Source organism: Thauera sp. K11 (genome assembly GCF_002354895.1).
Classification (GTDB): Bacteria; Pseudomonadota; Gammaproteobacteria; order Burkholderiales; family Rhodocyclaceae; genus Thauera; species Thauera sinica.
This window is the reverse complement of record NZ_CP023439.1, coordinates 1831915-2293287: the sequence shown is the minus strand read 5'-3', so window position 1 is coordinate 2293287 and position 461373 is coordinate 1831915. Positions and strand designations below refer to the sequence as shown.

Annotated in this window: 392 protein-coding genes, 6 tRNA genes, 3 rRNA genes and 7 pseudogenes (2 of these 408 cut by a window edge); 176 read left to right on the top strand and 232 right to left on the bottom strand. The window is 66.4% G+C overall.

The window, feature by feature from the left end; translation table 11 throughout:
• Positions 1-60 carry the beginning of a polyphosphate kinase 1 gene (gene ppk1 / locus CCZ27_RS09970; RefSeq protein WP_096447802.1) on the bottom strand. It extends 2022 nt beyond the left edge of the window, so the window shows 60 of its 2082 coding nt (coding positions 1-60); it begins with the start codon at positions 58-60; its stop codon lies off the left edge, out of view.
• A 186-nt stretch (positions 61-246) separates the two neighbouring features.
• Here ppk1 and ppx point away from each other — a divergent pair, with 186 nt between their 5' ends.
• From ppx to CCZ27_RS09930, 8 genes are all read left to right on the top strand, one after another.
• A complete protein-coding gene (gene ppx / locus CCZ27_RS09965; protein WP_096447800.1) occupies positions 247-1746 on the top strand; it encodes an exopolyphosphatase in 1500 nt (499 codons plus the stop codon).
• A gap of 6 nt (positions 1747-1752) precedes the next feature.
• Positions 1753-2877 (top strand): MlaE family ABC transporter permease, encoded by a 1125-nt coding sequence (locus CCZ27_RS09960; protein ID WP_096447798.1) that lies wholly within the window; start codon positions 1753-1755, stop codon positions 2875-2877.
• Entirely contained in the window at positions 2874-3653 is a 780-nt protein-coding gene (locus CCZ27_RS09955; protein ID WP_096447796.1) for an ABC transporter ATP-binding protein, read from the top strand. Before CCZ27_RS09960 ends, CCZ27_RS09955 begins: the two co-directional genes overlap by 4 nt.
• A 1-nt stretch (position 3654) precedes the next feature.
• On the top strand, positions 3655-4599 hold the full coding sequence (locus CCZ27_RS09950) for an MlaD family protein (RefSeq protein ID WP_096447794.1): 945 nt from the start codon (positions 3655-3657) through the stop codon (positions 4597-4599).
• Positions 4600-4640: 41 nt separating this feature from the next.
• Positions 4641-5279 (top strand): ABC-type transport auxiliary lipoprotein family protein, encoded by a 639-nt coding sequence (locus tag CCZ27_RS09945; protein ID WP_096452389.1) that lies wholly within the window; start codon positions 4641-4643, stop codon positions 5277-5279.
• 53 nt (positions 5280-5332) lie between these two features.
• The gene (locus tag CCZ27_RS09940) at positions 5333-6985 is read left to right on the top strand and encodes an acyl-CoA synthetase (protein WP_096447792.1); all 1653 of its coding nucleotides are present in this window, start codon (positions 5333-5335) and stop codon (positions 6983-6985) included.
• 105 nt (positions 6986-7090) lie between these two features.
• On the top strand, positions 7091-7891 hold the full coding sequence (locus tag CCZ27_RS09935; RefSeq protein WP_096447790.1) for an enoyl-CoA hydratase: 801 nt from the start codon (positions 7091-7093) through the stop codon (positions 7889-7891).
• A gap of 32 nt (positions 7892-7923) precedes the next feature.
• Positions 7924-8748, top strand: coding sequence for a TatD family hydrolase (locus CCZ27_RS09930; RefSeq protein WP_096447788.1), 825 nt, complete (start codon positions 7924-7926; stop codon positions 8746-8748).
• On the opposite strand, the gene CCZ27_RS09925 is transcribed toward CCZ27_RS09930, so the two are convergent.
• Positions 8708-9307 carry a TetR/AcrR family transcriptional regulator gene (locus CCZ27_RS09925; RefSeq protein ID WP_096447786.1) on the bottom strand — a complete coding sequence of 200 codons (600 nt, stop codon included), beginning with the start codon at positions 9305-9307 and terminating at the stop codon, positions 8708-8710. The two genes, CCZ27_RS09930 and CCZ27_RS09925, sit on opposite strands and share 41 nt — an antisense overlap.
• Positions 9308-9501: 194 nt before the next feature.
• Here CCZ27_RS09925 and CCZ27_RS09920 point away from each other — a divergent pair, with 194 nt between their 5' ends.
• From CCZ27_RS09920 to CCZ27_RS09905, 4 genes are read left to right on the top strand one after another with little or no spacing between them, the layout of a single operon-like run.
• On the top strand, positions 9502-10251 hold the full coding sequence (locus CCZ27_RS09920; RefSeq protein WP_096447784.1) for an electron transfer flavoprotein subunit beta/FixA family protein: 750 nt from the start codon (positions 9502-9504) through the stop codon (positions 10249-10251).
• A 1-nt stretch (position 10252) separates the two neighbouring features.
• Positions 10253-11188 carry an electron transfer flavoprotein subunit alpha/FixB family protein gene (locus tag CCZ27_RS09915; protein WP_096447782.1) on the top strand — a complete coding sequence of 312 codons (936 nt, stop codon included), beginning with the start codon at positions 10253-10255 and terminating at the stop codon, positions 11186-11188.
• A gap of 27 nt (positions 11189-11215) precedes the next feature.
• Positions 11216-11881, top strand: coding sequence for an energy-coupling factor ABC transporter permease (locus CCZ27_RS09910; protein WP_096447780.1), 666 nt, complete (start codon positions 11216-11218; stop codon positions 11879-11881).
• A gap of 43 nt (positions 11882-11924) precedes the next feature.
• Positions 11925-13721, top strand: a complete 1797-nt coding sequence (locus CCZ27_RS09905) for an acyl-CoA dehydrogenase (protein ID WP_096447778.1) — start codon at positions 11925-11927, stop codon at positions 13719-13721.
• A 116-nt stretch (positions 13722-13837) separates the two neighbouring features.
• Here the strand turns inward: CCZ27_RS09905 and CCZ27_RS09900 are convergent, their stop codons facing one another.
• The 8 genes from CCZ27_RS09900 to ompR are packed head-to-tail and all read right to left on the bottom strand — an operon-like array spanning position 13838 to position 19191.
• Positions 13838-14620, bottom strand: a complete 783-nt coding sequence (locus CCZ27_RS09900; protein WP_096447776.1) for a peptidylprolyl isomerase — start codon at positions 14618-14620, stop codon at positions 13838-13840.
• A complete protein-coding gene (locus CCZ27_RS09895) occupies positions 14617-14910 on the bottom strand; it encodes a BolA family protein (protein WP_096447774.1) in 294 nt (97 codons plus the stop codon). Before CCZ27_RS09895 ends, CCZ27_RS09900 begins: the two co-directional genes overlap by 4 nt.
• Entirely contained in the window at positions 14907-15206 is a 300-nt protein-coding gene (locus tag CCZ27_RS09890; protein WP_096447772.1) for a YciI family protein, read from the bottom strand. The genes CCZ27_RS09895 and CCZ27_RS09890 overlap by 4 nt, the downstream gene beginning before the upstream one ends.
• Positions 15206-15814: a septation protein A gene (locus CCZ27_RS09885; RefSeq protein ID WP_096447770.1), complete on the bottom strand. Its 609-nt coding sequence runs from the start codon at positions 15812-15814 to the stop codon at positions 15206-15208. The genes CCZ27_RS09890 and CCZ27_RS09885 overlap by 1 nt, the downstream gene beginning before the upstream one ends.
• A 36-nt stretch (positions 15815-15850) precedes the next feature.
• The gene (locus CCZ27_RS09880) at positions 15851-16300 is read right to left on the bottom strand and encodes a group II truncated hemoglobin (RefSeq protein WP_096447768.1); all 450 of its coding nucleotides are present in this window, start codon (positions 16298-16300) and stop codon (positions 15851-15853) included.
• Positions 16290-17003: an MBL fold metallo-hydrolase gene (locus CCZ27_RS09875; RefSeq protein WP_096447766.1), complete on the bottom strand. Its 714-nt coding sequence runs from the start codon at positions 17001-17003 to the stop codon at positions 16290-16292. Before CCZ27_RS09875 ends, CCZ27_RS09880 begins: the two co-directional genes overlap by 11 nt.
• A 4-nt stretch (positions 17004-17007) precedes the next feature.
• Positions 17008-18408 (bottom strand): ATP-binding protein, encoded by a 1401-nt coding sequence (locus CCZ27_RS09870; protein ID WP_096447764.1) that lies wholly within the window; start codon positions 18406-18408, stop codon positions 17008-17010.
• 18 nt (positions 18409-18426) lie between these two features.
• Complete coding sequence (gene ompR / locus CCZ27_RS09865; protein ID WP_096447761.1) at positions 18427-19191, bottom strand: osmolarity response regulator transcription factor OmpR; 765 nt, start codon at positions 19189-19191, stop codon at positions 18427-18429.
• A 130-nt stretch (positions 19192-19321) separates the two neighbouring features.
• Here ompR and CCZ27_RS09860 point away from each other — a divergent pair, with 130 nt between their 5' ends.
• The 4 genes from CCZ27_RS09860 to CCZ27_RS09845 are packed head-to-tail and all read left to right on the top strand — an operon-like array spanning position 19322 to position 21914.
• Positions 19322-19750 carry a hypothetical protein gene (locus CCZ27_RS09860; RefSeq protein ID WP_157748534.1) on the top strand — a complete coding sequence of 143 codons (429 nt, stop codon included), beginning with the start codon at positions 19322-19324 and terminating at the stop codon, positions 19748-19750.
• Between the two features lie 54 nt (positions 19751-19804).
• A complete protein-coding gene (gene tsaB / locus CCZ27_RS09855; protein ID WP_096447757.1) occupies positions 19805-20497 on the top strand; it encodes a tRNA (adenosine(37)-N6)-threonylcarbamoyltransferase complex dimerization subunit type 1 TsaB in 693 nt (230 codons plus the stop codon).
• A gap of 38 nt (positions 20498-20535) precedes the next feature.
• A complete protein-coding gene (gene rimI, locus CCZ27_RS09850) occupies positions 20536-20958 on the top strand; it encodes a ribosomal protein S18-alanine N-acetyltransferase (protein ID WP_096452387.1) in 423 nt (140 codons plus the stop codon).
• Between the two features lie 41 nt (positions 20959-20999).
• Positions 21000-21914 carry a uracil-DNA glycosylase gene (locus tag CCZ27_RS09845; RefSeq protein ID WP_232516621.1) on the top strand — a complete coding sequence of 305 codons (915 nt, stop codon included), beginning with the start codon at positions 21000-21002 and terminating at the stop codon, positions 21912-21914.
• 56 nt (positions 21915-21970) lie between these two features.
• Here the strand turns inward: CCZ27_RS09845 and lplT are convergent, their stop codons facing one another.
• Positions 21971-23221, bottom strand: coding sequence for a lysophospholipid transporter LplT (gene lplT / locus CCZ27_RS09840; protein WP_096447755.1), 1251 nt, complete (start codon positions 23219-23221; stop codon positions 21971-21973).
• 154 nt (positions 23222-23375) lie between these two features.
• Here lplT and CCZ27_RS09835 point away from each other — a divergent pair, with 154 nt between their 5' ends.
• The 3 genes from CCZ27_RS09835 (at position 23376) to CCZ27_RS09825 (ending at position 27237) form a co-directional block, all read left to right on the top strand.
• Positions 23376-24296, top strand: a complete 921-nt coding sequence (locus CCZ27_RS09835; protein WP_096447753.1) for a LysR family transcriptional regulator — start codon at positions 23376-23378, stop codon at positions 24294-24296.
• Complete coding sequence (radA, locus tag CCZ27_RS09830) at positions 24296-25666, top strand: DNA repair protein RadA (protein WP_096447751.1); 1371 nt, start codon at positions 24296-24298, stop codon at positions 25664-25666. Before CCZ27_RS09835 ends, radA begins: the two co-directional genes overlap by 1 nt.
• 125 nt (positions 25667-25791) lie before the next feature.
• Positions 25792-27237 carry an NYN domain-containing protein gene (locus CCZ27_RS09825; protein WP_096447749.1) on the top strand — a complete coding sequence of 482 codons (1446 nt, stop codon included), beginning with the start codon at positions 25792-25794 and terminating at the stop codon, positions 27235-27237.
• 207 nt (positions 27238-27444) lie between these two features.
• Here the strand turns inward: CCZ27_RS09825 and CCZ27_RS09820 are convergent, their stop codons facing one another.
• The 6 genes from CCZ27_RS09820 to CCZ27_RS09795 form a co-directional block, all read right to left on the bottom strand.
• Positions 27445-28332: a hypothetical protein gene (locus CCZ27_RS09820; RefSeq protein WP_096447747.1), complete on the bottom strand. Its 888-nt coding sequence runs from the start codon at positions 28330-28332 to the stop codon at positions 27445-27447.
• Between the two features lie 31 nt (positions 28333-28363).
• Entirely contained in the window at positions 28364-29863 is a 1500-nt protein-coding gene (locus tag CCZ27_RS09815; protein WP_096447744.1) for a nucleobase:cation symporter-2 family protein, read from the bottom strand.
• A 368-nt stretch (positions 29864-30231) separates the two neighbouring features.
• On the bottom strand, positions 30232-30747 hold the full coding sequence (locus CCZ27_RS09810) for an AmiS/UreI family transporter (RefSeq protein WP_096447742.1): 516 nt from the start codon (positions 30745-30747) through the stop codon (positions 30232-30234).
• A gap of 139 nt (positions 30748-30886) precedes the next feature.
• Complete coding sequence (locus CCZ27_RS09805) at positions 30887-31402, bottom strand: ureidoglycolate lyase (protein ID WP_096447740.1); 516 nt, start codon at positions 31400-31402, stop codon at positions 30887-30889.
• Positions 31403-31487: 85 nt separating this feature from the next.
• Entirely contained in the window at positions 31488-32537 is a 1050-nt protein-coding gene (gene alc / locus CCZ27_RS09800) for an allantoicase (RefSeq protein ID WP_096447738.1), read from the bottom strand.
• A gap of 82 nt (positions 32538-32619) precedes the next feature.
• Positions 32620-33993 (bottom strand): C4-dicarboxylate transporter DctA, encoded by a 1374-nt coding sequence (locus CCZ27_RS09795; RefSeq protein WP_096447736.1) that lies wholly within the window; start codon positions 33991-33993, stop codon positions 32620-32622.
• A gap of 289 nt (positions 33994-34282) precedes the next feature.
• Here CCZ27_RS09795 and CCZ27_RS09790 point away from each other — a divergent pair, with 289 nt between their 5' ends.
• The 3 genes from CCZ27_RS09790 (at position 34283) to leuE (ending at position 36728) form a co-directional block, all read left to right on the top strand.
• Positions 34283-34945, top strand: coding sequence for a GntR family transcriptional regulator (locus CCZ27_RS09790; protein WP_198363312.1), 663 nt, complete (start codon positions 34283-34285; stop codon positions 34943-34945).
• Positions 34946-35038: 93 nt separating this feature from the next.
• Entirely contained in the window at positions 35039-35941 is a 903-nt protein-coding gene (locus CCZ27_RS09785) for a DMT family transporter (protein WP_198363311.1), read from the top strand.
• A 115-nt stretch (positions 35942-36056) separates the two neighbouring features.
• Positions 36057-36728: a leucine efflux protein LeuE gene (gene leuE / locus CCZ27_RS09780; RefSeq protein ID WP_096447734.1), complete on the top strand. Its 672-nt coding sequence runs from the start codon at positions 36057-36059 to the stop codon at positions 36726-36728.
• A 36-nt stretch (positions 36729-36764) separates the two neighbouring features.
• Here leuE and CCZ27_RS09775 read toward each other — a convergent pair whose 3' ends face one another.
• Both CCZ27_RS09775 and CCZ27_RS09770 read right to left on the bottom strand, forming a co-directional pair.
• A complete protein-coding gene (locus CCZ27_RS09775; RefSeq protein ID WP_096447732.1) occupies positions 36765-38450 on the bottom strand; it encodes a GGDEF domain-containing protein in 1686 nt (561 codons plus the stop codon).
• Positions 38447-39496 carry an extracellular solute-binding protein gene (locus tag CCZ27_RS09770; RefSeq protein ID WP_096447730.1) on the bottom strand — a complete coding sequence of 350 codons (1050 nt, stop codon included), beginning with the start codon at positions 39494-39496 and terminating at the stop codon, positions 38447-38449. The genes CCZ27_RS09775 and CCZ27_RS09770 overlap by 4 nt, the downstream gene beginning before the upstream one ends.
• 182 nt (positions 39497-39678) lie before the next feature.
• Here CCZ27_RS09770 and CCZ27_RS09765 point away from each other — a divergent pair, with 182 nt between their 5' ends.
• The 4 genes from CCZ27_RS09765 (at position 39679) to CCZ27_RS09750 (ending at position 42894) form a co-directional block, all read left to right on the top strand.
• Positions 39679-40059, top strand: coding sequence for an antitoxin Xre/MbcA/ParS toxin-binding domain-containing protein (locus tag CCZ27_RS09765; protein ID WP_096447728.1), 381 nt, complete (start codon positions 39679-39681; stop codon positions 40057-40059).
• Positions 40019-40744: an RES family NAD+ phosphorylase gene (locus CCZ27_RS09760; protein ID WP_198363310.1), complete on the top strand. Its 726-nt coding sequence runs from the start codon at positions 40019-40021 to the stop codon at positions 40742-40744. The genes CCZ27_RS09765 and CCZ27_RS09760 overlap by 41 nt, the downstream gene beginning before the upstream one ends.
• Positions 40745-41185: 441 nt before the next feature.
• Entirely contained in the window at positions 41186-42136 is a 951-nt protein-coding gene (locus CCZ27_RS09755; RefSeq protein ID WP_096447724.1) for an ABC transporter ATP-binding protein, read from the top strand.
• On the top strand, positions 42133-42894 hold the full coding sequence (locus CCZ27_RS09750; RefSeq protein WP_096447722.1) for an ABC transporter permease: 762 nt from the start codon (positions 42133-42135) through the stop codon (positions 42892-42894). Before CCZ27_RS09755 ends, CCZ27_RS09750 begins: the two co-directional genes overlap by 4 nt.
• Before the next feature lie 22 nt (positions 42895-42916).
• On the opposite strand, the gene CCZ27_RS09745 is transcribed toward CCZ27_RS09750, so the two are convergent.
• The 6 genes from CCZ27_RS09745 to uraH all read right to left on the bottom strand — a co-directional run bounded on the left by CCZ27_RS09745 (position 42917) and on the right by uraH (position 47772).
• Positions 42917-43429 carry an ureidoglycolate lyase gene (locus tag CCZ27_RS09745; RefSeq protein WP_096447720.1) on the bottom strand — a complete coding sequence of 171 codons (513 nt, stop codon included), beginning with the start codon at positions 43427-43429 and terminating at the stop codon, positions 42917-42919.
• Between the two features lie 82 nt (positions 43430-43511).
• Entirely contained in the window at positions 43512-44561 is a 1050-nt protein-coding gene (gene alc, locus CCZ27_RS09740) for an allantoicase (protein WP_096447718.1), read from the bottom strand.
• Between the two features lie 68 nt (positions 44562-44629).
• The gene (gene puuE / locus CCZ27_RS09735) at positions 44630-45562 is read right to left on the bottom strand and encodes an allantoinase PuuE (protein ID WP_096447716.1); all 933 of its coding nucleotides are present in this window, start codon (positions 45560-45562) and stop codon (positions 44630-44632) included.
• A gap of 56 nt (positions 45563-45618) precedes the next feature.
• A complete protein-coding gene (gene uraD, locus CCZ27_RS09730; protein ID WP_096447714.1) occupies positions 45619-46167 on the bottom strand; it encodes a 2-oxo-4-hydroxy-4-carboxy-5-ureidoimidazoline decarboxylase in 549 nt (182 codons plus the stop codon).
• 33 nt (positions 46168-46200) lie between these two features.
• Entirely contained in the window at positions 46201-47394 is a 1194-nt protein-coding gene (locus CCZ27_RS09725) for a urate hydroxylase PuuD (protein ID WP_096447712.1), read from the bottom strand.
• Positions 47395-47421: 27 nt separating this feature from the next.
• Positions 47422-47772, bottom strand: coding sequence for a hydroxyisourate hydrolase (uraH, locus tag CCZ27_RS09720; protein WP_096447710.1), 351 nt, complete (start codon positions 47770-47772; stop codon positions 47422-47424).
• A 212-nt stretch (positions 47773-47984) separates the two neighbouring features.
• On the opposite strand from uraH, the gene CCZ27_RS09715 reads away from it, so the two are divergent.
• Positions 47985-48944, top strand: coding sequence for a LysR family transcriptional regulator (locus CCZ27_RS09715; protein WP_096447708.1), 960 nt, complete (start codon positions 47985-47987; stop codon positions 48942-48944).
• A 57-nt stretch (positions 48945-49001) separates the two neighbouring features.
• Here the strand turns inward: CCZ27_RS09715 and CCZ27_RS09710 are convergent, their stop codons facing one another.
• From CCZ27_RS09710 to CCZ27_RS09695, 4 genes are all read right to left on the bottom strand, one after another.
• A complete protein-coding gene (locus CCZ27_RS09710) occupies positions 49002-49475 on the bottom strand; it encodes a universal stress protein (protein ID WP_096447706.1) in 474 nt (157 codons plus the stop codon).
• Between the two features lie 198 nt (positions 49476-49673).
• Positions 49674-50189, bottom strand: coding sequence for a spermidine N1-acetyltransferase (gene speG, locus CCZ27_RS09705; protein WP_096447704.1), 516 nt, complete (start codon positions 50187-50189; stop codon positions 49674-49676).
• A gap of 119 nt (positions 50190-50308) precedes the next feature.
• On the bottom strand, positions 50309-50638 hold the full coding sequence (gene mdtI, locus CCZ27_RS09700; RefSeq protein WP_096447702.1) for a multidrug/spermidine efflux SMR transporter subunit MdtI: 330 nt from the start codon (positions 50636-50638) through the stop codon (positions 50309-50311).
• A gap of 3 nt (positions 50639-50641) precedes the next feature.
• A complete protein-coding gene (locus tag CCZ27_RS09695) occupies positions 50642-51058 on the bottom strand; it encodes a DMT family transporter (protein ID WP_198363309.1) in 417 nt (138 codons plus the stop codon).
• A 24-nt stretch (positions 51059-51082) separates the two neighbouring features.
• On the opposite strand from CCZ27_RS09695, the gene CCZ27_RS09690 reads away from it, so the two are divergent.
• Entirely contained in the window at positions 51083-51958 is an 876-nt protein-coding gene (locus tag CCZ27_RS09690; RefSeq protein WP_096447698.1) for a LysR family transcriptional regulator, read from the top strand.
• A gap of 382 nt (positions 51959-52340) precedes the next feature.
• Here CCZ27_RS09690 and CCZ27_RS09685 read toward each other — a convergent pair whose 3' ends face one another.
• Positions 52341-53369 carry an AraC family transcriptional regulator gene (locus CCZ27_RS09685; protein ID WP_198363308.1) on the bottom strand — a complete coding sequence of 343 codons (1029 nt, stop codon included), beginning with the start codon at positions 53367-53369 and terminating at the stop codon, positions 52341-52343.
• Between the two features lie 438 nt (positions 53370-53807).
• Between CCZ27_RS09685 and antA the strand changes: the two genes are divergently transcribed.
• From antA to CCZ27_RS09660, 4 genes are all read left to right on the top strand, one after another.
• Positions 53808-55208 (top strand): anthranilate 1,2-dioxygenase large subunit, encoded by a 1401-nt coding sequence (gene antA, locus CCZ27_RS09680; protein WP_096447696.1) that lies wholly within the window; start codon positions 53808-53810, stop codon positions 55206-55208.
• A 4-nt stretch (positions 55209-55212) separates the two neighbouring features.
• Positions 55213-55713: an anthranilate 1,2-dioxygenase small subunit gene (gene antB, locus CCZ27_RS09675; RefSeq protein ID WP_096447694.1), complete on the top strand. Its 501-nt coding sequence runs from the start codon at positions 55213-55215 to the stop codon at positions 55711-55713.
• A 198-nt stretch (positions 55714-55911) separates the two neighbouring features.
• On the top strand, positions 55912-58572 hold the full coding sequence (acnA, locus tag CCZ27_RS09670) for an aconitate hydratase AcnA (protein WP_096447692.1): 2661 nt from the start codon (positions 55912-55914) through the stop codon (positions 58570-58572).
• Positions 58573-58939: 367 nt separating this feature from the next.
• On the top strand, positions 58940-66010 hold the full coding sequence (locus tag CCZ27_RS09660; protein ID WP_157748533.1) for a beta strand repeat-containing protein: 7071 nt from the start codon (positions 58940-58942) through the stop codon (positions 66008-66010).
• A 41-nt stretch (positions 66011-66051) separates the two neighbouring features.
• Here CCZ27_RS09660 and CCZ27_RS09655 read toward each other — a convergent pair whose 3' ends face one another.
• The 35 genes from CCZ27_RS09655 to CCZ27_RS23495 form a co-directional block, all read right to left on the bottom strand.
• Positions 66052-66819 carry a DNA adenine methylase gene (locus CCZ27_RS09655; protein ID WP_096447687.1) on the bottom strand — a complete coding sequence of 256 codons (768 nt, stop codon included), beginning with the start codon at positions 66817-66819 and terminating at the stop codon, positions 66052-66054.
• A gap of 157 nt (positions 66820-66976) precedes the next feature.
• A complete protein-coding gene (locus tag CCZ27_RS09650; protein ID WP_096447684.1) occupies positions 66977-67480 on the bottom strand; it encodes a hypothetical protein in 504 nt (167 codons plus the stop codon).
• Entirely contained in the window at positions 67464-67949 is a 486-nt protein-coding gene (locus CCZ27_RS09645) for a hypothetical protein (RefSeq protein ID WP_096447682.1), read from the bottom strand. The genes CCZ27_RS09650 and CCZ27_RS09645 overlap by 17 nt, the downstream gene beginning before the upstream one ends.
• A complete protein-coding gene (locus CCZ27_RS09640) occupies positions 67946-68584 on the bottom strand; it encodes a hypothetical protein (protein ID WP_096447680.1) in 639 nt (212 codons plus the stop codon). The genes CCZ27_RS09645 and CCZ27_RS09640 overlap by 4 nt, the downstream gene beginning before the upstream one ends.
• A complete protein-coding gene (locus tag CCZ27_RS09635) occupies positions 68584-72246 on the bottom strand; it encodes a TipJ family phage tail tip protein (protein ID WP_096447678.1) in 3663 nt (1220 codons plus the stop codon). Before CCZ27_RS09635 ends, CCZ27_RS09640 begins: the two co-directional genes overlap by 1 nt.
• A complete protein-coding gene (locus CCZ27_RS09630) occupies positions 72246-72788 on the bottom strand; it encodes a tail assembly protein (protein ID WP_096447676.1) in 543 nt (180 codons plus the stop codon). Before CCZ27_RS09630 ends, CCZ27_RS09635 begins: the two co-directional genes overlap by 1 nt.
• Positions 72785-73525 (bottom strand): C40 family peptidase, encoded by a 741-nt coding sequence (locus tag CCZ27_RS09625; RefSeq protein WP_096447674.1) that lies wholly within the window; start codon positions 73523-73525, stop codon positions 72785-72787. The genes CCZ27_RS09630 and CCZ27_RS09625 overlap by 4 nt, the downstream gene beginning before the upstream one ends.
• A complete protein-coding gene (locus CCZ27_RS09620; protein WP_096447672.1) occupies positions 73522-74232 on the bottom strand; it encodes a phage minor tail protein L in 711 nt (236 codons plus the stop codon). Before CCZ27_RS09620 ends, CCZ27_RS09625 begins: the two co-directional genes overlap by 4 nt.
• On the bottom strand, positions 74229-74558 hold the full coding sequence (locus CCZ27_RS09615; RefSeq protein WP_096447670.1) for a phage tail protein: 330 nt from the start codon (positions 74556-74558) through the stop codon (positions 74229-74231). The genes CCZ27_RS09620 and CCZ27_RS09615 overlap by 4 nt, the downstream gene beginning before the upstream one ends.
• Before the next feature lie 14 nt (positions 74559-74572).
• Positions 74573-77551, bottom strand: a complete 2979-nt coding sequence (locus tag CCZ27_RS09610; RefSeq protein ID WP_096447668.1) for a tape measure protein — start codon at positions 77549-77551, stop codon at positions 74573-74575.
• Positions 77551-77781 (bottom strand): DUF1799 domain-containing protein, encoded by a 231-nt coding sequence (locus CCZ27_RS24730; RefSeq protein ID WP_385961146.1) that lies wholly within the window; start codon positions 77779-77781, stop codon positions 77551-77553. Before CCZ27_RS24730 ends, CCZ27_RS09610 begins: the two co-directional genes overlap by 1 nt.
• 59 nt (positions 77782-77840) lie before the next feature.
• Entirely contained in the window at positions 77841-78347 is a 507-nt protein-coding gene (locus CCZ27_RS09600) for a hypothetical protein (RefSeq protein WP_096447664.1), read from the bottom strand.
• Positions 78348-78358: 11 nt separating this feature from the next.
• Positions 78359-79306: a phage tail tube protein gene (locus CCZ27_RS09595; RefSeq protein ID WP_096447662.1), complete on the bottom strand. Its 948-nt coding sequence runs from the start codon at positions 79304-79306 to the stop codon at positions 78359-78361.
• Positions 79307-79329: 23 nt separating this feature from the next.
• The gene (locus CCZ27_RS09590; RefSeq protein WP_096447660.1) at positions 79330-79830 is read right to left on the bottom strand and encodes a hypothetical protein; all 501 of its coding nucleotides are present in this window, start codon (positions 79828-79830) and stop codon (positions 79330-79332) included.
• Complete coding sequence (locus CCZ27_RS09585; RefSeq protein ID WP_157748532.1) at positions 79827-80339, bottom strand: hypothetical protein; 513 nt, start codon at positions 80337-80339, stop codon at positions 79827-79829. Before CCZ27_RS09585 ends, CCZ27_RS09590 begins: the two co-directional genes overlap by 4 nt.
• The gene (locus tag CCZ27_RS09580; protein ID WP_096447656.1) at positions 80339-81028 is read right to left on the bottom strand and encodes a hypothetical protein; all 690 of its coding nucleotides are present in this window, start codon (positions 81026-81028) and stop codon (positions 80339-80341) included. The genes CCZ27_RS09585 and CCZ27_RS09580 overlap by 1 nt, the downstream gene beginning before the upstream one ends.
• Positions 81025-82035, bottom strand: coding sequence for a hypothetical protein (locus tag CCZ27_RS09575; RefSeq protein ID WP_157748531.1), 1011 nt, complete (start codon positions 82033-82035; stop codon positions 81025-81027). Before CCZ27_RS09575 ends, CCZ27_RS09580 begins: the two co-directional genes overlap by 4 nt.
• A gap of 32 nt (positions 82036-82067) precedes the next feature.
• A complete protein-coding gene (locus CCZ27_RS09570; RefSeq protein WP_096447652.1) occupies positions 82068-82424 on the bottom strand; it encodes a hypothetical protein in 357 nt (118 codons plus the stop codon).
• 122 nt (positions 82425-82546) lie between these two features.
• On the bottom strand, positions 82547-84793 hold the full coding sequence (locus tag CCZ27_RS09565) for a phage major capsid protein (RefSeq protein ID WP_096447651.1): 2247 nt from the start codon (positions 84791-84793) through the stop codon (positions 82547-82549).
• Positions 84790-85044 carry a hypothetical protein gene (locus CCZ27_RS09560; RefSeq protein ID WP_096447649.1) on the bottom strand — a complete coding sequence of 85 codons (255 nt, stop codon included), beginning with the start codon at positions 85042-85044 and terminating at the stop codon, positions 84790-84792. The genes CCZ27_RS09565 and CCZ27_RS09560 overlap by 4 nt, the downstream gene beginning before the upstream one ends.
• A 131-nt stretch (positions 85045-85175) precedes the next feature.
• A complete protein-coding gene (locus CCZ27_RS09555; protein WP_157748530.1) occupies positions 85176-85415 on the bottom strand; it encodes a hypothetical protein in 240 nt (79 codons plus the stop codon).
• The gene (locus CCZ27_RS09550) at positions 85399-86595 is read right to left on the bottom strand and encodes a putative phage head morphogenesis protein (RefSeq protein WP_096447645.1); all 1197 of its coding nucleotides are present in this window, start codon (positions 86593-86595) and stop codon (positions 85399-85401) included. The genes CCZ27_RS09555 and CCZ27_RS09550 overlap by 17 nt, the downstream gene beginning before the upstream one ends.
• A 179-nt stretch (positions 86596-86774) precedes the next feature.
• Positions 86775-88208: a hypothetical protein gene (locus CCZ27_RS09545; protein ID WP_096447643.1), complete on the bottom strand. Its 1434-nt coding sequence runs from the start codon at positions 88206-88208 to the stop codon at positions 86775-86777.
• 109 nt (positions 88209-88317) lie between these two features.
• Positions 88318-88449 (bottom strand): hypothetical protein, encoded by a 132-nt coding sequence (locus CCZ27_RS24545; RefSeq protein WP_269769096.1) that lies wholly within the window; start codon positions 88447-88449, stop codon positions 88318-88320.
• The gene (locus CCZ27_RS09540; RefSeq protein WP_157748529.1) at positions 88449-88760 is read right to left on the bottom strand and encodes a hypothetical protein; all 312 of its coding nucleotides are present in this window, start codon (positions 88758-88760) and stop codon (positions 88449-88451) included. Before CCZ27_RS09540 ends, CCZ27_RS24545 begins: the two co-directional genes overlap by 1 nt.
• A 7-nt stretch (positions 88761-88767) precedes the next feature.
• On the bottom strand, positions 88768-90225 hold the full coding sequence (terL, locus tag CCZ27_RS09535) for a phage terminase large subunit (RefSeq protein WP_096447639.1): 1458 nt from the start codon (positions 90223-90225) through the stop codon (positions 88768-88770).
• Positions 90222-90791 (bottom strand): phage protein Gp27 family protein, encoded by a 570-nt coding sequence (locus tag CCZ27_RS09530; protein WP_096447637.1) that lies wholly within the window; start codon positions 90789-90791, stop codon positions 90222-90224. The genes terL and CCZ27_RS09530 overlap by 4 nt, the downstream gene beginning before the upstream one ends.
• Entirely contained in the window at positions 90791-91102 is a 312-nt protein-coding gene (locus tag CCZ27_RS09525) for a hypothetical protein (RefSeq protein WP_096447635.1), read from the bottom strand. The genes CCZ27_RS09530 and CCZ27_RS09525 overlap by 1 nt, the downstream gene beginning before the upstream one ends.
• 12 nt (positions 91103-91114) lie before the next feature.
• On the bottom strand, positions 91115-91483 hold the full coding sequence (locus CCZ27_RS09520; protein WP_096447633.1) for a hypothetical protein: 369 nt from the start codon (positions 91481-91483) through the stop codon (positions 91115-91117).
• Positions 91484-91778: 295 nt separating this feature from the next.
• On the bottom strand, positions 91779-92864 hold the full coding sequence (locus CCZ27_RS09515) for an IS5 family transposase (protein ID WP_096445332.1): 1086 nt from the start codon (positions 92862-92864) through the stop codon (positions 91779-91781).
• Between the two features lie 72 nt (positions 92865-92936).
• Positions 92937-93176 (bottom strand): hypothetical protein, encoded by a 240-nt coding sequence (locus CCZ27_RS09510; RefSeq protein WP_096447631.1) that lies wholly within the window; start codon positions 93174-93176, stop codon positions 92937-92939.
• Positions 93173-93784 (bottom strand): lysis protein, encoded by a 612-nt coding sequence (locus CCZ27_RS09505; RefSeq protein WP_096447629.1) that lies wholly within the window; start codon positions 93782-93784, stop codon positions 93173-93175. The genes CCZ27_RS09510 and CCZ27_RS09505 overlap by 4 nt, the downstream gene beginning before the upstream one ends.
• Positions 93781-94416 (bottom strand): transglycosylase SLT domain-containing protein, encoded by a 636-nt coding sequence (locus CCZ27_RS09500; protein ID WP_198363306.1) that lies wholly within the window; start codon positions 94414-94416, stop codon positions 93781-93783. The genes CCZ27_RS09505 and CCZ27_RS09500 overlap by 4 nt, the downstream gene beginning before the upstream one ends.
• Before the next feature lie 3 nt (positions 94417-94419).
• Positions 94420-94806 carry a putative holin gene (locus CCZ27_RS09495; RefSeq protein ID WP_096447627.1) on the bottom strand — a complete coding sequence of 129 codons (387 nt, stop codon included), beginning with the start codon at positions 94804-94806 and terminating at the stop codon, positions 94420-94422.
• Positions 94807-95309: 503 nt separating this feature from the next.
• A complete protein-coding gene (locus tag CCZ27_RS23495) occupies positions 95310-95573 on the bottom strand; it encodes a hypothetical protein (RefSeq protein WP_157748528.1) in 264 nt (87 codons plus the stop codon).
• A gap of 115 nt (positions 95574-95688) precedes the next feature.
• On the opposite strand from CCZ27_RS23495, the gene CCZ27_RS09490 reads away from it, so the two are divergent.
• Positions 95689-96494, top strand: a protein-coding gene (locus tag CCZ27_RS09490; protein WP_096451997.1) for an IS5 family transposase whose coding sequence is annotated in 2 segments (ribosomal slippage) — positions 95689-96037 and positions 96037-96494 — 807 coding nt in all. Because the reading frame shifts where the segments join, the coding sequence is not laid out codon by codon here.
• A gap of 48 nt (positions 96495-96542) precedes the next feature.
• Here the strand turns inward: CCZ27_RS09490 and CCZ27_RS09485 are convergent.
• Positions 96543-97040: a helix-turn-helix domain-containing protein gene (locus CCZ27_RS09485; RefSeq protein WP_096447625.1), complete on the bottom strand. Its 498-nt coding sequence runs from the start codon at positions 97038-97040 to the stop codon at positions 96543-96545.
• Positions 97041-97116: 76 nt separating this feature from the next.
• Here CCZ27_RS09485 and CCZ27_RS09480 point away from each other — a divergent pair, with 76 nt between their 5' ends.
• The 18 genes from CCZ27_RS09480 (at position 97117) to CCZ27_RS09400 (ending at position 108841) form a co-directional block, all read left to right on the top strand.
• Positions 97117-97329 (top strand): DNA-binding protein, encoded by a 213-nt coding sequence (locus tag CCZ27_RS09480; protein WP_096452375.1) that lies wholly within the window; start codon positions 97117-97119, stop codon positions 97327-97329.
• A gap of 17 nt (positions 97330-97346) precedes the next feature.
• Positions 97347-97832, top strand: a complete 486-nt coding sequence (locus CCZ27_RS09475) for a hypothetical protein (RefSeq protein WP_096447623.1) — start codon at positions 97347-97349, stop codon at positions 97830-97832.
• Positions 97829-98134: a helix-turn-helix domain-containing protein gene (locus CCZ27_RS09470; RefSeq protein ID WP_096447621.1), complete on the top strand. Its 306-nt coding sequence runs from the start codon at positions 97829-97831 to the stop codon at positions 98132-98134. Before CCZ27_RS09475 ends, CCZ27_RS09470 begins: the two co-directional genes overlap by 4 nt.
• Before the next feature lie 27 nt (positions 98135-98161).
• Complete coding sequence (locus CCZ27_RS23970; protein WP_198363305.1) at positions 98162-99289, top strand: hypothetical protein; 1128 nt, start codon at positions 98162-98164, stop codon at positions 99287-99289.
• The gene (locus tag CCZ27_RS09460; protein ID WP_157748527.1) at positions 99265-101067 is read left to right on the top strand and encodes a DDE-type integrase/transposase/recombinase; all 1803 of its coding nucleotides are present in this window, start codon (positions 99265-99267) and stop codon (positions 101065-101067) included. The genes CCZ27_RS23970 and CCZ27_RS09460 overlap by 25 nt, the downstream gene beginning before the upstream one ends.
• Positions 101067-102245, top strand: a complete 1179-nt coding sequence (locus tag CCZ27_RS09455; RefSeq protein WP_096447616.1) for an ExeA family protein — start codon at positions 101067-101069, stop codon at positions 102243-102245. Before CCZ27_RS09460 ends, CCZ27_RS09455 begins: the two co-directional genes overlap by 1 nt.
• A complete protein-coding gene (locus CCZ27_RS09450) occupies positions 102242-102619 on the top strand; it encodes a hypothetical protein (RefSeq protein WP_157748526.1) in 378 nt (125 codons plus the stop codon). Before CCZ27_RS09455 ends, CCZ27_RS09450 begins: the two co-directional genes overlap by 4 nt.
• Before the next feature lie 2 nt (positions 102620-102621).
• Entirely contained in the window at positions 102622-102969 is a 348-nt protein-coding gene (locus CCZ27_RS09445; protein ID WP_096447612.1) for a hypothetical protein, read from the top strand.
• Complete coding sequence (locus tag CCZ27_RS23490) at positions 102966-103367, top strand: hypothetical protein (RefSeq protein WP_157748525.1); 402 nt, start codon at positions 102966-102968, stop codon at positions 103365-103367. The genes CCZ27_RS09445 and CCZ27_RS23490 overlap by 4 nt, the downstream gene beginning before the upstream one ends.
• 249 nt (positions 103368-103616) lie before the next feature.
• A complete protein-coding gene (locus CCZ27_RS09435) occupies positions 103617-104066 on the top strand; it encodes a host-nuclease inhibitor Gam family protein (RefSeq protein WP_157748524.1) in 450 nt (149 codons plus the stop codon).
• Positions 104063-104773 carry a hypothetical protein gene (locus tag CCZ27_RS09430; protein ID WP_096447605.1) on the top strand — a complete coding sequence of 237 codons (711 nt, stop codon included), beginning with the start codon at positions 104063-104065 and terminating at the stop codon, positions 104771-104773. The genes CCZ27_RS09435 and CCZ27_RS09430 overlap by 4 nt, the downstream gene beginning before the upstream one ends.
• 1 nt (position 104774) lies before the next feature.
• The gene (locus tag CCZ27_RS09425) at positions 104775-105086 is read left to right on the top strand and encodes a hypothetical protein (protein ID WP_096447603.1); all 312 of its coding nucleotides are present in this window, start codon (positions 104775-104777) and stop codon (positions 105084-105086) included.
• A complete protein-coding gene (locus CCZ27_RS23485; protein ID WP_157748523.1) occupies positions 105083-105292 on the top strand; it encodes a hypothetical protein in 210 nt (69 codons plus the stop codon). Before CCZ27_RS09425 ends, CCZ27_RS23485 begins: the two co-directional genes overlap by 4 nt.
• Positions 105289-105771, top strand: a complete 483-nt coding sequence (locus CCZ27_RS09420; RefSeq protein WP_157748522.1) for a hypothetical protein — start codon at positions 105289-105291, stop codon at positions 105769-105771. Before CCZ27_RS23485 ends, CCZ27_RS09420 begins: the two co-directional genes overlap by 4 nt.
• Before the next feature lie 2 nt (positions 105772-105773).
• Entirely contained in the window at positions 105774-106400 is a 627-nt protein-coding gene (locus CCZ27_RS09415; protein ID WP_096447599.1) for a regulatory protein GemA, read from the top strand.
• Entirely contained in the window at positions 106384-106911 is a 528-nt protein-coding gene (locus CCZ27_RS09410) for a hypothetical protein (protein ID WP_157748521.1), read from the top strand. The genes CCZ27_RS09415 and CCZ27_RS09410 overlap by 17 nt, the downstream gene beginning before the upstream one ends.
• On the top strand, positions 106908-107108 hold the full coding sequence (locus CCZ27_RS09405; RefSeq protein ID WP_096447595.1) for a hypothetical protein: 201 nt from the start codon (positions 106908-106910) through the stop codon (positions 107106-107108). The genes CCZ27_RS09410 and CCZ27_RS09405 overlap by 4 nt, the downstream gene beginning before the upstream one ends.
• Positions 107109-107263: 155 nt before the next feature.
• Entirely contained in the window at positions 107264-108841 is a 1578-nt protein-coding gene (locus CCZ27_RS09400; protein ID WP_096447593.1) for a prealbumin-like fold domain-containing protein, read from the top strand.
• 228 nt (positions 108842-109069) lie between these two features.
• Here CCZ27_RS09400 and trmA read toward each other — a convergent pair whose 3' ends face one another.
• The gene (gene trmA / locus CCZ27_RS09395; protein ID WP_096447591.1) at positions 109070-110158 is read right to left on the bottom strand and encodes a tRNA (uridine(54)-C5)-methyltransferase TrmA; all 1089 of its coding nucleotides are present in this window, start codon (positions 110156-110158) and stop codon (positions 109070-109072) included.
• Positions 110159-110430: 272 nt separating this feature from the next.
• Here trmA and CCZ27_RS09390 point away from each other — a divergent pair, with 272 nt between their 5' ends.
• From CCZ27_RS09390 to CCZ27_RS09340, 11 genes are all read left to right on the top strand, one after another.
• Positions 110431-111357, top strand: a complete 927-nt coding sequence (locus CCZ27_RS09390; protein WP_096447589.1) for a DMT family transporter — start codon at positions 110431-110433, stop codon at positions 111355-111357.
• A 62-nt stretch (positions 111358-111419) separates the two neighbouring features.
• Positions 111420-112178: an SDR family oxidoreductase gene (locus CCZ27_RS09385; RefSeq protein WP_096452373.1), complete on the top strand. Its 759-nt coding sequence runs from the start codon at positions 111420-111422 to the stop codon at positions 112176-112178.
• Positions 112179-112656: 478 nt separating this feature from the next.
• A 16S ribosomal RNA gene (locus CCZ27_RS09380) occupies positions 112657-114192 on the top strand.
• Between the two features lie 77 nt (positions 114193-114269).
• A tRNA-Ile gene (locus tag CCZ27_RS09375) sits at positions 114270-114346 on the top strand.
• A 21-nt stretch (positions 114347-114367) separates the two neighbouring features.
• Positions 114368-114443: transfer RNA gene (locus CCZ27_RS09370), tRNA-Ala, on the top strand.
• Positions 114444-114697: 254 nt separating this feature from the next.
• Positions 114698-117580 (top strand): 23S ribosomal RNA (locus CCZ27_RS09365).
• 119 nt (positions 117581-117699) lie between these two features.
• Positions 117700-117813 (top strand): 5S ribosomal RNA (rrf, locus tag CCZ27_RS09360).
• The 16S, 23S and 5S rRNA genes sit together here with 2 tRNA genes alongside, the layout of an rRNA operon.
• A gap of 629 nt (positions 117814-118442) precedes the next feature.
• Entirely contained in the window at positions 118443-135281 is a 16839-nt protein-coding gene (locus CCZ27_RS09355; protein WP_096447587.1) for a PKD domain-containing protein, read from the top strand.
• 133 nt (positions 135282-135414) lie between these two features.
• Positions 135415-136059, top strand: a complete 645-nt coding sequence (locus CCZ27_RS09350; RefSeq protein WP_096447585.1) for a PEP-CTERM sorting domain-containing protein — start codon at positions 135415-135417, stop codon at positions 136057-136059.
• Positions 136060-136129: 70 nt separating this feature from the next.
• Positions 136130-137842, top strand: coding sequence for a type I secretion system permease/ATPase (locus tag CCZ27_RS09345; protein WP_096447583.1), 1713 nt, complete (start codon positions 136130-136132; stop codon positions 137840-137842).
• The gene (locus CCZ27_RS09340) at positions 137835-139175 is read left to right on the top strand and encodes an HlyD family type I secretion periplasmic adaptor subunit (protein ID WP_096447581.1); all 1341 of its coding nucleotides are present in this window, start codon (positions 137835-137837) and stop codon (positions 139173-139175) included. Before CCZ27_RS09345 ends, CCZ27_RS09340 begins: the two co-directional genes overlap by 8 nt.
• Before the next feature lie 43 nt (positions 139176-139218).
• Here CCZ27_RS09340 and CCZ27_RS09335 read toward each other — a convergent pair whose 3' ends face one another.
• The 3 genes from CCZ27_RS09335 to CCZ27_RS09325 form a co-directional block, all read right to left on the bottom strand.
• The gene (locus tag CCZ27_RS09335; RefSeq protein WP_096447579.1) at positions 139219-139671 is read right to left on the bottom strand and encodes an H-NS family nucleoid-associated regulatory protein; all 453 of its coding nucleotides are present in this window, start codon (positions 139669-139671) and stop codon (positions 139219-139221) included.
• A gap of 352 nt (positions 139672-140023) precedes the next feature.
• Positions 140024-140224, bottom strand: a complete 201-nt coding sequence (locus CCZ27_RS09330; RefSeq protein ID WP_096447577.1) for a DUF2905 domain-containing protein — start codon at positions 140222-140224, stop codon at positions 140024-140026.
• A 55-nt stretch (positions 140225-140279) separates the two neighbouring features.
• Entirely contained in the window at positions 140280-140549 is a 270-nt protein-coding gene (locus CCZ27_RS09325) for a hypothetical protein (protein ID WP_096447575.1), read from the bottom strand.
• Between the two features lie 274 nt (positions 140550-140823).
• Here CCZ27_RS09325 and CCZ27_RS09320 point away from each other — a divergent pair, with 274 nt between their 5' ends.
• Positions 140824-141651, top strand: a complete 828-nt coding sequence (locus tag CCZ27_RS09320; RefSeq protein WP_096447573.1) for a creatininase family protein — start codon at positions 140824-140826, stop codon at positions 141649-141651.
• Positions 141652-141702: 51 nt separating this feature from the next.
• Here the strand turns inward: CCZ27_RS09320 and ribA are convergent, their stop codons facing one another.
• Positions 141703-142761, bottom strand: a complete 1059-nt coding sequence (gene ribA, locus CCZ27_RS09315; protein WP_232516620.1) for a GTP cyclohydrolase II — start codon at positions 142759-142761, stop codon at positions 141703-141705.
• Between ribA and CCZ27_RS23965 the strand changes: the two genes are divergently transcribed.
• The 3 genes from CCZ27_RS23965 to CCZ27_RS09300 all read left to right on the top strand — a co-directional run bounded on the left by CCZ27_RS23965 (position 142756) and on the right by CCZ27_RS09300 (position 146401).
• Positions 142756-143247 carry a hypothetical protein gene (locus CCZ27_RS23965; protein WP_198363385.1) on the top strand — a complete coding sequence of 164 codons (492 nt, stop codon included), beginning with the start codon at positions 142756-142758 and terminating at the stop codon, positions 143245-143247. The genes ribA and CCZ27_RS23965 overlap by 6 nt on opposite strands.
• Positions 143244-144890, top strand: a complete 1647-nt coding sequence (gene pgi / locus CCZ27_RS09305) for a glucose-6-phosphate isomerase (RefSeq protein ID WP_096447569.1) — start codon at positions 143244-143246, stop codon at positions 144888-144890. Before CCZ27_RS23965 ends, pgi begins: the two co-directional genes overlap by 4 nt.
• A gap of 485 nt (positions 144891-145375) precedes the next feature.
• Complete coding sequence (locus tag CCZ27_RS09300) at positions 145376-146401, top strand: AraC family transcriptional regulator (RefSeq protein WP_096452369.1); 1026 nt, start codon at positions 145376-145378, stop codon at positions 146399-146401.
• On the opposite strand, the gene CCZ27_RS09295 is transcribed toward CCZ27_RS09300, so the two are convergent.
• The gene (locus tag CCZ27_RS09295) at positions 146316-147398 is read right to left on the bottom strand and encodes an AraC family transcriptional regulator (RefSeq protein WP_096447567.1); all 1083 of its coding nucleotides are present in this window, start codon (positions 147396-147398) and stop codon (positions 146316-146318) included. The two genes, CCZ27_RS09300 and CCZ27_RS09295, sit on opposite strands and share 86 nt — an antisense overlap.
• Before the next feature lie 348 nt (positions 147399-147746).
• Between CCZ27_RS09295 and CCZ27_RS09290 the strand changes: the two genes are divergently transcribed.
• The 4 genes from CCZ27_RS09290 (at position 147747) to CCZ27_RS09275 (ending at position 151679) form a co-directional block, all read left to right on the top strand.
• Positions 147747-148994, top strand: coding sequence for a dienelactone hydrolase family protein (locus tag CCZ27_RS09290; protein WP_096447565.1), 1248 nt, complete (start codon positions 147747-147749; stop codon positions 148992-148994).
• Positions 148995-149004: 10 nt separating this feature from the next.
• A complete protein-coding gene (locus CCZ27_RS09285) occupies positions 149005-149787 on the top strand; it encodes an SDR family oxidoreductase (protein WP_096447563.1) in 783 nt (260 codons plus the stop codon).
• Positions 149788-149883: 96 nt separating this feature from the next.
• A complete protein-coding gene (locus tag CCZ27_RS09280; RefSeq protein ID WP_096447561.1) occupies positions 149884-151122 on the top strand; it encodes a styrene monooxygenase/indole monooxygenase family protein in 1239 nt (412 codons plus the stop codon).
• Between the two features lie 20 nt (positions 151123-151142).
• Positions 151143-151679: a flavin reductase family protein gene (locus tag CCZ27_RS09275; protein ID WP_096452367.1), complete on the top strand. Its 537-nt coding sequence runs from the start codon at positions 151143-151145 to the stop codon at positions 151677-151679.
• Between the two features lie 118 nt (positions 151680-151797).
• Here CCZ27_RS09275 and CCZ27_RS09270 read toward each other — a convergent pair whose 3' ends face one another.
• The gene (locus CCZ27_RS09270) at positions 151798-153003 is read right to left on the bottom strand and encodes an MFS transporter (protein WP_232516619.1); all 1206 of its coding nucleotides are present in this window, start codon (positions 153001-153003) and stop codon (positions 151798-151800) included.
• Positions 153004-153372: 369 nt separating this feature from the next.
• On the opposite strand from CCZ27_RS09270, the gene alkA reads away from it, so the two are divergent.
• From alkA to CCZ27_RS09255, 3 genes are all read left to right on the top strand, one after another.
• Complete coding sequence (gene alkA, locus CCZ27_RS09265) at positions 153373-154827, top strand: DNA-3-methyladenine glycosylase 2 (RefSeq protein WP_096447557.1); 1455 nt, start codon at positions 153373-153375, stop codon at positions 154825-154827.
• Positions 154828-154976: 149 nt separating this feature from the next.
• Positions 154977-155240, top strand: a complete 264-nt coding sequence (locus CCZ27_RS09260) for an antitoxin (protein ID WP_096447555.1) — start codon at positions 154977-154979, stop codon at positions 155238-155240.
• 8 nt (positions 155241-155248) lie between these two features.
• On the top strand, positions 155249-155653 hold the full coding sequence (locus CCZ27_RS09255) for a type II toxin-antitoxin system VapC family toxin (RefSeq protein ID WP_232516618.1): 405 nt from the start codon (positions 155249-155251) through the stop codon (positions 155651-155653).
• Positions 155654-155944: 291 nt separating this feature from the next.
• Here CCZ27_RS09255 and CCZ27_RS09250 read toward each other — a convergent pair whose 3' ends face one another.
• The 7 genes from CCZ27_RS09250 to CCZ27_RS09225 all read right to left on the bottom strand — a co-directional run bounded on the left by CCZ27_RS09250 (position 155945) and on the right by CCZ27_RS09225 (position 165279).
• Positions 155945-156661: a response regulator gene (locus CCZ27_RS09250; RefSeq protein WP_096447551.1), complete on the bottom strand. Its 717-nt coding sequence runs from the start codon at positions 156659-156661 to the stop codon at positions 155945-155947.
• The gene (locus CCZ27_RS09245; RefSeq protein ID WP_096447549.1) at positions 156654-159344 is read right to left on the bottom strand and encodes a DUF4118 domain-containing protein; all 2691 of its coding nucleotides are present in this window, start codon (positions 159342-159344) and stop codon (positions 156654-156656) included. The genes CCZ27_RS09250 and CCZ27_RS09245 overlap by 8 nt, the downstream gene beginning before the upstream one ends.
• 22 nt (positions 159345-159366) lie before the next feature.
• Positions 159367-159960 carry a potassium-transporting ATPase subunit KdpC gene (kdpC, locus tag CCZ27_RS09240; RefSeq protein WP_096447547.1) on the bottom strand — a complete coding sequence of 198 codons (594 nt, stop codon included), beginning with the start codon at positions 159958-159960 and terminating at the stop codon, positions 159367-159369.
• An 11-nt stretch (positions 159961-159971) separates the two neighbouring features.
• Positions 159972-162035: a potassium-transporting ATPase subunit KdpB gene (gene kdpB / locus CCZ27_RS09235; RefSeq protein WP_096447545.1), complete on the bottom strand. Its 2064-nt coding sequence runs from the start codon at positions 162033-162035 to the stop codon at positions 159972-159974.
• A gap of 13 nt (positions 162036-162048) precedes the next feature.
• Positions 162049-163830, bottom strand: a complete 1782-nt coding sequence (gene kdpA / locus CCZ27_RS09230) for a potassium-transporting ATPase subunit KdpA (RefSeq protein WP_096447543.1) — start codon at positions 163828-163830, stop codon at positions 162049-162051.
• Positions 163827-163919, bottom strand: coding sequence for a potassium-transporting ATPase subunit F (locus tag CCZ27_RS23480; RefSeq protein WP_157748520.1), 93 nt, complete (start codon positions 163917-163919; stop codon positions 163827-163829). The genes kdpA and CCZ27_RS23480 overlap by 4 nt, the downstream gene beginning before the upstream one ends.
• Before the next feature lie 370 nt (positions 163920-164289).
• The gene (locus tag CCZ27_RS09225) at positions 164290-165279 is read right to left on the bottom strand and encodes a glucokinase (protein ID WP_096452365.1); all 990 of its coding nucleotides are present in this window, start codon (positions 165277-165279) and stop codon (positions 164290-164292) included.
• Positions 165280-165713: 434 nt separating this feature from the next.
• On the opposite strand from CCZ27_RS09225, the gene CCZ27_RS09220 reads away from it, so the two are divergent.
• The 5 genes from CCZ27_RS09220 (at position 165714) to CCZ27_RS09200 (ending at position 187001) form a co-directional block, all read left to right on the top strand.
• Positions 165714-166328 (top strand): DUF11 domain-containing protein, encoded by a 615-nt coding sequence (locus CCZ27_RS09220; protein WP_157748519.1) that lies wholly within the window; start codon positions 165714-165716, stop codon positions 166326-166328.
• Positions 166329-166420: 92 nt separating this feature from the next.
• Entirely contained in the window at positions 166421-169297 is a 2877-nt protein-coding gene (locus tag CCZ27_RS09215; RefSeq protein WP_096447539.1) for a beta strand repeat-containing protein, read from the top strand.
• 193 nt (positions 169298-169490) lie between these two features.
• On the top strand, positions 169491-177020 hold the full coding sequence (locus CCZ27_RS09210; protein ID WP_096447537.1) for a DUF11 domain-containing protein: 7530 nt from the start codon (positions 169491-169493) through the stop codon (positions 177018-177020).
• A 10-nt stretch (positions 177021-177030) separates the two neighbouring features.
• The gene (locus CCZ27_RS09205) at positions 177031-186690 is read left to right on the top strand and encodes an autotransporter-associated beta strand repeat-containing protein (protein ID WP_096447535.1); all 9660 of its coding nucleotides are present in this window, start codon (positions 177031-177033) and stop codon (positions 186688-186690) included.
• 59 nt (positions 186691-186749) lie between these two features.
• Positions 186750-187001 (top strand): type II toxin-antitoxin system ParD family antitoxin, encoded by a 252-nt coding sequence (locus tag CCZ27_RS09200; RefSeq protein ID WP_096447533.1) that lies wholly within the window; start codon positions 186750-186752, stop codon positions 186999-187001.
• A 111-nt stretch (positions 187002-187112) separates the two neighbouring features.
• On the opposite strand, the gene CCZ27_RS09195 is transcribed toward CCZ27_RS09200, so the two are convergent.
• A complete protein-coding gene (locus tag CCZ27_RS09195) occupies positions 187113-187415 on the bottom strand; it encodes a helix-turn-helix domain-containing protein (RefSeq protein ID WP_096447531.1) in 303 nt (100 codons plus the stop codon).
• A complete protein-coding gene (locus CCZ27_RS09190) occupies positions 187399-187782 on the bottom strand; it encodes a type II toxin-antitoxin system RelE/ParE family toxin (protein ID WP_096447529.1) in 384 nt (127 codons plus the stop codon). The genes CCZ27_RS09195 and CCZ27_RS09190 overlap by 17 nt, the downstream gene beginning before the upstream one ends.
• Before the next feature lie 393 nt (positions 187783-188175).
• On the opposite strand from CCZ27_RS09190, the gene CCZ27_RS09185 reads away from it, so the two are divergent.
• Positions 188176-195078, top strand: a complete 6903-nt coding sequence (locus tag CCZ27_RS09185; protein ID WP_157748518.1) for an Ig-like domain-containing protein — start codon at positions 188176-188178, stop codon at positions 195076-195078.
• Between the two features lie 97 nt (positions 195079-195175).
• Here the strand turns inward: CCZ27_RS09185 and CCZ27_RS09180 are convergent, their stop codons facing one another.
• The 3 genes from CCZ27_RS09180 to CCZ27_RS09170 form a co-directional block, all read right to left on the bottom strand.
• Positions 195176-195640, bottom strand: a complete 465-nt coding sequence (locus tag CCZ27_RS09180) for an RES family NAD+ phosphorylase (RefSeq protein WP_096447525.1) — start codon at positions 195638-195640, stop codon at positions 195176-195178.
• Entirely contained in the window at positions 195640-196068 is a 429-nt protein-coding gene (locus CCZ27_RS09175; protein WP_096447523.1) for an Xre family toxin-antitoxin system antitoxin, read from the bottom strand. Before CCZ27_RS09175 ends, CCZ27_RS09180 begins: the two co-directional genes overlap by 1 nt.
• A 112-nt stretch (positions 196069-196180) precedes the next feature.
• Positions 196181-196513, bottom strand: a complete 333-nt coding sequence (locus CCZ27_RS09170; protein ID WP_096447521.1) for a helix-turn-helix domain-containing protein — start codon at positions 196511-196513, stop codon at positions 196181-196183.
• Between the two features lie 574 nt (positions 196514-197087).
• On the opposite strand from CCZ27_RS09170, the gene CCZ27_RS09160 reads away from it, so the two are divergent.
• On the top strand, positions 197088-205136 hold the full coding sequence (locus tag CCZ27_RS09160) for an Ig-like domain-containing protein (protein ID WP_157748517.1): 8049 nt from the start codon (positions 197088-197090) through the stop codon (positions 205134-205136).
• 144 nt (positions 205137-205280) lie between these two features.
• Entirely contained in the window at positions 205281-206033 is a 753-nt protein-coding gene (locus CCZ27_RS09155) for an ImmA/IrrE family metallo-endopeptidase (protein WP_096447515.1), read from the top strand.
• Between the two features lie 40 nt (positions 206034-206073).
• Here the strand turns inward: CCZ27_RS09155 and vapC are convergent, their stop codons facing one another.
• Positions 206074-206487, bottom strand: coding sequence for a type II toxin-antitoxin system VapC family toxin (gene vapC / locus CCZ27_RS09150; RefSeq protein WP_096447513.1), 414 nt, complete (start codon positions 206485-206487; stop codon positions 206074-206076).
• Entirely contained in the window at positions 206484-206678 is a 195-nt protein-coding gene (locus tag CCZ27_RS09145; protein ID WP_096447511.1) for a type II toxin-antitoxin system VapB family antitoxin, read from the bottom strand. The genes vapC and CCZ27_RS09145 overlap by 4 nt, the downstream gene beginning before the upstream one ends.
• A gap of 367 nt (positions 206679-207045) precedes the next feature.
• Between CCZ27_RS09145 and CCZ27_RS09135 the strand changes: the two genes are divergently transcribed.
• From CCZ27_RS09135 to CCZ27_RS09120, 4 genes are all read left to right on the top strand, one after another.
• On the top strand, positions 207046-207309 hold the full coding sequence (locus tag CCZ27_RS09135; RefSeq protein ID WP_096447509.1) for a type II toxin-antitoxin system RelB/DinJ family antitoxin: 264 nt from the start codon (positions 207046-207048) through the stop codon (positions 207307-207309).
• Positions 207296-207577, top strand: coding sequence for a type II toxin-antitoxin system YafQ family toxin (locus CCZ27_RS09130; protein WP_096447507.1), 282 nt, complete (start codon positions 207296-207298; stop codon positions 207575-207577). The genes CCZ27_RS09135 and CCZ27_RS09130 overlap by 14 nt, the downstream gene beginning before the upstream one ends.
• Before the next feature lie 256 nt (positions 207578-207833).
• On the top strand, positions 207834-208112 hold the full coding sequence (locus CCZ27_RS09125) for an antitoxin of toxin-antitoxin stability system (RefSeq protein WP_096452363.1): 279 nt from the start codon (positions 207834-207836) through the stop codon (positions 208110-208112).
• Positions 208109-208393 (top strand): type II toxin-antitoxin system RelE/ParE family toxin, encoded by a 285-nt coding sequence (locus CCZ27_RS09120; protein WP_096447505.1) that lies wholly within the window; start codon positions 208109-208111, stop codon positions 208391-208393. The genes CCZ27_RS09125 and CCZ27_RS09120 overlap by 4 nt, the downstream gene beginning before the upstream one ends.
• 30 nt (positions 208394-208423) lie before the next feature.
• On the opposite strand, the gene CCZ27_RS24285 is transcribed toward CCZ27_RS09120, so the two are convergent.
• The 3 genes from CCZ27_RS24285 to CCZ27_RS09110 form a co-directional block, all read right to left on the bottom strand.
• Positions 208424-208561: a hypothetical protein gene (locus tag CCZ27_RS24285; protein WP_232516616.1), complete on the bottom strand. Its 138-nt coding sequence runs from the start codon at positions 208559-208561 to the stop codon at positions 208424-208426.
• Positions 208558-208857 (bottom strand): ribbon-helix-helix domain-containing protein, encoded by a 300-nt coding sequence (locus tag CCZ27_RS09115; protein WP_232516615.1) that lies wholly within the window; start codon positions 208855-208857, stop codon positions 208558-208560. Before CCZ27_RS09115 ends, CCZ27_RS24285 begins: the two co-directional genes overlap by 4 nt.
• A 209-nt stretch (positions 208858-209066) precedes the next feature.
• Positions 209067-209801: a type I secretion C-terminal target domain-containing protein gene (locus CCZ27_RS09110; RefSeq protein WP_096447501.1), complete on the bottom strand. Its 735-nt coding sequence runs from the start codon at positions 209799-209801 to the stop codon at positions 209067-209069.
• 86 nt (positions 209802-209887) lie between these two features.
• On the opposite strand from CCZ27_RS09110, the gene CCZ27_RS09105 reads away from it, so the two are divergent.
• Positions 209888-210178: a CopG family ribbon-helix-helix protein gene (locus tag CCZ27_RS09105; RefSeq protein WP_096447499.1), complete on the top strand. Its 291-nt coding sequence runs from the start codon at positions 209888-209890 to the stop codon at positions 210176-210178.
• The gene (locus CCZ27_RS09100) at positions 210175-210465 is read left to right on the top strand and encodes a type II toxin-antitoxin system RelE/ParE family toxin (RefSeq protein ID WP_096447497.1); all 291 of its coding nucleotides are present in this window, start codon (positions 210175-210177) and stop codon (positions 210463-210465) included. Before CCZ27_RS09105 ends, CCZ27_RS09100 begins: the two co-directional genes overlap by 4 nt.
• Before the next feature lie 169 nt (positions 210466-210634).
• Here CCZ27_RS09100 and CCZ27_RS09095 read toward each other — a convergent pair whose 3' ends face one another.
• The 3 genes from CCZ27_RS09095 to CCZ27_RS09085 all read right to left on the bottom strand — a co-directional run bounded on the left by CCZ27_RS09095 (position 210635) and on the right by CCZ27_RS09085 (position 216199).
• Positions 210635-210967 (bottom strand): helix-turn-helix domain-containing protein, encoded by a 333-nt coding sequence (locus CCZ27_RS09095; protein ID WP_096447495.1) that lies wholly within the window; start codon positions 210965-210967, stop codon positions 210635-210637.
• Positions 210964-211311 (bottom strand): type II toxin-antitoxin system RelE/ParE family toxin, encoded by a 348-nt coding sequence (locus CCZ27_RS09090; RefSeq protein WP_096447493.1) that lies wholly within the window; start codon positions 211309-211311, stop codon positions 210964-210966. Before CCZ27_RS09090 ends, CCZ27_RS09095 begins: the two co-directional genes overlap by 4 nt.
• Before the next feature lie 217 nt (positions 211312-211528).
• Positions 211529-216199 carry a beta strand repeat-containing protein gene (locus tag CCZ27_RS09085; RefSeq protein WP_157748516.1) on the bottom strand — a complete coding sequence of 1557 codons (4671 nt, stop codon included), beginning with the start codon at positions 216197-216199 and terminating at the stop codon, positions 211529-211531.
• A 176-nt stretch (positions 216200-216375) separates the two neighbouring features.
• Between CCZ27_RS09085 and CCZ27_RS09080 the strand changes: the two genes are divergently transcribed.
• The gene (locus CCZ27_RS09080; protein WP_198363304.1) at positions 216376-216960 is read left to right on the top strand and encodes a type IV toxin-antitoxin system AbiEi family antitoxin domain-containing protein; all 585 of its coding nucleotides are present in this window, start codon (positions 216376-216378) and stop codon (positions 216958-216960) included.
• Positions 216957-217601, top strand: coding sequence for a nucleotidyl transferase AbiEii/AbiGii toxin family protein (locus tag CCZ27_RS09075; protein ID WP_198363303.1), 645 nt, complete (start codon positions 216957-216959; stop codon positions 217599-217601). Before CCZ27_RS09080 ends, CCZ27_RS09075 begins: the two co-directional genes overlap by 4 nt.
• Here CCZ27_RS09075 and CCZ27_RS09070 read toward each other — a convergent pair.
• Complete coding sequence (locus CCZ27_RS09070; RefSeq protein WP_157748515.1) at positions 217598-218674, bottom strand: Fic family protein; 1077 nt, start codon at positions 218672-218674, stop codon at positions 217598-217600. The genes CCZ27_RS09075 and CCZ27_RS09070 overlap by 4 nt on opposite strands.
• A 315-nt stretch (positions 218675-218989) precedes the next feature.
• Between CCZ27_RS09070 and CCZ27_RS09065 the strand changes: the two genes are divergently transcribed.
• The 3 genes from CCZ27_RS09065 to CCZ27_RS23960 are packed head-to-tail and all read left to right on the top strand — an operon-like array spanning position 218990 to position 219821.
• A complete protein-coding gene (locus CCZ27_RS09065; RefSeq protein ID WP_096452361.1) occupies positions 218990-219280 on the top strand; it encodes a nucleotidyltransferase family protein in 291 nt (96 codons plus the stop codon).
• Complete coding sequence (locus CCZ27_RS09060) at positions 219277-219657, top strand: HepT-like ribonuclease domain-containing protein (protein ID WP_096447485.1); 381 nt, start codon at positions 219277-219279, stop codon at positions 219655-219657. Before CCZ27_RS09065 ends, CCZ27_RS09060 begins: the two co-directional genes overlap by 4 nt.
• A 17-nt stretch (positions 219658-219674) precedes the next feature.
• Positions 219675-219821 carry a hypothetical protein gene (locus CCZ27_RS23960; protein WP_198363302.1) on the top strand — a complete coding sequence of 49 codons (147 nt, stop codon included), beginning with the start codon at positions 219675-219677 and terminating at the stop codon, positions 219819-219821.
• A 21-nt stretch (positions 219822-219842) separates the two neighbouring features.
• On the opposite strand, the gene CCZ27_RS09050 is transcribed toward CCZ27_RS23960, so the two are convergent.
• Complete coding sequence (locus CCZ27_RS09050; protein WP_096447483.1) at positions 219843-220295, bottom strand: YaiI/YqxD family protein; 453 nt, start codon at positions 220293-220295, stop codon at positions 219843-219845.
• Positions 220296-220590: 295 nt separating this feature from the next.
• Here CCZ27_RS09050 and CCZ27_RS09045 point away from each other — a divergent pair, with 295 nt between their 5' ends.
• The 4 genes from CCZ27_RS09045 to CCZ27_RS09030 all read left to right on the top strand — a co-directional run bounded on the left by CCZ27_RS09045 (position 220591) and on the right by CCZ27_RS09030 (position 223036).
• Positions 220591-221454, top strand: coding sequence for a cation diffusion facilitator family transporter (locus CCZ27_RS09045; protein WP_096447481.1), 864 nt, complete (start codon positions 220591-220593; stop codon positions 221452-221454).
• A 153-nt stretch (positions 221455-221607) separates the two neighbouring features.
• The gene (locus CCZ27_RS09040; RefSeq protein ID WP_096447479.1) at positions 221608-221961 is read left to right on the top strand and encodes a type II toxin-antitoxin system RelE/ParE family toxin; all 354 of its coding nucleotides are present in this window, start codon (positions 221608-221610) and stop codon (positions 221959-221961) included.
• Positions 221958-222281, top strand: coding sequence for a helix-turn-helix domain-containing transcriptional regulator (locus tag CCZ27_RS09035; protein WP_096447477.1), 324 nt, complete (start codon positions 221958-221960; stop codon positions 222279-222281). The genes CCZ27_RS09040 and CCZ27_RS09035 overlap by 4 nt, the downstream gene beginning before the upstream one ends.
• 194 nt (positions 222282-222475) lie before the next feature.
• Complete coding sequence (locus tag CCZ27_RS09030; RefSeq protein WP_157748514.1) at positions 222476-223036, top strand: hypothetical protein; 561 nt, start codon at positions 222476-222478, stop codon at positions 223034-223036.
• Positions 223037-223233: 197 nt separating this feature from the next.
• On the opposite strand, the gene CCZ27_RS09025 is transcribed toward CCZ27_RS09030, so the two are convergent.
• From CCZ27_RS09025 to CCZ27_RS09005, 5 genes are all read right to left on the bottom strand, one after another.
• Complete coding sequence (locus CCZ27_RS09025) at positions 223234-223533, bottom strand: helix-turn-helix domain-containing protein (RefSeq protein WP_096447473.1); 300 nt, start codon at positions 223531-223533, stop codon at positions 223234-223236.
• Between the two features lie 90 nt (positions 223534-223623).
• On the bottom strand, positions 223624-223914 hold the full coding sequence (locus tag CCZ27_RS09020; protein ID WP_096447471.1) for a nucleotidyltransferase family protein: 291 nt from the start codon (positions 223912-223914) through the stop codon (positions 223624-223626).
• A 223-nt stretch (positions 223915-224137) separates the two neighbouring features.
• On the bottom strand, positions 224138-225079 hold the full coding sequence (locus CCZ27_RS09015) for a type I secretion C-terminal target domain-containing protein (RefSeq protein ID WP_157748513.1): 942 nt from the start codon (positions 225077-225079) through the stop codon (positions 224138-224140).
• Between the two features lie 179 nt (positions 225080-225258).
• The gene (locus CCZ27_RS09010) at positions 225259-226029 is read right to left on the bottom strand and encodes a hypothetical protein (RefSeq protein ID WP_157748512.1); all 771 of its coding nucleotides are present in this window, start codon (positions 226027-226029) and stop codon (positions 225259-225261) included.
• Between the two features lie 8 nt (positions 226030-226037).
• The gene (locus tag CCZ27_RS09005) at positions 226038-226337 is read right to left on the bottom strand and encodes a hypothetical protein (protein WP_096447465.1); all 300 of its coding nucleotides are present in this window, start codon (positions 226335-226337) and stop codon (positions 226038-226040) included.
• 17 nt (positions 226338-226354) lie between these two features.
• On the opposite strand from CCZ27_RS09005, the pseudogene CCZ27_RS24725 reads away from it, so the two are divergent.
• From CCZ27_RS24725 to CCZ27_RS08980, 6 genes and pseudogenes are all read left to right on the top strand, one after another.
• Positions 226355-227218 (top strand): annotated as a pseudogene (locus CCZ27_RS24725) (TolC family protein); the annotation flags it as partial.
• Between the two features lie 114 nt (positions 227219-227332).
• Positions 227333-227914 (top strand): TolC family protein, encoded by a 582-nt coding sequence (locus CCZ27_RS24720; RefSeq protein ID WP_443081557.1) that lies wholly within the window; start codon positions 227333-227335, stop codon positions 227912-227914.
• A 95-nt stretch (positions 227915-228009) separates the two neighbouring features.
• Positions 228010-234282 (top strand): type III effector HrpK domain-containing protein, encoded by a 6273-nt coding sequence (locus CCZ27_RS08995; protein WP_157748511.1) that lies wholly within the window; start codon positions 228010-228012, stop codon positions 234280-234282.
• A 252-nt stretch (positions 234283-234534) separates the two neighbouring features.
• Positions 234535-234762 (top strand): type II toxin-antitoxin system RelB family antitoxin, encoded by a 228-nt coding sequence (gene relB, locus CCZ27_RS08990; protein ID WP_096447459.1) that lies wholly within the window; start codon positions 234535-234537, stop codon positions 234760-234762.
• Positions 234746-235018: a type II toxin-antitoxin system RelE family toxin gene (locus CCZ27_RS08985; protein WP_096447457.1), complete on the top strand. Its 273-nt coding sequence runs from the start codon at positions 234746-234748 to the stop codon at positions 235016-235018. Before relB (CCZ27_RS08990) ends, CCZ27_RS08985 begins: the two co-directional genes overlap by 17 nt.
• Positions 235019-235387: 369 nt before the next feature.
• Positions 235388-235990, top strand: coding sequence for a transposase (locus tag CCZ27_RS08980; protein ID WP_198363300.1), 603 nt, complete (start codon positions 235388-235390; stop codon positions 235988-235990).
• Between the two features lie 108 nt (positions 235991-236098).
• Here the strand turns inward: CCZ27_RS08980 and CCZ27_RS08975 are convergent, their stop codons facing one another.
• Both CCZ27_RS08975 and CCZ27_RS08970 read right to left on the bottom strand, forming a co-directional pair.
• Positions 236099-237799: an IS1634 family transposase gene (locus CCZ27_RS08975; RefSeq protein ID WP_096447453.1), complete on the bottom strand. Its 1701-nt coding sequence runs from the start codon at positions 237797-237799 to the stop codon at positions 236099-236101.
• 513 nt (positions 237800-238312) lie between these two features.
• Positions 238313-239298 (bottom strand): annotated as a pseudogene (locus CCZ27_RS08970) (IS5 family transposase).
• Positions 239299-240022: 724 nt separating this feature from the next.
• Here CCZ27_RS08970 and CCZ27_RS08965 point away from each other — a divergent pair.
• The gene (locus CCZ27_RS08965; RefSeq protein WP_096452359.1) at positions 240023-242050 is read left to right on the top strand and encodes a hypothetical protein; all 2028 of its coding nucleotides are present in this window, start codon (positions 240023-240025) and stop codon (positions 242048-242050) included.
• Between the two features lie 154 nt (positions 242051-242204).
• Here CCZ27_RS08965 and CCZ27_RS08960 read toward each other — a convergent pair.
• Positions 242205-242647: pseudogene (locus tag CCZ27_RS08960) on the bottom strand (transposase); the annotation flags it as partial.
• 179 nt (positions 242648-242826) lie between these two features.
• Here CCZ27_RS08960 and CCZ27_RS08955 point away from each other — a divergent pair.
• A complete protein-coding gene (locus CCZ27_RS08955; RefSeq protein WP_157748510.1) occupies positions 242827-243816 on the top strand; it encodes an ATP-binding protein in 990 nt (329 codons plus the stop codon).
• A 5-nt stretch (positions 243817-243821) separates the two neighbouring features.
• Positions 243822-245264, top strand: coding sequence for a hypothetical protein (locus CCZ27_RS23470; protein WP_157748509.1), 1443 nt, complete (start codon positions 243822-243824; stop codon positions 245262-245264).
• Between the two features lie 514 nt (positions 245265-245778).
• On the opposite strand, the gene CCZ27_RS08950 is transcribed toward CCZ27_RS23470, so the two are convergent.
• Entirely contained in the window at positions 245779-246054 is a 276-nt protein-coding gene (locus tag CCZ27_RS08950; RefSeq protein WP_012585333.1) for an H-NS histone family protein, read from the bottom strand.
• 72 nt (positions 246055-246126) lie between these two features.
• A complete protein-coding gene (locus tag CCZ27_RS08945) occupies positions 246127-246582 on the bottom strand; it encodes a LexA family protein (RefSeq protein WP_096447449.1) in 456 nt (151 codons plus the stop codon).
• A 255-nt stretch (positions 246583-246837) separates the two neighbouring features.
• Here CCZ27_RS08945 and CCZ27_RS08940 point away from each other — a divergent pair, with 255 nt between their 5' ends.
• Positions 246838-247533: an acetyl-CoA hydrolase/transferase C-terminal domain-containing protein gene (locus tag CCZ27_RS08940; RefSeq protein ID WP_096447447.1), complete on the top strand. Its 696-nt coding sequence runs from the start codon at positions 246838-246840 to the stop codon at positions 247531-247533.
• 578 nt (positions 247534-248111) lie between these two features.
• Here the strand turns inward: CCZ27_RS08940 and CCZ27_RS08935 are convergent.
• On the bottom strand, positions 248112-248504 hold the full coding sequence (locus tag CCZ27_RS08935; RefSeq protein ID WP_096447446.1) for a VOC family protein: 393 nt from the start codon (positions 248502-248504) through the stop codon (positions 248112-248114).
• Between the two features lie 35 nt (positions 248505-248539).
• Positions 248540-250171 carry an ATP-dependent acyl-CoA ligase gene (locus CCZ27_RS08930; protein WP_096447444.1) on the bottom strand — a complete coding sequence of 544 codons (1632 nt, stop codon included), beginning with the start codon at positions 250169-250171 and terminating at the stop codon, positions 248540-248542.
• Between the two features lie 189 nt (positions 250172-250360).
• On the opposite strand from CCZ27_RS08930, the gene CCZ27_RS08925 reads away from it, so the two are divergent.
• Both CCZ27_RS08925 and CCZ27_RS08920 read left to right on the top strand, forming a co-directional pair.
• Positions 250361-251050: a TetR/AcrR family transcriptional regulator gene (locus tag CCZ27_RS08925; RefSeq protein WP_096447442.1), complete on the top strand. Its 690-nt coding sequence runs from the start codon at positions 250361-250363 to the stop codon at positions 251048-251050.
• 189 nt (positions 251051-251239) lie between these two features.
• Positions 251240-252820, top strand: a complete 1581-nt coding sequence (locus CCZ27_RS08920) for a phytoene desaturase family protein (RefSeq protein WP_050416205.1) — start codon at positions 251240-251242, stop codon at positions 252818-252820.
• 33 nt (positions 252821-252853) lie between these two features.
• On the opposite strand, the gene CCZ27_RS08915 is transcribed toward CCZ27_RS08920, so the two are convergent.
• A complete protein-coding gene (locus CCZ27_RS08915; protein WP_096452357.1) occupies positions 252854-253507 on the bottom strand; it encodes a TetR/AcrR family transcriptional regulator in 654 nt (217 codons plus the stop codon).
• A gap of 260 nt (positions 253508-253767) precedes the next feature.
• On the opposite strand from CCZ27_RS08915, the gene CCZ27_RS08910 reads away from it, so the two are divergent.
• From CCZ27_RS08910 to CCZ27_RS08825, 18 genes are all read left to right on the top strand, one after another.
• On the top strand, positions 253768-255042 hold the full coding sequence (locus tag CCZ27_RS08910; protein ID WP_096447440.1) for a cytochrome P450: 1275 nt from the start codon (positions 253768-253770) through the stop codon (positions 255040-255042).
• Positions 255043-255107: 65 nt separating this feature from the next.
• The gene (locus CCZ27_RS08905; RefSeq protein ID WP_050416202.1) at positions 255108-256139 is read left to right on the top strand and encodes a hypothetical protein; all 1032 of its coding nucleotides are present in this window, start codon (positions 255108-255110) and stop codon (positions 256137-256139) included.
• Between the two features lie 38 nt (positions 256140-256177).
• Positions 256178-256534: a hypothetical protein gene (locus CCZ27_RS08900; protein WP_096447438.1), complete on the top strand. Its 357-nt coding sequence runs from the start codon at positions 256178-256180 to the stop codon at positions 256532-256534.
• Positions 256535-256850: 316 nt separating this feature from the next.
• Positions 256851-257360 carry a carboxymuconolactone decarboxylase family protein gene (locus tag CCZ27_RS08895; protein ID WP_050416200.1) on the top strand — a complete coding sequence of 170 codons (510 nt, stop codon included), beginning with the start codon at positions 256851-256853 and terminating at the stop codon, positions 257358-257360.
• 4 nt (positions 257361-257364) lie between these two features.
• Positions 257365-259596 (top strand): CoA transferase, encoded by a 2232-nt coding sequence (locus CCZ27_RS08890; RefSeq protein WP_096447436.1) that lies wholly within the window; start codon positions 257365-257367, stop codon positions 259594-259596.
• A 26-nt stretch (positions 259597-259622) separates the two neighbouring features.
• A complete protein-coding gene (locus tag CCZ27_RS08885; RefSeq protein WP_096447434.1) occupies positions 259623-260360 on the top strand; it encodes an SDR family NAD(P)-dependent oxidoreductase in 738 nt (245 codons plus the stop codon).
• Positions 260361-260372: 12 nt separating this feature from the next.
• Positions 260373-261647, top strand: a complete 1275-nt coding sequence (locus CCZ27_RS08880) for an acyl-CoA dehydrogenase family protein (protein WP_096447432.1) — start codon at positions 260373-260375, stop codon at positions 261645-261647.
• 50 nt (positions 261648-261697) lie between these two features.
• Entirely contained in the window at positions 261698-262699 is a 1002-nt protein-coding gene (locus CCZ27_RS08875) for a phosphotransferase family protein (protein WP_232516614.1), read from the top strand.
• A 26-nt stretch (positions 262700-262725) separates the two neighbouring features.
• Entirely contained in the window at positions 262726-263925 is a 1200-nt protein-coding gene (locus tag CCZ27_RS08870; protein ID WP_096447428.1) for an MFS transporter, read from the top strand.
• Entirely contained in the window at positions 263916-264686 is a 771-nt protein-coding gene (locus tag CCZ27_RS08865) for an SDR family NAD(P)-dependent oxidoreductase (protein ID WP_018990584.1), read from the top strand. Before CCZ27_RS08870 ends, CCZ27_RS08865 begins: the two co-directional genes overlap by 10 nt.
• Before the next feature lie 298 nt (positions 264687-264984).
• The gene (locus CCZ27_RS08860) at positions 264985-266214 is read left to right on the top strand and encodes a cytochrome P450 (RefSeq protein ID WP_232516613.1); all 1230 of its coding nucleotides are present in this window, start codon (positions 264985-264987) and stop codon (positions 266212-266214) included.
• Between the two features lie 162 nt (positions 266215-266376).
• The gene (locus tag CCZ27_RS08855) at positions 266377-267684 is read left to right on the top strand and encodes an amidohydrolase family protein (protein WP_096447424.1); all 1308 of its coding nucleotides are present in this window, start codon (positions 266377-266379) and stop codon (positions 267682-267684) included.
• A 133-nt stretch (positions 267685-267817) separates the two neighbouring features.
• Positions 267818-268963 (top strand): acyl-CoA dehydrogenase family protein, encoded by a 1146-nt coding sequence (locus tag CCZ27_RS08850; protein ID WP_096447422.1) that lies wholly within the window; start codon positions 267818-267820, stop codon positions 268961-268963.
• Positions 268964-268965: 2 nt separating this feature from the next.
• A complete protein-coding gene (locus tag CCZ27_RS08845) occupies positions 268966-270021 on the top strand; it encodes an acyl-CoA dehydrogenase family protein (protein WP_096447420.1) in 1056 nt (351 codons plus the stop codon).
• Positions 270018-270818: a crotonase/enoyl-CoA hydratase family protein gene (locus CCZ27_RS08840; protein ID WP_096447418.1), complete on the top strand. Its 801-nt coding sequence runs from the start codon at positions 270018-270020 to the stop codon at positions 270816-270818. The genes CCZ27_RS08845 and CCZ27_RS08840 overlap by 4 nt, the downstream gene beginning before the upstream one ends.
• A 37-nt stretch (positions 270819-270855) precedes the next feature.
• Positions 270856-271980, top strand: a complete 1125-nt coding sequence (locus CCZ27_RS08835) for an acyl-CoA dehydrogenase family protein (protein WP_096447416.1) — start codon at positions 270856-270858, stop codon at positions 271978-271980.
• 169 nt (positions 271981-272149) lie between these two features.
• The gene (gene folE / locus CCZ27_RS08830) at positions 272150-272788 is read left to right on the top strand and encodes a GTP cyclohydrolase I FolE (RefSeq protein WP_050416190.1); all 639 of its coding nucleotides are present in this window, start codon (positions 272150-272152) and stop codon (positions 272786-272788) included.
• 13 nt (positions 272789-272801) lie between these two features.
• Positions 272802-273236 carry a hemerythrin domain-containing protein gene (locus CCZ27_RS08825; RefSeq protein WP_096447414.1) on the top strand — a complete coding sequence of 145 codons (435 nt, stop codon included), beginning with the start codon at positions 272802-272804 and terminating at the stop codon, positions 273234-273236.
• A 394-nt stretch (positions 273237-273630) separates the two neighbouring features.
• On the opposite strand, the gene CCZ27_RS08820 is transcribed toward CCZ27_RS08825, so the two are convergent.
• Positions 273631-274542 (bottom strand): LysR substrate-binding domain-containing protein, encoded by a 912-nt coding sequence (locus CCZ27_RS08820; protein WP_096447412.1) that lies wholly within the window; start codon positions 274540-274542, stop codon positions 273631-273633.
• Between the two features lie 97 nt (positions 274543-274639).
• Here CCZ27_RS08820 and CCZ27_RS08815 point away from each other — a divergent pair, with 97 nt between their 5' ends.
• The 3 genes from CCZ27_RS08815 to CCZ27_RS08805 all read left to right on the top strand — a co-directional run bounded on the left by CCZ27_RS08815 (position 274640) and on the right by CCZ27_RS08805 (position 279974).
• Positions 274640-278197, top strand: coding sequence for an indolepyruvate ferredoxin oxidoreductase family protein (locus CCZ27_RS08815; protein WP_096452355.1), 3558 nt, complete (start codon positions 274640-274642; stop codon positions 278195-278197).
• An 86-nt stretch (positions 278198-278283) separates the two neighbouring features.
• The gene (locus tag CCZ27_RS08810) at positions 278284-279045 is read left to right on the top strand and encodes an electron transfer flavoprotein subunit beta/FixA family protein (protein ID WP_096447410.1); all 762 of its coding nucleotides are present in this window, start codon (positions 278284-278286) and stop codon (positions 279043-279045) included.
• Positions 279045-279974, top strand: coding sequence for an electron transfer flavoprotein subunit alpha/FixB family protein (locus tag CCZ27_RS08805; protein ID WP_050416129.1), 930 nt, complete (start codon positions 279045-279047; stop codon positions 279972-279974). Before CCZ27_RS08810 ends, CCZ27_RS08805 begins: the two co-directional genes overlap by 1 nt.
• A 200-nt stretch (positions 279975-280174) precedes the next feature.
• On the opposite strand, the pseudogene CCZ27_RS08795 reads toward CCZ27_RS08805, so the two are convergent.
• The 3 genes and pseudogenes from CCZ27_RS08795 to istA all read right to left on the bottom strand — a co-directional run.
• Positions 280175-281191: pseudogene (locus CCZ27_RS08795) on the bottom strand (ISL3-like element ISPpu12 family transposase); the annotation flags it as partial.
• 50 nt (positions 281192-281241) lie between these two features.
• On the bottom strand, positions 281242-282018 hold the full coding sequence (gene istB / locus CCZ27_RS08790) for an IS21-like element helper ATPase IstB (RefSeq protein WP_096447408.1): 777 nt from the start codon (positions 282016-282018) through the stop codon (positions 281242-281244).
• The gene (istA, locus tag CCZ27_RS08785) at positions 282015-283364 is read right to left on the bottom strand and encodes an IS21 family transposase (protein ID WP_096447406.1); all 1350 of its coding nucleotides are present in this window, start codon (positions 283362-283364) and stop codon (positions 282015-282017) included. Before istA ends, istB begins: the two co-directional genes overlap by 4 nt.
• 73 nt (positions 283365-283437) lie before the next feature.
• Here istA and CCZ27_RS08780 point away from each other — a divergent pair.
• A pseudogene (locus CCZ27_RS08780) lies at positions 283438-284004 on the top strand (IS1634 family transposase); the annotation flags it as partial.
• Positions 284005-284367: 363 nt separating this feature from the next.
• On the opposite strand, the gene CCZ27_RS23465 reads toward CCZ27_RS08780, so the two are convergent.
• On the bottom strand, positions 284368-285003 hold the full coding sequence (locus tag CCZ27_RS23465) for a hypothetical protein (RefSeq protein ID WP_157748508.1): 636 nt from the start codon (positions 285001-285003) through the stop codon (positions 284368-284370).
• 44 nt (positions 285004-285047) lie between these two features.
• Between CCZ27_RS23465 and CCZ27_RS08775 the strand changes: the two genes are divergently transcribed.
• The gene (locus CCZ27_RS08775; protein ID WP_443081550.1) at positions 285048-285392 is read left to right on the top strand and encodes a helix-turn-helix domain-containing protein; all 345 of its coding nucleotides are present in this window, start codon (positions 285048-285050) and stop codon (positions 285390-285392) included.
• A 28-nt stretch (positions 285393-285420) separates the two neighbouring features.
• Here the strand turns inward: CCZ27_RS08775 and CCZ27_RS24275 are convergent, their stop codons facing one another.
• The 3 genes from CCZ27_RS24275 to CCZ27_RS08760 form a co-directional block, all read right to left on the bottom strand.
• Positions 285421-285687: a tyrosine-type recombinase/integrase gene (locus CCZ27_RS24275; RefSeq protein ID WP_385961417.1), complete on the bottom strand. Its 267-nt coding sequence runs from the start codon at positions 285685-285687 to the stop codon at positions 285421-285423.
• A gap of 302 nt (positions 285688-285989) precedes the next feature.
• Positions 285990-287075, bottom strand: coding sequence for an IS5 family transposase (locus tag CCZ27_RS08765; protein WP_096445332.1), 1086 nt, complete (start codon positions 287073-287075; stop codon positions 285990-285992).
• 31 nt (positions 287076-287106) lie between these two features.
• Positions 287107-287997: a tyrosine-type recombinase/integrase gene (locus CCZ27_RS08760; RefSeq protein WP_198363299.1), complete on the bottom strand. Its 891-nt coding sequence runs from the start codon at positions 287995-287997 to the stop codon at positions 287107-287109.
• 178 nt (positions 287998-288175) lie between these two features.
• Here CCZ27_RS08760 and CCZ27_RS08755 point away from each other — a divergent pair, with 178 nt between their 5' ends.
• Both CCZ27_RS08755 and CCZ27_RS08750 read left to right on the top strand, forming a co-directional pair.
• Positions 288176-289267 (top strand): DNA-binding protein, encoded by a 1092-nt coding sequence (locus tag CCZ27_RS08755; RefSeq protein ID WP_157748507.1) that lies wholly within the window; start codon positions 288176-288178, stop codon positions 289265-289267.
• A gap of 333 nt (positions 289268-289600) precedes the next feature.
• Positions 289601-289867, top strand: a complete 267-nt coding sequence (locus CCZ27_RS08750) for a DUF1640 domain-containing protein (RefSeq protein WP_096447400.1) — start codon at positions 289601-289603, stop codon at positions 289865-289867.
• A 125-nt stretch (positions 289868-289992) separates the two neighbouring features.
• Here CCZ27_RS08750 and CCZ27_RS08745 read toward each other — a convergent pair whose 3' ends face one another.
• Positions 289993-290670 carry a PEP-CTERM sorting domain-containing protein gene (locus CCZ27_RS08745; protein WP_096447398.1) on the bottom strand — a complete coding sequence of 226 codons (678 nt, stop codon included), beginning with the start codon at positions 290668-290670 and terminating at the stop codon, positions 289993-289995.
• Between the two features lie 389 nt (positions 290671-291059).
• Here CCZ27_RS08745 and CCZ27_RS08740 point away from each other — a divergent pair, with 389 nt between their 5' ends.
• Positions 291060-291650: an archaeosortase/exosortase family protein gene (locus CCZ27_RS08740; RefSeq protein WP_096447396.1), complete on the top strand. Its 591-nt coding sequence runs from the start codon at positions 291060-291062 to the stop codon at positions 291648-291650.
• On the top strand, positions 291647-292258 hold the full coding sequence (locus tag CCZ27_RS08735; protein WP_096447393.1) for a hypothetical protein: 612 nt from the start codon (positions 291647-291649) through the stop codon (positions 292256-292258). Before CCZ27_RS08740 ends, CCZ27_RS08735 begins: the two co-directional genes overlap by 4 nt.
• A gap of 159 nt (positions 292259-292417) precedes the next feature.
• Here CCZ27_RS08735 and CCZ27_RS08730 read toward each other — a convergent pair whose 3' ends face one another.
• Both CCZ27_RS08730 and relB (CCZ27_RS08725) read right to left on the bottom strand, forming a co-directional pair.
• Positions 292418-292711 (bottom strand): type II toxin-antitoxin system RelE/ParE family toxin, encoded by a 294-nt coding sequence (locus CCZ27_RS08730; protein ID WP_096447391.1) that lies wholly within the window; start codon positions 292709-292711, stop codon positions 292418-292420.
• Positions 292708-293124 (bottom strand): type II toxin-antitoxin system RelB family antitoxin, encoded by a 417-nt coding sequence (relB, locus tag CCZ27_RS08725; RefSeq protein WP_232516611.1) that lies wholly within the window; start codon positions 293122-293124, stop codon positions 292708-292710. Before relB (CCZ27_RS08725) ends, CCZ27_RS08730 begins: the two co-directional genes overlap by 4 nt.
• Before the next feature lie 444 nt (positions 293125-293568).
• On the opposite strand from relB (CCZ27_RS08725), the gene CCZ27_RS08720 reads away from it, so the two are divergent.
• Together CCZ27_RS08720 and CCZ27_RS23955 are read left to right on the top strand one after the other, a co-directional pair.
• Entirely contained in the window at positions 293569-296517 is a 2949-nt protein-coding gene (locus CCZ27_RS08720) for a Tn3 family transposase (RefSeq protein ID WP_096447387.1), read from the top strand.
• A 49-nt stretch (positions 296518-296566) separates the two neighbouring features.
• Positions 296567-297559: a hypothetical protein gene (locus tag CCZ27_RS23955; RefSeq protein WP_198363298.1), complete on the top strand. Its 993-nt coding sequence runs from the start codon at positions 296567-296569 to the stop codon at positions 297557-297559.
• A gap of 54 nt (positions 297560-297613) precedes the next feature.
• Here CCZ27_RS23955 and CCZ27_RS08710 read toward each other — a convergent pair whose 3' ends face one another.
• The 11 genes from CCZ27_RS08710 to CCZ27_RS08670 form a co-directional block, all read right to left on the bottom strand.
• Entirely contained in the window at positions 297614-298420 is an 807-nt protein-coding gene (locus tag CCZ27_RS08710; protein ID WP_096447385.1) for a hypothetical protein, read from the bottom strand.
• A 9-nt stretch (positions 298421-298429) separates the two neighbouring features.
• Positions 298430-301012: an RHS repeat-associated core domain-containing protein gene (locus CCZ27_RS08705; RefSeq protein WP_096447383.1), complete on the bottom strand. Its 2583-nt coding sequence runs from the start codon at positions 301010-301012 to the stop codon at positions 298430-298432.
• Positions 301013-301430: 418 nt separating this feature from the next.
• The gene (locus tag CCZ27_RS24815) at positions 301431-302606 is read right to left on the bottom strand and encodes an RHS repeat domain-containing protein (protein ID WP_096447381.1); all 1176 of its coding nucleotides are present in this window, start codon (positions 302604-302606) and stop codon (positions 301431-301433) included.
• Between the two features lie 3 nt (positions 302607-302609).
• The gene (locus tag CCZ27_RS24715; RefSeq protein ID WP_443081556.1) at positions 302610-302960 is read right to left on the bottom strand and encodes a DUF6531 domain-containing protein; all 351 of its coding nucleotides are present in this window, start codon (positions 302958-302960) and stop codon (positions 302610-302612) included.
• Positions 302961-303182: 222 nt separating this feature from the next.
• Positions 303183-303356, bottom strand: a complete 174-nt coding sequence (locus tag CCZ27_RS23460) for a hypothetical protein (protein ID WP_157748506.1) — start codon at positions 303354-303356, stop codon at positions 303183-303185.
• Positions 303357-303373: 17 nt separating this feature from the next.
• Positions 303374-304024 (bottom strand): hypothetical protein, encoded by a 651-nt coding sequence (locus CCZ27_RS23455; RefSeq protein WP_157748505.1) that lies wholly within the window; start codon positions 304022-304024, stop codon positions 303374-303376.
• The gene (locus tag CCZ27_RS08690; RefSeq protein ID WP_096447377.1) at positions 304021-305865 is read right to left on the bottom strand and encodes a transglutaminase-like domain-containing protein; all 1845 of its coding nucleotides are present in this window, start codon (positions 305863-305865) and stop codon (positions 304021-304023) included. The genes CCZ27_RS23455 and CCZ27_RS08690 overlap by 4 nt, the downstream gene beginning before the upstream one ends.
• A 35-nt stretch (positions 305866-305900) precedes the next feature.
• Positions 305901-307400 (bottom strand): putative Ig domain-containing protein, encoded by a 1500-nt coding sequence (locus CCZ27_RS24540; protein WP_157748504.1) that lies wholly within the window; start codon positions 307398-307400, stop codon positions 305901-305903.
• A 114-nt stretch (positions 307401-307514) separates the two neighbouring features.
• Positions 307515-308171, bottom strand: a complete 657-nt coding sequence (locus CCZ27_RS08680) for a hypothetical protein (protein ID WP_198363297.1) — start codon at positions 308169-308171, stop codon at positions 307515-307517.
• The gene (locus CCZ27_RS08675; protein WP_198363296.1) at positions 308134-308604 is read right to left on the bottom strand and encodes an archaeosortase/exosortase family protein; all 471 of its coding nucleotides are present in this window, start codon (positions 308602-308604) and stop codon (positions 308134-308136) included. Before CCZ27_RS08675 ends, CCZ27_RS08680 begins: the two co-directional genes overlap by 38 nt.
• Positions 308605-308777: 173 nt before the next feature.
• The gene (locus CCZ27_RS08670; protein ID WP_096447371.1) at positions 308778-309974 is read right to left on the bottom strand and encodes a tyrosine-type recombinase/integrase; all 1197 of its coding nucleotides are present in this window, start codon (positions 309972-309974) and stop codon (positions 308778-308780) included.
• A gap of 137 nt (positions 309975-310111) precedes the next feature.
• On the opposite strand from CCZ27_RS08670, the gene CCZ27_RS08665 reads away from it, so the two are divergent.
• Positions 310112-311167 carry a DNA-binding protein gene (locus CCZ27_RS08665; protein WP_157748503.1) on the top strand — a complete coding sequence of 352 codons (1056 nt, stop codon included), beginning with the start codon at positions 310112-310114 and terminating at the stop codon, positions 311165-311167.
• Positions 311168-311484: 317 nt separating this feature from the next.
• On the opposite strand, the gene CCZ27_RS08660 is transcribed toward CCZ27_RS08665, so the two are convergent.
• The 6 genes from CCZ27_RS08660 to CCZ27_RS08635 all read right to left on the bottom strand — a co-directional run bounded on the left by CCZ27_RS08660 (position 311485) and on the right by CCZ27_RS08635 (position 318603).
• Positions 311485-311569, bottom strand: a tRNA-Leu gene (locus tag CCZ27_RS08660).
• A gap of 88 nt (positions 311570-311657) precedes the next feature.
• Positions 311658-313106 (bottom strand): mannose-1-phosphate guanylyltransferase/mannose-6-phosphate isomerase, encoded by a 1449-nt coding sequence (locus tag CCZ27_RS08655; RefSeq protein WP_096447367.1) that lies wholly within the window; start codon positions 313104-313106, stop codon positions 311658-311660.
• Between the two features lie 64 nt (positions 313107-313170).
• The gene (rfbD, locus tag CCZ27_RS08650; RefSeq protein ID WP_096447365.1) at positions 313171-314061 is read right to left on the bottom strand and encodes a dTDP-4-dehydrorhamnose reductase; all 891 of its coding nucleotides are present in this window, start codon (positions 314059-314061) and stop codon (positions 313171-313173) included.
• Between the two features lie 140 nt (positions 314062-314201).
• On the bottom strand, positions 314202-315329 hold the full coding sequence (locus CCZ27_RS08645; protein WP_096452353.1) for a lipocalin-like domain-containing protein: 1128 nt from the start codon (positions 315327-315329) through the stop codon (positions 314202-314204).
• Between the two features lie 65 nt (positions 315330-315394).
• Positions 315395-317929: an ABC transporter permease gene (locus tag CCZ27_RS08640; RefSeq protein ID WP_096447363.1), complete on the bottom strand. Its 2535-nt coding sequence runs from the start codon at positions 317927-317929 to the stop codon at positions 315395-315397.
• On the bottom strand, positions 317926-318603 hold the full coding sequence (locus tag CCZ27_RS08635; RefSeq protein WP_096447361.1) for an ABC transporter ATP-binding protein: 678 nt from the start codon (positions 318601-318603) through the stop codon (positions 317926-317928). Before CCZ27_RS08635 ends, CCZ27_RS08640 begins: the two co-directional genes overlap by 4 nt.
• 110 nt (positions 318604-318713) lie before the next feature.
• Here CCZ27_RS08635 and hpnC point away from each other — a divergent pair, with 110 nt between their 5' ends.
• The 3 genes and pseudogenes from hpnC (at position 318714) to hpnE (ending at position 321715) form a co-directional block, all read left to right on the top strand.
• Positions 318714-319559, top strand: a complete 846-nt coding sequence (hpnC, locus tag CCZ27_RS08630) for a squalene synthase HpnC (RefSeq protein WP_096447359.1) — start codon at positions 318714-318716, stop codon at positions 319557-319559.
• Positions 319556-320388: pseudogene (gene hpnD, locus CCZ27_RS08625) on the top strand (presqualene diphosphate synthase HpnD). The gene hpnC and the pseudogene hpnD overlap by 4 nt, the downstream one beginning before the upstream one ends.
• Positions 320389-320392: 4 nt before the next feature.
• Complete coding sequence (gene hpnE, locus CCZ27_RS08620; RefSeq protein ID WP_096447357.1) at positions 320393-321715, top strand: hydroxysqualene dehydroxylase HpnE; 1323 nt, start codon at positions 320393-320395, stop codon at positions 321713-321715.
• A 27-nt stretch (positions 321716-321742) separates the two neighbouring features.
• On the opposite strand, the gene CCZ27_RS08615 is transcribed toward hpnE, so the two are convergent.
• The 18 genes from CCZ27_RS08615 to rpsB form a co-directional block, all read right to left on the bottom strand.
• The gene (locus CCZ27_RS08615) at positions 321743-322870 is read right to left on the bottom strand and encodes a M14 family metallopeptidase (RefSeq protein ID WP_096447355.1); all 1128 of its coding nucleotides are present in this window, start codon (positions 322868-322870) and stop codon (positions 321743-321745) included.
• A gap of 7 nt (positions 322871-322877) precedes the next feature.
• Positions 322878-323663, bottom strand: coding sequence for a peroxide stress protein YaaA (gene yaaA, locus CCZ27_RS08610; RefSeq protein WP_096447353.1), 786 nt, complete (start codon positions 323661-323663; stop codon positions 322878-322880).
• Positions 323664-323729: 66 nt separating this feature from the next.
• Positions 323730-324542 carry a TrmH family RNA methyltransferase gene (locus tag CCZ27_RS08605; RefSeq protein ID WP_096447351.1) on the bottom strand — a complete coding sequence of 271 codons (813 nt, stop codon included), beginning with the start codon at positions 324540-324542 and terminating at the stop codon, positions 323730-323732.
• Positions 324539-325126: a ribonuclease HII gene (gene rnhB, locus CCZ27_RS08600; protein WP_096447349.1), complete on the bottom strand. Its 588-nt coding sequence runs from the start codon at positions 325124-325126 to the stop codon at positions 324539-324541. The genes CCZ27_RS08605 and rnhB overlap by 4 nt, the downstream gene beginning before the upstream one ends.
• Positions 325099-326253: a lipid-A-disaccharide synthase gene (gene lpxB / locus CCZ27_RS08595; RefSeq protein ID WP_232516606.1), complete on the bottom strand. Its 1155-nt coding sequence runs from the start codon at positions 326251-326253 to the stop codon at positions 325099-325101. Before lpxB ends, rnhB begins: the two co-directional genes overlap by 28 nt.
• A gap of 16 nt (positions 326254-326269) precedes the next feature.
• Complete coding sequence (gene lpxA / locus CCZ27_RS08590) at positions 326270-327040, bottom strand: acyl-ACP--UDP-N-acetylglucosamine O-acyltransferase (RefSeq protein WP_096447345.1); 771 nt, start codon at positions 327038-327040, stop codon at positions 326270-326272.
• The gene (gene fabZ, locus CCZ27_RS08585; RefSeq protein ID WP_096447343.1) at positions 327037-327471 is read right to left on the bottom strand and encodes a 3-hydroxyacyl-ACP dehydratase FabZ; all 435 of its coding nucleotides are present in this window, start codon (positions 327469-327471) and stop codon (positions 327037-327039) included. Before fabZ ends, lpxA begins: the two co-directional genes overlap by 4 nt.
• Before the next feature lie 5 nt (positions 327472-327476).
• Positions 327477-328523: a UDP-3-O-(3-hydroxymyristoyl)glucosamine N-acyltransferase gene (gene lpxD, locus CCZ27_RS08580; protein ID WP_096447341.1), complete on the bottom strand. Its 1047-nt coding sequence runs from the start codon at positions 328521-328523 to the stop codon at positions 327477-327479.
• A 15-nt stretch (positions 328524-328538) separates the two neighbouring features.
• Positions 328539-329039: an OmpH/Skp family outer membrane protein gene (locus CCZ27_RS08575; RefSeq protein ID WP_096447339.1), complete on the bottom strand. Its 501-nt coding sequence runs from the start codon at positions 329037-329039 to the stop codon at positions 328539-328541.
• Between the two features lie 35 nt (positions 329040-329074).
• Positions 329075-331438, bottom strand: coding sequence for an outer membrane protein assembly factor BamA (gene bamA, locus CCZ27_RS08570; protein ID WP_096447337.1), 2364 nt, complete (start codon positions 331436-331438; stop codon positions 329075-329077).
• Positions 331439-331446: 8 nt separating this feature from the next.
• On the bottom strand, positions 331447-332814 hold the full coding sequence (rseP, locus tag CCZ27_RS08565) for an RIP metalloprotease RseP (RefSeq protein ID WP_096447335.1): 1368 nt from the start codon (positions 332812-332814) through the stop codon (positions 331447-331449).
• The gene (ispC, locus tag CCZ27_RS08560) at positions 332811-334010 is read right to left on the bottom strand and encodes a 1-deoxy-D-xylulose-5-phosphate reductoisomerase (protein WP_096447333.1); all 1200 of its coding nucleotides are present in this window, start codon (positions 334008-334010) and stop codon (positions 332811-332813) included. The genes rseP and ispC overlap by 4 nt, the downstream gene beginning before the upstream one ends.
• 20 nt (positions 334011-334030) lie before the next feature.
• Entirely contained in the window at positions 334031-334852 is an 822-nt protein-coding gene (locus CCZ27_RS08555; protein WP_096447331.1) for a phosphatidate cytidylyltransferase, read from the bottom strand.
• Positions 334845-335645 carry a polyprenyl diphosphate synthase gene (gene uppS / locus CCZ27_RS08550; protein ID WP_096447329.1) on the bottom strand — a complete coding sequence of 267 codons (801 nt, stop codon included), beginning with the start codon at positions 335643-335645 and terminating at the stop codon, positions 334845-334847. Before uppS ends, CCZ27_RS08555 begins: the two co-directional genes overlap by 8 nt.
• A 47-nt stretch (positions 335646-335692) precedes the next feature.
• The gene (gene frr, locus CCZ27_RS08545; RefSeq protein ID WP_096447327.1) at positions 335693-336250 is read right to left on the bottom strand and encodes a ribosome recycling factor; all 558 of its coding nucleotides are present in this window, start codon (positions 336248-336250) and stop codon (positions 335693-335695) included.
• Positions 336251-336284: 34 nt separating this feature from the next.
• Entirely contained in the window at positions 336285-337001 is a 717-nt protein-coding gene (pyrH, locus tag CCZ27_RS08540) for a UMP kinase (protein ID WP_096447325.1), read from the bottom strand.
• A gap of 10 nt (positions 337002-337011) precedes the next feature.
• On the bottom strand, positions 337012-337908 hold the full coding sequence (tsf, locus tag CCZ27_RS08535; RefSeq protein ID WP_096447323.1) for a translation elongation factor Ts: 897 nt from the start codon (positions 337906-337908) through the stop codon (positions 337012-337014).
• Between the two features lie 129 nt (positions 337909-338037).
• Positions 338038-338793, bottom strand: a complete 756-nt coding sequence (rpsB, locus tag CCZ27_RS08530) for a 30S ribosomal protein S2 (protein ID WP_096452351.1) — start codon at positions 338791-338793, stop codon at positions 338038-338040.
• A gap of 240 nt (positions 338794-339033) precedes the next feature.
• Between rpsB and map the strand changes: the two genes are divergently transcribed.
• The gene (gene map / locus CCZ27_RS08525; protein ID WP_096447321.1) at positions 339034-339849 is read left to right on the top strand and encodes a type I methionyl aminopeptidase; all 816 of its coding nucleotides are present in this window, start codon (positions 339034-339036) and stop codon (positions 339847-339849) included.
• 19 nt (positions 339850-339868) lie between these two features.
• Positions 339869-342451 (top strand): [protein-PII] uridylyltransferase, encoded by a 2583-nt coding sequence (locus CCZ27_RS08520; protein WP_096447319.1) that lies wholly within the window; start codon positions 339869-339871, stop codon positions 342449-342451.
• Positions 342452-342463: 12 nt separating this feature from the next.
• On the opposite strand, the gene CCZ27_RS08515 is transcribed toward CCZ27_RS08520, so the two are convergent.
• Positions 342464-342970, bottom strand: a complete 507-nt coding sequence (locus tag CCZ27_RS08515) for a TIGR00645 family protein (RefSeq protein ID WP_096447317.1) — start codon at positions 342968-342970, stop codon at positions 342464-342466.
• Between the two features lie 259 nt (positions 342971-343229).
• Between CCZ27_RS08515 and CCZ27_RS08510 the strand changes: the two genes are divergently transcribed.
• Entirely contained in the window at positions 343230-343643 is a 414-nt protein-coding gene (locus CCZ27_RS08510; RefSeq protein ID WP_096447315.1) for a hypothetical protein, read from the top strand.
• Between the two features lie 21 nt (positions 343644-343664).
• Here CCZ27_RS08510 and CCZ27_RS08505 read toward each other — a convergent pair whose 3' ends face one another.
• Positions 343665-344405, bottom strand: a complete 741-nt coding sequence (locus CCZ27_RS08505; protein WP_096447313.1) for an S-methyl-5'-thioinosine phosphorylase — start codon at positions 344403-344405, stop codon at positions 343665-343667.
• A 221-nt stretch (positions 344406-344626) separates the two neighbouring features.
• On the opposite strand from CCZ27_RS08505, the gene typA reads away from it, so the two are divergent.
• Entirely contained in the window at positions 344627-346444 is a 1818-nt protein-coding gene (gene typA / locus CCZ27_RS08500) for a translational GTPase TypA (RefSeq protein ID WP_096447311.1), read from the top strand.
• A 189-nt stretch (positions 346445-346633) separates the two neighbouring features.
• Here typA and galU read toward each other — a convergent pair whose 3' ends face one another.
• The 4 genes from galU to CCZ27_RS08480 form a co-directional block, all read right to left on the bottom strand.
• Positions 346634-347539, bottom strand: coding sequence for a UTP--glucose-1-phosphate uridylyltransferase GalU (galU, locus tag CCZ27_RS08495; RefSeq protein ID WP_096447309.1), 906 nt, complete (start codon positions 347537-347539; stop codon positions 346634-346636).
• 70 nt (positions 347540-347609) lie between these two features.
• Positions 347610-349655 carry an NAD-dependent DNA ligase LigA gene (gene ligA, locus CCZ27_RS08490; protein WP_096447307.1) on the bottom strand — a complete coding sequence of 682 codons (2046 nt, stop codon included), beginning with the start codon at positions 349653-349655 and terminating at the stop codon, positions 347610-347612.
• A complete protein-coding gene (locus tag CCZ27_RS08485; RefSeq protein ID WP_096447305.1) occupies positions 349655-350752 on the bottom strand; it encodes a cell division protein ZipA in 1098 nt (365 codons plus the stop codon). The genes ligA and CCZ27_RS08485 overlap by 1 nt, the downstream gene beginning before the upstream one ends.
• Positions 350753-350782: 30 nt before the next feature.
• Complete coding sequence (locus CCZ27_RS08480) at positions 350783-354427, bottom strand: chromosome segregation protein SMC (RefSeq protein ID WP_232516605.1); 3645 nt, start codon at positions 354425-354427, stop codon at positions 350783-350785.
• A 139-nt stretch (positions 354428-354566) separates the two neighbouring features.
• Between CCZ27_RS08480 and dapC the strand changes: the two genes are divergently transcribed.
• From dapC to CCZ27_RS08450, 6 genes are all read left to right on the top strand, one after another.
• Entirely contained in the window at positions 354567-355766 is a 1200-nt protein-coding gene (gene dapC / locus CCZ27_RS08475; RefSeq protein WP_096452349.1) for a succinyldiaminopimelate transaminase, read from the top strand.
• 13 nt (positions 355767-355779) lie between these two features.
• Complete coding sequence (gene dapD / locus CCZ27_RS08470; RefSeq protein WP_096447301.1) at positions 355780-356601, top strand: 2,3,4,5-tetrahydropyridine-2,6-dicarboxylate N-succinyltransferase; 822 nt, start codon at positions 355780-355782, stop codon at positions 356599-356601.
• A gap of 109 nt (positions 356602-356710) precedes the next feature.
• Positions 356711-357895 (top strand): PilT/PilU family type 4a pilus ATPase, encoded by a 1185-nt coding sequence (locus CCZ27_RS08465; protein WP_096447299.1) that lies wholly within the window; start codon positions 356711-356713, stop codon positions 357893-357895.
• A 40-nt stretch (positions 357896-357935) separates the two neighbouring features.
• The gene (dapE, locus tag CCZ27_RS08460) at positions 357936-359072 is read left to right on the top strand and encodes a succinyl-diaminopimelate desuccinylase (protein ID WP_096447297.1); all 1137 of its coding nucleotides are present in this window, start codon (positions 357936-357938) and stop codon (positions 359070-359072) included.
• Between the two features lie 77 nt (positions 359073-359149).
• Complete coding sequence (prmB, locus tag CCZ27_RS08455; RefSeq protein WP_096447295.1) at positions 359150-360118, top strand: 50S ribosomal protein L3 N(5)-glutamine methyltransferase; 969 nt, start codon at positions 359150-359152, stop codon at positions 360116-360118.
• Positions 360119-360197: 79 nt separating this feature from the next.
• Entirely contained in the window at positions 360198-360644 is a 447-nt protein-coding gene (locus CCZ27_RS08450) for a response regulator (protein WP_096447293.1), read from the top strand.
• Between the two features lie 87 nt (positions 360645-360731).
• Here CCZ27_RS08450 and CCZ27_RS08445 read toward each other — a convergent pair whose 3' ends face one another.
• The 12 genes from CCZ27_RS08445 to CCZ27_RS08390 all read right to left on the bottom strand — a co-directional run bounded on the left by CCZ27_RS08445 (position 360732) and on the right by CCZ27_RS08390 (position 369719).
• Positions 360732-361232, bottom strand: a complete 501-nt coding sequence (locus CCZ27_RS08445) for a glutathione peroxidase (protein WP_096447291.1) — start codon at positions 361230-361232, stop codon at positions 360732-360734.
• A gap of 25 nt (positions 361233-361257) precedes the next feature.
• A complete protein-coding gene (gene iscX / locus CCZ27_RS08440; RefSeq protein ID WP_096447289.1) occupies positions 361258-361452 on the bottom strand; it encodes a Fe-S cluster assembly protein IscX in 195 nt (64 codons plus the stop codon).
• Entirely contained in the window at positions 361452-361793 is a 342-nt protein-coding gene (gene fdx, locus CCZ27_RS08435; RefSeq protein ID WP_096447287.1) for an ISC system 2Fe-2S type ferredoxin, read from the bottom strand. Before fdx ends, iscX begins: the two co-directional genes overlap by 1 nt.
• 25 nt (positions 361794-361818) lie before the next feature.
• A complete protein-coding gene (hscA, locus tag CCZ27_RS08430; protein ID WP_096447285.1) occupies positions 361819-363687 on the bottom strand; it encodes a Fe-S protein assembly chaperone HscA in 1869 nt (622 codons plus the stop codon).
• A 21-nt stretch (positions 363688-363708) separates the two neighbouring features.
• Complete coding sequence (hscB, locus tag CCZ27_RS08425) at positions 363709-364242, bottom strand: Fe-S protein assembly co-chaperone HscB (protein WP_096447283.1); 534 nt, start codon at positions 364240-364242, stop codon at positions 363709-363711.
• A 15-nt stretch (positions 364243-364257) separates the two neighbouring features.
• A complete protein-coding gene (gene iscA, locus CCZ27_RS08420) occupies positions 364258-364581 on the bottom strand; it encodes an iron-sulfur cluster assembly protein IscA (protein WP_096447281.1) in 324 nt (107 codons plus the stop codon).
• 20 nt (positions 364582-364601) lie between these two features.
• Complete coding sequence (gene iscU / locus CCZ27_RS08415; protein ID WP_096447279.1) at positions 364602-364985, bottom strand: Fe-S cluster assembly scaffold IscU; 384 nt, start codon at positions 364983-364985, stop codon at positions 364602-364604.
• Between the two features lie 67 nt (positions 364986-365052).
• Positions 365053-366264, bottom strand: a complete 1212-nt coding sequence (locus tag CCZ27_RS08410; protein ID WP_096447277.1) for an IscS subfamily cysteine desulfurase — start codon at positions 366262-366264, stop codon at positions 365053-365055.
• A 44-nt stretch (positions 366265-366308) separates the two neighbouring features.
• Positions 366309-367457, bottom strand: a complete 1149-nt coding sequence (locus tag CCZ27_RS08405; protein ID WP_096447275.1) for a cysteine desulfurase family protein — start codon at positions 367455-367457, stop codon at positions 366309-366311.
• A 13-nt stretch (positions 367458-367470) separates the two neighbouring features.
• A complete protein-coding gene (gene iscR, locus CCZ27_RS08400) occupies positions 367471-367953 on the bottom strand; it encodes a Fe-S cluster assembly transcriptional regulator IscR (RefSeq protein ID WP_096447273.1) in 483 nt (160 codons plus the stop codon).
• Between the two features lie 119 nt (positions 367954-368072).
• Complete coding sequence (cysE, locus tag CCZ27_RS08395) at positions 368073-368837, bottom strand: serine O-acetyltransferase (protein WP_096447271.1); 765 nt, start codon at positions 368835-368837, stop codon at positions 368073-368075.
• A gap of 150 nt (positions 368838-368987) precedes the next feature.
• A complete protein-coding gene (locus CCZ27_RS08390; protein ID WP_096447269.1) occupies positions 368988-369719 on the bottom strand; it encodes an RNA methyltransferase in 732 nt (243 codons plus the stop codon).
• 122 nt (positions 369720-369841) lie between these two features.
• Between CCZ27_RS08390 and CCZ27_RS08385 the strand changes: the two genes are divergently transcribed.
• From CCZ27_RS08385 to CCZ27_RS08375, 3 genes are read left to right on the top strand one after another with little or no spacing between them, the layout of a single operon-like run.
• Positions 369842-370642 carry an inositol monophosphatase family protein gene (locus CCZ27_RS08385; protein ID WP_096447267.1) on the top strand — a complete coding sequence of 267 codons (801 nt, stop codon included), beginning with the start codon at positions 369842-369844 and terminating at the stop codon, positions 370640-370642.
• Positions 370643-370663: 21 nt separating this feature from the next.
• Positions 370664-373264 (top strand): DNA mismatch repair protein MutS, encoded by a 2601-nt coding sequence (gene mutS / locus CCZ27_RS08380; protein WP_232516604.1) that lies wholly within the window; start codon positions 370664-370666, stop codon positions 373262-373264.
• 11 nt (positions 373265-373275) lie between these two features.
• The gene (locus CCZ27_RS08375) at positions 373276-374058 is read left to right on the top strand and encodes a fused MFS/spermidine synthase (RefSeq protein WP_096447265.1); all 783 of its coding nucleotides are present in this window, start codon (positions 373276-373278) and stop codon (positions 374056-374058) included.
• Positions 374059-374091: 33 nt separating this feature from the next.
• On the opposite strand, the gene dnaQ is transcribed toward CCZ27_RS08375, so the two are convergent.
• From dnaQ to CCZ27_RS08360, 3 genes are read right to left on the bottom strand one after another with little or no spacing between them, the layout of a single operon-like run.
• On the bottom strand, positions 374092-374814 hold the full coding sequence (dnaQ, locus tag CCZ27_RS08370) for a DNA polymerase III subunit epsilon (protein ID WP_096447263.1): 723 nt from the start codon (positions 374812-374814) through the stop codon (positions 374092-374094).
• A 49-nt stretch (positions 374815-374863) separates the two neighbouring features.
• Positions 374864-375322, bottom strand: a complete 459-nt coding sequence (gene rnhA, locus CCZ27_RS08365) for a ribonuclease HI (RefSeq protein WP_096447261.1) — start codon at positions 375320-375322, stop codon at positions 374864-374866.
• Positions 375322-376059: a class I SAM-dependent methyltransferase gene (locus CCZ27_RS08360; RefSeq protein ID WP_096447259.1), complete on the bottom strand. Its 738-nt coding sequence runs from the start codon at positions 376057-376059 to the stop codon at positions 375322-375324. Before CCZ27_RS08360 ends, rnhA begins: the two co-directional genes overlap by 1 nt.
• A 28-nt stretch (positions 376060-376087) precedes the next feature.
• Here CCZ27_RS08360 and gloB point away from each other — a divergent pair, with 28 nt between their 5' ends.
• The gene (gene gloB, locus CCZ27_RS08355; RefSeq protein ID WP_096447257.1) at positions 376088-376861 is read left to right on the top strand and encodes a hydroxyacylglutathione hydrolase; all 774 of its coding nucleotides are present in this window, start codon (positions 376088-376090) and stop codon (positions 376859-376861) included.
• An 80-nt stretch (positions 376862-376941) separates the two neighbouring features.
• Positions 376942-378555 (top strand): transglycosylase SLT domain-containing protein, encoded by a 1614-nt coding sequence (locus CCZ27_RS08350; protein ID WP_096447255.1) that lies wholly within the window; start codon positions 376942-376944, stop codon positions 378553-378555.
• A gap of 37 nt (positions 378556-378592) precedes the next feature.
• Here the strand turns inward: CCZ27_RS08350 and CCZ27_RS08345 are convergent, their stop codons facing one another.
• The 3 genes from CCZ27_RS08345 to CCZ27_RS08335 form a co-directional block, all read right to left on the bottom strand.
• Positions 378593-380650 (bottom strand): ABC transporter ATP-binding protein, encoded by a 2058-nt coding sequence (locus tag CCZ27_RS08345; RefSeq protein WP_096447253.1) that lies wholly within the window; start codon positions 380648-380650, stop codon positions 378593-378595.
• A gap of 121 nt (positions 380651-380771) precedes the next feature.
• The gene (locus CCZ27_RS08340) at positions 380772-381257 is read right to left on the bottom strand and encodes an FKBP-type peptidyl-prolyl cis-trans isomerase (protein ID WP_096447251.1); all 486 of its coding nucleotides are present in this window, start codon (positions 381255-381257) and stop codon (positions 380772-380774) included.
• Complete coding sequence (locus tag CCZ27_RS08335) at positions 381247-381729, bottom strand: peroxiredoxin (protein WP_096447249.1); 483 nt, start codon at positions 381727-381729, stop codon at positions 381247-381249. Before CCZ27_RS08335 ends, CCZ27_RS08340 begins: the two co-directional genes overlap by 11 nt.
• A gap of 213 nt (positions 381730-381942) precedes the next feature.
• On the opposite strand from CCZ27_RS08335, the gene CCZ27_RS08330 reads away from it, so the two are divergent.
• From CCZ27_RS08330 to CCZ27_RS08310, 6 genes are all read left to right on the top strand, one after another.
• Entirely contained in the window at positions 381943-382941 is a 999-nt protein-coding gene (locus CCZ27_RS08330) for a zinc-dependent alcohol dehydrogenase family protein (protein WP_232516603.1), read from the top strand.
• A 103-nt stretch (positions 382942-383044) separates the two neighbouring features.
• Positions 383045-383653 carry a transcriptional repressor LexA gene (gene lexA, locus CCZ27_RS08325; protein WP_096447247.1) on the top strand — a complete coding sequence of 203 codons (609 nt, stop codon included), beginning with the start codon at positions 383045-383047 and terminating at the stop codon, positions 383651-383653.
• A 167-nt stretch (positions 383654-383820) separates the two neighbouring features.
• Positions 383821-384609: a translesion DNA synthesis-associated protein ImuA gene (gene imuA / locus CCZ27_RS08320; protein ID WP_232516602.1), complete on the top strand. Its 789-nt coding sequence runs from the start codon at positions 383821-383823 to the stop codon at positions 384607-384609.
• 3 nt (positions 384610-384612) lie between these two features.
• Complete coding sequence (locus CCZ27_RS08315; RefSeq protein ID WP_096447245.1) at positions 384613-386055, top strand: Y-family DNA polymerase; 1443 nt, start codon at positions 384613-384615, stop codon at positions 386053-386055.
• Between the two features lie 116 nt (positions 386056-386171).
• The gene (locus tag CCZ27_RS24245; RefSeq protein ID WP_232516601.1) at positions 386172-386738 is read left to right on the top strand and encodes a hypothetical protein; all 567 of its coding nucleotides are present in this window, start codon (positions 386172-386174) and stop codon (positions 386736-386738) included.
• Positions 386735-388132, top strand: a complete 1398-nt coding sequence (locus CCZ27_RS08310; RefSeq protein ID WP_232516600.1) for an MATE family efflux transporter — start codon at positions 386735-386737, stop codon at positions 388130-388132. Before CCZ27_RS24245 ends, CCZ27_RS08310 begins: the two co-directional genes overlap by 4 nt.
• Here the strand turns inward: CCZ27_RS08310 and CCZ27_RS08305 are convergent, their stop codons facing one another.
• The 4 genes from CCZ27_RS08305 to CCZ27_RS08290 form a co-directional block, all read right to left on the bottom strand.
• Entirely contained in the window at positions 388133-389950 is a 1818-nt protein-coding gene (locus tag CCZ27_RS08305; RefSeq protein ID WP_096447241.1) for a M61 family metallopeptidase, read from the bottom strand.
• A 66-nt stretch (positions 389951-390016) separates the two neighbouring features.
• Positions 390017-390526, bottom strand: coding sequence for a MaoC family dehydratase (locus CCZ27_RS08300; RefSeq protein WP_232516599.1), 510 nt, complete (start codon positions 390524-390526; stop codon positions 390017-390019).
• Positions 390527-390614: 88 nt separating this feature from the next.
• A tRNA-Val gene (locus CCZ27_RS08295) sits at positions 390615-390689 on the bottom strand.
• A 67-nt stretch (positions 390690-390756) separates the two neighbouring features.
• Positions 390757-390831 (bottom strand) — tRNA-Val (locus CCZ27_RS08290).
• A gap of 264 nt (positions 390832-391095) precedes the next feature.
• Here CCZ27_RS08290 and CCZ27_RS23450 point away from each other — a divergent pair.
• From CCZ27_RS23450 to CCZ27_RS08280, 3 genes and pseudogenes are all read left to right on the top strand, one after another.
• Positions 391096-391332 (top strand): annotated as a pseudogene (locus tag CCZ27_RS23450) (transposase); the annotation flags it as partial.
• Between the two features lie 187 nt (positions 391333-391519).
• On the top strand, positions 391520-392467 hold the full coding sequence (locus CCZ27_RS08285; RefSeq protein WP_096447237.1) for an alpha/beta hydrolase family protein: 948 nt from the start codon (positions 391520-391522) through the stop codon (positions 392465-392467).
• Between the two features lie 81 nt (positions 392468-392548).
• Entirely contained in the window at positions 392549-392986 is a 438-nt protein-coding gene (locus tag CCZ27_RS08280) for a DUF2721 domain-containing protein (protein WP_096447235.1), read from the top strand.
• 9 nt (positions 392987-392995) lie between these two features.
• Here the strand turns inward: CCZ27_RS08280 and CCZ27_RS08275 are convergent, their stop codons facing one another.
• The gene (locus CCZ27_RS08275; RefSeq protein WP_096447233.1) at positions 392996-393973 is read right to left on the bottom strand and encodes a 2-dehydropantoate 2-reductase; all 978 of its coding nucleotides are present in this window, start codon (positions 393971-393973) and stop codon (positions 392996-392998) included.
• A gap of 164 nt (positions 393974-394137) precedes the next feature.
• Between CCZ27_RS08275 and CCZ27_RS08270 the strand changes: the two genes are divergently transcribed.
• A complete protein-coding gene (locus CCZ27_RS08270) occupies positions 394138-394761 on the top strand; it encodes a dioxygenase family protein (RefSeq protein WP_096447231.1) in 624 nt (207 codons plus the stop codon).
• A gap of 30 nt (positions 394762-394791) precedes the next feature.
• On the opposite strand, the gene CCZ27_RS23445 is transcribed toward CCZ27_RS08270, so the two are convergent.
• The 33 genes from CCZ27_RS23445 to tig form a co-directional block, all read right to left on the bottom strand.
• Positions 394792-395568, bottom strand: a complete 777-nt coding sequence (locus CCZ27_RS23445; protein ID WP_157748501.1) for a hypothetical protein — start codon at positions 395566-395568, stop codon at positions 394792-394794.
• Positions 395569-396094: 526 nt separating this feature from the next.
• A complete protein-coding gene (locus tag CCZ27_RS08265) occupies positions 396095-396685 on the bottom strand; it encodes a hypothetical protein (protein ID WP_096447229.1) in 591 nt (196 codons plus the stop codon).
• A gap of 66 nt (positions 396686-396751) precedes the next feature.
• Positions 396752-397867, bottom strand: coding sequence for a type VI secretion system protein TssA (locus tag CCZ27_RS08260; RefSeq protein ID WP_096447227.1), 1116 nt, complete (start codon positions 397865-397867; stop codon positions 396752-396754).
• Positions 397864-398883 carry a type VI secretion system baseplate subunit TssG gene (tssG, locus tag CCZ27_RS08255; RefSeq protein WP_096447225.1) on the bottom strand — a complete coding sequence of 340 codons (1020 nt, stop codon included), beginning with the start codon at positions 398881-398883 and terminating at the stop codon, positions 397864-397866. The genes CCZ27_RS08260 and tssG overlap by 4 nt, the downstream gene beginning before the upstream one ends.
• Positions 398880-400760, bottom strand: a complete 1881-nt coding sequence (gene tssF, locus CCZ27_RS08250) for a type VI secretion system baseplate subunit TssF (protein WP_096447223.1) — start codon at positions 400758-400760, stop codon at positions 398880-398882. Before tssF ends, tssG begins: the two co-directional genes overlap by 4 nt.
• A gap of 5 nt (positions 400761-400765) precedes the next feature.
• A complete protein-coding gene (gene tssE, locus CCZ27_RS08245; protein WP_096447221.1) occupies positions 400766-401281 on the bottom strand; it encodes a type VI secretion system baseplate subunit TssE in 516 nt (171 codons plus the stop codon).
• On the bottom strand, positions 401265-402182 hold the full coding sequence (locus CCZ27_RS08240) for a TagK domain-containing protein (protein WP_096447219.1): 918 nt from the start codon (positions 402180-402182) through the stop codon (positions 401265-401267). Before CCZ27_RS08240 ends, tssE begins: the two co-directional genes overlap by 17 nt.
• The gene (locus CCZ27_RS08235) at positions 402179-403027 is read right to left on the bottom strand and encodes a TagF domain-containing protein (protein WP_096447217.1); all 849 of its coding nucleotides are present in this window, start codon (positions 403025-403027) and stop codon (positions 402179-402181) included. Before CCZ27_RS08235 ends, CCZ27_RS08240 begins: the two co-directional genes overlap by 4 nt.
• Positions 403024-406851 carry a type VI secretion system membrane subunit TssM gene (gene tssM / locus CCZ27_RS08230; protein WP_198363295.1) on the bottom strand — a complete coding sequence of 1276 codons (3828 nt, stop codon included), beginning with the start codon at positions 406849-406851 and terminating at the stop codon, positions 403024-403026. The genes CCZ27_RS08235 and tssM overlap by 4 nt, the downstream gene beginning before the upstream one ends.
• Before the next feature lie 25 nt (positions 406852-406876).
• Positions 406877-408331 (bottom strand): type VI secretion system protein TssL, long form, encoded by a 1455-nt coding sequence (gene tssL, locus CCZ27_RS08225; protein WP_096447215.1) that lies wholly within the window; start codon positions 408329-408331, stop codon positions 406877-406879.
• Positions 408286-408564, bottom strand: a complete 279-nt coding sequence (locus tag CCZ27_RS08220) for a PAAR domain-containing protein (RefSeq protein ID WP_096447213.1) — start codon at positions 408562-408564, stop codon at positions 408286-408288. Before CCZ27_RS08220 ends, tssL begins: the two co-directional genes overlap by 46 nt.
• 94 nt (positions 408565-408658) lie before the next feature.
• Positions 408659-410704 carry a T6SS phospholipase effector Tle1-like catalytic domain-containing protein gene (locus tag CCZ27_RS08215; RefSeq protein WP_096447211.1) on the bottom strand — a complete coding sequence of 682 codons (2046 nt, stop codon included), beginning with the start codon at positions 410702-410704 and terminating at the stop codon, positions 408659-408661.
• Positions 410705-410716: 12 nt separating this feature from the next.
• On the bottom strand, positions 410717-411313 hold the full coding sequence (locus tag CCZ27_RS08210; protein ID WP_096447209.1) for a DUF3304 domain-containing protein: 597 nt from the start codon (positions 411311-411313) through the stop codon (positions 410717-410719).
• A 12-nt stretch (positions 411314-411325) separates the two neighbouring features.
• Entirely contained in the window at positions 411326-411931 is a 606-nt protein-coding gene (locus CCZ27_RS08205) for a DUF3304 domain-containing protein (protein ID WP_096447207.1), read from the bottom strand.
• A gap of 12 nt (positions 411932-411943) precedes the next feature.
• Positions 411944-412549: a DUF3304 domain-containing protein gene (locus CCZ27_RS08200; protein WP_157748500.1), complete on the bottom strand. Its 606-nt coding sequence runs from the start codon at positions 412547-412549 to the stop codon at positions 411944-411946.
• Positions 412550-412560: 11 nt separating this feature from the next.
• On the bottom strand, positions 412561-414411 hold the full coding sequence (locus tag CCZ27_RS08195) for a hypothetical protein (protein ID WP_157748499.1): 1851 nt from the start codon (positions 414409-414411) through the stop codon (positions 412561-412563).
• A gap of 181 nt (positions 414412-414592) precedes the next feature.
• Entirely contained in the window at positions 414593-415474 is an 882-nt protein-coding gene (locus CCZ27_RS08190) for a DUF4123 domain-containing protein (protein WP_157748498.1), read from the bottom strand.
• The gene (locus CCZ27_RS08185; protein ID WP_096447199.1) at positions 415471-417933 is read right to left on the bottom strand and encodes a type VI secretion system Vgr family protein; all 2463 of its coding nucleotides are present in this window, start codon (positions 417931-417933) and stop codon (positions 415471-415473) included. The genes CCZ27_RS08190 and CCZ27_RS08185 overlap by 4 nt, the downstream gene beginning before the upstream one ends.
• The gene (locus CCZ27_RS23440) at positions 417930-418694 is read right to left on the bottom strand and encodes a DUF1176 domain-containing protein (protein ID WP_157748497.1); all 765 of its coding nucleotides are present in this window, start codon (positions 418692-418694) and stop codon (positions 417930-417932) included. The genes CCZ27_RS08185 and CCZ27_RS23440 overlap by 4 nt, the downstream gene beginning before the upstream one ends.
• A gap of 3 nt (positions 418695-418697) precedes the next feature.
• Entirely contained in the window at positions 418698-419090 is a 393-nt protein-coding gene (locus CCZ27_RS23435) for a hypothetical protein (protein WP_157748496.1), read from the bottom strand.
• Positions 419087-419776: a hypothetical protein gene (locus tag CCZ27_RS23430; protein WP_157748495.1), complete on the bottom strand. Its 690-nt coding sequence runs from the start codon at positions 419774-419776 to the stop codon at positions 419087-419089. The genes CCZ27_RS23435 and CCZ27_RS23430 overlap by 4 nt, the downstream gene beginning before the upstream one ends.
• Complete coding sequence (locus tag CCZ27_RS23425; protein WP_157748494.1) at positions 419773-419943, bottom strand: hypothetical protein; 171 nt, start codon at positions 419941-419943, stop codon at positions 419773-419775. The genes CCZ27_RS23430 and CCZ27_RS23425 overlap by 4 nt, the downstream gene beginning before the upstream one ends.
• 64 nt (positions 419944-420007) lie before the next feature.
• A complete protein-coding gene (gene tssK, locus CCZ27_RS08180; RefSeq protein WP_096447197.1) occupies positions 420008-421357 on the bottom strand; it encodes a type VI secretion system baseplate subunit TssK in 1350 nt (449 codons plus the stop codon).
• Positions 421358-421393: 36 nt separating this feature from the next.
• Positions 421394-421660, bottom strand: coding sequence for a type VI secretion system lipoprotein TssJ (gene tssJ, locus CCZ27_RS08175; RefSeq protein WP_232516654.1), 267 nt, complete (start codon positions 421658-421660; stop codon positions 421394-421396).
• Positions 421642-422532, bottom strand: a complete 891-nt coding sequence (tssC, locus tag CCZ27_RS08170; RefSeq protein ID WP_198363294.1) for a type VI secretion system contractile sheath large subunit — start codon at positions 422530-422532, stop codon at positions 421642-421644. The genes tssJ and tssC overlap by 19 nt, the downstream gene beginning before the upstream one ends.
• A gap of 37 nt (positions 422533-422569) precedes the next feature.
• Positions 422570-423103: a type VI secretion system contractile sheath small subunit gene (gene tssB, locus CCZ27_RS08165; RefSeq protein ID WP_096447193.1), complete on the bottom strand. Its 534-nt coding sequence runs from the start codon at positions 423101-423103 to the stop codon at positions 422570-422572.
• A 21-nt stretch (positions 423104-423124) separates the two neighbouring features.
• Positions 423125-425833, bottom strand: coding sequence for a type VI secretion system ATPase TssH (tssH, locus tag CCZ27_RS08160; protein WP_198363293.1), 2709 nt, complete (start codon positions 425831-425833; stop codon positions 423125-423127).
• 611 nt (positions 425834-426444) lie between these two features.
• Positions 426445-426520, bottom strand: a tRNA-Val gene (locus tag CCZ27_RS08155).
• Between the two features lie 45 nt (positions 426521-426565).
• Complete coding sequence (locus tag CCZ27_RS08150; RefSeq protein WP_096447191.1) at positions 426566-426838, bottom strand: HU family DNA-binding protein; 273 nt, start codon at positions 426836-426838, stop codon at positions 426566-426568.
• Between the two features lie 230 nt (positions 426839-427068).
• Complete coding sequence (gene lon / locus CCZ27_RS08145) at positions 427069-429495, bottom strand: endopeptidase La (protein ID WP_096447189.1); 2427 nt, start codon at positions 429493-429495, stop codon at positions 427069-427071.
• A 99-nt stretch (positions 429496-429594) separates the two neighbouring features.
• Complete coding sequence (gene clpX / locus CCZ27_RS08140) at positions 429595-430863, bottom strand: ATP-dependent Clp protease ATP-binding subunit ClpX (protein WP_096447187.1); 1269 nt, start codon at positions 430861-430863, stop codon at positions 429595-429597.
• A 16-nt stretch (positions 430864-430879) separates the two neighbouring features.
• The gene (gene clpP, locus CCZ27_RS08135; RefSeq protein ID WP_096447185.1) at positions 430880-431518 is read right to left on the bottom strand and encodes an ATP-dependent Clp endopeptidase proteolytic subunit ClpP; all 639 of its coding nucleotides are present in this window, start codon (positions 431516-431518) and stop codon (positions 430880-430882) included.
• Positions 431519-431538: 20 nt separating this feature from the next.
• Positions 431539-432843, bottom strand: a complete 1305-nt coding sequence (gene tig / locus CCZ27_RS08130; RefSeq protein ID WP_096447183.1) for a trigger factor — start codon at positions 432841-432843, stop codon at positions 431539-431541.
• A 340-nt stretch (positions 432844-433183) separates the two neighbouring features.
• Between tig and CCZ27_RS08125 the strand changes: the two genes are divergently transcribed.
• From CCZ27_RS08125 to nadC, 5 genes are all read left to right on the top strand, one after another.
• Complete coding sequence (locus CCZ27_RS08125) at positions 433184-435106, top strand: PrkA family serine protein kinase (protein ID WP_096447181.1); 1923 nt, start codon at positions 433184-433186, stop codon at positions 435104-435106.
• Between the two features lie 70 nt (positions 435107-435176).
• Positions 435177-436448: a YeaH/YhbH family protein gene (locus tag CCZ27_RS08120; protein WP_096447179.1), complete on the top strand. Its 1272-nt coding sequence runs from the start codon at positions 435177-435179 to the stop codon at positions 436446-436448.
• Positions 436445-437989, top strand: a complete 1545-nt coding sequence (locus tag CCZ27_RS08115; protein WP_096447177.1) for a SpoVR family protein — start codon at positions 436445-436447, stop codon at positions 437987-437989. The genes CCZ27_RS08120 and CCZ27_RS08115 overlap by 4 nt, the downstream gene beginning before the upstream one ends.
• Before the next feature lie 64 nt (positions 437990-438053).
• Positions 438054-439559, top strand: a complete 1506-nt coding sequence (locus tag CCZ27_RS08110; RefSeq protein WP_096447175.1) for an NAD(P)H-hydrate dehydratase — start codon at positions 438054-438056, stop codon at positions 439557-439559.
• A gap of 81 nt (positions 439560-439640) precedes the next feature.
• Positions 439641-440486, top strand: a complete 846-nt coding sequence (gene nadC / locus CCZ27_RS08105) for a carboxylating nicotinate-nucleotide diphosphorylase (protein WP_096447173.1) — start codon at positions 439641-439643, stop codon at positions 440484-440486.
• Between the two features lie 24 nt (positions 440487-440510).
• Here the strand turns inward: nadC and CCZ27_RS08100 are convergent, their stop codons facing one another.
• From CCZ27_RS08100 to mltG, 7 genes are all read right to left on the bottom strand, one after another.
• Positions 440511-441788 carry an NAD(P)/FAD-dependent oxidoreductase gene (locus CCZ27_RS08100; RefSeq protein WP_096452337.1) on the bottom strand — a complete coding sequence of 426 codons (1278 nt, stop codon included), beginning with the start codon at positions 441786-441788 and terminating at the stop codon, positions 440511-440513.
• A gap of 171 nt (positions 441789-441959) precedes the next feature.
• Entirely contained in the window at positions 441960-442667 is a 708-nt protein-coding gene (locus CCZ27_RS08095) for an ankyrin repeat domain-containing protein (RefSeq protein WP_096447171.1), read from the bottom strand.
• Positions 442654-443424: a TatD family hydrolase gene (locus tag CCZ27_RS08090; RefSeq protein ID WP_096447169.1), complete on the bottom strand. Its 771-nt coding sequence runs from the start codon at positions 443422-443424 to the stop codon at positions 442654-442656. Before CCZ27_RS08090 ends, CCZ27_RS08095 begins: the two co-directional genes overlap by 14 nt.
• A gap of 9 nt (positions 443425-443433) precedes the next feature.
• On the bottom strand, positions 443434-443799 hold the full coding sequence (locus tag CCZ27_RS08085; protein ID WP_096447167.1) for a PilZ domain-containing protein: 366 nt from the start codon (positions 443797-443799) through the stop codon (positions 443434-443436).
• Positions 443800-443947: 148 nt separating this feature from the next.
• Positions 443948-445000, bottom strand: a complete 1053-nt coding sequence (holB, locus tag CCZ27_RS08080; RefSeq protein WP_096447165.1) for a DNA polymerase III subunit delta' — start codon at positions 444998-445000, stop codon at positions 443948-443950.
• Positions 444997-445635, bottom strand: a complete 639-nt coding sequence (tmk, locus tag CCZ27_RS08075) for a dTMP kinase (protein WP_096447163.1) — start codon at positions 445633-445635, stop codon at positions 444997-444999. Before tmk ends, holB begins: the two co-directional genes overlap by 4 nt.
• On the bottom strand, positions 445632-446645 hold the full coding sequence (gene mltG, locus CCZ27_RS08070) for an endolytic transglycosylase MltG (protein WP_096447161.1): 1014 nt from the start codon (positions 446643-446645) through the stop codon (positions 445632-445634). Before mltG ends, tmk begins: the two co-directional genes overlap by 4 nt.
• 210 nt (positions 446646-446855) lie before the next feature.
• Here mltG and ygfZ point away from each other — a divergent pair, with 210 nt between their 5' ends.
• The 3 genes from ygfZ (at position 446856) to CCZ27_RS08055 (ending at position 449016) form a co-directional block, all read left to right on the top strand.
• A complete protein-coding gene (ygfZ, locus tag CCZ27_RS08065) occupies positions 446856-447887 on the top strand; it encodes a CAF17-like 4Fe-4S cluster assembly/insertion protein YgfZ (protein WP_096447159.1) in 1032 nt (343 codons plus the stop codon).
• A gap of 86 nt (positions 447888-447973) precedes the next feature.
• On the top strand, positions 447974-448261 hold the full coding sequence (locus CCZ27_RS08060; RefSeq protein ID WP_232516598.1) for a DUF4936 family protein: 288 nt from the start codon (positions 447974-447976) through the stop codon (positions 448259-448261).
• Entirely contained in the window at positions 448252-449016 is a 765-nt protein-coding gene (locus CCZ27_RS08055) for an NRDE family protein (protein WP_096447157.1), read from the top strand. Before CCZ27_RS08060 ends, CCZ27_RS08055 begins: the two co-directional genes overlap by 10 nt.
• On the opposite strand, the gene CCZ27_RS08050 is transcribed toward CCZ27_RS08055, so the two are convergent.
• From CCZ27_RS08050 to tadA, 3 genes are read right to left on the bottom strand one after another with little or no spacing between them, the layout of a single operon-like run.
• Entirely contained in the window at positions 449006-449449 is a 444-nt protein-coding gene (locus CCZ27_RS08050; RefSeq protein ID WP_096447155.1) for a GNAT family N-acetyltransferase, read from the bottom strand. The two genes, CCZ27_RS08055 and CCZ27_RS08050, sit on opposite strands and share 11 nt — an antisense overlap.
• A complete protein-coding gene (locus tag CCZ27_RS08045; RefSeq protein WP_096447153.1) occupies positions 449446-449925 on the bottom strand; it encodes a L,D-transpeptidase in 480 nt (159 codons plus the stop codon). Before CCZ27_RS08045 ends, CCZ27_RS08050 begins: the two co-directional genes overlap by 4 nt.
• 14 nt (positions 449926-449939) lie before the next feature.
• On the bottom strand, positions 449940-450404 hold the full coding sequence (tadA, locus tag CCZ27_RS08040; protein WP_096447151.1) for a tRNA adenosine(34) deaminase TadA: 465 nt from the start codon (positions 450402-450404) through the stop codon (positions 449940-449942).
• Between the two features lie 263 nt (positions 450405-450667).
• On the opposite strand from tadA, the gene CCZ27_RS08035 reads away from it, so the two are divergent.
• Positions 450668-451528: an HDOD domain-containing protein gene (locus CCZ27_RS08035; RefSeq protein ID WP_096447149.1), complete on the top strand. Its 861-nt coding sequence runs from the start codon at positions 450668-450670 to the stop codon at positions 451526-451528.
• A gap of 34 nt (positions 451529-451562) precedes the next feature.
• On the opposite strand, the gene CCZ27_RS08030 is transcribed toward CCZ27_RS08035, so the two are convergent.
• The 5 genes from CCZ27_RS08030 to CCZ27_RS08015 all read right to left on the bottom strand — a co-directional run bounded on the left by CCZ27_RS08030 (position 451563) and on the right by CCZ27_RS08015 (position 458781).
• Positions 451563-452990, bottom strand: coding sequence for an HlyD family type I secretion periplasmic adaptor subunit (locus CCZ27_RS08030; protein WP_096447147.1), 1428 nt, complete (start codon positions 452988-452990; stop codon positions 451563-451565).
• A gap of 6 nt (positions 452991-452996) precedes the next feature.
• Positions 452997-455186 carry a type I secretion system permease/ATPase gene (locus tag CCZ27_RS08025; RefSeq protein ID WP_096447145.1) on the bottom strand — a complete coding sequence of 730 codons (2190 nt, stop codon included), beginning with the start codon at positions 455184-455186 and terminating at the stop codon, positions 452997-452999.
• Between the two features lie 253 nt (positions 455187-455439).
• Positions 455440-457191 carry an SPM autocatalytic domain-containing protein gene (locus tag CCZ27_RS23420; protein WP_157748493.1) on the bottom strand — a complete coding sequence of 584 codons (1752 nt, stop codon included), beginning with the start codon at positions 457189-457191 and terminating at the stop codon, positions 455440-455442.
• Position 457192: 1 nt separating this feature from the next.
• Positions 457193-457612 (bottom strand): hypothetical protein, encoded by a 420-nt coding sequence (locus CCZ27_RS23415; RefSeq protein ID WP_157748492.1) that lies wholly within the window; start codon positions 457610-457612, stop codon positions 457193-457195.
• Between the two features lie 791 nt (positions 457613-458403).
• Positions 458404-458781, bottom strand: coding sequence for a hypothetical protein (locus CCZ27_RS08015; protein WP_096447141.1), 378 nt, complete (start codon positions 458779-458781; stop codon positions 458404-458406).
• A gap of 281 nt (positions 458782-459062) precedes the next feature.
• Between CCZ27_RS08015 and CCZ27_RS08010 the strand changes: the two genes are divergently transcribed.
• Entirely contained in the window at positions 459063-459923 is an 861-nt protein-coding gene (locus CCZ27_RS08010; RefSeq protein WP_096447139.1) for an SIR2 family NAD-dependent protein deacylase, read from the top strand.
• A gap of 15 nt (positions 459924-459938) precedes the next feature.
• Here CCZ27_RS08010 and CCZ27_RS08005 read toward each other — a convergent pair whose 3' ends face one another.
• Positions 459939-461373: the 3' portion of a potassium transporter Kup gene (locus CCZ27_RS08005; RefSeq protein WP_096452334.1), read on the bottom strand. It continues 485 nt past the right edge of the window; the window shows 1435 of its 1920 coding nt (coding positions 486-1920); its start codon lies beyond the right edge, outside the window — the gene reads right to left on this strand; it ends in the stop codon at positions 459939-459941.

Here is a 461373-nt window from a genome sequence, read left to right as displayed (position 1 = left end):
CAGTTCGCGGTTGATGAAATGCTCGGGAGGGTACTTCGCGGGTTCGATCTGCGGGCGCATGCTGTGTCCGTGTAAAGGAAGGCGCGGGCGATTATGTGACATTTTCTTTGCGTTTTGATGATGTTCTGAATGACCGCCCGCGCGGCTGCCCAAAACGTGAAAAGCGGCGCCGCAGCGGGCGGAGGGGCGGGGCGGCGGTGCTAGAATCGGCGGCCCGAGCGCGCTGCGCGTTCTACTTTTCCGAACATGATGCATGATCTGATTGCCGCCATCGATCTGGGTTCCAACAGCTTCCGGCTCCAGGTCGGCCGTATCGTGAATGACCAGATCTACCCGCTGGATGGCCTGAAGGAACCGGTGCGCCTGGCGGCCGGGCTGTCCCCCGAGAAATGGCTGGACATGGCCGCCCAGCATCGCGGCGTGACCGCCCTGCAGCGCTTCCACGAGCGGCTGCACGACTTCAAGCCCGACGGCGTGCGCGCGGTGGCCACCAACACCCTGCGCGTGGCGAAGAATGCGCCCGAGTTCCTGATCCGAGCGGAAGCGGCGCTCGGCTTCCCGATCGAGGTGATCGCCGGCCGGGAGGAAGCCCGCCTGATCTACGTCGGCGTGGCCCATACCCTGGCCAACCCGCACCGCCAGCAACTGGTGGTGGACATCGGCGGCGGCTCGACCGAGTTCATCATCGGCAAGAGCTTCGAGCCTCTGCAACTCGAATCGCTCTACATGGGCTGCGTCGGCTACAGCCTGCGCCACTTTCCCGATGGGCGCATCGACAAGCGCGGCATGAAGGACGCCGAACTCGCCGCGCGGCGCGAGCTGCAGACGATCGGGCAGGTCTACCGCGAGACCGGCTGGGAAGAGGCGGTGGGTTCGAGCGGTTCGGCCAAGGCGATCGCAGAAGTGCTCGAGCAGAACGGCCTGTCGCGGCGCGGCATCACCCGCGACGGCCTGGAGCGGCTGAGAGCCATGCTGCTGCAGGCCGGCCACATCGATAACCTGAACCTCGCGGGGCTGAAGGGCGACCGCCTGCCGGTATTCCTGGGCGGCTTCGCGATCATGAGCGCGGTGTTCAAGGAGTTCGACCTGGAGCACATGGTGTTCTCGGAAGGGGCGCTGCGCCTCGGCGTGCTGTACGACCTGCTGGGGCGCTACCACCATCACGACCTGCGCGACGCGACGGTGCGGGCCTTCATGGGGCGCTACGGCGTCGACATGCGCCAGGCCGGACAGGTGGCCGACACCGCCTGCTATCTGCTCACGCAACTGGCCCCCGAAACGGCGGTGCCGGACGACGACGACCTGCGTTTCCTGCGCTGGGCGGCGCTGCTGCACGAGATCGGCATTTCGGTGGCGCACTCGAGCTATCACAAGCACAGCGCCTACATTCTGGCCAACGCCGACATGCCCGGGTTCTCTCGCATGGACCAGGGACGGCTGGCGCGCCTGGTGCTGGCACATCGCGGCAAGCTGGAGCGCGTGGCGGAGATCGACCCGGGCAGTTCGGACTGGCCGCTGATCGCGTGTCTGCGGCTGGCGGTGGTCGTGCATCGGGCGCGCGACGCCCGCGGCCTGCCGCCGATCACGATGGCGCGCGAGGGCCGGGGCTTCTCGGTGAACACGAGCGCGGGCTGGCTGCAGAAGCTGCCGCTCACCGCGGCGGCTCTCGAGGAGGAGCAGCGGCAGTGGATGTCGCTGGGCCGCAGCCTGTACGTGCGCGCGGCGACCGCGCGCAGCGCTGCCTGACGCTCGATGGGCGGACCCCGCCCGGACTCCGGGCCTGCCGTCCTCGTCGATACGGGCGGGGAGGCGCGGCTGTCGGGGGACTGGACCTTGCGTGCCCTGTCCGCCGTCCTGCCCCGGCTCCGCCGCGAACTGGCGGCGGCATCCGCCGCGGCGCGGTGGGATTTCGGTGCGGTCGAGCGCCTGGACAGCTTCGGCGCCATCCTGCTGTGGCATGCCTGGGGCCGCAAGTGGCCGGAGACGGCCGGGCTGGCGCAGGCGCAGCGGCGGGTGGTGGAGCGCGTGGCCGCCAGCGCCGGACGGCTGCTCCCGGGGAGCGTGCGTTTCGGCCCCGTCGATGCGATCGTCCTGCTGGGCGGCGCGCTGCTGGATTTTCGCGACCACGCCCTCGGTTTCGTCGCGCTGTTCGGCCGGATCCTTCTCGATCTGTTTCATCTCGCCCGCCACCCGCGCGAATGGCCGCTGCTCGAAGTGTCGGCCAACATGCACAAGGTGGGGGTGAAGGCGATGCCGGTGACGGCGCTGGTCGGCTTCCTGATCGGCGTCGTGCTGTCCTACCTGTCGGCCCTGCAGTTGAAGATCTTCGGTGCCGACATCTTCATCGTGAACATCCTCGGCCTGGGCGTCATCCGCGAACTGGGGCCGGTGCTGGTGTCGGTGCTGGTCGCGGGCCGCTCGGGTTCCGCGATGACCGCGCAACTGGGCGTGATGCGGGTGACCGAGGAGATCGACGCGCTGGCGGCGATGGGCATCTCGCGCACGCTGCGGCTGGTGCTGCCCAAGGTGCTGGCGCTGACGCTCGCGATGCCGCTGCTCGTGCTATGGACGTCGGCGGTGGCGCTGTTCGGCGGCTGGGTGTCGGCCTGGGTGGAACTGGACCTGTCGCTGGGCTTCTTCGTCGAGACGCTGCCCGCGGTGGTGCCCATCGCCAACCTCTACATCGGCCTGGCCAAGGGCGCCGTGTTCGGTTTCCTGATCGCGCTGATCGCCTGCCATTTCGGCCTGCGCGTACGCCCCAACACCGAAAGCCTGTCGATGAACACGACCGCATCGGTGGTGTCGGCGATCACGATGGTGATCCTGGCAGACGCGGTGTTCGCCATCGCCACGCGCTCCATCGGGGTGCCGGCGTGAGCGCAGTGCCGGTCGTGTCGCTGCGCGGCATCGTCACCCGTTTCGGCAGCAACGTCGTGCACGACGGGCTGAGCATGGACATCGAGGCGGGCGAGATCGTCGCCCTGGTGGGCGGTTCCGGCAGCGGCAAGACGGCCCTGCTGCGCCACATCATCGGCCTCACGCAGCCGGCGGGCGGCACGGTGCGGCTCTTCGGCGAAGGGCTGCGCGAGGGCTCCGTCCATGATCGCATCGCACGCCAGCGCCGTTTCGGCGTACTGTTCCAGCAAGGTGCGCTGTTCTCCGCGTTCGACGTGGGCGAGAACATCGCCTTTCCGCTCAAGGAACTCGGCGTGGCCACCGAGGGCGAACTGCGCGATCTGGTGGCGCTCAAGCTCGCGATGGTGGAGATGGAACCCGAGCATGCCGCGCTGATGCCGGCCGAACTGTCGGGCGGCATGGTCAAGCGCGTGGCACTGGCGCGGGCGCTGGCCCTGGAGCCCGAACTCCTGCTGCTCGACGAGCCGACGGCCGGGCTGGACCCCGACCGCAGCGCCGCCTTCGTGCGGCTGATCCGCTCGCTGCATCGGGAACTGGGGTTGACCGTGGTGCTGGTGACGCACGACGTGGATACGCTGGCCGCGCTGGCGACCAGGGTCGCGGTGCTGGCCGAGCGCCGCATCGTCAGTTTCGCGCCGCTGGAGGAGACGCTGAAGAACGATCATCCGTTCATCCAGCGCTTTTTCCTCGGCGAGCACGGGCGCAGCGCGCTGGCCCGCCGGGACGGAAATCATTGACATGGAAAACAGGGCCCACGCGCTGGCGGCCGGACTGTTCGCTCTCATCCTCGGCGGCGCGGTGATCGTCGCACTGTGGTGGTTCTCGCAGAACCGGGAGCCGACGCGCGAATACGTGCTGGTGTCGAAAGGCAGCGTCAACGGCCTCAACGTGCAGGCCCGCGTGCGCTACCGGGGCATGGCCGCCGGCACGGTGAGCGCCATCGACATCGACCCGGACGATCCGCGCAACATCCTCGTGCGCATCCGGCTGCGCGAGGACCTGCCGATCACCCGCGGCACGCGGGCGACGCTGGGCACGCAGGGCGTGACGGGGCTGGCCTTCATCCAGCTCGACGATCGCGGTGCGGACCCCGCGCCGCTCACCGCCGACGGCGGGGGGCCGCCGCGCATCGTCCTCGAACCCGGCCTGATCGAGCTGATCGGCGACCGCGCGCTGCAGGCGGCCGAACGCGTCCACGCGGTGGCGGACCGGCTCGCCACGATGTTCGACGATCAGGCCGTGGCGCGGCTGAGGCGCACGCTGGAGCGGCTGGAGTCCGCGGCGGCGGGCATGGATCGCAGCTTTGCGGAGTTGCCGGCGACGGTGGGCGCGCTGCGCAGCGCGCTCAGTCCGCAGAACCTCGACAAGCTCGCCGCGACGCTGGCCAATCTCGAGGCGGCGAGCCGGGAGGCTGCGCCGGCGGCGGGCGAAGTCCGTGCCCTGGTCGCCCGCATCGACCACCTCGCGCAGCGCGTCGACCAGGCCGCGGGGACGGCCGGGGAAGGGCTGGTGGACGGCACCCTGCCACAGGTGGACGACTTGCTGCGCGAACTGACGGCGACATCCCGGCGCTTGGGGCGCGTCCTCGAGGAAATCGAGGCGGCGCCGCAGGTGTTGCTGGCCGGGCGCGAGGCGGGCGAGCCCGGGCCGGGCGAAGAAGGCTATGTGCGTGGAGGGCAATGATGGAGAAGACTGGCGAAGGCCGCGCGGGCTCTTGCGTCCGCATGTCGAATCGCTTCCGGAGCATTGCCGCCGCGGCCTTCCTCGCAGCCGCGCTGGCCGGCTGCTCCGCGGTCGGCCTGCAATCGCCGCAGGTCGCCTTCTACGATCTCGGGCTGGCCGATGCCGTCGCGGTGCCGGCCGCGCTGGCGCCGGTGCGGGTCGACGTGGTGGCGCCGAGCTGGCTCGGCAGCAGTGCGATGCAGTATCGGCTGGCGTGGAAACAGCCCGATCGCCGCCGCAACTATGTCGAGAGCCGCTGGGTGGCGCCGCCGGCGGACATGCTGGCGCAGTCGCTCGGGCGGGCGCTGCGCGCCGGCGACGACGGCGGCAACGGTGCCGCCTCCCGCTGCCGCCTGAGGCTGGAACTCGACGAGTTCATCCAGGTGTTCGAGACCGAGCAGCGGAATCACGTCCGGCTCGTCGTGCGCGCCCAACTGTTGCCGCCGCGGGGCGTGTTGCCGCTGGCGGCGCATGAGTTCAGCCGCGACGATGCGGCCGGCACGCCGGATGCGGAAGGCGGAGTCGCGGCCGCACGGGCGGCGGTGCGCGGCCTGACCGCCGACCTCGCCGGCTGGCTCGGTGCGCTTGACCGGCGGACGGCGCAAGGATTGAATAGAGCCGGGAGCTGCCTCCCGGCATAAAACATGGGTGACGGCGGCGGCAGTCCGTTTCATACAAGAAAGAGGGAGCAAGCATGACCGAGAGCAAGCAGTCGCCCTACGAGCAAGGGCTGGACAAGAACCCCGCCAACTACGTGCCGCTGACGCCGCTGACCTTCATCCAGCGCAGTGCATACGTGTATCCGGACCGTCTCGCCGTCGTCCATGGCAAGCGCCGCCAGACCTGGCTGGAGAGCTACGGGCGCTGCCGGCGCCTCGCCTCCGCGCTGAAGCAACTGGGCGTCGGCAAGGGTGACACCGTCGCGGTGGTACTCAACAACACCCCGGAGATGTTCGAGTGCCATTTCGGCGTGCCGGCCTGCGGCGCGGTGCTCAACACCATCAACACCCGGCTGGATGCGGAGGCGGTCGCCTTCATCCTGAACCATGCCGAGGCCAGGGTGCTCATCACCGACCGCGAGTATGCGCGCGTGATGAAGAAGGCCGTCGAGCTTGCCCAGCGCCCGGACATGATCGTGATCGACGTGGACGATCCGGAATACACCGGCCCCGGCGAGCGCATCGGCACCCTGGAATACGAGACGCTGCTCGACTCCGGCAGCGAGGATTTCGTCTTCGAGCAACCCGCCGACGAGTGGGAGGCGATCTCGCTCAACTACACCTCCGGCACCACCGGCAATCCCAAGGGCGTGGTGTATCACCACCGCGGCGCCTATCTCAACGCGATGTCCAACATCGTCTCGTGGGGCATGCCGCCGCATGCGGTCTACCTGTGGACGCTGCCGATGTTCCACTGCAACGGCTGGTGCTTCGCCTGGACGATGGCGGCCAATGCCGGCGTCAATGTCTGCCTGCGCCGCGTCGATCCCCGGCTGATCTTCGACGCCATCCGCGAGCACGGCGTGACCCACTATTGCGGCGCGCCCATCGTGCATTCGATGCTCGCCAACGCGCCCGAGGAATGGCGCAAGGGCATCGACCACAAGGTCTACGGCCTCATCGCCGCGGCGCCGCCGCCGGCCGCGGTGATCGAGGGCATGGCGAAGATCGGTTTCGACATCACCCACGTCTATGGCCTGACCGAAACCTACGGTCCGGCCTCGGTGTGCGCCAAGCACGACGAATGGAAGGACCTGCCGCTGGCCGAGCAGGTGACGCTGAACGGCCGGCAGGGCGTGCGCTATCACGCGCAGGAAGGCATCACCGTGCTCGATCCGGTCACCATGGAACCGGTGCCCTGGGACGGCGAGACCATGGGCGAGATCATGTTCCGCGGCAACCTGGTGATGAAGGGCTACCTCAAGAACCCGGCGGCCACCGAGGAATCCTTCCGCGGCGGCTGGTACCACACCGGCGACCTCGCGGTGATGCAGGCCGACGGCTACGTCAAGATCAAGGACCGCTCCAAGGACATCATCATCTCGGGCGGCGAGAACATCTCGTCCATCGAGGTGGAGGATGCGCTCTACAAGCATCCGTCCGTCATGGCCGCGGCGGTGGTCGCGCTGCCGGACGAGAAGTGGGGCGAGGTGCCGTGCGCCTTCGTCGAGCTGCGCGACGGCGTCCGGGCCACCTCCGACGAGATCGTCGCCCATTGCCGCGAACACCTCGCCGGCTTCAAGGTGCCCAAGAAGATCATCTTCGGCGAGGTGCCGAAGACTTCCACCGGCAAGATCCAGAAGTTCGTGCTGCGCGAAAGGGCGAAATCGACCGCTTCCTTCGAGTGACCCGGGGCGGGCCTGGCCCGCGTCGATGGATGGCCGTCCGTGGTGCGAAACGCTACCATGGACGGCCATTGACGTTAACGTAAACCAAGAAGCGGAGGAGGAGAGATGAGCACCATTGCAAACCCGGCCGACGAGCCGATGCTGCTGCGCCGCGACGAGGCCGGGGTGGCCACGCTGACGTTGAATCGCCCCGGGCAGTTCAATTCGCTGTCGTCGGCCATGCTCGAGGCGCTGATCGCCGAAGTGGACCGCATCGCCCGCGACGAATCGGTGCGGGTGGTCGTGCTGGGCGGCGCCGGCAAGGCTTTCTGCGCCGGTCACGACCTCAAGGAGATGCGCGGCAACCACACGCTGGCGTTCCAGCAGGGTCTGTTCCGCCTCTGCGGCAAATTCATGATGAAGCTCACCGAACTGCCGCAGCCGGTGATCGCACGCGTGCACGGCATCGCCACCGCCGCCGGCTGCCAACTGGTGTCGATGTGCGATCTGGCGGTGGCCGCCGATGCGGCACGCTTCGCCGTGTCGGGGATCAACGTCGGGCTCTTCTGCTCGACGCCCAGCGTCGGCCTGTCGCGCAACATGGGACGCAAGCAGGCGTTCGAGATGCTGGTGACCGGTGACTTCATCGATGCGCACGAAGCCTGGCGGCGCGGCCTCGTCAATCGCGTGGTGCCGGTCGAGGCCCTGGACGAGGAGGTGGCGCGCCTTGCCGCATCCATCGTCGCGAAGTCGCCGGTCGCGATCCACATGGGCAAGCAGGTGTTCTACCGCCAGCTCGAGATGGGGCTGGACGCCGCGTATCAGATGGCGGCCGAGACGATGGCCTGCAACATGATGACCGAGGATGCGGCCGAGGGCATCGACGCCTTCGTCGCCAAGCGCAAGCCCGAATGGAAGGGACGCTGATCGTCCGCTAACCGTCGGCGGTGGAACTAGGCATGCTCGTCGATACCCACATCCATCTCGACGCTGCGGAATTCGACGCCGACCGCGAGCAGGCGATGGACGCCGCGCGCGCGGCCGGCGTCGGGGGCTTCGTGGTGCCGGCGGTGGATGTGCCGAGCTTCGACCGCGTGGCGGCGCTCGCCGCCAGGCACGCGGACGTGCACCACGCCTACGGCATCCATCCGATGTACGTCATGGCGGCGCAAGACGGGGATCTCGAGGTGCTCGAGGCATGCCTGGCGCAGGGCGACGCGATGGCCGTCGGCGAGATCGGGCTGGATTTCTTCGTGCCCGGCATCGATCCGCTGCGGCAGGAGCGTTTCTTCGTCGCGCAACTGCGCCTTGCCCGCGCCTGCGGCCTGCCGGTGATCCTGCACGTGCGCCGCGCGGTGGACCAGATCCTCAAGCACCTGCGGCGCAACGAGGTCTGCGGCGGCATCGCCCATGCGTTCAACGGCAGCCGCCAGCAGGCGGAGACCTTCATGGCGCTGGGGTTCAAGCTGGGGTTCGGCGGTGCGATGTCGTTCGACGGTTCCACCCGCATCCGCAAGCTGGCGGCCGAGCTTCCGCTGGAGGCGATCGTGCTCGAGACCGATGCGCCGGACATTCCGCCCGCGTGGAGCCAGGGGCGCCGCAACGAGCCGGCCAACCTGGCCCGTTTCGCCGAAATACTTGCCGGACTGCGGGGCATGCCGCTGGAGGAGGTGGGCCTGGCCACCACGCGCAATGCGGCGGCGGTGTTCCCCAGCATCGGGCAGGCGGGCGCCTGCCGAGCCTTCAGTCGGCCGACGCCGCCTCCCGCGTGTGGCGCGCGATGATGTCGGCGATGTCGCGCTTCAGGCGCGAAGTGTCGGCATGGAACTTGTCGTACAGCATCAGCGACAGGCCGAACACGTAGGCATAAAGCAGCATGGAGCGGCTCGAGGCTTCCTCCTGCGACAGGCCGCAAGCCAGGAACAGGTCGCGCGTGCAGCGCAGGCGGATGTCATCGACCTCGGCGACGATGGCGGCCGCCTCGGGGTCGCGCCTCGCCCAGTCCCGCACCGCCAGTTCGATGACCACGCCCCTGCGGTTGCGGCTTGCGCTGTACACGTCGATGGCGTGGTAGATCTGCTCGAGTTCGTGGCCCGGCTGGGCGCGGGTCTGTTTCAGGATGTCGCGGATTCGGCCTTCCTTCCAGTCGCCGAGGACCGCCAGCAGCAGGTCGCGCCTGTCCTCGAAGTGCCAGTAGAAACTGCCCTTCGTCACCTTCAGGCGCTTGGCCAGGACCTCCACGCGCAGGCCGGCCACGCCTTCTTCGGCCATGACCTCGAATGCGGCGGCGATCCACGCCTGCCGGTCGAGCTGGGTCCTTTTCTGCTTGCTTTCGTTTTCCATACGGACAAGTATTGACGATTTGGCGTCCGTACGCTACCGTACGTTTTCCATACTGAACCGTATGGATGAGTGTTAGCGATACCCGCCCGGACAAGCCCGCCCCAAGGCTGGCGAGCGGTGACATAATCCCCCGGTCGGCCGTCCGGGAGGGCGGCATGAGCAAACGGACAATACAACCAGAGGAGCGCGACAGAGTGAAGATTCTTGTTCCCGTCAAACGCGTGGTCGATTACAACGTCAAGGTCCGGGTGAAGGCTGACGGCACGGGCGTGGACATCGCGAACGTGAAGATGAGCATGAACCCGTTCGACGAGATCGCGGTGGAAGAGGCGGTGCGTCTGAAGGAAGCGGGCGTGGCGAGCGAGGTGGTGGCGGTGAGCTGCGGCGTGGCGGCGTGCCAGGAGACGCTGCGCGCGGCGATGGCGATCGGCGCGGACCGCGGCATCCTGGTCGAAAGCGATATGGAGCTGCAGCCGCTGGCGGTGGCCAAGCTGCTGAAGGCGGTGTGCGACAAGGAAGGCCCGGCGCTGGTGATCTGCGGCAAGCAGGCGATCGACGACGACGCCAACCAGACCGGTCAGATGCTGGCGGCGCTGCTGGGGTGGGCGCAGGCGACGTTCGCCTCGAAGGTGGCGCTGGGCGAGGGCCGGGCGACGGTGACGCGCGAGATCGACGGCGGTCTGGAGACGCTGTCGGTGAAGCTGCCGGCGGTGGTGACGACGGACCTGCGGCTGAACGAGCCGCGCTATGCGACGCTGCCCAACATCATGAAGGCGAAGAAGAAGCCGCTGGAGACGGTGAAGCCGGCCGACCTGGAGGTGGACGTCACGCCGCGGCTGACGACGCTGAAGGTGGCCGAGCCGCCCCGGCGCAGCGCCGGCGTGCGGGTGGCCGACGTGGCCCAACTGGTCGACAAACTCAAGAACGAAGCGAAGGTGATCTGACATGGCGCTTTTGGTGATTGCGGAACATGACAATCAGTCGCTCAAGGCGGCGACGCTGAACACGGTGGGCGCGGCGGCGAAGATCGGCGGCGAGATCCACGTGCTGGTGGCCGGTTCGGGCTGCGGCGCGGTGGCCGGGGCGGCGGCGAAGATCGCCGGCGTGGCCAAGGTGCGGGTGGCCGATGCGCCGCACTACGAGGCGCAGGCGGCGGAGAACGTGGCCGAACTGGTGAAGGGGCTGGCGGGCGGCTACAGCCACGTGCTGGCGCCGGCCACGTCGTCGGGCAAGAACGTGCTGCCGCGGGTGGCGGCGCTGCTGGACGTGGCGCAGATCTCGGACGTCGTCGGGGTGGAGTCGGCCGACACCTTCGTGCGGCCGATCTACGCGGGCAACGCGCTCGCCACGGTGCAGAGTGCCGATGCGGTGAAGGTCGTGACGGTGCGCACGACCGCGTTCGAGGCGGCGGGCGGGGACGGCGGTGCGGCGCCGGTCGAGGCGGTGGCGGCGGGCGCCGACCTGGGGCTGGCGCAGTTCGTGGGGCGCGAGATCACGAAGAGCGCGCGTCCCGAACTGGGCGCGGCGAAGATCATCGTGTCGGGCGGGCGCGGGGTGGGCAGCAGCGAGAACTACCATGCGCTGCTCGAACCGCTGGCCGACAGGCTGGGCGCGGCGCTGGGCGCCAGCCGCGCGGCGGTGGATGCGGGCTACGTGCCCAACGACTACCAGGTGGGGCAGACGGGCAAGATCGTGGCGCCGCAGCTCTACATCGCGGTGGGCATCTCGGGGGCGATCCAGCACCTGGCGGGGATGAAGGACAGCAAGGTGATCGTGGCGATCAACAAGGACCCGGAGGCGCCGATCTTCCAGGTGGCCGACTACGGCCTGGTGGGCGATCTGTTCCAGGTGGTGCCCGAACTCACCGCGGCCGTGGGCTGAGCATCGGCGCGGTTGCCGGATGGCAGCATGAATCTCCAGCCGTCGCTGTTTTCGACGACGTGGCACGTCTTCATGCTGCTGCTCACCCTCGCCGTGGGGTACGACCTCTTCCGCCGCGCGCCCTGGGCGCGGTTGCGGGAGGGACCGACGCTCAACGTGATGCTCGGCTGTGCGGTCGTGCTGACCTTGGTGTGGAGCATGAAGGCCGGGGTCAAGCCCGGACTGGACCTCCATCTGGTCGGCGCCATGGCGGCGACGCTGATTCTCGGTCCGCGGCTGGCCCTGGTGGCGATGGCGCTGGCACTGTGCGGCATCACGCTGAACGGGACGACGATGTGGCTGGCGTGGCCGGTCAATTTCATCGTCACGGCGGCGGTGCCGGTACTCGTCGCGGCAGGGGTGCAGCGGCTGGTCGAACGCTGGTTCCCGGCACATTTCTTCGTCTTCATCTTCGTCATCGGCTTTGCCGGTGCCGCGCTGGCCGTCATGGCCCAGGGCGTGGTCGCGTCCCTGGCGCTGATGCTCGCCGGAGCCTATCCGGCCGACTTCCTGCTGAGCGAATACCTGCCGTTCTTCTTGCTGCTGGCCTTTGCCGAAGCCTGGATCAGTGGCGCCGTCGTGACCCTGCTCGTGATCTACAAACCGGAGTGGGTGTCGGGCTTCGACGATGAGCGCTACCTGTTGAACAAGTGACGCCAAGTCACATCTCATACGAACAACCGGAGGGAATCAACCGATGAGCAACTACGCCGCACCCATTCGTGACATGCAGTTCGTGATGCGTGAGCTGGCCGGCCTGGACGAGGTCGCCGCGCTACCGGGCAACGAGGAGATATCGCCGGATCTCGCCGACGCGATCCTCGATGAGGCCGACAAGTTCGCCAGCGGTGTGCTCGCACCGCTGAACTGGACCGGCGACCAGGAAGGCGCCACCTGGCACGATGGCCAGGTCAAGACCGCCTCCGGGTGGAAATCGGCCTACGATCAGTTTGCCGAGGCAGGCTGGACGGCGCTTGCCGGCGATCCCGAGTTCGGCGGACAGGGCCTGCCAAAGCTCATCGCCACCGCGGTGATGGAGATGTGGAAGTCGGCCAACATGGCGTTCTCGCTGTGCCCGATGCTGACCACCGGCGCGATCGAGGCGCTCATGCTGTGCGGCAACGCCGGGCAGAAGGCGATGTACCTGCCGAAGATGGTGTCGGGCGAATGGACCGGCACGATGAACCTGACCGAACCGCAGGCCGGCTCCGATCTCGCGGCCGTGCGCACCCGGGCCGAGCCGCAGGGCGATGGCACCTACCGCATCTTCGGCCAGAAGATCTTCATCACCTACGGCGAGCACGATCTCACCGACAACATCATCCACCTCGTGCTCGCCCGTCTCCCGGACGCGCCCGAAGGCGTGAAGGGGATCTCGCTGTTCGTCGTGCCGAAGTTCCTGGTGAATGCCGACGGCAGCCCGGGGGCGCGCAACGACGTGCATTGCGTGTCGATCGAGCACAAGCTGGGCATCCATGCGAGCCCGACCTGCGTGCTGGCATTCGGCGACAAGGGCGGTGCGATCGGCACCCTGGTCGGCGAGCCCAACCGTGGCCTCGAGTACATGTTCATCATGATGAACGAGGCCCGTTTCGCGGTGGGCATGGAGGGTCTGGCGCTGTCCGAGCGCGCCTACCAGCATGCGCTGCGGTACGCCAAGGAGCGCATCCAGGGTACCGAGGCCGGAGTTCGCGGCGGCCCGAAGGTGAGCATCATCCACCATGCCGACGTGCGCCGCATGCTGATGTCGATGAAGAGCCGCACCGAGGCGATGCGCGCGCTCGCCTATGTGGTGGCAGGGGCCTCGGACAAGGCGCATGGCCATCCCGACGCGACGGTGCGGGCGCACAGCCAGGCTTTCGTCGATCTGATGATCCCCGTGGTCAAGGGCTGGTGCACCGAAAGCTCGGTCGACGTGGCCTCGGTCGGCGTGCAGGTGCATGGCGGGATGGGCTTCATCGAGGAGACCGGCGCCGCCCAGCACCTGCGCGATGCGCGCATCACGCCGATCTACGAGGGCACGACCGCCATCCAGGCGAACGACCTGATCGGCCGCAAGATCGCGCGCGAGAATGGCGCGACCATCGCTGCCGTCGTCGCCGAGATGCGCAGGGTCGAAGCCGGACTGGCAGCAGCCGAGGGCGAAGCCTTTGCGGCGATCCGCCGTTCGTTCGGCGCAGGCATCACCGCGGTGGAGGAGGCGGTGGCCTACATCCTCGCCACCTATGCGAAGGACATCAAGGCGGCGTCGGTGGGTTCCGTGCCTTTCCTGAAGCTGCTCGGCATCGTGGCCGGCGGCTGGCAGATGGCACGTGCGGCGCTGATCGCACAGAAGAAGCTCGCCGCCGGCGAGGGCGATGCGCGCTTCCTGCAGGCGAAGATCGTCACCACGCGTTTCTATGCCGACCACGTGCTGGCCGAGGCGCCGGGGCTATCCTACGCCGTGGCGAATGGCGCCGCGGGCGCGCTGGAGCTTGCCGAAGAGCAGTTCTGACCCGACGACGCCCGGCGCCGCCGGGCGCCGGATGACGACAAAGGCCGGCGGATCGCTCCGCCGGCCTTTGTCTTGCTGCGTGGGGCGGAGCGAGCCGCCGCCGTGTCGTATGGGCCTTACTGGACCTTGGCCTTGCCGCGCAGCTCGAGCATGTGCTTTTCGACCTTCTGCTGCTGCAGACGCTGCTGCAGTTGCGGCTTCACTTCGTCGAACGAGGGGGCCTGCAGCGCGCGCACGTCATCGAGCATGATCACGTGGTAGCCGAAGTCGCTCTTGACCGGGGTGGTGGTGTACTTGCCCTTTTCGAGCTTGACCATCGCATCGGAGAAGGGCTTCACGAACATGCCCGGATTGCTCCAGCCGAGGTCGCCGCCGCGTTCCTTCGAGCCCGGGTCGCGCGATTCCTTGGCCAGATCCTCGAACTTGGAGCCGCCCTGGAGCTTGGCGATGATCGCCTTGGCCTGGTCTTCGGTCTCGACCAGGACGTGGCGCGGCTTGTACTCCTTGTCGCCCATGCGGGACTTGATGCCGTCGTATTCCTTGCGGAGTTCGGCATCGGTGACCGGGTTGGCCTTCACGAAATCCTGCAGGTAGGCCCGGATCAGGATCGCCTGCTTGGCCATCTCCATTTGCGCCTGGATGTCGGATTTCTTGTCGAAGCCCTTCTTGGCCGCTTCCTGGCCGAGGATCTCGCGGCGGATCAGTTCTTCGCGAACCGCGTCCCGCAACTGGTCGCTCTCGGGCGCTCCCTGGGCGCGCTGCTCGGCGATCATCGCGTCGGCGCGGGCCGACGGGATGACCGTTCCATTCACCGTGGCGATCGGCTCTGCGGCCAGCGCAGGAAGACTGAGGAAGCCGGCAAGCAGGGAAATGGCGAGACGGCTCGGAAAACTTTTCATCGGGGTTCCTCGTGACTGAGTTGCTTGGTGGCCTCGGCGGCCGAAAGGGCGCGGATGGCGAGGGCATGAATGTCGGTCTTCATCATGTCGCCAAGTGCGTCGTAAATCATGCGGTGGCGGGCCACCGTGTTTCTTGCTTCGAAATGCGGGGAGACGATCAGCAGCCGGTAGTGGCCGCCGCCGCTGCGCGCGCCGGCGTGGCCGGCGTGCAGCGCGCTGTCGTCCCCGATCTCGATGCGTTCGGGCTGCAGCGGAGCGAGCCGGGCCCGGATCTTCTCGGCGATGGTCACGGAAGAACCTTCTTGAACGGCTTGACGCTCGTGCGTGCGAACACGCCCTGCGTCACATAAGGGTCTTCGGCGAACCACCGCTCGGCGGCAGCCAGGGATTCGAACTCGGCAACCATCAGCGTACCGCTGAAGCCGGCCGGACCGGGGTCCGGCGAATCGATCGAAGGCATCGGACCGGCAAGCACCAGCCGTCCTTCGTCGCGCAGGGCTTCCAGCCGCGACAGATGGGCGGGGCGGGCATTCTGGCGCAGTTCCAGGCTGCCGGGGACGTCCTCTCCGATCAGGGCATAAAGCATCAGTTGGTCTCCTCCTCGATATGTCTGGAAAGATAGAAGCCCTGGGCCAGGACGAAAGCGAGCATCAGTCCGGTGGCGCCGAAAAGCTTGAAGTTGACCCACACTTCCTCGCTGAAGCTGTAGGCGACGTAGAGGTTGATCACGCCCATCGCGACGAAGAAGCCGCTCCACGCGAGATTCAGCCGCCCCCACACTGCGTCGGGGAGCTGGATCTGGGCCTCGAGCATCTTGCGGATCAGGTTGCGCCGGAACGCCCCCGCCGAAACCAGCAGTACGCCGCCGAAGAGCCAGTACAGCGCGGTCGGCTTCCACTTGATGAAGGTCGGGTTGTGGAAGAACAGCGTCGCGCCGCCGAACACGACGATGATGGCCAGGCTGACCCATAGCATCGTGTCCACCTTCCTGTGCTTCAGCCAGACGATGGCGATCTGCAGGAAGGTCGCCACGATCGTGGCCGCGGTCGCGATCAGGATGGGGGCCTGGGTGGCGGCGATGCCGTCGCCGAGCCATTGCACGGCCAGTGCGTGCGCCGCGTCGGGGTTGGAGCCGGCGATCTTGTAGGTGGCGAAGAAAAGGATGACCGGCAGGAGGTCGAACAGAAATTTCATGAATGCGGATTATAGAGGAGCGTTACTGGAGAACCGTTACGGCTTTGATCCATCGTCATCGCTGCCGGCCGGCGCGGACGACTCCGCGCGGTTGCGCATGTGGTTGGCGAGCGCGGCGAGGGATTCGTGCAGCCGCGTGCGCATGGCGGCATCGCCGACGAATTCGTCCAGCGCCTGGCGCATGCACAGCATCCACTGGTCCCGTTCGGCGCGGCCGATGGAGAAGGGCAGGTGGCGGGCGCGCAGGAACGGCGAGCCGTAGCGTTCGACGTACAGGTTCGGCCCGCCCAGCCAGCCCGACAGAAAGAGGAAGAGCTTTTCTTCCGAACCCGACAGATCCTCGCCATGCATCCTGCGCACGCTCCATGCCTCGGGAAGCGTGTCCATCAATTCGTAGAATCGTTTGACGATGGCACGTACCGTGGGTTCTCCGCCGATCAGTTCGTACGGAGAAAGCGGGGGCGTGGAACGCTGGTCAGGCTGCATGGATGTCGATCAGGTCGCCGTCGCGGCTGCAGCGCGACGACGGGGAAGAGCCGGCGGGACTGCCGGGACGGGAATGCCGAAGATTATTCATCAGTTCGATGAATTCGGCGCGGGATTTTCCGTGCAGGCGCCCATTGCTCAGTTTTTCCTGGGCGACGGAGCTGACGCGAAGGTTGCGGTAGTCGTGTCCCGGGTAGATCAGGGTTTCGTCGGGCAGCGACAGCAGCCGCCCGCAGATGCTGTCGTACATCGCACCGGCGTCGCCGCCGCTGAAATCGCAGCGTCCGCAGCCGCCGATCAGCAGCGAGTCGCCGGTGAAGATACGGTCGCGCCACTTGTAGGTCACGCTGTCGGGAGTGTGGCCGGGAGTGGCGATGACGCGCACGATCTCGTCGCCGAACACCACGGTGTCCCCTTGCCCGACGATCAGGTCGGGCACGCCGGCGCCGGCGGCGTTCGCGCCCGCCGTCCGGGCGCCGGTGTGCTCCTTCATCGCCTGCGTGCCCGGCGGGTCTTCCGGGTGCGAGTGGGTCTCGAGCAGCCAGACCAGATCGAGTTCGAGTTCCTGGAGCTCGTTGAGGTAGCGGCCGGCGTGCTCGCAGACGGGGTCGATCATCAGTGCGTGGCCGGTCAGGGCGTCGGCGAGCAGATAGGACAGCGTCCCTGTTTCCTCATGATGGAACTGGCGAAAAACGATGTTCATTCCTTTATCCCGTCGCGTCGTTGGACGAGATTCTAGCCTGTGCCGGCGCGTTCCCCGAGTAGGGCAGGCACAGGATCGCGCGCAGGCCGCCGCCTTCGCGCGGCGACAGGTCCAGGCGGCCCTGGTGGGCGCGCATCACGCGGTCGACGATCGCCAGCCCGAGCCCCGCGCCCTTGGTGTTGGAACGCGCCTCTTCCAGCCGGGTGAAGGGGTGGCGCATGCGCTCGACCTGGTCGGATGGAATGCCGGGGCCGCGATCGGCAACTTCGATGCAGGCCTCGTTGCCGGCGGGATAGACGCTGACGTCCACCGGCTCGTCCTCGCCCGCGTAGCGCAGCGCGTTGTCCACGAGGTTGGCGAGTGCGCGGCGCATCGGGAGTGCGCGCGCCTCGGCGACCAGGGTGTCCGGCGCGTCGAGCCTGACGTCGAGTCCGCGCAGGCGATAGGGTTCCGTGATCTCGCGTGCGAGCGTGGCGAGATCGACCTGCTGCGTCGGTTCCTGCGCATCGCCGCGGCCGAAATCGAGGAACTGGCCGATGATGCGGTCCATTTCCTCGATGTCGGCTACCATCGCGAGCACCTCGCCGGCCGGTGCGCCCGACATCTCGACGCCGAGCCGCAGCCGCGCGAGCGGTGTGCGCAGGTCGTGGGAAACGCCGGCCAGGATCAGCGCCCGGTCGGCGTCGGTGCGCGCGAGTTCGCCCGCCATGCGGTTGAATGCGCGCGCCACGACGGCGATCTCCTGCGGTCCGCTCTCCTGCTGCACGGGGGGCGTGCGGCCGCTGCCGACCATGAGTGCGGCGCGGGTCAGGTTTCGCAGCGGCCTGCTGATGCGCGACACGATCAGGTAGGCGCCGGCCAGCGCGACGAGCAGGGCTGCACTGCCCCATGCCAGCCATTCGAAGGCATGGCGCTGCTCGATGCGGTCCGCCGGCAGCATGACCCAGTACTCGTCGCTGCCGTCGTCCGGATCGAGGCGGAAGCTGACCCAGAAGCCGTCGAGCGACTTCCAGCGCACGGCGAAGCGGGTATGCTCGCCGAGCTGCTGCCGCACGTGGGTCGTCAGCAGTCTGAGCGGACGGGTGTCGGGAAGCGGTTCGACGTCGTCCGAGGGCTCCGCCGGGTAGATCCGTATGCCTTCGAGCGCGGCGAGTTCGATCAGCAGGTCGATGCGGCGCTCGGCATCGGCGTTGATGAGGGCGGTGCGGGTCAGGTTGACGACGCTGGCGACCATCTGCGCCACGTCGCGCGCGCGCGCCGGTTCCTCGAAGTAGCGGAAGATCTGCGACCAGACGCCCAGCGCGACGATGAGCAGCAGGCCGACCAGCAGAAAGGTCTGCCACAGCAGCGAGCGCGGCAGCCACCTCGAGAGCGGCGCGGCCAGCGCGCGCGGAAAGCCGGACATCGACAGCCGGATCGCGGGTTACTCTGCGCCGTCGGCGGCCGGCTTGCCGTCGTCCGGCCCGGACTTGCTGTCGTCCGGCACGAAGACGTAGCCGAAGCCCCACACCGTCTGGATGTAGCGGGGCTTGGCCGGATCGTCCTCGACCAGCTTGCGCAGGCGGGACACCTGCACGTCGATGGCCCGATCGAACACGCCGTATTCGCGTCCGCGCGCAAGCTCCATCAGCTTGTCCCGCGACAGGGGCTGGCGGGGGTGCTGCAGCAGCACCTTCAGCAGCGAGAACTCGCCGGTCGTCAACTGGATGTCCTCGCTGTCGCGCGTCAGCGAGCGCGTGCCGAGGTTCACCTGCACGCGGCCGAACGACACGATCTCGTCTTCCGGCGTCGGCGCGCCAGGCAGGGTCTGCGGCTGGCGCCGCATGACTGCCTGGATGCGCGCGACGAGTTCGCGCGGATTGAACGGCTTGGCAAGGTAGTCGTCGGCACCCATCTCGAGGCCGAGGATGCGGTCGACGTCGTCGCCCTTCGCGGTGAGCATGATGACGGGTATGAGGTTCTCGGCGGCACGCAGGCGCCGGCAGATCGCCAGACCGTCTTCTCCCGGCAGCATGAGATCGAGCACGATGAGGTCGAAATGTTCGCGATGCAGCGCACGGTCCATCATCGGCGCATCGCCGACGGCCTTCACGGCGAATCCCTGTTCCAGGAGATAGCGGGACAACAGCTCGCGCAGGCGGGCGTCATCATCGACCAACAATACGCGGTAGCGGGTTTTTGCATTCATGGGCCGAATCCTATCCTCGCCGCAGCCGGCGTGCCAGTGGGCGGCGCGGGCTGCGATCGGGCGCCGCGGTAACGCTTCGTAAGTGCCTGGAGCAAGGGCAACATCGGCTTACAAAAGGCGTCCGGAGGTGATGTGGGGCGCTATCCATCATTGCCCGATTGCCGTATGTTCCGGGGTGTCGTCAACACACATACTATCGCGGGCGTCCGCGCAGGTCCGCGAGTCCGAGATGAAGTCTTCCGTCTCATCAGTCGCATTCGCCCGGCGCCGGAGCATCTGCATCCTGCACCTCGCGCTCGCCTTGCTGTTGCCGCTCGTCGGCGTCGAGGCCCACGCGCGTTCGCCGATGTTCGATGGTTTTGCCGCCGCCGAAAATGAGCGGCAGCGGCCCGAGCGCCCGGCCGGCCTGCGCGAATCCCTCGTGCCGCGCGGGGATCGCGACGAATCTGCGCAGCGGCGCAAGCTCAGCAGCGAGGAGCGCAGCGCGCTGCGCCGCGATCTGCGTGACGCGATGCGCGGCGCCTATCCCGAGGACCCGCGTCCGCGGAAGAGGAACTGACGTCCTCCGGTCGGGTGAGGACTGCGGACATCCCAGCCGGTAGAATGCCGGCGCATGAACATTCTTGCGATCGAAACCTCATGTGAGACGGGCAGCATCGCGCTGCTCAGCGAGGGACGCATTCTCGAAAGCGAACTCGACGGCGTCGCAGCCCACTCGGAAGGCGTCCTGCCGGCCATCGACTGGCTGCTCGGCGAAGCAGGGCTGGCAGTGAGCCGGCTCGATGCGGTCGCATTCGGCAGCGGACCGGGCGCATTCACCGGCCTGCGCCTGGCGTGCGGGGTCGCGCAGGGCCTGGCGCTGGGCGGCGGCGTGGGGATGGTGGCCATCTGCAGTCTGGAGGCGCTCGCGGCACAGCACGCGGAAGACCGCATCGTGGCCGCGACCGACGCGCGTCTGGGCGAAATCTATTGCTGTGCCTACGTACGCGATGCCGACGGCGTCCTGCAGGCGGTGGGCGAGCCGTCGTGCGGCCGGCCCGACACGCTGCCGCTGCCGCCCGGGGAGTGGTTCGGCGCGGGTTCCGCGTTCGCCGTCCATGCCGAGGCATTGCGTGCCCGGCTGGCCGGCAGGCTCTCCGGCTGCGCGCCGGATGCGATTCCGCGCGCGCGGCAGGTGGCCCTGCTCGCCGCGCGGCGGGTGGCGCGCGGCGAGTCGATCGCACCGCAGTACGCCGCGCCGCTCTATGTGCGCGACAAGATCGCACTCACTACCGCAGAGCGCCTGGCCGGCGGAGGCCGGGCTTGAAATCCCGCGATCCGGCGGACGGCGTCGAGTTCGCGCCGATGGCCGAGCACGATCTCGACTGGGTCGTCGCGTGCGAGCAGGATCTGCACGCCTTTCCGTGGACGCGCGGGAACTTCGCCGATTCCCTGGCGGCAGGCTACAGTTGCTGGGTCCTCAGGGTGGCCGGGCGGCCGGTGGGTTACGCGGTGATGATGCTGGTGCTCGACGAGGCGCATCTGCTTGACATCAGCATCGACCGGCAGGCCCAGCGCGGCGGCCACGGCGCGACCTTGCTGCATCACCTGCGGAACGAGGCGCGGCTTCATGGTGCGACGCAGTTCTTTCTCGAGGTCAGGCCGTCCAACGGGCCGGCCCTGAATCTTTACCGCAAGCACGGGTTCGAGCACGTCGGACGCCGGCGGGACTACTACCCCGCGGCCGACGGTCGCGAAGACGCCATCGTGATGAGGTGCGAGCTATGAATGCGGCCGCGCGTTCTTCGGGCAGGAACCGGCGCGGAGCGATGCTGCGCGAGATGGGCCTGGGGCCGATCTGGCGGCTGCGCAGCCGCGCGGATGCGGAAGCGCAGCCGCAGGAGGAAGCGGGCGCCGCGGCCGCACCCGCCGAAGGGCCGGGGTTGCAGGCTTGCGCGCAGGCATCGACCCCGGCGCAGCCGGCGGTGGCCAAGGGCATGCCGGCGGAGCTTCTGCCTGCGACGGGTTCCCGGCCTGCCGGCAGCGGGAACGCGGGCCGTGCCGCGCCGACCGAATACGGCCATGCCGCGCCATCCGCCGCGACATCCATGCCCCGGGCGCCAGCGCCTGTCGCGCGGAGCCACGGTGCGGATGCGGAGCGCACCCGGCGCATTGCCGCGCTGGGGTGGGACGAACTCGAGGCCGACATCCGCAATTGCGCGGCCTGCGTGTTGTGCGAGCGGCGGCGCCAGGCCGTTCCGGGCGTCGGCGACCGGCGCGCGCGCTGGATGCTGGTAGGGGAGGGGCCGGGGGCGGAGGAGGATCTGCGGGGCGAGCCCTTCGTCGGCCAGGCCGGCAAGCTGCTGGACAACATGCTCGCGGCGATCGGCCTGAAGCGCGGAGAGGATGTCTACATCGCCAATGCGGTGAAATGCCGTCCGCCCCATAACCGCACGCCGGAGGCGGGCGAGGTGGCGGCCTGCCTGCCCTACCTCGAGCGTCAGATCGAACTCGTGCAGCCGCGCCTGCTGGTGGCGCTCGGCCGTCCGGCCGCGCAGGCGCTGCTGGAAACGGAGGTGCGGATCGGCGCGGCGCGCGGCAAGCTGTTCGAGTACCGCGGCATCCCGGTGGTGGTGACCTACCATCCCGCCTATCTGCTGCGCAATCCGCAGGACAAGGCCCGGGCGTGGGAAGACCTGTGCTTCGCGCGGCGCTGCATGCGGGAGCGCGAACTGCAGCAGTAGGCGCGCCGGCTCCGGGCGCTTCGGGCGGCCGCGCGGCGCGGCGGCCCCGGCGAAACTCAGTGGACGTGGTCTTCCAGCAGCGACACTGCGTCGTGTTCGCGCTGGTTGAGTTCGTGGCGCAGCTTCACCAGGTACATGGTGACCGCCACGAACAGGCCGAACAGGACGATCACCGTGGTGATCGACATCCCGAGCATGATCAGCACGGCATAGCTGCCGGTCATGATGAGGATGGACAGGTTCTCGTTGAAGTTCTGCACCGCGATCGAGTGGCCGGCGCCCATCAGGATGTGGCCGCGGTGCTGAAGCAGGGCATTCATCGGCACCACGAAGAAGCCGGCCAGGCCGCCGACGATGATCATCAGCACCATCGCCACGCGGGTATCGTTCACGCCGATCATCACCAGCACCATCAAGCCCATCGCGATGCCGAGCGGGATCACCTGCACTGCCCGGCGCAGCGTGACGAAACGTGCGGCCATCACCGCGCCGACCGCGATGCCGATGGCGACGACGCCCTGCAGCATCGACGCCTCCGACAGCGACAGGCCGAGATTGTGCTCGGCCCACTTGATCACGATGAACTGCAGCGTGGCGCCCGCGCCCCAGAACAGCGTGGTGACGGCGAGCGAGATCTGGCCCAGCTTGTCGCGCCACAGCAGTCTCAGGCAGTGGTTGAAGTCGTGTATCAGGTACAGCGGATTGTTCTTGAGCGGCTTGTGGTCGACGCCGGTGTCGGGGATATAGATATTGAAGCCGGCGGCGATCAGGTACAGGGTGCCGATCATCAGCACGCCCGCCTCGAAGGCGGAATCCACCAGCGGCGGATTGAGCGCGAGCAGCCAGGACGAGACGTCGTCGCGGATGAGTATGCCGCCCATCACCGTGCCCATGATGATCGCGCCCACGGTGAGGCCCTCGATCCAGCCGTTGGCGACGACGAGCAGGCGATGGGGCAGGTACTCGGTCAGGATGCCGTACTTCGCCGGCGAGTAGGCGGCGGCGCCGAGGCCGATCACCGCGTACGCGAACAGCGGATGCACGCCGAAGAACAGCATCAGACAGCCGCCGATCTTGATCGTGTTGCTGATCAGCATGACGCGCCACTTGGGCATCGAATCGGCATAGGCGCCGACGAATGCCGCCAGGCCGACGTAGGACAGCGTGAAGAAGAGCTTGAGCAGCGGTTCGTATTCGGCGGGGGCCGCCATGTCCCGCAGAAGGGCGATCGCAACGATGAGCAGGGCGTTGTCGGCGAGCGCGGAAAAGAACTGCGCTGCCATGATGATGTAGAAGCCGAGCGGCATCGTGTTGGTCGAGCGTCGCGATATCGGGAGCGCGGTTTATAACATGAAGCCGTCTGTCGTGTGATGACCGGGCGCGCGCGCCGTGCGGAGATCGTGATGAGATCGATCCGGTTTTGTGATCTAATCCCGTTCATAAAACAGGCTTATCACGATCATGGCAGATCGCAGACTTCAGGTTTTCCACGCCGTGGCCAAACACGGCTCCTTCACCCGCGCGGCCGAGCATCTCTTCATGACGCAGCCGGCGGTCACCTTCCAGATCAAGCAGCTCGAAGAGCATTTCGACACCCGGCTGCTCGACCGCGGGCACGGCAAGATCAGCCTCACGCCCGCGGGCGAACTCGTCCTGGCCTATGCGGAACGCATCCTCGGCCTCTCCGAAGAGCTTGAGTCGCGCGTGTCGGAACTCACCGACGAGCTTGCCGGCACGCTCAACATCGGCACCAGCACGACGATCGCCGCCTACTGGCTGCCCCATCTGCTCGAAGGCTTCAAGCGGCGCTATCCGCGGGTGGTGCCGCGTGTCGTCGTCGGCAACTCGCAACTGACCGAGGATCGTGTCGCCGCACGGGATCTCGACATCGGCCTGATCGAGATCGTCAGCGACCAGAACTCGATCGAACGCCGCAGCGCGGCGCGCGACGAACTGATGGTGATCTGCAGCACGGATCACCCGCTCGCCCGCTTCGAGCGGCTCACGGCGGCCGATCTCGTCGGCCACCCGTTCATCAACCGCGACACCGGCAATGCCATCCGCCAGCTGGCGGAAGAGTTCTTTGCCGCGGCGGGCATCCAGATGAGCGAGATCCCGCTCTGCGCCGAACTGGGCAGCCTGGCGACGGTGAAGCACCTGGCGGCGGAAGGCATGGGCTTCGCGATCGCGTCGCGCGCTGCGATCCAGCGCGACGTGCGCGAGGGCAGGCTGATGGGGATCCCGCTCGAGCCGCGGATGTTCACCCCGCTCGAGGTCATCATCCCGCGCGACAAGTTCCGCTCACGCCTCATCACCACTTTTGCGGACTTCGCCTGCGAAGAGTTCGCAAGAATGGCGCAAGAGGTCGACAAGGCCGATTGATGGCGAAGCCCAGGACGGCCTACATCTGCACCGAATGCGGTGCGCAGCTCGGCCGCTGGCAGGGGCAGTGCCCGCAGTGCCAGGGCTGGAACACGCTGGTGGAAGGTGTCGTCGAGCAGGCGCCGGCGGGCGGCGGGCGCTTTGCCGCGATCGCCGGGCAGACCAGCCGCCTGCAGCCCTTGTCTTCCCTGCAGCCGCGGGAGGAACCGCGCCAGCCCACCGGGCTCGACGAATTCGACCGCGTGCTGGGCGGCGGCCTGGTCGGCGGCGGCGTGGTGCTGATCGGCGGCGATCCGGGCATCGGCAAGTCCACGCTGCTGCTGCAGGCCCTGTCGAACCTGGCGGGCAGCCAGAGCGCGGTGTATGTCAGCGGCGAAGAGTCGGGCGAGCAGGTGGCATTGCGGGCGCAGCGGCTGCAGCTCCCGGCGTCGCCGCTGCAGATGCTGGCCGAGATCAACCTGGAGCGCATCCTCGACGTGCTGCGCGACAGCCGCCCGCGCGTGGCGGTGATCGACTCGATCCAGACGGTGTATTCCGAGGCGCTGCAGTCGGCGCCCGGCTCGGTGGCGCAGGTGCGCGAATGCGCGGCGCAGCTCACCCGCTTCGCCAAGCAGAGCGGCACCAGCCTCATCATCGTCGGCCACGTCACCAAGGACGGTACGCTGGCCGGGCCCCGCGTGCTGGAGCACATCGTCGACACGGTGCTGTATTTCGAAGGCGACACCCACTCCAGCTTCCGGCTGATCCGCGCCTTCAAGAACCGCTTCGGCGCGGTCAATGAACTGGGCGTGTTCGCGATGACCGAGCGCGGCCTGCGCGGCGTTTCCAACCCCTCGGCCATCTTCCTGTCGCAGCATGGGCAGCAGGTGCCCGGCAGTTGCGTGCTGGTCACGCAGGAAGGGACGCGCCCGCTGCTGGTCGAGATCCAGGCCCTGGTCGATGCCGCCCACAGCCCCAATCCGCGGCGGCTGTCGGTCGGCCTGGAGCAGACGCGCCTGGCGATGCTGCTCGCGGTGCTGCACCGGCACGCCGGCATCGCCTGTTTCGACCAGGATGTGTTCGTGAACGCGGTCGGCGGAGTGAAAATCGCCGAGCCCGCCGCCGATCTGGCCATCCTGTTCGCCATCGTGTCGTCGCTGCGCAGCCGGGCGCTGCGGCGCGGCCTGGCGGTGTTCGGTGAAGTGGGCCTGGCCGGCGAGATCCGCCCGGCGCCGCGCGGCCAGGACAGGCTGAAGGAGGCGGGCAAGCTCGGCTTCGACGTCGCCATCGTTCCCAAGGCCAATGCGCCCCGGCAGGCGCCCGAAGGGATGCGGGTGATCGCGGTCGATCGCATCGAGCAGGCGCTGGAGCAACTGCGCGACCTGGAGTGAAACAGCCCGCGCTCGCTTCGTCCGCTGCCCCTGAGGGCGCTCGGCGGCTTCGGATGGCCGGGCGCCGCTGGAATGAGAAACCGTCCGCCACGCCGGGAGCGTTCGCGGACCCATTGGAGAACGACATGGCTTCACCGTCCGACAGCGTCAGCATGGCGCTGTTCTGCGACTTCGAGAACGTCGCCCTCGGCGTGCGCGATGCGAACTACGAAAAGTTCGACATCAAGCGCGTGCTTGAGCGCCTGCTGCTCAAGGGCAGCATCGTCGTCAAGAAGGCATATTGCGACTGGGATCGCTACAAGAGCTTCAAGGCTTCGATGCACGAGGCCAACTTCGAGCTGATCGAGATCCCGCACGTGCGCCAGTCCGGCAAGAATTCCGCCGACATCCGCCTCGTCGTCGACGCGCTCGACCTGTGCTACACCAAGTCGCACGTCGACACCTTCGTCATCATCAGCGGCGATTCCGATTTCTCGCCGCTGGTGTCCAAGCTGCGGGAAAACGCCAAGCAGGTGATCGGCGTCGGCGTCAAGCAATCCACCTCCGACCTGCTGATCGCCAACTGCGACGAGTTCATCTTCTACGACGATCTCGTGCGCGAGAGCCAGCGCGCGGCGAAGAAGGAAGCCCGCGAGGCGCAATCCTCCGGCAAGCGCTCGCCGGAAGAGGACAAGCACCGCCGGGAAGAAGTCGAGGCGCGCAAGTCGCAGGCGATCGAATTCGCGGTGCACACCTTCGATGCGCTCTACGCCGAACGCGGCGACACCGGCAAGATCTGGGCGTCGGTGCTGAAGGAGGCGATGAAGCGGCGCAAGCCGGATTTCAGCGAGTCGTACTACGGCTTCCGCGCCTTCGGCAACCTGCTCGAAGAGGCGCGCGCGCGCGGCCTGCTCGATTTCGCCCGCGACGAAAAGGCGCGCACCTACGTCTTCCGCGGCAATGCGGAAGGCGGGCGCGTCGAGAACTTCGCGGGGCACCCGGCGGCGGAGCCGGCGGAGATCCCGGCGAAGACGGAGGCGGGCAGGCGGCGGGCCAAGGCGAAATCCCGTGCGCCGGCCGATGCCGAGCCGCAGGAGCACGTCCCGGCCGAAGCCGCCGGGGAGGCGGCACCTTCGGCCGGGCATGCCGCTCCAGGGACGGATGTCGCGGCGGAAACCGGCGCCGGAGAACAAGCGGCGGCAGCCGAAGAGGGAAGCGGCAAGCGGCGCAAATCCGGTGCCGCGCGCGGCGGAACGGAGCGCAAGCGTACCCGCAAGAACGCCGACGAAGCAGGCCCCGCCGAGATCGTTCCCGACAGGACGGTGGAGACGGCGCCCGCCGCGGCGAAGCCCCGGGCACCGGCGAAGTCCCGGGCGCCTGCAAAGCCTCGGGCATCTGCGGCGCCCGCCGGACACGTGCCCGCCATCGAACACGCACCCGTTGCCGAGCACACGCCTGCCGCAGAGACACCCGAGCCGGCTTCCGCGGCGACTCCGGCGGAAGTCGAGGCTGCGCCCAAGAAGCCGCGCAAGCCGGCCAGCCGCGGCCGTCGGCCGCGCAAGCCGGAACTGCCGCCCGACGCCAGCCAGTAGGCTGGTATCACAGAGACCGGGCGCTGCGGACGCTGCGCCCGGGAATCGAACCCGAGGGCGGACGCGGCGGTCATCCGCGGCGTTTCGGGTGCAGCCGGAGGTGGATCGCCGCACGGCGCCGATCCACCTGCCCGGCCACGGCCGATGGCATGCCGGGCCCGTTGCCGCCGCAAAGGGATGGCAACGGACCTGGCGATCAGCCGGCGATCAGAAGTGCCATTCCATCTGGAAGGTCGGCGTATCGGTGTCGATGCCCGGTTTCTCGCGGCCGCTGGCGAAGGCGTGGTTGCCGAACTTGTTGCGCCACAGTTCGTAGCCGACACCCATCAGGAAGGTGTTCTTCCTGCCGCTGACCATCTGGCCGACGTCCACCATCAGCGAGGTGCGCATCAGGATCTCGGCCTCGGTCTTCACGCCGGCGTAGTCCTTGCCCTTCTCGCTCAGATGATTCAGGAAGCCCTGGAACTTCAGCGGCACCGGGCCGGCCTGGAAGGGGATGCCCCACGACACGCTGATGATCCACTGCGGCTCGAACGAGACGTCGCTCTTCGGACACGGGTCGAGTCCGCCCGGCGTGCCCGGATTCAGGCCGCAATGGTTCCACTCCTTGCCGGCGAGCAGGCTCACGTCGAGAAAGCCCGGCACGTCGAACTTCAGCGTCGGGCCGGCCACGATCAGGCGCTTGCGCGGCGCGAAGGCGGTGTTCTTGGTGTTGAGTTCGAAGCCGGCGGTGAGCGCCACCTCCTTCACCGGCCCGAAGGCGAGGTTCTTGTCGAAAGCCTTGCCGAGGTGGATCTGGTGGCGGTAGGTCAGGTAGAACTCGGTCGCGCCGTTGCCGCCGCCGATCGCGTTGCCGCTGGACGGGTCCTTGTCGTCGGACTGCAGGATGTCCAGGTTCACGAAGTTCTGGCCGATCGAGTAGCCGCTGGCGTGGGTGAATTGCAGCACGTGCTTCTCGACGTCATTGACGTTGTTGGGCTCGCGGAACCCGGTGCCGTAGCGGTAGCCGATGAAGGTGTCGCTCCAGGTCGCGGCCAGGGCGGCGGGCGCGGCCAGGGCAATGGCGAGGGCGGCGGCGGTGCGTTGCGCTTGCATGCGGATGTCTCCGTTTCGTTGTGGTTATGGCTCAGTGTGCTTCGGCCGCCTTGGCCGCCTCGATGGCACCGGCGCGGTCTTCCTTGCCGCCGTTGAAATAGAGGTTCAGCAGGACGGCGGAGATCGCGGTCAGCAGGATTCCGGATTCGAGCAGCGGGTGCAGGCTGTGCGCCATGTGCTGCGTCCAGCGCGGGGCGACCAGCGGCACCAGGCCGAAGCCGATCGACAGCGCGACGATGTACAGGTTGTTGCGGTTGCCCTTGAAGTCGACCGAGGTGAGGATGCGGATGCCGGTGGCGGCGACCATGCCGAACATCACCAGGCCGGCGCCGCCGAGCACGAAGACGGGCACGGATTCCACCAGCGCCGCCATCTTCGGCAGCATGCCGAGCACCATCATGATCACGCCCGCGGCCACGCACACCCAGCGGCTCTTGACGCCGGTGACGCCCACCAGGCCCACGTTCTGCGAGAAGCTGGTGTAGGGGAAGGTGTTGAAGACGCCGCCGATCAGCGTGCCCAGGCCGTCGGTGCGCAGGCCGGCTGCCAGCTCGTTGCGGCCGATGCGCTTGTCGGTGATCTCGCCCAGCGCCAGGAACATGCCCACCGATTCGATCATCACCACGATCATGACCAGCGTCATGGTGAGGACCATCACCGGATCGAAGACCGGCATGCCGAAGGCGAAGGGCGTGACGACGTCGAACCAGTGCGCCTTGTCCACCTTGTCGAAGTGCATCTTGCCCATCACCACCGCCACCACGCAGCCGACGACGATGCCCAGCAGCACCGCGATGTTGGCGACGAAGCCGCGGCCGTAGCGGACGAGCAGCAGGATCACCACCAGCACGAAGGCGGCGACCGCCATGGTGTCGAGCGCGCCGTAGTCGGGGTTGTCGACCATCGGGATCGGGCCGGGCAGCTTCGTCAGCCCGGTGCCCGCGGCGGCGGCCTTTTCCTTCGCGCCGTCGACCATCTGCACCAGCCCGGGCACGTCGACGCTCTGCGCCAGGTGGGCCGGACCGCCCATCGCCCAGCCCACGCCGACGCGCATCAGGCTGATGCCGATGATGGCGATGATGGTGCCGGTGACGACCGGCGGGAAAAAGCGCAGCAGCCGGCTCATCAGCGGCGCGATGAAAATGGAGATGATGCCGGCGCCGATGATCGCGCCGAAGATCGCCCGCGCGCCGTCCGGCCCGCTCTGCACGTTGGCCATCGCCACCATCGGCCCGACGGCGGCGAAGGTGACGCCCATCATCACCGGCAGCTTGATGCCGAAGTACCTGCCGAAGCCCAGCGACTGGATCAGCGTCACCAGGCCGCAGCAGAACAGGTCGGCGGAAATGAGCATCGCCACCTGCTCGGGCGTGAGGTTGAGCGCCCGGCCGACGATCAGCGGCACGGCGACCGCGCCGGCGTACATCACGAGCACGTGCTGCATGCCCAGTGCGGCGAGGCGGCCGCCGGGCAGTTTCTGGTCGACGGGATGGACCTGCCGGCTGCCGCCGTCCGGTGCGTGGTCTGACATGGTTGTCTCCTGGCTTTTTTTCGATCGTCTTTCGTTCGCCGCCGGGCCCCGCATGCCGGGAGCCGGATGGCGCGGCGGTTCGGGGCATCGCGCCGCGGGCTCGTTCCGGTTCTTCCGCGGAGGGGCCGGCGCGTAGCGGCGTGGTCTGGCCGGGCGGCGGTGCTGCATCGGCTCGTGGCGCAGTCTAGGGACTCGTCCTCGCCGGTGGTGCGTGCCTGGCTAATAGCTGAAATAAGAAAATTTATATTTTTGCGGCGCAATATCCGCGGCAGGGTTCTGCGGCCGACCCGGTTTCCCGCCGGAAAAGGCGAAGGCCGTGCGTCCGGTGGAGCGCACGGCCTTCGATGGCAAAGCGGATGACGGCCGGGCTAGCGCAGCGTGCCGGTCAGCAGCAGGTAGCCCGGCAGCCAGCCGGTGAAGATGCCCTGGCCGATGGCCATGCCGGCGGTGATGCGGGTGATGGGCTTGTGCAGCGCCAGCAGCAGGAAGAAGAGCAGCCACAACACGGCCCACGCCGCCCACGACAGCCCCAGCCACCAGTCCCGGGTCGTCGACGCGATGCGCAGCGTATCGATGGCGACCGGAACGGCGGTGATGGAAACGAAAAGGCTGAACCAGCCCAGTCCGCGGCCGTCCGCGCCGGTCAGGCGGTTGAAGGCCACCCACAGGTAGGTGAAGGAAAACAGCAAGGACAGCGCGGCCGCCTTGATCGAGGCACCGTCGGCGCCTTCGCCGAAGGCGAGCTTCAGCGACACGAGCAGCGTCAGGCCGCCGGTGAACAGGTTGATGATCGATATCTCGCGATCACCGATCCTGCCCAGCATCCACAAGCCATTGAGAATCAGGACCGCGCCGACGTAGAACAGCGACAGGCCGAGCAGCATTGGGCACTCCTTTGGTGCATTGGGTCCGGGCGGAGTGTAGGGGCTGGCGGTTCCGGCGCAGGCTGCGGGCGCTGATACGGCGGATCAGCGAATGCATATCACACCGGCAGCGTCCCGCCCCGCCGGGTGCCGGTGGCGTTCAGCATCCGGTATGGGCGATCACGCCGGGCGTTTCGAGCAGGATTTCGTCGCAGTTGTGCCCGGGTCCTGATCGATCGACGACGAGGAAGTCGCAGACGCCGTCGAGGGCGAGCAGGGGGTGGTGCCAGACGCCGGTGGCGTAGTTGACGCCCTGGTCGCCACGGGCGAGGAAGACGCGCAGCGCCTCGGCGCGGGGCGGCGCGCCGGCGGGGGCGACGACGACGAGATAGGGCCTGCCGGACAGGGGGATGAACGCCTGGGAAGCGAGCGGGTGGCGCTCCATCATCTGCACGGTGAAGGGCAGGGCGCGGGGCTGTCCGCGGAAGATGGAGACGATGACGCGGCCGTCGGGTCCGGGCTCGATGCGGGCGAGGTCGTGGTAGCGCTCGGTGTTGCCGGCGTTGATGGTGAAGTGGCTGGCGTCGTCGCTGGCCTCGATGACCTCGCCGTAGGGGGCGAAGGTCTCGCGGGCGAGCGGCCGGACCTCGAGCGGGAGGAAGGTGTCGGCGGGCATGGCGGGCTCTGTCGTGTCGGGTTGGGCGGCATGCGCCGGCGAGGGGCCGCGGCGGAAGGCTGCGCCGCGGCCCGCGCCGGGACTCTTACCTGGCCTGGACCTTGCCCCACAGGCGCAGGCGCGAGACGCCGCCGTCGGGGAAGATGTTGAAGCGGATGTGGGTGAGGGTCCCGAGCGCGGCGATTTCGCCGGTGAAGGTGTGGACGGCATCCATCTGGAGCTTCTGCTCGGGCAGCAGGGTCTGCCAGAACATGGACTGGGTGGTGATGGAGCGGTCGGTGCCGCCGGTGACATGGGCGGCCTGCACCGAGCAGCGGTCGGGGTAGTTGCCCTTGAAGAAGGCGGTATCGACTTCGATCCTGTCGACGGTGCCGGGGGCGCCCAGCTCGATCACGCACCAGTCGTTGCCGGGCTCGCGGCGTCGGCGTGTCTCCCAGCCGTCGCCCATGTTCAGGCCGCGGCCGGGCAGCAGCAGGGCGGAGGCGGCAGAGCCGAAGCTGGCGTCGTTCCAGGCCACGGCACGGCCGCCGTTCTCCATGGCGATGAGATCGACGAGTTCGCCGGCGGCGGCCTGGGCGGCCAGCGTGCCGACGGGGCGGCCATAGACGCGCAGGCGGGCGATGCCGCCGTCGGGGAAGATGTTCACCCGCAGGTGGGTCCAGGCGGCGTCGCTGGCGCACTCGAGCAGGTGATGGCTGTCGGGGCCGAGCGCGGTGGCGGGGAGGATCTCGGTCCAGGCGGCGGCCGTGAGGGTCTCGACGTCGTCGGCGTCGGAAACGGTGGCCTCGATGGAGACGGCGGGCGGATAGTTGCCGGTGAAGTGGCTGGTATCGACGTCGAAGCCGCGGATGACGCCCTTGACGCCGAGCCTGACAAGCGCCCAGTCATGTCCGGCGGTGCGCTTGCGGCGGGACTCCCAGCCGTCCATCCACTTGCCGTTGGTGTCGAACCTGCCGGGGACGAACTGTGCGGGTTCGGGGTCGAGCATGCGGGCGACGTCGGCGAAGAAGTCGTCGGAGGCGAAGAGGGCGCGTGCGCCCAGGCGGGGGTTGGCGAGGTCGACCGAGCGCAGGGCCCAGTCGGGCAGGTCGGCGGGCGGGGCGAAGACGGGGGCGCCGGGAGTGTGGCTGGCCATGGGGATTCTCCTTGTCGAGGCGTGCAGCAGCGGGTCGCGTCGAACCGGCCGCTGCTGCGGATGGATGGAACGGGGCGGCGTGTCAGCTTCGGGCGGCGGCCGGGACGGCGACAGCTTGCTCGGCCGTGTCGGCGCCTGCTTCGGCGCGCGCGGCTTCGGCGAGGGCTTCAGGGCGGATCGGCGCGTGCAGGTCGACCTCGATCTCGCCGTTCAGCACCTTGTGGGCGCGGCTGCGGTCGATGTCCTTCTCCCACACGCCGATGACGATGGTCGCGACGCAGTTGCCGATCATGTTGGTCAGCGCGCGGGCCATGCCCATGAACCAGTCGACCGACAGCACCAGCACCAGGCCGATCGCGGGGATGGCCGGGATCGCGCTCAGGGTGGCGGCCAGGATGACGATCGCCGAGCCCGGCACGCCGTGCGCACCCTTGGACGTCACCAGCGAGATCGCCAGGATCGTCAGCAGATCGATGGTGGAAAGCGGCGTGTTGGTGGCCTGCGCGATGAAGACGGCCGCCAGCGTCAGGTAGATGGAGAAGCCGTCGAGGTTGAACGAATAGCCGGTGGGAATCACCAGGCCGACGGTGGAATCCTTCACGCCCATCAGTTCGAGCTTGCGCATCACCTGCGGCAGCACGGAGTCGGAAGACGCGGTGCCGAGGACGACCAGCAGTTCCTCGCGCAGGTACTTCAGGAACTTGAAGATGTTGAAGCCGACCAGGCGCAGGATGAGGCCGAGCACGGCCACCACGAAGATCACGCAGGTCAGGTAGAACAGCGCCACCAGCATGCCCAGTTGCTTCAGCGAACCCACGCCGTACTTGCCCACGGTGAAGGCGATCGCGCCGAGGACGCCGAGCGGCGCGAGCTTGACGATGAAGCCGATGAGCTTGAAGAAGACGTGGGACAGGGTGTCGATCGCCGAGGTCACCGGACGGCCCTTCTCGCCCAGGGCGGCGACCGCCGTGCCGAACAGGATCGCGATCAACAGCACCTGCAGGATGTCGCCCTTGGCGAAGGCATCGATGAAGGTTGCCGGGATGATCTTCATGATGAAGTCGACCGTGCTGGTCGCCTGGGCGACGCGCTCGGTATAGCCCGCCATCGCGGACGCGTCGAGCGAATGCGGATCGACGTTCATCCCCACGCCGGGCTGCAGCGTGTAGGCCAGCAGGATGCCCAGCGCCAGCGCGAAGGTGGTGACGATCTCGAAGTAGACGAGCGCCTTGACGCCGACGCGGCCGACCTTCTTCAGGTCGCCCGTGCTGCAGATGCCGTGCACCACCACGCAGAACACCAGCGGCGCGATGATCATCTTGATCAGCTTGATGAAGCCGTCGCCCAGCGGTTTGAGTTTTGCGGCGAAGTCGGGCCAGACGACGCCGACGATCACGCCCAGGACGAGGGCGATGACGACCTGCCCGAACAGGGTCTTGTGGAAAGGCTTTTTCATGGTGCTCCTCGCGATCCGTATGGATGAGACCGCTTCTCGCGGTCGATTTCGTTGTAGGCCGGATCGGGCGGGGCGGGGTGGCGCCGCGGCCCTGACCGGCATCCTGTCGCGGGAGATCCGGGTAGGAGTCCGACGAGGATTGAGGTGATATATGTTTAGTAAAATGTTAGATATAACGTCAGTAATATACTAGTAAAAATTTTTTATGGTATCGACGCGAAATGTTGCCCGGAATTTGCCCTGATCCACGGGCGGTGTGAGAATCGCCCCACGATACGAGGGGGATGCGATGAACATGCCTGAGATGGAAGGGGTGCTGATGGCCGACAGGGCCTTCCTGGCCCTGCGGGAACAACTGACGAGCGGCGGCTTGCGTGCGGGCCAGTTCGTGTCGATGCCCGATCTCGTCAAGATGATCGGCATGCCGCTCGCCCCGGTCCGCGAGGCGGTCAAGCGCGCGGAGGCGGTCCGGCTCGTCCGCGTGCTTCCCAAGCGGGGGGTGGCGGTGATGGAGGCGACGCCGGCGCTGATCCGCGAGTGCTTCCATCTGCGCACGATCTTCGATCAGGAGGGCGCGCGCGAACTGGTGCGCGCGAGCGCCGCGACGGATCTGGAAGCGCTGCGGGCATCCCACCAGCGGGTGCTGGACGCCGCCCGTTCCGGCGTCACGCCGTCCCTGCAGCGCGAGGCGATGGCGGTCGACTGGTCCCTCCACGCGGCGCTCGCGGACGCGCTCGGCAACGACAGCGCGCGCGAGATCTACCTGCGCAACCGCGACCGCATCTCGGTGATCCAGCATTCGCGCCCGCTGCTGCCGGACCGCATCGTGCCGGCGATGGAGGAGCACCTCGCCATCATGGATGCGATCACCGGCGGCAGCGAGGACGATGCGGCGCGCAAGGTCAGGGACCACTTCCGCCAGACCCTGCGCTGGTGGGGCATCGTCGTCTGACAAAAAAAAGAGGCCGCGGCTGTGCGCGGCCCCAAAGTCCCGCACCCGCCTTGGCGGCGAGTGCGGGATTCGTCCCTTTTCGAGAGTCCTTGCATGCAATCCGCCCGACCCGCCACGCTGGCCATCTTCGCCCTCGTCCTCCTGTCCCTGATCTGGGGCTACAACTGGGTGGTGATGAAGGAGGTCATCCGCTACGTCGATCCCTTCGATTTTTCGGCCGTCCGCACGCTGCTGGGCGCGGCGACCCTGTTCATCGTCCTGGTGGTGCTGCGCCGGCCGATGAAGATCGGCGCGCTGCGCCAGGTGGCGCAGCTCGGCCTGCTGCAGACGGCGGCCTTCACCGCGCTGATCCAGTGGGCGCTGGTGGCCGGCGGCGCGGGCAAGACGGCGGTGCTGGTGTATACGATGCCGTTCTGGGTCGTGCCGCTGGCCTGGTGGCGGCTGGGCGAGCGGGTGGACGGCGTGCAGTGGATCTCGATCGCCATCGCCGCGGTCGGGCTGATCCTGGTGCTGGAGCCGTGGGCGATGCATGGCAGCCTCGCCAGCAACCTGCTGGCGCTCGCCGGCGGCCTCACCTGGGCGGTGGCGGCGGTCGTCGCCAAGCGCATGCGGCGCGACCACGAATTCGACCTGCTGTCCCTGACCGCCTGGCAGATGCTCTTCGGCGCGCTGGCGCTGTGCGTGCTCGCCTGGCTCCATCCCTCGCGGCCGATCGACCCCACGCCGTACTTCTTCGGCGCGCTGGCGTTCAATGCGGTGCTCGCCACCGGGCTGGCCTGGCTGCTGTGGCTGTACGTGCTGCAGCATCTGCCCACCGGCCTTGCCGGACTGTCCACGCTGGGCATACCGATGATCGGCGCGCTGGCCGGCTGGCTGGAACTCGGCGAGCGGCCGACCGCCGTCGAATTCACCGGCATGCTGCTGATCGGCGCCGCGCTGGCACTGACCAGCGTGCTCGGGCTGTGGCAGTCGCGGCGGGCCGGGCGGGCAGGGTGAGGGGCACCGCCCGGACCTATCGCCCTGCTGCCAAAAGCGGCTTCGCCGCGCCGGGTGGAAGAAACCCCCGCTGCATGGCAAAGTGGCACCCCGACCAGATTCTCCCCATGGACCGATGTTCTACGGCGTCACCGATCTCCCGACCTTCATCCTCGGCACCGTCTTCATCGTGCTGCTGCCGGGGCCGAATTCCCTCTACGTGATGTCGGCCGCCTCGCGCTGGGGCGTGGCGGTGGGCTACCGCGGCGCCTGCGGCATCTTCGTCGGCGACACGATCCTGATGCTGCTCGCCGCGACGGGCACCGCCTCGCTGCTGCGCGCCACGCCCGAACTCTTCATGGTCATCAAGTACGCCGGCGCCGCCTACCTGGGCTGGGTCGGTCTCAACCTGCTGCGGGCGGCGTGGGCCACCTGGCGCAGGAAGGCGGAGCCCGCGGCGGACGGCGCGGGCGACGCATCCCGCTATCCGGCGGTGCGCGGCGCGCCGCACCCCTTTCGCACCGCGCTGATCATCAGCCTGATGAATCCGAAGGCCATCCTGTTCTTCGTGTCCTTCTTCATCCAGTTCGTCGATCCGGGCTATGCCCATCCTGGCCTGTCGTTCCTGATCCTGGGCGCCATCGTGCAGATTTGCAGCGCGCTCTACCTGTCGGTGCTGATCTTCGCCGGCACGCGGCTGGCGGCCGGGTTCCGCCGCCATCGCCGCGTCGCCGCGGGGGCCACCGCCGGCGTGGGCGGCGTGTTCATCGGGTTTGGCGCCAAGCTGGCGACGGCGACGCTGGGATAGACGCGATACGGCCCGGCCGGGCGAACGGCGCGGGCCTCAGGCGCGCGCCTGCTCCTTGGCGCGGTACATGGCGCGGTCGGCGTGCTTGGACAGCGTCGTCACGTCGGTGCCGTCCTCCGGGTACAGGGCGATGCCGACGCTGGCCGATACCGAGACCGTGCGGCCGCCGGCTTCGAACGGCTGGCCGATGGCGTGGGCGAGCTTTTGCGCCACGCTGGCGGCGTCCTCGCGGCCGTGGACGTTGCGCAGCAGGATGACGAACTCGTCGCCGCCGATCCGCGCGGCGGTGTCCGATTCGCGGATGATGTCCAGGATGCGGCCGGCCACGCCCCTCAGCACGAGGTCGCCGGCGGCGTGGCCCAGGTTGTCGTTGATGGGCTTGAAGCGGTCGAGGTCGATGAAGAGCAGCGCGAACCGCGCGTCTTCCCGCCGCGCCGTGGCCACGGCGACGTTCACGCGGTCGTCGAACAGTGCGCGGTTGGGCAGGCCGGTGAGCGTGTCGTGCTGTGCAAGGTGTTCGAGTTCGAGGCGGCTCTCGTGGAGTTCGGCCAGTTGCTGGCGGATCTGGTTGCGCAGGCGGCCGAAGCTGCGCGCCAGGAGGCCGATCTCGTCCTGGCGCTCCAGCGGCAGCTTCGCCTTGTGGCCATCGTCGGAGAAGCGCTCCACGGCGACGCTCAGGTCGTTGATCGGGCGGGTGATCGCGCCGGCCAGCACCGCGGCGACCGGGATGCCGGCCAGGCACAGGCCCAGCACGATCTGCAGCGTGACCGAGCCCAGGGCGTCGGCCTGTTCCAGGACCGCCTGCAGCGGCTGCGCCAGGCCGAGGATCACGCGGCTTTCCTCGGTCGTCACTTCCGGCCGCAGGGCGATGAAGGCCGCCACGGTCGGCCTGCTCGCGTAGCGGCCGTCCCGCGCTTCGGTGACGACCTGCGCGCTGTAACCCTCGACCAGCGGGCGGGTATCGGGAAACTCGTCCTGCACGAGGGTGCGCCGGCCCTTGTCGAAACCGAAGGTGAGCGCGGGGTCGGGGTGGACCAGGTAGTCGCCCCGGCGGTTGGTGAGGAAGAGCTGGACGTCCTGCGGCAGATCCTTGGCGAGGAGGGCGAAGAAGCCGCCGACGTCGGCGTTGGTGACGACGACGCCGCGCGCCACGCCATGCGCGTCCATGACCGGGACCGCGTACTGGACCGCCGGCTGCCCCAGCGCCGCATGCGAGCCGCGCTCGTCGTTGATCGAGATGCGCGACATATAGACCTGGCCCGCGGCCAGCTTCAGCGTGTCGAACACATAGGGGTAGTGCCCTTTCTCCTGCAGTTCTTCGCCGGTGATGCGCAGCAGCCTGCCGCCGTCGCGGTCGAGGCGCACCCGTTCCATGCCGTCGTCGTCGGCCGCGATGAGGCGGATCTGGAAATACGCGGGATTGGTCTCCATGAACAGCCGGAACAGGGCCGCCAGTTCGTCTTCGCGCGCATGGCCGGCCCCTTGCAGCGCGGCGAGCGTGGCGGGGTGCCGCGCCAGGATCTGCAGATTGCGCACGCCTTCCTCGCGCGCCAGCACGATGCGGCGGGCGAGCACCTGGGTGGCGGTCAGCAGTTCGCCTTTCGCCGAGTCGATCAGCAGGTTGCGGCTGACGGTGTACGCATAGAAACCGGTGATGCCGGCGGCCAGCATGCCGACCACGGCCAGCAGCAGGCCGAGCTTCGCGGCGATGCCGAAATTCATGGCGCGAGTACCCGCGAGGCCCGGTCGCCGGACAGTATCCGTTCCCAAAGATGGTTGCGCCGCTCGGCATCCTCGACGGGTTCGAGCCAGGCGAGGCGGCTGTCGTCGGCGTGATGGGGCGACCGCATGCGCGTGTTGGCGAGGCCGTGGCGCGCGGTCAGCACCTCCGACGGGCCGGCCTCGAGCAGGTAGTCGATCCAGGCGGCGGCCAGCGTCCTGTCGCGGGCGCCGCGGGTGACGACCCAGCAGTCGAGCCAGGTCAGCGCGCCTTCGTCCGGGAGCACGTAGCCCACGTCGGCACCGGCCGCGCGCAGCAGCTGGAGCTGCTGGGGGCCGTAGTTGGCGAACAGCAGCGCGGCCCGCCGGCTCACGAACAGCTCGGCCGATTCCTCGGGCTGGCTGTAGAAGGTGAGCACGTTCCGGCGCAGGGCGATCAGCGCATCCACCGCGGCGGGCCATTCTCCTTCATCCAGCCTGAAGGGCGAGCGGGCACCGATCTTCTGCGCCGCCAGCGCAAAGTTGTGCGCGCCGCTGCGGTAGGCGAGCACCTTGCCCTTGTAGCGCGGGTCCCACAGCGCGGCGATGGTGGCGGGCGGCTTGTCTACCTGCCTGCGATCGTAGATCAGCCCCATGGCCGCGTAAGTGTAGGGGATGGCGTACGCCTTGCCGTCGTGCATCACGCCGGGAAGGGCGGCGAGGTCGCGAAAGCGCGGCAGTTGCGCCGCACGGTTGTGGATGGCGTCGGCATCGATCGGCACCACCAGGCCGCTGGCGATGTAGCGCTGCAGTTCCGCGGTGTTGACCGCGAACACGTCGAAGTCCGCGCCCTGCCGGAGGCTGACCCTCTGCCACAGGACTTCGTCCGAATCGATCAGGGTGACCTCGACCCTCGCCCCGGTGCGCTGCTCGAAGGCCCGGACCACGTCGACGTCGGCATATCCCGGCCAGGCAAGCACGCGCAGCGTCTCTTCCGCCGCAGCCGCTCCGCAAAGGAGGACGGCCAGCAGGAAGGCGAACAGGTAGCGATGGTGGAGGGGCCTGGGCATCGATCGGATCCGGCCGACAAACGAACGCGCCGAGTTTATCGCAGGCGTGGCGCGGCAGGCGGCCGCCGGCATGGGCACCGACAAGGAAATCACGGTCGGGCCGCCGGCGCCTGTTCCGGCCCGGATTTTTCTTTCCATGGAAAGAAATAGAACATAAAATACCGGTAGAAAAGGAGGTGCCCATGACTGCCATTGCCAGACCTGCCGCGAGCCCGGCCGACGCGGCGGCGGTGTTGACCAAGGCCGTCGCACGCGCGGCCGAGCGGCTGGAAGTGTCGCGTTCCCTGCTGGCGCGGGTGCTGGGCGTCAGTCCGGCCACGGTCACGCGCCTGTACGCCGGCCGCTACCGGCTCGAGCAGGAGCGCAAGGAGTGGGAGTTCGGCCTGCTGTTCGTGCGCCTGTTCCGCTCGCTCGACTCCATCGTCGGCGACGAGCGCACCGCGCGGCAGTGGCTCAACAGCGACAACCGCGCGCTCAACGGGCGCCCGGTGGAACTCATCCGCAGCGCCGAGGGCCTGGTCCGTGTCGTTCAATACCTGGACGCCGCCCGCGGTCTCGTCTGAGGCGCGGCCGTGGGCCGCGGCCGCGTGGCGCGTCGTCGAGGCGCAGCACACCGCATCGACGATGAAGATCGTCGACGATGCGGCCGAGCAGGACGTGCTCGAGGCGCTGCTCGAGACGAGCAAGCCACCGCGCCCGCCGCTTGCCGCGGACCTCGACTACCTCCTGGCCACCCCGTTCCGCTACGACCCGCGGCGCGGCGGCTCGCGCTTTCGCGCGGCCACCGACCCCGGCGTGTTCTACGGCGCGGAGCAGGTGCGCACCGCCTGCGCCGAACTGGGCTACTGGCGCTGGCGCTTCCTGCGCGACGCGGTGGACCTGCCGCGCCTGGAGCCGGTCGCCCACACCGCCTTCCGCACGCGCCTGTCGGCGCTGGCCGTGGACCTGCGGCAGCCGCCCTTCGCGCAGGACGCCGGGCGCTGGACGGACCCGGCCGACTACGGCGCCACCCAGGCATTCGCTCGCGTGGCGCGCGATGCGGAAGTGGAGGCCATCGTCTACCGCTCGGTGAGGGACCCGGAACCGGCGTGGTGCGTCGCCGTGCTGACGCCGGCGGCCTTCGCCCAGCCACGGCCGGACCCCGTCACGCAGACGTGGTGGCTGGCCGTGCAGCAGGACGGCGTGGTGTGGCGGCGCGAGGGCGCGTCGCTGATCTTCGACGCCGCGCCCTGGGCCGCCGCGGCGTAGCAGGCGCTGTGGGCGACCCCACGAAGAAAGGTGTTGCAGCCGCCGGGAGCACGAGGCACGGCAGGTCTGGTGGCGGGGGATGCGTGGAGCGGGCGAGGACTGTCCGAGCCCCGAGCGCAGCGAGGGCGAGTTCCGCAGCCCGCGGAACGCATCCCCCGCCACCAGACCGGATTCGAGAGACACGGAGCCGGCGGAGACTCCCCAAAGGCCCCGGCCAACGAGCCCGACTTCCGCAGCCCGAGAAACACATCCCCCGCCACCAGACCGGATTCGAGAGACACGGAGCCGGCGGAGACTCCCCAAAGGCCCCGGCCAGCGAGCCCGACTTCCGCAGCCCGAGAAACACATCCCCCGCCACCACACCGGATTCAGGGCACTCGCCCCGCAGTCCGCCTCGGCGCGGCCCCCGATGGCGCGGCGGCTATCTGCTATCTTCCGGCCATGCAGCCCATCATCTCCATCTCCGGTCTTTCCAAGACCTATGCCACCGGCTTCACCGCGCTGAAGCGGGTGGACCTGGACATCCGCAGCGGCGAGATCTTCGCCCTGCTCGGCCCCAACGGCGCCGGCAAGACGACGCTGATCAGCATCATCTGCGGCCTCGTCAACCCGAGCGGCGGGCGGGTGACGGTGGGCGGGCACGACATCGTGCGCGACTACCGCGCGGCCCGCGCCATGATCGGCCTGGTGCCGCAGGAACTGACCACCGATGCGTTCGAGACCGTGTGGAACACCGTGAGCTTCAGCCGCGGCCTGTTCGGCAAGCCGCCGCATCCGGCCCACATCGAACGCTTGCTGAAGGATCTGTCGCTGTGGGCCAGGAAGGACAGCAAGCTGCTGACGCTGTCGGGCGGCATGAAGCGCAGGGTGCTGATCGCCAAGGCGCTGTCCCACGAACCCCAGGTCCTGTTCCTCGACGAGCCCACCGCGGGCGTGGACGTCGAACTGCGGCGGGACATGTGGCAACTGGTGCGGCGGCTGCGCGAAACCGGCGTCACCGTCATCCTCACCACCCACTACATCGAGGAGGCGGAAGAAATGGCCGACCGCGTCGGCGTGATCCGCAAGGGCGAACTGATCCTGGTCGAGGACAAGGCGGCGCTGATGCGCAAGCTCGGCGGCAAGCAACTGACGCTGCAACTGCAGGCGCCGCTGGCGGCGATTCCGCCGCTCCTGGCGCGCTACGGCCTGGCGCTGGAGAAAGGCGGCGCCGAACTGGTGTACCACTACGAGGCCGACAGCGAAGACACCGCCATCGCCGACCTGCTGCGGGACCTCGGCGCGGCCGGCATCGGCTTTGCCGACCTGCACACCACGCAGCGCTCGCTGGAGGACATCTTCGTGAGCCTGGTGGCCGAACGCGACATGCCCGACGAGGAGGCGGCACGATGAATCTGCATGCAGTCCGCGCGATCTATTTCTTCGAGATGGCGCGCACCCGGCGCACCCTGCTGCAGAGCGTGCTGGCGCCGGTGATCACCACCTCGCTGTATTTCGTCGTCTTTGGCTCGGCGATCGGCGCGCGCATCCCGGAAGTGGACGGGGTGAGCTACGGCGCCTTCATCGTGCCGGGGCTGGTCATGCTCAACCTGCTCACGCAGAGCGTGTCGAACGCCTCGTTCGGCATCTTCTTCCCGAAGTTCTCGCGCACCATCTACGAACTGCTGTCGGCGCCGGTGTCGCACTTCGAGATCGTGCTGAGCTACGTGGGCGCGGCGGCGACCAAGTCCATCCTGCTCAGCGCCATCATCCTCGCCACCGCGAGCGCCTTCGTGCCGCTGCGCATCGAGCACCCGCTGTGGATGGCGGGCTTTCTGCTGCTGACCGCGATCAGCTTCAGCCTGCTCGGCTTCATCCTCGGCATCTGGGCGGACAACTTCGAAAAGCTGCAACTGGTGCCGCTGCTCATCATCACGCCGCTGACCTTCCTCGGCGGCAGCTTCTACTCCATCGACATGCTGCCGCCGCTGTGGCGGACGGTGACGCTCTTCAATCCGGTGGTGTACCTGGTGAGCGGCTTTCGCTGGAGCTTCTACGGCAGCGCCGACGTGGCGGTGGGCGTCAGCCTGGGCATGTCGCTGCTCTTCCTGGCGCTGTTCGTGGCGATCGTCACCTGGATGTTCAGGACGGGCTACCGGCTGAAGCCCTGACGCTCTTTTCGACGCCCGCCGTCTACTCGCTTGCGGCGATCACGCCGGGCGTTTCGAGCAGGATTTCGTCGCAGTTGTGCCCGGGCCCTGATCGATCGACGACGAGGAAGTCGCAGACGCCGTCGAGGGCGAGCAGGGGGTGGTGCCAGACGCCGGTGGCGTAGTTGACGCCCTGGTCGCCACGGGCGAGGAAGACGCGCAGCGCCTCGGCGCGGGGCGGCGCGCCGGCGGGGGCGACGACGACGAGATAGGGCCTGCCGGACAGGGGGATGAACGCCTGGGAAGCGAGCGGGTGGCGCTCCATCATCTGCACGGTGAAGGGCAGGGCGCGGGGCTGTCCGCGGAAGATGGAGACGATGACGCGGCCGTCGGGTCCGGGCTTGATGCGGGCGAGGTCGTGGTAGCGCTCGGTGTTGCCGGCGTTGATGGTGAAGTGGCTGGCGTCGTCGCTGGCCTCGATGACCTCGCCGTAGGGGGCGAAGGTCTCGCGGGCGAGCGGCCGGACCTCGAGCGGGAGGAAGGTGTCGGCGGGCATGGCGGGCTCTGTCGTGTCGGTTGGGCGGCGTGTGCCGGCGCGGGCCGCGGCGGAAGGCTGCGCCGCGGCCCGCGCCGGACTCTTACCTGGCCTGGACCTTGCCCCACAGGCGCAGGCGCGAGACGCCGCCGTCGGGGAAGATGTTGAAGCGGATGTGGGTGAGGGTCCCGAGCGCGGCGATCTCGCCGGTGAAGGTGTGGACGGCATCCATCTGGAGCTTCTGCTCGGGCAGCAGGGTCTGCCAGAACATGGACTGGGTGGTGATGGAGCGGTCGGTGCCGCCGGTGACATGGGCGGCCTGCACCGAGCAGCGGTCGGGGTAGTTGCCCTTGAAGAAGGCGGTATCGACTTCGATCCTGTCGACGGTGCCGGGGGCGCCCAGCTCGATCACGCACCAGTCGTTGCCGGGCTCGCGGCGTCGGCGGGTCTCCCAGCCGTCGCCCATGTCCAGGCCGCGGCCGGGCAGCAGCAGGGCGGAGGCGGCAGAGCCGAAGCTGGCGTCGTTCCAGGCCACGGCACGGCCGCCGTTCTCCATGGCGATGAGATCGACGAGTTCGCCGGCGGCGGCCTGGGCGGCCAGCGTGCCGACGGGGCGGCCATAGACGCGCAGGCGGGCGATGCCGCCGTCGGGGAAGATGTTGACGCGCAGGTGGGTCCAGGCGGCGTCGCTGGCGCACTCGAGCAGGTGATGGCTGTCGGGGCCGAGCGCGGTGGCGGGGAGGATCTCGGTCCAGGCGGCGGCCTGGAGGGCCTGGACGTCGTCGGCGTCGGAGACGGTGGCCTCGATGGAGACGGCGGGCGGATAGTTGCCGGTGAAGTGGCTGGTATCGACGTCGAAGCCGCGGATGACGCCCTTGACGCCGAGCCTGACAAGCGCCCAGTCATGTCCGGCGGTGCGCTTGCGGCGGGACTCCCAGCCGTCCATCCACTTGCCGTTGGTGTCGAACCTGCCGGGGACGAACTGTGCGGGTTCGGGGTCGAGCATGCGGGCGACGTCGGCGAAGAAGTCGTCGGAGGCGAAGAGGGCGCGTGCGCCCAGGCGGGGGTTGGCGAGGTCGACCGAGCGCAGGGCCCAGTCGGGCAGGTCGGCGGGCGGGGCGAACACGGGGGCGCCGGGAGTGTGGCTGGCCATGGGATTCTCCTTTGGTTCAGTGGATCGGGCCGGGCGCGGGGGCGGCGCGGCCGGCCCCGGCAGCAGGCTCATCGGGGGTCGTACGGGTGGTGCTCCATCCAGTGGCGCGCGATGTCGACGCGCCGGCACACCCAGACGCGGTCGTGCTTCCCGATGTGGTCGAGGAAGCGCTGCAGCGCGCGGAAGCGCCCCGGCCGGCCGAGCAGGCGGCAGTGCATGCCGACGCTCATCATCGCCGGGCGCTCCTCGCCCTCGGCATACATCACGTCGAAGGCATCGCGCAGGTACGCGAAGAACTCGTCGCCGTGCGAAAAGCCCTGCGGCAGCGCGAAGCGCATGTCGTTGGCGTCCAGCGTGTAGGGCACCACCAGGTGCGGCACGGTGCTGCCGTCGCTCTTTTGCACCTCGGTCCAGAACGGCAGGTCGTCGCCGTAGTAGTCCGAGTCGTACAGGAAGCCGCCATGGTCGGCCACCAGGCGCCGGGTGTTGGGCGAGTCGCGGCCGGTGTACCAGCCCAGGGGGCGCTCGCCGGTGAGCCGCTCGATGATCTGCATGCCGATCCTCATGTGCTCGCGCTCGATCTCTTCGGGCGTGTCCTGGTAGTGGAGCCAGCGCCAGCCGTGGCAGGCGATCTCGTGGCCGAGTTCCTTGAAGGCGGCGGTGGCCTCGGGGTGGCGTTCGAGCGCCATGGAGACGCCGAAGATGGTCATCGGCAGGCCGCGGCGCTCGAACTCGCGCAGGAAGCGCCACACGCCCACGCGCGAGCCGTACTCGTAGATGCCCTCCATCGACAGATGGCGGCCGGGGTAGCTGGCGGGGTTGAACAGTTCGGACAGGAACTGCTCGCTGCCGGCGTCGCCGTGCAGCACGCAGTTCTCGCCGCCCTCCTCGTAGTTGAGCACGAACTGCACCGCGACGCGGGCGCGGCCGGGCCAGTCGGCGTGCGGCGGATTGCGGCCGTAGCCCACCAGGTCGCGCGGATAGGACGGAGTCGGGTTCATCGGATGAGTCCTCGAAAGTAATCCCGCGCATCCGGCGCGGACGTATCGGGCCGCCGTCAGCCCTGCGCGCCGAACATCGCATCCAGCCGGAAGCGGGCGATCTTGCCGATCTCGCGCAGGCAGGCGCTGAACTCGGTATCGCGGTCGTTGGCCAGGCGCGCCTCGACCGCATCCATGATCTGATGGCGGGTCAGGCCCTTGACCGCGATCACGAAGGGAAAGCCGAAGCGCGCGCGGTAGTCCTCGTTGAGCCGGCGCAGGCGCTGCAGTTCTTCCTTGCTGCACTGGTCCAGGCCGGCGCCGCGCTGCTCGCCGGTGGAAGCCTCGGTGAGCTTGCCGCGTTCGGCCTCCTTGCCGGCGAGTTCCGGGTGGGCGCAGATCAGGCCGAGCTGCTCGTTCTTGCACGCCGTATCGACGATGAGGCACATCGCGGCATGCAGGGCCTCGATGCTGCGGAACGGCCCCGAACTCCAGGCGCGCTCGGCAACCCAGGGCGAATGCTCGAAGATGCCGTCGAGGCGGGCGGCGAAGCCGGCCTGCGGCAGGCGCGAAAGCTCGGCCAGGGCGGCCCCGGTGCGGTCGGGGGTGGCGGTGTTCTGTGTCATGGGTGTCTCTTCCAGCCGGGTCTCGTGTGCGTTTCAGTCGTTGACGCGGGCGCCCTGGGCGTACCAGATGGCGATGGTCTCGCGCTCCTCGTCGGTGATCCGGGTCAGGTTGCCCAGGGGCATGTAGCCGCTGGCGACCGTCTCGGCGATCTTCGCGGCGTGCTGGGCGATCTGCCCGGGCGTTTCCAGCATCACGCCCTTGGGCGCCTGGGCGAAGCCTTCCTGCTTCGGCTGGGCGGCATGGCAAGAGACGCAGCGCTGGTCGATGGTGTGCCTGAGCGTGGCGAAGCTGACCTTCTCGCCGCCGGCATCCACCTGCCTGGGGGCCATGAAGCCGGCCAGCACGGCGATCAGCGCGACGCCGCCCGCCGGCAGCCACCACTTGACCTGGCCGCGGTGGCGCAGCACGAAGAACTGGCGGATCAGCACGCCGGCCAGCATCAGCACGCCCAGGATCAGCCAGCCCTGCTTGTTGGCGTAGGTCATCGGGTAGTGGTTGCTGATCATGATGAACAGCACCGGCAGCGTGAAGTAGGTGTTGTGCACCGAGCGCTGCTTGCCGATGATGCCGGGCATCGGATCGACGTCCTCGCCCCTGCGGATCTGCTCGACCATCCTCCGCTGGCCGGGGATGATGTGGAAGAAGACGTTCGCCGCCATCATCGTGCCGAGCATCGCGCCGACGTGGATGTAGGCGCCGCGGGCGGAGAACACCTGGTGCAGCAGGTAGTTGGCCGCCATCACGAACACGAACACGATCGCCGCGAGCAGGCCGTCCCTGCCGATCATGTTGCGGCACAGGATGTCGTAGACCACCCAGCCGCTGGCCAGGAAGGCGATCGAGATGCCGACGGCGGCGGCCGGCGACAGCGCCATCACGCTGCCGTCGATCAGATAGCTCGAGGCGCCGATCCAGTAGATGAGGGCCAGCATGCCCATGCCGGACAGCCAGGTGGTGTAGGCCTCCCACTTCGACCAGTGCAGGTCCTGGGCGAGCGGTTCGCCCTTCGGGCCGGTGAGGTATTTCTGGCTGTGGTAGAAACCGCCGCCATGCACCGCCCACAGTTCGCCGAACGCGCCGCGCGCCGCGTCTTCCGGCTTCTTCGGCGGCTTCAGCGAGTTGTCCAGCATCACGAAGTAGAAGGACGCGCCGATCCAGGCGATGCCCGTGATCAGGTGCAGCCAGCGGACCAGCAGGTTGGCCCAGTCGAGCAGATAGGTTTCCATGTTCTCGTCTCGCTATCCGGACCGGGCTCAACTGCCGCGGTAGGTGGAATAGCTCCACGGCGACACCAGCAGCGGGACGTGGTAGTGCTGGCCGGCATCGGCGATGCCGAAGCGCAGCGCGACCTCATCGACGAACGGCGGCTCGGGCAGCGCCTGTCCCTGGGCGCGGAAATAGTCGCCGGCGGCGAAGAGGATCTCGTACCTGCCGGCTTCCAGCGCGGCGCCCTCGAGCAGCGGCCCGTCGCAGCGTCCGTCATGGTTGGTCACGGCGCGGGCGACTTCACGGCGCCCGCCGTCCAGGCGATACACCGTCACTGCGATGCCGGCGCCGGGCGTGCCCCTGGCGGTGTCGAGTACGTGGGTGGTGAGGCGTCCCATGCTGCTGTCTCCTTGTCGTATCCGGGTGTGCGGGATCATGCGAGGCGCAGTGTAAGCCTGCGGCGTGTTATGAAAATGGATATGGTTTTATAAGTAATATATGCAATTTCATATTTTGAAGAGCCGCCCGGGGCAGACACTGCGTGCTGCGCAGGCAGGCCGGAGCGGCCCGCACGCGCCATGACGGGAACGACGGGAAGAGGAGACGGAAAATGACCGCGAGACGCATCGACGATCCGCTGGATACCTACCTGCTGCGCGTCTTCGTGCTGCTGATCACCGAGCGCAGCGTGTCGCGCACCGCGCTGCGGCTGAACCAGTCGCAACCGGCCATCAGCGCCGCGCTCAAGCGGCTGCGCGAAATCCTGGGCGACCCGCTGCTGGTGCGCGAGAAGGGCGGCATGGTCCCCACCGAACGCGCGCTGGCGCTGCTGTCGCATGCCAAGGGGGCGCTGGCCGAGATCGACCGCATGACCGATGCGCCGGAATCGTTCGAACCGCAAAGCACGCGGCACGAATTCCGCATCGGCTCGCCGGACTACCTCGCGCCGGTGTTCGTCGCCGCGGTGGCGGAGCGCTTCCGCCGCGAAGCGCCGCACGCCAGGCTGACCCTGCATTCGCTGGGGCCGAACTTCGATTTCGAGCGCTCGCTGGCCGAAGGGGATCTCGACGTGGTGATCGGCAACTGGCCGGAGCCGCCGCATCGCATGCACCTGTCGATGCTGCTGGAAGACGAGATCGTCTGCCTCGTCGCGGCCACCCACCCGGCCGCGCGCAAGGGCATGAGCCTGACCGACTTCCAGCGCGCGGTGCATGTCGTCCCCATGCCGTACTCGATCAGCCAGCGCGGGGTGATCGACGGCGTGCTCGCCTCCATGCGCATCAACCGCGACGAGCGGGTGGTGGTGCAGTCCTTCACCGCCGCCCCCTACCTGCTGCAGAACACCGATCTGGTATTCACCACGACGCGCCATTTCGCGCAGTTCTACGCCGACCTGCTGCCGCTGGCGATCATTCCGTCGCCGATCGCGTTTCCGCCGATGCGCTTCTACCAGCTCTGGCACGAACGCAACCACCAGTCCCCCGGCCACCGCTGGCTGCGGCGGATGCTGTCGGAGTGTGGCCGCCGCATCGTCACCCAGCCGCTGCAGGCCGCAGCGAAGCCGGCGTGAGCGGCCCGGCGCAGGGAACGGGCGAGGGCCTCGCCGCCCGCCCGGCGGATGGAGCGCTCAGCGATCGATCGGCACCAGCATCACCGGGATGTCGGCCTTCATCGTGACCTTGTGGGCGATCGAGCCCAGCAGCAGTTCGCCCAGCGTGCTGTGGCCGCGCGAGCCCATGACGATGACGTCGGCGAGCACGTGCTTGGCGACGTCGAGGATGCGGCGCGACGGCTCGCCCTCGAGCGCGCGCACGCTGGCCAGCACGCCCATCACGTCGAGGTCCGGATGGGTCTCGGCGAACACCTCGATGCGCTGGCGCAGCAGCGCCTCCGCCTTCTTGTGCCCGGCCAGCTTGATCTCGTCCATCTTCTCTTCGCTGATGAACTCCTCGTAGGGCAGGCCGGTGGACGGCAGGGTGACGGTCACCGCATGCAGCTTGGCGCCGAACTTCCTGGCCAGCCCGACCGCATGCAGGAATACGGCGGGCGAGCGCGGGGTCAGATCGGAGGCGTACAGGATCGACTTGATTTCGTAGCTCATGCTTTCCACTCCTCGGGGCGACGTCTCGTTCAGGCGGCCGCCGCCGGTCCGATACGTCCGTCGATACCCGGGTGCAGCCTCGCGGCCAAGTGTAGAAGCGGGGCGCCGGGGAAAGAGGGGGCGACGCTTATAGCCTGCATACGAAATGGCTGATGGACCGCAACCTCATCCCCATTCTGGCCGGATGAAGGGCCGCAGTCAGGCCAGGTATTCGTGCTGGAAGATGCACATCCGGATCACGTCGCGGTACTGGCCGTTGATGAAGAACTCATGCCTGAGTTCGGCCTCGATCTGGAAACCCTGCTTCTCGTAGATATGCAGGGCCTTGTGGTTTTCCTTGTCGACGATCAGGCAGAGCTTGTACAGGTTGAGGACGCTGAACCCGTACTCCATCGCCAGTCGCGTTGCCCGCGACGCAATGCCCTTGCCCTGGTGCTCGGGCGCGACGATGATCTGGAACTCCCCGCGACGGTGAATGTGGTCGATCTCGACCAGTTCGACCAATCCGGCTTTGACGCCATCGGCTTCCACCACGAAGCGGCGCTCGCGCTGGTCGTGGATATTCTCGTCATAGAGGATGGTCAGCTCGGTCAAGGTCTCGTAAGGCTCCTCGAACCAGTAGCGCATGACGAGCGCGTTGTTGTCCAGTTGATGCACGAAGTGCAGGTCGTCCCGTTCCAGCGGGCGAAGTTTGATGCCGGTTTCCGTAGCCATGATGACTTCTCATCGGTGTTGCACGCCGTCAGGCCGCGCGCCACTTCGCGCGCCGGCACGATCGGATACTTGGTTTTCTCGCAGAAAATGGATAGCGGGATCCATGCCGTTTGCAGCCATCACGCCAGCTTGAGAATCGACATGCCCAGCACGATGGAAACGATTCCGGCCCAGCCGAGCGGAGTGAGCTTCTGCCTGAACAGCATGAGCCCGGCCACCGCGGTCAGCAGAATGCCCGTGCCGCCCCATAGCGCGTAGGCGATCGACAGGTCGATGCCCTTGACGGCCTGGGACAAGGCGGTGAACGACGCCAGGATGCAGAAAATTCCCAGCGAGCCGATCAGACGCTTGCGGAAGCCGTCCGAATATTTGATGAAGATATTGGCCGTCACTTCCAGCGCAATGGCAATCGCCATGAAGGCGTAATGAACGGATTCAGCGTTTTGCATGATTCAGTTCTCCGATGTCCTGGGTGCGCCGAGATTGACCATGACGACACCGGCCATCAGGACGGCCATGCCCAGCAGCTTGTACAGGCCCAGGCTCTCGCCAAAAAAACGAAAGCCGATGAAGGCGATGCAGGTCAGGCCGAGCGTTTCCCAGGTGGCGTAAGTCAGGGCCATCGGCAGATCCTTGACCGCTATCGCCAGGAAATAGAACGACAGGCCGATCATGGCGTACATGAAGATAAAGGCGGCGGCAGAGCCCGAGTCCGACACGAGTTTCATGACGGTCACGCCGGCGACCTCCGCGGCAATGGCCGCGAGCAGGAATAGCCAGGGGCGAAGTCTCATTGTTTTTCTCCGTTGAATTGCTTGAAACAGCGCCATTGTCTTTCTGAATTCCGGATTCAAAAAGATGAGGTCCATCTGCTTCGTCGATAGAATGGCCTGATGCAATGGAATCTCGACCAGTTGCGCCAGTTCGTCGCCACCGCCGAGCACGGCTCGATCAGCGCCGCGGCGCGCCATCTGGGCAAGGCGCAGTCCGCCGTCAGCACCGCCATCGGTTTGTTGGAAGCCGATCTTGGCGTGGAGCTGTTCGACCGCAGCAAGCACCGGGCCACCCTGTCCGACGCAGGCCAGTTGCTGCTGCTGGAGGCGCAGGAACTGCTGCGGCAGGCGCAGTCGCTGCAGCAGCGGGCGCTATCGCTGGCGACAGGCGGCGAGGCCAGGCTGGCGCTGGCGTTCGACGAGGCGCTGCCCTATGCGGCGATCGGCCACCTGGTGCGCGAGATTGCCGGGCGCTTCCCCCACATGGAACTGGTACTGTTCAACGGCACGGCCACCGAGGTCGCGGGATACGTGAAACAGGAGCGTGCCGATGTCGCTTTCCATTTCGATCGGGGGCCGCTGCGCGACTGTTTCGACCAGCGCCACATCGGCTCGCTACCGCAAGGCGTGTTCGTGGCCAGCGGCCATCCGCTGCTGGACAAGCAGCCCGTCGCGCGCAAGGACCTGGCCCGCTACCGGCAGTTGCTGATGCACGCCGAGGACGTGCAGGCCATCGCCTACAGCCCCAAGGTGTGGCGCTCGGACAGCTTCTACACCATCGCCGAGATGGTGGCCGACGACCTGGGCTGGGCGATCCTGCCCGTCAACATCGCAAAGTACGAAAGCTATCCTAAGCCGCTGCAGCAGGTGATCTGTCCATCGCTGGCGCTGCCGCCGCTGCCGGTGCGCATGCTCTGGTGCCAGGGGCGGCAGCTCGGCCCGACCGCGGAGTGGATCGCCAGCCGGTTTGCCGAGTTGCTGAAGCATTCGGCATGAGGGAGGCTCTTTCGCTGCCGCTGCCCGGCTTCATCCTCGGCACGCGTTGCGATCTGCATCGGGTATCCATCGACTTCATCTGCATCGTTGTGGGGACATAACGGACATTTCCCATCCCCCGGATACCGCGACACGGCAGGGCTGGCGGCGGGGGATGCGTGGAGCGGGCGAGGACTGTCCGAGCCCCGAGCGCAGCGAGGGCGAGTTCCGCAGCCCGCGGAACGCATCCCCCGCCGCCAGACCGGATTCGAGAGACACGCCGAACGGGCGAAGACCGCTCAATCCCCGGACAAAGCGAGCCCGGGTTCCGCACGCATCCCCGCCACCAGCACGCATGCGATCGCCCCGCAGCTCCGGCCGGGCACGCGCGGCGCGTTCCGGCTCATCCCGCCGCCTTGGCCTGATGGCGGCCCAGCGTCTGCGAGGGCGTTTCGCCGAAGAGCTTGCGGTACTCGATCGAGAAGCGGCCGAGGTGGGTGAAACCCCAGTCCATGGCGATGGACGAAACGTTGCCGCTGCCGCGGTCGGTGATGAGCGCGCGGCGCACCTGTTCGAGGCGGAACTTCTTCAGGTAGGCCATGGGCGACATGCCGCAATACTGCCTGAAGCCCTCGAACAGCTTGTAGCGCGACACCCCGGCCACCACCTCGATGTCTTCCAGCGCGAGGTCTTCGCGCGCCTGGGCGTGGATGAAGTCCCGCGCCCGGAGCAGGTAGTGGGGCAGCTTGATCCCGAGCGCCCGTTCAAGCTCCGCAGAATAGTTGCTGGGCTGCGACAGGATCAGGCCCTTGATCAGCGCCTTCTCGAGGTCGCTCGAAAAGACGGCGTTGCCGTAGAGATCGGCGGCCGAACTCTCGAGTTCGCCGATCATGTGGCGCACCATGCGCCACCACGACGCCTGCCGGCCATTGGCCGCATCCATGCCGGGCTCGAACACCAGCGGCTTGTCGACCGGATGCTGCAGCAGTTCCTCCAGCACCTGGCGCACCGCCGGCCGCGGAATGGCGACCAGCATCTTGCGGCAGTTGCCGGCGATGGTGAGTTCCTGCCTGGCGTCGGGCGACACGATCACCCCCGTGTCGTGGTCCGAGACCAGCAGTTCGCCGCGCACCGACAGTTCCTGCTGGCCCGACACCGGCAGGCTGACGCTGTAGCAGTTCAGCGGCGTCTCGGTATCGATGCCGACGGTGACGTCGGTGCCGTACTCGATGAAGCCCATCGTCGTCGACATCGACTTCAGCACGTTGCCCGAGTGCTGGAACTGCAACTGGCCGGGCGAACTCACCTTGAGCCAGTGCGGACCGCAGATGGCGGCCATCCACGAGCGCGCGCCGTCCGGGTCGCGGCGGACGACGCGGATGTCGGGCGTGTCGGTGGATTCGGGGGGGAGGGGAACGATGTGTCTCGGCATCGTGACGGCTGTCCAATCAGGTTCTTATCGGCCGGAATTGCCTCGTACGAGTGAGTCTGCTGCCCACTTCGTTGTAAATCATAGCTTTTTGGCCCGGCAGTGCAATCGGTTCCGGCCGCCGGCCCAAGGCGATCGCACACAAGGTCCCGCAACCGCCCCGATGGCGCGACGCGGCAGGTCTGGCGGCGGGGGATGCGTGGAGCGGGCGAGGACTGTCCGAGCACCGAGCGCAGCGAGGGCGAGTTCCGCAGCCCGCGGAACGCATCCCCCGCCGCCAGACCGGATTCAGGGCCGCCACGCGATCGCTCCCGGCCGGCGGCCCGGCCTTTTCCCGCGCCCGGAAAATGTGGACAGAAATGGCCGACTCTCCGGATAGAGCGCGCCCCGCATCCGGCGTGTAATTGTGCCCGCAGCACACCTGACATGAGGGGACACACCATGGAAACTCAACTCAATACCAAGCGCACCGACGCGGAGTGGCGGGAATACGTCAAGAACTCGTTCGACTTCCGGCCCGCCGACGGCGTCTACCGCATCGCCCGCCAGATCTTCACCGAGCCCGAACTGTTCGATCTCGAGATGGAGATGATCTTCGAGAAGAACTGGATCTACGCCTGCCACGAAAGCGAGATCCCCAACCCGAACGACTACGTGACGATGGTCGCCGGCCGCCAGCCGATGATCATCAACCGCGACGCCACCGGCCAGCTCAATGCGCTGATCAACGCCTGCCAGCACCGCGGCGTCACGCTGGTCCGCACCACCAAGGGCAAGGCTTCGACCTTCACCTGTTCCTTCCACGCCTGGACCTACAAGAGCGACGGCCGCCTGCTGAAGGTGAAGGCGCCGTCCGAATACGTCGAAGACTTCGACCTCGGCAAGCACAACCTCAAGAAGGCCCGCATCCAGAGCTACAAGGGCTTCGTGTTCATCAACCTCGACGCCGAGGGCACCGAGACGCTCGAAGACTACCTGGGCGACACCAAGGTCTTCCTCGACATGATGGTCGCGCAGTCGCCCACCGGCGAACTCGAAGTGCTGCCGGGCCGCTCGCAATACACCTTCGACGGCAACTGGAAGCTGCAGTGCGAGAACGGCCTGGACGGCTACCACGTCAGCACGGTGCACTACAACTACGTGGCCACCGTCAAGCACCGCCACGAAGTCAACGCGCAAAAGGGCAGCAAGGTGGAGGACACGCTCGACTACAGCAAGCTCGGCGCGGGCGATGCGGAGACCGACGACGGCTTCTTCTCCTTCCCCAACGGCCACAGCCTGCTGTTCAGCGACATGCCCAACCCCGCCGTGCGCCCCGGCTACGCCACGATCATGCCGCGGCTGGTGGAGGAATACGGCCAGGCCAAGGCCGAGTGGATGATGCACCGGCTGCGCAACCTCAACATCTACCCGAGCCTGTTCTTCATGGACCAGATCAGCTCGCAACTGCGCGTCATCCGTCCGGTGGCCTGGAACAAGACCGAGATCCACAGCTACTGCATCGGCGTGAAGGGCGAATCCGACAAGGACCGCGAAAGCCGCATCCGCCAGTTCGAGGACTTCTTCAACGTGTCGGGCATGGGCACGCCGGACGACCTCGTCGAATTCCGCGAAGCGCAGCGCGGCTTCCAGGCGCGGCTCGAGCCCTGGAGCGACATCTCGCGCGGCCACCACAAGTGGGTGGAAGGCGAGACGCCCAACAGCAAGGCCATCGGCATCGAGCCGGTGCTGACCGGCACCGAATTCACGCAGGAAGGGCTCTACGTGAACCAGCACGGCGCCTGGCAGCGCTTCATGCTCAAGGGTCTCGACAAGAAACTGCAGATGGCCGAAGAGGAGTAAGCAGATGAACCAGAACATCCAACATGCCGTCGAGCAGTTCCTGTACCGCAACGCCGAACTGTGCGACGCCCAGGAGTGGGATGCCTACCTCGAGATGTTCGACGAGGAAAGCGAGTTCCACGTCCCGCAGTGGTCGTCGGAGCACGAATACACGGCCGACCCCAAGCGCAGCATGTCGCTGATCTACTACGCCAACCGCTCGGGCCTGGAAGACCGCGTGTATCGCATCCGCACCGGCAAGTCCGCCGCCTGCACCCCGATGCCGCGCACCCAGCACATCATCGGCAACGTGCGCGTCGCACCGCTGGCCGGCGGCGCCGACGGCGAGCTGGAAGTCAAGGCCAACTGGTCGACGAACTACTACCGCTTTGCGGTGGCGGGCCACTTCTTCGGCTACGCGACCTACCACCTGAAGCCCGCGGGCGAAAGCTGGAAGATCACCCGCAAGCACGTGGTGCTGCTCAACGACACCATCAACGCCGTGCTGGACTTCTACCACCTGTGATCGCGCCCCGCCTTCCGTCGCGCTGACGGATGCCGGACCGGGCCCCTTCGCCGCCACGCGGCGGACCGGGCCCTTTTTGCCGCCACGCGGCGGACGGGGCCCGCCCACCTTCTTCCCGCCTGCCTACCTATACTGAGACCTTTACCGGCCCCGCGCCGCGGGGCGGTCACACCCGCATCGATCCCGGGAGGTTTCGCCATGAGTACCCGCAACGCAGCCCGAGCAAACCTGGAAGTGGGCGGCCGCAGCTACGCCTACTACAGCCTGAAGTCCCTCGAGCCGGACTATCCGCTCGCCCGCCTGCCTTACTCCATCAAGGTCCTGCTGGAAAACCTGCTGCGCCACGAAGACGGGCAGTCCACCACCCGGGCCGACGTCGAAGCCCTCGCCGGAGCGGATTTCCGCAAGCTCGCGCCGCGCGACATCAACTTCACCCCGGCCCGGGTGATCCTGCAGGACTTCACCGGCGTGCCCTGCGTCGTGGACCTGGCGGCGATGCGGGACGCCATCGCCAGGCTCGGCGGCGACCCGGCCGCGGTGAACCCGCTCTGCCCGGTGGAACTGGTGATCGACCATTCGGTGATGATCGACCACTACGGCAGCAAGGACGCGCTGGACCTCAACGCCAGGATCGAATTCCAGCGCAACCGCGAGCGCTACGCCTTCCTGCGCTGGGGCCAGGAAGCGCTGCGCAACTTCAAGGTCGTGCCGCCCGACACCGGCATCGTCCACCAGGTGAACCTCGAATACCTCGCCCGCGTGGTCTTCGAGAACGACGGCCTGCTTTACCCGGACACCTGCTTCGGCACCGACAGCCACACCACCATGGTCAACGGCATCGGCGTGCTGGGCTGGGGCGTGGGCGGCATCGAAGCGGAAGCGGCCATGCTCGGCCAGCCTTCGTCGATGCTCATTCCCGAGGTGATCGGCGTGCGGGTCACGGGCAGGCTGGCCGAGGGCGCCACCGCCACCGACCTCGTCCTCACCGTGACCGAGATGCTGCGCAAGCGCGGCGTGGTGGAAAAGTTCGTGGAATTCTTCGGCCCCGGCCTGGCCGGCCTCTCGGCCGCCGACCGCAACACCATCGGCAACATGGCGCCCGAATACGGCGCCACCTGCGGCATCTTCCCCATCGACGGCGAGACCCTGAACTACCTGCGCCTGACCGGCCGCAGCGAAGAACAGGTCGCGGTGGTGGAAGCCTATGCCAGGGCGCAGGGGATGTGGTGGACGCCCGACGCGCCCGAAGCCGAATACACCGACGTGCTCCACCTCGACCTGGGCACCATCGTCCCCAGCCTCGCCGGCCCCAAGCGCCCGCAGGACCGCGTGCCGCTGCCGCAGCTTGGCGCCGACTTCCGCAAGGCCCTCGAGGCCGAGCAGGCCCTGCGCCCGTCTTCCGGCCCCGCCACCGTCGACAGCGGCGGCGAACGCTTCGCGCTCGGCGACGGCGCGGTCGTGATCGCCGCCATCACCTCCTGCACCAACACCTCCAACCCCGGCGTGCTGATCGGCGCCGGCCTCCTGGCCCGCAAGGCCCGCGCCCTGGGGCTCGCGAGCCGGCCGTGGGTCAAGACCTCGCTCGCACCGGGCTCCCCGGCCGTCACCGGATACCTCGCCAAGGCCGGTCTGCTGGAAGACCTGGAACACTTCGGCTTCCACGTCGCGGCCTACGGCTGCACCACCTGCATCGGCAACTCCGGCCCGCTGGACGAACCCATCTCCGCCGCCATCCAGCAGCACGGCCTTTGCGTCAGCGCGGTGCTCTCGGGCAACCGCAACTTCGAAGGCCGCATCCACCAGGACGTGCGGATGAACTATCTCGCCTCGCCGCCGCTGGTGATCGCCTTCGCCATCGCCGGCACCACCGACGTCGATCTGACGACCGAACCCGTCGGCACCGCCGCCGACGGCCGCCAGGTCTTCCTGGCCGACATCTGGCCCTCCAACCAGGAGATCCAGGCCGAGGTGGCCCGCTCGGTCACCGCCGAACTGTTCAGGAAGAGCTACGCCGGCGTGCTCACCGGCGACGCGCGCTGGCAGTCCCTGCAGGTCGCCGGCTCGCAGACCTACGGCTGGGACCCGGACAGCACCTACATCCGCCATCCGCCCTACTTCGAGGGCATGACGCCGGCGGCGCCGGGCATCGCCCCCATCCGCGGCGCGCGCTGCCTGGCCGTGCTGGGCGATTCGATCACCACCGACCACATCAGCCCGGCCGGCAGCATCAAGAAGGACGGCCCGGCGGGGCGCTACCTCACCGCGCACGGCGTGCAGCCCGCCGACTTCAACAGCTTCGGCTCGCGCCGCGGCAACCACGAAGTGATGGTGCGCGGCACCTTCGCCAACACGCGGATCAGGAACGCCCTGACGCCGGGTGTCGAAGGCGGCGTGTCGCGCTGCCTCGGCAATGGCGGCGGCCCGGTCGAGCCGATCTACGACGTGGCGATCGAGTACGCCGCCGCCGGCACGCCGCTGATCGTCCTCGCCGGCAAGGAATACGGCACCGGCTCGTCGCGCGACTGGGCCGCCAAGGGCACCCTCCTGCTCGGCGTCAAGGCCGTCATCGCCGAGTCCTTCGAACGCATCCACCGCTCCAACCTGGTGGGCATGGGCGTGCTGCCGCTCACCTTCGCCCAAGGAGAGAACGCCGCCACCCTCGGCCTGGACGGCACCGAGACCTTCGACATCGACGGCCTCGCGCCCCATGCCGCGGAAGTCGGCGTCACCGCCACGCGGGCCGACGGCACCGCCGCCGCCTTCAGGGCAAGGGTCCGGATCAACACCGCCAAGGAATGGGACTACTTCAGCCACGGCGGCGTGCTGCAGTACATGCTGAGGCAGATGGCCGCGTCGTAGGCCGCCTGCGCGTCCCGGCCGGCACGAGGGCGTGACCGGCCGGGGCGGATACCACCCGGCGGATCTTCCCGCCCGCACGCGCGCCGCTACCCGGCCGGCATCGGCCGAACTTGCGGCCGGGCTCGACCCGCCCGCGCGCCAATCCCGCGCGCCGCCACGTTTCCAGGCTCCGGCGCCTCCGCAAGACCCCGGGATAGTCGGGCAGCATCCTGATTTTCCGTTGCCATATGATAGATTCACGCGCTTTGGGCGCGGGCCAGCGTTCGTCCCCGACCTCCCGGCACGCCTGCATGAGCCGGCAAGCCCTCCGCACCGGGCATGGCCTGTGCCGCAACGTGTGCGGAATTCGTGACCAAGGAGATATCCGATGCATTCGGCAACGACTCGTGTCGTATTCATGCTGGCGTGCTGGCGTGCTGGCGTGCTGGCGTGCTGGCGTGCTGGCGTGCTGGCGTGCTGGCGTGCTGGCGTGCTGGCGTGCTGGCGTGCTGGCGTGCTGGCGTGCTGGCGTGCTGGCGTGCTGGCGTGCTGGCGTGCTGGCGTGCTGGCGTGCTGGCGTGCTGGCGTGCTGGCGTGCTGGCGTGCTGGCGTGCTGGCGTGCTGGCGTGCTGGCGTGCTGGCGTGCTGGCGTGCTGGCGTGCTGGCGTGCTGGCGTGCTGGCGTGCTGGCGTGCTGGCGTGCTGGCGTGCTGGCGTGCTGGCGTGCTGGCGTGCTCGGGGCGTGCCTGCGGCACGCCCCGAGCACGCCGCGTCAGGTGCCGCAGTCGCCATGCAATCCATCGCGCATCGAGCACGCTGCCGTAATGCATAGCAAAGGCGCGCCAGACAAGCCCCCGATCTGTTCGCGCCGCCTGCGATCCTTCGCCGCCGGGTTGCCGGCGCTGGCGGCCACGCTGGCGATGTGCCTGTTGACGCCCGTACTTGCGCGGGCGGCGACCATCCCGACCATCGGCTGCAATTCCACCGGCTACCTCTTCAATACCGCCTACAGCGGCAACCCCGCGGGGCCGCCCAAGACCGTTGGCACGCGCGACACCTACTGGGAGGTGAGCCGCGAGATGGAGACGTCCGCCTCCTTCGATCCGCCAACCGGCGGCTGGGAGGACGGCTACGTGGTGTCCCGGATGAACGGGGGATGGGCCGTGTCCCCCTACGGCAACGCGGACTGGATCTCGCATAGCGCCACTGCCCTCGTCGGCGGTACGCCGGCGAGTCCCGACGGCCGGCGCAACTACTGGTACCGCTACCGCTTCAACCTGGATGGGGCGCTCGATCCGTCGCAGTTCTACATGAAGTTGAACTTCTTCGCGGACGACGGCGTCGCCATGGTGTCCGTGAATGGCGTGGATCAGCCGAATCCGAACTCGAACTACTTCGACCTTCAGAATCTCGGCGACGGCACCTACCAAAACTACGCGCCGGGCAGCGGGGCTTACCTGATCCTGGACAGGAACTGGCAGACCGGGCTCAACGAGATCCTGGTGCACGTCGTCGACAGGGGGGCGGTGTCTGCATTCCTGGTGCAGTACGACGGCCAGTCGTCGACGATCTGCACCACGACGGTCACGGTGAACACGGTCAGCCAGGGCGGCACGGGAGGCTTCGCGTACAGCGGCACGAACGGGGTCGCCAACCACGACGTCATCACCACCTCGGCCGGCACGGCCGCCGCGGGCGCGCTGCAGACGCTGGCCGGGTCGAACGGGCAGACGACGATCACGCAGGCGGTGTTTGGCTACGAGCTGAGCGCGGCGTCGTGCACGGGCATGGCGGCCGGCGCGACGCAGACCGCCAACCTCACCAACGCAGCCGTCGGCGACCTGCCGGCGCGCTCGGTGCGCTTCGCGGACGCGGGCAACGGCCGCGACGTGACCTGCACCTTCACCAACAACATCGTCGGCGACGGCGGGGCGCACTGGGACGGCACGGACACGGCGCTGCCCGGCAACGGCAGCGTGCAGGGCGGGGCCGGCAACTGGAATGCGGCGGACACCAACTGGACCGCCGGCAACGGCACCGGCAACGGCAAGTGGGTGGCCAACGGCAAGGCCGTCTTCGGCGTCACCGGCGGGGCGGTGGAAGTGTCCGGCACGCAGGCCATCGGCGGGCTGGACTTCAAGGTCGGCGGCTACAGCCTGACGGGCGGCACGCTCACGGGCGGTCTGCCGACCAACGTGCTGAGTGCCGGCAGCGGCATCGGCGCGACGATCGGCAGCACGCTGGCGGGCGCCAATGCCTTCGAGAAGGCCGGCGCGGGCAGCATCACGCTCACCGGCGCCAATACCTACAGCGGCGGCACCACGGTGAGCGCGGGCTCGCTGATCATCGGCGGCGCCGGCGGCACGCCCGGCACCGGCGGCGTGGCGCTGAGCGCGGCCGGCACGCTGCTCGACTTCACCCGCAGCACCGACCTCGGCTACGCCGGCGTCATCAGCGGCGCGGGCGCGGTGACCAAGTCCACCGCCGACGCCACCCTCACGCTCACCGGCAACAATACCTACACCGGCGCCACCACCGTGAGCGCGGGCACGCTGCAGGTGGGCAACAACACCACCACCGGCAGCCTCGCCAGCGGCAGCGCCATCAGCATCGCCAGCGGCGCCACGCTGGCCTACTACAGTTCGAGCGACAGCACGGGCAACGCCCTCATCGGCAACACCTTCGCCGGCGCGGGCACGCTGCGCTTCAAGGGCAACGCGGCCCAGAACCAGAGTTCCTACACGCTCAGCGCGCCCACCCACAGCCTCAGCGGCGCGGTGGTGGTGGAAAGCGGCGCCCGCTTGACCAGAAGCAACACGGGTGCCCTGGGCACGGCGCCCATCACCATCGAATCGGGCGGGCAACTGTACCTGGGCGGCAGCAGTGCCGACATGACCAGCGCCGTCTCCATCGCCGGCACGGGCTGGAACGAAGCCGCGGGCTACATCGGCGCCTTGCGTGTGGATGGCGGGGCCACGCAGAGCGGCAACGTCACCCTGACCGCCGCGTCGAGCATCGGTACGTTTGCCGGCACCGGCACCATCAGCGGCGTGATCTCCGGCGGCTTCGCGCTGACCAAGCTCCGCGCGGGCACCACCATCCTGACCGGCAACAACACCTACACCGGCGCCACCACGGTGAGCGCGGGCACGCTGCGGGTGGGCAATGGCGGGACGACGGGCAGCATCGCCGCCGCGTCCGGCATCAGCGTGGCCAGTGGCGCCACGCTTGAGTTCTACCGTTCCGATACGCTCAAGATGACGCAGTTCAGCAACGTGTTCTCGGGCAGTGGGCGGTTGAGTTTCCTGGGCACGGGGACCCAGGGGCAGAGCAACTACATCCCGGAGAGCCCGAGCCCGGACTTCGCCGGCACGGTCGTGGTCAAGAACGGCGCGCGGCTGGAACGCCCCGATCGCCTCGGCTCGGCCGCCGTCACCGTGGAATCCGGCGCCACCGCGCTGATCTGGGGCAGCGTGGACGTGGCCAACGGTTTCACCATCGCCGGCAACGGCTGGAACGATCCCCAGGGCTACCTGGGCGCGATCCGCTTCCAGGGCCCCGGCTCGACGCTCAGCGGCAACGTCGCCATGAGCGCCGACAGCCGCATCGCCCTCCACGCCGCCAACGAATCCGGCACCATCACCGGCGCCATCAGCGGCGGCTTCGCGCTGGAGAAGTTCGGCGCCGGCACGCTCACGCTGTCGGGCGCCAACACCTACGGCGGCGCCACCACCGTCAGCGCCGGCACGCTGAAGCTGGGCGCCGACGGCACGCTGCCGGCGGCCACGTCAGCCACCGTCGCCAGCGGCGCCACGCTGAACCTCGACGGCAAGACGCAGACGCTGGCGGGCCTCGCCAGCAGCGGCACGCTGGACCTCGGCACCAACGGCACGCTGACGATCAGCGGCGACAGCAGCATCGGCGCCGTCAGCGGCAGCGGCACCATCAAGGTCACCGGCGGCACGCTGACGCTCACCAGCGCGATCAGCAACACCAGCGTGAAGATCGAACTGGCCGGCGGCACGCTGGCGCTGGGCGCGCTCACCCACGGCATCGGCACGCTCGAAGTGTCGGCCGACAGCACGCTGGACATGAACGCGGGCACCGCCCAACTGACCGTGGCCACGCTCACGCCGGCCGCCGGCAAGCTGCTCACGGTGAGCAACTGGACGGCAGGTACCGACCATTTCTACGCGACGGCCGTGACCGGATCGCCGGCCAGGAGCTTGGTGGATACCGCGCCGCTGAACCAGGTGAAGCTGGGCGGCAACACGGCCGCCGACACCTATTGGAGTGCCGCCAACGAGTTGCTGGCGAGCATCGGCCCGCGCAGCTATTGGGACGGCGCGGCCGCCGACAGCACCAGCGTCGAAGGCGGCGCCGGTACCTGGAGCAGCGCCGGCACGAACTGGACCACCAGCACCGGCAGCCCCAACGGTGCCTGGACGGCCGGGGAGGTGGCCGTTTTCGGCACCACCACCGCGTCCGTCACCGTCAACGTGACCGCGGCGCAGAACATCGGCGGCCTGACCTTCCTGACCGACGGCTACACCCTCACGGGCAGCACGCTCACCGGCACGGCGGCCACCAACTACCTGATCCCCTACCCGGGCGTCTCGGCCACGGTGGGCAACGTGCTGGCCGGCGGCAACGCGTACGAAAAGGGCGGCAACGGCGTCCTCACGCTGACCGGCGCCAACACCTTCACCGGCCCGATGAGCGTGACCGGCGGCGCGCTGCTGGTCGGCCACGCCTCGGCGCTGGGCACCGCGGCCGGCGGCACCACCGTCGGCAGCGGCGCGACGCTGGGCCTGACGGGCGGCATCACCATCGGCGCCGAGGCGCTGACGATCAGCGGCGTGGGCTCGTCCGGCGGCGGCGCGCTGCAGAACGCGAGCGGCAGCAACACCTGGGGCGGCGCCATCACGCTGGGGGCCGACTCGGTCGTCAGCACCGGGACCGGCACGCTGACGCTGTCGGGCGCCATCGGCGGCGCCTACGCGCTCACCTTCGACAGCGCGGGCGACACCGTCGCCGGCGGCGTCATCGGCACCGGCGCGGGCACGCTGACCAAGAGCGGCGCCGGCACCCTGACGCTGAACGCGGCCAACACCTACACCGGCGCCACCACGGTGAGCGCGGGCACCCTCAAGCTGGGCATCAACGGCGCGCTGGCGTCGGCCAGCGCCACCACGGTCACGTCCGGGATGCTCAATATCAACGGCAAGACGCAGACGCTGGCCAGCCTCACCAGCACCGCCGGCACGCTGAACCTGGGCACGGGCGGCACGCTGATCCTCACCGGCGACAGCAGCATCGGCACGGTCACCGGCAGCGGCACCATCAAGGTCACCGGCGGCACGCTGACCCTGGACGCGGGCTTCACCAACACGGACGTGAACATCGAGCTGGCCGGCGGCAACCTGACGCTGGGCGCCAACACCTACAGCATCGGCACCTTCACCATCACCAACGATGCCACGCTGGACATGGCCAGCGGCACCGCCAGCCTGACGGTGGCCACGCTGACCCCGGCCACCGGCAAGCTGCTGACGGTGACCAACTGGACGGCCGGCACCGACCACTTCTACGCCACCGCCATCACCGGCAATCCGGCGAAGGGCACGGTGAACCTTGCACCGCTGAACCAGGTGAAGCTGGGCAGCAACGCGGCCAGCGCCACCTACTGGGCCAGCGCCGGCAACGAACTGCTGGCCAGCGCGGGGCCCTTCACCTACTGGGACGGCCCGGCCGCCAACACGACCAGCATCGAGACCGGCAACGGCACCTGGGACTACAGCACCAGGAACTGGACCACCGGCACCGGCACCCCCAACGGCGTGTGGACCGACGGCAGCGTCGCCACCTTCAACGGGAATTCGACCGAAACCGCCACGCTCGACGCCGACGTCACCATCGCCGGGCTGCACAACCACGCCAACTACCTGACGATCGCCGGCACGGGCAGCCTGACGCTGGGGGCATCGCCGACGGTGTTCTCGACCGGTTCAGGCAACTGCGGTTTCGACAACACGATCGCCGTGCCCGTCAAAGGCACGAACGGCCTGGAGGTTGGCAACGTCATCATGGCGCTCCGTTCGGTCAACACCTACACGGGCGGCACTTCCTTCGGCACCTGCGAATTCCGCATCCAGAACGCCGGTTCGCTGGGTAGCGGCAACTATGCAGGCAACATCAGCAGCGGCGGCGGCTTGTTCAGGTACAGCAGCTCGGCCGCCCAGACGCTGTCGGGCGTGATCTCGGGCAGCGGCGGGCTGACCAAGGACACCTCGGCCGCCTCGACGCTGACGCTGAGCGGCGCCAACACCTACACGGGCGCCACCACGGTGAGCGCGGGCACGCTGGTGATCAGCGGCACGCTGTACAACATCAGCGGCGCGGGCAGCATCACCGTCAACAGCGGCGCCACGCTGCGCTTCGACCGGAGCGACACCTTCGGCGTGCATACCGCGGCGCCCGCATCGACGGTCACCGTCGCCGGCGGCACGGTGGCGAGCAACGACACCTTCAATACCCTGAACAACCTGACCCTGAGCGGCGGCACGCTGACAGCCAACGGCGGTGCCAACGCCGGCTATGGCGCGTTCGCGCTCAAGGGCACGGTGACGTCCACCGGCACCTCGGCGTTCACCGTGGGCACGGGGTCGAACAATTTCATCTTCATCGGCACCAATGCGGCCGGCGGCACCACCACCTTCGACGTCACCAGCGGCACGCTCGGCATTGCCCCCCAACTGGGCGACAACCGCAGCGGCGGCGGCGCGACGGTCGCCAGCAACCTCGCCAAGACCGGCGCCGGCACGCTGACGCTCAGCGGTGCCAACACCTACACCGGCACCACCACGGTGAGCGCCGGTACGCTGAAGCTGGGCGCCGACGGCGCGCTGCCCTCGGCCAGCGCCACCACGGTCGCATCCGGCGCCACGCTGAACCTCGACGGCAAGACGCAGACGCTGGCCAGCCTCGCCAGCAGCGGCACGCTGAACCTGGGCACCGGCGGCGTGCTGACGATCACCGGCAACAGCAGCATCGGCGCCGTGACCGGCAGCGGCACCATCAGGGTCACCGGCGGCACGCTGACGCTGGGTGCGGGCTTCAGCAACACCAGCGTGAACATCGAACTGGCCGGCGGCAACCTGACGCTGGGCGCCAATACCTACAGCATCGGCACCTTCACCATCGCCGACAGCGCCACGCTGGACATGGCCTCCGGTACCGCCAGCCTCACGGCGGCCACGCTCACGCTCGACAGCGGCAAGGCGCTGACCGTGAGCAACTGGACGCGCGGCAGCGACGTGTTCAAGGCCAGCGCCTTCACCGGCGCCACGCGCGACGCGGTCGGCGCCGCGCCGATGAACCAGATCGCGCTGGCTGACGCGCGCCGCGATAATTCGACGCGAGTTGTTGAGATAAATGGCAGAGCGTCGAATTGCGCCTGATGCAATGAAATAACAATCTGCGCAGCCTGGCGTGCGACAGATCACCAGTTCCGGATCAACAGTTCGCCCGATTTCTTCCTTCCGCCGCTGCCGGAGACTGTGTAGCTGATCTCCAGCCGATCCATTGTCAGCCCAGCGAACGCCGCCCTCATCTTCGGTATGTCATTCACCGAGATGAGCATCTTCCCGGCGGTCGTCCTGGCCACCTCGGCCAACTGGTCGTACTGCCCGAGGCCGAACTCGACGCCGTAGCCCTCCGTCCCGTAGTACGGCGGGTCGCAATAGAACAGCGTATGCGGTCGATCGTAGCGCTCGACGCACTCCTGCCACTGCAGATGCTCGATCGTGGTCCGCGACAAGCGCAGATGCGCAGATGAAAGCTCCTCCTCGATACGAAGCAGGTTAAGCCGAACGCCGGCAGTCGTGGCCGTGCCGAACGTGCGACTACCGACCCTCCCACCGAAACCTAGCTTCTGCAGGTAGAAGAAGCGCGCGGCACGCTGGATGTCTGTCAGCGTATCGGGCACCGACAGCCTCGCCCACTCGAACATCTGGCGGCTCACCAAGCTCCAGCGGAACTGACGCACGAACTCGTCGAGGTGGTGCTTGAGTACACGGTACAGATTGACAAGGTCGCCGTTGACGTCGTTGAGCACTTCGGCTTTTGCCGGCTCCTTGAGGAAATAGATCGCCGCCGCGCCGGCAAACGGCTCGACGTAGCAGGTGTGCGCCGGCAACACCGGCAGGATGTGCTTCGCCAGGCGGCGCTTGCCGCCGATCCACGGGATGACCGGCTTTGAATTGCTCATTACACAAATCCTTTGCATATCACGAAATAGCCTGTAGCCTTCCTTCCGCCTCGCGAGGCAGGGGGGCCATCGGCCACGACTTGCAGGTGTGTCTGCTTGTACGGGTGGCGCGGCCGGTGTTCCAGCACCGGCCCAGCCGCCCCTCTCTCACTCTCGGTTAGCGGACGGACTCCAGCCTGACTCCGAACACACGACCCGAGCCGTCGGACCGTACCCAGGCGCCCGCCAGCACCCACCCGACGACGATCTGAAACGGATCATCGACGGCGGTCCGGAAATGGAATGCGCAGCTGTAGGCGCCGGCATTGAGCAGCCGCGACGAGATCTCCGGCGAATACCACATCGTCGCGTCGACGATGGTTAGCCCGGGCGCCGCGACCGAGACCAAAATGCGGCCACCATCACCGTCGCCGGTGCCACCGCCGGCGCTGACATGGCCGCCATGGCCGGTGAATGGCCGCGAATAGCACAGCAGCCGCCACGCGCCAGCGGCGCCCTGCGCAACGTCGAGCGTCATGTCCGGCGCGACGTGCTCACGCTCGTAGACGTACGGTGCGCGACACGACACGCCGCCGACGGTCACACTGCGGTAGACGCTCAGGCGGTTTGCAGACAGCCCGCCGCCCGGCGTGGCCTGGAGCAAGTCAATCGAGAGCCGCATGCGGTCGTATCCATAGCTCGGCGCGCGTCAGCAAGAGCGGATCGCCGAACTCGACCGCCAGGCGCTCGTGCAAGTAGATGCTGTACGTACCTGCAGTACCGTACTGCTCGGTCAGAATCGCAGCGTCTTGATTGATATTCGGCGCGCTACCCCACGCGGCGGGCGGCGTAGACGTCGTCGTGTAGGCCCATCGCTGCCGGCTGCCGTACTGCCAGCCGCCCGTGCCGCCCTGATACGCGAGGATGGGGTGATAGATCACCCACACGATCCAGTCGGTCGCGGCCAGCGTGAAGTTGCCGGCGTGCGCCGTGCCGGCGACGAAGTTTTCCGGCCAGACCACAGCGTCGGGGGCGTGACCGTCGAACAGTCGGCCGCCGGAGATGAGCCGCAGTCGATCCACGGTTGCGTGATCTGCGGTTACGGTGCCGCCGTCAGCAGAGAGCGATACCGCGTCGATCAAGAGCCTCATGACACAAACATCATTGCATGATGAATCGGGGCACCGGCTGCCGTCACTGGCCCGTAGAGCCTCAGCCTGAGCGGTCCATCCGCGTCGGGAACGATCACGACGCTACGCGTCCACGATTTGCGGATCTGGCTGTCGTAGCCCGGATTGGAAGGATTGGTCTGCCACATTGCGGTCGGCTGAACGAGAATCTCTTTGGTTGCATCCCGCGCTCCGCCGCGCCCCGGCTCGTAGGGACACCACGCGAGCACCATATCGACCGTAGTGCGCCCGACGCCGGCACTGTCGACTGCCGGCGGCGGGAAGAACTGGACTGCAATCCGCACGGACAGCAGGCAACCGGCATAGGCCGGGAGCCACAGACGCAGCAGCTCACCGTTGATGCTGACGTTTTGTCCCGCGTACTGTCCGGACCAGTTCGTCGGCAGCCGGCGCGCGCGACTGGAGATCGCCACCCTGGATAGATGCGCGGGCATTCGCACTGCGTACTGACTGTCGCCTTGCGGCCCGCCGTATGCGCGGCGTCCGGATGTCGATCCCGGCAGCATCAGCCGACGGGCGTTGAGGCTGTCTGCGTCGACATCGGTCGGCACGGTCCGCGGGGCGGCGGCGCTCAGCAGCCCGATACTGAGCTGCATCAATCAACTCCGACTGCAAGCGAGCAAAACCGCGCAGTCTCTGGCGGGTAGAAGGACAGCGAGATGTCCGTAAAGTCGTCAGCGTCCGCGCCCACCAGGTCGTCGATCATCTCTTGCCAGATCATCTCCGAGATGTCCGGCGCCGTCACGACCGCACTGGCGAAGCCCGCGTCGGTCGAGTAGTGCGCCCGCACAACGGCAAGCAGGGTCCCGGCATACCCGCCGGTCGAGAGATCTTGAACGTTGACCCGGAGGGTCAAATTGATGATCTGTCCCGGCGCCACGGGGAATGCTGCAGACCGGCACTGCGGATCGCCGCTGTCGGTCACCCCGTCCATCGTGAGTGTGGCAACCGTATTGAGGAGCGGCGTTGTCGTGTAGCCCCATAGCGCGTTGACGCCGTCGTAGGGCTGCTGCACCGGTGTGCCGTTGGACTGATACCAACCGGCATACGCGTTCGAAAAATCGGGGTTTGCGATCACCCCAGACTGCACCGTATCGGTTATCCGGAATACCCCTTGAACCGCAAGGCCTAACGCGTCGAATGTCAATCTGTCCTGGTTCGCGTTGCCCATGGAGAACCGATATTGGCCAGCGTGGAAGCCCATCCAGAATCCGGCGCCGGTGTTGTAATTGGTCTGCCCGCCGCGCACGAACCCCAGCGCATCGAGCGTCATGTTGCCCGCCATCATCGTTCCGAGGTTCGCGCTGATTGCGGACAAATTCGCAACAGCGATCCGGTCGGCTGTCACGCTATTTGCCACCAGGTAGGCGCCATCACGCGTGTACTTCCAGGCCGCGCCATCCCAACCGTACAGACCACGCACAGCCTGGTCAGCAACGTTGAGGAAGACGGCCAGCTCACCTCCGACATCATCCGGACTTGCCGGCAACGCCGTAACCCGCACCACACCGCCGCTGGCCAGCGGCGTCCCGGAGACGCTGGGCGAGATGTTGAGGCCCGACTCGCCGAACTCGTCGACGAACGCAAGCTTGAAGTACATCGGGATGCCCGGCTGCAGGCCAGTCTGAATGTACGCGTTATCGCCGCCTCGATAGATCACGTTGTCCTCGATCGTCGGCACCGTGTCGTCGGGGTGCATCCAGACGATCATGCCGCGCAGATCAGGATCGGCCGGACGAATGGCTGACACCGCAACCTGCCCAGGGCCGGCCTCCACGGCGATACCGGACGGCACGGCCGGAGGCGGATTGTTGACCGAGATCTGGGCAGGCGAGGCACTCTGCCCGACGAGCGTGAAGCCGATCACTTCGAAGCGCACCGCACGGCGCGGTCCGCCGTCGGCCAGATTGGCGGCGTAGGTATAGACGTACTGCGGAAGACCGGTCCAGTCCTCGCGCAGTTGAGTTGCGCCATCGAACACCCGGACACGATATTGGTAGGCGCCGGCGAGCGGGCCCCAGGCAATCGGGCAGTCCCGTCCGGACCATGATGGGTTGAGACGGATGCCGGTAATGTCGGGCGCCACGGCCGACTCGTCGACCGTGTGCAAGATCTCGACCGCCGGCCCCTGGCGGCCCAGGGCGCTAACCGCGATAATCCTGATCGCATACATCCCGACCGGCGTGTCCTCGATGTCGAATGACGTGGTGCTCACCGTGTCCTGCCGCCAATTCTCGCTGTCGCGGCGCCAGGCGACGACATAGCGCGCCACGGCGCCGGCCGCCGGCGGCATCCAGCTCACCGTGATCCTGGTGGACATCCCCGCAGCATTGACCATGCGCATCGCGGTCTCTGCCATCAATCCGACTACCGCCCCGGGCCTCGAATCGATCGACGAAACCGGCCGCGGCTCGAGCACGATGCTGTTCTCAACAGCGCCGAACTTCCCAGGGTCATGCTGTAGCGCCGTAATCTCGACGATGCCCGGATCGGACTCGACAGACGACAGCACCCGCCATTGCTCGGGCACGAGGTTCGAACCGGCTAGCACCCAGATCGACCACGGGAGCGGCTCAGCCGACAGCGCCGTGACCAGCGCGAGCGACGTCACCTGCGTATCGACCGAGCCCGCCCATACCACAGCGCGCGCCTGGAGGTCGCCTGATGGCAGCACAACGGTCACCGAATACGTTACGCCCGGCTGCAACGTGACGGGCGCATCGAGCGTCAGCACCGACGTCGTTGCCGCTGCCAGCCGTCCGCCGTACCGCTTGCCGGCGCGAAATGGGTCCAGTGTCTGGATGATCGCACCGGGATAGATGCGTGCCGCGTCAAGGCCTGCGCGGAACGTCACGGTCTCGGTCTCATGCGTCTCGCTGTAGATCAGCCATTTTCCGAAACGGTGCGCTTGCCCGCGACTCGTACAACCGACCGCAACCACCTCGGTCTCGATCACGCCATAACGCGCGACAGCCTCGTCATCGATGACAGACTCAACGGTCTGCCGATAGCGGTCCGCTGGATCGAGCCACGTCACGAGCGCTACCGTGTGCCGGCTCTTCCCACCAGTGCCTTCATAGCTGAACTGCCCGCCGACTACGCTTGCTGCCGTGAATTGTGCAATCGGCAAGGCTGGGCGGTCCTGCACGGCTGAGATCTGCCCGAGTGCCCAGTACGTGACGCCGCGGAACACCGACGCCAGAGCGGAGATGAACTTATATGCCTCTGCACGCTGCTGTTCATAAAGAAAGCAAGTGAAGCGCGGCTCCAGTCCGCCGAATCCATCGGGCACCAGCTCGTCGCAATATTGTGCGATCGCGTAAAGCGCCCACTTGTCGATTTGGGCGACGTCGATGTACTCGCCCAACCCGAATCGATCGTTGATGTGTATGTCGTAGAACACCCACGCAGGATTGTTGGTGTACGCCACCTGGAAGGTGCCGTCCCACACGCCGCTGTAGGCGCGCGTCGTCGGATTGTAGTTGCTCGGCACCCGGATCTGCCGCCCCCGCATGTGGTAGCCGCGGGTTGGAATCCTGTCGAACTGCTCCGCATCGACCTGCAGCGCGACGAGCGCCGAGTTGGGGTAGCGCAACTTCGTGTCGGCAATGATCGTGTAGCTGCTCCACCACGTTTCGTTGCGGAGCATGCTGCTCGTGCTGTCGGCCGTGACGCGGCGCACCCGCACGTTCCACGGCCCGCCACTCGGCAGCGGAATGCGGTATTCGCGGTAGTAACCGGTGGTGGTCTTGCCGCCGATGGTGTCGAGCACCACCTGCCCCCAGCCGCCGCCATTGTTCTGGACGTCGATCGCGATTTGGACTGACGCTCCCGTCATGTCGCCCGTCTTGGCGTCCTGATTGACGAGCGCCGGGATATTGAGCGTCACGCGAATGGCGTCCGCATTGGTGTTTGTGATTGAGCGGGTGATGGGCGACCCCTGCAACACCTGCGCGGACACCGCTTCCTCGCTCTCGACCGACGGAAAACCCTCGATGTGGGTCTGGTTTTGCGTGCCACTGCGAACCTGGACCGCCACGCCATCAAAATTGAACGATCCGTCGCCGTTCTGCAGCGGCACGTCATCGAGATAGATCGACTTGAGGCCATCGACCAGTCCGACGATCTCGCCTTCTGAAACAAGATCGATCACTCGTGCGTACTGCCGGCTGCGTAGGCTGTCCGGCGATTCGACCGGCGTGCGGGCACTCGACTTCTGCTTGCCGCCGCCAGCACCCCGGATGGTGATGCGATCCATCAGATTGACACCGTCGACAGGCCGACGCTGATCTGCTGGCTGCCGACGATGCCCTCCCCGTAGAAGAGCGGCACCGGATTGCCCTGCGCGACCGTGTTCGTCGCGCCATCAAAGCCGTAGCTCGGCAGGTTTTCCGGCCGCTCGGCAGGGCTGTAAGTCCGCGGCGCCGGGGCGAGCAGTTGCGCGATGCCGCCCAGGGCCATACTGACGCCAAAGCTCGTCAAGAAGGTGAATCCAGTAAATACGCCGACCACGGCAAGGACGCCGCCGAGGATCACTTGCCCCCAGCCGCCGCCGGCGCCAGATACCACCGGAACGATCCGGATCACATCGTCTGCAGGGTGGCGCAAGGTAGATTCGTCGCGCGACTCGCGACCGACTAGGATGCGATAGCCCGGCTCGGAGTGCTCGAGCAGATGCGGGCGAAATTCCGGGAAATTGGCCGCAAGCGCTTGGATCGCATCCGCTGGCGAGCGAATGTCGAAGCGGTGAAACTTACCGAACCGTTTCCGGAGATGCCCGTAAAGCAAAACAGTGATCACAGCAGGCTCCTGTGCCGCAGCACGTGCGTTGTAATCTCCCGCCAGTAGCCGCCATACACGTCGCGGCTCGAAAGGCGGTGCGCGGGATGGTGAAGGATCTGGCCGTCGCCGAGGACCACGGCGCCATGATTGGGCACGGGGCTCGCGACTTGCATCAACAAGCCGTCATGTTCGCGGATGTCCCGATGTGTGCCGTCGCCCACCTGCACGAAGCCCGCAGCCTCGAAATGCTGGCGATACAGGTCCTGTCCGCAGAGCCACCACTCGTCCGCATGCGGCACGTCCGGCAATCCGAGGCCCAGCGTCTCGCGGTAGTAGTCCTGCAGAATCGTGTAGCAGTCCAACACGCCGTGGCTGTATGAGCGACCCACCAGCGGCGCGCGGTAGCCCTCGGGCACGATCACGCGGAATGTTCCGCGCGGGTGATTGACGATCAGCCAGGGCAGACCGGTGCGTTCGCACATCACACGGTCCGCAAGCGATGGCGTCGGCGGAATCAGCACGTGGCTGTGGCACACCGCGACGATTTCGCCCTTATCTTCGGCCGCGGCCCAGTCATCAGGCGGGATCTCGAACTCGGCGCTGTCGCCAGCGACGTTGCGGCACGGCACGTAGCGCAGTCGCCCCTTGCGCACCACCGCCAGCCCACAGCACTCGCGCGGTGCCTCACGGTCGGCATGGGCGACCACCTCAGCAACCACGCGCGCGCTCAGCCGCGCCCCCTCAAAATAGGTCATCGCAGTAGTCCAACTCCAGGAAAACCACCGAAGGGCAGCGGGGAATACTCGCCGAATCGCAGCTTGCAGCTCGCCAGCCGGCCGCCGCAGCGGTCCTCGGTCAGCGTGCCCACCGGCGTGTCATTGCGGTCCGCCACCGGCCCGCCGGTGTAGCCGCAGTAGGGCCCGCGGTAGCCGCCAATCGCCAGCCACGAGCATGTGTTCTGGATCACCTGGCGGCGCGGCAGCTTAACGCCGGCCACGTCGAACGGCGTGGCCAACTCGAAGTCGACATAGATGTTGTTCGCGCGCGCTTTACGGTCAACCACCCAGATTTCTTGGTCGAGCACCTGGTTAGGGTCCGCGGTCGGATTGACCGCGCCGGGAAAGTTCACCGCATCGAGGTACTTCGCGAACGTCCTGATGCGGGTGAGCTTGCTGCCGATGAGATCGTCGAGCTGCAGCGCCAGCGCGCCGATAAGTCCGTCCACGTTTGCGACGCGGATCACCGGCCGCGGCAGCGTCCCCGAGCTGCGCCGCTCGAAGCCGCTCGCTTCGACCGGGAACTGCGTGAATGTCAGACCGCCCCACACGATGCCCACGCCCAGACCGTTAGCGCCGGCGTGGAAACGGTAGATGCTTGGCTCGCCCGCCGGCGTCGTGTCGAGCATGAATAGCTCGATCAGCGTGCCGGGGGTCAGCGACTGGATGTCTGCGGTCACGCTCATCGTCCGAACACCTCCTCGAATGTCGCTGTGACGGTCTTCGCCAGCGGCCGCGGCCGCGTCGAGCGCCAGCTCGCGCACCTCCATCGACCGCTGACGCCGTCCGGGTCCGTCCAGTCGAACGCAAGATGATTCGCCGCCAGAAAGGCCAGAATCGCGTCCGCCTCCGCGTGGTCGCGGTACTCAAAGCTCATGGCCCACGTGCGCGGCCGCGCGTTGAGGCCGTCCAGCACCTCTTGGGCGTAGCCGTCGCCGAATTTCGCCTCGCGGGTGCGCGGCTTGATCTCGAGCGCGGCGCCGTAGTCGTGGGTCCAATTGAACGTCGCCATGTCTTACCTAGCCCTCATTTGGACAGCAGCCCACCGGGCCGCAGCTCTGCAACAAGCACGCCGCGCACCGTACCCTCCAGCCGTCGGCCCAACTCGGCATAGCTGCTCGCATCAGCTCGGCCGCTGGTGGTCGCCTCGCTGCGCCCACTGCCATCCGCGTTGACCGCGATGGACACGTAGATCGGCCCGGGAGCGGCTGCCGGCATCCCGGCAAAATCGGCATACACGCCAAGCTTGCCGCCCTGCATCCGCTTGAGCGGCAACGCAGCCTCCGGCCCGGCCTCGCCGGCGACGCCGGAACGGTAGGCTGCGCCGTCGGCAAAGCGGAAGAGCGTCGGTCGCGTCAGCACCTCGCCCGCACCGAATGCACCGCCGGCGGCAAAGGCCCGGACCGGGCCGGCGCCCGCAAATGCGTTGCCGCGGGCCGAGAAGAGCGACAGGATGCCGCTCCACAGGCTGCTGCCGCCGCCAGACGACCCGAACAGATCCGCGATCTGTACGCTCGCGATGTCGAGCGCCTTCGAGATCCCCTTTTCCAGCCCCTCGGCTGACTTTTGCATCAGCGTGCGCTGCAGCGCATCGCCCAGCGAGTCGATGACGCTACCGCCCGTCGCGATGCCGCTGGCCAGCCCGCGGGCAACGCTCGCCGCGATCGAGGTCTCCATCTGCCCGCCACGGCGGGTGAGCGCATCGAGTACTTCCCGGCGCGCCTTCTCGGTGTCCTCGTTGCCGGCGGCGCCGAAGCGGCCGGTGGCGAACTGTTGGTTCACGTAGTCGATCTGCGAGCGCAGCCGCGCGCCGGCGGCGGTGGCGGACTGAGCGCGGGCCGCCTGCAGGGCGCGCTCGAGTTCGATCTCGGCCAGCGTCGCCGAGGCCGTCTCCGCACGGGCCGCGGCCGCCTCGCGCTCGGCTTGCGTCATCTGCAGCCAGGCGGGCGATGTCATTAGGTCGTAGAGGGCGGACGTCGCTGCGTCCAGGTCCATCGTCGATTTCGCGGCATCGCGCAGCCCGGCGTCGATCTCGGCGAGCGTGCGCTGGTACGCGCCGGTCGCCTCGGCCGCGGTCGCACTGTCGGCCTGCGCGCGCACGAGATCCCGCCAGGGCTGCGGCATGCGCGACCACTCGGGCGACAGCATCAGTTCGCGCAGCGCCGCCTGCGATCGCGTCAGGTCCTGCCCTTCGGCGCCGGCCGCGCGCTGGATGCCCAGCAGATCCTCCATCGCGCGCGCATACGCGTCGGCCGCCGCGGTGTCTTCGCCCAGATTCATGTCGACGGCGGCGGCGGTCTTGCGGGTCCCCGAGCGGCCGACGGCACCTTTTTTCGCGTACTGCTCGCGGATCTCCGCCGTCTTGCGGTTGTACGCCTCGAGCGCCGCGGCGTATTCCGTCGAGTCCTTTTGCAAGTTTCTTGTTGCACCTGCAAACGCCTGCGCTTCGGTCTCCAGATCGGCCTTGAGGCGCTCGGAGAGCGAGCGGCGCTCGTTGAGGTAGGTCGCGTAGCGGGCATTGGCCTGCTGCCTGGCGGCCATGCCGCCAGTTTCGATCTCGTTGAGCGCATCCTCGATCTCACGCCGCTGCGCAATGAGCTTCTCGGTCTCAGTTGTTGCGCCCGGGCTGCGCGACTGATTGAGCAACTGCAAGCGCTCGTCGATCCGTTCGAGCGACTCGTTCATCACCCCGACATCACCGGTGCCAAACTGCATTTCCGCCTTTAGCCGGCGCACGCGCTCGAGCGCGGCGTCAATGCTGTGCGCCGCTCGGTCGGCTGCACTCTCTGCGCGATCGCCGAAGGTGGTCCAGGCGATGGCCGCCACGCCCAATGCCGTTATCAAGGCACCGATCGGCCCACCCAGCGCCGCGAGCGCACCGCGCGCCAAAGTGGCGCCGGTGACCATCCGAGCCTGAGCCGCCGCTGCAGCGGTAGTAGCCCCGGCCTCACGCTCCCGCGCGGCGGCAACGGCTGCGCTACCCAACGCTGCCCGAGCCTGCGCCGCGGCCGTACTCGCCAGCCCCTGCTGGTAGTTCACTTCGGCTCGCAGCGCGTGCCGGCTGGCCAGCAGATCGCGCGCCTTGGCGATCCCAGCTTCCGCCAGCGCCCCCGTGTAGCGCGCCAGCGCCACCACCGCCACGCCGCCGGCTACCGTGGCCACGACATCGAGATTGTCGCCGAGCAACTGCACGCCGGACGTCATCGTGCGGATGGCACCGAGATTGCTCTCCGCCTCGCCCGCGAATTTGCTCAACTGGTTGTTGAAGCGCTGCCAGCCGTCGGCCATCGTGACCGGCATCCGGTCGGCTTCCTCGCCCAGCCGGCCGACCTGACTGGTCACCCCCACCAGCACATCCGTGGACAGCTTGCCGTCGCGCGCCATCTGCTGCAGCTCCGCGGTGGTCAAGCCCAACGAGTCCGCCAGCGCCTTTTGCAGCCGCGGCGCGCCGGCGACCACGGTCTGATATTCTTCGAGGCCCATCTTTCCGTTGAGGATGGACTTCGACCACGCGTCGATCACGCTTGTGGCGCGCTCCTGATTCGCGCTGGAGACGGTCAGGCCGTACTGGAGTGCCTCCACCATGCCCAACGCCTGGTCTGCCGAGTAACTCATCTCGGCGAGCGAGCCGCTGGTACGGATATAGAGCTCCGCCGAGTTCCCGAACGACTTATAGGTCCGGTTCGAGACCTCCATCAGCCGCTCGGAGGCCTCGGCCGCGGCATCCGTGCTGCCAGCGGCAATGCCGATCCGGCTGGCGATCTGCCCCCACTCGTCGGCGGCCGTGACGATCTGCCGGCCACCGAACGCTGCGGCCGCGGCGGCCGCATAGGAGCCGAGCGTCCCGGTCAGTGACCGCATCGCCCCCGCATTGGCCGAGGCGGATGCCGACATCGCATCCAGCTCCTGGCGCACGTCGCCGACGCGGCGGCCGACGCGCTGCATCTCGCCGGCGGCCTGGGCGCCGTCGGCCGTCAGTCGGATACCGTACTGGATCGGGGTCATTATCGTTTGCTCAAGACTTCAAGGGCTGCGGTTTCCATTTCGGCCAGCGCCTCGCAGATCGCCGTCCGCTGGCGCGGCAAGATCCGCTGCATGCGCATCACCGACTCCACCTGCGCCCAGTCCAGACCCGCCCGTGTGGCGCCGGCCATGCCCAGCGAGACATAGCGCCACTGGCGCCATGTCGCCCGCCAGATCCGGAATGCCGGCCAGTTGTGGGCATAGACCGGGATGGTTTCCTGCTCGACCGGCGGCCGCTCGGCCTCGAGGTGGAAGGCCGCCAGGTCGTCATCTACTTCGTCGGCGCCGTCGCGCTCGAGACTGAGTTCCGTCCAGCGTCGGGCGACGGCGCGGAGTTTCCCGCCGTGGCGCCCGGCTGGTACGGGTCCAGGCCGTAGCGCACCTCATTGATGGCCCGCCACAGCCCGCGCGACAGCGCGATGCCGTACGGTCCGTACAGGATCTGCTCGGGCAACGATTCGACCGACACCGGCTTGCCCTGCGCGTCGATCACGCCGTGCCAGCCCACGACGTGCATGGGCAGGTAGTGCGCGTTTTCTTGCAGCACCTCGGCCATCGTCTTTTTGCTCAGCGCGGGAACATCGTCCGGCAGGAAGGGCGCATCGGCCTCGGGCGGCAGCACCCGCGCGTAAGCCTCCTCGGAGTGCACCCGGATGTCGGCTTCGAAACGAAAGTCCGCCGGCCCGCCGTCGGCGGGAATGCGAACGGTGACGGGCCAGCGCACCGTGGGGCACGGGTCGATGACAAAAAAGGCGGCAGCCGCGGCCAGGGTAATCATGGATGGCGTCCTCACAGGTAGGTAATGGTCAGTTCGTCGTTGCCGTCGACCGGCCACGGCTCGAACGTCAGACGGTAGGCCAGCATGCCTTCGACGTTGTCGTATTCGACGCCGATCACGCGCACCTGGCCCTCGAGCTTGGCTTTGTGGCCCGCGCGGTTGTCGTGTGTCGTGGTGATATCGACCACGGTGCCGGCCGTCACCAGGCCGAACGGGTTGAACACGCCCAGGCCCGGCGCGAGCACGGTTGCACTCATCGTCGGCTTGCGGTCCGTGATCGCCACCTCCACCTGCGGTCCGGGCAAGTCGATGCGCGCGAGCTGGTTCGCGAGTGCGATTTCGAGCGCGGAATAGGCGAGCGGAATGGCGTTGAGCGTCAGCCCGAGCGTGGTCGCGGCAGTGACCGGCTGCTCGATCATCCAGCCGGTCTTATCGACGGCGGGCAGCCCGACGGCGGTCGGGTCGGTGTAGATCGACTGCAGCTCGAAGCGGATCAGCGGGATCGCCTTTGCGCCGATCGTGATCGTGGCCGTCCCGCGACAGCCCACCATCTTGTGCAGCGTGCCGTCGATGTTGATGTACGCAGTCACGGCGCCGATCGCCTCGGACACCAGGTCGTACGTCGCCGAGGTGTCCACTTCGAGCGTTTCCTTGAAGGCGCACGCGAGCAGCAGCGGTGCGATCTTCGGCGCGTCGCCGGCCTCCCCCGGCCCGACCAGCGCCGTCTCGAAGCTCAGTGTCGAGTAGCGGCCAGTGGCCAGCGTCCCGCCGTTGCCGAAGTACGGCTGCTCGATGTTGCGCTCCACGGTCTCGACGTCGAGCGGCGCGAAGGTGACGTTCCGGGCCTCGATCCAGTTGGCGGCCCCCACAGGCAGCGCATCGGTGCCTACGGTCGCCTCGGACTTGATGAGGATCGCTTTCTTCTTCCAGAAACGCGGTGATGCGATGACATTCGCCACGGCTTACTACTCCTTTTTTTGAATCACGGTGCATCCTGCAAAAACCAGCGCGTTATCAGCTCCAGCCGCGCGGCATGGCACAGCACGCCGGCGAACATCACCGGCCCGATCTCCGGCGCCTGGGGGCCGACCTGCTCCGGCCCGTCGTTGTCCCGCCCCGCAAAACTGGTCGTGGCCACCGTGCCGCCCAGCGTCTCGTCGGCCCGGAATGTGTCGCAGATCGACTCGACCAGGTTGTCGAACGTGATCTCGGACTCGTCGGCGTCTGCGAGCGCCATGTAGCCGCGGATGACCCAGCCGCACGTCACCGCGCGCCGACCGATGAAAGGCGCGGTCTCGACGCGCGAGACGCGCGAGACGTACCAGCCGCGCACCTGGCTCTTGCCGCCGATCTCGGACACGTAGAGCGCCTTCATCCGCGCGAGATCGGCGGCATAGCGCTGGTAGTCATGCACCGCGCCGATGTTGGCCACGCTCTGCAGGCGGGCGACGATGGCGGCGCGGACGGTGTCGAGGTGGCTCATTGCGCGGCCCTCTCGATGCGTTTCAGCAGATCCCGCACGGTGCGGGCGAAGTCCGCGCCGATCTGCGGGCGGTTGGCGTTGAAGGCATCGCCAAACATGCGCACGGGCTTCGTCCCATGGTGCCGGATCTTCCACGCCACGCGATGCGCGGCCGCCACGGCCTCTTCGCCGGTCACGCCAAGTTTCTGCTCAGCCCAGTCGGTCAGCGCCTCGATGCCCTTTTCGCCCACGTAGTGCGGCTTGCTGCCGAATTCGACAGGGAGCACGTAGGCACTTGGCGTGCCCGTGATGCCGGTGACGTGCAGTCCCTTGCCGAATGGATCGACCTCGCCGAAGATCGAGGCGCGCAGCGTGCCGTGCGTCGTCGGCGTGCGCTCCTGGACTTCGGCCTGCAGATGGGCCGTGGCGCGTGCCATGAAGGCATGCAGTTCCTCGGCCGTCAGATCGGGAGCGGCAATGAATGCACGCTGCAGCGCAGCCACGTCGCTGGCGTCGAAGCGGACGTCCATCACCGCCTCCCCAGCCACAGGCCGTTCGGCGGGCGCCGCCAGGACGGAGTGAGATCGAGCTGCGCGATCGCGCCCGCCGCCTCCATGCGCGGCTTTTCCACGCCCTGCGCCGTGATCTCCACACCTAAGGTGGCGAAGTAGCGGTTTCGCAGATCTTTGGCGCGCCGGGCCCATTCTCGCGCCGGGTGGCTGTAGTTCACGCTGTCGGCGGCGATCGTCGGCTCTGCTGCGTTGGCATGGAGTGCGGCGAGCTGCTCGGCCAGCAACGAGGCCGCATAGCACGCGACCGCCTCTCGATGCGCCAGCGGAATCGTGTCCTCGGTGTCCGACACCACGTGCGCCGCCGCGTAGGTCAGTCGAACGGCATCACCCGCGTTGAGCCGTTGACCCGTCAGCTGGATCTCGACGCCAGTCGGCGTGCGGTACATGCGCCACGCGGATGCCGGCAGCGGCTCGGCGCCAACCGGGAACTCGATGCCGCGCAGCACGCTCGCATCCGTCGTCCAGCCAAGAGGGAGCGGCAGCACCGCACCGCCAGCGCTGATGACGTCCTCGACCACCTCGCGAGGCCGGTCTGCGCTGTAGCGCACCAGGGCAAGCCTGATCGCGCGGTCGCGCGACTCGGACGCGACCCGCTCGAGCGAATCACGCACCAGGTCGTCAGTGAGGGTTTCGAGATCGTCGATCATGATGCCTCGAGCACCTGTCCGGTCCCATCATTGACGTACGGGTTTGCCGACTCTTCGGTCCATGCCACCGTTACCGCGCCCGCCGAGCTGAGGCTGATGCACTGATCCGCAAAGACGCTCGAGCCATCCAGCTCGATCAGCGACCGCGACTTTGCAGTCACCCCAGAGCCCGGGGCGATGATTGTCGACCATGCGCTTGCAAACGAATTGCCGAGCGCAGTCAGAACTCCAAGATCGCCGATGTAGAACGAATCGATATGCACGAGCGATGCGTAGTCCGCTGCAAAATTGCCGCCACAGAGGGTACTGCCGTCCGCGGTAAGCGATGACATTGCAACGAGGACAGTCGTGAGCGCCGGACTTACGGCGTCGTAAAATGCATTGCCCTGCTCCTGCGTAATCTCCACGCCGAAACCAACGGCAGACCGATTGAAGAGGGACAGTGCCGGCACGATGCAGGTCAGCAGTCCGCCAAGCCTGCTTCCTGTGAGCGTGAGCTTGGGCAGCGTCGTCGCGAGAACCTGAGCGACCGACGCGATCGTCCCGGCGCCGAAGGCATGGCCGGATGGCTCGAGCTGTCGGTATGAGAATGACACGCGCTTGTTTGCCGCATCAACCGCCGTCACTGCTGCGCAGTACCCGACAACAGCCGAATCGCTGGAAAAAACCCTCCCGACGTTACCGACACTCACGCCGCTCACGCCGCCCGCGAACGTGCGGGTGAACACACGAGCCGCGACCGATCCGGTCAGCGAATAATGCGTTGACACCCCAAGATCGAGCGTTGCACCGATGAGGATGACGTTCTCCAGATCGACGGCCTGCAGCTCAACCTCGTCCTCGAGCGCGCGGTAGTTGCCGGGCAGCAGATGAATCCTGACCCGCCCCTTCCCCCGCGCCTCGTTGAGGATTTCACTCAGCGGTCGCATGGCAATTTCGTGGATGTCGATCGCCTGCGCGCCCACACGCGGACCATCGGTCGCGCCACCGACGAAACCGAGCGGCATTCTTGCCCGCTCGATCGCACTCAGCCCGCGACTCACAGCGACTCCCAGTGCGCGACCAGCTCCGCCCCAACGCCCTGGAAATGGATTTCCACCCGGTCCCACAGAGTGACGTTGAGCGCGAGCTGCGTATTGGCGGCCGCAGCGAGGTTGGCGGCCGCACGGGGTGAAGGGGTCACAACCAGGTTGCCATCGGCGGCCGTGATCGACGCCGGCGTGATGTCGCGCAGCGGCGCGGACTTCGTCCGGCGTGCCAGCACCTTCCAGCCGGCGACGGCGGCGGCGCCCTTGTTCTGGACGTCGATGTTCAGGATGGTGCTCGAGTAGCCCGGATTGTCATACTCGATTACCGGCTGCAGCGCGGCGCTCAGCGTGCGGGTGGCAGTGGCCATTGCAGTCTCGCTCAAAATGTCTGGTGGGCGGATTTGGCATCTTGTGCTCCCCCGCGGGCCAGGCCGGACCACCCCAGCACGGCCCAGCCCGCAGGATCAACGCCTCTCGCTCGCGAGTGGTATTACGCGACCACGGCCTTGTAGAGGCCGCGGTAATCCATGACGGCGCCGCTGTAGATGTGTCGGATCTTGTATGTGACCTTGTCGTTGGAAAACAGGCTGCCGACGTTCGGGATGTCCTGGACGAAGATCTCCGGCTCCTCGCGGCCGTCCAGGAAGCCGACTTCAATTGTTGGGATCTGGTTGGGGTCAGCCACCAGCGACCAGTCATTGGCGTCGACCCAGTACGACACCACGATCGGCTCCGGATTGACCGTCTGGGTGAAGGTCTTGTCCAGGTTCTGGTTGCGGACGAAGAGGTTGTAGGCCGCTTCCTGCAGGTCGACCGGCAGCAGGATGTACCGCGGGCCGATGCCCAGGCGCTTGCTGGAGCCGGCCTCGGCCTGTTTGACCATGGCCAGGCGCGCCGCGGCGAACGTGGTAGCGTCGAGTGCGCTCGCGCCCAGGTTGGCGTGGGTGGCATGAAACAGCGCGACGGTGTCGTAGATCACCGGATTGACGCGAATGAAATCGAACACGAACTCGTACAGCGTGCGCGCCGCGGCCAGTGCCAATTTGACCGGGATACGGCGGATGGCGCCGACATCATCGTTGCGGATCATCTCGAGCGTCACGTCTTCGGTTCCACCGCGCTTGGTCACCGCATAGGTCGCTTTCTCATCGGTTGGGCTGGAAAGCGCGTTGTAGCCCCCAGCCTCATTGACTGCAGGCAGGTTGCCGTAGCCGCCGAAGCGGGTGCGCTCGTTGGTGCGGAAGTCATTGACCGGCACCGAGGTCGCGATCTTGCGCCAGGTCTGCAGGTCGGTCTGCGCGCTGTACTCGGCCAGCATCCGGCGGGTGATCGAGTTGCCAAGCACCGAGGTAAAGCTCGCCGAAGTCAGCGACTCGGCGAAACGCACGCCCAGCGACTCGCGCATGCGCGACTCGTCGCAGTCCTGCAGCGCGCCGGAGACGCGGCGGTCGCCGGTGATCTCGTAGTAGCACTCGCGAAAGCTGTGCTGCCCGTTCTTCCCGCTGAAAAAGTCATCGAGCATCTCACCGATCTTGACCGAGCGATCCTCGACGCGCGGCGCGTCCTCGAAGTTGATCACCGGCTTGCCGGACTCGGTGAACTGCGCGAGGTAGGCGCGCTCGGCCTCGATCTCGCGCTCGACGTCCGCGCGGCCAAACACCTCGCGGGCCTCGGCAAAGCGGGTGAGCAGTCGGCTCTTGGCCGGCTGCGGCAGCTTGGCCGCCGCGACCAGGTCGCGCGCGACGATGCGCGCTTCGACCAGGCGGACTTCGGTCAGCGCGAGATCGGCGGCGGGCGGCCTCGCCGGGTCCGGTGCACCAGCGCCGAGCGCCTCGGCGAACACCACCTCCAACTCCTCGTCGGTGATCGTCTCGGGGTTGATCTTCGCGTAGGCTTTCGGCGCCTTGGCCTCCAGCAGGCGCAGCAGTCGTTCACGCAGCATGGCGTCTTGCTCCTCGTTGGTCGGGGCGGCTTCGAGAAAACGGATCAGTTCGCCGCCGGCCCCGGGCTCCACGATCAGATCCACAGAATTGACGACACGAATGGACTTCGCCATCCGCACCTTGCGGCCCTCGCGCAGCTCGGTGCGCGCCGTGCCGGTGACATCAACGGAAAAGCCGAAGAGGCCGGAGAGCGAGCGGGCATGCGCTTCGCGTAGCTTCACCGCGACGTCGCCTTCAGGCTCGATCAGCGTCAAATCGGCGAGGATTTCGCCGGCATCGACCGCGGCGCCTTCGGCGAAGCGTGCATTCGACAGCCCGCCGATCAGGTTGCGCACGTCCTTCCCGCCGCCTTTGAGGTGCTCCGCGTCACTCTTGACGAACACGCGCGCACCTTCGAAGAGCGGCGCCGACTCGCGCAACACCGTATCGGGGTAGTAGTTGGCGTTGCCGGAGAGCCCGGCGCGGATCACGCGGATCAACCACCGGCCACCCTCGACCGCCTCCAGGAAGGCGCCGTTGGCCTCGGCGAAGCGCACCGGGTTGTGGGCTAGCGTCACCTCGGAGCGAGTGCCGAGCTGCACCTGGTTGTCGTCGGTGAGCGTGTAGGGGTACGCATACAGCCGGCCGTTTTCCGGGATCACGATCCGATCGGGATACATCGCCTCCACCGACACCCAGTCGCGCCCCAGCGAATTGCCGACAGCCTGGCGCACCAGCTCGATGACGGCCCGCACTTCGGTCGCCGCGGCCTCGATCAGCCGCGCGCCAACGACGCCCGCCGCCGGGATCGTCATTGCTTGTCCGCCTCGTTGGCCGGCTTGAGCTTGTCGACGACCGTCTGCGGCAGCACGGCGACCAGCCTCTGCCCATCGGTGGTGATGACGGTCAGCACGTCATCGCGCAGCCGGCTCGCGAAGACCTCGTTAACGCTGACGGCGATCTGCAGCTCCTTGCCGGTGAGCTTACCGTCCTCGCCGATCTCGGGCTGTACGCGCTTGACGTGCTTCGCGGCCGCGGCCGCGGGCAGATCCATCGGGTGATCCATGTGGCGCTCCGTTGTGTGTGACGGAGGCCATGATCCGGGCCGGCCGGCGCGGGATCACGCAAAACGTTTTGCTATCGCACAAAGCAAACGCCCCGCTCGGGGCGGGGCGTCGGGGAGCCGGGCAACGGCAGTCAGGCCGTGAAGGGTGTCCTCAGCAGACCTTCGATGTCGTAGCCGGCAAGCCCGATGTCGGCCAGCGGCACGCCGTAGGCATTCGCGTTGGCAGCCAGGCGCGAGAGCACCTGATAGGCCAGCAGCGCATCGGTCGTACCCGTATTGGCCTCACCCTCGGTTTTCAGCAGCTCGACCGTCTCGCGCAGGCAGTACACGGCCGCCGAGTATTTCGCCCTGGATTCATCCTTCGTTGGCATCGCGATGTCCCTCAACAACCATGATCTGTTCGCGCGCATCCTCGACCTCGCTGCGCCACTTTCGTATCAGGCCCTGCTGATACTGCGGCGAGCGCTGCGCCCAGTCGGGCACAACCGCTGCCGGATTGGCCAGCTTGGCCTGGTGCGCTTCCATGCGCCGCGTCTGCGCCGCGATCGCCTTGCGCCACTGGTTAGGCCCCTGCTCCTGCAGCACGCCGATCAGGCCGGCGTGCTTGCCGCCAGCCAGCGCGCGACCGTAGATCGCCCGACCCTCATCCAGTGTAGCAGCCACGCTGGACCGCCGGGCAGCGGGTGCGGCCGGCGCGCGCATCCGCTCCAGCGCTGCCTGGGCACGCTCAGCCTCGGCCACAGCCTCTTGCTCCTTGGTGTCGATGATGGTGCGTACGTAGCCGGGCACCACGGGCACCGAGACGCAACCGCAGTTGATGCGATGCCTGGCCGGCGCGGTCGGGTCGTGCGGGTGCATCATCTTCACGGCGCCGCCCTCGAGGTCGAAGGGCTGGTCGACATCGCGCACCTGATTGTGGATCGCCACGTGCTCGAGGCGCGGATGCAGCTTGCCCGACTTGACCCAGCGCTTTTGCAACCCCGGCACTGTTTGCCCCCATTGCGCAAGGCGCAACTGGTTTGCGGTCGAGTACGCGGTGGCAAGCTCGGTGCGCACGATGCCAGTCGCGCGCTTGCGGGTTGACTCACCCAGCGTCTTCGTGATCGCTTGCACCGCGTCGAATGGCGTCTGCGTGCCGATCATCGTCAGCGCAAGCTGGTCGTTGATCGCGCCCATCGCCTCGAGCGTCGCGCCCTTGATCTTTTCCGTCGTGAACTCGCGCATGGCCTGCATCTGGCGGATGTTGAGTGCCGGCAGCGTCGCGCCCAGGCTGGGCGCTGCCATCACGCCATCGACCAGCGCCGCACCGGCGCTCCAGGCGGCGACCTGGCTCGCATCGGCCGCAAGTGCGGCCGCACCGGCCGTGTCGCCGAGCACGCGACGGATCTCCGCCTGCAGCAGCGGCAGTCGCCACTGCTGGTAGTCACTTGGCTGCGCAGCCAGGATCTGCGCGATCTCGTCGGCCGCGACGCCGAGTAGTCGCGCGATCTCGGCGGCCGTATCGTTGATGAGCCGCGTGCGGCCGCTGATGCCTTCGCGCGGGCCGCTCACTGCGGATAATCCTCGTCGTCGAACATCATCCCCAATGGGTGCGGGGCGTCGTCATGGACGATGACGCCACAGGCGTCTGGCGGCAGGTATCGTCCGCACACCACGCACCAATACCCTTCTTTGGCTTGCGCTGGCGTTGGCGGCGCTGCCTGCATGCCCATTTCAGCCGCGCGTCCAGGTCACGACGTCGCATTGGCGAGATCCGCACCAGTTGGGCCGGTGAAGGTGTCCGCCTCGGCGCGTTGGGCGGCAGCCGCGCGCGCCGCCTCCATCTCGGCCGCCGGGTCGATATCCACGCCCATCTGCGCCGCCACGACGGCAATGAGGGCTACGCCGGTCTCTTCCGTGATCCGGCCAGCCTCGATGGCCATGTTGACGGCGGTGACCACCTGCGCCAGGGCGCTGGCGTACTTCGTGGTATCGCGGCTCGTCATCTCGGGGAAGACGATCTCGATCACCAGGCGCGGATCGCCCGGCACCGGCTCCGACGCGCGCGCCAGGATGTGCTGGCGGATGACGTAGCGCGCCATCGTGCCCAGCATGTGCTTGACGTAGCGCTGGCGCATGGTGAACGCCTTGAGCGTCGGCTCAGCCATGCTCTCGCCCGTTGCGCGGTTGACGTCACCGCCGCCGCCGAACCAGTGTTCAGGGATCGTCGCGCCGCCGAGCACGTGGTTGCGGAAGAGCCGGCCCGCCGTGCTTGCGTCGGCCGCATCCAGCGACGGGCTGAGCGGCTGCCAGGTCTCGCTGTCGTTGTGTACGCGTACTGACCCAGGCGAGGGCGCGGAGATCCTCTTTGCCCGGTCCTCCACCTGCTCTTTCGTCGCACCGGCGAGCGTCACATCCCAGACAAACGCGCGCAGGAAGTTGTAGCGCTCCGCCTCGCCAAACAGAAATTGATCGTAGGCATCCACCCAGTCCGCCGGCGCGCGCAGGTCCGAGCGGCCGCGCGCGGACGTCGATAACGCGTTAACACAAAAGTAGAAGCACTCGCCATCGTCGAACGTCTCGCGAATCTTGCGGGTGCGCTCGGTGAATACATCATCCTCCGGACCGTTGATGATGATGCGGTACCGTCGAGTCTTGCCGTGCTTGTCGCGCGTCGTGACGATGCCGATCGGCTGCTCGGTATTGTCGGGATCGACCACCACGGTGGCGATCAGCGCCGGATCGAGATAGCCCAGCCGCACGTGGCCGTCGAATTCATTGACTGCCACCGGCCAGCACTGCTCACCGAAGAGCGCCAGCTCGCGCAGCTTTTTCTCGAGCTTGACGTCCAGCGCGTTGATCGGATCGTCCCACCAGCGCTCGATGACCTTCTGAATCGCCGGATCGGCCGCCTGCAACGACACGCCTTCAGCGAGCAGGTAGGCGAGCGGCAGCTCGATTAGCCGGTTTGCGAGCAGATTGGCGTCCCACAAGTAATACGCGGTCTCGCGCATCCGCGAGTGGTGCAGTGGCGAAAGGTCGCGCGAGGTGTCGCCCGACAGGCGCCGCCAACCCTCCTCGTCGTCGGCATCCACCGTCACGCCGGCCGCCTCGACCATGCGGCGCGGCGCAGATTCATCTTCGCCACCGACCCACCAGGACACGATCCGCTCAAACACACCCATTGCTCGACCTCATTCTTGCGCGGGAAAGCTTTTATAAAAGCCGTGGCGCGGTTTTCCTGATGCTGGACGTATCAGCGCAGGGGGAAGGGGTTTTCGGGGCGCCTGCGGCTTACGCCACGAGCAGCCGCAGCAGCGGCACCAAGATCGCGCCCCACAGCCACGGCAGGCCGATGGCCAGCGCCGCGCCAAGCGCTATCCCCGCCCCGATCAGCAGCCAGAACGCACCATTCAGATCACCCATCACACACCTCCGCCTTTGTAGTCATCCCCGAACAATTTTTGCCACTCGTCTTCCTGCAGCCGGTGCTGAGTGAGCAGTAGATCCTCGGCCTCACCTTTGCGCTCGATGGCCGCGGCATACTTCGCGAGCCACTCGGCCGCCGCCACGAATTCGTGCTCCTGGAACCACCGCCAGTTGAGGTCCCGATCGGAGACGGCCCAGCACTGCTTCATCGCCGCGGCCTGGCGCCGGCAAATCAGCTCGTCGCAGCACGATCGCGCATGGATGAGCTGACCGATGTTGAGCGAGGCGAGGTAGTCGGAGATGCTCACGGCAGATCTATCCATAGAGTCGATTCCAGCGTCTGCGTATGCGCAGTTCGTCAGGCGTTCCGACAAACGTCGGCCGTTGCGGCCGGTACGTGTTCTCGTCCGCTTCCACCGTTTCGCCGGCGGGTGGTTGCACGTTGTTCGATTCCAGGAAATTGAATGCACCAGACAGTGCATCCACCTGGTCGTCGTGCGCGCCCTTCGGGAAGTTTTCCAGCTCATCGAGGAATGCTTTGTTCCAGGCTCCGCGTATAAGGAATACGCGTCCAGCCTCCGCCATGCTGCTGACCGGCCGCGCGGCGGTCTCCTTGTCCGTTCGCTTGGGGACCGTGTGCACCTCAAACCCCGCGAGTTGGGTGATGTACATGTCCGCCTCGACCTTGCCGGCCTGCGCCGGGTCCTGCTCCAGGACTGCGGCGCAGCGCACGCTGTCCGCCCTGGTAGTTCCTTTGATGAGCTTCATCACGCCGGCAGGGCGTTTGCGATCGCGCGCAACGTGCCCCACGTAGTAGTTGCCCTCGCTGTCTTTGCCCAGCTTGACTCCGGCCGTGTAGTCCGGATCGGGATTCTGCGGGTTTGGCTCGGTTGCCGCGCGATCCCAGTAACGCACCCAGCGGCAATACTCCGGTGCGCGCTCTAGCACGCCAAACCACTCCGCCTTGAAATAATCACCAGCCGCCGGCCTGATCTTCCAGTTGCCGTTTTTGAGCTGCTCGCGCTCGACCAGCGGCAGCGCGTCCAGGTTGGACATGTACTTCGGGTCTTTCGCCATCCCGATCTTGTTGTCCTTGTAGCTCGACGCGATGAACGTCAGGCTCTTTGGCTCCAGATCGGGGTACTGGTCGCGCAGCTCTTCCGGGCTGTCCGCCCAGATCAGCTCATTGCGGTAGCGCACGAACCAGCGGATGACGCCGGAGCGCTCCGGGATTGCGTAGCCGGTTTCCTGGTCGATCCACCAGGCGATCAGCTCGGCGACGAAGCTGTCCGGGTCCGGGTTGGTCGTCGCGCGGATGTACGGCGCCACGCCCGAGTTCGACCGATTGCGCGAGAGCATGTACCAAAACTGACCGGCGGTGAAATGCGTCAGCTCGTCAAAGCCGATCATCGCGATCTGGCCACCCTGCCACTCGAACTTGGTCTTCTCGTGTTGCAGGTGCGCGAACGTGACTTTCGCGCCAGAAGGGAAGGCCCACGACAGGCTGGATGGCTTTGCGCCGAGCAGCGGATACAGCTCTTCAGAGGTATCCCACAGGCCGCCCTCGGCCGCCACTTGCGTGGTGGTCCGCCGGAAGATCACTGCGCCGAACTGCGGATTTTCGGAATGCCGCGTCGTCTCGAGCAGCAGCGCGAATGTCTTTCCGCCGAACGCCGCGCCGCCATAGATGACGATGTCGGCCGAGGAAGCAAGGAACGCCTCCTGCGGCCCCGGCTGCGGCCGGATCGTGACGCGCTCGGCGGCGTCGGTCATCGCCCGTTGTCCGGCAGGTAGATCTGCACGCGACTCGCCACCGCCGAGCCGATGCGCTCGGCCTGCTCGGCACTCAAGCCCTCAGCCTGCGCGCCGGCGATCGCTGCCGCCTTGGCCTCGGCCGCAAGGCGGGCGTTCACCTCGCCAGCCCAGCGGCTTTGATTCACCCGCGCCCGGCTGATGCGCGAAATCGACAGCGACACGCCTTTGAGCAGCTCGAGCCGCTCGGCCGCATCATCGGTATCAGCAACAGCTTCCAGGCCCTCCATGATCTCGTAGAGATCGTTCTGGACCATCGACATGACCGCCATCGAGCGGTTGTCCGCATCATCGGGCGCCACCAGCGCAATCTGGCGCGCACCCTCAGTCGCTGCGCTGATGCGATCCAGGCGTTGCTGCAGCTTCGAGCCAGAGCGCTGCAAACTGCTCTTGCCGATCGTGTAGCCGCGCTCTTGCACGAGGACTTCCAGCTCCTCGTATCCCGAGAAGCCGCGGCGCACCAGCTCGCGCTCAAACCATGCACGATCCTCCGGCGACATCTGGTCGACTTTGCTGCGCGGCGGCATCACAGGCTCCAGTACTTCTGGGGCCTCGCAATGCCGGGATCGCAGTCCACCGTGTACTCCACGACGTCCACGCCGCAGCGAGTGAGCCCAACCTGCCAACGGCCGTCCGGGTGCTTCTGCACTTCGGCCAGTTCGCGGTCGACCAGATAGTCGATCTCACGGCGCAGCTCCATTTGCGTCGCATCCGGATACTCGGCCTGCACCACGGACAGGACGATCCGCTCGAACGCATGGACCGGACGCGACTGGTTGAGCACCAGCATGATGATCCAGCGCATCGACTCGCGACGCACCTTCGCCACATCAACCATTTAACGCACCTCTCAAGGCCATGTTTCGAACCTCACAGCCAGGCCGTCGATCTTGGCCTCGATGACGGACTGACGCCGGATGTCGTCTTCTCGCAGCACGTAGGTGACAGGCAGCTCCGCTTTGAGGCTGAGCAGCTCGCGCTCGATGCGTACGGCTTCGCCGGTTGCCGTCTTGACCGCAGCCTCCAGTGCGCCGAAGCGATCATCCCAGTGCGACTTGCCCTCTTCGCGTGCCTTTTCCTGCGCGCCAAAGCGCTCGTCCAGGCGCCGCTCGACTTGCGCAAGCAGAATGCGGCCGCCAGTGAATGCCGCGCCAAAGAAGGCCAGCAGCAGGCCAGCCAGGAACGTGAGCAGTGCCCACAGCTCAATTTGGATTGTCATACCGCTCCGCCACGATCTCGTAATACGAAAAGGGTCCGTCCGTGCGCAGCAGCCGTCCGCCAGGCACGCCGCGGCCCTTAGCAGGGTGTTGAAAATCTCACCGTCACCTTCGGTTTCCAGTTGCCTGGGAAAAAATCGACGCGGAAAAGATCCGACCCGAGCCGCCCTGATGACGATTCCAGCCGCTTTTTCAGCCGATTGTGCAACTGCAATTCGGCAGCGCTCCCGTCGCTGCAAAGCCAACGTATTCAACAATCAAATGCCGCAATGCAAATGGCGCGATGGCGCCATCGGATTACGGCGCCAGCAAATTACCCAGCCGGGTCAGGTTGTAGGCGGCGAAATTGAGCAGCGCATGCGCGCGAATCGTTTCCAGGCCGCGTGCCATCAGACGGCGCAGCGTGCCGATGTCCTTGGCCCAGCCAAACGCCTCTTCGATCATCTTTCGACGACGCAGGCTGACCGCATAGCCTTCAGTGGCCTTGACCGCCACCGGCACGGCGCTGCCCTTGGTCTTGGCGGCAACGTGTGGCAGCACGCCCAGCGGCGTGAGGGCAGCGATGAACTCGGCCGTGTCGTAACCCCGGTCGGCCGCCAACGTCGGCTTGCGCATCGAGTCGGCCGGCTTCACGGTGCGCTTGACCATCACCAGCGCGGCGTCGCGCTCGGCGGTGCCCGTGGCCTGCGTGGTCTGTACATCGACGATCAGCCCGTTCCGGTTCTCTGCCAGCGCATGGGTCGTGAAGCTCAGGTAGGCGCCTGCGCCGCCCTTGCTGGCGAGCAAGGCCTCCGGGTCGGTGCGCGAGACGTGCGTCGCGTTCGAGCGCTTCTTGCCCCGGAAATCGACCTCGGGGTTGCGTCCCTGATCCGGTCCGGGCGGCACGTCCGAGCCATCGCGTGCGGCCAGGCTCTTGTGCGAGGCCCACGCCCGCAGCAGCGAACCGTCGACGCTGAAGTGCTCGTCCGAGATCAAATCGGCCCACTCGGCAATCGCCACCACGCCACCGAAGAATTCGCGCATCACGCTCTCCTTGAGCAGCCGCTCGCGATTGGCCGAGAACGTCGAGTGATCCCACACCGCCTCGTCCAGCGTCAGGCCCACGAACCAGCGATACATCATGTTGAAGTCGATATGCTCGACCAGAGCGCGCTCCGAGCGAATCGAGAACAGGCATTGCAAGAGCGATGCGCGCAGCAACCGCTCCGGGGCAATCGAGGGACGACCGCCTTCGGCATAAAGCGAATCGAAAGTCGGCGACATCGTGCGCAAAACCAAATCCGCCAGCGTCTTGATCCGACGCAACGGATGATCCAGGGCAATTCGGTCTTCGATATTGACGTAGCTGAACAGGGCGTGCTGTTTGTGGTCGGTGCCGCGCATGGGAATAATTGGTGTCGTAATGCGAACGTAATTATATCAGCCGTAGAGTCCGCACGGATGCAGGAAGGTCAATTAAATCAACATCCTGTTAGGGCGCTTGATGATCACCACGCGAACGCCGGAGGCCGCGAGCGCGCGGGCGATCTCACGCATGTCGCCGCGGGTGAGCTGCCCTTTTGCCGCCATGATCTCGGCGGCGCCGGCGTCGACGCGCGACACCGTGGCGACCGCCTTCGGTTCGTTGGCTGTCGCAAAGGATTCACCCGGCCGGTAGACGCGGATGACGCTGACGATGTGCTCGATGTGGATCACTGCCGTACCTCCCAGCGGTCGATCAGTCGATTGGCCTGGGCGGCATAGCCCTGACACCGGGAGCCGTAATCAACGATGTGGGCCAGGATGTCGGCGGGCGTGACGCCGGAATCGAGAAGTAGCCCGGCGTCAGCGCCGGCGGCGGCGATGGACGCCGAGCCAGTTCCGCCTCCAGGGGCGGCCGGATCGGCGCCGGACAGGTCGGCACCGATGGCGGCGTTGTAGTCGCGCAGCCAGCCGCGAGTAATGATGCAAGGAGGGATAGGGCGCAGGTCAGCACCCGGCGCCGGCTGGTATTGCGTTGTGACATCGCGGATCGCCGCTTGGAGGGATTTGCGCTCGGCTTCGAAGCCGGCGCGGTCGGCCTGCAGTTGTGCGGCCAGATCGTTGCCGCGCACTACCTCGGCGGCCAGCGCCTGGCGGGCGGCCTCGGCGGCGGCGGCCAGCTCGGTGACGGCCGACTCACGCTCGCGGGCATGCTCGCCCTGGATGCGCGCGATCCGGGCGTCGCATCGCGCCGTCGCGTAGCCGCCGCCACCGAGGGCGCCGAGGCTGGCCACGCCGATGATCAGCGCAACGGCTAGGATGAGGCGGAAAACGGGGCTCATGGCGTCACTCCCGGCCCCCAGGCGACGTAACGGGGTTGCAGCACCTGCAGGATTCGTACGGGATAGCCGAGGTTTTCCGGGCAATGGGAGGCGTGGCGCCGGGCCGTGCCGCATGCGGCATCGATCGCCGTGCGCGACCGCGACGCGGCATTGCGGGCCTCCGCCTGCCAGTGCCCGAGCCCACCGTTGTAGGCGCGCAGCGTCGCCCACATCCGGTCGTAGCCGCCTTCGAGGGAGGCGCGCTGCCACAGCCAGCGGTCGTACCCCACCAGGGCGCGTAGCGCCCACTTTGGGTTGCGGGGCTGGCAATCGGCAGGCGACATGCGGTGCAACTCGCACCACCAAGCCGCGGTTGCCGGCATGAATTGCGCCAGCCCATGGGCGCCGACCCGGCTCACCGCGTCCGCGCGCCAGCCGGATTCCTGATGCACCTGCGCCGCGAATACCGCGACAGGCGCATCCAGCCCCCACGCCGTATGCGCGGCACGCACCAGGTCGGCGCGGTGCTGCAGCGCCGCGTGCGGGATCTGCGCGGCCGCGTCACCCGGCCACAGCAGCACAGCCAGGACGACGAGACCGCCGACGACCAGGTCGAACACGAGCGCCGCCATCAATCCGCGGAAGACGTCCATCGCCTACGCCCCCAGCCCGACGCCGATTACCACGGCCGCAATGATCAGTGCCCGGCGCAGCATCGCCGCCGCGAACGCGACCGCCTGCTGCTTGCTGATCATCAACGGCACGTCCGGCGTGTCCAGACTCTCGCCCCAGCGGATCAGGTCATGCGGCCGCGCATACGGGAAGAGCGCCCGGTCCAGCCAGTAACCGAGCCATCCCGCGGTGGCGATGAGTGAGAGCTTGTACAGCGTGACCGGCAGCTGGTGCGGCGCGATCGCCACGATGGCCACGGCCAGCAGCAGCGAAACGTACAGCCAGCCCGACATGCGTGCGTGCAACAGCCGCCACGCGGCGGCGATACTTCGGTTCGACACGACAACCCCTTGGAATGACAACGCCGCCATGTTCGGCGGCGCTGCAGGGGTCGATCACGCAAAACGTTTTGCTATCTGGTCCGGATGATTACGCGTACGCGCGACATCATCCGGGCGGCGGGTCGGCCATGTCCGCCAGACAATCGTCCAATGCTTCATTCCAGCACCCAGCTCAGGCATTCAGCACGCTGTTCACGTAGCCGCGCCTGATGCTCCCTCGTCGCGGCACGCATATCCTGCCGCGCCTGCAAACGAGCGGCACCCCAATGCGCCAGCGCGGCCCCACTCAGGGCGAGCCTGCGGCAATCAGCGCGGTGATGGCCCCTTCCAGAATCAATCAAGCCCCTCGCTCTTCCAGCCAGTGCGTGCCCGGCCCACAGACGCCACATCCGGCCGCCACGACGACTTCCAGGTCCCGACGGACTGCCGGGCTATCTGGGAACCAGATGCCGCCGCTTAGCGGCTCACCGTGGTCGCCTTCGTGCAGGCCGGGCAGCCAGGCCACGCGTATTTCGATCATCTGATTGCCTTGTCTATCTGCCGTTGCACATATGCGTTGCAACGTCAGTCTCGCCGGAATCCGTCAGCACCATCCAACTCTCAACAACCTTCATGGCATAAAACGGCGTGAACCCTACATAAGCTCCGTAGCGATTCTTGCCGTTCACCTCTCCACAAAACGTTGTTTCACCAATCTGGCGAACGTCCCGAAACATCGCCGCATCGGGATCAAACATCTTGGCGCTCACAGCCGCAAGCGCCTCTTCTTCAATCGACTTTCCGCATCCTGCAAGCATAGCCAGGCACGCCACAGTGAGTACCCCTCTTAGAAGCTCTAACAAAATGATGAAATGGGCTGTTCACCCTTGATTTCATTTGTTAACCTCTGCCTTGTTTGTCGAGGCAGAGGAGATGGCGAAACCGATACTGGATGACGAATTGTGGGCGTTGATCGAGCCGCTGTTGCCGCCACCGAAGCCGCGCCGGGAACGGTATCCCGGACGCAAGCCGCTGGACGACCGCAAGGTGCTCACCGGCATCCTCTTCGTGCTGCAGTCGGGCATTCCTTGGGAGATGCTCCCCAAGGAGATGGGCTGCGGCTCAGGGATGAGCTGCTGGCGACGACTACGGAAGTGGCAGGAGGCCGGCGTGTGGGACCGCCTGCACGACGTGCTGCTTGCACGGTTGCGCGCTGCCGGCCGCCTCGATTGGTCTCGCGCCATCGTCGATTCCTCGTCCATACGCGCTGTGGGGGCCGGTCAAAAACAGGACCGAACCCCACCGATCGCGCTCGTCCAGGCTCCAAGCACCATCTCATCACCGAAGCGCAAGGCATCCCGCTGGCGGTGATCCTCACCGGTGCCAACCGCAACGACGTCACCCAGCTTCTCCCTTTGGTCGAGGCGATCCCGCCGATCCGTGGCAAGCGCGGCCGACCGCTGTCGAAACCCCGACTCGTGCAGGCCGATCGCGGCTACGACCACGACAAGTACCGCCGACCGCTCCACGCTGCAGGCATCACCACCCAGATCGCCCGCCGGGGCCAGCCGCATGGCAGCGGTCTGGGCAAGACCCGTTGGGTTGTGGAACGCACCTTGGGTTGGCTGCACAACTTTCGGCGATTGCGCATCCGTTTCGAGCGGCTGGCCATCATCCACGAAGCCTTTCTCGAGATAGCCTGCTGCATCATCTGCTGGCGGCAATTGCGAAAGGCATAACAGGCATTTTGTTAGCGCTTCTTATCCACAGACTACGGCGCTCCATTGTCATTTCCCTTGCCTGGATAGCACATCAATGATGTGCGCCGCCGCGGCCTGCGCCTCGGCTGAGCACTGGCGGAATTGCTGGATCATCTGCTGCTCGTCGACCGAGAGTCCATGTCCAGCATCATCCGCAGGCGGTTGATCAGGATGTACGTCGGCGCGCGTTTTTCGACCGCGAGCCGATGCCAATCGCGCCGCCGTGGCGCCCCTGGTTGCTTCATGCGCGCGCTCCGCATCGTTCTCGGCCCGCCATCGCAGTTCACCGGCCAGCATCACCAAGCGCGCGTCTGCGCTTTCTCCGGTAAGCACCCACTCCACGTCGATCCCGAGGTCTGGCCGGCGCTGCGCCAGCGCGCGTAGCTTGTCTTCCGGGAACAACCCACGCTTCTTCCGCCCAGCCAGCGCCGGCGGCGACAACCCGAGCAGAAGCGCAACGTCCTTGTCCTGCACGGTCCGCAACTGGTGCTTCAGTCGGGCCATCATGGCGTCGAAATTTTTCATGCATAACCCTTGACTGATTAATGAACGTTATCTAAATTAACGTTCATTAATTTCTTTTTTATTCGTCGGGATGAGCATGCAAACCAAAACCCCTCAAGAAGTCAAGGACGAATTCGCGGCGGCGGGCATCCCCGTCTCCTCGTGGGCCGACGAGCACGGCTATCGCCGTAGCGATGTGTACCGCGTACTGAACGGATTCTCTCCCTGCAAACGCGGCATTCCGCATGAGATCGCCGTAAAGCTGGGCATCAAGCCCACCCCGCGCGACCCGGCAGTCGCCTCCCGTTGATTCTACCGGAGCCCACCATGAGCACCTTCACCGTAACAACCCAGGGCGGAGTACACCTGCTGCGCGCATCCGAATATGTCTATGCCAAAGAACACGGCATCAGCGTGGACACGGTGCGCATCGGCACCAGTGCCCGGCCTGGCATCCGGCTGACACAGACCTTTGGCCACGCCACCTTCGGGCAAGAGATGACGGCCGACCTAGCCCGGGCGCTTGCCGCCGAGCTGCTGGCCAGCGCCGACGCGATCGATGCCGTGGTGGTCAAGCGCGACGTGCGCGCCACAGCCGTGGCGCGGGATACCCGCCGCCGCGCCACTGCGGATGCCGCGGAAATGGACGCGATCAGCGAGCGCGTGCGGGTGGCCGCGCGCGTCGCCGCGAAAAAGTCCCTGGGCGACGACAACCCCTGCTTCCGCACTGGCTACCTCGCAATGGCCATCGCCGAGGCCATCTATCACAACAGCGTCGAGTCGCTGCGCAGGCTGGTGAAGGAGGGCCAGTGAGCGAGCCCCACGTCAACGCCAGTCAGGTGCGCATCCTGAAGCTGATGGAGGTGCTGGCTGGCCATGAGATCACCGGCATGCACCTCAGAGATGCGGCGCGCCTGGCCGGCGAATCGGCGTCGACGACCTGTCGCGACCTGCAAGCGGCCGCGGCCGCCGGCTGGGTGCGGCGGGTCGATGACGTCCGCTACGCCCTGAGCCCCAGGCCCATCCAGTTGCTGACGCACTTTCTGTGGGCGCTCGAGGCAGCCAAGGCGCAGATCCAGGAAACCGAGCAACGTTACACGGCGACACCGCAATGACCCACAGCCAAGATTACGAGGTGCGCAATGCCGCGTAAGCCCCTACCGCCCCCCGCCGAGAAGTCGCCCGTCGATCTGACGGCCGTCGAGGCCGACCTGCAGGCAGCCGATGCCGCACGAGTCGTCGCGCAGCAGCAGGATGCACGAGTGCGCGCCGTCGCGCTGCAGATCGGCTATCAGCTTCCGGCGGACGCCACCAGCCCGGAACTCATCGCCCGCGACATCGCGGCAAACATGCGGCGCACGGTCGAGGCATGCCTGGAGATCGGACGCGGCCTGATCGTGCTGAAGGAGGCGTGCGCGCATGGGCAGTTCGGGCCACAACTGGCCGCGCTCGGGATCGACGTCAACGTCGCCGGCCGCTTCATGGCCGCGGCCAGGAAAATTCCAAATTCGCCGACGTCGGCGAATTTGGCGAGGGCCATTGGTAGTCAGAGCAAGCTCCTCGAACTCCTCATCCTCGACGACGAGCAAGTCGAGGAGCTCGCACTCACCGGTCAAACCGGCGAGCTGGCGCTGGACGACGTGGCGCGCATGAGCACCACAGAGCTGCGCGCCGCGTTGCGCAAGATCCGCCGCGAAAAGACCGAGGAAAAGGAGGCCGGCGAGCGTAACCGGCAGCGCAGCAGTGCGCGCATCAACGAGCTGGAGAGCGAGATCGACCAGCTCCAGCGCAAGCTCGCCGGCAAGCCGAAACCCACGCCTGCCGAAGAGGCCGCGCTGCGCGAACAATGGGCGCTCGACGCCCTGTCCGCCGCCGCCACGAGAGTGGTGGCGAGTATCACCGCAGGGCTGCGCCGGCACATCCAGACCCTCGAAGAGCAGTTCGGCGACGAGGTGCCGCCCAACCACGCCCGCTTGGCCGAGCGCCAGGCGATCGAGCAGGTCATCCAGGCGGCACGAGTTCTTGCGTCGGACTACGGCATCGATCTTCCGCTCTCTACGCAGACGCCGCAGGAGCTGGCCTGGCTGACCAACATGGAGTTGCTCGATGCGATGCGCGCCGACGATGTGCCGCAGCCCCTGAACGGCGATATCGGCGCGGCGGCGCTCGAGGCCGGCCTGGCAGCCGAAGGCTGGACGGTGCTCGACGATGATTTCGCGGCGGGCGCGCAAAGGGGGGGACGGTCATGCCGAATGACGACGCCCTGCTAGTGGCCGCAATGCCATTCGTGGAGCGCTGGATGTCAGCCCCCCATGGCGGCAAGTCCGGCGTGGTGGCTGACGCGTGCCAGCGGCTGGGCGGCATCAGCCCGCAGAGCTTCCATCGTCTTGCAAATCGGGTGGTTGGCGTGCGCCGCCGCTCACGCAGGTCGGACGCCGGCCAGCTGACGCTCACCCACGCCGAGGCGCAAATGATTTCCGCGTACTTGATGTCCGCCTTCAGCCGGCACGGCAAGCAGCGCGCCAGTGTGACGCAGACGCTGGCCGAGCTGCGCGCCAACCGGATTTTGCGGGCGGAGCGGGTGATTCCAGCGACCGGGGAGGTCGTGACGCTCTCGGACGCCGCGGTGACCCGCGCCTTGCGCCATTACGGACTCCACCCGGAGCAGCTCAACCGGCAGACGCCCTACGTGCACCTCACCAGCCCGCACGCCAACTGGTGCTGGCAGATGGACGCCTCGGTGTGCGTGATCTATTACCTGCCCCGCGAAGGGGCAATGATCCGCGAAATGACGGAAGCCGAGTTCTATGCCGGCAAGCCGCAAAACTGGAACCGAATCGCCGGGCAGATGGTGATCCGTTACCTGATGACCGAGCACCGCTGGGGGATGATGCGGCTGGGCTACGTGCAGGGCGCGGAGAGCGGCGAACATGCCTGCGACCACCTCATCCGCAGCATGCTGCGCCCGGACGATGCGCGCGGAATGCTGTGGGGCACTCCCAATCACCTGATGGTGGACCCAGGCTCGGCGCAGACCGGCAGTCAGTTCCGCCGGCTGTGCCGGCGCATGGGCATCAACCTCATCATCAACAAGCCGGGCAATCCGCGCGCGAAGGGTCAGGTCGAAGTCGGACACAACATCGTGGAGCGCAACTTCGAGCACGGTCTCAAGTTGCTCGGGCGCGAGATCCGCGGGCTGGACGATCTCAACCGCCTGGGCGGCGTCTGGCAGCGCTGGTTCAACACCACGGCCATCCACAGCCGCCACGGGCGTACCCGCTTCGCGGGCTGGGCCCAGGAGGTGGCGGAGTACTTGATCGCGCCGCCGAGTGAGGCCGCGATGCGCGATCTCGCGATCCGCGACCCGAAGACACCCACGGTGGCGGGCGACCTGTCCGTCGCGTACGAGGGCGGACGCTACTACGTCGGCCACGTGCCTGACATCCGCGTCGGCGAGACGGTGCAGGTGTGCCTCAATCCGTGGCGCGACGGCGAGGTGGTGCTGATCCGCGATGACGACAGGGGCCGCGAACTGCAGTTTCCGTTGCCGGAGATGGTCCGCGATGAGGCCGGGCAGTACCCGACGCACGGCGCAACCATCGGCGTGGACTACAGCGCGCCGCCCGACACGGCGATCGACGCCAACCGCAAGGCAGTCACAAAGCTGATCGCGGGCGAGGCCGCGCTGAAGGCTGCAGAAAAGAAATTGCGCAGGAAGGACACGGTGCCGCTCGAAGCCTTCGGCATCGATCCCCTCAAGCGCGCCCGCGAAGCCGATCTGCCAGCCGAGGTGCCCGAGGCCGCCGCAACCCGCGCGCTTGAGACAGCGCCGGCGATGGTGATTTCGCTGGTGCGTGCGGCACGCCTGATCCGCGACGGCCTGGCGCGCGAGCTGACCGACGCGGAATTCGAGTGGATCAGCCGGCGCTGGACCAAGGGCGTGCCGGAGCAACAGATCGGTGCGCTGATCACGCAGTTCGGCAGTACCGCCGATGCATCCGTCGCGCCGCCGCCGCCGGCGGCCGAGCGAATCGAGCGGGTGGCGTGATGGCACTGCAACTCAAGATCGTGCTGCGCCTGGCGCACCTGCGCCAATCCGATCTCGCCCGCCACTTGGGCGTGAGCGATGCCGCGGTGGCGCAGATCCTCAACCACGACATCTGGCCGAGGACCCGCACGCGACTGGACCTGGAAACGGCAATTCTGGCCTGGCTGGACGCCCGTGGCCTGGGCGTGCCGGGCGTATTCGAGATGGAGCCGGATCGCGCCAACGACCCGGCTCCGGATTCCCCCACATCATCCAAGACCCATGAAGGAGCAACCATGTTACTGGACCCGCAACCCTTGTCGCAACGCGCAAGGGAACGCTTCGGCCTGCGCCGCAACCCGTTCCATGTCGATTTGGATGGGCCGGACGACGTGTATCTGACACCCCACATGCGTGAGCGCTTGATCGATATGGAGAGCGCCGTGCTCAACCGCCGCTTCATCGCGATCTACGGCGAGTCGGGCAGCGGCAAGACGGAATTGCGCAAGCTGCTGCTGGATCGCGTCGAAGGGCGCGCGATCGTCATCAACCCGCGGGCCACGATCGGCATGACCGAAACGGACCGCAAGGGCCACACGCTGCGGATCGATGATATCTACCACGCGATCGCGATGGCACTGGACCCGAGCGAGCCGCTCAAGCGCAACCGCGAAGACCGCGCTGCGCAGCTGCGCGACATGCTCATGGAGGCCGCCGCGCCAGTGTGCCTGGTCATCGAGGAGGCGCACCGGACGCCGACCGTGACGCTGCAAAGTCTCAAGAGCCTGCGTGAGTCCAACAACGGCTGGGGCGCAGCGCTGGGCGTTCTCCTGATCGGCCAGCAAGAACTGCACACGAGGCTCTCCAAGCCAAGTTTGCGTGAAGTGGGTCAGCGCGCGGAGCGCTGCGAGCTGCAGCCCCTGGGCAAATACATGGCGGAGTACATGGCGCACCGTTTCGCGCGCGCAGGCGGCGAGCTGAGCAAAGTGTGGGAGCCCGGGGCCGTCGCGGCCCTCGAACAGCGCCTGGTGAGCCGCCAGACGGTCCGCCAGGGCGGCGTTGAGCGCGAGGTGACGACCAGCCTGGCCTATCCCCTGATGACAGGAAATTGCGCAGTGAGCGTCATGAATTTTGCTGCGAGCCTCGGGGCGGCACAGGTGAGCGCTGACATCGTCCAGGAATGGAGGATGGGAGCGTGATGACACCCCCCCCTGTCGCCCTGCCGCCGCGCCCCTGGTACGCCCGTCGCGGCACGGCGGCCGATGGCGTCGATGCATTGAGTTCGATCCACGACGCCGACGGCCGCCTGATCGCCATCGTCCGGGCCGGCGCGATCGGCGACCTGTTTGTGATCGCCCCCGATTTGCTCGCCGACCTCGCTGCCGTGTTGCGCACCACCGTCCAGCGGGACGCCGACTACCGCAATCAGCACGGCATCGAGATGGACGCCAAAGGCTGCCGCGAAGCGCTCTGTGACGCCATCGCCGACGCCATGGCCACCCTCGCACACGCCCAAGACAACGGTCTTCCGGTCGATCTGCCCGGACTGGCCGCACTGGAGGAAACGCCTTAACCATGGACACCACCATCATCCCCATCCGCCTCAAGCACAGGCAGTGCATTCCGGCACCCGGCCCGGCACCCGTGCACGTACTCACGGACCGTACCGTCGACCGCCTGCAGGCACTCAACACGGTCGCGCGGCAGCTGCGCAGCTGGAATATCGACGTCATCCGCGAGGACATCGCAGGAGCCTGGCCCGCCATCGGCCACCCGACGATCACGATCCGGCGCAGCCTCGACCGGAGCATTGCACCGCTGCTCGATGCAGTCGGGCGCGTCACCTGGATTCGAACGTCCGACGGCGTTACCGGCCTGGCCGTGCTCTACGGCGTGCGCATCACCTGGAGCGAGCCGCGATGAGCTTGATCGACATCCAGGCGGGCATCCTGCGGGCAATCGCGAAGGCGACGAGCAAGCACCCGGCACGCGCCGACGAGGTGCTTGCGCGCATGATCGACAAGGGCGATGACAGCATCACACCCCCTTTGGCGCAGAGAGCGCTGGAGGCGCTCGTGTCCAGCAAGTGCGTCACCACCGCCCACGTCCAGCGGATGAAGACCGACAAGGAGCCGTGGCTCGCAATCTGGCCGACCGGCCTTCCGCTTGCGCCGCCGCAGCCAGACAGGCCCTCGCGATTGCCCACGCGCCGCGCAGTCGGCCCGCACCGGCCTCCACCGACCCCGAAAAACCAGAAGTGCCGCAACGCCGGACTCGCCACCGCGGCAACGCAAATCGCGCCGCGATCCTCGAGGTGGTGATCGGCCGTTGCGCCGCGGACGCGCTGCTCATCAGTGAGATCGCGCGCCACATCGGCATTACGGCTTCCGGCGCGCAATGGCTCCTGGACGGCATGTCAGCCGCCGGCTCGATAGCCACGACTGACACCCGCCCGGTGCGCATCTACGACCCGCAAGCCGAGCACTCGAGACGCGCCGAGGCGCAAGCGCGAGTAGCGCTCGTTCACGCCTCACGGAATGTTCTTCCCGTCGAAACAAAAGGAGCCTGCCATGGCCGCCCCGCGCAAAGCTAAGACCGCCGCAGCACAGATCCCCGTACCGCAAACCCGCGACCAGGTCGCAGCCCACATCCGTGAAATCGGTGAGCGTCAGCGTGAGCTGGCGCGCATTCAGTCGGATATGAACGACGAACTCGCACACGTTAAGGAGAAATGGGAAACCGTCGCTGCACCGCACGCTCAGCGCATCGACGCGCTCACGCAGGGTGTGCAGATCTGGAGCGAAGCAAACCGCGACACGCTCACGCAGGGCGGAAAGACCAAGACCGCTGCGTTCGCGACCGGTGAAGTGTCGTGGCGCATCCGCCCCCCCTCGGTGCGCATCACCGGCGCCGAGGCCGTGCTCGATGCCCTGCGCCGCCTGGGACTGGACCGCTTCATCCGGGAGAAATCCGAGGTGAACAAGGAAGCCATTCTCAACGAGCCCGAGGCCAAGGCATGAGACTCACGACGTCGTACGGCAGCTACGAGATCGAGCCGATGCCCGGGCAGCCTCAAATTGCACTGTGCCACAGCTTTTTCATCGTCGAGCACGCGCGAGGACAGGGGCGCGCAAGCGCCCTGAAGCGGCACCAGAACGATGTGCTGGTGCAGCAGCACTACGACCTGGCGATCTGCACCGTCGCCAGCACCAATACGCGGCAGCATTCGGTGCTGAGCAAGGCAGGCTGGGTGCCGCTGATGACGTTCACCAACAGTCGCCTCGGTGGCGAAACCCTGATCTACGGTTTCGACGTTGCTGCAGCGCGTTCCTGCGCCGCCAGCGCGCTCGCGGCCGAGCCCCCCCCCGGGAGGGGTGGTATGACGGACGCGCTGCACCTTCTTCGCGTGCTACAGGGGCATATCGAAGAGGGCAAGCTCGTGCATCGCGGGGTTTTCAGCGACAAGGATTTTGGCTACGCGATCCAGTGTGCGAGGCACGAACTGGAGCGGTTGCGCGGCGAGCGCTGCGTGCTGCATAGCCTGCTGTGCGACGCCAACCACTTCTTGCGGCTGACCGACCTTGACCCGATTGACGAATCGAATTTGTCGCCGAGTGGCAATTCCTTGCGCGAGGCGCGCCAGAAGATCTTCGATGTACTGCTCAAGATCGATCACGAGAAGATCTCCGATGCGTTGAGCCTGATACCCATCGCAAAGAGCCGCTGACATGGAAATCACGATCAAGGTCCGCCAAACGATGGACAGTTACGTGGCCCGCCACGGCAAGCTGACCGCGAGCTGCACCGCGGGTCCTCGCCAGGCCGCTGAACGCCTGGCCGGGAAGATCTTCGGCCAGTTCCAGCGCGTCACGATCGAAGAAGTTTCCTTCGAGCCCTGCAGCCACTCGTACTGGCGCATCGTCACCGAACCACAAGTCTGCCGCATCTGCGGCTGCACTTGGGATCACGCCTGCTCGGGCGGCTGCTTTTGGGTCGAGGCGGATCTGTGCAGCCGGTGCGACGGCGGGGATGAGCAATGAGCACCCCCAACCCCCGTCATCTGGCGGGAAACCAGCGCCGCACCCTTTATGCCATGTACTTCCGCCTGATCAACATGGCCGCGACTTGGGACGGCATCAATCAGTACGTGATGGCTCAGCTCGTCGAACTCGCTGACCAGGTCGCGGACGTAGCGACCGATCTGGTTGAGCCGGATCAGGATGAGCCGGACAAGGAAATGGAATGATGGACGCAAAAGCGAAAATCCTCGACAAGATCAAGAAGTGCATGGCGCTTTCGAAGAGCGCAAGCGTGCAGGACGGCACGGTGATCATCAATTCGACCATCGCCCGCGGCGACCGCATCCGTTTCCGCAATGCCCACACCGACGGCGTACGCACGCTCCTTCATCCGGTCGCCGGCGTGCGACCGCTGCAAACGACGGCAGACCCCTTCGTCCGCGAGCCCCGCTACATCGTCATCAAGCTCAGCGACCTCGACGCCTACGCGCCGGCCGAAACCCGGCAGCAGATCCTGCAGGCGCAGCAGACGATCGACACTCTGCGCGTTCGTGATGGCAGGCCGCCGCTCGAATGCGTCGTGGTCGAGCGCGACTGGCCGGAGTACGCGGATACCTGGGCGGCTATCGAGCAGCGCACACGCCGCATGCAAAGTCGTGATGCGTCCGTGATGGAGAGCTACGGCGCCGTCACGCAAGGAGGGTGACCATGGCTTCCGCCCCTTTCGCTGCAGCTCGCCAGGATCAGCGTAAGCGCCTCATCAGGACAATACAGACTGGCCGCAGCCGCCTCGGCCTGGACGACAACACCTATCGGGACCTGCTTGCAGCGAAATCTGGCGGCAAGCGCTCTGCGGCCGATCTCGCCGTCCACCAGCTGGAGGCCGTGCTCAAGCACATGCGCGCCGCCGGCTTCGAGCCGCAAAAACCGGTCGCCGCGAAACCGCGCGAGCACCGCAAGCTGGATGATCGTCCCGAGGCGCGGAAAGCGCGCGCACTGTGGCTGTGGCTGCACGGGATCGGCATCGTCCGCGACCCCTCCGAATCCGCGCTGACATCGTTTGCCAGGCGTACGTGCGGCGGCGTCGATGCGCTGCAATGGGCGCGGCGGCCGGACAAGCTGGTCGAGGGTATCAAGGCTTGGTCTGCGCGGCTGCTTCCGGCCAAGCTGGATGCGCGGATCGCGAGCATGCAGGCCACCGGCAAGCTGCCCCTCCACATCACGCGGCAGTCGTGGATCGGCGACCAGTTCCCCACTCGTGATCCCGCGGCATTCGCCACCCTGCAGCTTGCGTGGCAGTCGCTCGACGAGGTGGATCGTGCATGCACCTACTGACGTTCACGAGTTGCTCAGCCTACTCGCCTGCGAGCTGGATACCGCGCTGACACGCCTGCAGCCGGCGATGCCGGTCGCCGATCGCGAGCATCTCGCCATCGAGCTGATGCACGCCTGCCGCCTCACCGTTGGCGGCCACCGTCTGCCCGCTTTCCCTAGCCTCGCCGCCAGCGAGCTGCTCGCCGACGTCGCATACAGCAAGCTCTACGATGGGCTGCGCGCCGTCCTGGACACACACATCACAATGCCCTCAGCTTGGCTCGACGTCGCCACCCTGCAGCTCCTCGACACCGTCCGCGAGACCGCCAAGGGAGAATACATACCCAAGACACGCTACATCGCCGCCGAGCGCAACCTGGACGAGATGTGGCGCAACTTCCGCGGGGACTTCCGAGCCACCGGGCTGGAGTACCATCTATCCAGCGAGCGCATACGTCAGCTCATGAGACCTCTCATGGCTGCCGACCTTAAGAGTCGCCAAGGCAACCTTTTCCCCGACGAGCAGCCATGACCTTCTACGAGCTATTCAAGGCCCGCCATCCACTCGAAGTGAAATCACGGTACGATGATTGGAGGCCCGCCACTCCGGAGGTCGAGGAGTTTATATACCTCAACCTCGACCCATCTAGAGTCCGCGAACTCGCGGGCGGCATCCTCTGTATTTTTAACGGCGAGCGCGAAGTGCGCGTCCGGTTCAAGTCGCGTTGATATCCCTTCAACGGGATTGCACGTGACGCAATCCCGTTGCAAACGCCTTCCCAGTACCCCGCGGGTGCCCCCGGCTCATCCCGCATTTATCGCGTCGATCCCCTGGGATTTATCTCATCTGTGATCAGCTGGCGCCCTATGGCGGGGGCCTGACCGTGTGGCGCACCGACGATACGATCGACGTGCTGCTCGAGCCCAGGCTGCGCATCGCCAAGACCTCCACCGGCGGCACCGGCAGCTTCGGCTTCCAGATGACGGGCCTGTCGGCCAGCACCGACACCATCGTCACCAGCGTGGCCGGCACGCCGGCGCCCGGCGCGGCCGGCATCGAGGGCACCGCCGGCACGGCGGTGACGATCACCGAGGCCACCGTGCCCGCCGGCTGGCCGGCCAACCCGGCCGCGGCCAGTTGCGTGGATGCCAACGGCACCGCCAGCGGCAACGGCACGGGGCCCTTCGGCACCCTGTCGGGCAAGGTGCTGAGCATCGCCGCGTCCAATCTGGTGGCCGGGGCCGACATCACCTGCACCTTCGTCAATACCCTGAACGGCATCGGCGGCACGGTGTTCAACGACGGCGGCGCGCCCAGCGGCGGGGCCAACACCGGCACGCCCAACAACGGCGTGCAGGACGGCGCCGAGGCCGGGCTGGCCGGGCTGGCGGTGAGCCTGACCGACTGCGCCGCCACCCCCCACGCCAGCGCCACCACCGACAGCGCCGGCCGCTACAGCCTGCAGGTGCCGCCCGCCGCGGCGGGCCAGCCGGTGTGCGTGAGCGTGGCGGTGCCGTCGGCCCGCCGCGCCACCGGCGCCAGCGTGGCGGGCACGCCCACGCCCGACGGCACGGCCACCAGCGTGGGCGGGGTGAGCTACACCTACGACCGCGCCGGCCAGCGGCAGGCGTTCACCGCGCCCGCCACCGGCGTGCTGACGCTGGACTTCGGCGTGGTGCCGGACAGCACGCTGCAGTCCGACAGCAGCAAGACGGGGCCCGGCGGCGGCGCGGCCGTGCATGGCCACAGCTTCACCGCGGGCACGGGCGGCAGCGTGGTGTTCTCCACCGGCGCGGGCACCAGCACGCCGGCGGTCGGCGGCTGGAGCGAGGTGGTGTATGCCGACCCGGACTGCACCGGCACGCTGCAGTCCGGCGCCGCCAGGCTGTATCCGCCGGCGGTGCCGCAGACCGTGGTGCAGGGCCAGGTGGTGTGCGTGGTGATGCGGCAGTTCGTGCCCGAAGGGGTGGCGAGCGGGGCGGCCAACAGCGTGCCGGTGCAGGCGGCGCTGACCTTCACCAACGCCGCGCCGGGCCTGGTGGCGACCTACACGGTGACCGACACCACCACGATGTCGTCGGGCGCGCTGACGCTGCAGAAGCGCGTGCGCAACGTGAGCACCGGCGGCGCCTTCGGCACGAGCAACCAGGCCCGCTCGGGCGACACGCTGGAGTACGAGGTGATCTACACCAACACCGGCGCGGAGCCGCTGACCCACATGCAGATCAGCGACGGCACGCCGGCCTACACCACCTTCGTGTCGGCCGCGGCGGACCTGCCGCTGCCGGGCGGGGTGACCGGCTGCAGCCTGCGCTCGCCGGCCAACCCGCCGCCGGCCGCGGCGGCGCCATGCTCGCCGGCCCAGACCGGCACCGGCAAGGGGCTCATCGGCTGGCATCTGGACGGCAGCGTGAATCCGGGCGCCAGCGGCACGGTGCGCTACACGGTGACGGTGGATTGAGTGGATCGAGCGCGATGCGGTTGGCTTGGCTGAACTGCATCGCGCTCCTGCTCCCCGTGCGGGGCGGAGGCCGAAAAGCGAAGCACTGCTTCGCCCGCTGGAGCGCGCTGTGGCCGGCAGGCCACAGAGCCGGGGCGCGGAGCGCGGCCGGGGCGCGCGGGCGACCCGCAGGGGCGCAGGCGGCGGCTGCAGGTTCCGTCTCGCGGGCCGCCGGCTAGCGGGTGCCGGCTAGCGGCGCACCAGGTGCAGGCCGCATTCCAGATGGGGGGTGTAGGGGAACTGGTCGAAGGCCGCGGCGGCGCCGATGCGGTGCGTGTCCTGCAGCGCTTCGACGTTTTCCCGCAGGGTCGCGGGGTTGCAGGAGATGTACAGGATGTTGTCGAAGCGTCCGGCGAGCCGCAGCGTGGCTTCGTCCAGGCCGCCGCGCGGCGGATCGACGAACAGCGTGCCGAACCGGTAGGCGCCGAGATCGATTCCGCGCATGCGGCGATATTCGCGGCCGCCGGCGAACGCGTCGCTGATCTCGTCGCTGGACATGCGGACCATGGTCACGTTGTCCACCGCGTTCGCCTCAAGGTTGTAGCGCGCCGCGCCGACGGACGACTTGCTGAGTTCGGTGGCGAGGACGCGGTCGAACAGGGGCGCGAGCGCGATCGTGAAGTTGCCGTTGCCGCAGTAGAGTTCGAGCAGGTCTGCGCCCGTTCCCACCGCCTGCGCGCGGGCCCAGGCGAGCATCTTGCGGTTCACGCCGCCGTTCGGCTGGGTGAAGCTGCCTTCGATCTGCTGGTAGCGCAGGTGCCGGCCGTCGAGTTCGAATTCTTCCAGCAGCCAGTCGCGGTCGAGGACGATCTTCTGCCCGCGGCTGCGCCCGATCAGCCGGATGTCCAGATCCGCGGCCAGTTCGCGGGCGGCCGGTTCCCATTGCCCGTCCAGCGGGCGATGATAGACGAGGCTGGCCATCAGCTCGCCGCTCTGGGTGGCGAGAAACTCGACCTGGAACAGGCGGCGCTTCAGGGTTTCGGATGCCTGCACGCGATCGCGCAGGCGCGGCATCACGGCGCAGATGGGGGCGGCGGCGGCGGGGAATTCGTCGATCAGCACCGGCTTTCCAGGTTCGGCCGGATCGTACATGGCATAGTCGATGCGGCCGTCGTGGTGCCACATGCGGAATTCGGCGCGCAGGCGGTAGTGCAGCGGCTCGGAATCGAAGATCGCGGGCTCGGGCAGCCCGAGGGCGGCGAAATCCGCCCTGAAACGGTCGGCCTTGGCGGCGAGCTGGGCCGAATATTCGACGGGGTTGAAGCTGGGAAGCGGCATGTTCGGTCGTGCGATGGTCTGGATGGAGCGGGCCGGGGAGGGCCGGAGGGCGGATTCTACGTGAAGCGGGTGGCGCCGGCCTTTGCCCGGCGGCGCGAAAGGGGAATCGCCGCGCGGTACGCCGGACCCGGAGCGGCGCCGGTCGCACGGCGCATCCGATGGGATTGTTGGTCTGGGTGGAACGGTCTTGGCGGAAGAGGCATCTTTATCCAGACAGGAATGACAACGATGATCTGCACTCCGAAACTCCCCCGCTGCTGCGGGCAATCGAAATGACACGCGCACGCATCACCGCCTATCTGCTCCTCACCGTGACGTCGCTCTTCTGGGCCGGCAATATGGTCATGAGCCGCGGCCTGCGCGCCGACCTGCCTCCGATCGCCCTGGCCTTCTGGCGGTGGATGATAGCCTTTGCCTGCGTGCTCCCGCTTGCGTTGCCGCACCTGAGGGCGCAATGGCCCGCGTTGCGCGCCGCGTGGAAGCGGGTGATCTTTCTCGGCGTGTTCGGGGTCGGGTTCTACAACACCTTTTCCTACATCGCGGTGCAGTACACGACCGCGACCAGCGCCACGCTGCTGAACTCCTTCATCCCGGTCGCCACCATCGCGCTGGCCTTCGTCTTTCTCGGCAAGCGGCTGGGACGGATGGAAGCCGTCGGCGTGCTGGTGTCGCTGGCCGGCGTGATCGTGCTGATCGGCCGCGGCAGCATGGATACGCTGCTCGGGCTGCAGCTCAACACCGGCGACGTCTGGATGCTGGCAGCGGTGCTCGCATGGAGCATCTATACGGTGGGGCTGCAGTGGCGGCCCCAGGGCGTGCATCCGATGCTGCTGCTGGCATCCTTCATCGTGGTGGGGCTGGCCGTGATGGCGCCCATGTATGCGTGGGAGGTGGCGTCCGGCGCCACCATCAATCTGCATGCGGGCTCGGTGGCCGGTATCCTCTACGCCGGGATCGTCGCCGCCTTCCTCGGGTTCGTCTGCTTCAATGCGGGTGTCAGTGAAGTCGGGCCGTCGATCGGCTCGCTGTTCATCCATCTGCAACCCGTTTTCGCGTCCATCCTGTCGGCACTGCTGCTGGGCGAGAGTCCGCAGTGGTATCACTACCTCGGCATGGCGCTGGTGTTCAGCGGCATCGTTGCGACGATGTGGCGCAGCCCGGCGGTCCGCCCCGCCACGGCGGCGCGCGGTTCCGCCTGACGCGGAACGGGCCGCTCCGGCCGGCGGATGGATCGGTCGCTGGCCGTCATTACGGAGAAATCATGGATTCGACGCTCTTCATCACCGGTGCCACCTCGGGGTTTGGCGAGGCATGCGCCCGGCGTTTCGCCGCTGCCGGATGGAAACTGGTCGTCACGGGACGCCGCCAGGACCGCCTGCAGGCGCTTGCCGGGGAACTGTCCACCACGACCTCCGTGCTGCCGCTGGCCGTCGACGTGCGGGACAGGCAGGCGATGCAGGAATCCATCGATGGCCTTCCTGCGGAATTCGCGACTCTGCGCGGCCTGATCAACAACGCCGGCCTCGCCCTGGGGATCAACCCGGCGCAGCAGTGCAGCCTCGACGAATGGGACACGATGGTCGATACCAACGTGAAGGGGCTGATGTACACGACGCGCATGCTGCTCCCCAGGCTCATCGCCCACGGCGCGGGGGCGAGCATCGTGAACATCGGCTCCGTCGCGGGGAACTGGCCGTACCCGGGAGGCAACGTGTATGGCGGAACGAAGGCATTCGTGCGCCAGTTCTCGCTCGGCCTGCGCTGCGATCTCGTCGGCACCGGCGTTCGGGTCACCGATCTCGAACCGGGCCTGTGCGAGAGCGAATTCACGCTGGTGCGCTTCGGCGGCGATCAGGCCCGCTACGCCGCAACCTATGCGGGCGCCGATCCGGTCCAGCCGGAAGACATCGCCGAAACCTGCTTCTGGCTGATGAACCAGCCGCCGCACATCAACATCAACAATCTGGAAATCATGCCGGTGAGCCAGACCTGGAGCGGTTTCGCAATCCATCGGCAATGACGGCGGCGGCCCGGCCGCGCCGGGAGGGTTTCCCGCACCGGCGTCCGACGCTTCGACGCTGCGTCACCACCATGCCGGCATTTCCGTGTCGGCGGGACCGGACGTACCAGGTCGCCCTTGCCCCGGTGCGTGGGGCATTGACAGTCGTTTCCGGGCGCTTATACTGCGCGGCTCTCTTTCGTCGGCGCGATTCCCTGCGGGAGCGTTGGCGCGTTGAGGCGGGCGGGGGAAGCGGGAAGCGCGGCGTGGTGGGCGCCGTTGTTTTGGAAACGTCCGTCGCGCTGGGGGTTGACGGGTTGTCCGGAGTTGGCCATAATTTCGTTTCTCTGCTGCAGCGATGCAGCGGTTCTTTAAAAAGTTGAACAACCGATAAGTGTGGGTGCCAGGTCGTTGTGGCGGGCAGCGAGAGCTGCCTGGTTTCGCAATGATTGGGTACTCGCATTACAGTCAGTAATGATTTTGAGTACCTTGTAGGATTGAACTTAAGAGTTTGATCCTGGCTCAGATTGAACGCTGGCGGCATGCTTTACACATGCAAGTCGAACGGCAGCGGGGGCTTCGGCCCGCCGGCGAGTGGCGAACGGGTGAGTAATGCATCGGAACGTGCCCATTCGTGGGGGATAACGTATCGAAAGGTACGCTAATACCGCATACGCCCTGAGGGGGAAAGCGGGGGATCTTCGGACCTCGCGCGATTGGAGCGGCCGATGTCGGATTAGCTTGTTGGTGAGGTAAAGGCTCACCAAGGCGACGATCCGTAGCGGGTCTGAGAGGATGATCCGCCACACTGGGACTGAGACACGGCCCAGACTCCTACGGGAGGCAGCAGTGGGGAATTTTGGACAATGGGGGCAACCCTGATCCAGCCATGCCGCGTGAGTGAAGAAGGCCTTCGGGTTGTAAAGCTCTTTCGGCCGGGAAGAAATCGGACGCTCTAACATAGCGTTCGGATGACGGTACCGGACTAAGAAGCACCGGCTAACTACGTGCCAGCAGCCGCGGTAATACGTAGGGTGCGAGCGTTAATCGGAATTACTGGGCGTAAAGCGTGCGCAGGCGGTCGTGTAAGACAGGTGTGAAATCCCCGGGCTTAACCTGGGAACTGCGCTTGTGACTGCACGGCTGGAGTACGGCAGAGGGGGGTGGAATTCCACGTGTAGCAGTGAAATGCGTAGAGATGTGGAGGAACACCGATGGCGAAGGCAGCCCCCTGGGCCTGTACTGACGCTCATGCACGAAAGCGTGGGGAGCAAACAGGATTAGATACCCTGGTAGTCCACGCCCTAAACGATGTCGACTAGTTGTTCGGTGCAGCAATGCGCTGAGTAACGCAGCTAACGCGTGAAGTCGACCGCCTGGGGAGTACGGCCGCAAGGTTAAAACTCAAAGGAATTGACGGGGACCCGCACAAGCGGTGGATGATGTGGATTAATTCGATGCAACGCGAAAAACCTTACCTACCCTTGACATGCCAGGAACCTTGGTGAGAGCCGAGGGTGCCTTCGGGAGCCTGGACACAGGTGCTGCATGGCTGTCGTCAGCTCGTGTCGTGAGATGTTGGGTTAAGTCCCGCAACGAGCGCAACCCTTGTCACTAGTTGCCATCATTTGGTTGGGCACTCTAGTGAGACTGCCGGTGACAAACCGGAGGAAGGTGGGGATGACGTCAAGTCCTCATGGCCCTTATGGGTAGGGCTTCACACGTCATACAATGGTCGGTACAGAGGGTTGCCAAGCCGCGAGGTGGAGCCAATCCCTTAAAGCCGATCGTAGTCCGGATCGTAGTCTGCAACTCGACTGCGTGAAGTCGGAATCGCTAGTAATCGCAGATCAGCATGCTGCGGTGAATACGTTCCCGGGTCTTGTACACACCGCCCGTCACACCATGGGAGTGGGTTTCACCAGAAGTAGGTAGCTTAACCTTCGGGAGGGCGCTTACCACGGTGAGATTCATGACTGGGGTGAAGTCGTAACAAGGTAGCCGTATCGGAAGGTGCGGCTGGATCACCTCCTTTCAAGAGAAGACGCCACGACCGGCCGTGGCATCCACAGCTTATCGGTTGTTCAGACCAAGAGCCTCGAAGGCGTTTGAGGGTCTGTAGCTCAGTCGGTTAGAGCACCGTCTTGATAAGGCGGGGGTCGTTGGTTCGAATCCAACCAGACCCACCAAACTCAAGCGGTCTGTCGGGAGGGGCTGTAGCTCAGCTGGGAGAGCGGCGGCTTTGCAAGCCGTAGGTCGTCGGTTCGATCCCGACCAGCTCCACCAGCGCTTCGAGAAGCCAGACCTGGCGATGGGTGCCGTCGTCATGTCTGGCTTCTTGGACGATAGCGATATCGGCCGGAAGGTTCGTTCTTTAACAAAGTGGAAGAAGTGCAGTGCGCATCGAGCCGGTGCGCGCTGCAAGTTGTGTGATTGCATCGGTTCGGGCTGCGTGGTCAGCACAGCCCGGACCGCACAAGCGAGTTCGCCTATGGCCGGCTCTTCGAGCGCGTGAGCGCGAGGAGGAGCCAAGGTTATAGGATCAAGCGACGAAGTGCATGTGGTGGATGCCTTGGCGATCACAGGCGATGAAGGACGTGTAAGCCTGCGAAAAGCTTCGGGGAGCTGGCAATAGAGCTTTGATCCGGAGATGTCCGAATGGGGAAACCCACCCCGCAAGGGGTATCCCAGACCGAATCCATAGGTCTGAGGAGGCGAACGCGGCGAACTGAAACATCTAAGTAGCCGCAGGAACAGAAATCAACCGAGATTCCGTAAGTAGTGGCGAGCGAACACGGAAGAGCCTGCACGACAAAACCATCAGCTTAGCAAAACGGTCTGGAAAGTCCGACGATACAGGGTGAGAGTCCCGTATGCGAAAAGCCGGTGGCGGGTCTGAGCGTGCGACAAGTAGGGCGGGACACGTGTAATCCTGTCTGAAGATGGGGGGACCATCCTCCAAGGCTAAATACTCGTGATCGACCGATAGTGAACCAGTACCGTGAGGGAAAGGCGAAAAGAACCCCGGGAGGGGAGTGAAATAGATCCTGAAACCGCATGCATACAAACAGTGGGAGCCTCGAAAGGGGTGACTGCGTACCTTTTGTATAATGGGTCAGCGACTTACGTTCTGTAGCGAGCTTAACCGAGTAGGGGAGGCGTAGCGAAAGCGAGTCTGATAAGGGCGTCGTAGTTGCAGGGCGTAGACCCGAAACCGGATGATCTATCCATGGCCAGGATGAAGGTGCCGTAACAGGTACTGGAGGTCCGAACCCACTAACGTTGAAAAGTTAGGGGATGAGCTGTGGATAGGGGTGAAAGGCTAAACAAATCCGGAAATAGCTGGTTCTCCCCGAAAACTATTTAGGTAGTGCGTCGTACGGACACTTGCGGGGGTAGAGCACTGTAATCGTTGGGGGGTCATTGCGATCTACCCCGCGATAGCAAACTCCGAATACCGCAAAGTGATATACGGCAGACAGACATCGGGTGCTAACGTCCGGTGTCAAGAGGGAAACAACCCAGACCGCCAGCTAAGGTCCCAAATGCATGGCTAAGTGGCAAACGAGGTGGGAAGGCCCAGACAGCTAGGAGGTTGGCTTAGAAGCAGCCACCCTTTAAAGAAAGCGTAATAGCTCACTAGTCGAGTCGTCCTGCGCGGAAGATGTAACGGGGCTCAAGCCATGAACCGAAGCTGCGGATGTGTCTTTGACACGTGGTAGGGGAGCGTTCCGTAAGCCTGCGAAGGTGTCTCGTAAGGGATGCTGGAGGTATCGGAAGTGCGAATGCTGACATGAGTAGCGATAAAGGGTGTGAAAAGCACCCTCGCCGTAAGCCCAAGGTTTCCTGCGCAACGTTCATCGGCGCAGGGTGAGTCGGCCCCTAAGGCGAGGCAGAAATGCGTAGTCGATGGGAAACAGGTCAATATTCCTGTACCGCTCTATGATGCGATGGGGGACGGAGAAGGTTAGGTTGGCCGGGTGTTGGACGTCCCGGTTTAAGTGTGTAGGCGTGCCGCGTAGGCAAATCCGCGCGGCTGAGCCAAGGCATGATGACGAGGATCCTCGGATCCGAAGCAACGGATACCCCGCTTCCAGGAAAAGCCTCTAAGCTTCAGTCATAGAGTGACCGTACCGCAAACCGACACAGGTGGGCTGGTAGAGCATACCAAGGCGCTTGAGAGAACTCAGGAGAAGGAACTCGGCAAATTGATACCGTAACTTCGGGAGAAGGTATGCCCCGTTAGCTTGTAGGCGAACAGCCGAAGGGCGAAGGGGCCGCAGAGAATCGGTGGCTGCGACTGTTTATTAAAAACACAGCACTCTGCAAACACGAAAGTGGACGTATAGGGTGTGACGCCTGCCCGGTGCCGGAAGGTTAAGTGATGGGGTGCAAGCTCTTGATCGAAGCCCCGGTAAACGGCGGCCGTAACTATAACGGTCCTAAGGTAGCGAAATTCCTTGTCGGGTAAGTTCCGACCTGCACGAATGGCGTAACGATGGCCACACTGTCTCCTCCTGAGACTCAGCGAAGTTGAAATGTTTGTGAAGATGCAATCTCCCCGCGGCTAGACGGAAAGACCCCATGAACCTTTACTGTAGCTTTGCATTGGACTTTGACGGGACTTGTGTAGGATAGGTGGGAGGCTAGGAAGCCGGAACGCTAGTTCCGGTGGAGCCATCCTTGAAATACCACCCTGGTGTCGTCGAGGTTCTAACCCAGACCCGTGAATCCGGGTCGGGGACCGTGCATGGTGGGCAGTTTGACTGGGGCGGTCTCCTCCCAAAAGGTAACGGAGGAGTACGAAGGTCACCTAGGTACGGTCGGACATCGTACTGATAGTGCAATGGCAAAAGGTGGCTTGACTGCGAGACCCACACGTCGAGCAGGTGCGAAAGCAGGTCATAGTGATCCGGTGGTTCTGTATGGAAGGGCCATCGCTCAACGGATAAAAGGTACTCTGGGGATAACAGGCTGATTCCGCCCAAGAGTTCACATCGACGGCGGAGTTTGGCACCTCGATGTCGGCTCATCACATCCTGGGGCTGTAGCCGGTCCCAAGGGTATGGCTGTTCGCCATTTAAAGTGGTACGTGAGCTGGGTTTAAAACGTCGTGAGACAGTTTGGTCCCTATCTGCCGTGGGCGCTGGAAGTTTGAGAGGGCCTGCTCCTAGTACGAGAGGACCGGAGTGGACGCACCCCTGGTGTACCGGTTGTGACGCCAGTCGCATCGCCGGGTAGCTATGTGCGGAAGAGATAACCGCTGAAAGCATCTAAGCGGGAAACTCGCCTCAAGATGAGACTTCCCCGGGGCCCAGAGCCCCCTGAAGGGTCGTGGAAGACCACCACGTTGATAGGTCGGGTGTGGAAGCGTGGCAACACGTTAAGCTAACCGATACTAATTGCCCGTGCGGCTTGATCCTATAACCTTGGACAACCGCGATACTCGCACACGTGTCACACCCACACGTGTCACACCAATCACACAACGCTTCTTCGACACTTTGGCTTCGCGCCGCAACGCGCAAAGCAACAGTCACAGTCTGACGACCATAGCGTCTTGGAACCACCCCTGCCCATCCCGAACAGGACCGTGAAACAAGACCGCGCCGATGATAGTGAGGTCCGCCCTCGTGAAAGTAGGTCATCGTCAGACTACCCTACGCCCCGCACAACGCCCGATACCTCCACACAGAGGATCGGGCGTTGGCGTGTCTACGCCACGCAAGCGCCCCCCACTCGCGTAGCAGCGAAAGACTGACTGACCGGAACGCCCGGCGCAGCACGCCAGGCACCAGCGGCCAGGCGCGCCCGCGCACCGGCTTCTTCAGTCCCGCGACGGCACCAGAATCTCCGCCTCCCCCTCCAGCACCACCGACTCGCCCACTGTACGTTTAGTCGGCGCGCAGCCGTGACGGCGCTCGTCGAGCGGGGCAGGCGTCGGTGTCCTGCACCACCGTCGGACGAAAAAGCCCGCAGCCTCTACCAGGACGTTCCGCTCCATCTTCCGCTGCTGGACTGCCTGAGACAGGGGCGCCCGTTGCGGGATGAGAGATGCCCGCCATCGCGCCGTCCTTTTTCCGCTGCTGTGCTTGTTCCTTTTTCACAAAAATGAAATGTAATACCCGTATCGGATCAAACGCCGTCGGGTTTTTTTACATTCACACAGATTTAACATTTCAAGCCATTGATTTTTATAGTTTTAATTATCGGGCTTGAAAGTTGCTGCGGCGTCCCGAGCCGCAGCCGAAGAGAGGCTGACCAACTTGCTGATGAGGTGAAGAGATGCCGATTGCTATCGAAGAACCGATCAATACTTATACCGTTGGGAATCAGGTCGAGCCCGAGATCGTCGTGCTGGCCGACGGCGGCTACGTCGTCATGTGGCAGTCCAGCGGACAGGACGGTTCCGGCGGCGGTATCTACGGTCAGCGCTTCACCAGCAACGGCACGCCCCTGGGTGCCGAATTCCGCATCAATGACGTGGTCTCCGGCACGCAGGAGCAGCCGCGCGCGGCGGCCCTGTCCGACGGCGGCTTCGTCGTCGTGTGGCAGGACACCGGCGGTGCCGACGGTTCGGGCTACGGCGTCATCGGCCAGCGCTTCGCGGCCGACGGGAGCACCCTCGGCGGCAACTTCGTCGCCAACACCACGACCAGCAGCACCCAGTACGCCGGCGCGGTCGCCGCCTATGACGGCGGTTACGCCGTGGTCTGGAGTTCCAGCCAGAGCGGTGGCAACAGCTTCGACATCTATGTGCAGCGCTACACCAACGCCGGCACGCCGGTCGGCGCCGAAGACCGGGTCAGCACCGTGCCCGGCGCGGCCACGGCGCAGCCGGGCGCGCAATACCAGCCGGACGTCGCGACGCTGCAGGACGGCCGGCTGATCGTCGTCTGGAACGACAGCAACGGCAACGACGGCAACGGCGACGGCGTGTTCGGCCGCCTGTTCGATCCGGCCACCGGCGCGTTCGGCGACACTTTCCTCGTCAACACCACCACCGCTGGCAGCCAGAGCAGCAGTTCGGCCGGCTACGGGCCGCGCGTCGCCGCGCTGGCCGACGGCGGCTTCGTCGCGGTCTGGCCCGCCAACGGCCAGGACGGTTCGGGCTGGGGTGTCTTCGGGCAGCGCTTCAATGCCGACGGCAGCAAGGCCGGCGGCGAATTCCTGGTGAACCAGAGCACCAACGGCGGCCAGTACCAGGCCGATGTCACCGCCCTGTCCACCGGCGGCTTCGTCGTCACCTGGTACAACGACAACTACGACGTCTCGGGCAGCGGAACCTCCGCGGATGTCTATGTCCGCGAATTCGGCGGCGACGGCCTGCCGGCCGGCGATCAGCGCAAGCTGCTGTCGGCCACCAACAGCACCGAGTATCAGCCGGCCATCGCCGACCTCGGCAATGGCAACTACATCGTCGCCTATGCCGATTACGTCTCCACGGCCAACGGCGGAGACAACAGCTACGAAATCCGCCAGCAGATCTTCGGCGACGAGGCGGACTTCTTCCGCCAGGCCAACCCCGAACTGGGCGACTTCACCGGCTCGGTGACGTTCGCCGAAAACCTCGTCAATGCCACGCCGCAGGTCATCGATGCCGCGGTCAGCTTCCATGACGTCGATTCGGCCGATTTCGACGGCGGCGTGATCGATCTCTTCTACACCCAGTACGGCGAAACCACCGACCAGCTCGGCGTGCGCCACCAGGGCAGCGCGCCGGGCCACATCGGCGTTGCGGGCAGCACCGTCACCTATGGCGGCGTCGCCATCGGCACCATCAGCGGCGGCCAGAACGGCAGCAATCTTTCCATCGCGCTCAATGCCAATGCCACCGCCGCCGCGGTCGAGGCGCTGATCCAGAACCTGACCTATGCCAGCACGTCGCAAAGCCCGGCGGCTTCGCGCACGGTTGGCATCCGTGTCTCCGACGGCGACGGCGGCGCTTCCGCTTCTTCGCAGGTGACCATCAACGTCACGCTGGAGCTGGACGGTGCGCCCGAGGTGCACACGGCAGAGCGGATCAATACCTACACCGGCAACCAGCAGTACGAGCCCGAGATCGTCGTGCTGGCCGACGGCAGCTACGTCGTCGTGTGGCAGTCCGGCGGACAGGACGGTTCCGGCGACGGCATCTACGGCCAGCGCTTCACCAGCAACGGCACGCCGCTGGGCGCCGAATTCCGCATCAATGACGTGGTCTCCGGCACGCAGGAGCAGCCGCGCGCGGCGGCCTTGTCCGACGGCGGCTTCGTCGTCGTGTGGCAGGACACCGGCGGTGCCGACGGTTCGGGCTACGGCGTCATCGGCCAGCGCTTCGCGGCCGACGGGAGCGCCCTCGGCGGCAACTTCGTCGCCAACACCACGACCAGCAGCACCCAGTACGCCGGCGCGGTCGCCGCCTATGACGGCGGTTACGCCGTGGTCTGGAGTTCCAGCCAGAGCGGTGGCAACAGCTTCGACATCTATGTGCAGCGCTACACCAACGCCGGCACGCCGGTCGGCGCCGAAGACCGGGTCAGCACCGTGCCCGGCGCGGCCACGGCGCAGCCGGGCGCGCAATACCAGCCGGACGTCGCGACGCTGCAGGACGGCCGGCTGATCGTCGTCTGGAACGACAGCAACGGCAACGACGGCAACGGCGACGGCGTGTTCGGCCGCCTGTTCGATCCGGCCACCGGTGCGTTCGGCGACACCTTCCTCGTCAACACCACCACCGCCGGCAGCCAAAGCAGCAGTTCGGCCGGCTACGGGCTGCGCGTCGCTGCGCTGGCCGACGGCGGCTTCGTCGTGGTCTGGCCCGACAACGGCCAGGACGGTTCGGGCTGGGGTGTCTTCGGGCAGCGCTTCAATGCCGACGGCAGCAAGGCCGGCGGCGAGTTCCGCATCAACGAAAGCACCACCAGCAGCCAGTACCAGGCCAGCGTCACCGCCCTGTCCACCGGCGGCTTCGTCGTCGCCTGGCACAACGATGGCTACGGCGTCTCCGGCAGCGGTTCCTACAACGACGTCTACATCCGCGAGTACGACGGCGCCGGCGTGCCGGTCGATGGCGAACGCAAGCTCACCGGCCCGAGCAGTACCGGCAGCAACCAGGTCTTCCAGCCGGCCATCGCAGACCTCGGCGACGGCAACTTCGTCGTCGTCTATTCGGCCTACCAGCCCACCGCCAACGGCGGCAACAACACCTACGAGATCTTCCAGAACGTCTTCGGTGACGCCGCGGCGCTGGCGCGCACCAGTGCCGCGCCGGTGCTGACCGACCTTGCCGCCACCGTCAGCTTTGGCGAGGTTGCGGCCAGCACCGCGCCGCAACTCATTGATGCCGCGGTCAGCCTGGTCGATCTCGATTCGACCGACTTCGGCGGCGGGCGGCTCGACCTCTTCTACGTCCAGTATGGCGAGGCCACCGATCAGCTCGGCGTGCGCCACGAGGGCAACGGCGCCGGCCAGATCGGCGTCGCCGGCAACACGGTGAGCTACGGCGGCATCGTCATCGGCACCATCGCGGCCGGCGCCGATGGCGCCGACGGCGCCAACCTCGCGGTGCTGTTCAATGCCGCGGCTACCGTCGATGCGGTCGAGGCGCTGATCCAGAACCTGACTTATGCCACCACCGCGGACAAGCCGGGCCAGACGCGCACGATCGGGCTGCGCATCGCCGATGGCGACGGCGGCGTCAGTGCGGCCCGCACGGTGAATATCAACATTGCGCTCGACCTCGATACCGCTGCCGCGGTGCATGGGGAAGAGCGGGTCAACAGCTACGTCGAGAGCACGCAGAGCGAACCCGAGATCGTCGTGCTGGCTGACGGCGGCTACGTCGTCATGTGGCAGTCCAGCGGACAGGACGGTTCCGGCGACGGCATCTACGGCCAGCGCTTCACCAGCAACGGCACGCCGCTGGGCGCCGAATTCCGCATCAATGACGCGGTCTCCGGCATGCAGGAGCAGCCGCGCGCGGCTGCCCTGTCCGACGGCGGCTTCGTCGTCGTGTGGCAGGACACCGGCGGCGCCGACGGTTCGGGCTGGGGCATCATCGGCCAGCGCTTCGCGGCCGACGGGAGCGCCCTCGGCAGCAACTTCGTCGCCAACACCACGACCAACGGCAACCAGTCCGGCGGCGCGGTTGCCGCCTATGACGGCGGTTACGCCGTGGTCTGGAGTTCCAGCCAGAGCGGTGGCAGCAGCTTCGACATCTACGTGCAGCGCTTCACCAACGCCGGCACGCCGGCTGGCGGCGAGACCCGGGTCAGCACCGTGCCCGGCGCGGCCACGGCGCAGCCGGGCGCGCAATACCAGCCGGACGTCGCCGCCCGCGCCGGCGGCGATCTGATCGTGGTCTGGAACGACAGCGGCAGCAACGACGGCAGCGGCGACGGGGTGTTCGGCCGCATCTACGACAGTGCGACCGGCACCTTCGGCAGTACCTTCCTCGTCAACACCACTACCGCCGGCAGCCAGAGCAGCAGTTCGGGCGGCAACGGCCCGCACGTCGCCACGCTGGTCGACGGCGGCTTCGTCGTCATCTGGCCCGCCAACGGCCAGGACGGTTCGGGCTGGGGCGTCTTCGGGCAGCGCTTCAATGCCGACGGCAGCAAGGCCGGCGGCGAATTCCTGGTGAACCAGAGCACCAACGGCGGCCAGTACCAGGCCGACGTCACCGCATTGTCCACCGGCGGCTTCGTCGTCACCTGGTACAACGACAATTACGACGTTTCTGGCAGCGGCACCACGGGCGACGTCTACCTGCGCGAATACGGTGCCACCGGCCTGCCTGTCGATGACGAGCGCAAGCTGTCGTCGGCCACCAACAGCACCGAGTACCAGCCTGCCGTCGCCGACCTCGGCAACGGCAACTACGTGGTCGTCTATGCCGACTACGGCACCAGCGCCGGCGGTGGCAACGGCTACGACATCCGCCAGCAGATCTTCGGCGACGCGGCGGACTTCGTGCGCAACAGTGCGGCGCCGCTCATCGACGACGTGCGCACCCTGCTGACGCTGACGAGCGACGCGGCAAGCCCCCTGTACGCCGGCAATGCGCAGATCATCGACGGTGACGTCGCGGTGATGGACGTCGATTCGGCCGATTTCGCCGGCGGCCAACTGGCCGTGCAACTGCTCAACGGCGCCAGCGCCGGCGAAGCGCTGGCAATCCGCCACCAGGGCAACGGCGCCGGCCAGATCGGCGTGGCGGGCAATACGGTGAGTTACGGCGGCACGGTCATCGGCACCTTCAGCGGCGGCGGCAGCGGCGCCGCGACCCTGCTGGTGAGCCTCAACGCCAATGCCGGCGCGGCCGCGGTGCGCGCGCTGATCGAGAACGTCAGCTACCAGAACAGCACGCCGCCGACCGGCACCACCGACCGCTACCTGGCTTTCCGTCTGTTTGATGGCGACGGCGGCGTCAGCGACGCCACCACCGTGCAGATCCGCATCCAGAGCAGCAGCCCCTCGCTGCCCGCGCTGGTGCTCGATGACGTGGAGACCACGCTGCAGATCGGAGAGAGCCAGGCCCAGGCCGGCGTGCTGATCGATGGCGCAGTGGCGCTCGACTACAACGGCAGCAACGGTTTCGACGGCGGCAAGCTCACCGTCGGCTACCTCAGCTCCACCGGCCGCGTCGACGACCAGCTCGGCATCCGCAACCAGGGCAGCGGCGCCGGAGAAGTCGGGCTTTCCGGCAGCACCGTGCTTTACGAAGGAAGCGTCATCGGCACCGTCAGTGCCGGCCTCGACGGCGTCAATGGCGCCGGCCTGGAAATCGTCTTCAACGGCGCTGCGACCGCGCAGGCGATCGAGCGCGTGATCGAGAACCTGGTCTACAGCAACACCTCGGACGGCCCCAATCCCAACCGCACGATCCGGATCAACGTGCGCGACGCCGCCAACGTTGCCAGCGGCAACAGCGACGTCGTCATCCAGATCGCGCCCGAAGCCGATCCCGCCGCTCCGCAGTTCCTGCTCGGCCAGCAGCAGAGCAACGGCTACGAGGCCGGCGACCAGGGCAGCCCCGCGGTGGGGCGCCTGTTCGGCGCCAACGACGGCGGCTACGTCATCGCCTGGGTGTCGGCCGGCGGCCAGGACGGCAGCGGCCAGGGCGTGTTCGCCCAGCGCTACGCCGCCGACGGCAGCGCCATCGGACCCGAGTTCCAGGTCAACAGCCACACCCTGAACGAGCAGAACCAGCCGACGGTCGCCGGCCTGCAGAATGGCGGCTTCGTCGTCGTCTGGGCCAGCAGCAACCAGGATGGCAGCGGCTACGGCGTCTATGCGCAACGCTACGGTGCGGACGGCACGCCGCAGAGCGGGGAATTCCAGGTCAACACCTCGACCTCCAGCACCCAGGACGAACCCGCCGTGCTCGGCCTGGCCGACGGCAGCTTCGTCATCGCCTATTCGAGCTACTACAACAACACCGGCGGGAGCTACTACGACGTGCTCGGCCAGCGCTACGCGGCCGACGGCACGCCGCTCGGCGGCGAATTCACGCTCAATACGCAGGTGTCCAATACCCAGTCCCAGCCGCGGCTGGCCGCGCTCGAAGGCGGCGGCTTCGTCGCGATCTGGACCGACAGCAGCGGCGATGCCAGCGGCTACGGCATCGTCGCGCAGCGTTTTGCCGCCGACGGCAGCAAGCTTGGCGGCGAGATCAAGGTCAATACCACCGAGACCGGCAACCAGCAGGGGCCGGACGTGGCGGGCCTGCCGGGCGGCGGTTTCGTCGCCGTGTGGCACTACAACAGCGCGGTGTACGCGCAGCGCTTCGACGCCTCGGGCGGCAAGGCCGGCGGCGAGTTGCTGGTGAGCACGGCGGATACGTCGTCCAACTACAGCAACCATGCGCGCGTCGCCGTGGTGGGCGACGGTTTCGTCGTCACCTGGGACAGCTACTACAGCCTGGGCGGTAGCGGCTACGACATCGTGGCGCAGAAGTTCGACTTCGCCGGCAACAAGATCGACGGCACCTTCCTGGTCAACAGCACCACCGACAGCACGCAATACCAGCCCGCCATCGCCGCGCTGGGGGGCAGCAACTTCGTCGTCGCGTGGGCCGGCTACAACCAGGAGCAGGGCGGCACCGCGAGTACCTACGGCGTGTTCCACCAACTGCTCGGCGAGGCCGGCTCGATCACCCGCTCGGCCGCGCCGGAGCTGCTCGACCTGGCCTCTTCCGTGACCTTCGGCGAGGCGCTGGTCAATGCGGCGCCGCAGATCATCGATCCGGGCGTCAACCTGATCGACGCCGATTCCGCCAACTTCGACGGCGGCAGCCTGTGGGTCAGCGTCGTTTCGGGCTACGGCAGCATCACCTACGCACAACTGCCGGAAGACGTGCCCGCGCAGGACCAGCTCGGCATACGCCACCAGGGCAGCGGAGCGGACCAGATCGGCGTGGCGGGCAATACGGTGAGCTACGGCGGTACCGTCATCGGCACCATTCTCAGTGCCGGTGCCAACGGCGCCGACCTGGTGATCCGCTTCAACGCCTCCGCCACGCCGACGGCGGTGGAAAAGCTGATCGAGAGCCTGACCTACGCCAACACCTCGTCCGCGCCGGTCGCCAGCCGCAGCATCGCGATCAGCGTCTCGGACGGCGCCGGCGGCACCAGCGTGCCCAAGATCGTGACCATCAACGTCACGCCGGATGCCGACGGCGCCCAGCCGCTGTTCGCCAACGAGCGCGTCAACACCTTCGAGCCCGGCACCCAGGACGAAGCGGCCATCGCCCGCCTCGCCGACGGCGGCTACGTTGTGGTATGGACCTCGAGCGGCCAGGACGGCTGGGGCGACGGCGTGCATGGCCAGCGCTACGACGCCAAGGGCGTGCCGGTAGGCAGCGAATTCCAGGTCAACAGCTATACGCCGAACGGCCAGAGCGCGCCCGCGGTGGCCGGCCTGGGTGACGGCGGCTACGTCGTGCTGTGGCAATCCAGTGGGCAGGATGGCAGCAGTTGGGGCGTCTTCGGCCAGCGCTTCGATGCCAGCGGCGTGCCGGCGGGTGGCGAGTTCCAGGTGAACACCGGTGCCCAGAACGAGCAAAGCGCGGTCGCGGTGGCCGGCTTGGCCGACGGCTTCGTCGCCACCTGGTACAGCTACTACCAGGATGGCACCTACCAGGACGTCTATTTCCAGCGCTTCGACGCGGCCGGCAACAAGCTCGGCGCCGAAACCCGGGCCAATACCAGTGCCGGCTATGAGAACAGCTACCAGGGCACGCCCGCGATCACTGCCTTCGCCGACGGCAGCTTCGTCATCGTGTGGCGTGGCGACGGAGGCCAGGACGGCAGTGGCTACGGCGTGTTCGGCCAGCGTTATGCCGCCGACGGCAGCGCGCTCGGCGCCGAGTTCCAGGTCAACAGCCACGGTGCCGACAACCAGTACGAACCCGACGTCGCCGTGCTGGCCGACGGCGGCTTCGTCGTCGTGTGGCGTTCCGACAGCCAGGACGGCAGCGGCGCCGGTGTCTTCGGCCAGCGCTACGACGCTTCCGGCAACGCGGTCGGCGCCGAATTCCGCGTCAATACCGGGACCAGCGGCAACCAGTACCAGCCCTCGGTGTCGGCGCTGTCGCACGGCGGTTTCGTCGTCGCCTGGAACGACGATTCGCGGACCTACGCCCAGCAGTTCGACGCCGCCGGTGCGCGCATCGACCATCCGCTGCGGGTCGACACCCTCGACAACAACAGCAACGCCAACCTGCCGGCCGTGCTCGGGCTGGACAATGGCGCCTTCGTGACGGTGTGGCGCGACTACGACTACGGCACCGGTTCGCACAACGTCTATCAACAGTTGTTCGGGTCTCCGGGCGACTTCGCCCATAGCGCCAATCCGGAACTGGTCGACGTCGCCACCAGCGTCGTCTTCCGTGAAAACCTGATCAACACGGCGCCGCAGTTGATCGACCCGAGCGTGGGCCTGTTCGACGCCGACTCCGCCGACTTCGACGGCGGCATCCTCGAGGTCGACTACCTGACCGGCTACGGCGCGCTCGACCAGCTCGGCCTGGAAGGGCTGGACCACCAGGACCAGCTCGGCATCCGCAACCAGGGCGCGGGCACCAACGAGATCGGCGTGTCCGGCACCACCGTCAGCTTCGAGGGCACGATCATCGGCACCATCGTCAGCAACGGCCAGAACGGCGCCAAGCTGACCGTGATGTTCAACGCCAATGCCACCAGCGAGGCGGTCGAGCGTGTGATCGAGAACCTGACCTACGCCAACACCGTCTCCAACCCCATCGCCAGCCGGACGGTTTCCATCCGCGTCACCGACGGTGACGGCGGTGCCTCGGTGGCGCGTACGGTGCGGATCGACGTCGTCGCGGAAACCGACGGCGCAGTGCCGCATGGTCTCGAGAAGACTGTCAATACCACGGTCGCCAACGAGCAGAGCGCGCCCGCGGTGGCCGTGCTGGCCGACGGCGGCTACGTCGTCGTGTGGCAGTCCTACGGCCAGGACGCCACCAGCACCTGGGGTGTGTACGGCCAGCGCTACGATGCCGACGACAACCCGGTCGGCGGCGAATTCCGCGTCAATACCACCACTGCCGGCGGCCAGTACGAGGCCCAGGTGGTCGGACTGGCCGGCGGCGGCTATGCCGTCGTCTGGCGCTCGGACGGCCAGGACGGCAGCGGCGCCGGCGTGTATGGCCAGCGCTACGCTGCCGACGGCAGCGCCATCGGCGGCGAGTTCCGCATCAACACGACGACGTCGAGCAACCAGTACCAGCCCAGCATTGCCGCCGACGCCGACGACGGCTTCGTCGTCGCCTGGTATCACGACGCCTACAGCGCCGGCAACACCGAATACGCCGACATCTTCTTCCAGCGCTACGATGCCGGCGGCAACCCGGCTGGCGCCGAGACCCGCGCCAACCCGTCGCTCGGCAGCACCTTCATCTACCAGTCGCAGCCGGACATCACCTGGCTCGACAATGGCGGCTTCGTCGTCGTGTGGACCGATACCAGCGGCACGGACGGCAACGGCCAGGGCGTGTTCGGCCAGGTGTTCGACGCCTCCGGCAACGCCGTGGGCGGCGCCTTCCAGGCCAATGCCTACATCACCGGCGCGCAGCAGAATCCGGCCGTCGCCGCGCTGAAGGACGGCGGCTTCGTCGTGGTGTGGGAATCCGAAGGGCAGGACCTGTCCAGCACCGGCATCTACGGCCAGCGCTTCGACGCCGCCGGCGCCAAGCTTGGCGCCGAGTTCCGCGTCAATACGACGGTGTCGAGCACCCAGTACCAGCCCGACGTCGTGGGACTGGAGAATGGCGGCTGGGTCGTGACCTGGACCGACGCCTACGGCGCGTCGAGCGGTGGCTACGACGTTTTCGTGCAGCAGTACGACGCTGCCGGCCGTGCAGTCGATGGCGAGACGCGGGTCAACAACTACACGCCCTCCACCCAGTATGAACCCGCCATCGCCGCGACGCCCGACGGTGGCTTCGTGGTCGCCTACAGCGGCTACACCTATTCGGGGGATGGCAACGGCGACGGCGTGCCCGACGGCGGCAGCGACAGCTACGACATCCGCCTGCAGCGCTTCAGCAACACCGCGCCGGAAATCACCGACGTGAGCGTCAACGGCCTGGAAGAAGCGGTCATCGTGCTCGACTACGCGCTGTTCGAGGCCGGCTTCAGCGACGAGGACGGCCAGAGCCTGCAGGCCATCCGCATCACCACGCTGCCGGCCAACGGCATCCTGCGGCTGGATGGCGTCGCGATCGTGCCCGGCCAGGAAATCGGCCTGAGCGCGCTGCAGGGCGGCCTCCTGACCTACCAGGGCGAGACCGACTTCTTCGGCCTCGACCAGTTCTTGTGGACCGGCTCGGACGGCGTCGCCTTTGCCGCCACGCCGGTGGCGACCAACATCACGCTGGCCAACGTCAACGACGGTCCGCGGCTGGAAGCGGGTGCCAACGACACGGCCGCGGAAGGCACGTGGTTCTATCACACCATCGCCATCGGCGACCCCGACCCCGAAGGCCACCGCGTCACGGTGAGCTGGGGCGACGGCTCGCCCGACACGGTGTTCTCCACCAGCTCGGCCAATCCCGGCATCTCGCACGTCTATGCCGATGACGGCAGCTACACCGTGACCGTCACCGTCGATGACCAGCAAGGCCAGGCCAACAGCATCGAGACCGACAGCTTCGACGTCGCCGTCGCCAACGTCGCGCCGACCATCGCGCCGTTCGGCGGCAATTCCGTGGTGCAGGGCGAGGTCTACACGCTCGGCCTGGGCACGCCCTACGATCCCGGCACGGACACCGTCACCGAATACCGCATCGACTGGGGCGACGGCAGCGATCCGCAGATCATCGCCGCCGCCGAACTGCCGCCGGGCGGCATCGTCACTCACAGCTACACGGCCGCGGGCGGCAAGACCATCCGCGTGACGCTGGTCGACGAGGACGGCGTCCACAGCAACGCCGGCACCAAGTCCATCACCGTGGCCGCGCCCGCCGAGGTCATCACGGTGGATGCCGGCAACGACGTCACCGTGCTCGAAGGCAGCTACTTCCAGAAGATCATCAGTTTCGACGACCCCACCGACCAGGGCGCCGCCGGCCGCAGCTACACCGTGACCTGGGGCGACGGCCAGACCACCAGCGGCTACGTCGCCGCCGGCCAGAGCAGCTTCGTCATCGGCCACACCTACGCCGACGACGCGGCCGGCTACGAAGTCACGGTCACGGTGGACGACGACGGCCAGCAGGGCAGCGACAGCTTCACCGTGCAGGTCAACAACGTCGCGCCGACCATTTCCCTGGGCGGCAACCCGTCGGTGGCCGAGGGCAGCCCCTATGCGCTGACCCTCTTCACGCCCAGCGATCCGGGTGCGGACACCGTGCAGCAGTACGTGATCCGCTGGGGCGACGGCAGCGAACAGACCATCGCCGCCGCCGATCTGCCGGCCGACCGCATCGTCACCCACGTCTATGCGGACGGCGACGCCAACCAGACCATCGAGGTGGACCTGGTCGATGAGGACGGCACCTGGGTCAATGCCGGCAGCCGTGGCGTGCATGTGTACGACGTGGCGCCGACGCTGGCGCTGGCCGGCGCCGGCAGCGTCGACGAAGGCAGCCCCTACACGCTCGAACTGGGCGCCATCGCCGATCCGGGTCTGGATACGGTGACCCAGTACCGGATCGACTGGGGTGACGGCACGGTGGAGAATTTCACCGCCGCCGAGATCGCGGCGCAGTCGGCACGCACCCACGTCTATCAGGACGGCGGTGCGGGCGGGACCGACTACACCATCTCGGTCGCGCTGGTCGACGAGGACGGCACCCACGCCAATGCCGGCAGCAAGACCCTCACCGTCGCCAACGTCGCGCCGGTGCTGGCCCTGTCCGGCGCCGACGACATCGACGAGGGCGGCAGCTACGTGCTCGCCATCGCCGCCACCGACCCGGCCGGTGCCGCCGACCCGCTGAGCTACACCATCGACTGGGGCGACGGCTCGGCGGTGCAGACGCTCACCGCGGCCGAACTGGCCGCGCTCGGCGGCAACGTCGCCCACGTCTTCGCCGACGACGAGGACGGCCCGGTCAACGCCACCGCGCGCAGCATCGTCGTCACCGTCAGCGATGGCGACGGCGGCAGCCACAGCCTGGCGAAGGCCGTCACCGTCCATAACGTCGCGCCCACCGTGGCGCTGGGCGGCGCCGGCAGCGTCGACGAAGGCAGCCCCTACACGCTCGAACTGGGTGCCATCGTTGATCCGGGTCTGGATACGGTGACCCAGTACCGGATCGACTGGGGCGACGGCACGGTGGAGAATTTCACCGCCGCCGAGATCGCGGCGCAGTCGGCACGCACCCACGTCTATCAGGACGGCGGCACGGGTGGGACCGACTACGCCATCTCGGTCGCACTGGTCGACGAGGACGGCACCCACGCCAATGCCGGCAGCAAGACCATCACCGTCGCCAACGTCGCGCCGGTGCTGGCCCTGTCCGGTGCCGACGACATCGACGAGGGCGGCAGCTACCTGCTCGCCATCGCCGCCACCGACCCGGCCGGCGCCGCCGATCCGTTGAGCTACACCATCGACTGGGGCGACGGCTCGGCCGTGCAGACGCTCACCGCGGCTGAACTGGCCGCGCTCGGCGGCAACGTCGCCCACGTCTTCGCCGACGACGAGGACGGCCCGGTCAATGCCACCGCGCGCACGATCACCGTCACCGCCAGCGACGGCGATGGCGGGGTTGCGCAGCAAAGCCGCAGCGTCACCGTCCATAACGTGGCGCCCACGCTGGCCCTGTCCGGCGCAGCCGGCCAGGTGCAGGGCACTGCCTACGCGCTGACGCTGGGCGCGGTCAGCGACCCGGGCCTCGACACCGTGACCGCCTACGTCGTCGATTGGGGCGACGGCACCGTCGGTGTCTTCGACAGCGCGGGCGAGGTCACCCACACCTACGCCGGCACCGGCGACTACACCATCTCGGTCAGCCTCGCCGACGAGGACGGCACCCATGCCGGCGTGGCCACGCGCACCGTCTCCATCACCGCGCCGACGGCGACGCTGTCCTTCGAGGCCGGCGCGGATGCCAGCATCGACGAAGGCGAAACCTTCACCCGCAACATCGTCTTCAGCGACGGCGAGGACAACGGCGCGGCGGGCTGGAGCTACAGCATCGACTACGGCGACGGCACGGTCGTCACCGGCACCACCCCGGTCCGCAGCATCGAGCTGTCCCACCGCTACGCCGATGGCGACGCCACCCGCACCGTCACCGTGACCCTCACCGACGAAGCGGGCGAAAGCGTCAGCGACAGCTTCGACGTAACCGTGGCCAACGTCGCGCCCACCGTGGCGCTGAGCGGCGCCGGCAGCGTCGATGAAGGCAGCGCCTACGTCCTGAGCTTCGGTGCGCTGGTCGATCCGGGCGCGGACACCGCCACCGCCTACACGCTGGACTGGGGCGACGGCACGGTGCAAAGCTTCACCGCCGCCGAGTTCGCCGCGCTCGGCGGCAACGCCAGCCACGTCTATGCCGACGACGGCAGCTACGGCATCACCCTCGGCGTCACCGACGAGGACGGCAGCTTCATCGCCGGCAGCAAGACCGTCGCCGTCGCCAACGTCGCGCCGGTGCTGGCCCTGTCCGGCGCCGACGACATCGACGAGGGCGGCAGCTACCTGCTCGCCATCGCCGCCACCGACCCGGCCGGCGCCGCCGATCCGCTGAGCTACACCATCGACTGGGGCGACGGCTCGGCCGTGCAGACGCTCACCGCGGCCGAACTGGCCGCGCTCGGCGGCAACGTCGCCCACGTCTTCGCCGACGACGAGGACGGCCCGGTCAATGCCACCGCGCGCAGCATCGTCGTCACCGTCAGCGATGGCGACGGCGGCAGCCACAGCCTGGCGAAGGCCGTCACCGTCCATAACGTCGCGCCCACCGTGGCGCTGGGCGGCGCCGGCAGCGTCGATGAAGGCAGCGCCTACGTGTTGAACTTCGGTGCGCTGGTCGACCCGGGCGCGGACACCGCCACCGCCTACACGCTGGACTGGGGTGACGGCACGGTGCAGAGCTTCACCGCCGCCGAGTTCGCCGCGCTCGGCGGCAACGCCAGCCACACCTATGCCGATGACGGCAATTACGGCATCACCCTCAGCGTCACCGACGAGGACGGCAGCTTCGTCGCCGGCAGCAAGTCGGTCACCGTCGCCAACGTCGCGCCGGTGCTGGCCCTGTCCGGCGCCGACGACATCGACGAGGGCGGCAGCTACCTGCTCGCCATCGCCGCCACCGACCCGGCCGGCGCCGCCGACCCGCTGAGCTACACCATCGACTGGGGCGACGGCTCGGCCGTGCAGACGCTCACCGCGGCTGAACTGGCCGCGCTCGGCGGCAACGTCGCCCACGTCTTCGCCGACGATGAGGACGGCCCGGTCAATGCCACCGCGCGCACGATCACCGTCACCGCCAGCGACGGCGATGGCGGGGTTGCGCAGCAGAGCCGCAGCGTCACCGTCCATAACGTCGCACCCACGCTGGCCCTGTCCGGCGCAGCCGGCCAGGTGCAGGGCACTGCCTACGCGCTGACGCTGGGCGCGGTCAGCGATCCGGGCCTCGACACCGTGACCGCCTACGTCGTCGATTGGGGCGACGGCACCGTCGGTGTCTTCGACAGCGCGGGCGAGGTCACCCACACCTACGCCGGCACCGGCGACTACACCATCTCGGTCAGCCTCGCCGACGAGGACGGCACCCATGCCGGCGTGGCCACGCGCACCGTCTCCATCACCGCGCCGACGGCGACGCTGTCCTTCGAGGCCGGCGCCGACGCCGCCATCGACGAAGGAGAAACCTTCACCCGCAGCATCGTCTTCAGCGACGGCGAGGACAACGGTGCGGCGGGCTGGAGCTACAGCATCGACTACGGCGACGGCACGGTCGTTACCGGCACCACCCCGGTCCGCAGCATCGAGCTGTCCCACCGCTACGCCGATGGCGACGCCACCCGCACCGTCACCGTGACCCTCACCGACGAAGCGGGCGAAAGCGTCAGCGACAGCTTCGACGTGACCGTGGCCAACGTCGCGCCCACCGTGGCGCTGAGCGGCGCCGGCAGCGTCGATGAAGGCAGCGCCTACGTCCTGAGCTTCGGTGCGCTGGTCGATCCGGGCGCGGACACCGCCACCGCCTACACGCTGGACTGGGGCGACGGCACGGTGCAAAGCTTCACCGCCGCCGAGTTCGCCGCGCTCGGCGGCAACGCCAGCCACGTCTATGCCGACGACGGCAGCTACGGCATCACCCTCGGCGTCACCGACGAGGACGGCAGCTTCATCGCCGGCAGCAAGACCGTCACCGTCGCCAACGTTGCGCCGGTGCTGGCCCTGTCCGGCGCCGACGATATCGACGAGGGCGGCAGCTACGTGCTCGCCATCGCCGCCACCGACCCGGCCGGCGCCGCCGATCCGCTCAGCTACACCATCGATTGGGGCGACGGCTCGGCCGTGCAGACGCTCACCGCGGCCGAACTGGCCGCGCTCGGCGGCAACGTCGCCCACGTCTTCGCCGACGACGAGGACGGCCCGGTCAACGCCACCGCGCGCAGCATCGTCGTCACCGTCAGCGATGGCGACGGCGGCAGCCACAGCCTGGCGAAGGCCGTCACCGTCCATAACGTCGCGCCCACCGTGGCGCTGGGCGGCGCCGGCAGCGTCGATGAAGGCAGCGCCTACGTGCTGAACTTCGGCGCGCTGGTCGATCCGGGCGCGGACACCGTCACCGCCTACACGCTGGACTGGGGCGATGGCACGGTGCAGAGCTTCACCGCCACCGAGTTCGCCGCGCTCGGCGGCAACGCCAGCCACACCTATGCCGATGACGGCAATTACGGCATCACCCTCAGCGTCACCGACGAGGACGGCAGCTTCGTCGCCGGCAGCAAGTCGGTCACCGTCGAAGGGAACGTGCTGCCGCCGGAGACGGTGCGCATCGGCGAGGCGCCGACGCGGGTCACCTCGGGCAATCCGAACGCGATCGCCGACGCCTGGCTGGGGGACAAGGTCTCCGCCATCGTCCACAAGGCCGATGCCACCGATGCGGGCGAGGCGTGGAGCGCGGTCAATTTCAGCGGAACGAACGCCACCACGCTCGCCGGCGTCGATCATTACTCCGGCGACCTGGGCGTCAGCGGCCAGTCCGCCGCCACCAGCAGCGTGCGGCAGGAAATCGACGGCCGCGAAGTGCTGCGCATCGAACTGGGACAGGCCGCGAGCAAGGTCACCGTCGATCTGTCGCGCTTCTACCTCAACGATGACGGCACGCTCCATGCCGAAAGCGGGCGTTTGCGCCTGCTCGACGCCAGCGGCAACGTGGTGGACGAAGCCACGTTCGTCGCCGATTCGACCACCGGCGGCAAGACCGTGAGCCTGGATTCCACGGCGGACTTCACCGCCGTCGAAATCAGCGCCGGGGCCTACGACGGGACGGACTTCGTGTTCGGCGCCTACGCCGGCGCGGGGGGCGGTTTCGCCACCGGCGTCTATGCCGACGGTGCCGGGCTCCATGGCAGCGACTTCCTGGTGAACTGGGTGGAGTTCGAGTTCCAGCCGGTGGGGACATTGCAGCCGAACCCGCTCGATCTTTGATGCAGCGGGGCGGGCGCGTCGGCGTATTTGACGGTCCCGCCCCGGCTGGAACACAAGCCATTGAAAGCAATTGATTTTATATCTGGCGCCGATCTTGCTTGAGCGTCAGGCAGAAACCCTTACCGGAGGTCGCATGTTGCCCACTACCCTGAAGAAACTGGGTGCCGCCGCAGTCCTGGTCGCAGCGCTGGCTGCGCCCGCATCCGCTGCCGTGCTGGTCCAGCAACGCCCCGCGGACGGCGGACCGGGCTTTCTCTCGGCCAACAGCGTGGGCTACCAGAACGGAGACACGTTCGTCCTGGGCGGCGACAGCGAACTGCAAGGCATCGCCTGGTGGGGGACGGAGGCCGGCCCGGACGGATTCGTGGTCCGTCTCTTCGATTCGCTGGCGGGGGGCGCCGCGCCGCTGGTCACCTACCTGGGCGCGGTGAATCGGGAACTGGCGGATCCGGCGATCCACGACGACGGCCAGAACCCCCTCTACCGCTACTGGATCGACGGCCTGTCGTTCTCCCTGGCGGGCGGGATCACCTACCTGCTGTCGGTCGGCAACGAAGACGCCGAGTGGTTCTGGCAGACGGGCCTTCCCGACGGCTCCAGCCACTGGCGCGGCGACGACGGCGACGACTGGACGGAGGACGCGTTCGACCTCGCCTTCGCGATCGACGGCCAGCGGACGTCCGTCAACCCGGTGCCCGAACCCGGCGTGCTCGCGCTTCTCGGCATCGCCGGCCTGGCCGCCGCACTGGCCGGACGCCGCCGCAAAGCGACGGCCTGAACCGCACCCTTCGTTCGACTTCCCGCGCCCGGGGCCGCAGTGCCGGCCCCGGAGCCGCCGAGGGCTTGCCATGCCGGGTGCCACTGCCAAGCTGGAGACGCCTTTCCGTCGCGCCACGGACGGCGCGAAGGCGGTACTGAAGCAGATCGCCTTCTTCAGCCTGTTCATCAACCTGCTGATGTTGACCTCGTCGATCTACATGCTGCAGGTCTACGACCGCGTGCTGGCCTCGCACAGCCAATCCACGCTGCTGTACCTGACGCTGTTCGCCGCCGGCTGCCTGGCGACGCTGGCGGCGCTGGAGGTCGTGCGCACGCGCATGCTGGTGCGCATGGGGGCGCGCTTCGACGCGCACTTGTCCGGCCAGGTGTTCGCCCGCACGCTGTCGGCCGGACGCAACGGCCAGGCGCTGCGCGACGTCGATACCCTGCGCGGCTTTCTCGCCAGCGCGCAGATCCTGCATCTGCTCGATGCGCCGTGGATACCGGTCTATCTCGGGCTGGTGTACGTCCTCCACCCCATGCTCGGCCACGTCGCCCTGCTGGGCGCCGTCGTGCTGTTCGCGCTCGGGCTGTGGAACGAACGCGCCACGCGCGCGCCGCTGGCCGAAGCCGGTGAGGAACTGGCGGCCAGCACCCGCTTCGCCGAGATCAGCGCCCGCAACGCCGAAGCGGTCAGGGCGATGGGCATGCTGCCGGGCCTGACCGCGATCTGGCGCAGGCGCCACGAACTCGGCCTCGGCCTGCAGGGCAGGGCGAGCGACCGTGCCGGGGACATCTCGGCCATCGCCAAGGCGATGCGCTTCCTGCTGCAGATCGCCATCCTCGGCGTCGGCGCCTGGCTGGTGATCGAGGAACAGACCACGGCCGGCGTGATGATCGCGGCCTCCATCGTCATGGGCCGCGGGCTGGCGCCGGTCGAGGCCGGCATCGGCGGCTGGCGGGGTTTCGTGCAGGCCCGCCAGGCGCATGCCCGCCTGCTCAAGGAATTCGGCGGCAGCGCCGAACCCGCGCCGGCGATGCCGCTGCCCGCGCCGGCCGGCCGGGTGACGTTCGAGAACGTCGCCGGTGCCCCGCCCGAGCATCGCAAGCCCACCATCCAGGACCTGAATTTCACGCTCGAAGCCGGCACCTGCCTCGGCATCACCGGCCCCAGCGCCGCCGGCAAATCCACGCTGGCGCGGCTGGCGGTGGGCGTGTGGCGGCCGCTTTCCGGCATCGTGCGCCTGGACGGGGCGAACGTCGCCGACTGGGCGCGCGAACACGTCGGCCCCCATATCGGCTACCTGCCGCAGGACATCGAGCTTTTTCCCGGCACGGTCGCCGAGAACATCGCCCGTTTCGGCGAGGCCGATCCGCACAAGGTGGTCGAGGCCGCGCAACTGGCCGGCGCCCATCAGGTCATCCTCGAACTGCCGCGCGGCTACGACACGCACATCGGCCCGGGCGGCATCAACCTGTCCGGCGGGCAGCGCCAGCGCATCGGCCTGGCCCGCGCCTTCTACGGCAGGCCGGCGCTGATCGTGCTCGACGAACCGACTTCCAACCTCGATGCCGAAGGCGAAAGCGCGGTGCGCCAGGCCATGGACGTGCTGCGCGCGGCGGGGCGCACCGTGATCGTGATCGCCCATCGCCCCGCCGTGCTCGGTGGAACCGACCTGCTGATGGTCGTCCAGCGCGGGCAGGTCACCAGCCTGGGGGCGACCGCCGAGGTCATGCCGCAGATCACCCGGCGGGTGGTCGCCCGGCCCGTCCCCGACACCGCAGGAGCCGGCCATGCCTGACCTCGCCCATTCGCGTCCGCCCGGCCTGGTGATCGGCGACGCCGAGGCCACTGCGCAGTTGCGGCTTTGGCGCCGGATCGGCATCGCCATCCTGGCCGCGACCTTCGGCGGCGCCGTGCTGTGGTCGTCGCTGGCGCCGCTGTCGAGCGCGGTGATCGCGTCGGGCATCGTCAAGGTCGCCGGCAACCGCAAGAAGATCCAGCACCAGGAAGGCGGTGTCATCAAGGCGATCCTGGTACGCGACGGCGACCAGGTCCAGGCCGGCGACGTGGTGATCCGCCTCGACGAAACCCGTGCCGGGGCCTCGCAGGGCGTGCTCCAGACCCAGTACGACGCGGCGCTCGCCCTGCAGGCGCGCCTCGTCGCCGAACGCGACGGCCGCGCCGAGATCGTGTGGCCGGCCGAATTGATGGGGCGGCGCGACGACACCCGCATCGCCGGACTGCTGCAGACCCAGCAGTCGCAGTTCGCCGCACGGCGGGCATCGATCCTCGGCCATCTGGGTATCCTCGACAAGCAGATCGCCTCCACCCAGGCTGCGATCGAGGGCCTGGCCGGTCTGCGCAAGGCCAAGGAAACACAGCTCGAAAGCCTTCGCACGGAACTGGCGGGGCTCACCGATCTGCTCAGCAAGGGCATGGTGGAGAAGACGAAATATCGCAACCTGGAGCGCGAAATCGCCCGTCTCGAGGGGGAGCGCGCGGAACATGCCTCGGACATCGCATCGGCGAGGTCGACGATCAGCGAGCGGGAACTGCAGAAGTTCCAGGTGCGCAAGACCTTCAATGAAGAAGTGACCGAAGAACTGCGCAAGGTGCAGACGGAGATATTCGACTACCTGGAGCGCATGCAGGCCGCCGACTACGTACTGGCGCAGACCGAGCTGCGCTCGCCGGTGGCGGGCACGGTCACCGGCCTCAAGACCCATACCGAGGGCGGCGTGGTGGCGCCGGGCGAAGTGCTGCTGGAAATCGTTCCCGGGGACGACCGCTTGATGATAGAAGCGAAAGTCCGCCCCCAGGACGTGGACCGCATACGGCCCGGGCTTTCCGCCGGCATCAAGCTGTCCGCCTTCGACCAGCGCACCCTGCCCGAACTGGAAGGTTCGGTCACCTACCTGTCGGCCGACGTCATCGAGGACGAACGCAGCGGCCAGAGCTACTTCCTCGTCCGCATCGAGGTGCCGGAAACCGAGCTTGCCCGTCTCGCAGGACAGAAGATCCAGCCGGGGATGTTTGCCGACGTGTTCGTCCGCACCGGGGAACGGACCTTCCTCGCCTATCTGCTCGATCCCATCGCAACCAGTTTCGACAAGGCCTGGCGCGAGCGCTGAGCGCCGCGCCATCGACGCCGGGCCCCGGAAAAGGAAGCGCGCTTCAGCGCTTGCGGGGCGCGAGCTTTTCGGCGGCGTTCCGCAGCGCGATCCAGGAGCCGCCCTGAGCCAGGTAGGCGTCGATCCATTCCGGTCGCATCCCTTCGCCCGACCAGGTCATGTTGCGGTTCGAGGGGTGCATGTATCTGACCTCGGGGGGCGGGAGCGGCTGTCCGGCGGTGGCGGATTCGCCCGGCACCGGGGCGTCGGCGGCCGCTGCCGCTGCCACGGACCGGGGCTCGGGCGTGCGGGCGGATTCATCCGCGGGGGGAAGCGCGGGAGCGATCCGTGGCGCTTCGCCGGCCATTTCCGGAGACGTGAGGTGGGCGGGGCGCACCGCCGGGCGTTCTTCCGCTGCGGCCTCTCTTGCTGCGATTGCGTCCTTGATCGCCTGCAGCAGGGCCTGGAGTTCTTCTTGTGTGTATTGACGCAGGGATGGGCTGACGCGGGATGGCATGGTTGTCTGATCAGCAGTGATCCGCGATTGCGCGCGGCAAGGCCGGACGCCGTGGCACGGGCCGAAAAAATGAATGTCCGAAAAGCAGATGAGGCGTTGCCGCTCCCATGCGGAAGGAAGCGGAGGCAAGGTCATGGGGACCCGACGCGATCAGGGCTGGACCCTTGCCGACATCCAGTGCCCCGATCCTGCGGCACGGCCTGCCGGCGTCGAAGCGCGTATTCTACCGCCGCCGTGCGCACGTTGCGAGGCCGCTTCGAGCCGCCATCCATCCAGTGGATCGATCTGAAACGCGACGCCGTTCTTCAGGGCCGGTCGGCGGCCGCCTGCGCCACCGCCGCGTGGCTGCGCGCTATTTTCTCCACAACCAGAGCAGCAAGGTCAGTACGAGCGACAGCAGCACGCCCGTCATCAGCGGAAAATGAAAACTGAAATCGTCCCGCTCGATCGAGATGTCGCCCGGCAGGCGACCGAAGGGCAGGCGGGACAGCCACGGCCATGACAGGCCGGCGGCGATGAAGACGAGGCCGATGAGGATCAGGAAGCGCTGCATGGTCGGCCCTCGGGCACGCGCCGGGCGGCTGCATGCCGCCGCTTGGGTCTTTCCGTCAGCTTTCCTGCTCGACGCCGAACAGGCGCAGGATGTCCTGGAAGGCGTCGAAGCTCGATTTCGGATCGTAACGCTCGAAGATCTTGATCTGCTGTTCGCGCGCGGGGGAGGGGAGCGAGCCGAGGATCACCGCGCGCTCGCTCAGGATGTCTCCCTGCATCCGCTCGGTCACGAAGAGGAAAGGAATGGGCAGGAACAGGCCGTCCCCTTTCGGCAGATGGAAGCGCGGGTTTTCTGGCAGGATCTTTTCCGTGGCGTGGCTTTTCATTGGATCTCGATCTTGAATTCAGTCGGGCAGGGTTATACCCGCAAGCTGGAAAGAGGGCGTTGACCAAAGTCATACTGCGGCGATGGAAGCGGCGGGTGTGGATCCTGCCATGCATCGCCGCAGGGAAGACCGCCGCCCCGGCATTTGGTTCGTGGCCTGCCTTTGGCCGGGACAGGCGGCGGCGAGGGTGGCGTCCGGGTGTTTCCGGGCACCGCTGCGCCGATCCCGCGGCTATGATCGCCGGCACGAAACACAGCCGCAGGAGATCCCTCCCATGACCCGCGACGCCACGATGCCCTGGTGGCAGGATCTGACGCCGCGCCGCATCGCCGGCCTCGCAGCGGCCGATGCCGTCGCCGTCCTGCCGCTGGCGGCGATCGAGCAGCATGGCGAGCATCTGCCGCTGTCCACCGATCTCGACATTGCGCTCGGCCTGCTGCAGGCGGCGCTGCCGAAGCTGCGGCCGGACCTGCCGTTGTGCGTGCTGCCGCCGCTTGCCGTGGGGCTGAGCCTGGAGCACACGGCATTCGCCGGCACCCTGAGCCTGGCGCCGGAAAACGCGCTCGCCACCGTGGTCGACCTCGGCGACGGCGTGGCGCGGGCCGGAATCCGCAGGCTGGTGCTGTTCAACAGCCACGGCGGCAACACCGCCATCGTCGATCTGGCCGCGCTGAAGCTGCGGGCGGCACATCGCATGCTCGTGGTGCGCGCCAACTACCTGCGCTTCGCGCCGCCGCCGGACGCGCTGCCGGCGGACGAACTGCGCCACGGCATCCATGGCGGCGCCCTCGAGACGGCGATGATGCTGCACCTGGCGCCGCACAAGGTCCGGACCGAAGCCGTGGATGACTTCCGCTCGCTGGGCCGGGACCTGGAGCGTGCCGGACGCCTGCTGCGCCCGGGCGGGGAAGCGGGCTTCGGCTGGATGGCGCAGGACCTCAACGCGGGCGGCGTGACCGGCAATGCGAAGCTCGCCGATGCCGCCCTGGGCGAGCGTCTCGTCCGTCACTTCGCATCCACGCTGGCGCGGATCATCGAAGAGGCGAAGGACTTCGACCTGACGACGCTGGCCGCGCACGGCCCGCGGTGGGGCGTGGCCTGAGGCGGGCAGGCATGGCCGGAACCCGGATGCCGGCGCCGCCCCGCCGCGCGTTCAGGCGCCGCTCACCGCGCCGGGTGCGGGCAGGCGCTCGGGCTCGGTGGAGGCCGGCTCGTCCTGCTCGCCGAGCAGTTCGTGCAGCCAGTGGCCGTGGCGATGGGCCTTGGTCTGCAGGTAGCGCTGGTTCTGCGCCGTGACCTCGCCGTAGATGGCCTCGCGCGCGACGACGTTGATGCCCGCGCGCTGCAGGGCTTCCACCTTGCCCGGATTGTTGGTCAGCAGCTTCACCTTGGTCACCCCGAGTTGTTCCAGCATCTCGTAGGCGATGCGGAAGTTGCGTTCGTCCTTGGAAAAGCCGATCACCTGGTCGGCGTCGATGGTGTCCAGGCCCTCGTCCTGCAGGCCGTAGGCACGCAACTTGTTGGCAAGGCCGATGCCGCGGCCTTCCTGCGACAGGTACAGCAGCACGCCGCCGCCCTGCGCGTCGATCGCGGCCACGCCGCGGCGCAGTTGTTCGCCGCAGTCGCAGCGCAGGCTGCCGAACAGGTCGCCGGTGAGGCACGAGGAATGCAGGCGTACCGGCACCGCATCCGGCCAGCCCGCGACGTCGCCGATCACGATGGCGACGTGCTCGTGAAGGCCGTCGGCCTCGCGGAACAGCACGAAGCGGCTGTTCTCTGCCTCCGCCAGCGGCACGCGCGCCTCGCTGACGCGGGTCAGGCTGCCGGAGCCGCCGTCGCACAGGCGCAGCGCCTCGGCCGCATCCACCGCGAGCAGGTTGCCGCAGGCCACCTCGGCCGCCACCACGCCGGCATGTTCCGGCGCCACGGCGCAGGCAACGGCCGCGGGCACCAGTTGCGCCCGTCCGAGCAGCCGCAGCGCCGCGCGCTCGGCGCGATTGCCGGCGGCCTGCGTGGTGGCGGCCGGCAGGCTCGCGCCCCGCGTCCAGGCCAGCTCGCGCAGCCCGCCGCAGTCCGGCCTTCCGGGCAGGGAGAGTGCCACCGCGTCGTGCGCGTCCCCCTGGCCCAGCGCGGCCATGCGGTGCCGGCTCAGCACCAGTTGCGCGGCGGAGCCGGCGAGGGCTTCGAGCGCCGCAAGGGCTTCGTCGTGCAATCCTTCGACGGCCTGAACCAGGGTGTCCCCGGCGGAATCGCGCAGCAGGACGGGAAGTCCGCGTCGCAGATCGAAAATGGCACGCTCGGCTTGGCGCATCTGTTGTTCTCCATCGGAGTATTCCGGTTCGCGGACGTGCTCGCGGCCGCACATGCCCGCGCAGGCCGCGTCGCCAGGAAGGCGCGGATGAACCGTTACGGAAAGGGCTTCAAACGTTCGATCAATTTTTTTCAGATTGGGGCGGACGTGCGGATTGCAAGCCCATGCCGTCGATTGGTCCGCGCGGTTGACGACAAGTTTCTCCGCCGACGGGCGGGAAGCCGGGATTCCGGCGAGGGAACGCGGTGTCCGGGGCGGATGGGGTTCTACGTCATCGGCAATTCCGGTATCGTCGCCGGCGAGCGGCCCCGAACTGATCGAGCGCCTGGAGCGCGCCAAACAGACTCTGCGCGACAAGCGCATCCGCGGTTTCGAGGAATGACATGAACCCACCCACCCCGCTGACCCAGACGCCGGCCTGGCGCGCACTCGCCGCCCATCGCGACGAAACCGGCGAGCGGCCGATGTCCGCGCTGTTCGCCGCCGACCCGGCGCGCTTCGAGCGCTTCTCGGTGCGCGCCGCCGGGCTGTTCCTGGACTACTCCAAGAACCGCATCGACGACCGCGGCATGGCGCTGCTGGCCGCGCTCGCGCGCGAGCGCGGGCTCGAGGCGGCGCGCGCCGCGATGTTCGGCGGGCAGCGCATCAACAACACCGAAGACCGCGCGGTGCTGCACGTCGCGCTGCGCAACCGCGGCGATGCGCCGCTCGAGGTGGACGGCGCCGACGTGATGCCCGCCGTGCGCGACGTGCTGCGGCGCATGGGCGCGTTCGCCGAAGCGGTGAGGGAAGGGCGCTGGCGCGGCCATACCGGCGAGGCGATCACCGACATCGTCAACATCGGCATCGGCGGCTCCGACCTCGGCCCCGCGATGGCCTGCCAGGCACTGGCCGCCCACGGCCATCCGCGCCTGGCGATGCATTTCGTGTCCAACATCGACGGCGACCACCTGGCCGGCGTGCTGGCGCGGGTGAAGCCCGCCACCACCCTCTTCATCGTCGCCTCGAAGACCTTCACCACCGTCGAGACCATGACCAACGCCGCCAGCGCGCGCGCCTGGTTCCTCGCCGGCGGCGCGGCCGAGGCCGACGTCGCGAAGCACTTCGTCGCCGTATCGACGAATGCGCAGCGGGTCGCCGCCTTCGGCATCGACCCCGCCAACATGTTCGGCTTCTGGGACTGGGTGGGCGGGCGCTATTCGATGTGGTCGGCGGTCGGCCTGCCCATCGCGCTGTACGTCGGGCGCGACGGCTTCGACGCCCTGCTCGACGGCGCCTGCGCCATGGACCGGCACTTCGCCGAAGCGCCGCCGGAACGCAACATGCCGGTCATCCTCGGCCTCCTGGGCGTGTGGTACCGCGGCTTCTTCGGCTCGGCCAGCGTATCCGTCGCGCCCTACGCGCAGGCGCTGGCGCGGCTGCCGGCCTACCTGCAGCAGCTCGAGATGGAAAGCAACGGCAAGTCCGTCACCCGCGACGGCCGGCCGGTCGACACGCCCGCCTGTCCGGTGATCTGGGGCGAGCCCGGCACCAACGGCCAGCATGCCTTCTTCCAGTTGCTGCACCAGGGCACCGACCTCATCCCGGTCGATTTCATCGCCCCGCTCACGGCGAGCCACGGCCTCGCGGACCATCACCGCCTGCTGCTGGCCAACTGCATCGCGCAGAGCAAGGCGCTGATGGTGGGCCGGACGGCCGGCGAAGTGCGCGCCGAACTGTCGGCCGCCGGGCTGGCCGGCGAGGCGCTCGAAGCGCTGGTACCGCACAGGGTCTTCCCCGGCAACCGGCCCAGCAACACGCTGCTGCTGCCCGACCTGTCGCCGCGGTCGCTGGGCGCGCTGGTCGCACTGTACGAGCACAAGGTCTTCGTGCAGAGCGTCATCTGGGACATCAACGCCTTCGACCAGTGGGGCGTGGAACTGGGCAAGCAGATCGCGGCTCGCATCGGCGCCGAACTGGCCGGCGGCGCGCCCGGCGTGCACGACGGCTCCACCTTGGGGCTGATCGCCGCGGTACGCGCCGCATCCTGACGGCGGGCGAGGGAGCGAAAGCCCGCCCGGCGGCGAGCATCGTCCGGCGTTCGTGTCCGTATCGTCGCAGGCACATGGACCGGGCAGTCCGGACGTCATCGCCGGTCATCCGGATCCATGGCCTGAGATTTCATTGCGGCCGTCTCGCTCCTCGACGGCCACGAACGCAAAGCGATACACTGCGCCGCAGCTTCCCGGCCAGTATCCGATTGCGCATCGGCATGCGGCCGGCGGTGGCAGGAGACACCCTTCGAGTCGATAAGACAACGGGCCAGGAAATCGCCCATCTCGCGCACACGCTGCCGAGATGAAGGCGAGCCCGATGCTTGGCCAGCTCATTGCCTGGAAAAGGCGAGGGCGAGCCGGGCAGTCTTGAAGGGCACGAAAAATGAAAAGCGATCCGGATGCGGCAATCGGACAGCGACTGCCGTGCCCGATCCATCCGTTTTGGTGCGCAATGTGCCGAAATGGTGCTGGAGGAGACGATGCTGCTGGATGAACCCGCCTTGCCGGGCCATGGCCGCGTTAGGGACGCGGCCCTGGTCGCTTCGAGCAATCTGCTGTTCCAACTGGACGACACCGACAGCGTCAGGGAGCGTGTGGGCCAGGTCTTCAAACCCCACGATCTGGCTCCGCTTCGTACGGGGGAACGCGTCAACGCCTTCATGCACCACGTGCGCCGGGGGCGCCTGTCCCTGAGCCGGCTTGAGTACGGTACGGGAGTGAAGATCGATCCCGGTCGGCTGGACAGCTTCTACCTGGTGCAGATCCCCGTTCGCGGTTCTGCATTCATCCATTGCGGCGGCCATCGTTTCGAGTCGCGGCCCGGCCTCGCTTCCCTGGTGTCGCCCGGCCTGCCCCTCTCCATGCGCTGGGAGGGCGGGGCGCCGCAGATCGTGCTGCGGATCGACCGGGACCAGATGCTGTTCCACTGTCGCCAGCATCTGGGCGGGGAATGCGAGAGGCCGCCCGAGTTCTGTCCGGAACTCGATCTGACGCGCAGCGGCGGGGCCTATTTCGCCCAGTTGCTCGGTCTGCTGATGGATGCCGTGGCTCAACCCGACCATCCCCTCCACCAGCCGCTGGTACTCAAGCAGTTCGAATCCAGCCTGATCAATGCCCTGCTGTACGGCGTTCCCAGTACGGTCAGCGAATTGCTGGCCGGAGGGACCGGAAAGGCAGCTTCGCCTTACTACGTGAAGCGCGCGGAGGAATACATCCGCGCCCATCTCAACGAGCCCCTCAGCATCGAACTGCTGGCCGAACACGCGGGTGCCAGCGTGCGCACGCTGTTCGCCGGTTTTCGCAATGCCTGCGGCACCAGTCCGATGAGCTTCCTGCGCAACCTGAGGCTGGACCAGGTCCGCGCCGAACTGGCGGGCGGCGAACGCGTGTCGGTGAGCGAGATCGCGTACAAGTGGGGCTTCAACCATCTCGGGCGCTTCGCCCGGGAGTACAAGCGCCGGTTCGGCGAATCGCCGTCGGCGACGCTGCGCCATCGTCCCGACTGACCGGACAGGGACGCGGAGTGCCTCGTTTGCACAGGGTTTCCGACGGCGCTTCGCCATAGCGCGTCCGATACTCCCTGGCAAAACGTCCAAAGTGGTTGAAGCCCCAGTCCAGGGCGACCGTGGACACGCTCGCGCCGGGTAGCGCGGCGAGCAAGGCCGCGCGCGCGCCTTCCAGGCGGCAGCGCTTCAAATACGCCATGGGCGTGAAGCCGGTCCAGGAACGCAGGCTCTCGTACAGCCTCTGGCGCGACACGCGGGCAATCGCCTCGATATCCTCCAGGCGCAGATCCCGGCGCGCATTGTCGCGGATGAAGCGGCAGGCGCGTCGCACGTATTCCGGACAGTCCGGGTCCTGCCCGTCCGCGAGTTCGCGCGAATAGTTGTTCGGCTGCGCCAGCAGCAACCCCTTGATCAGCAGGAATTCCAGGCCCGGGGCGATTCCCGGCTGCCGGTAGAGTTGTTTCGTCGCGTGCCAGTCGTCGAACAGATGCGCCGCCATCCTCCACCAGGCGGCGACTTCGCCCCGGCGCATGTCCATCCGGGGATCGAAGGCGAGCGGCTCGGCGGCCGGCCGCTCCAGCAGCTTCTCCAGTACTTCCTGCGCCGCCGGGCGGCGGATCACCACCTGCAGCTTGCGGCAGTCGGCCGAGATGTCCAGTTCCTGGTCCGCAAACGGTGAAACGACCACGCCGCCGCCCGCATCCGAACGGTGCTTCTCGCCGCGGCTGCGCAGGATCTGGCTGCCCTCCAGCGGAAGGCTGAGGCTGTAGCCGTCCAGTTGCACGTCCCGGTCGATACCTATGGTCACGTCGGAGCCGTAACGGATCTGTCCCAGCACCGTACCCAGGGTCGGCAGGCGCACGGCGTCGTGGACGAAGCCGAGGCTTCCCGACCTGCGCGATTCCAGGTGATGCGGGCCGCAGATGCCCGCCATCCAGTTGCGGGCACCGTCCAGCCGGTCGTGGGCAGCGTGCAGTTCGGCGTCGTTGGGGGCCATGTGCGATCTCTCCGGTTCGTCTTCGCTTCAATTCTGGCCGGCTCGCCCAGCGCCCTCTAGCCACGGAGTGCAATCGTCGACGGTGCAGGCTGCAGTGTCCGGCCAGTGCGTGAAAAAACGGCTCGTGTTCGCAGGGTTTCTGGCTAGTTGGGTCTGCGGCGGAAGCGTCCAATGGGCCCGCGGTTCCAGCATGCCAGGGCCCGCCGATGCGAGCGGGCGGTCCGGTGGATGTTCCGCAGGCCGGGGTGCGAGGCCGGTGGAGCGTACCGCGCTGCCGGGCGGACGAAAGGGGGCTGAATGCCCCGGACAAGACAAAGACAGACAGATTCCAACCCAAAGGAGAAATCGATGAAAGGTCGTTCTATCCAGGTGCCGTCCGCGGACGGCAGCTTCGCCGCCTATCTGGCGGTATCGGTCGATGGCCGCGGGCCGGGCATCGTCCTGTGCCAGGAGATCTTCGGCGTCAATGCCGCGATGCGCGCGGTGGCCGACCATCTGGCCGAGGAGGGCTATACCGTGCTCGTGCCGGACCTGTTCTGGCGCCAGCAGGCCGGCGTGGAACTGGGCTATGGACAGGAGGATTTCGCCCGCGCCCTGTCCCTCTACCAGGGCTTCGACGAGAATCTCGGCGTCGCCGACATCGGAGCGAGCCTCGCCTGCCTGCGTGGCCTGCCCGAATGCAGCGGTGCCGGGCTCGGCGTGGTGGGCTACTGCCTGGGCGGGAAGCTGGCCTATCTCGCCGCGTGCCGGTTGCCCGAGGTGGCCTGCGCGGTGGCCTACTACGGGGTCGGCATCGAGAAGGCGCTGGGCGAACTGGAAGGGCTGCGCGGCCGCCTGGTGGTGCACATCCCCGAACTCGACGACTTCTGCCCGCCGCCTGCCCGCGACGCCATCCGTACTGCGCTGGCCTCCTGCCCGAAGACCGAAGTCCATGTCTATCCCGGTGTCGGCCACGCCTTCGCCCGTCCGGCGGGCGACCATTACCACAAGCCTTCCGCGCTGCTCGCCCACGAACGCAGCATTGCCGCGCTGCGCCGCGTACTGGGGCCGGACTACGATCTGTCCGCGCTGTGGGAAGAGCACATCCGGCACGAGTTCGACACCCGCAACGTGCCTGCCACCATGGCGACGATGGTGGATCAACCCTACGTGAACCACATCCCGACCATGACCGGGGGCGTGGGCAGCGCGGAACTGAGCCGCTTCTACCGCTACCACTTCATCCACAACAACCCGGCGGACATGCGGCTCACGCCCGTCTCCCGCACCGTGGGAGCGTCCCAGATCGTGGACGAATTCATCATGAGCTTCACCCACGACCGCGAGATCGATTGGCTGCTGCCTGGCGTAAAGCCGACCGGCAAGTACGTGGAGATCCCCATGCTGGGAGTCGTCAAGTTCCGCGGCCCCAAGCTCTACCACGAGCACATCTACTGGGACCAGGCCAGCGTGCTGGTGCAGATCGGCCTGCTCGACCCGGCAGGGCTGCCGGTGGCCGGCGTGGAGACGGCGTACAAGCTGCTCGACGAAAGCCTGCCTTCCAACACCCTGATGCCCAGTTGGCCCGGCAGCGCCGGCAAGCCGATCACCGCCTGAGGAGCCCGACATGAAAAGACTTCAGGGCAAGGTCGCAATCGTCAGTGGCGGCGCAACCCTCATCGGTGCCGCGGTCGCCCGCGGCCTGACGGAGGCGGGCGCCAGGGTGGCGATCCTCGACGTCGATCCCGCCGGCGCCCAGGTCGCCGCGAGCCTGGGCGACGAGGGCATGTTCGTCGCGGTGGACCTGACCGACGACGCAGCCCTCGAGGCGGCGGTGGCCGAGGTGCGCCGGCGCCTGGGCGGGGTCGATCTGCTCGTCAATCTCGCCTGCACCTATGTCGACGATGGCTTCGCGTCGTCCCGCCAGGACTGGCTGCGGGCGCTGGACATCAATCTGGTGTCGGCAATGGCGCTGACGCGGGCGGTGCACGCGGACCTCAAGGTACGCCGCGGCGCGGTGGTGAACTTCACCTCCATCTCCGCCTCCGTCGCCCAGACCGGTCGCTGGCTCTATCCGGTGTCCAAGGCCGCCATGCGCCAGCTCACCCGCAGCATGGCCATGGATCTCGCGCCCGACGGCATCCGCGTCAATTCGGTGTCGCCGGGCTGGACGTGGTCGCGTGTCATCGCCGAGATTTCCGGCGGCGACCGGGCCAAGGCCGACCGCGTGGCGGCGGACTTCCACCTCCTCGGCCGCCTGGGTGATCCCGGCGAGGTCGCCAACGTGGTGGTCTTCCTGTGTTCCCCGGAGGCCAGCTTCGTCACCGGTGCCGACTATGCCGTCGATGGCGGCTATTCGGTGATGGGGCCGGAGCGCAACCAGCCTGCCATTCCGCGGCTCGCCGGATAGGGCGGGCGTCCCCTTCTGCTTTTCACGGCCTTCATCCGGCCGTCCGTGGCCGGACGGGGCACCTACAACGACAATCCATCCCCAAAGGAGAATCACATGCGTCGCATCGCCATCGTCGGAGCCGGCCAGTCCGGTCTCCAGCTCGCCCTCGGTCTGCTCGCCCGGGGCTACCACGTCACCCTCACATCGAATCGCAGCGCGGAGGAGATCCGCCAGGGCAGGGTCACGTCCAGCCAGTGCATGTTCGATGCCGCCTTGCAGACCGAACGCGACCTCGGCATCAATTTCTGGGAAGAAAGCTGCCCGCCCGTGGAAGGCATCGGCCTCGCCGTTCCCCACCCCGAAAAGCCCGGCCAGCGGCTCTTCGGTTGGAGTGCCCGCCTGGAGAACGTGGCGCAGTCGGTGGACCAGCGCCTCAAGATGCCGTACTGGATCGAGGAGGTCGAACGCCGCGGCGGGGAAGTGCACCTGCAGGACGTGGGCGTGCCCGAACTCGAACGACTCGCCGCCAGCCATGACCTGGTGCTGCTGGCCGCGGGCAAGGGCGAGATCGTCAACCTCTTCACCCGCGATGCCGAGCGCAGCCGCTTCAGCCAGCCGCAGCGCGCCCTGGCCCTGACCTACGTAACCGGCATGACGCCGATGGCGCCGTATTCGCGCGTCGCCTTCAACCTGATCCCCGGTGTCGGCGAGTACTTCGTATTCCCGGCCCTGACCCTGAGCGGGCCGTGCGAGATCATGGTGTTCGAAGGTATTCCCGGCGGCCCGATGGACTGCTGGCAGGGCGTGAATTCGCCGGAGCAGCATCTGGAAAAGAGCCTGGAGATCGTCAATCGCCATCTGCCCTGGGAGGCGGAGCGCTGCCGCAACCTGGCGCTCACCGACGACAAGGGCTTCCTGTCGGGCCGCTTCGCTCCCACCATCCGCAGACCGGTGCTGACCTTGCCGTCCGGCCGCCGGGTGTTCGGCATGGGCGACGCCGTCGTGGTGAACGACCCGATCACCGGCCAGGGCTCCAACAACGCCGCCAAGTGCAGCAAGGTCTATCTCGACGCCATCCTCGCCCGCGGCGGCCAGGCATTCACGCCCGACTGGATGAACGCCACCTTCGAGCGTTTCTGGAACTACGCCCGGCACGTGGTCGCCTGGACCAACACCATGTTGCTGCCGCCACCGGCGCATCTGTTGAAGCTGCTCGCCACGGCCGGCCAGTCGCCCGAACTGGCATCCATCCTGGCCAACGGCTTTGACGATCCGCGCCGGTTCGAGCCCTGGTGGTTCGATGTCGACCAATGCGAGGCGCTGATCGAGCGCACCTTGCCGATGGCGGCGTGAAGCGCATGGAGCCCGCGATCATGAGCGCGCCGCAAACCCCCGCAACCGTGCTGTCCAGCGTCGGCGGCAGCGATGCCCGTACCCTGCGCAATCTGCTGGGCCAGTTCGCCACCGGGGTGACGGTGATCACGACCCGCGCCGCTGACGGGCGCCGGGTCGGGATGACGGCCAATTCGTTCTCCTCGGTGTCCCTGGAGCCGCCGCTGGTGCTGTGGAGCCTGTCGCGCAACGCGCCCAGCCTGCCCGACTTCGTGGCGGCCGGCCACTTCGCCATCCACGTGCTGGAGCGCGGCCAGCATGGCCTGTCGAACCGCTTCGCGCGGCCGGCGGACGACAAGTTCGCCGGCCTCGACCACGGCGAAGGGCCGGCCGGCATTCCGCTGCTGGAGGGGGCGGTCGCCACGCTGGTGTGCCGCAACAGCAGGCAGTACGACGGTGGCGACCACCTCATCTTCATCGGTGAGATCGAGCAGTTCGGCCAGGGAGGTGGGGAACCACTGCTGTTCCACGCCGGCCGCTATCGCATCGCCGTCGCCCATCCGGACCTGGAGGACTGAAGGCAGGGAAGCACGGAAGTCGGCCCAGCACCGTCCGGTCTGCCGCGGAAAGCCCGCGTCGGACCGGACGCCTCTCCACGCCGGGCGCGCGGCGTGGACCCGCCCGCGATGCGCGCCGTCACTGCCGGTCGAACCGCACCCCCCTGGACAGCAGCAGCCCGGCCACCGACGCCATCCCGGTGACGATCCAGGTCAGATGCCACCCGCCGTACCTGCCGGCCACCCACGCCACGAAGGGCGGGCCGAGGAACTGGCCGAAGGCCGAGCACTGCTGCATCCAGCCGACCGTGGTCGACACCGTGCGCGCGTTCGGCGCCACGTGGACCACCAGCGAGAAGAGCGTGCCCGGTATCAGGCCGCCGACCGCGGAAAACGCCAGCGCTGCCGCGTATCGCAGCACCGGGGCCCCGGCGGTGAGCGGGGTGAAGGCCACGAAGGCGGTCGCCGCCATGGTGGCGAAGCCGGCGTAGAGCAGGTGCCGGGCGCAGGTCCCGTGGTGCAGCAGGCGCCCCGCGGCCACGCTGCCGACGATGTTGATGAGGCAGGCCAGCGCCGTCAGGCTGCCGGCCGTCTGGCCGGAGATGCCGGCCTGGGCGTAGACCGAAGGCAGGAAGCCGATCACGGCCAGCCACTGGCTGGTGTACATGGCGAAGATGATCGCGACGCGCCACGGCCCGGGGCTCGTCAGCGTGGTGCGCAGGCGCTCCCACCATGGCTCGCCGTCCGCCTGCGGGGCCGGCGCAGGCGCCGGCTGCTGCCGCTCCGGGGGAACGAGGAAGGCCACCGCGACGGCGGCGATGGCGGAAAGCCCCCCCAGCAGGCCCCACAGGCCGTTCCAGCCCACCACCTCCATGATCGCCGGGCCGCCCAGCAAGGGCAGCGCGGCGCCCGTGCCCATGTAGGTGCCCCACAGGCCCAGGTAGAGCGCCAGCCGGGCAGGGGGCACCAGTTGCCGGATCAGCCCGGGCGCCGGCAGCACCGTCAGCAGGAAGCCCAGCCCCTCCAGCCCGCGCAGGGCCAGCAGATCGAAGGGGCGCGCGGCCCACATCGCGCAGAAGCCGGACAGCGCCAGGATCGCCTGCCCGGCGACGATGCTGCGCCGCACGCCGATCGAATCGGCGGCGAGGCCGGCGAGGACGCCGATCAGCATGCCCGCCATCTGCACCATCGAAAGCAGGAAGCCGGCCTCCACCAGCGACAGGCCGAGCGCCTCGCGCAGCACCGGGATGGCCGGCGGGATCTTGCCGATGTGCATGGCCGCCACCACGCCGGACAGGATGACGATGACGGCGGGCTGCAGGCGGGAAGGGTTCGATCGGGTCACGGGTCGCTGTCGCGCGCCGATGCGCTCGGCGCCGCTCGAAAGGGATTTGCTGGAAAGCCGCGGGCCGGCCATGCCGCGGCCGGGCGACGCCGGCCGGAACGGGTTTCGCCATTCCGGCGGAACCGCGAAAGTCTATTGATAAGGAAATGCTGAATAAACGCGGGTAAACAGAATTCACTGTTCATGCGGCGGAAACAGGTAGGGCCCGCGGGTCGGCCGGGCCGCGGCAGGCCGGCGAGCGCCGTGGCGGACCAGCCCGCAAGGCGCATCGGCCCGCCCGCTCCGGACGGCCGTCGCGACACCCCGGCCGCGGAAATCCATGTCCGGAAACGGCTGGCGCGCGGTCCGGGCCTTCCATACCATGCGCCCATGCCTGCCAGCCCGTCCGACTACTACGCCGCCCTGTGCGCCCGCGACCGCCGCTTCGACGGACGGTTCTACGTCGGCGTTTCCACCACGCGCATCTACTGCCGCCCGGTATGCGCCGTCAGGACGCCGCGCTTCGAGAACTGCAGCTTCTACCCCAGCGCCGCCGCCGCCGAGGCGCACGGCTTTCGCCCCTGCCTGCGCTGCCGCCCGGAACTGGCGCCGGGCGTGGCCCCCATCGATGCCGCCGGGCGCTACGCGGCCGCCGCCGCGCGCCTGATCGACCAGGGCTTCCTGTCCGGGCAGTCCTGCGAAGGGCTGGCGCAACGCCTCGGCATCTCCGCCCGGCACCTGCGCCGCGTGTTCGCGGACCGCTACGGCGTCTCGCCGGTGGGCTACGCGCAAAGCCAGCGCCTGCTGCTCGCCAAGCGGCTGCTCGCCGAGACCGCCCTGCCGGTGACCGAGATCGCGCTCGCAGCCGGCTTCGGCAGCCTGCGGCGCTTCAACGGCCTCGTGCGCGAGCGCTATCGCCTCAGCCCCTCGGAACTGCGGCGCACCGCGCCCGCCGCAAGGGCGCCGCACGGCGGGCACGGCCTGCACCTGCGGCTCGCCTACCGCCCGCCGCTCGATTGGGCCGCCATGCTGTCCTGGCTGGCGCGCCGCGCCATCGGCGGCATCGAAGCCGTGCACGGCGACCAATACGTGCGCAGCATCTCCCTCATGCACGGCGGAAAGCGGCTCGACGGCTGGGTCGGCGTGCGTGCGGACGCTTCCCGGCACGCCCTGTCGGTCGAACCCTCGGCCTCGCTGGTCCCCGCGCTGCCCCTGGTGCTCGCAAGGATGCGGCGCCTCTTCGACCTCGACGCCTCCCCCGGCGACATCGCCGCCGTGCTCGGAGACCTCGCCGCCCCCCGCACCGGCCTGCGCCTGCCGGGGGCCGTGTCCGGCTTCGAGGGCGCCGCGCGGGCGGTGCTGGAACAGCAGGTCAGCACCTCGGCCGCCGCATGCCTGCTGAAGCGGCTCGCCGAACGTTTCGGCGAACCCGTGCCCACGCCGTGGCCCTCCGTGGACCGGCTGTTCCCGGCGGCCGCGGCGCTCGCCTGCGCGTGCGACGAGGACATCGCCGCCATCGGCATTCCGCGCCAGCGGGCGAGGGCATTGAGGCTACTCGCCATCGAGGCCGCCGAAGGCCGGCTCGACCTGGACGACGTGATCGACGTCGAGCGCGGCCTCGCCAGGCTGCAGGAGATCCCGGGCATCGGCCCCTGGACCGCGGGCTACATCGCCATGCGCGCCTGGTCGTGGCCCGACGTCTTCCTCTGCACCGACTACGTCGTCCGCAAACGGCTGCCGGGAATGTCGCCGGGCGCGATCGACGAGCACGCCCGGCGCTGGAGCCCGTGGCGCTCGTACGCCGTCTTCCACCTGTGGGCCTCGGACGCGCCTCCCGCGCCGTGACCCTCTCACGCACGGCCGGACCGTATGCGTCCATGATTCCCGCGGCCCGGCATTTTCGGCTTGACTGATATACGGCTCGATATCTACCGTCGGTTGATATATCCTTTGATATGTATCGCCGCCGGAACGAATCGTTGAGGGGTATCGAAATGACGATGCAGACAGCCAAGGTCTTCACCACCGGACGCAGCCAGGCGGTGCGCCTGCCGCTCGAATTCCGGTTTGAGGAAAAGGAAGTGTATATCCGCCGCGACCCGGTCACCGGCGACGTGATCCTGTCGCGGCGGCCGGCTTCGTGGGACGGCTTTTTCGCGCTCTACCAGACGACCGAGGTTCCGGCCGACTTCATGAGCGAGACCGATCGCAACCAGGGCGAACAGACCCGCGACCCCTTCGAGGGCGCCGCGGAATGACGATTTACATGCTCGACACGAACATCGCGAGTCACGTCATCAAGGGCGACATCCCGCTTGTCTTGCAGCGGCTCGCGGCCGTGCCCATGACGAGCGTCGCGGTGTCCGTCGTCACTGAGGCCGAGCTTCGGTACGGCGTGGCGAAGCGCGGGAACCCGCAGGGCCTCGCGACGCGCGTGCATGAATTCCTGATCCGCGTCGAGGTGCTGGCATGGACGCAGGACGTCGCGCGTGCCTATGGCGATCTGCGCGCCTCTTGCGAAGGCGCCGGCGTGACGCTCGCACCCATGGACATGATGATCGCGGCGCACGCCAAGGCCGCCGGCGCGATCCTGGTAACGAGGGATGGGGCCTTCAGCCGCGTTCCCCACGGTTTGCAACTGGAGAATTGGGCAAGAGAGGCTGCACCATGAAACACGCTCACCGAGGGTCAGGCCACCCTGTGGAGCAAGCACCCGCCGCAGCGATTCGGCCCGGCCCGATGCCGGGTCGAGCGCCGCAGGAATCCCCGGCCTCAGCAGATTCGACCGCCCCGGCCCGCCGGGACTGTGGTTGAGCACCAAGCAAGCCCCTTCATGGCATCGATGAGCCGGCCTGCGTCCGCGAATACGTCATGGCGCACTACCTGGCACCTGAGGTATGCCGAGGAGCAGGGTCGGTTGACGCCGCGGCGCGGAAGCCCGCCGGCATTCGCGCGGGCGCCTTCATTCCCGCTGATCCGCCGTCAGCCGGTAGCCGATGCCGGTTTCCGTCTTGATGTACGCCGGACGCAGCGGGTCCGGTTCGAGCTTCTTGCGCAGATTGGCGACGAACACGCGCAGGTAGTGCCCGTCTTCCGCATGGCCGGGGCCCCAGACCTCCCTGAGCAACTGGCGCTGCGTCATCACGCGGCCGGCGTTGGCCGCCAGCAGGGCGAGCAGGCGGTATTCGATCGGCGTCAGGTGCACCGCCTGGCCCGCGCGCGTCACCTCGCGCCGGGCGAGGTCGATGCGGACGTCGCCGCAGCGGACTTCGGCGCCGGCACTCTCGCCGCCGCGGACGATGCGCCGCCGCAGCGCGCGGATGCGGGCGAGCAGTTCGGGCACGCCGAAGGGCTTGGTCAGATAGTCGTCGGCGCCGGCGTCGAGCGCGGTCACCTTGTCGGTCTCGTCGCTGCGCGCGGACAGCACCAGGACGGGGGCGTTCGACCACGTGCGCAGCTCGCGGATCAGCTCGACGCCGTCGCCGTCGGGCAGGCCGAGGTCGAGGATGAGGAGATCCGGCCGGCGCGTGGCGGCGTCGATCAGGCCGCGCCGCGCGCAGTCGGACTCGGCGACGTGCAGGCCCTCGGCCTGCAGCGCGGCGCGCACGAAGCGGCGGATCTGCGGGTCGTCCTCGACGATCAGCACCAGGACGGGCGCGGCGAACCCGGCGTCAGCCATGCGGCACCTCGCCGAGGTCGGGTGGCGAACCCGCCGGCAGGGTGATGACGAAGCGTGCGCCGCCCTGCCGGCGGTTTTCCGCCCGCACCTGGCCGTCGTGCGCCTCGACGATGGCGCGCACGATCGCCAGTCCGAGGCCGACGCCGGAAACCGCGGATTCGTCCCGCCCGCGGGTGAACTTCTCGAACAGCCAGGCTTCGCGGCCGGGCGGCAGGCCCGGGCCGTCGTCCTCGACCGCCAGTTCGATCCGGGCTCCGTCATCGCCGTCGATGCGCCGCGCCGACACGTCTATCGTCGAACCGGGCGGCGTGTACTTGGCCGCGTTCTCGAACAGGTTGACGAACACCCGCTCCATCAGCACCGCGTCGATCTCGACGAAGGGGAAGTCGTCCGGTATCGCGAGCCGCACCGTGTGCCGCGCCAGCAGGTCGGCGCACGCGTCGAGCGCGGCCGAGATCGCCTCGCTCACCGGCTGCCATTCGCGCCTGAGCTTCACGCCGCCGGCCTGCAGCTTGGCCATGTCCAGCAGGTTCTCGACCAGCGTGCTGGTGCGGTGCGCCTGTTCGCGGATCGCCCGCTCTACCGCGGTGCGTTCGGCGGCGTCGGCCGGCGGGTTGAGCGCCAGCGTGTCGGACAGCCCCACCAGCGCCGTCAGCGGCGTGCGCAGATCGTGCGACAGCGCAGCGAGCAGCGAATTGCGCAGCCGCTCGGATTCCATGTGCACCACCGCCTGCTGGGCCACCTCGATGTAATGCACCCGTTCGAGCGCGATCGCGATCAGCGCCGCGCTGGTGACGAAGAGCTGGCGCTGTTCCGGCGTCGGGCGCCAGGCCGCATCCGCCGGCCGCAGCGCCATCACGCCGCGCACCCGCATCGGCGCGCTCAGCGGGATGTAGAGCGCGCGGTTGGCCGGCAGCGTGCCGGTTCCCGCGCCGGCTTCCTCGCCGTGGTCCAGCGCCCACTGGGCGACGCCGTCATCGAAGCCGCGTGCTGCGTCTCCGGTCCCCAGCCGGATGCGGCCGTCGTGGTCGGGCAGCAGCAGCGCGGTCTCGCCGTCGATCGCCCGCGCCATGTAGCGCCCGGCGATGTCGACGATCTGCTCGGCGGCGAGCGCGGCCGACAGTTCGCGCGCCATCTCGTAGAGCGCGCGCGAGCGGGCTTCGCGGTGCTCGGCCACGCGTGCCTGGAAGCGCAGGCTGGCCGCGAGCTGGCCGGTGATGAGCCCGGCGGCCAGCAGCACCGCGAAGGTCACCAGATACTGCACGTCGGTCACCCCGAACGACAGCCGCGGCGGCACGAAGAAGAGATCGAAGCAGGCCACCGACAGGAAGGCCGCCAGCACTGCGGGGCCGCGCCCGAGCCGCACGCCGGCGAACAGCACCGCGAGCAGGAAGATCATCACGATGTTGGCGAGATCGAGCGCGCCGCGCAGCGGTGTCGCGAGCGCGGTGACGGCCGCCACCATCACCAGCGTCAGCCCGTAGCGCCGCGCCACCCGGGCATCGAAGGCCCGCCGCACCGGTATTTCGCGCGGGGAGGCCGCCTGCCGCCGCGGGTCGCGGCCGAGCTGGATCAGATCGACCTCGGGCGCAGCCGCCGCCAGCCGCTCGGCAAAACCGGGCCGCCACGCGCGGCGCGTGCTGCGGCGGCCGACCACGACGCGGCCGATGTTCTCGCGGCGCGCGTACTGCGCCGCCGCCGCCGGGGCGTCCTCGCCGGGCAGCACCGCGGCGCGGGCACCGAGCGATTCGGCCTGCGCCAGCAGCTTGAGCGTGCGGTCGCGCCGCTCCGGGGCGAGCCGCTGCAGGGCGGGCGTCTCGACGTAGATCGCGTGCCAGGCGGCCTGCTGCCCGGCGGCCATGCGCGCGGCGGCGCGGATGATGCGCTCGGCGGCATCGTCCGGGCCGATGCAGGCCAGCAGCGTCTCGCCGGTCTTCCACACTCGCGAGACGGCGCGCTCGCGGCGGTAGTCGCGCACGTCCTCGTCGACGCGGTCGGCGGTGCGGCGCAGGGCGAGTTCGCGCAGGGCGAGCAGGTTGCCCTTGCGGAAGAAGTGCTGGATCGCCCGCTCGGCCTGCTGCGGCAGGTAGACCTTGCCCTCGCGCAGGCGCGCGAGCAGTTCGTCGGGCGTGAGATCGACCAGCACCACCTCGTCGGCCTCGTCGAAGACGTGGTCCGGCACCGTCTCGAACACCCGGATGCCGGTGATGCCGGCGACGACGTCGCTGACGCTGTCCAGATGCTGGACGTTGACCGTCGAGAACACGTCGATGCCGGCTTCGATCAGTTCGTCCACGTCCTGCCAGCGCTTCGGGTGGCGCGAACCCGGCGCGTTGGTGTGCGCCAGTTCGTCCACCAGCACCAGGCCGGGCCTGCGCGCGAGCACCGCGTCCAGGTCGAACTCTTCCAGCGTACGGCCGCGGTAGGCCACGCTGCGCCGCGGCAGCACCTCCAGCCCCTGCAGCAGGCGCGCGGTCTCGTCGCGGCCGTGGGTCTCGGCCACGCCGACGACCAGATCCACGCCCTGCGCCTGCAACTGGCGCGCGGCGGAGAGCATGGCGTAGGTCTTGCCGACGCCGGGGCTGGCACCGAAGAAGATGCGCAGCTTGCCGCGGCGCGCGCGTTCGGCCTTGGCTTCGAGGCTGGCCAGCAGTTCGTCGGGATCGGGGCGGTGCGCGTTCATCGGCGGGGTTCCGGTCCGCGGATTATCCGCCGGGGGCGGCCTGTTTTCGCACCGCGTCGAGCGCGAGGTTGAGCTGCAGCACGTTCACCCGCGGCTCGCCGAGCACGCCCCACTGGCGCCCTTCGGTGTGGCGGGCGACGAGCGCGTCGACCTGCCCCCGCGGCAAGCCGCGCGCCCGCGCCACGCGCGGCGCCTGCCAGGCCGCCGCGGCCGGGCTGATGTGGGGGTCGAGGCCGCTGCCCGAGGCGGTGACGAGATCGACCGGGATGGGCGCGGTCTGTCCGGGGTCCGCCGCCTTCAGCGCCGCGCTGCGCGCCGCGACCGCCTCGGCCAGCGCAGGATGCAGCGGCCCCTGGTTCGATCCGCTGCCCGCCGCGGCGTTGTGCGGCACCGGCGCGGTGGCCGACGGGCGGCTCCAGAAGTAGCCGGGCGCGGCGAAGGTCTGGCCGATGAGCGCGGAGCCGACGGCCCGGCCGTCGCGCAGCACGATGCTGCCCCCGGCCTGGCGCGGAAAGGCCGCCTGGGCGACGCCGGTGACGGCGGCCGGGTAGAGCGCACCGGTGATCAGGGTGAAGGCGCCGAACAGCACGAGCGCGGGCCGGATGTCCTTGAGCATGGGGATTCTCCTCAGACCAGGTGGAGGCCGGACAGGACCAGGTCGATGGCCTTGATGCCGGCGAAGGGCACGACCAGGCCGCCCAGGCCATAGACGGCCAGGTTGCGGCGCAGCAGCGCGGCGGCGCCGAGCGGGCGGTAGGCAACCCCTTTGAGCGCCAGCGGGATCAGCGCGACGATGACGAGCGCGTTGAAGATCACCGCCGACAGGATGGCCGAATCCGGCGTCGCCAGCCCCATGACGTTGAGTGCGCCGAGTTCCGGGTAGGTGGCGACGAACAGCGCCGGGATGATGGCGAAGTACTTGGCGACGTCGTTGGCGATCGAGAAGGTCGTCAGCGCGCCGCGCGTCATCAGCATCTGCTTGCCGGTCTCGACGATCTCGATGAGCTTGGTCGGGTTGGAGTCGAGGTCGACCATGTTGCCCGCCTCCTTCGCCGCCTGCGTGCCGCTGTTCATCGCCACCGCGACGTCGGCCTGCGCCAGCGCCGGCGCGTCGTTGGTGCCGTCGCCGGTCATGGCGACCAGGCGGCCGCCCTGCTGGTAGTCGCGGATCAGGCGCAGCTTGGCTTCCGGCGTGGCCTCGGCGAGAAAGTCGTCGACGCCGGCCTCGGCGGCGATGGCGGCGGCGGTCAGCCGGTTGTCTCCGGTGATCATCACCGTCTTGATGCCCATCCGGCGCAGCTCGGCGAAACGCTCCCGGATACCGCCCTTGACGATGTCCTTGAGTTCGACGGCGCCGAGCACGCGGGTGCCCTCGGCCACCACCAGCGGCGTGGCGCCGCGGCGGCCGATCTCCTCGACGGCGCCGGCGACTTCGCGCGGCAGGCTGCCGCCCAGGCGCTCGACGTGCGCGCGCAGCGCCTCGGCCGCGCCCTTGCGGATCGAACGGCCGTTCCAGTCGATGCCGCTCATGCGCGTCTGCGCGCTGAAGTGCACGAAGCTGGCCCCCTCGGCGGCGATGTCGCGCCCGCGGGTGTGCAGTTTCTCCTTCGCCAGCGCGACGATGGAGCGGCCTTCGGGCGTCTCGTCGGCGAGCGAACCCATCAGCGCCGCTTCGGCCAGTTGGCGCTCGCTCACGCCGTGGGCGGGCACGAAGGCGTGCGCCTGGCGGTTGCCGAGCGTGATCGTGCCGGTCTTGTCGAGCAGCAGCACATCGACGTCGCCCGCCGCCTCGACCGCGCGGCCGGAGGTGGCGATGACCTTCTTCGCCATCATCCGCCCCATGCCGGCGACGCCGATCGCCGACAGCAGGCCGCCGATGGTGGTCGGGATCAGGCACACCAGCAGCGCGGTGAGCGCGGTCACGGTGACGACGCGGCCGCTGCCGCTGGCCTCGACCGCGAACGCGGAGAACGGCAGCAGGGTCGCCACCGCGAGCAGGAAGATGAGCGTGAAGAACACCAGCAGGATGGTCAGCGCGATCTCGTTGGGCGTCTTCTTGCGCTGCGCGCCCTCGACCATGGCGATCATGCGGTCGAGGAAGGTTTCGCCGGGATTCACCTCGACGCGGATCACCAGCCAGTCCGACAGCACCCGGGTACCGCCGGTCACCGCCGAGAAATCGCCGCCGGACTCGCGGATCACCGGGGCCGATTCGCCGGTGATGGCCGACTCGTCTACCGAGGCCACGCCCTCGATGACGACGCCGTCGCCCGGGATCGTCTCGCCGGCAGCGACCAGCACCACGTCGCCGCGGCGCAGGTCTTCGGACTGGCAGACCACGGACCTGGCGCCGTACTTCGGCTCGGCGAGCTTCTTCGCCCACACCGTCTTGCGCAGGCCGCGCAGCGCCGCCGCCTGGGCCTTGCCGCGGCCTTCGGCGACCGCCTCGGCGAAGTTGGCGAACAGCACGGTGAACCACAGCCACAACGCCACCGCGAAGATGAAGCCGGCCGGCGCTTCGCCCTCGCCGCGCAGCGCCTGGACGAAGAGCGCGGTGGTCAGCAGGCTGCCCAGCCAGACCACGAACATCACCGGGTTGCGCAACTGGTGGCGCGGCGACAACCGCTTGAAGGACTCGATCACGGCGTCGAGCACCAGCTTGCGGTCGAACATCGAAAGGAATGCGTTCATGTCGTTCTCCGGCTCAGCGCGCCATCATCTGCAGGTGCTCGGCGACCGGACCGAGCGCCAGCGCCGGCAGGAAGGTCAGCGCCCCGACCACGGCCACGATCGCGATCAGCAGGCCGGCGAACAGCGGCCCGTGCGTCGGCAGGGTGCCGCCTGAGGCCGGCACGCTCTTCTTCGCCGCCAGCGCGCCGGCGATCGCCAGCACCGGCACGATCACCCAGTAGCGGGCGACGAGCATGCAAAAGCCGAGCGCCAGGTTGTAGAAGAGGTTGTTGCTGCCCAGGCCGGCGAAGGCGCTGCCGTTGTTGTTGGCCGCCGACGAGAAGGCGTAGAGGATTTCCGAGAAACCGTGCGTGCCGGGGTTGGCGACGGCGGCTCTGCCGGGCTCCACCAGCACCGCGACCGCGGTGCCGACCAGCACCGCCGCCGATGGCGCGAGCAGCGCGACGGCCGCCATCTTGATCTCGAAGGCTTCGATCTTCTTGCCCAGGTATTCCGGCGTGCGGCCGATCATCAGGCCGGCGACGAACACCGCCACCAGCGCGAACACCAGCATGCCGTAGAGGCCGGAGCCGGCGCCGCCGAAGATCACCTCGCCCAGTTGCATCAGCCACATCGGCGCCATGCCGCCCAGCGGCGTGAAGGAATCGTGCATCGCGTTGACCGAACCGTTCGAAGCCGCCGTGGTGACGGTGGCCCACATCGCCGAACCGGCGATGCCGAAGCGCGCCTCCTTGCCCTCCATGTTGCCGCCGGCCTGCAGGTCCGAGGCCGCGGTGTCCGCCCCCGCACGCTCGAACAGCGGGTTGCCGGCCTGCTCCGCGCCGACGCACACTGCCATCAGCGCCACGAACACCAGCGTCATCGCCGCGAGCAGCGTGAAGCCCTGGCGGTCGTCGCGCACCATGCGGCCGAAGGTGACGCACAACGCCGCCGGAATCAGCAGGATCGCCAGCATCTCGAGGAAGTTCGACAGCGGCGTCGGATTCTCGAACGGGTGCGCCGAATTCACCCCGAAGAAGCCGCCGCCGTTGGTGCCGAGCTGCTTGATCGCGATCTGCGAGGCGGCGGGGCCGAGCGGGAGCGTCTGCGTGGCGGCCCGGACTTCCCGTGTCGCCGGCCGGCCATCCGCGCCGGCGGCCGTTTCCGGGTAGCTCACCGTCTCGACGCGGGCGACCTCGGCATAGGGCGAAAAGGTCTGCACCACGCCCTGGCCGGCGAGGACCACCGCCAGCACCACGGACAGCGGCAGCAGCACGTAGAGCGTGGCGCGGGTCATGTCCACCCAGAAATTGCCCAGCCCCGCGGCCTCGCGCCGGACGAAGCCGCGCGCGAGCGCCAGCAGCACCGCGATGCCGGTGGCCGCCGAAACGAAGTTCTGCACCGTCAGGCCGAGCATCTGCGTGAGGTAGGACATCGTCGCCTCGCCACTGTAGCTCTGCCAGTTGGTATTGGTCGCGAAGCTCGCCGCCGTGTTGAAGGCGAGATCGGCCGGCACGCCGGCCAGCGCCTGCGGATTGAGCGGCAGCCAGCCCTGCAGCCGCTGCAGCCCATATACCGCGACGAGGCCGGCGAAGTTGAACAGCAGCACGGCCAGCGCGTAGCGGCGCCAGCCCATGTCCTCGTCCGCCTGCACCCCGGCAAGGCGAAGGAGACCGCGTTCGAGCGGGGCGAGCCAGCGCGCGAAGGCCGGCGGCCCGCCTTCGAACACGCGGGCCATGTACAGGCCCAGCGGCCACGCCAGCGCCAGCAGCGCCAGCACGTACAAGCCTGCCTGCAGGATGGCGTTGGCGGTCATGAGTAGTCCTCCGGATGGAACAGCACCAGCAGCAGGTAGATCACGAGGCCGGCGACGAGGCCCAGCGCGACGAGGTGGAACGTGCTCACGGGCGCCTCCGGATACGGTCGAAGGCCGCGCAAAGGGCGGCGGTGGCGGCGAAGAAACCCGCCGCCGCGGCAAGGAACAGCACATCCATGGCATCTCCCGGACGATGTGGTGGGGATGCCCGGACTGTAGGAAATACGGCGAAAAGAAAGGGCCAAGACCGCTGCGCCGGATGTCAAGAAAGTATCAAGACCCCGGGTCCGGGGCGGCCATGCCGCGCCGCGGGCCCGGTTCGCGCGCTTGCCGGCGAACGGGCGCGCCGTGCGCGGCCGCCAGGGCGCCCGCGTCGATGAAACCGCCGTCCGCTGCGGCGGCTGCCGCGGACAGCCCGCGGCCGGCCCGTTTCGCGCGCAGGCCCGGCCGGCGCGGCCTTCAGCGGCCGTCGCCGCCCAGCCTGCGCTCGAGCGCGCGGGCGGCGCCGACCAGGCCCGCATGGGGCGCGCGGATGACGTAGGTCGGAATCGCGGCGAGGTAGGCGCCGAAGCGGCCCTTGTGCTCGAAGCGCGCGCGAAAGCGCGAGCGCACGAAGAACTCGCCCAGCCGGGGAACGATGCCGCCGCCGATGTAGATGCCGCCGCGCGCCCCCAGCGTCAGCGCCAGGTCCGCGGCCACCGTGCCGAAGAAGGCGCAGAAGCTGTCCAGCGCCGCCGCGCACGGCGGCGAACCGCCGGCAAGCGCGCGCGCGCTGATCTCCTCCGGCGCCAGCGGCTCCGCCGCCTCGCCGCGCAGCGCCGCATGCGCCTCGTACAGCGCCGCCAGCCCCCGCCCCGACAGCACGCGCTCCGCCGACACGTGCGGATGGCGGGCCGCCAGCCAGGCGATCAGCGCCGCCTCCTTCGCGTCGCTGGCCGCCAGCGTCACATGCCCGCCTTCACCCTCCAGCGGCACGTAGTCCGTCCCGCACGGCACCAGGCCAGAAACGCCCAGTCCCGTGCCGGCGCCGAGCAGGCCGACGGCGCGGTGCGCGGCCGGCGCGCCGCCGCCGACCTGCAGCAGGTCCGGCCCCCGCAGCACCGGCAGCGCCAGCGCCAGCGCGGTGAAATCGTTGAACACCTCCAGCCGCTCCAGGCGCAGCGCCTCGCGCAGCGCGCCGATGGAGAACGCCCAGTCGCGGTTCGTCATATGCACCACGTCGCCGTCCACCGGATTGGCGATGCCGAACCCGCCACAACGCGGCGGCGGCAGGCCGCTCGCCGCCAGGTAGTGCCCGATCGCCTCGGCCGGCCCCGCAAAGTCGGCGCAGGGCAGGGTGCGGACGCCCTGCAGATCGCCGCCCGGCGCGGTCACCAGCGCAAAGCGCGCATTGGTGCCGCCGATGTCGCCGACGAGGCGCGGAAAGGTGTCGGAAGAGCCTGATCGCATTTCGACATCCTCGCACCGCAGGCCCCCGCGCGTGAAGAGCGGCGCGCTGCGGACCACCGCGCCGGCCCGCCCGCATGCATCCGCGCTGAGCATCCATCCCGCAAAAAAAGACGAGAAATCCAAATTTTTTTGCGTTGCATCGTCGATTTTGACCAGCAATCAAAGGTTTCTGGCCGTCTCTCAAACATCGGAATTTGGGCATGGCACGAGAATCCGCCGCGCCGGGTTGCGGCACGACCGCCGGACTGCGGTGACTTGTGCGGAATTCGTGACCAAGGAGATATCCGATGTATTCGACACAGACGTATTCGACACCGACGCTTTCGTCACCGACGCTTTCGTCACCGACGCATTCGTCATTCCTGCAGCGCATTTTCGGCGGCGTGCATCCGGCCGCCAGAAATGCGCTGCCGTTCGCGCGCCGGCCGGCATCCGTGTCCGTCGCGCCCCTGCTGGCGGCCCTGCTCTGGTTCGCCTTCGTGCCCGCCCATGCCGAGGGCCCCGTCCGCGGCACGCCGCCGGCGAACGCCGCCGGGGCCGACAAGGCCGCCGCCACGCCGCCCGTCCAGGCGGTCCTCACCCAGAAGCGGGTCGTGGTCGAGAAGGGCAGGGAAGTGCTGCTCGACGCCGACGAGGTCAAGCCCGGCGAAGTCATCGAATACCGCGTCGTCTACACCAACTCCGGCAACAAGAGCCTCTCCGGTTTCGCCGCCACGCTGCCCCTGCCCGAAGGGCTCGAGTACGTCGCGAAGAGCGCCAGGCCCGGCGCGCCGGTGGCCAGGGCCTCGGTCGGCGACGGCCGCTTCGCCGTCGAGCCGCTGACGCGCCCGGTCGCAGGCAAGACCGGCGGCAAGGCCGCCACCGAGCCCGTGCCCTATGCCGAATACCGTTCCCTGCGCTGGGAGTTCGATCGTCTTCCCGCCGGAGGTGTTGCCGAGGTGAGCGCGCGGGCGCGCGTCGCCGGCGCCCCGCCGGCCGTCGTATCTGGTGCCGCGCCGCTGCCTGTTCCGGGCGGCGTGGCGCCGGTAGTGGTGGCTCCCAAGCCTTAACCGCTCAGCCGCGGCCGTCGTAGCGGAAACCGTCCCCCGGCGGAGTCCGTCTTCGGCGGTCGCATTTATCTCAGAATCGGAGAGATTTCCAAATGATCAAACTGGCTCCATCCAGCTTTCGTGTGAAGCGAAACCTGGTATTGCTGGGAGGGGGCGTAGGCATCGCGCTCGGGGGCATGCTCGCCCACATCGCAATCGCCGCAGCCCCTCCCGCCAATACCACCATCAGCAACCAGGCCACGGCCACCTACCTGGACGGCAACGGCGTCTCCCAGACCGCCACGTCCAACGCCGTCGTCACCTCCGTCAAGCAGGTCGGCGCCTACGCGCTGTCCGACGGCAACACCAAGGCGGCCGGTCCCGGCGTCACGGTGGCGGTGCCCTACACCATCACCAACACCGGTAACGGCACCGACAACTTCGTCGTCACCGTCACCGAGAACGGCGCCAACGCCTTCTCCCGCATCGACGTCTTCACCGACCAGGCCGACGGCGACGGCCGGGCGGACGACACCACCTCGCTGCTGACCACCGGCGCCATCACGGCCGACAGCGGCACCGCCAGCACCCTCGGCATCACCATCCCCGCCGGCCAGACCTACCGCTTCGTCGTGGTCTACACCGTTCCGGCATCCGCGACCACTGGCTGGTCGAACACCGCCGAGGTCAAGGTCGCGCCCGAGTCGTACTCCGCGAGCAACCCCTACGAGTACGTCGACGCCAGCCTGACCAAGACGGATACGATCAACCTCGCCACCTCCGCCGCGTTCAACCTCACCAAGTCGATCAGCGCGCCCGCCGTGGCCGCCGTCGGCGGCGGTGGCTGGGGGCCGACGCCCAGCAGCGGCGAGGTGTTGACGGAAACCGTCTACACCCTCACCTATACCAACAACGGTGCCGAGGCCGGCAAGCTGTACCTGAAGGACGTCCTGCCCGAGAAGATGGAGTACCAGACGGGCACCGCGGTATGGAGTTCCGCGCCCGGCGTCGCCCAGACCGATGCTTCCGGCGACACCAGCGGCAACATCGAGTACCAGTACGATGCCGTCGCCCATACCGTCGAAGCCGTCATCGCCAACGTGGCACCGGGCGTCACCGGCACCCTGAGCTTCAAGGTCAAGGTGGCTGCCGATGCGCCGATGGGCACCTCCAAGACCACCGGTTCCGCCACCTACGGCCTGAACTGCACGGCGAGCACCATCACGCTCGCGAACGGCGGTACGGGCTGCGGTCCCGACGGCACCTCCACCACCGCGGCGGTCTCCTTCACCGTGCTGCCCACCTATGCGGTCGAGATGGGTGCGCTTGACTCGACGCCGGGTACGCCGAATGTGAGCGGCGATCTGTTCACGCCGACCCCGAGCAACATCGTGCCCGGCGGCTCCGCCAGCATCACCATCCCGGTGAAGAACACCGGCAACGCGCCGGAAACCTTCAAGCTGAGCACCGCTGCCGCGACCGGCACCGCCTTCCCGACGGGGACCACCTTCACGTGGTTCGCCGCGGATGGCGCCACCCCGCTGCAGAACACCGCGGGCGGCGTCGGCGTGGATACCGGCCCGGTCGCCGCTGGCGACACCGTCAACGTCGTGCTGAAGATCACCATCCCGATCACCACCGACGTTGCCAACGGCGTCAACTACCAGGTCAAGGCGGTTGCGACCTCGTTCGGCAAGCCGACGGTGCTCGACGCGGCCATCGCCCAGGTGGACAACGTGATCGGCGGCCTGGTGGACCTCACGGCCACCGCCACGGGCACCGTCGACGACAGCGGCCCCGGCACCGCCACCGTCATCCAGAACCTCACGGTGACGGCCGGCGCTTCGGGTACCTCCACCGCGGCGGCGCCCGATGCAGCCAAGGGCACGGCGGTGTACGACCTGTTCGTCAAGAACGCCTCCGCCGACAACCTGACCTTCAACCTCCAGGTCAGCCAGACCGCCAGCTTCCCCGGCAACCCGCCGGCCGGCTGGACCGTCAAGTTCTACTCGGATGCCGGGCTCACCACCGAAATCACGACGGTGGCCGTCACGGCCAGCAGCCAGGAACACGTCTATGCCGCGGTGACGCCCAATGCCGGCGCTACCTCGGTCACGGACCAGAGCCTGTACTTCCGGGTGATCTCGACCACGGCGGTGACCGGTGGCGGGGTGGTCAGCGACTACCTGCACAACAAGATCACGGTCACGGCGGCGTCTTCGCGCAGCTTCACCCTCGCCGCCGCCGGCAACGGCCAGGTGACGGCAGCCGGCTCGACGACCTTCGCCCACGTCATCACCAACACCGGCTCCCTGAGCTGCGGTTCGACGAGCGGCCTGACGGTCTCCGCCACGCTCGACTCCGCCGCGGTGACCGCCGGCTGGACCGCCACCCTGTTCGACGACGTCGGCACCACCGTCGGCGCCATCGACTCGGGTGACACCGTGATCGGCGACGGCAGCAGCGGCAACATCGGTGTGCTCGCGACCGGCACCAACCGTCCGATCCTGGTGCGCGTCGTCTCCCCGGGCGGTGCGACGGCAGGCAACACCGCCACGGTGACCATCACCACGACGGACAGCGACCCGACCCCCAACTGCGGTACCCAGACCATCGACAACGTTGCCATCGTCATCACCGGCAACATCGGCGTGGTCAAGTACCAAAGGCTGGATACGGCTTGCACCAACACGACGTCCGCCTCCAGCTCCGCCAACATCACGGCGCGGCCGGGCGAGTGCATCGTGTACAAGGTCGTGGCCACCAACAACGGTGCCGCACCGGTGACCAACGTCAAGCTGTGGGACGTGGTTCCGCCCTACACCACGTGGAGCACCAACCAGCCCACCTCCCAGTGCGCCAGCTCCGCCGGCTCGCCGACCCTGGTCCCCGGCACCGTCTCGGGCTCCTCCGTCACGTGCGGCGAGATCTCGACCCTGCCGCCGTCAGGCGACATCACCCTGGAATACGCGGTGAAGGTCGCCGACTGACATCCAGATCCATGTAACAGGCGCTGCCGCGGCTTCACCGCCGTGGCAGCAGCGGGGCAGCAATGCCCCGCTTTTTCCACTGCCCCTTTTGCCGCGAGGCCGAAGGCGCAGCGGAAAAAGCATGGACACGAGGGACCGCATCCGCCCGGCGGCAAACGACACCCGCCGTGCGCGCGGAGCGCACATGAGAAAAATGGATAGACGATCAGATGATTCCCGCACGGCCGGGAGCCGCCGCGCGCGCGGCGCGGGGCAGGGCGCTTTCGCACGCCTCGCGGCCTGCCTGCTGTCGACGGCGGCTGGCCTGCTGCTCTGGAGCCTCGGCACCACGCCGGCCGGCGCCGCCACCGCCGCTGCCGGCACCGTGCTGTCCGTGCAGGCCCACGCCGACTACTACGCCGAAGGCGAGATCCTGCGCCGCCGCGTCTACACCACCGGCGCCGTCTCCGCCGTCGTCGGCGCGGTCGAATCCCTCGACCTGAGCGGCAACACCCGCGTCCCCGGCCAGCCCGGCGCCAACATCGCGCTCGCCTACCTGCTCGCCAACACCGGCAACACCACCTCCGAATACACCCTGCAGGCCGGCTCCCCGCAGCCGGGCACCGCCGCCGCCGGCTGCGATGCCGCCGGCTTCAGCCTCGCGGGCGTGCAGCTCATCCACGACACCAACAACAACGGCGTCGCCGACGCCGGCGAAACCCCCATCCCCGCCGGCGGCAGCCTGCGCCTCGGCGCCGGGCGCCAGGCCGCGCTGCTCGTCGTCGGCAGCGTCCCCGCCAGCGCCAGCGGCAGCGCCTGCCTCACGCTGACCGCCACCACCGCGCTGCAGGGCACCACCGCCACCGTCGCCACCCGGGTCGCGGTCGGCACCGGCGCGGGGATCTTCCTCACCAAGTCCGCCGCCTGGTCCGGCGCCGACGCCCTCGCGCCCGGCGCCGCCGGCAACATCCGCTTCGACATCCTCGCCCGCAACCAGGGCAGCGCCGCCGCCACGGCCACCGCCACCGGCGGCGCCCAGCTCGCCACCGTCCGCATCGACGGCGTCGCCACCCCCCTGCTGCTGCTGCGCGACCGCATCCCCGCCGGCACCCGCTACGTCGCCCAAAGCCTCAAGGCCACCACGCCGGGGGCCAGGCGCCTGTTCCGGCTGCCGGGCGACCCGGAATTCAGCTACACCACGCTCGACCACCCGGACGCCGTCGAAGTCGCCATCGGCCTGGGCACCCTGGCCCCCGACGCCGCCACCGGCATGAGCTTCGACGTCCGCACCCGCGAAGACGGCGCCGGCCTGCCCGCCGACATCGTCAACCACGCCTGGATCGACTACCAGGACGCCGCCGGCCCCGCCTCCCTGCGCAGTAACACCGTCGTCCTGCCGCTCACCCTCGACCGCATCGGCATCGCCCTCGCCGCCGGCCGCGCCGTGGCCCAGCACGACGCCGACGGCAACCCCGACGGCACCGGCCTCGTGCGCTTCACCGCGCGCGTGCGCAACTACGGCAGCAGCCCGCTGTTCAACGTCCAGGTCACCCAGCTCCTCGACGGCGCCGCCCGCTTCGGCGCTTGGAGCGCGCAGCCCATGCCCGCCGCCGGGCAGTACACCATCGTCGCCGGCAGCGTGCGCATCGCCAGCCGGCAAGGCTCCGCCGTCGTCGCCGCCCCCAATGCCGCCTTCAGCGGCCGCCAGGGCGAACACACCCTGCTCGCACCCGGCGCCTACCTCCCGGTCGGCGCCGGCCTCACCGTCGAATTCGACGCCCGCATCAATTTCAGCGGCCGCAACACCGTCCTCAACACCAGCGCCACCGCCACCGCCGGCCGCCTGCCGTCCACCGCCGGCGAAGTCACCGACGAATCCGTCGATGGCGCCGACCCCGACCCCTCCGGCATGGGCCAGCCGCATCTGGCGCGTTCCCTGACCCCGGTCGAACCACCCCCCGCGCTGGGCTTCACCAAGACCGCCGAGGTCCGCCGCGTCGGCCAGGGCATCCACGAAATCGACTACCGGATCACCGTGCGCAACGCCGGCCTCAACGCCGCCGCGGGCCTGCGCGTGCTCGACGACCTCGACTGCGCCATCCACAAAGGCAGCTCCGGCGCCGGCATCGAAAGCTGGCAGCTCGTCGGCCAGCCCGTCGCGCGCAACGGCCGCCTCGGCATCAACCCCGGCTTCACCGGCAAGGTCGCCGCCGCCGCGCCGTGTGGCGGCCCCGTCGACCCCGCGGCGGGCATGCCCCTGTCCGCCTCGCTCAGCCTCACCGACGGCCAGCGCGGCCTGCAACCGGGCGAAAGCGAAGAAATCGCCTTCACCGTGCGCGTCCGCCTCGCCGCCGAAGGCACCGCGGCCATCGAGAACAAGGCCTGGGTCGCCAGCTTCGGCGCCGACGACACCGGCAACGGCATCCTCGTCTCCAGCAGCGCCGTCACCGCCGCCACCCTGCTGGTCGACCCGCAAGGCATCGTCTACGACTCCGTCACCCGCCAGCCCGTGGCCGGCGCCGTGGTCAAGCTCCAGCGCCAGTCCTGCACCCGCGGCACGCCCACGCCCATCACCGCGGCCGAAATCTTCAACGGCACCGCCGCCGGCTTCGTCTACGACGCCGACGGCAGCGTCAGCATGACCACCGGCGCCGACGGCCAATACCAGTTCTTCTGGAACGCGCCGCCGCTCGACAGCATCTGCACCTACGGCATCACCGTCACGCCGCCCGCCGGCTACACCGCCTCGGCCATCATCCCCGCCGCCGCCGGCGTGTTCGGCGGTTGCGGCACGGTCGTGCCCAACGACGGCGCGCCGCAGGCCGGCCAGCCCACCACCTGGCACGCCGCCATCGTCTCCGGCCACGACAGCGCCGCCGGCACCAGTTGCGAAGTCCTGCACAACCACATCCCGCTCGACGTCGCCGGCATCGGCGGCGCCCTGCTGCTGCGCAAGGAAGCCAACAAGAAAGAAGCCGAATTCGGCGATTTCGTCGACTACGCCCTCACCGTCACCAACAAGAGCGGGCTCACCCTCGAAGGCGTCGCCTTCGACGACGCGCTGCCGCCCGGCTTCGCCTACATCGCCGGCAGCGCCCGCATCGCCGGCCGCCTCGCGCCCGACCCCGGCGGCGCCCCCGGCCCCCGGCTCGCCTTCGACTACCCGGCCCTCACCCTGAAAGACGGCCAGAGCATCAAGGTGCAGTACCGCGTGCGCATCGGCGTCGGCGCCCCCACCAGCGGCGAAGCCATCAACCGCGCCCGCGCCCGCAGCTCCGGCATCGTCTCCAACGACGCAAGCTGGCGCATACGCATCGAAGGCGGCCCCTTCTCCGACGAAGCCTATGCCTTCGGCAAGGTCCACCTCGACTGCAACGCCAACGGCGAACAGGACGGCGAAGCCGAACCGGGCATCCCCGGCGTGCGCCTGTTCATGGAAAACGGCACCAGCGTCACCACCGACGCCGAAGGCCGCTGGAGCCTCTACGGCCTCAAGCCCATCACCCACGTGATCAAGGTCGACGGCGCCACGCTCCCCGCCGGCGCCCGCCTCGCCGCCTGGGACAACCGCAACGCCGGCAGCCCCGACAGCCGCTTCCTCGACGTCAAGAAAGGCGAATTCGCCAAGGCCAACTTCCTCGTCGCCAACTGCGACGACCCCGCCGTGCGCGCCGAAGTCGAAGCCCGCCGCACCGCCGCCGCCAGCGCCATCGGCTCCGAACTCGACACCGTCCTCAAGGCCCGGCTCGGCACCACCGACACCCCCCGCCAGGCCGACCTGCGCGGCCTGCCCGCCGCCGGCAGCGCAGGCCGCGGCAGCGGCAGCGGCATGAGCATGGCCGTCAGCCGGCCCCTGCTCGAACTCCCGGCCGCGCTCACCACCGAAGGCGCCGCCGGCAGCGTCGCCCCGCTGGCCCCGCTCGCCGCCCCGGCCGCCGGCACCATTCCCGGCACCGTTCCCGGCGCCGGCGCCTTCCGCCCCGACGGCGGCGCCAGCCTGCTCGGCCCGCTGCCCGCCCCCGGCGTCATCGAACTCGAAAAAGTCCTCGACGGCCTCGACACCGCGCCCGGCTTCATCGGCCTCGCCGACGGCGACACCGTCCCCGCGCGCAGCCTCAACCTGCGGGTCAAGGGCGTGGCCGGCACCACCCTCGCCGTGGCCGTCAACGGCACCCCCGTGCCGCAGGGCCGCGTCGGCAAGAAAGCCATGCTGCCCGCCACCGGCGTCGAAGCCTGGGAATACATCGGCATCGCCCTGCGCGCCGGCGCCAACACCCTCGAACTCACCGTCATCGACCCCATGGGCAACCCCCGCGGCCGGGCCGCGATCACCGTCACCGCCCCCGACGAACTCGGCGCCATCCACATCGACCTCCCCGAAGGGCTGCGCGCCAACCCCGGCGAACCCGCCACCTTCACCCTGCGCCTCACCGACGCCCGCGGCGTGCCCGTCACCGCCCGCACCCCGCTCACGCTCGAAGCCGACAACGGCCGCTGGCTCGCCGAAGACCTCAACCCGCAGGAACCCGGCACCCAGGTCTTCATCGAAGGCGGCCAGGTCAAGCTGCGCTTCGAACCCCCCGCCGACCCCGGCTCCGTCCGCCTGCGCGCCAGCAGCAACCTCATCGTCCGCGACGCGCGCGCCGACTTCCTGCCCGCCCACCGCCCCATGCGCGGCATCGGCATCGTCGAAGGCGTGATCGACCTCGGCAAGCGCGGCCGCCTCAGCCTCGGCCCCAACACCGCCGCCAACGCCTTCGAGCACGAACTCGCCGGGCTGGCCGGCGGCGACGGCCGGGCCGCCGCCCGCGGCGCCTTCTACTTCAAGGGCACCATCAAGGGCGAATACCTGCTCACCACCGCCTACGACTCCGACAAGACCACCCGCGACCGCATGTTCCGCGACATCCGGCCCGACGAGCTCTACCCGGTCTATGGCGACGACTCCGAGCGCGCCTTCGACGCCCAGAGCACCCGCAAACTCTACGTCCGCATCGACAAGGACCGCTCCTACCTGCTCCACGGCGACTTCACCACCGCCAGCAGCACCGAAGTACGCCAGCTCAGCCAGGTCAACCGCGCGCTCACCGGCATCAAGCACCAGTACGAAAGCGAAGGCGCCCGCATCACCTCCTTCGCCAGCCGCGACAGCACCCATCAGCGGATCGAAGAACTGCCCGCCAACGGCCTCTCCTTCTACGTCCTCTCCGGCGGCGGCGACATCGTCCTCAACAGCGAACGGGTCGAACTCGTCGTGCGCAGTCGCGGCCAGCCCCAGATCGTCCTCGGCGTCCGCCCCCTGGCCGCCAACAGCGACTACAGCTTCGAACCCCTCACCGGGCGCCTCATCCTCGTCAACCCCGTCGCCTCGGTCGACCCCGACTTCAACCCGCAGTCGATCCGGGTCACCTATGAAGTCGACACCGGCGGCCCCGAATTCCTCGTCGCCGGCACCGACGCCCAGTTCAAGATCGGCGAATCCATCCAGGCCGGCGTCGTCGCCATGAAGGACGACGACCCCGAGAACCCGCGCACCCTCAAGGCCGTCACCGCGCTCGCCCGCCTCGGCGAACACACCGTGATCGCCGGCGAAGCCGTGCGCACCGAATCCGACCTCAAAGGGCAGGGCGGCGCCTCGCGCGTCGAAATCCGCCACGCCGACGGCGACTTCAAGGCCCAGGCCCAGCTCCTGCGCACCGACACCGAATTCGACAACCCCTCCGCCACCGCCACCGGCGGCCGCACCGAAGGCACCGGCCGCGCCGAATACAAGCTCGACGACGACACCCGCATCAAGGCCGCCGCCCTCTACAGCAAGCTCGCCGGCACCGGCACCACCGACACGCGCACCAGCGTCTCCGTGGCCGTGCAGCGCAAGCTCGGCGAAGACCTCGTCGCCGAAGTCGGCCTGCAGCACGGCAACGACCAGGGCACCCAGGCCGGCAGCTTCGACTACGGCCAGGCCGGCACCGGCACCGGCAGCGGCAGCACCACCGGCGCCACCGGCAGCACCGTCGGCACCCTCGGCGGCGGCGCCACGGGCAGCGAAAATTCCACCACCGTGCGCGGCCGCCTCACCAGCCGCATCCCGGCGCTGCCCCAGGCCGAAGTCTTCGGCGAAATCGAACAGGACCTCGAACACGGCGACCGCCGCGCCGTCGCCGTCGGCGGCAACTACGCCCTCACCGACAAGACCCGCCTCTACGGCCGCCACGAATTCGTTTCCAGCCTGCTCGGCGCCTACAACCTCGGCGCCACCACCCAGCGCAACACCACCGTGTTCGGCATCGACAGCGCCTACATGGAAGGCGGCCGCGTCTACAACGAATACCGCCGCGCCACCAGCGGCGGGCAGAACGCCACCGGCCTGCGCAACACCTTCAAGCTCACCGACACCCTGCGCATGAGCGCCGGCTTCGAACGCACCCGCGCCGTCCGCGCGTCCGACGACACCGACACCGCCGGCAGCCAGGGCACCTCCACCGCCATCACCCTCGGCGCCGACTACGCCGACGGCCCCTGGCGCGCCACCGGCGCCCTCGAAGCGCGCGACGGCGCCGAATCCGACTCCCGCCTGTTCGCCGCCGGCGTCGCCTACAAGTTCGACCGCGACTGGACCGCCCTCGTGCGCAGCACCGCCACCCTCACCGACAGCGCCAGCGCCGGCCGCCACCTCATCGCCCGCCAGCAGTTCGGCCTCGCCTGGCGGCCGGCCTACACCGACCGCGTGAACGGCCTGCTGCGCTACGAATACCGCCACGAAACCCTCACCGCCGGCAGCGCCGGCAGCGTCAGCGGCTACGGCAGCAGCGCCGCCTTGCCCGGCACCTACCGCACCCACATCATCACCGGCCTGGGCAACTACAACCCCGCGCGCGGCAGCGTGCTCAGCGCGCGCTACGCCGCCAAGTTCGCCAGCGTCGAAGACGACATCCTCGACGCCACCCGCTACTGGGCCCAGCTCGCCCACCTGCGCTACACCCGCGACCTCGGCCCCGACTGGGACATCGGCGTGCAGGGCGGCCTGCTGTGGGGGCAGGGCGGCGCGCGCCAGCACACCCTGGGCCTGGAAGCCGGCTACCAGGTGCTCAAGAACCTGTGGCTGTCCGCCGGCTACAACGTGCTCGGCCTCGACGACCCCGAACTGACCGGCGCCGACTACACCAGCCGCGGCGCCTACGTCCGCCTGCGCTTCAAGTTCGACGAAAACACCCTCGGCCTCGGCGGCGGCGCCGCGCCGCAGGCCGCCGCAAGCCCGGCCCCCCTCGCCGCAACCCCGGCCGCCGCGCCGCCGGCCCCGGCCGCCGCCGACCCGCTCGCCGCCCTGTGCGCGTGGCAGCCCGGCCAGCCGCTGCCGGCCTGCATCCAGTGGTCCGAAGAACGCCTCTTCGAACCCGGCGGCAAGGCGCTCAGCGCCACCGGCCAGGGCCTCATCGACGCCCTCGTGCGCCAGCTCGCCGCCCGCGGCGACGCCGCCGACCACAAAGTCGCGATCAGCGTCGGCCACGGCGACACCGACAGGGACGCCAGCCTGCTCTGGCTCGCCCGCGCCGCCACGCTGCGCAGCGCGCTGCAGGCCCTGGGCCCGCTGCGCATCGGCATCGCCGTCGATTCGCAGCCCCTGCAGGCCGCCGACCTCGCCGAACAGGCGCGGCAGGCCCCCGGCCGCAGCCTGCACATCGCCGTCACCGCCCGCTCCACCGCCGCGCCGCTCGCCGCCGCCGCCCCCACCTCCGCGCAGTGAACCCGCCGTCATGACCCACAAGAACAACACCCACCGCACCCGCCGCCCGTCCGCGCCCATCGCCCACCCGCACCGCCTGCGCGCCTTCCTCGCCGGCCTGCTCGTGCTGGTGCTGCTGGCGCTCGGGCTGGCGCCGCTGCGGTCGGCGCTGGCGGCGGAGTACACCAACGTGTCTGGGGCAATCAGCTCCGGCCCCTGGGTGTGGCTCAACGACCCTAACGTCGCTGCGACCGCCTGGGTGGGCGGGGTATACCCTTCCACCACCGATGACGTCGTGCTCCGGCCTGCGGGCCAGTTCGGCGGGATGCCCGCGGAGTGGCGCAACATCACCATCGTCGGCCTCGCGGCCTGCTACAACAATGGCGGTGGCTTCCAGGTTCGCGCGAATGGCGACTACCGCCACTACGCCGGCTACAACTGCAACATCTGGGGGCACCAAGGCGCGGCGGTGGATGCCTACGCCCTGCGGGTGCTCGGAAACGCCGTCATCGGAACCGACACGGTCCAGACCATCACGGCGGCCGACAGCGGTATCGAGCCCTTCACCGTCGGGCCCTCGGGGGGCGCGGCGCGCTGGAGGTATGTGACGATCGACGGCAACCTCGACATCGTCCGGGGCTACCTCACGCTGTACGGCACCGGCAATTCCACGGTCGGGGGCACGCTGACCATGGGGGGCGGCGCGGCGACCTCGCTCACATTGAACGGTTTGGGCCTCACCGTCGGGGCATTCAACACCACGGGCACCCAGGCCAAGACCATCGAGCTGGGCACGGGCGGCACGCTGACCGTCGGCGGCACGTCCAGCTTCAACGCCACCACCGCCCTGACCGGCAGCGGCACCATCGTGCTCAACGCTGGCGCCACCCTCACGCTCGACACCAGCATCAACAACACCGACATCAACATCGTCCTCAAAGGCGGCACCCTCAAGCTCGCCACCGGCCGCAGCTACAACATCGGCACGCTCAGCCTCACCGCCAACAGCACGATCGACTTCGGCAAGAGCAACGCCAGCCTGCGTACCGCCTCGCTCGAACCCGGCGGCTACACGCTCAGCGTCGTCAACTGGTCCAGCAGCATCAGCCGCCTCCACGCCACCGCCATCGCCGGCAGCCCCGCGCGCGACACCGCCGGCGCGGCCCCGCTCAACCAGATCCCCTTCGACGTCGAACCGGCCGCCAACACCAAGTGGTCCAGCATCGACGACGAGATCTTCTCCGACCTCACCCGCTACTGGGACGGCGCCAACACCTCGCAGAACGGCGTGATCAACGGCGGCGGCGCCACCTGGGATGCCCAGACCAGGTGGACCAACTCCGCCGGCGACCGCAATTCCACCTGGGTGCCCGGCCAGGTGGCGGTGTTCCAGAACACCGGCGGCGCGGTGACCCTGAGCGGCCCCAAGTCCATCGGCGGCCTGCACTTCAAGGTCAGTGGCTACGGCATCGGCGGCGGCACGCTCACGCTGGACGCCTATCCCTCGGTGTTCTCGGCCGATGCCACCGTCAACGTCGTGGTCGGCTCCACCATCACGGGCAGCGCCGAACTCAGGAAGGACGGCGCGGGCACCATCGTGCTCACCGGCGCCAGCACCTACACCGGCGCCACCTCCGTCGCCGCCGGCACCCTGCAGGTCGGCAACGCCCTCGCCGTCGGCAGCATCCCCAACACCGGCGCCACCGTGGCCAGCGGCGCCACGCTCGCCTTCAACCGCAACAACGCCTACACCTACGCCGGCGCCATCGACGGCGCGGGCGCCGTCACCAAGGCCAGCGCGGGCAACCTCACGCTGGAAGGCGCCAACACCTACAACGGCGGCACCACGGTGAGCGGGGGCACCCTGACCATCGGCGGCGCCGGCGGCACGCCCGGCACCGGCGGCGTGGCGCTGAGCGCGGCCGGCACGCTGCTCGACTTCACCCGCAGCACCGACCTCGGCTACGCCGGCGTCATCAGCGGCGCGGGCGCGGTGACCAAGTCCACCGCCGACGCCACCCTCACGCTCACCGGCAACAATACCTACACCGGCGCCACCACCGTGAGCGCGGGCACGCTGCAGGTGGGCAACAACACCACCACCGGCAGCCTCGCCAGCGGCAGCGCCGTCACCATCGCCAGCGGCGCCACGCTGGCCTACTACAGTTCGAGCGACAGCACGGGCAACGCCCTCATCGGCAACACCTTCGCCGGCGCGGGCACGCTGCGCTTCAAGGGCAACACCACCCAGAACCAGAGTTCCTACAAGCTCAGCGCCGCCACCCACAGCCTCAGCGGCGCGGTGGTGGTGGAAAGCGGCGCCCGCCTGCTCAGGGACAACGCCGGTGGGCTGGGCACGGCGCCCATCACCATCGCATCGGGCGGGCAACTGTACCTGAGCGGCGCCAGCGCCGACATGACCAACGCCGTCTCCATCGCCGGCACGGGCTGGAACGAAGCCGCGGGCTACATCGGCGCGCTGCGTGTGGATGCCGGGGCCACGCAGAGCGGCAACGTCACCCTGACCGCCGCGTCGAGCATCGGTACGTTTGGCGGCACCGGCACCATCAGCGGCGTGATCTCCGGCGGCTTCGCGCTGACCAAGCTCCGCGCCGGCACCACCGTCCTCACCGGCGCCAACACCTACACCGGCGCCACCACGGTGAGCCTGGGCACGCTGCAGGTGGGCGCGGGCACCGCCGCCGGCACGCTGGGCACGGGGGCGGTCAGCATCGCCAGCGGCGCGACGCTGGCGTTCTACCGCAGCGACGGCGGCTCCGGCTACAGCGTGCCGCAGACGATCTCCGGCGCCGGCACGCTCAGCTTCAAGGGCACGGGCACGGGCGGCCAGAGCCGCTACGTCATCGAGGTGGACAACACCGCATTGACTGGCCCGGCGATCGTGGAGACCGGGGCGCTGGTGGATGTGATGCATGCCAAGGCGCTGGGCACCGGCGCGGTGACGGTCCAGCCCAACGCCACCTTGCGGATCGGCAACCTCACGCTCGCCAACAACCTCTCGCTCGCGAACGGGGCGTGGAATACCGGCGCGGGGACCTTCGGCGGCCTGCGCTTCGCCGACGACAGCACCACGGGCGTGGTCACCGGGAACGTCCAGTTGACGGCCGATGCCAGGGTCGGGACCTATGCCACGGGCACCATCGGCACCATCAGCGGCGTCATCAGCGGCGGCTTCGGTTTCACCAAGGAAGGCGCGGGCACCCTGGTGCTGTCGGGCGCCAACACCTACACCGGCGCCACCACCGTCAGCGGCGGCAAGCTGAAGCTGGGTGCCAACGGCGCGCTGCCCTCGGCCAGCGCCACCACGGTCACCGGTACGCTGAACCTCGACGGCAAGACGCAAAGCCTCGCCAGCCTCACCAGCACCGGCGGCACGCTGGACCTGGGCACCAACGGCACGCTCACGATCACCGGCAACAGCAGCATCGGCGCCGTCAGCGGCAGCGGCACCATCAAGGTCACCGGCGGCACGCTGACGCTCACCAGCGCGATCAACAGCGCCAGCGTGCACATCGAACTGGCCGGCGGCACGCTGGCGCTGGGCGCCCTCACGCACAGCATCGGCACGCTCACGGTGTCGGCCGACAGCACGCTGGACATGAACGCGGGCACCGCCCAACTGACCGTGGCCACGCTCACGCCGGCCGCCGGCAAGCTGCTCACGGTGAGCAACTGGACCTCGGGCACCGACCACTTCTACGCCACCGCCGTCACCGGCGGCCCGGCCAAGGACGTGCCCAACACCGCGCCGCTCAACCGCGTCAAGCTCGGCAGCGCCCCGCCCAGCGCCACCTACTGGGCCACCACCGGCAGCGAACTGCTGGCCTTCAGCGGCCCCTACACGTATTGGGACGGCGCGGCCAGCAACGTCACCAGCATCGAAGGCGGCACCGGCAACTGGACCACCGCCGGCACCAACTGGACCACCGAGCAGGGCGGCCCCAACGGCGCCTTCACCCCCAACAACTTCGCCTTCTTCGACGGCACGGCCGGCACCGTGACGGTAAGCGCGGCGCAGAACATCGGCGGGCTGATCTTCAAGACCGACGGCTACATCGTCAACGGCAGCACCCTCACCGGCACGGCAGCCATCAACTACCTGCAGGCCAACCCGGACGTGACGGCCACGGTGGGCAGCGTGCTGGCCGGCAACAAGGCCTATGAAAAGGCGGGCAACGGCACCCTCATCCTGACCGGCAACAACACCTACACCGGCGCGACGACGGTGTCGTTCGGCACCCTGCAGGTGGGCAACAACACCACCGCCGGCAGCCTCGCCGGCGCCAGCGCCGTCAGCATCGCCAGCGGCGCCACGCTGGCCTACTACAGCCCCAGCGTCGACGGGGGCAACGCCGCCATCGCCAACACCTTCGCCGGTGCGGGCACGCTGCGCTTCATGGGCAACGGCACCTCGGGCCAGAGTTCCTACAAGCTCAACGCCGCCACCCACACCCTGAGCGGGGCGGTGCAGGTGAAGAGCGGCGCAAGGCTGAACAGGGACGGCACCGGCACCCTGGGCACCGCGCCCATCACCGTCGAAGCGGGCGGGCAACTGCTGCTGAGCGGCGGCACGATGACCAACGCGCTGTCCATCGCGGGCACGGGCTGGGCCCATTCCGCGGGCGCGCTGGGCGCGCTGCGCCTGGCGGGCGGCGCCATACAGAGCGGCAACGTCGCGCTGGCCGCCAACGCGGACGTCGGCGCCTACGGCTCCGGCGACACCGGCACCATCGGCGGCGTGGTCTCCGGCGGCTTCACGCTGACGAAGGTCGGCCTGGGCACCATCATCCTGGGCAGCAACAACACCTACACCGGCACCACCACGGTGAGCGCCGGCAAGCTGGCCGTGGGCGCGGGCGGCACCACGGGCACCCTGGGCACCGGCGCGGTCAGCGTCGCCAGCGGCGCGTCGCTGGAGTTCTACCGCTCCAACGGCACCTACACGATCGGCAGCGCGCTCTCCGGCGCCGGCACGCTCAACCTGCGGGGCACGGGCATGCCCGACCAGAGCGGCTACGTCATCGGCACGGCCAACACCCTGAGCGGCGCGGTCACCGTGGGCAACGGCGCGCGCTTCATCGTGGACCACGGCAGCGCGGCCGGCACGGCGTCGATCACCGTTTCCAGCGGCGGCAGCCTGTTCGTGCGCGACGGCGTCACCCTGGCCAACGCGCTCATCCTGGCGGGCAACGGCCAGAACGAGACGGACGGCAACCTGGGCGCGCTGCGGCTGCGCAACAGCAGCGCCACCGGCGCCGTCGCGCTCGCCGGCAACACCCGCATCACCACCCAGGCCGTCGCCGACGTGGGCACCATCAGCGGTGCCGTCAGCGGCGCCTACGCGCTGGAGAAGACCGGCGCCGGCACGCTGGTGCTGAGCGGCGCCAACGGCTACACCGGCGTCACCACGGTGAGCGCGGGCACGCTCAAGCTCGGCGCCAGCGGCACGCTGCCGGCCGCCACCTCCGCCACCGTCGCCAGCGGCGCCACGCTGAACCTCGACGGCAAGACGCAGACCCTGGCGGGCCTCACCAGCACCAGCGGCACGCTGGACCTGGGCACCGGCGGCACGCTCACGCTCGGCGGCAACAGCAGCATCGGCGCCATCAGCGGCAGCGGCACCATCAAGGTCACCGGCGGCACGCTCACGCTGGCGAACGCGATCAGCAACACCAGCGTGCACATCGAACTGGCCGGCGGCAGCCTGGCGCTGGGCGCCAACACCTACAGCATCGGCACCTTCACCATCAGCAACACGGCCACGCTGGACATGGCCAGCGGCGCGGCCAGCCTGACGGCGGTCACGCTCACGCCGAAGACGGGCACGCTGCTGACGGTGAACAACTGGACCTCGGGCACCGACCACTTCTACGCCACCGCCATCACCGGCGCCCCGGCCAAGGGCGTGACCGGCATCGCGCCGCTCGACCGCGTCAAGCTCGGCAGCAACGCGGCCAGCGCCACCTACTGGGCCAGCGCCGGCAACGAACTGCTGGCCTTCAGCGGCCCGTTCACCTACTGGGACGGCGCCGCCGCCAACAGCACCGGCGTCGAAGGCGGCGCCGGCACCTGGAGCAGCGCCGGCACCAACTGGACCACCAGCACCGGCAGCCCCAACGGTGCCTGGACGGCCGGGGAGGTGGCGGTTTTCGGCACCACCACCGCGTCCGTCACCGTCAACGTGACCGCGGCGCAGAGCATCGGCGGCCTGACTTTCAAGACCGACGGCTACACCCTCACCGGCAGCACGCTGACCGGTGCGGCGGCCACCACCCCGCTGGTCACCGATCCGGGGGCCTCCGCCACGGTGGGCAGCGTGCTGGCCGGCAGCAACGCTTTCAAGAAGGACGGCAACGGCGTCCTCATGCTGACCGGCGCCAACACCTTCAGCGGCGCGATGAACGTGGCGGGCGGCGTGCTGCTCGTGGGCCACGCCTCGGCGCTGGGCACCACGGTCGGCGCCACCACCGTCGGCAGCGGCGCGTCGCTGGGCCTGACGGGCGGCATCACCGTGGGCGCCGAGCCGCTGACGATCAGCGGCGTGGGCTCGGGCGGCACCGGCGCGCTGCAGAACGCGGGCGGCAGCAACACCTGGGGCGGCGCCATCACCCTGGCGGCCGACTCGGTCATCGACACCGGGACCGGCACGCTGACGCTGTCGGGCGCCATCGGCGGCGCCTACGCGCTCACCTTCGCCAGCGCGGGCGACACCGTCGCCGGCGGCGTCATCGGCACCGGCGCGGGCACGCTGACCAAGAGCGGCGCCGGCACCCTGACGCTGAACGCGGCCAACACCTACACCGGCGCCACCACGGTGAGCGCGGGCACCCTCAAGCTGGGCATCAACGGCGCGCTGGCGTCGGCCAGCGCCACCACGGTCGCATCCGGCGCCACGCTGAACCTCGACGGCAAGACCCAGACGCTGGCCAGCCTCGCCAGCAGCGGCACGCTGAACCTGGGCACGGGCGGCACGCTGACCCTCAGCGGCAACAGCAGCATCGGCACGGTGACGGGCAGCGGCACCATCAAGGTGACGGGCGGCACGCTGACGCTGGGCACGGGCTTCACCAACACCAATGTGAACATCGAGCTGGCCGGCGGCAACCTGACGCTGGGCGCCAATACCTACGGCATCGGCACCTTCACCATCACCAACGATGCCACGCTGGACATGGCCAGCGGCACCGCCAGCCTGACGGCGGCCACGCTGACCCCGGCCGCCGGCAAGCTGCTGACGGTGACCAACTGGACGGCCGGCACCGACCACCTCTACGCCACCGCCATCACCGGCGCCCCGGCCAAGGGCGTGACGGGCATCGCGCCGCTCGACCGCGTCAAGCTCGGCAGCAACGCCGCCAGCGCCACCTACTGGGCCAGCACCGGCAACGAACTGCTGGCCAACGCGGGGCCCTTCACCTACTGGGACGGGCCCGCCGCCAACACCACCAGCATCGAAACCGGCAGCGGCACGTGGGACTACAGCACCAGGAACTGGACCACCAGCACCGGCAGTCCCAACGGCGTGTGGACCGACGGCAACATCGCCACCTTCGGCGGGAGCGCGACCTTCACCGCCACGCTGAACGCCGACGTCACCATCGCCGGGCTGCACAACCACGCCAACTATCTGACGATCGGCGGCACGGGCAGCCTGACGCTGGGCGCTTCGCCCACCGTGTTCTCGACCGGCTCGGGTTGTGCTTTTGGAAGCTGGATCGAGGTGCCCGTCAAAGGCACCAACGACCTGCAGATCGGCAACACGAAGTTCACCATCCGCTCGGTCAGCACGTATAGCGGCAACACCACTTTCGACACCTGCGAGTTCGTCATCGGAAATGCCGGCTCGCTGGGCAGCGGCAGCTACGCAGGCGCCATCGCCAGCGGCGGCGGCCTGTTCAGGTACAGCAGCTCGGCCGCCCAGACGCTGTCGGGCGTGATCTCGGGCAGCGGCGGGCTGACCAAGGACACCTCGGCCGCCTCGACGCTGACCCTGACCGGCGCCAACACCTACACCGGCGCCACCACGGTGAGCACGGGCACGCTCCGCGTGGGCAACGGCGGCACCACGGGCAGCATCGCCGGCGACATCGGCGTGGCCGGCGGCGCGACGGCGGAATGGTTCCGCGCGGACACGACCTCGCTCGCCATCGGCAACACGCTGTCGGGCGCGGGCAGCTTCGGCTTCCAGATGACGGGCCTGTCGGCCAGCACCGACACCATCGTCACCAGCGTGGCCGGCACGCCGGCGCCCGGCGCGGCCGGCATCGAGGGCACCGCCGGCACGGCGGTGACGATCACCGAGGCCACCGTGCCCGCCGGCTGGCCGGCCAACCCGGCCGCGGCCAGTTGCGTGGATGCCAACGGCACCGCCAGCGGCAACGGCACGGGGCCGTTCGGCACCCTGTCGGGCAAGGTGCTGAGCATCGCCGCGTCCAATCTGGTGGCCGGGGCCGACATCACCTGCACCTTCGTCAATACCCTGAACGGCATCGGCGGCACGGTGTTCAACGACGGCGGCGCGCCCAGCGGCGGGGCCAACACCGGCACGCCCAACAACGGCGTGCAGGACGGCGCCGAGGCCGGGCTGGCCGGGCTGGCGGTGAGCCTGACCGACTGCGCCGCCACCCCCCACGCCAGCGCCACCACCGACAGCGCCGGCCGCTACAGCCTGCAGGTGCCGCCCGCCGCCGCGGGCCAGCCGGTGTGCGTGAGCGTGGCGGTGCCGTCGGCCCGCCGCGCCACCGGCGCCAGCGTGGCGGGCACGCCCACGCCCGACGGCGCGGCCACCAGCGTGGGCGGGGTGAGCTACACCTACGACCGCGCCGGCCAGCGGCAGGCGTTCACCGCGCCCGCCACCGGCGTGCTGACGCTGGACTTCGGCGTGGTGCCCGACAGCACGCTGCAGTCCGACAGCAGCAAGACGGGGCCCGGCGGCGGCGCGGCCGTGCACGGCCACAGCTTCACCGCGGGCACGGGCGGCAGCGTGGTGTTCTCCACCGGCGCCGGCACCAGCACGCCGGCGGTCGGCGGCTGGAGCGAGGTGGTGTATGCCGACCCGGACTGCACCGGCACGCTGCAGTCCGGCGCCGCCAGGCTGTATCCGCCGGCGGTGCCGCAGACCGTGGTGCAGGGCCAGGTGGTGTGCGTGGTGATGCGGCAGTTCGTGCCCGAAGGGGTGGCGAGCGGGGCGGCCAACAGCGTGCCGGTGCAGGCGGCGCTGACCTTCACCAACGCCGCGCCGGGCCTGGTGGCGACCTACACGGTGACCGACACCACCACGATGTCGTCGGGCGCGCTGACGCTGCAGAAGCGCGTGCGCAACGTGAGCACCGGCGGCGCCTTCGGCACGAGCAACCAGGCCCGCTCGGGCGACACGCTGGAGTACGAGGTGACCTACACCAACACCGGCGCGGAGCCGCTGACCAATATGCAGATCAGCGACGGCACGCCGGCCTACACCACCTTCGTGTCGGCCGCGGCGGACCTGCCGCTGCCGGGCGGGGTGACCGGCTGCAGCCTGCGCTCGCCGGCCAACCCGCCGCCGGCCGCGGCGGCGCCGTGCTCGCCGGCCCAGACCGGCACCGGCAAGGGGCTCATCGGCTGGCATCTGGACGGCAGCGTGAATCCGGGCGCCAGCGGCACGGTGCGCTATACGGTGACAGTGGATTGAGTGGGGCAGGGGTGGGGAGGCGGCCCGCCTGATCTTGCCAAGCCGCCCGATCTCAGACCATGAGCACGATGAACATTTCCTTGCCCGACAGCCTGAAGTCTTTCGTGGACGAGCAGGTCAGCGAGTGTGGCCACGGTACCCGCAGCGAGTATGTGCGCGAGTTGATCCGCAAGGATCAGGATCGGCAGCGCCTGCGTGGCTTGCTGCTGGCGGGCGCAGCCTCGGCACCGGCATCGCCTGCCGATGCCGCTTACTTTGAAGGTCTGCGCGACCGGGTACGCAAGGCTGCAAGACCTGGCTCTCGCGGGTGAAGGCGAAACCAGCGGTTCCGCGTGAGCAGGTGAACCAAGACGTCGACGACGCGATAGCCTACCATCGGGAAGGGGCGCACGTCGGTCGCGCTCGATTTCATCGACGCACAATCAAAGAATTGCCTGCAAGCCCTTGTCGGCGATGATGTTGAGCAGCTTGAGCGCAGGCCCCGTGGGATGGGTTTCGCCTTGTTCCCACTTTCGCACAGTCGACGCGGTGGTGTGCAGGTGGAGTGCGAACACGGGCTGGCTGAATTTCAGCGCTTCGCGCAGGCGCTTGATATCAGCAGCACCGAACTCCCGCACCGGCGGCGGGCAGATCGCGTCGAACTCGCGCATCGTCACCTTGGTGATTGCGCCCGCCTCTTGGAGAGCGGCCAGGTCGCCGCGCAGCGATTCAATGATCTTGCTCACAATGCACCTCCAATAACACGCCCGACTGCAACGCTTTCGCCAAGGCTGTGCCGGACAGTTTCAGGAACACCTTGCCAGCGAATTGCAGCGCCTTCTTCTCGTCCTGCGTGATGTTCGCCCTGTCGCTCTTGGGGAACCCATGCAGGAACACGTAGCGGTTGCCGATCCGGGCCGACAGCAACGTGCGGTAGCCGCCGCTCTTGCCGCCGCCGGGACGGGCCACCCGCTTTTTGTAGAGGAGGCCGCCCAGGTCCGCGTCGATCAGACCGCTTTCCATTTCCTTGACCGCCTTGCACAAGGCGGCATCGGGCAGCTTCTCGCCTGCCTGCCACCGCGCAAAATCCTTCCGCTTGAGGATGCGCTTCATCTCGATCTCCGAACTATGCCCGATACGGGTATATTTTTCCACCTCTCCATGTGGAATGTCCCGGCGGTAGCGAACGCAGGTATCGCGCTCGGCTGGCGTACTGCCGTTCTTTTCCTGGCCGTACAAGTATGTCGGGCCTGACTGTCCGTGACGGACTTCATTTGCCGGCAACGCTCGAGCGGTGATTTTTTTTGCGCCGCAGCGTCGTTTTTGGCCAGAAATCAAAGGTTCCCGGCCAGCGCTCAAACATCTGCGGTCGGGCAGGGCGCCAGACTTTGTCCGCAGGAAGGAGGGGAACCCCTCCCCACACAGCTTCCGAAAGCGGTTTTGCGGGCTTTCGGCAATGCATTGCAGGGCGCTGGACAAACTTGAACTGACCTCAAAGGAGTTGCAATGAGCAAGGCTGTTATGCAGAAGGCCGCTTCGGAAGTCATTTCCGCCGCCGGGCGCGGCGAGGTGATCCTGATCGACGGCAAGGGCGGCGCGCAGGTTCTGGCCGCGGGTGCGAACCGCGTGCCGGCCTCGTCCGGCAGCGCGTACCGGCTGCTGCGCAAGGGCGCGGACGGCAAGGAACAGCTCGAAGAGGCCGCCGTGGTCCGCCGCGCCGGCAACGATCTCGACATCACGCTGGCAGACGGCACGAGCCTGCGCATCGAGGGCTACTACAGCCAGTCCGAAGGCGGGCTGAACTTCACCACGGCCACCCGCGGCGGCGAGCAGTCGTTCTCGTCGCTGGACGCCGCGGCCGGAAATGCTTCCGCCGATGGCAGCATCGTCCTCTACAGCCAGGGGAATGCCGGCGAGGCGCTGGCGGCGGCTGCAAACGGCGGGTCGTCGTCCGCGCCCTTCTATGACAATCCGCTCGCCCTGCTCGGCGCGGTCGGTCTCGCCGCCGGCGCCGTCGGGCTGGCGGCCAACAGCGGCGGCGGTGGCGGTGGTGGTGGCGGCAAGGATGCGCCCACGCCCACGCAGCAGCCTTCGACCATCACGGTGAACTTCGCCGCCGGCCGCGCAGTCGCCGCGCTGTCCTACGAAATCCACGATGCCGCCGGAAACCTGCTGGGTTCGGGCCAGACCGACGCCAACGGCCAGGCGGTCCTGACCCTCACGAACGGCTACACCGGGCCGATCCTGGTGCGCATCTTCGACGCCAACGGGGTCGCGGTGGCGGACTACCGCGACGAGGCGTCCAACGCCGACAAGCCGCTGCAGACCGATCTGCGGGCCGCGGCGGTGAAAGGGGAGGGCAACCTGGTGGTGACGGTGACGCCGCTGACCGAACTGGCGGTGCGCGAGCTGGGCATCACCGAGGCGAAGGCGACCGCGAGCGCGCAGCAGATCGCGGACATCAACGCGGCCATCAAGAGCGTCTTCGGCGTCGACCCCTCGGGGCCCTTCGTGCTGGTGCTCGATCCGGAGTATGACGAGACCGAACTGAGCGAGGCCGAACTGTACGGCCAGGTCCTCGCCGCGCTCTCCGGCGCCGACGGCGCCAGCGGCTCGATGGACGCCACGCTGGACGAACTCGCCGCCGCCTTCTCGTCGATCGGTCCCGTCGGCACGCTCGCCACGGCCGGCTCCGACCTGCTCGCGCAGGGCGGGGCTGTCTTCGAATCCGGCGCCAACGCCGACAAGGCCGAACTGATCTCCGCCACCACAACGGCCACCGCCCCGCTGTCCTCCGGCTCGGCCGGCGCCGCGGCGTACAACAGCGCGCAATTCGGCCCGACGCTCACCGTGAGCGCCGCCGTCGCCAAGGCCGGGGTCACCGTCGCCGCGCCGTTCGCCGCCGAGGCGGTCGCGGGCGACGTCGTCTCCCTCGTCGTCGATGGCAAGGTCGTCGCTTCGCACATGCTCACGCTGGCCGACATCGTTGCCGGCTACGCGCTGGTCGAACTGACCGGCGAAGCGCTCTCCGGCCTTGGCCAGGGGCCGGCCAGCCTGCTGGCCGCCACCGTCAAGGGCGGAGTCACCAGCTCGCCGCAGCCCGTCGTCGGCCTGTTCGTCGATACGGCGCCGCCGAGCGTCGCCATCACCACCGACAAGGCCACGGTCAAGGCGGGCGAGACGGCCACCGTCACCTTCACCTTCAGTGAAGCCCCCACCGACTTCGACGCCGGCGACGTCGCCGTCAGCAACGGCACGCTCACCGGCTTTGCGGTCGACCCGGAAAACCCCGCCCGCTACATCGCCACCTTCACCCCCGCCGCCGGGCTGACCGGGGCCGTCGCCGCGGTCGCGCTCACCGGCGCCTATGCCGATGCCGTGGGCAACCCGGGCAGCACCGGCGTCGGCGGCGTCTTCGTCAATACCCTGGTGCCTTCCATCACGGTGAATGCCATCACCGCGGACGGCGCCGTAAACGCGGCCGAGAAGGCAGAGGGCATCACCATCGGCGGCACCAGCACCGGCATGAGCGACGGCGACACGGTGACCATCGTCTGGGAAGGCGCCACCCTGACCGCGACGGTGCACGACGGCGCCTGGAGCGTGTCCGTTCCCGCCGGCAGCGTGCCCGGCGACGGCGCCACCACCACGCTGAGCGTGACCGCCACCAACGCCCAGGGCAACACCTCCGCGCCCGTCAGCCTCACCGTCACCGTCGATACCGCGGCGCCCACGCTGGGCGTGAGCCACGGCACGGGCGGCGCGCAGGTCAGCCTGGAAGAAGCCACCGGCAGCGCGGGCGTCACCGTCGTCACCGCCGAGAGCGGCGCCGCAATCACCGTCACGCTGACCGGCACCGCCGGTACGGTCGTCAAGACCTACACCGCCACCGGCACCGGCATCCCCGTCATCCTGACGGCGGATGAAGTCGCCGAGCTTGGCGAGGGCCCGGTCGCCGTCGCCGTCACGGCCGTGGATGCCATCGGCAACAGCAGCGTCGTCCCCGCCGGGCCGGATGTCGACTTCGTCCTCGACACCAGCACCACCGCACCCACGCTGAACCCGATCGTCGCCGCGACGCCATACCCGGTCCTGTCGGGCACCGCCGAGCCGGGTTCGAGCATCAGCGTCACGGTGGGCGGCGCCGTCTTCACCGCCACCGCCGGTCCCGATGGCGACTGGACCCTGGACATCGCCACCGCCACGCCGGTCTCGGGCAGCTACGTCCCGCCCGCGGACGGCACCGTTCCCGTCATCGTCACCAGCACCGACCCCTCCGGCAACAGCGAGACCGACGAAGGCAGCTTCACCGTCGACACCGTCGCCCCGCTCTTCACCTCCGGCGCCACCGCCGCCCCCATCGTCGAGAACAGCGGCGCAGGCCAGGTGGTCTATGGCGCCGCCGCGGCCGATGCCGGCGTGCTCACCTACAGCCTCAAGGCCAGCGGCGACGGTGCCGCGTTCAGCATCGACGGCGCCACCGGCGAGGTCACGCTCGACGCCGACCCCGACTACGAAACCAAGTCCAGCTACACCTTCACCGTCATCGCCACCGATGCGGCCGGCAACGCCAGCGAGCAGACCGTCACGCTGAACGTCACCGACGTCGACGAGATCCCGCCCACAGTCACCCTGGCCAAAGACGGCATCCTGGTCCCCGCCGCCGGCACCACCGTCCAGAGCAGCGAAACCGGCACCGTCTATCTCGTGCACGACAGCGTCACGGTGAGTTCGCTCGCCGACATCACCGGCGCCGCCGGCGACCTGTGGAACAGCGTCGCCATCGCTACCGCCAACACCGACACGCCGCTGGCGCTCACCGGCCTCGCCGACGGCACCTACCATGCCTGGGCGGTGGACGAACAGGGCAACCTGTCGCCGGTCTCCGCCAACGGCATCGTCGTCGATGGCACCGCGCCGGTATTCACCTCCGGCGCCACCGCCACCGCCATCGCCGAGAACAGCGGCGCCAGCCAGACCATCTACACCGCCGCCGCCACCGACGTGAACGGCCTCACCTACAGCCTCAAGAACGTCGGCGACCATGCCGCCTTCAGCATCGATGCCGCCACCGGCGCGGTGACGCTGACCGCCAACCCGGATTACGAAACCCAATCCAGCTACAGCTTCACCGTCGTCGCCACCGATGCCGTGGGCAACGCCACCGAACAGGCCGTCACCCTCGCCATCAACGACATCGCCGACGAAATCGCGCCCACGGTCGCATCGGTGGCGCTGACCTCGTCCACCGGCGCGCAGAACGGCTGGCTCAACGGCGGCGACACGGTCACGGCGACCGTGAAGTTCAGCGAGGCGGTGACGGTGGACACCACCGGCGGCACGCCGACGCTCACGCTGACGCTGAATTCGGGCTCGGTGCAGGCGAGCTATGCCGGCGGCTCGGGCACGGATGAGCTGACCTTCACCTACACCATCGCGCCGGGGTATTCCGTTTCCTTCCCTTACCCCATGTACGTGCCCGGCGACAACGACGACAACGGCATCGCGATCCCCAAGGACGCGATCAGCCTCGGCGGCGGCACCATCGAGGATGCGTCGGGCAACAGCGCCGTGCTGACCCATCCGTCGGTGAGCGCCAACGCGTCCTACCTGGTGGACACCACGCCCCCGGGCATCACGTCGTCCTCGCCGGCAACCCCTGCCTACGACGTGCCGGTGGGCGGCAACATCGTGCTCACCTTCAACGAGAACATGCAGGCCGGCACCGGCAACATCGTGATCACCGACAACAACGGCGACGAGCGCACCATCGCCGTCACCGACAGCAGCCAGGTCACCATCAGCGGCAACACCGTCACCATCAACCCCACGAACGACCTGCTGCCCGGCGCCACCTATTCGCTCACCATCGCCGACGGCGTGCTGACCGACCTCGCGGGCAACGGCTTCTCCGGCGACACCTGGGGCTGGAGCGGCATCCTGTTCGCCACCGACGCCCCGCCCACGCTGGCGAGCAGCACCCCGGTCCATAGCGCCACCGGCGTCGCCAAGGGTGCCGACATCGTGCTGACCTTCAGCGAAAGCGTGCAGGCCGGCACCGGCAACATCGTGATCGACAACGGTGTGGGCGATACGCGCACCATCGCCATCACCGACAGCAGCCAGATCACCATCAGCGGCAGCACGGTCACCATCAACCCCACGACCGACCTCGTCGCGGGCACGACCTACACCGTCCTCGTCCCGCCCAGCGCACTCACCGACCTCAACGGCAATGCCTTCGCCGGGCTCGACTCGGGCGACCTGGCATTCGGAGTCGCCGCGGCGGCGGTGACCGGGGGGGTCATGCTGTCGGACGTGGCGGCGGGCAGCGGCGGCTTCGTGATCAACGGCCAGGCTGCCGGCGATCTCAGCGGCTACGCGGTTTCCAATGCCGGCGACGTCAACGGCGACGGGCTGGACGACCTGCTCGTCGGCGCTTATGGCGCCGACACCGCGAACGGTACGGATGCCGGCCGCGCCTACGTGGTGTTCGGCAAGACGGACACCACCGCCGTCAATCTGGCGGACGTGGCAGCCGGCACGGGCGGCTTCCTCATCGACGGCCAGTCGGCCTGGAAGACCGGCATCACCGTGTCGGCCGCCGGGGACGTCAATGGCGACGGCCTGGCCGACTTCATCGTCGGCGCGCAGGGGGCAAGCAACGGCGCGGGCCACAGCTACGTGCTGTTCGGCAAGGCGGACACCACCCCCATCGATCTGTCCAACCTGTCCGGCGGCGGCTTCGTCATCACGGGCGCCACCGACGGTGACGGGGCCGCCCGTGTGTCCGGCGCAGGCGACGTCAATGGCGACGGCCTGGCGGATTTCATCGTCGGTGCGCCGGGCGCGAACGGCACGGCCGGCACCAGCTACGTCGTGTTCGGCACGACCAGCACCGCCGCGGTCGATCTGTCGAACCTGGCCTCCAACAATGCAGGCTTCGTGATCAATGGCGAGACGGCCGGAGACTATAGCGGCATGTCCGTTTCCGGCGTGGGCGACGTCAACGGCGACGGCCTGGCCGACTTCATCATCGGCGCCGGGAACGCCAACGGCCTGGCCGGCCGCAGCTACGTGGTATTCGGCAAGACGGACAACGCCGCGATCGATCTGGCGGACCTGAGCACCGTCGGGGGCCTCGGCTTCGTGATCGAGGGCGCACAGGCCAACAGCTACAACGGCTTCAGCGTTTCCAACGCCGGGGACGTCAACGGCGACGGCCTGGCCGACCTCATCGTCGGCGCGCCTTACCTGTCCGACTCCAGCAAGGGGCGCAGCTACGTCGTGTTCGGCAAGACCGGCAATGCCACGGTCAACCTGTCGGCCGTGGAAGCGGGCAGCGGCGGCGGCTTCATCATCGAGGGAACGGCGGGGATCGCGTCCAACGGCCTCAGCGTTTCCTACGCCGGCGACTTCAACGGCGACGGCCTGGCCGATCTCATCGTCGGCGCGCCCGGCGGCACCAGCGGCGACGCCTTCGTGGTGTATGGCCGGGCCGGCAGCAGCGCGGTCAATCTGGAAGACGTCGCCGCGGGCTCGGGCGGCTTTGCGATCGTCGGCGAGGTGGATGGCGATTTCGCCGGCATCAGCGTTTCCTACGCCGGCGACGTCAACGGCGACGGCTTTGCCGACCTCATCGTCGGCGCCCATCACAGCAATACCCCGGGCGCCGACGCCGGCCGCAGCTACGTGATCTTCGGCGGCGACGCCCTGGCGCACCCGGCGTTCCATGAAAGCGTGGTGGATGTGGTGGGGACCAATGGCGACGACGCCTACCTTACCGTCAGCGCCGGCCAGAAGACCGTCGTCGCTGGCGCTGGCAACGACAACATTTATCTGTCCATCGACCAAGCCAGCGTCATCTATGCCGGCTCCGGGGATGACACCGTTGTGATCACTGGCCCAGCACTTTCCATCTTCAACGCACTGCAGACGGATTTCGGGACTCCGAATAATCTCGACCGCTTCGTCCGCATCGATGGTGGAAGCGGTATCGATACTTTGTCGATCAGCCTGTTTCCTGGAGGACCCACTACCCTCGATCTGACGCAGATCGCCAGTCAGGCAGCCTCGCACCCCGACGGCGGCAGCCGTCTGAGCAGCATCGAGAGAATTGCCGTCGGCGAGACGTATCTGGGCGTAACGGTGGATATCAAGCTCACCGCCGCCGACGTGCTCGACATCAGCAGCAGCGATGTCTTCGCGCCGTCGGGCAGGCACGCACTGATGATCGCCAACGTCATGCTGGGTATGGGCGAGATCAATCTGGATCTCGCCGACGGCGCGGGCACCAGCGGCTGGAGCAATGATGGGACGATCACCATCAGCAGCGTCCAGTACGACGTCTGGAATAGCACCACCGCGCTGGCCACGCTTTACGTGAGCGCCAGCATCACGGTGCTGTGACGTCCCGCCCGCGGCGGCCTGCCGGCCGCCGCGGGCGGTCATCCCGAAACATCAGGAGCACAAACGGCCGGCATCGCCTGATGCCGGCCGTTTACGTTCAGCCGCCCGGCCGCGCGAAGAGCCGTTTGTCCCAGATCACGTGTTCCGGTTGGGAAGGACGAAGCAGGGCGGCCTCGGGGTGCAGGGGATTGACCAGTGCATTCCAGTCGAGGCGGGCGATGACGGACGGCACGACGAGGACGGCGCTGCGCCGTTCATCGAGCCATCGGTCTCCGAAGGCGCTCGCCGGCGCGCTGTCTTCGGATTCCCATCCGTCCGGCAGCGAGTCCGCATCGTGGCGCTCGACCGAAACGCCGTCCGGTACCTCCACCACCACGTGACGGTGCGTGCGCGGAATGCGGCCGATGCCGGCGTGGGCGAGTATTTCCAGCATCGCGCAGGAATAGGTCGGGGAACCGTAGATGACCGGCTTGCCGGCACTGTTCCAGCGTCCGCCGAGCAGTGCCGCGCCGGTGCCGTCCCAGACCGGATGCCGTCCGTCGCCGATCCTGAAGATCCGCATCAGGCGGCGATGCCGTGATACAGCTTCCAGAGCAGTTCTTCGACGCGCCGGGCGCCCAGCTCGGTCAGCGAGACGTCGAGTGGCGTTTCGCCACGCAGCATCGAGTGCGGGGTGTTCAGGAAGGCTCTTGCATCGTCCTCGGAATCCCAGACGTACAGGGCCGTCGCATAGATCCGCGCCAGGCGTTCGGCCCGCGCCGATTCTTCCGCCGTCAGCCGCTCCCGCCGGCGCTTGTAGGTGGCCTCGGGAACGATCCGGTGCAGCAGGCGCTTGCGTTCCTCGCCGCTCCTGCAGACATGCGCCACGCTCGCCTTCAGGGCGTTCTTGGGCAGGCCGTGCGACACCAGTTCGTCGAGTTCGGCGAAGGAGTGCGGAATCGACGGCAGCGACATGACCGCAGCGATTCTGTCGGGTGTCACGAGAATCATGGCTTTTCCGGTATCAGTTGATGCGATGAATGTCGTTCAACAGATACCGGGCGTCAAGCTTTTCCGCGCAGCGGACACTGCGATCCCTTCGCGAAGGAGACGTAGGCTTCGCTCAGAAGTCATAGTCTTCACTGGCCTTGCGCGGCTTGCCGGCGCGCGTTGGGCGCCGTGCGGCTTCGAGCGCCTTGCCGTGCAGATCGGCGTCGGGATCGGCCACGCCGTTCAGCGTCCGATCCAGCCCCAGAGCCCACAGGACGGTGAAGCACACCCCGACCGCGGTACCCGGCTTGCCCAGTTCCAGCGCGCTCAACGTGTTGCGGTTGATGCCTGCCTTGCTTGCCAGATCGGCCACCGACCAGCCGCGCCGGATGCGTGCGAGCCGTATGTGTTGGCCGAGCTGTGCCACCTGCTCGGTGACTTGCTCCGGAATCTCGAATTTGCTCATTTTACTAGGCATTTCTTTTCTTAATGCCTGAAATATTGAGCTGTTATGCCATGGGTTGCAAGTCTTGGCGTTCCCCAAGTGCAACCAAGATCAGGCTATCGCGGAGACGCGGCCGGTATGAGGACCGCCTGTCCATTACCCCGATCGCACCAACACCGGGTAGCGCTTCGTCCAGCCGTTCTTCGTCGGTCAGGTCGCTGCACGCGGGCGGTTTTCCAGCCAGCGACCGACTCGAGCTGGGCCAGCACTTCGTCAAAGCGAAGGCGCAGATCGGTCAGCACATGGTCCGCTCCGCCCACCCCGTATCGAGAGGGGAATCCATGCCGATGGCGATCGAAATGCCCGGCCCAGCCTTGGGCGGCGTTTTTTTTGCGCCGCACCGTCGATTTTGACCAGCAATCAAAGGTTCCTGGCCGTCCCTCAAACATTGGCAGTCGGGCAGGACGCCAGAATTCGCCCGTCAGACGGAGGGGGCGCTCCTCTCCGCACGTTTTCCGAAAGCGGTTTCCCAGGCTTTCGATGATGCATTGCAGAACGCTGGACCAACTTGGACTGACCTCAAAGAGGATTTGCGATGGGCAAGACTGTTATGCAGAAGGCCGTTTCGGAAGCCATTTCCGCTGCCAGGCGCGGCGAGGTGATCCTGATCGACGGCAAAGGCGGCGCGCAGGTTCTGGCCGCCGGGGCGAACCGCGTACCGGCTTCGTCCGGGAGTGCATACCGGTTGCTGCGCAAGGGCGCGGACGGCAAGGAACAACTCGAAGAAGCCGCCGTGATCCGCCGCGTCGGCAACGATCTCGACGTCACGCTGGAAGACGGCACCCGCCTGCGCATCGAGGGCTACTACAGCCAGTCCGAAGGCGGGCTGAACTTCACCACCGCAACCAACGGCGGCGAGCAGTCGTTCTCGTCGCTGGACGCCGCGGCCGGGAATCCCTCCGCCGACGGCGGCATCGTCCTCTACAGCCAGGGGAATGACGGCGGGGCGCTGGCGCTTGCATCGCAGGGCGGGTCGTCCGCCCCCTTCTACGACAATCCGCTCGTCCTGCTCGGCACGGTCGGTCTCGCCGCCGGCGCCATCGGGCTGGCGGCCAACAGCGGCGGTGGCGGCGGCAGCAAGGAGGCCGCCGCGCCCACGCAGCAGCCTTCCACCATCACGGTGAACTTCGCCGCCGGCCGCGCGGTCACTGCGCTGTCCTACGAAATCCACGACGCCACCGGAAACCTGCTGGGCTCGGGCCTGACCGACGCCAACGGCCAGGCGATCCTGACCCTCACGAACGGCTACACCGGCCCGATCCTGGTGCGCGTCTTCGACGCCAACGGGGTTGCTGTGGCGGACTACCGCGACGAGGCGTCCAACGCCGACAAGCCGCTGCAGACCGACCTGCGGGCCGCGGCGGTGAAAGGGGAGGGCAACCTCGTGGTGACGGTGACGCCGTTCACCGAACTGGCGGTGCGCGAACTCGGCATCACCGAGGCAAAGGCGACCGCGAGCGCGCAACAGATCGCGGACATCAACGCGGCCATCAAGAGCGTCTTCGGCATCGACCCCTCGGGCGCCTTCGTGCTGGTGCTCGACCCGGAGTATGACGAGGCCGAACTGAGCGAGGCCGAGTTCTACGGCCAGTTGCTCGCCGCGCTGTCGGGCGCGGACAGCGTGACCGGCTCGATCGATGCGACGCTGCAGCAGCTCGCCGCCGCCTTCTCGGCGACCGGTTCGAGCGGCGAACTGGCGTTGAGCGGCGCCGAACTGCTGGCGCAGGGGGCGGCCGTCTTCGAATCCGGGCCGAACGCCGCCAGGGCCGAACTGATCGCCGTCACCACGGCGGCGACGGACCCGCTGTCCGGCGGCTCGAACGGGGCGGCGGCGTACAACGACGCGCAGTTCGGCCCCGCGCTGAAGGTGAACTCCGCCGTCGCCGCGGCCGGGCTGACGGTGGCCGCGCCGTTCGCCGCCGAGGCGGTCGCGGGCGACCTCATCTCGCTCGTCGTCGGCGGCGAGGTCGTCGCCTCGCGCCTGCTGACGCTGGCCGACATCATCGCCGGCTACGCCCTGGTCGAACTCACCGGCTTCGACGCCAGCGACGTCACCGTGACCAACGGCACCAAGGGCACCTTCGGCACCGTCAGCGCCAGCCAATACACCCTCGTCGTCACGCCCACCGCGGACGAAGAGGGCGCCGACATCGGCGTCAGCGTCGGCACCGGCCTCACCGACCTCGGCGGCACCGCCATCGCCGGCCAGACCAACGCCCCGGCCCAGCCCTACGACACCAAGCTGCCCACCGTCGCCTCGGTCGCCCTCACGGCCGCCACCGGCGCGCAGAACAGCTTCCTCAACGTCGGCGACGCGGTCACCGCCACCGTCACCTTCAGCGAATCCGTCACCGCCACCGTCACCTTCAACGAAGCCGTCACCGTCACCGGCACCCCGCAACTCGCGCTCACCATCGGCGCCAGCACCGTGCAGGCCAACTACGCCGCCGGCACCGGCACCACCGCCATCACCTTCACCTACACCATCCTCGCCGGCCAGACCGACACCGACGGCATCGCCATCGCCGCCGGCGCGCTCATCCTCAACGGCGGCACCATCAAGGACGCCGCCGGCAACAACGCAACGCTCGCCCACGCCCTCGTCGCCGCCAACGCCAGCTACAAGGTAGACACCACCGCCCCCACGCTCACCATCACCGACAACGCCCCCGGCACCGCCACCGGCGACGTCACCTACACCTTCACCTTCAGTGAAGACGTCACCGGCTTCGACGCCAGCGACATCACGGTGACCAACGGCACCAAGGGCACCTTCGGCACCGTCAGCGCCAGCCAATACACCCTCGTCGTCACGCCCACCGAGGACGAAGAGGGCGCCGACATCGGCGTCAGCGTCGGCACCGGCCTCACCGACCTCGGCGGCACCGCCATCGCCACATCCACCAACGCCCCGGCCCAGCCCTACGACACCAAGCTGCCCACCGTCGCCTCGGTCGCCCTCACGTCCGCCACCGGCGCGCAGAACAGCATCCTCAACGTCGGCGACACGGTCACCGCCACCGTCACCTTCAGCGAAGCCGTCACCGTCACCGGCACCCCGCAACTCGCGCTCACCATCGGCGCCAGCACCGTCCAGGCCAGCTACGCCGCCGGCACCGGCACCACCGCCATCACCTTCACCTACACCATCCAGTCCGGCCAGACAGACATCGACGGCATCTCGCTCGGCGCCGACGTGCTCGGCCTCAACGGTGGCACCATCAAGGACGCCGCCGGCAACGACGCCACGCTCACCCACGACCCGGTTGCCGCCAACGCCAGCTACAAGGTAGACACCACCGCCCCCACCCTCACCATCACCGACGACACCGCCGGCACCGCCACCGGCAACGTCACCTACACCTTCACCTTCAGCGAAGACGTCACCGGCTTCGACGCCAGCGACGTCACCGTCACCAACGGCACCAAGGGCACCTTCACCACCGTCAACGCCAGCCAATACACCCTGGTCGTCATCCCCACCGCCAACACCGAAGGCAACATCGGCGTCACCGTCGGCACCGGCCTCACCGACCTCGGCGGCACCGCCATCGCCACAACGACCAGCGCCACGGCCCAGCCCTACGACACCAAGGCGCCCACCGTCTCGGCCGTCGTCCTCAGCGACGCCAGCGGCGACCAGAACAACTTCCTCAACGCCAATGACATCATCCAGGCCACCGTCACCTTCACCGAAGCCGTCACGGTGACGGGCACGCCCCAGTTGGCGCTGACCATCGGTGGCACGGCGGTGCAGGCCAACTATGTGGCGGGCTCCGGCACCACCACCTTGACCTTCACCTACACCATCCTGGCCGGCCAGACCGACACCGACGGCATCTCGCTCGGCGCCAACGCACTCGGCCTCAACAGCGGCACCATCAAGGACGCCGCCGGCAACAACGCCACGCTCACCCACGCCGCCGTCGCCGCCAACGCCAGCTACAAGGTGGACACCACCGCGCCCGCCGCGCCGACCCTCGCACTGGGCACCGGCGTCCTCTACGGGGCAACTGCTGCGGAGGCAACACAGGGTTCCGGTGTGGTGACGGTCAGCGCTGAAGCGGGCGCGAGCATCGAAGTCACCTTCACCAACGGCGCCGACACGGTCGTAAAAACCCTCACCGCTACCGGCGCGGCGCAGGCGGTCACGCTCACCTCGGCCAACCTCACCACCCTGGGTGACGGCACCATCACCGTCTCCGCCGTCGCCACCGACCCCGCCGGCAACCCCAGCCCGGCCGGCACCACCAGCTTCCTGCTCGACCGCGCCGCGCCCACGCTCGACCTCTCCAGCGCCCACGCCGGCACCGGCTACATCGTCAACGCCAACGCCCCCAGCACCCCGTTCAGCATCGACAACGCCACCGCCGGCCAGAGCGCCACCATCACCGAAAGCGGCTCCGGCAAGATCGCCAAGATCACCGTCACCGCCAACACCGGCGCCGTCTCGGCCGGCGGCACCGGCGAGACCCTCACCATCGGCGGCACCGCCATCGGCCTGGCCGTCGCCGACACCGGCGTCGTCTCCGTCAATGGCGAAAACTGGGACTACGTCATGACCGCCGGCGGCGTGCTCACCCTCACCTCGGCCACCGCCGGCGGCAGCCTCGCCGCGCTCGCCCAGGCCCTCATGCGCAACGCCACCTACGCCTACTCGGTCCTCCCCTCGGGCACCCGCACCATGAGCTTCGTGCTCACCGATGCCGCCGGCAACAATTCCGCCGCCGCCGTCGCCACCTTCTCCGCCGACGTCACCCCGCCGGTCATCGACCTCAACGGCGGCGCTGGCGGCCTCAACGCCAGCACCCCCGCCACCCAGGTCCAGGCCAGCACCGGCGTGCTCCTCCAGAGCGCCGCCAACACCGCCACCGTCGTCGAAGCCACCGGCATCGCCAGCGTCTCCATCAAGGTCACCGGCATCATCAACGGCACCGACGAAAAGCTGCGCGTGAGCGCCACCGACCTCAACGCCAACGGCACCTCGCTACCCTCCACCGTCTCCGACGGCACCAACACCTGGAAGGTCCTCTACGCCAACGGCACCTTCGACTTCTCCCTCAACAGCGGCGCCACCGCCACCGCGGCCCAGGCCCAGGCCCTGGTGCGCTCGCTCAAGTACCTCAACAGCGCCACCACCGGCATCGACGGCGTGCGCTCCTTCACCTTCACCGCCACCGACAGCATCGGCAACGTCACCGCCACCCCGGCCGTCGCCACCGTCCAGGTCAATGCCGTCGCCCCGGCAGCAGCCGCCACCAACCCCGTCCTCACGCTCGACGCCGACGGCAACGGCGTCAAGGGCGACCAGTTCCTGCTCAACTTCTCCGAACAGGTCGACGTGTCGAAGATCATCATCGGCAACATCACCCTCTCCGGCGGCCTCACCCTGGGCACCGGCGCCACCCTCGTCGCGCAGGACGCGGTGACCGTGGGCGCGATCACCTACGCCAGCAGCTTCCTCGTCACCGGCGGCACCGGACGGAACTACACCACCGGCACCACGCTCACCATCGCAGCCGCCAACGTCACCGATGCCGCAGGGGGGAATGCGGCCGGCAACGTCGTGTTCACCATGACGGACATCGTTGCGCCGGGGGCCGCCACGCCTCCGGCTGCGGTTGCGACAGATAATTTCATCAATGCTGCGGAGAAGGCGGCCACGACGACACTCGCCTATACGCTCGCGGCTGCCGCCGTCGCCGGCGATGTTGCCAAGGTCTATGTCGATGGCGTCTATCTCAAGGACGCCACCACCACCACCGGCTCCACCGCGCTCAATATCGACCTGACGGACAGCGAGTGGGGTGCCGACGGCACCCACAGCATCACCGTCCGGGTGCAGGACGCCGTCGGCAACCTGGGCCCCGCCGGCGTACCCAAGTTGGTCACGGTCGACACCTCGCTCAGCCCCGGCTTCGCCTCGCTGTTCGCTTCCACCGACAACGGCACGCTGCATCTGGCCGAGGCCGGCGACGTCGTGAGGGTGACGTTCAACGAGAGCGTCGGCATCACCGCTGGCAGCCTCGACACCGCCATCTTCGGAACCGGGGCGACGGTGACCGCCGTCGGCGCGGTCAGCGGCAAGAGCAGCACCTGGGAGATCGCGCTCGGCACCAGCCCGGACACCACCATGGCCGGCAAGTCGGTGACCTTCACCAGCGTGACCGACGTTGCCGGCAACACCGGCTCGGTCTCGGGCACCATCCCTCTGGACGTCTTCAACGCACCGGGCACCCCGACGATCGGCAACGTCACCAGCGACAACGTCATCGACAGCAGCGAGGTCGGCTCGGCGCAGAACATTACGGTAAACATCGAGCGGCTGGCGGCCGGCGACATCGTCAAGCTCTACATGGACGGCGTGCAGGTCGGCACCAAGACGGCCAACGCCACCGACGTCACCAACGGCTACGTCACGCTCAGCGTCGGGGCCAACGCTTGGGGTGCGGATGGTGAACGCGTCCTCTCCGCCACCGCACAGCGCGGCGTCTCGGGCACCGTCGTCAGCAGCCAGCTCGACCGACACGTCTATGTATCGGCAGATGGCGCGCATTGGTCGAGTTCAAATGTTGTCTGGTTCGACGCGGATACGCTGGCCGGGGGTGAGGTCACGACCTGGACAGCCTCGGCCGGAACCCAGCTTGCGGATGGCCAGCCTCTCGTTGCCACGGCGGTTGGTGGTGCGTCCACCGCTGTTCAATCGAGTAGCGGGCACATGGCGATCAATTTCCCTGGTGGGCGATATTACGAGTTTGCAACCCCGACCGTGCGGCCCACCGACAATGATTCTTTCTATGCGAGTGCGGCCGCGCTTTCTCTCGAAACAAGTAGCTATCGTCGTGTTTTGTTTTTCGGCCAGGCAGGGGGAGGTGGGAGAACATGGGTGACCTACGGCACGCAAGGCACGAACGCTCACATAAACACGGGTTCGCTGACATCCGCGGCAAGCAATGCGGTGGGCGTCAATACTATGGGGCAATTGGGCGCGTTATGGACAGGGATTACTGGGACGAATGGAATTGTGATCAACGGCGGAAGCGTGACGTCTCCGTGGGGCGGCGGTGCTTCAACCTTGGCCTTGCCGACGGGTGCAACATGGTCAGGCCGCATCGGCGATAACGGCCAAGGTGGCAGTTGGGTCGGGTTGATAGGCGACGTGATCCTTGTTACCGGCGCGGTCGGCCTTGCCTGGCAGCAGGAAATGGATTCCTATATCACGCAAAAACACCAGTCCACCGGCAATGTCGTTGCTGCTCTGCAAGCCGGCGCGACATATGACTTGAGTGTCAGTTCTACGACATCCGGGTTGCTGGATGACGTGCTTGCGCTCAACGCCACCACGCTGGGAACAGGCAACGACACGATCATCACGGCGGGCACGGACTATGTGAATGCCGGTTCCGGGGACGACACCGTGCGGGTGAAGGACCTGCATTTCCGCCATATCGACGGCGGCCAGGGCACCGACACGCTGGTGCTGGACGCAGCGTATACCGGGCCGTCGGACATCGTGCTCGCGGACTTCGTCAGCAACGCGCGCGGCGTGTCGGGTGACAGTACGGCGGATGCGCGCGTCAACGCGTCCGGGTACCACAAGCTCCTGGGCTTCGAACGCATCGACTTGTCGCAGGCCGTCGGCGCACAGACGCTCACCGTCACCACCGCCGACGTCAACCAGCTCTCGGAGACCAACACCCTGCATGTGACCCTGGGCACCAACGACGTCCTCAAGACCAGCGGCTTCACCGGCAACGTCGAATACGGCTACTGGCTCTCCGGTGGCGTCGCCTACGACCGCCACTGGACCGGCACCGACGGCTCGACCGCCGTGGAACTCTACGGCGCGGGCGGCGACCTGCCGGCGGGCGTGTCGAGCGCCAGCTATACCGGCACCGCCATCTCGATCGTTTTCGACCAGACCGTCACCGGCTCGCCGTCCGCGCTCGACTTCACGCTCTCCACGGGTTCGGTGTCGGCCGCCTCGCTCAACACCAACCCCACCACCGGACTGACGACCCTGTCGCTGACGGCCACCTCCGCGCCCTCCGGCATCCTGACGGTGAGCTATATCGGCACCGGCCTGAAAGACAGCGCCGGCGAGCCGTTGCGCTACAAGACCCTGCTCATCGGCGACAACGGCGCCAACACCCTCACCGGCGGCAGCGCCGACGAGGCGCTCTACGGCAACGGCGGCGCCGACACCATCGCGGGCGGCGCCGGCTCGGACCTGATCGTGGGCGGCGGCGGCGACGACACCCTGACCGGCGGCCTGGGGGCGGACATCTTCCGCTTCATCAGCGGCGAATCCGGCGCCGACACGGTGACCGACTTCACCAAGAGCCAGGGCGACAAGCTCGACCTCTCCGGCATCCTGCTCGGCATGGGCGCCACCGCCGACAACATCGCCGGCTTCGTCCAGCTCGCCAACGCCGGCAGCAACGCCGTGATCAAGATCGACATCGACGGCGGCGCCAACTTCGGCTCCCCCACCCAGACCATCACCCTCACCAACGCCTGGACCGCCGGCAACCTCAACGACGCCCTCACCAACCTCATCGACCAGCGCGTGCTGGTGATCTAACCCGCCCGCGGCCGGCGCCCGGAGACAAACCCGGGCGCCGGCCGCATCAACCCGACAAGGCGCAGTATTCCCGGGGCCGAAGAGCCCATCCTAGAAGATCGCGCGGATCGATCGATATCTCGCACGCGACGCCTGGAGGCTCAGATGGGTTTCGACCCGGACGAGTGCCCGGAATCCGTGATCACCCAGGCGCTTGAAATTCAGAATCATACGGGCGATGCAGCAATGGCGGAGCTTGCGCCGATTTTCGGAAAGCGCGATCAAGGGGCGGCACTTGGCGAAATAATCAGCCTCGGCACCATTGGTGGCGTACGCGGAAAACCCCAGGTAGATGCTTCGATCTTCGGCCCAAAGAAGGCGATGACAGCGCCTTGGGAGCGCGGTGCTGAAGCCGCAAAGCGACTACGGACTCACATAGGCAAGACCAGTGAGCCTATCGACAATGCGGCCTTGTTGGGTCTGCTCGGCCTGACTGAATGCCAAGTCGAACGCTGGTCCTTGCCACAGAGGCTCCCCGCTGCAGTTGCTACACCCGTCGATCACGAATGCCTCAACTTTGTGCCCAGGAAACGGCACCGGGTTGCAAGACGCTTTGAATTTGCGCGGTTTCTTGGCGATCATCTCCGGCAGACGCCCGACTCCGCTGGCTGGTTAACATCCACGGATCTGGCAACGTCCCGTCAGAAATATCAACGGGCTTTTGCCGCCGAGTTTCTCTGCCCGATCAAGTCGCTCGAAGGTTTTCTTGAAGGTGACTTCTCCGAGACCGCCATAGAAGAAGCGGCCAGCCACTTCGACGTGAGCGAGCAAACCGTCGAGGCTTTGCTGATGAATAATGGATACGTGCCGCGCTCGTACTACGAATCGGACATGCCTTATCGGATGACGGCGGCCTAGCCAAGACGTGGCCTGTATGAGTCCCCGCGCGCAGCCGGTTTTACGGCTGCCTAGTCTCGATCAATGCCGAACGAAGGCCAAGGTAATCCACAAATGGATTGAAATCCCTATCGCTGAACAACAACGAATGGCCATTCTCAATGCAGTAGGTCGCAATCAAGGTGTCTATGGTCTTGCGCACGGTGATACCGTTCGCCCGCAAAGCCCTGTAGTTCCTCGCCGCCTGAACCGCAATTTCAGGCCCGACAAGGCTGACGACCGCCAGATTTCCGGTCATCAGCCGCTTTGCCGTATTGAACTCGGACTCAGGCTGGAAGCCCTGCAGAACCTCGGCGACGATCAGATCGCCCGTAATCAGCAGCTCCTGCCCCAAGAGCGAGTCAAGCCTATCGGTTTCCGGCGACAGGACGCCCCTGAAGTAATCGATCCAGACGCTCGAATCGACCAATATCACTGATCGCGCCGCATTTCGTCGAGGTTGCCCTGCCAGTTGAGCTTTCCGCGGAACTGGCGCAACTCTTCCTGCCGCTTCAACTTCAATATCGTCTTCAATCCAAGCTCAACGGCTTCCCGCTTCGTTTTCAAGCCCGTCGCCACAAGGGCATCGGCCATCAACTTGTCGTCGATCTCAATGTTCGTGCGCACGATGTGTATCCATTAAGCGAAACATACACACTCTAGTTCAGGCCCCGGAGCAAAGCAACGCAACTTGCCGAGCTTTTCCGCTACATCGCCGAGGCGGCATCGCCCGACATCGCAGCGCGATACACCGAGGCGATCGTGGGCTACTGCGAGAGGACGCCACGAGCGCTTCAACCCATTGGCCCGGTAAAGTTTTCTTAGACCCTGGCGTCGGGCGCCGATTCTTGCGAATTCCGATGAAGGCCGCCACCGGATGCAAAGCCCCCGCCAGTCGTTCCACTTGATGTTTACCCGCTTGGTTCATGGAGGTTCGCCACGGCGGGATGTTATATTTTGGGCTACACTGTAGCTCAATCATGGAGGATGAATCATGGCTGCAAACGCTGTTGTCCGCGCCCGCATCGACGAGCGCATCAAGGAAGAGGCGTCGGTTGTGCTGGCGGCGATGGGGCTCACCGTGTCCGATGCCTTCCGCATCATGCTCACGCGCATAGCGCGCGAGAAGGCTTTGCCCTTCGAGCCGCTGGTTCCGAACGAAACCACCATCGCAGCCATGCGCGAGGCTCGCGCTGGCGGCCTGAAGCGTTTCGACAGCGTTGAAGCGCTGATGGCCGACCTGCATGCGAAAGATTGAACTGACCGGCCAATTCAAACGCGACTACAAACGTGAAGCCAAGGGGCAACATCGCGTGACGCTTGATAGCGACCTGAAGCCAGTCTTGCAGGCACTGGCATGCGATCAGCCACTGGAGCCCCGCCACCACGACCATGCCATGACCGGCGACTGGAAGGATCACCGGGATTGCCACGTCAGGCCCGACCTGGTGCTGCGCTACCGGAAGCCAGACGCCGGGACATTGCAACTCGTTCGGCTTGGCTCGCATAGCGAGCTTGGCTTGTAATCGGATGAAGACCCCGAGGAACATGGCGTTTCTGTCCGTGACCGCCTGGCTCAGCGTGCCCGCGAGCGAAGGGAGAGCACACAGCTCCTGATGACGCGATAGCCGGCGGCGTTGCCGCGCGCGTCGGCTCGCCGCGCGAGTTACCTCCGCAACGACGCCCACTTCAGACTGGCAACTCTTGCAGTGTTCCGCGAGTCGCGTACTGGTAATGCACTTGTATATACTTCGTTAGTATCGAATGGCAGGAGGCCAGATCATGTCCAAGCAAGCCGTTTTTACGATGAAACTGGAGCCCGAACTGCGTGCCGAGTTCATCGCCGAGGCCGAAGCGGCTCATCGGCCGGCTTCGCAGGTGCTGCGCGAACTGATGCGAGAGTTTGTTCAGCGCCAGCGTGAGGCCCGCGAGTACGACGCGTTTCTGCGGCGCAAGGTCGAGGCCGGCCGGGCTTCGATGCGTGCTGGCCAAGGCCAGTCGAACGATGAGGTCGAATCCAAATTCGCCGCTCGGCGTACCAATGGGGCAAGCCGGGGGTGAGGGTCGTTTGGACGCCCGAGGCGCAGCAGGACCGCGTCGATGTGTGGGACTACATCGCGGCCGACAATCCTTTGGCGGCAGTCAGTATGGATGAACTGTTCAGCGACGCGGCGGCCCGCCTGGCGCGGCATCCCATGCTCGGTCGTCCAGGAACGATACCCGGCACTCGCGAATTGATCCCGCACGAGAGCTATCGCCTTGTGTATGAAATCGATAACGATACCGTGTGGATACTGACGCTGGTTCACACGACCCGCCAGTGGCCGCCAGTGCCCGAATGAGTCACGCAGTGGGTATCAAGCCCAGTGAAATCAGCTATTCGATGGTCCAAGCAAGACGCGACCGGCGCCGGTTCCCCGCCGGTCGGGCGATGCCGCCTCGGCGATGTAGCGGAAAAGCTCGGCAAGTTGCTCCTGGGCTTCCGGGCTGAAGACGACGCGATGGTTCATCGCACCTTGGCGTGTTCGGCGGCCAGGCGGGCTCGCACCTGGTCAGCGGTGACGGCGCGGGATGGATCAGCCTTCAAGGCGTCGTAGGCGGGGCCGACCTGGTCCCGCAGCCAGCTTTCCACGGCGCGGTCCCGCGCCATCAGCGCCCGCAGCCCGTCCCGGATCACTTCGCTTTCGCTGGCGTACTCGCCCGTGCGTACCTTGGCCTTCACCACGTCCGCCATGTCGTTGGGCAGGGTAATGCTCATCTGCTGAGTGGTTCGCATGACCGGCTCCTTGGTCTTGATGAGATTCAATCCTACTCTGGTGGTGGACACTCGTCAGCCTTCTCGAAACTCGCCGCCCGGCTTCGGCGGTCGTTCGTGTATGGCCGAACGCCACCGGCTCCGATGGCGCGAACCCGGCTGGTGGTGGTTGCAGTTGTTGCCCGCAGGCATGTCTTGCTCCTTGTCGGGTTGATGCGGCCGGCGCCCGGGGTTGTCTCCGGGCGCCGGCGGCGGGCGGGTTAGATCACCAGCACGCGCTGGTCGATGAGGTTGGTGAGGGCGTCGTTGAGGTTGCCGGCGGTCCAGGCGTTGGTGAGGGTGATGGTCTGGGTGGGGGAGCCGAAGTTGGCGCCGCCGTCGATGTCGATCTTGATCACGGCGTTGCTGCCGGCGTTGGTGAGCTGGATGAAGCCGGCGATGTTGTCGGCGGTGGCGCCCATGCCGAGCAGGATGCCGGAGAGGTCGAGCTTGTCGCCCTGGCTCTTGGTGAAGTCGGCCACCGTGTCGGCGCCGGATTCGCCGCTGGTGAAGCGGAAGATGTCGCCGCCCGCGCCGTAGAGTTCCACGGCGGTCGAGCCGTCGGTGCCGGTCCAGTGGCGGTCGTAGGCGGTGCCGTCGGAGAGCCAGTAGCCGTATTCGACGTTGCCGGTGAAACCGCTGGTCTTGAGGACGTCGTTGCTGCCCAGCTTCGCATAGAGCGTGTCGGTTTCCGAAAGCTGGTTCACGTCGGCCGCCGCGACCGTGAGCGTCTGCGCGCTCGTCGCCAGCGACAGGTCGAGAATCTCGAAGCCCAGCAGCTTGTGATACCCGGCCGCGTTGACGCGCGCATCCGCCGTCGTATCGCCGGACAGGTCGCGCGAATTGCTGACGAAATCGGCCAGCACGATGTCGGATGGCCCGCTATACGCCGCGTCCAGCGCCAGCGTGTCGTTGCCAAGCCCGCCGTCGAGGCTGCGGAAATCAACCAAGCGCATGATTTCACCCCCTCGCCACGCCCCCTTGCAGCGTGAGCATGATGCACTACAATGCACTTACTATGTAACACATTCGGAATCATGCCATGAGCGAAACAACGTTCACCTTCCGGGTCGATGACGACCTGAAAGAGCAATTCACAGCGGCAGCAAAGGGGCGCGATCGCAGCGGTGCGCAACTCCTGCGCGATTTCATGCGCGAGTTCGTGAAGCAGCAACAAGAGGCCGACGCTCACGATCCCTGGTTTCGCCGTGAGGTACAAATCGGCATTGACGCAGCCAATGCCGGAGATGTGGTCTCGGCCGAAGAGGTAGAAGCCGAAGCGGCGGCCTGGCGGTCGGAGACGCGGCGAAAGATGGCCGGCGCTAATTCGTGAAGCTGGTTTGGACCCGGCCGGCACAGGAAGATCGAAAGGCCATCCGCAAATACATCGCAGTTGATAATCCGAGTGCAGCGCTCGATCTCGATGAACTCCTGTCAGCAAGCGCTGCACGCCTGATCGATCATCCTGGCCTTGGCCGGCCTGGCCGCGTTCAAGGCACGCGCGAGCTTGTCGCGCATCGCAACTACATCCTCATTTACGATGTCAGCGGCGACTTGGTGCGCGTGCTTCGTGTCTTGCATGCGGCCCGTATGTGGCCGCCGACCAGATCAGCGCACTGAGGTCGTACGCAGACATGCCAGGCGTTATTGAGGCTGGGGGCACTCCAGGCGCCGGGTCAGGCAACCTCGGCCCGGAGGCTGAACCGGTCTTGATCGTGAGTGCTGTCATTTGCAGTCCTGTGAGGTAGTCCGGTTCCGTTCAAGGCGCTGCAGGCGGGGGCGTTGAGAGTTACTGCACGGACAACTGAACGTGCTTGCCTGCCCTGGCCAGCATGTCCACCAGCGCATCGATGGTGAACTTGACCGCTTTCTTGTTGATTACGTCCGAAATTCGCGGACGTGTTACGCCGAGAATCTCCGCGGCCTCGGCTTGCTTGAGTTTTCTTGCCTCGATCCATCCTGCCAGTTCGGCCATCAAGGATTCCTTGATGGCGAGCTTTTCCGAGATGATCCGTTCCGATTCGGCCTTCAGCGCTGCGGCTTCTTCCGGCGCGAACCCCAGATCGGCGAACACGTTGCCGCCTGCGGGGGTAATGTGCATGGATCTGGTTTCAATGCTCACTTCTTGCTCCTTTCCTGGACAACGGCCTTGTAGCGAGCGGCCGTAATGTCCTTGTCGCGTTTGCTGGTCGAACTCGTCTTCTTCTTGAAGCAGTGCAGCACATAGATCGCTTCCGGAAACTTGGCGATGTACATCACGCGGAACCACCCGTCATCGAGATTGACGCGGATTTCCCTGGTTCCGGCACCAACCACGTCGAATGGCTTCCAGTCGTCGGGTTCGAGTCCTGCCTGGACCCGACTGAGCTGGTGCCCTGCCTCCTTGCGAGCATTGGGCGTGAAAATGTCGTCATCCTTGATGTCTCTCAGTGAAGACCCTCGCCAGTCGATCGGTTTCTCGCTCATCCGCTTATCTGGCCTGACTGTATAAAATTTTATACGTTACACAAGAACCCCTGTCAATCGCATTCCGGTGACTCCTCTTGTTCCTGCATCTCATCGACGAAGGCATCCGGCTCCGCTGGAAGAGAGGCGCCGCGCGGGTCGTCATCTTGCGGCTGCGAATCCGGCAACCTCACCGGCCGGCGCCCGGGTTTGTCTCCGGGCGCCGGCGGCGGGCGGGTTAGATCACCAGCACGCGCTGGTCGATGAGGTTGGTGAGGGCGTCGTTGAGGTTGCCGGCGCTCCAGGCGTTGGTGAGGGTGATGGTCTGGGTGGGGGAGCCGAAGTTGGCGCCGCCGTCGATGTCGATCTTGATCACGGCGTTGCTGCCGGCGTTGCTGAGCTGGACGAAGCCGGCGATGTTGTCGGCGGTGGCGCCCATGCCGAGCAGGATGCCGGAGAGGTCGAGCTTGTCGCCCTGGCTCTTGGTGAAGTCGGTCACCGTGTCGGCGCCGGATTCGCCGCTGATGAAGCGGAAGATGTCGGCGCCCAGGCCGCCGGTCAGGGTGTCGTCGCCGCCGCCGCCCACGATCAGGTCCGAGCCGGCGCCGCCCGCGATGGTGTCGGCGCCGCCGTTGCCGTAGAGCGCCTCGTCGGCGCTGCCGCCGGTGAGGGTGTTGGCGCCGTTGTCGCCGATGAGCAGGGTCTTGTAGCGCAACTGCTCGCCGGCGGCGTCGGTCAGGCCGGTGCCGGTGTAGGTGAGCGTGACCACGCCGGTGGGCGCGGAGGTGGCGACGACCGCGAGGGTGGTGGCGTTGGTCAGGGTTGCCGACGTGGCCGGGCCGCCGCTGGAGAGGGTGAAGTCTCCCGCTACCACCGAGCCCGTCACCGCCTGGTCGAAGGTGAGGGTGAAGGTGGTGCCGCTGTAGCTGGCGGCGGCGACGGCGGGCGGGAGGTCGCCGCCGTGGGCGTAGAGGTCGACCGTGGTCGAGCCGTCGGTGCCGGTCCAGTGGCGGTCGTAGGCGACGCTGCCGGAGAGCCAGTAGCCGTATTCGACGTTGCCGGTGAAGCCGCTGGTCTTGAGGACGTCGTTGGTGCCCAGCTTCACATAGAGCGTGTCGGTTTCCGAAAGCTGGTTCACGTCGGCCGCCGCGACCGTGAGCGTCTGCGCGCCCGTCGCCAGCGACAGGTCGATGAACTCGAAGCCCAGCAGCTTGTGATACCCGGCCGCGTTGACGCGCGCATCGGCCGTCGTATCGCCGGACAGGCCGCGCGAGTTGCTGACGAAATCGGCCAGCACGATGTCGGATGGCCCGCTATATGCCGCGTCCAGCGCCAGCGTGTCGTTGCCCAGCCCGCCGTCGAGGCTGCGGAAATGCAAATCCTTCACCCGCACGGTGTCGTCGCCCGCGCCCGCATTCACATAGTCGGTGCCCGCCGTGACGATCGTGTCGTTGCCAGTGCCGAGCGAAGACTTGTTCAGTTCGAGGCCGTCGTCGATCATGACTCCGGCATTGTTGAGCGCGGACAGCGACAGGTCGTAGGTCGCGCCCTGTCCCGTCGCCTCAGCCCATGCGCCACCGCTGTGAACCTTGGCGACCTGATATGTGGTGACCTCCTGCGTATAGGCCGCGCTCAACACGCCGCCGATCGAGATCACGTCGCCGAGGAGGCCGGTCTGGAGCGAGGTTGGGCCGCCGAGGGTGCTATTGACCCGGCCGCCGACGACGAATGCCGTTCTAGCGTAATCCCAAGCGGCGCTCGATCCCGCTGGCCGCGTTGCAAAGTTATAAGTGGTTGACGCCGTGCTTCCGTCAAGGGTTGCGCTTCCGAGGTGGCCTGCGACAGCCGCCGAGGCCACGCCCCACGCACCGACGGCCAGTGCACGGGCGATGACGGTAATGCCGCCATAACCTGGTTCCTGGATGGCGAAATCGAGAGCCGTCGCAGAATTCTTGGTGATGCCCATTGCGAATATGGAGGTCGAGTCCGAGTTGGTGCCCAGACCCTTGTAGACGCCGTGGGACAGCGGCACGCCGACAACGGAGCCAACACTGCCGGACGGTTCTATCGTGAACATGAACGACGCGAAATCGGAGAAGCCGGTATTGGTCGATCGCGTGGCGTTGTCGAAGTCGGTATTGTTGACCAGCAGGGTATCGTTCAAATAGACGGCCAGGTTTCCGGTTGCGTCCAAGGCCACTGTGGCCGGCGTTTCTCCAAGGCCGTTGCCGGTGCCTTGAATTGTCGTCAGCGCGAAGCCCCCCTTCTTCGCCTCCCATGAGGTGATGGTGCTTCCCACGGCCTGATTGGCCAATGAGTTGGCATCGAACCAGATGACGTCGTAGCCGGTTTGTTCGGACCAGTGCTGGCCGTCCGCCGCGACATAGACCGGCTTGGCGACGGTGTTTTCGACGATGGTGCCGGAGCCGCGCTGGACGGTGGCGGAGAGCTGGCGCTCGCCGTCGGCGCCCCAGCCGTTGGCGGCGACGTCGATGGAAACGGACGTCTGGCCGTTGGTGGCGACGGTGGCGGTACCGATCTGCACGCCGTCCATGTAGAGCTTGACGACATCGCCAGCCTTGGTCTGGCTGAGGTTGACCGTGACGGGCTGGGCCGAGCCGATTTCGCTGGCGTTGATCACGTCGTCGCCCGCGACCGTGCCGATGCTGGGCACGCCGGGCGTGTTGAACACGTCCAGCGGCACCGTGCCGGTGATGTCGCCGGTGTTGCCGGCCACGTCGGCCACGCCAGTGAAGGTCACGCTGTCGCCGCCGCTGATGGTGGGCGCGGTGCCGAGCGTGACCTGCCAGATCTTGCTGGCGCCGTTGACACCGCCCACGGCCGCGACCGTGGCGCCAGTTCCGAAGCTCGCCGGCAGGCTGCCAGCCGTGAGCGCAATGCTTTCGTTGAACTCGATGTGCACCACGTCGCCCGGGTCGGCCGACCCGACCGTGCCGGCATCGGTGGAGGCGAACAGCTTCGCAAACCCGGAAGCGACCACGGTGTCCACGCTGACCGGCTTGGGCGCGCTGGTCGGGCTGAGGTTGCCGGATGCGTCCTGAATCCTGGCGGTGAAGATATGCGTGCCGTCTGCGCCCCAATCGCCAGTTCCCGTCATCGAGACCGTAGTGCTTGTCGAACTCGTGGTCATGGCGACCGACTTCACCTCGACGCCATCGCGATAGATGATGAGCGTGCTGCCTGCCGCTGCTGCGGCTGCGGTGTGGGTGAACACGATGTCCGTGGACGCGGCCTGCTCGGTCGCATTGACCCGGTTGTCGCCCGCCACGGTGATCGGCGGCACAGGCGCGGCCGGCGCAACGATGTCCGTCATGGTGAACACGACGTTGCCGGCTGCTTCCGAGTTGCCAGAGTCCACGACGTCGAAGAACTCGAAGGTGAGGGTGGTGCCCGTCGTATAGGTGTAGCCCGTGCCGCCGTTGACCAGGAAGCTGGAGGCATAGGTGACCCCGCCGATGGTGACGGGGTTCAGGGCCTCCATGCTGGCTCCGGTTCCGAACACCGCGCCGCCGGAGAGGGTAATAGCACCAAGACCGATCATGCCGGTCTTGATCTGCTCGGAGAAGTTCAGGATGAACTGGTCGCCCTTGACGCCGTTGCCGTCGGCATCGAGCGTGACGATGGGGTTGGTGGCGGCCGCCGCCGGTACGGCCGCGTTGACCGCGACGGTGGCGACAGCGGGCGTTTCGGTGATGTTGCCGACCGTATCCGTGGCGTTGAAGGTGAAGGTGCGCACGCCGTCGATGTCGGTGGTCTCGCTGTTGAGATATTTGAGCGAGCGCACCAGGGTCTGGGCCTGCGTCTGCGTGGCGGCACCGCCGCCGTTGAGGACGAAGGTGAAGACGCCGTTCGCGTAGGACCACACCCACGTGTTGGTGCCGTCGCTGACCGTGCCCGGCGACGAGGTGCCGTTGGCGTTGAGCTGGGTGGAGCCCACGACCAGTTTTTCGTTGGTGCCGTTAACGATGCCAGAGACGGCGATGGTGAGGTTGGCCACGCCGGTGGTCTCGACGAACGTGGCGGTATTGGCTGCGCTTTGGAGCACGACCCCGGCATTGGCCTGGACCTGGGTGGCACTGATGGCCGCGTCTAGCCCCGCGCCGCCGCCGTTGAGGTCGATGACGGGCGGGGTGACGTCGGCGGAGAAGGTGGCGACGGCGGCGGCGGAATTGTTGCCGGCGGCATCGGTGAGCACGAAGCTCATGGTGCGGGTGCCCGATGGGAGGACCGAGTAGGCGTAGGTGGCGTTGCGCATGAGGGCCTGGGCGAGCGCGGCGAGGCTGCCGCCGGGGGTGGCCGAGGTGAGGGTGAGGACGCCGCCGGCGGTCATGACGTAGTCCCAGTTCTCGCCATTGACGGAGACGACGCCGGTGTCGGCGACGGCCAGGCCGATGGCGGTGCCGCCAATGGTGAGGGTCTCGCCGGTGCCGCCGGCCGAGACGGCGCCGGTGTTGGCGGTGACGGTGATCTTGGCGATCTTGCCGGAGCCGCTTTCGGTGATGGTGGCGCTCTGGCCGGCGGTGGCGTTGTCGATGCTGAACGGGGTGCTGGGGGCGTTGGCGTTGACGATGTAGCCGGTGCCGGCGTGGGCGCCGGAGAGGTCGAGCGTGGGCACGGCGCGGTCGAGCAGGAAGCTGGTGGTGCCGGCCGGGCTGGGGTTGCCGGCGGGGTCGGTGGCGACGGCGGAGACGGTGATGGTGCCGTCGCCCAGGGTGGTGAGGTTGCCCGAGGTGAGCGTGACCGCCTGCGCCGCGCCGGTAGCGGTGAGGGTTTTTACGACCGAGGCGGCGCCGTTGGTGAAGGTGACGACGATGCTCGCGCCCGACTCCGCGCTCACCGTCACCACGCCGGAGGCTTGTGTTGCCTCCGCAAGCAAGCTACACCCCACGGAACGGATTCCGCGACACCCCTTTTGCACACTTGTGGCATGGGCAAGTACTGTCTCGACAGCCAGACGACAGGCGTGCCGGGAACCAAGCGGAAAGTTATGAACTCTTGTACATTTCGAACGAAGATAAAGACTTTAGAACATCCCAAATGTCTCGAACTCACCGAGAGCGCGCCTTGGAGGTCGCACGTGAGCGGGGAATCGCGCGTGGCCGCGATTTCGACGCCGCTGGCGTGCCCCGCGTCTATCTGCAAAGGCTGCGCGACGAAGGCGTGCTGCAGCAGGTCGGCCGTGGCCTCTACAAGTTGGCGGGCGCAGAGGTTGCCACTGCCACCAGCCTGGCCGAGGCCACACGCCTGCAACCGAAAGGCGTGGTCGGCCTGCTATCGGCGCTGCAGTTCCACAACCTCACGACTCAGAATCCCCACGCCGTGTGGATGCTGCTCGGACCGAGAGACTGGGCGCCGACCAATCCCTCTGTCGCGCTAAGAATCGTTCGTGCCAGCGGGGATGCGCAGACAGCCGGTATCGAGACCCATGTGATCGACGGCGTGCCGGTACGGATCACCTCACCGGAGAAAACCGTCGCCGACTGCTTCAAGTACCGCAACAAGATTGGTCTCGATGTGGCGATCGAGGCATTGCGGGATCTCATGAAATCGCGGACAAGCCGCAGCAATCTGGACGAACTATGGCGTTACGCCGAGATCGACCGTGTCCAGCGCGTCATACGTCCCTACATCGAGGCCATTATCGGATGAAGGCCCCGAAAAACATGGGCGTTTCTGTCCGTGACCGCCTGGCTCAGCGTGCCCGCGAGCGAAGGGAGAACACACAACGCCTGATGACGCGATACGTCATCGAGCGCGTCCTCTACCGCCTGAGCGTCTCACCGCATCGGGACCGGTTTGTCTTGAAGGGCGCGATGCTGTTCAGTCTCTGGGCAGATGTACCCTATCGCGCGACCAGTGATCTCGATCTCCTTGGCTTCGGCGAGAACGCGCCCGACGCCATCGCGGCCGTTTTCTCCGAGATACTCGCCATCCCCCTCGAAGATGATGGGATTGTCTTCAGGCCCGAGACCTTGCGCGCCGCTGCTGCCCGCGCGGAGGACGAGTATGCCGGTGTTCGCCTTGACTTCGTCGCGGAACTCGCCGGTGCGCGCCTGCCGATGCATATCGATATCGGTTATGGCGATGCGATCACGCCGGAACCGGTCCAGAAATACAGGCCCGCATCGCGGAATTCGTTCTGCCACCCGCGCGCGCATCGTCCCAAGCCATGTCATTCAACGCCCGCTGGGTGCCTGGCGGCCCCTGGGCCCACGAGTGAGGTCGAGCCCAGCGTGCCATGGGGCAGCCCCACGGAACGGACGCCGCGTCATGCGCGGGGGAATTCCTAAGTCGAGATGGTCCCCAACAAACCGCCATCGTTTATGTGCGACACGAGATCGCCATAGCGGGCTGCAGATTTCTTGTACGCCGTCGTGAAGGCATTGGCCAGGAAACGGTGCTGGTTTCGTTCGTAGAATGCCAGGAGCCCGAATGTGTAGTCCCGGCCCCGGATATCCGAGAATGAAAATGGTGCCAGGGCGTTTTTCACCAGAGGGATATTCATGGCGATCCGCGAAGTTCGCTTGTTGCCATCCTGGAACGGCTGGATGTACGGGATGAAAACCATGGCGAAGAACGCCTGTTCGTACGGGTTGGCGATCACGTTCGCTTTTTCGCAGAACGCCTCGAAAATTTCGTTGAGCTGATGCGGGTTGTCCGGCGGCAGGTATTTGCTGTCGTCGAATCTCACCACGACCGAGCGCAAAGCCCCGATGGCAGACGCGTCACCGAGCAGACCCTCGATGAGCAGAGCATGGATGTCCAGCAGGTCTCGCTTTGCAAGGGAAAGCGCGGGGCCGTGGTCTTTCAGGAACGTGATGGCTTTCTTGTGGTTGAGCACGATTTGCATCTGCTGCTCGGTCAAACCTTCGGGCCGCTCCCCGAACTCGATCAGGGTCTTCGTGTCGAGCCACGAAATATTGACGTTTTCCAGATTGGACGAGGCGTGCGTCAGGTCTATCAGCAGAGAGGCAAGCACGCGTTCGTAAAGTTTACCTTTCTCTCTTGCCTGCGCGATCCCTTCCACCTTCCCGGCTTTTTCAAGTTCCAGAAGCTGGGCGTCGGTCAGCAGGAAGGTTGAATTGGGTTTGTAATCGCCAAGCAGCTTGGGGTTGTAGCGTACCGGCTCCCGGTGGTGCGGGGCTCGGGACAAATCCCATCGCAGGTAAGCGTCGGAATCCTTGTCGAGCCGATATACCTTGCCTTCTGCCTGGAGCAATCCGGCCTGAACCAGCTTTTTGATGTCCCGGAAGATCGTGGTTCTGTCGAGCCCGAAATCCGTGAAATCGCCTACCGACCTGGTTTGGTCCGGGCTTTCGAGAAATACGTCGATGATCTTTTGCTGACGTTCAGTGAGTGACATGACCATTCTCCGGGGATGTTGCAAATGATGTTGCGGTCCTGCAACTGAAAATGCAACATCAAGCTGACGCAAGTTGCAGAGGACGTTGTCCCCATGCAACTTGCCGTGCAACATCCGCAGGCTGTTTGGCCCCGACTGCGACCGCGTGCGCCTGATCCCGGCACGCGCGGCCACCCGTAACGAGCACCGGCAGTATGAGAACGGACCCCGACAGGTGAGTGGGGTTTCTTGTTTCTTTGGGACGAGATGCCGCCCGGCCAAGGGAGAGGACACGCTATCATCAAGCCGAATCTTGTTCTTGTCGTGGAGAGCGGCATGAAACCATCCGTAGCCCTTGCCTCTCACCGGGAAGCCATCCGACGGGTGGTGGAGTCCCATCGTGCCTGCAATGCCCGCGTTTTTGGTTCCGTCCTGCATGGCGAGGACACCGAGGACAGCGACCTCGACATCCTCATCGATCCGACACCGGAAACCACCCTCTTCGACATCGGGGCCATCCGGCATGAGTTGCTGCAACTGCTCGGAGTACCGGTGGACGTGCTGACCCCGAAAGCCCTGCCGGAGAAGTTTCGGGACGCTGTCCTGGCCGAGGCGAAACCGGTATGAGCCGCGACAAGCAACGCTTGGTCGACTACCTTTCGCACATCGTCGAGGCCATCGGACGCATCGACCGCTATACCGCGGATCTGAACGAGATTGCATTCCTGCAGAATGAGATGGTCCAGGATGCCGTGATCCGCAACTTCGAGATTATCGGTGAGGCCAGCCATAACATCGAAACGCACTATCCCGAGTTCGCGACAGCCCACCCCGAATTGCCCTTGGCCTTCGCCTACCAGATGCGAAACGCCATAGCACACGGCTATTTCAAGGTGGACTTGGAAATCGTCTGGAAGACGATCCACAGCGACCTGCCAGGATTGAGCCGGCAGGCGAAGGCGGCGGCTGAAGTACTGCCGTCCGGCAGCGATGACGGACCGTAGGGTTCGGTGATCAGCCCTTGCATGCGCTCGGCACCATTCTTGGTGAAGCGCGTATCGGGGCAATAGCCGGGTTCAACCAGTTTTACGTGCACCCCGAAATGGGCCAGTTCGAGCGTCAGCGATCCGGTAAAGCCTTCGATCGCCGTCTTGCCATGCGCGGCTGAGCAGCAGCCAACGGCCCCCGCTCATCCCCCGCCCACCCGACGCAACAGCCTATCGAGCTGGTTTGCGAATGCTTGCCGGTCCGCGGCGGTGAACGCGGGCGGCCCGCCGGTTTCCACGCCGGTGCCGCGCAGGGTGTCCATGAAGTCGCGCATGGCGAGCGCTTCGCGGATGTTCTCTGTTCCGTAGAGTTCGCCCCTGGGCGATAGCGCGTGGGCGTGGCTTGCGACGACCTGGGCGGCGAGCGGGATGTCCGCGGTGATGACCAGGTGTCCGGCCTGCAGGTGGGCGACGATGTATTTGTCGGCCTCGTCGAAGCCTCCGGGAACCTGGATCATCCGGATCAGCGGAGAGGCCGGCACGCGGAGGTACTGGTTGGCAACCAGCGTCAGCGGGCGTTTGGTGCGTTCCGCGGCGCGGAACAGGATGTCCTTGACGACGCCGGGGCAGGCGTCGGCGTCGACCCAGATGTGCATGCGCGTGTCTTCCTGCAGGCTGAATCCCTTCCCGGTTCGGGCGGGCGGTCATTGTGCGACGGGATGGCGGCCGGCGCCATATCTGGTTTTTTTCCTGCATGGCAGGCCGCGATGCGAGCGCGCCATCCTCGATGCCGGCCATCGGGGCGCCTGGATGAACAGGCCGTCCCGGCGGCATTCAGCCACGATTCAGGCGGCAAGGCCCACATTTCCTGACCGCGCACCGTTTCCGCATGCCGGAGCGGCCCGGTACACTGTCGCCGATCAGATCCGGACCCTCCACGCGAATATCCCGATGAGCACCCTCACTCCCCGCCAGGCCCTGCTGCTCTCGCTGCTCGCCGCGCTGACGACGATCGCAATGAAGACCGGCGCATGGTGGCTCACCGGCTCCATCGGCTACCTGTCCGATGCGCTCGAATCCCTGGTCAATCTCGCCGGCGCGGGCTTTGCGCTGTGGATGGTGTCGTACGCCGAGCAGCCCGCCGACGAAGAGCATCAATACGGCCACGGCAAGGCGGAGTACTTTTCCGCCGCCTTCGAAGGCGGGCTCATCTTCGTCGCCTCGCTGGTCATCCTCTTCACGGCCGGCGAGCGCCTGCTGAATCCGCGGCCGATCGGCGACCTGGGCCTCGGCACGACCTTGTCCATCGCCGCCAGCCTGATCAACTTCTACGTCGCCCGGCTGCTGCTGCAGGTCGGCCGCGCGCACCGCTCGCTCGCCCTGGAAGCCGACGCGCGCCATCTGATGACCGACGTATGGACCACCGCGGGCGTGGTCGCCGGCGTCGGGCTTGCCAGCGCGACCGGCTGGATCTGGCTCGACCCGCTCGTCGCCGGGGCGGTCGCCCTCAACATCCTGCGCGAAGGCTGGGAACTGATGCGCCGTTCGGTCGATGGCCTGATGGACCGTGCGCTGGCGGACGAAGACGTCGCCGCGATCGAATCCATCCTGCGCACCGGCCTGCCGCAAGGCTGCAGCCACGTCAACCTCAAGACCCGCATGGCCGGCACCCTGCGCTTTGCCCACGTGGAACTGCGCGTTCCCGGCAACTGGACCGTCACAGACGCCCACGCCCTGGCCGATGCGCTCGAACACGCCGTCGAGCAGCAGACCGGCACGCAGCTCAAGACCCATATCGAGCCGCTTCCGGGCTGAGGCCATCCGCTTGCCGGGCGCCTTCGGCCGGCGCCATCCCATAGTCGCGATCTTCGTCATCGGCATCCTGGCGCACGGCGGACAGTTGCTTCAGCAACTCCGGCAGTGCCGCCCGGACTTGCCATTCGGTAACCTATAAGTTACCTTCGTACCATGAAGATCAGGCTCGAAGAGTACATCCGGGAAGACGGAACGAATCCATATCAAGCATGGTTCAACGGGCTGGATGCGCAAGCGGCGGCCAAGGTGACGGTCGCCAAGGCCCGTCTTGAATTGGGTAATACCTCGAACGTCAAATGGTTTCGAGGGATTGGCGAATATGTCATCGATTGGGGGCCAGGCTATCGCGTCTATCTGGCCCAGGATGGCGAAAGACTGCTCATCCTGCTTGGCGGCAGCACGAAGAAGGAGCAACAGCGGGCGATCGACCAGGCGGTATTGTTGCACGACGAATACAAGGCGAGGAAGAAAGTCCTCGCCGCAATCAGGAAGGGGAAAAGGTCATGACGTTAACCCGTGACTTCAAGCAAACCATTGTCGCGCGTGTCGAGCGCGACCCGGATTTTGCGAAGGCGCTTCTCGATGAGGCTGCGACGCTGTTCCTCAGCGGCGAACCGGATGCGGCCCGCCTCATCCTCCGCGACCTGGTGAACGCGACAGTCGGCTTCGAGAGCCTGGCCGAATTGACGCACAAGCCCAGCAAGAGCCTGCATCGCATGCTCTCCCCGAAGGGCAATCCCAGCATGGACAACCTGGCGGCCATCTTCAATGCAATCAGGGATTGGCTCAAAGTAACGTTCGATGTGCGGGTCGTCGAGGCCACATAGGCCATGGGCGACTTCGCGAATCTCGGGCTCGACAGAACCACGGTCGTCCGGGACATCGAGAAGCTGGTTCGGGCCGGATTGTTCCGGGCAGGAGGTAAGGTATATCGGCTCAAGTGGAAGGGATTGCGGAGGCAGAGGAAAAGGGCAAGCTGTAGAATAAAAAACAGTGTGAATAGCAAGAAGGCCACAGAAACGTGAACGTCCCGCAAAATGTGGTATCTGGAGAGCCCGATGCAGAGAAGCCGCAACGCGACTTCCATCTCGCCGAATTTAATTCACTGCGGACTGAAGTTGTAGGCATCGTGGGAAGGTTGGATGCGCTCACGCTTTGGGTACCCACGGTGGCAGGGGCCATATTGGCCTGGGTGCTCTCCCATGGATTCGGGCTGCAAGCGAATGGCAATCCGTGCATCAAGCTGCCGGCGGTGATCGTAATGGTGGGGGCGTTCATTCCCCTATTCTTGGCGATATTCGCCACTCTCGCGTCTTGGCTGTGGTATCGGCGAATTCAGGATTTCGGGGCATACCTGTGGCACTTGGAGCAGAGGCTGGGGTGGAAGGGGTATGGCTGGGAGTCGCACCCCAAAACCGGCCTGATCCGCCCCTCTGGGAGGCCAGCCCAGGAAGATTCGCATCGATCCATGTTGGCAGGTGCTGCCACTTACTGGAGCGCGCTGCTGCTGGGCCTGTTCGTGTCGGCGACGACCGTTGCGGTGATTGCGGGCATGGCGACGAGTTCCGCTTGTCCCGGATAGTGAATTGAAAACAAAGCGGGAAGCCGTTGAGCTTGGGCTGAGCGGGTAAACATCAAGTGGAACGACTGGTGGGGGCTTTGCATCCGGTGGCGGCTTTCATCGGAATTCGCAAGAATCAGCGCCCGACGCCAGGGTCGAAGAAAACTTTACCGGGCCTCCGCTTCTTGTAGTTGGTGATGCGCAAGCCGGGCCGCACGTCATCGCGCCGGGTCCCGCGAAGGGGCTTCGGATACCCGCATTTCGATGTGCAGGCCGGCGGCCGTCGCCATGTTCACCAGCGCATCCAGGCCAAACAGGTTGATCTTGCCGCGCATCAGGTCGGAGACGCGCGGTTGGGTCACGCCCAGGAGCTTGGCTGCTTGTGCCCGGCTCAATTCGGTGCGGGTGAGATGGCTCTTCAGCGCTGTCATCAGGACGGAGCGCAGCTTCATGTTTTCCGCTTCTTCCGGGGTGTCTTCGATGGCATCCCAGACGCTGGCAAATCGTTGGTTGCTCATTGCCCTATCCGGTCATGGCTTCACCGATGAGGTGTCACCGGCCTTCGTCGTCAGCATCCCGGCGCATGGCAGGGAGTTGCGCGCGGAGACTCATACAGGCCGGGCCTCCGCGAGCACCTTGGCCCGGAACTTCGGCGGCAGGTCGGCGGGGGTGAGCAGGTCGACGTGGACGCCGAGCAGCGTTTCCAGTTCGTCTTGCAGGCCGCCCAGGTCGAACAGCGTGGCGCCGGGCAGCGCATCGACCAGCAGATCAAGATCGCTGCCGTCCTCGTCGGTGCCATGCAGCACCGAACCGAAGACGCGCGGGTTTGCAGCACGGAAGCGGCCTGCCGCCTCGCGCACTGCGCTTCGCTTCATGTTGAGCACTACGGACGGTCGCATGGGCATCCTTTCCTATCGAAACGCATTGACCCTTCCGGCCCGGTCTTGTTCAAGGCGCTGTATGCGGGGTTGGTTGCACCTTTGCATCAGTGCGTCGAATTCTATACATCGCTCAGGAGGCGTTGCTAGCCGTATCTCGTCGATTCCATGAGTGCCCTCACGCTACAAACCGGCTAACGCAGCCGGCGTCCGGGTTTGTCTCCGGGCGCCGGCGGCGGGCGGGTTAGATCACCAGCACGCGCTGGTCGATGAGGTTGGTGAGGGCGTCGTTGAGGTTGCCGGCGGTCCAGGCGTTGGTGAGGGTGATGGTCTGGGTGGGGGAGCCGAAGTTGGCGCCGCCGTCGATGTCGATCTTGATCACGGCGTTGCTGCCGGCATTGGCGAGCTGGACGAAGCCGGCGATGTTGTCGGCGGTGGCGCCCATGCCGAGCAGGATGCCGGAGAGGTCGAGCTTGTCGCCCTGGCTCTTGGTGAAGTCGGTCACCGTGTCGGCGCCGGATTCGCCGCTGATGAAGCGGAAGATGTCCAGGGTGATATCGAAGTTCGTGGCCGTGCCCAGCTTGACCCAGATGCTGAAGGTGTAGGTCTGCCCCTCGGTCAGACCGGTATAGCGGCCATAGAAGTCCGTGTCCGTCGTCGAGTCGGTCAGCGTCAGGGTGTCGGCGGTGGTGGTGCCGTCGGGCGCGACCGTCGTGTCGGCTGCCGCGGCGGCACCGGCATTGACCTTGGACCATCCAGAGACGACGTTGCTGCGGCTGCCGCTGCCCACGCCGCGTGCATTGCTGACGAAGTCGGCCAGCACGATGTTCGATGCGCCGGCGTAGTCCGCGTCCAGCACCAGCGTGTCGGTGCCCTGGCCGCCGTCGAGGGTGCGGAAGTGCAGGTCTTGCACCCGCACGACGTCGTCGCCGGCGCCGGCGTTCACGTAGTCGCTGCCTGCGGTCACGATGGTGTCGTTGGTGGCGGACGAAACCAGCCTGACGACTTGGTCCAGCAAGACGGTGGCCACCGCGCTGCCGGTGAGATCGTAAATGCCGGCCGTCGGCACCGTCACCAACGCGCCGCTGGACTGGTACTTCACGCCCAAGTAGGTCGAGACCTCCTGCTGATAGGCTTGCTGGAGCTGGCCGCCGATCGAGATTTGGTCGCCTACCAAGCCAATCATTGAATCGCGGTAGACGGCACCTCCCATGTTATTTTTTGCCGCGCCAATGCCGAAAACATTGAGCCAGTCGTTGTTCGCAGCGCTCCCGAGAGAAACTGACGAAGAGATTTCGCCGTTCAAGCCGCTGGAAGCGGTCGCAGAATTGACGCTACCTAGTTGGGAGAGCCATGTGTTCAGCGTCAATGCGTTCTCGATATTCGGAGTTGCATTATTAGGCATGCCCAGCGTGGCGGCTTTGGTCGCTCTAGCCGTAGCGAGGAAGACGCCTTGATTGACAACCTTGCCTGCGAACTGGTGGAAGATGCTTGTATTGGCGCGCTTGCCGACACCGCCATCCGGCGTATCCACGAGAAATTTGGACACTGAAAAATCAGTGAACCCCTCTGCCGCCGAACGAATCCATCCGTTGGAGATTGGCGCGAAAAGCCCCCATCGCCGCCAATCGACACGGCGCGGTGGCCCGACACCAGGTCATCGACCATGGTGATGGTCGCGTTGGCCGTCCGGCTGACGGTGAATGTGCCGAGGCTGGTGGCCACGGAGGTGGTCCAGGATTCGACCGTGGCGCCGGAAGCGTAAGAGAGCGCATCGGGATCGAACCAGACGACGTCGTAGCCGGTGGCCGCCGACCAGTGGGCCTGTTCTGCGGCGACATAGACGTGCCTGTCGAGCAGGCTGCTGACGACGGTACCCGAGGCGCCGCGCTGGGCGGTGGCGGAGAGGACGCGTTCGCCATCCGCACCCCAGGCGTTTGCGCCAACGCTGAGCGTGACGTAGCCGTTGGTGACGTCGGTGGCGTCGGCTGTCCTGGTGCCGATCTGCACGCCGTCCATGTAGAGCTTGACGATGTCGCCGGCGGCCAGCCGCTCGATGTTTACCGTAATGTTCTGCGCCGAACCGACCTCGCTGCTGTCCGTGCTGGCAAACAGGGAGACAAAGCCCGTACTCAAGCCCGTATCTACCACGACGCTCTTGGGCGAACCAAACAGGCTGAGGTTCCCGACGTCATCCTGGATCTTGGCGGTGAAGAGATGGGTGCCGTCGCCTCCCCATTCGGCACGGTCACCGCGTCCTGCGCGACGAGGGTGGCGCCGGTGCCCAGGGTGCCCACGTACCTGAACCACGCGGCCAGCGCCTGTTCGATCTCTTCCGCCGTCAGTTCGGGGTGTAGTGCTCCGACCGCGTCGGGGGTCGGAATGACGCCTTTGAGGATCAGCGCGTTGGCGCTCTGGAACACGGCGGAATGCTGCTTGTACATGGTGGCACCTCCAGACGATGTGGTCCGAGTGTGCGGTACTTCTCACCGGCGCACTTTTGCTGCAAGGGCTGATTTCTTTGTCAATTGGCCGGATTTACGCCCGGTGCTGCGAATTTGATGCAAACGATCAAAGATTTTGGATCTGCGATCAAAAGTCGCCTTCGACGAGCCTCGGTAGATTCCGCTCCGGATTTTTCTTCTTGGAACGGAACATGGATCTCTCGTCTGAAGACGCCCTTCCGGGGCGATTGGGCACAGCGTGTCTGTGCCGTGCGGCGGGCCTTCGCCGCTTCTGGCTCGGGCTTGCCGCGGCGGGCCTGGTCGGCGGAGCGCAGGCATCCGGCTTGCCGGAGCTGATCTCCGAAGCCGTCTCGAATCATCCCTCGGTCCGGGCCGGGATGACGCGCAGCGCGGCGGCGTCCGACCAGGTGGAAAGCGCGCGCTGGCAATACTATCCGACGCCCTCGGTGTCCGTTGACTACGCCGGGCACAACAGCGCAGCGACGGCCAGGAAGAAGCCCGTCGGCGTCTTCCGCCTCGAACAGACCCTGTGGGCCGGCGGCCGGCTGGAGAACGGCGTCGCCTACGCCGAGGCCCGTGCGCTGAGTACGCAGGTCGCCACCGACGAGACCCGCCAGCAGCTCGCGCTGGACGTGGTCCAGGGGTATGCGGAGTGGTTCGCCGCGGAGCTGAAGCTCAAGGCGACGGGCGCGAGCGTTGCCACGCACGGCATGTTTCTGGAGCAGATCAGCCGCCGGGTCGACGAGGGCCTGTCCCCGCTGAGCGATCGCACCCTGGCCCTGAGCCGGCTCGAGCAGGTCGACGCCGAACTGGCGGGCTACCAGGCGCAGGCCGTTGCGGCGCGCGTCCGCCTGAACAGCCTGCTCGGCCATCCGGTCGACGACAACCGCCTGCGAAGCCTGCGCACGGATCCCCTCGACGTGGCGCTCGATCCGCTTTGCATGAGCGAGGAAGCCCTGCGCATGAGCCCCTCCATCCGCAGGGCGGAGGCCGAGCTGCAGTCCCTGGAAGCGGAGGCGAGGCTGGCCGACGCGGCGCTCAAGCCGCGCCTGGTCGCCTCGTTCGAACATCAGCGCGGCGCCTATTACGACGGCGACCCGGACCACGCCACTCGCATCATGGTGGTGCTGAAGACGGAGTTCGGCGCCGGCCTGTCGTCGTGGTCCAACCGTTCCGCGGCCTACACGCGGCTGCAGGCGGAGAAGGAAGAGATCGAATCCCTGCGCCTCAGGACGCGGGAGCAGATCGAGCGCGACATCGCCAACCTGAAGAGCCTGCGGTCCCGCGAGAAGACGCTGGCCGGGGCCGTGACGGAAAACGAAAAGCTGCGCGAATCCTACGATCGCCAGTACCTGACCGGGCGCAAGTCCTGGCTGGAAGTCATGAACGTGGCCCGCGAATCGGCCCAACTGGAAAACCAGCTCGGTGACGTCCGGGGGGCGCTGATCCTGACCTCCTGGCGCCTGGCGCTGCTGACCCGCGGGGTCGGCGAGATCGTCCAGGGAACGGAAACGAAGCCGGTCTGCGCGCAATCGTCGTCGCCATCCGGCGCATAAGGGAGACCGATACCCTGGACTTCTCCAGCAACAGCCGCTACTACAGCAGCGCCGGGAGCCTGCACGACCGCACGCTGGACGGCGTCGGCGTCCTGGTGGACCTGTCCGCCGGCCTGGGGCTCGGCAAGTACGACGCCGAAAATCTCATCATCAACGGCTCGTTCGAGGCCAACCGCACCGACGATGGAACCTTGACGCTTCTCGGCTGGACGAGCGATTCCGGCCAGATCGAGGTCTGGAACGGTTTCGGGACGGCCGCTAGCGATGGCAAGAGCCTGGTGGAACTCGACGCCGGCCTGGCCCTCGACAACCTCAAGCAGACCGTCTACACGCAGGCGGGCCAGACCTACACGCTCTCGTTCGACCTGTCGCAACGGGATTTCTGGGGATCGAGCAAGGACGGCGTGGAAGTCTGGTGGAACGGCGTTCCCCTGGGCAAGGCCGTCCCCGCCACGACGGCGTGGCAGCGCTTCGAATTCACCGTCACCGGTACCGGCAAGGCGGGCGGCGACGAACTCAAGCTGCAGGAATCGACAGCGGAAAACAATGGCCTCAGCAGCCTGCTCGACAACGTCAGCCTGGTGGTGGCCAGGAACCTGATCGTCAACGGCTCGTTCGAATCCAACAGCGCCTACGCTGGAGATCTTGCGTTTCTGGGAAACAACGACGTTCCCGGCTGGACGAGCGATTCCGGCGTGATCGAGGTCTGGAAGAATTTCGGGGTGGCCGCCAGCGACGGATACAGCCTGATCGAACTCGATGCCAGCATGGGCATCGACAACCTCAAGCAGACGGTCCACACGCAGGCCGGCCGGACCTACAGACTTTCGTTCGACCTGTCGCAGCGGAATTTCGCCGGATCGAGCAAGGACGGCGTGGAAGTCTGGTGGAACGGCGCTCTGCTGGGCAAGGCCGTCCCCGACAAGGCAGCGTGGCAGCGCTTCGAATTCATCGTCACCGGCACCGGCAAGGCGGGTGGCGACGAACTCAAGCTGCAGGAATCGGCCACGGAAAACAACGGCATCAGCAGCTTCCTGGACAACGTCACCCCCGGCGACGACATTCTGATCGGCACGCCCGGCAGCGACCTGATCAACGGTGGGGAAGGAACCGACCTTCTGTCCGGCAAGGGCGGAGACGACATCTATGTGTTCGACAGCGTGACGGGCAAGGAATGGATTGCGATGGACAGCCCTTCGAACCAGCGCGGGGACGTCCTGGAATTTTCGGCGGCGAGTGGAATCACGCTGGACAGCGTGCGGCTTCAAAAGGGGCACGCTTCAACGCACTCTGGAGCCTGGCTGGAAATCCGGATCATGGATGCCCAGGGCAGCTTCGATACCAACATGGTGGTGCTGGAGGGCTTCTTCGAGTCGCCGATCCGCGAAGTGCGGTTTGCGGACGGCCACACGCTGTCGGCGGCGGACCTGTTCAGCATGGCGGGCGTGGCGCCGATCCCCTCGGTTTCGGGGCGATTCAAGCGCTACGACGATGACGGGAAGCTGACGGATATCTCCCTGGAAACCGGGTTCCTCACCAACGAGCGCTACCAGACCCTGATGGGCTACCTGGATACGCCCCTGAAGGATGGGGATCGCGTCATGCTCAGCGTCAACGGGCGGGACTGGATCGAGGCCGACGTCATTCCCGAATTCGCCGGCGTGGGAGACAAGCCCGCCTTTGTCGCAACGGTTCCATTGAAGAGCTATGCAAACCAGATCCTGGTGCTCGGGGTCAACGCGGACGGAGTTGCGGGCGAGACGGTCGCCATTCCCTACACGCTGGATGCAACGGCCCCCGCCAAGCCCGAAGTGGCCTGGCTGGTTTTCTACCATGACTATCCCGCGCCGCAGGGATACACCACGCTGTTCATCAGCGGAGCGACAGAGGCCGGGACCACGATCAAGGTTTACGGAAACACCACCATCGTGCCGGGCAGCACGGCTTCCTTCGACCATTTGCTGGCAAGCACGGTCCCCTGGAGAGACGACCCCAATGAGGAAGGTGTCAACTGGCTCATACAGGCGCTGGTGCCGGCCGGCCAGGGAAATCTGGCCATATCCGTGCTTGCCGTCGATGCGGCGGGCAATGTCAGCCAGCGTACCGTCCTAGATCTGGCCGGTGCGGCCCGGACCGGCGTGGACTCGAACTCCCGCTGGCAGCCCTTGATGAATATCATGCTGAAGGACTACAACGACAACCGGCCAATACCGGACGAGATGAAGTACGACATCGTCGCGGGATTGCTCAACGGGACGCTCAGCTCCGCCGACGTGGATGAAATCAGGCTCAGCCGCGTATCCCCTGTCACCAAGGCATTCATCAACCAGACGGTGCAGCTCATGGGATACATGAGCATGCAGAACTACAACGCGGGTGATATCTGGAAAGAGTGGGATCGCCAGAAGCTGCTGGACGTGGCGTCCAGTTCCAGTTCGTGGAGCGTCGAGGCGTCCGCCGGGGCCCTGATGTGGAGCAACGTGGGGATGTTCGACATCCTCGACAAATATGGCGACGATCTGGGCAAGACGCCCCATGGCAACGGAAAGATCGATCGCGACGACATTCTCGGATGGGGGAGTGCTGAGCTGGCGCCGACGACCACCCGGGAGACGATCGAGCTTCTGAATGCGGCGGCCATTTCGTCGGTCATGCAGAAGGCCGGCGGCGTGGAGGGGCTGACCGACGATATCCTCGCTCACCCGGAGAATTATACGGGCGCCCAGAAGGCGGCACTGTTCTTCCACCTGTATGAAATCCAGAGCGGCATCCTGGCGCTTTATAAGACGGGCACCTGGGAGCGCGTCCTTCATCTCACCGAAGGATTCGCGAACAAGCCCGCCGGACACCTGGTCGCGCTGCGATCGGCAATGGACATCCTCACATCCGATCAGGGGACGCGGGACTATATCGATGAACACTATGCAGAGGAACTGCGCAATCTCGTCCATGGAGATCTCTACGTCGAACTGAGCAGGCATCTCGAAACGCTGGAGTCTCCGGGACATATAACGTCCATGCTCGACGGTGCCGGCAATATGGGCAAGACACTGCTCGAGTGGTCGGCGGAGATCAAGCAGGTTCGCGACATGCTGTTCCGGCCGGACGAGCCGATGGGCGCGTTGTCGGCCTTGCTCGGGGGGGCGGGCCTCTACGAATCCGTCATGCAGTACTACATCGACGAGATCGTGACGGCGAATTTCCTGAGGCGGCGGGTCAATGAGGGCGCCGACCTTGAAACGGCCATTGCGGAAATGGGCGCGGAAACTGCGGGGCTTCTTGCGGTGCTGGATTCCGCCAGTGTCAACGCCTATACGCCCCAGGCGCGGGACAATCTGGCGATCACCGTCAACGAGTTGCTCATCGGGCAACTCGACCAGCAGGTGCTGGATACCATTCTCCTGACCCCGGACGGCCGGATCGATTATGACAAGCTCGGCGATCTATATGACCAACTGGCCATATACAACCCGGATCTGTTGAACAGCGGCGGCACGAAGCTCAAGCAGGACGATATCTTCAAGGTAATCCAGACGGCCTGGGATCTAGCCGGGCGGAGTCCGCAGAAATTCGGCTCCGCGATAACCAAGTGGTTCAAGGACGTGCTGCAAGAGCCGGTCCCGCATCTGCCTTCCGCCTTCCAGCCGTCGGAGGTCTATTCCAAGGGCGCGATGCATGTGGCAGCGGCCATGCTGGGCGGCTTGAGTCTCGCCTTGAAAGGCGCTACGGGTCTCACGGATCCGAAAAAATGGGCGGTGGATGGGACCAAGGTTGCGAGCCTGATATTCGAAGGTTCGGCCTCTTGGGGAAAGGGATTGCAGGCCAGTGGCGACTTCGTGAAACTGGGAAAAGTCGGGTGGGAGCGGATAGGCGCGGCTGCAAAGGGCCTTGGCGGCTTGGCTGGCGTCGTCGGCGGCGTCTTCGGGATCATCGACGGTGTGCAATCACTGCATTTGGACCCGGTCGGAAGCGGGTTCAAGATCACCAGCAGTGTCCTGGGCCTGGTCAGCGGCCTGAGTTCGGTGGTCGAGGCCAGCGCCGCCATTATCGGCTCTTTCTCTTTCGTCGTCGCCGGCTCCACCGCCGCCATGGCCGCCACGGCGGTCGCGACAGTCGCATCCATCGTCGGAACTGTCTTCGGCGTAGCCGGCGGAGTGCTTGCGGTTGGAGGGAACCTTGCCAGCATCATCATGGAATTGATCAACCGTAACAAGCAGGAAGCAGCAGACAGGGCCAACACGGGGTATTTGAAATATCTGATGGACGAAATGGGCGCATACGGGCTGTCGACCGGCCAGACCGCGACGCTGGAAGCCAGTACGGGCGACCTGTTCATGAATGCCGGCGAACAAGAGATTTCGCTCAAGCTGAGAATAAAAACCGATGGGTTCTATCGTGCCGGCGACTACGTGGTCCTTGTTCCGAAGCCTGTCTATTATTTCGGACCCTACGACAGATACTTCTACGCGGACGGCAGCGGCCTCGTCCCCGTAGGGGGCGAACTCCCGGTGATCAATCCGGCAACGATCTACGCCCAGCACAAGATAACGGAGAGCGAAGCCAAGAGCGGGATCGTCGTCCTGACGATCCCGAGAGGGTTTGCGGGGATGGGCGAAGGGACGCTTTCCCTGACGGCCCAGGTATTTTCCGGGGCCGAGATCGACCGGAACGACAAGCCGAACACCGATGTGACGATCGACTGGCTCTCGTATACGTCCTATGCCATGAGCAACGAGGTGAAGCTGGTGATGGACTTCACCGCGCCGTCGACGCCGGTGGTGACGCAAAAACAGGTTTCCGGCGCGGCCCAGAGCGACGGCAAGGTCGAGCCCGGCAAGATTTCCGCCGAGGGCACGGGCGAGGCGGGCAGCATCATCCACCTGATGCATGGCGAAACGTTGATTGCGAAAACCACGGTGGGCAGCGATGGCCGCTGGGCGTTTTCCCCGACGGCCTTGAGCGCACGCGAGTATTCGGGATCGATCTACGTCGTGGCGGTCGATGCTGCCGGAAACTTGAGCGAGAAGGTCTCGCTGCCCGGGGCAGGGCGGCAGGACCTGCTCGTGGACGGAAATCCCCAGCCCGGCAGCGACACGACGACCGGCACGATCCTGACGGTGAAGGGCAAGATATACGATCTGGTGATCGACGCTTACCAGTTCGAGGTGAACGGCAGCGACGGCATCGAGATGTATTGGAACGGCGCGCGGGTTGCCGATTTCGTGCCGGTCAAGCTCGACGCAGACGGTGAGCGTTCTTCGCTGCAGCGCTTCGTGGTCAGCGTGATCGGCACGGGCGGAACGGATCAGCTCCAGGCAAAGACGCCAGCCGGCATGGACGGAAAGGCGAACGCCCGCATTGAATCCATCTCCGCCTACGAGTCCTGGGGCGTGACGCAACTGGCAGGCGATTCCGGAGACAACGTGCTGTTCGGCAACGACGGTCCGAACATGCTCTACGGCTTCGATGGCAACGACACGCTCGACGGCGTGTCCGGGAGCGATCTGCTGGTCGGCGGTGCGGGCGACGATACCTACATCGCCGGCATGGGAGGCGGCCGGACCCTCATCGTGGAACGCCATCAGGCGGGCCAGCCGGAGCATGACGTCCTCCGGCTGGAAGGCGTGGATGCGGCGGACATCAGCGAGGTCTGGTTCAGCAAGGTGGGTACTGATCTGCAGATCAGTTTTTACGACCGCGAGGACACGATCACCATCGACGGCTGGTATGCGTCGCCGGCGAACCGGGTAGAGACGATCTCCGCCGGTACGTTCAGCATTTCTTCGGACAATGTGATCCGGTTGGCCGGCGCAATGGCGGCCTACGATCTTCCGTCGGAGCAGGACAGCGATGCCGCCGCCAAGATTCGCTCGGCGCTGGATGACGCCTACAGGGCTTTCTGGGCGCTTCCGCAAACGCAGGCACTGAACAGTTGGAAGGTCGGAACCGATGGTTCGGATACGCTGACTGGCGGCGCCGGGGCCGACAGGCTGAACGGGAAGCTCGGCAACGACACGCTGACCGGCGGCGGCGGTGCGGACACCTTCATTTTCGATACCGCCCTGGGCAGCAACAACGTCGATACGATCGCCGACTTCAACATGGCCGAAAAGGATTCGATCGTCCTGGACAGCGCGATTTTCACCCGGCTGGCCCTAGGAAAGCTGTCGGGCTTCAATTTCCGCCTGGCATCGGCAGCGCCAAACGGGGGGGACGATTACATCGTGTTCGATCACGAGAGCAAGAGTCTCTATTACAACGAGCAGGGAGGAGCCGGGAACGGCGTGCTGTTTGCCCAGATCCCGAATCTGTCGTCGGCATACGTGGGTGCTTTCAATCCATCGAACGTCGATTTCAGGGTGATCTGATCAGCAACCGCAGCGGGAAACGCCCGGCCCCGGCCGGCGTTTCCCGCACCGCCACCGCATGGCCGCGATCCGGCCGGGGAGATTCTCGCCCCGGCCGATTTTCTTGCTGCTGGCAAGAGCGTGTACCTGAGCAAGACCAAGCCGCCGCTGGACTTTGTGAAGATGCCGAGCACGTTGTGACGGATACGCTTTTCCAACGTTAGAAAATGCGTGGAGTGATACACTGCATGCACGTATTCACTAGGGGTTGACATGGCAACTTCGATTCGACTCGATCCTGCAATTGAGCAACGGCTCGACCACTTGGCGGCGGCCACTGGTCGCACCAAGGCGTTCTATCTGCGCGAACTGATTGCGAACGGCCTTGACGATCTTGAAGACCTGTACCTGGCCGAGCAGCGGCTGATCGACGTTCGCGCAGGCAAGTCCAAGACTTACACGCTGGATGAAGTGGAAAAACACCTTGGCTTGGCTGATTAAGTTCGACGAAGGCGCCGAGAAGGATCTAGCGCAGCTCGACAAACAGGTCGCTAGGCGCATTACTTCGTTCCTGCGCGAGCGCGTGGCGGTACTTGACGATCCTCGCAGTATCGGCGAAGCACTCAAGGGTTCGCGCCTCGGTGAATTCTGGAAGTACCGCGTGGGCGACTGTCGCATCATCGCGAGCATTGAGGACTGGGAGCTTCGCATCTTGGTCGTGAAGGTCGGAAACCGTCGTGAGGTGTACAGGCGGTAATGACAATACTGATGGACCCACGTGAGGCCCGTGCGAAAGAGAGCCTTGGGGCCACGCTTACAAAGAAGCCCCGAGCAGGTGCTGATCGGGGAGGAAAAGCAGGCGTTCATTCCACTAACGCTGTAACTGGACGCATCATTTCTAATCAAGCCCTTAGCGACAGGTGGTCACAGATTTAGTGGAGGCTATTTATCGTAATCATGTAACTCTCGCGACGTTTTACGTAAGAATGTAGATCCGATCCCCAGAACGGCTTTAAGTAGGCGCCGGCCCCGTGCCGTCTTACCTCCAGCTTGGCCGTCGCTGACTATCAGCCCCTCGGAGTGAGCACCCACCTTTGTGCCCACAATGAATTGCACGGGCACAAGAGTGGACCAACGCCCGCGTCGCGGTACCCGTTGGCCGTACCGCCGCCACACCATTGAGCTAAAACGCGCCGTCGTCGAGCAGTCGCGGCAGCCAGGTGCCTCCGTGTCGCGGCTTGCGCACCCCCACGACATCAACGCCAAGCAGATATTCGCGTGGCGCAAGGGCCAGCACGAAGGTCGCTTGGGCGTGGCTGCGTTCGTGCCGATCATCCACACCGACACCGATGCGTTGGACGCGCCCGAGATGCTCGATGCCCCAGCGGCCGCGCTCGGTCGGCTGACGATCGAGGCAAGGGCGCACGGCTCACCGTCGAAGGAGGTCTCGACGGCACGTCCCAGCGCGGCTTCATGCTGTGCTACTGCTGCGACGAGCGTCCCGCATTACGGCAAGCGAATCTGTACCGCGGCCGGCATTATCGACATGCGGCGCGGCTTCGATGGGCTCGCTGCGCTCGCTCAGACACCATTCGAGACCGATCCCTTTAGCGGCCACATCGTCGCGTTCAATCGTGTTTCGGGGCCTAGCGCGGAAACCGGATCAGGGTGTTGCGGTGGAATGGCGACGGATTCACGCGGGATGCGACCGTGCACCGGCGATCTGTAACTTGATCGGCGGGGCCAACCTCAACGAGGCTGACTCCGAGGCCTCCCGAGTTCGACAGTTACGCTCGCAAGTGCTTGTTTTTGCTAGAGCACACTTTAAAAAATGCCACTACAACAGCGCCAACTGCTCCGGCGCCGCTGGTTTTTCTACCCCCAATGCATGAAGCACCTCGTTCTGTTCCGTGCTGAGCGTCGACACTCCCGCCACCGGCTCGCCGCCGTTCAGACGCACCCGGTGATGCTGGATGCGCTGCAGTTGCTCGAGCGCCCGCTCGGGCGTGTAACCCGCGTCGGCCGCCTTGAGTCGGCTGCGCATCACCCGGTGCAGGATCCGCGCCATGAAGCAGATCGACGCATGCGCGCGAATCCGCTCGGGCAGGCGGTGATACACCGGGCCGATCTCGATCTCGGACTTGAGCACCTTGAAGCCGCGCTCGATGTCGGCGAGAGACTTGTAGCGCTGAATCACGCTCTGCGCGGCGAGGCCCTCGGCGTTTGTGACCAGCAGCAGCTTGCCGTCCATCATTTCGGCAAGACGCTTCGCCTTGTCGTCGATGTGGTAGCTGAAGAGCTCCTCACCCAGATCCACCTTGAGAATGCGCGACAGGTGCGCTTCGCTGACCGCATGGTAGAAGCGCGCCTTGGCGCCGCTATCCGAGAGTTTGCGCCCCCGGTGCTTCACGCCTTCGTCCTGCTCGGTGAGCTTGCCCGTCCATTGGTCCGCCTGGCGGATCAGCGCGTCGATACGCGCATTGCGCTGCTCGGTCTTCGTGGCTGCCGTCACCGGATCGTGCGCGACCACCAGCCGCAGGTCGTTCCAGGCGTGCTCCGAGATCACTTCCTGAGTGGCGGCTGCGCACTGTTGTTCGTGGAAGGGTTCGAGCAGATCGACGAACTCGTTGTAACGGCGGCCCGGCACCGCGACGATGAATTCGAGCGGCTTGCCGCTGGCGAGGCGCACGGCCTTCAGGGCTTCCAGATTATCCAGGCTGAGCAGCCCCCGGTCGGCGACCAGCACCAGGCGCTGCACCGACGGGAAGCGCTCGAGCACCTTGGAGAGCGTGGGCAACAGGGTCCGGGTCTCGGCCGTGTTGCCGTCGAACACCTCGTGGTAGATCGGCAGCCCCTCGGCGGTCTGCACCACGCCGAGCATGAACTGGCGGGCAATCAGCCCCTCCTTGGCCATGCCGTACTGGCGCACGTCGCCGGGCTGCTGGCTGAGTCCTTCGCTACGGATCGTGGTGAGGTCGTAGAACACCACCGACAGATCCTGGTCGATCAGCGGGCGCAGCAGCCCGGCGACCACGGCATCGACCTCGTCCTGATGGTCCATCAGCGCATCGAGGCTACGCAGCAACTGCTGGTGCGTCACCGCCTTCGGCCCAAAGTCGGGCAACGCCACCGTCTGCACCCAGCGCAGCACGCCGAGCTTGGACTCGGGGTCGCACAGGCGGTTGAGCACCATCAGGCGGATCAGCGCTTCCACGTCGGTGGTGCGGCGCGTGCGGCGAAACACCCGGCGCAGCCCGGAAAAGCCGAGCGATCTCCAAAGCTCGGTCAGCGCCCACACGTTACCGAGCGAGCGCGCGGACTCGAACGATACCGTGGGTGCCGGCGGCTTGGCGCCCATCGGTTCGCGACCGGTGATCTTCAGCAGGCCGTTGATCACCGCGTCGAGCGACCCATCGACCTGCTCGGCACGGCCGAGCGTGGCGACGGTGCGCTTCTTCACCCGTCCCGCTTCGTCGCGATAGGACTCGACGAGTTGGACGTAGCGGCGACCTCCGGAGGTGGTGAGCTTGACGTGCATGATGCCGCCACTTTAACCACCTATAAAGCCCCGTCAAGCTTAGGTAAGTCTGTTACAAACGTGCCACCACAGCACTTCTGCGGTCGCGGCCGTCAAACCCGCGCCGGCGCTGGAGGCACTTTCCGAAAAGGGGCGAAAATCGGGGTGAAGTGTCGAACCCCGGAGGCCTGCCTCCGGCATGTGATCGGCTGCAAGCCGATCGGGCTCCAGGGCGCAAACCTGATCTTCCAGGTGATATCAGCCGCCGGTATGAGCGCGGACCGATGATCCTGACCACTAACCAGAGCTCCGGTGCCTATAGCTGAGCCGGGAAAACTCGCCTATCCAGTTCGATTTGCTGACCGGCATGCACGCCTAGGGACCCCAGATCAATTGGCCTTTTGGGTGCGCTCACCCAAGCCAGCCGATTGAACCGACTACGATGATCGACTGTCCCGCTTCTACCACCATTATTTTCGAGGCCATTCTGGCCCCGAGCGCCCGTTTTCGGGCGCAGCGGGCGGATTTCGCCCATCAGTTCATCAAGGCGCGCCTCGCAAGATAGAGATTGGTCAAACCGATCAGCGAGAACACCTGTACGGCGTTCTTCGCAAATCCCCTTGTAACGCACCTTCGTGTAGCCGAACTTGCGCTTGATGACGCGAAAAACGTGCTCGACGCGCGCCCCGATCGAGGACATCTTGTGGTTGAAGCGCTTTTTCGCCTCGGTCAGCGGGTGCTGCTTGCTGGCCTTGAGCGAGACGCCCCAGAACAGGCCTGCCTTGCGGACCAGACGCTTGAGCTTGTTGTTCACGTAGCCCTTGTCGCCGAACACCGCCCGGTCATCTTCACGCACCTGGTGCGGCAACTGGTTGATGTCTGAGACGTTGGCTGGCGTCACGGATACGGTATGCACGAGCTGGCCGGCGACAATTAACCTGACCGGCCAAAGTAATTGACGCCAGGCAACGAGCCCGGAATTGACGTCGGCACCCACGTGAACTTTCATGCCGAAGTACCACTCGTTGCCCTTCTTGTCTCGGGGCCGCGCTTCTTGTCCCAATTCTTCGTCGAGGGCGGCGCATGGATGATCGTGGCGTCAACCATCGTGCCGCCCCTTGAGTCGTAGTCCGCGCTACTCGAGCGTGTCGTTGATGATGTTCACCATCTGCGAGGTCAGTGCGTGCTTCTCGAGCAGGTGGCAGACCTTGAGGATCGTCGTCTCGTCGGGCATCGCGTCGTCGGTCAGGCCAGCGGCGCATCGACTCGACCTCTTAGAGCGCATCCTCCATCGCCGGATCGGACAGCGCGTACCAATGCCGCATGAACTAGATCCGCAGCATCGCCGCAAGCGGCATCGGCGGACGCCCGCTTCGGCCCGTCGTCGGGTAGTGCGGCTCGATTACTGCCAGCAGAGCAGCCCAAGGCACAACCTTCTCCATCTAGGCCGGGAAGCGCTCCCCGCGCGTCTGCTTCTTCTGCCGTTCGAAAGCCAGCGAGGCGAAAGTCGTTTGCTTCATGGTGGCAGTGCGCCTCATGACCTCAGTATTTTGCCGGCTCCGAGTCGATCAGAGCTTCCCTAGACGCACCCCTCCCTCGAAAAACAAGGGTGAATCCCCCACCGCAGGCCATAAATGGGCTCAGGAGGTTCTGGTTGTCGAGTTGCCCCAGTGCCGCACGGGCTTCGTCCTCCCGAACCATGAGCAGATCTGCGCGCCTGAGTAGATCCTGTTGTGTCACAGCAGAACTACCACGATAGCGAGACTACGCGTGCCCACAGCGCGAGCATTGCCGTAGCCGTCTTATCTCGCGACCAAGTACAAAAATCTATTAAAAACAAAACGTTAATAATTAAAACCTTAGCAAGATTGCCGAAAGGTGAAAAAACACTCCTTGTGTGTATCACCTTCAGCCGAGAGCAGCAAAGTGAAAAATAATCCGGAAGATTTTCACTTTGCTATCAATCTTTTGAACGCGCGAGATTTTGTAGTAAATTCCATCGTATCGCAGATACGAAAACTGTAGCTACAAAGTGAGTCGTCAGCGTCTCCGGAAGTCACCTTTCCGAAAAGGCGAGGAAGGGTAGGAAAGCGCTTTAATTTACACACGCCAATTCAAGTGCATTGAAAACTTTTTAAAAAATACCTTAATTATTGAATTCGCTTTTATCTTTCGATGTAAATAAGCAAGCTCTTTATAAAAATTGCATGAAAGAAACTAAACCGCTCTGGCCGGCGTACGAACATGAAGACGCGTGAAAATCCACTAGGCAGACAATTGCCCTGTCTACTGAGAACTGGGAATGAAGATCTAGATGCTTGGCCCACTCCAGATGATGGGGTTCTCACAGAGTTCGATCGAAAAAAATATCTGATGAGAAAAGAAGCCGTAAGACTATACCTCGCAGGCTACGGCGATAGCTTAATTCGAGAAAAATGCGAGATCGGACTAAAACAGACGTACCGATTGATCACAGAGCGATGCCTTAAGACCCATCCCGATGGTCGCATATATGGATTCCGGGGGTTAATACCGAAACTAAGAATTAAACCTTACAAGCGAAAGCGAAAAGTAAAAGTCAACGAATTTGGTGGAGGTGCTGTCGGTGCGATGGGCCTGGTTCTTGATTTGAATCCAGATCTACGTAGATCCTTCGATAAGAAGATATTGGAGTCCGCCAGTTCAAGCACCCTCTCTCTGATAAGAAAGCCGCGCCAAGCTCTATGGAAGTGGTTCTTAGATCGCCTGCGAGACTTAGGCTATGAGGTTAGGGGCGAGTGGCCGTTTAATACAATCACTAATGGATATAATTCCGTATGCCGATACATCGATCTCGTTTACAAATTAAATCCAAAAATGGCCGCGCGAGCCATTGGTGGCAAAAACCTTGAAAGAAAGTTGATTACTGGGGATGGCGTGGACCGTCCCGTAAAGAGGGTGCTGCAGCGGGTAGAGATGGACGCCCATAAACTAGATGGGCGATTCTGTGTATTGATGCCCAATGGTGATGGCGAGCATGTGCCGCGAATCGTCCACAGGTTATGGGTAATCGTAATTTTGGATGTTGAATCACGAGCCGTTCTGGGATACCACTTTGCATTAGGAAAAGAGGTTTCTAAGACTGATGTCCTTAGAGCGATTAAATCTGCTCTGACTCGATGGCGGCGACGAATATTATCTCCCGGCCTCGAACATATCTATTGGGATGATGCTAATTTTCCTTCAGGGATGTCGGACAGATATGTTGGCATGTGCTGGGACGAAACGAGCGTTGACGGCGCTCTCGCCGAGACGTGCAAAAGCGTAGAACAGTTTCTAAGGGATGTCGTAAATTCGAGATTAATTTCGCCAAAGGAGGGATTTGCCTCCCGGCGAGGCCTGGATGAGCGGCCATTTATTGAAACATTCTTTCGAGTTCTTGCAGGCGGCGGATTGCACAAAATGTCAAATACCACAGGCTCAAAACCCAAGGATCGTAAGGGGCGGGAGCCGGAGGAAGTTGCATTGAATAGTCAGTTTCAACTTGAGTATGCGGAGGACTTAATTGATGTCTTGATTGCGAATTATAATGCAACGCCCCATACCAGTCTTGGGTATCGCACTCCATTGCAGTTTCTCGAGTATGCAACTAATCGCCCTGACTTCTCTTTTCGATACGCAGACCCCGAGCAGGTTAGCCTCCTGCTAAGCTTAAGAAAAAAATGCAAAGTGCAGGGCGGCGTCCAAGAAGGAAGAGCGCCTTATGTGAATTTCGAGAACGCCAGGTATACAAACGAGATACTTTCGCAGCGTTTTGACCTAGCGGGGAAATATATAGACGTGATCAATCATGAAGAGAATGACGCGAGAATCGCACTAGCCTCCACGTCGGACGGACAAAGCCTCGGCGTTCTTCGTGCTGGTCCGCCATGGCATAGATTCCCCCATAGCTTGCGAATTAGGGCCGCCATTAAAGGCATGATAAGGAAGAAAATGTTCTACGTGGCATCAGGCACCGATGCGACCGAGGCGTTTGTGGAATATTGCGAATCTCAGTCCAATAAAAAACTTCCGCCACATCCATCTTACCTCGAATTTCGCAGAATAATCGCGAACTCGGAGCGGAACGAATCCGAAGAACTCCTCAGGGTTGCGCTAGATACCATTAGCTCGAGCGATGAGGCGGAAATTGGTCGAAGAGATCAAGCCATCGGTGGAAAGGATTCTGATAGCGAGGTGAATGAGTGCTCTCAAGGAAGTTCCCCTCGACGCCGAAAAGCAGCATCGAGTTAAGGAACCTCTGATCAATCCATGTTCTGAGCGCGCTCACCCAGGCCAACCGTTTCCACTAATCCCGATGATCGATATCTCCGCTTCCACTGCTTCTTTTCGAGGCGTTTCTGGCCGCGAGCGCCCGTTTTCGGGCGCAGCGGGCAGATTTCGCCTATCAACTCGTCAAGGCGCGCCTCGCAAGATAGAGATCGGTCAAACCGAACGGCGAGACCCCACGCGCGGCGTTTTTTGCGATCCCCTTGTAGCCCCCTTCGTGTAGGGGAACTGGCGCTTGATGACGCGAAACACGTGCTCGACGCGCGCGCGGATCGAAGACATGTTGTGGTTGAAGCGCTTGTTCGCCTCTGTCAACGGGCGCTGCTTGCTGGCCGTGAACGACGCGGTCCAGAACAGGCCCGCCTCGCGCACCAAGTGCGGCAACTGGTTGATGTCCGAGACGTTGGCGGGCATCACCGAAACAGTATGCACGCGTCCGGAATCGAGGTGGGCCCCTGCGCGGACCTTCATGCTGAAGCACCGCTGGTTGACCTTCTTGGTTTGATGCATCTCGGGGTCGGCGTGGAATGACCGCGGAGTGACACCCCGTGGCTCAAATACGCTCATAAGGGCATGGCACGCATACGTGAGAGGTCCTCTCCCCGTATGAGGTAGCCAGAACCAGATCTATTCGTCATTGAACAGAAAGCATGAGAAGCGGTAGGTGTCTGTCTCGCGGAGTAATTTTCGTCGGCACCTATTGGATATTGCTGCCTTCGAATCAACAAGGAGCTTTATCGATGGATAGCCAAGAAGGACTCGACGTCGACGATCGCCATCCTGTCCTACGTGGCGAGTACGCTATATTCACAGCTCCGATAGACGAAATGATTCAAACGATTGGAAATTGGATCGACCTTAGAGTAACCGGTGGATATATTTATGGCCCATCTCGTTACGGAAAATCTAAAACTATAAAGTGGTTCCTTTTCTCTCTCCTAGAAGAAAGATTTGGGACAAGAGTGCCTCTCGTTGTTTGGATTCGCCGTGATTCGTCGATCACTGAAAGAGAGTTTTGGAATGATCTTCTTGAGGCTGCTAATTATGAATTCTATGACCCACTAAAACCGAAGAGTCGAACAGTTGGCCGCTATCTCTTTACAGAAAGACTTTATACTATGGCTTTGTCATCTAGGAGGAGTTTCGTTACTCTTCTAATAGACGAAGCGCATGAGGTAACGCTAAAGGAATGGAAGTGGCTTCTCGGACTACAGAATGCTCTCGATGCCAGAGGCGTTCGTCTTTGCGTTATATCAATAGGCTCACATGGCATTTTATTTCAACCTAACTACCTAGCCAGAACGGGCAATGCACACATTACTGCTCGATTTTTCTCTCAAGACATGCGTTTTCGAGGATTGAGGTCGAGTAAAGAACTCGAGTTTGTTCTCAATGGCTACGACCTTGATTCTGAGTGGCCTGCAGAGAGTGGAATAACTTACCTACAATATTTTGCGCCTGATTATTTCAAAAAAGGGAAAAGGCTTGCCGCTTATTCGACTGATATCTGGGACGCGTTTGTCAAACTAACCCCAGACGACGTAAAGAAACAGAAGGACTACAAACCAGAAATAGGCATGAAACATGTAGCTGAAACGGTAGAGACTATCCTTAGACGCTTACAAAATGGGGAAGATTGGGATGCATTAACGGAGAAGGGTGAGTTATTGAGAGTGGTTGCTAGCACTAAATTCACAGACTACATGCGAACCATTATGGCAAAACAGTAGTTGTCATGTCAATAATGAAAACTATATCAAAGGACAATAAAATAAATAACAGAAAAACCCCGCCATGCTTAAATTGGGGGAGGGGAAGACTTATATACTATCAATCATTTACTAGTTTCGCGGCGATCTTCTGCAATTTGAATTCCATCGGACCGAGAGAATTTAGAGAGTATTGGTTCATAACCACCGGCGTGAATATTTTGGAATGGAACAAAGCTGGATATAACAAGGAGCAAATCAAGCTTATAGCAAACGCCATTGATGAGCCTATTTCGATTGTTAAAACTGTTTTCTATGAGGCACTCTCGAACAGAAAATTTAGGCTTATAGAAGAAAAATTAAGAATAATCGATTCTGTTCGATACTGTGAAAAGTGCTTGCAATTAGGTTATCACGGCCGGGTTCATGAAGATGCACTTATGGCGAAGTGTCCGGTGCATGGCGAAGATTTGAAAGTTACGTATAGCCCAAGGATCACTGGGGCGAAGTGGGACTGTGCGGTGCGAGCTTTAAGCGATGTATTCAGAGAATACTACGTTGATTGGCCTGGTTGCGTCTCAGGTGATTCTCTTCGAATTCAAAGAAGGTTATTTGCATCTCAGAGAAGATATTTCGAGTGGAAGCATTCAGTTTCATCTGAGATCGGGAGTTGGACTCCTTTGGACACAGAGGACTCTTATGAAAGCAGGGATTGCGTCGTTAACGAAATTGATTCACTCCTCGGTAGGCTGCAATGGATCAAGAGGCTTGATGCAAAATTTCTAGAATTCATGATCGCCGCACCACGTTCATTAAGCCCTAAGAGCTATAAGTTAAGCAAATCTTTATCGCGAGAGCTAACAAGCCTTCTTCAGAGAATCGATCTAAATATCTTGCTGGACATTCTCAATACCTCATACCTTATCGAAGAAATGAAATTCATTGGTGTCAAGAACGACATTCACGATGAGTATGAGGACATAATCACACATAGATCGGATAGGTGTGAGTGCGTTTGGAGAAGAGGGCGATATTCGCGCTGGACCAAGGTCCCAAAAGAGGAGGTCCGGTATAGCATTAACTATATTTGTCCGTATGTAGATGCTCGGGGCGAACTAGAATTGCGGTGGGGAAATCCGTTGATGTGCAGTATGTTCCGAGCGGGCATGGAAGCGTTTTCTTACTCTGCGAGCGTCCGTTGTTACGCAGAGATAGGTGTTTTCGACGTTGAATGGGTCAGTAGGGGTGCGATACGCAAGGTTGCCTTGGTTCGCCCTAGATTTACGCTTGAGCTTTCTGATTTTCTAACCTCAATACAGGTTGCTATATTTGAATCGTATTTATCTGATTTGAGGAGCTGGCTGAATCAGGCGGATGAGGGAAAGGATATTGATTTTGAAATCGGCGTTTTGCCAAGAGCCTTTCTGATAGAGAAGGATGGTTTGGTGGATGCGGTGCTGGTTTGGTGAGACCTGCTTGCTCTACTTGCATTCACTCAGTAGGCGTGGAGTTGACTGAACATTACTTATGGAAATCCGATCTATTCCGGGATGAGACGATACCAATCTCGTAAAGCGCAACGCCTTCATGGAGCAAAGCACGTTCGCCCTCTGGCATTCGAACGGAAAGGCAAGCAGACGCTTCGGGAGCGCTTCTTCGGTCATGCGGTGGGCGGCCCTGCTGGGGGTGCTCGAGCCGCACTCTTCGATGACTGGCTGAAAGGGGATGCCCGGCGGTGGGAGCAGATCGAGAGTGGTGGTTGGTTGCGTGCCTTATACCTTCCGAAGTCGCCCATCAGGGCCATGAGGGGGGCGGTTCTTCCCGCAGCAGATGCGTGTTGTGTTGAAATCGCTGTACCGTACGGTCGGTGGGAGGTTCTGAATCAAACGGCAGGCAGATTGAAAAGCGGCCGGCACACTCAATCAAGAGTGACCGACCGTCTTTCACACAAACGCACTCAGCCTGAGCGCTGCATTTCTATCGTCAGACCGCAAAGTCCTCCCGGTTCTTACCATCGAGCCAGCGCGGAGCGCGCCCACGGCCGGTCCAAGTTTCGCCGGTTTCCGGGTTGCGGTACTTGACTGCCACTGCTTTTCCAATGGACTTCTGCTTGCCGAAAAGCTCGTCAACCGTGAGGTCGAACGTGCCGATCAGGCTACGGGCATTCTGCAGTGCGTCCGCGCGCTCAGCCTTCTTGATCTGAGCGATCTGTTGTTCGAGGGCTTCTTTTTGAGCAAGGAGTTCTTGAAGGGACGTCATTATTCTCTCGTGGCGAGTCTGGAAAGGGTTACTCCGTTTCTGGAGTCGAGCGAGAGAATAACACGGCTTTTATCAAGCGGGGATGCGTTTGAACTTCCCGATAACGATTACCCAGACTTCCAGATCGTTTCTCTCCTTCAACGTTAAAGGCGGGTATTTTGGATGTCCCGCCAGAAGCATCACACTGCCAACCCTGATTGAAAGCCTCTTTACGAGCCGCTCGCCGTTCACAAAAGCCACGACGAGGTGACCGTGTACCGGTTTAATGCTTCGATCAACGACCAGAACATCGCCCTCGAAAATGTCCGCTTCTTGCATCGAATCGCCTTTGACGGTGAAGAAAAAGGTCGAGATCGGATTGCGGACGAGGTACTCCTTGATGTCCAGACGCTTCTGCGCGTAGTCCTCTGCGGGTGATGGAAAACCTGCGGAAACAGGCGTCGGCCCGGTCGGGATGAACATCGCCGGAGAGTCGAGCGCTGCCAAGAGGAACTCTTCGTTGATAGGGGAGGGACTCACGAACATCATTCTTTCTTGTTCTCGGGTGCCAGTGTAGGCACGTCTTCCGGGCCAGCAGCTTCAGATGGCCAGGGCGATCGGTAGGTCGCTCCAGGAGGTGGTGTAAGCGGGAGCTGTACTGCAATCGGTCAAAGTTGCGTGACGGACGCCCCGTGTCGGTCATCTATCGATGCCTCATCGGCGCGCGTGTTTCGTAAGCGTCCGCCCACTGCCGTCTTCCCCCCGGTGGTGACTTATCGCGAAGAAGCGCCGAATGCGCCGCTCATGCAGCTCGCAAGCCACGTCGCGGGCATCGTTCGCGATGGCGACGCGATACAACTCGGCATCGGCAGGATGGTCGGAGCGGTCCTCGAAGCGCTCAGCGATCACCGCGAGCTTCGGCTCCACGCCGGCATGGCAACCCAGGCGCTGGTCCCGCTTACCGATCGAGGGGTGATCCGGGGGGCCGGCGCCGCGCATGTCGGAGTCGCTCTCGGGGATGCCGCCTTCTATCGGCGCGTGGCGACGGACGAAACCTTCTTATTTGCACCGGTCAGCGAGACCCACGATGTTCGCCGCATCGCGGCCATCGACAACTTCGTCGCGATCAATGCTGCGCTGGAAGTGGATCTCTTCGGCCAGATCAATTGCGACACGCTCGGGGGACAACTCGTTGCCGGTGTCGGCGGCATGCCGGCCTTCGCGAGCGGGGCGCAGTTGTCGCGCGGCGGACGGGCGGTCTTTGCGTTGCTCTCGAGTGCGTCGCGAGGGACGGTGTCGCGCATCGTGCCGCGGCTCAATACGTCGGCGCTTGTCGGGGCTGCCCGTCATCTGGCCGATATCGTCGTCACCGAACATGGCGTGGCCGACCTGCGCGGTGCATCGCTGGCGGAGCGTGCCAAGCGACTGATTGCGATCGCTGCGCCGGATCATCGTGAGTCACTGCAAGAGGCGTGGGACCGGGGCCGATCCTTGCTGTAAGTGATGAAGCATGTGGCGGCTAGTTCATCCTTTAGCCGGCAATAATATCCCACTCGGTGTATGCCGACCATCCTCGTGATCTTCCCTTCGGATGAGCGTCTTCGCTGCCTTCATCCTCGGCGAACGACTTCTCTCCGGTGGGGGCTTGGCATCGAGAAACTAGAATGCCAAATCGCTACTTGCAGGGACGGCAAGGGGAATAAGTGTCACGGAAATCATTATTGTCGGGAGGGTGCTGGCTGTGCGCCCGGTGCAAGCGGGCATCAGTTGCGCGGATCAGGGGCACGGGGCTACACGTGGGCCGGAGCAGAGTGTAGGCGTAAGCTGTTTACGGGGGGCGGGCCGGGGTGCGGCAAATTCTCGGCCTTTGCGCCCGGCCGCCAGGAACAGTTCGAACGGCGGCAGTGCGAATGCTGCCGCCGTCCATGTAGATTCCGTGCGACGGCCTCCATCTCGGTCCAACCGGGCTTATGCATCCCCGGGACTATTGTCGCCACGGGGAGTAGCCGAAACATGTTGGCGGCACCTCGCGCACCACGCTGTCGTCTTCCGCCTGCGGTGTACCGAGTCTTGTGTGTTCAGCCCTCTTCTTCAGATTTGCGGCAGGAGGCGACGAGCTTGTTTCCGTCGAGGTCGCGTATGTATGCGGCGTAGGCATGCGGCGCGAAAGGTCGGGGGCCTGGGGCGCCTTCGCAGGTACCCCCGAGTTCAAGCGCACGCCGATGGAACTCGCGCACGGCAGCGCGGGTCGGGGCTGCGAGGCCGATGGTCATGCCGTTACCCGTAGTGGCAGGTTCTCCGTTACGCGGGTAGAGGATCATGAACTGCGGTGCCTCGATACCCCAGCCGCAGGCCTTGCCTTCGACCTCAAGCAGGCACTTGAACTGCAGCGGGTCGAGAACCTGGTCGTAGAAGGTCTTCGCGCGCGCGATGTCGCGCGTCCCGAGCGTGACGTGGGTAAAGATGCTCATGGTGTCTTCCTCTCCGTTTTTCTGCCTTATGGGGATCAGCGTTTGCTGACCGTGATGTCGGTCTCTTCCAGATCCCAGGTCGTTGGCGTCTTGCCCTCTTCGCGCAGCTGGTACTTCAGCACCCGGCCCTGCGGGTTCTTGGGCATCGAGCTGCGGAATTCGATATAGCGGGGGAGGGCGTAATAGGGAACGGAGTCGATTGCCCACTTGAACAATTCTTCGGGCATGAGGGCGCTGCCGGGCTTGAGAACCGCGGTGACCTTGACGTCATCCTCGCCCTTGTCGGAAGGCACGGCGTGGACCGCAACTTCTTCGATGGCCGGATGCGCTGCGAAGGCGGCTTCCATCTCGAAGCTCGAGATGTTTTCGCCGCGCCGGCGCAGGTAGTCCTTCTTGCGGTCCACGAAATAGAAGAAACCTTCTTCGTCGAATTTTCCGATGTCGCCGGTGTGGAACCACATGTTGCGCAACAGCTTCATGGTGTCGGCGGGGCGTCCCCAGTAGCCCATGAACATGATGTCGGGGCGCAGGGGGCGAACGACGATCTCGCCTGGCGTGTTGGCCGGAAGCTCACGATCGAGGTCGTCGACGATGCGCACGTCGAAGTCGGGGATGCGCTTCCCGGAGGAGCCGGGCGCTGCGTACTCGCCGGCGGGTAGCGAGGTAATGACGCTCGCTTCGGTGAGGCCGTAGCCATTGCCGCCCACCTGCTTGGCGCCGAAGCGTTCGCGCCAGATCCTCTTCGATTCCTCGGTGAAGGGGTTGCCGCGCACGGTGTGGATCTGTCCGACGCAACGTTTCATCGACTCGTTGTCCGGCGCCTGGGCGAGTAGTCCGCCCATGCTGCCGAGGATCGACGCGATTGTGGCGCCGCTGCGCTCGACTTCGGGCCAGAAATTGGATACCGAGAAGCGCTGCACGATCGCGACCCGGGCGCCGACCATGATGTTCGAGAGGATCCCGACGCACAGCGCGTTCATGTGGAAGAGCGGCAGCGGGGTGATGGTGATGTCGTTCTCGGTTGCCGGTCCCGCGCGCAGCTGGAGGCGGGCGAGATTGCACATGTAGTTGTAGCTCAGCATGCAGCCCTTGGACGGCCCGGTGGTGCCCGAGGTATAGACGATGCACGCAAGGTCCCAGGGATTCGGCTTCGTCTCGATCGCGTCGTCGCGCCGGCCGCGGTGTTCGTCCAGCGGCGTGATGCGGGCGCGGCACTCCGGGACCTTGGTGAGGTGGGCGCGGTGAAGGATCAGCTGGACTTCCGGCAATCCGTCCGCCACCTGCGCGATGCGTTCGACGTAATCCGCCTCGCAGATCACAATTGCAGCCTGCGAGTCCGCGATCTGATGGCGGAGGAACTCGCCCCGCAGCGCAGTGTTGACGGGGACACTCACGGCACACAGCTTGTTGATGGCGAGCCAGGCCACGACTGCATCGATGTTATTGTCGAGCATGCTCAGGACGGTCTGCCCGGCCTGGACGCCCAATGCTGCGAGCGAGTGGGCGAGGCGCGTCGAAAGCTGGTCGACCTGGCCGTAAGTGTAAAGCTCGCCGCCGAAGTCGAGCAGCACCCGCTCGGGGTGCTTTGCAACTGCCCGGTCGAGTGCCGCGATGACCGTATCCTGTGGGCCGACCGACCAGCTTTCCTGATTGCCCATGCCTGCCATGTAATGTCTCCTGTCCCGATTCGCCGTGTTGGGGTGATGTGCAGCTTTCGTTGTGACGGCAAAACATAAACACAAATAGAAAAACTGTCAAATATAAGGAGGCGTAGTGATCATTTTGATGGGGGCTCGGATGTTCATGCGGTTGGGGCACGCTACAATCATCCATCGGTGAATTCTCGGGGAGCGGAGATGGCGGAAGCAGTCGAGGCGGGAAAGGCAAAGGTGAAGAAGCCTCGCGCGACCGCCTCTGCGAAGGAGGGCGCCGAGCCCGCGCCGGTCAAGGCCGTGAAGGCAGTTCGCCGGAACAGGCGGTCCGAAAGCACGATCCTGGGCATTTTCGACGCTACCGAAGCGGTGATTCTCGAGTCCGGAGCAGACCGGGTAAATATCCTCGACGTTTGTGAGACCGCAGGCATCTCGCGTGGGACGTTCTACAGGTATTTTTCGTCGCAGGACGATCTCCTGGACGCGTTTTCACGTCATCGGCGCGATCGTTTCCATGCCGCGCTGATCGAGGCGACTGCTCCGTATACCGATCCGGACGAACGTTTCGACGCCGTATTGCGATTCGTCGATGATTACCTCGAGCGCGGGAATGCACGACGGCTGCTCGTGGTCGCGCCGGAGTACGCAATGCGCTGGCTGCAGCGCATCTTCCCCGACTCGGTGATCCGGTTCCAGGACGTGCTTGGGCCGGTCTTCGATGCGTGGGAGTCGCGTGCGGGAATCAAAATCGACCGCGAGCTCACCTGCGAACTGCTGGTCCGATACATCCTCAGTGAGATTCTCGTCCCCGCCGGCCCTGAGCGCCGAAGCCTGCCGCGCCGCCTCGAGCGGATGTTCGCCATGCTGATGCAGGGCCGCGTTTCCCGCCGCTGAACACGCCGCGTCCGCCCGCCGCTGCGGACGAGTGAGGGTGCGGCATCCGTCCGTCTTCCACTGCGCTTTGACTCCGCGTCAAACCGCTCCGCCGTGTCCGGCCGGGGCGCTGTGCTTCAATCGGTTGGTTCGTCGAATCGGACGCATTTCACCAACAAGCGCATCCGGTACACCCCGGAGGGAGACAGAATGAGTGGCGCAAACAGTTATGACGTGGCGATCGTCGGTGGCGGGCACAATGGCTTGGCGGCCGCCTGTTATCTGGCCGAGGCAGGCAAACGTGTCGTCGTCATCGAGGCCCGCGAGAAGATCGGCGGCATGGCCTCCAGTGGTTACCTGATTCCGGAGGCGCCCCGGCATCTGATCAACCCCTGCGCGCTTGATCTTATGTCGCTCCGGGTTCATCCCATGATGCCGCAGGAGCTGCAGCTCGAGCGTCATGGGTTTCGTCAGGTCGAAATGTCTCCCGGATATGTGTACGTCCATCCGGATGGCAATTCGCTGGTGTTCTGGCGCGAGCCGGAAAAGACTGCGGCCGAGATCCGGCGCTTCTCGTCCCGAGACGCGGAGGAGTTCCTGGCACTGATGAAGCTCGTGGATGCCTTCATCGACATGGCCATTCCGATGATGCGTGTCGACCCCGCGCAGCGCAACCTGGGCGCGAAATGGCAGGCCCTGAAGGCGGTCCTCAGGAACCGCCATCTGAAACCGGAAATCATGGCGCTCATCGGCAGTCCGGCGTACACGTCGATCATGGAGCGCTTCGAGCATCCGGTCGTACAGTCGGCGCTGTGCTGCCTGCTTGGCGCGGCCGGACCCATCGCGAACGACGCGACGGGGATCTACTTCGCGCTGTTGGGCTTCATCCATCGCTTCGGGCTGGGTCGCGCCGTGGGGGGGACTCAGGCGTTGTCGGATGCGCTGGCAGCCCGGTTGCGCGAGCTGGGTGGGGAGATCCTGGTTTCTGCGCCGGTGGCGGAGATCATTGCCGGCGATGGTCGGGCGAAGGGGGTGCGACTCAAGGACGGACGTGTACTGTCGGCGAAAGCCGTGGTGGCGTCGATCCACCCGAAGATGGCGCTGGAAATGGTTACGCCCGGGGCGCTCGATCGGCGCACGCTAACTCGCGTAGCACTTGCGCCGGCCAACGGCCACGGGGCATCGCCACTGAAGGTCGATGTCGCGCTCAGTAGCCAGGTGAATTACCGCCGCATTGAAGCCCTGCGGGCCGACGGGCTGAGTCTGCGCAAGAGCGTGCTCCTGATCGGCACCTCCGATGCCGTGCTCGACAACTTCCGCTGCGCCGCGCGCGGCGAGGTGTCGAAGCTGCCCTACATGTGGATCACGGTCCCGACCGCTGTCGATCCTGGGCAGGCGCCAGAGGGGCAGGACGTGGCCTACCTCTATCCCGTTGCGACGCCGGTCGAGCCGCGCGAAGGATGGGATGCCATCAGGGACCGGGTAGGGCAGACGGTCATCGACCAGGCCGCCGAATACATGCTGGGTCTCAAGGAATTCGAGATCGGTCGTCGGGTCGAGGCCGCGCCGGACCTGGAGAAACGGCTCAATGTGCATCGCGGCTGCGTGGTGCATGTGGATACGAGCACCACGCGTTCCGCGATGATGAGGCCGGCGGCGGGATTGGGTGGGGACAGCCTGCCGGTTGCAGGACTCTTCCTCGGAGGCGCGGGCATCCACCCGGGTGGTGGGGTCAACGGCTTGCCGGGACGGATCGCCGCCAGTCGGGTGAAGCGTTTCCTCGCACGCTGATGTGGCGCGCGTCGCGCAAGGTGGCCGTAGCTGTCAGGCCGCTTCGGGCGGCGTCTTCGGCGGGGCGTCGGGCCGCATGAGCGGATGTTGGTCGCTGCGCTCGCGCTCGACGGCAGCCAGCACGAAGTCGACCGCGAAGCGTCGCCATGTGTCCGCGTCGTCGGCGTTCGCCACGTCCAGGCCGCACAGGGTGACGACGGTGTAGCGGCTGACGAAGGCGCTGGTGGTCACCTGCGCGGCTGCGGCGAGGAACAGGTCCGGGTCGACGTTCGCACGAAAATCGCCACTTTGGGCCCCGCGAGCGAGCACGCTGCGCATCTTGCGCTTGAGCTCGGGAGCGAGGTCGACAAAGCTGTTGCGCGGCGTGGCATGGCTCTCGTGGTAGCGGATCCCTTCCTGTGCGAGCGCGCTCAGCATGGGGTCGCAATAGGGCCGGATCATGTGGTTGAGGAGTGCCCGCAGCGCGTCACGTGGCGCCAGGTGATCCAGTTCTACCGCGACGAGTTCGCCCATGGTCGTCGCGGACGAGTCTTCCAGCACGCAGGCGAAGAGTTCCTCCTTGCTCCGGAAGTAGTGATAAACGAGCTGTTTTGTGACGCCGGCGGCATGGGCGATATCGTCGATGCGGGCGTCCGCCAGTCCCTTGGCGGCGAATTCCCGTCGCGCCGCAGCGCTGATGCGGCGCAAGGTCTCCCTCTTATCGGGGGCCGCGCGTTCGGTCGACTTGCTCGGGTTTCGGGAAGAGCTGGGCATGTTGGAAGATTTCGTTTCCGCTTGTTGTCCGCGAAGCTTAGCGCAGTTGACTCGAGGTCAAACGACAGTCGCTGCCGAATCGGCCACCGCTTCGATTTGATGGTTAGGATGTGGACGCTTTTGCAAAAAATGCGCATGTGTCTGGCGGTTGTTTCTCGATAACCGCAGCAACGGGCGCCACACAGGAGACAACCGTGAGCACCGATATCCTCAACCTCGACCTCGAAACCGCATACACGGCCGTATCGGAAACCTACAAGGGCAAAGGCGACATTCACGCCGCGTGCCGGGCGATGCGCGGCAAGTCCCCGATCTACGTCGGGGACTTCATCAAGCAGTTCGGCGTGCCGACGAACGCCGGCCTCAAACAGGGCACTCGGCCCACGTTCGCGCTGTTCGGCTACAAGGACGTGATGAACGTGCTGCGTGATGCCGACACTTACACCAACGGATTCATTGCCGAGGGACTGGGGGCATTCTTCGATGGCCTGATCATTCTCGCGATGGACGGCGAGCAACACCGGCGCGTGCGGGCCTTGCTGCAACCGGCCTTCATGCCGGATACGGTCAACAAGTGGCGGGGCCAGATCGACCACGTGATCCGCAAGGACTTCCTCGAGCCGATGGTGTCGCAGAGGAAGGCGGATCTGATGGACTTCGGCTTGTACTTCCCGATCCGTGAAATGTACGCGCTGATGGGTTTCCCGACGGACGACACCGAGAAGTACAAGAAGTACGCGGCATGGACCCTGGCGATGGTCGGAGGCAACCAGGTCGACCCCGAGAAGATCGATGAGGCGCGCCGCAATGCCGGGGTTGCGGTCAAACTGCTCTATGACGCCATTCAGGAGGTGGTGGTCAAGCGCCGCGCCGAGGGCTCCCACGGCGACGACATCATTGGGCGCCTGCTGCGTGCCGAATATGAGGGCGAGAGGCTCGACGACCACCAGGTCATCACCTTTGTGCGCTCGCTGTTGCCGGCGGCGGGCGAGACGACCACGCGCACGTTCAGTTCCGTCATGACCCTGTTGCTGACGACGCCGGGGCTGGTCGATCGCGTCAGGGCCGACCGCTCGCTGGTGCCCAAGCTGATCGACGAAGCCGTCCGCTATGAGCCGGTGGCGACCTTCAAGGTGCGCGAGACGGCCAAGGAGGTGGAACTGCACGGCGTGACGATCCCCAAGGGGTCGTTCGTGCAGTGCATGGTGGTATCGGCGAACCGGGACGAGGAGGTGTTCGAGAACCCGGACCAGTTCGACATCGACCGCAAGCTCAAGCCCTCCTTCGGTTTCGGGTTCGGCCCGCACATGTGCATCGGACAGTTCGTTGCCAAGGTGGAGCTCAATTGCGCGATCAACGCGATCCTCGATCTCTTTCCGAACCTGCGGCTGGACCCGGACAAGCCCGCACCGGTCATCGAAGGTGCCCAGCTGCGCGGCGCGTCCCACGTGCATGTGATCTGGGACTGAACCCGGGCACCGTTCCCGCCCGTCGCGCGCACGGGCGGCTTCCCGACCTCTTCCGGAATTCAACGATGAGAATCTTCCAGACCGTTCCTCAACGGGGCGATTTCGCCTATCAATGCCTGGTCGGACCGCAGAAAGTCAGCGGCGCCAAGCTCGCGGACCTGCGTGATCATTTTGGGCTCAAGCTCACCAAGCACATGCCCTTCGGCAGTGTGCGCGACGAAGAAGGGCACATCTATTCCTTCGTCCGTGCCGTAAATGCGCCTGGCAGCTCCCCCAATCCGACAAAGTTCATCTATCAGTCCACCCGGATTGACGAGCGCCACATTCGGGTCGACAAGGAAAGGATCCTGCCTCGCGCGATGACGATGTTCCCTAAACGCTGGCTGGAAGGAGATACCGCCTGCTGGTCCAGCCTGGACGGCGAACCCGGCGAGCCGTGGCTGATCACCGCGTCGGGTGAGCGCTTCAGCTGGAAGGAGGAGGGGCTTCTCGACATCGGCGGGCCGCTTATCGGCAACGGCATGCAGTGGTACCTGCCCGGCGAGGATTGGGGCACCTTCTACGTGTCGCAACTCTACGACGTGTCCGGCATCTGCGAGGGGCGTCCGGTGAAGGGCGTCATCGCGCTCGACCAGGCGTGGATGGCCGACGGCGGCGCCATTCACTTCCAGAAGGACCTCGTCGTAAACAACAAGATGCACGTCATCTGGTGGTCGTTCGCGACGATCTACAAGGACGGGACCTGGGATGCGGGCTCGTTTATGGTCGGTCACGAGAATCTGGGCTACGCGATCTTCCAGAACCACAAGGGCGAGATCTATTGCACGACGGATATCGAGGGCGAGGTGCGACACAAGGAGGGAAGTTATTTCGCCGAAACTGCCCGTATCGTGGTCGATGGCCGGGAGGAGTGGGAGTTCCTGCCTGATCCGAAAGGCGAAATGATGGACTTTGTCGGCGGATTCCCGATCACCGCGCAACAGGAAGGCCGCTGGAGGCGTGTGGGTGATACGCGCGAGCCGGATCGCTGGATGGCCTGGGGCGAATCGGACCGCCGCAACGGCAGCGCGCGCAATGTGCGCGGCAGCGAACTCTGACGCGCCCAATCAACACGAGACACGAAAAAGGAGCTCCCATGAGCATCGACGCGAAGGCCATCGAGCATTTCCTGCACACACAGCTTGCCCGATGGAACGCCTCCGACAAGGAAGGTTTTCTGGCTGCTTACCGCGAGGTCGCGCCCGGCGGTCTCTCAATCGAATACGTCGGCCGACCGCCCGCTGACGGGTGGCCGGTGCTTGAAGCGATGTGGACCGCGCAGAACGCCAAGATCGACATCGAGGAGGTCGCGATGATCATCAATGGCTGCGAGGCGGCCTGTCACAACCGCAACAGGGTGAAGGGGACCGATGTGACGATCGAAACCATCGAGCTCTATCGCTTCGACGAGGGCGGCAAGCTCCACGTGCGCTACTTCATTCGTCAGCCCTGAACGGGCAGTAACGGCGCGGTCGGGAAAAACCGCGATTGCGAACGTCCTCTCTACATCCTGAGGCAGGTGCGGCGTGTTCTGACACCCGGTCAGATCACGCCGTTCTTGTTTCGGAGGGGATTCAGTCGTATATTTGAACAAAAATGCAAAAACTGAACATATAACTACGAGAGGCTGTGCATCGGTGAGGCCGCTCGACCCCGCGATCGAGCGCTTCATGCAGGGTCGGGTGGCTCGTCGAAGTTCTGCAGCCTTGCCTGAGCGTTCTGACCGACGTCTCGCCGGGCAATCCGTTCATCCCAACCGAGGACCCACCATGGCGAGAATCCAGCCCATTCCCCTCGATGCGTTGCCTGCACCGCTTGCCGACGCAGTGGCGCGGGGGTGCGCCAACCGCATGTTGAGTTCCACCGTCCCGGTGCAGGTCTGGGCACATCGCCCCGAGCTTGCCCAAGCCTGGCTCGCGACCCTGGAAACGATGCACGTGAGTGGGGTGCTCGACGGCCGCCTCCGCGAGCTGGTGCGGCTCAGGATCGCCTCGATCACGACCTGCAAGGCGTGTCAGCTCGCGCGCAAGGACGACGCGGTGAGCGAGGAGGATATCGCCTGCCTGAGCGCGGACGATGCTCGTTTTTCGCCGCACGAGAAGGCGGCGCTGCGATACGCCGAGCTCTTTGCGGCCGACTACATGGCCATCGACGACGCGGTATTCGCCGAGCTCGGCCGCCATTTTTCCACCGCCCAGATCGTCGAACTGAACATGTTCTGCGCGCTGATGCTAGCGGGTGGGCGCATGACCTATGTGCAGCAGGCGTACGCGGAGTAGGGCGATGCACGAAGGCATCCTCGCCGGTATCCGCGTCGTCGAGATCGCATGCGGCATCCCCGGTCCGGCGGCCGGGTTGCTGCTCTCGGAGGCGGGTGCGGAAGTCATCCGCATCGAAGCGCCGGGCAGCGATGCGGAGCAGGGCACGGCCTTGTTCTCCGTTCTCAACAGGGGAAAGCGTCGGGTCGAGCTCGACCTGGATCGCGATGATGGGCGCGGGCGTCTGCGTGCCTTGCTGGCCGACGCCGACGTGTTGATCCACGACTTCATACCCCGCCGTGCGGCGGCGTTGGGGCTGGCGGACGACGTGCTTGCTGCAGCATGCCCGCAGCTTGTTGTCTCGGCAATCACCGGCTGGCCATCCCGGCATCCACTCGCCGAGGCCTTGCCGCGGGAATCGCTCGTGCTCGCGCGCTTGGGTCTGCTCGACGAGCAGCCTGGTCATCGGCCGGGCCCGATCTTCGTCCGCATGCCATTCGCGAGTTGGCTCGCCGCCTGGTTCTGCGTCATCGGGGTGATGGCGCGTCTGATCGCACGTCGACGCGACGGGCGCGGCGGGGCGGCTCACACCAGCCTCGCCCAGGCCGCGCTCGCACCGATGAGCATGCACTGGTCACGCGCCGAGACGCCGACACCGGTGTTCGCGAAAGGGCTCGACAAGACGACGCCTATTCCGCTGCACCGATGCTTCGACGGGCGCTGGATCCATGTGCACTACTCGCCGGACAAGGCGCCTTGGATGGCAGAGGCGCTCGCAGCGATGGGGCCCGAGGCGGTCGCGGCCGAGAACGCGAAATATCCACCCAGCCACGTTGCGCCAAACTTCGGCGCGAATAGGGCAATCATTGCCACGCGCCCTGCGCAGGAATGGGTCGAACACTTCTGGCAGCACGACGTGGCCGCACAGGTTGCGGCCCCTTTCGGTGAGATATACCGCGACGAACAGGCGCGTGCCAACGGATTTGTCGTGATGGTGGACGATCCCGTCCTCGGTCACGTGTTCGAACCCGGGCCGGCGTACACCACCGACCCTCCCCCGCGCCTGCGCGGCGGGTTGCTGCCGCTTGAATCGGACCCGGCTTGGAGCGTCCCGCGCGCGCAAGCATTCGACGGCGTGCCGAAGGGGCAGTCGGGGAGCGCACCCCTCACTGGCCTCAGGGTGCTCGACCTGGGCGCCTACCTTGCGGGGCCCTTCGCGACGCAGCTCCTCGCCGACCTCGGCGCCGAAGTCATCAAGGTGGAACCCCCCGGTGGCGATGCGATGCGCCGTCTGGAACGGATCTTCGCCGGCACGCAGCGTGGCAAGCTCGGTGCGACGCTCAAGCTCGGGGATCCGACCGCACAACCGGCACTCGCGGCGCTGGTGCGCTGGGCCGACGTGGTTCATCACAACGTCCGCCTGCCGGCCGCGCACAAGCTGGGTATCGACTACGAAACGCTGAAGGCGATCAATCCGGCGCTTGTGTATTGCCACATCAGCTCCTACGGTCCGCTGGGACCGCGCAAGGACTGGCCCGGGTTCGACCAGCTGATGCAGGCGGCCTGCGGCTGGGAAGTGGAATGCGGCGGCGAGGGGAGGCCGCCGATGTGGTTGCGCTTCGGCGTCGGGGACTACTTCGCCGCGCTGTCGTCAGTGTTCGCACTCCTGCTCGCGCATTTTCAGCGCCAGATAACGGGCGACGGACAGGCGGTGGCGGCATCGCTCCTCGGCGCGACGCTACTGACCGTGGGCGAGGCCGTGATGCGCGCCGACGGCAGTCTGTCCCCGATCGATCACCTCGACGCGGCGCAGACCGGCGTGTCGCCGGATCACCGTCTGTATCGCTGCGCGGACGGCTGGCTGGCTGTCGCCGCGCTGCGGCCGGAGGAAGCGCGGGCGCTCGCCGCCTTGGCCGGGAACGATCGCGAGGCCTGGTTTGCGGCGTTCAGCCGCGAGACGGCCTGCGAGTGTCTGACCGCGGCGGGGGTGCCTTGCGAGCCCGCGCTCGAAAACCCCGGTCTGAGCTTTCTCGACGACGACGGCTGCCGACGGGCGGGGCTGCACGCCGCCTATCCGCACGCGGTGTATGGGCACCTCGAACAGGTCGGCGCGTACTGGAACTTTTGCGACCTGCCCCTCGCCCTTGACCGGGCACCGCCGGCGCTGGGCGAGCACAGCCACAGGGTGTGGCGATCGGTCGGGCTCGACGAAGGGCAGATTCAAAGCATGGTCGCCGCGGCCGTGACCAATCCCTGACGCATGGACGAAGGAGAAACGAACACGTGAACGAACTGGACTTCAGCGGCAAGACGGTACTCGTGGTGGGAGGATCGAGCGGGATCGGCAACGGCATGGCGCAGGCCTTCCGTCGGCGCGGGGCGAGCGTCCACGTCTGGGGCACGCGACCGACCGCCGCCGATTATGCGGATTCGGCCGACTCGAACCTCGAGGGACTCGCGTATGCGCAAGTGGACGTGGCCGACGCCGATGCGGTGGCGTGCGCGCCGGTGCCGTTCGAGCGGCTCGACGTGCTGATCTGCTCGCAAGGCACGGTGCGCTACAACCGCGAGGAGTTCAAGGTGCCGGCCTTTCGGGAGGTCGTGAATGTGAACCTCGTGAGCCTCATGGCCTGTGGCGACAAGTTCCACGACATGCTCGCCGAGAGCCGCGGATCGATGATCATCGTGAGTTCGGCCGCGGCCTTCCATTCCACGGTCGGCACCCCGGCCTACAACGCTTCCAAGACGGGGGCCTACGGCCTTACCCGCACGCTGGGCGAAGCGTGGGCACGTGACGGCATCCGCGTGAACGGCATCGCCCCCGGGCTCGTCGCGACCAAGCTTACCCGCATCACGACGGATCACCCCAAGCGCCTTGAGGCGTCGCTCAAGAATATTCCCCTCGGCCGCCTCGGCACGCCGGAAGAGATGGCCGGTGCGGCGCTCTTCCTCGCTTCGCCGCTGGCGTCCTACATGCTCGGCCAGACCCTGCTGGTCGATGGTGGCCTGCTGCTCGCCTGATGGAGATCGAAGATGGCATGGGATTTTGAGACCGACCCGGAATTCCAGCAGGAACTCGACTGGATCGACCGCTTCGTGCGCGACGAGGTCGAGCCGCTCGAGCATGTCCTCGGCAGTCCCTGGAATATCCACGATCCGCGCTTCGAGGCGCTGGTCCGCCCGCTGCAGCGCGAGGTGAAGGCCAGGAATCTGTGGGCTTGCCACCTCGGACCGGAACTCGGCGGGTCGGGCTATGGCCAGGTCAAGCTGGCGCTGATGAACGAGATCCTCGGTCGCGCGCTGTTCGCGCCCATCGTGTTCGGTGCGCACGCGCCCGACTCGGGAAACTGCGAGATCCTCGCGCACTACGGCACGCCCGAACAGAAGGCGCGCTACCTCGAGCCGCTTCTCGACAACCGCATCGTGTCCTGTTTTGCGATGACCGAGCCGCAGGGGGGCGCCGATCCGAAAGTGTTCACGACGCGCGCCGAACAGGATGGCAATGATTGGCTGATTTCGGGGCAGAAGTGGTTCGCGTCGAACGCGCGCTATGCCGCGTTCTACATCGTCATGGCGATCACCGATCCGACCGTGTCGCCCTACAAAGGCATGAGCATGTTCATCGTGCCTGCCTGCACGCCGGGAATCGAGATCGTCCGTAACGTCGGCGTCCCTGACGATCCCGAGGCGACTCATGGCTACCTGAACTTCGACCGGGTGCGGGTGGCGGCGGAGAACATGCTCGGCGCGCCGGGCGAGGCCTTCGTCGTCGCGCAGGTGCGCCTCGGCGGGGGGCGCGTGCACCACGCGATGCGCGTCATCGGCCAGTCGCAGAAGGCGCTCGACGCGCTGTGCGAGCGGGCCTTGTCGCGCAGCACCCAGGGCTCGCTGCTCGCGGACAAGCAGATGGTGCAGGAGAGGATCGCCGATGCGTGGATCCAGCTCGAGCAGTTCCGCCTGCTGGTCATGCGCACTGCCTGGCGCATCGACAAGTACCAGGACTACATGAAGGTGCGCAAGGACATCGCCGCGGTGAAGGCGACGATGCCCAAGGTGCTGCACGACATCGCGTCGAGCGCATTGCAGGTGCATGGATCGATAGGGGTGTCGTCCGAGATGCCCTTCGTCGGCCTGATCGTGCGCGCCTACCAGATGGGGCTCGCAGACGGTCCGACCGAGGTGCACAAGGTCACCGTCGCCAAGCAGTTGCTGCGCGAGTACACCGGTTGTGAGGACCTGTTCCCGGACTATCACCGGCCGACGGCCGAGGCCGCTGCACGGGCGAAGTTCAGCGCGGTGCTGGGATGAGCGCTCACGGGGGGGCGGCGGAGGTCGATCTCGGACGACTCGCCGAATGGATGGATGCGCAGGGGCTGGGTAGTGGGGCGATCGACTCCGTTACGCCGCTCACCGGGGGCACGCAGAACGTCCTGCTGCGCCTTTTTGGGGACGGCGCCGAGTACGTCCTGCGCTGCCCGCCGCCGGGCGCAAAGCCCGAGATCCACGCGACCTTTCTCCGTGAGGCGCGGCTGCTCGGAGCACTTGCCGGCACGGCGGTACCACACCCGCGCCTGATTGCTGCCTGCAGGGATGCGTCGGTGCTCGGTGCGCCGTTCTACCTGATGGCTCCGGTGGATGGCTTTACCGCAACGCCCACGCCGCTCCGGGGGCTCTATGCCACTGATCCGACGTGGCGCCATGCGATGGGGCTGTCGATGGTCGATGCCTTGCTGCGCCTGGGCGAGGTCGCGCCCGATGCGGTCGGACTGGCGGACTTCGGGCGGCCGGAAGGGTTTCTTGAGCGGCAAGTGCCGCGCTGGCTCAAGCATCTCGAGCGCTGCGCGGAGCAGCCCGGTTGGCCGGGGCCGCAGGCGCTGCCTGGTGTGCGCGAGGTGGCCGACTGGCTCGAAGCGCACGTGCCGGCAGCCAACGTTCCGGGGCTGATGCACGGCGATTATCACTTCGGCAACGTGATGTTCCGGCATGACCGGCCGGCGCTTGCAGCGATCATCGACTGGGAGCTTGCGACGCTGGGGGATCCGCTGCTCGACCTCGGCTGGCTCGTCGCGACCTGGCCCGACCGCGACGGGCGGGGCGCCGGCACCATCCGTATCGCGCCCGCCGACGGTCTTCCCTCGACTGCCGAACTCATCGAACACTATCGCCAGCGCACCGCGCGCGACCTGTCGGCGATCGACTGGTACGTCGCGATGGCACGCTTCAAGCTCGGCATCATGCTCGAGGCGAGCCATGCGCGATCCTGCGCAGGCAAGGCACCGGCGGAAACCGGCGCGCAGCATCATGCGTCCGCGGTGCGCCTGCTCGAAGCGGCGATCGCGGGGATCGAGGTGCGGGCGTGAATGGGCGCGGTGTTTCCCCGACATCCATGCGTAGCGCCCTGGTGGCGCTGGTCGCATGCCAGGTCGGACTGCACGCCTGCGTGCAGGGGGCTCGCCTGGCCGCGCCGCTGAGCGTCCTTCGGCTGGGGCATTCCGAGTGGGCGGTGGGGCTCGTGATGACGATGTTCGCGCTCTTTCCCGCGATCTTCGCGATCCCGGCCGGACGGCTTGCTGATCGGCACGGCTACCATCTGCCGGTGCGCATTGCGGCCGGCCTGTCGCTCGCGGGTGCGCTGCTCGCAGCTTCGGTGCCCCATCTCATTGCCCTGTGTGCGGCCGCTGCGTTGTGCGGCGCGGGCTCGGGCTTCGGCATGATCGCGATTCAGCGCACGGCCAGCCGATTCGCGCGGGACGAGGCGGACCGGCTTCGCGTGTTCAGCTGGATCGCGCTTGCTCCGGCCGTGGCGGGACTCTTCGGGCCGATGATGGCCGGCGTGCTGATCGATCATCTCGGTTTTTCGGCGGCGTTCGCCGCGCTCGCGCTGCTTCCGTTCGCGACCCTGGTGATCGCCCAGGCGGTCCCGCATGAAAGCCGGGCGCCGGTCTCCGCATTGGACCGCAAGCAGCCGTCCGCGTGGGGCCTGCTCCGCCTGCCGTCGTTCCGGCGCCTGCTCCTCGTCAATTGGCTGGTGTCGGCCAGTTGGGATGTGCATGGCTTCGCGTTGCCGATTCTCGGGGTCGAACGCGGCTTCAGCGCATCGGCGCTGGGGGCGGTGCTGGCGGCCTATGCGGTGGCGTCGATGTCGGTGCGCGTCGTGATCCCGTTTGTGGCCGAACGCCTGCCGCGACGCCACTTGCTTGCGGGGGCGCTTTTCATCACGTGTCTGGTGTTCGTGCTGTATCCACTGCTCCAGAGTGCATGGGCCATGGCGTTGTGCGCCGCGACCCTCGGCCTTGCGCTGGGCGCGATCCAACCGACGATTCTCGCGACGCTGCATCAGGTCACGCCCCGCGAGCGGCACGGCGAGGCGCTGGCTTTCCGCTCGATGACGGTGCACACCTCGATGACCGCGATGCCCCTCCTTTTTGGCGCCATCGGGGCGAGTGCCGGCGCGGCCGTGCTGTTCTGGGTGATGGCCGCGGCGCTCGGTCTCGGGGGCCTGCAGGCCCGGCGGATCGACACAGACGACGGGGCTCCCGCGCGCCGCGAGGAACATCCACAACAGGAGGAGAGGACATGCAGCTGAGCGGAAAACGCCTTATCGTGACCGGCACCGCAGGGGGCATCGGTGCGAGTGCACTGCGCGGACTGGTGGCGGCCGGTGCGCGGCTGGCGGCGCTGGACGTGAATGACGAGGCCGGCCGCGCGGAAGTGGCGCGCGCCAATGCGGGAGCCTCGGGCGAGGCGAGGTATTTCCACTGCGACATTCGCGAGCGTGCCGAAGTCGATAGGATCGTCGCGCAGGCCGTCGCCTGGCTGGGCGGCCTCGACGGACTGGTGAACATCGCCGGCGTCGAGCGCGCGGCGCCGGCCGAAGCGATCGTCGAGGCTGACTGGGACCTCATATTCGACGTCAATGCGCGCGGCACCCTGAACACCAACCAGGCCGTCTTTCCGCATCTGCGGGAGAAGGGCGGTCGCATCCTCAACTTCGGCTCCGCGGCGGGGGTCATGGGGCTGCCCGGGTGTGCCCACTATTCGGCCGCCAAGGCGGCGGTCCTCGGCTGGACCCGAACGGTGGCGAAGGAGTGGGGGCGACACGGCATCAGCGTGAATGCCGCTGCGCCGGGCATGTGGACGCCCATGTACGACGCCCACCGCGCACGAATGGACGCGGATGCCCTGCGGGCGCACGACGCGATGATGGCCGGGTTGATCCCGCTCGGCGGCAAGCTCGGCGACCCCGATCGCGACATGACGCCTTTCGTGGTGTTCATGATGAGCGACGGGGCTCGCTTCATCACCGGCCAGACGCTGGCCGTCGACGGTGGACTCATGATTCCGTGATGCAGGAGCGAGACCCGTTGCACTAACGCGCGCCACGTCCGGATTTCCGCCCCAGGCAGGGCGGGAGTCCTCCGGCCTGTCCGGCCCCTCCTTGAACACTTGGCAGTACGCATTAAATGGAGCACTATGCACAAAAGTGTTCATAAACAGCACCGTCTTATCCGGCGTGAAGGAACCGTGTCGAGGCCATTGCACGTGGCCGGCACAGCGTGTTCGTTCACGACCGGTCGGTGCGCCAACGGAGGAAGACGAAATGAGCAGTGTCAAGGACGTTACGCTGGAGAGCGCGTTCGCCGGAGTGGCCGACAACTACCGCGGTGAGGATGTCGATCTGCATGCGATCTACCGCGAGATGCGGAAGAACTCGCCGATCATTGCCGAGAACTTCATGGGCAAGCTCGGGGTGCCGAACATCGCAGGGCTGGATCCGAACCGCCCGACCTACACGGTGTTCAAATACAAGGACGTGATGACCGTCCTGCGCGATGCCGCAAACTACACCAGCGGCTTCATCGCCGAAGGGCTGGGAGCCTTCTTCGACGGCCTGATCCTTACCGGCATGGACGGCGAGGCGCACAAGAAGGCACGCGGCCTGCTGCAGCCCATCTTCATGCCCGACGTGGTCAACACGTGGCGCGACAGCAAGATGGATCCGATCGTGCGCAACGAGTACCTGTTGCCGCTGGTGCCGAAGAAGAAGGCAGATCTGATGGACTTCGGCCTCCACTTCCCGATTCGACTGATCTACGCGCTGATCGGCTTTCCCGACGACGAACCCGAGAAGGTCGAACAGTACGCGGCGTGGGCGCTGGCGATCCTTGCCGGCCCGCAGGTGGACGCCGAAAAGGCCGCGATTGCGCGCAAGGCTGCAATGGAAGCCGCTCAGGCGCTCTACGACGCGGTGAAGGAAGCCGTCGTCGCCGTGCGCCAACGCGGCGCCGAAGGAAACGACCTCATCAGCCGCCTGATCCGTGCCGAATACGAAGGGCGCAAGCTCGATGACCACGAGATCACGACCTTCGTGCGTTCGCTGCTCCCGGCCGCCGGTGAGACCACGACGCGAACCTTCGGCTCGCTGATGGTGTTGCTGCTCGAGCGTCCGGACGTGCTCGACAGGGTCCGCAAGGATCGCAGTCTGGTCGGCAAGGCCATTGACGAGGCGATCCGGTTCGAGCCCGTGGCGACCTTCAAGGTGCGTCAGGCGGCACAGGACCTCGAACTCGGCGGCGTCCGGATCCCGAAGGGTGCCATGGTCCAGTGCATCGTTTCCTCCGCCAACCGCGACGAGGAAGCCTTCGAGAGCAGCGAAGAGTTCGACATCGATCGCAAGCTCAAGCCTTCATTCGGCTTCGGCTTCGGCCCTCACATGTGCATCGGGCAGTTCATCGCCAAGACCGAGCTCCAGGTGGCGCTGAACGCCATTCTCGATCTGTTCCCGAACATCCGCCTCGACCCGGATGAGCCGAAGCCGCGGATTACGGGCGCACAGCTTCGTGGCCCTCACTCCGTCCCGGTCATCTGGGATTGAGGTGGCGCGCGGACCGGCTGAGCCTCCGGCCGATCTGGAAATTTCGTTAAACATGAACACAAAGCAAAAAAGTGTTTAACAAAACGAATTTCTTGCTCTAAGATAGAGGCTCATAACCGGTTCGCGCCCACCGCGGACGCCACTCCAACAGGGGACACACACATGAAGCTCGAAGATCTCATCCTTGTCAGCGTCGATGACCATGCGATCGAACCGCGTGGCGCCTTCGACCGCCACATGCCCGCCAAGTACAAGGGCCGCCAGCCGCGCGTCGAAAACCGCAACGGCCGCGACATCTGGGTGTTCGAGGAGCAGGCAACGGGCTACATGGGACTGAATTCGGTGGTCGGGCGTCCGAAGGAGGAGTACGGCATGGAGCCGCTCTCCTACGAACAGATGCGCCGTGGTACCTGGGACATCAAGGCGCGGGTCGACGACATGAATGCGAACGGCGTGCTCGGCTCGCTGTGTTTCCCGACCTTCCCCGGTTTCGCCGGCCAGCGCTTCCAGGTCATGCCGGACAAAAACGTCAGCCTTGCAGCCATCCAGGCCTACAACGACTGGCACCTGCATGACTGGTGCAACGCTGCTCCGGGTCGCTTCATCCCCTTGATGATGGTGCCATGGTGGGACATGCAGGCCGCCGCGGCCGAGGTGAAGCGCATGGCCGATCAGGGTGTGCATGCCATCACGCTGTCCGACAACCCGACCGTGCATGGCTACCCGTCGATCCACAACCCGCACTGGGATCCCCTGTGGAAGGCGTGCGAAGAGAACAATGTCGTGATCTGCTGCCACATCGGCACCGGGGTGAAGGCGGCTCACGCCTCGGATGAATCGCCGATCGACGCCTGGATCACGTCGATGCCGATCTCGATCTCCAACTCGGCGGCGGACTGGATCTGGGCACCCATGTGGAAGAAGTACCCCAAGCTGCGCATGGCCCTGTCGGAAGGCGGCATCGGCTGGATCCCGTATCTGCTCGAGCGCGCCGACTTCACGCACAACCACCACCACGCCTGGACGAACTCGAACTTCGGCGGCAAGAAGCCCAGCGACATCTTCAACGAGCACTTCATCACCTGCTTCATCGAGGATGCGTTCGGGCTCAGGAACCTCGACTCGATCAACGTCGACATGGTCACGTGGGAGTGCGACTACCCGCACTCGGACTGCACCTGGCCGAACTCCGCGGACGTGTTCTGGCAGCAGGCGAAGAACCTGCCCGACGAGATCATCAACAAGATCAGCCACCTCAACGCGATGCGCGAATTCTCTTACGACCCGTTCGCCATCCTGGGGCGCGAGAACTGCACCGTCGGTGCGCTGCGCGCGCAGGCGACGCATGTCAGCATCGAGCCGGCGCTGGGCCTCGGCGGCGCAGCTCCGCAACGCGATCCCAGCAAGCCGGTGACCTCGGGCGATATCAACAAGATGTTCGCCTCGGCGGACGCGCAGACCGCGCTCTGAGTCCGGCTGCAGTGCGGTTGGCGGGCACGCGGGGCGTGTCCGCCGGCCGACGGTCGTCCGTGCCGTTCGCGGGCGACGTGACCCGGGTCATCCACGCCGTTGCTCAAGCCGACGGCCCACTATCGAACGCGCCATGTCCATAGACCAGTTCAAGTACAGTCGCATTCCACCGGAGGCCGAAGCACTTCGTGCGGAAGTGCGTGCCTTCCTCGCCGAAGCCCTGAAGGACTACCCGGCGGTCCGCCGGGCGGATTCCTGGATGGGGTTCGACGCCGAATTCAGCCGTCGCCTGGGAGCGAAGGGCTGGGTCGGCATGGCTCTGCCCAAGCGCTATGGTGGCGGCGAGGCGAGTCCCTTCGCGCGCTACGTCGTGATCGAGGAGTTGCTCGCCGCCGGCGCGCCGGTGTCCGCGCACTGGTTCGCCGATCGCCAGAGCGGCCCGCAGATCCTGCACTACGGCACCGATGCGCAGAAAGAACGCCACCTGCCGGCGATCTGCCGCGGAGAACAGTTTTTCTGCATCGGCATGAGCGAGCCCAATTCGGGCTCCGACCTCGCTTCGATCAAGACGCGCGCACGCCGTGAAGGGGACAAGTGGGTGGTGAATGGGCAGAAGGTGTGGACCACCAACGCCCACCGCTCGCACTACATGATCGCGTTGGTACGCACCGGCGAGAACAGCAAGCGCCAGGAAGGACTCTCGCAGTTCATCATCGACCTCAGTCTGCCGGGCATCACCATCCGGCCGATCAAGGACCTGACGGGCGCCGAGCATTTCAACGAGGTCTTCTTCGACGAACTCGTACTCGATGCCGACGCCATCATCGGTACCGAAGGGCAGGGCTGGGGGCAGGTCACCGCCGAACTCGCCTTCGAACGCAGCGGTCCCGAGCGCTTCCTCAGCTCGATCGCGCTGCTCCACACGCTCATCGACGCGGTGGGCCGTAGTCCTGATGCCCTGCAGGCCAAGGAGATCGGCCGCTTCGCCGCGCGACTGGTGACGCTGCGCAACATGTCGTTGGCGGTGACGGCCCAACTCGCGGCGGGCAACAACCCGGCGTGGGAGGCCTCGGTCGTGAAGGATCTCGGTGCGGTTTTCGAGCAAGAGATTCCGGAAGTCGCGCAGCTGTTGTGCGAGCTTCCGCCAACCGTTCAGGGCGGCAGCGACCACGCCCAGGTGCTGGCCTATCTGACCCAGATGGCGCCATCGTTTTCACTGCGCGGCGGCACGCGGGAGATTCTCCGCGGCATCATCGCGCGCGGATTGGGGCTGCGTTGATCATGAGAGACCTATTCGATTCCTCTGTCGAGCGCCTGTTCTCGGACCTCGTCACCGCCGACGCGGTGTTGGCTTGCGAGGGCGGCGAATGGCCGACGGAGCTGTGGACGGCTGTCGAAGCATCCGGATTCACGCTGGCACTGGTGCCGGAGTCGCTCGGCGGTGCAGGTGCCACGTGGGCGGATGTATGTGGTGTGCTGCGTCTGGCCGGCCGCTTCAACCTCCCGCTGCCGCTGCCCGAAGCGATGCTCGCCAATTGGTTGCTGGGTGCGAGCGGACTGGCCGCCGTGTCGGGAACGCTGAGTGTTGCCGCGCGCGGCACACTGCGCCTGGAAAACGGCCGTGTGACCGGGGCCGCTGTCGATGTGCCATGGGGGCGCCACGTCCGCCACGTGGTGGCCGTCGCAGCGGGCGCGGCGCCGGCGGTGGTGCTCCTGCCGACCGAGGCGGCGACGGTGGTGCGTACCGTGAATACGGCCGCCGAACCGCGCGACACGCTCAAATTCGAAGCGGTGGTGCCGCTCGCAAGCGCGGCTTTGCCGACGGCACTGTCGGCCGACGTGCTCAAGCTTGGCGGTGCAATGATGCGTGCCGCGCAGATTGCGGGCGCGCTCGAAACCGTGTTGGCGATGGCCACCACGTATGCCGGTGAGCGCGTGCAGTTCGGCAAGCCGATCGGCAGTTTCCAGGCGATCCAGCACCAGATTGCAGTCCTCGCCGAACATGCGGCGGCCTCCGTGATGTCCGCCGAAGCGGCCTTCGCCGAGTCGGACGATCGGCTCGCACGCCTGCCGGTGATGGCGGCCAAGATCTGCGCCTCCGAGGCCGCGGGGATCGGGGCGGGTGTCGCCCACGCCGTGCATGGCGCGATCGGCTTCACCCACGAACACGCCCTGCACCTGACGACCCGCAGGCTGTGGTCGTGGCGCAGCGAGTTCGGCTCGCTCACCGACTGGTCGCAGCAGCTCGGTCGCGCGCTCTGCGGCGCCGGCTCCCAGGCATTGTGGCCATCGGTTACCGCCGGCGTGCTCGCCGCATACGAGGAGACTGCAGCATGAAACCCTTTCTGATCCTCGAACGCGAGGACGCCATCCTCACCGTCCGCATGGATAGCCCGGAGACGCGCAACGCGCTCTCCGACCCGTCACAGATGCAGGAGTTCGTCGACCTGTGCGCCAACGTCCGTACGGACCGCTCGATCAAGGTCATCGTACTCACCGGCAACGGACCGGCTTTCTGTGCCGGCGGCAACGTCAAGGACATGCGCGAACGCGGCGGCATCTTCGCGGGGTCGCCCTATGAGGTGCGCGAGACCTACCGCAATGGCATCCAGCGCATCCCGCTGTGCCTTTACGACCTGGACGTGCCCGTCATCGCGGCGATGAACGGACCGGCGATCGGCGCTGGCCTGGATTTGGCGTGCATGTGCGATGTGCGCATCGCCGCCGACACCGCGAAGTTTGCGGAAAGCTTCGTGAAGCTCGGCATCGTGCCGGGTGATGGCGGTGCGTGGCTGCTGCCGCGCATCGTCGGTATGCCCAGGGCCAGCCTGATGGCGCTCACCGGCGACATGATCGGCGCCCAGACCGCGCTCGCGTGGGGCCTCGTGACCGAGGTGGTACCTGCTGCCGAACTCGAGACCGCGGCGCTGGGCATTGCCCGGCGCATGGCGGCTAATCCGGCCCACGGCCTGCGCCTTACCAAGCGCCTGTTGCGGGAAGGCCAGCACATGCGTCTCGATTCGCTGCTGGAGATGTCGGCGGCCTACCAGGCGCTTGCCCATCACACCGAAGATCACATGGAAGCGGTCGCAGCCTTCGTCGAGAAGCGCGAACCGAAATTCACCGGCCGCTGAGCCGGGAAACTGCACGAGAACAGGCGGAGGAACAAGGATGCGGACCGTATTCCGTGAAGATCATGAAATGTTCCGCGAGATGGCGCGGCGCTTCATCGAGAACGAGATCGTCCCCCACCTGCACGAGTGGGAGGCGGTCGGGATCGTGCCGAAGTCGGTCTGGCGCAAGGCGGGCGAGGTCGGCCTGCTGTGCTCGACGGTGCCGGAGGAATACGGCGGTGCGGGTGGCGATTTCGGCCACTCGGCGGTGATGATCGAGGAGCTGGCGCGGGTCAATGCGACCGCGATCGGCTTCACGACCCACTCCGAGATCGTCGCCCCTTACATCGTTGCCTACGGCAGCGAGGCGCAGAAGAAGAAGTGGCTGCCGCGGATGGTTGCGGGCGAGATCATCGGCGTCATCGCGATGAGCGAGCCCGGCATCGGTTCCGACCTGCGCTCGATGCGCACCAGCGCACGGCGCGATGGCGACGAATACGTCATCAACGGCCAGAAGACCTTCATCACCAACGGTGGCAACGCGGACCTGATGGTCACCGCGACCAAGCTCGACCCCAATGCGAAGGAGCTCACGCTGATCTGCGTCGAGGCCGATCGCCCCGGATTCTCCAAAGGCCGGCTGCTTGAAAAGATCGGACTGAAGGGCCAGGACACCTCGGAACTCTTCTTCGACGACGTCCGTGTCCCGGTCGAGAATCGCCTCGGCGACGAGAACAAGGGCTTCGGCTATCTCACGCACCAGCTCGCGTGGGAACGCACCATCATCGGCATTCGCGCTGCCGCCTCCATCGAGGCGCTGATCGACGACACGCTCGAGTACGTGCGCGAGCGCAAGGTGTTCGGCAAGACGGTCTTCGATTTCCAGAACACCAAGTTCAAGCTCGCCGAATGCAAGGCGCAGGCAACCATGCTGCGCGTGTTTGTGGACGACTGCCTGGGCAAGGCCATGCGCGGCGAACTCTCGCCCGAGGTCGGCGCGATGTGCAAGCTGGTCGGTTCCGAGATGCAGGGCAAGGTGCTCGACGAACTTCTGCAGCTGCACGGCGGCTACGGCTTCATGAGCGAGTACAAGATCAGCCGTGCTTGGGTCGATGCACGCGTCGCGCGTATCTACGGTGGCACGTCCGAGATCATGAAGGAAATCATCGCCCGCTCGCTCTGAGCAGACCAGACCGCGCGGGCGTGACGCAGATTATGTCTTCTCCTCCGACGGTGCGCGGTGCGCTGCCGGTTTACGGGACCTCGGCAACACGGTCCCGCTCTTTCTTCTGTGGGGACGCCCTGCGTCACGGGCGCCCCCGCACGCCGCAGGACAAACGGGAGAACGCAGCATGAAAGAAGGGCAAACCGACGACGCCGGTGACGCGGACCTGCGCGGTGGCGTATCGCGCGAGGCGGCGGAAGACGCCGTACGCACCCTTATCCGCTGGGCCGGCGACGAACCGGGCCGCGAGGGGCTCGTCGATACGCCCTCGCGCGTCGTGCGCGCCTACGAAGAATTCTTCGCCGGCTATTCGCAGGACCCGGCCGAAATCCTGGCTCGCACCTTCTCCGAGGTCGAGGGCTACGACGAGATGATCGTCATGAACGACATCCGCTTCGAAAGCCACTGCGAGCACCACATGGCGCCGATCATCGGCAAGGCGCACATCGGTTACCTCCCGAACCACCGCGTGGTCGGCATCTCCAAGCTCGCGCGGCTGGTCGAGATCTACGCAAAACGCCTGCAGATCCAGGAAAAAATGACGGTGCAGATCGCCGACACGCTGCACTCCGTGCTGCAACCCAAGGGCGTCGCGGTTGTCATCGAGGCGTCCCACCAGTGCATGACCACGCGCGGGGTGCACAAGCCCGGCGCAGGCCTCGTCACCAGCCGGATGGTCGGCGCGTTTCGCGAAGACGCCTCGACGCGCCGCGAATTCCTCGCGATGATCGGCATGGGCGGCCCGCGCGGCCTGCCGAATACCTGAACGGAGACCGGAAATGAGCGAGCAGGCGACCCCCTGGAGCGACGAATTCCTCCTCGGCTATGGGCCGATGGACGACATCCACCACGAGTTCGTCGAGCTCGTGCACGCCATGCAGGTCGTCGGAGACGAAGTCTTCCCGGCGCTGCTCGACCGTTTCGCCGCCCACGCCGAGCACCACTTCGCGGAGGAAGCCGCCTGGATGTCCGCGGGAAACTTCCCGGCGCGGGACTGCCACATCGAGGAACACGAGAAGGTCATGGCGTCGGTGCGCGAAGTGCAGCAGATGGTCGCGGCGGGCAACATCGAGGTCGGGCGCCGCCTCGCGGTCGCGCTCGAGGAGTGGTTCCCGGGCCATGCGACCTACATGGATTCGGCGCTGGCGCAATGGATGGTCAAGCGCAGTACGGGGGGCGTGCCGCTGGTCCTGAAGCGCGCGGTGACGACCTGAAAGTCGGCTAGGTAGGCGCGCTGCGGTGGCTATGGCAGAGCCGGGTTAGGTCGGTGACGTCGGCTGCGGTATCCAAAGTGCACTTTGTGCGACCATTCATCACTCAGTTGTGATGTTCCCTGCGCACTGACCGTCGTTCGGCCTGAGCCGTCATTGGAATTTCGACGTACACGGGGGGCAGCAATGTGTCAGCAAACTGCCGCTCAGGGCCGACTTACTTACTCTGCAGGGCAGTTTCTTGGTATGACACGCACCGCGCTAAGGGTTCGCTTTTAGACGGGTGGTCACCCTTGAGTTCTGCCACCCCGAGCGTCAGCAACGGCCGAGTACTTGTCGTCCGACCGTCGCCGCTAGACCATCCCGTCTGACGTGCCCGTAACGACCGCCGCGCCGCTCAGCTCCCGCAAGCCTGTATCAGGAACTGCCTGAACGCGTCGGCGGATCGTTCCAGCGTGCCGTCGTGCCGCCAGATCAGCCCGACTTCCATGTCGGGTACCACATCGAGAATGGGGCGGGCCTCGATCTTCTTGCCTTCCAGCGACCACGGCCGATACACCATGTCGGACAGGATGGTGACGCCGAAGCCGTGCGCGACGAGCCCGCGCAGCGCTTCGACCGAGCCGGTGCGAAACGCGATGTCGGGCTGAATGCCCTTGGCTGCCCAATAACGCTGCGTCGACAGTTCGCCTTCGTCAACGGTGACCTGGATGTAGGGATAGGCAGCGACGTCGGCGAGGGCCGCGTTGTCTTTTTGCAGGAGCGGGTGGGCGGCCGAAGTCCATAGCTGGCGGCGGGAGCGCAGCAGCACGTGGTGGCCGAAGCGTTCGCGCTCGACGACGTTGGACAGGATCACCACGCCCAACTCGATATCGCCGGCCGCGACGCCGGCTTCGATGGCTTCGCGGTTCATGTCGTGGAGGTCGAGTTCGACGTCCGGATAGTTCGCGCGAAAGCGGGCGAGCAGCGGGGGCAGGAAATAGCCGAGCACGGTGTACGAAGCACCGATGCGGATCGCGCCTTTCAGGTGGTGGGCCTGGAAGCGCGGTTCGCGCAGAGCGTCTTCGAGCGCGTCGAGGATGTCGCGCGTGCGTCGATAGAAGCTGTGCCCCTCGGCGGTGAGGCCCACGCCGTGGGGTTTGCGGTCGAACAGGCGCACCCCCAGCGATTCTTCCAGGAGCAGCACCGCATTGGTGATGGCCGATTGCGAAACGTGGGCGCGCGTGGCGGCCATCGAGAACTGGCCGGTCTCCGCGGCGGCGATGAAGTAGCGCAGCTGGCGCAGGGTGACATTGTTGTCGACCGGCATCCGTTTTCCTAATACCAGAACTCAGTATTGGTGATTTTACGATACATAGACAGATTCGTACTATGTGTCGATATAAATAGAGAGTCTGGAGGGGATGATGAACTCACCGCTGTCTGCCGAGGCGAGGGATGCACTGCTTTCGGTCACGCTGGAGGACAAGTACACCCAGGAGTCCGGACGCATCTACCTGAGCGGTACTCAGGCCTTGGCGCGCCTGCCCATGCTGCAGAAGGAGCGCGACCGGCGCGCGGGGCTGAACACCGGCGGCTACATTTCGGGCTATCGCGGCTCGCCGCTGGGCGGGCTGGACATGGCGCTGTGGAAGGCGAAAAAGCATCTTGCCTCCCACGACGTAGTCTTTCAGCCCGGCCTCAACGAAGACCTCGCTGCGACCGCCGTGTGGGGCACGCAGCAGGTGAATCTTTACCCCAACGCCCAGCGCGACGGGGTATTCGGCATGTGGTATGGCAAGGGGCCGGGCGTGGACCGCTCGGCCGACGTGCTGAAGCACGCGAACGCCGCAGGGACCTCGCCCCATGGCGGCGTGCTGATGCTCGCCGGCGACGACCATGCGGCGAAGTCGTCGTCGGTCGCGCATCAGTCGGAACACCTGCTGATCGCCTGTGGCATTCCGGTGCTGTACCCGGCGAACGTGCAGGAGTATCTCGACTTCGGCCTGCATGGCTGGGCGATGAGCCGCTACTCCGGGTTGTGGGTGTCGATGAAGTGCGTCACCGATGTCGTCGAGTCGTCCGCATCGGTCGAGATCGATCCGGACCGCCTGCAGATCGTCATTCCGGATAGCTTCGCAATGCCTGAAGGCGGGCTCAATATCCGCTGGCCGGATACGCCGCTCGCGCAGGAAGCGCGCATGCTCGATTACAAGTGGTATGCGGCGCTCGAATACGTCCGCGCGAACAAGCTCAACCGTATCGTGATCGATTCGCCCGACGCGCGCTTCGGGATCATGGCGGCAGGCAAAGCCTATCTCGACGTGCGTCAGGCGCTGACGGACCTGGGTTTGGACGACGATGCCTGTCGACGGATCGGCATCCGCCTCTTCAAGGTGGGCTGCGTGTGGCCGCTCGACGCCCACAATGCGCGCGCGTTTGCGACCGGACTGGAAGAAATCCTGGTGGTCGAGGAGAAGCGCCAGATTCTCGAGTACGCCCTCAAGGAGGAACTGTACAACTGGCGCGACGACGTCCGCCCGCGCGTCTACGGCAAATTCGACGAGCGCGACAACTCGGGGGGCGAGTGGTCGGTGCCGCGTGGGCAATGGCTGCTTCCGGCGCGCTACGAGCTGTCGCCGGCGATCATCGCGAAGGCCATCGCCGCGCGACTGGAGCGCGTGGGGCTGCCCGAAGACCTTCGCGCCCGCGTGTTCGCGCGCATCGATGTCATCGAGGCGAAGGAGCGCGAAGCGGCGCGGCCTCGCGTGACCGTCGAGCGCAAGCCCTGGTTCTGTTCGGGCTGTCCGCACAACACGTCCACCCGCGTGCCGGAAGGCTCGCGCGCGCTCGCCGGCATCGGTTGTCACTACATGGCGATGTGGATGGACCGGCGCACCGAGACTTTCACGCAGATGGGCGGGGAGGGCGTGAGCTGGCTCGGCCAGATGCACTTCTCGGGCGACAAGCACGTCTTCGTGAACCTCGGTGACGGCACCTATTTCCATTCGGGCCTGCTCGCCATCCGCGCGGCGATCGCCGCCAAGGCGACCCTCACTTACAAGATCCTCTACAACGACGCGGTCGCGATGACGGGGGGGCAGCCGGTCGACGGGGTGCTGACGGTGCCGCAGATCGCGCAGCAGGTGAGCGCCGAAGGTGCTAGCCGGGTCCTGATCGTGAGCGACGAGCCGGAGAAGTACGCGATGCGCGCCGGTCTGCCGGATGCGGTGACGGTGCACCATCGGGATGAGCTTGACGCGTTGCAGCTCGAGCTGCGCGAGAGTTCGGGGGTGTCGGTCCTGATCTACGATCAGACCTGCGCCACCGAGAAGCGCCGCCGCCGCAAGCGCGGCGATTACCCTGATCCGGCCCGCCGCGCATTCATCAACCCGGCAGTCTGCGAGGGTTGTGGCGACTGCTCCGTGGCCTCCAACTGCCTGTCGGTGGAGCCACTGGAAACGCCGCTAGGCACCAAGCGCAAGATCAATCAGAGCGGCTGCAATAAGGACTTCTCCTGCCTGAAGGGTTTTTGCCCGAGCTTCGTGACCGCCGAGGGCGCGCAATTGCGCAAGCCCGCAGCGCGCGAGTCGGCGCCGGTGACTGCCTCGGAAGCGCTGCCTGAACCCGCACTGCCCGGGCTGGACAAACCCTGCGGTATCGTCGTGACGGGGGTCGGCGGAACGGGGGTCGTGACGATCGGTGCGCTGTTGGGCATGGCGGCTCATCTGGAACACAAGGGCGTCACCGTGCTCGACATGACCGGGCTCGCGCAGAAGGGCGGGGCGGTGTTGAGCCACGTGCAGATCGCGGCGACCCCGGCGGCCATTCACGCCACCCGGATCGCTACCGGCGAGGCCGACGTGCTGATCGGCTGCGACGAGATCGTCTCGGCTTCGGCCGAAGCGCTCTCCAAGGTTCGTCAGGGACGCACGCGAGCGGTGGTCAATAGCGCGCAGACCCCGGCGGCGGAGTTCCTGTCGAATCCCGACTGGAAGTTTCCGGGGGCGGCGGCCGAGGGCGACATCCGCGCCAGTGTGGGCGATGCCTGTGAATTCATCGACGCGAACGCGCTTGCACTGCGGCTGCTCGGCGACACGATCTACGCCAATCCGCTCGTGCTGGGGTTCGCGTGGCAGAAAGGCTGGATTCCGGTCGGCAAGGCGGCATTGCTGCGCGCGATCGAGCTGAATGGCGTCTCGGTCGAAAAGAACCAGCAGGCGTTCGAGTGGGGACGGCTTGCGGCACACGACGCGGGAAAACTGCCGGTGGCCGACGCTTCGGGGCGGGGTGAGGCGGTGGTGCTGGCTATGCCGGAGTCGCTGGACCGGCTGATCGAACGCCGCGTCAGGCTGCTCAGCGATTATCAGAATGGTGTCTATGGCGAGCGTTACCGAAAGGCCGTGGCGCGGGTGCAAGAGGCCGAGCGAGCGGTGGTTGGACAAGGCCGACTCGCCCTGACCGAGGCTGTCGCGCGCAACCTCGCGAAGCTCATGGCGTACAAGGACGAGTACGAGGTGGCGCGGTTGCACAGCGCGCCCGAATTCCTCGCCCAGTTGCGCGAACAGTTCGAGGGCGAGCCCGGCCGGGATTACCGGCTCAACTTCCACCTCGCGCCACCCCTGTTCGCGAAGCGTGGCGTTGACGGCCTGCCCCAGAAGCGCGCCTACGGTCCGTGGATGATGCGTACCTTCCGCCTGCTCTCCCGCTTCAAGGGCCTGCGTGGCACCGCCCTGGATCCCTTTGGCAGGAGCGCGGAGCGGCGCCAGGAGCGCGAACTGGTGAAGGACTATTTCGTCTTCATCGACCGCATCTGCGACGGCCTGTCGCGAGACCGGCTGGATGTCGCGATCGAGCTTGCGCGCATCCCGGAACAGATTCGTGGCTATGGCCACGTCAAGGAACGCAGCATGGCCGGCGCGACCAAGCGTCGCGAAGAGCTGCAGGCCCGGTTCGAGGCTGGCCGGTCGGAACGGGCAGCCTGAAGTGCGCCGGACAACAACATCGAGGCGCTCGCGCCCTTGATGGTCGTACGGCGCGAATCAACCAGCAATCGACAACAAGGAGACTCATGAAGATCCTGGTACCCATCAAGCGCGTGCTTGACTACAACGTGAAGGCCCGCGTGAAAGCGGACGGTTCGGGCATGGACCTCGCCAACGTGAAGATGGCCATGAACCCCTTCGACGAGATCGCGGTGGAAGAGGCTGTGCGGCTGAAGGAAGCCGGCATCGCGACCGAAGTGGTGGCGGTGAGCTGCGGCGCGGCGGTGTGCTCCGAAACCCTGCGTGCGGCGATGGCAATCGGGGCCGACCGCGGCATCCTCGTCGATTGTGGTGAACTGAACGACGCCGAGCTGCAGCCGCTCGCCGTCGCCAAACTCCTGAAGGCCCTGTGCGACACGGAAGCCCCGCAGCTGGTGATCTGCGGCAAGCAGGCGATCGACGACGACGCGAACCAGACCGGCCAGATGCTCGCAGCCCTGATGGGCTGGCCGCAGGCCACCTTTGCATCGAAGCTGTCAGTGGACGGGAACCTTGCCACGGTCACGCGCGAGATCGACGGCGGCCTCGAAACCCTCGAGATGACGCTGCCCGCGGTCGTCACCACGGATTTGCGCCTCAACGAGCCGCGCTACGCGACGCTGCCCAACATCATGAAGGCGAAAAAGAAGCCGCTCGAGACCGTGAAGCCCACGGATCTGCGAGTCGATGTGGCTCCGCGTCTGGCGATCCTGAAAGTGGCCGAGCCGTCCAGGCGCAGTGCCGGCGTGCTGGTTCCGGATGTCGCGACGCTGGTCGATAAACTGAAGAACGAAGCAAAGGTGATCTGATGGCCGTCCTCGTCATTGCGGAACACGACAACCAGTCGATCAAGACCGCGACTCTCAACGCCGTGACCGCCGCGCAGGCGGTCGGAGCGGACATCCACGTCCTGGTCGCGGGCAGCGGCTGCTCCACCGCCGCCCAAGCCGCCGCCGCCATCAGCGCCGTCGCGAAGGTGTTGGTATGCGACGCGGCCCAGTACGAAGCACAGACCGCCGAGAACGTTGCCGAGCTCGTGCGTGCGCTCGCCGCCGACTACAGTCACGTCTTCGCCGCGGCAACCAGCGCCGGGAAGAACATGCTGCCGCGCGTCGCCGCACTGCTCGACGTCGCGCAGATCTCCGACATTGTCGCGGTCGAATCGGCCGACACCTTCGTGCGACCGATCTACGCCGGCAATGCGCTAGCGACCGTCAAGAGCACCGACCGCGTGAAGGTCGTGACCGTGCGCACCGCTGCGTTCGACGCCGCGCCGCTCGGCGGCTCCGCGCCGATCGAGGTCGTGCCCGCCGCGAAGGACCTGGGCCTGACCCGTGTCGTCGGCCGCGAACTCACGAAGAGTGAGCGCCCCGAACTCGGTGCCGCCAAGATCATCGTCTCCGGTGGCCGGGGGCTGGGTAACGGCGAGAACTACCGCACCCTGCTCGAGCCGCTGGCGGACAAGCTAGGCGCCGCGCTCGGAGCGAGCCGCGCCGCGGTCGACGCGGGCTTTGTCCCCAACGACTTCCAGGTCGGCCAGACCGGCAAGATCGTCGCGCCCCAGGTCTACATCGCGATCGGCATCTCCGGCGCTATCCAGCATCTGGCGGGCATGAAGGATTCCCGGCTGATCGTCGCGATCAACAAGGACCCCGAGGCGCCGATCTTTCAGGTTGCGGACTACGGGCTTGTAGCGGATCTGTTCGCCGCAGTTCCCGAACTGACAGCGAGCCTTTGATCTGCAGGTCATGCCGATTCGCTGGCCGTGATGCCAACCCGTTCCCGTTGGATTCTTCGGTGGCAGCTATTCCTCTCCCGCTGCAATCCCTGCCGAAGATCCCTTCGCCCATCGGTCGCAAACCGGTGGGTTTTTTTTGGTTGGGTATACGGATTTAATGGTTGATGGGGCACCTTCACCCCATCAATCTGATACCACCCTCAGATGGTTGATAGATCGACTCCGTAGTTGAGTTCCTCTGCGAAGTCCGGCAGTCCGTAACCGATGGTTTTCTTGTAGAAAGGAGAGACCTTCGCAGTCGGTGCCTTCTTCTTGTGCTTCGTGGTGTAGAGCATTCGTGCCCGCATCACCTCGAAGGAGTAACCGCGCCCTTCACGGTTCTTGTCCTTGGCCAGTCGGTTGATGGACTCCGTGTAAGCGTTGGTGACGGGCATGTCCGTCTCGAAGTAGGTCATGGTCTCTTCGCGCCAGTTTCCCACTGCCCTGACCAGATCGCTCCAGACTTCCTTTTGGCCCTTCGGGATGGTGGCTATCCACTCGTCCAGGGCGGCTTCTGCCTGGAGCCGTGTGGTGGCGTCCCAGATGCCGTAGAAGCGCTCCTTGTGCTCGTAGGCGGCCAGCAGTTGCGGGAACGCGCCTGTCCAGGTCTCCATGATGAGGCGCTCCCGGTCTGAGACTTCGTGAGCGCGTTTCAGCAGGATTTTCCGGTCTCCCTTGAGAGTCCGGCTCTGGGACGGTTTCAGCTCCTTTCTGAGGCCCTTGCGCACTCTCTCTAGGGCATCGTTGGCCATGCGCACCACATGGAACTTATCGACCACGATACGGGCCTGGGGCAGCACAGCCTTGACCGCTGCCCGGTAGGGGTTCCACATGTCCATGCTGACGATCTCGACCTTCTGCCGGTCTTTCAGCTTCATCAGGTAGTTGGTCACCACGTCCTGGCGGCGGGTGGCCAGCAGGTCGAGCAGGGTTCGCTCCTCAATGTTGGTCAGAATGCAGCGGTAGCGCTTGTTCAGGTATAGCTCGTCAATGCCCAGGATGCGGGGCGTCTCGAAGCGGTGCCAGCGCCCCAGGAACTCGGCGCGGGCGTTGAAGATGTCGCGCACCGTCTTCTCGTCCAGGCCGGTCTGTGCCGCCACAAAGGTGTAGGGGTGGTTGAAGGATTCCTTCTCCACGTACTCATGCAGCCGCAGTGTCATACGGAATCCGTCTGTCAAGGGGAACCCAATTTTCCCCACTCATGGGAATCGAAAATTCCCCACCCGGTTCAGGCCTCGGCCTCTTGTGGACGGACGAGGCCGGCTTTCAACTTCTCTTTCAACCGGTACGAGTTGCCACGAATGTTCAGCGTGACGGCGTGATGCAGTAGCCGGTCGAGGATGGCGGTGGCGATGACGCGGTCGCCGAACACCTCGCCCCAGGCGCCGAAGCTCTGGTTGCTGGTCAGGATCATCGGTCCTCGCTCGTAGCGGCGGCTGATCAACTGGAAGAACAGGTTTGCGCCCTGACGCTCGATCGGCAGGTAGCCGATCTCGTCGATGATCAGCAGACGTGGCGTGGTGTAGATCTTGAGCTTCTCGTCGAGCCGCCCCTCGGCATGGGCCTTGGTCAGCGCCGCGATCAGGTTGGCAGCGGTGGTGAAGAGCACGCGGTAGCCGGCCTCGATCGCCTTGAGGCCGAGTGCGACGGCCAGATGCGTCTTGCCCACGCCCGGCGGTCCGAGCACGAGCACGTTGTCGCCGTGCTCGATGAAGTGGCACGTGGCCAGCGTCTGCACCTGCTTTCTGTCGATCGAGGGCTGGTAGGCGAAGTCGAAGGTTTCCAGCGGTTTGACGAAGGGAAAGCGCGCCATCGCCGTGCGCATGGTCACGTTCTTGCTGGCCTTGGCGGCAACCTCCTCGGCGAGCACCTGCTCGAGGAAATCGGCATAAGCCATGTCCTCGGCCGCCGCCTGCTGCAGCAGGGCTTCGAGCCGCTCGCGGCTCTTGAACAGGCGCAGCTTGGTCAGATGATCGGCCAGGCGTTCGAGCTGGGCGGGATTCATGCGGCCTCCAGCATCTGCTCGTAGATCGACAGATCGCGCACCTCGACCGATTCATCCTGCAGTCCGGTCTGTGGCGCCGGGGCGCTCGCCGTGCCGTAGCGCTGGCGGGCGTTGCGGGCCGTCGCGCCGGGGCCGTGCTCAGGCTGGACACTCAGCTGATGCCGGCCGGCCAGCACCCCGTGCTCGGCCACCAGCTCGCCGCGATAACGGATCTGCCACAGGCCGCCGGCGCGCACGACCTGCACGGTCTTGCCGATCAGCCGGCACGGCACCGAATAGCGATTGGCATCGATCGACACCAGCCAGTCATCGGCCACCACCCGGTCACGCACCATCGCCTGCAGGAAGCTCGCCTGGCTGGCGGTCGGCACCAGGGCCGCCGCCTCCTCGGCAAAGCGCTCGATCGGGCGCTGGTGGGTGGTGCCATGCACGCGCACGTCGGCCACCTCCTGAACCCACTGCAGCAGTTGTGCGTTGAAGTCGTCCAGGTCATGGAAACTGCGCCCCGGCACGAAGTTGCGCTTGACGTACTTCACGCCAGACTCGACCTTGCCCTTGGTCTGCGCCCGATAGGGTTTGCACAGCCGGGGCTCGAAGCCCCAATGACGCGCAAAGGCCTCGAAGGTCGGGTTCCAGCGGATGCGGCCCGCCTCGCTGCCGAGCACCACGGTGCGCATGCGATCATAGAGCAGTTGCGCCGTGCGCCCGCCGAAGTGGGCGAAGGCATGTTCGTGCGCCGCCAGCAGGCTGGCCAGTCGTTCGTTCTCGAAGCCCTCGACCCAGCACCGCCGTGAGTACCCCAGGGTCATCACGAACACGTGAACGGTCGTGATCGCGTCCCCGAAGCGCACCTTCACCTGGCCCCAATCGACCTGGCCCTGTTCGCCGGGCCCGGTCTCGAAGCGCCGCTGCGTCAGCGCCGCGAGTGCCGCCTCCTTGCGCAGCGGTCGCACTGCGTTCTTGACCGTGTCGTACCCGCCCCCGTAGCCGTGCCGCGCCCGCAACTCCTGATACAGGATTCGCGCCGAGTAGCCGACCTGCGGCGCCCGCTCGAGCAGCCACGGGCGATGTGCATCGAGCAGGCACGACGCCGACGCCTGACGTCGGTACGGCGACCACGCCGGCTGACGCAGGCAGTGTCGAACCGTCTTGCGATCGAGATCCAGCCCGCGCGCAATGGCCGACACGCTCTGCCCGCCTGCACGCAGCCGATGGATCTCTTCCCAGCGTTCCCTGGTGAGCATACGTGCCTCCTCGGACTGACCCGACACGGGCACAGTAGCCGAGGTGCAGCTGACGATGTCGCCCCTCGGGGCGACATCGTCGAACACTTCCTTCCCTTCCATTTCTGAACTCCTCTTCAAAAATGGGTGGGGAAAATTCAATTCCCACAACTGGGGATTATTGAGTTCCTACTGACACCGGGGGCGCAAACTCTCGGATAGCGGCGCCAAGGCGCGCTTCTACCATGCGGTCAGCGAAGCGCACCTGTCGCGCATTCTCAAGGTGGATCTGGGTGAGGAGCTCTTCAGCTACCACATCGACGACAAGGCGAAGCGTCTTGCCGAAATGATGGACGGCAAGCTGCTGCTGGTCACAAACGCCGAGGGCCTCGCCGCGCAGAGCGTGATTCAGCGCTACAAGTCTCTCGCCGACATCGAGCGCGGCTTCAAGGTGCTCAAGTCCGAGATCGAGATCGGCCCGGTGTATCACCGCCTGCCCGAGCGGATTCGCGCGCATGCGTCGATCTGCTTCATGGCGCGGATCCTGCACCGGGTGATGCGCAGCCGACTCAAGGCGGCCGACGCGGGTTACACGCCCGAGCGGGCGCTCGAGCAACTGCAGCGCATCCAGCATCACCGGGTGCGTCTGAACGGCGGCGAGCCGGTGGCGGGAGTGTCGACGCTCAGCACGGAACAGAACGAGGTGCTTCATGCATTGGGGGTAGAAAAACCAGCGGCGCCGGAGCAGTTGGCGCTGTTGTAGTGGCATTTTTTAAAGTGCACTCTAGCAAAAACAATTACTTACGAGCGTAACTGTCGAACTCGGGAGCAACCTCTTGTGGAGACCGGGAGCGCGAGTGCCGGGTACCCCCGGGCATACGCGCTTCGAAACGGTTTTTAAGAAGCGTGAGTTACGGGACGTTCTTGACGCCATGACAAATGTTTTTCATGCCCTTCTCGCTAAGGGCGCTGAGTCTTACGGTCGCCGTTGGTTGGCTTTCGTAACTCGCGTACTTTACGAAGGTAGAACTGACCTGCTCCCCATTTTCAGTACCAGGGTGAAGTTAGTAGAGTCCGTTTTCAGCAAGGAGAACGGACGTGAAGAAGCGGTTTTCGGAAGAGCAGATCATTGGGTTCCTGAAGCATGCTGAGGCGGGCGTGCCGGTGCGTGAGTGAACTCGATCATCTGGTCAAGTGGATAATTCGGCAGCGCAAGTAGCGCAGGAAATCTCAGCGACAAGGCCTTGAGAAACGCTCTCTCCTGGCTACTCCTGAAAACCGAACGCCGGATTCCCATTGCGTCGGACGCGTTTGGATCGCCGAAGCGCATAAGTGTGCTGCTGACAACGCGCCGCACCTCAATGACGGGCTCGGAAAGAGCCTTGGCTGCTTCCAACTGCTTTCGATTGGTATTTTGGCGTCGTTCGGACCAACGTCGATGCTCGTCGCGAAGTGTCCTCGCGATAGCGTGCAACGCGCTTGAATCCAAGCGCTCGGCGAGGCCGAGGACGGTTGAGTAAGGAGCTGATATCTCACCAGCGAGAAGGAGCTGCTCATACTCAGTCAGTAGGTCCTCTGCTGCTTGCGGTGCTTCCAGGAGGAGACATAAGGCCTCGCCGGCGAGGGCCTTCAAGTAGTCGTCGTTCCTCCGGAAAACCCGAACCTCACCGTCGAGAAATAAAGTGACAAAGGCGGCATGCTCCCGCCGATGCAGATGCCCACGCAACGTCCGAATGACGCTTGCTTTATCCCTTGTCTGCACGAAGTCTCGTCGTCTAAGTCGTCAGAATCGAGTGGGAATGGTACGTGTCGGCGCGCCCATTGTCACTCATAGAGCGTCGCCTCATAGAGGCCACACTCCTAGCATCAGTCGAAAATCCATTTCCGACTGCTGTGACTTCTTCCTCCGACCCCAGGGTCCTCTTCGGTAAGCACCTTGCCGAGCTTCGCCGAAGCCGCGGATGGTCCCAGGAATACCTCGCGCTTGAGAGTGGTCTCGCGCGGAGTTACTTAGGCGGCGTTGAGCGTGGGCAGCGGAACATCGCGCTTCTGAACATCATTCGCTTGGCAAACGCGCTGGAGCTCCCGCCCTCTAAGCTTCTTGAGTACGAGGATCGCAACGGCGGCCGTGTTGCATCGGGCCTGAGTTAGAGGTCAATCGAGGGCCCGCACGCCAGCATCAGGACCAGGCGATGCGGTGACCGCGCTCTGTAGCCTTGTGGCGTTCATCATCGTCGCCATGGAGGTATAGGCTCGTGGTTGTGATTGACTCGTGGCCTAAGTTATCGCGGACGAACCGCAAGTCGACCTCGGCGCCTGCCATGTTCGAACCGGCCGTGTGACGTAGCCAGTGCGCCGAAGCCGCACGCAGTGCATTTGCCCGCGACACAAACTCATCGCCACGCTCCTCAACTCGCTTCGCTGCACGCTCAAAGACTTCTTTCACGACTAGATGCACGGCCCCGCGCGTCAGAGTCCGACGCTGTCCGCCGATTGGGAGGAGGAGGGGGGTCGGCTCGCCTGGAACTGGATAGCAGGGTGTTGAAAATCTCACCGTCACCTTCGGTTTCCAGTTGCCTGGGAAAAAATCGACGCGGAAAAGATCCGACCCGAGCCGCCCTGATGACGATTCCAGCCGCTTTTTCAGCCGATTGTGCAACTGCAATTCGGCAGCGCTCCCGTCGCTGCAAAGCCAACGTATTCAACAATCAAATGCCGCAATGCAAATGGCGCGATGGCGCCATCGGATTACGGCGCCAGCAAATTACCCAGCCGGGTCAGGTTGTAGGCGGCGAAATTGAGCAGCGCATGCGCGCGAATCGTTTCCAGGCCGCGTGCCATCAGACGGCGCAGCGTGCCGATGTCCTTGGCCCAGCCAAACGCCTCTTCGATCATCTTTCGACGACGCAGGCTGACCGCATAGCCTTCAGTGGCCTTGACCGCCACCGGCACGGCGCTGCCCTTGGTCTTGGCGGCAACGTGTGGCAGCACGCCCAGCGGCGTGAGGGCAGCGATGAACTCGGCCGTGTCGTAACCCCGGTCGGCCGCCAACGTCGGCTTGCGCATCGAGTCGGCCGGCTTCACGGTGCGCTTGACCATCACCAGCGCGGCGTCGCGCTCGGCGGTGCCCGTGGCCTGCGTGGTCTGTACATCGACGATCAGCCCGTTCCGGTTCTCTGCCAGCGCATGGGTCGTGAAGCTCAGGTAGGCGCCTGCGCCGCCCTTGCTGGCGAGCAAGGCCTCCGGGTCGGTGCGCGAGACGTGCGTCGCGTTCGAGCGCTTCTTGCCCCGGAAATCGACCTCGGGGTTGCGTCCCTGATCCGGTCCGGGCGGCACGTCCGAGCCATCGCGTGCGGCCAGGCTCTTGTGCGAGGCCCACGCCCGCAGCAGCGAACCGTCGACGCTGAAGTGCTCGTCCGAGATCAAATCGGCCCACTCGGCAATCGCCACCACGCCACCGAAGAATTCGCGCATCACGCTCTCCTTGAGCAGCCGCTCGCGATTGGCCGAGAACGTCGAGTGATCCCACACCGCCTCGTCCAGCGTCAGGCCCACGAACCAGCGATACATCATGTTGAAGTCGATATGCTCGACCAGAGCGCGCTCCGAGCGAATCGAGAACAGGCATTGCAAGAGCGATGCGCGCAGCAACCGCTCCGGGGCAATCGAGGGACGACCGCCTTCGGCATAAAGCGAATCGAAAGTCGGCGACATCGTGCGCAAAACCAAATCCGCCAGCGTCTTGATCCGACGCAACGGATGATCCAGGGCAATTCGGTCTTCGATATTGACGTAGCTGAACAGGGCGTGCTGTTTGTGGTCGGTGCCGCGCATGGGAATAATTGGTGTCGTAATGCGAACGTAATTATATCAGCCGTAGAGTCCGCACGGATGCAGGAAGGTCAATTAAATCAACATCCTGATAGGGCGCCAACGCGTACTCCCGGCGGTAGCGCACCAACTCCATCATCAGTTCGTTCGTGGCAGGGACGATCCTCGTCTTCTCACCTTTGCCCGTTACTTCAAGCCACCAAAGGTCGTCCCCGTTTCGGTCACGCCGGGAAAAGAAGCACCCCATGGTATTGGTAGTGACCTCCGTGATCCGAAGGCCGCACAGGTACAGCAAACTGAAGAGCCAGCGCACGCGGAAGTAATGCTCGCGCTCGCGATCCGTCTCGTTTGGCATCGATTCGATCGATGCCTTGACTTCCACCCAGGTAGGCTCATCGAGGAATCGGGTGATTCGGGGCTTCGACCGCCGCTGGCGCTGTCGAGAGAGGGATAGCGGATTGCCAGCAAGGTACCCAGCATTCACAAGCCAGGCGAACATCGTGTTCAGGATGACAATCGCTTGTCGCTGACTGCTGGCAGACAGCGGCCCAGAGAACGGTCTCCAGCCAGGATCATTTCGCGGCCATTTGCGGCCTTTGGCCATGACCCAGCGTGCAACGGGCTGTGGGTCTGAGAGAAACCGCCTGTACAACAACAGATCCTCGTGACTGAGGCTGGAAAGGGGCTTACCCAACTCCGTGACCGTCCAGAGGAGGAGGCGCTCAGCCTCCTTGCGGTAGCTGTCGAACGTCGTTCGGGTGTCGACAAAGCGGGCGAGCCACGCTCTGACGGCATCGACGTCGTTCTGCGCTGAAATCTGCGGCCGACCGCCAACGGCGCGGTTATTACCGACACTTCCGTTGAGTTCGCTTGGCAAGTTGACCAGTTCCAACGGGCCGAACGCGTTTCGGGGCATCAAATTCACGAGGGTCACATCCAGAACGGCGGATTCCGCACGTTACTACACATTATAGGAATAATGTCTAAAGTTAATGATAATACGGGCAGAACTGACCGGTTTCCGGACTGGTCCGTCTGTTTTAGTTGATTCCACCGCCAAGGCAGCTACCATCCTGACATTGGTCAAAGATCCGAGCCAAAAAATGAGCCGTAGCTCCGTTGTTACATACGAGCATGTCCGTCAGGCCTGCTACGAGATCCTCGCCAAAGGGGAACGACCAACCCGTCCAGCCGTCCAGGAGCTGCTTTCCACTGACCGGTATGTTAGCCAGAAAGGCAGCAACGCCGTCGTCCAGAACCACATTCAAGAGTTCTGGAGTGCCATGGCAAACACGCTGCAGGTGCCCGTGCGGGCGGTGGACGGGATCCCCGAGGCCTTCGTAACGATCATCGATCGCGCACTTGGCGATATGGTGCAGGTTGCTAAGAGACTTGCTGAGGAGGGCCTCAGGGAGCGAGAGGCCCATCTGGACAAGCGATCCAGAGAAATGGAGGCAACCGTTCAGGAGGCGAACGAGCGTGCCCTCGAATCCGATCAGCTCCGCCTACGCATGGAGAGTGAGGTCGCGGCCTTGAAAATGAGGATCGGAGACCTGGAGGCCAACCTTGCGGAGTGTCAGAGGAAGCTGGCGGAAGAGTCGCATAGGGTCCTTGAGCACCAGCGCACGATCGACGAAAAGGATGCCGAGCTCGTGCGCCAGTTCTCCTCGCTGGACGCGGCGAGACTTGCCATCGAGCAAACTAATGAACATCACCGCCTGGAGACCCATCGGCTGTTGCAGCAACTGGACAACGAACGTCAAGCTGCCAGCAAGGAACGGAGGCAACAGAACGAAGAGGTAGAGCGCGCACGCAAGGACGCTGCCACGGCGCGAGAGGAGTTCATAGCGCTGCGTGAGGACTGCGCTCGACTCAAGGGAGAGAGCGTCAAGGCATGTGAGAGGCTGACAGAGGCAACAGCCTCAATGGAGACCCTGCGAAGCAGCCTCGAGAAAGCTGAGGCCCAACTCTCCATATCGGAGCGTGACCTTGCTGCGGTGAGAGTGCGGCACGAGATGGCTGATCAACTCCGGCAAGAGGCAACGGTCAGGCTTAACGTCCAGGCTGAGGAAATCGGACAACTGCGGCAAGAAATTGCAAATCTTAGGAGGAGACGCGTCAAGAGCCGTGCATCAGAAGAGAGCTCTCTTAGGAGTAAGGAAGAGACAGATGCGAAACGGGCAAATAGTGACTAGCCATTCGCGTCAGCCCCTTGTAGCTCTCCACGACGGTGGTTACAAAATTACAAAAATACTGGTAACAACTTTAGTTAAATGAACGGCAGGGAACTCGCCCGGCGCCGGTCGCGACGCAAAGTTGACATAATGCAAATTATCGCGGTTTTGTGGTCCCGCTTGTCGCACGCCGACACGCAGCCTGGAAGCGCTCGCCTACCGCCTCGAATGGCGACATCGAAGGCCGTTCGACCGCTCGAGGCGCGGAATCTGTCACCAATGCGCTAGACTCGGGCTTGGTGACAGATCCTTGCACCAGGCGCAGGCCGTGTCACCACAGCGAGGAAGAACAGAATGTCCGCCATTACCTTCGATACCCTGAAATACGTCGAGCGCCTGACGGCCGCCGGCCTGCCCGAATCACACGCCAAGGCCGAAGCCGAAGCATTGCGCGAGGCGCTGGGAGATCTGATCGAACTCAAGAGCCTTGCCACCAAGGACGACATCAGCCAAGTGCGCATCCAGATATCCGAAGCCAAGGCCGACATCATCAAATGGATGCCCGGACTCATGCTTGCACAGGCTGGACTGGTCGCCGCGCTGGTCAAGCTCATCATCTGATTGGTGACAGCCACCGCGCCGGCGATGATGCCGCGACGTCACTAAAAAGGCCCGGTCTCCCGGGCCTTTTTGTTGATGGTGTCGGCGTTGACGTCGTGCAGGCGCGCCAGCCGCGACAGGACGTGCTATCTCTTTTTCTTTTTGTACTGCTGGAAGCCGATTCCGGCAAGGCCAATACCTAGCAAAGCCAGAATTTCCGGTTCAGGAACCGTGCCTCCGCCGGGTCCCGGGCCAGGGATGAATTCATCCGCGGTAATCGTAACCGCATAGCCATTTACAGAGCCATGATCCTCCAGCAGCAATTGGAGGAAATGAGTTCCAGCCGACAGGTCCCCGATATTGATGACGTACTCACCCGGTACATAGCTGCCAGGGCCGCGAGCACCAAACAAATAGACTCCGTTGAGCCAGACGAAGATTCCGTTATCCACACCGAAGCTCGCAACGACATTCGTTGCACCCAAGGTATCGAATTGGTATATCACGGCGACTTCGCTACCCGGCGTCCAGCTGTTTGGAATCGAAGTCCGGTAGCTCCAGTTGGCATTGAGGTCGAGTGGGTCGGTAAGCCAGTTTCCAAGTGCAGCGCTGGCAGCGCTCAGATCAGGAGCATTTGAAAAGGTGAGGTTGGCATCATTCGATACGGGGAAAGGCCCTGCCTCTCCTCCGTTGGTACCATTCAGGGCAGTGCCAATGCTGTTGTTATAAAACCCGGGATCATTGGTCTGAACGAGCACCACTGCATTTGCAGCGGTTGATGTCGCCAGAGCCGCGAGCAAGGGAAGGAACTTGGGCATGGTCATAGTACGTCTCCAATCGGGAAGGTGTGGCAAGAATACGGGTGACCGGCATGCGGCCGGTCTATTCCGAAAATCTTCCGCCTTTCATGCAAAAACTGGTCCATATCAAAAAAATATATTAAAAACAATAACCTAAGAAATTGGAAAGTGTAATGAAAAATACAAAAAGAAGAGCCGTGTAAAATATTCCGACAAACAGGAAATACTCCAGAAGGGGACAGCCCGTTTGACGCTGCAGCGCGGGCGCGGCGGGGCGCCGCCGGGTGCGCGGGCGCCCTTCACATCTGCCCGCCGATCCACGCCCCCTGCTCTGCTCGTCAGTTCATCGACATCCCGTTTTCATGATCGTGGCGTAGGCTTGTGTCTTCCTCTATCGGCTTTGGAAGGCATCCATGACCCTGCCGCGCTCGTCCTCCGGTGTGCCCTACTGGCCCGGCGAATCCGGACCGGACGCCGAACCGCCCTCCGGTTCCCGGCGCGGCCTGCTCGTGCGGGTGGTGCTGTTCGTGCTGCTGTTTGCCGTGATGCTGGGCGCCTACGATGCCGGGCGCGGCGGCTGGGTCGAGCGCCTGGTCATCGACCGGGCGACGGTGGGGACCGCGGCGTGGCTGATCGATGCCGCCGATCCCGCGCTCGGGGTCGAGGCTGCGGGATCGCGGCTGCGGGCGCCGGGCGGTGGCATCAACGTGCTCAACGGCTGCGAGGGGGCGGACGTGATGTTCCTGATGGCCAGCGCCATGCTGGTGGCGCCGCTGTCGTGGCGCCGGCGACTGGCGGGGCTGGCGGTCGGCGCCGCGATGGTGTTCGCCTTGAACCAGGTCCGCATCATCGCCCTCTTCTATTCCTTTCGCAGCGACCCCGGCCTGTTCGAGATGCTGCACGGGCTGATCGCGCCGCTGCTGCTCGTCGCTGCGGTGGCGGCCTTCTTCTTCGTGTGGCTGGAGCGCGCGCCCGCCGCCGCGCCCGCGGCGCAGTGTAGATGAACCCGGCACGGGTTGCGCTGCGCCTGGCGCTGGCGGGCGGGGGGCTCGCCGTGCTGGCGGTGCACTACGGGCAGGCGCTGGTCGAAGCCTGGCTGCCGGCGTATCGCGCGGTGTTTTCCTGGTTGATGGACGACTTCGACCTGCTCACGCTCGCCCTGGATCACGAAGGCGCCGACCGCGTGGTGCGTGCCACGGTGGCGTGGAAACCGTTCTTCCTGCTCGACGGACGGGTCCTGGAAATGGACCCGCGCGGGGTGGGGAACGTGTCGACCCTGACCGCGCATGCGCTGCAAGGGCCGCTGGTGATGCTCACCGCCGCGTTCGCCTGGCCTGCGCAGCGCTACTCCGAGTACCCCTTGCGGCTGCTCCTGCTCGCGCCCCTGCTGGCGATACTGGTGCTGGCCGACGTGCCCTGCGTGCTCGCGGGCGAGCTGTGGCGGACGGTGCTCGATGCGCTCGCCCCGGGGACGGCCTCCCCGCTGCTGGCGTGGAAGTCCTTCGTCCATGGCGGCGGGCGCTATGTGCTGGCCCTGGTGGCGGCGCTCGCCGCGGTGCGGGGCGGGCGATCGCCTACGGGTCCGTCGACGATGCCCGTGCCAGGGGCCTGAAATGGCTGGTGCAGACCCAGAAGGGGGGCGGCTCCTTTGGCGGGCAGCGGGGTCTGGAGATCCAGGCGACCGCAGGCGCCGTCGAGGCGATGCGGGCGGGCAGCATGGGCTGCCTCTCCGCAATATATGTGAATTTCCGCTTAATCGTAAAACTGCAAATCAGGACTTGGCCGGCGGCCACTGCTGCGCCGCATGGAGCACGCGCACGATGGTCACGGTCTTGGCCTTGCTGTTCTCCTGGTACACGACGACGTAGTTGGGATGGACGACCATTTCCCGCGTGCCCTTCATCCGACCCGGCTTGTAGAGCCTGGGATGGTCGGCCAGGGCATTGGTCTTTTCCTCGATCAGTTCGTCCAGGTCCAACGCGGCAACCGGGTTGTCCTCGGCGATGTAGTCCATGATCGCGGCCCGGTCCTCACGGGCTGCAGGGCGCCAAATGATCCGCGTCATCTGGCGGCGTCGATCTTCTTACGAAGCGCCGCCCGGCGTTCTGCAAACTCGGCCATGACTTCCTCGTGCGGAATGCTCGGCCGGGGATCGTCGATGCTCGCCTGCACCTGGGCGCGGAACCACGCATCATAAGCGGCGGCCTCGTGGGCGCGCTTCATCCGCTCGGCGGTGTCGGCCCGCCGGCGGCCGGTGTCGGCCTCGCTGTGGTTGCTGGCGTCCAGCATGTCGACACGGACGATGTGCAGTTCGTTGCGCAGATAGGCGACGCAGGTATCGAGACTGCGCCAGGTGCGCGGCTTGTCGGTGCGCTGCGTGCCGAGCGGCTTTTCGGTCATGCCCATTTTCAGCATGATCGACCAACCGCCGGGCTGGCCGATGATGGATGCGCCCCGGATCGCCTGCGCTTCGACCATGCGGCGAGCCATCGCGGTATCAATGGTGTGGGTGCTCATGCAATCGCCCGCGCTGGTGATGGAAAACGATAAGATACGAGGGTGAAATTTATCAGATAAATGCACGAACGGGAATCTAATCAGGCTCCCGGCTATTTCGAAGGTGCCGGATGCTGAGCTATAACCGCGACGCGCTCGGGCGGGTCATCCGCGCCGAATTTGATTTTGAGGAAGCGCTATATGCCCGCTTCCAGAAACTCGAATCCCGTCTGGACCGCCCGGACTGCATTGCGCTGTGCCGAGCGAACGCCGAAGAACACGCCAGACTGCTGGGCCTTCCTCCTATCGGGGGTAGTGGGAGCGAAGCTGCAATTCGAGGCCATATAAGCATGTCATGATGCAGACTGCATTGCTTCGGTGACGTTGCCTCATATAATCCGTCCATTCGCATTGACGGAGCTTGTCATGGCGCAATCGTGGACCGACATCGAGTTGCAGGAGCAATGGACGCTGACCGCCGACGAGTTGGCGCTGCTACCCGGAATGACGGACAAGGGTCGCTTGGCCTTCGCGGTGCAGTTCAAGTTCATGGAAAACCACGGTCGCTTTCCCGAGCACTACCGCGAAATCGATCCCATTGCACTGGCGTGGATCGCCATGCAACTCGGCGCCTCCACGGACGGCTTCGCTGAATTTGAGCTCGACGGTCGCCAGGGACGGCGGCAGCGCCGAAGCATCCGCGCCATCTTGGGATACCGCCCGAGCACCGGCCCCGATCTTCGGCGCTTGGCCGAGTGGCTGGCCAGCGACGTCCTCCCCTTCGACCCCCAGGCCCGCCACGGCCGCGACCTCGCCCTGGAGTGGTGCAACGCGCAACACCTGGAACCGCCGGCGCTCGACCACTTGGATCGTGTCATCCGTTCCACGCTGCACGCCTACACGACCCGTCTTCAGGAAATGATCCACGGCCGCCTCTCGGTGGCCAGCCGCATCGCCATCGACCAGTTGCTGGCGGGCGACGACCCCGGCGATGACAACGTACCGGAACCGACGACCGCCGCCCCGAGCTTCGTCCATCTCAAGGCTGACCTCGGCAAACCCGGTCGCGACAATCTCCTCGCCGGCATCGCCCGGCGCCAAGCTATCGATGCCATCGGCCTTGCAGCCGACGTGTTCCAGGGCGTGCCCGGCAAGTTCATCGACCAGTTCCGGCAGCGCTGCGCCACCGAATCGATCCGCGAACTGCGTCGCCACCCGGCGCCGATCCGTTACAGCCTGGTGGCCATGTTCTGCTGGCGCCGGCGGCAACAGCTGACCGACGCCCTGGTCGACATGCTGCTGCAACTCATCCACAACATCGGCACCCGCGCCGAAAAGAAAATCGACAAGCAACAGTTCGCCGCCTTCAAGAAAGTGCGCGGCAAGGCCCGGCTGCTGTTCAAGCTGGCTGAAGCGACGGCCGACGAGCCGGACGGGGTGATCAAGGAAGTGGTCTACCCCGTGGTCAGCCAGAAGACGCTCCAGGAGTTGGTAGCCGAGTTCGGCGCCCTCGGGCTCGATGTCGAGCGCCAGGTTCAGGAGACGATGCGCTCCTCCTACAGCCACGGCTATCGCAGCGCCCTGATGCCGGTCCTGGACGTGCTGGCCTTCCGTTCCAACAATACGGTGCATCGCCCGGTGATCGACGCCCTTGCCGTGCTGCAGGCCCATCGCGACAGCCGGCGGCAATACTACGAGGCCGACGAGGTGCCGCTCGAAGGCGTCGTGCCGAAGAAATGGCACCACATTATCGTCGAACGGGCCAAGGACGGGACCGAGCGGGTCAATCGCATCGACTACGAAGTCTGTGTGCTGCGGGCCCTGCGTAAACGGCTGCGCACCAAGGAGATCTGGGTCGAAGGTGCCGATCGCTACCGCGACCCTGAAGCGGATCTGCCCGCCGACTTCGACGCCAAGCGTGACACCTACTACGACCTGCTCAAAGCACCCAAGGATCCCGAAGTGTTCATCGACCAGGTGCAAGCCGCCATGCACCGGTGGCTCAAGACCTTCCACGACGGCCTGGCGAAGAATCCCAAGGTGCGGCTCCGGAAGCAAGGCAAGAACACCATCCATCTCACCCCCTTCGATCCCCTGGTGGAGCCGCCCAACACGGCCGCGTTGAAGCGCGAGATCGGCCGGCGTTGGTCCGACGTGGAACTGATCGACATCGTCAAGGAAGTCGACCTGCGCGTGAACTTCAGTGCGTCCTTCCGCACGGCGGCCAGCCGCGAGGCGCTGGACCCAGCCGTATTGCAACGCCGCTTGCTGCTCTGCCTGTTCGGCATCGGCACCAACGTCGGCTTGAAGCGGGTGGCCAGCCAGCAGCCCAGCGTCACCTTCGACGAACTGCGCTACGTGAAGCGCCGCTACTTCAACAAGGAAGCACTGCGGGCGGCAGTCGCCGACATCGTCAATGGCACCTTCCGCATCCGCCAGCCCGCCATCTGGGGCGACGCCACCACCGCCTGCGCCTCCGACTCCAAGCAGTTCGGAGCTTACGACCAGAACCTGATGACCGAATGGCACGCTCGCTACGGCGGGCGCGGCGTCATGATCTATTGGCACGTGGACGAGAACTCGACCTGTATCTACTCCCAGCTCAAGCGCTGCTCGTCCTCCGAAGTGGCGGCCATGATGGAGGGCGTGCTGCGCCACTGCACGACGATGGAGATCGAGCAGCAGTACGTGGACAGCCATGGCCAGAGCGAAGTCGCCTTCGCCTTCAGCTACATCCTGGGCTTCGACCTCCTGCCCCGCCTCAAGACCATCGCCCGGCAGAAGCTCTACCTGCCGGCGGCGGCCGACGCCGAGCGTTACGCGCAACTCGAACCGGTCCTGACGCGGGCCATCAAGTGGGACCTGATCCGTCAGCAGTACGACGAAATCATCAAGTACACCACTGCCCTACGGCTCGGGACGGCGGAGCCCGAGGCCATCCTGCGCCGCTTCACCCGCAACAACGTCCAGCATCCCACCTACCAGGCCCTGGCCGAGCTGGGCAAGGCGATCAAGACGGTGTTTCTCTGCCGCTACCTGCACGACGAAGGCCTGCGCCACGAAATCCACGAAGGCCTGAACGTGGTGGAGAACTGGAATAGCGCCAACGACTTCATCTTTTACGGCGAGAAGGGCGAGATGGCGACCAATCGCGTCGAGGACCAGGAGCTCGCCGTGCTCTCGCTGCACCTCTTGCAGGCCTGCCTGGTCTACGTGAATACGCTCTTCATCCAGGAGGTCCTCGCCGACCCCGGCTGGCGTGACCGCATGACGGCAGAAGATTGGCGGGCGCTGTCGCCCCTCATATACCACCACGTGAACCCCTACGGGCGGATCGAGCTGGACATGAGCCGGCGGCTCCCGCTGGCCGCCTGACGTTCTTGGCGATCAGACCTGCAACGAATTCCGCCATGAAAGACTGCCGATGAGCAACGTTGTCCCCCTCCTGCCCAAGCTGACCCTCAATCGGCGCTTCGCCCAGGACTTCGTGGATTCTCCGTCCCCCTGCTGCGCCCTGGGCCTCGTCGAGGAGCGCAAGGAAACCTATGCGCTGATCGCTCTGCGGCCCGGGGTGGCGCTGCCGGCGGACATCACTAACCACGGGTTCGAGTTTGGCCATACCCTGCTGGGGACTAGCCAGTACGAGGTGGTTCACCTGGCCTTCGATTTCCCAGGCTTCGCGACCTACCATGTCGTCGTCAACCCGAGTGATCCCGGGGTGCGCGTCGTGTTGCGTCACCTGATCGACGAAGGGAACTATTTCATCCTGGTTATTGATCCGGCACAACTCGTGACGGCCTTTCGGGACGAGGGCGGAAAAGTGATCCGGAGCGGACTGGCCGAGAATTGGCCGCGCATCGCGCGGTCGGCTACGACGGCCGCTCAATACGACGATGCCCTTGCCCAGTTCCGGCGCCGGCCGGAGCCGCCGGGGTGGGTCTTGGAGTGGGTCTGCCGCGGCGACCCGTCCTACCTGGACCTGGCAAACGATCGGATGGAACTGGCGCCGACGCCCACGCCGGCAACCGGCGACACCGGGGCCGCTCAGGAGTCGGCACCAGCGTCGAAACCGAACTGGCAGCCCTTGTCGATGCTGCCCATGATCGCCCTGGTCATGGCGGAGGAGTTGGCCGGGGCGGAGGACTTGCACGCATCTCTACAGGCGGCGATGGCACGTCCGCAGTGTCTGGATGCGGCCACCCTGCAACGATCCCGGCGGCTGTGCGAAAACCAGCTGGAAATGGTGCCCACCTACCGCGAGCAGGTGGCGCGCTGGTGCCGGGGGGTGCCGTCGCGTCCGCAGCAGGCGGAGCTTACGCGGCTGTCGGAACAGATCGAGCGCTTCGAGGCGGTGGTCAATGCGACCCGGGTCTTGGTCGACCACATGACATCCGGGAGCCGCCCGGTGCCGCGGTGAGTCGCGCCCCGGCACGGCGGTCAAGAGCGGTCAAGTCTATGCGAGGGCATACAATCATGGCTTTCTGAAGAGTCGGCCCACCCAGGAAGCCAAGCTGTCCGGCTCCGTCGGCCAGGGCAGCATCGACTCCGGCCATTCGGGGGGCCAGACGATGGGCGGCAGTTTCAGCAACCGGGCGTGCTCTTCGGCGTCCGCCCGGCAGAGTGCAATGCAGTCGGTGCGGTCCAAGCGGGATTCCAGTTCCCGGAAGCGGGCCAGCAAGGCTTCTTCCCAATCGTGCAGAGGCTTGTCTGTCGACAGGCGACTGTTGCGACGGAATAGATCGAAGGCCTGAGCCAAGTCCTTGCGCGCCGTGGGGGCGCCACGGGTCATGTTGAAGTAGGCAAGAAAAAGATGGGCAAGCCAGTAACCGTCCTTGCCAAACCAGCGCAAGGCCTTGTCGATGGCCTCATCTTCCAGCGGCTGGGTGAAGGAAATCGGTGAGTCTTGCTTGAGTCTGATGAGGATTTCGGCGGCAAACGCCTCATCTAGCAGGGTTTCTGGCCGAAACTGCCATCGGCGTAATGCGGTGGCAGACGTAGACTTCAGCGCGGCAACCGTACTAATTAGTGAGTTAGTGTCAATAGAACCATCTCTACACCTGTTGCTCTCCAAATCCTTTTCATAAATCTTCGACCCCAATACGGAAAGGGTCGGGGAAATGTCTATCCATCCGCTACGACTTGTACCCACGAACACCCACTGCGCCACATGCCCCCGCATTCGGAGGATATCTCGCTGCTTATATTGCCCAGTAAACTCCGGCAGCGCGGTCCGCAGGTGCGTCCTGACGAACCGTGCAATCTCAGGCGCCTTGTGCATTATGGCGGCTTACTTGTACAGGCGCGGATCGATCGCCTCATTGCCTACGACTCCTCCCTGATACGGGACAGGATCGCTGCCGAAGACCAATTGCCCTCCCAGATAACCCGTGTTCAGGCCTGCCCCCATCCCGGACAAGCTCTGGGGTCGCGGGGCATTGTGGCCGTTGGGTGTCACCGTATAGACCGGCGTGCCTTCCGGCAGGTTGCGTTCGTACTTCGTCATCTGCGAGTTCGAGATGCCGGACTTGCCTGTCTTGAGATCAAAGACAGCAGCGGGATTCGCCGGATTGCCAACAACTGCATCGGGATTGGAACTGCCTTTTGGACGGTATTTGTCCTGAAGCCATTCACCTTTTACATATGGTTGCTCGCCTGAGACATTCTTTCCGCCAGCCCCATTCTTCAGAGCCGTATCAAACTCCCCATGCACCTTCGTCCCCCTGGTTGCGGCCGAACCGCCGGCCGGAACCGCATTATCGGCCTGCCGGGCCACATCGACCAGTTTGTTCCCTGCCCGGTAGGCTTGCCCCGCACCGGTGACAAACGGGATGACGGCTCCGGCCACGTCGGCTGCCAAGGCGCCGGTGTGCACCGCCCAGTTCTTGCCACCGTTGGCGATCAGATCGTGCCCAAGCACCGCAATGTCATACACAATGAATCCCGCGTCCAGCGCAATATCGAGAAACTGGCCGGTCGGATCCACGAAGTTTGTCGGCGAGTTCGCGACATATGCATACGGGCTGATAGCATCGACCATCCCCGCCGGATCGCGGGAGATGAAGCGCCCCTGGCCGGGATGCTGGTAGCGCGCCCGGTAGAAGGTAAGCCCCGTCGCATCCGGCTCGCGCCCGGTGTAGCCGTAGGCGGGCACGGTGCCGCTGCCGGCCGTCTTGTTCCCCCAGGCATCGAAGCGCTGGCTGGCGGTCAGCGTGCCGGTGGCGCTGGCCGTGCCAATCACGCTCCCCAGCCCATCCTGCAGATAGGCCGCCTGGGTCGCCGCCGGGCTGTTCGTGCTGCCGGTCAGCCGTAGGATCGGTTCGTCCGTCCCCGCCCCGTGGGCATAGACCGCACCCGGCATGCCGGCCAGCGTGCCCGACCACTCGGCATGGATGTCGTCGCCGTCATAGAGATAGTAAGTGGTGGCGCCGCCGCTGGTCTTCCTGATCCGCCGGCCGCTGTCGTCGTACGCGTAGCTTTCCGTCACGGCATTAGCGCCGATGCGGGTGGCGGTCAAGAGGTGGTCCATGGCGTTCCAGGCGAGCTGGAGCGTCGTGGCGCCGGTGCCGCTGCTGGTGCAGTCGCTGGCGCTCTTGGTGGCGCTGGTGCCTTCGCAGAGCTTGGTCAGATGCCCGTCGGCATCGTGGATGGCGCCGCCGATCAGCGCGCCGGTGTCGCTGCCGCTGCGGATTTCGCTGAGTTGGTGCGCCAGGTCGTAGAGATAGGCGGTGGTGCTGCCACTCTTGGTCTTGCTTCGCCGGTTGCCGTAGATGTCGTAACCATAGGTTTCCGCTGTGCCGTCGCTGGCGCTGGTCAGCCGATCGAGATAGTCATAAGCGTAGGTCCAGCTCTTGCTGGTGCCGCCAACGTTTTCAGCGTGGGTGGCGCGTCGGCCCTGAGCGTCCAGGGTGTAGGCATGGCTGCTGAGGGTGGCGGCGCCGAAGAGGTTCTTCCGGTCCTTCAGGCTGCCGTCCTCGAACCAGTTCTGGGTGGTCCGCAAGCCGGAACTGAGGCGCTTCTCGACGAGCCGCCCGCCCGCGTCCCAGACGAAGCTGACGGTTTCATTATTGGGCGCGATGAGGCTGGCGAGCCTTCCGACGGCGTCGTAGGCGAAGCTCGTGCTGTGGCCGTCGCTGTCGGTGACCCGGGCCAGTCGGCCGCCGGGGGTCCAGGTGTAGCTGAGGGTCTTGTTCCCTCGGGAGTCGGTGACGGTGGCGAGGCGGTGGGCGGCGTCGAAGCCGTAGTCGTAGGCGACCACCGGGGCGCCGCTGCCGTCCTTGGTTTCGGCCTTGGTCACCTGACCCAGGGCGTTGCGGGTGTAGGTGACGGTCTGGGCGCCGGGGACAGTGCGGGTTTTCAGGTGGCCCTGGGTTTCGCCGCTGGCGCCCTTGGTGCCGTAGGCGTAGGTGGTGGTCTGCCCGGCCACCACCTGGGTCGGGGTCTGGCTGGTCAGCAGTTCGCCATGGCTGTTCCAGGTCCATTTCCAAACCTTGCCCAGGGGGTCGGTCTGGGTGAGCTTCCTGCCCCAGTCGTCCCAGGTGGCGCTTTGCTGTTGCTTGAGGTTGGAGTCGGCGAGATTGCAGGTGACGCTGGCCGTGTCGGTGGTGCTGCCGGCCCAGATTTCACTCACGTCGCCGAGCGCCGTGTAGACGAGGCAGGTCACTGGCCGGCTGGTGTCGCTGGCGGAAACCTGCGGGCCGACGGCGCGGGTGAGGCGCCCGAGCTCATCGTAGAAGCGGTAGCTGTCGCGGATAGTGCCGTCGGCGGCGATGGCGTTGAGTTTAGTGGGACGCCCAGCCCCGTCGTACTGGGCGATCTCGATGGCCCGGCCCTGACTTTGCCCCGAGACGGTGGGCAGCGTGGTGCGCTTCAACTGGCCATCTTGCGTACTGTCGTAGTACTCGTAGCTGGTGGTCAGCCCATTGGGGTCGGTGCTGCTCCGCGGCCGGCCGTCGGGGTCGAGGGCGAGGGAGACGCGGTGGCCTTCCTCGTTGTAGGCGCCGGTGATGCGCCCCAGGGGGTCGCGGTCGAAGTTGAGGGTGTAGCCGTCGGGGCCGGTGACGGCGGCGAGGTGGCCGAGGGGGTTGTAGCTGTTGAGGGTGGCGTTGCCGGCGTAGTCGATCTTCCTCTCCAGGCGGTCGAGGTCGTCCCAGGTGGCGTAGTGGCCGTCCAGGTAGGCGCCGGAGATGGTCAGGCCGACGTTGATCGGGTTGCCGTTGTCGTCGTAGATGCTGGCCCAGGTGTTGCCCCGGCCGTCGGGGGTCTTGATGGGGCGGTCGAGGGCGTCGTAGTCATGGTCGGCGGGCGTACCAGGCGGCGTCCGGACCGCGCTTCATCCGGCCCAGGCTGTCCCATTGGAAGTCGCTGTAGGTGTCGACTTCCAGGCTCCCTGGGCTGCCGTTGGTGTCGCCCCGGCGGGTGAGGCTGCTGACGTTCAAGGCACTCGCGTCGTAGGCGGTCTCCAGGCTCGGGCCGACGCCGCTGGCCGGGTTGCCGAGGATGGCGCCGCTCCAGTCGCGCAGGCGTTTGACCTTGATCGGGTTGCCGGAACTGTCGGCCTGGAATTGGCTCCAGGCGACGATGTTGGCGGTGGCCGGGGCGGTGTCGGCGGTGGGGACAACGCCGGCCTTCAACTGGATGACGTCGGTCAAATTGCCGGCCGTGTCGAAACGGTTGAGGTTCCAGTTGCCGTTGGCGTCCTTGACCCGCTTGGGCTGGCCGAAGGCGGTGTGGTCGCGGTACTGCAGCGTCCGCCCGGAAGGCAGCGTCACGTCGGTGAGGTTGCCGGCGGTGTCGTAGGCGTAGCCGGTGGTCTGGCCGTTGGGCGCGGTCTTGGTGAGGCGCAGATGGGTGCGCCCGGCGGCGGTGTCGTAGGTGTAGGTGGTCTCAGCGCCGGCTTCGTCGGTGATGGCAATCGGGTTGCCGTATTTGTCGAAGAGGAAGCGCCGGACGTTGCCCTGCCCGTCGATCTGCTGCGCTTCGCGGCGGAACTCGGTCCAGGCGAAGGTGGTGCGGATTCGGGCTTCCCTTCGCCGTCGGTGCCGAAGGGGGTGTGGCGGAAGACGCGGCCGTTCTGGTAGTACTCGAAGCCCATGCCGTTGCCCCGCGGCAACTGGTAGCGCTTCATGGCGTGGGCGAGGTTGGCGCCGTCGGCGCTGGTGTAGTACTGGTAGGTGACCGGGTTCTGGCTGCCGGCCACGGCGAGCGGGTTCTTGAAGGTGACGAGGTCGCCGTTGGCGTCCACCGTGTACTGCCAGGTACGGCCGGACCAGTCGCTGATCTGGCTGAGGCGGCTGCCGTTGTAGGTGAAGGTCAGCGCCCGGGCGAGCCGTCGGTAACGGTGCACAAGTTGTTGCCGCAGGCGGCGCCGTAGGCGAGCGTGAGGGTGTTGTTGTTCTGTCGGCGATGGAGAGGAGCCGCGCCTTCTGGTTGGTGTCGTGGCGGTGCGTTGACGCTCTCGAAGACATATTTCATCCCCGAGCGCTCGGTGATCCGGTACTTGCCGTCGGCGAGGCGCTCGACCGGTCGCGTAGATGCCGGCCGGGGCGCTGAAGCTCGCGCCGACACTGATGTTGCGCTGCTGTGGCCCGTAGTCGAGAAGAAACGCTCGCCCGCCGGTGCCGTCGTTCCAGCCAAGCTTGGCGGTGCCCGATTCCACCCCCGTAGAAGCGGATGAAGTGGTTGAAGCTGTGGGTCCAGCCGTAGCCCAGGGGGCCGTCCTTGGGGTTCTTGCTGTTGTACCAGCGCTCGAGACGATGGCAGGCCGCCTTTGCCCTTGATGCTGATGTCCCGCTCGTGTGGATGAGGTTGCCGGTGACCATGTTCACCGGGTCGCCGGAGTAGGTGGTGCCGCTGGTAAGGCCCGTTGGCGGTCTGCCAGGAGTTGGTGCCGGACAGTTGCGCGAAGCTGGGCGCCGTGCCTTCGCCGACGATGCCGGTGCCCAGGTTGGGGTTGAAGACGTTCCCGACCGAACCCCAGTTGCCGGTGTAGCCGCCGCCCGATTCGCCTTCGGACGAGGCAGCCCCTTCGCCGGGTTCCACCGTCACGCCGCCGCTGTAGCCGTTGATGGGAAGCCGGCTTGGGCTGGGTTTGAAGTGAAGTTCTCGGTGTAGAAGGTGGCGCCCTTCCAGCCGCTCGCGTCGGGGTAGCGGATCAGGCTGCGGGGGATGGTGAGCTTGAAGCCCGCGTTGACGTAGCCCGACTCGATCTGGGCCACATGGCTCGCCGCGTAGTTCAGCGTGCTGTCGGCGTTGCTGGTGAGCTTCGCTTTCTGAGCCGCCCAGTCGCTGCTGTTGTTGATCTGCAGGATCTCGATGCCCTGCTCCTTGGCGAACTGCAGGCCGCGGGTGGTGGAGACGGCGTCGAGGTGGGCGTTCTCCTGCCAGATGTAGGCCTCGTAGGCGGAACCGGCGAAACCGGCGAGCTTGAAGGCCCGCCAGTCGCCGGTAGTGCCGTCGAGCCGACGGCTGGTGAAATGCTGCCGGGCCAGTCGATGAGGAAGCCCTTCCGGAAGAGGCCGTAAGGCAGATCGAAGAGGTAATTGACCTTGACCTGGGCCGAGGTCAGACCCAGGCTGATGCCGGTGGTGCCCGATTCGCCGAAGAGCCCGCCGACCTGCCGGGTGGCGTCCACCACATGGCGGCTGTACTTGGCGGCGGCCAGGTTGAGGAATTCGCCTTCGACGGCATCCCGGCTCGCCTCGGAGGCGTTGGGATCGGAGTTGGCCCGCACCGCGGCCAGGAGTTGTTCACTTCGCTTGGCGAGGTAGGCGTCCGAGGTGTGCCAGGCGTTGGCGTGCAGGGCCTGGAGGCTGGCGGCGGCGATGTTGGCGTAATTGACCGAGCTGACGACGCCACCGTTGGACGGCAATTCGGCGACGGTCACCTTGAGTTGGAGAACATTGTCGGAGGAGCAGAGGGTGGTGGTGCCGCTGCCGGCATCCTTGGTCTGTTCCGCACCGTCCACCGCAGGACGGGAACGACGTTGACGCTGGCGCTGCAGGTCGGGGCCGCACCGGGGTCGACGCTGTTGAGCCAGGTGGTGTAGGCGGTCTGGTCGCCGGCAGTGGCGCCGCGGAAGGCCAGGGTCAGGCGGGCGGTGGCGAGCTCCGGCAGGTTGAGGGTTTTCTGGGCGAGGATGTTGCCGGCGTAGTTCTCGGGGTTGGTGCCGCTCTTGTTCCTCACCGTCACCTGCAGGCGGTAGCGGTGGCGGTCGGGCAGCGCGGCAGTCTCCGCCGATTCGCCGGCCACCCCGCTCCAGCTGTCGTACTTCACCACTTCGTAGGGCGGGACGATGGGCAGGATGTCGAAGCGGGTGCGCTTGATTTCGCTCTTGTAGGGGATGTCTTCGAGGGTGTTGTTGGCGTAGTTGGGGGCCTTGGTGCGGGCATGGGCCACCGTCTGGTCGGCGAAGTGCTCTTGCGGCAGGCGATAGCGGCCCTGGCCGTCAATGCGGCTCGCCAGCCAGCCGGTGTAGTCGAAATCGAAGCCGCTATCGACCGGGATGCCGGCCTGGTAGCGGTGGTCCTTGTAGGACGGGTCCAGCGGTACCCAGCGGTGGCCGGAATCGTCCACGGCGGCGCCGCGGTAGGCGGAATACGGCAGGCAAGCCTCGACCCACACGTGGGCGAGGCCCAGGCTGTTGGTGCCGTAGCTGGCCGAGGGGTTGCCGTTGGCGGCGAGGATGTTGGCGGCGGCCTGGTAGGTCTTGGCCCCCACCCAGCGCGGCCCGCGCCCGTCGGCGCCCTTCGGGGAAGCGTCGATCACCTGGACGGTGCCGCGCACGTAGCGGGCCGGGACGTTGGAAGCGCGCAGCAGGGCCACCAGCAGGCTGGCCTGGTCGGTGGCGCCGCCGGCCTTGGCCCACAGGGTGGAGACTCCGCCCTTCAAGGAGCCGAAATAGGGCTCGAAGGCGACGTTCTGGTTCACCCATTCAAAGATGCGGGCCGGGTTGTAGTCCAGTTCCTTGGCGAGCGCCTGGATGTCGGCGTGGCTCTTCGGGGCCTCGGCCGTATCGGCCAGGTCGGCGGCGGTATAGCCGCAGGCAGCGGCTTCCGCCGGGGTGGATTTGAGGGCCACGCGCATGACCCCGCCCGCATCGGCGAAGTGGTGCCGCAGGAGCCAGAGGGTATCGCCGACGAAGCGAGGCGGCTCGGCAGCCGCTGGCAATTCCGTCACCGGCTGCGGTTCGGCGAGCTTCCAGTTGGGCTGGGGCAAGGGGGCCACCGGCCGGGCGGCTTCCCAGGCGGCGAGGCGGTCGGCCAACTGCCGGGCGCGGGGGCCGAGGTTGGCCCGATCCGCCTTCTCCAGGGCCTGGAGGTCGGCGTCGAGCAGGGTGAAACGGGCGGCCAGTTGGCGGCGCAGTTCCCGCCCTTCGCCGGCGGCCCGTCCGGTGCCGCGGCCTTCCGCCGCCTGCGCCGCGGCGTCGACGCGGGCCAGGACTTCGTCGCGCAAGGTGCGCATCTCCTGCCGCTTGGCGGCTGCCTCGGAGCGCCGGGTGGCGAGGTCGTCGTCCGTGGCGGCATCGGCGCGGCGCGCCAGGGCGCGGGCTTCGGACAGATGGCGGCCCAGGGTATCGGCCAGGCGATCGCCGGCGCGGTGCTGGGCGGCCTTGACAGCTTGCAGGGCCTCCGCCGGCAGCGGCGCCAGTTCCTTGGGCGGCGCAGCGTGGGCCAAACCCGCGCAGAGCACGGCAGCGATGAGGGAAGTCAGGGGCAGGCGGCGCATGGGAGCCTCTTCAGAAGATTCGCGTTCGTTGGGGTTCAGCACGCCGCCTTGCGGCGGATGGCGGTCAGCAAGGCGCCGCCCAGGGCGAGCAGCGCCCAGGCGGGAATGGGAACGTCCGCGTCGCCGCCGCTGCTGGCGACCACCTCGGCGACATCGATGCGGCCGATGACCAGGGTGGTCGCGCCAGTCGCATCGGTCACCTCGTAGTCGAAGGCGTAGCTGCCGGTACTGGTCGGTGTCCCGGTAATCTGCCCGTTGGCCGCCAGGGTCAGTCCGGGCGGCAGGGCGCCGCCGGTGCGGGCGTAGGTGAACGGCCCAGTGCCGCCGCTGGCGGACAAGGCATAGGCGAAGGGCTGGCCGAGGGTGCCGGCGGCGGAGAAGGAGGTCGCAGTGAGGCCGGCCTGGGCGTTGCCGTTGGTGGCCAGCGAGCCCTGGGCGTCGGCCACGGCGGTCTGAGTGCCCAATTGTTGCTCCACCACGTCGGGGAGGCCGTCATTGTCGGCATCGGCAATCTGCGCGCCCGCCGCGGCGGGAAAGGCCGCCAATACCCGGGCGGTGACGAAGGGGTCGCCCCGCCAGCTGCCGTCCGGGTTCTGCTGATCCGCCAGCCAGTTGCGGGCATTGGTGACGGCGGTGGTGGCGGCGGAGTCGCCCTCCGCAGCGAACAGGGCCAGGGCCCGCACCGCCAGGGCGGACGCCGTGGGGCTGGAGACTTCCAGGGTACCGCTCTGCGGGTTGCGTTCCGCGAAGCCGCCGTCGGCATTCGCTTGGGCAATCAGCCAGGTCTTGGCGCTGGCCATGGCGGTGTCGATGGCCGAGGGCGAGGTCTTGGAGCAGGCGGAACCGCTGAGGAAGCGGCCGGCTTGCCGTTGCTTCTTGAGCTCAAAGAGCGTCAGCGCGGTGGCGGCCAGCGAACCGTTGACTGCGTGGGTGGGCTGCCCGTTCTGGGGCAAGGCGTAGGGCCAACTCCCGTTCCAGGGGGAAGCCGTCAACTGGTCCGGCAGGGTATGGCAAAGGACGGTGACCGTCAGTTCGGTGGTGTCGTTGGTGTAGGAGACACCGGCGCTGCGCAGGGCCCCGAACGCCAGGGCCGTATCAGGGAAGCTGGCGGCATAGCCGGGAAACGGCCCCCACAGGGCCGTATTGCCCGTGCTGATGCTCCCGGCCTTGGCCGCCGAGGTGTTGCGTTCATCGCGCAGCGTACCGGCGACGGCGGTGGCGTCCCGGCCGGCCGCCGCCAGGGCGGCCGCTTGCCAGGCGCGGGCATCGACACTGCTTCCAGGCGCGTTGGCCAGCCAGGACAGCGCCCGCCCATACTGCGGCGATTTGCTCATGCCGCCCGCCAGCAGCGCATCGACCGTGGCGGCGGTGGCTTGCACTTCCAGTCCCTGCAGGCCGCTGAACGAGCCGTCGCCCTTCTGGGTCTGGACCAACCACTTGAGTCCCTTGGCACGGGCGTCGTCGACAGCCCCCTGCGCCGGCAAGGCGACAACGATGGTCAGCAACAATGCCGACAGGAAATGATGACGGTCCACGAGCTCTCCCCCTCCGGTTAACCGGGTAGGGAGACTACCTATTTGTCATTACACCTGTTGCGGGCCTCTTTTGAGCCGAACGGCTCATGACAAACGGCTTTTATATCACCGTTGTCATAGCCCGTGACCAGGGTCGGCAGCCACGGCCGACTTGGCTCGGCGATTCCTCGGGACGCCCCGGATAACCAGCGCCGCCATCAGGACGCCGACCGCAAGGCGTCCGCCACCGTGCAGAAAATTATGCGTCAGCATCACGGGGGAAACGTGGTCGGGATCGTAGTGATCAAGGAACATATCCCAAGTATAGGCATGCAGCGTGAGAGGAATGTCCATCAGCATGAACGCTACGCCAAGCACCGCGACAAGCAGCAACCGCAGCAGGCGAATGCCGGCTTTTCCCGGCCAGGCCCCCGCCAGACCGAGCCCAATCGTGACTGGCTGCAGCATGGCGCCGACGGTGGTGGTCACCTCCAGCCATCCCTTCGGGTGAGGTTGAACGACATGGGTCCCGACGACGAGCATCCGCACAAGATTCGTCCGCAGGCGGATCACCGTATCCTGGCCGGTATGATCGAGGCCAAGGAAGAGGATGCCGAAGCGGTCGTCGATCCAGCCCAGGAGGGTTGGGGTCGTGATCGACAAGACGGCTTCCACCAGCGCCCGCCCGCCTACCAGGGCAATAGCGATCACCAGCCCAAGGGCGACGGCCAGCCGGAGAACCAGCCCGCCGGGGTCAGGCCATGCGCCGTTGGGCGTGGTGGAGGACGGCATAGAAATAGGCAGCGGTCAACGCGACCAGCACGGCCGGGAGAACCGCCGTGTGCAAGGTGTCAAATAGCTGCCGGTCGGCACGATGGCAGTAGAACAGCGCCAGGATGCGCGCCTGGTTGATCAGGAAGACGACAGCGATGCCCAGCCCCAGTCCCGCCAGGCGGTGGCGCCAGGGCATGCGGACGGCGGCAAAGGCGGCGACGAGGAGGAACATGACCTCGGTGCCCTCGCAGCCGTTGAGGATATTGAGCCCGCCGCCCGGTGCCTTGATGCTGGAGCCGACGGCCTTGGCCGGAATCTCCGGCGTGAGGAGACGCACGAAGGCGGCCGCCGAGGTCACGGTGGCTTCGTGGACCACCAGCCGCTCGACCCAGGTGCCGCGTGCTGCGCTCCAGCCCCATTGCAGGAGGGCGAAGGCGGCGACGAGCAGCAAGAGGGATCGCCCCAGCGGTCGGGGTGGTGGCGCCATCGGCGGGGCATTGACCGCGCCGTCGGGGAGAAAAGCGTGGCCGTCGCGGGAGTGTGGAAGCATGCGGTGATCGGAAAACCGGACCCGTGCATGCTGAACGGATAACATGACAAAGCGGTGACAGGCGCCGGCGCAGGTCACCAACCGATTCGATGTTTTTCCTCGGTTTCCCGATGCCGGGCGTCGTCGGCGGTGTGCAGATAGCCCGAGGTCGTCGTCAAGGACTCGTGCCCCAGGTTATCGCGGACGTGTCGGAGGTCCATGGCTTGGTCGGTCATGTGCGATCCGGCGGTATGGCGCAGCCAGTGGGCCGAGGCCTGTTCGAGACGGTCCGCCCGACACGCACTGTCCTCACCTTGGTGGCGGAGCCGCTGCGCTGCCTGCCGGAAAACCTCCTTCACGATGGCATGGACTGCGGCCCGCGTCAGCGGCCGGGGCTTGGCACCGATCGGCAGGAGCAATGGCGTCTCGTCTCCCGGCAAGGGAAGCGGCGGCAGGCCGTTCTCGCGGCGGTAGCGGGCCAATTCGACCATCAATTCGGCCGTCGCCGGCACGATCCGCACCTTGCTGCCTTTGCCGGTGACTTCCAGCCACCAGCGTTCCTCCCCAGCTTGGTCCCGCCGGCAAAAGAAGCCGCCCATCGTGTTGCCGGCCACTTCCGAGATGCGCAAGCCGCAGGCATAGAACAAGGAGAACAGCCAGCGTACCCGAAAATAGTGCTCCCGCTCGCGATCGGTTTCCCGCGGCATGGTCTCGACCGCGGCCCGAACCTCGCGCCACAGGTCGGGTTCCAGGTAGCGGGTCTGGCGTGGCTTGGCCTTGCGTGCCCGCTGGCGGGAAAGGGCCAGGGGGTTGCCCGCCAGGTAGCCGGCGGTGACCAGCCAGGAGAAGAGCGCATTCAGGATCACCATGGCCTGGCGTTGGCTGGACGGCGCCAAGGGACCGGCGAAGGGGCGCCACGCCGGGTGGCTCCTGCCGGGCTTGCGGCCCCGGGCAAGCACCCAGCGGCTGGCCGGCTGGGGATCGGCCAGGAAACGTTGGTATACCAGCAGATCCTCGTGAGTCAGCGACGATAGCGGCTTGCCCTGCTGGGCCACCGCCCAGAGCAACAGGCGCTCGGCCTCCTTGCGGTAGTTGTCGAAGGTGGTCCGGGTATCGGCGAAGCGGGCGAGCCAGGCGGCGATCGCCTGCAGATCGTTTTGGGCGGCGATGACGGTGGAGGCGCTGCGTGCCCGGTTGCTGCCGGCGCTGCCGTCGAGTTCCGCCGGCAGGCGCAGGTGTTCAAGGGGCGCCGGGAAGCCGGACGATCCGGCGGAAACGAGGTTGTCGGGCATGGCGCAGTTCTCCGCAGGCGACTGAAGGGATTATTTGACACTATACGGTTAATGTCAAAAGCCACTCTGCGGAAGTTCGATAAATGACGGTTTACGTTGTATTATTCCCCAAATCATCGCCTCGCCGGAGCCGCGCGATGCCCACCGAAGCCCAGATCCACGCCGAAATCGAGGCCCTCCGCCAGCAGATTTCCGAGACCCAGGAACTCTACCGCGAGGTCTGCGCTGTGCTGTTCTTCCGCTACGGCATCACGCCCACGGCCAACAAGCTCTACCAGTACGTACGCAAGGGCAGCATGTCGGCGCCGGCGGAAGCTCTGGCGAAATTCTGGGAGGACCTGCGGGAAAAGAGCCGGGTGCGGATTGAGCATCCCGATTTGCCTGACAGCCTCAAATCGGCGGCCGGGGAGTTGGTCGCCGCCTTGTGGACCCAGGCCCAGGGGGCTGCCCAGGAGGGGCTGGCGGTCTTCCGGTCCGAAGCCCAGGCGGCCGTGCTGGAGTCGCAAACCGCCCAGGCGTCAGCCGAGAACGAGCGGACCACCGCCCTGCTGGCGCGGGAGCAGGCCCAGCAAGCGATCCAGGTCGCCACGGAACGGGCGTTGGCGCTGGAGTGCGAACTGGCCGTCGAGCAGGCCGGCAAGGCGGCGCTGGCCACCCAATTGGAAGCGGCCGTGCGTCAGCAAGCGGCCTTGGAAGCGGCTTTGGCCGACGCCCGCCGCGATTTCGCGGCCGAACTGGAAAAGCTGCGCCAGGCGTTGCAGCGCTCCGAAGAACGTTGCGAGGCGGCGGAAAAGCGCGCCTTGCTGGAGATCGACCGGGAGCGGACGGCTGCGGCGAGGGCGCAGAAAGAGCTGGAGAAAGTCCGGCAGCAGCAACAGGACGCCGAGGACCGGCATCGCACCGAGGTAGCGCAGCTTCAGGCCGACTTGGGCGGCGCCCGACAGAAAATCGGCGTGGCCGAAGGGATGCTCCAGGAAATGCGAACGCGATACCAACAACAGGCGGAGGAGATGCAATCCCTGCGGACGATTGCCGCAGAAAGCGAGACCCGAAAAAGCTTACTGGAGCGCGACCTTACCGCTTGCCGGGAGAAAATCGCCGAGCTTGATAAGGAACTGCAGCAGAGACCGGCGCCAGCCCCCGAGAAATCGGCTACCAAGCCACGAACAAGAACCCGAAAAACAGTTGCTTAGGTTCGATCTTGCGGCTGGTTGCAACTTCCCTGTCATTGCACCAGGTGGTTTGTTCAGCAGCAATTGCTTATATGTCCTCAAATTGCAGCTTCGCTCCCACCGGGCCTATCGAGTGGCCTTCGGAATGGCCAAACACCGTTCCACCTTGGCCAAAAGCCCCCCTTGGGCTGATAGCGAAACTCGGCGGGCTCTTCGGGAGGAAATCATAAGCGGCTACTCATCGACTTTTCGACTGGAGGCTGGTCGCTACATCAGCCACCGCACCCGTCAAGCCCGGTTCTGCAGGGCAGGCGCTCGTGTCCGATTGGCAAAACCAATGGTGCGGGGAAAGAGACTCGAACTCTCACGCCTTGCGGCGCTGGAACCTAAATCCAGTGCGTCTACCAATTCCGCCATCCCCGCGTAACCGGCTGATCGTAAAGCGCGCGCATTATACACGCGCCTGATGGCCGCATGCCTTGCTGCGGGCGGCGTCCGTCGCGGTTGCCGGTCAGTGGCCGATGCGGCCGTAGTTGTCTTCGAAGCGGACGATGTCGTCCTCGCCGAGATAGCCGCCCGATTGCACTTCGATGATCTCCAGCGGCAGCCGTCCGGGGTTGGCCAGCCGGTGCGTGCGGCCCAGCGGGATGTAGGTGGATTCGTTTTCCGCCAGCAGGAAGACCTTGTCGCCGCAGGTCACTTCGGCCGTGCCGCGCACGACGATCCAGTGTTCGGCGCGGTGATGGTGCATCTGCAGGCTCAGCTTGGCGCCGGGATTGACGACGATGCGCTTGACCTGGAAGCGTTCGCCGCTGTCGATGGAGTCGTACCAGCCCCACGGGCGATAGACCTTGCGGTGGCTCTGGGCGAGGCTGCGGCCTTCGGCCTTCAGGCGCGCGACGACCTTCTTCACGTCCTGCGTGCGGCTCTTGTGGGCGACCATCACCGCGTCGGGCGTTTCGACCACCACCATGTCTTCGCAGCCGATCGCGGCCACCAGGCGGTTGTTCGCATGCACCAGCGTGTTGCGGCTCGCTTCGAACATGACTTCGCCGCGGGCACTGTTGCCCTGCTCGTCCTTCTCGGACACGGCCCACAGCGCGTCCCAGGCGCCGACGTCGGACCAGCCCGCCGACAGGGGCACGACGACGCCGGCGCCGAGTTCGGGGGCGGATGGCAGGTGCTCCATCACGGCGTAGTCGATCGAGTCCGACGGGCAGCGCTCGAAGGCGGTGCGATCGATGCGCAGGAAGTCCGCGTCGCGCTGGCATCCGGCCGCCGCCTCGGCGCACGCGGTTGCCATCGCCGCGTTGCATTGCGCGATGGCGCGCAGCCACACCGAGGCTTTCATCATGAAGATGCCGCTGTTCCAGAAATACTGGCCGCTGTCGACGTAGGCCCGGGCGGTCTCGGCGTCGGGTTTCTCGACGAACTCGAGCAGGCTGCGGGCGGTGTCGGCGCCGCTCCGTACGTCGCCGGCGCGGATGTAGCCGTAGCCGGTTTCCGGGTGCTCCGGAACGATGCCGAAGGTGACCAGCGCCCCGTCGGCGGCGAGCCTGGCGCCCTCGGCGATCCCGCGCTGGAAGGCGGCGACGTCGGCGACGACGTGATCGGCCGGCATCACCAGCAGCACCGGATCGCCCTCCTCGCTCGCCACGTGGGCGGCCAGCGTGAGCGCGGGGGCGGTGTTGCGCCCCGCCGGCTCGAGCACGATCTGCGGCGAGCGGGCGCCGATCTGGCGCAACTGCTCGGCGATGATGAAGCGGTACTCTTCGTTGGTCACGACGATGGGACGGGGGTCCACGTCCGTCGCGCCGAAGCCGTTCAGGCGCAGCGCCGTCTCCTGCAGCAGCGAGTTTTCGCCGGTGAGAGGCAGCAACTGCTTGGGGTAGCTTTCGCGCGAGGCGGGCCACAGGCGGGTTCCGGACCCGCCGGAGAGAATTACGCTCTTGATCGTCATCTGCAGGAACTCTTTTGGAATCGTCGGGAACGGACCGGAAGCCGGCGCAAGGCAGGCACCCAGTTTACTGCAGCACCTCGCGCAGCATGCGCCGCACGCCCGGGCGCCAGTCGGGCAGCGCGAGGCCGAAGCGCTGGCGCAGCCGCGTGGTGTCGAGCCGCGAATTCAGCGGGCGCCGCGCAGGCGTCGGGTAGTCCGAGGTCGGGATGGCGGCGATGTCGGTCGCCTTGAGCGCGATGCCGAGGGCGCGCGCCTCTTCGATGACGAAGCGGGCGTAGCCGTGCCAACTGGTTTCCCCGGCCGCGGCCAGGTGGTAGGTGCCGGACAGGTTCGCGTCGCGCATCGCGCTGCGCAAGGCGTGGGCGCTCACATCCGCGATCAGGTCGGCGCCGGTGGGCGCACCGGTCTGGTCGGCGATCACCGTCAGGCGCTCCCGTTCGGTTGCCAGCCGCAGCATGGTGCGGGCGAAATTGCCGCCGCGCGCGGCATACACCCACGACGTGCGCAGGATGAGATGGCGGCAGCCGCTCGCGCGGATCGCTTCTTCGCCGGCGAGCTTGGTCCTTCCGTACACCGATAGCGGCGCGGTGGCGGCGTCTTCGCGCCAGGGTTGCCCGCCACTGCCGTCGAACACGTAGTCGGTCGAATAATGCACCAGCCAGGCGCCCAGGGCCGCGGCCTCGGCGGCAAGGCGGCCGACGGCCCCGGCATTGATCGCATGGGCGAGTTCGGGTTCGCTCTCGGCCTTGTCGACGGCCGTGTAGGCGGCGGCATTGACGATGACGTCCGGCGCCAGCCGGCGCACGCCGGCCGCGAGTTCGTCCATCCGCGAAAGATCGCCGCACAGGCCGGGGGCACCGCTGCGGTCGAGCGCGACCACTTCGCCCAGCGGCGCCAGCGAGCGCTGCAACTCCCAGCCCACCTGTCCATTACTGCCCAGCAACAGAATCTTCATGACTTCAGCCTTCGCGCCCCGGATAGTGCGGCGGCCGGATTATCGCATCCGCGCCGGTCCGCAAAGCATGCAATGCTGCGCACGCGGGCGGAAAAGGCATGGCGGCATGAGGTTTTCTTCCGCACCCGGCTCCGCGCGGCCTACATCCCGGGCCGGTCGGCGTACCCCGTCATCTCCAGGTAGCCGCGGCCGAACTCGCGCGGGGCGGAGTGGGCCTCGTCCGCTCCGGCGCCGCCGGGGGCTTCGAGCACGCGCACTGCACCTTCCCAGTAGATCGCACCGGTCGATCGTGCGCTGTCCAGCTCCTGGTCGTCCATCAGCGGCACCAGGCGCAGCCGGCGCGCGTGGCCGCCGCCGGCCGCCGTGGCGGGCAGTTCGAGTTCCCACTCCACCGGGTACTCGGCGCCGGTGCGCGGCGAGCGCCAGGTGCGCAGCGGCGTGAAGCGCACCGCGTCCGGTCCTTCCCGGCGCTGCGTCCGGCCATGTTCGACCAGGGTGAATGCCGACCACAGCGCGCCGCCGGCGTCGTCGCGCATGCGAAAAGCCATCAGCGAGCCGCCGTCGCGCAGGTTGATGCCGATCCAGTCCCAGCCTTTCGCGCGCTCGGGCATCAATTCGCTGGACCATTCGTGGTCCAGCCAGGCTTGGCCGCGCACTTCGTGCCGCCTGCCTTCGAGCGTCAGCGTTCCCGCCACCGCGAGTTGTGGGCGGCTGTAGTAGTGGCTGGCGTGTCTGGGATCGGGGGCTTTGCGGCTGAAGCCGTCGTGCCCGTTCAACAGGGGTGGCCCGGCGGGCAAGAAGTCGAGTTCGAAGGAAAAGGCGTCCGCCGCGATGCGCGTGCGGTAGCGGCCGCCGTCCCCTTCGAGCAGCCAGTCGCGCACCCAGGCGCGGGTCCTGCCGGCGTCGGCGCCGGCCAGCGGTTCGTGGGCGCGCTCGGCCCGCTGCGCATGCCGCAGGCGGCCGAGGGCCGGATCGGCGATCGCTGCATGCGCCAGCACCAGTTGCGTGGGCGCGAAGCGGCTCTTGCTGCGCTCGCCGATGCCGGTTCGCACGCGAAAGAAGGTCACCTGGAAGCCGCGCTCGATGCCTGCTTCGTCCGTGATCCAGCCGGTCACGTACCACCATTCGGTGCGAAACGCGGGGTGTGCCCCCAGATCACGCGGGAAATCGAGCGGCGTGCCGCGCAGCACGGGAGGAAAGTCGGCCTCCGCGGCCGTTTCCGTGCAAAGGCCGGTGCCTGCGAAAAGCGCGCACCACAGCGCGGCCATGCGCGCGATGCGCCGCAGGATGCCGCCCCCCTGCCCCGCCGCTCCCGCCCGGCGCGATCCATCCATCACCAGTCCTCCTTCACCGCGAGCACGGCGGATCGGCGCGTCGCATGGGCTCCCGCGAGCTGGGCCGCCCAGCCCGCGAGCAGGACCAGCGTGACCGAGAACACCGCCAGGGCCGCCCAGGGCACGCTGAAGTCCATGCTCCAGTGGAAGCTCTGGCGGTTGATGACCTCGATCAGCACCACGGATACCGCGGCGCCGCCCAGCAGGCCGGCCAGCACGCCCATCACGCAGGTGAGCATGCCTTCCAGCGCCAGCAGGCGGCCGATGTCGCGCCGGGTGAGGCCCAGGTGGCGCAGCATGCCGAATTCCCCCCGGCGCGACGCCGCCTGTGCGGCAAAGGTCGTGGCGATGCCGAACAGGCCGATGGCGACGGCAACGGCTTCCATCAGGTAGGTGATCAGGAAGGTGCGGTCGAAGATCTGCAGCGTGATTGCACGGATCTCCCCCGGTCGCGCGATCTCCACGCGCTGTTCGCCCAGGAGTTCCCGCAGCGCGGCGGCGACCCGATCCGCCTCGTGGCCGGCGGCGAGCCGGATCGCGACGTCGTTGATGCGCCCGTCCCCGGTCACCGCCAGGTAGTCCTTGCGCTCGATCACCACGGCGCCGTGCTGGCGCGCGTAGTCGCGCCAGATGCCGGCCACCCTGAAATCGTGCATGGCGCCGCCGATCGGCAGCGTCAGGCGATCCCCCGGCTTCAGGCGGTGGCCGTCGGCGATCGCCTCCGCGATCCAGGCGGGCGGGCGTGCCGCGGTGGCCGGCGGGCTCAGCGTGCCGGCGACCAGCGGCAGCCCCCAGCCTTGCGCGACGGGCCTCGCCAGCAGGGTGACCGGCGGGCTGGCGGCATCCAGCCTGAAGTTGACCGCGCGCACCGGGTCGGCCCCGGCCACGCCGGGCAGCGAGCGGATGCGCTCCAGCGCCGCATCGTCCAGGTAACCGCTGGCCGAGGAGGCCGAGGCACGCAGGTAGAGGTCGGCCGGCAGGACCTGCGTCAGCCAGTCATCCACCGACAGGCGGAACGAATTGACCATGATGGCCATGGCCGAGGCCACCGCGACGCTCGCCACCACTCCGGCGCCGGCCACCGCCACCTGCCGGCGCGAGGCGACGAAGCGGGCGCGCGCCAGGCGCCACACCGGATGCCGTCCGCCGGCGAGCAGCCGCGACACCGCCGCCGTCAGCGGCGGCAGGGCGAGGACGGCCGCCGCGAGAATGCCTGCCACCGCGACATAGCCGCCGAGCGGAATGCCGCCGAACGGCGGCAGCAGGCAGGCCGCCCCGGCGAGCGCCAGGGCGGAGAGCGCCATTCCCGCGCGGCCGCGCTCGGGCCGTGACGGCGCATCCCGAACCCCGGCCGCATGCAATGCCTGCGCCGGCGGCACGCGCGTGGCCTCGCGCGCCGGCAGCCAGGCGCCGCCCGTGCCCGCCGTGATCCCCAGCGCCAGGTAGGCCGCAGACAGCAGCGGGTCGACGTGCAGCGTCGGCACGATGTCGCGGAAGACCCCTGCGCCGAGGTCGGCACCCGCGAAGCGGAAAGCCAGCGCAGCCAGACCATGCCCCAGCGCGACGCCGAAGATGCCGCCGACGCCCCCGATCACCGCCCCTTCGGCAAGCAGCCCCCGCCTCAGTTGTCCGCGCTCCAGCCCGAGCGCGCGCAGGACCCCGAACTCGCGCCGGCGGCGCACGACGGCGAGCCACTGCGCCGAGAAGACGAGAAAGCCGCCGGTGAGCAGCGCAATCGCCGCCAGCATGGTGAGATTGACGCGATAGGCGCGCGACAGCCCGGCCGCCTCGGTGGCGGCTTCGTCTACCGTGCGCAGCACCACGCCGGCGGGCAGCAGCGGCGACAGCGCGGCCATCGCCTGCGTGCGGGTCGTCCCCGCCGCAAGCCTGAGGTCGATGCGGGTCAGCAGACCGCGGCGGGCGAAGACGTCCTGCGCCGCGGCGATGTCCATCACGCCCATGCGCTCGCGCGCGCCCGGCACGCCGCCTGCCACGTCCAGGTCGTGCAGTTGCAGGCCCGACTGCACGGTGAGCCGGCGCGGCGCGGAATCCCCGCCGCCTGCGTCCGGGAATACGGACGCTTCCGCCTCGGCCGACAGGAACAGGGCGTCTTCGCGCAGGGCGGCCAGGCGGTCCGGCGCCGGGCCGGTACCTCGCCCGGCCACCGGCAGCAACTGCGGCTGCACGGCCGCGACGCGGAACAGATCGACGCCGAGGATGCGCAGCGGCGCCGGGGCGCCTGGAATGCGCGCCTCGATCTCCAGCACCGGGCTGGCCTCGGCCACCTCCGGCCGCAGCGCCAGCACCGCATAGAGATCTTCGCCGAAACCCTCGCGCGGGCCGGTCACCTGCAGGTCGGCGATGCCGGACATGCGGCGCACGCCTTCGCCGAACTCGTCGAGCGCGGCACCGTGGATGATCTGGACCGCAAGGCCGAGCGCGACCCCGAGCGCGATCGACAGCAGCGACAGCGCGCTCGCCAGCCGCCGCTTGAGCAGGCTGGCGACGAAGACGCGGCGCAGCACGCCGCTCACGCGGGCAGGCCGGCGTCGACGAGCCGTCCGCGGCTGAGTTCGAGCACGCGATCGGCACGCCGCGCCGCGGCGCGCGAGTGCGTCACCAGGATGCCGGCCGCGCCGCCGTCGCGGACCTGCTCCAGCAGCAGGCCGAGGATGTCGGCCGCCCGCTCCGGATCGAGGTTGCCGGTGGGTTCGTCGGCCAGCACCACCGCGGGCCGATGTACCAGCGCCCGGGCGATCGCCACGCGCTGCAACTCGCCGCCGGACAGCATCTGCGGCGCGTCGGCGCCGCGCCCTCCGAGGCCGACGCGCTCCAGCATCGCCTGCGCGCGTTCGTCGGCCTGCGCGTCGGCGATGCCGAGCAGCCACAGCGGCAAGGCCACGTTCTGCAGCACGCTCAGATGGGGCAGCACGTGGAAAGCCTGGAATACGAAGCCGAACCGCGTCCTGCGCAGGCGGGTGAGGCCGTCGTCGTCGAGGCCGCGGAGTTCCAGTCCGCCGACGGCGATGCTGCCGCCCTCGGCTGCATCCAGGCCGGCGATGCAGTTGAGCAGCGTCGACTTGCCGGCGCCGGATTCGCCCACGATGGCGATGCACTCGCCGGCCTCCACCTGCAGCGACAGGCCGTCGAACAGGCTGCGCGGCGGCGAACCGGGCAGCGTCTTGACGAGGGCGTGGATGTGCAACATGGCTGCAGGGACTCCGCGAGCAAGGAAAAAGTGCCCGACGGGCGTCTTCGCTTATACTCCCGCCGCCCCGCCAGCGCCAAACCCCTCCGGCCGCGCGGGCGCCGTGCGCCATGTCCGTCGATCACTACGAGAACTTCCCTGTCGCCTCCATCCTGCTGCCGTCGTCGCTGCGCGGCCCGGTGGAGGCGATCTATCACTTCGCGCGCAGCGCCGACGACGTCGCCGACGAGGGCGATGCGCCGGCGGTGGCGAGGCTGGCCCGGCTCCACGACTACCGGCTGGCGCTCGATGCGATGGAGCGCGGCGAGGCGGTGCGCGATGCGAGCCTGGCGCCGATGTTCGAACGCCTTGCCGCCGCCGTGCGCGAACATCGCCTGCCCGTGCAACTGCTGCGCGACCTGCTCGACGCTTTCAGCCAGGACGTGGGCAAGACGCGCTACGCCGATTTCGGCGAACTGCGCGATTACTGCCGGCGTTCGGCCGATCCGGTGGGGCGTTTGCTGCTGCATCTGTACAAGGCGGCGACGGCCGACAATCTGCTGCTGTCCGACCGCATCTGCACCAGCCTGCAACTGATCAACTTCTGGCAGGATGTCGCCATCGACTGGCGCAAGAACCGCGTCTATCTGCCGCAGGACGACATGGCGCGCTTCGGCGTGCAGGACGCGACCATCGCCGGGCTCGCCGGCGGCAGCCTCGACCCCGACGCCGGCTGGCGCGCCCTGCTCGCCTTCGAAGTGCAACGCGCCCGCGCCATGATGCTCGAGGGCGCGCCGCTGGCGAAGCGGCTGCGCGGCCGCGTCGGCTGGGAACTGCGCCTGGTGGTGCTGGGCGGATTGCGCATCCTCGAACGGATCGAAGCGGTCGACCACGACGTGTTCCGGCACCGGCCGGCACTGGGGGCGGGCGACTGGCTGCGGATCGGCTGGCGGGCCTTCAACTGGAAACCTGCATGAATCCCCACGACTATTGCCAGCAGAAGGCGGCCAAGAGCGGCTCGAGCTTCTATTACAGCTTCATGTTCCTGCCCCCGGGCGGCGGCAGGCCATCACCGCGCTGTATGCGTTCTGTCGCGAGGTCGACGACGTCGTGGACGAGTGCCACGACCCGTCGATCGCCCAGGCCAAGCTCGAGTGGTGGCGCCAGGAAGTGGCGCGGGTGTACGGCGGCACGCCGGCGCACCCGGTGGGGCAGGCGCTGAAGGACGTCGTCGGCACCCACAAGCTGCCGCGCGAACAACTGCTCGAGATCATCGACGGCATGGCGATGGATCTGTCGCAGACGCGCTATCTCGATTTCAAGGGCCTGCAGCTCTACTGCTACCGGGTGGCGAGCGTGGTCGGGCTGCTGGCGGCGGAGATCTTCGGCTACCAGGACCGGCAGACGCTGAAGTACGCGCACGATCTGGGCCTGGCCTTCCAGCTCACCAACATCATCCGCGACGTCGGCGAGGATGCGCGCCGGGGCCGGATCTACCTGCCGATCGAGGATCTGCAGCGCTTCGACGTTCCGGCCAGGGACATCCTGGATGCACGCTATTCGGACGCCTTCCGCGAACTGATGGCCTTCGAGGCGCAGCGCGCCGAGCAGTTCTACGAGCAGGCTTTCGCCCACCTGCCGGCGGTGGACCGCAAGGCCCAGCGCCCCGGCCTGGTGATGGCCGCGATCTACCGCACGCTGCTGCGCGAGATCGCGGCCGACGGCTTCCAGGTGCTGGATCGCCGCACCTCGCTGACGCCGCTGCGCAAGGTCTGGCTGGCGGGCATGACCTGGTTCAGGGGCTGAGCCGGTGAGCGTGCCGGCGGTCGCCGTCATCGGAGCCGGCTACGCCGGGCTCGCCTGCGCGGTCGAACTCGCGCGCTGCGGCGTGCACGTCACCGTGTTCGAGCGTTCGCACACGCTGGGCGGCCGTGCGCGGGTGCTGCCCAGGGACACGCACTGGCAGGTCGACAACGGCCAGCACATCCTGATCGGCGCCTATGCCGAACTCACCCGCCTGCTGCGGCTGACCGGGGGTTCCCCGCGCCAGCTCGAGAACCTGCCGCTCACGCTGCACGTGCCGGGACGGCTGCACTTCCAGGCCGCCAGGCTGCCGGCGCCCTTCCATCTCGCCGTCGGCCTGCTGCGCGCGCGGGGCCTGGGCTGGGCGGACCGCGTGGCGATGCTGCGCCTGATGCGCAGCCTGAAGCGCGATGGATTCCGGGTGGCGCCGGGTTCGACGGTGGCCGGGCTGCTGCGCCTCGCCCGCCAGACGCCGGCGCTGACCGAACTGGTCTGGGAGCCGCTTTGCGTGGCCGCGCTCAACACGCCGGCCGCCGAGGCCAGCGCCCAGGTCTTCGCCAACGTGCTGCGCGACGCCCTCGCCTCCGGCGCCGCGGCCAGCGAACTGCTGATTCCGCGCGTCGATCTCTCCGAACTCTTTCCCGTGCCTGCAGCGCGTTTCCTGGCCACCCGCCGCGGCACGCTGCGCACCGGCAATGCCATCTCCGCGATCCAGCCGGTGGAGGGCGGGTTCCGCCTGGAGGGCGACCCCGGCAGCCAGCCGTGGCGGCAGGTGGTGCTCGCCACCGCGCCGTATCACGCCGCGCCGCTGCTCGCGTCGACCGGCGCCTGCGACCGCCTCGCCGCGCAGCTCGATGCCCTGCCCTACGAGCCGATCGTCACCGTCTATCTGGCGCTCGGCCGCGGCCAGCAACTGCCCGAAACGATGATCGGACTCGTCAGCGGTGGCACGGCCGGGCCGGCGCAATGGGCCTTCGACCGCGGCCGCCTGGGCGGGCCCGAGGGCCTCGTCGCCTGCGTGATCAGCGCAAGCGGCGCGCACGGGCAGACGGCGCGCGACGAACTGATCCTCGCCACCCACGCCCAGCTCGAACACCAGCTCGGGCGCCGGCTGCCGGCGCCGGAGTGGTCGCAGGTGATCATCGAAAAGCGCGCCACCATCGCATGCCGGCCCGGCGTGTTCCGCCCGGACATCCGCACGCCGCTGTCCGGCCTGTGGCTTGCGGGCGATTACGTGGAGTCGGACTACCCTGCGACGCTGGAGTCGGCGGTGCGATCGGGCGTGGCCTGCGCGCAGGCCATCGTCGCCCGGTTCGAGGGCGGCGGCTGAGCCCGGTGCGGCGCCGGGCGCTGCGGCTCAGCCTGCGCTCAGGTGGCGCAGCACCGGGTTGAGCATGGCGGCGCCGAGCCGCTTGCTGCGGGCGCCGTTCCAGCCGTTGTGGCCATCGGGCAGGTTGGCGTTGTCCTTGAAGGGCATTTCCAGCGTCAGCGATACGCAGCCGAAACGGTTGGCCACCCACTTGCTCGCCAGCGTCAGCAGTTCGTCGCCGAAGCGTCCCGGCTCGTAGCCTTCCCCGGTCTGGAAGTCCGGACTCACCGCGGCGAAGCTCTCGATGAAGCGCGCCTGGCGCTCGGCCGCCCCGGCGGTGAAGCCGGGCACCTCCTCCGCGGTGGAGAAGAACACGTAGGGCAATGCCTCGTCGCCATGGATGTCGAGGAACAGGTCGCAGCCGCAGCGCTCCATCTCCTCGCGCACCAGGAAGACTTCGGGGCTCGCCGCGGGATCGGGCTCGCGCCATTCGCGGTTGAGGTTGCGGCCGGCGGCGTTGGTGCGCAGGTTGCCCCGCACGGAGCCGTCCGGGTTCATGTTCGGCACGATGTACAGCACCGCGTGTTCGCGCACCTTGCGCGCCACCGCGTCGGCGGGATCGAGCAGGCGCTCGAGCAGGCCCTCGACGAACCACTCGGCCATCGTCTCGCCGGGATGCTGGCGCGCGATGATCCACACCGGCCGGCGTGCCGGCGTGGGCCGGCCGACCACGATCATGTCGAGGTCGCGGCCCTCGACCGTGCCGCCCAGGTTGCGCAGGCTGGCGAAGGGCGAGTCGTCGGCGCGGCCGAGCAGGTCGAGGTGGCGTTCGAACGAGTACGGCTCGAAATAGGCGTAATGGACGGTATCGCGCTCCGGGGTGTGCTCGACGATCAGTGCGCCGTCCTCGTAGCGCGTCGAGCGGATGCGGAACCAGTTCTGGCGGTCGTAGGACGCCACGCAGCGGTAACCGGGCCAGCCGTCCGGGTAGGCGGCCTCGCCCGCGTTTTCGAACACCATGCGCAGCGCGGTGCCGGCCCCGCCATGCAGGCGGAAGTGGAACCACTGGCGGAAATCCGCGGCATTGTCGGCACGCAGGCGCAGGCGGATGTCCTGCGGATCGTCCAGGCTGACGACCTCGATGGCACCGGAGTCGAAGTTCGAGCTGATGCGCATGGCCGGTTCAGTCGAGGCGGCGGTGGAAGACCGGCCTGTCGATGTCGGACGCATCGGCGGCGAAGGCGTAGCCCTCGCGCTCGAAGCCCTTCAGCGCCTCGACGTCGTCGATGCGGTTCTCGATCACGAAGCGGCTCATCAGGCCGCGCGCGCGCTTGGCGTAGAAGCTGATGATCTTGTAACGCCCGGCCTTCCAGTCTTCGAACACCGGGGTGACGATGCGCCCCTTGACCGCCTTGGCCTTGACCGACTTGAAGTACTCGTCCGAAGCGAGGTTCAGCAGCACCGGCTCGCGCCCCTGCTCCGCCTCGCGGGCGAGCAGGCGGTTGAGCCCGGCGGTGATGCGTTCGCCCCAGAAGGCGTACAGATCCTTGCCGCGCGGATTGGCCAGCCGCGTGCCCATCTCAAGGCGATAAGGCTGCATCAGGTCCAGCGGACGCAGCACGCCGTACAGGCCGGACAGGATGCGCAGGTGGTCCTGCGCCCAGCGCAGGTCCGCTTCGCCCAGCGTCGCGGCGGCCAGGCCCGCATAGACGTCGCCGTTGAAGGCGAGTACCGCCTGCTTCGCGTTGCCCTCGTCGAACGGCCGCGACCAACTGGCATAGCGCGCCACGTTCAGCGTCGCGAGTTGATCGGACAGCGACATGAGTTCGGCGATCTCGGCCGGCGATCGCTGCCGCAGGATTCCGATCAGTTCCCCGGCATCGTCGAGGAAGTCCGGCTGGGTGTGCAGGCCGGTGGTGGGCGGGGTCTCGAAGTCGAGCGCCTTCGCGGGGGAAATGACGAGGATCATCTGGACAGGGAAGCAGGAACGCGGAAACGGGAATGGCGATGGTAGCAAACGGATGCGCCGGTCCGCTCAACGGCCGGCGGCGGTGCGCGCCAGCCGCTGCCGGCGCTGCTCGAACAGGCAGATGGCGGCGGCCGCGCCGACGTTGAGGGATTCGACGCCCTCGCCCATCGGGATCGTCACCAGCCCGTCGGCAGCGCTCAGCAAGGCCGGCGACAGCCCTTGCCCCTCGGCGCCGAACATCCAGGCGGCCGCAGGGGCGAGGTCGAGTTCGTAGAGCGATCGCGCCCCCGGCGCAAGGGCGGTGGCAAGCCGCGGCCCGGGGAAACCGGCCAGCAAGGCGAGCGCATCGGCCTGTTCGCGGATGCGCAGCACGAAGTGCGCACCCATGCCGGCGCGCAGCACCCTGGGCGACCACGCCTGGGCGCAGCCTTCGGTGAGCAGCGCGTCGGCCACGCCGGCCGCCGCCGCGGTGCGCAGGATGGTGCCGAGATTTCCCGGGTCCTGGACGCCGTCCAGGACGACGACGTCGCCGGAGAATTCCGCATGCCCCGCTCCGTCCGGCGGCCGCGGGGTGTCGATCAGCGCGACGATGCCGGAGGGCGTATCCACCGGGCTGACGTGGGACGACAGGGCGTCGTCCAGGCAGATGCGCTCTATCTCGGCCGGCGCGCGCGCAAGCAGCGCGGCGACTTCCCCGCGCTGCAGCGCCGTCTCGGCGACGACGAGCCGCTTCAGCGGAAAAGCGTGGTCCAGCGCGGCGGCGATCAGGTGGGGGCCGTCGAGCACCGTCTCGCCCGTCTTGCGCCGCTCGCGCGCCGATGTCGCGAGGGCGTGCAGGTGCTTGACGAGGGCGTTGTCGCGCGAGCGGATGGGCCTCATCGCGATTCGAGGATGCGCCGCACCGGCGCGAAGCTGCGGCGATAGAAGTCGGCCACGCCGTGACGCTCGATGGCCGCCAGATGCGCGGTGGTCGGGTAGCCCTTGTGGGCAGCGAGTCCGTAGTACGGGAAAGCCTTGTCGAGCAGCCGCATCGTCTCGTCGCGCGCGGTCTTGGCCAGGATGGAGGCGGCCGAGATCGAGGGTTCGGTGGCGTCGCCCTTGACGATGGCGCGCGCGGGGTACGGCAGCGCCGGGCAGCGGTTGCCGTCGATGCGGACCTCGTGCGGTGCCACGCCGAGCGCCGCGACCACGCGCTGCATGGCCAGCATCGTGGCGTGCAGGATGTTGAGGCGGTCGATCTCCTCGGCCGATGCCTCGGCCACCGCCCAGGCCAGCGCCCGCTCGCGGATCAGTGGCGCCAGGCGTTCGCGGGCGCGCTCGGACAGCTTCTTGGAGTCGGCCAGCCCGTCGATCGGCCGCGCCGGGTCCAGCACGACGGCTGCCGCGACGACGGGGCCGCACAAGGGGCCGCGGCCCGCTTCATCGACCCCGCAGATCAGGCCGGCTGCTGCGAAGCTTTCCATTCGGTGTCCGTCAGGTAGGGCAGGATGGCGGCCGCCGCTTTCTCCGCGGTGTTCTGGCGCAGGGCGAGATGCAGTTCGGTGAACCGCTCGACCAGCCGTTCGACCGCCGCGGCATCGGCGAGCCAGGCTTCGAGGGCGTCGGCCAGCTTGTCCGGCGAGGCATCCTCCTGCAGCAGTTCCGGCACCATGGCCTCGTTGCACAGGATGTTGGGCAGGCCCACCCACGGCAGGTAGGCCAGGCGCTTCATCAGCCGGTACTGCCATTTGCCGATGCGATAGGTGATCACCATCGGGCGCTTGAGCAGCGCCGCCTCCAGGCTGGCGGTACCGCTCGCGACGAGGACCGCATCCGCCGCGGTCATCGCATCCACCGCATGGCCGAACAGCATGCGGATGGGCAGTTCGCCGGCCTCGTTGCGGCGCATCGCTTCCTCGAACAGCGCTCTCGTCTCGCGCGTCGCGAGCGGAACCAGGAAGGTGATGTCCGGCCGCCGCGACAGCAGCAGCTTGGCGGTGGCGATGAAGGTGTCGGCCAGGTTGTTCACCTCCGACTGCCGGCTGCCGGGCAGCAGCGCGATCACCTTGCGCTTGCTGTTGAGGCCGAGCAGTTCCCGCGCCGCGGCGCGATCCGGCTGCAAGGGAAACACGTCCGCCAGCGGATGGCCGACGTAGCTCACCGGCACGCCTGCGCGTTCGTAGATCTGGGGCTCGAAGGGAAACAGGCACAGCATGCGCGTCACCGACTGCGCGATGCGCTCGATGCGGCCGCCCCGCCATGCCCAGATGGACGGACTGACGAAGTGGATCGCGGGGATGCCCGCGTGCTTGATCTTGCCTTCGAGCCACAGGTTGAAGTCGGGCGCATCGACGCCGATGAAGGCCGCCGGCCGTTCCCGCCGGATCTGCGACAGCAGGGTCCGGCGGATGCCGGACAGCTCGCGGTACCGCTTCAGTGCATCGACGTAGCCATGCACCGCCAGCAGTTCGCAGGGCCAGCGTACGTCGAAACCCTCGGCCTGCATCTTGGGGCCGCCGATGCCGAAGAACTCGGCATGCGGGACATGGCGCTTGATCGCGCGGATCAGGTGGCTCGCAAGAAGATCGCCGGAGGCTTCGCCGGCAACCATGGCAATCCGCATGACGTCAGCGAACGATGCCGCGACCGGATTCGGCGATGAATTCCGCGAACGGCGCCGCCTCGGGTTGCTCGGCCGCGATCTCGGCCGTGCGCTGGCGCGCCTCCTCCAGTGACAGGCCCGACCGGTAGAGGGCGCGGTAGGCGCGCTTGATCGCCGCGATGCCGTCGGCCGAATAGCCGCGGCGGCGCAGCCCCTCGCTGTTGATGCCGTGCGGCGTGGCCGGATTGCCCGACACGGTCACGAACGGCGGCAGGTCCTGCAGCAGCACGGTGCCCACTCCGCAGAAGCTGTGCGCACCCACTCGACAGAACTGATGCACGCCGGTGAAGCCGCCCAGGATCGCCCAGTCGCCCACGTGGACGTGGCCCGCCAGCGTGGCGTTGTTGGCGAAGATCGTATGGTCGCCGACCTGGCAGTCGTGCGCGACATGCACGTAGGCCATGATCCAGTTGTCGTTGCCGATGCGGGTGACGTGCGCGTCCTGGCTGGTGCCGACGTTGAACGAGCAGAATTCGCGGATCGTGTTGCGGTCGCCGATCTCGAGCCGGGTGGGCTCGGCGTCATACTTCTTGTCCTGCGGCTGGGCGCCGATCGAGCAGAACTGGAAGATCTCGTTGTCGCGGCCGATGCGGGTGCGCCCTTCGATCACGACATGCGGGCCGATGCGCGTGCCGTCGCCGATCTCGACGTGCTCGCCGATGATCGAATATGCGCCGACCTCGACATTCGCGCCGAGCCTGGCCGCCGGATGGACGATTGCGGTCGGATGGATCATAGGTTCCTGATCGCGCACATCAGTTCGGCCTCGGTGGCGACTTCACCGTCGACGCGCGCGATGCCCTTGTACTTGTAGATGTTGCGCTTCGCGTGGGTGATCGTCATGTCGAACAGCAACTGGTCGCCCGGCACCACCGGACGCTTGAAGCGCACGTTGTCGATGCCGGCGAAATACACGACGCTGTTCTCGTCGGGCTTCACGCCAGTGCTCCTGAACGACAGCAGCGCGGCCGCCTGCGCCATCGCCTCGATGATCAGCACGCCCGGCATGACCGGGTGATGCGGGAAATGGCCGGGGAAGAACGGCTCGTTCATCGTCACGTTCTTCAATGCGAGGATGCGCCTGCCCGGCTCCAGTTCCAGCACGCGATCCACCAGCAGGAAGGGATAACGGTGCGGCAGGTACTGGAGAATCTCGTTGATGTCCATGATGTTCAGCCTGGAGTCTGGTCGGAATTCTTGTCGGGAAGACGCTGCGCCTCCTGCTCCAGGGCGCGGACGCGCTCGGCCAGGGCATCGAGGTGGCGCAGGTGGGAGAAGTTCTTCACCCAGTCGGCGTGGGCCTGGAGCGGCAGCGTCGAGGTGTAAACCCCGGGTCTGTGGATGGACTTCACGACCACCGTCGCGGCGGACACCACCACGTCGTCGGCGATCGTCAAGTGGCCGGCGATGCCGACGCCGCCGGCGATCATGCAGCGGGCGCCGATCGTGGTGCTGCCGGCGATGCCGACGCAGCCGGCGATCGCGGTGTCCTCGCCGATCTGCACGTTGTGTGCGATCTGGATCTGGTTGTCGAGCTTGGCGCCGCGTCCGATCACGGTGTCGTCGAGCGCGCCGCGGTCTATCGTGGTGTTGGCCCCGATCTCGACGTCGTCGCCGATCACGACCCGTCCCATCTGCGGGATCTTGATCCAGCGGCCGTTCTGCTCGCGGGCGAAGCCGAAGCCGTCGGAGCCGATGACGGCGCCGGAATGCACGATGCAGTCGCGGCCGATGACCGAACCGGCATAGACGACGACGCGCGGCGCGAGCCGGGTGCCGGCGCCGATGCGAACGCCCTGCCCGATGCTGCAGCCCGCGCCGATCACGACGTCATCGCCGATCTCGACGTCAGCCTCGACGACCGCACCCGCGTCGATCTGCACGGAGGCCGGCACCGGGGACGACACCGCGGCGAGCGGGTGCACGCCCGGACGGGGCGGCGGCGGCGGATTGAAGACGGATGCGACCTGCGCGTAATAGAGATAGGGGTCGTCCGCGACGATGCGCGGACGGTCGGTCACCGCGTCGCGTGCCTTGTGGCCGACGATCACCGCCGCGGCCCGGCTCGACTTCAGCCGCGACAGGTATTTCGGATTGGCGAGGAAGGCCAGATCGCCCTCCCCTGCCTGGTCCAGCGTCGCCACTCGGCGCACGACCAGGGCACCGTCGCCGACAAGCTCGCCTCCCAGGCGGGCGACCAGTTCATCGAGCCGGAACATGCCCGAGACCGCGGATTACTTGCTCTCGGACAGGGCCTTGATGACCTTGTCGGTGATGTCGATGCGGGGGCTGGCGTACACCGCCTCCTGGAAGATGATGTCGAATTTTTCGGACTCGGCGATCTGCTTCACCGACCGGTTCGCACGCTCGAGCACCGACGCGAGTTCTTCGTTGCGGCGCTGGTTCAGGTCTTCGCGGAATTCGCGCTGCTTGCGCTGGAAGTCGCGATTCAGGTCGTTGAGCGCCCGCTCCTTGGTGCGGCGGTCGGTCTCGGCCATCGTCGTGCCGTTGCGCTCGAGTTCTTCCTGCATGCCTTGGAGATCCTTCGCCATGCGCTGCAATTCCTGGTCGCGCTTCTCGAATTCCTTCTCCAGCCGCTGCTGGGCGCGCACGGCCGGCCCGGCTTCGCGCATCACGCGGTCGGAATTGACGAAACCGATCTTGGTCTCCGCCGCCGCGGTCTGGGAAACACCGACCAGGGCCGCCGCAACCAGAGTGAGGGTGCTGACTTTCACAAAAACCTCCGGAAATTACGCTTTCGATGACGCTATCAGAACACGCTGCCCAACTGGAACTGGAAGCGTTGCGTCTTGTCGTCCTTCTCTTTCTTGAGCGGGAAACCCAGGCTGAACTTCAGCGGACCCACCGGCGAACTCCACGAGAAGGCAAGGCCCGTACTGTAGCGCAAGTCGCTCAGGCTGATCTTTTCCTCCTTGCCCGTCTCCGGATCGTTACCCCAGACGTAGCCGGCATCCATGAAGGCCGAGACGCGGAACGAGCGGTCGGTGCCCGAGCCGGGCAGCGGGAAATAGAATTCCGCGTTGCCGACGAGCTTGCGCGTACCGCCGGTGGAAGTGAGGTCGCCGTCGGTATCGCGGAACTTCACGCCGATCGAACTCTGTTCGTAGCCGCGCACCGAGCCGATACCGCCGACGTAGAAGTTCTTGTAGAACGGGACCGGCTTGTCGGCAAAGCCCTTCGCCCAGCCGACGTCGCCATTGAGCATCAGCGCATAGTCGCGGCCGAACGGGAACCAGTGCTGGTACTGATAGTTGATCTTGGCGTACTTGAGCTTGCCGGGCGGGATCGCCGCCTCGCCATAGACACGCTGGTACACGCCCTTGCGCGGGTAGATGGCGCTGTCGCGCGTGTCGCGCGCCCAGCCGGCGCTGAGCAGCAGGCTGTTGACCGTGACGTCGCCGACGCCGTAGTTGGCGTCGGACGGGTTGGAACTGCCCGAGCTGCAGCCGAAATCGACGCAGAATTCCTTGTAGCGCAGCGGACTGTCGGTGAAGGTGGTCACCCGCGTCCGGTCCACGGTGAGGCCGAAGTTGATCTGGTCGTCTTCCGCGATCGGGTAGCCCAGGCGCAGGCCGGCGCCGGTCGACACGGTCTTGTACGGCGACACCGTGTAGCTCTCGGTGGGATCGTAGGTGCGGTGGTACAGATCCCAGCCCAGGCTGACGCCATCGACGGTGTAGTACGGGTTGGTGAACGACAGCGCCAGCGTGCGGCCGGAGCGGCTGGTGTTCAAGCCCAGCGTCAGCGCGTTGCCGCTGCCGAACAGGTTCTGCTGCGAGACCGATGCCGACAGCACCACCTTGTCCGAACTCGAGAAGCCGGCGCCGAGCATCAGGTTCCCCGTCGGACGCTCCTTGACGGTGAAGTTGACGTCCACCTGGTCGGTCGTGCCGGGCACAGCGGGCGTCTCGACGTTCACCTCGTCGAAGAAGCCGAGCCGGTCCACCCGGGTGCGCGAACGGTTGATCGCCGCCGCGTCGTACCACGCGCCTTCCATCTGGCGCATCTCGCGGCGCACGACCTCGTCGCGCGACTTGGTGTTGCCGCCCACGTTGATGCGCCGCACATACACGCGCCGGCCTGGATCGACGAAGATGGTGAAGGCGACCTCGCGCTTGTCCTTGTCGACTTCCGGCGCGGCATTGACGTTGGCGAAGGCATAACCCTCGTTGCCTAGCCGGTCGGTGATCGCCTTCGTCGTCTCGGTCAGCCTTTCGCGCGAGAAGGTTTCGCCCGGCTTGATCTTCGCCATCGCCAGGTATTCGGACTCGGGGAGGATCAGGTCGCCGGTGAAGCGCACACCCGTCACCGAGTATTTCTCACCCTCGGTGATGTTCAGGGTGATGTAGATGTCCTTCTTGTCCGGCGTGATCGACACCTGGGTGGAGTCGATGTTGAAATCCAGATAACCCCGGTTGAGGTAGAAGGAACGCAGCGTTTCCAGGTCCGCGGAAAGCTTCTGGCGAGAATACTGGTCGTTCTTCGTATACCACGTCAGCCAGCCCGGCGTGGTGAGCTGCATCTGAGCGATCAGGTCGTCCTCGTCGAAAGCCTTTGCTCCGATGATCCTGATCTCGTGGATCTTCGCGACGTCGCCTTCGTCCACCGCGAAATTGATGCCGACGCGATTGCGCTCGAGCGGCGTCACGGTGGTGGTGATGGTGGCCGAATACTTGCCGCGGGACAGATACTGGCGCTTCAGTTCCTGTTCGGCGCGCTCGAGCAGCGCGCGGTCGAAGATGCGGGATTCCGCGAGCCCCACTTCGCGCAGGCCCTTCTTCAGCGCTTCCTTGTCGAATTCCTTCACGCCGACGAAATCGATCTGCGCGATGGCCGGACGCTCATCGACGACGACCACGATGACGTCGTTCTCGGCTTCGATGCGCACGTCGCTGAAGAATCCGGTCGCGAAAAGCGCGCGGATGGCTTCGGCCGCCTGTGCCTCGTCGAAACGGTCGCCGACCCGCACCGGGAGGTAGTTGAACACCGTTCCTGCCTCGGTGCGCTGGATTCCTTCGACCCGGATGTCCTTGACGACGAAGGGATCGAAGGCGAACGCCGGCGCAGCGGCAAAAAGGGCCATTATCAGCCCGGGCAGGAGCTTGCGATTCATTCAGGTATTCAGCCGGAAATTAGTCGGTTGAGGTCGTTGTAGAAGGCGAATGCCATCAGCATTACGAGGAGTGCGAGACCGATCTGCTGGCCGATCTCCATGACGCGCTCCGGAATGGGGCCGCCCTTGATGATTTCCACAACATAATACAGTAAATGCCCTCCATCCAGCACCGGGATGGGAAGCAGGTTGAGCACGCCCAGGCTGATGCTGATCATCGCCACGAACTTGAGATAGTGGATGATTCCGAGCCGCGCGGTCTGCCCCGCATAGTCGGCAATCGTCACCGGGCCGGACAGGTTTTTCCACGAGATTTCGCCCACGAGCATCCTGCCGATCATCTGCAGGCTCAGCACGCTGGTATCCCAGGTCTGGCGCACGGCTTTCGCCATCCCTTCCACCACCCCGTAGCGGACTTCGGAGAAGAGCGCGGGCCCGCCGGTGGCGCCGGGATCGGCGACCCCGACGCCGATGCGTCCGACCTTCACGCCGTTTTCGCTCTCGGTGTCGGGCGTCACGCGAAAACTCAGCGCGGCCCCGGTACGCAGGACGTCGATGCGCAATTCGCGTCCCGCGGCCTCGCGCACGCGTTCGACCAGCTCCGTCCAGCCGTCGAGCGTCTCGCCGTCGATGGCCGTCACCTCGTCGCCGACCTGGATACCGGCGCGCTGGGCGGCTCCGCCTTCGACCAGTCGTCCGACCACCGCGGGAATGAGCGGCCGCCAGGGGCGCATGCCCATGCGCGCGATGAGGTCGCTGCCCCCGTCGTCGATGTCGACTCCGCTCAGGTCGAGCGCGCGGAATGCATCCACGTCTTCCAGCGTCTTCACGTGCAGCACCACGCGGCGGCTGTCCACCGTGTGCTTGAGCAGGACCCAGCGCAGTTCCTGCCAACTGCGGACCGCTTCCTCATCGACCGCGAGGACGAGGTCGCCGTCGCGCAATCCGGCGGCAGCGGCGACGCCGGGCGTATCGGTGAGCGAGATCCGCGGCCGCAGTTCGTCCGTTCCCACGACGAACATGCCCCAGTACAGGACGATCGCGAGCAGGAAGTTGGCGAGCGGCCCCGCCGCGACGATGGCGAACCGGCGCCACACGCTCTGGCGGTTGAAGGCCCGGTGCAGTTCCGCATCGGCGACCTCGCCTTCGCGCTCGTCGAGCATCTTGACGTAGCCGCCCAGCGGAAAGGCCGCAAGCGCCCATTCGGTACCGTCCGGCCCCGCCCTGCGCACCAGCAGCGGCTTGCCGAAGCCGATCGAGAACCGCAGGACCTTCACCCCGCACCAGCGCGCCACCAGGTAATGCCCCAGTTCATGGACGAGGATCAGGACACCCAGCGCGAGTGCGAACGGAATCAGGTAGTCGAACAGGTTCATGGTCTATGTCGCTTGCGGATCTCGATGCGCGCCCGTTCGCGGGCCTGCAGGTCGGCCGCCAGGACCGCATCGAGCGAATCGACCGGCATCGGCTCCGCGCGTTCCAGCGTTTCCTCGATCACCTGCGCAATGCAGCGGAAACCGATCCGCCGGTCGAGGAAGGCGTCGACGGCCTCCTCGTTCGCCGCGTTGAGTACCGCCGGCGCGCTTCCGCCCGCGCCCAGCGCCTGGTAGGCGAGGCGAAGGCACGGAAAGCGCTCCAGGTCGGGGCGTTCGAAATCGAGCCGTGCGATCTCGAAGAGATCGAGCGTCCTGACGCCGGCGTCGATCCGCTGCGGCCACGCCAGCGCATGGGCGATGGGCGTGCGCATGTCCGGGTTGCCGAGCTGCGCGATCACCGAACCATCGACGTAGTCGACCATCGAGTGGATCACGCTCTGCGGATGCACGACGACCTCGATCTGCCCGGCGGGCGCGCCGAAGAGCCAGTGAGCCTCGATGACCTCGAGCCCCTTGTTCATCATCGTGGCCGAATCGACCGAGATCTTGCGCCCCATGACCCAGTTGGGATGCGCGCAAGCCTGCTCTGGCGTGACCTGCTCGAGAAGGCCGGCCGGCGTGGTGCGGAAGGGGCCGCCGGACGCGGTCAGCAGCACGCGGCGCACGCCGGCCGCCCCCGGATCGCGCGCATAGTTCGCCGGCAGGGACTGGAAGATCGCATTGTGCTCGCTGTCGATCGGGAACAGCGTGGCGCCGCTGGCGCCCACCGCGTCCATGAACAAGCGGCCGGACAGCACCAGGGCTTCCTTGTTGGCCAGCATCAGCTTCTTGCCCGCGCGGGCGGCGGCGAGCGCCGGGCGAAGGCCGGCCGCGCCGACGATGGCGGCCATCACCGCATCCACGTCGGCATGCGACGACACGTATTCGAGCGCCTCGACGCCGGTCAGCACCTCGGTGCGGCAGCCCGCGTCGCCCAGCGCGCGCTGCAACTCGGCGACGCCGGAGGCGTCGCCGAGCACCGCGTACCGGGGCGAGAACTGCAGGCATTGTTCGAGCAGCTTGTCGGCCTGGCGCTGTGCGGTCAGCGCGAAGACCGAGAATCGCGCGGGATGGCGCGCGATCACGTCGAGCGTGCTGAGGCCGATCGAGCCGGTTGCGCCCAGGACCGTGATGCGCTGGTGACGGATTTCTGGCATGTGAGGAAGCCCGGCGAGAGTCAGCGTGCCCACCAGAGGGCCGCCAGTCCTGCGATGGGCAGCGTGGAGGTGAGGCTGTCGATGCGATCGAGAATTCCGCCGTGGCCCGGCAGCAGCGTGCCGCTGTCCTTCAGTCCCGCCTGCCGCTTCAGCAGGGACTCGAACAGATCGCCGACGATGCTGATGCCGGTATAGACGATCAGCAGCACGGCAAACCCTGCCCAGCCGGCCGGCGGCGGGATGTTGAGGGCACTGGACAGGACGATCCCGAACACCAGCACGCCGATGGCCGCCCCGGCGGCGCCTTCCCAGGTCTTGCCGGGGCTGATGCCCGGCGCGAGCTTGTGGCGGCCGAAGGCGCGGCCGGAAAAATAGGCGGCGATGTCGGCCACCCAGACGGCCGCCATCGCGGCCAGGAGCACCCGCGGATCGATGAGCCTCAGATGGGCAAGCGCGAGCGCCGGCGGCAGCAGCACGACCGCTCCCACGGCGACCGCCAGTGCAGCGCTGTCCAGCTTCCACTTGAGCGCAAGCCATGCGGGGATCACGCCCAGCCAGAAGGCTGCGCTGACGAGATAGATCGGCCCGAGATAGGACGGCGGCGGCAGTCGGTCTCCCGCCAGCCCGGCCGAGTAGCCCAGCGCGAGGCAAGCCAGGGCAAAGACGGGGGCGAGGATCGAGCGCGCACCCCGCCCGAAGGATGCGAGTCCGCCCCACTCCCATGCCGCCGCACCGCAGATGGCCGCGCACAGCAGCAGCCATCCCATGGCTGGCAACAGCAGCAAGGCGGAGAGCAGGCCGGCGAGGAGCACGATCGCGGTCAGGACCCGCAGCCTAAGCATGGCGCCCCGCGGGTTCCGCTCCCTGGGACGACGGTGCCTGCTCGCTCAACTGTTCGCTGGTGCGGCCGAAACGGCGTTCGCGCATCCGGTAGGACGCGATGGCCTTGTCGAGTGCTTCCGCGCCGAAATCCGGCCACAGCGTGTCGGTGAAGTAGAGTTCCGCGTAGGCCAGTTGCCACAGCAGGAAATTGCTGATGCGTTTCTCGCCGCCGGTACGGATGAAGAGGTCGGGTTCCGGTGCGAAATGCGTCGCCAGGCCGGCCGCCAAGTCATCCTCGGTGAAGCCGGAGCGGCGCTCCGGGTTGCGCTCCAGCATCTTGGCCACCGCATCGAGGATCTCCCACCGTCCGCCGTAATTCGCGGCGACCGTCAGGTTGAAGCGGGTGTTGCCCGCGGTCAGGGTCTCGGCGTCGCGGATCATCGACACCAGTGCCGGATCGAAGCGCGACAGGTCGCCGATGACCCGAAAGCGGATGCCGTTCTGGTGCAGACGCTCGACTTCCTTCTGCAGAGACCTCATGAAGAGCTGCATCAGGAAGGAGACTTCCTCGGCCGGACGGCGCCAGTTCTCGGAACTGAATGCGAACACGGTCAGGTAGCCGACCCCGCGATCCATGCAGGCGCGGATGACTTCGCGCAGGGCGTCCACGCCGCGGCTGTGTCCGGCGACGCGCGGCAGGAAGCGCTTGCGTGCCCACCTGCCGTTTCCGTCCATGATGATGGCGATGTGCGACGGGACGGCAGACACCGCCGGAATGTCCCGCGTCGAGCTGGTGAAACCTGCGTTTGCCACGATTCGCCTCCTCGCGTGCCCCGATGGGAACAGCCGATCCGGAGGGATCAGATCTGCATCAGTTCCTGTTCTTTCTGCGCCAGCAGCTTGTCGATCTCGGCCACGGCCTTGTCGGTCAACTTCTGGATGTCGTCCTGGGCACGACGCTCGTCGTCCTCGGAGATCGTCTTGTCCTTCACCGCGTCCTTGAGATGCTGGTTGGCATCCCGGCGCAGGTTGCGCACCGCGACCTTGGCGGTTTCGCCTTCCTGGCGCACGACCTTGGTGAGGTCGCGGCGGCGTTCCTCGGTCAGAGCAGGCATGGGAACGCGCAGCAGTTCGCCCATGTTGGCCGGGTTGAGGCCCAGATCGCTGTCGCGGATCGCGCGCTCGATCTTGCCCATCATCTGCTTTTCCCAAGCCTGGACGCCGATGGTGCGCGCATCGATGAGGGTGATGTTCGCCACCTGATTGACCGGCACCATCGAGCCGTAGTACTCGACCATCACGTGATCCAGGAGGCCGGTATGCGCGCGACCGGTGCGCACCTTGGCGAGATCCGCCTTCAGCGCCTCGATCGACTTCTGCATTTTCTGCTCGGTCGTCATCTTGAGTTCGGAAATCATGCGTGCTTCCTCGAAATGGGCTCGACGGGCGGCTTCAGGAATGAACCAGCGTGCCTTCGTCCTCGCCCATCACGACGCGCTTCAGCGCACCGGGCTTGAAGATCGAAAACACGTTGATCGGCAGCTTCTGGTCGCGGCACAGCGCAAAGGCGGTCGCATCGAGCACCGCGAGGTTGCGGCCGATCGCCTCGTCGAAGCTGATGCGATGATAACGCTTGGCTTCGGGGTCCTTCTTCGGGTCCGCGGTGTAGACGCCATCCACCTTGGTGGCCTTCAGCACGATCTGGGCGCCGATCTCGGCGCCGCGCAGCGCGGCGGCCGTGTCGGTGGTGAAGAAGGGGTTGCCGGTCCCCGCGGCGAAGATGACGACGCGCCCTTCCTCGAGATGCCGGATCGCACGGCCGCGGATGTAGGGCTCGACGACCTGGTCGATGCGCAGCGCGGACTGCACGCGCGCCTCGACGCTCATGCGGCGCATGGCGTCGGCGAGTGCCATCGCGTTCATGACCGTGGCCAGCATGCCCATGTAGTCGGCGGTGGCGCGATCCATGCCGGAGGCCGCTCCCTTCATGCCGCGAAAGATGTTGCCGCCGCCGATCACCACGCCCACCTGCACGCCGAGACGGGTGATCTCGGCCACTTCGGTGACGATGCGGGTGACGACTTCCTCGTTGATGCCATAGGGGTCGTTGCCCATCAGGGCCTCGCCGGACAGCTTCAGCAGGATGCGCTTGTAGGCGGCGGCGGACACGTCGGGCTCCTTACTTCTGGGCCGCGGCGGCGGCCTGCTCGGCCACTTCCGCGGCGAAGTCGGTCACCTTCTTCTCGATGCCTTCGCCGACGATGTACAGCGTGAAGCCGGCGACCGAGGCGCCCCTGGCCTTCAGCAACTGTTCGATCGTCTGCTTGCCGTCCTCGGCCTTGACGAAGACCTGGGCCAGCAGCGTCACTTCCTTGAGGAACTTCTGCACGGTGCCGTCGGCGATCTTTTCCAGCATTGCTTCCGGCTTGTTGTCGGCGCGTGCCTTTTCGACGGCGATGCGGCGTTCGGCCTCGATCAGGTCCTGCGACACGCCGGAAGCATCCAGCGCCTTGGGCTTGGAGGCGGCGATGTGCATCGCGATGTCCTTGCCGAGCTGTTCGTCACCGCCGACCAGGTCCAGCAGCACGCCGATCCTGGCGCCGCCGTGGATGTAGGAGCAGAGCCGGCCCTGCGCCTCGACGCGGACGAAGCGGCGGATCGACATGTTCTCGCCGATCTTGCCGACCAGCGCGGCGCGGGTCGATTCGACGGTGCCCTCGCCCAGCGGCAGCGCCGACAGGGCGGCGACGTCGGCCGGGTTCTTGCCCGACACGAGTTCGGCGCAGTTCTTGACCAGCGCGAGGAAGTCGTCGTTCTTGGCGACGAAGTCGGTTTCGCAGTTGACTTCGATGATCGAGCCGAGCTTGCCGTCGGCCGACACGTCGATGCCGACGATGCCTTCGGCAGCGACGCGGGCGGCGGCCTTCGACGCCTTGTTGCCCAGCTTGACGCGCAGGATTTCCTCGGCCTTGCCCATGTCGCCGGCCGCTTCGGCCAGCGCCTTCTTGCATTCCATCATGGGCGCGTCGGTCTTCTCGCGCAGTTCCTTGACCATGCTTGCGGTGATTTCCGCCATGCTAGCTCCTGAATGTCTTCGATCTATTGCAAGCGGCGGACGAAGCGCCCGCCGCGACTGGAATCCGGTGCGGCGACAGGAACGGGGAATCGTCGCGCCCGGCACCCGGCGGGCGCCGGGCACGACTCATCAAGCCTGTTCCTGCGAGCCTTCCTCTTCGACTTCGACGAACTCGTCGCCGCCGGCGGCGACGATCTCCTGCAGGACCTGGCTGCGGCCTTCCAGCACGGCATCGGCCACGCCGCGCGCATACAGGCGGATCGCGCGGGACGAGTCGTCGTTGCCCGGGATCACGTAATCAACGCCTTCCGGCGAGTGGTTGGTATCGACCACCGCCACGACCGGGATGCCCAGCTTCTGCGCCTCGGTGATGGCGATCTTGTGGTAGCCGACGTCGATCACGAACAGCGCGTCCGGCAGGCCGCCCATGTCCTTGATGCCGCCGATGGACTTCTGCAGCTTGTCGAGTTCGCGGCGCACGGTCAGCGCCTCGCGCTTGGACAGGCGCTCGATCGAGCCGTCTTCCATCATCGCCTCGACTTCCTTCAGGCGCTTGATCGACTGCTTGACCGTCTTGAAGTTGGTCAGCATGCCGCCGAGCCAGCGCTCATCGACGTAGGGCATGCCGGCGCGGTGCGCTTCTTCGGAGATGATCTCGCGCGCCTGGCGCTTGGTGCTGACGAACAGGATGTTGCCGCGGTTCGAGGCGAGCTTGCGCACGAAATTCATCGCCTCGTTGTACTTCGCCATCGTCTTTTCGAGGTTGACGATGTGGATCTTGTTGCGCTGGCCGAAGATGTAAGGGGCCATGCGCGGGTTCCAGAAACGGGTCTGGTGGCCGAAGTGGACGCCCGCTTCGAGCATCTGACGCATAGTGACGGACATGTGTTGCTCCAGTATCGAGGGTTTGACCGCCGCCCGCCATCGCCGCCCCACGATCTGCATCGTCGAGCGGACCCTTGATTGTCGGGCGTGTGGATTTTGCCTGCCTTGGCAGACAAGCCCGAAATATTAGCATGTGCGGATTGCAGGACTCAAGGCGCCCGCCGCGCGCGGTTTGCCCGGGAGGGGCGCATGCGATAGCCTGTCTACTTCATCCAGCACCATCGGCACCCCGACCCCGACATGAGCATCACCATAAAGACACCCGAAGAAATCGAAAGAATGCGGGTGGCCTGCCGTCTGGCAGCCGAAGTCCTCGACTACATCGAACCGTTCGTCAAGCCCGGCGTGACCACCGGCGAGCTCGACCGCCTGTGCCACGACTACATGGTCGATGTGCAGCAGACCGTCCCGGCCCCGCTGAACTACGCGCCCCCCGGGTATACGCCGTTCCCGAAGTCGATCTGCACCTCGATCAACCACCAGGTCTGCCACGGCATTCCGGGCGACAAGGTGCTGAAGAAGGGCGACATCGTCAATCTCGACATCACCGTCATCAAGGACGAATACCACGGCGACACCAGCCGCACCTTCATCGTCGGCAACGAGGCGAGCATCATCGCCAAGCGCCTCACGCAGATCACCTACGAATGCATGTGGCTGGGCATCGCCGCGGTCAGGCCGGGCGGCCACCTCGGCGACATCGGCGCGGTCATCCAGAAGCACGCGGAAGGGAACGGATTCTCGGTCGTGCGGGAATTCTGCGGCCACGGCATCGGCCGCAAGTTCCACGAAGAGCCGCAGGTGCTGCACTACGGCAAGGCGGGCACCGGCGTGGAACTCAGGCCGGGGATGATCTTCACGATCGAGCCGATGATCAACGCCGGCAAGGCGGCGATCTCCGAACTGCCCGACGGCTGGACCATCGTCACCAAGGACCGCAGCCTGTCGGCGCAGTTCGAGCACACCGTGCTGGTCACCGAGACGGGCGTCGAGATCCTGACCGTGTCCGAAAGAACGCCCCCTCCCCCGCCGCTGGTGGCCGGCCGCCTGGCCTGACGCGGATTCGCAGGTCCGTATGGCAGTGACCGACAACGGTTCCGGCGGTCTCCACGACATCATTGCCCGCGCGCGCACCGGGTTGGCGGCGGAATCGGCAGCGCTGCGCGCGGCCTACGAGGCCCAGCCGCGCACCAAGGTGCTGCTCGAAGGGCGCGCACGGCTCGTCGACCGGATGGTCGTGCGCCTGTGGTCCGCCTGCGGCATGCCGGCGGATGCGGCCCTCGTCGCCGTGGGCGGCTACGGGCGCGGCGAGCTGTTCCCGCATTCCGACGTCGACCTGTTGTTCCTGCTGCCGGCGGCGCCGGACGAGGCACTGCGGGTGAAACTGTCGTCGCTGGTGGGCGCGCTGTGGGACATCGGCCTGGAGATCGGGCATTCGGCGCGCACGATCGACGACTGCCTGGAGGCGTCGGCCTCGGACATCACGGTGCAGACCAATCTGCTCGAGGCACGGCTGGTGACCGGCGACCGGAGCCTTTTCGACGAACTGGCCCGCCGCTACGACAAGGCCATGGACCCGCGCGCCTTCTTCAAGGCGAAGCGGCTCGAGCAGGAGCAGCGCTACGCGCGCTTCAACGACACGCCCTATGCGCTCGAACCCAACTGCAAGGAGAGCCCCGGCGGCCTGCGCGACCTGCAGATGCTGGGCTGGATCGCGCGCGCCGCGAGGCTGGGCAGCAACTGGCGCGACCTTGCCCGCCACCGGCTGATCACCGGCGGCGAGGCGAGCGACCTGCGCAACATCGAGCGCTTCCTGCAGCACGTGCGCATCCGCCTGCACTACCTCACCGGGCGCGCCGAGGATCGCGTCCTGTTCGACCATCAGGAAAAGCTCGCGCGGCTCATGGGCTTCGAGGCCGGCGGCAGCAAGCGCGCCTCCGAAGCGTTCATGCAGCGCTACTACCTGACGGCCAAGATGGTGACGCAGCTCAACACCATCCTGCTGCAGAACTACGGCAGCGTGATCTTTCCCGACCGCGGCGCGGCGATCGTCATCAGTGACCGCTTCCAGGCCGTGCGCGAACTGCTGGACATCCGGCATGAGGACGTCTTCGAGCGCCATCCGGCGGCGCTGCTCGAATGTTTCCTGATCCTGCAGCAGCGTTCCGAACTGAAAGGGATGACCGCCCGCACGCTGCGCGCGCTGTGGCTGAACCGGAACCGCATCAATGCCGAGTTCCGCGCCGACCCCGCGCACAAGGCGCTGTTCATGCAGATCGTGCAGCAGAAGCGCGGCATCGTGCATGCGTTCAGGCGCATGAACCAGTACGGCATCCTGTCGCGCTACCTGCCGGCCTGGCGCAAGATCGTCGGCCAGATGCAGCACGACCTCTTCCACGTCTATACGGTGGATCAGCACATCCTGATGGTGCTTCGCAACGTGCGCCGCTTCACCATGGGTGAGCACGCGCACGAATACCCGCTGATGTCGCGCCTGATCCTCGGCCTCCCGCGGCATTGGCTGCTGTACCTGGCGGCGCTGTTCCACGACATCGCCAAGGGCCGTGGCGGGGACCACTCCCGCCTCGGGATGGAGGATGCACGCGAGTTCTGCACGCAGCACGCCCTGCCGGCCGAGGATGGCGGGCTCGTGGTCTGGCTGGTCGAGCACCACCTGACCATGTCGCAGTTCGCGCAGAAGGAAGACACCTCCGACCCCGAGGTGATCCGCCGCTTTGCCGCCATCGTCGGCGACGAGCGCCGTCTGACCGCGCTGTACCTGCTGACCCATGCGGACATCCGCGGCACCAGCCCCAAGGTGTGGAACGGCTGGAAGGGCCGCCTGCTGGAGGATCTGTTCTTCGCCACCCAGCGCCTGCTGCGCGGCGCCACGCCGGTGGAGGCCCTGGGCCTGGACGACCGGCAGGAAGACGCCCGCCGCCTGCTGCGCTATCACGGCCTGCGGCCCGGGGTGGAGGATGCCTTCTGGTCGCAGCTCGACGCCGTCTACTTCATGCGCCTGACGCCCGACGAGATCGCCTGGCATGCGCGCGTGCTGTACCACCGTCCCGATTCCGACGAGCCGGTCGTCAAGGCGCGCGTGGTCGGCGACGAGACCGGCATCCAGGTGATGGTCTACGTTCCCGACCAGAAAGACCTGTTCGTACGCCTGACCGGCTTTTTCGGCCGCATGGGTTTCACCATCCTGGACGCCAAGGTCCACACCACCCGGCACGGCTACGCGCTGGACAGCTTCGTGCTCCAGGACCCCGGGCACGACATGCCCTACCGCGACATCATCATGCTGATCGAGCATGAGCTGACCGAGCGGCTGGAGCACCCCGGCGCCCCCGAACGCCCGGCGCGCGGCCGCCTGTCGCGCCAGGTCAAGCATTTCCCGATCACCCCCGAGGTCAGCCTGCGCGCGGACGAGGCCGGCCGGCACTACGTCCTTTCACTGACCGCCGCAGACCGTCCCGGCCTGCTGTTCGACGTCGCCGAGGTACTCGCCAGCCACGGCATACGCCTGCATACCGCGCGGATCGATACGCTCGGCGAGCGCGTCGAGGACACTTTCCTGCTCTCCGGCGGTGGCCTGTCGCAGGACGCCCAGTTGCTGAAGGTCGAGCGCGAGATCCTCGACCGCCTGCAGGTCTAGCGGCCGCGGCCGTCAGTGCCCCTTGCCGGAGATGCGGTCCATTGCCGCATAGAGCAGGCCGGAGAACAGGAAGGTGATGTGGATGCCCACCATCCAGCCCAGGTGCTGGTTGGTGAGGTTGGTGACGTTCATGAATGCCTTCAGCAGCTCGATACCCGAAATCGCCACGATCGAGCCGATCAGCTTGATCTTGAGGTCCGAAAAGCCGATGTGCCCCATCCAGTCGGGCCGGTCCTGGTGGTTATGCAGGTCCTCCATCTTCGACACGAAGTTCTCGTAGCCGCTGAACATGATGATGAGCAGCAGGTTCATGATCAGCGCGATGTCCACCAGCGACAGCACGCCGATGATCAGTTCGCCGCCGCTCGCGGTCATGATGTGGGCGAACAGGCCCCACACCTCCTTGCCGAACTTCACCAGCAGGACGACCATCGCCAGCACCAGGCCGAAATAGACGGGGGCCATCAGCCAGCGGCTGGAAAAAAGCAGGTGTTCGAATCCGGTTTCGATACGTTTCATTGACAGGGTTCGGCTGTTTCAGAGCGCCGGATTCTAGCAGCGCTGCATTGCAGCATGCTACCCGGCCACGCCCGGCGGCGTTTCACAGCATGCCTGGAAAGGCATCACCCGTATCGCGCGGGTGCCATGCCGGTGCGCGATCGGGATGTCCGAACTCCGAGATCAAAGATTTTGGGCCTGGAAGCAAAACACCGGAAACCGGATTCAGCTTCATATTCCGTCAGACGTCGATCAAGTCAGACCAAATACGGAAAGAAGCATGAGCACCCAGAGCCGCGATGCGCAACTCGCCATCCTGTCCGATGCCGCCTGTCTGGATACCCCGCCGCAAACCGTCGGCGACTGGACCATGCTCGGCAAGCCGTTGCCCGATGCCTCGGGTTTCTTTGGCGTTGCCTATGCGAACGAAACCACCAGGGAAATCGTGATGATCTATCGTGGCACCGAGGAACTGTTCTCGGACGAGGCCGGCATCGACCTGGTTTTCGCCGATGGCAGCTGGCATCCGCAATTCGAGGCCGCGGCGGCATTCACCACGCAAATCAAGCTGCTGATTTCGGGCACCAAGTATTCCCGTTTTTCGCTCCTCACCACGGGGTACGATCCGGGCGGCGGCATTGCGCGGTTGATGAACCGGATGTTCGGGCTCGATTGGCACGCCTCGCACCGGTAACGTAGCCGGCGGTGATGCCGTTCAGCACACCCGGCAAAGATGTTCCAGCAGGTGCCGCACCCGCAGCATCGACCCCTGCAGTACCTTCTCGATGTCGCCGAAATGGATGCCCCGCTCGCTGCTGACCCGGCCGGCGGCGTAGTTTGCGACGACGTTGATCGCGGCGTAGGGAATTTCCAGTTCCCTGGCGAGCGACGCCTCGGGCATGCCGGTCATGCCCACCACGTCGGCGCCATCGCGCTCCAGGCGGTCGATCTCGGCCTTGGTTTCGAGGCGCGGGCCCTGGGTGGCGGCGTATACCGCGCCGTCGTGGGCGCTGTCGTCCGCTGCATGCGCGGCCGCGATCAGGCGCTGGCGCAGCGCTTCGTCGTAGGGATGGGTGAAATCGATGTGCTTGACGAGGCCCTCCCCGCCCTCGAAATAGGTGCTCTTGCGGCCCCAGGTGTAGTCGATGATCTGGTGCGGCACGACGAGCGTCCCCGGCGGAAAGTCGGAGCGGATGCTGCCGACCGACGCGACCGAGATGATGGCATTGGCCTTGGCCTGCTTCAGCGCCCAGAGGTTGGCGCGGTAGTTCACCAGATGCGGCGGGATCGTGTGGCCGTAGCCGTGGCGTGCGAGGAAGACGACCGGTTCGTTGCACATCGTGCCGTACATCAGTGCGCCCGAAGGCTCGCCGTAAGGGGTGCGCGCCACTTCGCGACGGATCACCGCCATGTTCGAGAGCTGGGTCAAGCCGCTGCCGCCGATGATCGCGAGCATGTAGGAACTCCGAGGAACGGGGCGCCGAGTCTACCACGCGGGCCGATGCCCTTTCCGCACGCAGTCCCGCGGCCGGAAAGGGCGCGGAGGCGGATGTCGCGGCGGCGTCGAGGCATCCGTCATCCACGCACGGGAAATCCGCCAGCCCGGCCCGAAAAATGATGCTGCGCCGCCGCAGCCGCGTGTTAAAATCCATGCCCTTTCAAAGACTTCCCGCTTCCATGTCCCGCGCCATCCGCAATATCGCCATCATCGCCCACGTCGACCACGGCAAGACCACGCTGGTCGACCAGTTGCTGCGCCAGTCCGGCACCTTCCGTGAGAACCAGCAGGTGGCCGAACGGGTCATGGACTCGAACGACATCGAGAAGGAACGCGGCATCACGATCCTGTCGAAGAACTGTGCCATCCAGTATGGCGATACCCACATCAACATCGTCGACACCCCGGGCCACGCTGACTTCGGCGGCGAGGTCGAGCGCGTGCTGTCGATGGTCGACAGCGTGCTGCTGCTGGTCGACGCGGTCGAAGGCCCGATGCCGCAGACCCGCTTCGTCACCCGCAAGGCGCTGGGGCTGGGCCTGAAGCCCATCGTCGTGATCAACAAGATCGACCGTCCGGGCGCGCGTCCGGACTGGGTGATCAACCATACCTTCGACCTCTTCGACAAGCTCGGCGCCACCGACGAGCAACTGGACTTTCCGGTGATCTACGCTTCCGGCCTGAACGGCTTCGCGATGGAAAGCCTCGACGACGAGCGCAAGGACATGCGCCCGCTGTTCGACGCCATCCTCAAGTACGTGCCGGCGCCGGAAGTCGATGCCGAAGGCCCGCTGCAACTGCAGATCTGTTCGCTCGACTACTCCACCTACATGGGCCAGCTCGGCATCGGCCGCATCAAGCGCGGCCGCATCCGCCCCAACCAGGAACTGGTGGCGATGTACGGCGACGAGAACCGCGGCAAGGGCAAGGTCAGCCAGATCCTCACCTTCAAGGGACTGGAGCGCTCGCCCGCGGAATTCGCCGAAGCCGGCGACATCGTGCTGGTGGCGGGCATTGCGCAGGTCAACATCGGCGTGACGCTGTGCGACCCGGACTGTCTGGAAGGCATGACCCCGATCGCGGTCGACGAGCCGACGCTGACCATGAACTTCATGGTGAACAGCTCGCCGCTGGCCGGCCGCGAAGGCAAGTTCGTCACCAGCCGCCAGATCCGCGAGCGCCTGGAAAAGGAACTGCTGAAGAACGTGGCGCTGCGGGTGAACTACACCAACGATTCCGACGTGTTCGAAGTCTCCGGCCGCGGCGAACTGCACCTCACCATCCTGCTGGAAAACATGCGCCGCGAAGGCTACGAGCTGGCGGTGGGCCGTCCGCGCGTGGTGTACAAGGAAATCGACGGCGTGAAGTGCGAGCCGTTCGAAATGCTCACGGTCGATGTGGAAGAAGACCACCAGGGCGGCGTCATGGAAGAACTCGGCCGCCGCCGCGGCGAACTGCAGGACATGCAGCCGGACGGCAAGGGCCGCGTGCGCCTGGAATACCGCATCCCGGCGCGTGGCCTGATCGGCTTCCAGGGCGAGTTCCTGACCATGACGCGCGGCACCGGCCTCGCCTCTCACGTGTTCGACGACTACAGCGCCATGGCCGGCGCCATGGCCGAGCGCCGCAACGGCGTGCTGATCTCGCAGAACGACGGCGAGGCCGTGGCCTACGCGCTGTGGAACCTGCAGGATCGCGGCCGCATGTTCGTCAGCCCCGGCGAGGCGCTGTACGAAGGCATGATCATCGGCATCCACACCCGCGACAACGACCTCGTGGTGAACCCGATCAAGGGCAAGCAGCTCACCAACGTGCGCGCTTCCGGCACCGACGAAGCGGTGCGCCTGATCCCGCCGATCTCGCTGACGCTGGAATCCGCGATCGAGTTCATCGCCGACGACGAACTGGTCGAGATCACGCCCAAGAGCATCCGCCTGCGCAAGCGGCATCTGAAGGAAACCGACCGCAAGCGCGCCGCGAAGGCCGAGGCCGCATAAGCCCTGCCTTTCGCCGCACGCCGCCACAAAGCCCTGCCGATTCGCACCGGCAGGGCTTTTTCGTCTGCGGGCCGGGCTCGCGCATGCCGGCCGCGCTCCGGATGCGACACGGGACGGGGTAAACGAAAAAAGGCGCCAAACTCCGGCGCCTTTTGCAGGTTGCAGCGGTCCGCCATGCGGACCGGCCCATCATTTTTCCTTCTTCTTTTCGGCTTCGCCGGTGCTGAAGCGATCGGCCAGGTAGGCCGCGAATGCCGGGCCGGTCTCGTGATGGCGCAAGCCGAGTTCGACCGTGGCCTTCAGGTAGCCGAACTTGGAGCCGCAATCGAAGCGCACGCCGTCGAACTGGTAGGACAGCACCGCCTCCTCCCTCAGCAGCGAGGCGATCGCGTCGGTGAGCTGGATTTCGCCGCCGGCGCCGGGCTTGATCGCGTGCAGGTGGTCGAAGATGCGGGGCGTCAGGATATAGCGGCCGACGACGGCCTGGGTGGTCGGCGCCTCTTCGGGCTTGGGCTTCTCGACGATGCCGGTGACGCGCTGCACGTTGCCGGACTGGCTCTCGGTACTGACGATGCCGTACTGGCGCGTGTCCTGCCGCGGCACGTTCATGGTGCCGAGCACCGAGCAGCGGTTGTAGTTGTAGACATCGACCATCTGCTTCATGACCGGGGCGCCGCTCGGGTTTTCGAGCAGGTCGTCGGCGAGGATGACCGCGAACGCCTCGTCGCTGACGATGTGCTCCGCGCACAGCACCGCATGCCCCAGCCCGAGCGCCTCGGCCTGGCGGGTATAGATGCAGTTGACGTCCTTCGGCACCGTCTTGCGCACGATCTCGAGCAGTTCCTTCTTGCCGCGCGCCTCGAGTTCGGTCTCGAGTTCGTAAGCCTTGTCGAAATGATCCTCGATCGAACGCTTGGTGCGGCCGGTGATGAAGATCATGTCGGTGATGCCCGCCGCCACCGCCTCTTCCACCGCGTACTGGATCAGCGGCTTGTCGACGATCGGCAGCATCTCCTTGGGGCTTGCCTTGGTGGCGGGCAGGAAGCGCGTGCCCATGCCTGCCACGGGGAAGACTGCCTTGGTGACTTTCTTCATGGTTGCTCTACTCCGGGTAGTTCCAGGTTGGTGCTGCAATGAATCCAGGTGAATCCTTCGCCGGCCGGCCTCAGCCCGCGCCCGCCAGCATGGCCATCAATCCTTCCTCGTCGAGTACCGCGATGCCCAGTTCCTGCGCCTTGGCGAGCTTGGACCCCGCTTCCGCGCCGGCCACCACGTAGTCGGTCTTCTTCGATACCGATCCGGCGACCTTGCCGCCCTGGGCCTCGATCAGCGCCTTGGCCTCGTCGCGGCTCAGCGTGGGGAGCGTGCCGGTCAGCACCAGGGTCTTGCCGATCAGGCGCCCGCTGGCCGCCGCCGACGGTTCCCCCTCTTCCCACTGCACGCCCGCAGCGCGCAGTTGCTCGATGACTTCGCGGTTGTGCGGCTCGCCGAGGAACTCCGCGATGGATCTGGCGACGATCGGGCCCACGTCGGGCACCTGCTGCAATGCCGCCTCTTCGGCCTGCAGCAGCGCATCCAGGTTGCCGAAATGGCGCGCCAGGTCGCGCGCGGTGGCCTCGCCGACGTTGCGGATGCCCAGCGCGAAGATGAAGCGTGCGAGCGTGGTGTTGCGGCTCTTGTCGATCGCGGCCAGCAGGTTCTGCGCCGACTTCTCGCCCATGCGCTCGAGGTTGGCCAGCGCGAGGATGCCGAGCCTGTAGATGTCGACCGGCGTCTTGACGATGGCGGCATCGACGAGCTGGTCGACCAGCTTCTCGCCCAGCCCGTCGATGTCCATCGCGCGGCGGCCGGCGAAATGCAGCAGCGCCTGCTTGCGCTGCGCCGGGCAGAACAGGCCGCCGGTGCAGCGCGCCACCGCCTCGTCCTCGCCGCGCACGACGTGCGAGCCGCACACCGGGCAGGTGGGATAGCGCGCCAGCAGGTCGAAGCGCGGCAGTTCCCCCGTGCGGCGTTCGACGATGGGCGCCACGACTTCGGGGATCACGTCGCCCGCCCGGCGCACGATCACCCAGTCGCCGATGCGCACGTCCTTGCGGTCGATCTCGTCCTGGTTGTGCAGCGTGGCGTTGTTGACGGTGACGCCGCCGACGAAGACCGGCTCCAGCCGCGCGACCGGCGTCAGGGCGCCGGTGCGGCCGACCTGGACCTCGATGCCGCGCAACAGCGTGACCGCTTCCTGCGCAGGATACTTGTGCGCCACCGCCCAGCGCGGCTCGCGCGTGACGAAGCCGAGCCGCTGCTGCAGGGCCAGGGAATCGACCTTGTAGACGACGCCGTCGATGTCGAACGGCAGGCTGTCGCGCAGGGCATCGATGCGCGCATGGAATCCGGCCAGGCCGTCCGCGCCCTGCAGCACCTCGCGGTGTTTGCACACCGGCAGTCCGTGTTCCTGCAGCGCATCGAGCACGCCCGAATGGGTCTCCGGGACCTGCCAGCCCACCGTCTCGCCCAGCCCGTATGCGAAGAAGGACAGCGGCCGCCTCGCGGCGATGCCGGGGTCGAGCTGGCGGATGCTGCCCGCGGCGGCATTGCGGGGATTGACGAAGGTCTTCTCCTCTGCCGCGAGCTGGCGCGCGTTCATGCGTTCGAAGTCGTCGCGGCGCATGTAAACCTCGCCGCGCACCTCCAGCACCTCCGGCGCGGCGCCCTTCAGGCGCAGCGGGATCGCCCGCACGGTGCGGATGTTCTGGGTGACGTCCTCGCCGGTTTCCCCGTCGCCGCGGGTGGCTGCCTGGACCAGTACGCCGTGCTCGTAGCGCAGATTGATCGCGAGGCCGTCGAACTTGAGTTCGGCGGCGTATTCGACCGGCCCGTCATCCTCGCCCAGCCCCAGTTCGCGCCGGATGCGGGCATCGAACGCATATGCGCCGCTCGCCTCGGTATCGGTTTCGGTGCGGATCGACAGCATCGGCACGCGATGGCGCACCGGCGTGAACTGCGCCAGCGGTTTGCCGCCGACGCGCCGGGTCGGGGAATCGGGCGTGCAGAGTTCCGGATGGTCCGCCTCCAGCGCTTCGAGTTCGCGGAACAGGCGGTCGTATTCGGCATCGGGCACCGTCGGCGCGTCGAGCACGTAATAGGCGTGGTCGTACCGCGCGATCTCCGCGCGAAGTGCTGCGGCGCGCTCCGCCGCGTTGGATTCGCCGCTCATCACACGGCGAAGAGGCGTCGGGCGAGGTCTCCACCGGCTGGGATGCCGTAGCTCGCCATGCGCTCCTGGAACTGCGCGATCTGGCTGCGGATCATCCCCGCGGCCTCGGCGCCGAACGGCGCCCGGTTGTCGTCGACCACCGCCCCCGACAGCCCTTCGGCGAGGCCCGCCGCGGTGCGCATCATGCGGTCGAAAGCCTCCGGCCCGTTCTCCACGCGGGGGACGTCGATCACCAGCGTCAGGCCATGGGTCAGCAAGCCGTGCATGCCGCCGGAGGCAAACAGGCCCGGCTCCAGATTCCCGAGCGTGAACAGTGTGTTGCCCTGGCCGTCCTGGGCGTGGAAGCAGCCGTCGCCGGCGAGCCTGAGATCCTGCTGGCCGGCGACGGCCTCTATCCTGTCGCCTTCGAACTGGTTGCTCGTCGCCACGACGTTCACGCCGATCTGCACATCGACGTCGGCACAGATACGGTCCAGTTCGGTCGCTGCGCGCAGCACTTCGACACGGGACGGCAGGCCGGCCGGCAGCGCCATGAACTGGTCGGCGATGCGCTGCACGCCGCCGGAAAAGCGCATGAAATCCACCTCGCCGATCGGGCCGCGGCGATCCACCAGTTGCATCGCCGCGCAAAACCAGTGGCACTTGCCCGCGCTGTGCTCACCCAGCGGACGCCACAGGTTTTCGGCGTCGTCGAAGCCGAACCAGCGCACCGCCTTGCTCAGCCCTGCCAGTTGGTCGCGCTGGGCCGTCCAGACGCGCTGGACGTCCAGCAGTTCGATCGCTTCCAACTGGATGATGCAGTCGGTCTGCGTGCCGAGCATTTCCGGCGGCTGCGGCGCGGTCCGCGTGACCGGGGCTTCGCGCACCCGGCGCGGTTCGTCCGCAGCGGCGGGCGGCGGCGCATCGAAGCTCGGCTCGGTGCGTTCGCCGTCGGCCCCGCCGGCGCGGGGCTCCAGCAGCACGTCACGGTGCTCGGACTTGAAGGCTTCTTCCGCGCGGCGCCGGTGCTTGCGTTCCTGCCACTTGTTGTAGCCGATGATGAGCACGACCGCCGCAACGCCCGCGCCTATCAGTGCAACCTGCAGTTCGCTGTCCATAGGTTTTTCCGAATCAATATCTTCTTGCTTTCACGCTGCAGCCGGTTCGGCCAGGCGCAGCGCTTCTTCGATGTCTACTTCCACCACGCGGGAGACGCCCTGCTCCTGCATCGTCACGCCGACGAGCTGCTGCGCGAACTCCATCGTGATCTTGCTGTGGCTGATGAAGATGAACTGCGTCTGCGATGACATGCGCTTGACCATGTTCGCGTAGCGTTCGGTGTTCGTATCGTCCAGCGGTGCATCCACCTCGTCAAGCATGCAGAACGGCGCCGGATTGAGCTGGAACATCGAGAACACCAGCGCGATCGCCGTCAGTGCCTTCTCGCCGCCCGACAGCAGGTGGATGGAGGTGTTCTTCTTGCCGGGCGGCTGCGCGACGATCTGGACGCCGGCATCCAGGATCTCGTCGCCCGTCAGCACCAGCTCGGCGCGCCCGCCTCCGAAAAGCTGCGGGAACAGGGTGCCGAACTGGCGATTGACGGTATTGTAGGTTTCCTGCAGTTGCTCGCGGGTTTCGCGATCGATGCGGCGGATCGCGTCCTCGAGCGTTTCGATCGCCTGCAGCAGATCTTCGGTCTGCGCGTCGAGGTAGCCCTTGCGCTCGGTCGCCGCGCGCAGTTCGTCCAGCGCGGCGAGGTTCACCGCACCCAGTTCGGCGATCTCGCGCGCGAGGCGCGCCACTTCCCGCTGCAGGCCGGTTTCCTTGAGGTCGGGCGTGAGCAGCGGCGCAAGCGCTGCCTCGTCGGCCTCGGCTTCCGCCAGCCGCTCGTCGAACTGGCTGGCGGCAAGCTCGGCGGCCTGCACCGCCAGCCTCAGCTCGGCCACGCGGTTGCGGATCGGCGCGGCTTCCTGCTCGGTGCGCAGGCGCATTTCCTCGGTCTGGCGCAGCGTCGCCGCGGCCTGCTCCAGCGCATCACGGCGCGCCGCGAGGGCTGATTCCCGGCTCGTGCGCAGGCCGAGCGCGGTCTGCAGCGCCTCGCGGCTGCGGGCGTCGTCGGTGGCCTCAAGTTCGCCGTGGCGGGCCGTCCGTTCCGCGGCGATGCGCTCGATCTGCTCCGCGGCGAGCTGCAGGTTGCGGCCGATGTCGTCGAGCTTGCCGGCGCATTCACGCTCGGAGAAGCGCGCTTCCTGCAAGTCGCGCCCCGCGGCCTGCTCGAGTGCGCGCAGTTCGCGCAGGCCCTGCTCGCGCTCGCTCAGCACCCCGGCGGCGGCATCCAGCCGCTCGCGCTGGAGCTGCGCCAGTTCGTCGGCGCGGGCCTGCTCGAGTTCGGCGCGGGCGAGATGCTCGCGTTCGGTCGATTCGAGATGGACGAGGTCGTCGAGATCGCGCTGCAACTGGGCATGGCGCTCGTCGGCGCGGCTGCGGGCCTGGGTGAGCTTGAGCAGTTCGACCTGCTCGGCGTGCAGCCGGCCTTGTGCGCTCTGGGTCTCGCGGCGCAGCGCATTGACGCGCTCCTGCATCGCGGCGGCATCGGCTTCGGCCGCGAGCAGCGCATCGTGCGCGGTGCCGGCTTCTGCTTCGAGCGCGTGCTGCTGTCCGGCCAGCGCATCGATTTCGCGCTGGCGCTCCATGACGCCATGGGTGCGGCTGTCGGGCGCCAGGTGGATCAGCGCATCGCGGGTGAGCACCTGGCCGTGCAGCCCGGCCAGCATCGCGCCGGCCGGCAGCGCGGCATGCTGCGGCAGCCAATCCTCGATCCGCCCGACGGCGAACGCACCGTCCAGGAAGTCCGCCACCAGCGGCCGCAGGCCCGGGTCCGGCACCGAAACGTGATCGGCGAGCGGGCGGCATGAAGGCGGCAGCCCGTCGCCGGAAGCGGAGGGCACGATGCTGCGCAGCGTCGCAAGCAGGGCCGCGGAAGATCCGCCGGAAGCAGCCGGGCGTCCGGCTTGCGCCTCCCCCGCCTCGGCCGGAGCGTCCGCCGCTGCGGCGCCGGCGCGAAGGGCGAGCGCGAGCGACTCCGGCGGCGCTTCGTCCAGCATGGTCCGCGCCACCGCCTGCGCGCCGGCGGCATCCGGCGCCACCAGCGCGGCGAGCCTTTCGCGCAGCACCGCCTGCACGGCGGCCTCCCAGCCTTCCTCCACCCGCAGGCTGCGCCACAGGGGCGGGAGGGACTCGAAACCGTGGCGCTTGAGCCAGTCGCCGAGCTTGCCCTGGGACTGCACGCGCGCCTGCAGTTGCACCAGCGCATCGCGCCGTGCGCGCAGTTCGGTGAGCCGCCGCTGCACCGCGCGTTCATGATCGAGCGCGGCCTTCAGCGCGGCCTGTGCCGCGGGCAGGCTGCCCTGAAGGCCGGCGAGTTCCTGCTGCTGGGCTTCCAGGGCATCCTGCAGCGTTTCGAGGCGCGCTTCGCGTTCGGCGATCTCGAGCGCATCCGGGCCCACGATGCCGCCGCGTTCGGCCTCCAGCCGGCCGCGCCGCTGCTGCAGGGCGTCGAGCGCACGCATGGCGCTGGCACGGTTGGCTTCCTCGACCCGCAGTTGCTGTTCGGTCTGCGCCAGCTCGCGGCGTGCCGTGCTCATCGTCGCGTCGGCGGCGTGGCGGGCGGCCTCCACGTCGGGCAGACGATCGGCGATCTCGGCATGGCGCGCTTCGGCCTGCTCGGCGCGCATCGCGGCGTTCTCCGCGAGTTCGCTCCAGCGCTCGCGCTCGCCCGCCAGCGATTCGCGCCGCGCCGTCCAGTGCGCATGATCGACGTCGAGCTGCGCCAGCCGCGCCTCGAGCCGCTTGCGCGCCTCGCCCAGATGCTGCAGCTCGGTCTCGAGCCGGGTCACCTCGGCGCCGGCCGCGAAGAGATCGCTCTGCGCGGCATGCACCGCCTCGGACGCGGCGAAGTGCGCCTCGCGGGCGGTTTCGACCGCGGCTTCCAGTTCCTGCACGCGCGCATTGTCCGCGTCGATGCGGGCGGTGTTGCGATTCAGCTCTTCGGCAAGCTGCCGGTGCTCCGCCTGCGCCTCGTTGCGCTTGAGCAGCCACAGCAACTGCTGCCTCTGCACGTGCGCCGCGTTGAGCGTGTGATAGCGCGCGGCAACCTCGGCCTGGGCCTCCAGGTGGCCGATGCGTTCGCCGAGTTCCATGCGGATGTCGTCGAGGCGGGCGAGGTTGTCGCGGGCATCGGTCAGGCGTCCCTCGGTTTCCTTGCGCCGCTCGCGGTATTTGGTGACGCCGGCGGCTTCCTCGAGAAAGCCGCGGATTTCCTCCGGCCGCGCCTCAATGATGCGCGAGATCATGCCCTGCTCGATGATCGCGTAGGCGCGCGGCCCCAGGCCGGTACCGAGGAAGAGATCGATGACGTCCTTGCGGCGCACATGGACGTTGTTGATGTAATAGGTGGACTCGCCGCTGCGGTCCAGTACCCGCTTGACGGAGATTTCCGCATAGCGCGACCACTGCCCCGACGCGCGCCCTTCGTGGTTGTCGAACACCAGTTCGACGCTGGCGCGGGAAACCGGCTTGCGCGTGGTCGAGCCGTTGAAGATCACGTCCTGCATCGACTCGCCGCGCAGCGCCGAGGCGCGCGTCTCGCCCAGCACCCAGCGCACCGCGTCGATGATGTTCGACTTGCCGCAGCCGTTCGGCCCCACGACACCGACGAGGTTGCCCGGCGTCAGCACGGTCGTCGGATCGACGAAGGTCTTGAAACCGGCGAGTTTGAGCTTCGAAAGGCGCACTTCTGGAGGAACGGGGCGTTCTGGAGGGCGATGGAGGTGCCGCGAGCGCATCGGACGCCGGCGGGGCGCGCCATGATAACATCGTCCGTCTTCCCCACTGCCCCGCCCGTCCGCACCGATGGGCGGAAATTGTTCCAAAGTGAATCCGAACCTCGACCGCCTCCAGCCCTATCCGTTCGAGAAGCTGCGCGCACTGTTCGACGGCATCGCGCCGCCCGCGGGCCTGAAGCCGATCCGCCTGTCGATCGGCGAACCGCAGCATCCGACGCCCGGCTTCATCCGCCAGACCCTGGCCGACAACCTCGGCGGGCTGGCGACCTATCCCACGACCCTGGGCAGCGACGCGCTGCGCGGCGCCATCGCCCGCTGGCTGGAGCGCCGCTACGGCCTGCCCTGGATCGATCCGGCGGTGCAGGTGGTCCCGGTGAATGGCTCGCGCGAGGCCCTGTTCGCATTCGCGCAGTGCGTGGTCGACGGCAGCCGTCCCGGCGCCAGGGTCGCGAGCCCCAACCCCTTCTACCAGATCTACGAGGGCGCGGCCCTGCTTGCCGGTGCCGAGCCCGTGTTCCTCAACACGCTGCCGCAGGACGGCTTCGCCTACGATTTCGACGCCGTGCCGGACGCCACCTGGCGCGACGTGCAACTGGTCTATGTGTGCTCGCCGGGCAACCCCACCGGCCATGTGCTGGGCCTGGACGAATGGAAGCGGCTGTTCGAGCTGTCCGACCTCCACGGTTTCGTGATCGCCGCCGACGAGTGCTATTCGGAGATCTACTTCGACGATGGCGCCAGGCCCATCGGCGGCCTGGAGGCGGCCTGGCGCCTGGGCCGCACCGACTTCCGCAACGTGGTGATGTTCTCCAGCCTGTCCAAGCGCTCCAACGTGCCCGGCATGCGCTCGGGCTTCGTCGCCGGCGATGCGCGCATCCTCGCCGAGTTCCTGCGCTACCGCACCTATCACGGCTGCGCGATGAATCCGGCGGTACAGGCGGCGTCGGTGGCCGCCTGGAACGATGAGGAGCACGTCGCCGAAAACCGCCGCCTGTACCGCGAGAAGTTCGCCCGCATCGTGCCGATGCTCAAGCCCTGGCTGGCGACCGACGTGCCGGATGCCGGCTTCTACCTGTGGGCCGGCGTGCCGCAGGGCCTGCCGGACACCGATTTCGCCCGGCGTCTGCAGGCTGAATATAATGTGACCGTCCTGCCGGGCAGCTACCTCGCCCGCGAAGCCCACGGAATCAATCCCGGCGCCGGCTTCGTCCGCATCGCGCTGGTGGCCGACACGCACGAATGCGTGGAAGCGGCCGAGCGCCTCATCGCCTTCTGTCAAAAACTCTGAGAGACCCGTGTTCATGCAAGCTCTGCAAAACATCATCGACGACGCCTTCGAAAATCGCGCGAACCTGTCGCCCTCGTCCGCTCCGGCGGGGATCCGCGACGCCGTGGAACAGGTCATCGCCGGCCTGGATGCCGGCACGCTGCGCGTAGCCGAGAAGAAGGAAGGCCAGTGGGTGGTGAACCAGTGGATCAAGAAGGCGGTGCTGATTTCGTTCCGCCTGCGCGACAACGAGCTGATGCCCGCCGGCGCGCTGAACTACTTCGACAAGGTGCAGACGAAGTTCGGCGACTACACCCCGGAGCAGTTCCGCGCCGGCGGCTTCCGCGTCGTGCCGCCCGCCACCGCGCGCAAGGGCAGCTACATCGGCAAGAACGTGGTGCTGATGCCGTCGTACGTGAACATCGGCGCCTACGTCGACGAAGGCACCATGGTCGACACCTGGGCCACCGTCGGCTCGTGCGCGCAGATCGGCAAGAACGTGCACCTGTCCGGCGGCGTGGGCATCGGCGGCGTGCTGGAGCCGGTGCAGGCCGGCCCGGTGATCATCGAGGACAACGTCTTCGTCGGCGCCCGCTCCGAGGTTGTGGAAGGGGTCGTCATCGAGGAAAACGCCGTGCTGTCGATGGGGGTCTACATCGGCCAGAGCACCAAGATCTACGACCGGGAAACCGGCGAGGTCACCTACGGCCGCATTCCGGCCGGCGCGGTCGTGGTGCCGGGCAGCCTGCCGTCGGCCGACGGCAAGTACAGCCTGTACTGCGCGGTGATCGTCAAGAAGGTGGACGCCCAGACGCGCGCGAAGACCGGCATCAACGAACTGCTGCGCGGCGCCTGACGCGCCGGGGCGCGGCGACGGCAGTGGCCGCCTGCGCAGGCCCGCCGTTTTCGCCGCCCGGCATGCGTCGGCCGCAGCACCCCGCCACGGGTCAAGGAGTCCGAACCGGATGATCTTCGACAGTCTGTTCCAGTTGATGGCCGACAAGCAGGCGTCGGACCTGTTCATCACCGCCGGTGCCCCGATCAACATCAAGATCCAGGGCCACACGATGCCGATCAACCAGCAGATCATGGAACCATCCGTGGTCCAGCGCATGGTTGCCGAGGCCATCACGCCGGAGCAGATGGCGCGGTTCCAGCGCGAGCGCGAGCTGAACCTGTCGTTCGGGCGGCGCGACCTGGGGAATTTCCGCGTCAATGTCTTCTGGCAGCGCAACTCGATGGCGATCGTGGTGCGCTTCATCCAGAGCGAGATCCCGACCGTTTCGGAACTCGGCCTGCCCGACGTCCTCACCGAGCTGGTGCTCGAGAAGCGCGGCCTGATCCTGGTCGTGGGCGCCACCGGCTCGGGCAAGTCGACGACGCTGGCGTCGATGCTCGATCACCGCAACCGCCACAAGCCGGGCCACATCCTGACGGTCGAGGACCCGATCGAATACCTCTTCCAGCATCGCAAGTCGGTGGTCAACCAGCGCGAGGTCGGCATCGACACGCTGAGCTGGGAAGAAGCCCTGCGCAACGCGATGCGGCAGGCGCCCGACTGCATCCTGATCGGCGAGATCCGCGACCGCGAAACCATGCAGGCGGCCCTGGCCTATTCGCAGACCGGCCACCTGTGCCTGGCGACGCTGCATGCCAACAACGCCTACCACGCGCTGAACCGCATCATCAACTTCTTTCCGCTCGAGAACCGGCAACTGCTCTATCTCGACCTCGCCGTGGCCCTGCGCTGCATCGTGTCGCAGCGCCTCGTGCGCAAGCCCGACAGCAAGCGCACGCCGGCGGTCGAGATCATGATGAACACGCGGCACATCGCCGAGCTGATCGAACACGGCAGCGTCAACGAGATCAAGGAGGCAATGGAGCAGAGCCTGGCGCCCGGCTCCCAGACCTTCGAGCAGGACCTGTTCCGGCTGTACCACGAAAAGGTGATCTCGCTCGACGAGGCGCTCGCCAATGCCGACTCCCCGACCAATCTGTCGTGGCTGATCAACAATGCCAAGTTCGATGACGAAGGTCTGAAGACCGGCCCTGCCGCCAACAGCTCGCTGGTCAGTTTCGAGGGGAACCAGCAGGACGGCCCGTCCTTCGCCGAACTGACGCTCAACCTCGACCAGGACTCCGAGCGCTAGCCACCGCACGGCTCGCTCCTCCACCTTTTCCACGACAACGATGTCCTCCGACGACCCGACACTCGCCCTGGCCCGCGAACTGATCGCGCGCCACTCCGTCACCCCCGACGATTCTGGCTGCCTGGACGTCATCGCGGCGCGCCTGGCGCCGCTCGGCTTCGCCTGCGAACGCATCGACGGCGGCGGCGTTTCCAACCTGTGGGCCCGGCGCGGCCGGGCACAACCCGTGCTGTGCTTCGCCGGCCACACCGACGTCGTCCCGACCGGCCCGCTCGACGCCTGGGCGACGCCGCCGTTCGAGCCGACCATCCGCGATGGTGTGCTGTACGGACGCGGCGCTGCCGACATGAAATCCTCCCTCGCCGCCTTCGTCGTCGCCATCGAGCGTTTCGTCGCCGCGCATCCCTCGCACGCAGGCAGCATCGCGCTGCTGCTCACCTCCGACGAGGAAGGGGCCGCCACGCACGGAACGGTCAAGGTCGTGGAAGCGCTGGCCGCCCGCGGCGAAAGGCTGGACTACTGCATCGTCGGCGAGCCGACCTCGGTCGCCGTGCTGGGCGACACCATCAAGAACGGCCGGCGGGGCTCGCTGTCGGCCACGCTGCGGGTGAAGGGGCTGCAGGGCCACGTCGCCTATCCGCATCTGGCGCGCAATCCCGTCCATCGGTTCGCGCCCGCGCTGGCCGAACTGGCTGCGACGAAATGGGACGAGGGCAACGAGTTCTTCCCGCCGACGACCTGGCAGGTCTCGAACATCCACGCCGGCACCGGCGCGAACAACGTGATCCCGGGCGTATGCGAGGTCATGTTCAATTTCCGTTTTGCCTCGGTGTCGAGTGCCGAAAGCCTCGAGGCCCGCACCCGCGAGGTGCTCGACCGCCACGGCCTGGAATACGAGATCGACTGGCACCTGTCGGGCAAACCCTTCATCACCGGCCGCGGCAGGCTGGTGGCGGCGCTGTCGGACGCCATTCGCGAAACCCTCGCGGTGGACACCGAGCTGTCGACCACCGGCGGCACCTCCGACGGGCGCTTCATCGCCGACATCTGCCGCGAGGTGGTGGAATTCGGGCCGGTCAACGCGTCGATCCACAAGGTGAACGAACACATCGCCGTCGATGCGCTCGCCCCGCTTGCCGCCGTGTACGAACGGGCGATGGCCAGGCTGCTTGCCTGAACCGCGCCGCCCCGGCCTTTTCGCCGCCTTTCTTTCCGCGGCGGCCGTCCGGCTGCCGCCATCATGAGAACGACACCATGACCGATGCGATCCACGACCACGATCATCATCACGACTGCGATTGCGATGAGGATCACGAACACGAGCACGGCCCGCTCGCCGAACTCGTCACCGTGCGGGACTGGCTGCGCTACGCGGTGACGCGCTTCAACCGCGCCCATGTCTTCTGCGGCCACGGCGTCGCCGACACCTACGACGAGGCCGTCTGGCTGATCCTGGCCACGCTCGCGCTACCGCTCGACCGCCTGGAGCCCTTCCTCGACGCCTGCATTCCCGCCGGTGAGCGGGGCCCGCTGTTCGAGGCCATCGAACGCCGTGCGGTGGATCGCGTACCGACCGCCTACCTGGTGGGCGAAGCCTGGCTGGGCGACTTCCGTTTCGCCGTCGACGAGCGGGTCATCGTGCCGCGCTCCTTCTTTGCCGAGCTGCTGGAGGATGGCTTCGCCCCGCTGGTCGAGGACCCCGACGAGGTAACCCGCGCCCTCGACCTGTGCACCGGTTCGGGCTGCCTCGCCATCCTGATGGCGCACGCCTTTCCCGGCGCGGCGATCACCGCGGCGGACCTGTCGGACGACGCGCTCGACGTGGCGCGCCAGAACGTGGCCGACTATGGCCTGGAGGATCGCATCGAGCTGGTGAACAGCGACGTCTTCGATGCCCTGGAAGGCCGCCGCTACGACCTGATCCTGAGCAACCCGCCCTACGTCACCGCCGACGCGATGGACGCCCTGCCCGCCGAATACCTGCACGAGCCGCGCATGGCCCTGGCCGCCGGTGCGGATGGGCTGGACGTCGTGCGCAGGCTGATCGCCGGGGGTGCCCGCCACCTCAACCCTCATGGCATCCTTGCGGTCGAGGTCGGGCACAATCGACGACTGGTGGAACGAGCCTTCCCCGACCTGCCGTTCAACTGGCTGTCGACGCGCGGAGGCGACGACATGGTGTTCGTACTGCACCGGGAGGATCTGCCCGGCGCTGCGGGCTGAACCCCGGCTTCATCGCGTCGGGGCAGGGCCAGACTGAATCGCAATCATCGTTAGATCGCCGCTGCCGGGGAGAAGCGAGATGTCCAACAATCGACCCATCCTCATCATCGAGGACAATCCGGACGACGAAGCCCTGACGCTGCGCGCCTTCGGCAAGCACGGCATCAGGAACCCGATGGTGGTGGCCCACGACGGGATCGAGGCGCTCGAGTATCTCTTCGGCGCGGGCAGCCAGCCGGCCGTGCTGCCGGCAGTCGTGCTGCTGGACCTGAAATTGCCGCGGATGGACGGTCTCGAAGTGCTGCGGCGCATTCGCGCCGACGAACGCACCGCGCTGCTGCCGGTGGTGGTGCTCACCACCTCGCGCGAAGACCTCGACGTGCAGCAGGCTTACCGCCTCGGCGCGAACAGCTACATCCGCAAGCCGGTGGATTACGAGCGCTTCCTGCAGGCGATAAATCTCATCGGCCAGTACTGGCTGGCGCTCAACGAGACGGTCGATGCCAAGGTGGGCAGCGCCTACTGAGGCCCTCGCGATGGCCTCGGCAGGCTACGCGGCGGCGGATCGCCACAGCCGGATGCCGCGGCAAACCGGTCGCGGCCCATCCACCATCTATTTTCCCGCGGCCTTCAGCTCGTCCTCGATGTCGCCGGCGATCGACTCCGGCGCCGAGGTCGGCGCGTAGCGCCTGATCACCCTGCCCTGCGGATCGACCAGGAACTTGGTGAAGTTCCATTTGATCGCCTCGGTGCCGAGCACGCCCGGCGCGGCGCTCGTCAGATGGCGATACAGGGGATGGGCATGTTCGCCATTGACCTCGATCTTTTCCGACAGCGGGAAGCTCACCCCATAGTTCTTCTCGCAGAACGCCCCGATCTCGGCAGCGGTGCCGGGCTCCTGCGCGCCGAACTGGTTGCAGGGAAAACCGATGACGCTGAAGCCCCGTGCCGCGAATCTTTGCTGCAGCGCCTCCAGCCCAGCGTACTGCGGGGTGAAGCCGCATTTGCTGGCGGTATTCACGATGAGCAGCACCTTGCCGCGATGGACCGCCAGCGGCATGGGCGCGCCATCGAGGCTGCGCGTTTCGAAATCGAATACCGTCGTTTCGCTCATCGTGATTCTCCCGTTCAAGCCGGTTTCAGGCGACTTCGTCGATCCAGGCTTGCTGGATGCCTTCGAGGATGCGCTCCCCGCAATGCGTGGGGTCGTCGTCGAATTCGGGCAGCGCCAATACCCAGTTCATCAGATCGACGAAATTGATCTTCAGCGGATCGACGTCGGGATGCGCGTCGGCGAGCTGGATCGCGATTTCCTGCACCTCCGTCCACTTCATCAGTGCTTGCCCTCCCTGGCCATGTTGATCGTGTAGCGGGGGATCTCGATCACCAGCGGCGTGTCGCCGACCACCACCTGGCACGACAGGCGCGACTGCGGCTCCAGGCCCCATGCCTTGTCGAGCAGGTCTTCCTCCTCTTCTTCGGCGGACGGGAGGGTTTCGAACCCCTCGCGTACGATCACGTGACAGGTGGTGCAGGCGCAGGACATCTCGCAGGCGTGCTCGATGTAGACGCCGCCGGCGAGCAGGCTTTCGCACACCGACTTGCCGCGCTCGGCCTCGATCACGCTGCCATCGGGACAGAGTTCGACATGGGGAAGGACGATGATCTGGGTCATGTTTTCAGAATGATTCGTTGCGAGGTCAAACCTCGAATTCATCCACCTTGTGGCCGGCCAGCGCGCCGCGGATGCTGTTGTCCATGCGGCGGGCGGCGAAGTCGTCGGTGGCTCGGGCGAGCGCGTCGATGCCGGCCTTGATCGCACGGTGATCCCGCTCCCGGCACAGCTCGCGCAGCGTCGCGATGCACTGCCCGATGGCCGTGCGTTCTTCGTCGGACAGCAGCGCGCCGTCCTGCGCCATCGCATGCTCGGTGGCCTCGATGACGCGTTCGGCCTCGACCTGCTGCTCGCGCAGCGCGCGTGCCAGCATGTCGTCGCCGGCATGCTCGACGCCGGACTTCAGCATGCCGGCGATCTCGCTGTCGGTCAGGCCGTAGGACGGCTTGACCAGCACGCTGGCCTCGACGCCCGAGGACATCTCGCGCGCCGACACCGACAGCAGGCCGTCCGCATCCACCTGGAAACTCACCCGGATGCGTGCCGCGCCCGCCACCATCGGCGGGATGCCGCGCAGCTCGAAGCGGGCCAGCGAGCGGCAGTCCGACACCAGCTCGCGCTCGCCCTGCACCACGTGGAAGGCCATCGCGGTCTGCCCGTCCTTGAACGTGGTGAATTCCTGCGCGCGGGCGATGGGCAGCGTGGAGTTGCGCGGAATGACCTTCTCGGTGAGCCCGCCCATCGTCTCCAGCCCGAGGGACAGCGGGATCACGTCGAGCAGCAGCCAGTCGTCCTCGTCCCTGCGGTTGCCGGCGAGCACGTTGGCCTGCATGGCCGCGCCGAGCGCGACGACCTTGTCGGGATCGAGGTTGGTCAGCGGTTCCTGGCCGAAGTACTCGGCCACCGCGCGCTGGATGTGCGGCATGCGGGTCGCGCCGCCCACCATCACCACGCCCTTGACCTCGTCCGGCGCCAGGCCGGCATCGCGCAGCGCCTTGCGTACCGGGACCAGCGTCTTCTGCACCAGGTGGCGCGTCATCGCGGTGAACTCGTCGCGGGTGACAACCAGGTTCACCTCCTCGCCGGAGCGGAGCATCGCGTGGACCGACGCCTCTTCGCAGGTGCTGAGCAGTTCCTTGGCCTCGCGCGCCTTCATCTGCAGCCGGCGCGCGTCTTCCAGCGACGGCGGGGCGATATCTGCGTTGTCCAGTATCCAGCAGAACAGGCGATGGTCGAAATCGTCCCCGCCCAGCGCCGCGTCGCCGTTGGTGGACAGCACCTCGAACACGCCGCGCGACAGTTTCAGGATGGACAGATCGAACGTGCCGCCGCCCAGGTCGTACACCGCATAGACGCCCTCGGCGGCGTTGTCCAGCCCGTAGGCCACCGCCGCCGCGGTCGGTTCGTTGAGCAGGCGCAGTACCGGCAGGCCGGCGAGCATGGCCGCATCCTTGGTCGCCTGGCGCTGCGCGTCGTCGAAATAGGCCGGCACGGTGATGACCGCGCCGACGAGTTCGCCGCCCAGGCTCGCTTCCGCCCGCCTGCGCAGGGTGCGCAGGATCTCGGCCGAGACTTCGACCGGGCTCTTGACCCCCTGCACGGTGCGAAGGCGCACCATGCCGGTGCTGTCCTCGAAGTCGTATGGCATGGTCTCGACGTGGGCGACGTCCTTCAGGCCGCGGCCCATGAAGCGCTTGACCGAAACGATCGTGTTCTTCGCATCCGTCGCCTGCGCGGCCATGGCCTTGTGGCCGACGTCGATGCTGCCGTCGCCGCGGTAGCGCACGACCGAGGGCAGCATGGGGCGGCCGGTTTCGTCCGCGAGGCAGACCGCGATGCCGTTGCGTACGGTCGCGACCAGCGAATTCGTGGTGCCCAGGTCGATGCCCACGGCGAGCCGGTGCTTGTGCGGCTCGGCGGACATGCCGGGTTCGGCGATTTGCAGCAGGGCCATGTGGGTGTTCCGTGCCGTTCTTTATTCTTCGAGGGCCAGCAGGGCCTCGTCGATCTCGTGTTGCAGCCTGTCGATGAACATCAGCCGACGCACGGTGTCGGCCGCGGCCGTGTAGTCACGCGCTTCGTCCAGTTGCCGCGCCAGCCCGTCCCTGACGTCCCGGGCGTGGAGCCGGAGGCGGTGGTGAAGCTGCTCCAGTTCTTCCACCTCGCCGGCCTCGCGCGCCTCCTCGACGGCCTCGCGCCATTCCATCTGTTCCATCAGGAACTCCGGCGACATGACCGTGTTGGTTTCCAGCGCCGTATCGACCCTCGCCAGCTCGAGCAGATACTGCGCGCGCTCGAGCGGCTTCTTCAGGATGCGGAAACCTTCGTTCACCCGCGTCGCCCACTGCATCGACAGGCGCTTGTCGACGTCGGGCAGATGGGCGTAGCGATCGGGGTGGACCTGGGATTGCAGCTCGTGCCACGCCGCCTCCAGCGCCGACTCGTCGATGGCGAACTGGCGCGGCAGGCCGAACAGGGTGAAGTAGTCCTGCGTCAGATCGATGCTCATGCCCGTGAGCTTGCGTCAGACGTTGAAGCTCTCGCCGCAGCCGCACTGATCCTTGACGTTCGGGTTGTTGAACTTGAACCCTTCGTTGAGGCCCTCGCGGACGAAGTCGAGTTCGGTGCCGTCGAGATAGGGCAGGCTCTTCGGATCGACGATGATCTTCACGCCGTGGCTCTCGAACACCATGTCCTCGCCCTGCGTCTCGTCGACGAACTCGAGCTTGTAGGCCATGCCGGAACAACCCGAGGTCTTGACGCCCAGGCGGATGCCGACGCCCTTGCCGCGCCTGGAGATGAAATTGGAAACGTGCTTTGCTGCGTTTTCGGAAAGCGTGACAGCCATGGTTCTCTCCCGCTCGTGAATCAGGCTTCGTGCTTCTTCTTGTAGTCGGCGACCGCCGCCTTGATCGCATCCTCGGCCAGGATGGAGCAGTGGATCTTGACCGGCGGCAGCGCGAGTTCCTCGGCGATCTGCGTGTTCTTGATCTCGAGCGCCTGGTCGAGCGTCTTGCCCTTCACCCACTCGGTGACCAGCGAACTCGAGGCGATCGCCGATCCGCAGCCGTAGGTCTTGAACTTGGCGTCCTCGATCACGCCGTCCCTGCCGACCTTGATCTGCAGCTTCATCACGTCGCCACAGGCGGGCGCGCCCACCATGCCGGTGGCCACGCCTTCCTCGTCCTTGGCGAAAGAGCCGACGTTGCGGGGGTTTTCGTAGTGGTCCAGGACCTTTTCGCTGTAGGCCATTTTATTTCTCCTGCTGTCTTTGTGATCTCTGTGTCGGGGGTTCGTTCTATGCGGTCTGCCGAGGTCTCTAGTGGGCGGCCCACTGGACGGCGTCCAGGTCCACACCGTCCTGCACCATTTCCCACAGCGGCGACAGTTCACGCAACTTGCCGATCTTCTTGTGCAGCAGGTCGATCGTGTAGTCGATCTCTTCCTCGGTGGTGAAGCGGCCCAGCGTGAAGCGGATCGAGCTGTGCGCCAGTTCGTCGTTGCGCCCGAGCGCGCGCAGCACGTAGGACGGCTCAAGGCTGGCCGAGGTGCAGGCCGAGCCGGAAGACACGGCGATGTCCTTGATCGCCATGATCAGCGACTCGCCTTCCACGTAGGCGAACGAGATGTTCAGGTTGTGCGGCACGCGGTGCTCCAGGTCGCCGTTGACGTAGGTCGCCTCGATGTCGGTCAGCCCTTTCAGCAGCTTGTCGCGCAGGCGCCGGATGCGGGCGTTTTCCTCGGCCATCTCTTCGCGTGCGATGCGGAAGGATTCGCCCATGCCCACGATCTGGTGCGTCGGCAAGGTGCCCGAGCGCAGGCCGCGCTCGTGGCCGCCGCCGTGCATCTGCGCTTCCAGGCGCACGCGCGGCTTGCGGCGCACGTAGAGCGCGCCGACGCCCTTGGGCCCGTAGGTCTTGTGCGCGCAGAAGCTCATCAGGTCCACCTTGAGCTTTTCCAGGTCGATGTCGACCTTGCCGGTGGCCTGCGCCGAATCCACGTGGAAGACGATGCCCTTCGCGCGGCAGATCTCGCCGATCTCGGCGATCGGCTGGATGACGCCGATCTCGTTGTTCACGAACATCACCGACACCAGGATGGTGTCCGGGCGCAGCGCGGCCTTGAATGCGTCGAGGTCGAGCAGGCCGTTTTCCTGCACGTCGAGATAGGTGGCTTCGAAGCCCTCGCGCTCCAGTTCGCGGAAGGTGTCGAGCACCGCCTTGTGCTCGGTCTTCAGCGTGATGACGTGCTTGCCCTTGCCCTGGTAGAAATGCGCCGCGCCCTTGATCGCGAGGTTGTTCGATTCGGTCGCGCCCGAGGTCCAGATGATCTCCTTCGGGTCCGCATTCACCAGCTTCGCGACCTCCTCGCGCGCCTCCTCGACCGCCTTCTCGGCTTCCCAGCCGAAGGCGTGCGAACGACTCGCCGGGTTGCCGAAGTGCTCGGTCAGCCAGGGAATCATCTTCGCGGCAACTCGCGGGTCCACCGGCGTGGTGGCCGAGTAGTCGAGGTAGATCGGGAACTTCAGCATTGCGTCTCTCCGCAGGTACGTGTTGTGCAGATGTCTTTCGAACTTCAGACCGCGATCGCGGCCAGATTCTTCAATTCGCCGACGATGCGGCCGAAGGTGGCGACGAAGCGCTCGACCTCCTCCGCCGTCGTGTCGCGCCCCAGGCTCACGCGCAGGGCGCCCCGCGCCAGCTCGGGCGACACGCCCATCGCCAGCAGGGCGTGCGACGGTTCCGGATCGGCGCTGGAACATGCCGAACCGCTGGCGCAGGCAAAGCCCGCGCGGTCCAGCTTGCCCACCAGCGTCTCGCCGTCGATGCCTTCGACGGCAAAGAACGAGGTGTTCGGCAGGCGCGCCGCGCCGGCCGAGAACACCTTCGCGCCCCAGGCCGGCAAGGCCGCCTCGACCCGGTCGCGCAAGGCTGCCAGCCGGACGGCCTCGCCGTCGCGGCGGCTCACCGCGCGCTCGCAGGCCACGCCGAAGCCGACGATGGCGGCGACGTTCTCGGTGCCGGAACGCAGCCCGCGCTCCTGCCCGCCGCCGGCGATCAGCGGCGCCAGTTCGACCCGCTTGTCCACCACCAGCGCGCCCGCGCCGAGCGGGCCGCCGATCTTGTGCGCCGACAGCGTCATCGCATGAACGCCCAGCGCACGGAAATCCAGCCCGACCTTGCCCAGCGCCTGCACCGCGTCGGAGTGGAACCAGGCGCCCGACGAGCGCGCCTCGCGCGCCAGCGCGGCGATGTCCTGCAGCACGCCGGTCTCGTTGTTCGCCGCCATCACCGACACCAGGGCCGGGCGCGCGGCCAGCACCGCGCGCCAGTCGTCGGCATCGATGCGCCCTTCGCCATCGACGGCGATCTCGCGCAGGGTCCAGCCGCTGCGGCGCAACTGCCGGGCCGGTTCGCGCACGCAGGGGTGCTCGATGGCGCTCACCGCCACCGTGCCCGGCTTCTGCACCGAGGCCGCGCCCTTGATGAACAGGTTGTTCGCCTCCGAGCCGCCACTGGTGAAGATCACCTCGGTCTGGTGCGCACCGACCGCGGCCGCGACCTTCGCCCTCGCCTCGTCGATGGCCGCCCTCGCCTGCCGGCCGTACTCGTGGCGGCTGGAGGCGTTGCCGTAGCGCATCTCGAGCCACGGCAGCATGGCCTCGCGCACCACCGGATCGAGCGGCGTGGTGGCGTTCCAGTCGAGATAGGCCGGGGCGAACATGCAGATCGGGCTCTCAGGCGGCAGCGGCTTCGCGCACGACGATGCCGGCGCGGCGGCGGATGTTCTTCAGCACCGCCATGTCGGCGTCGGGCTTGACCTCGCGATTGACCAGCGCGCTCAGCGTCACCGAATCCAGGTAGGCATACATGCGCTTGTTCAGGTTCGCCCACAGGTCGTGGGTGGCGCAGCGATGCTCGTCGCGGCAGTTCTGCTTGCCGCCGCACTGGGTGGCATCGAGCGGCTCGTCCACCGCGATGATGATGTCGGCGACGGTGATCGCATTCATTTCACGCGCCAGGCGGTAGCCGCCGCCCGGCCCGCGCACGCTCGACACCAGCTTGTGGCGGCGCAGCTTGCCGAAAAGCTGTTCGAGATACGACAGGGAGATCTTCTGCCGCTCGGCAATCCCCGCCAGCGTCACCGGCCCATCGGTCTGGCGCGCGGCCAGATCGATCATCGCAGTCACGGCGAAACGCCCTTTGGTCGTCAGTCTCATGATGAACCCTCGATTTCGGCAGATGTTGCCGGATCAATACCCGAACAATTCGCTCGACTATACTTAACCCGACAAAAACAGTCAACTAATCGCGGGATTGATCTTTGCAATCAAGGCCATCAATCGACCATCTTCGACAACTGCGAGGCATCGAAGCGGTCCGCCGGGGCAACCGTGTCGTCGAGCTTGATGCCCGCCGCCTCCAGCCGCTCGATGATGGCCTGCAACCGGCGGTCGGTCTCCACCGAATGGTCCAGGAGGCCGTGCAGCGCCTTGGACACCGGGTCATCCATGTCGCGGGTCACGCCGTAGGCGGAAAAGCCCATCTGCTCGGCCTTCTGCTCGCGCGCGGCATCCGCGGCATCGCGTGCCGGGTCGATCAGGCGCGCCGGGTTGCCGACGGCGGTGGCGCCCGGAGGAACCGGCTTGACCACCACCGCGTTGGAACCGATCTTCGCGCCGTCGCCGACGGTGAAGCCGCCCAGCACCTTGGCGCCCGCGCCGACCACCACGCCCCTGCCCAGCGTCGGGTGGCGCTTGGTGCCACGGTACAGCGACGTGCCGCCGAGCGTCACCGCCTGGTAGATCGTGCAGTCGTCGCCGATCTCGGCGGTCTCGCCGATGACCGTGCCCATGCCGTGGTCGATGAACACGCGGCGGCCGATCACCGCTCCGGGATGGATCTCGATGCCGGTGAGGAAGCGGCTGATGTGGCTGGTGAAGCGGCCGAGCCAGTGGAAACCCCGCGCCCAGGCCGCATGCGCGAGCCGATGGAAGATCAGCGCATGGACGCCCGGGTAACAGGTCAGCACCTCGAACGTGGAACGGGCTGCGGGATCGCGTTCGCGAACGCTGGCCAGGTCTTCACGCAGACGGCTGAACATGGGGCTCCTTTCTCGGAATCGGGTTGATGGAAGAGATGGGCGGGATGTGAGAATTCCCGACTATTTTAATCGACTTATGTCCGCACGCGAAACACCTGCCACGGCCCGGAATCCCCGCCGGCCGTGCGGCTGCGCATGGACGGGGCCCATTCAGCGCCGCTTGGGTTGTTCGAAGGTCGTCAGCATGCCTCGCAGGATGGCGACTTCTTCCTTCTCCAGGCGGACGCGGTTGAACAGGCGCCGCATGCGCGGCAACAGCCGCCGCGGATTGGCCGGGTCGTGAAAACCGCTGGCCGTGACCACGCGCTCGAGATGCGCCATGAAGCCCTCGAACTGTTCGTGCGTGGCGAATTCCGGCCGAGGCTCCTCGGGCGGCGGCGGCCGCAGCGCGGCCAGGCGGAGTTCGTAGCACAGCAGTTGCACCGCGGCGCCCAGGTTCAGCGACGAGAAGTCCGGATTCGCCGGGATGGACACCGGCAGGCTGCACAGGCCGACGTCCTCGTTGGTGAGGCCGCTCGTTTCGTTGCCGAACACCAGCGCCACCTCGCCGTCCCGGGTGCGATCCACGATCACCTCCGCGGCCTCGCGCGCGTGCATGCGCGGCAGCGACAATTCGCGCCGGCGCGCGGTCAAGGCGGCGGCGAACACCGTATCGGCCAGCGCTTCCTGCAGCGACGAAACGACGCGCGCGCCGGCCAGGATGTCGTCGGCGCCGGAGGCCCGCGCGGCGGCCACCGGATCGGGGAAGCTGTCGGGCGCGACCAGCCACAGCCGGCTCAGGCCCATCGTTTTCATCGCGCGTGCGGCCGCGCCGATGTTGCCCGGATGGCTGGTGCGCGACAGCACGACCCGGACACGCTCGAGCGCAAGGGGTCGATTCATATTAAAATCCAACGTTTTTCAGCATTTCGCCGGACGGCTTCGGCGACCTTCGTTGCGACCTTCGTTGCCCGCGAAGACGCATCGGTCCCGCCGCCCCGCTTCTTCAACCGAGACCGCACCGCATGCATCCCACCCTGAACATCGCCATCAAGGCCGCGCGCCGCGCAGCCACCGTCATCAACCGCGCCTCCACCCAGCTCGACCTGCTCAGCGTGCAGTCGAAGTCGCCGAACGATTTCGTGACCGAGGTGGACCATGCGGCGGAGAAGGCGATCATCGAAGTCCTGCGCGACGCCTTCCCGGGGCACGGGATTCTAGCAGAGGAGTCCGGCGAGTCCGGGCCGGACAGCGAGTTCAACTGGATCATCGATCCGCTGGACGGCACCACCAACTTCATCCACGGCTTTCCGCAGTACGCGGTCTCGATCGCGCAGACGAAGAACGGCGTGCTCGAACACGCGGTCGTCTACGATCCGGTCGCCAACGAACTGTTCACCGCCAGCCGCGGCGGCGGTGCCTTCCTGAACGACCGCCGCATCCGCGTGTCGCGCCGCACGCGGCTCAACGAATCCCTGCTCGGCACCGGCTTCCCCTTCCGCCAGTTCGACAACGTCGACGCCTACCTGGCGATGTTCAGGGAACTGACGCAGAAGACCGCCGGCATCCGCCGTCCGGGCGCGGCGGCGCTGGACCTCGCCTACGTCGCCGCGGGCCGCCTCGACGGTTTCTGGGAGATGGGCCTGTCGCCGTGGGACATGGCGGCCGGCGCGCTGCTGATTCAGGAAGCCGGGGGCCTGGTGTCCGACCTGTCGGGCGAAGGCAACTTCATGGCCACCGGCAACGTGGTCGCCGGCTCGCCCAAGATCTTCGGCCAGATCCTGCCCATCATCCAGTCCTACCGCCCGGCCAACATGCAGGCTTGAGGCGGCGCTTCCGGATCGTCGATGAACAGACAAGCCGCCAGCCCGTCGGCCGCGCCTGCGCGCGCGCTGGACGGGCACACCCCCATGATGCAGCAGTACCTGAGCCTGAAGGCTCAGCACCCCGACACGCTGCTGTTCTACCGCATGGGCGACTTCTACGAACTCTTCTTCGAGGACGCCGAGAAGGCGGCCCGCCTGCTCGACATCACGCTGACCACCCGCGGCCAGTCCAACGGCGAGCCGATCCGCATGGCGGGCGTGCCCTTCCATGCCGTGGAGCAGTACCTGGCGAGGCTGGTCAAGCTGGGTGAATCGGTGGTGATCGCCGAGCAGGTCGGCGAACCCGGTGCCACCAAGGGGCCGATGGAGCGAGCGGTCAGCCGCATCGTCACGCCGGGCACGCTGACCGACGCGGCGCTGCTCGACGAGCGCCGCGACGCCCTGCTGCTTGCCGCCAGCCTGCATCGCGGCACGCTCGGGCTGGCGTGGCTGAACCTCGCCAACGGCGACCTGCGGCTGATGGAATGCCCGGCCGAGGCGCTGCAGGCCCAGTTCGAACGCCTGCGCCCGGCCGAGGTGCTGGTGCCCGACGGCCTGTCCCTGCCTCTCATCGAGACGCTGTCGCCCGCCCTGCGGCGCCTCGCCGACTGGCAGTTCGATGCCGACACCGGTACGCGCCTGCTGACCGGGCATTTCGGCACGCGCGACCTCGCCGGCTTCGGCGTCGAGGGCCTGCCGGTGGCGCTCGGCGCCGCCGCGGCCCTCTACGAGTACGCCCGCGCCACCCAGCAGCAAAGCCTCGCCCACGTCACCGGCCTCGTCGTCGAACGCGAATCCGAATACCTGCGTCTGGACGCCGCCACCCGCCGCAACCTCGAACTCACAGAAACCCTGCGCGGCGAACCGGCTCCCACCCTGCTGTCGCTGCTCGATACCTGCGTCACCAGCATGGGCTCGCGCTGGCTGCGCCACGCGCTGCATCACCCGCTGCGCGATCGCGCCGTGCCGGCGGCGCGCCACGAGGCGGTGGCCGAACTCGTCGGCGACGGCGACGGAAGCGTCGCCGCGGCGGTGCGTGCCGCGCTGCGCGGCGTCGCCGACGTCGACCGCATCACCGCGCGCATCGCCTTGCGCAGCGCGCGCCCGCGCGACCTGTCGGCCCTGCGCGAGAGCCTCGTGCGCCTGCCGGAACTCGGCCACGCCCTGCGTGGCGCCAATGCCGCGCTGAGCGTCGAGCTTGCGCGCGCGCTGATCATTGCACCGGAGGCGCTCGGCCTCCTGCAGGCGGCCATCGCGCCCGAGCCGGCGGCCATGATCCGCGACGGCGGCGTGATCGCCCCCGGCTACGATGCCGAACTCGACGAACTGCGCGGCATCCAGAACAACTGCGGCGAATTCCTGCTGGCGCTGGAAGCGCGCGAGCGCGAACGCACCGGCATCGCCAGCCTCAAGGTCGAATTCAACAAGGTGCATGGCTTCTACATCGAGGTCAGCCGCGCCAACGCCGACAAGGTGCCGGACGACTACCGCCGGCGCCAGACGCTGAAGAACGCAGAGCGCTACATCACGCCCGAACTGAAGAGCTTCGAGGACAAGGCGCTGTCGGCCAGCGAGCGCGCGCTGGCGCGCGAGAAGCTGCTGTACGACGGCATCCTCGACGAGCTTGCCGGCCACATCCCGGCCCTCCAGCGCATCGCCCGCGCGCTCGCCACGCTCGACGGCCTCGCCGCCTTCGCCGAGGCCGCGCTGCGCTGCGGCTACGTGCGCCCCTCATTCGGCGAGCAGCCCGGCATCCGCATCGACGGCGGCCGCCACCCGGTGGTCGAGCGCCAGGTCGAGAACTTCATCCGCAACGACGCGCGCCTTGCCGCCACGCGGCGCATGCTGATGATCACCGGCCCCAACATGGGCGGCAAATCCACCTTCATGCGCCAGGTGGCGCTGATCTGCCTGCTGGCGCACGTCGGCAGCTTCGTGCCGGCCGACGCTGCCGGGATCGGCCCGCTGGATGCGATCTTCACCCGCATCGGCGCCTCGGACGATCTCGCCTCGGGGCGTTCGACCTTCATGGTCGAGATGACGGAAGCCGCCGCCATCCTGCACGGCGCCACCGAGCACAGCCTGGTGCTGATGGACGAGATCGGCCGCGGCACCTCCACCTTCGACGGTCTCGCGCTGGCCTTCGCGATCGCCCGGCAACTGCTCGAGAAGAACCGCAGCCTGACGCTGTTCGCGACCCACTATTTCGAGCTGACGCGCCTGAACGCGGATTACCCGGAATGCGCCAACGTGCATCTGGACGCGGTCGAGCACGGCCACCGCATCGTCTTCCTGCATGCACTGGAAGAAGGGCCGGCGAGCCAGAGCTACGGTATCGAGGTCGCCGCGCTGGCGGGCATTCCGGCGCCGGTGATCCGCGATGCCAAGCGCAGGCTGCGCGCGCTGGAGAACCGCGAGATCGGCGCCGGTCCGCAGGCCGACCTGTTCGCGCTGCTGCCCGAACCCGAGGCCGGGCCGCTGTCGCATCCGGTGCTGACCGCGCTCGCCGACATCGACCCCGACGCGCTCACCCCGCGCGAGGCGCTCGAGCGCCTCTACAGCCTGAAGCGCCTCGCAGGCTGAGCGTACCGGTCATGGGCATCCCGATCGACATTTCGGAAGCGGCCGGTGTCCGCTACCTGCACTTCGGCTCCGACTGGGTGCAGGGCGCGATGCGCATCCGCAAGCCCAATGCGCTGGAACTCGCCTACACCCGCGAGATGATGGCCGGCCTGCTGCTGCGCGACGGGCTGCACGAAAACCCCGCGCAGGATGCCGGCCAGTGGCCGCGGAAGGTGCTGATCATCGGCCTCGGCGCCGCCTCGCTGGCGAAGTTCGTCTACCGCCACTGCCCGCAGGCACGCATCCAGGTGGTCGAGATCGAGCCCTCGGTGGTGGCCGCCGCGCGCCAGTTCTTCCGGCTGCCGCCGGAGGACGGCCGCTTTTCGATCCATGTCGGCTGCGGCGCGCAATACGTGCTCGAGCGCGAGCGGCGTTTCGACTACGTGCTGGTGGATGGCTTCGACCGCAATGCGCGCGCCGGTGCCCTCGACACGCTGCCCTTCTACCAGGCTTTGCGCACCCGGCTGACGGCGCAGGGCCTGATCGCGGTGAACCTGTTCGGCCGCTCGCGGGGCTACAAGGCCAGCCTGGAGCGCATGATCACCGCCTTCGACGATCGCGTGCTGGCCTTCCCCTCCTGCGACAGCGGCAACGTCGTCGCCTTCTGCGCGGACGGCGAACCCGTCGAACGCGACATCCCCGAACTGCGCCGGCGGGCTGCCGCGCTGAAGGCCGCCTCCGGCCTGGACCTGCTGCCGACCGTCACCCGGCTCGAACAGGCCGGCACCCTGCCGGGCGGCGTGCTGACGCTCTGACGACGGCCGGGCGTTCGGGCAGGCGTTCCCGCGTCACGCCGCCGTGCTTTCCTGCTCCGGCGGCAGCCACAGGCACAGGCCCTTGTTCGCCTTCGCGATCCCGGCCAGCACGTCGTGATGCGCGGCGAGTTCGGTTTCGCTCGCGCGCAGCACTTTCTGCGGCCGGCGTTCGATCAGCCCGCCGGCAACGTCCGCGTCGCCCCTCGCATCTTCGTCCTCGAGCGCCATGATCAGGCTCTCCTGGCCGCGCGTCATCGCCAGGTAGACCTCGGCGAGCAGTTCGGCGTCGAGCAGTGCGCCGTGCAGCGTGCGGTGGGCGTTGTCGATCTCGTAGCGATCGCACAGCGCATCCAGCGAGGCTTTCTTGCCCGGATTCTGCTCCTTGGCCATCCTCAGCGTGTCGATGACGCCGGCGCAGAGCTGGCCGAGCTTGGACCGGCCGAGCAGATCGAGTTCGTAGTCGAGGAAGCCGACGTCGAAGCTCGCGTTGTGGATGATCAACTCGGCGTCGCGCACGAAGTCCTCGAACCCCACCGCGATCTCGCCGAACTTCGGCTTGTCGGCGAGGAACTCCTCGGTGATGCCGTGCACCGCCACCGCTTCCGCATCGATGCCGCGTCCGGGGTTGATGAACACGTGGTAATGCCGCCCGGTGAGGCTGCGGTTCATCAGTTCGACGCAGCCGATCTCGATCACGCGGTCGCCGTTGCGCCAGTCGAGGCCGGTGGTTTCGGTGTCGAGTACGATTTGTCGCATTTGCTGTCCTGGTTCGTCCGTCGTTGTCCGCGGGATGCGCGTGCCGGGCTCAGCCCTGCACCACGCTGCCCGATGCGCGCGCGGCCTGGGCGCCGCGGCGTGCCAGCGCGTCGGCGCGTTCGTTTTCCGGGTGTCCGGCATGGCCCCGCACCCACAGCCACTTCACCTGGTGCCGCGAGGCGGCCTCGTCGAGTTCGCGCCACAGGTCGGCATTCTTCACCGGCTCCTTCGACGCCGTCTTCCAGCCGCGCGCCTTCCAGTTGTGTATCCACTCCGAGATACCCTTCTGCACGTACTGGCTGTCGGTGTGCACCCGCGCCATCACCGGCCGCTTCAGCGCATCGAGCGCGCGGATCACCGCCAGCAGTTCCATGCGGTTGTTCGTCGTCGCCGGCTCGCCGCCCCAGAGTTCCTTCTCGTGCCCGCCCGCCCGCAGGATCGCGCCCCAGCCGCCGGGGCCCGGATTGCCGCTGCATGCACCGTCCGTATAGATATCGACTTCTTCCATCAATCTTCGCTTTTCGTGATTTTCCCGCCGCCATTGCGTTGCGCAACCGGCGACAGTCTCTTGGCCGAGCGCCGCTCGTCGCGCCACTTCGGCGTGATCAGCCGCATGCCCTGCACCCGCTTGACCCCATGCAGCATGTAGGCCGCCCCGCATACCGGCCACCAGCGCCTGCCGGCGTAGTCCAGCACCTGCCAGCGGTCGAGCCATTTCGCCGAACCGACTGCCGGCACGTAGCAGCCGAACCGTCCCGCCTGCACCTCGAAGCCGAGCAGCGTGAGCCAGTCCTTGATGCGCATCGCCGTGCGGTACTGCCCCGTCCACGGAAAGTTGCCGCCGCCGCGCGCGCCGACCCACCGCACGCCCCACAGGCTCAGCGGATTGAAGCCGGAGATGATGACGCTGCCCTCCGGCACCAGCACGCGCTCGACCTCGCGCAGCACCTGGTGGGGCTGGCGCGAGAATTCCAGGACGTGCGGCAGCAGCACCAGGTCGAGGCTCGTGCCGGCGAACGGCAGCTCGAACTCGTTCGCCAGCACCTCGCCCGGGCCGGACGCCGCACAACGGAAGCGGAACGGCATCCGGTTGGTGCGCAGGAAATCGAGTTCCGTCATGCCGATCTGCAGCGCGTAGTAGCCGAACACGTCCGCCACCATCTGGTCGAAGGCGGCATGTTCCCACTCGAGCAGGTACAGGCCCTGCGGTGTCTGCAGCCATTCCGACAGGCCGGGGATTGACATGCTCGGGCAAGAACTCAGAATCCGGGGGATGGACATTATCCCCCTTCCCGCCTTTCGCGATAACTACATCTGGCTCCTGCACGACGGCCGCCACGCCGTGGCCGTCGATCCGGGCGATGCCGGGCCGGTCGAGGATTTCCTCGCCAGGCACGGTCTCGCGCTCGCCGCGGTGCTGGTCACGCACCATCATCCCGACCACGTCGGCGGCCTGCAGGCGCTGCTCGCGCGCCACGGAGTGCCCGTGTTCGGGCCGGCGCGGGAGCCCATCGCCGGCGTCGATCACCCGGTTGCCGAAGGCGACGTGGTCGTGATCGAGCAGCTCGGCCTCGCGCTGACGGTGCTCGACGTTCCCGGGCACACCGCGGGGCACGTGGCCTACCATGCGGCGGCGCCCGCTCCCGGCAGCCTGTTCTGCGGCGACACGATGTTCTCGGCCGGCTGCGGACGCCTCTTCGAGGGCACGCCGGCGCAGATGGCGGCTTCGCTGGCGAAGTTCGGTGCGCTGCCGGATGCGACCCGCGTCTATTGCACGCACGAATACACGCTTTCCAACCTCGCCTTCTCGCGCGTGGCCGAGCCGGTCAACGGGCAGCGCGACGCCTATGCGGCGCGCTGCGAACGGCTGCGCGCGGCCGGCGAACCGACGCTGCCGAGCACCATCGGCACCGAGAAGGCCGTCAATCCCTTCCTGCGCTGCACCGAGCCCGGCGTGATCGAGGCCGTGGCCGCCCATGGCGGAAGCCGCCCGGCGGACGCGGTCTCCTGCCTGGCGGCGCTGCGCGCCTGGAAGGACGTGTTCTGAGGACAATTTTCTTTTGACGCCCCCGGACCCGCTGGCTAGACTTGCGCGCTTTCCCGCCAGGCTCCAGCGGACTTCCGTCCATGGCTAGACGCTCCACCCTGCGGCGTTTCGCGGCGCTGCTCCTGTCCTTCGCGCTCGCCGCGATCATCCACGCCTCGCCCGCATCCGCGCGCGAGGCCGCGGACGGCGATGCGGCCCCCGCCCCGGCCGATGCGCTTGCGAACACCCCCGCACCGCGGGTGCTGACGCTGGATCTGACCCGGGACGCCAACGACATCTGGGACCGCATCCGCCGCGGCTTCGGCATGCCGGATCTCGACAGCCCGCTGGTCGCCGAACAGCAGCTCTTCTACCTGAACCGTCCGGCCTTCCTGAAGCAGGTCTTCGCGCGTGGCGGCCGCTACCTCTACTACATTGTCGACGAACTCGAACGGCGCGGCATGCCGACCGAACTCGCACTGCTGCCGATGGTGGAGAGCAGCTACAACCCGCTGGCGTATTCGCGCGCGCACGCTTCCGGCCTGTGGCAGTTCATCCCGTCCACCGGCAAGCACTACAACCTGACCCAGGACCACTGGGTGGACGAGCGGCGCAACGTCATCACCTCCACGAACGCCGCCCTGGACTACCTGCAGACCATCTACGAGATGCACGGCGACTGGCATCTCGCGCTGGCGTCCTACAACTGGGGCGAAGGCGCGGTGAAGCGCGCCCTTCAGCGCAACATCGACGACGGCAGGCCGGCCGAATACCAGCATCTGCGCATGCCGGACGAAACCCGCAACTACGTCCCCAAGCTGCAGGCCATCAAGAACATCGTCAGCCAGCCGGAACTGTTCCACATCGAACTGCCCTACGTCGCCAACGAGATGCAGTTCGTGACCGTCGACGCGCCTCCCGGCATCGATCTGGGCACCGCCGCGCGCCACGCCGACATGCCGCTGGACGAGTTCCTGGCGCTCAATCCGGGCTTCAACCGCCCCGCCATCACGACGCCGGGCCACACCTTCGTCGTGCCCGCCGACCGCGCCAGCCGCTTCGAGGCGCGCCTGGCCGAAACGCTGCGCAGCGGCTCGGCGTGGCGCACGCACACGGTCGAGCCCGGCGAGAGGCTGGATGCGATCGCCGAGCAGTACGGCCTGACGGTGGCGCAGTTGCGCCAGCTCAACGGGCTCGGTTCCCAGGGCGGCGTCGGCGCGGGCCATGCCTTGCTGGTCCCGGACGGCATCGATCCGGCGGGCGCCCTCGAGGCCAGCCGCCTGCTGCCCTTCGCCGGCGCAGCGGTGCGGCAGCAGGGCCTGAAGCTCGGCAGCGCCGCGGAATCGGGCGGTTCCAGCGGGCGCGATCCGCAACTGCGCTTCAACGCGTCGAAGGCTTCGCCCATCGGCCTGTCGTCGGCGCGCACCACGACTCGCATCGAAGCGGGCAAGCCGGGCCGCGGCGCCCGGGCCGGCAAGGCGGCGAACAAGGCCCAGGACCGGCAGGCAGCCGGGCGCAAGCCGGCCGGCAGCCGGGTAGAGCGATCCGGCAGCGGTGCGAAGAAGGCAAGCGGCACCCGGGCCGCGGCGCCGAAAGCAGGCGCCCCGAGGCCGGCAGCCAGGAACGACGCCGCCTCGCGTACGGGAAGCGCCCCGGCGAAGGGCAAGGCCACCCCTGCCGCCACGAAGGGCAAGCCCGCCAGGCCAGCCCGCTAGCAAGGTGCGGCAAGGCGTTAGGTGACGGGGCGCTCCGTCACTGCCTTTGCGGCCAGTGGCAGCGCACCGCGTGCCCGCCGCCGAGTTCGGTCTCGTACGGATAGGTCAGCCGGCAGATGTCGCTCGCCCGCGGGCAGCGCGGATTGAAATGGCAGCCCGCGGGCGGATTCAGGGGTGAAGGCAGGTCGGCGGCAATGCGTGTCTGCGCGTCCGGCGCTGCGGTCCGCGGCCGGCCGGCCTCGATCTCGGGCACCGCGTCGAGCAGCATCCGCGTGTAGGGGTGCGTGGGGCAGCGCAGCACGCGCTCGGCAGGGCCCTGCTCGACCACCCGGCCGAGGTACATCACCGCGACGTCGTCCGCGAGGTAGTCCACCACCGCCAGGTTGTGGGTGATGAAAAGATAGGCCAGGCCGCGCTCGCGCTGCAGTTCGCGCATCAGGTTCAGCAGTTGCGCCTGCACCGAGACGTCCAGCGCGCTGGTGGGCTCGTCGCAGACGATGAGGCGCGGCGACACCGCCAGGGCGCGGGCGATCGCGATGCGCTGCCGCTGGCCGCCGGAAAACTCGTGCGGATAGCGCCAGCGCATCGCCGCCGTCAGGCCGATGCGTTCGAGCAGCACGTCGGCGGCGCGCCGGCGCGCGGCGGGATCGGGCTCCACGCCGAGGCTGGCCATGCCTTCCTCGATGATCTCGCCCACGCGCATGCGCGGATCGAGCGAGGCGAACGGGTCCTGGAACACCATCTGCACCGCGCGCCGCAGTCCTCGCAGCGCCTCTCCCGACTGCCCGACCATCTCGATGCCGTCGAGCTGCACGCTGCCTGCCGTGGGGGCGACGAGTTGCAGCAAAGCCTTGCCCACCGTCGTCTTGCCGCACCCCGACTCCCCCACCAGCGCCAGCGTACGGCCCGCGGCGAGGCGAAAGCCGACGCCATCGACCGCGCGCACGTGGCCGGCCACGCGCCGCAGCAAACCCTTGCGCACCGGGAAATGGACCGCGAGATCGCGCACTTCGAGCACGGTCTGCGCCGCCTGCCGCGGGGCTGCCGCGCCGCCCTGCCCCATTGCGATGCGTTCGAACGGACGGGGGATCGCCACCGCCTCGTACAGGTGGCAGCGCACCGATTGGGCGCCCACGCGGTGCCAGCCGGGCGCCTCGTCGTCGCAGCGGTCGAAGGCGGCCGGGCAGCGCTCCGCGAAACGGCAGCCGGGAAAGGCGTGATCGAGCGGCGGCACGCTGCCGAGCGGGGCATCGAGCATGCTGCCGCGGTGCGCAGCGCTCGGCAGCGCGGCGAACAGCTTGCGCGAATACGGATGCAGCGGCGTGGCGAAGAACGCGTCGCGCGACCCCGTCTCCACCACCTCGCCCGCGTACATGACGCCCACCTTGTGCGCCATGCGCGCCACCACGCCGAGATCGTGCGTGATCAGCAGCAGGCCCATGCCGCGTTCGGCCTGGATGCCCGCGAGCAGGTCCAGCACCTGGGCCTGGATCGTGACGTCGAGCGCGGTGGTCGGCTCGTCCGCGATCAGCAGCTCGGGACGGCCGGCGAGCGCCATCGCGATCATCACGCGCTGCTTCATGCCACCGGAAAACTGGAACGGATAGTCGTCCAGGCGGCGCGCCGGGTCGGGGATGCCCACCGCCTCGAGCAGCCCGATCGCCGCCGCCCTGCCGTCGCCCTGTCCGTGATGGCGCAGCACTTCGGCGATCTGCGCACCGACCGTCATGACCGGGTTCAGGCTGGTGCCTGGCTCCTGGAAGATCATGCCGATGCGTCCGCCGCGCACCTTGCGCATCGCCGCTTCGGGCAGGCGCAGCAGGTCGGTGCCGCCCAGCCTGACCTCGCCGTGCTCGACACGCCCGGCGTCGGGCAGCAGCCGGGCGAGCGCGAGCGCCGTCATCGATTTGCCGCAGCCGGATTCCCCCAGCAGCGCGAAGGTTTCCCCGGCGGCCAGCATGAGGTCCACGCCATCCACCGGCCGGATCGTGCCGCGCGGCGTGTCGATCGCCACGCGCAGGCCGCTCACCTCGAGCAGTGGCGCCGGGCGGCTCGCGGTATCGGGGGCGGACTCGGTCCGGAGGGCAAGACTCATGGTCGTCGCGGCGATGCTGGAGGGCAAAAAACGAGAGGCAGCCGGAAACCGCTCCGGTCTGCCTCAAGTGGTGGCGATGCGCAGAAATCCGCCGGGGCCGCGCAGACGACCCGGGTGGCGATCAGTGGTGGTGGCCGCCCGCTCCGTGGACGTGGCCGTGGCCGATTTCCTCGGTGGTGGCCTTGCGCACCTCGGCCACGGTGATGTCGAACACCAGCGCCACGCCGGCGAGCGGATGGTTGCCGTCCACCACGACCTTGCCGTCGGCGATGTCGGTCACGCGGTAGACCAGCTCTTCCTCGCCATCGTCGGACACGCGCTCGAAGCTCATGCCGACCTCGATGTTCTCCGGGAACAGCCTGGCGTCCTCGATCAGGATCAGCGACTCGTCGTAGTCGCCGAACGCATCGTCGGGCTGCAGCTTGACCTGCAGCGTGTCGCCCTGGTACCTGCCGTGCAGCGTCTCTTCCAGCTTCGGGAAGATGCCATCGTAGCCGCCATGCAGATAGACGAGGGGATGATGGCCGTCGTCGATGATCGTGCCGTCCGGATCGCGGACGGTGTAGTTCAGCGTCACCACGGTGTTCTTGACGATTTCAGGTTGCATTATGCGATTCCAGTTTCTTGACCAGTTCGAATACCGAGGCTACATGCCCGCGGGGACTTACATCGTACAGCGCGTGGCGGATCGTCCCCTGCTTGTCGATGATGAAGGTCGACCGCCGCACGTACATCTTCTTCACACCGTCGACTTCCTTCGCCTGCCACACCCCGTACAGCCGGCACACCTCGGTGTCGCTGTCCGACAGCAGGCGGATAGACAGGCCCTGCTGGTCGCGGAATTCGGCGTGCGTGATGCAGTCGTCCGGGCTCACGCCGATCACGATGCAGCCGTGGCGGGCGAACCCGTCTTCATGGTCGCTGAAGTCCGCGGCCTGAAGCGTGCATCCGGGCGTGTTGTCGCGTGGGTAGAAATAGAGAACCACATGCTGCTTGCCGAGTGCGGAGGCGAGATCGAAAATCTCCATGTCCGCGTCAGGCAAGGAAAACGAGGGTGCAAGGTCTCCGCTTTGCAGCATGGGTTCTCCCTGACGTGTGGCGGATTCTAGCCGAGTGCTCAGGCGAACTCTACCGGAGCCGGCCGCGGGCCGGGGCGGAATGATCATTTCGGCGTCCTCCCTCATCGACGGCCGGCCCCGCGTGATTGCGGGCGGCGCATGGAGAACCAATAGCCCAGATGCGCCGGCGGCTCAAGACGCAACGCATCATGGGCGCAACGACGGAGGTGCGAGATGTCCCCCACGACCATGCGTGCGATGCTGTTCGAGCGCCCCGGCCAGGCCCTGCGCATGGCCGAACTCCCCGTGCCGGTTCCCGCTGCGGGCGAAATCCTGCTGCGGGTGGAGGCTTGCGGCGTCTGCCGCACCGATCTGCACCTGATCGACGGCGAGCTTCCGGACCCCGTCCTGCCGATGGTGCCCGGGCACGAGATCGTCGGCCGTGTCGTCGCCACCGGCAGCGGCGTGCGCGGCGTCGCGGTCGGGCAGCGCATGGGCGTGCCCTGGCTGGGCTGGACCTGCGGCACTTGCGGCTACTGCGCCAGCCATCGCGAAAACCTGTGCGACCACGCCCGCTTCACCGGCTACCAGATCCACGGCGGCTACGCCGAATACACCGTGGCCGATGCGCGCTACTGCTTTCCGCTGCCCGGCGCGATCGATGCCGCACAAGCCGCGCCGCTGCTGTGCGCCGGCCTGATCGGCTACCGCGCGCTCGTCATGGCGGGCGACGCCCGGCGCCTGGGCATCTACGGCTTCGGCGCCGCGGCGCACATCATTGCCCAGGTGGCGGTGTGGCAGAAGCGCGACGTGCTGGCCTTCACCCGGCGCGGTGACGAAGCAAGCCAGTCCTTCGCCCGCAGCCTCGGCGCCCGCTGGGCCGGCGCCGCGGAGGACGTCCCGCCCGTGCCGCTCGACGCCGCGCTGATCTTCGCACCCGCCGGCGAACTGGTACCCGCTGCGCTGCATGCCATGGCCAAGGGCGGCACGGTGGTCTGCGCCGGCATCCACATGAGCGACATCCCGGCCTTTCCCTACCGCATCCTGTGGGGCGAGCGCCGCATCGTCTCGGTGGCCAACCTGACCCGCCGCGACGGCGACGAATTCCTCGCACTGGCGCCGCAGGTACCGGTGCGCACCGAGGTCACCCGCTTCCCCCTCGCCGACGCCAACCTGGCACTCGAGCGCCTGCGGCACGGCCGGTTGCAGGGCGCCGCCGTGCTGCTGCCCTGATCCGCCGCGGTGGATCGGGGCAGCACACCACCACCAAAATTGCGGGAGGGGCTTGCTCCGGGTTCGAGACTGTTTAAAATTACAGCATCACCCGGAGACAGCCATGCCCCCCCGTAGCGACAGCCTGACCGCCCGCCAGCAGGAAATCCTCGACTTCATCCGCGGCACCGTCGAATCCGAAGGCCGTCCACCGACCCGCGCGGAAGTCTGCTCGGCATTCGGCTTCCGCTCACCCAACGCCGCCGAGACCCACCTGCGCGCGCTCGCCGCCAAGGGCGCGATCCTGCTCGAGGAAGGCCGGGCACGCGGCATCCGCCTCGCCGAGGCGCTCGGCCTGCCGCTGGTCGGCCGCGTCGCCGCCGGCAGCCCCATCCTCGCTGCCGAGCATGTGGAGGCACGCTTCCAGCTCGATCCCGCCCTGTTCTCGCCGCGCGCCGACTACCTGCTGCGGGTGCGCGGCCTGAGCATGCGCGATGCCGGCATCCTCGACGGCGACCTCATCGCGGTGCATCGCAGCGGCGAAGCGCGCAACGGCCAGATCGTCGTGGCCCGCGTCGATGACGACGTCACCGTGAAGACGCTGCAGCGCAAGGGGCCGCTGGTCGAACTGCTGCCGGCGAATCCGGATTTCCACCCCATCGTCGTCGATACCCGCCGCGAACCGCTGGTGATCGAAGGCATCATGGTCGGCCTGATCCGCAAGGATCACTGAGCCGGCCGGCAGGTTTTCCCGACGGCGTACGCCAGGCGGTTTGCCATGAGTGCTCCCGCATGGCTGCCGGAAGGAGGCGCCTTCCCTCCCCCGGAAGATTCGCTCCGCGCCCCGGGTCGGCCGTGCAAGGCCGGCCCTCCGCCATGCGACGACGGGGGGACAGTCCGGTGAGCGCTGCCGCCGCCCTTGCTTCCGCGGCCGGACTTTGCAGCACGCTGGCCGGCTCGGTGTGGCAGGCCAGCCGGCTGGCGCACGGCGGCGGCCCGGTCCTCTCCAGCGGCTTCGATGCGCTGGATGCCGAACTGCCCGGCGGCGGCTGGCCGGCCAACGCCCTGATCGAGCTGCTGGCCGACCACCCCGGCGTGGGTGAGCTGTCGCTGCTGCTGCCGGTGCTGGGCCGTCCCGCGTCCGGGCGCTGGTTCGCCTGGGTATCGCCGCCCTTCCTCCCTTATGCACCGGCACTGGCTGCGGCGGGCGTGCCGCTTTCCCGCTTGCTGCTGATCCGCCCCGGTGCGGGCGGCGACGCGCTGTGGGCGGCCCGGCAGGCCGTCGCCTCGGGCGCCTGCGTGGCGGTCCTTGCCTGGCTGCAGCGCATCGATACCGCCGGCCTGCGCCGGCTCCAGCTCGCGGCGGAAGAAGCCGCCACGCCCCTCTTCCTGTTCCGCCCGCGCGCAGCGGTCCGGCAGTCCTCGCCCGCGCCGCTGCGGTTGGCCCTCTCCGGCGCGGGCGGAATGCTGCAGGTCACCATCCTGAAGCGGCGGGGGCCGCCCGCGGCAGGGCCCCTGCTCCTGCCCGTGCGCCACCTGCAGGACGATGCCGCAGGTCTGCCCGGCAACGAGGCCGGCATGGCGGCACCGCTGCTCTCCCTCGGGCGGATGGCGGCGGAACGGGAGCAGGAGGGCATGCCGCAGGCGATCCCGCACCCTGCCCCGCCGCCCCTGTCGCTCGTGCGCTGACCCATGCTGTGGCTCGCCCTGCTGCTGCCCGACCTGCCCCTGCAGGTATTCGCCCGCGGAGGGCCCGATGCCCCGCTGGCGATCACCGCCGGGCATCCGGGGCCGCGCGTCGTCGCGGCCAACGCCCAGGCCCGCGCCCTGGGCGTGAGGGCGGGCCAGCGCGTCGCCGCGGCGCTGGCCGTCGCGCCGGCGCTGCATCTGCAGGCGCGCGCGCCCGCGCTGGAGGCCGAGACCCTGGCCGAAGTCGCCTGCTGGGCGGGGGTCTTCAGTCCGCGCATCAGCCTCGTCCCGCCGGACGCGGTGCTGCTGGAGATCCAATCCAGCCTGAAGCTGTTCGGCAGCGCGGCCGCCATTGCCGATGCGATCTCCGAGAGCCTCGCCCGCCTCGGCCTCCGGGCCGCCATCGCCGCGGCACCGACGCCGCTCGCGGCGCGCTGGTTCGCGCGCGCGGGCCTGGGAATGTCGTGCCTGCCGCCGGCGGACTGGCTGTGCGGCCTGGATGCGCTGCCGCTGCCGCTGCTTTGCGATGGCACCGGCGTGGCCCCCGCGACGCTGGAACTGCTCGCCGGCGTGGGCCTGCGCACCCTGGGCGAGATCCGGCTGCTGCCCCGCGCAGGTCTCGCACGCCGGCAGGCGAGCGCCGTCATCGACACGCTTGCGCGCGCCCGTGGCGAAATGCCCGACCCGCAGCCCTGGTTCTCTCCCCCTTCGCAGTATGCGCACCGGATCGCGCTGCCCGCGCCGGTCAGCGATACCGAACCCCTGGCGTTCGCCGCGCGGCGGCTGTTCGCGGGCCTGGCGGCATGGCTTGCCAGCCGTCATGCGGCGGTGGATCACTGCCTGCTCGAACTGGTCCATGAACGCCAGCCGGCAACGCGTGTGGAGATCGTCAGCGGCGCCCCCTGCCGCGACGAGAACCGCCTCGCCCTGCTCGCCCGCGAGCGCCTGGCCCGCCTCGAACTGGCCGCCCCGGTGGAGGAATTGCGCCTGATCGCCGGCACGCCGCTGCCGTTCGCGCCGCATCCGGACGATCTCTTCGGCCATCCGGGGCAGGCCCGCGACGGCGCCATCCTGCTGCTGGATCGCCTGCGCGCCCGGCTGGGCAACGACGCCGTCCATGTGCTGGAGACTCGCGCCGACCACCGCCCTGAAGCGGCGTGGGCCGACGGGGCGCCGGTATCGCCGCCTTCTGCCGGTGCGGACGCGGCCGCCGCCGCCGCCGCCCGGTCTCCGCGCCCATTGTGGCTGCTGCCCGAACCGCAGGCGCTCGACCCTGGCGCCGTCACCCTGCTGGACGGCCCGGAGCGCATCGAAGGCGGCTGGTGGGAGCAGTCGGACATACGTCGCGACTACTACCTCGCCCGCGGACCGCATGAAGCCTTGTGGTGGATCTTCCAGGATCTCGAGCCGCCCGGCGCCTGGTATGTGCACGGCTACTTCGGTTGATGTCCGCCGCCGGACGCGGCCCCGTCCCCCGGTCCGGGCACGGCGGGCGACCGCCCCGCTCCGCCGTAGTACACTCCGCCGTCGAACGTTTGCCGCCCCTCCGCCGGGCTTCGTCCATGTCTGAAACCCCCTTGCCGTCCGCCGACCCTTCATCCACAGCCAACGGCGACCGCACGCGCCGCCGTGCCGCCGGCGCCCTGCTGCTGTTCGCGTCGGCCCTGCCGGCGGGCTACTGGCTGTTCGCCTCGCTGCCCGCGCTATGGGCGCGGGTCGAGCCGCTCGGGGGTGCCGTTTTCATGCTCGCCGCGACCCTGCTGGGCGCCGCGCTCGCCATCGTTCCGCTGGCCGTCCTCGCGGGCTTCATCCTCGCCCTCTGGTACGGCGTCGAAAGCGTGTACCTGCCGCGCACCCGCCCGACGCCGCTGCTCGACCGCCTGATCGTCGGTGCCGGCCTGCTCGTATGGTTCGCGCCCACGCTGGCGACGGTGGCCCTGGCAGCCCGCGCCCTTGCCGAAGGACGCATCCATTTTGTGCGCCCGCCCCGCGACTACTTCCTCGCCACCGACCCGATCGCCTTCTGGCAGGGGTTCGGCTTCTGGCTGATCATGGGCGCGCTGTTCGCCTTCCTCGCCTGGCGCTACTGGCGGGGCAAGCTGCTGGACCGCCGGCCGCTCGCCCATTGAGCGCCGCCGGCGAAGCCGCCCCGGCCGCCCGCCTCGGCTCCGCATCGATCGCACGCCAGCTCCTGCACCACGCCTGGCCGGTGCTGATCGCGCAGGTGCTGTCGATGGGCATGATGATCGCCGACACCATCATCGCCGGGCGCTACGGAACCACGGATCTGGCCGGCGTCGCCATCGGCAGCAGCTTCTACGTGTCAGTGGTGATGCTGCTCACCGGCACGCTGCAGGCGGTGGCCCCCACGGTGGCCCATCATTACGGCGCCGGGCGCGGCGACGAGATCGGGCCGGCGCTGCAGCAGGGATTCTGGCTCGCCGCGATGCTCGCCGTGCCCGGCACGCTGGCGCTGGCCCATCCCGGGCCGCTGCTGGGCCTCGCCGACGTTCCGCCGGACGTGGCCGGCAAGGCGGAAGCCTATCTGCGCGCCACTGCCTTCGGCCTGCCGGCGGTCCTGCTCTACCGCACCTTCTATGCCTTCAACAATGCGGTCGGCCGGCCGCGCGCGCTGATGGCGTTCAGCGCGATCTCGACGTCGGCCCACATCCCGCTTGCCTGGGCGCTGACCAACGGCAGATTCGGATTGCCCGAGCTGGGCGGCAGCGGCTGCGGCGTATCGACCGCCGCAGTGAGCTGGCTGGCCGCGGCCTGCGGCCTGATCTACCTGCTGCGCAACCCCGCCTATCGGCCCTATCGCATCTTCAGCCGCTGGCAGGCGCCGCGGCCGCGCGCCATCGGCGGCCTGCTGCGGCTCGGTGTGCCGATGGGGCTGTCGACCTTCATCGACATCACCTCGTTCACGCTGATCGCGATCTTCGCCGCCCGCCTCGGCGCGGAGACGGTCGCCGGCCACCGCGTGATCGCGAACCTGACCGGCCTCATCTACATGCTGCCGCTGGCACTGTCGATCTCGACCCTGGTCCTGGTAGGCCAGGCGGCCGGCGCCCACGACTGGCGCCGGGCGCGCGCCACCGCGCGGGTGGGGCTGAGCCTGACGGCCGGTTTCGCGGTGGCGATCGGCATCGTGCTGTGGCTGGTGCGCGAGCCGGTCGTCGCCTATTCCACCACCGACCCCACCGTGCGGACGATAGCGCTGGGGCTGGTGGTCTACCTGTGCCTCTACCAGGGGTTCGACGGCCTGCAGACGGTGGCCGCGCACGCGCTGCGGGGTTACAAGGTGACGCTGCTGCCCATGGCGCTGCACACCCTTTGCTTCTGGGGCATCGGCCTGAGCGGCGGCTACTGGCTCAGCTTCCATGCGCCGTGGCGCCTCGCGGCGCCGTCGGTCGCCGGATTCTGGGAAGGATGCGTGCTGGCGACGGTGGTCGCCACCGTGCTGTTCGGCAGCCTGCTGCGGGTCGTCGCCTGGCGCCACGGCGCGAAGCCCGCGGCCTCCTGATCAACCGCCCAGCCAGCCCCGACGCAACTGCGCCGCGCCGGCCGACGGCCGCGGCACGAGCTTCAGCGTGACCGAATCCGCCGGCTGCCCCGCGAGTTCGACCCTGAAGCGCATCAACTCGTCGCGGCGGAAGGCGTGGATGTCGACCTCGTCGCCGGCGGCATGCCGCGCGAGGATCGGATCCAGGTTGGAGGCGGACACCCGCAGGCCGTCCAGCGCCACCAGGACGTCGCCCGCCGACAGGCCGGCACGCTGCGCCGCGCCCCCCTCGAACACGTTGGCGATCCTCGCCTCCCCGCCGCCCGCGCCGAGCTTGATGCCCAGCGTGGGACCCTTGCCGCCGGGTTCGGCGCGGTGATCGATGCCGAACGACTTCAGCAGCCGCGGCAGCGGCAGATCGTCCGTGCCCTCCACCGCCAGCCTGAGCCAGCGCGACAGGCGGCCACCGAGCGCCTCGCTCCCGCGCGACGCCGCGATCTCGGCCACGGCGGCGAAGATGCCGTCCTCCTCCACGCCGGCACCGGTCTGCCCGTGGCGCTGCCACAGCAGGCGCATCACGTCGTCCAGCGAGGCCCGCCCGCTGGTGGCCGCGCGCAGTTGCAGGTCGAGCGCCAGCGCGATCAGCGCCCCCTTGGCGTAGTAGCTGACGATGGCGTTGGGCGAATTCTCGTCCTGGCGGTAGTACTTGATCCACGCATCGAAGGAGGATTCGGCCACGCTCTGCTTCAGGCGCCCGGGCGTACGCAGCACGTTCGAGATCGTCTTGCCGAGCAGGCCGAGGTAATCCTCGAGGGCGATGACGCCGGAACGCACCAGGGCGAGATCGTCGTAATAGGAGGTGAACCCTTCGAAGGCCCACAGCAGCCGCGTGTAGTTCTCGGCCGCGAGTTCGTACGGCGTGAATGCGGCCGGCTTGATGCGCTTGACGTTCCAGGAGTGGAAGTACTCGTGGCTGCACAGCCCGAGGAAGCCCTTGTAGCCGTCCGGCATCCCCTGCATGCCCTTCCAGGGCAGGTCGGCGCGGCTCGCCAGCAGCGCGGTCGAGGCGCGATGCTCCAGGCCGCCGTAACCGTCCCCCACCACCATCGTCAGGAAGGCGTAGTAGTCCATCGGCGGGGGCGCGCCGAAGAGGTCGATCTGCCAGTTGCAGATGCGCCGCAAGTCGGCCGTGAGGCGCTCGGTATCGCAGTCGTGGCGCCCCGTCAGCGCGACGTCGTGGCGCACCCCGCCAGCCTCGAAGTGCGCGAGCGTGAATCTGCCCATCTCCACCGGATGGTCGATCAGTTCGTCATAGCCGTTCGCCTGATAGCGCCCGAAGCCGTATTGCCACGCTGCGCCGACCGCATCGCGCGCGCGCGAAAGCGCCGTCACCACGCGCCAGTCGCGATACTCGCTGCCGTCCGGACGCTCGATGTCGACCAGGCAGGGGCGGTCCTGCTTGCCTTCGGCCGCGACGAACACGCTCGTGCCGTTGAAGAAACCGTGGGTGGTATCGAGATGTGCCGCGCGCACCGAAAGATCCCACGCATAGACTTCGTAGGTCAGCGTGAGCGCCGCGCCGCGCGGTACCGGACGCACCCGCCAACTGTGCTTGTCCAGCTTCACGACCGGAACCGGCTTGCCGTCCGCACTCGCCGCCAGGCTGACGATGTTGCGTGCGAACTCCCGGATCATGTAGCTACCCGGAATCCAGGCCGGAAGGCGGAAAACCTGCCCCGCCGGATCGGGATCGGCAACGATGCAGTCCACCTCGAACAAGTGGGCTTCGGGGCGATGGGGGCGGATGCGGTAACGCACCGGCGGCAGTCGGTTCGGCATGGCTCGGAAACGCGGGACTCGGTGGTGGAGGTCGGGTGTCTGGCAAGGCGGAAGCGCCGGCCCTCGTCAGCCGGGCTGACGCCAGAGCAGGTGATTTCCGATGAAGCTCGCGACCATCTCGCCGCGCTGATTCAGGGCGCGGTATTGCAGCCGTGCGATGCCGCGGTCGGGTTTCGAGCCGGACGGGCGGACTTCCAGCACCTCGACCTCGGAATGCAGCGTGTCACCCGGCCTGACCGGCGCATACCAGCGCAATTCGTCGCAACCCGGCGAGCCGATGCTGGATTTCTGCAGCATCCCGCTCTGGATGAACAGCCGGAAGCACAGCGCGAAGGTCTGGAATCCGCTGGCGATCAGCCCGCCGTACGGCGACTGGGCGGCGGCCACCACGTCGAGGTGAAAGGGCTGTGGATCGTAGCGCAGGGCGAAATCGATGATTTCGGCTTCGGTCAGGGTGATTCCGGACGTCACGAACTTCTGTCCGGGTTCCAGATCGTCCAGATATCGCATGTCCATTGCCGCCTCCTCCGCTGTTATCGAGATCCGAACGGTAAACAGCCGCGCCGGGCGGCGCAAGCCGATGACGCATGCAATGGCGCCGAGGCATGAAGGCGGGATGCAGAAAGCAGAATGCCGACCCGGGGCCGGCATTGCAGGAGACATCTGGTGGGCGGTACTGGGATCGAACCAGTGACCCCTGCCGTGTGAAGGCAGTGCTCTACCGCTGAGCTAACCGCCCGATCCGGCATCGAGCCGCGCGGCTCGCATTGAATCGGATTCCTTCGAGAAACTTGCCACCGTAATGGTGGTGGGCGGTACTGGGATCGAACCAGTGACCCCTGCCGTGTGAAGGCAGTGCTCTACCGCTGAGCTAACCGCCCCGAAAGAAGAGGCCGCATTCTAGATGGCATGACCGGGGTCGTCAAGCACGGTTACCTGCTCTCGATGGGCCCGGCTCCGGCGCCGAATCAAGCGGCTGTCACCGGGCCGGGAATGCATCCGGGGCAATCCGACCGATTCGGGAAAGACATGAGCCTGCCCTCCATCGGGTCGCCTCGTCGGCCCGGAGAATCACCGGACAACCAATACCCCGCTGCTGGGCCCGGACTGCGTGCTGCACCAGCAGTTCATGCCCGGCGCATCCGATTCCGGCAGGGCGCACCGCGTGGCTTCCGTTTGGCACAGTCTGCTCTGTACCGGCCTTCGAACGGAAGAAGAAACAGACTCGCCGGGAACACTTCCTGGCCGAGATGGAGGTGGTCGTTCCTTAGGCTGCACGGCTGGCAGTGATCGAACCGCACTACCCGACGGCGGGCCGACGCGATCGTCCGCCAATGCCGCTTGCGACGATGCTGTGGATCTACTTCATGCAGCAGCGGTACCTTCCTTGCAAATGACATTGCCACGCTGCCGCGCATGGTCGCGATGTATGGATCTCGTTTGTAGTCCGGCCGCGCAGTTCGTAAAGTGGCTGCCGACACAGGGAGGAGACGACATGCACCGGCAGACCCGCCGCAGGACCGCGACACCGCAGGCCACGATGCGCACGACGCACGCGCCGGAGCACGCATGAACGCCCCGCTCGCGCTGCCGCTGCCGGTGAGCTTTGCCGCGGCGGACGGCTACCTGCTCAAGGGCACGGTCTGGCGCCATCCGCATGCCGGCACGCCGCCGCGCCCGGTCGTCGTCATCAACCCGGCGACCTCGGTACGCGCCCGCTACTACGCGCGCTTCGCCGCCTGGCTCAACGGCCACGGCTTCGACGTGCTGAGCTACGACTACCGCGGCATCGGCGAATCGCGCCCGCCCTCGCTGAAGGGTTTCGAGGCGGGCTGGATAGACTGGGGCCGGCTGGATTTCGAGGCCGCGCTGCAGTACGTGGCGGCGGCCTTCCCCGGCCAGCCGGTGCAGGTGGTGGCGCACAGCGTGGGCGGCTTCCTGATCGGGCTGGCGGCCTCCAGCCACCGCATCGAGCGGGTGTTCACGATGGGCGCGCAGTACGCCTACTGGAAGGACTACGCCCGCGACCGGCGGCTGGGCCTGCTGCTGAAGTGGCACGTGGCGATGCCGGCGCTGACCCGCCTGTTCGGCTACTTCCCCGGCCAGCGCCTGGGCTGGCTGGAAGACACGCCGCACGGCGTGGTGCGCGACTGGACCGCGCGCCATCCGCGCTTCGAGGACAACTGGACGCGCGGCCGCCTGCGCCTGCCCGACGCCGAGCGCGCCGAACTGCTGGCGCGCTTCGCCGCGCTGCGCGGCGACATGCTGGCGGTGAGCCTGGCCGACGACGAGTTCGGCACCGTGCCGGCCATCCGCCGCCTGCTGCGCTACTACCGCAACAGCGCCACCACCCACCTGCACATCCGGCCGGCGGACATCGGCGAGCGGACGGTGGGCCACTTCGCCTTCTTCCACAACCGCTTCGAGCACAGCCTGTGGAAGATTCCACTCGAATGGCTGCGGCATGGCCGCCTGCCGCCGGGCGCGCCGGGCGAGGTGCTGCCGCCGGGGCATTGAACCGTGCGCGGCGGGGTGCTCCCCCGCGGGCGGGCGATGGGGTAGAGTCCGCCCCACGCCCCACTACCGCCCGCATGCGCCATGCCGACCCAGATTGCCGACATCACCCATGCCATCCAGTTGGCGGTCGCGCCGGTCTTCCTGCTGACCGCCATCGCCACCCTGATCAACGTGCTGAGCGGCCGGCTGTCGCGCATCGTCGACCGCCGCCGGGTGCTCAACGGCCGGCTCGCCAGCGGCGCGCCGAACGAGCCGGTGGCCGACGACATCGAGGAACTCGCCCTGATCGACAAGCGCGGCCGGCTGATCTACCACGCGATGTTCTTCGCGGTGCTGTCGGCGCTGCTGGTGTGCCTGGTGGTGGCGGTGGCCTTCCTCGGCGCGATGGCGGAATTCGGCGTGGCCAAGAGCGTGGCGGCGCTGTTCGTGCTCGCGATGCTGTCGATGATCGGCGCGCTGTCGCTGTTCCTGCGCGAGGTGTTCCTGGTGGTGAAGGCGAGGAGCCAGCGCTGGCGGTGAGGCCACCCCTCAATACAGCCCCCGCACCCGCCCGAACAGCCTCACCAGCCCCAGCAGCGCCGCAGTATTCGGCACCGCCACCCCGGCCTGGCCGGCGATCTCCACCACCACGCCGAGCAGCGCGTCGATCTCCAGCGCGCGGCCGGCTTCCACGTCCTGCAGCATCGAGGTGCGCATCGCGCCGAGTTCGCGGGTGATCGCGTTGCGCGCCTGCGGGGTCTGCGCCACCGGGCAGCCGATGCGCTCGCCCACCGCGGCGGCTTCCGCCATCACCGCCACGCAGAAGGCATTGACCAGCGGATCGTCGAGGATGCGGTCGGACGTGGCCCCGGTCAGCGCGGAGACCGGGTTCATCGTCATGTTGCCCCACAGCTTGTACCAGATGTCGCGCTGGATACGGTCCGACAGCGTGACGTCCAGCCCGGCGCCGGCCAGCAGGTCGGCTACCGCGCGGGTGGGCGCGGTGGGCGGACCGCCGAGCGCGTCGCCGAGGATGAGGCCGTTGCCGAAGCCGAGCCGGCACACGCCCGGCGCCGGCGTATTGCAGGCGATATGCACCACGCAGCCGATCACCTGCGCGGTGGGGATGCGGCTGCGCAGTTCGCCCGCCGGGTCCACGCTCGCCAGCGTGATGCCGGCCAGCGGCCCCGGCAGGCCGTCGAAGAACCACCACGGCACCCCGTTCATCGCCACCAGCACGCGCGTGTGCGGGCCGAGCAGCGGACCGATGGCCGCCGCCACCGCGGCCAGCGCCGGCTGCTTCACCGCGACGATCACCAGGTCCTGCACGCCGAGTTCGGCGGGATCGGCCACCGCGTGGATGGGGAAATGACGGCGGCCCCCGGCCGTCTCCAGGCCGAGGCCATCGCGCCGCAGCGCTTCCAGCGTGGCGCCGCGCGCCACCGCGTTGAGGGCATGGCCGGCGGCGGCCAGGCGGGCGCCGATCAGGCCACCCACCGCGCCGACGCCGTACAGGCAAGTCTTCATTCGTGTCTCCTTCACTCGCTGCGCCGCCTGCGCGCCGGCGGCATGCCGGGCGACCTTACCGCGGATCGGCGCGATCGGCCAACCGCGACGCCGGGGCCGCGGAACCTGCTCCGCCGCGCACGGCCCAATGCGGCATCCCCCCGCGATTGCGCAGGAGACCTGCGATGACCGACAGACGCACCCTGCTCGCCGCCGGCGCCGGCCTGCTGCTGGCCGGCGGCCTGCCCGCCCGGGCGCTGGCCCGCGCCGTGCCGCTGCACTGCGGCCCCACCGGCAGCGCCACCGCCGGCCCGTTCTACGTGGCCAACGCGCCCTCGGCCATGGAGATCAACCTGCTGCGCGCGCCGGGCACGCCGCTGCGGCTGTCCGGCCGCGTGCTCGGCGGCGCCAGCGGCGACCGCGCGCTCGCCGGCGCCCGCATCGAGCTGTGGCATGCGGACGCCGACGGCCGCTATCACCCGGAGGACAACGGCGACATCGCCCGCTACCGGGCCGAGGAGATCAACCTGCGCGGCCAGGTGGCGGCCGATGCCGAAGGCCGCTTCGCCTTCACCAGCATCGTGCCCGGCCGTTACGGCAACCGCCGCCGCCACCTGCACTGGCGGCTGGTGGCCGACGGCCACCGCGCGCTGGTGACGCAGACCTACTGGCTGGAAGAACGCGGCAGCGCGGCCGAACGCAGCGACCCGGTCGACCGCAACCCGGAGGACTGCCGCTGGATCGATTTCCGCGCGGCCGATGGCGTGACCGCGGGCGACGTGCTGTTCGTGCTGCGTCCGCTGGCCTAGTTGCGAGCCGGAACGATCGATGGGTAGTCTTTAAATATCATTTTTTGTCGAGGCAATAATGTCTTGGCTGATCTCATTTATCTCAGCGCAAAGGCGAGGCAAATCAACGGTTCTGGATAAACGCAAAGGATGTTCCAGAAACAAACTCTCACTATCATTTCTATTTATGAGTTCTTTTTCGCACGCTGCCTCAGACCATTCGGAGCCTCCCCACGCCACCGATTCTGTTGCGAGCTTGATCGCGTAGATTTCGAGTGCCCAGTTGTAGAGGTGTTTCTTGTCGTGAGTGAAAACGCTATCCAAATAATACGACAACGCGGATTCGCTCATCTGCTGAGCCTTTTTCAGGTCGCCTTGGGATACTTGGAGATGTTTCTTGTATCCTGCCAACCGGAACTCAGCTAAATATCCTGATGCAATTGTCGCGTTATACAGACCTTCAACGCACTTTCCCTGGAAATACTCACGACAGGCAGAAGTCCGCACGACAAATTGCAGCGTATCAATGATCTTTTCCTGGGGAATCTCTTTGCACTCTGTGCACCTACTCAAATTTTTTACCAACCAGTTCGCCAATCTCTGGTCGTAGTCGGAATTTTTGGATAATCCTTTGCTCGCCAATAGATACGGCAAATACCCTCTTTCCTCTTCTTTTTTTCGTTCGTATTTCGCATTTTCTATGGCCTCATAAATTGGAAAGAATGGGAGCAAGAAAACGGCCTCTTGGCGAATAAAACCGCCTCCCGAGCAGCCAGGCAACCCAAGTAATGCCATGAGCAAAACCACAATCCATCTTTTTTTTCTCATTCTTTCAACCTTTCAACAAGTAAAGTAGTTTCAAACATGGCGACACTCAGTGCTGCGCAAAGCACCGAATGAAGGACGCTTCAAGGGAATCAAGGCCGAGATTCTCGATATCACCTGATTCCCCCGAATTCACGATCCTCGTCAGGGTGTTCACCCGGCAATTGGCTTCGGACTCGCCCGCCGTATCCAGGGCATCAACGGACAACCAATACCCCGCTGCTGGGCCCGGACGGCGTGATGCACCAGCAGTTCGTGCCCGGCGCATCCGATTCCGCCAGAACGCACCGCGTGGCTTCCGTTTGGCATAGCCTGCTCTGTACCGGCGGGGGTGCCGGCCGTTTCGGCGATCGGGCGGGTTTGGGGGTGGCCGATTCAGGCTCACCGCAAATGCCGGTGATCCGGGCATCGCTCATGCCGCCCCAGCGCATATCCTTGCGATCGGCGTCGGTGCAGGCCGCCTGCGCCTGTCCCAATCCAAATGCGGGAATCCAGAGGACCGGCACGAGCCATCGGATGCGATGCGTATTCACTGGCTGCCCTCCCCGGCGGGGACGAGCCGATAACGCTCGCCATCGCGCCACAGCGTCAGCCGGTCGTTGCTCACGCCGCGATACGCAATGGCAAGCTCGATCGGCGTCGGCCGGGCCTTGCCGACGGTGCCGGCCACGGGATAGAGCCCGAGCAGGAATGTCTGCCCGCTGAAGAAAGGGGTGTTCCGGACTATCGAGAACGAATAGTCCGTTACGACACGGCCCTTTTCGACCTCGCGCCGGACGGTTCGATGATAGAAACCTTCCTCCACCGCAACCAGTTGCTGGGACGGTTCCAGCCCGATGATGGTGCCCTGGAAAACGTATTGCGGCTGCCGATGCGCCACGATCCACCAGCCGATGGAGATCGCGACGAACAACAGGCCGCTGAAGAAAGCCAGGCGGAAATAGAGGCGATATTCCCTGCGCTCCTCGTAGGTCGAGGGGGGATGGGTGCGCTGGTTCACCCGGTTGTAGCAGGCGTGCGCCCAGCGCGTCACCAACAGCATGTAGGCCAGCGAGCCCAGCAACGGAAACAATTGCGCCACCTGTTCCAGCAGCGCGCCGATCCAGCGCGAATCAGTCATGACTTTCCCAACCCCTACGATCACCACGGATATCGTTCAAGACGGCAGGCCCGCCATGCGTGCACATCAGTCGTCCTCCCGCCAGCGCGCCAGCAAGTCGCGCGGGATCGCATCGGCAATGTCCGCATAGCGCCTGCCGGTCAGCCGTTCGGCCTGTCGCAACAGGTCGGCGACCGGGCTGCTGGGCTCCATCGATTCGAACCACTGCCGTGCCGCCCGCACATGAGCCAGCGCCTCGCCGCGGCTGGCAATGGCCCCCGGCAAGCCCCCGGTTGCCACGGCGCATTCATCCGGCGGCGCTTTGGCCATCTGCGGCGGCGCGGCAGACGCTTGGGGCGCTGCAGGCTCGGCGGCGCGCGTATCGGCTCCGGGTGCGTCATCGGCCGTCGTTGCCTGCATGGCAGGTGCGTCCGTTCCCGACGGTGCCTCCCCGCCATCGCCGGCATCCGGGGCGGCGAAGCAGGCAAACACCTGGAACAGCCGCGTCAGGCGTGCCAGATCCGGCGCATCGGCCATCAACATCCGCCTTGCCCACGCCTCGATCCGCGCGATCTCGATCCGGCATTCGATCAACGCACGCAGCTCGGGCCGTCCCCCGGCATGGAGGGCGGCCAACTGAATCCGGATGCTCTCCATGTCGCGCGCATCGCCGGCGCGGGGAATGGCCTGGGCGCGCTCGATATCGCGTAGCGTCAGGCGGGTGGCGGTCCCGTCGTCGACGACGATCTCCCGCATGTCTTCCACGACGTCGGCGAGCAGCGCCAGGGCGTTGGCCTGCAGGACAGGGTCCGTCTCGCCATCGACGCATCGGCGGGGATGGATGTCATCCGGATAGCGCGCCAGCAGTTCCGCCAGCAGCCACAGCCCCTGGCAGGCGCCCTCGGCGCCGGCGATCTGGATGCGGCATCGCAGCAGCAGCACGAGCGCCCGGATATCGCGGCCCTGTTCGAGCAGGGCGAGGACCAGCGTCTCGATTTCATGCCAATTCACCGCTTCCCGCGGTGCGACGAACTCCCCGTATTGCGCAGCTTCCTGAGGCATGACGCGGGTCTGGACCACCATCAGATCGGGGTGGTACTCCAGATCGGCACCGCATGGCGCCGTGGCGGAGACGGATTCCAGAAAGCGCAGATATCGGGCAGCACGGGTTGGCGGCAATGGCGCCGCCGGTTTCTTGCTCATGCGGTCATGGCCTCTTCGGGGTCGAATATCATGCCGGTGGTCGGCGTCTCGGCGTCGCCTTCTCCCAGCCAGGTGGACCAGCCCAGCCGCTCTTCGGAGCCGACCCGCGCACCGGGTGCCGCGCGTGGCGCGATGCGCAGTTCGGCCTCCCAGGCGAATTCGAATCCGACGAAGGCCCGCACCCATTCGACCAGCAGCGGCAGGTTGTGGCCGGTCGGCGTGAAGCTCAGATAGTCTTCCAGCGAGAGCGGGCCGATGATCAGCCGGAAGCCGTGCTGGCAGTCGAGGATGTGCTCTCCGGCAAAAGCTCCGTCGCCCAGCATCGACGCCTGCCCCGGTGCGCCGAGCAGGGTGACGTCCTCGTCATTGATCCGGACCCAGCGCGGCACGAACTCCTCGACCTCGATCGGGACACCGAAGAAATTCGACAGGGTCGACGCCATCCCCGCGGGATTGCGCGCTTCGCGCACGAGATGCGCCGCGGCGCACAGGCGGGCATGCCCGGGCAGGACGGAGGGCTGCCCGGCCTCGCATCCCGCCAGCCGATCCACGTAGCGGGAAAACCTTTCGTCCTGCGGCCGATCCAGGCCGGCTGCCGCCTGGCTGTTGGCCCAGGCCCGGTACATCGCCGAGAGATGGCGATGGTGGAAGACATCCAGGAAATCGGCGAGGGTCGTATCCTGATGCGCCTCCGCGCGGTCGCGGATGAAATCGGTGAACTGCAGGGGCATCGCCCCATTGGGGCCGAGCAGGCCGAGACCATGGAGGCGGATGCGCAGCAGGCCGCCATCCTGGCGCAGATCGGCGATCTCCCTGGGGGCGAAGGCCATCGACGGTTTCTGCCCCAGGCGGAACGTTTCCTGCTGGGGGCGCAGGGCTTCGCCGACCGGCGGCTTGTCCTGCCGGACGGCGGACAGCCACCGCATCAGCCCGTAGAACTCGTAGCGCCAGACCGGCCGGTCGGGTAGCGGGACGTGGCGGGCGATTTCCGCCATCGGCGCGTCGAAGGGGTTCATGTCGCGCTCCGCGTTCCGGGCCGGGGTTGCCAGCGCGCGATCGTGCCGCGCTGCATCGACGTCAGTTCCGTCTCGGTGAAGACGTTGACCGAGACGTGGCGCGTGACGTAGCGCTCCAGGATCAGGCCCATCAGGTAGGGACTGATGCCCGAGAAATTGCCCTCATCGACGGTCAGCCGTACCCGGATGCCCCGTCCGTACACCAGCGGCCCGTTACCCGGCAGCCGCCGGGTGACCGCCGTGGTCGTGGCACCGACCAGCCCGCCGATCTGCTGCAGATGGACCTTGTCGTCGCTGCCGACGAAGAGGCGGAGCAGTTCGCGAAGCGCCTGCCCGCCCTGGCGGCCATCCAGGTCGGAAAGCGGGACGTAGTTCAGGCTCAACTGGCGGATCAGGCGCCAGGCGAGTTCGCCGTCGGCCAGCGGCGGCCGCGGAATCGATGGCGGGCGCAGCAGGCCGCAGGCCGTCACCGGCGTCGAATCCGGGACGGTCAGGTCGTCATGGCCATTGCGCGGCACCAGCATCGGCAGGTCGCGATTGGTCGCCCAGGCCCGTACCGACAGATAGCGGACGTCCTCGGGGAACGGCGCCTCGTTCTGATCGACCAGCGACAGGAATATCTCCGTGCCGACGTAGGGCGTCCGCGTGCCGTATTTGCGCGCCGACTCGGAGAGCAGGCGGCGCTCCCGCCGGATCGAGAAATAGCGCCCGTAATTGCCCTCGTCGTTGTTCAGGGTCTGATAAAGGGGGCGGAATACGACCTCCTCGGTATCGGCCGCCCGCTGGCCGTAAAGCTCGGCGACGGAGAACACCTCGTAATCGAGGGGGCGGGCGCGATCCGGCACCAGATGGAATTCGCTCTGCCCGATCTGCACCTCGACGCGATCGGTGTGTTTGGGAAACAGGTTGATGATGGGCGTGCAGAACAGCGCGAACTGCTTCGCATCGACATGATCGGCCAGCGATCCCGGCAACTTGTCGAGCAGGACGACGATTTCCGCCTCGTCGCCGGCAATACGGCTCAAACCGGGCGCCAGATGGTTCAACGCGAAGAAGAAGAAGCGGGCCGGGCAGGCGAAATATTCCTGCAGCAGGTTGTGGCCGTGGAAGCTGTTCCACTGTAGGGGCAGGCAGCTCTCGCCCGGATCGAGGCCGATCTTCCCCACCGCATTCCGATTCACCACGTGGGCTTCCTTGCCCAGCCGGCCCGGCTCTCCGCTCAGGGTCGCGAGGCTTGCCGTGTGAATCAGTTCCAGAAGATGGGAGGCAATCCGCTCTTCGCCCGCCAGATAGACCGGCAGCCGATCCAGCCCCTTGATCGCCGAAAAGCCACCCTTGCCCAGCATGCGCAGGCGCAAGCGCAAGGCGCCCCTGATCTGCGCGTGAGGGGGCACGTAGCGTTCCAGCGCCGGAATATCCGGCGGCACTCCGGTGAGGCGCGCTTCCGTGATCGCGATCGGCCACAGCGTGACGTCCTGCGCAGTGCGGAACTCGCAGGCCGTCCGTTCGCCGGGCGCGATCCGCGCACCCAGTGCGCTGCCGCGCGGCAGGACGAAGCCGCGGGAAAAATCGGCCTCGTCGAAGGCCGGGTGCAGTTGCGCCACCGCCATGGAAGGCGTGGGCGCGACGTAATTGGGGTAGATGACTTCGAGCAGCCGTTGCGTGAAACGGGGAAACTCCGCATCCAGCTTGATCTGCGTGCGCGCCGACAGCAGGCAGAACGCCTCGATCAGCCGTTCGACATAGGGATCGGCCACCTCGATACCCTGCATGCCCAGACGGCGCGCGATCTTCGGGTGCTGGCGGGCGAAATCGCCCGCCATCTCGCGCATGAAGGTCAGTTCCTGGTTGTAATAATCGAGAAGTCGGGGGTCCATGAGGGTCAGAGCCTGAAGTCGAGGCGGCTGGTTTCCAGATCCAGGGCGCTTTGCACCATGAATTCGGCGGGATAGGGCTGCATGTGGATCAGCCCCCGGATTTCGAACAGCAGGACGTTGTAGTGATGGTCGCCGCCGGCCTCCACCAGCGGGACCACCTGCACGGACTCGGGAATCAGGCGCGGCTCGAAATCCCTGATCGCGCCGCGAATGATTTTTTCGATGTCGCTCCAGTTGCGTTCGGTCATGAACTTCCCGGCAAAGGGCGGCACGCCGTAATTGACGACCGAAGACGCCGCCGCCGGATGGCGGCCACGATCCAGCTCATCCTCCAGGCTGGTCGCATTCAGCAGCCACGAAAGGTCGCGCTGCACGATCTCGCGCATGCGCTTCTGGCTGACGGCATAGCGCTCGGGCGCTTCGCTTTGCTTGGCGGGCTCTTCGTCGACCAGGCGATCGAGCAGCGTCGGCAGCAGATGCGCCTGCGGGCGGCGCGGAGAATCGTCATCGGGTCGGCGCATCGTCGCTCATCCCTGTCTTCCGGCCCGGTCCGAAGGCGCCGATGCCGGCCTGTTCGTCCGGCTGGGCGATCGCCGTGCCGCGGTCGAACGCCTGGGCGCTGTCGATGCCCATGACGTGGTGATCGTGCCGGGTGAGCGGCGGCAGCGCGAGCCGGGCTGGCGGCAGTGCGCCCGATGGCGCGAACAGCCACAGGACGTCTTCGCGCTCCGCCGACGGCGCGTCCGCCGCATCGCTCCCCAGGCGGGCGATGGCCATGTCGATGTCCATGACGCCGACCGTGAACTCCTCCAGCGTCAATGCCGCGTCGTCCCGCACGACATCGCCCGTGTGGGCAAGCTGAACGCGCTGCTGCGGCACCAGGGGCGCGCTGCCCGCCTCGGGGTCGTAAAGCGCCCGGAAGTACGCGCGATTCAGATGCGCCAGCACGCCGCTGCCCGGATCATTCACGCCGTCGTCAGGCGGGGCATGCCTTTCCGGCCCTGTCGGCGAATCCGGGTCGAAAGGGGCCGGAACGATGTCGAACGGATCGGCGCCCGGCAGCAGCATCCCGTCCGATGCCCATGACGGCTCCGAAGAACCCGTCTCTGCGCAGGTAAGGTCGGCCGCGTCGGCCTGCTCGACGACATAGCGCCGCAGGCCCGCTTCCAGGATGTCGCCGCAGGCCACAGGCACCGAGGCGCCCGGATGCAGCGTCTGTTCGTTCAGGTAGAAGCACAGGCCGTCGCATCGGTGATGCAGGCGCCACGCCCCCTCATCCCATTCGATGACGGAGACGGCCGTCTCCCCGCCGAACCCCGGCAGCGCCAGGCGCGCGCCGGGCCGCGCCGGGGCGCAGCCGACCACCTGGTCGACGCCCAGCCCGGCCTGACGGACCACGCGCAAACGGATCGGGAAGCTCATGGACGCTCCCCCCGCCAGCCGACCTGCGGCGCCGCCAGTCCGACGTATTCGCCGTTTGCCGCGTGCTGCCAGAAATAAGCACGGCGCTGGCCGAAACCCATGGGCCGTATGGCCGCCAGCGGCCAGTCTGCCCAGGGCAGGTGACGAACCCCGGCGAGATCGTCAGCGGGATTGCGCTTGGCCCGGAACAGGCCCGCCGGCTTCGCCTCGGCGATCAGGCGTGTCAGCTCGCCGTCGGGCAAGGGCTTCGGCGCCAGCCCCAGGCGGGCGGCCGGGCCGGGAGAGGCCGTGTGCCACAGCGCATCCAGCAGGTCGAGAAACGGCACCGGGTTGAACGCCTCGGGCGTCGAATACGGCAAGGTGTGGCAGACCAGATAACTCGACAGCCAGAACAGCCATTCCTGCGTCTGCCGGTGATCGACCAGCCAGCGCGGCTGCACGCTCTGCCAGACGACGAGCGGATGCAGCCGCCCCACCCGGTCGCAGGAGCGGGCCATCACGCCGATGACCGGCAGTCCGGCCGGCAGGCGGGGTGCCTGCGGCAGTGCGTCGGGCGGCAGGATGAAGCACCACGGCAAGGGATGTTCCCGACCCGGCACCGCCACCGGCTCGGTCGACAGCCAGCGGTCGGACGCGGCTGCCCTGGCGGGCGGGGCCTCGTCCAGATCGATCGCAGACTCGGACAGGCGGTCGAGCGGATAGACCTCGAACCACCGCTGCCAGGCCGCGATGTCGGCCGGGCTGGCATGCCGGCTGACGTAGTCGCCCAAGGCCGGCAGCTTTCCCCACACCGACGGCGCAGGCAGCGGGGCCGCAAGGTAGCGGCGGAAGAACCGGCGGATCATATCGACCGCCCAGGGCACTTGAAGCCGCGCAGCAGATCGGCGGTCAGCGGATTGCCATGGCTGGCGCCCAGCACGTCGAGCCGGACCCGGCGCCCGTCCAGGTCGTAATCGACATTGATCCGGCCGGCATTGGCGGTGGCCTGCACCGCCCCCATTTCCAGCAGGCGGAACAAGGCCCACGGCCCCTGCGCCGTCAGCGACGACGTGTCGTACCGGATGCGCGGATCGGCGGTGATCCCGGCCTGCGCACCGCCTTTCGGGCCGGGCCAGAATACGTTCCACGGTGCCACCGGGCCATGCGCGTAGCGCTGCACCTGCCCATCGATGTCCAGGGTCAGCGCCGTGATCATCGGGTCCATTTCGGCAATGCGGATATCGGCTTTCCAGGCCATGCGCTTTCCGCCCGGCTCGCGGAAGAAGGCATCCCGGATGACCTGCGCCCGGGCAAAGGCATCCAGCGGCGGGCCGGCCACCGGCGGCATGCCGGGCGCATCCTGCTTGTAGCGCCAGGGCGTGGTGGTCGTGTCGACGTAAGCCTTCAGGTTTTTCTCGAAGAACGCGTCCATCAAGCCGCCCGCGGAAAAGAGCCGCGAGAAGTCATCCGCATCCACATCCTGCTCGCTCGCCGCGAACGGAAACTTGCCTTCGATCGCCTTGCGGCAGTATTCGCCCAGCGAAACCTCCGCCTGGGAAATCAGGATTTCTCCGACCCCGGCATTGATCTTCCGATTGCCCTCGGTCACCAGGTCGTACAGCACGCCCCTGAACGGCGCGGGCAGCTTCGCCGCCTCCTGGCGCAGCCGGGCGCCCGCGTCGCTGGCCAGCGGAATCCCGTTGGCCAGCAGCGTGTTGTCGGCGACGACCAGTTGCGTGTAGTAATCGTTGATCAGCGAATTGACGGCTTCGAGGCCACCCTTCTGCCCCGCCGAAGGTTCGTCGGCGCCGGCATCGGCTTCGCCGGTGACGATCTCCCGCAGGGCGGCGAATCGGCTGTCCACCAATTTGCGCTCCAGCCGGACCTCGCTGCGAATGCCGAGACTGCCTGCCGCCGCGCCGGCTTTCCTGTCGAGTTCCTCCTGCGCCCTTTCGAGCAGGGACTTCTCCGCCGCGATCCGGCGCGACAAGGTGGTTTCCCGGACGGCCGCCTTCACCAGTCGCGTCAGCGGCGAATCCGGTGCCGCCAGGGTGCGCAGGACCTGCAGATCGAAAGCCCGGGTTTCGCCACGGATGGTCTGGATATCGCCAAGGAACGCTTCCCACTGGCTGGCGTACTCGACCAGATACAGGCGGCGGATTTCGTCGGCCAGCGGGCTGTCGCCGGCGAACGCCGACGCGGCTTCGGCGGCGCTCGTCTGGAAGGTGGCGACCCGCCGGCCCATGACCCAGGTGTCGTCCTCATGGACGAATTGCAGCAATTCCGGCAGGCGCTTGTTGAACAGTTCGTGATACCCGGCATAGGTGAACATCCCCCCGATGCCGCGGTCCAGGGACGCCCCGCTCTTGAGCGAGAAGATCGTCCCCGCCTGCGGGCCGACCGCCAGCAGCAAGGTGAAATCCTCCGGCGCATCCGCCGCCATGCGGTTCTTCAGGCGTTCGTACACACGGGTCGTCGAGGGCTTGCTTTCCAGATAGGCCCGCGCCTCGCGGATCAGCGCCTCGTTGCGTGCCAGCGGCGACTGCACCACCCGGCTGCCGTTCAACAGCGCCTGGATATGGCGCAGAACCTCGGGGTTTCCATCGAAGGTCTCGCCGCCGCGGCCCGCCTCCCAATCCCGGCGCGTCCATGCCGCCACATCGCGGGCGACGTACCGGTCCTTGTCGTTGAGCAGCAAGTACGCCCGCAACGTCTCGTAGGCCCGGGCTTCATCTCCCCGGCGGATGGTCTCGGCCAGCGCAGTTTCCATCCGCCGCACCACAAAAGGGAGCAGCAGGCGATCCTCCAGCGCGGCATAGGCGGCGCTGCTCGCTTCGAGGATCGCCGTCGGCGTATAGAGGCCGAAGCGCCACGAGGTGGCCGGGGACACCAGATCCAGCCCCGGGGACGCGGGCACGTTCTGGACGTCGGACAGGATGCGCGGCACGCGGGCGTTGTCCGGACGTGCGACGTACTGTTCCATGCGGGTGCTCAGGGTCTGGGCGTTGTCCGCGGCCTGCGCCAGGTAGCCCGCGTTGTTGCGGCTGCTCACCCAGATGCCGGACAGCAGCCACGCGCACAGCAATATCGCCAGGGCGTGCCCCGCCAGGCGCAGCAGGCGGAAGCGGGTTTCCCAGCGCAGGTTCGGCCGCACCAGATGCGCTTCGCGAAAGATCAGCCTGTGGAACAGGTCGTGGAGGAAATAGCTGCGATTGCCGACCGCCGCCGCCAGCCCGGCGAGCGCGTTCTGCTCTTCGGGGCGCTTGCCGGCAAAGGCCCGGGACAAGCGTTGCCACAAGGTTGCCGGGTTGGCGATCAGGCTGGCCGGCGCCTGCGCGGCGCTGGTGAAATACACGCCGCGCAAGGTCGACGATGCCTGTGTGCCGTCGTAGCGGGAGTCCCGGAAAATGGCCTCGAGGATTTCCGACAGAGGCTCGATCAGCGCCTCGAACTCCTGGGGCAACAGCGACAATTGCCTGCGCCGCTCGGGATCGAATTCGTCCCGCAGGCGGGTGGTCAGCCCGGCATCCAGGCGCAGGGCCAGGGCCTCCAGGGCTTCCGCGCACCATGCCTTGAGACCGCTTTCTCCCGGGCCGGTGGCCTCTTTCCCGTAGGGCAGCGCAAACCCCCAGGGCTGGCCACGTCCCTCGGCGGTCAGCGTGGAAAAGTACGCTTCGAACCCCGCCATCAGGTCCATCTTGGTGAAGACCACATACACCGGAAAGCGGATGCCCAGGGATTCGCGCAGGTCCATCACGCGGCCGCGCATATCGGCCGCCAGCTTGGCGCGTTCGGCGGCCGTCTTCCCAAGGAACTCGGCGATATTGATGGCGACGATCGCCCCGTTGACCGGCGCGCGCGGCCGATGCTTGCGCAGCAGCCCGAGGAATCCCGCCCACTCGGCGCGGCTCTTCGCCGCGTCGCCGCAGCTTTCGTGGTGCGCATAGTGGCCGGCCGTATCGATCAGCACCGCCTCGTTGGTCAGCCACCACACGCAATGCTGGGTGCCGGCCGGCTCCCGCCCCTGGCTGGCCCGGTCCATCTGCTCGGGCAGCGGCAGCTTCAGGCCGGCATTGAGCAGGGCGCTCGTCTTGCCCGCGCCGGGGTTGCCGATGATCATGTACCACGGCAGCTCATGGAGGTAGCGCCGGCCTTCCAGAAGCCGGGCGAGCCCGCGGGCGCTGGTCCGCATCTGCTTCAGGCGAGCCAGGGCCTGATCGACGATGCCGCCGAGCGCCTTGATTTCCGTTTCCGCCAGCGTCTTGTCGGCGTGGTTCGGAGCGATGCCGAACATCTTCCTGAACCAGTCGGGGTGCCGCTGAATCGTCCTGCCGAGATTGATCAAACCCCACACCAGATACGGCACGACCAGCACGCAGATCGCCAGGATGCGGGCCAATTCGCTCGCCAGCGGCGCGGTGCCATCGACCTTGAACAGCGGACCGCCATGCCAGACCAGAATGCTCAGGGCCACCAGCCCGAGCGCCGTCACCGGCAGCCGTTTCAGGACCAGCACCGCCAGGCAGAGCAGCAGGACGATCACCGTCACCCGCATGCCCACCGAGGCCAACGGGCGCAGGGTGTCGAAAGCCAGCAAGGGGCCCACGAACCAGATGGACAAGCCCACCACCAGCAACCCGAATACGGCCAGGAAATAGGTGGAAGTGAAGAAGCCGATTATTTTTTTCACGTCGATGCTCGCTCGTTCCTGATCGTCACTGGGCCACCACCACTTCCACCCGGCGGTTGCGGGCGCGGCCCGCGGGCGTCGCGTTGTCCGCCAGCGGTTCGGTATCGCCCTTGCCCAGCGTTTCCAGCCGCGCCTTGTCGACGCCCTTGCCCGCCAGATGGGCGGCAACGGCGGTGGCCCGCTTTTCCGACAGCACTTGGTTGGAAGGGAATTCCGGCGTCTTGATCGGCTGGCCGTCCGAATGGCCGGTGACGACCACCCTGCCCGGCACCTTGGCGATCTCCGCCGCCAGACGGTCGAGGGTGGCGACGATCCTGGGCGATACCCCCGCCTGCGCCGGCAGGAACATGTCGTCGCCGCGGAACACCACGCTGCTGCGGGACGCCTCGTCCTTGACCGTGACCCTGCCCGCCGCGATCTCGTCCCGGAGCAGTTCGGCAAGCCGCAGGCGCGCTGCGGGCGGCGCGGCCGACGGTGCCGCCATCTTGGCGATGGCCTCGATCTGGGCCACCACCCGGTTGGTCTCCTGCACCAGCCAGTACTTGTGCCAGGCAAAGAACACGAGCACGACCAATCCGAGCACGCTGGCCGTCACCCACACCGGGATGCTGTACAAGGGCTTGAACAGCCTGTCCGCCTTGGCCCACAAGTGTGGCGACAACGCCGGATCGACCGGCCCTTGGGCCGCATGAAGGATGGTGTAGAGATGGTGGCGCACCGCTTCCAGTTTGCGGGCGCCGTCGGATTCGGTGGCGTACTGCCCCTCGAAGCCCATGCCGAGGATGCGGTACATCACCTCCAGCAGATCGATGTGTTCCTGCGGCTGCGCGGCCAATCGGCCGGCCAGCAGAAAAAACTTGCACCCGCCTTCCACATCCTGGTGAAAACGCTGGGCAAGACTGTATTCCGCCCATACGCCCGAAGCGCCCCACTCCGTGCTGCTGGCCGCTTCGTCCAGGGCCGTGCACAGGCAATAGCGCGCGGTGATCACATGCTCGCGGCGCAGATTGGCCTTGTCGCACAGGTTCTGGAACGTCATGACCTCCTGTTCCAGCAGTTTCCGGAAGACGGCCAGCGCTTCATGGCCAGCGGGCAACTTGTCCGGCATTTCCGCCAGCATGCGCAGGAGTGGAATGGATGCCTGCAGCAGAGGATTCCGGGCCGACAAGATGTATCCCAGCCTCTCTTCGACATCCGGCTCCGGATCGACGACCGGCTCCGCAGGGGATCGGCCGCGGTCGTCTGCGGGTATCTCGCTACGCTTGGGAGCGGCTCGATCGCCTTCCCCGCCTTCCCGATCAGTCGAAGGGGCTGCCTCCTGGATCGTTCGCGATCCGGGTGGGTTTTCCTCTTTCTCAATAGATGGCACTTCGCCTTCAGCCATGTTCCAACCTCGTTGATTATTGTTTGCCGTCCTGCGTGTTCCCTGCACCCTTACCCCACGCTGTCCGGGCGGCTGCCGATCAAGGCGCAGCCGCATTCCGTCTCGTGGCCCGACAGGGCGACGGGAATGCCATCCAGCGTCCAGTCCGGATCGCCTTCGATGATCTTGTTTACGCCGTGCGGCCTGCCGCCGGGGTAGCGCTGCGGACAATCGACCAGGTCCCCCTGGCGGGCGATGGCTCTGCCGTCCAGACTGTCCGTGGGCGATCCGCTGATGACCTTGCCGCCATGGGTCGTCATGTCGCCGACGACGATGACTGTTCTGCTCATGATGTCCTCCAGTAAAAACTGCGTTGGGTGCGTTTGGATGTGCGCCGCCGCCGCATTCGGCCAATTTCCGGCCTCTTGGATTCATTCGTTTCGGCTAACGTGTCCGGGCGAATTCGGCCGCTTCGAGATCCCACTGCCGAAGATTCTTCCGCTCGGCCTCGAAGCGTTTCATTCCAGCCCTGTTGTGTTCGGCATAATTGTCTGAAGCAATTCGATCCCCTCGATTGCCGAAATAGGTTCGCCGGAACTTCGCCATGCCGATACCGTTGATCAGGAACTCATCCACCGCGAACCCGGCCATTGAATCGTGCACGTACCCCGCCAGAAATTCGCTGACGGCATCGGGAATCTTCTGGTCGTTCGGCAGAATGGATTCGACGAGATTGAGCACATCGCGATCGGGTGCCGCAGCGTCCCTCAATTCGGGATATGCCGGATCGCGTGCCGATTTCGTTCTCAGGGAATAACGCCATTGGCTCAGCTTGGTAACGATGAAGCTGCTTTTGCGCTCGATTTCCTCCGTATTGCCGGAACTGGACAAAATCGACTTGCGCCAGTCGTATGTGCGAACGGATAGATCGATGAGAGCGGGAACTGACTTGAGCCCGACCAGCGTCTCGAAGCGCCCCGGCAGGTAGGGGTGGTCCAGCGGCTTCAAATGCAGGCGGTCGTCCGTTGGCTTGTTGATGCGCTCCTGCAACTGGTCGCTGACCCCGGCCAGGATCAGCAGGAGCGATTTCTGGGTGTTCTTGAGTTCGGACTTCTCGGGTTCCGCCGATCTTTCCACGAAAGCCTGCTGCGCATAGCGGGACAGCCCCAGGCGCACGCGCCAGGTCAGGTAATGTTGAAGGTGGGGGCGAACCAGATTCTCCAGCCTGCCCCCCGTCAGCCCGACGCCCGCCATGTAGCGCTCGAATGCGCGGAAGACGGCACCGTTCTCGCCGCCGGGGACGATGAGACCTTCTCGAGCCGGTGCGGGCATCTGGTCGAGGGGCAGCAGCGGCACCCCCGCCTCCAGCGCCTCGCAGTACATGGCATAGCCCGGGATGCGGGCGAAGTCGTCCGACTTGCCTTGCGCCGTCCGGCGATAGCCGCCGCCCACGTCGGAATGGGCGCCGGGGTAGACGTACTCCACGCAATTGGCGGGGTAGCGTTCATCCACCCGCACGGAATCGAGCGGAAAGCAGGCCCGCTGCTCGTGGGCCGCCACCAGATGGACGCAGCGCCGGACCGCCGGATGCACCTGGAGGTTGTCGTCCGCCCAGGACTGGCGGCCTTCGAGAACGTCCCACATAGCCGCCAGACCCACCGAGGCGACGGTGTCGAACAGCCCCATGAACTGGGTTTCCAGGGGAATGCCGGCCAGGGCCCAGCCGCCGCCTTGCGGATCGCACAATTCGTACAGCCAGTTGACGAACGCCCTCGCCTCGGCCGCGCCGCGGGAGAAACCGAAAACGGACAGGTTGATCCGGACCAGGCGGGGCTTGTTGCCATTTTCCACCGCCCGCTTGATTTCGCCGCGGAGCCTGGGAAGGTGCTTGTCGCGGAATTCGCTGCGGCGCTCCTCCGCGTGATGCACCATGGTGTCCGCCAAGTCGCATGCCAGACGCCCGGCCGGGCAGAGGCTTTCACCATTACCGGCGTCGATCAGGTCCTTTCGATAGTAGTAGTGATGGAGCGCATTGATGACCTGGATCAGCCCCCACAGGATGCGGGCTTCCCCGTTCCACGCGAACATCGAACCCGCCTTCCCCTCGAACCCCGCCCCGGTATCGCCGATCGATGGAAAGGGCGTGCCGACACCGGGGATGTAGTACTTGTACAAACCACTGGTCGGCTGACCCTGAATGGGGTCCGGCTCCGGCCAAGCGTTGAACAGCCTGGCCACGTTGCTGTGCTTCCACTGCTCCTTGGGTAAGGGCTTCGCGTTGTCGCCGTAGTCCAGTTTCTTGTTGTTCCCCGTGCCGTCGAAGAACACGCCGATGTGGATCTGCCCCGTACAACCCAAACCAGTGTCGGCGTCGCAGACCCGGGCCTCATGGCGTTTCAGGATGTTGCGCAGCGATGAACCGCCAGCCAACAATTCGCGCAGGGCAGTCGGGTCGGCATTTCGGGCCGGAGCGGCGACGTAATCGATCATGGGATTACCTCCTTATTCCGAAGCGGGCGGGACAGGACGGCCCGTGGCGGCCGGGGCGAGGTCGGGGTCGGGTGAGCCTGGATAACCAGGTTCAATTCGATGCACTACAACCCGAACCTGATAGTTAGGGTAGAAATGAATGAAGAATCGGCCGATGGCCCCTGTTTCGGGGTCCGGCTTGTATTCGGGGATCTCGACATCGGCCATCTGGGCGGGCGGGGTCGGCCGGGGGTCGTCGCCTATCCGGGAGTATTCCCAATAGATACGGGCCTTGAGGCCGGGCCGCCACTTGGCGGGAAGGACGATGCAGCAAGTGGTTCCTCCGCCACCGGAGAATTTCCCGCCGGGACGAACCGGATATCCCCAAGGTGCCATTTCCCCATTCACGAAAACGTTGTAGTAGCCGATGTCGGAATGGTTGTATGTCAGGATGGAAAGCGCCACGGTCTTCTCGGCGCTCTTCCCGACGCATCCTGTAAGCCCGAGCACGGCAACGGAGGCGAGAAGGAACGCAAATACTTGGCTCCGCAGCGATGAACCGCCAGCCAACAACTTGCGCAGCGCAGCCGGGTTGGCAGTGTGGGCCGGGGCGGCGATGTAATCGATCATGGGATTGCCTCCTTATTCCGAAGCGGGCGGGACAGGACGGCCCGTGGCGGCCGGGGCGAGGTCGGGATCGGGTGAGCCTGGTGTGTCCGGATAGCCGGGATCTACGACGCTGACCATCGCCCGAACCTGATAGTTGGGGTAGAAATGAATAAAGAATCGGCCGATGGCCCCTGTTTCGGGGTCCGGCTTGTATTCGGGGATCTCGACATCGGCCATCTGGGCGGGCGGGGTCGGCCGGAGATCGTCGTCCATCCGGTAGTACTCCCAATAGATACGGGCCTTGAGGCCGGGTCGCCACTTGGCGGGAAGGACGATGCAGCAAGTGGTTCCTCCGCCACCGGAGAATTTCCCGCCGGGACGAACCGGATATCCCCAAGGTGCCATTTCCCCATTCACGAAAACGTTGTAGTAGCCGATGTCGGCATGGTTGTATGTCAGGATGGAAAGTGCCACGGTCTTCTCGGCGCTCTTCCCGACGCATCCTGTGAGCCCGGGCACGGCAAGGGAGGCGAGAAGGAACGTAAATATTTGGCTGCGCAACGGCGAACCGCCGCCCAACAATTTGCGCAGCGCAGCCGGGTTGGCAGTTTGGGCCGAGGCAGCGATGTAATCGATCATGGGATTACCTCCTTATTCCGAAGCAGGAGGGACGGGACGGCCCGTGGCGGCAGGGGCGAGATCAGGATCGGGTGAGCCCGGTGTATCCGGATAGCCGGGATCTACGACGCTGACCATCGCCCGAACCTGATGGTTGGGGTAGAAATGAATGAAGAATCGGCCGATGGTCCCTGTTTCGGGGTCCGGCTTGTATTCGGGGATCTCGACATCGGCCATCTGGGCGGGCGGGGTCCAGCGGAGGTCGTCTTCCATCCGGTAGTACTCCCAATAGATACGGGCTTTGAGGCCGGGCCGCCACTTGGCGGGAAGGACGATGCAGCAGGTGGTCTTTCCACCACCAGAGAATTTCCCGCCGGGACCAATTGGGTATCCCCAAGGGGCCATTTCCCCATTCACGAAAACGTTGTCGTAGCCGATGTCGGAATGGTTGTATGTCAGGATGGAAAGCGCCACGGTCTTCTCGGCGCTCTTCCCGACGCATCCTGTGAGCCCGGGCACGGCAAGGGAGGCGAGAAGGAACGCAAATATTTGGCTTCGCAGCGGCGAACCGCCGGCCAACAATTCGCGCAGGGCAGTCGGGTCGGCATTTCGGGCAGGAACGGCGATGTAATCGGTCATTGCGGGATTGTTCAAGCGAGCGAGGAGATGGGGCGACCTGCGGCCAGCGGAACGAGGCATCCGCGTGCTCTCAGTGGCAAGTCACTCTTGGGACGCACGGAAATAGTGGCTTTCTCGCCATTCACTATCTCGAAATTGCGATCGAACCAGGCTCGAAATTGCGCGAGCGTGACATCCCTTGGCGGTTCGAATTGCTCCCACTCTCCGTTGAGGCAGTCAATCCTTACGATCGCTGCGTTCCCTTCCGTCGGCAGCCATCTGATGGTTCTCGACGATCTGGCATAGCTACCGCGATCCCAATAAAGTTGCCCGGATGCTTGGATGTCCACCAAGTCGGGGCCTGCCGACTGCACATCCAGATCGGGAGCATCGCTGGACAGGTCAAACAGCAACCCTGCCGACCGAATGTAGAGCCATCGCCCGTCGGCGCTCCTGTCCGGAAAAAAATCCGGATGGACGGTACCTCGGAGATCGACAAGATTGATCCGGCCGTGACGCTCGAATATCCGGTACAAGCTGGCAATGACGCTGTCAGCCATGCTGACCGTGGCAAGGAAATCGTCCTTGCCGATCGGGATTATTTGCCGTATTGAATGGAAAATCCTGACAGCCGAGGCTGGGTCAGCCTTGTTATCAGGCGACAACTCCCCCTGAACGTCGTAGGCCGTCACCTCGACCGGCAATGAAGCCGGGCTCCGGCGATAGTCGATACGGATCTCCTGGACGTGCAAGGTGCTGCCCGGGTTGATCTTGCGGCGGATCGGCGTACCGCAGCGCTGCCGCTTATCCTGCAGGTCCACGTCGTGCGACTCAAGGCAGAATTGGGCGACGTTGATAGGTTGCAGGCTGCTCGGCCCCACTTCGCTATATCGGCGCATCCCCTGCGGGTTTTCGTGTTCGCAGTCGGGCGGGGACAGAAGAACGACGTCCCTTTCTTCCTCTCGATAGGACGGTTCCGCATTCTTATCTAGAACGGTCGATGCCGTAAGGCGGAGTTCTCGATAACCCTCAACGATGTCCAGGCCGACTCTTGAAGGGACGGCAATCAGATGATCGGGGCGCAGTTTGAGTTCGGATGCGGGGCCGCTGCTCAACGCCAGATTCCGCCGGCGCCATTCCGACGTTTTGGGGAATGGCACCATGTTCTTGCTCTCCGGCAAAGCCTTTTGATCGTCCTTGACGGCCCATCGCTCCTCGAACTTCGGAATGGCGAAACAACGGGTGCCCAACGCGAGTTCGGTCGAATCCTGGCCGTTGTTGGCCAGACTCACCGCCCGAAGCCGATAATCGGCTTCCTTCTCCGTCGGCCGCACCACCAGATATGCAACGCCGTTTTCCACGTCGACGACATCGCCCTCGCCCACCGGGTAGATGGCAAAGGGTTCCGGGCGCAGCAGCGTGGATCGTTCGCCGTCTGTCTTCAACCACAACCAACCAGGGAGAGCGGTGTTCAGGACCATGGTCTGGTGCCCGGGCCCATTCGTAATGACCCTCTCGACCTCGGGGCGACCGCTGCTGGCATCGAGGCGGACGAAATTGACCTTTCCATTCCCATGGCTTTCGATCAGCACGGACTCCTCGCCCAAACGGTAGACTTCGCTGATGGTTTGCGGCTCTTTCTCGTCTCCGGCATCACTTACTGTCAGCAGTTCGGAATATTGCGTCGAGGTCAGCCTTTCCCCCCGGATATCGATGTCAAAGACAAACCATTCGCCGCTATAGGGCGTGGCATCGGGATTCCGCCGCTTTACAACCTTGAGCATCTGGCTGCTGTGGATCACGCGAGGCACGGGCGGTTTGGGCCGCTGCGCGATATCGGGAAAAAAGACCGCCTGCCCCCGATCCAGCAGTTGCAAGAACAAGCCCGGTTTCGTAAACGGAAGAGCCATTACAAAAGAAATTGGCACAGCCCAAATCAAATACCAGTATCTGCGCAATTTTATTATTTTCATCGATCAATAAATATTAAATTGATTATTGAAGGGGCGAGCTATGAAATTGCCTGAGACATGACGCTTACGATTCACAGGCTGACCTTTCCCTTTAACTCAAGTCGAGCAGATCCAGCGAGTGAAGAATGGCTCCGGCCAGCTTGCCGGGCACCCAGTCCCTGAGTTCTAGCAGGCGTGTCAAGGACCGATTCTCATGAATCGAACCACGGTACTGCACCGCCAGAAGAACCAAGGTTTGCCGGTCGGCATGGGATTCGATCCGCTGTTCGTCAGCGAGTCGGCAAGCTGCTTCCGCCCAATCGTGAAAGACGTGGGACGGAGTTTCACGGTCAAGAATTTCTGGCTGCACTTGCCATAGCGCATTCAAATGTCCGTCCGACTCGGCTGTCCGCACGAAACTCATTATCTGTTCGGGGGACAGACGGATCTGGGTAGGCAGTTGGCCTTCCGGCACCATGGGCAGTTCAATCATCCGGCCTTGACGATCCGGATGGAGCCAGACCGTCAGTGGTCCTGCAAACGCGGACCATTGCTCACCCAGAAGGGCTGGCAGGTTTCCGAGAAGCCGTGTATCGGCAAATCGCAAGAGCATGTGCTCTTGATCCCCCACGTCCACCAGCAAATACGAGCGCCAATGCTCCGGTATGGCACTGATACGGCCAGCCCTGCCGACCAGGCTCCACATCGGGCGGCCATTGCAATGCTTGATGAGGGCACGAAAGCGGTTCCAGCCCGCTTCACTCGCCGGATCGATGGCGATCAGGCAGGGGGCCAGATCTTGCAGTTCATTGAGCGTTTCGTCACCGGCATAGCAATTGATGGCGGATTCACCGAGTAACTGCGGAGTGCCGTGATCGAAGGCGGTATCGATCAGGAGCGCCCACTGGAGGTTGGGCTGAGACGCCATCCGCGTTTGTAACTCGGAGACAACGGCTTCGAGATCGCTTGGCGCTTGCGCAAAAAAGGCGTTCATAGTTTGACTAGTCCCAATCCAGACTGGACAGCCCGTAGCAGGCATTCCTTGCAGATGCCTTGGGGAAAGAGGGGCAGCCCGACCGGGAGGTTGTTGGGACCGGTCATGCTGAAACGGGACCGATGGACCTTTACATAGCCATTCGTGCCAGCTTCGATGCCCTCGGGAAGAAAGCGGAGGTAGCTTCCTCCGCCATTGATTTCGAGTTGTTTGGTGGCGGAAAGCGTGATCTTTTCGGAAGTCGCGTTGATCGAAAGCTGCGCCAGCAGGTTGATGCTCTTCTTGAGCGCATGCAGGTCGATGTCGTCGTGGGCGGCGACGAGGCGAATGCCGAGCTTGTGGGCAAAGAGCTTGATGCCCGCCTTGACGCTGGCGAAGAGACCCTTGCCGCTGGCGATGCCGGCATTGCCGCCGGTGGTGAGCGCCAGATCCTTGTCGCTGGCCAGGTGGGTGCTGCCGGCCGTGGTCGCTTCGATGCCGGCCGGGCTGGAGAGCACCAGGTGCGGTGCGGCGAACTCCGGGAAATGGCCGGATTCGGTGTTGGGCGCTCCCTCGCCCTGCAGAGCCTGATTCTGGCGTTTCAGCCTTTCAGAGACCGCATCCTGCTCGCCGCTGGTTTGCGCCTCATGCTGGCGGGCCAGGTCGGCGAGTGCCGCATGGGCTTCCTGCGCCGCTTCCAGCCGCGCCAGCGTTTCGCCCATGGACTTCACATGGCTGGCGGCGTGGCTGCGGGTTTCGGTGGTGAGCAGCATGCCCGCCCCGGCGCGCACGACGCCGTGCGCATCGGTGCGCAGTTCGAACCCTTCCCCGCGCCGGTCGGCCCGCCCGCTGGTGTCGGGAATGCGGGTGATGCTGCCGAGGTTCAGTTGGCTCAGCGCATGGTCGGAAGACAGTTGCGCCTGTATCTGGCCTTCGCTGTCGTCGAGCACGAGGTGGTTGTTGCGCTGGCCGTACAGCTCCTTGCTACGGAAACCGGACAGGGCCTGATTGCCCGACAGCGCCCAGGGCGGCAGGTTGATGCCGTTGTATACGCGGCCGGTGATGATCGGCCGATCCGGATCGCCGTTCTCGAAATCGACGATGACTTCCTGCCCGATACGCGGGAGGTGAATGCCCGCGTAGTTCTGGCCTGCCCAGGGATAGGAGACGCGAATCCAGCACGAGCTGTTTTCGTCCTTCGTGCAATAGCGGTTCCAGTGGAAGCCGACCTTGACCCGGCCGTACTTGTCGGTCCAGATTTCCTTGCCTTTCGGGCCGGTGACGATGGCCGTCTGAGGCCCGGTGGTGCGGGGCTTGGGGTGTCGTTGCGGCGCACGGAAGATGTGGTTGGCCGGCTGGACGTGGAAACCGGTGTCAACGGTGTACATGCCCTCGCCACTGGCGTGGCCATTGTCGGTAATGCTCAGTGTGGCGCCGAGCACGAGGTATTCGATGTTGGCGACGTCCTGGGGGTAACCCACCAGGGCAAAGGTGCAACCGGTCACGACGCCGCGCAGGTTGCCTCGGGCATGGGCCCGGAAGCCGGGCGCGCCGGCTTCCTCCATGCGGACCCGCGCCAGCATCCGCCCTTCCTCCCGCTCCAGATAATCGCCTGGCCAACGGTAGATCTCTTGCTGGTTGTGCCCGGTGTTGCGCGGCATGCTGACTGTTTGCCCAAGATCGGCGCGGGGTTTCTTGAAATCGAAGTCGCTGGTAGCCCATTGCCCCGGTTGCAGCGATTCATCATGCAGAAAATGGTTGATATGCTCGGCGTCGGTCTTGTGGCCCGGCGGGTAGTAGCGGAGGGTGTGATAGGCCTCGCTGGTAAAAGGCTTGTGCGCACCGACGTCGTCGACCACGACCAGGCGATGTCTTTCGTGGCTGTGTTCGAAGAAGTAATAGAGCCCCCACTCCTCCATCAAGCGACTGATGAACGCGAAGTCGGTTTCGCCGTACTGGACCTGATACGTCCGCGGGGGGTATGTCTGGCGGGTCCGAAAGTCGACCGGATAGGTGTAGTCGGCAAGGACCTCGCCGATGATTTCCAGGGCGGTCTTTTCCTGGAATATCTTGTAGTCCGTGGTTCGAGTCGCCAGCGTCAGCCAGGGTTCAAGCGTGACTTCGTAGATCCCGCGGCGGTTCTCGGCTTGGAGAAAGCGGGCTTGCGTCACCAGGCCGCTGATTTCCCGCGTACCTTGGCCGATATTGCTCATGCCGGCATTGCCGACCATGCCCGGAATGAACTCCCCCATGCCGTCGAGTTCGATCGTGACGGTCATTTCCGTGCCGACGAGGCGCTTGATCGGTATGTTGGCGGCAACGTGTTCGGTAATCGAGCGGCTATCCGGCGTCCGCAAGGTCGCGGTGTATTGGAACAAACTGGAAAGTGATTCATGCCCGCTCAGGCTTTGAAATTCGAGCGCCGGCATGCCATAGAGCGTGGGCATGGCGGGGCCGCGGATGGTGACGGTTCGACTCATGGCCTGGTCTCCGGGCGCGGATCATTTGGGACGCTTGAGGGATAGATGCGTTGCCAGTCTTTCCCTGCCGGCTTGTCGCGAAGCCGACCCCGCCAATGGAATGGGTCCCGTCCATCCCATAGCCCTTTTTTCTCGATGGCTTCGAGCAGGGAAATATCCAGAGTCCTGGGGTTGACGGCATACCTGGCGTAATAGCCGGCGTCGCCCAGGCCTCTCTCCTTGCGATAAACGACAATCAGCGCTCGTCGGGTACTGACTTGCCGGCTCCATATTTCCGCGCTGTCGGTACCATCGGGTTGAGGGAATCGGATGAGCGCGACTTCGAAGGGGATGCTGCGCTCGATGTAGCGGTAGAAAATGCTGCTCTGGTTGTAAGCACCGTCATTGCAGGGCACCTCCAACAAATAGTGGCCTGCACCAAAGGCGTGAAAATGGGGCTGACGGGATTGATTCGATTGCCGCATCAACGTAACGAGATCCAGGAGAGTGCGTGGATTTCCACCAATGTCGTTCCATAGCTCACACAGCGCCGGTCGAGCAGAGACGTCAACACGATTCAATGCCTCGGCACACCTCATTTGCGGAGGGATCGAATCGCCTGCCGAGACGGCCACGAATTCGCAGCCATCGATCCTGTTTATTGCCCTCCCCCTGGCATCTGCATTGCAGGACAACGATGCAGCAACGAAAAGAAGCGCGAGAAGATGGGGGTGTGATCGAAAAAACATGGCGGGGCCGCGGGCAGCGGCGGCTTGACTCATGGTTTAATCTCCGACGGGCAGATATTTGGTTACGGACAAACAGCCATTTCCAATATCTTTAATCACAATTTCGCGATCATTCTTGCCGAAAGTTCCATCTGCATGTTTCTCGTAGCCGAATCGATCAAAATAAGCAATTAAAGACTCATGCGCCAAAGCGGGATATCGAGGGCAGAACGTGACTGAACTCAACGCCATTGACATTCCGTCTTGCGGCTTTGATCTAAAATTCACATTCTCTGCTTCGATAATATCGATCACTCCCCTGATCTCACCATCAACGATGTACTTAAGTGGGGATGAATCGCTGATGCCGTCAAATTCATGGGCCACAAGAATGGCAGGAATAATCAGCACAATGATCGAGACGGCGACAACGCCAAACAATAGCTTCATTTTATTTCTTTGAATTTCTGACCAATAACTGCGGGACGAATCGTATCAAGCTCGGGAGGGAGTTTCCCTTTGTATGGCAAGCCTGATTGCACCTGCGGATTTGGAAATAGAATCGGATTGAATTCTTTATTCTTATTGACACCAACCCCGCCGTAAGCATCCCAAATTGCAAATGCCTGGTCTTTTGAAACCGGCTTGCAAACTCCTGAAAAATCGAAGCCAGGACGTAAGGCACGGTAGAACCCGATCAAATTGGAGACCAAGTCTTCGGCACTATATCCACTGTCCGTCAGGTGTCGATAAAACCAATTTGACTGAAGTGCTTCAAAAGCAATTGAAACATCCATGAAAATCGCTAAAGCGATTCCCTCTTGTTCGGACAGTGACGACAACTCACGTTGCACCTCATAGTGTTTGGTAACCGCATCCCTTATCCCGTGCCACCCCATGCTCTGGCTGTAAGAAACCCTAAGTGGGGTTTGGTCAAGCGCGCACTGAAATAATTTGGTTCCGGAGTTGATCTGTTTCCAAAGCGTTACCGCGCCTTCCAACCCTCTTCCATTCGGATTTGCATGACCGAGATCCACCCAGCCGCATTTCTCCGTATAGACAAGTCCGTAAGCCTTGAGAGAGCCGTCTTGCCGATATATTTCCGACTTATCTAAAATGTCCGCTCGTTTTGTCACATTCCACCTGTTGGCGAAACTAATTGGCTCACGGGAACAAGCCGTTTAACGCAGGTAACGAAAGGTACTGAAACCTGACTGCAGGGGTAGTCCATCGGTATATCGTCGGAAACGCTTTCGACGATGCCGTATTCGCGCAGCCTCACGTTGTTGGCAATGGTCAGCATGACGTAAGCCGCCAAAGCGAATGCATGATCAATGCTGCCAACCAATTGCGAGGCTCGATCATGTTCATTTTTCCCGAATACCCCAGAGCTGGAGCGCAAGCCCGGGGAATTCGCCGGCGGTGTGCAGGGCGAGCCCTCCCCTTCGCATCACCTCGGCCCACAGCGGAGAATTCCGCGAGACTTCGTAGTAGACGTAGCCGGCGTTGAAGGGGATTTGCCGGGGCGGCACGGGGAGCGCCTGCAGGGCGATGCCGGGCAGATGCGAGCGGATGATGTCGTTGATGTGCTCGGGCGGCGCCAGCTTGCTCTGGGCCATGAAGCGGCTCTGCAGGACGTCGCGCGGCATGTCGGCGGAAATGGCCAGCACCAGGGCGCTGAAGGAGGCCAGCATGGCGGTATCCACCACGGCAAGACGCAGGCCATGCCCCTTGTCTTCGAGGGGAATGAGCTGGGCGCTGCGGATCAGCACTTCGTTGAGGAGCTGTTGCACGTCGGCCACCACGGGTTTGATGCAGTCGTACAGCCGGGTGTGCTGGTAGGCCGGGTGTTCCTTGGGGCGGCGCGTGTCGGGACGGACGAAGGTGGAGAGTTCGCCGGCCAGGGTGATGAGGGCCGTATAGAGTTCGGCAGGCGAGGTTTCGACGACGCGCTGCAGATGCGTGAGGTAGGGCTCGTAGCGGTTGAGGATCTGCAGCAGCAGGTAGTCCGCGACTTCGGCCGTTTCGGCGGTCTTGCCGTCGCTGCCGGTCAGGCGGTTCGCCAGGGCCGTCGCGCGCAGGCGGACCAGGCTCAGTGTTTTGCCCAGCCAGTCCTTGAGCAAGGGGTCCGCCCCGTAGGCGTTGACCGGCGGGATGTGGATGTCGTCGTGGAGCGCGACGCTGCCGTCCGGCCGCAATGCCGCGATCCGCGCCAGCGACAGGCCGATCCAGCCGTCGGTCAGTTCCTTTTGTGGGAGAAGGCGCAGGCGCAGCGTGGAAAGCTGGACGAGCTTGGGCCCCTGGCGGATGGCGTTGGCATCGCGCAGTTCGTAGTCGTAGGCGGTATAGCGCGCAAGGGAATCGGACGCGTCATCGAAGCAGGTCTCTTCGCCATTGGGAATCCGGACGGGGACGGCGAGGTAGATTTCCTGTTCGAGATGTTCCGCCTGGATGGTGAGCGGCCTGGGCGGCGGCGTGCTGCCGGGAATGTCGAAACACGTGCCATCCGCGAACACGCCGGCAGCGCTTTGCAGGATCAGTTTGCCGAGGGTCAGTGCCTCGCTGTCGATGCTGAAATGGCTGAAGCCCCAGAAGAAGGGCGACAACGGCGCACTGCGCTTGTGTGCGTAGTGTTCGAGGTAGCGTTCCTGTTGCTGGAACAGTTGCGGGCGCAGGAACAGGCCCTCGTTCCAGACGACTTTGTTATGCCAGCTCATGGCGCCTCGGCTGAGAGGGAGTTGGGATCGGCATGCTCATTTCCTGACTTCGGTGATCGTGATGCCCCGTTCTTCGAGCCGGATGTCGAGGTGGGTCTTGTTGGCCGGGATCAAGGCCCGGTACCAGGCGGTTTCCGGCGCGTCCTTCAGGCGGTACACCGCCCGCCAGACGGATTTGCCCAGATCCCGGTAGCCGGCCAGCACGCCGATCGCGACCGTTGCCTGGTCGGACTTGCGTTCGATGACACGGCTTTCCCCCGGGCGCAGGAGGTAGCTTTCCTTTTTCAGGAGATCGGGGCCGATGACGGCTGCGTCCTTGTGGTAGAGGCTGAAATAGTCCGCCTGCTCGAAGGGCTGGCGTGATCGGCGCCGGCGGTATCTTCCTCGAAGGCGAATTCGTCGACCGGATTGCTCTTGGCGCCATAGGGCAGGCGCGCCAGGAAGCGCGGCATGGTCAGGCCGATGTAGCGTGCGTCCTCGGTGTTGCGCAGGCTGTTCCAGGGCGCGTATTCGAGGTTCTGCGTGAAGATCTTGGTCAGGTCGCGCGGGTTGGCGAGTTCCTGCCAGGATTCCATCTGCAGCACGGAGGGCGCAGCGCCGGCGATGAACGGGGTGTGTGCCGATGCGGCGATCCTGGCGATGGAGCCCAGCAGGTCGACGTCCGGCGGGGTATGGTCGAAGTAGTAATCCGCGATCAGGCAGCCATAGGGTTCGCCGCCCAGTTGGCCGTATTCCTGTTCGTAGATCTGCTTGAAGAGCGGGCTCTGATCCCAGGCGACGCCCTTGAAGCGCTTCATGGTACGGCGCAGGTCGTCCTTGGAGACGTCGATGCAGCGGATCTTCAGTTTTTCGTCGGTCTCGGTGTTGGAGACGAGATGGAACACGCCGCGCCAGGTCGATTCGAGTTGCTGGAAGTCCGGGTGATGCAGGATCAGGTTGATCTGCTCGGTCAGCTTCCGGTCGATCCCGGCAATGATGGCCGCGATGCTTTCATAGGCGTCGTCGCTCACGGTGACCGAGGCGGCGAGCGCCTGTTCGGCCAGGGTCTTGACCGCGGATTCGACGGCCTCCCGGGCCTGGTCGGTCTTGGGGCGGAATTCCTGATTGAGCAGACTGGCAAAGTCGGAGGCGTCGGCGTATTGGGCAGCGGCTTGCGCCGTCGAGGTCTGGGACATGATTTCTATTCCGATCGATGGAGTTTCGGGAGGCGGCTTATTCCTGCTCGGCCTGCTCTGCGGTTGCGGCCGGGGCGGGCTTGGGTGCCTTGGCCAGCGCGCTGAGCAAGGCCGGGTCCTTGAGCAGCGCGTTGACCAGGCTCTCGGCGCCGGCCTTGCCGTCCATGTAGGTCTGCAGGTTGGCGAGCTGGATACGGGCTTCCAGCAACTGGTTCAGGGCATCGACCTTGCGGGCCACGGCAGCCGGAGAGAAGTCCTCCATGCTCTCGAAGGTGATGTCCACCATGAGTTGTCCGTCGCCGCCGAGGGTGTTCGGAACGGCGAACGCGACGCGGGGTGCCTTCGCCTTCATGCGGTCGTCGAAGTTGTCGATGTCGATGTCGAGGAACTTGCGATCGCCCACCTGCGGGAGCGCTTCGCGCGGCTTGCCGGAGAGATCGGCCAACACGCCCATCACGAAGGGCAGCTCGATCTTTTTCTCCGAACCGTAGACTTCGACGTCGTATTCGATCTGGACCCGGGGTGCGCGATTGCGGGCAATGTATTTCTGGGCGCTGTTGGAAGTGCTCATCGTGGTTCCTCTTGAGTAGGGTTAAGCGGTGGGTCGAGCGACGGGAATGGCGGGATTTGCGGCATGGCGAAGCCGGTGCGTCAGCCGGCCTTCGGCGACGTCGAGATCGATTCGCTCGATGACCCGCTGCTGCTCCAGGGCTTCCAGCCAGCAGCGACCGAGCATGGGCAGGACGTGCTGCTCGATATGGGAGATCAGCAAGCGGGCGCCGGATTCGGTGACGTTGCAGGCGTCGACGATGTGCGGCGCAACGCGGTCGGCAATCTCGAGCACGATGCCGTGCTGATCCACCAGACGCTGTTTGACCCGATCGAGCTGCAGCTTCACGATGTGGGCCAGGATTTCGGATCGGAGAGGCAGGTAAGGCACGACATGGAGGCGGCCGAGGAACGCCGCCGGGAAAGCCTTGAGCAGTTCTGCGCGCATCGCATCCCGCAAGGCGGCGGGCTTGGGCATCGATTCCGGCGCTTCGTACAGGCCGGCAAGCAGATCCGATCCGGCATTGCTGGTCAGCAGGATGACCGTATTCCTGAAGTCGACCAGGCGCCCTTCGCCGTCTTCCATCCAGCCCTTGTCGAAGACCTGGAAGAAGATCTCGTGCACATCGCGGTGGGCCTTTTCGATCTCGTCCAGCAGGATGACGCTGTAGGGGCGGCGGCGGACCGCTTCGGTCAGCACGCCCCCTTCTCCATAGCCGACATAGCCGGGCGGCGCCCCCTTGAGGGTGGAGACCGTGTGCGCTTCCTGGAACTCGCTCATGTTGAAGGTGACGAGATTCTGCTCGCCGCCATACAGGGCTTCGGCCAGGGCCAATGCAGTCTCGGTCTTGCCGACGCCGGAGGGGCCGGCCAGCAGGAACACGCCGATCGGCTTGTTCGGGTCGCTCATGCCGGCGCGGGCCACCTGAATACGTTCGGCGATCAGGTCGAGAGCGTCCTGCTGCCCGATGACTCGCCGGGCCAGATGCGCGGAAAGGTCGAGCACGGCGGCGATTTCGTCCTTGACCATGCGCCCGACCGGGATGCCGGTCCACTCGGAAACGATGGTGGCAACCGTCGCTTCATCGACTTCGGGATGAACCAGCGGCTGGCCGCCCTGCAGTTCGGCCAGGCTTGATTCGAGCACAGGGAACTCGGAAGACGATCCGGGTTCGTCCTGCATTTCCAGATGCCGGGCACGCGCCCCCAGCAGTCTTTCGACCAGTTCCCGCTCTGCCTGCCAGCGTGTTTCCAGGCTGTCGATTTCCGCCTCGAGACGGGCGAGTCTGGCGCCCAGCGCACTCAATGCTTCGCCGTGGTTGCGGCCGAGCCGGCGCTGTTTCTCGAGGATGCCTCGTTCAATCAGCGCGGCTTCGCGATCCCGCTTGAGCAGTTGCAGGCGGCCGGGGGGCGTATGCAGGGACAGTGCGACGCGGGCGCAGGCGGTATCCAGCAGGCTGATGGCCTTGTCCGGCAACTGGCGGGAGGGAATGTAGCGGCTCGACAGGCTCACCGCGGCTCGTATCGCCTCGTCGACGATGAGCACGCCGTGGTGTTTTTCGAAGGTGCCGGAGAGTCCGCGGACCATGTCGATGGCGAGCGCCTCCGCGGGTTCGTGGATCTGCAGAAGCTGGAAGCGCCGGGTCAGCGCGGCATCTTTCTCTATATGGCGTTTGTACTCGCTCCAGGTGGTGGCGCCGATGGTACGGAGTCCGCCGCGGGCCAGTGCCGGCTTCAGCAGATTGGCGGCATCGCCGGTTCCCGCGTTGCCACCGGCGCCGATCAGCGTATGGATCTCGTCGATGAAGAGGACGATGGGTTTCGCGGAACGCCCCGCTTCTTCGAGGACGGCCTTGAGGCGCGACTCGAACTCCCCTTTCATGCTGGCCCCGGCCAGCATGGCGCCCAGGTCGAGATTGAGCAGGCGCACGTCCAGCAGCGCCGGCGGCACTTTCCCGCTGGCGATGGCCAGGGCCAGCCCTTCTGCGACGGCCGTCTTGCCGACACCGGCCTCACCCGTGAGCAACGGGTTGTTCTGGCGACGACGAAGCAGGATGTCCGTCATGGTCCGGACTTCCTGTTCGCGCCCGACCACCGGATCGATCCGGCCATCGCGGGCGAGTTGCGTCAGGTCGATGGAGTATTTGTCGAGCGCCGACCCATTGCCTCCAGGCGGCACGATGGCGCCGCTGGCTTCGCCGGGCAGTGCCGGGGCCAGATCGATGCCGTCCTGGGCGGGCTCGTGCTGTTCCGGAGATTGCGCCACGAGCGTCGGCAGGATGCCGGCCAGCGTGTCGATGGGAATCCGCCGGAACGAAGGGCAGATGTCCAGGCAGGCCAGACGTAGCTCCGGGGTCTGGAGCAAGGCGAGCAGCAAATGGGATGTGCGAATCCTGTTGTCGCCGAAGGCCAGCGTTGCGATCACCCACGCCCGCTCGATCGCGGTCTCGATGTGCGGCGCAAAATTGCTGATCGAGGTGGCGCCGCCGGGCAGGCGCGCCAGCGCGTCGGCGAGTTCGCGGTCGGTCTCGCGGGACGCTATGGCGAAATGCCGGGCAATCCGGTGGATGTCGCTATCGCCCCCCTGCAAGATCTGATGCAGCCAGTGCACCAGCTCGATGTAGGGATTGCCCCTCAGCTTGCAGAAGGCGGTTGCGCTCTCGATGCTGCGAAATGCAGTCAGGCCGAGTTTGCCAAAAAGAGACTTCCGGGGTATCGCCAAGATTTCACCCTTTCGCAACATCGGCAGCATCGCCGGAGCCGTGCATGCCCCTCCTTCCGCCTCCGACTATGCTGAACGAAAACACCGTAAACTCTTTTTGCATATCAATAACTCAATTGTATATGCCGACATTCTCGATTCAACAGACGCGGTGCGTCAAGATGCTTGTCGTCTGGTTCATGCCGCCGATCGTTCTTGCTGTCGGCATGCAGGTGGTCGAAGAGGAATACGATGCGGCGAGGGCCGGGCGTGACGATGCCCGGTGGTGGTCTGTTGCGGGTACGGGCAGACGGCGGTGCTCGTATCCCGAGAGGCACCAGGGGCAAGCGTCTTGCGCTTACCGTCGAAACGGAAGTCGAGGCAGCGGAGTCCGGCGCCGGCGGGCAGGATCGGCGGATGCATCCCGCGGCTCATCGGCGGGCTTGCAAGCCTTGTCTCGGGCCTAGCCCGTCAAATCGGCGGCCGGCCAAGGGAATGGTGGTGGCGCTCGCGGTGGAGCGTATGTCGGGATACCACCAGGGCGCCCACTGTCAGCGGTATGGCGCGGTGGGGCTTCCGGAGACACAGGAAAAGAAAAAACCCGCAAGGCCAGGAGCCATGCGGGTTTTCGACACTACTGATATTGCTCGCTACAAGGTGTCTGGTGGGTGCTGACGGGATCGAACCGCCGACATCCAGCTTGTAAGGCTAGCGCTCTACCATCTGAGCTAAGCACCCCGCGCGGAAAAGGCGACGAACGTGGCGCCCGCCCAGCGAAGCTCGCTAGTTTAGCGCATCTTTCAAGCCTTTGCCAGGACGGAACTTCGGCACCTTGGCTGCCTTGATCTTGATGTTCTTGCCGGTACGCGGATTACGGCCCGTCCGCGCTGCGCGCTCCCCGACATGGAAGGTGCCGAACCCGACCAGGGTTACCGAATCTCCTTTTTCCAGTGCCCCTCTGACGGCTTCGAGCGCGCCATCCAGCGCACGACCTGCGGTGGTCTTCGAAATGTCGGCACGCGTGGCAATTGCGTCGATCAGTTCAGATTTGTTCATGAAGCGGCTCCCTCGATGATTACTGCGATCTATTGGCACAACGCAACCGACTCGGCGCAAGCCGGAACCGGCGTGGCATTCACGGGAAACTCGAATCGTCTTGCAAACTGCGTGGGATTTATAGCGCGCAAAAAATCGGCGTGTCAAGCGTGTGAAATGCAACAAGGGCGCGGCATGCAGAGCATGCCGCGCCCTTTTTCGCACCGTTTCCGGCAGCGGCGCCCGAACGGTCAATGCGCCCGCAGGTTCATGGACGTCGCCCCGGTGTCCTCGGACTGGGCCGCGACGACCGGCGCTACTTCCGGCGAGGCATCCGGCAAGGGTTCCGGCTTGCGTTCGAGAGCCCGCTCCAGCACCTGATCGATCCACTTCACCGGCAGGATCTCGATCGCGTTCTTGATGTTGTCCGGAATATCCACCAGATCCTTGACGTTCTCCTCCGGAATCAGCGCCGTCCGGATGCCGCCGCGGACGGCTGCGAGGAGCTTTTCCTTGAGGCCGCCGATCGCCAGCACTTCGCCGCGCAGCGTGATCTCCCCGGTCATCGCCACGTCGCAGCGCACCGGAATCCCGGACAGCACGGACACCAGCGCGGTCGCGATGGCGATGCCGGCCGACGGGCCATCCTTCGGAATGGCGCCTTCCGGCAGGTGGATGTGGATGTCGCTCTTCTGGTAGAAGTCGTCCTCGATGCCCAGCGAGCGCGCCCGCTTGCGGACCACCGACAGCGCAGCCTGGATGGACTCCTGCATCACTTCGCCGAGCTTGCCGGTCGTCATGACCTTGCCCTTGCCGGGCAACTGGACCGCCTCGATGGTGAGCAGCTCGCCACCCACTTCAGTCCATGCGAGCCCGGTCACCTGGCCGATCTGGTTCAGCTTTTCGGCGATGCCGAAGCTGTATTTCCGGACGCCGAGGAACTTGTCGAGGTTCCTGGCGTTGACGATGATCTTGCTCGAACGCTTGCGCAGCACGAGCTGCTTGACGACCTTGCGGCAGATCTTGGAGATTTCGCGTTCCATGCCGCGCACTCCGGCTTCGCGCGTGTAGTAGCGCACCACGTCGCGCAGCGCCTCTTCGGTCACCGACAGTTCGTCGCGCTTCAGGCCGTTGTTCTTCATCTGCTTGGGCAGCAGATAGCGCATCGAGATGTTGACCTTTTCGTCCTCCGTGTAGCCGGACAGCCGGATCACCTCCATGCGGTCGAGCAGCGCGGGCGGAATGTTCAGTGTGTTGGCCGTCGCCACGAACATCACGTCGGACAGGTCGAAATCGACCTCGACGTAGTGATCCTGGAAGGTGTGGTTCTGCTCCGGGTCGAGCACTTCGAGCAGCGCCGACGACGGGTCGCCGCGGAAATCCATGCCGAGCTTGTCCACCTCGTCGAGCAGGAACAGCGGGTTCTTGACACCGACCTTGCTCATGTTCTGCAGGATCTTGCCGGGCATCGAGCCGATGTAGGTGCGGCGATGGCCGCGGACCTCGGCCTCGTCGCGCACGCCGCCCAACGCCATGCGGATGAACTTGCGGTTGGTCGCCTTGGCGATCGACTGCCCGAGCGAAGTCTTGCCCACGCCCGGGGGGCCCACCAGGCAGAGGATGGGCGCCTTGACCTTGTCGACTCGCTGCTGCACCGCGAGGTATTCGAGGATGCGTTCCTTCACCCGTTCGAGGCCGTAGTGGTCTCTGTCGAGGATCTTCTCGGCCTCGGCCAGGTCCTTGCTGACGCGCGACTTCTTCTTCCAGGGCAGGCCGATCAGGGTGTCGATGTAGTTGCGCACCACGGTCGCCTCGGCGGACATCGGTGACATCAGGCGCAGCTTCTTGAATTCGGCGTCGGCCTTGGCCAAGGCCTCCTTGGGCATGCCGGCGGCCTTGATCTTCTTGTCCATCTCCTCGAGATCGGCGCCGTCCTCGCCTTCGCCGAGTTCCTTCTGGATGGCCTTGACCTGTTCGTTCAGGTAGTACTCGCGCTGGCTCTTCTCCATCTGGCGCTTCACGCGGCCGCGGATGCGCTTCTCGACCTGCAGGATGTCGAGTTCGGCTTCGAGCTGGTTGAGGAGCTTCTCGAGACGCTCGCCGGTGTTGAACATCTCGAGCACCTCCTGCTTCTGCTCGAGCTTGAGCGGCAGGTGGGCGGCGATCGTGTCGGCGAGCCGGCCCGCCTCCTCGATGCCCGCGAGCGAGGTCAGGATCTCCGGCGGGATCTTCTTGTTCAGCTTAACGTACTGGTCGAACTGGGCGATGATCGCCCTGCGCATCGCCTCGACCTCGTTGTTGCCCGGCTCCGGCACGGACACCGGCGTGACCTTGGCGACGAAGAGCTGGCGCAGGTCCTCGACCGAATCGATGCGGGCGCGCTGCACGCCTTCGACCAGCACCTTGATCGTACCGTCCGGCAGCTTGAGCATCTGCAGGATGTTGGCGATGCAGCCGATCGAATAGAGATCCTCGACGGAAGGCTCGTCCTTGGAAGCGGACTTCTGGGCGACGAGGAGGATGCTCTTGCCCGCCTCCATCGCGTTCTCCAGTGCCTTGATCGACTTCGGCCGCCCGACGAACAACGGGATGACCATGTGCGGAAACACCACTACGTCGCGCAGCGGCAGCAGCGGCAGTTCCATCTGTTCGTGGGAGAAGTCAGCGGGACCCGACATTTTCATTTTCCTTGTTAGAAAGGTCATACCCATATGTGGGCATGACCTGGAAATTCAAGCGGCGGGTGGCGGCCGGAGAGCACCCGACCGCGGCGGGCGTCAGTTCGAGCCGGAAACCTTCTGCTGTTCGGCGTATATCAGCAGGGGTTTGGCGCCATCCTCGATGGTGTTCTCGTCGACCACGGCCTTCGTCACGCCGTCCAGCGTGGGCAGGTCGTACATGATGTCGAGCAGCGCCGCCTCGAGGATGGAGCGCAGGCCGCGCGCACCCGTCTTGCGTTTGATCGCCTTGCGTGCCACCGCGTGCAGCGCCGCCGGCCGGATCTCGAGTTCCACGCCTTCCATCGAGAACAGCTTCTGGTACTGCTTGACCAGGGCGTTCTTGGGCTCGACCAGGATCTGGATCAGCGCGTCCTCGTCCAGTTCCTGCAGCGTCGCCACCACCGGCAGACGGCCGATCAGTTCGGGGATGAGCCCGAACTTGATGAGGTCTTCCGGCTCGACCTGGCGGAAGGTCTCGGTGAGGCTGCTGCCGTCGCGGCTCTTCACCTCGGCACCGAAACCGATGCCGACCTTTTCGGTACGGTTGCGGATGACCTTTTCCAGCCCGTCGAATGCGCCGCCGCAGATGAACAGCACGTTGGTGGTGTCGACCTGGATGAAATCCTGGTTGGGATGCTTGCGCCCGCCTTGCGGTGGAATCGAAGCCACCGTGCCTTCGATGAGCTTGAGCAGCGCCTGCTGCACGCCTTCGCCCGATACGTCGCGGGTGATCGAGGGGTTGTCGGCCTTGCGGGAGATCTTGTCGATCTCGTCGATGTACACGATGCCCTGCTGCGCCTTCTCGACATCGTAGTCGCACTTCTGCAGCAGTTTCTGGATGATGTTCTCGACGTCCTCGCCGACGTAGCCGGCTTCGGTCAGCGTCGTCGCGTCGGCCATCACGAAGGGCACGTTGAGCAGGCGGGCTAGCGTCTGGGCGAGCAGCGTCTTGCCCGAACCGGTGGGGCCGATCAGCAGGATGTTGCTCTTGGACAGTTCCACGTCGTCCTGCTTGCCGGACAGGTGGCGCAGGCGCTTGTAGTGGTTGTAGACCGCGACCGACAGGCTGCGCTTGGCGAGCGCCTGGCCGATGACGTACTGGTCGAGGATCTCGCAGATCTCGCGCGGCGTCGGCAGGTCGCCCTTGACGCCCTCGATCTCGGCGCCTGCGCCGATCTCGTCGCGGATGATGTCGTTGCACAGCTCGATGCATTCATCGCAGATGAACACGGACGGGCCGGCAATCAGCTTGCGGACCTCATGCTGGCTCTTGCCGCAAAACGAGCAGTAGAGCAGCTTCTCGGCGCTGCCTTTCTTGTCCGACATGGTCTGTTCTCCCGGATCAGGTGTCGGCGCGGCTCGTCAGCACCTTGTCGATCAGCCCGTACTCGACGGCCGCCGTGGCGGACATGAAATTGTCGCGGTCGGTGTCTTTCTCGATCTGCTCGATGGTCTGGCCGGTGTGCTTGGCCAGCATGCCGTTGAGCCGTTCACGCAGGTAAAGGATCTCGCGGGCGTGGATCTCGATGTCCGACGCCTGGCCCTGGAAGCCGCCCAGGGGCTGGTGGATCATCACCCGCGAGTTGGGCAGGCAGTAGCGCTTGCCCTTCTCCCCGGCGGCGAGCAGGAACGCGCCCATGCTCGCGGCCTGGCCGATGCACAGCGTGCTGACGTTCGGCTTGATGAACTGCATGGTGTCGTAGATCGCCATGCCCGCCGTCACCGAACCGCCCGGAGAGTTGATGTAGAAGTAGATGTCCTTGTCCGGATTCTCGGACTCGAGGAAGAGCAACTGGGCGACGATCAGATTGGCCGTCACGTCGTTGACGGGGCCGACGAGGAACACCACCCGCTCCTTCAGTAGGCGCGAATAGATGTCGTAGGCGCGCTCGCCGCGACCGCTCTGTTCGACCACCATCGGTACCAGGCCGAGGCCGACCGGGTTCCAGTCGCTGCTGTGCTGTGGTGTTCCTTGCATCATTCGTCAGACCCTTTGCGGCCTCAGGCCGCGCTACCCATCAGTTCGTCAAACGCGATCGTCTTGTCGGTCGTGTCGGCCTTCTCGCAGACCCAGGCCACCACGTTGTCTTCGATCACAACCGACTCCGCCTGCGCCAGGCGATCCGGCTGTGCGTAATACCAGCGTACCAGTTCGGCCGGGTCTTCGTAACTCTGCGCCATCTCCTCGACGAGCCCGCGAACCTGCTCCGGCTTGGCGTGCAGGTCGTTGGTCTTCACGATCTCGGCCATGATCAGCCCCAGCTTCACGCGGCGTTCCGCCTGGTCGGCAAACCACGCGGCCTCGACCGGGATGTCCTTCGTCTTCAGCCCGCGCATCTCGAGGTCGCGGCGCGCGTTGTCGGCGAGCTGGCCGGCTTCGGCCTCGACGAGCGCCTTCGGCACTTCGATCGGGGTGACCGCCAGCAGCGCTTCCATCACCTGTTCCTTCACCTTCGCCTGGATGCGGCGCTTCACTTCGCGCTGCAGGTTGGTCTTCACCTCCTCGCGCAGCTTGGCCACGTCGCCGTCGGCAACGCCCAGCGCCTTGGCGAAGTCGTCGCTCACCTCGGGCAGCACCGGCGCCTCGACCGCCTTCACGGTGATCTCGAACTGCACGGCCTGGCCCGCCAGGTTCTTGGCGTGGTAGTCCTCGGGGAAGGTCATGTCGAAGGTCTTGCTATCACCCGCCTTCAGGTCGACGACCGCGCTCTCGAAGTCCTTCAGCATCGAGCCGGCGCCGATCACGAACGGGAAATCCTGACCCGAGCCGCCTTCGAAGAGTTCACCGTCCTTGCGGCCGGCGAAGTCGATCACGACGCGATCACCCTCCCCCGCGGCGCGGTCGGCCGCAACGAAGGTGGTGCGCTGCTTGCGCAGCACTTCGATGGTCTTGTCGACTTCGGCATCGGTCACTTCCAGGGTCGGGCGCTCGACCTTCCGGCCGGCGAGGTCACCGGGGACCACGTCCGGATAGACCTCGAACACGGCGCTGAATTCCAGCACGTCGGTGCTCGAAGCTTCCTTCGGCTCGATGCGCGGATAGCCCGCCACGCGCAGGTTCTGCTCCCTCACCCGTTCGCCGAAGGCTTTCTCGACCGCCGCGCCGATCGCCTCGGAGCGCGCCTGCGGACCATGCGTCTGGGCGACGATCTTCAACGGCACCTTGCCCGGGCGGAAACCCGGCATCTTGACGGTGCGAGCCATGCGCTTGAGGCGCGCATCCACTTCCTTTTCGATGTCCGCCAGCGCCACGGACATGTCGATGCGGCGCTCCAGCGCGCTCTTGGCTTCCTGGTTGGTCTGCATTAAGTCGATCCTGACAAGTCAAAAAATCCGTCCCCGGAAGCGTAATCCAGGCTGGAAACCCGAGGCTTCCATCCGGCATCCACCGCGAACACGTTTGAAGAAACTTTGCATTCTAGCACAGGGCCTGCCCGATCCTTCCAGCGCGGAGCACCCCCGAAAACCTGCCTGGCGCTATGCAAAAAAGCACAAAATCGGACGGAACTCGCGAGCGCGCCGGGTCTCTCAGCGTCAGACTCGGATCGTGCAGGAATGCAGACCGGGCGGCGCCGCGCAGTAGTTCGCGACCGCAGCACAGAACTCTTCGAGCCGCTGAACGGCCCCCATGCAAGGAGACATTGCCATGACCATCTTCAACGCCTACCAGGCTCGCTACGAGGCGGCCCGAGAGGAGGAGATGTCCCTGCAGGACTACCTCGAACTCTGCCGCAGCGACCGCACCGCCTACGCCACCGCCGCCGAGCGCATGCTGATGGCGATCGGCGAACCGGAACTCGTCGACACCCGGCTCGACCCGCGGCTGTCGCGCATCTTCTCCAACAAGGTGCTCAAGATCTACCCCGCCTTCCGCGACTTCTACGGCATGGAAGAGGTCATCGAGCACATCGTGTCCTACTTCCGCCACGCCGCGCAGGGGCTGGAGGAAAAGAAGCAGATCCTCTACCTGCTCGGGCCGGTGGGCGGCGGCAAGTCCTCGCTCGCCGAGAAGCTCAAGAGCCTGATCGAGAAGGTGCCCTTCTACGCGATCAAGGGCTCGCCGGTGAGCGAGTCGCCGCTGGGGCTGTTCGACGTCGCCGAGGACGGGCGCATCCTGGAGGAGGATTACGGCATCCCGCGCCGCTACCTCAACACCATCATGAGCCCGTGGGCGGTCAAGCGCCTGAACGAGTTCGGCGGCGACATCACGAAGTTCCGCGTGGTCAAGCTCACGCCCTCGGTGCTCAGGCAGACCGCGGTGGCCAAGACCGAGCCCGGCGACGAGAACAACCAGGACATCTCGTCGCTGGTGGGCAAGATCGACATCCGCAAGCTCGAGCAGTATTCGCAGGACGACCCCGACGCCTACAGCTACTCGGGCGGGCTGTGCCTGGCCAACCGCGGGCTGCTCGAGTTCGTCGAGATGTTCAAGGCACCGATCAAGGTGCTGCACCCGCTGCTCACCGCCACGCAGGAGGGCAACTACAAGGGCACCGAGGGCTTCGGCGCGATCCCGTTCGACGGCATCGTGATGGCGCACTCGAACGAGTCCGAATGGGTGGCGTTCAAGAACAACAAGAACAACGAAGCCTTCCTCGACCGCATCTACACCGTCAAGGTGCCCTACTGCCTGCGCGTGTCGGACGAGATCCGCATCTACGAGAAGCTTCTCATCCACAGCTCGCTGTCGGAAGCGCCCTGCGCCCCGGACACGCTGAAGATGATGGGGCAGTTCTCGGTGCTCTCCCGGCTCAAGGAGCCGGAGAACTCCAGCATCTTCTCCAAGATGCGCGTCTATGACGGCGAGAACCTGAAGGACACCGACCCGAAGGCCAAGAGCTACCAGGAATACCGCGACTACGCCGGCGTCGATGAAGGCATGACCGGGCTTTCCACCCGCTTCGCCTTCAAGGTGCTGTCCAAGGTGTTCAACTTCGACCACCGCGAGGTCGCCGCCAACCCGGTGCACCTGATGTACGTGCTCGAGCAGCAGATCGAGCAGGAACAGTTCCCGCCCGACACCGAAGCGCGCTACATGGCCTATATCAAGGAGTATCTGGCGCCGCGCTACGCGGAGTTCATCGGCAAGGAGATCCAGACCGCCTACCTCGAGAGCTACTCCGAATACGGCCAGAACATCTTCGACCGCTACGTCACCTACGCCGACTTCTGGATCCAGGACCAGGAATTCCGCGACCCCAACACCGGCGAGATCCTCGACCGCGCCGCGCTCAACGAGGAGCTGGAGAAGATCGAGAAGCCGGCGGGCATCAGCAACCCCAAGGACTTCCGCAACGAGGTGGTGAACTTCGTGCTGCGCGCGCGCGCCAAGCACGACGGCCGCAACCCGAGCTGGACCTCCTACGAAAAGCTGCGCGCGGTGATCGAGAAGAAGATGTTCTCCAACACCGAGGACCTCCTGCCGGTCATCAGCTTCAACGCCAAGGCCAGCGCCGACGAGCAGAAGAAGCACCAGGACTTCGTCAACCGCATGATCGAGAAGGGCTACACCGAGAAGCAGGTGCGCCTGCTGTGCGAGTGGTACCTGCGCGTGCGCAAGTCGTCGTAAGCGTCCCGGCCGATCCGCGGCGACGGCACGCCGCGTCGCGGGCCGGCCCAGGGCCGCAGCAGGAGGGGGTATGGTCCGCATCATCGACCGGCGTTTCGACAGCAAGCACAAGAGCACCGTCAACCGCCAGCGCTTCATGCGCCGCTTCAAGCAGCAGATCCGCAAGGCGGTGTCGGAGGCGATCCATGGCCGTTCGATCCGCGACCTCGACAATGGCGAAGAGGTGTCGATCCCTGCGCGCGACCTGTCCGAGCCCATCCTGCATCAGGGCCGCGGCGGCATCTGGGAGCAGGTCTTCAGCGGCAACGACCAGTTCTCCGCCGGCGATCTGATCAACCGCCCGCTGGGTGGAGGCGGCAGCGGAGGCGGCGGCAAGGGCAAGGCCGGCAACGAAGGCGAGCACGAAGACGCCTTCGTGTTCCAGCTCTCGCGCGAGGAGTTCCTCGAACTCTTTTTCGAAGACCTGGAGCTGCCGCACCTGATCCGCACCCAACTGGCGCGCGTCACCGACTACAAGACGCAACGCGCCGGCTTCACCTCGGACGGGGTGCCGGCCAACATCAACATCGTGCGCTCGATGCGCGGCGCGCTCGGCCGCCGCCTGGCGCTGGGTTCGCCGTACAACGCGCGGCTGCGCGAGCTGCAGCGCGAACTCGACGACGCGATCGCGATGTTCGGCGAAGACAGCGACGAGGTGCGCGAACTGCGCGACGAAATCGGCAAGGTGCGCGCGAAGATCGACAACATCCCCTTCATCGACAGCTTCGACCTGCGCTACAACAACCGCATCAAGGTGCCGCAGCCGACCACCCAGGCGGTGATGTTCTGCGTGATGGACGTCTCCGGCTCGATGGACGAAGAGCGCAAGTCCACCGCCAAGCGCTTCTTCATGCTGCTGCACCTCTTTCTGACGCGCACCTACGAGCACATCGACGTCGTCTTCATCCGCCATCACACGGTGGCGAAGGAGACTGACGAGGACGAGTTCTTCCACTCGCGCGAATCGGGCGGTACGGTGGTTTCCAGCGCGCTGGTGCTGATGCGCGACATCATCCGCGAGCGCTACGCCAACGGCCAGTGGAACATCTACGGCGCCCAGGCTTCCGACGGCGACAACTGGGACAACGATTCGCCGATCTGCCGCAAGCTGCTCGACAGCGACATCCTGCCCTGGTGCCAGTACTTCGCCTACATCGAGATCACGTCGGGCGAGCCGCAGAACCTGTGGCGCGAATACGAGAAGCTGTGCGGTACGCATGACAATTTCGCCATGCAGCACATCGAGTCGCCGGCCGACATCTACCCGGTGTTCAGGGAACTCTTCAAGAAGACGATCGCATGAGACGCGTCACTTCCGCCCGCAGACCGAAGCCGCTGCCAAGCGGCTCGGAGTGGTCGTTCGAGAGCATCGACCGCTATCACACCGAGATCGCCCGCGTAGCCAGGGACTACGGCCTGGACACCTACCCGGTGCAGATCGAGGTCATCACTGCCGAGCAGATGATGGACGCCTACGCCTCGGTCGGCATGCCGGTCAACTACCACCACTGGTCCTTCGGCAAGCACTTCCTTGCCACCGAGAAAGGCTACAGGCGCGGGCAGATGGGGCTGGCCTACGAGATCGTCATCAATTCCAATCCCTGCATCGCCTACCTGATGGAGGAGAACACGCTGGCCATGCAGGGGCTGGTGATCGCCCATGCCGCCTACGGCCACAACAGCTTCTTCAAGGGCAACTACCTGTTCCGCACCTGGACCAACGCCGACGCCATCATCGACTACCTCGTGTTCGCGCGGAACTACATCAGCCAGTGCGAGGAGCGCTATGGCGAGGAAGAAGTCGAGATGCTGCTCGACTCCTGCCACGCCCTGATGAACCTGGGCGTCGACCGCTACAAGCGGCCGCCGAAGCTGTCGCTCACGAAAGAGAAACTTCGCCAGCAGGAACGCGAGGAATACCTGCAGACGCAGGTCAACGACCTGTGGCGGACCCTCCCCACCCATGAGGCGCGTCCCGAGGCCCGCCCGGAACGCCAGCGCTTTCCGGCCGAGCCGGAGGAAAACCTGCTCTACTTCATCGAGAAGAACGCCCCGCTGCTCGAGCCCTGGCAGCGCGAGGTCGTGCGCATCGTGCGCAAGATCGCGCAGTACTTCTTCCCCCAGCGCCAGACCCAGGTCATGAACGAAGGCTGGGCCACCTTCTGGCATTACACCTTGCTCAACACCCTGTACGACGAAGGACTGCTGGCCGACAGCTTCATGCTCGAGTTCCTGCAGTCGCACACCAACGTCGTCGCCCAGCCCCCCTACAACAGCCGCTGGTACAGCGGCATCAACCCCTACGCGCTGGGCTTTGCCATGTGGCGCGACATCCGCCGCATCTGCGAGGACCCCGACGACGAGGACCGCCGCTGGTTCCCCGAGATCGCCGGCTCCGACTGGCGCGAGACCTTCGATTTCGCCATGCGCAACTTCAAGGACGAGAGCTTCATCGCCCAGTACCTGTCGCCCAGGGTCATGCGCGATTTCCGCTTCTTCGCCGTGCTCGACGACGACCGCGAAGACAAGCTCAAGGTGTCGGCCATCCACGACGACCCGGGCTTCCAGCGCGTGCGCCAGATCCTCTCCGAGCAGTACAACCTGGGCAACCGCGAGCCCAACATCCAGGTCTGGAACGTCGACCTGCGCGGCGACCGCTCGCTCACCCTGCGCCACCAGCAGCACCAGCGCCGCCCCCTGGGCGACACCACCGAAGAGGTCATGAAGCACATCGCCCGGCTGTGGGGATTCACCGTGCGCCTCGAGACCGTCGACGAGACCGGCCGCCGCGAACTGGTGCATGAGACACGGGTCGAAAAGCGGCGCAACTCGCTGGAAAACTGAGGGCGGATGACGGCCGGCCGCCGATCCGGCCGTAAAATCGGGTCTTCGTCGCCGGAGACCGCCCATGTTTTCGCCCGCCCAGCCCATCTACCCCGTTGCCGGCATCCGGGAGATCGAGCACCAACTCATCCCCTCCGCCAAGCCGCCGCTCATGGAACGTGCGGGACGCGCGGCGGCCGAGGATGCGGTGCGGCTGATCATGGACCGTCCGGGGCCCATCCTGTTTGCCTGCGGCCCCGGCAACAACGGCGGCGACGGCTTCGTCATGGCACGTCAGTTGCATCAGGCCGGGCGCGAGGTCATCGTCGCATTCGCCGACGATCCCGCCGCCCTGCCCAGCGATGCGGGCAAGGCCCACGCCGACTTTCTGCACGCCGGCGGCACGATCGCCTCCGACCTGCCGTCGGCCCCCTCGCAAGGATGGGCGCTGGTCGTCGACGCCCTCTTCGGCATCGGCCTGAAAAGGAAGATCGACGGGCGCTTCGCCGACTGGATCGCCACGCTGAATGCGCAGCCCGCCCCGCGCATGGCGCTGGACGTGCCCAGCGGACTGGATGCGGACACCGGCCGCCCGCTGGGGCCCTGTTTCCGGGCCACCCATACCACGACCTTCATCGCGCTCAAGCCGGGCCTCCTGACCAACGACGGCCCGGACTACTGCGGCGAGATATCGGTGCAGCGGCTCGACATCGACTGCCCCGCCTGCCTTGTGCCGATGGGCCACGCGATCACGCCGGCGCTGTTCGAAACCTGCCTCGTCCCGCGCCCCCGCAATACCCACAAGGGCCGCCACGGCGACGTGGGCATCCTCGGCGGGGATGCCGGCATGGCCGGCGCGGCGCTGCTCGCCGGCCGCGCGGCGCTCTGGCTCGGAGCCGGCCGCGTCTATGTCGGCCTGCTGGACCCGAAGGCACCGGCGGTCGACCATGCCTACCCCGAACTGATGCTGCGCAACGCACCGGCGCTGCCGCGCCAGCTCACCGTGCTCGCGCTGGGGCCCGGCCTGGGCCAGCGTGCCGAAGCGCAGGCCGAGCTGGTGAGCGCGATCGCCGGCGACCACGCGCTGGTGCTCGATGCCGACGCACTGAATCTGCTTGCCGCCGATCCAGCCCTGCACGGCGCGGTGGCGGCACGCCGATCGCCGACCGTTCTGACGCCGCACCCGGCGGAGGCGGCTCGCCTGCTGGGCTGCAGCAGTCCGGAAGTGCAGGGGGACCGCCTGAGCGCCGCGCTGGCGCTCGCTTCCCGCTTCCGCGCCTGCACCGTGCTCAAGGGCTGCGGGAGCCTGATCGCGACGCCGGACGGCCACTGGTACATCAACGGCACCGGCCACCCCGGCATGGCGAGTGCCGGCATGGGCGACGTGCTGACCGGCCTCGTCGCCAGCCTGCTCGCCCAGGGCTGGGCCGCCGAACCGGCGCTGATCGCCGCCGTCCACCTCCATGGCGCGGCCGCGGACATGCTGGCGCGCGAAGGCGTCGGCCCGATCGGCCTCACCGCCGGCGAGTTGATCGGCGCGGCGCGGCGCCTGTTCAACGGCTGGCTGGCCCAGGCGCGGCACACCCCCTAGCGGGGATGGCCGCCGGCACGTCGGCCGTGCCGGGACCGCGGTGCTAGAATCGCGCCCACTTCAACCACAGCGACTCCCGCCATGATCTCCGATCAGCTTCGCGTCGAAATCCAGCGCAACGTGGCCACCTCCCTGGCGGAAGACGTCGGCACCGGGGATCTGACGGCCTTGCTGATCCCTGCCGGCACCGATGCCCGCGGCCGGGTGATCACCCGCGAGGAGGCGGTGATCTGCGGCACCGCCTGGTTCGACGCCACCTTCGCCGCGCTCAGCCCGAGCGCAATGGTGGTGTGGCATGTGCAGGACGGCGACCTCGCCAAGCCCAACCAGGTGCTGTGCGACATCGTCGCCGGGGCGCGCACGCTGCTCACCGCCGAACGCACCGCGTTGAATTTCCTGCAGTTGCTGTCGGGCACGGCGACCGTCACCCGCCGCTTCGTCGACGCCGTCGCGGGCACGCGCGCGAAGATCGTCGACACCCGCAAGACGCTGCCCGGCCTGCGCCTGGCGCAGAAGTACGCGGTCACCGTGGGGGGCGGCACCAATCACCGGGTCGGGCTGTACGACGGCATCCTGATCAAGGAAAACCACATCATCGCCGCCGGCGGCATTCGCCAGGTCGTCAACGAGGCGCGCACCTTCGCGCCATCCGGCGTCTTCATCGAGGTCGAGGTCGAAAGCCTCGACCAGCTTCGGGAAGCGCTCGATGCCGGCGTCAGGATGATCCTGCTCGACAACATGGATCCGGACCAGATGCGCGAAGCCGTGCGCATCGCCGACGGCCGCGCCGAGCTCGAAGCCTCGGGCGGCGTCAGCCTGGAAAAGGTCCGTTCGATCGCCGAGACGGGGGTGGACCGCATCTCGATCGGCAGCCTCACCAAGGACGTGAAGGCGCTCGACCTGTCCCTGCGCCACGTCGAGGACTGAGCGCCGCACGCGCGGCAGCTTCTCTCAGTCGCGCTCGAGGCGCAGGATGCCCAGAGCCTTCAGCACGTACTTCTCATACACCGGCTCGGTCGAGCCGGCCTTCATCTTGTGCAGGAAGTATTTCTCGAAGGCGATCTTCGCCACGTGAACCCACTTGCCCTTCCTGAACCAGTTAACGTTGCGCGGCGGAATCTGCGGCAGGGCCACGAAGGCGGCGCCGGTGTCGCCCATGTCGGCCAGGCAGATCGCGTTCCACGTCGCCTTGGCGCTGGCCTGGCGGCCTTCGATGTCCGCCGTGATGTTCTCGACGATGGCGCTGACCATGGTCTCGATCATGTAGCCGGTCTTGGGCGCGCCGGTCGCCACCGGCGTGGTTTCCACCGGCGGAATCGCCACGCAGACGCCGGCCGAATAGATGTTGCGGTACTTCTTGCTGCGCTGGTGCTCGTCGATAAGCACGAAACCGCGCGGATTGCACAGCCCGTCCACCGCCGCCACCGCATCCACGCCCCTGAAGGCGGGCAGCATCATCGCGAAGCGGAACGGCACTTCATGCTCGCGCACGGCATTGCCCAGCGCATCGAGTTCGGTCGTGACCAGCTTGCCGGCTTCGACGCGCGAGGTGCGCGCATTGGTGATCCACTTGACGTCGCGATTCCTCAGTTCGCTCTCGAGCATGGACTTGGAATCACCGACGCCGCCAAGCCCGAGGTGGCCGATGTACGGCTCGCTCGTCACGAAGGTGATCGGCACCTTGTGGCGGAGCCTGCGCTTGCGCAGGTCGGCGTCGAGGATGAAGGCGAACTCGTAGGCGGGCCCGAAGCAGCTCGCGCCGGGCATGGCGCCGACCACGACCGGACCGGGGTCGGCCAGGAACGCCTCGTACGCCGCACGCGCCTTCTCGGCATGATCGACCGTGCAGATCGACTGGGTGTAGCCGCCCTCGGGCCCCGCCCCGGGTACCTCGTCGAACGCGAGCCGGGGGCCGGTCGTCAGCACCAGGTAGTCGTAATCGAGCCCGCGCCCATCGGCGAGCTGCAGGCGATTCTGCTCGGGCTCCAGCGTGGTGGCGCGCTGGGCGATGAAGTCGATGCCCTTCTTCTCGAGATGGGGCCGCACCGGGACGATGATGTCCTCCCGCTTGCGCCAGCCCACCGCCACCCAGGGGTTGGACGGCACGAACTGGAAGTAGTCGGTCGGATTGACCACCGTGATGCGATGGGCGGCGCCCAGCCTCGCGCGCAGTTCGTACGCCGCAGGCATGCCGCCGATGCCCGCGCCGACCACAACGATGTGTGCCATCTCCATCTCCTCCGTGATTGTCGTTTTACTGTGTCGGGAAAGCGTTCGCCCGGCCCGCCATCCAGGCGGGGGACGAAAATCACTTTATAACCGTTTTCTTATATTTTCAACAAAACCACGGCCGGCCCCCGTTGCGAGAGGCGGGCCCTGCCCGGGCGCGCCGTTCGCGCCCTATTCGATCTCGATCGTGATGGACGGATTCTTTCCGCCGCGCCGCCGCCGCTCGGCGCGGATCAGGTCTGCGATGTCGGTGTTGGCGTTCTGCAGCGCCCAATTGTCCGCGGTGAGCCCGGCATCGTTGACCATGTCCAGATCGACGTCGGGCCGCTTCAGCAGGCGCCGCACCACGTCGATGTGGCCATTGCGCGCCGCCAGCATCAGCGCGGTCGACTTGTTGGGTGCCGCCGCATTGGCCTCGGCGCCGGCGGCCAGCAGCTTGTCCAGCAGGACCAGGCGTCCCTCGAACGCCGCATAGTGCAGCGGCGTCCAGCCGTCCTGGTTGATCGGGGCGCCGGCCTTCATGAGGACGTCGGCAACCTGCTCATGCCCTGCGAGCACCGCGAGCATCAGCGCCGAATCCCCGGCCAGGTTGCGCGTGCCGACGCTGGCGCGGTATTTCAGCAAGGCTTCGACGGTGGCGAGCTGGCCTTCCCGGGCGGCGAGGATCAGCAGCGTGTTCCCCTGGGCGTCCACCGTGTCCGGGTCTATGCCCTTGCCGAGCAGACCGACCAGTTGCGACGTATCGCCCAGCCGTGCGGAACTGAGCGCATCCTCGTAGCTGCCCGCGCCGGCCGGCCCCGCGCCGAGCAGGACGAAGGCCGACGCGGCGGCGAGCAGGGAACGGAGGGCAAGGCGGAAAGAACGGTCAGGGCTGGGCATGGCGGAAGAGTCGGAAGAAGTTGTCGGTCGTGGCGCGCTCGATGCGCTCCAGCGGTTCATCGCGCAGCCGGGCGATCTCCTCGGCGACATGCACGACCCAGCCGGGCTGGTTGGTCTTGCCGCGGTGCGGCACCGGGGCGAGATAGGGCGAGTCGGTCTCGATCAGCAGGCGGTCGAGCGGCACCCGCCTGGCCACCTCTTTCAGATCTTTCGCGTTGCGGAAGGTGACGATGCCCGAAAACGAGATGTAGAACCCCAGTTCCAGCGCCGCCTCGGCAACCTCCCAGCTCTCGGTGAAGCAGTGCATCACGCCGCCCGCCTCCGCCGCGCCTTCCTCGCGCATCAGCCGCAGCGTATCGGCGGCGGCACTGCGGGTATGGACGACCAGCGGCTTGCCGCAGGCGCGCGCCGCGCGGATGTGCGTGCGAAAGCGCGCGCGCTGCCATTCGGGCTCGTCCTTGTTCCAGTAGTAGTCCAGCCCGGTCTCGCCGATGCCCACCACCCGCGGATGATCCGCCAGCCGGACGAGTTCGGCCACGTCGGGATCGCGGCAGTCGGCGTTGTCCGGATGCACGCCGACCGTCGCCCACAGGTTGGAATGGCGCTCGGCCAGGTCGAGCACGCGGGGAAAATCCTCCAGCCTGACGCTGATGCACAGGGCCTGGCCGACGCCGTTGGCCGCCATCGTGGCGAGGACTTCGTCTTCCCGCGCGGCGAGATCGGGAAAATCGAGATGACAGTGCGAATCGATGAACATCGGTGGTTTTCAGAGGGTATGGGTGGGCCGGTTCGTGCCCAGGTGGCCGGCGAGGACCTGTTCGATCCGGCCGCGCAGCACCTTGCCTGAGTCGTCCGACGAGAAATGCACGCCGATCCCCTGCGTCTTGCCGCCCTGCGTGCCCACCGGCGTGATCCAGACCACCGTGCCCGCGATCGGATGCTTGGTCGGATCGTCCATCAACTGCAGCAGCATGAACACCTCGTCGCCCAGGTTGTAGGTCTTCGGGGTGGGCACGAAGATGCCGCCGTTGGCCAGGAACGGCATGTAGGCCGCATAGAGCGCGGATTTCGAGTTGATGTTCAGGGACAGCACCGTGGGCCGCGCCACGTGGGCCCTGGGTTTGTCGCTCACTGGATTCCCCTCCTGTCGCTGCGCGAAGAATGGCCGGCCCCGTACGGCCGGCCCGTTCCACTGGCACGGAGCGGTGCGCCGCGAACCCCCTGCTCCACCCGGCCCGTGGAAGAAAAAAAGCTCCTCTCGGACGCCCGGGCCGGGGTGCTCATTCGCGTGCTCCGGCTGTCGCCCTGGCGTAGCGCAGCAGCATGTCCTCCAGGAAGAGGCGAAGATTCAGCGGATGCTGGGCCACGCGGCCGATCTGGGCGAACTCATTGTAGCAGTTGCTCACCGCGGCCACGCCGACGCGGCCGGCCAGTGCCGACAGCAGGCCCTCCTGGGCCGGAAAGAAGCGGACCCTGCCGCCCAGGCGCAGCGCCGCGAGGTCGCAGACCCAGCGCCGCATCCAGTCCACGAGCTGCGGCAGGCCGAAGCCCGCCGCGGCCGATTCCTTCGCCTTCAGCCACGCCTCCCACTGCCCGGCCAGCCGCAGCGCATTGGCGGTCTGCAACTGGCCGACGTCGCGGACGAAACGCTCGAGCAGCGCGGCGCCTCCCGCCGCAGCCAGGCGCTCGGCCGCCAGCGGCATGCCGCCGCACACCGCGAGCAGCGAAGCGCTTTCGTCGCCGGCATGGACGCGCCAGTGCGCCAGCGCCGCCGCCTCCGGCCGGGCGAACATCCACTGCTGGCAGCGGCTGCGTATGGTCGGCAGCAAGTGGCGCGGCGCCGAAGACACGAGCAGGAAGACGCAGCCCGCGGGCGGCTCTTCGAGCAGCTTCAGCAGCGCGTTGGCGGTGAAGACGTTCATCGCCTCCGCCGGGTCGATCACCACCACCCGCCGCGCACTGTGGTGCCCGGTGACGCTGAGCGCCGACTGCAGGTCGCGGATCTGCTCGATGACGATCTGGCTCGACTTGGCCTTGGTGGCCGGCTCGCGCGCGCCCTCGCCCTCCGCGCTCTCGCCGTCGTCCGCATCGGCCGCGGGGATCACCAGATGCAGGTCGGGGTGGTTGCCTGACATGCGCCACTGGCAGGCGTCGCAATGCCCGCAGGCCCGTCCGCCGGCGGCCGGTGCATCGCACAGCAGCCGTGCGGCCAGTTCCTCGGCCAGTGCGCGCTTGCCCAGCCCGGCCGGCCCGACGAAAAGCAGCGCATGCGGCAGCCGCTCGCCGAGATCGACGAGGCGCATCCAGGTCTGCTGCAGCCAGGGCGCGATCATGCGAAGAAGCGCTCCGCGAGCAGATGTTCGATCTCGGCGCGGATGAGTTCGGGCGCGCGGTCGGCGTCGATCACACGGATGCGCTGCGGCGCGCCGCGCGCACGCTCGAGGTAGGCATGCCGCACGCGCTCGAAGAAATCGCGCTGCTCGCGTTCGAAGCGGTCGGGGTCCGCGCCGCTGGCGGCCATGCGCGCTGCCGCGACGCCGGGCGGCAGATCGAACACCAGCGTGAGGTCGGGCTGGAAGCCGGGATGCACCCAGGCTTCCAGGGCGGCGAACTTGTCGCGCGAAAGGCCCCGCCCGCCGACCTGGTAGGCATAGGTGGCATCGGAAAAACGGTCGCAGACCACCCAGCGTCCGGCCTCTAGTGCAGGCAGGATGCGGCCGGCCAGATGCTCGCGCCGCGCGGCGAACATCAGCATCGCCTCGGTCTCGATGTGCATGGGCTCGTGCAGCAGCAACTCGCGCAGACGTTCGCCCAGCGGCGTGCCGCCCGGCTCGCGCGACGGGGCGACCTCGATGCCGCGCGCGCGCAAAGTGGCGACGGCGGCAGCGATCTGGCTGCTCTTGCCGGCGCCGTCGATGCCCTCGAAAGTGATGAAGCGGCCGCGCGCCGCAGGGCCCGTGTGGGTCAATTCGTTCTCCCGTTGCGTATGTAGCGCTCCACCGCGCGGTTGTGGTCGGCGAGGCTGCGCGAGAATTCGCTGCTGCCGTCGCCGCGCGCGACGAAATACAGGAAGTCGCTCGACTGCGGCCTGACCGCCGCGCGCAGGGCGTCCGGCCCCGGCATTGCGATCGGCGTCCGCGGCAGGCCGGAGCGGGTGTAGGTGTTCCAGGGATGATCGGTGTCGAGATCCTTGCGCCGCAGCTTGCCGTCGAACTCCGGACCGAGGCCGTAGATCACCGTGGGATCGGTCTGCAGCGGCATGCCGATGCGCAGCCGGTTCGCGAACACCGACGCGACCAGCCCCCTGTCCTCGGGCCGGCCGGTCTCCTTTTCGACGATGGAGGCGAGGATCAGGGCCTCGTACGGATTCATCAGCGGCAGCGCCGGGTCGCGTTCCGCCCAGGCCAGCTCCAGCCGCTGCTGCATCGCCTCGTAGGCGCGCTTGAGCACGGCGAGCGCGCCGGAGCGCTTGTCGAAGAGATAGGTATCGGGAAAGAAGAGCCCTTCCGGATGGGGCTCCCTCGCACCGATGCGACCCAGTATCTCGGCGTCGGACAGGCCGGCGGTGTCGGGCACGAGTTCGGGCGCCGTCTCCAGCGCCTGCCGTACCTGGCGGAAGGTCCAGCCTTCGACCAGCAGCACCGAAGCCTGGGAGACGTCGCCGTCGGAGAGCTTCAGGATCAGTTGCCAGGGCGTCACTCCGGCATGCACCTCGTAGCTGCCCGCCTTGATCCGGTTGGCGCGGCCGGTGAGCTGCGCCAGCCAGGTCAGCATGCGCGGATTCACGCCCACGCCCGCGCCGGCGATGTGATTGGCCGCCTGCCTCATGCCCAGGCCGCGCTGCACGGTGAAGTCGACGACCGGCGCACGCAGTTCCACGGGCTGATGGGCGTACCAGAGCGCCGCGCTGGCCAGTGCGACGAAAAGTGCGGCCAGCAGGAACAGGTAGGACGTGGCGCGGCGGAAAAGGCGTTTCATGCGGAATCGTCTGCAGGACCGGAGCGCAGTCCGCCGCGGCAGCGGCCGAAGCGCGTCGCGGCGAAGACTGTCGCCTTGCGGCGGGGGCCTATAATACTGCATCGCGCAAGCAGGTCGGCGACATCGCCGGAACCGGCTCCACGCCGAGTGAAACAGCGCCGATACCGACCGGTCTCGGCCTACCCCAGCCAGAGAATGCCAACGACCACCATGACCGCCTGGACCGACCACCTCGCCCGGCAGGGCGCCCGACCGAACGGCGCCGCCGTCGCCTTTGCCGACGCCGAAACCGAAGCCCGCGCCGCAGCGGAAGGCACGATCGCCGTGCCGCTGCTGCACCTGGGCGTGATCCGCTCCACCGGACCGGATTCCGCCACCTTCCTGCACAACCTGGTCTCGAACGACGTGCTCAGGCTCGCCGCCGACGACGCGGCGTGGAACAGCTTCAACTCGCCCAAGGGCCGCATGATCGCCAGCTTTCTGATGTGGAGCGAGGCAGAGGGCCACGCGCTGGCGCTGTCGGCCGACATCCTCCCCGCCGTCCTGAAGAAGCTGTCGATGTACGTGCTGCGCAGCAAGGTGAAGCTGGCCGACGCCAGCGCCGACACGCTGCTGATCGGCGTCTCCGGCGCCGGCGCCATCACCGCCCTCCGCGCCGCGGGGCTGCCCGTGCCGGATGCCGCCATGAAGCAGGCGAGCGATGCCGAAGGCAGCCGCTGCATGCGCATCGGCGATGCGATGTTCGTCGTCGCCGCGCCGGCCGGGTCGGCGCCGCGCCTGTTCGACGCGCTCGCCGCCGGCGGCGCGGCGAAGGCGGGCACCGCCGCCTGGCAGCTCGCGATGATCCGCGCCGGCATCCCGCTCGTCACCGCAGCGACGCAGGAGGAATTCGTCGCGCAGATGCTCAACTACGAACTCATCGGCGGCGTGAGCTTCCAGAAAGGCTGCTACCCGGGGCAGGAAATCGTCGCCCGCACGCAGTACCTCGGCAAGCTGAAGAAGCGCATGTACCGGCTCGCCATCCCCGGCGATGCGGCGCCGGCCCCGAACGCCGATCTCTTCGCGCCGGATTTCGGCGCGCAGTCCGCCGGCAAGCTGGTCAACGTCGCGCCGGCACCGGGCGGCGGCTTCGAAGCGCTCGCCGTCCTGCAGACCAGCAGCGCCGAAGCCGGCGAGGTTCATCTCGGCAGCCCGGACGGCGCCCGGCTCACCCTGCTCGGCATGCCCTATCCGCTGGCCTGAGATCACCGGACCGTGCGGCGGGCTTCGCCCGCACCGCGCGGTACCGCAGCGCAACCCGCTCAATCCTGCGCCGGAGGGCCTCGGGCTTGACCAGCTACTACATCTACTACCGGCTGCGTCCGGATGCCGGATTCGCCGACGCACTCCGCGTGCTGCAGGCGATGCAGGCCACCCTCGCCCGCCGTACCGGCATCGTCGGGCGCATCATGCGCCGCGCCGACGATCCGGTCACCTGGATGGAAATCTACGAAGGCGTGAGCGACAAGGACGGCTTCGACGCGGCCCTGCAGGACGAAGCCGATGCCCACCGCGCGGCCGACCTGCTGGAGCCCGGCACCACGCGCCACCTGGAGCGTTTCGTCCCGTGTGCCTGATCGCCTTCGCCTGGCGCGTCCATCCCGAATTCCCGCTCGTCGTGGTCGCCAACCGCGACGAATACCTCGACCGCCCGGCCGTTCCCGCCCACTGGTGGCCGGACGCCACCGACCTGCTCGCCGGCCGCGACCTGGAGGCCGGCGGCACGTGGATGGGGTTGTCTCGCAACGGCCGCTTCGCCGCGCTGACCAACTACCGCGATCCCAGCCGGCGCCACAGTGCCGCGCCCTCGCGCGGCAGGCTGGTGCGGCAGGCGCTCGAGACCGGCGAGGACACGCTTGCCGCGCTGCACGCCATCGCCGCCGACAGCGTGCGCTACGCCGGCTTCAACCTGCTGGTGAGCGACGGCCTCACGCTGGGCGTCCACGAAAGCACGACCGGCGCGGTGTCGCTGCTCGAACCCGGAATCCACGGCCTGTCGAACCACCTGCTCGACACGCCGTGGCCCAAGCTCGCCCATGCGCGCCGGCACCTGACTGCGCTGCTGCAGCGGCTTCCCGCCGACGACGACGTGCTCGCCCTGCTGCGGGACGAGACCGCCGCTGCCGACGAGGATCTGCCCAGGACCGGCGTCAGCCTCGAATGGGAACGCCTGCTGTCGCCGGTCTTCATCCGCGCGCCCGGCTACGGCACGCGCTGCTCGAGCCTGATCCTGGTCGGCCGCGATGGCCGGACGCGTTTTCGCGAATGGACCTGGGAGGACGATGGCGGCCTGCGCAGCGAAGTGCTGCACGGCTTCACCATCACGCGCTGAGCCGGCGCCGCATCGCACGGTGCTCGATGCCCGCCTCCATGAAGACCTCGCCTTCGGCGGCGAACCCGTGGCGCTCGTAGAAGGCCAGCGCATGCACCTGGGCGTTGAGCACCACCTCGCCCATGCCGAGCGCCGCCGCCTCGGCCACCAGGGCCTCGAGCACGTCGCCGCCCACACCGCGTTTGCGCCACGCCGCATCCACCGCCATGCGCCCGATGTGGCCATCGGGCAGCAGGCGGCCGGTGGCGATCGCCTCGCCGGCGGCGGTACGCGCCACGGCATGCCGGCAGACAGCGTCGAACTCGTCCATCTCCAGTTCGGGCGGCACGCCCTGCTCGGCCACGAACACCCGCTCGCGCAGCGGCATCGCCAGCGGCGCCGCCTCGCGCCAGTCCATCAGCTCGATGCGATAGCTTTCCTGCCGCTCGTTCATTCCACGATCTCCACCGGCGTGCCCGCGGCCGCCAGTTCGTAAAGCTCGATCACGTCCCGGTTGCGCATGCGGATGCAGCCGTGCGACAGCGGCACGCCCATCGGCTGGTCGTCGCCCGTGCCGTGGATGTAGACGTAGCGGCGCATCGTGTCGACCCTGCCGAGCCGGTTGCGCCCCGGCTCCTCGCCGCACAGCCACAGGATGCGGCTCAAGATCCAGTCGCGGCCGGGGTGTTCGGCGGCAAAGGCCGGCGTCCACAACTGCCCCGTCGGCCGGCGCCCGCGGAACACCGTCCCGGCGGGCGCCCCGCCGCCTATCCGTGCCCGGATGCGATGCCGGCCGCGCGGCGTACAGCCGCTGCCTTCCATCTCTCCCGCGCCATTGAGTGCGGTCGACACGGCGTAGCGGCGGATGCACGCCCCGTCCGCGCCGAAAAGCTCCAGGGTCTGGCGGCCGATGTCGATGCGGATGCGCATGGCGGTTGGCGCCCTCACGCGGTCAACGTCCCGCGGCGGCGGCTGGCGAAGAAGTTCGACAGCAGGTTGCCGCACTCCTCGCCCAGCACGCCGCCGGTGACCGTCGCATGATGGTTCAGCCTCTCCTCGCCGAAGAGGTCGATCACGCTGCCGGCCACGCCGGTCTTCGGGTCGCGGGCGCCGAACACGACCCTCGACACGCGCGCGTGCATGATCGCGCCCGCGCACATCGCGCACGGTTCGAGGGTCACGTAAAGCTCGCAACCGGGCAGGCGATAGTTGCCGATGCGCGCCGCCGCATCGCGCAGGGCCATGATCTCGGCGTGCGCCGTCGGGTCGTGCCGGCTGATCGGCTGGTTGAAGCCGCGGCCGACGATCTCGCCGTCCAGCACCACCACCGCCCCCACCGGCACCTCTTCGCAGGCGCCGGCCTCGCGCGCCTGGGCGATGGCGGCACGCATGTAGTCCTCTTCGTTCATTCTGCTTCCAGTCGGGCGAATCCGATGCCGCGGCGGCCAGCGGCTCGACGCCGCCCGCCTCACCTCACGGCCGGTGGGAACCTTAGCATTGTCGCCCGGCATCGCCAAAATCCGCCCCCGAGGCGGACCGCCCGGCCACGCCGGCACCGGTGCCGTGGTCGCAGCCGTCGTGCAGCGACGCACGACGGCGCGCGATCTTCTTTGCTCACGCCGAAATCCGGGGGGTTAAACTTCGTAACGACTCTTCAACGGACGGTTTGGCCATGGACGACTTCGCACTGCAACTGGCTGCCTTCAACGCCCAGATCGAGCAGGAACTGCAGGACGGACGGCTCAGCTTTCCGACCGTGCTCGAACTCTCGATGCGCATCAAGCAGCTCGCCGACGATCCGAACTCCTCGCTCAAGGACATCGCCAACGCGGTCCGCGCGGAACCCGTGCTCAGCGCCAAGACCCTGCGCATGGCCAACACCGTGCAGATCAATCCCTACCCGGGCCAGATCTCCACGGTCAACGACGCGGTGGTGCGCGTGGGGCTGGCCGCGCTGCGCTGCCTCGCCTATGCGGTGGCCGCCGAGCAACTTACCCGGGATCATCGCTCCGGACGCATGCGGCTCATCGCCGCCGGGCTGTGGCTGCACAGCGTCGATGTCGGCTGCTGGGCCTACGCGCTGGCCGCGCAACTGAAGATCGCGAACCCGGACAGCGCCCTGCTGGCCGGCCTGATGCGGACCATCGGCCAGTTCTACCTGCTTGCCAAGGCGGCCGACTACCCCGCCCTCGAACGCGACATGAACCGCTTCGCGGAATTCGTCGCCACCTGGAACGCCCCGATGAGCAGCGCGATCCTCGAGACCTTCTCGCTGCCCGAGCACATCCTCGACGCACTCGACGACACCGAACTCTACGGCGACGTCTGGCCGCCGTCCGACCTGAGCGACGTGCTGTTCGTCGCCGCGCTGGCCGCCGAAACGCCGAACCCTTTCGACACCATGCTCGGCGTCACGCGCCGCCCCGAACTGCTCGAAGCGTGTACCGGCGGCCTCGACCGCGCCCAACTGGATGCGCTGATCGACGCAGCACGGGCCACCAAGCAGGAAATGCTCGCGGCGGTGTGCAACTGAAGCACCGCCTGCCGCGCGCCGCGCGCCGCGCCGGTCAGCGCTCCCGCAGACTCTCGTTTCCGTACTGCATCAACGGGCTCAGGAAATACTCGATCACGCGGCGCCTGCCGGTCTTGATCTCGACGGACACGGCCATGCCCGGCCCGAGGTTGACCGGCGTGCCATCCACATCGATAGTAGAGCGCTCCATCCTGACACGGGCGGAATAGATCAATCCGCGCTTCTCGTCATTGATGGCGTCGTGCGACACCGATGCGATCCGTGCATGGATGGTGCCGTACTTCGTGTATTGAAAGGTTTCGATCTTCACCTCCGCCGGCTGCCCCGGCCGAACGAAGCCGATGTCCTTGTTGTCGACGAACGCCTCGACTTCGAGGGCCTTGTCGCGTGGCACGATCATCATCAGCGGCTGCGCTTCGGTGACGACTCCGCCGACGGTATGCACGGCCAGTTGCTGTACCGTCCCCTCCACCGGCGATTTCAACTGCATGAGGCGGTCACGGTTTTCGGCCTTCAGAAGCTCCTGTTCCAGAGCGGCTCCGCGCTGCAGCCCCTCTGTAACGTCGTCCAGATTCGCCCGCCGCGTTTCCGCATCCAGCATGGCGCGCTGCTCGCGGGCCTCCCTGACCGCGGCCTCGATTTCCTTGAGGCGGCTCTTCTGCGCCGCCAGATCCGCCTCATGCTCGATGCGGGATTGCTCCTGCTCGAGATAGCCGTGTCTGGACACGAAGTTCCGATCGACCAGATTGCGGAAGTCCTCCGCGCGACGGCGGGCGATGGGCACAGTCTGTTCGAGCTTGCTCACCTGTTCCCGCGTAGACGTGATCTCCGCTTCGCGCCGCGCGATTTCCGCCTCCACCCTGCGTGCCCGGGCACGGTATTCGTCATACTGGCCGAGCAACTGGCGTCTTGCCTCGGCGTTCAGACTCTCGCTCGCCTCCACCACGGCGGGGAGAGCCGGCAGCCTGCCATGCTCCATTGCCGCCAGCATGGCCTTGCTGCGTGCAACCTGCAGGCGCGCGGCCGCCAGGTCGGAACGCAGGCGTTCCCGGTCCGCCCTCGCCGTCGTTGCATCGAGTTCCACCAGCACGTCGCCAGCCCCGACCAGTTGGCCGTCGCTGACCCATATGGCCCGGACCGTCGCCGTTTCCAGCGGCTGGATGGTCTTGGTGCGGTCGTTGGGCATGACCCGCCCCTGCGCCGTCGCCACCACGTCGATTTCACCGAATACGGCCCATGCCAGCGCAATCGCCGAGAACAGCATCAGCATCCACATCGCCACGCGTGGTGCGGGCGACACCGGCGTCTCCTGCAGGGCCAACGCCGCGGGCAGGAATGCCACCTCATGCGGCTGACGGGCCGGTCCCTCCATCTGCACACGATGCCGCCACGCATGCCTGAAGGCGGCCGCATAGCGGCGGACGAGATCGCCCAATGCTTTCAATCGCAACATGCCGCTCATCGTTTCTCACCCCTGCTGCAGACGGTGCAGCCGGGCATAGTGCCCCGCTTCCCGGCCGAGAAGCTCCGCATGCGTACCGGCCTCGACGATCCGGCCGCGGTCCATCACCACGATCCGGTGGGCATCCCGCACCGCAGACAAGCGGTGAGCGATGATGATCACCGTCCTGCCCTTGCAGATCGCCTTCATGTTCTCCTGGATCACGCGCTCGCTTTCATAGTCGAGCGCACTCGTGGCCTCATCGAAGATCAGGATTCGGGGATTGGTCATCAAGGCCCGGGCGATCGCGATCCGCTGCCGCTGACCGCCGGACAGGCTGGAACCATGCTCGCCGACAAGGGTGTCGTACGCCTCGGACAACTCAAGAATGAATTCATGCGCCCCCGCCAGCTTTGCGGCCCGGATGACGGCAGCCAGCGGCGCCCCGGGATCGGCCAGCGCGATGTTGTCCCGGATGCTGCGATTGAACAGGACACTTTCTTGCAGCACCACACCGATCTGCCGCCTCAAGGAGGACGCCTCGGCCAGGGCCAGATCCATGCCGTCGACCAGCACCCGGCCCCGCTCGGGCACGTACATGCGCTGAATGAGCCGGGTCAGGGTGCTCTTCCCCGAACCGGAACGCCCGACGATGCCGAGCACCTCTCCCGCACCGATATCGAGCGACACGCCGCTCAAGACCTCCGGCCCGTCGGGACGGTAGCGGAAAAGCACCTGATCGAGCGTGACCCGGCCGGCCAGCAGCGGCAGCGCACTCTTGTTGCCGGAGGCTTCCGTCCGGGTGTTGAGGATGTCGCCGAGACGCTGGACAGAAATGCCGGTCTGCTGAAAATCGGTCCACATCTGCGCCAACCGCATCACCGGTTGCGAAACCTGCCCCGCGAGCATGTTGAATGCGATCAACTGACCCACGGTGAGGTTGCCCTCGATCACCAGACGGGCGCCCAGGTACATGGTGATCACCGTGACCAGCTTGCCGATCAGCGTCACGCCACCATTGGCAAAGCTGCCCACCGTGGCCGTGCGGAAACTCGACGAGACGTAGGCTGCAAGCTGCCCGTCCCATTTGCGCGTCCAGTGCGGCTCGACGGCCAGCGCCTTCACCGTGTCGATGCCGCTGATGGTCTCCACCAGAAAAGCCTGGTTCTCGGCACTGCGATTGAATTTCTCATGCAGACGGGCACGCAGAACCGGCGTGAACATCGCCGTCAGAATCGCGTAGCACGGCAGGGAAAGCACGACCACGAGCGTCAGCCAGCCGCTGTAGATCAGCATGACGCCGATGAATACCACCGAGAACAGCAGGTCCAGCACCAGCGTGACGGCATTGCCGGTCAGGAACGCCCGGATGTTCTCCAGTTCCCGCACCCTGGCAACGGAATCTCCCACCCGCCGCGCCTGGAAATAGGCCATGGGCAGGTTGAGCAGATGCCGGAACAGCCTTGCCCCCAACTCCACATCGATGCGGCTGGTGGTGTGCGCGAACACGTAGGTCCGCAGCGTCGTCAGCGCGACCTCGAACAGCATCACAACCGTTAGGCCGATCGCGATGACATCCAGCGTGGTAAAGCCGCGATGGACGAGCACCTTGTCCATCACCACCTGGAAGAACAGCGGGGTGACCAATGCAAAGAGCTGCAGAACGAAACTGACGGCGAAAACCTCCCCCAGCAGCTTGCGATACTTGACGATCGCGGGCACGAACCAGGTGAAGTCGAACCGGCGCAAATCCTGGCCCAGCGATTCGCGCGATGTGAACAAGATCAACTCATTGCACCAGCGCGTCTGAAGTTCGGCTACCGGCACAGTCTCTGCCCGGCCCGCGAGCGGAGACTGAATCAGCGCCTTGTCGCCTTCGACGCGCGCAAGCAGAAAGAACGTGCCATCCCGCGCTATGGCAATCGCCGGCAACGGCGTTCTCGCAAGGCGATCATTGGACGCCTTGATCGCTTTTGCGTGCAAACCCAAGGCCCTGGCTGCATGAAGGATCTCGTCACAGCCGAATCGCGCTCCGGCCATCGCATGTTCATGCGCCAACTGGTGCGGATCGGCAGCAACGCCGTGTAGACGGGCCATCAGGACAAGGCAGGTGAGCCCGGTATCCAGTGGCGGCGAGCCAGCAGGGGGCGTAGCTTCACCTGCTCCGGCAACCCCCTGTGAGTCTCTGAAATTGTCGGCCGTGTCGGCGGAAGACATTGCTCTTACTCTTCTTTCTTGAACCGCATGACGAACTGCCTGACCTCGATGCCTTCCGGAACCTGGCCGCAAACCTCGCGCGAGATGATTATTCTCAACCCGCAGCAAACACGCCTGCGCACCCGATCGGGAATACGGTCGGACCGAATACGGATTTATATCGCTGCCGGATGCCCTGGACATCCGTTTCTCTCTCTTGGAGAAAAGAAATCGCACTGCGGCGACTTCCCTCCTCCTCGAAAAAGTCTCCGAATCAAACCGGCGCCGCCAGCGCAATGGCGCTGTTCTGTCGATCAAGCGGAATGAAGGTGTCGGCAGAGGCTTCACCTGCGGGGAGGGCCATCAGAGAAAGCAGAGCATCCGCTTGTTGCTGGACATCTGCTTCATCGAGCCCATTCATAGGGCTGACCTCGTAACGGAAATAGATATCCGCCATTCGCCGCCGGTTGCCGTTAACCACCGCCGAAGACTCCTCCCCAATCAGGACGCCATTGGAAACTTCATCTACGACACGATATTCGACAACCACTTCAGTGATGTTAGCAGCCGTCAGACCACGCAATTCCCCCTCGTCACTGACACCATTCTGATCGAGGTCCTGCCAGATGAGCAGCCGGTCAAAATTCTCATCCCTGGAGTCGACGACGCCATCGCCATTGGAGTCGAAAGCTGCGAGTTTTCCATATCCCTCCCCTCGCTCCAGGCCGCCAAAGAGTTCGGAGACTCCATCGATGACTCCATTTCCATTTGCATCATAGGCAAGAAATCCATCATCACCGGACAACCAGGCTGTCCATTCAGCCTCTCCGTCTCCCGTCAGGTCAAAACGCACTGAGCTGTCACGTAGCCGGATGGTTTCCAAGCCGTCTCCATCCAGGTCGATCGCTATCGGAGAGCCCCATTTCGAATTGAGCCCTACGTTTTCGACGTAGTTCTTATCTACCTGACTGCTCTTTCCGAGCAAATTAGTAGTCTTCTCATATAGGTACCAATTTGTCGTTGTCGCATTCCAGAGGCCGTCGTAGAGCCAAGTGTACGAATCATTGAAGTTCAAACCGCTGCCCAGATATGGACGAGTATCAAACTCATCCCAATAGTTCCCGGGATCAATTAGTGAATAGTAGTCATTGTTTTTAAAATAATTTACGCTTTCTTGATATATACCGCTAATCGAGTCACCCCGAATAAAGTTGAAGTCGAAAATTCCCGACCCATTCAAGATAGACTTCGTGAAGTCGACAGTATTTTGGCCGGAGCCGAAACCGATGTTCCCAATGTTCGAAATAAAACTATTGAACTGATAGTCCGACAATTGCACAGATGCTTGATTTATCAGTGAGCCACCGCCAGTATTAACTTGGCTATTGTCAACATACTCCATAATCGGATTACCCGTCTTTCCATCCAGCACCCTAACCACTCCAGCTGGCAGACCCCCCCAAAAATTATCAGCCGTTGTTGAATTTAGATGGGCAACTTCATCGTAAGAAAAACCGTATTTATCTGTAAGTTGATAACTAAACAGCTCGGTTCCATTTATTGAATACTGTCTAACGATCAATCTTCCTTGATTAGTTGAGCCAGACGAATCATACAATTCCCTCACCAAATCATTAATTACATCCCGAGCCCCCGCACCAGATGCCAATCCAATAAGAGAAACGGTTACCGCAACACTGAGTGGAACAGTACCCCCGAGCACAACAGCTAATGCCGACAATCCTGTCAGCACGGAACTGGTTATCTGCAGAACATCAGATGGCTGCAAAGTCCCATTCTTCCATTTTTCTATGGCAGAGACGGTGTTATTAGTAATTGCGACTTGACTTAATCCCACTCCAATTGCATTTCCTAGAGGCCCTAACGTAGGAGCTACGCTAGCCGCAAAATTCAGCAAATTTAGAACAGCTTCGGGATTATTTTCAGACGAACCGACCTCCCATCCACTTTGAAAATTCCCAAAGCCATCCAGAATCGCCTCTGTAACTTTACGCAAATCAGCCAATTTACAGCCTCCAATTAAATAAGTAGAAAATCAAATTCACTATTGCCATAAATAAAATCGGATATTTCCAGGCATCCTTCACTAAGTCTGCATTAAAAAAAATTTCCCCCTCTTCTTTGCGTAGCCCGGCCAAGATATAGGCGCCGTAACAAATTGACGGAAAAACAGCAAAAATAAGAACTCCCTTCCACGTATCCGGATGAGGGGTCATCCTGACTCCAGGAAGAAAAAATGCAGCCAAGAACATACAAAGAGCAACAAATAGACAAAGAACGGAGACAAACCTCCCTGTCTTTGGCCATGGAAATAGAATATTAAAAGCGGGAAATTTTCTCGACTCAACTGTTTTAAAATGCAGCAAAGTTGAATGACCCATCACAAAAAAAGTGATAGCTATTGAAATCAAAATGATTCTTCCCACGCCTTTTTCTCCTTACCAATTAAATAGAAAATGTTATAACGATATATTCCTACGTATCTTTAAAATTGTCGTCAATTTCACTGAACGACTTAGTCTTTTACTTTTATTCTCCAAATCGTATAGCGGACCTCCCTGTTCTGGCCGCCTTCCGAGCCCCATTCGAAAACCTCATACGAGGCTACTTCCGGTCTCCGATCCCTCTGGTTCAGCGACACCCTCCCCCCGAGATCGCCCTAGCATCAAGCTGATTCCTGGGCACGTACCTCCGGCGAAACATAGCATTAATACCTAGATTACATTGCGTATTACTATGACCTCAATATAAAAGTCAGATTTATCTTAATTGAATTAGCCCAAAAGAAACTACACATACAAAAAAATACAACGCATCCAATTATGACGTAGCCAATACCACTCATTATGCACCCCCATCTGAACGCCCCGTAGACGTTGTTTCCCAAAATATAGACAACAATGATATAAACTACGCAGAAAATAAGGGAGAAGAGGAACAGGACAAAATAGATCAATGTCTGAACAGACACTCTCAACACGCTCACCCATCCTTTCAATTCATTTTTTTCATCATAGATAAAACCACGAAACAATGATCGGATAAGAACATTGATGGAAAGTCTTACTCCTCCACCAATAGAAAGAGAGAGAACGGTTGACAACACAATAAAAATTGCCCCTTTCACCATCTTCCCCAAACCATTTCAAATTGCTTCTGCAACTTTATGCAGACCAGCCAATTTAAGTTATCCAATCAGCAGATGTTGCCCCATGATTCAGCGAGTACATGCAGCTTTAGTGCCGGGTAAAAGCAGTGTGATGAGGAACGCGAGCAGGAGGACAAGCACGAGAAGGGGGCCGAAGCCGGGAAGCCTGTCCATTCCATGGTGCAGATATAGCCACGGCGACATGCGTACCAGTTGGAACAATGCTGCGGCGATTCCGAGCCACCACGCCCAGCGAAATCGATGCCACAACCCCCAGGCGGCAACTCCAGCGACCAATGTTGCGGTCCAGGTACTGGGGAGCAAGAGACTGAACTTGAGGGTGTAAACCTCTCCTGTGTTCAGAAAATGCAGGGCAATGCCGCCGAGCACGACGAAGATGTATCCAAGGGCAGTGAATGAAGCGAGTCGTGCGCGGTCGTGAATCATGTTTTGTACCTATGGACGAAGTGGTCGAGAAACCACTGCCGTGTTGCGGGAGTCGAGCCGGTCGCTTCGTATGCCCGAAGCTTGGACTCAGGCTCCGTTTAGCATAAACAATAATAATTATCATTGTCAACATCATCATATACCATATGGCTTTCAGCACTCATGCATCCTGCGGACACGAGAATCCGGTCCGGCATTGACCTTTCCTCGTACCGCAGCGGTACGAAGGTGCCTTTGGGTGGATACTTGCCCGATCAGGCGGACGCCCAAGGAATCGATCCATGACTCGACCGGTATCGGCGACGGAGCTGGAAGCGCGCTTCCAGCGATGCGCGCGGCTCATCGCGCAGGCCGATGGCTTGCTCATCACGGCCGGTGCGGGCCTGGGAGTCGATTCGGGGTTGCCGGACTTTCGCGGCAGCGAGGGGATGTGGCGGGCCTATCCGGCATTGGGGCGTGCCGGGATGCACTTCCACGACATCGCCTCGCCCAATGCTTTCGATACCCGCCCAAGGCTCGCATGGGGCTTCTACGGGCATCGCCTTGCGCTGTACAGGAAAACGGAGCCGGGGCCGGCGTTCGCGATCCTCGGGGAGATCGGCCGGCGCCTGCGCAATGGCGCGTTCATCTTTACGTCGAACGTCGACGGCCAGTTCCAGAAGGCCGGTTTCGATGCAGGACGGATCGTCGAGTGCCATGGCTCGATCCATCATCTGCAGTGCATGGTTGGCTGCAGGGGCGACATCTGGCCGGCCGACGGTTTTCTGCCGGACGTCGACGCCTACACGTGCAAACTCGTCAATGCGCTTCCGCACTGCCCGTGGTGCCGGGGGCTGGCGCGGCCCAACGTTCTCATGTTCGGCGATGCCGGCTGGATCGATGACCGCACCCGCCTGCAGCAGGCCCGGCTCGGCGACTGGCAGCGCAGGGTGGATCGCCTGCTGGTGATCGAGATCGGCGCAGGCACGGCCATCCCCTCGGTCCGCCTGTTCGGCGAAGGCCGGGATGCGCCGATGATCCGGATCAACCCAGCCGAATCCGCAACTTCGGCGGATCGCGGGGTATCGTTACCGCTCACCGGGACGCAGGCTATGCGCGGCATCGCGGATGCCCTGCTCGATGCAGGTTTTCTGGAGCGGTAAACTTTCCCGGGCCGGCTACAGTTCGACCTGCGTCCCCAGCTCGACGACGCGATTGGGTGGAATCCGGAAATAGTCGGCCGCGCTGCCGCCGTTGCGGAACATGACGATGAAGAGCTTTTCGCGCCAGCGCGCCATGCCGGAGCCGACGCGCGAGACCAGGGTCTCGCGGCCGAGGAAGAAGGACGTTTCCATCGGCCTGTAGGGCATGCCCTGCGCCTCGCACAGCGCCAGGGCTGCGGGGATGTCCGGCTCGTCCTTGAAGCCGTAGCGGATGCGCAGTTGATAGAAGCCGAAGTCGAGTTCGGTCAGTTGCACGCGTTCGGTCTCGGGCACGTAGGGCACGTCCGCGGTATCGACCTTCACCAGCAGCACCCGCTCGTGCAGCACCTTGTTGTGCAGCAGGTTGTGCAGCAGCGCGCGCGGTACGCCGTCGATCCAGGTCGTCATGAACACCGCCGTCCCCGCCACCCGCGGCGGGGGATCGTGGAACATGGAGCGGATGAAGATCTCGAGCGGCATGGTGTCGCTGCGGATGCGCTCGTTGAGGATCGCGCGCCCCCGCTTCCAGGTGGTCAGCAGCGTGAAGATGGCCGCGCCGATCAGCAGCGGGAACCAGCCGCCCGCCAATACCTTGACGAGGTTGGCCGAGAAGAAGGCGAGATCGACCGTCAGGAAGACGGCGAGGAACAGCACCGACCGCGGCAGTCCCCATTTCCACAGGCCGCGCACGACGACGAAGGCGAGCACGGTGTCGATCATCATCGTCAGCGTGACCGCGATGCCGTACGCCGACGCCAGCGCGCTGGACGACTTGAAGCCCACGACCAGCGCGATGACCGCGCCGAGCAGCATGAAGTTGACCCCCGGCACGTAGATCTGGCCGATCTCCTTTTCCGACGTGTGCAGGGTGCGCATCCGCGGCGCGTAGCCGAGCTGCATCGCCTGGCGGGTGAGCGAGAAGGCACCGGAGATCACCGCCTGGCTGGCGATGATGGTCGCCAGCGTGGCCATGCCGACCATGGGATACAGCAGCGTATCGGGTACCAGCATGTAGAACGGGCTGCTGACGTTGTCCGGATGGTCCAGGATCAGGGCGCCCTGCCCGAGATAGTTCAGGTACAGCGCCGGAAAAACCAGGAAGAACCAGCCCAGCTTGATGGGCCGGCGGCCAAAATGCCCCATGTCGGCGTACAGGGCTTCGCCCCCGGTGATGGCCAGCACCACCGCGCCCAGCGCAAGCCAGCCCAGCAGCGGCCGGTCCGCGATGAAACCGGCAGCCCACGCGGGATTCAGCGCCCGCAGGATCTCGGGGTGGAGCATGATGCCGCCGATCCCCAGCGCCGCCAGCACCCCGAACCAGCACAGCATCACCGGACCGAAGATCGCGCCGACGCTCGCGGTTCCGCGCCGCTGCATCAGGAAGAGGCCGATCAGCACCACCAGCGCGATC

Coding starts and splice junctions, on each gene's coding strand:
- speG (WP_096447704.1), bottom strand. CDS start 50,189: ATGGCTACGGAAACCGGCATCAAACTTCGCCCGCTGGAACGGGACGAC.
- alc (WP_096447718.1), bottom strand. CDS start 44,561: ATGGCCAGCCACACTCCCGGCGCCCCCGTGTTCGCCCCGCCCGCCGAC.
- CCZ27_RS09555 (WP_157748530.1), bottom strand. CDS start 85,415: ATGCCAACGAAGGATGAATCCAGGGCGAAATACTCGGCGGCCGTGTAC.
- CCZ27_RS09710 (WP_096447706.1), bottom strand. CDS start 49,475: ATGAGCTACGAAATCAAGTCGATCCTGTACGCCTCCGATCTGACCCCG.
- CCZ27_RS09715 (WP_096447708.1), top strand. CDS start 47,985: ATGACCGCGAGACGCATCGACGATCCGCTGGATACCTACCTGCTGCGC.
- galU (WP_096447309.1), bottom strand. CDS start 347,539: ATGAAGAAAGTCACCAAGGCAGTCTTCCCCGTGGCAGGCATGGGCACG.
- CCZ27_RS08935 (WP_096447446.1), bottom strand. CDS start 248,504: ATGAGCATCTTTACCCACGTCACGCTCGGGACGCGCGACATCGCGCGC.
- CCZ27_RS08740 (WP_096447396.1), top strand. CDS start 291,060: ATGACCCTGCCGCGCTCGTCCTCCGGTGTGCCCTACTGGCCCGGCGAA.
- CCZ27_RS09225 (WP_096452365.1), bottom strand. CDS start 165,279: ATGCGATCAGGCTCTTCCGACACCTTTCCGCGCCTCGTCGGCGACATC.
- CCZ27_RS09645 (WP_096447682.1), bottom strand. CDS start 67,949: ATGAGGCTCTTGATCGACGCGGTATCGCTCTCTGCTGACGGCGGCACC.
- rnhA (WP_096447261.1), bottom strand. CDS start 375,322: ATGGAAGAAGTCGATATCTATACGGACGGTGCATGCAGCGGCAATCCG.
- CCZ27_RS09290 (WP_096447565.1), top strand. CDS start 147,747: ATGAAAGGTCGTTCTATCCAGGTGCCGTCCGCGGACGGCAGCTTCGCC.
- CCZ27_RS09070 (WP_157748515.1), bottom strand. CDS start 218,674: ATGTCACTCACTGAACGTCAGCAAAAGATCATCGACGTATTTCTCGAA.
- CCZ27_RS08750 (WP_096447400.1), top strand. CDS start 289,601: ATGTCCGCCATTACCTTCGATACCCTGAAATACGTCGAGCGCCTGACG.
- CCZ27_RS09005 (WP_096447465.1), bottom strand. CDS start 226,337: ATGTACAAGCAGCATTCCGCCGTGTTCCAGAGCGCCAACGCGCTGATC.
- CCZ27_RS09915 (WP_096447782.1), top strand. CDS start 10,253: ATGGCGCTTTTGGTGATTGCGGAACATGACAATCAGTCGCTCAAGGCG.
- CCZ27_RS08205 (WP_096447207.1), bottom strand. CDS start 411,931: ATGATCGATTACATCGCTGCCTCGGCCCAAACTGCCAACCCGGCTGCG.
- CCZ27_RS08050 (WP_096447155.1), bottom strand. CDS start 449,449: ATGAACGAGCGGCAGGAAAGCTATCGCATCGAGCTGATGGACTGGCGC.
- antB (WP_096447694.1), top strand. CDS start 55,213: ATGAACCAGAACATCCAACATGCCGTCGAGCAGTTCCTGTACCGCAAC.
- CCZ27_RS09615 (WP_096447670.1), bottom strand. CDS start 74,558: ATGGCGACGTTCAATTGGACCCACGACTACGGCGCCGCGCTCGAGATC.
- CCZ27_RS08240 (WP_096447219.1), bottom strand. CDS start 402,182: ATGAGCTTCCCGATCCGTTTGCGCGTGGTCCGTCAGGCCGGGCTGGGC.
- CCZ27_RS09040 (WP_096447479.1), top strand. CDS start 221,608: ATGAAGATCAGGCTCGAAGAGTACATCCGGGAAGACGGAACGAATCCA.
- CCZ27_RS24545 (WP_269769096.1), bottom strand. CDS start 88,449: ATGGGTGATCTGAATGGTGCGTTCTGGCTGCTGATCGGGGCGGGGATA.
- CCZ27_RS08125 (WP_096447181.1), top strand. CDS start 433,184: ATGACCATCTTCAACGCCTACCAGGCTCGCTACGAGGCGGCCCGAGAG.
- CCZ27_RS23490 (WP_157748525.1), top strand. CDS start 102,966: ATGAGCTTGATCGACATCCAGGCGGGCATCCTGCGGGCAATCGCGAAG.
- CCZ27_RS09200 (WP_096447533.1), top strand. CDS start 186,750: ATGAGCACGATGAACATTTCCTTGCCCGACAGCCTGAAGTCTTTCGTG.
- CCZ27_RS09885 (WP_096447770.1), bottom strand. CDS start 15,814: ATGAAATTTCTGTTCGACCTCCTGCCGGTCATCCTTTTCTTCGCCACC.
- tssB (WP_096447193.1), bottom strand. CDS start 423,103: ATGAGCACTTCCAACAGCGCCCAGAAATACATTGCCCGCAATCGCGCA.
- CCZ27_RS08865 (WP_018990584.1), top strand. CDS start 263,916: ATGCAGCTGAGCGGAAAACGCCTTATCGTGACCGGCACCGCAGGGGGC.
- CCZ27_RS08335 (WP_096447249.1), bottom strand. CDS start 381,729: ATGCTGCAAAGCGGAGACCTTGCACCCTCGTTTTCCTTGCCTGACGCG.
- ppx (WP_096447800.1), top strand. CDS start 247: ATGATGCATGATCTGATTGCCGCCATCGATCTGGGTTCCAACAGCTTC.
- CCZ27_RS23435 (WP_157748496.1), bottom strand. CDS start 419,090: ATGAAGCTATTGTTTGGCGTTGTCGCCGTCTCGATCATTGTGCTGATT.
- CCZ27_RS08340 (WP_096447251.1), bottom strand. CDS start 381,257: ATGCAACCTGAAATCGTCAAGAACACCGTGGTGACGCTGAACTACACC.
- CCZ27_RS08260 (WP_096447227.1), bottom strand. CDS start 397,867: ATGAGCAAGAAACCGGCGGCGCCATTGCCGCCAACCCGTGCTGCCCGA.
- kdpB (WP_096447545.1), bottom strand. CDS start 162,035: ATGAACGCATTCCTTTCGATGTTCGACCGCAAGCTGGTGCTCGACGCC.
- rnhB (WP_096447349.1), bottom strand. CDS start 325,126: ATGGAAAGCTTCGCAGCAGCCGGCCTGATCTGCGGGGTCGATGAAGCG.
- CCZ27_RS24285 (WP_232516616.1), bottom strand. CDS start 208,561: ATGAACCATCGCGTCGTCTTCAGCCCGGAAGCCCAGGAGCAACTTGCC.
- lpxA (WP_096447345.1), bottom strand. CDS start 327,040: ATGATCCATCCGACCGCAATCGTCCATCCGGCGGCCAGGCTCGGCGCG.
- CCZ27_RS09495 (WP_096447627.1), bottom strand. CDS start 94,806: ATGGCGGCGTTGTCATTCCAAGGGGTTGTCGTGTCGAACCGAAGTATC.
- prmB (WP_096447295.1), top strand. CDS start 359,150: ATGACCGATGCGATCCACGACCACGATCATCATCACGACTGCGATTGC.
- yaaA (WP_096447353.1), bottom strand. CDS start 323,663: ATGATCCTCGTCATTTCCCCCGCGAAGGCGCTCGACTTCGAGACCCCG.
- CCZ27_RS09480 (WP_096452375.1), top strand. CDS start 97,117: ATGCAAACCAAAACCCCTCAAGAAGTCAAGGACGAATTCGCGGCGGCG.
- bamA (WP_096447337.1), bottom strand. CDS start 331,438: ATGAATCGCAAGCTCCTGCCCGGGCTGATAATGGCCCTTTTTGCCGCT.
- frr (WP_096447327.1), bottom strand. CDS start 336,250: ATGATTTCCGAACTCAAGATGACGACCGAGCAGAAAATGCAGAAGTCG.
- CCZ27_RS08095 (WP_096447171.1), bottom strand. CDS start 442,667: ATGCCCAGCCCTGACCGTTCTTTCCGCCTTGCCCTCCGTTCCCTGCTC.
- hpnC (WP_096447359.1), top strand. CDS start 318,714: ATGTCCGTCGATCACTACGAGAACTTCCCTGTCGCCTCCATCCTGCTG.
- CCZ27_RS08680 (WP_198363297.1), bottom strand. CDS start 308,171: ATGCCGTCCTCCACCACGCCCAACGGCGCATGGCCTGACCCCGGCGGG.
- CCZ27_RS09775 (WP_096447732.1), bottom strand. CDS start 38,450: ATGAATTTCGGCATCGCCGCGAAGCTCGGCCTGCTGCTGGCCGTGGTC.
- CCZ27_RS08330 (WP_232516603.1), top strand. CDS start 381,943: ATGTCCCCCACGACCATGCGTGCGATGCTGTTCGAGCGCCCCGGCCAG.
- CCZ27_RS09835 (WP_096447753.1), top strand. CDS start 23,376: ATGGCAGATCGCAGACTTCAGGTTTTCCACGCCGTGGCCAAACACGGC.
- CCZ27_RS08930 (WP_096447444.1), bottom strand. CDS start 250,171: ATGGCAGGCATGGGCAATCAGGAAAGCTGGTCGGTCGGCCCACAGGAT.
- CCZ27_RS08265 (WP_096447229.1), bottom strand. CDS start 396,685: ATGACTGATTCGCGCTGGATCGGCGCGCTGCTGGAACAGGTGGCGCAA.
- tssK (WP_096447197.1), bottom strand. CDS start 421,357: ATGAGCTGGCATAACAAAGTCGTCTGGAACGAGGGCCTGTTCCTGCGC.
- CCZ27_RS08755 (WP_157748507.1), top strand. CDS start 288,176: ATGAGCCGTAGCTCCGTTGTTACATACGAGCATGTCCGTCAGGCCTGC.
- CCZ27_RS09435 (WP_157748524.1), top strand. CDS start 103,617: ATGGCCGCCCCGCGCAAAGCTAAGACCGCCGCAGCACAGATCCCCGTA.
- CCZ27_RS08305 (WP_096447241.1), bottom strand. CDS start 389,950: ATGCCGAACCGACTGCCGCCGGTGCGTTACCGCATCCGCCCCCATCGC.
- CCZ27_RS09580 (WP_096447656.1), bottom strand. CDS start 81,028: ATGATCGACGATCTCGAAACCCTCACTGACGACCTGGTGCGTGATTCG.
- CCZ27_RS09770 (WP_096447730.1), bottom strand. CDS start 39,496: ATGCCCAGGCCCCTCCACCATCGCTACCTGTTCGCCTTCCTGCTGGCC.
- uraH (WP_096447710.1), bottom strand. CDS start 47,772: ATGGGACGCCTCACCACCCACGTACTCGACACCGCCAGGGGCACGCCC.
- CCZ27_RS08840 (WP_096447418.1), top strand. CDS start 270,018: ATGAAACCCTTTCTGATCCTCGAACGCGAGGACGCCATCCTCACCGTC.
- CCZ27_RS09505 (WP_096447629.1), bottom strand. CDS start 93,784: ATGAGCCCCGTTTTCCGCCTCATCCTAGCCGTTGCGCTGATCATCGGC.
- CCZ27_RS09890 (WP_096447772.1), bottom strand. CDS start 15,206: ATGCTTTATGCCCTGATCGGAGAGGACGTCCCCGGCAGCCTGGAACTG.
- CCZ27_RS09635 (WP_096447678.1), bottom strand. CDS start 72,246: ATGGATCGCATCACCATCCGGGGTGCTGGCGGCGGCAAGCAGAAGTCG.
- tssG (WP_096447225.1), bottom strand. CDS start 398,883: ATGAACCCCTTCGACGCGCCGATGGCGGAAATCGCCCGCCACGTCCCG.
- CCZ27_RS09765 (WP_096447728.1), top strand. CDS start 39,679: ATGACTGCCATTGCCAGACCTGCCGCGAGCCCGGCCGACGCGGCGGCG.
- istA (WP_096447406.1), bottom strand. CDS start 283,364: ATGGAAGGGAAGGAAGTGTTCGACGATGTCGCCCCGAGGGGCGACATC.
- typA (WP_096447311.1), top strand. CDS start 344,627: ATGTCCCGCGCCATCCGCAATATCGCCATCATCGCCCACGTCGACCAC.
- istB (WP_096447408.1), bottom strand. CDS start 282,018: ATGAATCCCGCCCAGCTCGAACGCCTGGCCGATCATCTGACCAAGCTG.
- CCZ27_RS08275 (WP_096447233.1), bottom strand. CDS start 393,973: ATGAAGACTTGCCTGTACGGCGTCGGCGCGGTGGGTGGCCTGATCGGC.
- CCZ27_RS08100 (WP_096452337.1), bottom strand. CDS start 441,788: ATGGCACACATCGTTGTGGTCGGCGCGGGCATCGGCGGCATGCCTGCG.
- gloB (WP_096447257.1), top strand. CDS start 376,088: ATGGACATTATCCCCCTTCCCGCCTTTCGCGATAACTACATCTGGCTC.
- CCZ27_RS09190 (WP_096447529.1), bottom strand. CDS start 187,782: ATGAAGCGCATCCTCAAGCGGAAGGATTTTGCGCGGTGGCAGGCAGGC.
- CCZ27_RS09175 (WP_096447523.1), bottom strand. CDS start 196,068: ATGATTCTCGTGACACCCGACAGAATCGCTGCGGTCATGTCGCTGCCG.
- CCZ27_RS09090 (WP_096447493.1), bottom strand. CDS start 211,311: ATGAGCGAGAAACCGATCGACTGGCGAGGGTCTTCACTGAGAGACATC.
- CCZ27_RS09250 (WP_096447551.1), bottom strand. CDS start 156,661: ATGGCTGACGCCGGGTTCGCCGCGCCCGTCCTGGTGCTGATCGTCGAG.
- CCZ27_RS09035 (WP_096447477.1), top strand. CDS start 221,958: ATGACGTTAACCCGTGACTTCAAGCAAACCATTGTCGCGCGTGTCGAG.
- CCZ27_RS09570 (WP_096447652.1), bottom strand. CDS start 82,424: ATGGCCACTGCCACCCGCACGCTGAGCGCCGCGCTGCAGCCGGTAATC.
- CCZ27_RS09405 (WP_096447595.1), top strand. CDS start 106,908: ATGACCTTCTACGAGCTATTCAAGGCCCGCCATCCACTCGAAGTGAAA.
- fdx (WP_096447287.1), bottom strand. CDS start 361,793: ATGACCCAGATCATCGTCCTTCCCCATGTCGAACTCTGTCCCGATGGC.
- CCZ27_RS08025 (WP_096447145.1), bottom strand. CDS start 455,186: ATGTCTTCCGCCGACACGGCCGACAATTTCAGAGACTCACAGGGGGTT.
- CCZ27_RS09525 (WP_096447635.1), bottom strand. CDS start 91,102: ATGGTTGATGTGGCGAAGGTGCGTCGCGAGTCGATGCGCTGGATCATC.
- CCZ27_RS09460 (WP_157748527.1), top strand. CDS start 99,265: ATGCCGAATGACGACGCCCTGCTAGTGGCCGCAATGCCATTCGTGGAG.
- CCZ27_RS08900 (WP_096447438.1), top strand. CDS start 256,178: ATGAGCATCGACGCGAAGGCCATCGAGCATTTCCTGCACACACAGCTT.
- CCZ27_RS09900 (WP_096447776.1), bottom strand. CDS start 14,620: ATGAAAAGTTTTCCGAGCCGTCTCGCCATTTCCCTGCTTGCCGGCTTC.
- CCZ27_RS08515 (WP_096447317.1), bottom strand. CDS start 342,970: ATGAAACGTATCGAAACCGGATTCGAACACCTGCTTTTTTCCAGCCGC.
- CCZ27_RS08655 (WP_096447367.1), bottom strand. CDS start 313,106: ATGACGATCAAGAGCGTAATTCTCTCCGGCGGGTCCGGAACCCGCCTG.
- dapD (WP_096447301.1), top strand. CDS start 355,780: ATGCAAGCTCTGCAAAACATCATCGACGACGCCTTCGAAAATCGCGCG.
- CCZ27_RS08665 (WP_157748503.1), top strand. CDS start 310,112: ATGCCCACCGAAGCCCAGATCCACGCCGAAATCGAGGCCCTCCGCCAG.
- CCZ27_RS09260 (WP_096447555.1), top strand. CDS start 154,977: ATGACGATGCAGACAGCCAAGGTCTTCACCACCGGACGCAGCCAGGCG.
- CCZ27_RS09810 (WP_096447742.1), bottom strand. CDS start 30,747: ATGCTGCTCGGCCTGTCGCTGTTCTACGTCGGCGCGGTCCTGATTCTC.
- CCZ27_RS09685 (WP_198363308.1), bottom strand. CDS start 53,369: ATGCCGAGACACATCGTTCCCCTCCCCCCCGAATCCACCGACACGCCC.
- CCZ27_RS08850 (WP_096447422.1), top strand. CDS start 267,818: ATGTCCATAGACCAGTTCAAGTACAGTCGCATTCCACCGGAGGCCGAA.
- antA (WP_096447696.1), top strand. CDS start 53,808: ATGGAAACTCAACTCAATACCAAGCGCACCGACGCGGAGTGGCGGGAA.
- ligA (WP_096447307.1), bottom strand. CDS start 349,655: ATGAGCGGCGAATCCAACGCGGCGGAGCGCGCCGCAGCACTTCGCGCG.
- relB (WP_096447459.1), top strand. CDS start 234,535: ATGGCAACTTCGATTCGACTCGATCCTGCAATTGAGCAACGGCTCGAC.
- CCZ27_RS09425 (WP_096447603.1), top strand. CDS start 104,775: ATGGAAATCACGATCAAGGTCCGCCAAACGATGGACAGTTACGTGGCC.
- CCZ27_RS09075 (WP_198363303.1), top strand. CDS start 216,957: ATGAAGGCCCCGAAAAACATGGGCGTTTCTGTCCGTGACCGCCTGGCT.
- CCZ27_RS08555 (WP_096447331.1), bottom strand. CDS start 334,852: ATGCTTAGGCTGCGGGTCCTGACCGCGATCGTGCTCCTCGCCGGCCTG.
- iscR (WP_096447273.1), bottom strand. CDS start 367,953: ATGAGACTGACGACCAAAGGGCGTTTCGCCGTGACTGCGATGATCGAT.
- CCZ27_RS09215 (WP_096447539.1), top strand. CDS start 166,421: ATGATCAAACTGGCTCCATCCAGCTTTCGTGTGAAGCGAAACCTGGTA.
- CCZ27_RS08965 (WP_096452359.1), top strand. CDS start 240,023: ATGAAGACGCGTGAAAATCCACTAGGCAGACAATTGCCCTGTCTACTG.
- CCZ27_RS08825 (WP_096447414.1), top strand. CDS start 272,802: ATGAGCGAGCAGGCGACCCCCTGGAGCGACGAATTCCTCCTCGGCTAT.
- iscU (WP_096447279.1), bottom strand. CDS start 364,985: ATGGCCTACAGCGAAAAGGTCCTGGACCACTACGAAAACCCCCGCAAC.
- CCZ27_RS08115 (WP_096447177.1), top strand. CDS start 436,445: ATGAGACGCGTCACTTCCGCCCGCAGACCGAAGCCGCTGCCAAGCGGC.
- CCZ27_RS09785 (WP_198363311.1), top strand. CDS start 35,039: ATGCAATCCGCCCGACCCGCCACGCTGGCCATCTTCGCCCTCGTCCTC.
- CCZ27_RS08855 (WP_096447424.1), top strand. CDS start 266,377: ATGAAGCTCGAAGATCTCATCCTTGTCAGCGTCGATGACCATGCGATC.
- CCZ27_RS09245 (WP_096447549.1), bottom strand. CDS start 159,344: ATGAACGCGCACCGCCCCGATCCCGACGAACTGCTGGCCAGCCTCGAA.
- lpxD (WP_096447341.1), bottom strand. CDS start 328,523: ATGTTCCGGCTCGATGAACTGGTCGCCCGCCTGGGAGGCGAGCTTGTC.
- CCZ27_RS24715 (WP_443081556.1), bottom strand. CDS start 302,960: ATGGTCACCGGCAACCTCATCCACACGAGCGGGACATCAGCATCAAGG.
- CCZ27_RS09690 (WP_096447698.1), top strand. CDS start 51,083: ATGCAATGGAATCTCGACCAGTTGCGCCAGTTCGTCGCCACCGCCGAG.
- kdpA (WP_096447543.1), bottom strand. CDS start 163,830: ATGACCGCCAACGCCATCCTGCAGGCAGGCTTGTACGTGCTGGCGCTG.
- CCZ27_RS09585 (WP_157748532.1), bottom strand. CDS start 80,339: ATGGACGTCCGCTTCGACGCCAGCGACGTGGCTGCGCTGCAGCGTGCA.
- CCZ27_RS09205 (WP_096447535.1), top strand. CDS start 177,031: ATGACCCACAAGAACAACACCCACCGCACCCGCCGCCCGTCCGCGCCC.
- rfbD (WP_096447365.1), bottom strand. CDS start 314,061: ATGAAGATTCTGTTGCTGGGCAGTAATGGACAGGTGGGCTGGGAGTTG.
- CCZ27_RS08880 (WP_096447432.1), top strand. CDS start 260,373: ATGGCATGGGATTTTGAGACCGACCCGGAATTCCAGCAGGAACTCGAC.
- iscX (WP_096447289.1), bottom strand. CDS start 361,452: ATGAAGTGGACGGAGGTGCAGGAAATCGCGATCCAGCTCGCCGACGCG.
- tadA (WP_096447151.1), bottom strand. CDS start 450,404: ATGAACGAAGAGGACTACATGCGTGCCGCCATCGCCCAGGCGCGCGAG.
- CCZ27_RS08150 (WP_096447191.1), bottom strand. CDS start 426,838: ATGAACAAATCTGAACTGATCGACGCAATTGCCACGCGTGCCGACATT.
- CCZ27_RS09160 (WP_157748517.1), top strand. CDS start 197,088: ATGGGCAAGACTGTTATGCAGAAGGCCGTTTCGGAAGCCATTTCCGCT.
- iscA (WP_096447281.1), bottom strand. CDS start 364,581: ATGGCTGTCACGCTTTCCGAAAACGCAGCAAAGCACGTTTCCAATTTC.
- alc (WP_096447738.1), bottom strand. CDS start 32,537: ATGGCCAGCCACACTCCCGGCGCCCCCGTCTTCGCCCCGCCCGCCGAC.
- rpsB (WP_096452351.1), bottom strand. CDS start 338,793: ATGTCCGTCACTATGCGTCAGATGCTCGAAGCGGGCGTCCACTTCGGC.
- CCZ27_RS08520 (WP_096447319.1), top strand. CDS start 339,869: ATGGCAGTGACCGACAACGGTTCCGGCGGTCTCCACGACATCATTGCC.
- CCZ27_RS23425 (WP_157748494.1), bottom strand. CDS start 419,943: ATGCTGACCATTGCCAACAACGTGAGGCTGCGCGAATACGGCATCGTC.
- CCZ27_RS09655 (WP_096447687.1), bottom strand. CDS start 66,819: ATGAGCAATTCAAAGCCGGTCATCCCGTGGATCGGCGGCAAGCGCCGC.
- CCZ27_RS09925 (WP_096447786.1), bottom strand. CDS start 9,307: ATGGAAAACGAAAGCAAGCAGAAAAGGACCCAGCTCGACCGGCAGGCG.
- CCZ27_RS23495 (WP_157748528.1), bottom strand. CDS start 95,573: ATGCTTGCAGGATGCGGAAAGTCGATTGAAGAAGAGGCGCTTGCGGCT.
- CCZ27_RS09905 (WP_096447778.1), top strand. CDS start 11,925: ATGAGCAACTACGCCGCACCCATTCGTGACATGCAGTTCGTGATGCGT.
- CCZ27_RS09430 (WP_096447605.1), top strand. CDS start 104,063: ATGAGACTCACGACGTCGTACGGCAGCTACGAGATCGAGCCGATGCCC.
- fabZ (WP_096447343.1), bottom strand. CDS start 327,471: ATGGACATCAACGAGATTCTCCAGTACCTGCCGCACCGTTATCCCTTC.
- CCZ27_RS09025 (WP_096447473.1), bottom strand. CDS start 223,533: ATGAGCAACCAACGATTTGCCAGCGTCTGGGATGCCATCGAAGACACC.
- CCZ27_RS09815 (WP_096447744.1), bottom strand. CDS start 29,863: ATGTCAGACCACGCACCGGACGGCGGCAGCCGGCAGGTCCATCCCGTC.
- CCZ27_RS09065 (WP_096452361.1), top strand. CDS start 218,990: ATGAAACCATCCGTAGCCCTTGCCTCTCACCGGGAAGCCATCCGACGG.
- CCZ27_RS09500 (WP_198363306.1), bottom strand. CDS start 94,416: ATGGACGTCTTCCGCGGATTGATGGCGGCGCTCGTGTTCGACCTGGTC.
- kdpC (WP_096447547.1), bottom strand. CDS start 159,960: ATGCTCAAGGACATCCGGCCCGCGCTCGTGCTGTTCGGCGCCTTCACC.
- CCZ27_RS09110 (WP_096447501.1), bottom strand. CDS start 209,801: ATGCGCTTGGTTGATTTCCGCAGCCTCGACGGCGGGCTTGGCAACGAC.
- CCZ27_RS09620 (WP_096447672.1), bottom strand. CDS start 74,232: ATGAGCGTGACCGCAGACATCCAGTCGCTGACCCCCGGCACGCTGATC.
- CCZ27_RS09125 (WP_096452363.1), top strand. CDS start 207,834: ATGTCCAAGCAAGCCGTTTTTACGATGAAACTGGAGCCCGAACTGCGT.
- CCZ27_RS09560 (WP_096447649.1), bottom strand. CDS start 85,044: ATGGATCACCCGATGGATCTGCCCGCGGCCGCGGCCGCGAAGCACGTC.
- CCZ27_RS08030 (WP_096447147.1), bottom strand. CDS start 452,990: ATGAGCGGCATGTTGCGATTGAAAGCATTGGGCGATCTCGTCCGCCGC.
- CCZ27_RS08710 (WP_096447385.1), bottom strand. CDS start 298,420: ATGCACAAGGCGCCTGAGATTGCACGGTTCGTCAGGACGCACCTGCGG.
- CCZ27_RS23470 (WP_157748509.1), top strand. CDS start 243,822: ATGTCAATAATGAAAACTATATCAAAGGACAATAAAATAAATAACAGA.
- CCZ27_RS08215 (WP_096447211.1), bottom strand. CDS start 410,704: ATGATCGATTACGTCGCCGCTCCGGCCCGAAATGCCGACCCGACTGCC.
- CCZ27_RS08690 (WP_096447377.1), bottom strand. CDS start 305,865: ATGCGCCGCCTGCCCCTGACTTCCCTCATCGCTGCCGTGCTCTGCGCG.
- cysE (WP_096447271.1), bottom strand. CDS start 368,837: ATGTTCAGCCGTCTGCGTGAAGACCTGGCCAGCGTTCGCGAACGCGAT.
- CCZ27_RS08110 (WP_096447175.1), top strand. CDS start 438,054: ATGTTTTCGCCCGCCCAGCCCATCTACCCCGTTGCCGGCATCCGGGAG.
- CCZ27_RS09280 (WP_096447561.1), top strand. CDS start 149,884: ATGCGTCGCATCGCCATCGTCGGAGCCGGCCAGTCCGGTCTCCAGCTC.
- CCZ27_RS09015 (WP_157748513.1), bottom strand. CDS start 225,079: ATGATTGGCTTGGTAGGCGACCAAATCTCGATCGGCGGCCAGCTCCAG.
- CCZ27_RS09385 (WP_096452373.1), top strand. CDS start 111,420: ATGGATTCGACGCTCTTCATCACCGGTGCCACCTCGGGGTTTGGCGAG.
- leuE (WP_096447734.1), top strand. CDS start 36,057: ATGTTCTACGGCGTCACCGATCTCCCGACCTTCATCCTCGGCACCGTC.
- CCZ27_RS09320 (WP_096447573.1), top strand. CDS start 140,824: ATGACCCGCGACGCCACGATGCCCTGGTGGCAGGATCTGACGCCGCGC.
- CCZ27_RS08635 (WP_096447361.1), bottom strand. CDS start 318,603: ATGTTGCACATCCACGCCCTCGTCAAGACGCTGCCCGGTTCGCCGCCG.
- CCZ27_RS08950 (WP_012585333.1), bottom strand. CDS start 246,054: ATGACGTCCCTTCAAGAACTCCTTGCTCAAAAAGAAGCCCTCGAACAA.
- CCZ27_RS09750 (WP_096447722.1), top strand. CDS start 42,133: ATGAATCTGCATGCAGTCCGCGCGATCTATTTCTTCGAGATGGCGCGC.
- CCZ27_RS08730 (WP_096447391.1), bottom strand. CDS start 292,711: ATGACGCGGATCATTTGGCGCCCTGCAGCCCGTGAGGACCGGGCCGCG.
- CCZ27_RS09475 (WP_096447623.1), top strand. CDS start 97,347: ATGAGCACCTTCACCGTAACAACCCAGGGCGGAGTACACCTGCTGCGC.
- CCZ27_RS08810 (WP_096447410.1), top strand. CDS start 278,284: ATGAAGATCCTGGTACCCATCAAGCGCGTGCTTGACTACAACGTGAAG.
- CCZ27_RS08190 (WP_157748498.1), bottom strand. CDS start 415,474: ATGAACGCCTTTTTTGCGCAAGCGCCAAGCGATCTCGAAGCCGTTGTC.
- CCZ27_RS08120 (WP_096447179.1), top strand. CDS start 435,177: ATGGTCCGCATCATCGACCGGCGTTTCGACAGCAAGCACAAGAGCACC.
- CCZ27_RS09610 (WP_096447668.1), bottom strand. CDS start 77,551: ATGACCCCGATCCAGTACGGTATCCGACTGACGGCCGACGGCGCCCAG.
- CCZ27_RS09565 (WP_096447651.1), bottom strand. CDS start 84,793: ATGACGATCCCGGCGGCGGGCGTCGTTGGCGCGCGGCTGATCGAGGCC.
- dnaQ (WP_096447263.1), bottom strand. CDS start 374,814: ATGCGACAAATCGTACTCGACACCGAAACCACCGGCCTCGACTGGCGC.
- CCZ27_RS09530 (WP_096447637.1), bottom strand. CDS start 90,791: ATGCCGCCGCGCAGCAAAGTCGACCAGATGTCGCCGGAGGATCGTGCA.
- CCZ27_RS09870 (WP_096447764.1), bottom strand. CDS start 18,408: ATGTCCGGCTTTCCGCGCGCGCTGGCCGCGCCGCTCTCGAGGTGGCTG.
- lpxB (WP_232516606.1), bottom strand. CDS start 326,253: ATGGTTGCCGGCGAAGCCTCCGGCGATCTTCTTGCGAGCCACCTGATC.
- CCZ27_RS08385 (WP_096447267.1), top strand. CDS start 369,842: ATGCATCCCACCCTGAACATCGCCATCAAGGCCGCGCGCCGCGCAGCC.
- radA (WP_096447751.1), top strand. CDS start 24,296: ATGGCGAAGCCCAGGACGGCCTACATCTGCACCGAATGCGGTGCGCAG.
- CCZ27_RS09600 (WP_096447664.1), bottom strand. CDS start 78,347: ATGATTACCCTGGCCGCGGCTGCCGCCTTTTTTGTCATCGACCCGTGC.
- CCZ27_RS08940 (WP_096447447.1), top strand. CDS start 246,838: ATGCAGCTCGCAAGCCACGTCGCGGGCATCGTTCGCGATGGCGACGCG.
- CCZ27_RS08235 (WP_096447217.1), bottom strand. CDS start 403,027: ATGATCCGCCGGTTCTTCCGCCGCTACCTTGCGGCCCCGCTGCCTGCG.
- CCZ27_RS09295 (WP_096447567.1), bottom strand. CDS start 147,398: ATGGCCCCCAACGACGCCGAACTGCACGCTGCCCACGACCGGCTGGAC.
- tssE (WP_096447221.1), bottom strand. CDS start 401,281: ATGCGCCGACCCGATGACGATTCTCCGCGCCGCCCGCAGGCGCATCTG.
- CCZ27_RS08890 (WP_096447436.1), top strand. CDS start 257,365: ATGCACGAAGGCATCCTCGCCGGTATCCGCGTCGTCGAGATCGCATGC.
- CCZ27_RS09180 (WP_096447525.1), bottom strand. CDS start 195,640: ATGCGGATCTTCAGGATCGGCGACGGACGGCATCCGGTCTGGGACGGC.
- CCZ27_RS08945 (WP_096447449.1), bottom strand. CDS start 246,582: ATGATGTTCGTGAGTCCCTCCCCTATCAACGAAGAGTTCCTCTTGGCA.
- ompR (WP_096447761.1), bottom strand. CDS start 19,191: ATGAATGCAAAAACCCGCTACCGCGTATTGTTGGTCGATGATGACGCC.
- hscA (WP_096447285.1), bottom strand. CDS start 363,687: ATGGCCCTGCTGCAAATCGCCGAACCCGGCATGTCCGCCGAGCCGCAC.
- CCZ27_RS09445 (WP_096447612.1), top strand. CDS start 102,622: ATGGACACCACCATCATCCCCATCCGCCTCAAGCACAGGCAGTGCATT.
- lexA (WP_096447247.1), top strand. CDS start 383,045: ATGCCCCCCCGTAGCGACAGCCTGACCGCCCGCCAGCAGGAAATCCTC.
- CCZ27_RS08615 (WP_096447355.1), bottom strand. CDS start 322,870: ATGCGCATCAGCTCGAACTTCGACTCCGGTGCCATCGAGGTCGTCAGC.
- CCZ27_RS09960 (WP_096447798.1), top strand. CDS start 1,753: ATGGGCGGACCCCGCCCGGACTCCGGGCCTGCCGTCCTCGTCGATACG.
- CCZ27_RS08895 (WP_050416200.1), top strand. CDS start 256,851: ATGGCGAGAATCCAGCCCATTCCCCTCGATGCGTTGCCTGCACCGCTT.
- CCZ27_RS09790 (WP_198363312.1), top strand. CDS start 34,283: ATGAACATGCCTGAGATGGAAGGGGTGCTGATGGCCGACAGGGCCTTC.
- CCZ27_RS08805 (WP_050416129.1), top strand. CDS start 279,045: ATGGCCGTCCTCGTCATTGCGGAACACGACAACCAGTCGATCAAGACC.
- alkA (WP_096447557.1), top strand. CDS start 153,373: ATGCCTGCCAGCCCGTCCGACTACTACGCCGCCCTGTGCGCCCGCGAC.
- CCZ27_RS08905 (WP_050416202.1), top strand. CDS start 255,108: ATGAGAATCTTCCAGACCGTTCCTCAACGGGGCGATTTCGCCTATCAA.
- CCZ27_RS08210 (WP_096447209.1), bottom strand. CDS start 411,313: ATGATCGATTACATCGCCGCCCCGGCCCACACTGCCAACCCGGCTGCG.
- ispC (WP_096447333.1), bottom strand. CDS start 334,010: ATGCCAGAAATCCGTCACCAGCGCATCACGGTCCTGGGCGCAACCGGC.
- CCZ27_RS09930 (WP_096447788.1), top strand. CDS start 7,924: ATGCTCGTCGATACCCACATCCATCTCGACGCTGCGGAATTCGACGCC.
- CCZ27_RS08735 (WP_096447393.1), top strand. CDS start 291,647: ATGAACCCGGCACGGGTTGCGCTGCGCCTGGCGCTGGCGGGCGGGGGG.
- CCZ27_RS09135 (WP_096447509.1), top strand. CDS start 207,046: ATGGCTGCAAACGCTGTTGTCCGCGCCCGCATCGACGAGCGCATCAAG.
- CCZ27_RS08845 (WP_096447420.1), top strand. CDS start 268,966: ATGAGAGACCTATTCGATTCCTCTGTCGAGCGCCTGTTCTCGGACCTC.
- CCZ27_RS23485 (WP_157748523.1), top strand. CDS start 105,083: ATGAGCACCCCCAACCCCCGTCATCTGGCGGGAAACCAGCGCCGCACC.
- CCZ27_RS08345 (WP_096447253.1), bottom strand. CDS start 380,650: ATGAGTCTTGCCCTCCGGACCGAGTCCGCCCCCGATACCGCGAGCCGC.
- CCZ27_RS09820 (WP_096447747.1), bottom strand. CDS start 28,332: ATGCAAGCGCAACGCACCGCCGCCGCCCTCGCCATTGCCCTGGCCGCG.
- CCZ27_RS08605 (WP_096447351.1), bottom strand. CDS start 324,542: ATGAGGCCCATCCGCTCGCGCGACAACGCCCTCGTCAAGCACCTGCAC.
- CCZ27_RS09170 (WP_096447521.1), bottom strand. CDS start 196,513: ATGAGCAAATTCGAGATTCCGGAGCAAGTCACCGAGCAGGTGGCACAG.
- CCZ27_RS08015 (WP_096447141.1), bottom strand. CDS start 458,781: ATGATTCACGACCGCGCACGACTCGCTTCATTCACTGCCCTTGGATAC.
- CCZ27_RS09455 (WP_096447616.1), top strand. CDS start 101,067: ATGGCACTGCAACTCAAGATCGTGCTGCGCCTGGCGCACCTGCGCCAA.
- CCZ27_RS09520 (WP_096447633.1), bottom strand. CDS start 91,483: ATGACAATCCAAATTGAGCTGTGGGCACTGCTCACGTTCCTGGCTGGC.
- CCZ27_RS08815 (WP_096452355.1), top strand. CDS start 274,640: ATGAACTCACCGCTGTCTGCCGAGGCGAGGGATGCACTGCTTTCGGTC.
- CCZ27_RS09940 (WP_096447792.1), top strand. CDS start 5,333: ATGACCGAGAGCAAGCAGTCGCCCTACGAGCAAGGGCTGGACAAGAAC.
- CCZ27_RS08315 (WP_096447245.1), top strand. CDS start 384,613: ATGCTGTGGCTCGCCCTGCTGCTGCCCGACCTGCCCCTGCAGGTATTC.
- CCZ27_RS08745 (WP_096447398.1), bottom strand. CDS start 290,670: ATGACCATGCCCAAGTTCCTTCCCTTGCTCGCGGCTCTGGCGACATCA.
- CCZ27_RS08285 (WP_096447237.1), top strand. CDS start 391,520: ATGAACGCCCCGCTCGCGCTGCCGCTGCCGGTGAGCTTTGCCGCGGCG.
- CCZ27_RS09880 (WP_096447768.1), bottom strand. CDS start 16,300: ATGCAGCCTGACCAGCGTTCCACGCCCCCGCTTTCTCCGTACGAACTG.
- tsaB (WP_096447757.1), top strand. CDS start 19,805: ATGAACATTCTTGCGATCGAAACCTCATGTGAGACGGGCAGCATCGCG.
- CCZ27_RS09795 (WP_096447736.1), bottom strand. CDS start 33,993: ATGAAAAAGCCTTTCCACAAGACCCTGTTCGGGCAGGTCGTCATCGCC.
- rimI (WP_096452387.1), top strand. CDS start 20,536: ATGGCCGAGCACGATCTCGACTGGGTCGTCGCGTGCGAGCAGGATCTG.
- CCZ27_RS23970 (WP_198363305.1), top strand. CDS start 98,162: ATGCCGCGTAAGCCCCTACCGCCCCCCGCCGAGAAGTCGCCCGTCGAT.
- CCZ27_RS08010 (WP_096447139.1), top strand. CDS start 459,063: ATGACTCGACCGGTATCGGCGACGGAGCTGGAAGCGCGCTTCCAGCGA.
- CCZ27_RS08875 (WP_232516614.1), top strand. CDS start 261,698: ATGGATGCGCAGGGGCTGGGTAGTGGGGCGATCGACTCCGTTACGCCG.
- hscB (WP_096447283.1), bottom strand. CDS start 364,242: ATGAGCATCGATCTGACGCAGGACTACTTCACCCTGTTCGGCCTGCCG.
- CCZ27_RS09390 (WP_096447589.1), top strand. CDS start 110,431: ATGACACGCGCACGCATCACCGCCTATCTGCTCCTCACCGTGACGTCG.
- CCZ27_RS09355 (WP_096447587.1), top strand. CDS start 118,443: ATGCCGATTGCTATCGAAGAACCGATCAATACTTATACCGTTGGGAAT.
- trmA (WP_096447591.1), bottom strand. CDS start 110,158: ATGCCGCTTCCCAGCTTCAACCCCGTCGAATATTCGGCCCAGCTCGCC.
- CCZ27_RS09950 (WP_096447794.1), top strand. CDS start 3,655: ATGGAAAACAGGGCCCACGCGCTGGCGGCCGGACTGTTCGCTCTCATC.
- CCZ27_RS09105 (WP_096447499.1), top strand. CDS start 209,888: ATGAGCGAAACAACGTTCACCTTCCGGGTCGATGACGACCTGAAAGAG.
- CCZ27_RS09695 (WP_198363309.1), bottom strand. CDS start 51,058: ATGGACCTCATCTTTTTGAATCCGGAATTCAGAAAGACAATGGCGCTG.
- CCZ27_RS09285 (WP_096447563.1), top strand. CDS start 149,005: ATGAAAAGACTTCAGGGCAAGGTCGCAATCGTCAGTGGCGGCGCAACC.
- CCZ27_RS09650 (WP_096447684.1), bottom strand. CDS start 67,480: ATGCGGCTCTCGATTGACTTGCTCCAGGCCACGCCGGGCGGCGGGCTG.
- CCZ27_RS08925 (WP_096447442.1), top strand. CDS start 250,361: ATGGCGGAAGCAGTCGAGGCGGGAAAGGCAAAGGTGAAGAAGCCTCGC.
- CCZ27_RS09420 (WP_157748522.1), top strand. CDS start 105,289: ATGATGGACGCAAAAGCGAAAATCCTCGACAAGATCAAGAAGTGCATG.
- CCZ27_RS09345 (WP_096447583.1), top strand. CDS start 136,130: ATGCCGGGTGCCACTGCCAAGCTGGAGACGCCTTTCCGTCGCGCCACG.
- CCZ27_RS09660 (WP_157748533.1), top strand. CDS start 58,940: ATGCATTCGGCAACGACTCGTGTCGTATTCATGCTGGCGTGCTGGCGT.
- relB (WP_232516611.1), bottom strand. CDS start 293,124: ATGGTCGAAGCGCAGGCGATCCGGGGCGCATCCATCATCGGCCAGCCC.
- CCZ27_RS09340 (WP_096447581.1), top strand. CDS start 137,835: ATGCCTGACCTCGCCCATTCGCGTCCGCCCGGCCTGGTGATCGGCGAC.
- dapE (WP_096447297.1), top strand. CDS start 357,936: ATGTCCTCCGACGACCCGACACTCGCCCTGGCCCGCGAACTGATCGCG.
- tssL (WP_096447215.1), bottom strand. CDS start 408,331: ATGCGGCTGCGCCTTGATCGGCAGCCGCCCGGACAGCGTGGGGTAAGG.
- terL (WP_096447639.1), bottom strand. CDS start 90,225: ATGACCGACGCCGCCGAGCGCGTCACGATCCGGCCGCAGCCGGGGCCG.
- CCZ27_RS09845 (WP_232516621.1), top strand. CDS start 21,000: ATGCTGCGCGAGATGGGCCTGGGGCCGATCTGGCGGCTGCGCAGCCGC.
- clpX (WP_096447187.1), bottom strand. CDS start 430,863: ATGTCGGACAAGAAAGGCAGCGCCGAGAAGCTGCTCTACTGCTCGTTT.
- CCZ27_RS08410 (WP_096447277.1), bottom strand. CDS start 366,264: ATGCTGAAGTTCCCGATCTACCTCGACTACTCGGCCACCACGCCGGTG.
- ygfZ (WP_096447159.1), top strand. CDS start 446,856: ATGACCGCCTGGACCGACCACCTCGCCCGGCAGGGCGCCCGACCGAAC.
- tig (WP_096447183.1), bottom strand. CDS start 432,843: ATGCAGACCAACCAGGAAGCCAAGAGCGCGCTGGAGCGCCGCATCGAC.
- CCZ27_RS09910 (WP_096447780.1), top strand. CDS start 11,216: ATGAATCTCCAGCCGTCGCTGTTTTCGACGACGTGGCACGTCTTCATG.
- CCZ27_RS09300 (WP_096452369.1), top strand. CDS start 145,376: ATGCTGCTGGATGAACCCGCCTTGCCGGGCCATGGCCGCGTTAGGGAC.
- CCZ27_RS08375 (WP_096447265.1), top strand. CDS start 373,276: ATGGGCATCCCGATCGACATTTCGGAAGCGGCCGGTGTCCGCTACCTG.
- CCZ27_RS09045 (WP_096447481.1), top strand. CDS start 220,591: ATGAGCACCCTCACTCCCCGCCAGGCCCTGCTGCTCTCGCTGCTCGCC.
- CCZ27_RS08505 (WP_096447313.1), bottom strand. CDS start 344,405: ATGCTCGCGATCATCGGCGGCAGCGGCTTGACCCAGCTCTCGAACATG.
- CCZ27_RS08090 (WP_096447169.1), bottom strand. CDS start 443,424: ATGTTCATCGATTCGCACTGTCATCTCGATTTTCCCGATCTCGCCGCG.
- CCZ27_RS09640 (WP_096447680.1), bottom strand. CDS start 68,584: ATGCAGCTCAGTATCGGGCTGCTGAGCGCCGCCGCCCCGCGGACCGTG.
- acnA (WP_096447692.1), top strand. CDS start 55,912: ATGAGTACCCGCAACGCAGCCCGAGCAAACCTGGAAGTGGGCGGCCGC.
- puuE (WP_096447716.1), bottom strand. CDS start 45,562: ATGAACCCGACTCCGTCCTATCCGCGCGACCTGGTGGGCTACGGCCGC.
- CCZ27_RS09415 (WP_096447599.1), top strand. CDS start 105,774: ATGGCTTCCGCCCCTTTCGCTGCAGCTCGCCAGGATCAGCGTAAGCGC.
- CCZ27_RS08035 (WP_096447149.1), top strand. CDS start 450,668: ATGGACGACTTCGCACTGCAACTGGCTGCCTTCAACGCCCAGATCGAG.
- CCZ27_RS08185 (WP_096447199.1), bottom strand. CDS start 417,933: ATGAGTCGAACCGTCACCATCCGCGGCCCCGCCATGCCCACGCTCTAT.
- CCZ27_RS08920 (WP_050416205.1), top strand. CDS start 251,240: ATGAGTGGCGCAAACAGTTATGACGTGGCGATCGTCGGTGGCGGGCAC.
- CCZ27_RS09130 (WP_096447507.1), top strand. CDS start 207,296: ATGCGAAAGATTGAACTGACCGGCCAATTCAAACGCGACTACAAACGT.
- CCZ27_RS09350 (WP_096447585.1), top strand. CDS start 135,415: ATGTTGCCCACTACCCTGAAGAAACTGGGTGCCGCCGCAGTCCTGGTC.
- CCZ27_RS09275 (WP_096452367.1), top strand. CDS start 151,143: ATGAGCGCGCCGCAAACCCCCGCAACCGTGCTGTCCAGCGTCGGCGGC.
- folE (WP_050416190.1), top strand. CDS start 272,150: ATGAAAGAAGGGCAAACCGACGACGCCGGTGACGCGGACCTGCGCGGT.
- CCZ27_RS08465 (WP_096447299.1), top strand. CDS start 356,711: ATGATCTTCGACAGTCTGTTCCAGTTGATGGCCGACAAGCAGGCGTCG.
- CCZ27_RS08670 (WP_096447371.1), bottom strand. CDS start 309,974: ATGCCCGACAACCTCGTTTCCGCCGGATCGTCCGGCTTCCCGGCGCCC.
- CCZ27_RS09255 (WP_232516618.1), top strand. CDS start 155,249: ATGCTCGACACGAACATCGCGAGTCACGTCATCAAGGGCGACATCCCG.
- clpP (WP_096447185.1), bottom strand. CDS start 431,518: ATGATGCAAGGAACACCACAGCACAGCAGCGACTGGAACCCGGTCGGC.
- CCZ27_RS08955 (WP_157748510.1), top strand. CDS start 242,827: ATGGATAGCCAAGAAGGACTCGACGTCGACGATCGCCATCCTGTCCTA.
- CCZ27_RS08720 (WP_096447387.1), top strand. CDS start 293,569: ATGGCGCAATCGTGGACCGACATCGAGTTGCAGGAGCAATGGACGCTG.
- CCZ27_RS08975 (WP_096447453.1), bottom strand. CDS start 237,799: ATGCACGTCAAGCTCACCACCTCCGGAGGTCGCCGCTACGTCCAACTC.
- mutS (WP_232516604.1), top strand. CDS start 370,664: ATGAACAGACAAGCCGCCAGCCCGTCGGCCGCGCCTGCGCGCGCGCTG.
- tsf (WP_096447323.1), bottom strand. CDS start 337,908: ATGGCGGAAATCACCGCAAGCATGGTCAAGGAACTGCGCGAGAAGACC.
- CCZ27_RS23445 (WP_157748501.1), bottom strand. CDS start 395,568: ATGAGAAAAAAAAGATGGATTGTGGTTTTGCTCATGGCATTACTTGGG.
- CCZ27_RS09590 (WP_096447660.1), bottom strand. CDS start 79,830: ATGAGCCACCTCGACACCGTCCGCGCCGCCATCGTCGCCCGCCTGCAG.
- mltG (WP_096447161.1), bottom strand. CDS start 446,645: ATGAAACGCCTTTTCCGCCGCGCCACGTCCTACCTGTTCCTGCTGGCC.
- nadC (WP_096447173.1), top strand. CDS start 439,641: ATGATCTCCGATCAGCTTCGCGTCGAAATCCAGCGCAACGTGGCCACC.
- CCZ27_RS09725 (WP_096447712.1), bottom strand. CDS start 47,394: ATGGAAACCTATCTGCTCGACTGGGCCAACCTGCTGGTCCGCTGGCTG.
- CCZ27_RS09935 (WP_096447790.1), top strand. CDS start 7,091: ATGAGCACCATTGCAAACCCGGCCGACGAGCCGATGCTGCTGCGCCGC.
- map (WP_096447321.1), top strand. CDS start 339,034: ATGAGCATCACCATAAAGACACCCGAAGAAATCGAAAGAATGCGGGTG.
- CCZ27_RS24815 (WP_096447381.1), bottom strand. CDS start 302,606: ATGTCTTCGAGAGCGTCAACGCACCGCCACGACACCAACCAGAAGGCG.
- CCZ27_RS08510 (WP_096447315.1), top strand. CDS start 343,230: ATGAGCACCCAGAGCCGCGATGCGCAACTCGCCATCCTGTCCGATGCC.
- mdtI (WP_096447702.1), bottom strand. CDS start 50,638: ATGCAAAACGCTGAATCCGTTCATTACGCCTTCATGGCGATTGCCATT.
- CCZ27_RS09060 (WP_096447485.1), top strand. CDS start 219,277: ATGAGCCGCGACAAGCAACGCTTGGTCGACTACCTTTCGCACATCGTC.
- CCZ27_RS08485 (WP_096447305.1), bottom strand. CDS start 350,752: ATGGACAGCGAACTGCAGGTTGCACTGATAGGCGCGGGCGTTGCGGCG.
- CCZ27_RS08220 (WP_096447213.1), bottom strand. CDS start 408,564: ATGAGCAGAACAGTCATCGTCGTCGGCGACATGACGACCCATGGCGGC.
- CCZ27_RS09945 (WP_096452389.1), top strand. CDS start 4,641: ATGTCGAATCGCTTCCGGAGCATTGCCGCCGCGGCCTTCCTCGCAGCC.
- CCZ27_RS23440 (WP_157748497.1), bottom strand. CDS start 418,694: ATGAGTCAAGCCGCCGCTGCCCGCGGCCCCGCCATGTTTTTTCGATCA.
- holB (WP_096447165.1), bottom strand. CDS start 445,000: ATGATCGCGCCCTGGCTGCAGCAGACCTGGATGCGCCTCGTCGATCTC.
- CCZ27_RS09755 (WP_096447724.1), top strand. CDS start 41,186: ATGCAGCCCATCATCTCCATCTCCGGTCTTTCCAAGACCTATGCCACC.
- CCZ27_RS09330 (WP_096447577.1), bottom strand. CDS start 140,224: ATGCAGCGCTTCCTGATCCTCATCGGCCTCGTCTTCATCGCCGCCGGC.
- CCZ27_RS08280 (WP_096447235.1), top strand. CDS start 392,549: ATGCCGACCCAGATTGCCGACATCACCCATGCCATCCAGTTGGCGGTC.
- CCZ27_RS09185 (WP_157748518.1), top strand. CDS start 188,176: ATGAGCAAGGCTGTTATGCAGAAGGCCGCTTCGGAAGTCATTTCCGCC.
- uraD (WP_096447714.1), bottom strand. CDS start 46,167: ATGACACAGAACACCGCCACCCCCGACCGCACCGGGGCCGCCCTGGCC.
- CCZ27_RS08820 (WP_096447412.1), bottom strand. CDS start 274,542: ATGCCGGTCGACAACAATGTCACCCTGCGCCAGCTGCGCTACTTCATC.
- CCZ27_RS08350 (WP_096447255.1), top strand. CDS start 376,942: ATGGCTAGACGCTCCACCCTGCGGCGTTTCGCGGCGCTGCTCCTGTCC.
- CCZ27_RS09625 (WP_096447674.1), bottom strand. CDS start 73,525: ATGACCTATTTTGAGGGGGCGCGGCTGAGCGCGCGCGTGGTTGCTGAG.
- CCZ27_RS08045 (WP_096447153.1), bottom strand. CDS start 449,925: ATGCGCATCCGCATCGACATCGGCCGCCAGACCCTGGAGCTTTTCGGC.
- lon (WP_096447189.1), bottom strand. CDS start 429,495: ATGTCGGGTCCCGCTGACTTCTCCCACGAACAGATGGAACTGCCGCTG.
- CCZ27_RS09210 (WP_096447537.1), top strand. CDS start 169,491: ATGGATAGACGATCAGATGATTCCCGCACGGCCGGGAGCCGCCGCGCG.
- CCZ27_RS09875 (WP_096447766.1), bottom strand. CDS start 17,003: ATGAACATCGTTTTTCGCCAGTTCCATCATGAGGAAACAGGGACGCTG.
- CCZ27_RS08645 (WP_096452353.1), bottom strand. CDS start 315,329: ATGGCCGCGCTGTGGTGCGCGCTTTTCGCAGGCACCGGCCTTTGCACG.
- CCZ27_RS08445 (WP_096447291.1), bottom strand. CDS start 361,232: ATGAGCGAAACGACGGTATTCGATTTCGAAACGCGCAGCCTCGATGGC.
- CCZ27_RS09485 (WP_096447625.1), bottom strand. CDS start 97,040: ATGAAAAATTTCGACGCCATGATGGCCCGACTGAAGCACCAGTTGCGG.
- tssC (WP_198363294.1), bottom strand. CDS start 422,532: ATGTCCCAGACCTCGACGGCGCAAGCCGCTGCCCAATACGCCGACGCC.
- CCZ27_RS08200 (WP_157748500.1), bottom strand. CDS start 412,549: ATGACCGATTACATCGCCGTTCCTGCCCGAAATGCCGACCCGACTGCC.
- pgi (WP_096447569.1), top strand. CDS start 143,244: ATGAACCCACCCACCCCGCTGACCCAGACGCCGGCCTGGCGCGCACTC.
- CCZ27_RS09575 (WP_157748531.1), bottom strand. CDS start 82,035: ATGCCGCTCGGTTTCGTCGGTGGCGCGACCGATGGTCCGCGTGTGGGC.
- CCZ27_RS09155 (WP_096447515.1), top strand. CDS start 205,281: ATGGGTTTCGACCCGGACGAGTGCCCGGAATCCGTGATCACCCAGGCG.
- CCZ27_RS09020 (WP_096447471.1), bottom strand. CDS start 223,914: ATGCGACCGTCCGTAGTGCTCAACATGAAGCGAAGCGCAGTGCGCGAG.
- CCZ27_RS09860 (WP_157748534.1), top strand. CDS start 19,322: ATGTGGGGCGCTATCCATCATTGCCCGATTGCCGTATGTTCCGGGGTG.
- CCZ27_RS08405 (WP_096447275.1), bottom strand. CDS start 367,457: ATGTTCGCCCCGGCCTATCTCGACTGGAACGCCACCACGCCGCTCGAT.
- CCZ27_RS23955 (WP_198363298.1), top strand. CDS start 296,567: ATGAGCAACGTTGTCCCCCTCCTGCCCAAGCTGACCCTCAATCGGCGC.
- rseP (WP_096447335.1), bottom strand. CDS start 332,814: ATGAACCTGTTCGACTACCTGATTCCGTTCGCACTCGCGCTGGGTGTC.
- lplT (WP_096447755.1), bottom strand. CDS start 23,221: ATGCCGCTCGGCTTCTACATCATCATGGCAGCGCAGTTCTTTTCCGCG.
- CCZ27_RS08835 (WP_096447416.1), top strand. CDS start 270,856: ATGCGGACCGTATTCCGTGAAGATCATGAAATGTTCCGCGAGATGGCG.
- CCZ27_RS09745 (WP_096447720.1), bottom strand. CDS start 43,429: ATGCCCGCCGACACCTTCCTCCCGCTCGAGGTCCGGCCGCTCGCCCGC.
- CCZ27_RS08360 (WP_096447259.1), bottom strand. CDS start 376,059: ATGTCAATCCCCGGCCTGTCGGAATGGCTGCAGACACCGCAGGGCCTG.
- CCZ27_RS09325 (WP_096447575.1), bottom strand. CDS start 140,549: ATGAAAAGCCACGCCACGGAAAAGATCCTGCCAGAAAACCCGCGCTTC.
- CCZ27_RS08765 (WP_096445332.1), bottom strand. CDS start 287,075: ATGCGCGGCACCGACCACAAACAGCACGCCCTGTTCAGCTACGTCAAT.
- CCZ27_RS08870 (WP_096447428.1), top strand. CDS start 262,726: ATGCGTAGCGCCCTGGTGGCGCTGGTCGCATGCCAGGTCGGACTGCAC.
- CCZ27_RS08390 (WP_096447269.1), bottom strand. CDS start 369,719: ATGAATCGACCCCTTGCGCTCGAGCGTGTCCGGGTCGTGCTGTCGCGC.
- tssH (WP_198363293.1), bottom strand. CDS start 425,833: ATGCTGCCGATGTTGCGAAAGGGTGAAATCTTGGCGATACCCCGGAAG.
- CCZ27_RS08450 (WP_096447293.1), top strand. CDS start 360,198: ATGTCCAACAATCGACCCATCCTCATCATCGAGGACAATCCGGACGAC.
- CCZ27_RS09825 (WP_096447749.1), top strand. CDS start 25,792: ATGGCTTCACCGTCCGACAGCGTCAGCATGGCGCTGTTCTGCGACTTC.
- CCZ27_RS09515 (WP_096445332.1), bottom strand. CDS start 92,864: ATGCGCGGCACCGACCACAAACAGCACGCCCTGTTCAGCTACGTCAAT.
- CCZ27_RS09050 (WP_096447483.1), bottom strand. CDS start 220,295: ATGCACATCTGGGTCGACGCCGACGCCTGCCCCGGCGTCGTCAAGGAC.
- CCZ27_RS09545 (WP_096447643.1), bottom strand. CDS start 88,208: ATGGGTGTGTTTGAGCGGATCGTGTCCTGGTGGGTCGGTGGCGAAGAT.
- CCZ27_RS09335 (WP_096447579.1), bottom strand. CDS start 139,671: ATGCCATCCCGCGTCAGCCCATCCCTGCGTCAATACACACAAGAAGAA.
- tssF (WP_096447223.1), bottom strand. CDS start 400,760: ATGGACCCCCGACTTCTCGATTATTACAACCAGGAACTGACCTTCATG.
- CCZ27_RS24245 (WP_232516601.1), top strand. CDS start 386,172: ATGTCTGAAACCCCCTTGCCGTCCGCCGACCCTTCATCCACAGCCAAC.
- CCZ27_RS09805 (WP_096447740.1), bottom strand. CDS start 31,402: ATGCCCGCCGACACCTTCCTCCCGCTCGAGGTCCGGCCGCTCGCCCGC.
- CCZ27_RS08270 (WP_096447231.1), top strand. CDS start 394,138: ATGACCGACAGACGCACCCTGCTCGCCGCCGGCGCCGGCCTGCTGCTG.